This window comes from Serratia sp. PL7 (assembly GCF_945957435.1).
This window is the reverse complement of sequence record NZ_CAMFLB010000002.1, coordinates 1-456295: the sequence shown is the minus strand read 5'-3', so window position 1 is coordinate 456295 and position 456295 is coordinate 1. Positions and strand designations below refer to the sequence as shown.

Below are 456295 nucleotides of genomic sequence, written 5' to 3'. Positions count from 1 at the left end.
AAGTAGCAGGTCATCAATGGCGTGAAGTTATGTTCCGGCGGGAGGGCTGCCAGAATGCGTTCACGATAGCTACGTGCTGCGGCAACGGTGGTGATCGGTGGGGCCAGGTTCGGCATCACAATCGCCCGGCCAAACACCTGACTGGTATAGGGCAGAACCGTTTTCAGCATGTTGTCGTCACGCAAATGGATATGCCAGTCGTCAGGGCGGCGGATTTTCAGGGCTTGGGGTTGTGCGGTCATGGTGCAGAGCTCCGGCGGTCAAAAAATCTTAGTAAAAGCGAATAATTTTGGGTTATTCACGCCGGGGTGAAAGGATAAGCGGAAAACGTTCCGGATGCATCTGTTAGTTAATGGCAAATTGAAATCAGTTGGCTGCGAGAGCTTGGGTAACCGGGAAGCACTGATTATCTCAGGCCAGATCTAGGGAGGGGGCATCTTCTGGAAAGGGGTGAAAAAAACCCGCCATTTAGGCGGGTTTTGTAGGGCAGGGATTAACTTAGTCGTTAACTGGCTGCGGTTTGGTCGCTGGAGCAGTGGCCTGATTAGCCGCTGCATGGCCGCCAGCAGAACCTTTTCCGTCAAAGTTGAAGGAAGGGCGCTGCCACTCGCTGGTCTTGGTGGCTTCCGGCTGATAATCCGGCGCAGGCGCTTTGGTCATCGGGGCGGTAGCGATATGCTTGTAGAGCGCCGGTTGCGGTTGTGCAACCACTGGGGCCGCCTGCACAGGAGCTGGAGCAGCCTCTGGCTGTGCTGACACGACTTCCGGCTCTGCGGCTACAGCAGTTTCTGCAGGGGCAGCCACAACGGCTTCCACTACAACTTCTTCAACTACCGCTTCTTCAACTACAGGCTCTTGCACCAAGGATTCAGTGATAACCGGCTCAGCTTGTACTGCAGCATCTGTAACCGTCTCATCTTCAGTTGTTTCACTGACAACGGTTTCATCTACCACAACAGCGGCTGATTCGGCAGCGACGACAGCGTCGGCTTCGGTTTCAACAGGTGCAGTTTCTACCGGGGCTTCAACTACTGGTGTTGCCACCGATTCAGCCACTACCGAAGCGGTGTCAACTACGCTTGGCGCTTCGTTGACCACAGGCTGAACAGGAGCGGCTTCAACAGCCACCGGTGCAGCAGCCACGGCTACGGTTTCAATTGCCACTGGCGCTTGAGCTTCTTCGTGTTCAACGTAGACGGCTGCTTGTGCCACAGGATAGCTGACCCAAACCTTGCCTGAAGCCATCTCTGGTGAGGCAAACGCCCCGGCCAACGGCATTGGCGACTGGTTCGGATAACGCTCGTCACGATAGCGACGACGACGCTGACCACTGACGCGCAGATGGCGTGGAGAACGACGAGAGCGACGTGGCATGCCGTTTTCACCGTTACCACGGTTGTCAGCTTGCGTGTCATCTTCAGCCTGGGCCGCAATGGCCTGTGGCAACAGTTTAACGCTCTCAGCCAATACCGGAGCCTGGCGTTCTTCAACCTTGGCAACCGGTGCCTTAGGCGCTAACAGCTCTTCAGCGGCGCGATGCAGTTCTTCTTCCGCCGACAGGACGCGAACTTTCTGCGCGAGTGGACGGCGTTGACGACGTTGCGTTGGCTGCTGATGACGGTCTTCATCTTCGTCATTGCTATTGCTGGCAACAACGACTTCCGCAGTTTCCGGCACTTTGACGTCTTGTGGAGCCTGGCGTTTTTCTTCCTGACGACGGCGTTGACGCTCGGCTCGTTGTTCACGGCGCTGTTGCTGATCTTCGCGCTGTGCCTTGGCCGCTTCTTCAGTCTGCACTTCGGTGTTGGCAGCCGCTGGTGCAGTCTGTTGTTGTGCGTTACGGCGGTTGTTGCGGCGCTGATCGTCACGGCTTTCACGCGGTTCGCGCGGTTCGCGATTTTCGCGTGGTTCACGATCACTACGTTCACGGTTGTCACGCCCTTCGCCACGTTCTTTACGCTCGCCACGTTCACCTTTACGGCCAGAGCCTTGGCGGCGTTGACCACGACGATCCTGACGACGGTTGTCGCTGTCTTCCGTTTTCTCAGCTACGACCGGTTTAGCTTCAACCACCGGCGTTTCTTCACCGGCGAACAGTGACTTCAAGCCACCGAACAGACGGCTCAACAGGCCAGGTTTGGCCTCAGCAGTGGGGGTTGATGCAACTGCCGGTTTGGCGGCAACGGCAGGCTTGCTAACCACAGGCTCTTCTTCCTGCGGTGGAGCATCCTGTGACAGGGAGAAGGAAGCCAGAGCCGGTTGCTCGCGTTTGCGCTCGACTGGCGCATCATCCTGCGGCTGGGCCATTTCTTCTTCATGCAGCTTCGGCAGCAGGTAGCTCAGGGTCGGTGTTTCTTCACCCTTGCGTACGCGCAGCACGGAGTAATGCGGAGTTTGCATCTGATCGTTTGGCACGATGATCGCTTTCACGCCACCCTGGCGCTTCTCGATCGCGCTGACAGAATCACGTTTTTCGTTCAGCAGGTAGGAAGCAACCTGAACCGGTACGATGGCGTGAACTTCTTTGGTGTTCTCTTTCAGCGCTTCTTCTTCGATCAGGCGCAGAATAGACAGCGCCAGCGATTCGTTATCACGGATGGTGCCGGTACCGGTACAGCGCGGGCACACGTGGTGGCTGGACTCACCCAGTGACGGGCTGAGGCGCTGACGGGACATTTCCAGCAGGCCAAAGCGCGAGATACGGCCAATCTGAATGCGGGCACGATCCTGGCGGACGGCATCGCGCAGACGGTTTTCCACTTCACGCTGGTGACGAACCGGGGTCATATCGATAAAGTCGATAACGATCAGGCCACCCAGGTCGCGCAGGCGTAATTGGCGAGCAATTTCATCTGCGGCTTCCAGGTTGGTATTGAATGCGGTTTCTTCGATGTCGCCACCGCGGGTTGCACGCGCGGAGTTGATGTCGATAGCGGTCAAGGCTTCGGTGGTGTCGATCACGATGGAACCACCGGAAGGCAGACGCACTTCACGTTGGAACGCGGATTCGATCTGCGATTCGATCTGGTAATGGCTGAACAGCGGGATTTCGCCACTGTACAATTTGATCTTGCTGCTGAAATCCGGGCGGCCCAAGGCAGCGATGTGCTCTTTGGCCAGATCGAGTACCTTCGGGTTGTCGATCAGGATTTCGCCGATGTCCGGGCGCAGGTAGTCGCGGAATGCTCGCACGATAACGTTGCTTTCCTGGTGGATCAGGAATGGAGCAGGGCGGCCTTCGGCGGCTTTTTTAATCGCTTCCCAGTGCTTGAGGCGGAATGACAGATCCCATTGCAGAGCGTCGGCAGATTTGCCTACGCCAGCGGTGCGGACAATCAATCCCATGCCGTCTGGCAATTGCAGCGAGGAGAGCGCTTCTTTCAGTTCGGTACGGTCGTCACCTTCGATGCGGCGAGAAATACCACCGGCACGCGGATTGTTCGGCATCAGAACCAGATAGCTACCGGCCAGGCTGATGAAGGTGGTCAAGGCAGCGCCTTTATTACCCCGTTCTTCTTTATCAACCTGAACGATGACTTCCTGGCCTTCACGCAGCACATCTTTGATGTTTGGGCGACCATGGGAAGAGTAATTGCTTGGGAAGTATTCGCGAGCGATTTCTTTTAGCGGGAGGAAACCATGTCTTTCAGCGCCGTAATCAACGAACGCGGCCTCTAGACTAGGTTCAATACGAGTGATTTTACCTTTGTAAATATTCGCTTTTTTCTGCTCATGGCCAGGGCTTTCAATATCCAGATCGTACAGCCGCTGTCCATCTACAAGGGCAACACGCAACTCTTCCTGCTGAGTTGCGTTAATCAACATTCTTTTCATCTTAACTTACTCGTTTTTTTTACATTATCGATAAAGCTGCGGGCAAAATAACCTCATGGCCAGGTTAAAACCGAAAACCCCGTGTCTTCTCGCAAAGCCGTCAACCTCACGGTTGTCGCCTGCATAGGGGCGCATTATCTCGGTAAGCCTGTATTTCTTTGTGAAACACAGCGCTTTTGACTCAGGGAATAGCCTCTGATTTATGATGACAGATCTGATTCCATTTGCCGGCCAAGCTGCAACCCGCAGCCCGCTAATTGTTTGATTTCACATTACGTCTTACGCCATTGCTGCGTTTTTGTGCAACCAGACAAACTGTATAATTCCGCAATTCTCCTCGTTTCAAGGGGATCGGCACGGAAAGTTACAGCATTATTCCATTGCAAGCACCTTTATAGCAAGGTGACTTTTCCTTAACTATGATCGAAACCGCAAACGATCAACCTGGCTTGCTGCCTTATTGTTCGCTGGCGTTTCTTTCACAGTCTGAGAGACAGTTAAGCACATAAAAAGAGGTGGCGCTATTGACGCGCTCTATTTAGAATCCCGCCCCATGAAAACGAACATTCCCGCAGTACAATTAGTGACGATTTCTGACGACGAAGCCGGTCAGAGAATCGACAATTTCTTGCTTGCCCGCCTGAAAGGCGTGCCGAAGAGCATGATTTATCGCATCGTGCGCAAGGGCGAGGTGCGGGTCAATAAAGGCCGCATCAAGGCTGAATATAAACTGGCAGCGGGCGACGTGGTGCGCATTCCTCCGGTTCGGGTCGCCGAGCGTGAAGATGCACCGGTTTCCGCCAAGCTGGATAAAGTTGCAGCCCTGGCGGATTGTATCCTTTATGAGGACGATCACCTGCTACTGCTGAACAAACCTTCGGGAACGGCGGTGCACGGCGGTAGCGGCCTGAGTTTTGGGGTGATCGAAGGATTGCGTGCATTACGCCCGGAAGCACGTTTTCTGGAGCTGGTGCACCGCTTGGATCGCGATACCTCCGGCGTGTTGATGGTGGCCAAGAAGCGTTCGGCGCTGCGTTCGCTGCACGAGCAGTTGCGCCTCAAGGGGATGCAGAAGGATTATATGGCGTTGGTGCGCGGCGAGTGGCAGTCGCACTGCAAAGCGGTGCAGGCACCGTTGCTGAAGAATATTTTGCAGAGCGGTGAGCGCATTGTCCGCGTCAACAGCGAAGGCAAACCTTCGGAGACCCGCTTCAAGATCGAAGAGCGCTTTGAACATGCCACGTTGGTGAAGGCCAGCCCGATCACCGGGCGTACCCACCAGATTCGCGTGCATACCTTGCATGCCGGGCATCCGATCGCCTTTGACGACCGTTATGGTGACCGGGAGTTCGATCGCCAATTGGCGGGCACCGGCCTGAAGCGCCTGTTCCTGCATGCGGCGGCGCTGCGCTTTGAACATCCTGCCACCGGCGAAACGATGCGCATCGAAGCGCCGATGGATGACGAACTACGTCATTGCCTGCAGGTATTGCGGCAAAGAACCGCCGCTGCCAAGAAATAAGCTTATACCAGCGGGTTGATCCCTTCAGCCCGCAACATCTCCAGCAATGCGATCAGCGGCAGGCCAATCAGCGCATTCGGGTCGCGGCCCTCCAGCTTTTCAAATAGCGCAATCCCCAAACCTTCACTCTTGAAGCTGCCAGCACAAAAGAGCGGCTGCTCGAGGCGCACGTAGGTTTCGATCTCCACTTCGCTCAACGTACGGAAATGAACGTGGAAAGGCTCACACATCACCTGTAGGCGTTGGCTACGGCTATTATAGAGCGCCAAACCGGTATAGAAGGTCACCTGCTTGCCGCTGGCCTTGCGTAACTGCTGGCGGGCGTTCTCTTCGCTATGGGGCTTACCGGTGATTTCCCCGGCGATCACGCAGACCTGATCGGAACCGATAATCAGATAATCAGGGTAGGCTATAGCCAGCGCCTGAGCCTTGGCCGCCGCCAGGCGCAGTACCAAAGCCTCGGCACTTTCCCCGGGCAGCGGTGTTTCATCGGTTTGCGGTGCTGCACAAATAAAGGGCAGGTGCAGCTTCTCCAACAGCTGCTGGCGGTAGATTGACGTTGAAGCGAGTAAGAGTCTTTGCATAATTTTTTCCACAAACCGTAGCGTAAATATGTCGGTCATCTTAAACTGTCGGCCGCTCTGGAAGCGAATATTGGTGAAAGGTGCCGTTTTAGGGCCTTTTTCTTTGACTCTATGACGTTACAAAGTTAATATGCGCGCCCTATGCAAAAGGTAAAATTACCCTTGACCATTGATGCGGTACGTACCGCTCAGAAACGCCTGGACTATATTGGTTCCTATGCGCCTGAGCTGGTTACACGTGTTGCCGACTCCGTGGTCAGTGTGGACAGTGATGTCGAAGTGCAGTTGTCGTTTGATATTGATAACCAGCGCCTCGCGGTGATAACAGGGCATGCGGACGTCGCGGTAACGCTGATGTGTCAACGCTGTGGTGTCCCGTTTGCACATCAGGTCCACACAACATATTGTTTTAGCCCGGTCGTCAATGATGAGCAGGCTGAGGCATTACCGGAAGCGTACGAACCGATCGAAGTTGACGAGTTTGGCGAAGTCGATCTGTTGGCAATGATTGAAGATGAAATTATTCTTTCACTGCCTGTCGTTCCGGTACATGAATCTGAACACTGTGAAGTGTCCGAAGCGGACATGGTGTTTGGCAAACTGCCTCCTGAGGCGGAGAAACCAAATCCATTTGCCGTATTAGCCAGTTTAAAGCGTAAGTAATCGAGGAGTAAGGTCCATGGCCGTACAACAAAATAAACCAACCCGTTCCAAACGTGGCATGCGTCGTTCACACGATGCCCTGACCACCACCACCTTGTCTGTAGATGCGACTTCCGGTGAAACTCATCGTCGTCACCACATCACTGCCGACGGTTTCTACCGCGGTCGCAAGGTTATCGGCTAAGTCAGCGATACTTTGACTCGTCTAACCCTGGCGTTAGATGCAATGGGCGGGGATTTCGGTCCCTGCGTCACAGTGCCTGCTTCATTGCAGGCACTGGCCTCTAATTTACAGCTTCATCTCCTGTTAGTCGGCGATCCCGACGTCATCTCCCCGTTACTTGCCAAAGCCGATCCGTCTGTCCTGGAACGCTTGCAAGTCGTACCTGCCGAATCGGTTATTGCCGGTGACGCCAAGCCTTCACAAGCGATCCGGGCCAGCCGAGGTACCTCTATGCGTATTGCGCTGGAGTTGATTAAAAGCGGTGAGGCGCAGGCTTGTGTCAGTGCAGGGAATACCGGGGCGTTGATGGGGCTGGCCAAGCTGCTGATCAAACCGTTGGACGGCATTGAACGCCCGGCGTTGATGACCGTGATACCTAACCAGCAGCGCGGTAAAACCGTGGTGTTGGATCTGGGAGCCAACGTAGAGTGCGACAGCACGATGCTGGTGCAGTTCGCGGTCATGGGTGCCGTGATGGCGGAAGAGGTATTGGGTATCGCGCAGCCACGTGTGGCACTGCTCAATATCGGCGAAGAAGAAACCAAAGGGCTGGATAATATCCGCGAAGCCTCCGCCGTACTTAAAAAAACTCAGGCAATCAACTATATTGGTTATCTGGAAGGCAACGACCTGCTCACTGGCAAAACCGATGTGATGGTCTGCGACGGCTTCGTCGGCAACGTCACTCTGAAAACCATGGAAGGTGTGATAAGACTGTTCTTGTCGCTACTCAAGTCATCCTCCGAAGGGGGGAAGCAGGCGTGGTGGTTAAAATTGTTGGGTCGTTGGTTACAAAAAAGGGTGGCAAGGCGTTTTGGTCATCTGAACCCCGACCAGTATAATGGTGCATGTCTGTTAGGATTGCGGGGGACCGTGATCAAGAGCCACGGCGCCGCGAACCAAAACGCGTTTGCGGTGGCAATCGAACAGGCTGTACAGGCGGTGCAGCGGCAAGTTCCGGACCGGATTGCTGCGCGCCTTGAAGCTGTATTACCCAAGAGTGACTGATCGTTCATGTATACAAAGATTCTCGGTACGGGGAGTTACTTACCCGCACAAGTGCGCACCAACGCTGACTTAGAAAAAATGGTGGATACGTCTGACGAGTGGATCGTGACTCGCACCGGTATTCGTGAACGTCGTATCGCTGCCCCGGATGAAACCGTGGCAACCATGAGCTTCCATGCTGCGTCTCACGCGCTGGAAATGGCGGGTGTGGCTAAAGAAGATATCGGCCTGATCGTGGTGGCGACCACCACCTCGAGCCATGCGTTCCCAAGTTCTGCCTGCCAGGTGCAGCAGATGCTGGGTATTCAGGACTGCGCGGCGTTTGATATCGCGGCGGCCTGTGCTGGCTTTACCTATGCCTTGAGCGTTGCCGATCAGTACGTGAAGAACGGCGCGGTAAAACATGCGCTGGTGATCGGCTCCGATGTGTTGTCACGCACGCTCGATCCAGAGGATCGCGGCACCATCATCCTGTTTGGTGATGGTGCGGGCGCGGTAGTGCTGGGAGCGTCTGAGGAGCCGGGCATTATCTCTACCCATCTGCATGCCGATGGTCGCTACGGCAATCTGCTGGCGCTGCCGAATAAAGATCGTCAGAACCCGGATCAACCTGCTTATGTCACCATGGCGGGTAACGAAGTCTTTAAAGTGGCAGTCACCGAACTGGCACATATCGTTGATGAAACGCTGAAGGCCAACGATCTTGACCGCAGCGAACTGGATTGGCTGGTTCCGCATCAGGCCAACCTGCGCATCATCAGCGCAACGGCAAAAAAACTGGGTATGGGGATGGATAAAGTGGTGGTGACGCTCGATCGTCACGGTAACACCTCTGCCGCCTCGGTACCTGCGGCGCTCGACGAAGCCGTACGCGACGGGCGCATCCAGCGTGGTCAGCTGGTGTTGCTAGAAGCATTCGGCGGTGGCTTTACCTGGGGCTCGGCGCTGGTTCGTTTTTGATTCAACAGGAATAAAAAAATGACGCAAACTGCTTTTGTTTTTCCAGGCCAGGGGTCACAAACCGTTGGCATGTTGGCCGATTTGGCCGCACAGTTTCCCATTGTGGAACAAACTTTTAGCGACGCTTCTGCGGCTTTGGGTTACGATCTGTGGCAGTTGGTACAGACCGGCCCGGCAGAAGAGCTGAATAAAACCTGGCAGACACAGCCAGCGTTGTTGGCGGCCTCCGTTGCCATCTTCCGTGTCTGGCAACAGCAGGGCGGTAACATGCCTGTGATGATGGCCGGCCACAGCCTGGGTGAATACTCGGCGCTGGTGTGTGCCGGTGTGCTGGATTTTGCTGCGGCTATCCGTTTGGTAGAGCTGCGTGGCAAACTGATGCAGGAAGCGGTACCGGAAGGTACCGGTGCCATGTACGCCATCATCGGTCTGGATAATGACTCGATTGCCAAAGCCTGTGAGGAGTCAGCTCAAGGCCAGGTAGTTTCACCGGTGAACTTCAACTCTCCGGGGCAGGTCGTTATCGCGGGCAACAAAGAAGCGGTTGAGCGTGCAGGTGCAGCTTGCAAGGCGGCGGGAGCCAAACGTGCACTGCCGTTGCCGGTGAGCGTGCCTTCGCACTGCGCACTGATGAAGCCGGCTGCCGATAAGCTGGCTGTAGCGCTGCAAGACATCACCTTCAATGCGCCGTTAGTACCGGTAGTCAATAACGTTGATGTACGCGCAGAAACCGCGCCAGAAGCCATCCGCAGTGCGTTGGTTCGCCAACTGTACAGCCCGGTGCGCTGGACGGAAAGCGTAGAATTTATGGCGGCAGAGGGTGTGACTCTGCTGTTGGAAGTGGGCCCAGGCAAAGTGCTGACCGGCCTGACCAAACGCATTGTCGACACTTTGACGGCGGCAGCGGTTAACGATACTGCCAGCCTGTCTGCGGCGTTGGAACAGTAAAAGAGGATAACCATGAGCTTCGAAGGGAAAATTGTCCTGGTCACCGGCGCAAGCCGCGGTATTGGCCGGGCTATTGCAGAGTTGTTTGTTGCACGTGGCGCCAAGGTTATCGGCACTGCTACCAGCGAGAGCGGTGCTGAAGCCATCAGCAGCTATCTGGGTGAGAACGGCAAAGGCTATATGCTGAACGTGGTTGATGCTCAATCTATCGACAACGTTTTGACCTCGATTCGCGCAGAATTTGGCGAAATCGACATTTTAGTGAATAATGCCGGGATTACGCGTGATAACCTGCTGATGCGAATGAAGGATGATGAGTGGCAGGATATCCTGGACACTAATCTGACTTCCGTATTCCGTCTGTCAAAAGCGGTAATGCGAGCTATGATGAAAAAGCGGTTTGGCCGTATCATCTCTATCGGTTCCGTTGTTGGCACCATGGGGAATGCAGGGCAGGCTAACTACGCGGCGGCTAAAGCCGGTCTGATTGGTTTTAGTAAGTCTTTGGCACGTGAGATCGCTTCACGTGGCATTACGGTCAACGTCGTGGCTCCTGGCTTTATTGAGACGGACATGACACGGGCGTTGACAGAAGATCAACGCGCAGGCATTTTGACTCAGGTTCCGGCTAGCCGGCTTGGGGAAGCTAAAGAAATCGCCAGCGCTGTTGCATTTTTAGCCTCTGACGAGGCCAGCTACATCACCGGTGAAACGTTACATGTCAATGGCGGCATGTATATGATTTAAAAAATGCGAAAACTATTTGCGTTATTTGAGGTAAAAACCGCAAAATAGCGTAAAATCGTGGTTTGACCAGCCGGGATTTAGTTGCATCTTTTTCAACATTTTATACACTACGAAAACCATCGCGAAAGCGAGTTTTGATAGGAAATTTAAGAGTATGAGCACTATCGAAGAACGCGTTAAGAAAATCATTGTTGAGCAACTGGGTGTTAAGCAGGAAGAAGTATTGAACAACGCTTCTTTCGTTGAAGACCTGGGCGCTGATTCTCTTGACACCGTTGAGCTGGTAATGGCTCTGGAAGAAGAATTCGACACCGAAATTCCAGACGAAGAAGCTGAGAAAATCACTACTGTGCAAGCAGCTATTGATTTCATCAACGCTAGCCAGCAGTAAGCGAACATATCTAGGCGGTCACTCGACCGCCTAAGTTTTTTCTATCCCTAGCGTCATATTTTCCCTCCTTGGAGGACAAACGTGTCTAAGCGTCGAGTAGTTGTGACCGGACTGGGCATGTTGTCTCCTGTCGGCAATACGGTAGAGTCCACATGGAATGCTCTTCTTGCCGGTCAGAGTGGCATCAGCCTGATCGACCATTTCGATACTACTGCCTATGCAACGCGCTTTGCTGGCTTGGTAAAGAATTTTAACTGTGAAGATTTCATCTCGCGCAAAGATGCGCGCAAGATGGATGCCTTCATTCAATACGGCATCGTCGCCGGCATGCAAGCCATGCAGGATGCGGGGCTGGATATCAACGAGGCGAACGCCAATCGTATTGGTGCCGCTATCGGCTCCGGTATCGGCGGCCTGGGGTTGATTGAAGAAAACCATAGCTCACTGGTTAACGGTGGCCCACGGAAAATCAGTCCGTTCTTTGTGCCTTCGACCATTGTGAACATGATTGCCGGTCACCTGACCATTATGTATGGCATGCGTGGCCCAAGTATTTCCATCGCTACCGCCTGTACCTCAGGTGTCCATAACATTGGCCATGCCGCACGTATCATTGCTTATAATGATGCCGATGTGATGCTGGCCGGTGGTGCAGAAAAAGCCAGTACCCCTCTGGGTGTCGGCGGCTTTGGGGCAGCTCGTGCGCTCTCAACCCGTAATGACAACCCACAGGCCGCAAGCCGCCCCTGGGATAAAGACCGTGATGGTTTTGTGCTGGGCGATGGTGCGGGGATGATGGTGCTGGAAGAGTACGAACATGCCAAACTTCGCGGTGCGAAAATTTACGCCGAAATTGTCGGGTTTGGTATGAGCAGCGATGCCTACCACATGACATCGCCACCGGAAAACGGTGCTGGTGCCGCCTTGGCGATGGAAAACGCGCTGCGTGATGCAGGTGTGACAACGTCACAGATTGGCTATATCAACGCGCATGGCACCTCGACGCCGGCCGGTGATAAAGCCGAAACCCAGGCGGTGAAGTCCGTATTTGGCAGCGATGCCAAGCGGGTGATGGTCAGCTCCACCAAATCGATGACCGGCCACCTGCTGGGTGCCGCTGGGGCGATTGAGTCGATCTTTACCGTGTTGGCCCTGCGCGATCAGGCAGTTCCACCAACCATCAATCTGGACAACCCAGATGAAGGTTGCGATCTGGACTTCGTCCCGCACGAAGCGCGTCAGACTAAAGATATGGAGTTCACGCTGTGTAACTCCTTCGGCTTCGGTGGCACCAACGGCTCGCTGATTTTCCGTCGGGTATAGTTCTAGCCAACTCAAGCTGATAAAGGCCCGGTGCACTCTGACCGGGCTTTTTTTATGGTGCCAGGCCGTCTATCGTAGTATGTGCCTGATATGCTGTCGTAGTGAAACCACAGTGAGGAAACGCATGTACTGGATAAATGGACAACAACATGACGCCCTGGCAGCCAGCGATCGCGGTTTGCAGTTTGGCGATGGCTGCTTTACCACCTCCAGGGTGGTGGATGGCAACATCGATCTCTTCCCCTGGCATCTTGAACGCATGCAGCAGGCGGCGCAGAGGTTGCTACTGCCTGCTGTGGACTGGGCTGCATTGGAACTTGAGATGCGCCATGCGGCTAGCTCTCTCCCCCATGGCGTGGTCAAAGCGATACTGACCAGAGGCAGTGGTGGGCGAGGTTACAGCCCGCACGGCTGCGCTGCACCTACACGGATCGTTTCACGCAGCACCTATCCCACGCATTACCTGTCATGGCGTGAAGAAGGGATCAGCCTGGCGCTCAGCCCGGTTGCGCTGGCACGTAATCCACTGCTGGCTGGCTTGAAACACCTTAACCGCCTGGAGCAGGTGTTGATCCGCGCACATCTTGACCAGGCCGATGCCCATGAGGCGCTGGTGCTTGACACTGCGGGTATGCTGGTGGAATGCTGTGCGGCTAATTTGTTCTGGCGCAAAGGAAAAAGCGTCTTTACGCCAAATCTGGATCAGGCGGGTGTCGCTGGTGTGATGCGCCGCCGCGTGATTGAACTTCTGGCGGGCAGCGAGTATCTACTGCATTACGTCAGTGAACCGCTAGAGACGCTGGCCGATGCGGAGGAAGTGCTGATATGCAACGCGCTGATGCCGTTGCTGCCGGTGAATAGGGCACAATCATGGCGCTACCCTTCGCGCCAACTGTATGATTTTTTGCGACCACACTGTTAATGATGGCTGATTGATGAAGAGAAAAAAGCTCAAGATTGTTGTACTGCTGCTACTCCTGGTGTTGGCTTCGCTGTATTGGGGGCATCAGCGGATTGAACGCTTTGCCGATACTCCGCTGGCGATTGGGCAGGAAACCTACTTCAAACTGCCTGTAGGCACTGGCCGTGTGGCACTGGAAGGGCTGCTGGTGCGCGACAAGTTGATCCACAATGGCCGCTGGTTCCCGTGGTTACTGCGCCTGGAGCCGGAATTGGCCGAATTCAAGGCTGGCACCTACCGTTTAACCCCGGGGATGACGGTACGCCAGATGCTGAAACTGTTGGCGAGCGGCAAAGAGGCCCAGTTCAGCGCGCGCTTTATCGAAGGTTCGCGTCTGAAAGATTGGCTGCAGGTGCTGCAAGAGTCTAAATATGTCAAACATACCCTGACAGGTAAAAGCGAGGCGGAAATCGCCAAGGCGCTGGGGCTGCCGGAGGGGGGCGTGCTGGAAGGCCGTTTGTATCCAGATACCTATCTCTATACGGCAGGAACCACCGATCAAGCATTGTTAAAGCGTTCGCAGCTGCGGATGTATAAGGCATTGCAGGACGTCTGGCATGCGCGAGACACCAGCTTGCCCTACAAAACGCCGGAAGAGTTGCTGACGATGGCTTCAATCATTGAGAAAGAGACTGCGGTAGCGGAAGAGCGAACCAAGGTCGCTTCAGTGTTTATCAATCGCCTGCGTCTGGGTATGCGTTTGCAAACCGATCCTACGGTGATCTACGGCATGGGCGACAGTTATACCGGTAACATCACCCGTAAGGATCTGGAGACGGCAACGCCCTATAACACCTATGTGATCAGTGGCCTGCCGCCAACGCCGATCGCCATGCCAAGCCGTGCTTCACTGGAAGCTGCTGCCAATCCGGCTAAAACCGATTATTTGTACTTTGTTGCCGACGGTAAGGGTGGCCATACGTTCACCACCAACCTGGCCAGCCATAATGCGGCTGTACGTGCCTATCGGCAGGTACAAAAGGAAAAGAATGAAAAGTAACTTTATAGTGATTGAAGGGTTGGAAGGCGCGGGTAAAACTACCGCGCGCAATACCGTGGTCAGCGTGCTTAACGAGCAGGGTATTAACGACATTGTATTTACCCGTGAACCGGGCGGTACGCCATTGGCGGAGAAGTTGCGCGAGCTGTTTAAATGCGGCGCAGAGGGCGATTTGCCAACCATCAAGGCGGAACTGCTGATGATTTATGCCGCGCGGGTACAACTGGTGGAAACCGTGATCCAGCCAGCGTTGGCGCGGGGAACCTGGGTGGTTGGCGATCGTCACGACCTTTCCGCGCAAGCCTATCAGGGCGGGGGCCGGGGAATCGATCCACATTTGATGAGTTCGCTGCGTGATACGGTATTGGGTGACTTCCGGCCCGACCTGACCCTGTATCTCGACTTACCGCCGTCGGTGGGCCTGCAAAGAGCGCGCGCGCGCGGAGAGTTGGATCGTATAGAGCAAGAAGCGCTGCCGTTCTTTGAACGTACCCGTGCGCGCTATCTTGAACTGGCGGCGCAGGATGCGAGCATCGTTACCATAGATGCGGCACAAACGCTGGAACAGGTCACCGCCGATATTCGCCAGGTGGTCTTACAGTGGCTGCAACAGCAGGAAGTGGCGTAATGAACTGGTACCCGTGGCTTAACGCTCCCTATCGTCATTTGGTGGGGCAGTATGCGGCTGGGCGTGGCCATCACGCATTACTGCTGCATGCGGCGGTGGGCAACGGCGATGCTGAGCTACTCTATGCCCTTAGCCGTTGGCTGATCTGCCAAAAGCGCAATGGTGAAAAGAGCTGCGGTGAGTGTCACAGCTGCCGGTTGATGCTGGCAGGCAACCACCCAGACTACCACGTACTGGCCCCGGAAAAGGGCAAAAGCAGCCTGGGTATCGAACCGATCCGCCAAGTGATTGAGATCCTCTATTCCCATGCTCAGCAAGGGGGAGCCAAGGTGGTGTGGCTGTCGCAGGCAGAGCTGTTGACCGAGGCCGCCGCCAACGCCTTGCTGAAAACCCTGGAAGAACCTCCGGCCAATACCTACTTCCTGCTAGGTTGCCGTGAGCCCTCAAGCCTGCTGGCGACGCTGCGTAGCCGCTGTTTCTACTGGCATCTGGCCAGCCCGGATGAGCAGCTTAGCCTGCAATGGCTGAACCGCCAGGGCGCGGGCAATCCGATCGATCGCCTGACCGCATTACGCTTGCATGACGGTGCTCCACTCGCTGCCGAACAGTTGCTGCAACCGAATCGCTGGCAACAGCGGGCCGCACTGTGCAACGCCTTGAGCGCTGCTCTGCCGCAGTGCGATATGTTGGCCCTGTTGCCGGCACTGAACCATGACGACGTGGCGGACCGGCTACACTGGCTGTGCGCGTTGCTGATGGATGCGATGAAATACCAGCAGGGAGCCGCGAGCTATGCTCTGAATCAGGATCAACTGCCGTTGGTCCAGCAGTTGGCCAGCCGTTTGAGCAGCGTTTCGCTCCAGAAAATCATGCAGCAGTGGCTTAACTGCCGCCATCAGTTACTCAGCGTGGTTGGCGTTAATCGCGAGCTGTTGCTGACAGAACAGTTACTAGGTTGGGAGCAGATGCTCGGCGCTACCGGTTACTCATCCCCTCATTCGTTGTAAAAGAGTTAATTATCATGTTATTAGTAGATTCTCACTGCCATCTCGACAGCCTGGATTTTGCCACCTTGCACCACAGCGTGGACGATGCCCTGGTCAAAGCCAAAGCGCAGGATGTGGGTTTTGTGCTGGCGGTTGCCACCACGTTGCCGGGTTACCAGGCGATGACTCAACTGATCGGTCAACGTAACGATGTCGCGTTCTCCTGTGGCGTTCATCCGTTGAATCTGGAGGGGGGCTACGATTATGCCGAACTGCGCAGTCTGGCAGCGGCTGAACAGGTGGTTGCCCTGGGGGAGACCGGGCTGGATTACTTCTATCAGCAAGACAATATCCCGTTGCAGCAAGAGTCGTTCCGCCAACATATTCGTATTGGCCGGGATCTCAACAAGCCGGTGATTGTGCATACGCGTGATGCGCGTGACGATACGTTGGCCATTCTGCGTGAAGAAAACGCACAGGATTGCGGCGGCGTGCTGCATTGTTTTACCGAAGATTTGCCAACGGCGAAAGCCTTGCTCGATCTGGGTTTCTATATCTCGTTCTCCGGCATTGTCACTTTCCGTAACGCCGAGCCGCTGCGCGAGGTGGCCCGCTATGTGCCATTGGATCGCATGCTGGTGGAAACCGACTCGCCATACCTGGCGCCAGTTCCCCATCGTGGTAAAGAAAACCAACCTGCCTATGTGCGTGACGTCGCAGAATACCTGGCCGTATTGAAGGGCGTTAGCCTGGAAAACCTGGCGCAAGCGACCACCAGCAACTTTTCACGTTTGTTTCACATCGAACTCTGATCCTTCGTCTAGGCTTAGCGAACCGCTGGCGATAATCTAATTCTTTTTAAGCTCGTAATTAATCCTCGAAACGGGTAATGTTCCCACCCGTTTCAGGGGAGCTGCCGGGCGAATTTTCATCTTTCTTCACAAAAAGTAGACGATTTTTGAAAAATGGCCGGTCAGATTCATCGAAACGTGACTGCCATCAAACATTGTTCAGGGTATTTATTTTACTCTGCGTAAAAATTAAAGGGGTGCTCAGACACCCTGAAAATGCAGGGGTTTTCTCTCCCCCCTCTGCAACGCGAAAATTCGCGAGAAGTAGCAAAGCACTATTACTCAGGAGCACACTCAACTATGTTCAAGAACGCATTTGCCAACCTGCAAAAAGTAGGTAAATCGCTGATGCTGCCGGTTTCCGTATTGCCTATCGCAGGTATCCTGCTGGGCGTCGGTTCCGCCAACTTTAGCTGGCTACCGCTGGTAGTCTCTCACGTGATGGCGGAAGCCGGCGGTTCCGTATTCGCCAATATGCCGTTGATCTTCGCTATCGGTGTTGCCCTGGGCTTCACTAACAACGACGGCGTTTCTGCACTGGCTGCGGTAGTGGCTTATGGCATCATGGTGAAAACCATGGCCGTGGTTGCACCGCTGGTGCTGCATTTGCCAGCCGAAGAGATTGCGGCGAAACACCTGGCGGATACCGGTGTGCTCGGGGGGATTATCTCCGGTGCCATTGCTGCCTACATGTTTAACCGTTTCTTCCGCATTCAGTTGCCAGAATACCTGGGCTTCTTTGCCGGTAAGCGTTTTGTGCCGATCATCTCTGGTCTGGCCGCTATCATTCTGGGTGTGATCCTCTCCTTCATCTGGCCGCCAATCGGTACGGCTATCCAGACCTTCTCACAATGGGCGGCTTATCAGAACCCAGTGGTCGCGTTTGGTATCTACGGTTTTGTTGAGCGTGCTCTGGTACCGTTTGGTCTGCACCACATTTGGAACGTACCTTTCCAGATGCAGATCGGCGAATACACCAATGCCGCTGGTCAAGTGTTCCACGGCGACATTCCGCGTTACATGGCGGGTGACCCAACAGCAGGTATGCTGTCTGGTGGCTTCCTGTTTAAAATGTATGGTCTGCCTGCTGCAGCGATTGCGATTTGGCACTCTGCCAAGCCGGAAAACCGTGCCAAAGTCGGCGGTATCATGATCTCCGCTGCGCTGACCTCGTTCCTGACCGGTATTACCGAGCCGATCGAGTTCGCCTTCATGTTCGTTGCGCCGATCCTGTACGTCATCCATGCGATCCTGGCCGGTCTGGCGTTCCCAATCTGTATTCTGTTGGGTATGCGTGACGGTACCAGCTTCTCACACGGTCTGATCGACTTCATCGTCCTGAGTGGCAACAGCAGCAAAATCTGGCTGTTCCCAATCGTTGGTGTCATCTACGGTCTGGTGTACTACACCATCTTCCGCGTGCTGATTGCCAAGCTGGATCTGAAAACTCCTGGCCGTGAAGACAACTCTTCCGAACAGGTAGCTCAGGGTGGCTCTGAAATGTCTGCTGCATTGGTTCAGGCATTCGGCGGTAAAGAAAATATCACCAACCTGGATGCCTGTATTACCCGTCTGCGCGTCAGCGTGGCCGACGTATCCAAGGTTGACCAGGCTGGTCTGAAGAAGCTGGGTGCTGCCGGTGTGGTTGTGGCTGGCTCAGGTGTTCAGGCGATCTTTGGTACCAAATCCGACAACCTGAAAACCGATATGGATGAATACATCCGTAATCACTGATTCAGGTAGGGGAGTTAATGGGGAGGCTTAGGCCTCCCTTTTTTTATGGGTTGATTAACAACATGGGAGGGGTGCTCGTGGATCTCTGCTCAAACAACCAACAGGCGGGGCAAGCCCCGCCGTTGGGTTGCCTTACCTTGCGGATTCGTAAGCCATCATGGCCGCAACCTCCGTTTCTCCGCTACGAATGCGGATCTCACAGAGTCTTTTCCTGGTCATCCAGGTGAACACCAGTACGGTGATACAGAGAATAACCAGGGCCATTACGACTAACTTTTGCGGCATGATAGCCTGCCTCCTTGTCCTTGCCTTTCAGCGGGTAAGAGGCTACCTTTATGTTGTTGGAGCATAAGAGTGGCCTCGGGTTGATTTGCATCGATTCGGGGCTTTTCTCTTTCTATCCCTTGCTAATGCTCAGGACAAAAAGATCCAGAGCACCCACGCAAATGTTAACAGTAATCCCGCCTGGTAATAAATCAGCGCTTTGTTACATAGAACAAGTAAGCTGAACCGGCTCAGTGCTCATCCTTGTTATTTATTGGCCGTTTCTTGCGGTGACGAATTTCTATATAACTCATTGGTTTTTTTTACACCTATTTTTCTTACATATGCTATGGCGGCTGCGGGCTTTTTTGTGTGGGATGGCTTAACAAGATAGGGAGGGGTGCTCGTGGATCTCTGTTCAAACAACCAACAGGCGGGGCAAGCCCCGCCGTTGGGTTGCCTTACCTTGCGGATTCGTAAGCCATCATGGCCGCAACCTCCGTTTCTCCGCTACGAATGCGGATCTCACAGAGTCTTTTCCTGGTCATCCAGGTGAACACCAGTACGGTGATACAGAGAATAACCAGGGCCATTACGACTAACTTTTGCGGCATGATAGCCTCCTTGTCCTTGCCTTTCAGCGGGTAAGAGGCTACCTTTATGGTGTTTGGGCATAAGAGTGGCCTCGGGTTGATTTACATCGATTCGGGGCTTTTCTCTTTCTATCCCTTGCTAATGCTCAGGACAAAAAGATCCAGAGCACCCACGCGAATGTTAACAGTAATCCCGCCTGGTAATAAATCAGCGCTTTGTTACATAGAACAATTAAGCTGAACCAGCCCAGTATAATTCCTGCGTATTTTGGGCTTTTTGCTCGTTGTTTGCGATGCTGACCGCAGTCCATAGCGGTGATGAATGGCGTGAGGTGAAAGCCAGACTGGAAGTTTTGCTGAAGCGCTAAACTCGTGGAGCAAACAGTGGCATGATCTCATTGGGCGCAGCATGCAGCGCCCCTATAACAGCCTTTCAACTCCGTGCTAAATTCCCCACGCCACCGTCGATCAGCAGTTCACTGCCCACCATGTAGCTGGATTCGTCAGATGCGAGGAATACGGCGGCTTTTGCCAATTCTAGCGCGGTCCCCATGCGGCCAATCGGCACCAGCGCGTGGATCTCTTCGCGCAATGTCTGTTCAGCCTGTGCCGGTAAACCCAGCTTGCCCAGCGCCGGAGTTGCCGTTGGGCCAGGGCTAAGGCCGTTGACGCGAATACCGCGCGGGTGCAGCTCGGCAGAAAGTGAACGCGCCAAAGATAAAATCCCGGCTTTACTGGCGGCATAGACGCTGCTTTGCGCCAGGCCAATATGCGCGCTGACAGAACCACACAGGATCACCGAGGCGGGATTGCCCAGCAACGGTAACAGGGCCTGGATCAAAAACAGAGGGCCTTTGAGATTGGTGTTCATCAGTTGGTCATAGCGCTGTTGATCCCATTCCTGTAACGGCAGGTGGGTGACATCACCGGCGTTGATATACAGGATATCCAGCCTGGGCCAGCTTTTAGCCAACTGCGCTGCCAAAATCCTCTGTTGGCCGATAACCCCGGCGTCATTGTGCAATAGCACGACATCCCCTAGCGTTTCGCCAGCCGCTGTTAACCCGCTAGCGCTGCGCCCGGTGATCGCCACAGTGGCTCCTTCGGCAATAAACTGCCGGGCCGTCTCCAGTCCGATGCCGCTGGTTCCCCCGGTAATCAACGCGTATTTACCTGTTAATCGTGACATAACCCTTCCTCTCGTTGGCCAGTTACGCCATTATTGGTTTGTTAGTACCTTTTGCATAGTAGGTACCGTTTGGATACTAAAAGACAAGGTGGGATGCAATGGCGTCAATAGTGAAAGGGCAGGTCGAAAAAAATTTCCCGTTACCGCCTGCGGGAGAACCGTGCCCGATGGTGAGCTTCGTCAATTTGATTTCAGGCAAATGGGCGATCCCGATCCTGTATCGCCTGATGGTGATCGACGGCCCGATACGCTTTAGCGAATTACAGCGCGCAGTGGCACCCATCGCGCAAAAAGAGCTGACGCGTCAGCTCCGCCAGTTTGAACAATGCGGTCTTGTCACTCGGCAGGTGTTTCCACAGGTGCCACCACGGGTGGAGTACCAGATAACGCCTCTGGGTAAAACATTGCGCCCCACGTTAGACTCGTTGGCCGATTGGATGCGTGGCCATGCGCCGCAGCTGATCGGTAGTTAATCATCGCCAGTAAACTCGTAAGGTTGAGTGATTCTCCATCACTCGATACGGAAAGTGCGCAATCGGGTTGATAGCAGTAGAATTTGTCACGCATACTGCGTAAACCAATATTTTCGCTGAACAAGGAGTTCCAGATGGCCGAAGAAACGATTTTCAGTAAAATTATTCGCCGTGAAATCCCTGCCGATGTGGTCTACCAGGACGAACTGGTCACCGCATTTCGTGATATTTCCCCACAGGCACCGACCCACATCCTGATCGTGCCGAACGTACTGATCCCAACGGTGAACGACGTGACCGTGGAGCACGAGGCCGCATTAGGCCGTATGATCACCGTGGCGGCCAAAATTGCCGAGCAGGAAGGGATTGCCGAAGACGGTTACCGCTTGCTCATTAATTGCAATCGTCATGGCGGGCAGGAGGTCTATCATATTCATATGCATTTAGTCGGTGGCCGCGCTCTGGGCCCGTTATTGTCACGTTAACCGAGGAAGACCATGCGCTATATCCACACGACGCGTTACTTGATGGCGCTGGTGCTCCCCGCCGCGATGCTGATGGGGTGTAGCAGCCCGAAGGGCATCTCGGTCAATGAACGGCAAACGGTAGTGATGGATTCACCGGTACTGACGGCGGGTATTCTGGCGGATAACCCGTCTATTGCCGACGCATCTGGCCGCCTGCGGGCCAGTTCGGTGCTCAGCAACACCCAGACGACGCCGGTGACCCTCCACTATCGTTTCTACTGGTATGACAAACAGGGGCTGGATATCCTGCCTTTTGAAAAGCCGCGCACGGTCACCGTTGCCGCCAATTCAGACACCGAGATTTATTCGTTGAATGGCAACCTTGATGCCAAGCGTGTACGTCTGTATTTATACTTATAAGTTTTGGGTTACGTTGGAGAAGGTAATGAAAAAGTTCCTATGGGTGGCGCTGGCCGCGTTGGTGTTAACCGGTTGTCCATCACGCCCACCAGAGCCTACGGCACCGGTGACTGTCGAGCCACAGCCGCAACCAGAGCCTCAGCCTGAACCGTTGCCACCAACCACCGAACCGGTGCCACAGCCGCCGAAGATCCAGCAGCTTGATTGGCTGGGTAGCGTACAGCCGTTGGTCAATCAGATGCTGAAGGCTGATGGCGTCACGCCTGGCAGCGTATTGCTGTTGGACAGCGTGAAAAACAATACCAATGGCTCATTGAGCATCGGCAACGCCACCTCGGCGCTGCATCAGGCTTTGGCATCCAACAACACCTTTGCCGTCGTGCCGGAAGCGCAGTTGGCGAGCGCCAAACAGACGCTGGGCCTGTCGGCGGAAGACAGCCTTGGGTCGCGCAGCAAGGCGATTGGCCTGGCGCGCATCGTCAATGCGCAATACGTGTTGTATAGCGACGTCAGTGGCGATGTGAAGTCACCGGCGATGGAAATGCAACTGATGCTGGTACAAACCGGTGAGATCGTCTGGTCAGGCAATGGCGACGTCAAATACTGAATCCCAGCTGCGGCGACTCTTGAGTAACAGGCTGCCGGCGGTAAATACCGCCGGTTGTCATTTTAGCCAGGTACAAGGGTTGAGCGGCGAGAGCTGGCGGATCGACAGTGGCGATGTGCAACTGCTGGCCCGTCCGCAGACGCCAGAAAAACGCATGCTCGGCGTTAACCGTCGGCGTGAGGGGCAAGTGCTCAAGCGCGCTGGATTAGGCATGGGGCCAAAGGTATGGTTACAGAGTCCTGAGTGGTTGATCGTCGAATGGCTTGGCGGTGAGAGCGTTGACGAAACGGCGTTTGCTTCCTTAACGGCCAACGGGGAACTGGCAGAGCTGACAGCACGGTTGCATAACCGTGGGTTGAGTGGTTACCGGCTGGATCTGCAACAGCAATTTACCCGCTATTGGCAGCAAATTGATCGCCGGCGGATCACGCCTGCCTGGCTGCGTTGGCAGCGCTATTTCATCACTGGCACCATGCCGCGACCGTTGCAGCTGGCAACGCTGCACATGGATATTCATGCCGGTAATCTGCTGCGACAGGCCGGGCAGCTCAGGCTGATCGACTGGGAGTATGCCGCCGATGGCGATATCGCCCTTGAGCTGGCGGCGATGTTTCGCTTCAATCAATTTTCCCCGGCTGTGCAACAACGCTTTTTAGAGCAATACCAACCCCACGGCTATGCCGATTTGCCGCAGCTGGCCTCACAGGTTCAGCGTTGGTTGCCATGGGTGGATTACCTGATGCTGATGTGGTGCGAAGTGCGCTGGCAGCAGTGTCGGGATGCGGAATTTTTGCGTTGGGGCGCAGCGTTATACCGGCGTTTTTGTTTATCATCGTCAAATTAATCATGAATACTGATGTGAGGTGGCCGTGGGCCCAGTAATGCTAGATGTCGTCGGCTATGAGCTGGACGCAGAAGAACGCGAGATTTTAAAACACCCGCTGGTAGGGGGCTTGATCCTGTTTACCCGCAACTTTGCCGATCCGCAGCAGTTGCGTGAGCTGGTTCGCCAAATCCGCGCGGCCTCGCATTCGCGGCTGGTGGTGGCGGTGGATCAGGAAGGCGGGCGCGTACAGCGCTTTCGCGAAGGTTTTACCCGCTTACCGGCGGCGCAGTCCTTTGCGGCGCTCAACGATGCTCAGGAAGGCGGGCGTCTGGCTCAGGAAGCCGGGTGGCTGATGGCCTCGGAAATGATTGCCCAGGATATCGATATCAGCTTTGCCCCGGTATTGGACATCGGCCACGCCAGCGCGGCGATTGGCGAGCGTTCTTTCCATAGCGATCCGCAGCAGGCGTTAGTGATGGCCGAACGCTTTATCCAGGGAATGCACAGCGCCGGGATGAAAACCACCGGCAAGCATTTCCCTGGGCATGGCGCGGTTACGGCGGACTCGCATAAAGAAACTCCGCGCGATCCACGGCCATTGGCTCAAATCCGCGAACATGATATGACTATCTTCCGTGAGCTGATCCAACGCGGATTGCTGGATGCCATCATGCCAGCCCACGTTATCTATACTGAAGCAGACCCGCGCCCGGCCAGCGGCTCGCCTTACTGGCTGCAGCAAATCTTGCGTCAGGAGCTAGGCTTTGAGGGCGTGATCTTCTCTGACGATCTGTCGATGGAAGGGGCGGCGATCATGGGCAGCTATGCCGAACGTGGCCAGGCGGCGCTCGATGCTGGTTGCGATATGATCCTGGTTTGTAATAATCGGGCAGGGGCGGTCAGCGTGTTAGATAACCTGTCCCCGGTCAAAGTAGAGAAATTGCAGCGGTTATATCATCGCGGTCAGTTCACCCGTCAGGAACTGCGCGATTCCGACCGTTGGCAAAAGGCGCATCATGCGCTGAGTCAATTGCATGAACGCTGGGAAGAGCATAAGCAACGCTCAGCGGGGTGAACGGCCAGGGCGCCGCAAGAAGGCGGCGTTAATAATGGGGGCTGCCAGCGGCCCCCAGCTTGTTGCGAGGAACCACATGATTATCTATTTGCATGGCTTCGATTCCACCAGTCCCGGCAATCATGAAAAGATTATGCAGTTACAGTTCATCGATCCGGACGTGCGCTTTATCAGCTACAGCACTTTGCATCCGCGCCATGATATGCAGCATTTATTGAAAGAGGTGGACAAGGCGGTTCAGCAGGAAGGGGATGCCCATCCATTGATCTGCGGTGTGGGTCTTGGGGGCTTTTGGGCTGAACGTATCGGTTTTTTGTGCGGCATCCGTCAGGTGATCTTCAACCCGAACCTGTACCCGGAAGAACATATGCACGGCAAGATCGACCGGCCGGAAGAGTATCGTGATATCGCCACCAAATGCGTGGAAGATTTCCGTGAGAAGAACCGCGATCGCTGCCTGGTGGTGCTTTCTCGCCAGGACGAAGTGTTGGACAGCCAGCGTAGTGCCGAGTTGCTGCACAAGTATTATGAAATCGTCTGGGATGAACAGCAGAGTCACAAGTTTAAAAACATCTCGCCGCACTTGCAACGCATCAAAGCGTTCAAGACATTGGCGTAACAGTTTTATAACGCATTATTGAGCCGTGAACGCTGTTCCCCAAGGGCAGCAATTGCGGCTTTTTTGTTTTTATCGTGCCCGTTTTCGCCAGTGGGCAGCAAAATGTAAAACTGTGATCTCACGCTAACTATTTGAATCACAATCCTCAAAAAATCCCTTCGTCCAGCCTTTAACCAAAAAACTTTGACGTACATCAATTTTGGTATGACCAAATAACCTCTCGTGCTATTCTGGCCCCAGATTGCAGGTTTAACTTAAGCGAACCCTATGTATTCTAAGGATATTATTTATTTACCCTTAGGCAACAATTGGTTCACATTCAGGGGGTCATTTTGACAACGCCAAAGAAAAAAATCGTTATTGTCGGCGGTGGTGCCGGTGGTCTGGAGCTGGCAACCAGCCTGGGCCATAAACTGGGTCGTAAGCACAAAGCGGAGATCACGCTGGTGGATCGCAACCACAGCCATCTGTGGAAGCCGTTGCTGCATGAAGTGGCTACCGGCTCCCTGGATGACGGTGTGGATGCGTTGAACTACCTGGCGCATGCGCGTAATCACTTCTTCAACTTCCAACTGGGTTCACTGGTCAACATTGACCGTGAAAAGAAAACGCTGCAGTTAACGCAGATCTGCGATGAGCAAGGCTGCCAGCTGGTTCCCGCCCGCGAGTTAAGCTACGACATCCTGGTGATGGCGCTCGGCAGCACCTCGAACGACTTTGGCACCCCAGGGGTAAGAGATAACTGCATCTTCCTGGATAACCCGAATCAGGCGCACCGTTTCCATAACGAGATGTTGAACCTGTTCCTCAAGTTCTCTGCCAATCCGGAAGAGAAGGAGAGCGTGAATATTGCCATCGTGGGCGGTGGGGCTACCGGCGTTGAGCTGTCGGCAGAACTGCATAATGCGGTCAAACAGCTGCACAGCTACGGCTTTGAAGGGCTGGATAACAGCGCCTTGAAGGTTACCCTGGTTGAAGCCGGTGAGCGCATTCTGCCAGCTCTGCCGCCGCGTATTTCCGCAGCGGCGCACCAGGAACTGAACAAGCTTGGCGTACGCGTATTAACCAATACCATGGTGACCAGTGCCGATGAGCATGGCCTGAACACTAAAGGCGGCGAATTTATCAATGCCGATCTGATGGTGTGGGCGGCGGGCATCAAGGCACCAGACTTTATGAAAGAGATTGCTGGGCTGGAAACCAACCGCATCAATCAGCTGGTAGTTGAGCCAACGCTGCAAACCACCCGTGATGCCAACATCTTTGCTATCGGTGACTGCGCTTCCTGCCCACGTGAAGGCGGCGGCTTTGTGCCACCTCGGGCACAGTCTGCTCACCAGATGGCATCACGTTGCTATAGCAACATCCTGGCGATGATGCACGATCAGCCGATGAAGCCTTACGTTTATAAGGATCACGGTTCACTGGTTTCGCTTTCCCGCTTCAGTACCGTAGGTAGCCTGATGGGCAACCTGATGCGCGGTTCAATGATGGTCGAAGGGCGTATCGCCCGCGTGGTGTATATTTCGCTGTACCGTATGCACCAGGTAGCGCTGCACGGCTATACCAAAACCGGCCTGATGATGCTGGTGGGTGGTATCAACCGCGTGATCCGTCCGCGCTTGAAGATGCACTAATTTTTTAAACCCATTCGTTCGGTTGATGAAAACCCACGTAGGCTTGCCGCGTGGGTTTTTTATTGCCGTGAGATCAGTAGGTTGCAAGACTGCGCCCCTAAGAACGGAGTGTGCGACTTTCACCGCACTCAATTCACTGACATTTTAATACATTGTTCAATGGCATCGGGGAGCGAGTCACCACCTTGTTAAGAATTGACTAATCAAATATTGGGCTATAGTAACTGTGGCCGTACAGAGAAAGTATCGCCGTTGACATACTCTTTAAAGCCCACGATTAACTTCATAGTTCACAAAACATGGTTGCTGTTTTTGAGCCATAAAATGTCACTTATAAAACAGGTGTTAAGATGATGAATAAAGTGTCACTCGCGATTGAAATTCAAAAAGACGCTTTTTCCAAACACAAGTTTTTCACTCATATCCGCAATACAACACTTCCGCTTGAGGAACGACTTTCTTTTCTACCTGGCATGTCACATTTTATTATGAGTTTCGGAGACATAAATAAATACGTGCTACCTTTTGCTTCCCCTAAGAATGAACTTGAAGACGCGATCAATAAACATGCGAAGGAGGACTCGAATCATTGGCCTTGGTACATAACTGACCTGCAACAGCTAGACATGAACAAAAGTCGTCCCTTCACCGAAACACTACAATACCTCTGGTCAGAGGAGCTTTCGGCAAGCCGAAAACTGACTTACGACCTCATAGAGTTAATAGCGGGTAAAGATGCCAAATCAAGATTGGTCATTATTGAAGTGATGGAGGCAACGGGAAACATCATGTTCACAACTCTGAATGAGATAACTAGTGGAACCAGTTTAAAACTGGAATTTTGTGGTTCCCTGCATGCAAGCCATGAATCAGGACACACAATGGGAGCCGATGATGAAATCATAAACCGGCTCATTTTCACTGAGGATGAATGTCAGTATTTTACATCACTCATTAATGATGGATTTAAAGCGTTTGTCCGCTTTATCGATCAGCTTTATGACGGTATCGAAGCAGCAAAATTTCGGTAAGGAATCGACACGTCTTTACCCATGTTCACCGTATACACTGCCGATTTTTCCAACACAGCGGTTTGATTCCGCACCCATGCCTCACGGTTTTCGATTCGTGAACAACGGGTATGGTTAAGATTCTTCTTAATTCATTGGTTTTGGCCCGCTTTCATCGCATTTTGCTCACGGAGTCTTATTGCGAGGCTGAACTTCCTTGTGCAGACTTTAGGGCGTTTACAGACGGCGCGTCACGCACGCCGTAAACCGGGGGGATTGCCTATGATTGAGGCGAGCTTGCCCGGTGCATAATGCGTGGTAACACATTCAGGAGGATTTCCTGTGAACAAATCAATGTTAGCCGGTGTTGGGATTGGTATTGCAGCCGCTCTGGGAATTGCTGCCGTGGCCGGTCTGGACGTATTCACTCCCGGCCCACAATATGCGCAGGTTCTCGCCGCAACACCGATCAAAGAAACCATCAAGACCCCTCGCCAGGAGTGCCGGAATGTCACGGTGACCCATCGTGCGCCAGTTCAGGATGAAAACCGCATCGCTGGCTCAGTGCTGGGGGCGGTGGCCGGGGGGGTTATTGGTCACCAGTTTGGCGGCGGCCGGGGCCGTGATGTTGCGACCGTGGTGGGTGCGCTGGGTGGTGGGTATGCTGGTCACCAGGTGCAGAGTGCCATGCAGGATAACGATACCACCACCAGCACGCAGCAGCGCTGTAAAACGGTGTATGACAAATCGCAGAAAATGCTGGGCTATGACGTGACTTACAAAATTGGCAACCAACAGGGTAAAATCCGCATGGATCACGATCCAGGCACCCAGATCCCGCTGGATAAAAGCGGTCAGTTGATACTGACCAAGGTCTGATCTTCGCCGTTTACTCCTAACAACAACCCTCTCCCAAAGGGAGAGGGTGAGGGGACATTGGTCATCAAGCTGGCAAAGTATGCTCTCTGAACGCTGCCAGCAGTTCGCCGATAAACTTCAAGCGTTCGGCCCGGTCGCTAAGATCCAACATAAACTTCAGCTTGGTTGGCCCATCCAGGCGGTAAACCTGCGGTTTGCTTTGCAGCAAGCCAATCAGATAACCCGGATCGACCCGGTTCTTCTCACCAAACTCGATAAAGCCCCCGCGCTCGTTGCCTTCGATACGCTTGATCCCCAGTAACTGCGCCTGTTGACGCATTGCCGCGCTTTGCAGCAGATTACGTGCTGCATCCGGCAGCAGGCCAAAGCGGTCGATCAGCTCAACCTTCAGTTCCTCCAGTTCACCCTCATTTTTAGCGCTGGCAATGCGTTTATAGAAGGACAAACGAGTATTCACGTCCGGGATAAAGTCGTCGGGCAGCAGCGCTGGCATGCGCAGCTCCACTTCCGTCTGATTGCTGGTGAGATCTTCCAGCGAAGGCTCACGCCCGTTCTTCAGGGCGTCGACGGCGCTTTCCAACAGCTCCATATACAGCGAGAAGCCCACGGTGGTCATCTGGCCGCTTTGGTCCTCTCCCAGCAGTTCCCCTGCACCACGGATTTCCAAATCGTGGGTAGCGAGCGCGAATCCGGCCCCCAAATCTTCCAGCGTGGCAATCGCCTCCAACCGCTTGTGTGCGTCGGTGCTCATGACCTTCGGGTTTGGCGTTAACAGATAAGCATAGGCCTGATGGTGAGAACGCCCGACGCGGCCACGCAGTTGATGCAACTGCGCCAAGCCAAAGCGGTCGGCCCGTTCGATAATGATGGTATTGGCGCTGGGGATATCGATGCCGGTTTCGATAATGGTGGTACAGACCAGCACGTTGAAGCGCTGGTGGTGGAAATCATTCATCACCCGTTCCAGATCGCGTTCCCGCATCTGGCCGTGGCCAATGGCAATCCGCGCTTCCGGCACCAGCTCCGCCAAGCGTTCGGCGGCTTTATCGATATTCTCGACGTCGTTGTACAGGTAATACACCTGGCCGCCGCGCAGTACCTCACGCAGGATGGCCTCGCGCACCACCAGGCTGTCGTACTCGCGGACAAAGGTTTTCACTGCCAGACGGCGGGCCGGTGGGGTAGCAATGATCGACAGATCGCGCATGCCGCTCATGGCCATATTCAGGGTGCGCGGGATTGGCGTGGCGGTCAGCGTCAGGATATCAACGTCGGCCCGCATTGCCTTGATGCGCTCTTTGTGGCGTACGCCAAAGCGGTGTTCTTCATCGACAACCAACAGCCCCAGATCTTTCCAGCGCAGATCGCTCTGCAATAGCTTATGGGTACCAATGAGGATATCGACTTTGCCTTCGGCCGCCTCTTCCAGGATCTGTTGCTGCTCTTTGGCACTGCGAAAACGCGACATCATTTCGATGCGGATTGGCCAGGTGGCAAAGCGATCGCGGAAGTTGTCGAAGTGCTGCTGCGCTAACAGGGTCGTCGGCACCAGGACCGCGACCTGCTTACCGTTCTCGACGGCCAGGAAGGCGGCACGCATCGCCACTTCAGTTTTACCAAAGCCGACGTCGCCGCACACCAGACGATCCATCGCCAATGGCTGGCACATATCGCTCAGCACCGCGTTGATGGCCTGTTCCTGATCTGGCGTGGTCTCAAACGGGAAGGTCTGGCAAAACAGTTGATACTGGTCACGATTATGCTTGAACGCAAAACCGCTCTTGGCGGCACGTTGGGCGTAAATGTCCAACAGCTCGGCGGCCACGTCACGCACGCGTTCGGCGGCTTTCTGCCTGGCTCGAGACCAGACATCCCCGCCGAGCCGGTGCAGTGGAGCGTTTTCGTCGGCTCCACCGGCATAGCGGCTGATCAGGTGCAGGGAAGAGACCGGCACGTACAGTTTGTCCTCACCGGCGTAGGAGAGGATCAGGTATTCCGCTTTGATGCCCCCGGCTTCCAGCGTCGTCAGGCCAACGTAGCGGCCAACGCCGTGTTCCAGATGCACCACCGGCTGCCCTGGGTGCAGCTCTGCCAGGTTGCGGATCAGGGTATCGGTATTGATGGTGCGGCGATTATCCTGCCGACGGCGGCTGACGCGCTCACCGAGCAGATCGCTTTCACAAATCAACGCCCGGTCACGCAGCGTATCCAGGAAGCCACGCTCGGAGGCGCCGACCATCATGTAGCGGCCCGATGCTTCGACCTCATCCAGATGATGGATCAGGCTGGTACTCAGCTTGATGCGGCCAAGCAGATCTTGCAGGGTTTCGCGGCGGCCTTCACTCTCTACTGAGAAGACCACGCCCCCGGTGAAGCTTTCAATAAAGCGTCGCAGATTATCCAGTGGGGCCTTCTGCTGGGCCTGGACGGCGAGTTCTGGCAGGGTTTGATAACCCAGGTTGGTGCAACCGGCTTTGGCGGGCAGTTCCTCGGTTTTCAACGCCATTCGCGGCCAGGCTTTCAGCTCGGCAAATAGCGCATCGACCCGTAGCCACAGGGTCTCCGGAGCCAGCAGCGGTCGCATCGGATCGATCCGCCGGTTCTCATAGCGTTGATTGACATCAAGCCAGAAACGCTCGGCGGCGCCTTCCAGGTTACCGGTGTTGACGAGCAGCGTATTGGCTGGCAGATAGCTGAACAAGGAAGGCAGCGGCTGGCTGAAAAACAACGGTTGCCAGTATTCGATACCGGCAGGCCAGGTGCCTTTACTCACTTGCTGATAAATATGTTCGGCGTCGCGGCGTACTTCAAACTGTTCACGCCACTGGCTGCGGAACAGCTCAATGGCGGCCTTATCGGTCGGGAACTCGTGAGCTGGCAGCAGGTTGATGGCTTCCACTTCGCTCAAGGTGCGTTGGTTATCCACATCAAAGGTGCGCAGGCTGTCGATCTCGTCGTCGAAAAAGTCGATGCGATAAGGCTCTTCGCTGCCCATGGGATACAAATCCAGCAACGCACCGCGCGTAGCAAATTCGCCATGTTCCATCACCTGATCGACGCTGCGGTAACCGGCCTGTTCCAACTGTGCCCGCAGCAGATCCCGCGACAGCCGTTGGCCCTTTTTCATCACCAACGCATGGCCATGCAGGAACTCATGCGGGCAGACGCGTTGCATCAACGTATTCACCGGCAAAATGATGATGCCGCGTGCCATGGTCGGCAGATGATACAGGCTGGAAAGCCGCGCCGAGATGATTTCCTGATGGGGCGAGAAGCTGTCGTATGGCAGCGTTTCCCAGTCGGAAAGGGTGGTCACCATCTGATCGGTAAACTGCTGGATTTCGTCACGCAACCGCAACGCATTTTGCATATCCGGGGCGATGAGCATCACCGGGCCTGGATGGCGTTCGGCGATTTCCGCACATTCAACGGCACAGGCAGAGCCGGTGAGTTGCCCTAGCTGGCGTAAATCGCCCGCACGGTCAGGAAGAGAGTAACGGTAGGAAGATGCGGAGCTGCGGCTTTTATCAGAAATGCTCATTCAGTTATCTTTAATCAATGAATTGAATAACAGTTTTTGTGGTGTTCACCGTGGCGCTTGACGTGTGAATACCACAAAATCCTGTTTACCTGGCCTTTGGCCAAAGCTAACCCGTTCCCCCTCACCCTAACCCTCTCCCCAAGGAGAGGGAGCTGGAACGGTGTTGCGATTAGGAACGGAGTATGGCTGTGGCACATTCGGTACCCTCTCCTTCTGGGAGAGGGTTAGGGTGAGGGGACCATCAAGTGGTTCAAGCCCATCACCTTTTACCTTGGTTATACTAGCCTAGCAGCTTATAAACTGACACTGGTAAAAGCGCGAGCAAGCTTCCTGTTGGCGGTAATTTAATCAATTCTGCGCCATGGCGAGATACTGGCCGATTTTATCGACGTCCACGTTGCCACCGCTGACGATCACCCCGACTTTTTTGCCCCGCAGATCGATGACCTGATTCATCGCCGCAGCGGCAGCCAGGCAACCGGTCGGTTCGACTACCATCTTCATCCGCTCCATAAAGAAACGCATTTGCTGGCATAGCTGTTGGTCGGTCACCGTCAGGATATCTTCCACATAGTGTTGAATGATCGGGAAGGTGAGATTGCCCACCTGCTGGGTTTGCGCGCCGTCGGCAATGGTTTTTGGTACCGGGATCCACACTCTTTCACCGCTGCGGAACGCCTGTTGCACATCGTTGCCCGCTTCGGGTTCGACGCCAAATACCCGGCAACCGGGCGACCAGTGATGTGCCGCAACGGCGCATCCAGAGAGCAATCCGCCGCCACCGGTACAAACCAGCAGAATATCCAACGGGCCAACTTCTTCGATCAGCTCTTTAGCTGCGGTGCCTTGGCCTGCCATCACCTGCGGATAATCGTAAGGTGGGATCACCGTTAAGCCCTGTTCCGCCGCTAACCGTTGGGTGATCGCTTCCCGGTCTTCGGTTTGCCGCTGATAGATCACCACGTTAGCTCCGTAGCCGCGGGTTGCCGCCAGCTTGGCGGCGGGGGCGTCATGTGGCATCACAATGGTGACGTTCACCCCAAGCTCACGGGCCGCCAACGCCATGGCCTGCGCATGGTTACCGGATGAGAAGGCTATCACTCCGGCCTGGCGCTGGGCCGGAGCCAATTGGCTGATGGCGTTATAGGCACCACGGAATTTAAAGGCCCCAATGCGCTGGAAATTCTCGCACTTGAAAAAGAGCTGGGCACCGGCGATCTCATCCGCCTGGCGGGAAGTCATTACCGGTGTGCGGATCGCGTGGTTTTGCAGGATTTCGGCCGCTTTGGCAATATCGGCGGCGGTGATGCAGTGGGGCTTAACGGTCATGGCTACCTCATGTGGTTGGCATTGATTCGTTCAGTCTATTAATTTGCCCGTTGTAAACGGATTGTCAAACGGTTAAACGGCTGTCAGCGGAAACAACCGTGTCTTCAGGATGTTCAAAATCAGGCATTTTCTGTAAACCCGTGCAAACATGATGAATAAAACCGGCCGGGTGGTTCCATAAACCCGGTAGAGCCTTTATTATCCTTGATCACTTTGCTTAAGCTACGGCAACAAAACGGATTTCATGTATCAACCTGTCGCGTTATTTATTGGCCTGCGTTATATGCGCGGGCGAGCCTCAGACCGCTTTGGGCGGTTTGTTTCCTGGCTATCCACCATTGGCATTACGCTGGGGGTGATGGCGCTGGTGACGGTGCTTTCAGTGATGAATGGCTTCGAGAAAGATCTCGAAAACAACATCCTGGGGCTCATGCCGCAGGCGCTGATCACCAGTAAACAGGGCTCCATCAACCCTGAACAGCTGCCAGCCTCTGCCGTGCAAAACCTGCATGGTGTCACCCGAGTCACTCCGTTGACTACCGGCGATGTGGTGCTGCAAAGTGCTCGCAGCGTGGCCGTTGGCGTCATGTTGGGGGTTGATCCGCAGCAGCCCGATCCGCTGACGCCTTATCTGGTCAACGTTCAACAGCAACAGCTGCAACCGGGTGAGTACAACCTGATTATCGGTGAACAGCTTGCCGGGCAGTTAGGGGTCAAGCGTGGCGATCAACTGCGTCTGATGGTGCCTAGCGCCAGCCAGTTCACCCCGATGGGTCGCATCCCGAGCCAACGTTTATTCACCGTGATTGGCACCTTCCACGCCAATAGCGAAGTGGACGGTTATCAGCTGCTGGCGAACCAGCAAGATGCTTCACGCCTGATGCGCTACCCGGCGGGCAATATCACCGGTTGGCGCTTGTTCCTGCAACAGCCGTTGACGGTGGACACCCTTAGCCAGCAAACGCTGCCGGAAGGTACCCAGTGGAAAGACTGGCGTGAGCGCAAGGGTGAGTTGTTCCAGGCGGTGCGCATGGAGAAAAACATGATGGGGCTGTTGCTCAGCCTGATCGTGGCGGTGGCGGCATTCAATATTATTACCTCGCTGGGCCTGTTGGTGATGGAGAAGCAAGGCGAAGTGGCCATTCTGCAAACCCTGGGCCTGACGCGGCGGCAGATCATGTCGGTCTTTATGGTGCAGGGGGCCAGCGCCGGGATTATCGGCTCGCTCCTGGGAACGCTGTTAGGCGTTCTGCTTGCCACCAATCTGAACAACCTGATGCCGATCCTTGGCGCGTTGATCGACGGGGCTTCTCTGCCGGTGGCGGTTGACCCTATCCAGGTGACGATCATTGCCGTAGTGGCGATGGCGGTCTCGCTGTTATCCACGCTTTACCCTTCATGGCGCGCTGCCGCCGTACAACCCGCTGAGGCTTTACGTTATGAGTAACCATCCTTTATTGCAGTGTGAGCGCCTGTGTAAAACCTATCAGGAAGGCAACCTGCATACCGACGTGCTGCGCAATGTCAGTTTTGCCATGCAACCGGGCGAGATGATGGCGATCGTCGGCAGCTCGGGTTCCGGTAAAAGTACTTTGCTGCACCTGCTGGGGGGGCTGGATTCACCCACCTCGGGTGAGGTGATCTACAAAGGGCAGTCGTTGAACAAGCTTTCTTCCACTGCCAAAGCTGAACTGCGCAATCGTCAGCTCGGCTTTATCTATCAGTTTCATCATCTGCTGCCGGATTTCACCGCGTTGGAGAACGCCGCGATGCCGCTGCTGATCGGCGGCATGAAACCGGCGCTGGCGAAGGAAAAGGCGCTGGAGATGCTGGCGGCCGTGGGCCTGGAAAAACGTAGCAAACATCGCCCGTCCGAGCTCTCCGGCGGTGAACGTCAGCGCGTGGCGATTGCCCGGGCGTTGGTGAATAACCCTTCGCTGGTATTGGCGGATGAGCCTACCGGCAACCTGGATAAACGCACCGCAGACAGCATCTTCGATTTGCTGGGCGAATTGAACGTACGCCAGGGTACCGCATTTTTGGTGGTCACCCACGATCTGCAACTCGCTAAACGCCTGAGCCGCCAGTTGGAAATGGCAGACGGCCATCTACAGGCACAACTGACCCTGATGGGGGCCGAGTAATGAGCGCTTCGCCACTTTCATTGCTGATGGCGCTGCGCTTTAGCCGTGGCCGGCGGCGCGGCGGCATGGTTTCGTTGATCTCGGTGATCTCCACCATCGGCATCGCGCTGGGCGTGGCGGTGCTGATCGTGGGGCTGAGCGCAATGAACGGCTTCGAACGTGAACTGCAGAACCGTATTCTGGCGGTGGTGCCACACGGTGAGATCGAACCGGTCAAGCAACCGTTCACCGGCTGGCCGGAGATCCTGCAACGGGTCGAAAAGGTACCGGGCATTCTGGCAGCGGCACCCTATATCAACTTTACCGGGCTGATGGAAAATGGTGCTCAGCTACGTGCCGTGCAGGTAAAAGGGGTCGATCCTGCGCAGGAAAAACAGCTCAGCGCGCTGCCAAGTTATGTGCAGGGCGATGCCTGGGCTAACTTCAAAAGCGGTGAGCAGCAGGTGATCCTGGGCAAAGGGGTGGCTGACGCTCTGGGCGTGAAGCAGGGCTCTTACGTCACGGTGATGATCCCCAATAGCGATCCTGAGATGAAACTGTTGCAGCCGAAGCGTATTCGCCTGCATGTCACCGGCATTCTGCAACTTAGCGGCCAGCTCGATCACAGTCTGGCCATGGTGCCGTTGGCAGATGCCCAGCAATATCTGGATATGGGTGACAGTGTCACCGGCATCGCCATCAAGGTCAACGACGTCTTCGCCGCTAACAAGCTGGTGCGTGACGCCGGAGAAGTTGCCGATGCTACCGTCTATATCAAGAGCTGGATTGGCACCTACGGTTTTATGTATCGCGACATTCAGATGATCCGCGCCATCATGTATCTGGCGATGGTGCTGGTGATAGGCGTGGCCTGTTTCAACATCGTTTCCACTCTGGTTATGGCGGTGAAGGACAAGAGCGGCGACATTGCCGTGCTGCGTACGCTGGGGGCCAAAGACGGCTTTATTCGCGCCATCTTTGTCTGGTATGGCCTGTTGGCTGGGCTGGTAGGTAGCCTTAGTGGGGTAGTGGTTGGAGTGATTGCCTCGCTACAGCTGACCAATATCATGAAAGGTATCGAAAAGCTGATGGGCCATTCTTTCCTGTCTGGCGACATCTACTTTATCGATTTCCTGCCGTCCGAACTGCACTGGCTTGACGTGGCGATCGTACTGGGTACGGCAATCGTGCTTAGCCTGCTGGCCAGTTGGTATCCGGCCAGACGTGCCAGCCGCATCGATCCGGCCCGCGTATTGAGCGGGCAGTAATAAAAACCTGGGGCCAGTAGCGGGCCCCATTTTTTTACCCTGAGGGCGAGTTATGTACTACGGTTTCGACATGGGCGGCACCAAGATTGAACTTGGGGTGTTCGACGCCAATCTGCAACGTATCTGGCAAAAGCGGGTGCCGACGCCGCGTGACGACTACCGGCAACTGCTGGCGGTATTACGCGATCTCACCCATGAGGCCGATGCCGTCTGTGGTACGCAAGGGCTGGTGGGCATAGGTATTCCCGGCCTGCCAAATGAAGATGGCACCTTGTTTACCGCCAACGTCCCGGCCGCGATGGGGCAGCCGCTGCCTCGCGATCTGAGCGCGCTGATTGGCCGTGAGGTCAAGGTCGATAACGACGCCAACTGCTTCACGCTCTCGGAAGCTTGGGACGAAGAGTTTCGCCATTACCCGATGGTGCTGGGCATCATCCTGGGTACCGGAGTTGGTGGTGGTTTGATCGTTAATGGTAAAGTGGTCTCTGGGCGTAACTTTATCACCGGAGAGTTTGGCCATTTCCGCTTGCCTGTGGATGCGCTGGAGGTGCTCGGGCGTGATATTCCTCGCGTTCCCTGTGGCTGCGGCCATGACGGTTGCATCGAGAATTACATCTCTGGCCGCGGATTTGAGTGGATGTACGCGCATTTTTATCAACAACGGTTGCCAGCGCAGCAAATCATTGCGCATTATCAGGCCGGTGAACCACAGGCTGTAGCGCACGTAGAACGTTTTCTGGATGTCCTGGCCATTTGCCTGGGCAACCTGCTGACCATCATCGACCCCCACCTGGTGGTGATTGGCGGCGGCTTATCGAATTTTGCCGCAATTTATCAGGCGTTGCCCCAGCGTTTGCCCGCCCATTTGTTACGGGTAGCCAAACTGCCACGCATCGAGAAGGCACGCTATGGCGATGCCGGTGGTGTTCGTGGGGCAGCGTTCCTCAATTTGGTGGAAAGTCATAAATAAGGAGAGTTCATGCACACTCGCCATCGGTTGTGTCAGTTTCGCAAGAGTAAGCATGTGCGGCATCAGCGTTTTCGCTCGCGGATATTCCAACGCGATACCATGGCGGCGGCAGAGCTGAAAAAGCCGTTTGTCGTGGTGCTGACGGGGGCTGGGATCTCTGCCGAGTCTGGCATCCGTACTTTCCGCGCTGCCGATGGGCTGTGGGAAGAGCACAAGGTGGAAGATGTCGCCACCCTGGACGGTTTTCAGCGCGATCCTGCCTTGGTGCAGGAGTTTTATAATGCGCGCCGTCGTCAACTGCAGCAGTCAGATATCGGCCCTAATGCGGCCCACCGTGCGCTGGCTGATTTGGAAGAGTGGCTGGGGGAGGAGAACTTCCTGCTGGTCACGCAGAATATCGACAACTTGCACGAGCGAGCCGGTAGCAAGCAGGTGTTGCATATGCATGGTGAGCTGCTGAAAGTACGCTGCACCAGCTCCGGGCAGGTGGTGGAATGGTTGGGCGATCTGAGTGTGGATGAACGTTGCCACTGCTGCCAGTTCCCTGCGCCTCTGCGGCCCCACGTGGTGTGGTTTGGTGAAATGCCGCTGGGGATGGATGAGATTTACGCCGCGTTGGCCAAGGCCGATTTCTTTATCGCGATTGGCACCTCTGGCAATGTTTACCCGGCGGCAGGTTTTGTTCACGAGGCACGGTTGGGTGGGGCTTATACCATGGAGCTGAACCTGGAGCCGAGCCTGGTGGAAAGCCAGTTCGAAGAGAAGCATTACGGCCCGGCCAGCGAAGTGGTGCCACGCTTTGTGCACAAGTTCCTGATGGGCAAGGTCGAGCGGGCGGATAAGCCGTAGCAGGAGGTTGGGGGGTAGATTGATGCTTGCCCCTCACTCTAACCCTAACCCTCTTCCACAGGGAGAGAGGACCGATCGAGTACGCTATCAGTTGTAGAAACTGACCTGGACATGGGGACACAGATTAAACGCGAGATCTGGCCATGGCACTGTACCAGTTCCCTCTCCCTGTGGGAGAGGGAACTGGTGAGGGGATCAGCGACCGGCTTTTAGCTGCTGGAAGTAGGTCTCATACAGCGTACTGGTATCGCCCACATCGTTTTGCCATTCACCGTTCTCAATCACCGCATTATCTGGATACAGAGATTTGTCGTTGGCGATCTCCTTCGGCAACAGCTTTCTCGCGGCCAGATTGGGGGTAGGGTAACCGATGGTTTCCGCCACCTGTACTGCGATCTCCGGGCGTAGCAGGAAGTCGATCAGCTTCAACGCTCCCTCGACGTTCTTGGCATTCGCCGGAATAGCCAGGCTATCCATCCAGAAAATACCGCCTTCTTTCGGCCAGACGATCTCCAGTGGGGTACCAGCCTGGCGTGCGACATAGGCCGAACCGTTCCACACCATGCCCAGATCGACTTCGCCTTCCATATACGGATTGCCGGGGTTATCAGAGTTAAACGCCAGTACGTTTGGCATCAGCTTCTTGAGCTCGTTATAGGCAGCCTCGATCTGTTCAGGATCGGTGGTATTGCCCGAATAACCCAACTTGCGCAGCGCGACCTGGAACACTTCACGTGCATCATCGGTGAGCAACACGCGGCCTTTGTATTCCGGCTTCCACAGATCGGCCCAAGCGGTTACGGTATTGGCATCAATGGCATCCGTATTGACACCAATGGCGGTTGCGCCCCAGATATAGGGAATGGAGTAATCGTTGTTGGGATCGAACGGCTTGTGCAACAGGTTGGGATCGAGATCGTTAAAGTGGCTGAGTTTGCTTTTGTCGATCTTTTGCAGCATCCCTTCCTTGCTCATCTTGGCGATGAAATAGGTAGAAGGGACTACCAGATCGTACGCGCCGTCCCGGTAGGTTTTCAACTTGGCGTACATGCTTTCGTTGGATTCATAGGTGGAGTAAATCACCTTGATACCGGTTTCTTTGGTGAACTGTTCCAGCAGCCCCGGCGGGACATACTCGGTCCAGTTGTAGAAATAGAGCGTTTTGCCGTCGTCCGCGGCGTTTGCCGAGCCAAGGCTCAGTGCCATCATCCCGGCTGCGAGCAGATGTGACCACTTTTTCATGGTACGGATCCTTTAGCAGTGCGTGTTTTTACAGTATAGCGTGATGCGCCATACCCCAGAGAGCGGCCATTATAGGTGGCGTACCCAGTGGGGTAAAGGCGCTTATCCCATTGGCAAATCAGTGTTTTTGCCGATCGCGCAACAGCAGTTGGCTGGTCAGTACCAGCGCTAGCGATAACACCAGCAGAATGGTCGCCAGGGCGTTCACCTCAGGCGAAACGCCGACCTTCACCATCGAATAGATCTTCAAGGGCAAAATCTCGTAGCTTGGCCCGGTCACGAACGAAGAGACCACGACATCATCCATCGACAGCGTGAAGCTTAGCAGCCAACTGGCGGCAACGGCAGGCATCGCCAGCGGCAGGATGATTTTGCGCAGGATCACCATTTCGCTGGCACCCAGATCGCGTGCAGCCTCCAGCATCTTGACGTCAAAGCCCTTCAGGCGCGCATAGACGGTGACGACCACAAAGGGCAGGCAGAAGGTGATATGCGAAAACAGCAGCGACCAGAAGCCCAACGAGACCCCCAGCAGCATAAACAGCACCAGCAGCGAGATGGCCATCACGATATCTGGCGACATCATCACCACAAACAGCATGCCACCGACGAAGGGTTTCCCGCGAAAACGATAGCGATACAATGCCACCGCCGCCAAAGAGCCGATCATGGTCGCAAAGCTGGCGGAAAGTACCGCCATGGTCAGTGAATGCCCCGCGGCCTGCAACAGGCTGTCGTTGTTCATCAACATGCTGTACCAGTGGGTGGTGAAACCCTGCCAGTTGATGCCAAAGCGCGAGGTGTTGAACGAGTTAACGATCAGGATCACGATGGGAATATAGAGATAAGCGTAAATCAGGCTCATAAAGCCACCGCGCAACAGGCGTCCGATCATTCCAGTTCCCCCTTTTTGTTCAGCAGCTTGGCGGCCCGGTAATAGATCCACAGCATCAGCCCCATCACCAGCGTCAGGCAAATGCTGGTGGCGGCACCAAACGGCCAGTCACGGATATTCAGGAACTGGCTCTTGATGACGTTACCGATCAGCAGGTTTTTGGCTCCGCCCATCAAGTCGGCCACGTAGAACAGCCCCATAGCGGGCAGCAGCACCAACAGGCAACCGGCGATAATGCCTGGCATAGTCAGCGGAATGATGATGCGGATAAAGGTTTGCAGCTTGCTGGCCCCGAGATCGCGGGCCGCTTCCAGGCAGGATTTATCCAGCTTCTCCAGGCTGGAGTAGAGCGGCATCACCATAAATGGCAGCAAGATATAGACTAGCCCTAACACCACTGCGCCAGAGGTATACATAATGCGTAACGGAGTATCGATGATCCCGGCCCACAGCAAGAACTCATTCAGATAGCCGCGAGTGCTGAGAAACAGCTTCAGGCCATAGATACGGATCAGCGAGTTGGTCCAGAAGGGCACAATCAGCAGGAACAGCAGCAGCGGGCGCACCCTTTGCGGCAGGCGGGCCAGAATAAAAGCGAAGGGATAACCCAGCAGCAGGCAGCACAAGGTGGCGATCGCCGCCATGTTCAGCGAGTGCAGCATCACCTGGGCATACAGGGGATCAAACAGCCGGGTGTAATTATCCAGAGTGAACACCATCTGTACCAGATTGGCGTCGTCACGGGTGAGGAAACTGGTACCGATAATCATCAGATTCGGCAGAAAAACAAACAGCACCAGCCAGCCAACGGTGCCGCTGATCACCAGGTTTTGCAGCAAATTACGCGATTTCTTCATCGGCCAGCACTACCTCCCAGCTTGCAACCCAGGTTATCGCCATCTTTTGGTTTAACGAGTGGTCAAAGTCAGGATCGTCTTCATTGAAGAACTCGCTGACCATCACCATTTTACCGTTTTCCAGTTCAACTACCGACTCTAGCGTCATGCCTTTATAGTTGCGTTCGCGCACGTAGCCGATCAGGCCATCTATCTGCTCGCTGTCGTTCACCTCTTCGACGCGCAGATCTTCCGGGCGCAGCAGAACTTTCAGGGATTGCCCAGGCTCGACCGGGAGATCGGCGTAGATATCACACTCACGGCCTTCTACACGAGCGCGCACCCGCTGCGGATCGATACGATGTAGCACTACCGCATCAAAGATATTGATCTCACCGATAAAGCTGGCGACAAACAGGTTCTTGGGCTCTTCGTAGATTTCCCGTGGGGTACCGTCTTGTTCTATTCGCCCGTCGCGCATCACCACAATCCGATCGGACATGGTCAGAGCCTCTTCCTGATCGTGCGTGACGAACACAAAGGTGATGCCCAACTGGCGCTGTAGCGCTTTCAACTCGTTCTGCATCTGCTTGCGCAGCTTGTAGTCCAGTGCCGAAAGCGACTCGTCGAGCAGCAACAGTTTAGGTTTATTCACCACGGCCCGGGCAATCGCGACCCGTTGCTGTTGCCCACCAGACAGTTGATGCGGGCGGCGCTGAGCGAACTCGTCCAATTGCACCATGCGCAGGGCTTCCTCCACGCGCGGCGTTAACTCCGCCTCTGGGGTTTTCTGCATGCGCAGGCCAAAGGCGACATTTTCAAACACGGTCATATGGGGGAATAGGGCATAGGTTTGAAACACGGTGTTAACGTGCCGATGCTCGGCCGGGATGGCGGTGATGTCTTGCCCGTCGAGCACAATCTGCCCGTGGTCGGCATTTTCCAACCCGGCAATCAGCCGCAGCACGGTGGTTTTCCCGCAGCCGGAAGGGCCAAGCAGGGTGAGGAATTCACCATCGTTAATCTCAAGGTTGAGATCGCGGATGATCTCTTTGCCGTCAAAACTTTTACTCAGGGCGTTCAGTGTAACCAGAGAGGATCGTTCAGTCATTTTAGTGTCTCTATCCCGTACGGTGGTGCAGATAGAACCGCCGCTGGAAAAGACTGCGCGAGCTTACGGGAGTGACCCGTCAGGTACTGAAGCTCAAAGCCAGCGGCGCCGATCAAAAATTTAAGAGCGCGCATGATAGACGCTGAATCAGGTAATTGAAAGCCAAACAGCCCATAAGTCATGCCAATTGGCCGATTTTTGCGTCGGTAGTTACCCTATTAAACCATCACTTGCTTTAATGATTTGTGTTAAATCTGATTATTAATGACCTGTCTCAATATTTGATCCGGATCGGTTCCGCATAATGAAACGCGAAATTCTGAGGGCGGAACCATGGATAAACTACTAGATCGCTTTTTTAACTACGTCTCATTTGACACACAGGCTAAAGCGAACGTCAAACATGTGCCTAGTACCGAAGGGCAACTGAAGCTGGCGCGTGCGTTGCAACAGGAAATGATTGGGCTGGGGTTTGAACGGGTATCGCTAAGCGAACATGGCTGCGTGATGGGTACGCTGCCTGGCAATGTGAGCTGGCCAGTGCCAGCCATTGGCTTTATTTCTCACCTTGATACTTCACCCGATTTTTCGGGAAAGCATGTGACACCGCAGATAGTGGAAAACTATCGCGGTGGTGACATTGCCTTGGGCATTGGTGATGAAGTGTTATCGCCGGTGATGTTCCCGATCTTGCATCAGATGCTGGGGCAAACGCTGATCACTACCGACGGCAAAACGCTGTTGGGGGCCGACGATAAAGCCGGGATTGCCGAGATCTTGACCGCGATGGTGCGGCTAAAGCAGCAAAAAATACCTCACGGCGATATCCGCGTGGCGTTCACGCCGGATGAAGAAGTGGGCAAGGGAGCGCATTTCTTTGACGTTGCCGCGTTTGATGCCGCATGGGCTTACACCGTCGATGGTGGTGGAGTTGGTGAGCTGGAGTGTGAAAACTTCAATGCGGCAGCGGTGACGGTGAAAATCGTCGGTAATAACGTACATCCCGGCAGTGCCAAAGGGGTGATGGTGAACGCGTTGTCGTTGGCAACCCGTTTCCAACAGGCGTTACCCGCCGAGGAAACACCGGAGCATACTGAGGGGTATCAGGGCTTTTACCATCTCAACAGCATCAAGGGGAACGTTGAACGTGCCGAGATGCACTACATCCTGCGGGATTTTGAGCGTGAAGGTTTTGAGGCACGCAAGCGCAAGATGATTGAAGTTGCACAAAAAGTTGGCCGTGGGTTACCACGGGATTGCTACATTGAGGTGGCGATTGAGGATAATTACTACAACATGCGGGAGCAGGTGGCCGAGCATCCTCATGTGATCGAACTGGCACAGCAGGCGATGCGGGACTGCGATATTGAGCCGGTGATGAAGCCGATCCGCGGTGGCACCGATGGTGCACAGCTGTCCTTCAAGGGGCTGCCTTGTCCAAACCTGTTTACCGGCGGCTATAACTTCCATGGCAAGCATGAGTTTATTACGCTGGAAGGGATGGAGCAGGCGGTAGCGGTGATTATGCGCATTGCTACTCTGAGCGCCGAGCGCGCTAAACGGTAGTTTTTTGCTTTAACAAAGGCCCCTCACCCTAACCCTCTCCCAAAGGGCGAGGGGACCGAATGTGCTACCACTTGGCTTTGGTACTCAGCCTAGACCTCAACGGCGCTACAGATTAATTACTGTGTCAGACTACAACACCAAACCAGCGCCCTCTCCCAAAGGGCGAGGGGACCGAATGTGCTACCACTTGGCTTTGGTACTCAGCCTAGACCTCAACGGCGCTACAGATTAATTACTGTACAAGACTATAACGCCATACCAGCTCCTTCTCCCAAAGGGCGAGGGGACCGAATGTGCTACCACTTGGCTGTGGCACTCAGCCTAGACCTCAACGGCGCTACAGATTAGTTACTGTGTCAGACGACAACGCCATACCAGCTCCTTCTCCCAAAGGGCGAGGGGACCGAATGTGCTACCACTTGGCTTTGGCACTCAGCCTAGACCTCAACGGCGCTACAGATTAGTTACTGTGTCAGACGACAACGCCATACCAGCGCCCTCTCCCAAAGGGCGAAGGGACCGAATGTGCTACCACTTGGCTTTGGTACTCAGCCTAGACCTCAACGGCGCTACAGATTAGTTACTGTGTCAGACTACAACGCCAAACCAGCGCCCTCTCCCAAAGGGCGAGGGGACCGAATGTGCTACCACTTGGCTTTGGTACTCAGCCTAGACCTCAACGGCGCTACAGATTAGTTACTGTGTCAGACGACAACGCCATACCAGCTCCCTCTCCCTGCGGGAGAGGGTTGGGGTGAGGGGCGTCCTAGTCGTTAAAATACCAGTAACCGCTGTTGATTAACGCCGTCAGCAGGGCCAGGAACGACGGATCGTCCACCGCGTCGCCCAGCAAGGCGGCATCAACGCTGGCGTGCTGGCACAGCGCATCGGCGGCTTGCAGATGTTCGGTGTCGATTAGCTCACCGTTGACAAAGCATTGGTCGCCAACGCGCAGCACGCGTAGCCCACCCAAACGTTGTAATGGCTCACCCTGTTGCAGCAACTCATAGATTTCACCAGCCTGATAAGGCGGCTCTGGCGGCGCGATGTCCAGCTCGTGGCGCGATTGCGAAATAAACTCACCAAACCAGTTCTGGAAGTGCTCCGGCTGTTGCACCAGCTCCAGGATCATCCCGCGCAGCGCATCGACCTCATGGGGGAGAACCATCGCCGGATGATCGCGCAGTGCGATATCCGGATCGGTGTAACGTTTGCTGCCTAACTCGCGGGCCAGCACGTAGTCGGCATAGCCACTCACCATCTCGCGGCCATTCGGCGCGCGGAAACCGACGGAATAGTTGAGCGAATTCTCCAGCGAGTAGCCTTCATGCGGGAATCCCGGTGGGATATACAGAATATCGCCAGGCTCCATCTCTTCGTCAATAATGGCGTCAAACGGCTCAACCTGTAACAGGTCAGGGTGCGGGCAGTGCTGTTTCATCGGCACTTTTTCACCCACGCGCCAACGGCGGCGGCCAGTGCCCTGGATGATGAACACGTCATATTGATCGAGATGCGGGCCAACGCCGCCACCCGGTACTGAGAACGAAATCATCAGATCGTCCATGCGCCAGTCCGGCAGCTTACGGAACGGTTGCATCAGGGCACTGGAAGGCTGATGCCAATGATCAACGGCCTGCACCAGCAATGACCAGTTGTTCTCGCCCAGATGATCGAAGCTTTCGAACGGGCCGTGGCCAACCTGCCAGCGACCTTCCTGATGGCTCACCAGGCGGCTGTCCACCTCGTTTTCCATGGCCAACCCGGCCAGCTCATCCGGGGAAATCGGGTCGATAAAGTTGTTAAAACCACGCTTGATAATTACCGGGCGCTTTTGCCAATAGCGTTGCAAAAAGTCGTTCCAGTCGAGATCTAATTGGTAATCCATGTTCTATTCCAGGATAGAGTGAGCCTGCAGGGATTATAACGGAAGTTAGGCCCCGTGGGTCAACTTAATTTTGTTGTCCAGCTACATATCGTAAAGTCTACTAAAGCTGGATGTATAAAGGCTTTGAAGGAAAATGCAGTATTCTTACGGCTACTGAGGTAAACCTAAATCTACATGGAAATATGTATAGTTTTATGTATAGTTTCCGTCTCTACAGACACTTTATGCATCCGCCAGGAAAACTATACACATGCCGCCGCTTTCCGACCTTCAAATCAGGCGCGCCAAGCCTGAAGCCAAGACCTACAGTATAACTGACGGTTTTGGGTTGTCTCTCATTGTTGAACCATCCGGCTCGAAAGCTTGGCGTTTTCGCTACCGCTTTGCTGGAAAGGCGAAGATGATATCTTTGGGGACATATCCTCTAACCAGCTTAGCTGAAGCCAGAGAAAAACGTGACGAGATGAGAAAGCTTGTCATGGCAGGGCAAAACCCAAGCGACGTGCGAAAAGAAAATAAACGGGCACTTTTGTTGGAGCAGTCCAATACCTTTGAGGCAATTGCGAGAGAGTGGCATGCACGGAATGCTGAGCGGTGGTCTGCTGGTTACAGCAAAGACATGATGAATTCGTTTGAAAAAGATATCTTCCCCTATATCGGCCATCGTCCAATCAAAGATATTAAGCCTCTTGAGCTTCTCGATGCGTTATCGAGGATCGAGCGCCGAGGGGCCACCGAGAAAGTCCGCAAAGTCAGGCAGCGATGCGCTGAGGTTTGGAAATATGCCATTATTACCGGCAGAGCTGAATATAATCCCGCTCCAGACCTGTCCAGTGCTCTGCAACCTCATAAGAGCAGTAACTACGTCCATCTTAAAGCGAGTGAGTTACCACAGTTTCTACATTGCGTAGATGGCTACCGTGGAAGCGAGATAGCAAAATTTGCATTAAGGCTATTGGTTATGACTGGGCTGCGCCCTGGTGAGCTTAGGGGCGGGTTGTGGAGTGAAATTGACATGGATAACGCTCTTTGGGAAATCCCGCCAGAAAGAATGAAAATGCGACGGGGCCACATAGTGCCATTACCAAAGCAAGCGCTTGAAATTTTACACCGTGTTCATCCGATCAGTGGGAAGGGGAAATTTATATTCCCTGGCCGGGTAGGGAGCGACAAGTCGATAAGTGAAATGACAATGAATCTCCTTATCTATCGCATTGGTTACCGCGGGAGGGCAACTGGTCACGGCTTCCGGCACACAATGAGCACCATCTTGCACGAGCAGGGTTTTAACACCGCCTGGATCGAGCTACAGCTCGCGCATATCGATAAAAACCGCATAAGGGGCACCTACAACCACGCGCAGTACCTGGACGGGCGCAGAGAGATGCTGCAGTGGTACGCTGACTACATGGACACCATGGAACGCTTGTGAGCGGCCAGCCAGAGGAATGGCTTTGCTTTACCCCCCTTGCAAAAGTTTTTAGGTGGTTTTCGGTCTACCCGGTCTACCTAACCACCTTAAAGCCATACACCACAAGGCTTACAGACAGGTAGAGGGTATTTATTTCCCTTCTACCTACCTTCTACCTGATCTACCTAATTGATTATAACTTGTTGATTGTGGCGTTGCTGTATGGATAGCCAGTTGATAGACTCCAGTAGACGTTAAATGAATAGGCTATGTCTAGGTTCGCTACCGAAAACCCGTACACCTCTACGGACTGGCATAGCCGCTAAAATCTTAGAGGCGTGGGGTGGCGTGATGGAAAGTAATCGAGGACTAAAAAATATTCCCTCCGTTGATTATTGTCGAATATCTAGGGCGTCAGAAATTTTAGGATGCTCTGTGGAAGACATAATTTACTGGGCTGGAGAAAATAAAATTAAACTTTGTATGAAGCTGTATGATGCGAAAGGGAAGTTGTTAATACCTGCCATCTCGGATTCGGCAAAAATTTTGATGTTTCTCCTTGAAATGATGAGTGCTGTTAAGGTTGGTGATTTTATCCAGAGAGGAAATGAATATATCAAGCCTCATCCATTGATTGGCATTTTTCCTGAGCGTTCATTCTGTGTCGATACTGAGGAGCAGCTTGCGGAATTTGCAAATACTGTTTTTCATGGTGGCGGTTTTCCGGTGTCAGTAGATGGTTTGTGGGAGTTAGAATCAAGTCTGTTTCCATATTACGACTTTGATAATCCACCATTAATTGGCGGAGTTTCAGAGGAAATGCAAATGGCTGCTAAAATTTTTGAAGTGCTGGGCATGGATGTTGATCCAAACGCAATGTTGATGATAAAAAGCACATCTTTCAAAGCGAATCCAGCAGACTCTGAGGGAGAGCTTGGCGATTACTTGTTTATGGCTGACATCCAATCCAAACCAATTAAACTAACTCTTAATAATTTATACATTACAAGATCTCAAATTTTAAATATTTATGAGCACTTGCTTGGCGATTCAATGCAAAAAGCTATAAGTGCTAGCCACAAACCAGCAAAAATTACAGTTAAGCAATCTACGTTTGCAGTCGCTTTAATGAAAGAGCTCGGTTTAACTGAGAATGACCTAAAAGGAAGCATTACTGATTTACGTAGAAAGCTAGTGAGAGTAGCTCCGAGCGCTCCCGTTCCAGATGATGATAAATCTCTAATAGATTGGTTGCGAAAAGGAGGCGTAGACAGATAACTCCACGGAGTTTTCCAAAACTCCATATAAGATCATACAGCCTCTGTCATGCTCCCCCTGTTATTTCAACGTCTACACGCGACAATAGACAGAAACAGGGGTCTACATGCCACAAACAGCACAATCACTTATCCGCCTACCAGATGTCCAGCGCCGAACTGGTTACAGCAAAGCCTGGATCTATCGCCTCATGTCCCAGGGTAAATTCCCTACGTCCGTAAAGATCGGCACTCGTGCCATCGCCTTCGTTGAAAGCGAAATTGATGAGTGGGTCAATGAACGCATTGCTGAATCCCGCAAGGAGGTCGCCTGATAAAGAATACCAGGTGTTCATGTTTTGCGGGTGTTTGCGGTGAATTGCATCCAGTATTCACCGGCAGCAATCAAAAGCTTTAACGAGGGATAACCAATGAAACTGAAAAATACGGCCATCACTGGCCGGGGCTTCGCTCACCCTGAATTCGTTACCAGCGGTATTTTGGTAAATGGCTTGCCGATCGAGCTGGTTCGCCAATGGGCTGAGTACTGGACTAAGCAAAGTTTTGCTGTGTCGGTGCCAACTGAATTACGCCGCCAGTATTACCTGGATGATGCCGCGTTCGGTAAGGCCATGCGTGAGGCTGGTTACGTGCCGGTTCGTTCGAGGAAACTGACCGGCAAGAAGGAAAGCTTCTGGCTGTATCGCAAAACAGGAAACGATAAGGGGGTATGCCCAGTAGAAAAGCCTATAAACAATGAGTTATATCATGTTGTCCAAGTATCACAGAAGCCTCAGAAAGCCTTCAAGCCAGTGGCTGTCGATGGTCAATGGCTGTACGTGTATGACGACCACCTTCGGTTTCTGACCAAAAAGCGTCACCGTGTTGATGGTGTTCGCGTTCAGGGTTACACGGCTAAGGGTGTGCGCCTGGAGGTGCTGGGATGATGTCAATCAACTACGGGGTATGCCCAAAAGAAGCCGCACCCCACAAGGGCTACAGCGATTATGTCCAGCACACAAGCCCGATAATTTCGGGTCAGTTGCGGTCATCATTCAGTGGAGCACAAACTTTGCCGGTAACTTTTGGTTACTCACAAGCCTGGTACAACTCATTTGGAGTTGAGCAAACTTTGTGTGCCGATTTTATCGGTATGCAAATTGGCCGTAACTCGTTGATGGGGCTTAATTCCGGTGAATCCCCGGAATCGGCCAAACACGAACAGTATTCTGGTTCAGAAGCACCGACGAAATTCGTCACCACCTGTACACCTGGTATGCGAAAAATTTCTCACACCCCCGATCAGCGGATTGCAGGCAATGAAAAGGGCAGCACTGCGAATGCTACCCTTTGGGTTAACGCTGACGGTGATCAGTCGTTCTCTTGTTTGGCCTTCTTGCGTTGCCTGCGCTTGATCTCACCTTGCATGGCGGTAACGATGAACTGCCCCGTAGTCTCTCCATCTTCTTTTACTGACTCCATTGCTTCAACAACCTCATGCGGGGCGCGAGCCTGTACCTTTTGTGATTTTGCGTTAACTGCTTTCGTTGCCACAGATGAAATCTCCCTCGTTTGGTGGAGGACAGTATACACAAAATACAAACTGGTAAAATGCTTGACGTGCCTCCACCTTGAGAATAAAGTGGAGGACACCTTGATTCATTTAAGGTGCAAAAACAGCGAAGCCCAGAAGGACGGCAATCCTATCTGGGCCTCTAACCACAATGTTATCGGAGCTAACACTATGGCATGTCAACATAGTACCCAAACTCGCCCTAAATTTGTATGCATTTTCTTGGTTATTGCCAAGGAATTTCCTGTCTTGCATCCTGATGTGCTGCGTGTTGAGGCGGATACAGAAGACGAGGGCCGCGCAAAATTCGTCGGCTGGACTCTGATCTTCGCTGCCCAAATCCGCACTGAAGCACCTTGCCGCCTGCAATTATTCTCCACTGACGAAGGTTTCATGTGGGTTTACGAACAGCGCCAGACCGTAAAGGAGTCCAGCCATGCATAAACCTAACCAGATCCCCAATATCGCCGAGAGCTATTCCGCTCGCATCATGCTGACCATCGAGAACGGAAAGGTTACCAGTGAACGCATGATCGGCGACGGCGAAATACTAGCCACCATCGAAACTTTCATCGAACTGGCCCAACGCGCTGGCTGGCATGTGTCCCCGAACCGCCCAGAGCAGGAGGTTGCCAATGTCGCTTGAAAACGGACTCCCTGAAGCCTGTAGACAGGCAGACCAGCTTAACGCGCTGCTGCTGGCCATGAATATCGGCGCTGATGAACTCGACATCACAGATCTGAATACCCTCGTCACATTGGCGGTCGATCTGGCTGGTGGGCCTGCTTGTTGGCTAATGGAAGAACAGCGTCGCCGGGAGGGTGAAAATGTCGCATGAAATCACACTGAGCCAGGCAAAGGTTAAAGCTATCCAGCTGCATGCTTTGCTGTCTTCGTTGGCTGTCGCTGCTGATGTTATCGACTCTGACGAGGTAAAGACCTTGGCTGAAATGGCGCTCGATCTTGCGGCTGACTCTGTCTGCTGGCTAATGGAAGAAGCCCATCAAAGAGAGGTGAGCAATGCGTAATCTGGGTTCTCTCGATTTAATTGATGCTCTCAACAAAATCCAAGCATTGGCTGCCGCTGCCGGCTACCTAACGGCAAGTGAGAGGGAAAAGCAGCTGTGCCTTGAACTGCTCGATGTGATTGAGGATATCGCCCGCCGTGGCTCGGAGATTGAAAATGGCTAAGACCTACACCTATCAGGTGCAAGAAGACGTATTGCTTCACCTACAGCGGTCGCTGGATCTGCTGAGTTGTGCGCAGCTCATCATCAATTCTCAAGATGAGCAAATGCAGAAATACATCATGTCACTGGTGGATGTTGCCGAGGACTTCACACAGCGGGCCGCCAATGCGTTGGACTTTGGCGAGCAGCCACAAAATGAACAGGGGGTGTGCAATGGCTAAAAAAACTGAACTGGTGGCCGTTGAGGCCAAAGACCTGCAGATCATTGAGTATCGTGGGCAGCGTGCGGCGACCACCGAGCAGTTGGCGGCAGGGTATGGCACGTCGGCGATCCGTATTCAGCAGAACCACCATGAAAATAAATCTCGATTTATCGAGGGAAAGCACTTCTTCAAAGTGGTCGGGGCTGAACTCAACAATTTGCGACTAGTTTTAAACGAGTCACAAAATGGAGAGCAAATCTCCCCCAAGACACGCTCACTTATTCTCTGGACGGAACGCGGCGCAGCCAACCACGCGAAAATGTTGGAAACCGATCAGGCGTGGGAATACTACAACGATCTGACCGAGTTCTACTTTACCCGACGTGATGCCAAGGCATTACCGGCACCAGGGGAACTGTCCAAGCTGGAAATCATCCAGATAGCTCTCGAGTCAGAGAAAGGTCGTCTGGCCGAAAAGGAACGAGCGGATCACGCCGTGCGCACCAAATCGCAGATCAGCCGCAAACGCGAAGCCTCCGCCCTTGGGAAACTCAGTGCGGCCACTCGCAAATGCCGGGATCTGGAAGAACGTCTGGGTGAGAGCGTGAAGCATGCGACGATCACCAAGGTAGAGAAGAAAACTGGGGGTGAGTACAAGTTCGTGAAGTTGCGTCGCTGGTGTCGGGATCACGGTATTGAAGCGGTTGAAGTGCCGGATCCCCGTTATGGTAATGTGAAATCGTGGCCAGCAGGTGCATGGCTGGAGGTATTCGGCGTCAACCTGAGCGCTCTCTTCGGAGGTAAGGTATGAGCCATATCGAGCAGGTGTTAACCCAGGCAACGATGCAAGGGGAAGAAACGGAATCGCTTCTGTATATCCGCCAACACTCTGAAGCTGCGTATGAGGGCATTATTTCCGGCATGGGCGCTATAGGTAATATCGGTTTTTGGGCATGTAATAATGAAGATTATTGCGATAAGGATGCTCGCGCTGATCTATGCGCCCTGAGTGAAATGTTAACGCACCTTCCAGGCATTGTTGCTGCGCTTAGAAATAATGCGGAAACTGCCGACTTTAATATCAAGGAGCGAGAACGCAAAGCGAAGCGCTAACGTCTGACGTTAATTAATTATTCATTGTCAATTTAATACCGACTTAGGTCGAGGGATTTGCTCGGCCTGAATTCGGGAGGAATATTATATGCATCGCTCACTTGAATTAAATCGTAAGCATATTGCTGAGGCATTTGTTGAGTATTGCAAGCGTCGTAGTGGTGGACACCCGGTGTGCACTGTCATCGCTGGCGGCAAACCGGTGATCCTAGGTGACCTGACCGCAGGCGCTGTGCATAGGTGCCTAACGGACTGCTTTGAGGTGGAATGTTTCAAGACTTACGGGCAAGCCAACAGCCTCCAGCTACTGAGTTCTACCTACCCGGGTATGTTGAGTAAAGACAACAGCAAGCTGACCCCCGAAGGAATAGAGTTTATGGAAGGGTTAATGAGTAATGCTGTCGAAATTGCTTTAAAAAACCCTAAAGATAATACCCTTGGTCTGGAGATGTATTAATGAAAATTATTCCTGAAACTATTTATGCAGGTGAGTTTATTCTGGCTCCGGGTGTTTCTGATGATGGGTTGCCAGATATCTCTATTCATTCTCAGCATGGAAAGGTGTTTGTTGCGACAATATTGACGAAAGACATTCCCAAATGGATTAATGAACAAGAAAAGAGCACCGGTCTGTTAGATGCCGAGTTGATGGCATTTTGGGTTGGTCACATGGGTAACCCATCGGCAGACGATATGCTGCTGTTCTGGCGCTGGCGCTTTGTTGAATGCTGGCGTCACTATCAAACGGAAAAAGAAGGCAGACCGGTATTCACTCATGAAGCGAACGGCACATTGCATGTGCTGCCGATGTACCCGCGAGCAATGCGTTTTGCTGTAGCTAGTCATCTGGAAGGCGCGATGATTGAGCATCTTGGCGCAGAAGAAGGGATAAAGGCGGCGCTGACCATGTATGCGCACATGGTGGCACCGCCAAACACTGACCAATGGTTAACGACAATGGGCATTGAAGCCACCGAACGGCTAAAGCTGGTGTTTTTTGAGGCCGTAGATCATCTTGCCAATGGCACGTTTGAAGCGGAGGCCTTTCACTGATGCGTAATATCGAATTGATCCGCGAGGTCAAGCGCCGTGCTGCTGGCGAGTGGTTTAACCTGCTTCAGCAGTGCAGTGTCGATACGCCGAACAAGGGGCATCACGGCCCCTGCCCGATCTGTGGTGGAACCGATCGCTTTCACTTCATTGACGACCATGATGGCGGGGAATGGCACTGCCGCCAGTGTGACGCTCCAAACCACGGTGACGGGCTCGATCTTGTGTCCAGGTCGAACGGTATCACCGTTACCGAAGCTGCCGAAATGATAGCTGGCCTGCTGGGTATTGTTGACCGGTCAACAGAATTTATCCAACAGAGTCCCACAATCGTACAACGGAAACCTGTAGCAGAGGCGAGTGGTGAGGTCGTGGGCAAACCTATTGCTGAACGGGTTGCTGCGTTATTGGCAAAAACGCACTCAGGCCACGCTGAGTACCTTGCTAAAAAGGGGCTTCCAAGCTCCCACGAAGCCCTGCTGGATGATGGTTCGATGGTGTTGGTGTTGCGTTCCATTGAGGGAGTGGTGACCGGTGCGCAAATTATCAAGCCGTCTGGTGAGAAACGATTGCTGACAGGCACCAAAAAGAAAGGGGCATTTATCGCGTTGTCGCCGTTGCCTGAGCAGGTTGAAACGGTGGTGATCTCCGAAGGTAACGCCACCAGCGTTACAACAGCGTTACTGATTCCTGATGCGGTGAATGTTGCCGCCATTGACGCAGGAAACCTTCTATCTGTGGCTCAGGCGTTCAGCGAAACTTTCCCGGATGCTCGGATCATTATTGCCGCTGATAACGACTGGCACGACCCCGGGGAACTCGATGAACACGGTAAGCCCAAGGTTAACGCTGGCAAGCTGGCAGCGGAGAAGACAGCAGCAGCCATGAATGGCTGGATCTCGCTCCCTCCAGGAGAGGTTAAGGCTGACTGGGACGACTTCCGGCAACTGTACGGCGTGGAAGCTGCGCGTCAGGCATTCAACGAAGGCTTACACCAGCCTGGAGGTAAAAAAGTGAAAGCAACGGTCACGGTTCTTAATGGTGGAAGAAACGAGCGCCGCCCCGAGCTCCATCAAATGGCCGCCAGCCAGCGCGGTGAGCTTTTGGCCAGACGGTACGGCAAAATTGCCGTTAACCCAGAAAGTGAGGGTGTTTCGTACTATGACGGAGCCGCGTGGGTGCGCGTGTCAGATGTAGAGCTATGCCGAGAAATGGCCGCTATCTTCATCGAGAACAACACCCCCTTTTCCGATCGGGGTATTGATGCGGCAGTGAAGGCCATGAAGTTACAGATCCCGGTAATGGAGCAGCAGCCGGATCACCTCATCGGGTTTTCCAACGGTGTTTATGATCTGTCTGAAGGCGCATTCCGCCCACACCATCCCGGTGACTGGCTGCAAAACCATAATGGTATTGAGTACACAGCGCCTGTTGTTGGTGAGAACCTTCCCACCCATGCACCTTGCTTCTATCAGTGGTTGAGCCATGCCGCGGGAAATGACGAAGACAAAATGGCGCGAATTCAGGCAGCCCTGTTTATGGTGCTAGCCAAGCGTTATGACTGGCAGATGTTTCTGGAGGTCACCGGAGAGGGGGGCAGCGGTAAGAGTGTCTTTGCTCATGTGGCGACACTGCTGGCCGGTGAGCACAACACTGCCAGCGGCAATATGTCAGCCCTAGACACCGCCAGAGGCAGAGCGCAATTCGTTAACAGTAACCTGATCCTGCTGCCTGACCAGCCTAAATATGTGGGTGAGGGTACTGGCATCAAGGCAATCACTGGCGGGGATGCCGTAGAGATTGACGGTAAGTATGAGAAGCAGTTCAGCATGGTGATCAAGGCTGTGGTGATGGCGACGAATAACGAGCCGATGGCCTTTACCGAGCGTAATGGCGGCATTTCACGGCGTAGAGTTATTTTCCCATTCAACAACCAGGTAAAAGACGTGGATAAAGACCCTGACCTGAGCAAAAAAATCAGTTTGGAACTCCCTGTGATAATTCGCCACCTGCTGGCGCTTTTTGCCAACCAGGACAAAGCCAAGCGGCTGCTACTCGAGCAGCGGTCATCATCTGAGGCGCTGGTGGTCAAGCGAGTGACAAACCCGGTCATCGCGTTGTGCGCATCGCTCAGTTTTCTGGAGGAACCGAGAGGCTTGATGATGGGCGGTGGCAAGTGTGCCCTGCCGGAGCCGCGACGCTACCTTTACCACCTTTACAAAGAATATCTGGAGTATCAGGGGCTGGGTAAGCCGATGAGCGTTGAGAACCTGAGCAAGGCCATGAAGGAGGCTGCAGCAGAATATCAGCAGGAATACAAAACTCGAAAAGTGAAGGGGGTGACCCAGACGAACGTCGAGATCACCGAATTGGTGAATGAGTTTTTACCCCACGTCTACGGACGGGAAATACCCTAACCACTTTTGCAAATTTGGCCTAGCTGATCATGAGGAACTCAAAATGAATGGAACCGAGAGCAAATTAGAATATTTAGAAGTCATTCCGGCGCAACAGGGATGGTTCATTCGCCGGGAAGTGGTGGGCGAAGATGGCGAGGAAATAGAGCTTGAACCTATCGCCGCGTGGCAGCGTGTTCGGGGTGATACAGGATTGGCACCGGCAAAAATTGTGGGCAAGGAAATGCTGTTGCCCATCGTGTCTGGTGGGGATTTCTGCTACCCGTTGCGGCATCCGTGCGGCGCGGTAATCTTTATGCCGTTGGAGTTTGTCACACCTATTGGCCAAACCGGCATGTATCGCCCAAGGCAATTCTGACATGTGCGGCTAAAAAGCACTGATGATTATGGCGGTCACTCTGATCGCCTTTATCAACTTGAACACAGGGTGTGCAAATGACAAAGGAACAGAAAGCAGAAATCCTGCGCTTAAAGCGTGAGGGTAAGGGTTACAAAACTATATCCCGGATCACTGGCGTAAATATTAACACGGTGAAGACGACCTGCCGCCGATCCGGACAGTTTAGGGATAACCCTGAACATCGGGTGCTCTTTAGTATTCCAGAGCGTCAATACGGCACATTGGTTGCCATACCGAAACCGCTACCACCTCAACGGTCAATAACAGGACATAAACAGACAGATGCTTATCTGTGGGTGCTGGAAGTTATTAAGACTGGAGAACCGGCGCATATCGCAGCGGCAGAAGAAGCACTGAAGAAACTGAAAATCACCCCCAAGCAGGCACAGGAACGCTATACCCAGCACCTTCAGAGCCAGGGCGCTGGATGGACTGCCATCTTCTCTACCATGTGGATGGATGACCCCCAGCACCATATCAATGCGGCCAGGCAACAGTATGAGAAGGCGGGGACTGTTCGCGGCGTGTTTGGCCGCCTTGAGTCAGCCTTCGATCCGGTCAGTGCCGAACTTCTTATTGAGGCCAGGTACGGGCCGTATCAAGAGATTTACTGCGATTACATGTCCAATGATCGGGAGAAATTCACTTTCATTGATGTGCTCCCGGAGCCTTTCACGCTAAGTGATGTGGTGAGGGAAATCCAGTATTGGGACTGGCTAGCGTCAATGCGTGGTGGTGCGCACAAAGAGCTTTACCCCGATGAATACTCCCACGAAGACACGCACCTTTGGGATCGTGAGCAATACCTTGATGGCCTATTGGAAGCGATAAAACCCATAACCCAAGGGGAGGCGCTGGAGGTGCTGAAATGGTATCTCAAATACCCTCGGTATCAGGATATGAACGCAGACAGTGACGGGGTATATCTCAACCTGATTGGTGTGCATGAGGTGGCTTAATTTGCGTTTCATAAAATGCAATGAAAGTGAATTTAATTGCAATTAATGCAATAATGAGCACATCAATTCGATGACGATTAGGGCTGAGAAAATGAGTCTAGAAGCGTCACTAAAACATTTCAGCGCCCAGGGGCTGACCATTACCGACACACCAAACGGCACCAGCACCGACCGGGTGACGGGTACCGATGTCATGGCGGCCCTCGGCGTGGTTCAATCAAAGGGAGCGAGCAATGCGTGACATTCAAATGGTACTCGAACGGTATGGCGCATGGGCGGCCAATGAAGGAGCCGGTGTGGGTTATTCGCCGATCGCTGGTGGGTTTAAAGGGCTGTTACCGGCATCAGGAAAATCTCGGCCCAGCTGCTGTGACGATGATGGACTTATTATTAATTCAGCAGTGGCTTGCCTCAAGAAAAAAGACCCGTACCTTTGCACGTTACTGGAGTGGAATTACGTTCTCCGCATACCGGTGCGTACTATTGGGGACAAGTTGGGTATTTCCCACACGCAGGTATTGAAGCGACTACAGGCGGCAGAGGGCTTTATTGACGGCTGTCTCGCGACGCTGAATGTGCCCCTCGAAATGGATCGGTATTGCCAGAAAGAGAACGTCTATCCGCCAGCAATAAAAAGGCTTGTGGAATTCCAAAAGGCTGGTTAATCTGATAAGAGTGGTTACTTCGCCACACAGCTTACCATCGAAACCCTGCCAATAATACGGCGGGGTTTTGCGTTTACATCCCTTTGTGTGAGCGTAATAAATCTTTCTATCTTATGAGTTTCTTTGCTAGTTTATTGCTCTCTGCTGTGGATACCCATAAGGAATAAAGCATGAAAAGGGTTCGGATAGGATTTGTAATTGGCTTACCGGCTTTGTTGCTAGTTATTGCCACATCGCTGTCAGGGTGCGTGAAAACAGAGTCTGTGGTTAAAACCACTCCATCCGGAAACGATGTTGATGATCTTTTGGCTCCCCTCAGCGGCGGCAGGCCTAATTCAGCCGTAGTTGGGGTTGAAAAGGAGTATGCCGCGCAGATTCAGGTCGCTATTCAACGCAATTTTTACGATGTCAGTTCATATGCTGGTAAGCAATGCGATTTGAGAATCAAACTAGCTCCGAATGGTATGCTTTTGGATGTCCAAGCGGTAGATGGCGATCCTGCACTTTGTCGTGCGGCTATAAAGGCAGTAGCGAATACCACTTTTCCCAAACCTCCATCACAAGTTGTTTATAGTGCTTTTAAAAATTTCACACTGGACTTCAGGCCCATGGCTGCTGAGTGATAAAACCATCGGCCATTTAGCTCAATTGGTTACCGAACCTAAATTTAATTGGTAGTAGCGGTCTCAGTCGCAAATCGTATCAGGATGGCGGTCGGCACAATCTGTGATAGGGCCACTACGCCACGTTGACCACAATCAATGCTATTCATATGTATTTAATTTTGAATAAAAAATAGCCAAATTACTATCTGTTACTGGAGATAGGCGTAGGCTGGCCAGGTAAATAAGTGATTTCCCTGTTAGACAGGACAATGTTGCCTGCAGCCTGTGTCTGTGTGGGCATTTTTTTGCACACAAACACATGATTTAGCGCCGGGAAAAACGGTACCCATTCTAAGCCCAGGCTAACCGCTGAGGCTTTTCACATTAGGTTAGGGCTGCGCAAATGCGTGGCCTTTTTTATTTCTACCGCCCGGCGTTCGCTGAGCGAACAAAGGAGATCATCAATGACGTTACCTGTATCGAGGGCAACGGAGACTGCGGTAGTTGGCGGTGCCACTATCATTGGCCTGCTGTCTGGGCCGGATGCTGCTGATGTGTTTATCGGCGCATTCATCGGCTCAGTGATTTTTGTGATCAGCGCCAAAGACTACCCGCTACTTATCCGTGTGCTGCTGTGCCTGGTGTCGTTTGTCGTGGGGTTAATTTCCTGTGACTTCTTCGCCTCACTAATCTCTGCATTTCTTCCGGGCAGTGTAAGCACCAGCAGGATGATCGGGGCAATAGTCAGTTCCGCCGTTTCAGTACGCCTGCTGATGGCGTTGACGCAGCGAGCATCCGATCCCGACGTATTAAGAAGGGGGCCACATGACTAGCGTACAAATGTTACTGATGATCGTTAATGGCCTGTCATGTGGCTTGATGTCTGCGCGCATGCTGGGGTACCGCCGAAACGGTGCCAGGTTCAGCCGTTCAGCATCGCTTCTTGCCTATCTCATTATTATTGCCAGCGGCACGGTTGCTATCCGTATTGCCTTCGGTGAGTACGTGGTTATCGATCCTGCTGAAACCCTTCTCAACGTTACGCTCTGCATTGCGGTATTCCGTTCGCGGGGCAATGTGTCACATCTGTTCTATGGGGAGCGGTCGCAATGAATAATTTAAAGACGAGCCAGCGCGGCATTGCACTCATCAAAAGCTTTGAAAGCCTGGAACTGAAAGCCTATCCAGACCCCGCTACGGGTGGTAAGCCCTGGACAATTGGCTGGGGCCACACGAAAGGCGTTAAGCCTGGTGACCGCATCACCGAGCAGCAGGCTGAGGCGTCACTAACCGAAGATTTGGCGGTGTTTGAACTGACGGTTAATTCCGCCGTAAAGGCTCCGATCACTCAGAACCAGTTTGATGCGCTGGTATCGCTAGCATTCAACATTGGCGGCCCTAATTTTGCAGGTTCTACGCTGGTTAAAAAGTTGAATGTTGGTGATCCAATAGGCGCTGCTGACCAGTTCCCGCGTTGGAAGTTTGCCAATGGTAAAGAGATGCGTGGCCTTGTGAGGCGCCGAGCGGCAGAGCGGGAGCTATTCCTATCATGAGCCTGGCTGCGTCAATCAAGTTTGCAAAAGGCCATTGGCAGTTGCTGGTAGTCCTGTTCCTCGTTGCGTTGCTGTTTGGCATGAACCAGCGTATCGATGCTTTGAATGCCGACATAGGCCAGTACCAGAAAGATAACGATGAGCTGAGCACTGCATTGACCGGGCGGGATAAAACGATCAATTCGCTTAAAGGTGCCGCCGATGCTGATCGCCGCGTTACCGAGGAACAACTGAAAATCGAGCAGCAGAAGAGGGCTAAGGCTGATGTTGAAAACAGAACGTTACGCGAAGCGCTGGAGCATAGCGACTGTAGCAATCAGCGCCTGCCTGATTCTGCTATCGACATCCTGCGCAGAAAGGCCTAAGACCGCACCGGAACTGCAACTGCTCTACGTGTTCCCGCCCGCTGTACTGCTCCAGCAATGCGAACAAACCTCATTTACCGGTACCACGTTTGGCGATGCTGTCATAGCGCTGCATGTAGCCCTGAGCGAACTGGGCGTGTGCGCATCGCGCATTGATGGGCTGATGAAGTGGCAACGGAAAAACGTGAAAAATTAGCATTATAGTAGAAATTCGCTGAACGCCGCTGATAGTGCTTTATACGGAAAGGTATCGTGGCTATTATTCCTCGTAAATAAAAGGAGGAATAACCATGGTTCAAGTTGTTGTGAATACAAAGGAAGAACTGGAGCGTGCCAAGAAAAATAAAGCTGAATATATTATTGTTGAGGGCGAATTAGCCAATAAACTCCAGAAGGGAAAAAAGGTGGCGAAAGCCAGTGGAGTGTCCCTCGCAGTCTTAACCGCAGCGTTTGTAGCTACGCCTTTCACTGGTGACATATCTATGTTTGCGGCGACTCCAATTGCAGTTATGTCAGGCTTTGAGATTGCTGCAATTATCGCGGCAGCATCAATAGGCCTCACCTTGCTCATAGCCATTTTTAAAGACTATGAAGAAATAGAGGCTGGTAAGGGAACATTGAAATTGAAAAGACGCCAAAAGGATTAAGGCTAAGAAGTATCTATAAACAACCACTAGTATCCACTGGTGGTTGTTTAATGCCATCATATTGAGCAGGCCCATCGTGATGGCGTTGAGGAAACGTAGATAAGAACTAGGAGTTTTTTAGGTGTTGCCAATTGCTTTTTCTATCGCCTCTACAAAACGCTCACTTCTTCCAGAGTCGCCTGCAAACTTCTTATACATTTCGTCAATACTATCGTATTCAAAATTGTAACGTTTTGAGGGGTCTTTAGGCGGAATGGGGAAAATCACACTCCCTGGCTCCACCAATGGGGTAGGTGATGCATCTGGAGAGTAATCTTTAGCTTTAACTCTAACTGAGTATTCGCCTTCGATTTCATCATCAACAAACCACTCGATTGTTATGTGATCGCCCAAAACATCACCGTCAAAAATTGTTGTCCAAGTCATTTATTAACCTTTTTAATGAAATTGTTATAGCACTCACCGACAAACAAGAAATACTCTGTCACGAGTACTTCTTGATGTAAATGCCTTGCTAGCGGCTACTGGGGTGGGGTAAAGCGAAAAAACCTCATCCCGAACCGCGTCCGAAAACATGTCAAAACCTGACATCTAGAACAGGATCGCTTAACTAAAAACACAACGCAATGAGTAGATTTACATAGATGCGACGTATGTCTTGAAACGCCAAGTTGAGAATGACCAAATGGTCAGCACTATGCAGGGGCATCTCATTAAATGCTGCAGATAAAGTCTTTTCATTGGCAAGACGATGAGCCGCATAGAATCCACAATCTCAAGCAGATAAATTGAATTGCGTTAAATGAGAATGAATGTCATTCGCTCGCAATGATTGTATTTTTAATGATTTCAATTGAAAGTAATTAAGTTTAAATGAGAATTATTATCAACAGGTACTCCAGAGAGGGGCCCCTGCCACGGGGAGTCGGACTCGCGGAAAAAGGCTAGTTTTTGAATTTTCATGCTGTCAGCAGCAGGTGTCTTAACCTTATGTTTATCTTTGTTTTTTCCTTCTTTGAGGTGACAAAATGGCGTTTCCCGCTGTCAGGTCGCTATCAGGTATCCCAATGATTAATAGAATAAAACGGAGTTTCTACCTGCTCTGGTGAGGTGTCTATGTCCAATATCAGCAATCTGGGGGACGCCTACAACTGGAGCGTGGCAAAGATTGCTGAGGCATTCGGGCTTAACCGCGGCACAGTGAAAAAGCGGTTGATGGACGCTAATGTTCCGATCGCCAGCACCGTGCGCGGGAATCCGGTGTATGCACTGCGGGATATCGGCCCGGCGCTGTATGGCGCCGCCGAGGAGAAAGATCCCGACTTTATCCACGACCCCAGCAAGATGGACCCAAAAGACCGCAAAGACTGGTTTCAGTCGGAAAATGAGCGCGTAAAACTCGAAACTTCCCTGGGCCAACTGATGCCTGCGCCGGATGCACACCGTGAAATGTCCTTGATCGTTAAAGCCGTGAGCCAGGTGCTGGATACCTGGCCTGACGTGCTGGAACGTGATCGTGGTTGGCGGCCTGAACAAATCAACGAGGCTCAGGCGGTGGTGGATGAAATCCGCGAGTTGCTGGCGGCAGCTGTTGCCGGTATCGATGAAACAACAGAGGAGGACTGATGTACGCATCAGCAAGCGCCATGCGGCGCGACGTTGCTGGCCTGCTCAGGCCGCCACGCAGAATGCCGGTCGCTGAGGCTGTGCGAAAATTTATGCGCGTCCCGATCGGCGCGGGTAGTTCGCTGCCGTGGGAGGAGGGCCTTACCCCCTACATGATTGAACCGATGAACTGTCTTACACTCCGACAGTTCGACGCAGTGGTGTTTGTCGGTCCGGCGCGAACCGGCAAAACCCTCGGGCTGATCGATGGCTGGATCGTGTATGGGATCGTCTGTGACCCTGGCGACATGTTGGTGGTTCAGATGACCGAAACTAAAGCCCGCGAGCACTCAAAAACCCGTCTGTCCCGAACTTTCAAACACAGCCCTGAGGTCGCAAAACGTCTCAGCCCACTGAAGAATGATAACAACGTCCACGATCGAGTTTTCAGGGATGGTTCGTTCCTTAAAATCGGCTGGCCAGCGATCTCCATTTTCTCATCGTCGGACTATAAGCGTGTGGCGTTGACGGATTACGACCGGTTTCCGGAAGATATCGACGGGGAGGGCGATGGTTTTTCGTTGGCGTCCAAGCGTACCACGACCTTTATGTCGGCAGGCATGACGCTGGTGGAGAGTTCACCCGGTCGGGAAATTACAGATCGGAAGTGGCGCGGCACACATCCTCACCAGGCTCCCCCGACTACAGGGATCTTGTCACTGTATAACCGCGGCGATCGTCGGCGTTGGTACTGGCCGTGCCCGCACTGCAGCGAATATTTTCAGCCAATCAGGGACCACATGGTTGGCTATCAAGGTATCGCCGATCCGGTGGAGGCCAGCGAAGCTGCAAGGTTGCAATGCCCGCACTGTGCCGGGCTGGTGGAGCCGGATCAGAAGCGTGAGTTAAACAACCTTGGCATCTGGTTGATCGAGGGCCAAAGCATCGATCGGGATGGTGATATCACCGGCGAGCCACGACGCTCCCGTATAGCGTCATTCTGGATGGAGGGGCCAGCGGCCGCTTACCAGACTTGGTCGCAGTTGGTTTACAAGCTGTTGACCGCTGAGCAGGAGTTCGAGCGTACCAGCAGTGAGGAGACCCTGAAAGCGGTGATCAACACTGACTGGGGCCTGCCCTATCTGCCGTATTCAGACAGTGAGCAGCGCAAGGGCGATGTACTGGCTGCACGCGCCGAGGAAGTGCCAAAGCGCCACGTTCCCGTCGGCGTACATTTTCTGGTGGCCACCGTGGACGTGCAGGGCGGTAAAAACCGCCGCTTTGTCGTTCAGGTTACCGGCTACGGCGCCCATGGCGAACGATGGATAGTTGACCGGTACAATATCCGGCAATCCCTGCGGACCGGGCCAAACGGCGAGAGCCTACCCATTGATCCGGCGGGGTATCTGGAAGACTGGGACCTGTTGCGCTCGGATGTGCTGGATAAAGCCTGGCCACTGGCGTCCGATCCGGATACCCACATTCCACTGTTGGCAATGGCGGTTGACTCTGGCGGTGAAGAGGGGGTGACCGGTAACGCCTACGAGTTTTGGCGAAAGTGCCGCCGGGACGGCGAGCGCCGCCGTGTCTATCTGTTTAAAGGGGACAGCGTGATGCGGCAAAAGCTGATCACAAAAACCTACCCGGACAACACCGATCGGTCAAACCGGCGTGCTGATGCACGCGGTGATGTGCCGCTCTACCTGTTACAGACCAACCAACTCAAGGATCGGGTGAATAACGCGTTGCACCGTGAGACACCGGGGCCGAACTATGTGCACTTTCCAGACTGGCTGGGGGATTGGTTTTACGATGAGTTGACGTATGAAGAACGCAGCTCTGATGGCAAATGGCATAAGCCTGGCAAGGGCGCAAACGAAGCTTTCGACTTGATGGTATATGCTCAGGCGGTGGTGATACTGAGAGGCTACGAGAAAATCAACTGGGATAAACCGCCCCCATGGGCGCAACCTGTTGGATCTCACACCGTAACAGTACCTCCAATCCCCGCAACATCACGCAGTGAACCCCCTAAATCAACACAAGAGGCAACTCAGAAAGAGGCCAAGACCTCTGCCTGGGCGCCATATAACTCCGGAGGAGGTTGGGTATGAATCGAGCCCAAATTCAAAGCATGATCGACAACTATCTGACTGCCGAGCGTGCGGTGCTGGAGGGGAAGTCCATCACCATGAACGGCCAGGCGATGACCATGGAAAACCTCAGCGAGATCCGCAAGGGGCGCGCTGATTGGGAACGTCGCCTGAGCAGTTTTGATGTGGCACAGAGTGGCCGTGCTACCTACAAATTGGCGAGGTTTCGGTAAATGACCTTCCTGGATGATGCAATTGGCCTGATTTCACCAGGCTGGAAGGCTGCCCGCCTAAAGTCGCGGGTGTCCATTCGGGCGTATGAAGCGGCATTACCTTCCCGAACGCATAAAGCCAAGCGGGAAAATCGAAATGCCAACCAGTTAACACACGTTGCAGCCAGGTCCCTGCGTGAGCAGGCCCGCTGGCAGGATAATAACAACGACATTGTGATTGGCATCCTGGACAAGATGGAGGAGCGCATTATCGGTTCAAAGGGGATTATCGTCGATCCCCAGCCGCTTCTCCGGTCTGGGCTGGTGGCCAGCGAGTTCGCCAAGCAAATACGCGCCCGTTGGGCTGAATGGTCTGTATTGCCTGATGTAACTGGGCAGTTTACCCGGCCTATCCTTGAGCGGCTGATGGTTCGCACCTGGCTGCGTGACGGTGAGGTTTTCGGTCAGTTGGTTCAAGGTAAGGCAGTAGGTTTAACACCCTCTGCGGGCATTCCTTTCTGGATTGAAGCCCTGGAGCCTGATTTTGTCCCCCTGGAGAAAACCGATGAAGGTAAAGGGTTATTCCAGGGCATCTATCTAAACGGGTGGGGTAAACCGACGCAGTACGAAGTGTATAAATCTCTGCCCAGGCTTGGCTCCTCTCTCGGAAATACCAAGCAAATTGCTGCCGAGGATATGCTGCATCTGAAGTTTACTCGCCGCCTGCACCAGGTGCGTGGGAATAGCTTGCTGGCCGGTATCCTCATTCGTTTGAGTGCCCTTAAGGATTACGAGGACTCAGAGCTAACCGCAGCCCGGATAGCTGCCGCGTTAGGTATGTACATCAAAAAGGGGGATGGCCAATCCTTTGAACCGGATGCCGGAAATGCTAGCCGTGATCTCGATATCGTTCCAGGCATGATTTATGACGGGCTTCAGGCTGGCGAAGAGATTGGGATGATCAAGTCAGACCGACCAAACCCAAACCTTGAACCCTTCCGAAATGGCCAGTTAAGGGCGGCCGCTGCAGGTACCCGTAGCAGTTATTCCAGCATCTCCCGTAATTATGATGGCACATACAGCGCTCAACGGCAGGAGTTGGTGGAGTCCTTCGAGGGGTATTACATCCTGCAGGATGCTTTTATCGGGGCCGTTAGCCGTCCTACCTATCGGACCTGGTTAAAAATGGCAATCATCGCGGGGGAAATAAAGGTACCGGCGGACGTTGACCCATCAACGATTTATAACGCGGTCTACAGTGGCCCGGTGATGCCATGGATTGACCCGCTAAAAGAGGCTAACTCCTGGCGTGTACTGCTTCGCGGCGGTGCGGCCACCGAGGGAGATTGGATCCGGGCTCGTGGCGCCAATCCAGGTGATGTGAAACGTCGCCGTAAGGCGGAAATTGATGAAAACAATGAGCTCGGGCTGAAATTCGATACAGACCCTGCGAATGATAAAGGAGTTGCCAGTGAGCAAGAACAGCAGAAAGAAACTGACGAGTAACCCCCGCGCATCTGGCGGTAACCAAAGCTGGTTCCGAATGAAGGCCAGCGGCAAGAATACCGCCGATATCTATATCTATGACGAAATTGGCTACTGGGGGGTGACCGCCCGCAACTTTGCCAGCAGCTTGAAGGCGCTCGGTGATCTCGATCATATCGACCTGCACATCCACTCTCCTGGTGGTGATGTGTTTGAAGGTATTGCCATTTACAACCTGCTTGATAGCCACCCGGCCAGCAAAACGGTTTACATCGACGGTCTGGCGGCCTCAATGGCCTCCATTATCGCCATGGTAGGCAACCCGATCATCATGCCGGAAAACGCCATGATGATGATCCACAAACCGTGGGGCATCACTGGCGGTGATGCGGATGATATGCGGGATTACGCTGATCTGCTCGACAAAGTGGAAAGCGTGCTGATCCCGTCCTATGCCAAAAAAACCGGTAAAACCACCGATGAACTGGCTGCAATGCTCAGTGAAGAAACCTGGCTGACAGCTCAGGAATGCGTCGAGCATGGCTTTGCCGATCAACTAACCACCGCGGTGCAGGCAATGGCCCGCATCAATTCAAAACGTCTTGAGGAATACAGTGCTATGCCAAGCTCCTTAAAAAACATGATCACCAAACCGAAGGCCCAGGCTGCACCGACACCGGCACCACAGCCTGTTCCCGCTCCGGTTACTGCGCCAGTTGCGACCGTGCTTGATGAAAATGGCATCCGTGCGCAAGAGCGTGAAGCTCAAAAACAGCGTATTGCTGGTATCACGGACCTGTTTGCCAATTTTGGCGGGCGCCATCAAGACCTGCAGGCTGCCTGTATTGCAGATCTTGATTGCAGCATCGAAATAGCTAAAGACCAGCTACTGGCCCGATTGGGGCAAAATACTACGCCATCCAGTAAGGTCGGGGTACATATCCATGCCGGTAACGGTAACATTACGGGTGACGGTATCCGCCAGGCACTAATGTCCCGCGCCGGCTACGAGGATCGCCAGGCCGATAACGCCTACAACGGCATGACGTTACGCGAATGCGCACGTATGTCGCTCACTGAACGCGGGGTCGGCGTTTCCTCTTACAATCCTATGCAGATGGTGGGTATGGCCTTTACTCACAGCACCTCGGATTTTGGCAATATCCTGATCGACGTGGCCAATAAGTCCATTATCCAGGGCTGGGAGGAAGCGCCGGAAACCTTCGAACAATGGACGCGCAGGGGGCAACTGTCAGACTTTAAAACAGCGCATCGTGTAGGTATGGGGGGATTCCCGTCACTGCGTAAGGTGCGTGAAGGGGCCGAATACAAGTACGTTACAACGGGTGACAAGCAGGCCACCATTGCACTGGCGACGTATGGCGAACTGTTCTCCATCACGCGCCAGGCCATCATCAACGATGATTTGAACATGTTGACTGATGTTCCAATGAAGTTGGGTCGTGCCGCCAAAGCAACCGTTGCTGATTTGGTCTATGCCATTTTGACCAGCAACCCGAAAATGACCACTGACAATATCCCGCTGTTTGATACTAAACACGGCAACCTGGCGACCGGTCCGATTGATGTTAAAAGCCTGGATGATGCCCGCCAACTTATGCGCCGGCAGAAGGAAGGCGACCGTCATTTAAACATTCGTCCTGCCTTTATCCTGGTGCCAACTAACCTGGAATCGACCACTAACCAGGTTATCCGTTCTACCAGTGTCAAAGGGGCGGATATTAACGCCGGTATCATCAACCCGGTGCAAAATTTCGCAACTGTGATTGCTGAGCCGCGCCTTGATGATGACAGCACTAAAAAATGGTACCTGGCAGCAGCGCAGGGAACGGATACGATCGAGGTGGCTTACCTTGATGGTATTGATACCCCGTACATTGATCAGCAGGAAGGCTTTACCTCTGACGGGGTGACAACCAAGGTGCGCATCGATGCTGGCGTGGCTCCAACCGATCATCGTGGTCTGGTGCAGTCCTCCGGCGCGTGATTTAGACACTCAGCTATCCCTCTGCCCTTATGGGCTTTTTTTATGTCTAAAATTCGGCCCTTCGGGGCCGTGGAGAGCAGCAACATGGCAACGAATTATGTGCAGGACGGTATGACTATTCCGGTCACCAATGCAGGCGCCACCGATATTTTAAGTGGAGCACCGGTGGTGGTGGGGGATTTGATCGCGGTGGCTATCACCACTATCCCGGTAGGTGTCACAGGAGATGGTTTCGCCCGTGGTGTTTGGCAACTGCCAAAGTTGGCAGCTGATGATATTCCCCAGGGCAAAAAAGTGTATCTGAAGGACGGAAAAATTCAGCTCAGCGCTACGGGTGGTATTGCAGCAGGCGTAGCCTGGGCTGCCGCAGGCGCGAGCAGTGAATTCATTGCCGTGCGAATCAATGGCTAACGCTTTTGATCGGTTGGCGGCCCGGATGGATCTGGTGACTGCGGAGAGGATGGGGAGATCGGTGGCGATCAATGGTCAGGATTATACAGCTGTTGAAAGCCATCTACTCCTTGAGATGGCACAAATGAGCGGGGATGGGATATCGCTGGTGGTATTTACTCCTGGCTACAGTTGGAGTCGTGGTGATCAGGCCGTCCTTGATGGGCAGACTTACATGGTGACTCGATCACAGATGTTTAATGGGAAACCGCAAATCTGGCTAGAGTAAGGAGGGTTTATGGTGGTTACAGGGCTAGACCAGTTGATCAGCAACCTTAATGCTGTAAGCCGAACAGCAGTCCCACGCGCAACCTCTCAGGCCGTTAACCGCGTTGCCAGCCGGGCGATAAGTAAAAGCGTTTCCGTGGTATCAAAGGAAACACGGGTTCCATTAAAGCTTGTCCGGGGGCGAACAAGGCTAAAAAAGGCTAGCCCTAACCGCCCGATCGCCACCATCCGTGTAAAGCGCGGGAATTTACCCGTTATTAATCTCGGTCCGGTACGTATGCAGATATCTCGCCGAAATGGCAGCCAGGGCGGGGCGGGGAGTGTGCTTAAAATTGGGCGTTTTTCTTTCCCTGGCGCATTCATTCAGCGACTCAGTAATGGCCGTTGGCAAGTTATGCGCAGGACCTCAAAAGCCCGCTATCCGATTGAGGTAGTGAAAATCCCCATGGCCGCACCGTTGACTCAGGCCTTTATGAATCAGTCAAATGCGCTACTGAAAAGCGATCTGCCTAAAGAGCTGGCTGCCGCACTCAACAATCAGTTAAGGCTGGTAATTAAACGATGATGATCCACACCGCAATACGTACCGTTGTTTTGGCGGCGTTGAAGAGCACCGTCACAGATGCGACTTTTTTCGATGGGCGTCCCGCTTTTCTAGAGGCCAAAGAGTTACCGGCCATTGCTGTTTATCTGACTGATGCAGCTAAGACTGAACATTATCTCGATGGTGATCAGTGGGGGGCTGTACTTCATATCGAAGTGTTTTTAAAGGCTGACACCCCGGATTCGGCACTTGATGCATGGATGGAAAAAGAGATCTATCCCGTTATGCAAGATATTCCTGCGTTGATGGGCTTAGTCGAAAGCCTGACGCCGATCGGTTATGACTACCGAAGAGATGAAGAGGCTACAACTTGGGGATCTTCTGATTTCATGTATTCCATAACCTACATCCGTTAATACCCCCAACGAAATCGAATAATCTAATAACCGCCTCCGGGCGGTTTTTTATGTCTGGAGAAAATATCATGTCAAATAGTAAATTTGAAAAAACGCAAGGCACAGTCTTTAGTATTTCTGATGCGGAAGTAGCCAGCATCGATCAAGCCGGTATTAACTGGCTGAGTGCGTCATGTTCGACTAAGGAGCTTAGTTTTACGGGCGGCCAAAAAGATGACATCGACGTTACAACGTTGTGCTCGGAAGAAAAAGAAATGACAAACGGCCTGGCGGCTCCGTCTGAAATGACAATTAACCGCAACTGGACCGTTTACGAAGAGGCGCAGCGATCGTTGATGGCGGCATATAATACGGACACTACCCGCGCTGTTCGTGTCGTATTCCCTTCCGGTAATGGTTACATGTACATAGCCGAAGTACGCCAGAATAGCTGGACAGCCGGCGTAGGTGGCGTTGTTTCAGCATCCTATACCCTCCGTATTAAGGGTAAACCGGTTGATATCTTCGCCGTAAACATCCCGGTTACTGGTGTGGCCCTGGATAAAACAACCGCCTCGTTGACTCTCGGCAACAGCTTGACGCTTACCCCAACGATTGCGCCACCGACGGCTACAAACCGCAACCTAACCTGGTCAAGTTCCGACTCAACCCGGGTTATGGTTAATTCTGCCGGTAAGATCACCGGGCTTTCCGTTGGCACAGCAACGATCACCGTTAAGACCTTAGACGGAGCCAAGACGGCTACGTGCGCCGTAACCGTCACCGCATAATAGGAGTGGCAAGCCATGACAGATAAAAAAATGAACCTTCGGGATGTAGCCTCAACTCCGTTAGCAGGATTCCGCACGAAGATTGAAACCGTGCCTGAATGGAACGGTGTAAAAGTTCTTCTTCGAGAACCATCGCCGGAGGGATTGGGGATATTTCGTGAAGTTCTGGCAGAACCTGAGGTTAAAGAAGGGGAGAAACCAGTAAAGTTATCTATTGCCGATGAAACTAAAAGAAACACCAAGGCTGACGCCGTGTTATTCATCGATATTTTATTTGATATTGATGGCAATCAGGCCTTTTCACAGGATGATGTAGAAAAGGTCATGGTCTTTTATGGTCCCGTGCATAGACGATTGCTTGAGAAGGCATTAGCCCTACAAACCAAAAAAGAGGATGCAGAAGCAAAGTAAGGGAGCCAGAAGTTTTCTTCCAGATGCAGCTTGCTTTACGCCTTGGTAAAACCCTGGGGGAATTACAGAAAACAATGGGCGTAAGTGAATTGCGCTTATGGGCTGCATTTAATCAAATTAGCCCCATTGGTGATGAGCGTGGCGATTATCAAGCAGCTCAAATATCAGCAGCTATTTCTAACTCGCAAGGGATTGAGGCTGATATTAATAAAACTGTTCTTAAATGGTCATCGCCAGAACCAGAGTCGGAAGAAGATGAATGGGCTGATATGGAAGCTCAATTTAAAAAACTGGCTGAATAACTGACCCGCTCCGGCGGGTTTTTTCATGGGGTAATTATGGCCACTCTCGGTGATTTGATTGTTAACCTTTCGGCAAACTCTGTATCGTTTCAGAGTGAGATTGCTCGCGCCACTCGACTGGGGGGGGATTTCGGCCGAGCAATGGAGCAAGGCAACCGCCGCGCCGAAAGTGCAGCCCGACAAAGCCAAAGAGCTCTTGTTGATCTGAATGGCCAACTGGCGACCGTTCGCATCAGTGCGCTATCGATGGTTGGTGCTTTTGCTGGAGCATTTGCAACGGGCAACCTGATCGCGCTCGCTGACAAGTACAACTCACTGAGTGCGCGTGTAAAGCTGGCCACAACATCAACGGAAGATTTCGGCATCGCCCAGGCTGGTCTGATGCAGATCAGCCAGTACACAGGCTCAACGTTCGAGTCTAACGCCAGTCTGTTCTCGAAAGCATCTAGTTCGCTGCGTGAATATGGGTACACAACCAAGGATATTTTATCTCTTACTGAGGCGCTATCTACCGGTCTGCAAGTATCTGGGTCGTCTGCTGAGGAAACATCCACAGTAATCACCCAATTATCACAAGCGCTAGCCCGTGGTGTTCTGCGTGGGCAGGATTTTAACTCCGTTGCGCAGTCTGGCGGGCGGATAATGAAAATGCTGTCTGACGGATTGGGGGTGGCTCAAAAGGATCTTAAGGGGTTAGCAGATGCAGGGAAGTTACCAACCCCAGTGATCGTCCCTGCCCTAATTAGTCAGCTTGGGCAGGTGCGTAAAGAATTCGAAACGATGCCCAACAGCGTTAGCGCTGCATCAACACGTATAAATAATGCGTTCATGGAATGGGTAGGGGGGCAGAATAACGCCGCCGGCATCACAACAACGTTAGCCGCCGCCCTCGATGGGCTTGCTCACAATATTGACGGTGTGGCCACAGGCCTGGGTGTCTTAGTTGGCGTCGGCGTGGTGCGTTACTTCGGCAATATGGCCCAAGGGATGATGACGGCTACAGGCAGCATGTTAGCTGCGCAGCGCGCCGAGATAGCTGTTGCTGCCGCTCAAGTCGAAGGGGCTCGAGCTGCCACGGCTGCAGCTCGAGCTACGCTCTATCGCGCCCAGCAAGCCAAAGCGGCTGCTGTAGGGATTGAGGCTCAAATAGTAGCCGAGCGTCAGCTGGCCATAGCTCAGCGCCAGGTGTCAGCAAGCGTAGCGGCAAGAACTGCTGCCCAGGGTGGCCTGAACGCCGTTACATCGTTGGGGGCGCGTCTGGGTGGCGGTTTGTTAAGTGCCGTCGGTGGGATCCCTGGCGTTGTGTTGGGGATTGGTGCTGCTTGGTACTACACACATCAAAAAAACGAGCAAGCCAGGAAAACGGCTCTCGCATACGGAAATACTGTTGAACAAGTCCGTAAACAGATTTCCGATATGTCGATCGCAGGGCTGCAATCAACAGCGGTTGATGCGGGTAAATCTATCTCTGCTCAGCGGACTGAAATCGCTAAGACGGAAGAAGAGATCCGCAAGCTGAAAGATAGCCTATCTGCCCTGAAAAAAATGGAGGTAGACGCTAAAGAAAGCCCGTGGATGAGTCGCATTAATACGCTAATGTCTCTCAATGATATACAAGAAGAGATTACAGAAGCTCAGGGGCGCTTAAGTAAAAAGAGTTATGAGCTCGAACAACAAACAGAAAAACTCCGCAGTACAGAATCACTCCGCACACAAGCACTGAATGAGTCGATAAATAAGACAGCTGCAATGGCTGGGGCCGTTGGCGGTCTTACGGAAATGTATGCTCAGCTTAACAAAGTGACTGGCCTTTCCACCGCTGCGGCTGCTCCAAAATTTGCAGGTTTGGCACTTCCGAAGCTTGACGAAAAGCAGCAGACGGCAATGACTCGCGCCTTACGCGATCAACAGTTGGCCAGCTTAAAAGGTGTCGAAAAAGTCCGCCTGCAGGCCACTTTTGAAGCCGATGATCTTAACCTCCCTCCCGGTCGGTATGAGGCCTATATAGCGGCAAAAGTGGGGGCCGAGCGACAAACAGAGGCCCTCACTGCAGCGACAAAGGCCCAGCAAAAAGCGGAACAAGACGCCGCGTCTGCAGGTAAGAAATCCGCAAGCGTTGCGGCTGATTATCAACAGAAAATCGCCAATCTCAACAAAGAGATCCAGATTGAAGGCGTCCGGCTGAAAGAAGGGGATACGGCGGCTACGCTGTTTGCCGCTTCTCTTGAAGCTGGCACAAAGTGGACAAGCCAGCAGCGCGCCGAACTAATTCAGATGAATAAGGCGCTGGCAGAGGCTAAACAGCGCTGGGAGGACCATAACGCGGCGATCGCGTCCGACCCTTACCGAGCGGCCGCAGATACCCAGAAAAAGGCTAACGAGCAGCTACAGCGCCAAATTGCTGATGGCGAAATCAAAAGCGCAGAGGAATTATCCCGCCGCAAGCAAGATATCAACACGGCTTACCTGCAGGCGAAAGCCGAAGCTGATCAGCGCTATGCCGTATCTGGTACCGCCGAGCTGGCTGGTGAAGTTGACCCGGTGCAGAACATCGATAATCAGCTGAAGAAACGGCAAGCGCTTATTGAGAGTTACGCCGCCGCCGGTGTGCTGACTGAGCAAAGGAAAAACGAGCTTATTCTGGCTTCTGAAAAGGAGAGCATGGAACAACGTAAGCAGGCTGCTTCGGAGCTGTACGCCGCCCAGGGCGACATGCAAAAAATGGCCGTTGACCTGTTCCAAACTGCAACGGAACGTGCGGGAAACATGCTAACAGGCCTGCTTACTGGTACTCAGACATTCAGGGAAGGCGTCACAAGTCTTTTTGCCTCGTTGACTCAATCCATCATTAACAACTTGATTGACATGGCCGCGCAGGCGCTGATCACCAGCGCTATTATGCAAACAATATCTGGCGTTGTGGGGTCGTTCGGTGGGGCAGCTGCAGGCGCTGCTGGATCTGCTGGTGCAAGTGCGGGATCGGCAAGCACCGGCGCAATGGGGATGAGTACCAACTTTAGAGCATATGACCTTGGCGGTTTTACTGGCCCTGGTGGGAAATATGAGCCAGCCGGTGTGGTTCATAAGGGCGAGTTTGTTTTCACTAAAGAGGCCACAGAGCGGATCGGCATAGACAATCTCTACGGCATGATGCGCGGCTATGCTGATGGCGGTTTAGTTTCGGCTTCACCTGTTGCGGCTGGTGGCTCGTTGGGAATTAGGCCCACAACGGCTAACCAGCAGATTGGCGCGAGCCTTGGTAGCAGTGCGCCTATCGTTTACATCACGGTAGAAAGTAACGGGCAAACGACAAGTTCGGCCCCGCCAGGCATGGAGCAGTTCGGTAGAGAGATAGGGACGTTTGTTGATCAGCGTTTTAAGGTGTTGCTACAAAAAGAAATGGGCCAAGGCCGTATGTTAAACCCGGCAATGAAAGGGGGTAGATAATGGCGCTGGAAACGTTCACATATGCCGTAAGGATAAACCCGACCGGCGATCATTCTTTCCGTGTAAAAGATGTGCAATTCGGGGATGGCTATAAACAGAGCATTGGTGATGGGTTAAATACGGAGATTCAGAGCTGGTCCTTAACCTTTGTTAGCGACCTTTCTCGCAATGCTGCTATCAAGGCCTTTTTTAAGCGCCATGCGGGATATAAGGCTTTTAAATGGGTTAATCCTAGCTTTGAGCCGGGGTTATTTACTTGCAGCAAATATCAGGAAACGCCACTGGGTAAAAATTACAGAGGCGATCAGATGTTTCAGCTTGTGGCCACGTTCGAGGTGGCTTTCAAACCATAGGAAAATCAATGGCTATCAATACCGATCACCAGGTGTTAGAACCTGGTAGCAAAATACGTCTGTTCGAAGTAGACGGGAGCCAGTACAGCGGGCCAGAACTGTACTTTCACAGCCATCCTATATCGTTTACGCCGGCAGAACTGGAGGCGGCCGGCAGTGACTCTAGCAAGCTGCAGGCCAAATCCATCTGGTTCGACGGGCGTGAATACAAAGCGTGGCCCGTGAAGATTGAGGGGCTGGAAGTCACTAGCGACGGTAGCGCCCCAAGCCCCACGTTATCTGTGGGCAACATCGATGGCACGGTCGGCTCGATGTGCCTGGCGTATCAAAATCTGGCGCTGTTTAAGGTCACAATCCGCGATACATACGCACATTACCTGGACGCTCGAAACTTCCCCGAAGGCAACCAGGAGGCGGACTCGACGCAGGAAAAAGTGAGTGTTTATTATATCGATCGCAAGATAGGCGGAGATAATGTAGGCATTGAGTTTGCTTTATCCTCACCAGCTGACCTGCAGGGCATCATGATCCCCACTCGGCAGATCCACAGCCTTTGCACCTGGTGCATCCGTGGCCAGTACCGTAAAGCGTCGTGTGGGTACACCGCCACAAAGTATTTTGATGCTGACGGCAAGCCGGTTAGTGATCCATCGAAAGATGTTTGCTCAGGCCTGCTGTCTACGGGATGCGAACCGCGCTGGGGCAAGGGTAATCCTCTGCCGTTCGGTGGCTTCCCTGGCTCCGCATTGCTGAAGAGGTAGCCATGAGAAAGCACATTATCAGCGCCATCCTGGCGCATGCAGCGGAGGCCTATCCTGCTGAGTGTTGTGGGCTAGTGATACGGAATGGCCGTTGTCAGCAGTACCTGCGTTGCAGAAACACCGCCCCGGAGCCTACAGAGCAATTCAGCATGCACCCAGAGGACTACGCGGCCGCAGAGGATGCCGGGGAGATCGTCGCTATCGCTCACAGTCACCCCGATGCCACAACGCAGCCGAGCCAGCTTGACCAGGCGCAATGTGACCTGTCACAACTGCCCTGGGTGATTGCCAGCTGGCCAGAGGGGGATATCAAAACGATTATACCCACCGAGGGTGTTAAGCCGCTGCTAGGCCGTCCGTTCGTGCATGGCATCTGGGACTGTTACGCTATCGTGCGCGACTGGTACCGGCTTGAGTGCGATATCGATATACCGAACTTCGCCCGATCCGATGGCTGGTGGGAACGTGGCGAGAATCTTTACATGCATCACTATGCCGAGGCCGGATTTATACCTGCGCCTGGGGATCTGCAAATCGGTGACGTAATCATTATGCAAGTGCGGGCTGACGAGCCGAACCACGCCGGGGTGTATCTCGGTGGTGGGGTGATGCTCCACCATATGTACGGCCAACTGAGTAAACACGTTCCCTACAATGGTTACTGGCAGGAAAGGACAATCATCACGCTTCGCTATAGGGGCTGATCTGGTATTATCTTGCTTCGACCATAAGAGGGATAACAGAATGCGGAAGTTACTTTTAGCCTTTGCGGCCACGGCAATTTTATCTGGGTGTGCTTCGGACGCGGTTCCTGTTAAACAGGCTGTTACCGTGCCAGGTGAGCGCGTATTCAATTATCAAGAGCCTGCAAAAAGTGATTCATCTATCACAATTGTTAGGGATAGTGGGATGGTTGGCGGCGGTTGCTATATAACAGTATTTTTAAATGGTGCAAGGGTGGCGAAACTAGACACTAAAGAAAAAGCAACATTTTATGTTAATAGCGGCGCATGGATTGTTGGTGCAGGACATGAGGGAAAGGGATTGTGCTCAGGTGGAAAAGAAAGACAAGAGCGTGATTTCATAATCAAACCAGGTGAAGAGAAATATTTAAGAGTATTTACTGATAATAATGGTAATGTAGACATAAAACCAACCACTATTCAATAAATCCACTTTTCATATAAAAGGTCGCAAAGCGGCCTTTTGTTATTTGGAGAAAACATGAACGCTACACCGCATGAATTTAGAATGGTCAGACTATATGGCATTCTTGGGGCGAAGTTTGGCCGGGTTCATAAACTGGTCATATCAACTCCCAAAGAAGCTATCAAGGCACTTTCTATAACTATCCCTGGCTTTGAACGTTTTTTGAAAACAGCAAAAGAAAGAGGTTTAACATTCTCTATTTTTATTGGGAAGAGGAATATCGCTAAGGATGAGCTTGAGTTTTCAGGATGTGAAGATATCCGGATTGCTCCAATGATTATTGGCAGTAAAAAGGCCGGTATTTTCCAAACAATCCTAGGAGCCGTAATAGTTGCTGTGTCTGCAATCGGTTATTACTTTGCACCAGGAAACCCATTCTCAACTTTTGGTTTTCAAATGGGAGGGGCAATGATGCTTGGTGGGGCGATTCAAATGCTTTCACCGCAGCAAGGCGGCTTGGCGCGGCGCGAAAGCCCGGATAATAAGCCGTCATATGCTTTTGGCGGGCCGGTGAACACAATCGCTCAAGGCAACCCGGTACCGATTCTCTACGGCAAGCGCCGGATCGGTGGCGCCATCATTTCAGCGGGGATCTTCGCAGAAGACCAGCAGTAAACAATCTGCATTCCTCAATGGCCAGCCTAGAGCTGGTTTTTTTACGCCTGGAGAAAATCAATGTCTGTGATAGAAGGCCGCAAGGGTGGTGGCGGTGACCAGCACACGCCTGTCGAATCCCCCGACTCCCTGCAATCTACCTCTTACGCCAAAATCCTGCTTGCGCTTGCTGAAGGGGAGTTGGCCGGTGGTCTGGATGGTACCAACATTTTTCTTGATGGCACTCCGATCATCGGCCCTGACGGCTCAGAAAACTTTCCCGGCGTGAAATGGGAGTTCCGACCAGGCACCCCTGATCAAGACTATATCCCCGGCATGCCTGATGTTGAGAACGAAATAACCATCGCGACAGAGCTGACTAGTGCTAACCCCTGGGTACGTTCGCTGACCAATACACAGCTTTCCGCCGTTCGTGTGCGCTTTTCGTGGCAGCAACTTCAGCAGCAGGAGGAAAACGGCGACGTGAACGGCTACCGTATTGAATACGCCATTGATGTGGCGACTGACGGCGGCGCTTATCGCGAAATGCTGAAAACTGCGGTCGATGGTAAGACCACGACAAAATACGAGCGCAGCCACCGCATTAATCTACCGAAGGCCACCACCGGCTGGCAGGTGCGGGTGCGCAGGATCACGCCAAACAGCACCAGTAACCGTATCGCCGATAAAATGGTTAGTGAGTCGATCACCGAGCTGATCGATGTAAAGCTTCGATATCCAGAAACCGCGCTGCTATTCGTCCAGTTCGACGCGAAGCAGTTCCAGAATATCCCGCAGGTTTCCTGCGAGCCTAAAGGCTCTGTGATCCGTATCCCCACGACCTACGACCCGATCAAGCGCACTTATACCGGTACTTGGAACGGCAGCTTTAAATGGGCCTGGACGAATAACCCTGCATGGGTGTTTTACGATCTGCTTATCAACGACCGCTACAGCATCGGCAGCCGCGTTAAGGCTGAGAACCTGGCGCTCACCAAGTGGGATTTGTACGCTATTGCGCAATATTGCGATCAACTGGTACCCGATGGGCGCGGTGGCAGCGGTACTGAGCCGCGTTTCCTCTGTGATGCCTACATTCAATCGCAGGAAGAAGCCTGGACTGTTTTGCGCGACTTCGCAAACATCTTCCGTGGCATGACGTATTGGGCCAACAATAGTATGAATGCGCTTGCTGACATGCCCCGCGATGTTGACTACATATACACCCGCGCCAACGTCAAGGATGGGCTGTTTACCGACAGTAGCGCCAGTGAGAAGACGCATTATAGCGTTGCTATGGTGAGCTGGAGCGACCCCGAAAATGGCTACCAGGACTCTGTAGAGCCAGTATTCGATAACAATCTAATCCGCCGCTACAACGTCAAACAGGCTGATTTAACGGCCATCGGTTGCACCCGACAAACCGAAGCGATCCGACGTGGAAAGTGGCTACTGTTGACCAACGACAAAGACCGAGTGATCTCCTTCACGGTCGGGATGGATGGCAATATCCCGCTGCCGGGCTGGATCATCGGCGTCGCAGATGAAGCGATGGCAGGGCGGCCACTCGGCGGCCGTATCAGTGCAGTGTCTGGCCGTAACATCAAGTTGGATCGCGTCTCGTCGGCAAAGGTTGGTGAGCGTCTTATCGTTAACCTACCCAGCGGAAAATCACAGGCCCGCACGATCAGCGCCGTGAGCGGTAAGGTAGTGACTGTCTCGACCAACTACAGCGAGCCGCCAGCGGCAGAATGTGCCTGGGCGGTAGATGCCTCTGACCTGGCTATCCAGCAATTCCGTGTTACGGGCATCACTGAAAACGAAGACGGTGTTTCGTTCGATATCACTGCCATCGAGCACGACCCGGACAAGTACGCCCGTATTGATACAGGCGCACGTATCGAAGACCGCCCGATCTCGGTTATCCCTCCAGGCGTTCAGGTACCACCGAAGAACGTCCGGATCAGGGAGAACTCCGCAACCATTCAGGGGCTGGCTGTGGCCACGCTCTATGTGACTTGGGACAGAGCCGAGAGCGCTATTGCGTACGAAACGGAATGGCGCAGGGATAACGGCAACTGGATTCCCGGCCCGCGTGTTTCAACTCTGGGCTTTGAAGTGCAGGGGATTTATGCCGGTCGATACCAGGCCCGCGTCCGGGCGATAAACCCGGCTGAAATCTCAAGTATCTGGGCTAACGCGCCGGAAATGGTCTTAAAGGGCAAAATCGGAGAGCCGCCAGCTCTGGCCAGCTTTACCACTGTTGGCCAAGTATTTGGCATCGTCTTGAATTGGGCTTTCCCAAATGGCGCAGAGGACACGCAGAGGACGGAGATCTGGTATAGCCGCAGCTCAAACGGTAGCGGCAAAATGCACCTGGGCGATTATGCATACCCACAGCGCAGCCACACAATGACCGGGCTGGCCGCTGGCGTTCAGTTCTGGTTCCAGGCTCGTCTTGTTGACCGCCTGGGCAATGCCGGGCCATGGACGGCGTGGACGCAAGGCACATCAAGCAGCGATGCTAGCGACGTGCTGGACTATCTAACCGGGCAGATCACCCAAACACAGCTCGGTAAGGACTTACTAGGGCCGGTGGAGGATGCCAGCAAGCTACAGGACATGTGGTCTGTCAAAGTGGGTAAAACGCAAGATGGCAAGCTATACACGGCAGGGATCGGCGTTGGTGTCGAGAACACCCCGGAGGGCATGCAATCGCAGGTGCTGGTAGTTGCGGATCGGTTCGCCATTTTGAATACGGCCAGCGGTACCGGGTCAGCGGTATCGAGCCCGTTCGCGGTCGAGGGTGGCCAGGTATTCATGAACTCGGCATTTATCAAAAACGCATCAATAGATAGCGCTAAAATAGCCCAGCATATCCAGTCAGATAACTGGGATAGCGGTAAAACTGGGTGGGCCATTAATAAAAATGGTTATGCTGAGTTTCAGCAGGTTAACGTGCGCGGGAATGTATATGCTGATAGCGGATACTTTGCCGGTGAACTTCGTGCATATAATGGTTACTTCGGCGGTGAGTTGCGCGGTGCAGATGGATATTTTACCGGTACAGTGTATGCCGAGAAGATTCTAGGCGATGTGGTTTCCGCTGGTGTATGGGAGGCAATAAACGTTGTTGGCGTGAATGGCTATAATCACCGGTATTTTAGTGGCGGACTGCCTTATGATTCTATCGTGGTTGTGCCGTATGTGAATATTGAACTCGATAGTCAGGGTTCCGGCTCTGGCACTGTGTTTATAAAGGTTAATGGTGTTGAATACTGGCGTGGTAGTGCTAATCCACTGTATGGGAAATTTACTGGAGCTATTGTTATCAACGTTCCTCCAAATGGCACATTAGATTTGGAATTTGGTATTACTGGTGCTCAAAGCGGCCAAACATGGTCAAGTGGTAAAATGGCGGTAATGGCATTCCGGAAAGGTCAAAACCGTTTCTCTTCGTAGTTATGGAAAACTAACAATCACTATCACCCGCTACGGCGGGTTTTTTATTGGAGAGTAAAAATATGGCAGTAATCAGCGGTGTATTAAAAGGCCCAATGGGTGATGCACATGTGGGTGTAGTAATCGAGTTACGCGCTGTCCGAACGTCTGCAACTGTGGTTATCCAGGCACGTTCTCAATCTGTTACTGACGCCACAGGCCGCTATACGCTGAGCGTTGAGCCTGGGCAGTATGATGTAATGATTACTACCGCAGGTCGCCAACCCGAACGCGTGGGCGGTATTCAGGTGATGGTTAACTCAGCAACGGGGACGTTAAACGACTTCTTAACCATTCCTGGTGAAACAGACCTAAACCCGGCGATTGTGGCCACTGTAGACGGTATGCGAGCTGCTGCGGCAGCATCGGCGGCGGCTGCAAAAACCAGCGAGAATAATGCAACTGCCGCAATGGCTAACGCACTGAGTAAAGTTGATACAGCAGAGCAGCGTGTTGTCGGCCCGGTTTTATTCTCTAGACCAACACGACTAACATCAGGCGCAGCAGGCACATTCATTCCAGACAGCCAGGGAACTTGGGCATCTTGGAGTCGAGCGGCGGGAAGGGGGAGTTCAGATTTTATAAATCACAGAGGGAACGGCACTGGGGGGTACTGGTTCTATGATACTGACGGGGCGACAATAAAAGCACTAGCTTATCTTAATGGCGCTGGTGATTTAACCACAATCGGTTCATTGACATCGAGTAATATGTATATCGGCTCGACTGAGGTTCTAAAAACTGGTGATTATGGCCTTGGAAGTTTAATCCCTGCAGTTATTACAGATTTAAACGTTGCAGGAGTAAATCAGTTTATCAGGTGCTCGAATAATACGCCGGGCGCTCCGACCACTGGTCCTTGGGCGGGATTACAGGGGGGGCACAATGAAAGCTCAAGATATCAATTGGTGTGGAGAGCAGATTCAAATGTCATTGATTTGCGTGCGAGATGCAGTTCGTGGTCTGGTGGGTTCGGTAGCTGGGCGTCAATGTGGCACACAGCAAACACCACTGTAGACGCCAACGGCTTTATCAAGAAAGCCTCCCCGATCGTCAAACTGTTCGGTGATGGCCGGTGCGAACTCAACGACGAAAGCCAGGGTGTGACAACTGAGCGAGTTTCCGAAGGCGTCTATCGTATTTCTGGCACTCTCGGTTTTAATGCTGATGCAGAGTGGGGCGGGGTGGATGGAGGTATCGAAATCCCGACAGACCGCAACAAGCTTCCTCTGGTCTGGGTTGATTACGAAGTTGATGAAACCGGTGACCTGCTGATCAAGACCTTCCACCGCGTGAACTCTACCGCGCCGAAGTTCGCCCAGAACGTTAAGACCGGATACAAGGAAGGTCAGCCGATCGACATCCCTGCTGGTCGCTGGATTGATCTGCGTGTCGAGATGCCTGGCGGCGATGAGCCGGAGTACGAGCCGGTACCGGAAGACGAGAAAGTGCCGGAAGTAACCCCGGAGGTAACAGAGCCGGAGGGGGGCGAAGAGCAGGCACCAAGTGAAACGCCAGCACCGACCGAAGAACCCAAGGAGTGATAGCAGCGCCGGGAGAAATCCCGGCTAACTCCATTCCCTTCCCGATCATCCCCTGCCAGCACCCGTTTCGGTCGCTCATCAAATGCATATCACGGTTCGATGCAGCCCACTCAGGTGGGTTATTGCCCCAAACCAAGAAGGGCAGTTGTTGCAGCTTGAACAACAGTTTTTAGTGCTTCAGACGATAGTTCTTCTAGTTTTGACTTGGCCTTTTCTCTCTCTTCACTACTCATCGAGGAAATTGCGATCAGATCTTCAAGCACTACCACTGTATCTCTGTGAAACTTCACTGTTTGTACGTTGAGAATGGCCGACAATCCGCCGTCATTGAGGATAAAATCGATTCCTTTGACGGTTGCTTTCATATACCCAATTATACCCTCTCGGCCTGGGTGGATAGAGCACTGTGAATCCAATACCAGCAGTCCATGGCCTTCAAGGTATTTAACCTCCCTCCACAAGTCGTCAGTAGAAGATGAGAATATCAGTGGGTATTTTATATCGAAAGAGTCTATCTCTTTGAATTTATGCATACAGAATGCCGGGTGACAATACTCGGCCAATCTCAACAACTCATTTTGAAGCAATCTATTTAGCATTTAAACCTCTCGAACAGCATGTGGATAGCAACCCATAATCACCTCACTCAGGTGGGCTTTTTGTTGGCAGCTATAATGTTATGGTGCGGATGCGTGAAAATTTGATGTTTTACTATACCCCTAAAACCCTCTACATCCAGTTCTGAGAAGCCGAAACCCTAACCGTAGGTAGGTATGCACTCATTTCCGGTTGTTTGACGAAGGATAGGGCGACGATTTGAGGGTGCTTTACTCAACTAAAAGTTGAATACCTATCGCCCGGGCGATACACTCTGTATTGTATAACCGTGGTTATATCCCACGAGTAACCACTGGAGGCGGCAATCTTCGGTGGTTTTTTTGCACGTATGGCGCGGCATGGTAATGCCGTACAGGAGAAAACATGAGAACTTTAGCTAGACGCTCGATACAGACGATTAAAAATCGTACTAATGTCGTCAGTTCTTTTGTCGATCCCGACACCCGGAATGAGTTTGTAGTTCGCAGATTAAGCGAGCGTGCATCCTCAAATCGTCAACTATTCATTGTTACCATGAATAGGGAGAGCAGTGATGGGGAGGTCATACCTTATGCAGAAATCGCAACAACGTCATCCAGTAAGCTACGCTACGTTGTGAAGCCATCTGATCAGTATCCAAACCTTGCGATCCATAGGCTGATGGATAGGATTGAGACAGCCATATCGATGTACATGAAGGATAAATGGACTAACTGCATTCATTGAAGGTGCATCGATGCCTCCTGATATAATCGCCACATACAACAAAGACTTGCGAATTGAGTTATACGGCCAAAAAGAACTTCTTGAGACTTTCTACTTCTTTACGAGAGAAGGTGGTTTGTTCAGGGCTGATGAGTATCTAGTGACTGGCGGGGATTACCAGTATTATCTAGATGTTTACTCAATAGGATGCACAACACCAGATTTCTTCTTGGAGTTTGGTGCGGACCTTCTTGATTCAAACGCCAGCCAACAAGATATCGTTAACACGCTCCTTGATTTGCAGATGGAGGATGAGTTAACAACAAGGCGAGTCGGACGCGTTGCATATCGAGATTTCAATTTCAATAATGATGACGGATCTCTGGTAACAGCTAAGCAGATTAAAAGTGCCGTTATCGATCCAGATTTTCGTGGTGCAGGGCTGGCTAGTAATGTTTATCAGATGCTTGTAGACAAGCATGACCACCTTGTGTGCGACAGCATACAAAGCATCTCTGGTGGCTCTCTTTGGGCTAGTAGCATTCTGGCAATCGCAGAAGTGAGGATTTACGACACTAAAAAATGTCGTTTCATCGACGTTTTAGGCCGTCTAGGTATGGGGGTTAACGGAGAAATACCGTGGAGTTGCCAAACTCTAACGGCCGGACAGATTGCGGAGTGGGGTAGAAGCTACAACCTTGATGCGTGCCATCACATTGTTAATGTCATATCTAGAGAAGGTCTCTACGAAGATCAAAACTAAACCCAGCTCCCAGTGGGTTTTTGCTATCTGGCAACCATCGCCAAGCGGCGCCTAAACAACATTAACCAACCCACTTCTGTGGGTTTTTTATTACCTGCCCAATCAGCACCATGCCAGTCACTGCCAGCGCAGCAGCGGCCCCCTCCGGCAGTTTCTTTTTCTTATCGATAGTCACTTCAACATGCAGCATGGTTTTATTCTCAATCTACGAGATGGATTTCGTTATGCTCAATGCCCGCTTCGATGTAATCGACGCGTTTCTGTAGTTCACTGATAAGGGTTTTGGCGACATCCAGGCGGATCATTACCTGCTGGTCGGGGTAGTCTGTGGACTTAGCCAGGCAGACGGAAGCCATAGTGTCTGCGAAGGAAGAGTGGAGCAATACAAACTGACCATATGCGCTGTGGTCAGTTTGGAATTCAGTTAACACCCGCATACCCTGAAGTTTGTCTTGAGGTTTCATATTTTAAGCTCGGATGGTGTTTACTGGTTATTTGTACGGGCCGGTCATTCATTGGTCAACTTGACTTTTTAAAGCATCGACCATCGATTGCATTTTTGCAGCCCACCCACCCAGTTCGCTGATAATCCTTTCCTTCGAATGATCTGGGGTCGCCTCAATCATTTCTATGACCTGTTCGATCATATGGGCTCGTGTTGCGAGTTCTGTTATCGATGCGCGGCGCCGATTCTCCCCATCATCACCCCATAGATTCTCGTCGTAGGAATGAAACTGAATGTAGGTATGTGGTGGGTTATGGTAGACCTTATCAACACCCTGCCATAACCAGTCGTCACCAGTAACTATGTCCGCATCGAAAGGCACTGTTACATCTATTTCGGTCAATCTCTTAATAAGCTCAGACGTTTTCATTTGGAAAAACCACTCCATCAGTAGGCGCATTGGGCCATGGCGGCATGAGGGCAATTTTACCTCAATGGTCAGCCCACATCCATCAATGCGAATACCCGGTGTTCAGTTGCATAACGGACGCTTTTTTGCACAATTAGGTAGAGGTAGGTAGAGCGTTAGTAGAGGCAAAAAATAGCCCCTCTACACTGCTTCAAGCCTTGTCCCGTCTGGCTTTGACGAAAAAGGTAGAGCAGGTAGAGGCAAACAGACCCTAAAACTTTACACAGGGGGGGTATGCAAATAAAATCCATAATCGAGCGTTAAATTGATGGTTATTAAATGAGCTAATTTGCGATTCGGGAACCATACTCAAGTAAGCACATATTTCTGTGTATAGCTCCGTGTATAGCAATACTTTTATAAAAATTTAAATCATTTAAAATCAATAAAATAAGGCCCCGTTTATAATCCGTGGATCGGGGCCTGAGCGACAGAATTTAATCGTGATGGTGGGAGTCGTGCTGGCGAGAGAAGGTGACCTCCATCCGTGCTCCACCCAGCGGGCTGTCGCTGATGGTAATTTGCCCGTCATATTGCTCGATGATCTCGGCGGCGACCGACAGGCCAATCCCCTGGCCGGGGCGCAGAGTATCGACGCGTTGGCCACGTTGGAAGATCAGCTCACGCTTGCTTTCCGGGATGCCGGGGCCGTCGTCATCAATGACGATCGTCAGATATTTGTCCGAGTGCAGCGAGGAGATCTCCACAAACTCCAGGCAATATTTACAGGCATTCTCCAGCAGGTTGCCCATTACTTCCATAAAGTCGTTTTTCTCGCCCATAAAAGTGACTTCTGGTGAGATATCGAGGGTAATGACTACCCCTTTGCGCTGATAGACCTTGTTCAGCGCCACGCTCAGGCTGTCGAGCAAGGCCGATACCGAATGGATCTCGCGGGTCAGCACGGTTTGACCAGAGTTGATGCTGGCTCGATGCAGGTAATAACCAATCTGCTGCGAGATACGGCTAATCTGCTCGAGCATGATCGGCTCGACCTCTTCGATGGTGGTCTGCTTGCTGGAACGCAGCGAACGCAGGGTGGTCTGCAATACCGCCAGCGGGGTTTTCAGGCTGTGGGTGAGGTCGGACAGCGTAGTGCGGTATTTGGTGTAGCGCTGACGCTCGTTGCGCACCAGGATATTCAGGTTTCGCACCAAGCCACGTAGTTCACTGGGGGGATTTTCATCCAGTTGCTCGCGCTCGCCATTTTCCAATTCACCGACCTGGGTTATCAGCGCTTTGATTGGCCGCAAACTCCAATACGCGGCTAGCCACAGCAGGGGCACGACCAGTAGTAGATTGGCCAGCAGTACGTAGCTGAACCATTCCCACACCACATCCGAGCGTTGCAGTTCCTGCGGAATGCTGTCGACCACCACAATGCTCAAGGCAGGCAGGCGTGGGGTGGCGGCATAGGTATTGACGGCCACCGAGTGGGTTAACGCCTCATGGTCGGTATCGTCATAGTCTTTCAGCTGATTCTGAGCCTTGGGGTTGTCGCCCAGCACTTCGCTACTGATGCGGGTGTCGGTGTCTATCTCATAGAAACCGGACTCTTGCAGCCACTCTTTCTGGATCCGTTTTTCCAGTTCCGGGACCGAGCGCTGGCTCCACAGCAGGTTGCCTTTATCGTCGTAGATAAACACCAGCGTTGGGGAGTTGATATCGAGATCGGGCGGGATGGCAATGGTCAGCTTCTGGTCTTTCCACTGCGCGAGGCTAAAGAACAGGTTGCTCTCACCGCGCAGCAGGCGGAAAGCGGTTTTATCAAAGCTGACGATATAGCCGACAACGGCAACCAGCCCATAGGACAGCGACAGCGCCAGGATCACCCCGGCGGTGGCCATCAGAAAGCGGGCGCGCAGTGAGAAAGGTTTTTTATCTCTGTTGAACATTATGCTCACTTGGCATCGAAACGGTAGCCCTGGCCACGCACGGTGGTGATCACTTCCTGCGGGTATTCGGCCTGTAGCTTTTTACGCAGGCGGCCCATTAATACGTCGATGGTGTGGCTTTCGCGCAGTTCGGCATCCGGGTAGAGTTGCAACATCAATGAATCTTTGCTGACCACTTTACCCGCGTTACGGATCAACGTTTCGATAATGGTGTACTCAAAGGCCGTCAGTTTGATTTGCTGTTCGTTGACGCTCAACTCACGGCGTGAGAGGTCGATCTGGAATGGTGGCAGTACGATCACCTGTGAAGCCAGGCCGCTATTGCGGCGCATCAAGGCCTGCATGCGGGCAATCACTTCTTCCAGATGAAAGGGCTTGGTGACGTAATCATCGGCACCGGCTTCCAGCACCGCTACCTTGTCCTGCCAACTTTCACGGGCGGTCAGTACCAGGATCGGCAATTTCATCTGATTGGCACGCCAACGGCGGATCAGGCTCAGGCCATCTTCACCCGGCAACCCTAGATCGACAATGGCGATATCAGGCGCGTGTTCCTGCAGAAAATAGTCGGCTTCTTTGGCATCTTCTGCGGCATCAACCTGATGCCCCATTTCACGCATTTGCACACTAAGATGGTGGCGCAATAGGCCATTGTCTTCAACAACCAGTACTCGCATGGTACAGACTCCTGTTGTTAGGCGGGTGCAACACCAGGCACCCGCGCTGAAAGGTTACACGCTATTGGCCACGTTGTGAAAACGCGCACTAGCTGACCATTCCCTGATCGTTTGATTCTGTCATCCTGTGATTATCGGCAATGGCTAATAAACGCAGGATAAACAGCGAAGTGTCAAAGGTAAACAAAACTTAAACAAAGCCTGACTGCCTGAAGTGTGAGCGGGATCGCTGCAAAGGATTAAAGGTATCATTAAGGTATTATATAGGTATCGTAATGATGCTAATACCAGGAACCCTACACCGCTTTCCCGAGCCGATGCCGGGAAGGTAGCCAGCAAGGATACATAATAATGAAACGTCCTCATCTGAAGCTGTCTGTCATGATGTTTATCGAGTGGTTTATCTGGGGAGCGTGGTTTGTTCCCCTATGGCAATACCTCAACAAGCTCGGCTTCACGCCGGGCGAAATTGCCTGGTCGTACAGCAGTACGGCGATTGCGGCAATCCTCTCGCCGGTGCTGGTTGGCGTCATTGCCGATCGCTACTTCGCCGCGCAAAAAGTCTTGGGCTGGTTGCATCTGGCTGGCGGGGTGCTGATGTTCATCATCGCCTGGCAAACCACCTTTGCCACCTTCTTCCCGCTGCTGGTGATTTATGCCATCACCTATATGCCGACCGTGGCGCTGACCAACAGCATCGCCTTTGCCAACATTACCGATACCGAGAAAGAGTTCCCGCGCATCCGCGTACTGGGCACTTTGGGGTGGATTGCCTCCGGTCTGGTGGTGGGCTTTATGCTGCCGCCGCTGCTGGGTTTAGGCAATATTTCCGATAGCAACCTGCCGCTAATCATTACCGGTGTGGCCTCGATCGCGCTCGGTTTATACAGCTTTGTGCTGCCCAATACGCCAGCCAAAGGCACTGGCCCGGTGGATATCAAGGCGTTGCTGGGCCTGAACGCGCTTGGCCTGCTGAAGGATCGCTCATTTGCCACCTTCGCCCTGTGCTCGTTCCTGTTCTGTATGCCGTTGGCGTTTTACTACCAGTTTGCCAATGGCTATCTGACGCAGGTTGGGCTGCCGAATGCCACAGGCTGGATGACGCTGGGGCAGGTCTCGGAAATCTTCGCCATGCTGGCGCTGCCGTTGCTGCTCAAGCGGTACGGCATCAAGAAGGTGCTGCTGCTGGGCTTTGTGACCGCAGCGATCCGCTATGTGTTCTTTATCTACGGCGGTACCGCCGACGTCTGGGCCTACAGCATGCTGTTCCTGGGCATTTTGCTGCATGGCGTCAGCTACGATTTCTATTTCGTGACCGGCTATATCTACGTCGACAAAAAAGCGCCACCGCATATGCGTACCGCCGCTCAGGGCCTGATCACCCTGATTTGCCAGGGGTTGGGCAGCTTCATCGGTAACTGGCTTGGGGGCCGTGCGATGACCACTTTTGCCCTTGAACAACCGCGAGACGGTATGACGTTTGACTGGTTCGCCGTGTGGGGCGTGGGTGCGGTGATGGTGGTGGGCGTCATGCTGCTGTTCCTGCTGTTCTTCCGTGAACGCAGCGACAACATCACCCCGATTGACGTGGCACGGTCTTAATTCGTTGCGCCGGGCCTGTTGCCCGGCAAGGTAAAAATTCAGGAGAAACAGATGAAGCAGTTAACCCAGGAACAACGCGTGGTGGGCGCACTTTATGGTCAAATGCTGGGAGATGCGCTTGGCATGCCTTCCGAGCTGTGGCCGCGTGAGCGGGTTAAGCGCCACTTTGGCTGGATCGACCGCTTCCTCGACGGCCCGGCGGAAAACAGCGCCGCCTGCTATTTCACGGCAGCGCAGTATACCGATGATACCTCGATGGCGCTGGCACTCGCCGACGCGCTGATCGAGGCCGACGGTGAAGTGGTTCCGGAGCTGATTGCCCGCAACGTGATCCGCTGGGTCGATAGTTTTGACGCCTTCAACAAAAACATCCTTGGCCCTAGTTCCAAACTGGCGCTGAGGGAGCAGAAGAAGGGCACGCCGATTAGCAATCTGGAAAACAACGGGGTGACCAACGGCGCGGCAATGCGGGTTTCCCCGTTGGGTTGTGTGCTGCCTTCTGCGCCGTTGGAGCAGTTTTGCCAGCAGGTCTGGCTGGCCTCCAGCCCGACGCATAAATCCGATATCGCGGTTGCCGGTGCGGTGGTGATTGCCTGGGCGGTTGCCAAGGCGGTCGAAGGGGCCAGTTGGGCAGAGATCCGCCTGGCGTTACCGGGGGTGGCAGATTACGCTCAGCGCCGCCAGAGCACCACCTTCAGCGCGTCTTTAGCGGCGCGTATCGAACTGGCCTTCCTGGTAGTCGAACAGGCTGGCGGTACCGAGCAGGCCTCCGAACGGGTCTACCAACTGGTTGGCGCAGGGGTCAGCACCATAGAATCCGTACCGGCCGCGTTGGCGATGGTCGAACTGGCGCAAACCGACCCTACCCGCTGTGCGATCCTGTGCGCCAACCTGGGCGGTGATACCGACACCATCGGCGCGATGGCCACGGCGATCTGCGGTGCCTTGAACGGTATCGACGCGTTCGACGCGGCTATGTTGGCAGAATTGAAGCGGGTGAATCCGCTGGATATCAATCACTACGCGCAGGCCTTTCTCCGTTTCCGCCAGCGCTGGCAGGAGGCTGAATGAGTAACGAAAGACGCGAGTTATTACAGACGCTGACCCAGGGCGGTTGGTATCAACAGTGCCCGGTGACGGTGATTGGCGCAGCGGTGATGGATATGGTGGTGAGCGCCGATGCCTTGCCGGTACGCGGTGGCGACGTGTCGGCCCAGATGCAGGGGCTGCATTTAGGGGGCTGCGCGCTGAATATTGCCGTGGCCCTGCGCCAGTTGGGCATTACCAGCCACAATCTGCTGCCGGTGGGCGAAGGCGTGTGGGCAGAGCGTTTGCGTAGCGAGATGGCGCAGCGCGGCGTGAATTCCGATCTGCAAGTGGGGGGTGAGGATAACGGCTGGTGTCTGGCGCTGGTCGAGCCGGACGGTGAGCGCACCTTTATCTCTATCGATGGCATAGAGAACAAGTGGCAGCCGGAGTGGTTGGCAAACGCGACGCCACAAAGCGGGCTGGTTTACCTTTCCGGTTATCAACTGGGTGCCAGGCAGGGCCACGTGCTGGTGGACTGGCTGTTACGCCTGCCCAAACAGGTTCGCGTCGTGCTGGATATTGGCCCGCGCATTGACGTGATGGCGCAGAGCCTGCTGCAAAGCCTGATCCGCCCAGGGGTGATCTTGACGCTAAACCAGCGAGAAGCCCAGCACCTTGGCATGCAGGAAGATATTGCCGGTTTTTGCCAGCATTTATGGTCAACCACCGGGCAACTGGTGATTGTGCGCTGTGGGGGGGAAGGCGGCTATTACTTTGCCGGGCCGGAGGATCATGGTTGGATTGCCGCTCGCCAGGTCAACGTGGTTGACAGCATCGGTGCTGGCGATAGCCACAGCGCCGGTTTGCTCGCCGGGCTCGCATTGGGCCTGACCGCCCGCCAAAGCATGACGCTAGCCAATAGCATCGCCGGTTACGTGGTATCGCAGGCTGGTGGAGATTGTGCGCCAACCCTGGCTCAGCTCCTGGCCAGTGAGGAGCTCAATCCTCGCTGATAAACTCGTACATGTCGCTGCGGCAGAAGCTTTCGCTGTATTCGATGGGCTTTTTCCGGCTGTCGAACAGCGTTTGCTTGATGATCAGCAGCGGCATGGGGTCTTTCAACTGTAGCGCTTGCAGGGTTTCACCGTCGCTCATGGCGGCGCTGACCTGGCTACGTAGCGATCCCAGCTCCACGTTGTTCAAACGGAAGTAGTCATACAGAGAAACGCCAATATCATCAACGTTGGCTATCGCCTCCGCCACCACATAAGACACCGCCACCGACATGGGGCGCTGATCGATAAAGTGAATACGTTTGAGTTTGTACACCGGCGTATGCTCGGCCAGCGATAGCTTCTCGGCCAGTGCGCTATCCGCCGGGATTTGCTCACGGCTGATCCACATGGTGTCCGGCTTACGGCCTTGCAGCATCACTTCGCGTGAAAAGCCTTTCACATCCGCCAGCGAATAGGCCAGTTTAGGTTGAGCCACGGTATTTTGAATGAAGGTGCCATAGCCCCGCGAGCGGCCGATAATGCCGTCCTGCTCCAGGCAGGCCAGGGCTTTGCGTACCGTAATGCGCGAGATCCCCAGCCGCTCGGTGAAATGGCGCTCACTGGGCAGAAAATCCCCCTGGTTCAATATGCCAAGCTCAATGGCTTGTCGTACCGATTCGTTAAAGCGCAGGTAGAGCGGCATAGCGCCAGCGCTGGTCAGATCTTGTTGCAGTTTGTCCAGCAGGCGCTGGTTGGGATCCGTGATCATCAGATTGCCTCCGGGAAACCTGGGCCTTTAGACCGGGGAGGAAAGGAGGCGGTTTTCAAGCTAACTTCTTTTTGTCTTTTCACTATAACCCCTGTAATTTTGTACATATGAAACGCGCCTACAAATATCGGTTTTATCCAACACAGGATCAGATTGAGTTTTTAGCTCAAACCTTCGGCTGTGTGCGTTTTGTCTACAATTCAGTTCTTCGCTGGCGAACTGATGCGTACCGCGAACGACAGGAGAAGATCGGCTACATTCAGGCCAATGCCCGACTAACCGCCCTAAAAAAAGAGCCTGAATTTACCTGGCTGAATGATGTTTCCTGCGTCCCGTTACAGCAGACTCTTCGCCACCAACAGACCGCCTTTTCTAACTTCTTTGCGGGGCGTGCCAAGTACCCGACATTCAAAAGCAAACACCACAAACAATCTGCTGAATTTACGGCGAATGCCTTTAAATACCGTAACGGCAAGCTGTACATGGCTAAAAACACAACGCCACTCTCTGTTCGCTGGAGTCGTGAACTCCCCTCGACACCTTCAACCGTCACAATTTCCAAAGACGCATCAGGTCGATATTTCGTGTCCTGCTTGTGCGAATTTGAATCAAAATCACTGCCTGTTACCGCAAAAATGACGGGCATTGATATGGGTTTAAAAGATTTGTTCGTCACCGATAGCGGATTTAAAACCGGCAATCCCCGCCACACGGCGAAGTACGCGAAACGTTTAGCGTTGTTACAGCGCCGATTGAGCAAGAAGAAAAAAGGTTCAAGGAACCGTGCTAAAGCAAGATTAAAAGTCGCAAAGCTCCACGCTAAAATTGCTGATTGCCGAATGGACAGCCTGCATAAGTTGTCCCGCAAACTGATAAACGAGAACCAAGTTGTTTGCGTTGAATCCCTGAAAGTGAAAAACATGCTCCGTAATCCCAAACTATCGAAAGCGATATCCGATGCCGGATGGGGTGAATTTGTGCGGCAGCTACAGTACAAGGCGAAAGGGTCTGGACGCTCTGTCGTTGCCATAGATCAGTTTTTCCCGTCCTCAAAACGCTGTAGCTGTTGCGGCTTCACCATGGAAAAAATGCCACTTGATGTTCGTCACTGGCACTGCCCTGAGTGCGGAGCTGACCATGATCGAGATATCAACGCGGCGCGTAATATCAAAGCTGCCGGGCTGGCAGTGTTAGCCCACGGAGAGCCTGTAAATCCTGAATCGCAGCACGCAGCTTAGGTTCGGCTCTGTGAAGTGGGAGTCCTCGCCCTTTAGGGCGGGGAGCAGTCAAAGACGACCGAAATCCTGTAGCCTCAATGCGATAGCTTATTTAAGGTGATTTCGCCGGGCTGTGCAACCGTGTGGAGCAAGATCTGTGGAGATCAAACTCGCTACGTAGGAGCGCTGCATGCTGCGACTGTTTGGATAATCAATGGTGAGCCGTTGTCCACTGTTTCCCCTCACCCCAACCCTCTCCCCAAAAAGGAGAGGGGGCCGGTACGGCGCTATAGTCAGGTATGAGAGACAATCTGTAACACCAACGATCAAGTCAAAACGTAGGGGCGCTTTATGCTGCGCCCGTTGTGGTGTTTACTGCTGGGAAGGTTTGGCGGCGCTGTTCTCCCGTATTTCTTTGACCTGATCGGCGGTGACCGGAGCGGCGTTATTCCCCCAACTGGTGCGCACAAAAGTGGCAATCTGGGCCACCTGCTGGTCGCTCAGACGCCAGCCAAAGTCCGGCATGGTGAGTCCGGTAGGGGCGTCTATAGTCATCGGCGTACGTGAACCATTCAGAATGATGCTGATCACCGAAGCAGGATCTTCCGCCAGCAACGCCGGATTATGGGCCAACTGTGGGAAGGTATTGCGATAACCTTGACCATCGCTGCGGTGGCAGGCGGCGCAGTTGTCCAGATAAGCCTGACCGCCTGGGTTGCCTTGGCCGGTGCTGTAGAGTGCCAGCGGCTGGTTGGCCGTTGGCGTTATTTGCTCATCCCCCGCAGGCAGCGATTTCAGATAAGCGGCGATCGCCTGCAAATCCTCGTCGCTCAGGTGCTGAGTGCTGTCTTGTACCACGTCCACCATGGAGCCAAAGGCGGCAAATCTGTCGCTGTGGCCGGTTTTCAGGAAACGGGTCAGATCTTCCGCGTTCCAACTACCCAGCCCGCTGAGCGCATCACCACGCAGGCTGGCGGCATGCCAACCTTCCAGCGTCCCACCGCTCAGATAGGCGTCATCTGTCTGGTTCAGCGCCTTCTCCTGGAAGCCAATGCCGCGTGGCGTATGGCAACTGCCGCAGTGGCCCAATCCTTGTACCAGATAAGCCCCACGGTTCCATTGTGCGCTTTGGTTAGCGTCTGGCTGATAGGCGCCATCCTCGCGGAAAATGCCGTCCCACATCGCCAACGGCCAGCGCATATTCAGCGGCCACGGAATATCGCTAGCCTTGTTCTGCTGCACCACCGGCGTTACCCGTTGGGTGAAGTAGAGATACAGATCGCGTAAATCCTCATCATTGATTTTGGCGAAAGAGGGATAGGGCATGGCCGGGTAGAGCCGAGTACCATCGCGCCTAATGCCTTTACGCAGGGCGTCGGCAAACGCTTGAAGGTCGTAGGCACCGATCCCGGTGGTTTTGTCTGGGGTGATATTGGTGGAATAGATCGCGCCAACCGGGGTGGTCATCTTCAGCCCACCGGCGAACGCCATGCCACCTGGTGCGGTATGGCAGGCGGCACAGTCACCAACGCGGGCCAGATATTCGCCATGAGCGATTTGCCCAACCTGGTGGGTATCCTCGGCGGCCTGAGCGCTGGCGCTTAATACCAGCAAGGCCAGCAGCGAGGGGGTTAATCCTTTCATCGTCTTCTCCTTGCGTATCAGGCCTGAACCAACGGGCCGGGGTTGTTCAGATACTGATTACGGATCGCTTCCGCTGAATAATAGGCCAGCGCACCGACGATCCCGGTGGGGTTATAAGCCAGGTTCTGCGGGAAGGCGCAGGCACCGGTGACAAACACGTTGGGCACGTCCCAGCATTGCAGGTATTTGTTCACCACGCTGGTTTTTGGGTTGTCGCCGGTGATTGCCCCGCCGGTAGTGTGGGTGGATTGGTACGGGCGCACGTCATAGTGCGAACCGCTGCCCATCACCGAAATCGCCATCTGCTTCGGCTCCATGGCCTTGGCGATGTTCGCCATCTTGCTGGTAATGTGTTGGGTCATCTTGATCTCGTTAGCCTTCCAGTCGAAGGTCATGCGCAGCAGCGGTAGCCCATAGGCATCCCTATAGGTGGGATCGAGATCGAGATAGCAGTCGCGATAGGGCATCACCGAGCCTTCAGAGCCAATGCTCATCGAGTGCGGATAATTATCTTTGATGCCTTGTTTCCAGCCACTGCCCCAGGTGGGCGTTCCTGGCGGTAATGACATCTGTTGGATCGGGCGGCCACCGGTGCGGGTGGCGGAAATATAGGCACCGCCGATAAAGCCCAATTCGCCGTGGTCGAAGTTTTCCGAGTTGAGGTCGTCGATCACCGTGCCTGCGGCTCCGGCTCCGATGAACGGGTTGAAGTGGGTGTCCTTATCGTAAAATAGCGAAATGCCGCTGTTCATCTGATAGGCGTAGTTCTTACCAACGACCCCTTCGCCAGTGACGGGATCATAAGGTTTACCGATGCCGGAGAGCAGCAGCAGACGCACGTTATGCAGCTGAAAGGCGCTGAGGATCACCAGGTCCGCCGGTTGTTCAATCTGCTGGCCCTGGGCGTCGACATAGGTGACACCGGTGGCCTTTTTGCCGCTGCTGTCCAGATTGACCTTGATAACCTGCGACTGGGTGCGCAATTCGAAGTTTTTCCGCTTCATCAGCACCGGCAGAATGGTGGTTTGCGGTGAGGCCTTGGAGTACATAAAACAGCCGAAGCGCTCACAGTAACCGCAGTAGTTACAGGGACCGAGTTGCACACCGTAGGGATTGGTATAAGGCTCCGAGCAGTTGGCTGCTGGAATACTGAACGGGTGATAGCCGAGCGACTCGGCCGCCTTGCCAAACAGCGAACCAGAATAGAGCTGCTTGAGGGGGGCCGTGGGATATTCGCTAGTGCGTGGCCCTTCGAACGGGTTGCCGCCTTTGACGATGTTGCCTTGCAGGTTACCGGCTTTGCCTGCGGTGCCACAGACCTTCTCGAACTTATCGAAGTAAGGCTCCAGCTCGGTGTAACTGAGAGGGTAATCCTGCAACAACATGCCTTCTGGCACCCATTTGTCGCCATACTTTTCCGTCACTGTGGTACGCATTTTCAGATCGGCGGGCAAGGCGCGCCAGTGCATGCCGTTCCAGTGGACGCCAGCACCGCCAACGCCGTTGCCGGGCAAAAAGGATCCAAGCTGACGATAAGGCACGGCAAAATCCGCTGGCGTGTGGCGCACGGTGACGGTTTCATGTGCCATCTCCTGCTCGAGTTTCAGGCGGATGCCATAGGTCAATTCGTCCGCAATCCGTGGATAGGCAAAATCAGGGTAGGTATCGCGCTGCTCACCGCGCTCCAGTGCCAATACGCTCAGGCCGGTTTCGGTCAGTTCCATGCCCATAATGGCACCGGTCCAGCCAAATCCGACAATGACCACGTCTACCGGTGGCTTTTTTATCGTGCTCATTTATGCATTCCTTTTGCTGGAGATACTTACCGGGCCAAGGGGATAAGCCTGATTGGGATGATCGACCCAGTCGGTGTAATCTGCCCGTGCACCAGGGAAACCGATCAGCTTCCATGAGGCCATCGACTGGTTACCGCCGTGCTGTGGATCGGCCAGATAACCCTCTTTGGTGTTTTGCAGCAGTTGGCTGAAAAAGGCTTTGCCGGGCAGGGTTTCGGAGTCCAGCTCACCTTTCTCCAGCGCCGTCAGAATCTGCTCTTGCTGGGCATGATCCAGATCCGCAAAGGCTTTCTGGTACTGCTGCTGGCAGTGCGCATTGAGGCCGCGAATGCCAATCCGATAGGTATCACGCGGAGTCAGTTTGGACTGATAGCCTAATTCAGGGGCCGAAGGGACAAACGGTGGGTGCATATACCACAGGCCGCCGTGACCATAAGGCGTTTCCATCTGCTTATCGATAAAGATCGGCACGCCTTCTTCGACGGCTCCGGGGCCATTGCTATCGCTGGGGAGCAGTCGATCGCAGGCCGCCAGCAGAAAGCGCCATTCCTCGTTATTGAAATAAGCGGGAACATAGTGAGAAGAGATACCCGCCGCCGAGGCTGGCAGGGATGTCATCGTCAGAACGCTGGTACCTCCGGCTGCGGCCAATGGGATTAACGCCAGAGTCTTTTTAAGAAAGCTCCGCCTGGGCGGTATAGAAGGGTGCTGTTGCGACATAGTTCCACCTTGAATATGTTTCACAGAAATGCCCGCGTGCGGATCAGGTACGCACTGCCGCTGTCTTGGGCAGTAACGGGCAGAGGGAGTTGCTTTCCCATGACCAATAACAATTAGCAAGCTACTGGTATGGTGATTCAAGTTTAAGTCTTGGCAGCTAAAACAAACAATAAAGCATCTGTTTCAAAACATTTTCTTCACATTGTTTTTGATTTAGATCATTTCATTAACAATTTGCCTTGACTATTGCCCCTAACAAGCTTTGGCTGATTGGTCTATTCGCTGGATTGAATTGGTCTGTATGATGCGATCTGGCATCGGTATATGCTGCTGTGGAGAACCTGCTTTTGCAGCAACCAGACGGAATACTTTTATGGCGATAAATCAATATGGTCAGCCGGTGGGCGAACCCTTGGCGCAATGGCATGCCTTGCCACGGCCGCAGGCGGTGACGCTGACGGGCAAATTTTGCCGCCTCGCGATGTTGGATGCCGAGCGGGACTTTGCCGCGTTGTTTGCGGCTTACCAGCTAGCGCCAGACGGCCGTGACTGGACTTACCTGATGAGGGAGCGACCGGATAGCCCGCAGGAACTGCGTGCGCATCTGGAAAACCTGCAGGCCAACCCGGCGCTGGTCAATCTGGTGGTGTTCGATTTAGCCACCGATATGCCCGTCGGCACGGTGGCCTTTATGCGGATTGAAGAGGCTAGCGGCGTGTTGGAAATTGGCCACGTCTGCTGGTCACCGCTGATGAAGCAGCGCTCCTGCGCCACCGAGGCGATTTACCTGATGCTGCGCCATACCTTTGACGAGCTGGGTTACCGCCGCTGCGAATGGAAATGCGATAGCCTGAATGCGCCTTCGAGGCAGGCAGCGCAACGCTTTGGGTTCCAATACGAAGGGCGCTTTTTGCAGGCATTGGTCACCAAGGGCCGCAACCGGGATACCGACTGGTTCGCCATGATCGACCAAAACTGGCCCCAGATGCGTAGTGCGTTCGAAGGTTGGCTGGCTGACGAGAATTTTGGTACCGACGGCCAGCAGATACAGCGTTTGCAGGCGTTTATGCCTTGATATGTAGGGGGGCGAACATGTGGATGTTCGCCTCTATGTAGCTTACTGCTCGCTCAGCGCCGCTTTATTTCTTACCTGCTTGGCCTCGAAGCGTGAAATCCACCACCAGGCCAGAGCCGAGAACACCGCGGTCATACAGACGTTGATAAAGAAGGCTTTCATCAGATCGACCCCCGGCGGGAATGCCGATGCCGTCATGCTGACCACAAAGATGGTGATCAGCACCGAAACCACGCCCATTCCGAACTTGCGCGACCCCATGCGGAACTCGCGCGGCGTATCGTCATGCTTCCAGCGGAACACGAAGTAGGCCACCATGATAAAGATCGGCGGCAGCATCGCCGTACCCGCCGTCAGGTTGATCGCGGTGTTCATCATCTGCTGTACCGATTCGGAACCAAAGCCGTTAACCACCAACATCACGAACACGAAGGCAAATTGCCACCATGCAGCACGTACCGGAACGCCATGTTTGTTCAGCTCGGTCGTTTTCTGGCCGTAAACGCCTTTCGGGATCTCGGAGAAGTGGATCTTCACCGGCGCGGAGGTCCACATCATCATCGAACCAAAAATGGCGATAAACAGCACGATGCCCACCAGACGGCCCACCAGCGTTTCGGAAATGCCGAAGTACTTGGCCATTCCGGTGAAGATTTCCACCATGCCGCCTGCGTAGGTCAGGTTTTCACGCGCGACAAACACGTTAACCAGCAGGGAACCGACGGCATACATCCCGCCGATCACCGCACCGGCAATGATAATCACCTTGATAAACGACTTCTGGCCCCCTTTGACGTCATTGAGGTAGGCCGCCGCCGTTTCTGCACCGCCAGCCGCCTGGAAAATCCAACACATGATGCCTAACGTTGCCCAGTTCACCGTCGGCGTCATCGCCTCCAGCGTAATAGGCTGCGCCGGGACGTGATCGCCACTCAGCGCCATCAACGCGCCCAGCACGTAAATCGCAAACAGGGCGAATACCCCATAGGCGACGACTTCGGCAATCTTGCCCAGCCAACTGGCACCCTTGGTGGAAATATGGGTGGTGGCGGCAAACAGTACGATCGAGATGATCGATACCATCACCGGGGAAAAGGCGTATTCGCGGCCCATAATGGCGTACGACGCATAGGCAATCACGTTAGGCAACAGTGATACAAACCAGAAAAGGTTGACGAACCAATACAGGAACGACCCCATATAGGCTGCACGGGTGCCCAGAGGCTGTTTTAACCAATCGTACATCCCCGATTCCGAGTTCTTATTGGCGGACACAAACTCCGCGATAATAAACACAAAGGGAATGAAGTAGACCAGGGTTGCAAACAAAAATACCGGGGCTGAACTCAAGCCCAGTTCAATGTTGTTGTTGACGATATTGCGTACGTTGAACACCGCCGCAAAGGTCATCGACAACAGGGCAAACTTGCCAATCGTGCCACGTAAAGAATCGGACATAGCGTCCTCCGATGAACAACATGAATGATGAACTCAATCTGGATGGAGCGGGAGTGATTTCCCGCCCGGTTCGCTTCATAATCAGCAGGATCACTTGTTCAACATGTAGCCATCCTCAATGGTGACCCGCAGCACCACTTTTCTAACCCGGTTATCGCCGTGGAAGCGGTAGGCCTCCCGATTGTCAAAAATCGCCAGTTGCCCGGCACGTAATTCGCAGGTTTGCCCTGCGCCTTGCAGATATTCGCGGTCGGTTTCATCGCGGTAGGCCTCAACGGGGGTGAGGGCTGATTTCTGCGCGAACTCCACCGTTTCGCCGCCCTCGAGGTAGTAATGGATGGTGAAATAGCGACGGTTGCCTTCAAAGGTCGAGCGATTACAGGTGACGCCGTCTTCAATCATATAGACCAGCGTATCGCCGATGGAGTGCATCACGCCGTCTTTGATATTGGCAATGTTGTCAATGGCTTCCACACAACGGTTCCATTTGCGGCCGTCCCGGTAAACCACTTTGAATTGTTCCAGGTTGTCTAATACGTGCATGGATCAGGCCTCATTGGTGGTTGGAGTGAAGAAGTCATTGGCAAAGTCATGGTTGGCCAGCGCCTGGGCGCTGACGTCACTCGCTTGCAGCGGTATCAGGGTCAGGCCATAGCGGAATGGCGCCATGTAAACCCGGTAGGAGTCGAGGACTTCGCTGCCCCAGGAGTTGGAACCCAGCCCCATCACTTGGTGGTCAAGGTTGAGGGTGATATATCCACTTGGTTGCAGCTCATTGGTATGCTGCGCCTGATGCAGGTTCTGGCTGGTGTACTCCCAGGTGCTGAAATTGATCGGTTGCTGCGGTTTGACCAGCAGACCGGTACCGTGACGATTGGTGAGCGCGGCCCAGCGCACATGCTGGCGGTTACCGTTGTTTTGTGGGAACGGATAGTGCTCGAACATCTCGGCCACCGTGGTCTGGTAGATATCGATCAGGTTGGCTTGCTGGCTGTCCTGATAGTTTTCTTCCGGGCCGCGGCCATAGTAGTTCACCCGATCAAAGCCGCCGTTAATGCCGATATCCAGCCCGATGGCCGGGATCACGTACGGGTAATCGCCGTAACGCTCGCCGCTGAGTTCCACGTTGAGCTGGCCTTCGGCATTGATCTGGTAGCGGTAGCAGCAGCGCATGCCGAAGTCGAAGACCGGCGGGGCGATGATGCTGGTCACGGTGATTTCAACGCGGCCATTGGCCTGAACGACGTCCAATGTGCGGAAGTGCTCTTGCATGATTTGCAGATGAGCGGGTTCCCACAGGCCCTGATACTCCTGTTTATGGTTATCGATCATCGGCTTGAAGAAGCTTAACGCCGGAGCAGAGGCGATGATTTCTTCCCCGTAGCTCATCCAGGAGGTCAGCTTGCCGTTCACCTTGGAGAAGGTCAGCGTAAAGTCCAGGCCGCTGATGCAGTATGCCAGGCGGCTTTCCGCTACCCGGAGAGGCAGGGCGTTGAGGTTGGTATAGGCTTCTGTTTGTGCAGTGTTCTCTTTGAGCTGGAACTGGTACACCGCGATATCATGATTGGCCGGGCTGTACAGCGTGCTGGAATTCTTGCGCACGGTGAAGTTCACAAAGGCTTCGCGCTCATCCAGTTCAGGCAGTTCAAGGCGGATTTCCCGTGAAGAGTTGGCTGCCAAATCTTTCAGCCGCAGAGACCGCGTTGCCAGCGTTTCCCCTTCTGCGCGGATTTCGGCGGTGAGGGTGTAATCATCCAGATTGGTGAACCACAGCTTGTTCTCGACCAGGAAGGTGCCAAGGTGAGGCTCAAGCGCACGGATTTTCACCGGCGCAATAACCTGCTTGTACTCCTTCAGGCCCGGCCCTGGGGTTTGATCCGGGAAGATCAGCCCGTCCATGCAGAAGTTGTAGTTGTTCGGATAGTCGCCGAAGTCGCCGCCGTATTTGTAAAACGCCAGGCCTTGCTCATCGTGCGCCAGGATGCCGTGATCGCACCACTCCCAAACGTAGTGGCCCTGAATATGATCGTGCTGGTAAAACACGTTCTGATATTCCGTCAGGCCGCCGGGGCCATTGCCCATGGCGTGCGCGTATTCACAGATGATGCGTGGTTTGGCGTGCGGGTGTTCACCAAACTCGTTCATCAACGGCGCACGGGTATACATGGTGGAAATGATATCCACCACCTCGGCGTCGCGGTCTTCTTCGTAGTGCACCAGGCGGGTATCGTCGATGGCCTTGGTGGCATGGTACATCGCATGGATGTTGCAACCGTAACCGGACTCATTGCCCAGCGACCACATCACGATCGACGGATGGTTCTTCTGCGCGTGAACGTGGCGCACGATGCGATCGACGAATACCGTTTCCCAGGCCGGATCGTTGGTGATGCGGCTCAGGTCGCCCACGTTGGCAAAACCGTGGGTTTCGACGTCGGTTTCGGCCATCACGAACAGCCCGTAAATGTCGCACAGCTCATAAAAGCGCGGGTCGTTAGGATAATGGGCGGTACGTACCGAGTTGATATTGTGCTGTTTCATCAGGATCAGATCTTTTTCGACGCGATCCATGCCTACCGCACGGCCTTTCAAATGGTCGTTATCATGGCGGTTGACGCCGTGCAGCATCACATACTGGTTGTTGATGTAGAACAGTCCGTCACGCACCTTGATATCGCGGAACCCGACGCGCTGAGGGATCACTTCCAATACGGTACCGCTTTGGTCTTTAAGCGTGATAAACAGCTGATAGAGATAAGGGTTTTCCGCTGACCACTGGATTGGATTGGCCAGATTGATAGCAAAATGGGTCTGCGTTTGTGCACCTAGGCACTGCTGCGCCAGGAGGTTATCGTTATCAAACAGGGCATACTCGACCACGTAGTCTGCTAGCGGTGCGCCGGACAGGTTTTCGATCTCCAGTGCGCAAGACAGGGTCGCGCTTTGGTAGTCATCGGCAAAATCGGTGCGAACGGTCAGATCCTGCACGTGAACCGGCTCTTTGCCCACCAGATAGACATCGCGAAAGATGCCAGCTGTCCACCACATATCCTGATCTTCAATATAGGTCGAGTCCGCCCACTGCATAACGCGCACGGCGAGCAGGTTTTCCCCGGAGTGCACGTAACCGGAGATATCAAATTCGGCGGTCAGGCGGCTGCCCTTGCTGAAGCCGACATACTGGCCGTTGACGTACACTTCAAAATAGGTCTCGACCCCATCGAATTTGATGATGGTCTGTTTTCCACTCCACTGTTCACCAAGTGTAAAGCTACGCTGGTAAGCACCGGTCGGGTTGTCTGTCGGCACGAAAGGGACATCGATCGGGAAGGGGAAGCCTTCATCGGTGTATTGCAGGATGCCGTGGCCTTCCATTTGCCACATGTTGGGTACCGTGATCTGGCCCCAGTCAGTCATCCTTTGTGAATAAAAGTCTTCGGGCACCAGCAGCGGGTTGGTGAAGTAGTTAAAGCTCCATTGGCCGCTGAGTGCCATAAAGTGGCTGCTGAGGGCGCGCTGAAAGGTTTGGGCACGCTTAAGCGAGTCATATGAGAAGAAGTAGGCGCGGGGGGCCATTCGGTTCTCATGCAGGTGTTGAAAGTTTTCCCAATTATTCACGTCATCTCTCCTGGTCTGAATGCTGTAGTTCGCAGTCTTGGCATGGAATGCGTCAATGCTTGGAATGGATTTTAGTAAAACATTTACTAAAATATAGCCGATGTTTTGTATTGCTTTAACTCGATCACGCTTTATGCCCGATGCGCTGGTGGATCTGTGATCGGGTTAAAGGAATGGCAAATTGGCGTGGTAGGCGAGGAGTAGTGGCAGAAATTGACAGATTCCGAAGTAAAAAACCTCGTAATTATTAGTATTTTTTACTAATAATTAGGTATTTGGATGCGAGATAGGTGCTTTAGCGGGCGCACATACGGCGCCCCTACATGGCGAGAATTGAGTCGTCAGGTTACTTGGTGGTTTCACGCAGTTTTAACTTGCTGGGTACGTAGACCTGCAGCGGCAGGGTGCGGCCATCACGGAATTTCTCCAGCAGCAGGTTGACCCCTTGGATCCCCATCATTTCCGAGTGGATACGCACGGTAGAAAGTGGTGGGAAGGTAAAACGCGCGGTCGGGATATCGTTCACGCTGATCAGGGCGATGTCCTGTGGGATTTTCAACCCCAGCTCATGAATGCTGCGTAACACCCCAATGGCAATGGAGTCTGAGGCGACAAACAGTGCGGAAGGGTAATCCTTGGTTGCCAGCATCTTTTTCGCCAGCTCATAGCCGGAGGCGCTAGAGAAATCGCCACGGTAGATATCTTGCTCGCGGACTACGCCTTTCAGCCGCCCATATTCTACAAAGGCCGCTTCGCGGATATCCGCTTTATTCGGCTCATCGGCACCGCCGATAAAACCGATGCGTTTGGCCCCGTGCTCAATAAAGAAGTCGATGATCTCTTTGCTGATTTTTGTCAGGTCGATATCCACCGAGTCGTATTCGGACCCGGGCTCATTAAAATCAATAAAGCAGATGTTGTCGGTTAACGCCGCTGCCTTACGCAGGATCTCAGGCGCAGGTTTACTGACGATCAGCACACCAGTGATCTTTTTCAGATCCGGCAGTTGGTTGTTTTTGTAGCAGTTGGTGAGTTCAATTCCCAACCTCTCGCACTGGGTTTCGATGCCGTGACGGATGGAAAGGTAGTAAGGATCGTTGATTTCCATCTCTTGCTTATAGCTGTACAGCGCTAGCACGTGATGTTGTACCACCGCGTTAGTCAGATGCTTTTTGGCACTGCTGGTCTTGTATTCCAGCTTTTCGGCAATTTCCAGAATGCGATGCTTGGTCTCTTCTTTGACGTTGAGCGTGGGATCGTCATTCAAAACCCGGGAGACCGTCGCCAATGAAACTCCTGCTTCGGCCGCGATGTCTTTCAGCGTTGCCATATCTATCCTTATCTCACAGCCTGAACGGCAAACTTCGTTATCTGGCATTGTAAGTGATGTCGGCGAACTTTCATTAGTTTTTAGTAAAAAATAAGGGTTGCGGGATTTACGGGTTCACGTTTTATATGCCCGAAGGCCTGAAATCAATACCTTCAGGCCGTGCCGCCAATAATGCCTGGTTGAATAGCTTCTTAAGCTGCTATGATTAACACTCATTAGCTTGATTTCTTTGAATTAATCGACGCGAGAAACTGTATGAAGCCTAAATCTGTCACGCTGAATGACGTCGCCGACTATTCCGGAGTGTCGTATCAAACCGTGTCGCGGGTATTAAATCGTGCTGAACACGTTTCGGGTAAAACCCGCGCGAAGGTCGAGCAAGCAATGGCTGCGTTGAATTACGTACCAAACCGTGTCGCACAGCAACTTGCAGGTAAACAGAGTTTTACGCTAGGGCTGGCGACCACCGAACTAGCGCTGCACGCACCTTCCCAAATCGCTTCGGCAATTAAAACGCAGGCGAACCAGATGGGATTTAACGTGGTGATTTCCATGGTTGAAGATCTTAGCGTTCAGGCCTGTCGCACTGCGATAAATGAGTTGTTGTCGCAGCGGGTGGATGGATTACTGATTAATGTTTCTCTCTGCGCTGAAGATTCTCACGCTATTGAACAAGTTTGTGGCAAGGTGCCTGCGCTGTTTTTGGACGTCGACCCGGATTCTGATGTCTCCAGCATTCTTTTTGATCCCTATGAGGGGGCTCGTCAAGGGGTAGAACATGTCGTTGCTCTTGGGCATCGTGATATAGCACTGATTACCGGGCCGCTGGTCTCGATTTCGGCGCGTTTGCGCTATCAGGGGTGGCTGACTACGTTAGCGGAGTGTCAGTTGAAGCCTTGTTCGGTACTCCATGGCGATTGGAGTGCGGCTTCCGGTTATCAGCTTGCCGGGCAGATCCTGAGCTTGCCGAAACACCCAACGGCGATATTGGTTGCCAACGATCAAATGGCGTTAGGCGTGCTGCGTGCTCTGCAGGAGTATGGGTTGCAAATTCCGGTGCAAATGTCGGTAGTGGGTTACGATGATACTGAAGACAGTGCTTATTATTACCCCCCGCTGACAACCATTAAGCAGGACTTTCGGATGTTGGGGCAGGAAAGCGTTAAACGCCTGGTTCAGTGCCTGGAAGAGCGACATGTGCCTCATGCCGGTTCTTTGCGTTTGACGACCAGTCTGGTGCAAAGGCATACAACGGCGGTTATGAATCAAGAGAAGGTATCGCTGCAAACTTTATCTCAGGAGTTGCTGCGTATCGCACGCCAAATCTCCGCGCTCGAGGGAAAATAGCCGCCAACGCCAGGGATCGGTTGCGATCCCTGAGCTTAATTTGTGACTGACCTCGCTTTCCCAAGGATATTTGCTTTACACCTCTACACGTACTGTTCATTTTATTGTTAATTGTGAGCGTATAACATTTTGGAGGGGAAGCATGAACGCATCTCAAACAGGGAAATCACTCAGCGCTGTTTTATCTCGTCGAGACTGGGAAAATCCTGCCTGTACGCAATACCGTCGCCTACCAGTACACCCGCCATTTCAAAGCTGGCGCAATGAGCAAGATGCCAGAGAAGATAGAGCTTCAGCGCAGTCTGTTTCATTAAATGGGACCTGGAAGTTTAGCTATTTTAGTCAGCCAGAACGGGTGCCGGAGACCTGGCTACAGAGCGATCTGGATAACGCTGATGAAATACAGGTGCCGTCAAACTGGCAATTGGCAGGCTATGACGCACCGATTTATACCAACGTCACCTATCCGATCCCGGTTAACCCACCCTTCGTCCCGGTAGAAAATCCTACAGGATGTTATTCGCTCACATTTAATGTCGATGATGGGTGGCTATCGCAGGGGCAGACCCGGATTATTTTCGACGGTGTCAATTCTGCGTTTTATCTGTGGTGCAATGGTCACTGGGTTGGCTATTCACAAGACAGCCGTTTACCTGCTGAATTCGATCTCAGCGATGTTTTGGTTCCAGGGGAAAACCGGCTGGCGGTGATGGTATTACGCTGGTGCGACGGCAGTTATCTGGAAGATCAGGATATGTGGCGCATGAGCGGGATTTTTCGCGATGTCAGCCTGTTGCATAAACCCGCCACTCATCTGAGCGATATCACTATTACCACGCCATTAAGCGACAGTTTCCGCCGAGGGGAATTGGTGGTAGAGGTGCGAGCTCATCAGCCACAACAACACCGGGTGCAGGTGCAACTGTGGCGTAAAGATGCTCTGATCGCCGAGAAAATGCAGGACTTCGGCAGCGAGATTATCGATGAGCGCGGCGCTTATGATGAGCGCACGACTCTGCGTTTGTCGGTGGATCAACCCGCCTTGTGGAGTGCAGAGACGCCAGCACTGTATCGTGCAGTGGTCAAGTTGCTCTCCCCAACCGGTGAATTGGTGGAGGCTGAAGCCTATGATGTGGGTTTCCGACAGATTGAGATCAGCAACGGCTTGCTAAAGCTTAACGGACAGCCGCTATTGATACGTGGCACCAACCGGCATGAGCACCATCCAGAGCATGGTCAAGTCATGGATGAAGCCACCATGCGTCAGGATATCCTGCTGATGAAGCAGCATAATTTCAACGCTGTGCGCTGTTCCCATTATCCGAACCACCCGCTGTGGTACAAGCTGTGCGATCGCTACGGCCTGTATGTAGTGGATGAGGCTAATATTGAAACCCACGGCATGCAGCCGATGAACCGGCTAAGCAACGATCCGCTCTGGCTACCCGCCATGAGCGAGCGAGTTACGCGCATGGTGCAGCGTGACCGTAACCACGCTTGTATTATCATCTGGTCATTGGGCAATGAATCTGGCCATGGGGGCAACCATGATGCTCTGTACCGCTGGATAAAAAGCGAGGATCCTACCCGTCCGGTACAGTATGAAGGCGGCGGAGCCAACACAGCCGCAACGGATATTATCTGCCCGATGTACGCAAGGGTTGAGCAGGATCAATCCTTCCCAGCGGTACCCAAATGGTCGATCAGCAAGTGGATCGGTTTACCCGACGAACAGCGTCCGCTGATCCTGTGCGAGTACGCCCATGCCATGGGCAATAGCTTTGGCGGTTTTGATCGTTATTGGCAGGCTTTTCGTAAACATCCGCGACTGCAGGGGGGCTTTGTCTGGGACTGGGTCGACCAAGGTCTGACGCGTCTTGCCGATGATGGTCAATCATACTGGGCCTACGGCGGCGACTTCGGTGATACGCCTAATGACCGCCAATTTTGTCTAAACGGGTTGGTATTCCCCGATCGCAGTCCGCACCCGGCACTGTTTGAAGCACAACGTGCCCAGCAGTTTTATCAGTTCCAAATGCTCGAACAGCAGCCGTTAACGATTGAAGTGAACAGTGAGTATTTATTCCGTACCAGCGATAACGAGCGGCTTTATTGGAATGTAGCCTTGGACGGGAAAGCTATTGCACAGGGCGAGGTTGAACTGTCATTAGCGGCGCAGGGTACGCAGAGAATCGTACTGGGTGACATTCCCGAGCTGAAAGAGAGCGGTGAGCTGTGGTTGAACGTGGAGGTTCGCCAAATCAAGGCAACAGCATGGTCTAAAGAACATCATCGTTGTGCCTGGGACCAGTGGCGTTTATCTCGACCATTAACCTTACCAACCGACCACAGTGACGTTCAGGCGCAGTCACCTCGGTTGAACGAGCATAATGACGCTTTCAGCATTGAGTGGGGGACACAGCGCTGGCAGTTCAATCGGCAAACCGGTTTGCTTGAACAGTGGTGGCAGGATGAAAAAGCTGCTCTGTTGACGCCGTTACGCGACAACTTTACCCGCGCACCGCTTGATAATGACATTGGGGTGAGCGATACCACTCACATCGATCCTAATGCATGGGTAGAACGTTGGAAGAGAGCTGGTATGTACGCGCTAGAAACGCGCCTACTGCAATGTGAAGTTGATGCGATTTCCCAAGGCGTGCAGATCCGCACAGCCCATGCTTATACCTACCAAAACAACATCATGTTTATCAGCCGCAAGACCTTTTTGATTAACCGCCTGGGTAAACTGCATATTGATGTCAACGTTGATGTAGCCCATGGAATTCCAGCGCCGGCGCGGATTGGCTTGAGCTGCCAACTTGCGGAGGTTGCTGAACGCGCATCGTGGCTGGGGTTAGGCCCACACGAAAACTACCCTGACCGCCAGCTTTCCGCTCAGCTTGGGCGGTGGACGTTACCGATTTCTGAGCTACATACGCCATACATTTTCCCAACGGAGAATGGATTGCGTTGCAATACTCGGCAACTGAATTTTGGCCACTGGCAGTGGCAGGGGGATTTCCACTTTGGCCTCAGCCAATATGGCCAGCAACAATTGGCTGATACCTCGCATAACCATTTGTTGCGTGCGGAGCAGGGGGTTTGGGTCAATATAGATGGTTTCCATATGGGGGTCGGCGGTGATGACTCATGGAGCCCGAGTGTGCGCCCAGATTTTATCTTGGATGCTGAGCACTATAACTATAAGTTGGTTTGGCAGTACGGCGGATAATACTTATTCATCACAGGATGGATTCTTATTTGCACTTGTTTACCCCAGTCATATGGTTATCTATGTGACTGGGGGAGTGGGTTTAGCACCTTCCCGCAACTCGAGTATTTAAAATACGGAAAAGTATCTATCTCCTACCTGATGAAAATATAAATAATGTCGCGTACTTGAGTATGAACTCAAACGCGCTTGGGTTTTGCACAAGGAGTTCGCATGTACTATTTAAAAAACACTAACTTCTGGATGTTTGGGCTGTTTTTCTTTTTCTACTTCTTCATCATGGGCGCCTATTTTCCGTTTTTCCCTATCTGGTTGCATGACATCAACCAGGTCAGTAAAAGCGATACCGGCATTATCTTTGCCAGCATCTCCTTCTTCTCATTACTGTTTCAGCCGATATTTGGCTTGCTGTCGGATAAGCTGGGGTTGAGAAAACACTTGCTGTGGATAATCACAGGGATGCTGGTGTTGTTTGCGCCGTTCTTTATTTATGTTTTTGGCCCGTTACTACGCACCAATATTTTTTTAGGCTCCATTGCGGGTGGGATTTATCTTGGCTTCATTTATAACGGAGGTGCGCCGGCTATTGAAGCGTATATAGAGAAAGTAAGCCGCCGTAGCTCGTTTGAATTTGGCCGCGCGCGTTTATTTGGCTGTGTGGGCTGGGCGTTGTGTGCCTCTGTGGTTGGCATCATGTTTACCATCAACAACGAATTTGTATTCTGGTTAGGCTCTGGTTGTGCCGTGATACTGGCGATCCTGTTACTTATCGCCAAGCCTGAAACCGGCAGTACCGCCCAGGTTGCTGACAAATTGGGCGCTAACACCAAGCCATTTAATTTACGCTTGGCGTTCGAATTATTGAAAGACTCAAAACTGTGGTTTTTAGCCCTGTACGTGGTAGGCGTTTCCTGTACCTATGATGTGTTTGATCAGCAATTCGCCAACTTTTTCACTTCGTTCTTCTCTTCTACCGATCAAGGAACGCGTGTTTTTGGTTATGTCACCACGATGGGGGAGTTGCTGAATGCCTCAATCATGTTTTTTGCACCGCTCATTGTGAATCGTATCGGTGGAAAAAATGCGCTGTTGCTCGCGGGGCTAATCATGTCTATACGTATTATCGGCTCTTCATTTGCCTCTACGCCGTTAGAAGTGGTTATTCTGAAAACCTTGCATATGTTTGAAATTCCGTTCCTGATCGTCGGCTGTTTTAAATATATCACTTCGGTATTTGAGGTGCGTTTCTCTGCCACTATTTATCTGGTTTGCTTCTGTTTCTTTAAACAATTAGCCATCATGTTTATGTCGGTCTTTGCCGGGAATATGTATGAAAAAGTCGGCTTCCACGGAACCTACCTTATTCTGGGGCTTATTGCGCTAACGTTTACTCTGATATCAGTCTTCACTTTGTCGGGGCGTGGGCCGCTGTCAGCTTTTAAACGTGAACCTGAAGCCGTAAGGGATATGGCATAGTCAACGACAAGGATAATGCGATGATGACGCAACGGGAAAAGTTAGCCAGTGGGTGTTTATACACTGATATGGATGAAGGTATGGCAGAAGAGCGCCTGCGCGGAAAAGAATTGGTTTATGACTTTAATCATACGCGGCCTTCAGAGCGGACAAAACGTGAAGCGCTGATCCAACAACTGATGGGAAGGATTGGCAAGAACTTTTGGATTGAGCCGCCACTGCATGTTGCCTATGGTAGCCAGATCGCTATTGGGGAAAACTTTTATGCCAACTTTAATCTGGTTGTGGTGGACGACGGTAAGGTCCAGATTGGCGATAATGTGATGATTGCACCGAATGTCACGATATCTACCACGGGGCACTCGGTGGATCCTGCGGTGCGTATTACCGGCCAGCAGTTTTCTTTGCCCGTAACCATTGAAGATAATGTCTGGATTGGGAGTGGGGTCATCATTAACCCTGGCGTTACCATTGGTCGTAACAGCGTTATTGGTGCTGGAAGCGTGGTGACCAAGGATGTGCCTGCAGACGTGGTTGCTGCGGGCGTTCCCTGCCGCGTACTAAGACCAATCGGTGAGCACGATCGAGTTTTCTACCATAAAGGGCGGCGTTTCACAGATAGCTCACTATAAAACGGCAAGATAATCTTTTCGCTGCGTAGGGTCGCTGATCTTGCCGGCTTGTTGTTTCATAGGTGATCTGGCTGTGGGGGCAGGCTCAGCTCGGTTAAAGTTTACCCGCCCTTGGGCGGGTAACTAAAGAGCCTTTAAAGATACAAGGGAAGACGCTTACTTCAGCTCGTCAACCATGGTGGTGGCGCGGCCAATGTAGTTTGCTGGCGTCATGGCTTTCAGGCGGGTTTTCTCGTCTTCCGGCAGTTCCAGACTATCGATAAAGGTTTGCATACCGGCCGCATCCACGCGCTTGCCACGGGTCAGCTCTTTGAGCTTCTCATACGGTTTTTCGATGCCGTAGCGGCGCATCACGGTCTGGATCGGCTCGGCCAGCACTTCCCAGTTGTGATCCAGCTCGTCCAGCAGGTGCGCACGGTTCACTTCCAGCTTGCTGATGCCTTTCATGGTGGCCTGATAGGCAATCAGCGCATAGCCCAGGCCCACGCCCAGGTTACGCAGCACCGTGGAGTCCGTCAGGTCACGCTGCCAGCGGGAAACCGGCAGTTTGCTAGCCAGATGGCCCAGCACCGCGTTAGCCAAGCCCAGGTTGCCTTCGGAGTTCTCGAAGTCGATCGGGTTAACCTTGTGCGGCATGGTGGAAGAACCGATCTCACCGGCAATGGTTTTTTGCTTGAAGTGGTTCAGGGCGATGTAACCCCAGATATCACGGTCAAAGTCGATCAGGATGGTGTTGAAACGTGCCACACAGTCGAACAGCTCGGCGATATAGTCATGCGGTTCGATCTGGGTGGTGTACGGGTTCCAGGTCACTCCCAGCGAGGTGACAAATTCTTCGCTGAAGCGGTGCCAGTCCACTTCCGGATAGGCCACGATGTGGGCATTGTAGTTGCCCACCGCGCCGTTGATTTTACCGAGGATCTCAACGCGCTCTAGCTGGCGATATTGACGCTCCATCCGGTAGGCCACGTTGGCAAACTCTTTACCCACGGTAGACGGGGTAGCGGGTTGACCATGGGTACGGGACAGCAGGGGAATATCGCGATATTCCAGCGCCAGCCCTTTGATGGATTCGATGATCTTGCGCCAGTGCGGCAACACCACATCCTGACGCGCGGTATGCAGCATCAGTGCGTGGGACAGGTTGTTGATGTCTTCAGAGGTACAGGCGAAGTGGATAAACTCGGACACGGCGTGCAGAGCGGGTACCGCTTCCACTTTCTCTTTCAGGAAGTATTCCACCGCTTTCACATCGTGGTTGGTGGTGCGCTCGATGGTCTTGATGCGCTGGGCGTCTTCTTCACTGAATTCTGCGACGATCTTATCGAGGTAAGCGTTTGCGTCGGCGTCAAAAGCGGGAACTTCTTTGATCTCTGCGCAAGCGGCCAGTTTTTGCAGCCAACGTACTTCAACCTGCACGCGGAATTTCAGCAAGCCATACTCGCTGAAAATGGTGCGCAGTGCGCTGACTTTATCACCGTAGCGTCCATCAATGGGGGAAACGGCGGTCAGTGAGGATAATTCCATCGGTAGCAACTCCTGGGAAGTTTAACAATGAGCAACGATATTTTGCGCCTGCTTGAGCAGACGATTACGGGAAAACATTAACTGCAGGCGGCTACCGCCAACCTGCTGCCACAGCACGGCGGCACGAATACCGGCGAGCAGGGTGGCACGAACCTTGGCCTGCACCTGCGGATTTTGCAAGATGGCGGGTGAACCTGTTACCTGAATACGCGGCCCTAATGGTGCCACGACATCGACATAGATACCGGCCAGGGCGCTGATGATGGTATCTGAACCCAGTTCATAATGCGCCAACTGACGCTCCAACTGGCTCAAGCGCTCGCCGAGCGTATTCATCGCCGTTTTGTTGGCGTTCAGCTTGCGCTCCAGCACCATCAGGCTGATGGTGTAGCGGGTCAGTTCGGCAGCCGGGCCTTTGTTATTGGCGTTGAGTACGCCAATCAAGGTTTCCAGCCCCATCTTCAGGTTACGCTCTTCGCCGCCGAACACCGCCAGGGTAGAAGGGGGATCCATCTGCAACAGGCTGTTGAGTGAGGTATGGAAGGCTTCGCCATCCATTTGCCCTTCGTGCGCCAACTGCTGTACCAGACGGGCAGCTTGGCTAATCCCGGCCATGGCCAGCGTGATGTCGTAATAATTCTTCGCCACGGTTACTCCTGTATACGCTGTTCAATAATGCCGCCGCCCAGGCAGATATCGCCCTGATAAAACACGGCGGATTGGCCTGGGGTGACGGCTGCGACCGGCTCGTCGAAGCGGACTTCGATGCGCTCGGCATCTAGCGGCGTCACGGTGCAGGGAATATCCTGCTGGCGATAACGGGTTTTAACCGTACAGCGCAGAGGTTGTGTCAACGGCAGGCGATCCACCCAATGCAACTGCTGGGCGATCAGGCCGATAGACATCAGGCGCGGATGTTCGTGGCCTTGAGCGACCACCAGAATATTGTTGGCGACGTCTTTATCAACCACGTACCACGGATCTTCGCTGCTGTCTTTCATACCGCCGATGCCCAAGCCTTTACGCTGGCCGAGGGTGTGGTACATCAAGCCCTGGTGCTCGCCGATGGTTTGGCCGTCGACGCTAACGATTGGGCCTGGCTGTGCTGGCAGATAGCGGCCCAGGAAGTCGCGGAATTTACGCTCGCCGATAAAGCAGATACCGGTGGAGTCTTTTTTCTTGGCGGTAACCAGTTCCAGTTGCTCCGCAATGCGGCGTACCTCTGGCTTTTCCAACTCACCGACCGGGAACAGGCTTTGTGCGACCTGCTCGTGGCTCAGGGTATACAGGAAATAGCTTTGGTCTTTGTTACCGTCGACGCCGCGCAGCAGGCGGCTTTTGCCGTCCACGTCCTGGCGGCGGACATAGTGACCGGTAGCGATAAAATCCGCCCCCAGATCTTCAGCCGCAAACTCCAGGAACGCTTTGAATTTGATTTCTTTATTGCACAAGATATCCGGGTTAGGGGTACGGCCTGCCTTGTACTCTTCAAGGAACAGCTCGAACACGTTATCCCAGTATTCCGCTGCGAAGTTCACCGTATGCAGCTCGATGCCCAGCTTGTCGCAGACGGCTTGCGCATCGGCCAAATCGGTGGCGGCTGAGCAGTATTCCTCGTCGTCGTCTTCTTCCCAGTTCTTCATGAACAACCCAGCGACCTGATAGCCCTGTTGTTGTAACAGATAGGCGGTAACGGAAGAGTCGACGCCGCCGGACATTCCGACGATCACTTTTTTCTGGCTGTTGTCTGACATGGGGATCTCACGAACTTGAACACGTACTGTGCGATAAAAAACAAGCGCAGGATTTTACCACGTTGGCCGCCTGCGCGCACGGCCCTTATTTGCCGTTAAAGCGGCCAGTTAAAGCTGGCAACCAGCGACAACGGGTAGCGTTCCGGCTGCTGATAACAACGGATCGTCTCGGCCACCAGCGGTGAACGCAGGTTTTCAGCTTCCAGGATCTGCTCGGCGGTCAGCCACAGACAGCGGTCGATGTCATCGTCTTGCGGCTCGGTGGGCAGCGGCTGCTCCAGCTCAATCACAAAGCAGAAGCGCAAAAACGGCGTGCGGTCTGGTGCGATCCACTGATGCATCCGCAGGAAAGACTGCGGCGTGGAGCGGATGCCGGTTTCTTCCCACAACTCGCGCTCGGCGGCCTGGACCAGCGTTTCATCCGCTTCGAGATGGCCGGCCGGTTGATTCCACAGGGCTTTACCGTTGATGGTTTCTTCGACCACCAAAAATTTACCGGCGGCATGAACCACGCAGGCAACGGTGACGTGCGGCTTAAACATGGCGGTTCCTTATAGTGAATCGACGGTCTGCCATTCCCCAGGTTGCAAGCTCCCCAGGGAAAGATTGCCCATACTGTAACGAATCAGGCGCAGGGTAGGGAAGCCGATATGTGCCGTCATGCGACGCACCTGGCGGTTTCGGCCCTCGTAGAGCGTGATTTTCAGCCAACTGGTGGGGATGGTCTTGCGTTCGCGGATGGGTGGAGTACGTGGCCATAACCATTCTGGTTCTTCGACCAGCTCCGCTCCGGCGGGCAGGGTTGGCCCATCGGTCAGCGTAACGCCAAGGCGCAATGCAGCCAGATCGCTCTCCTGGGGTTCGCCTTCCACCTGCACATAATAAATCTTACCGGTGCGTTTGCCAGGCTGGGTTAGCTGCGCCTGTAGCTTTCCGTCGTTGGTCAGCACCAGTAAGCCTTCGCTGTCGCGATCGAGCCGCCCGGCGGCATAAACATCGCTGAAAGGAATGAATTTTTTCAGAGTGACGCGGCCGGCTTCGTCGGTAAACTGTGGTAACACATCAAAGGGTTTGTTGAAGATAACCACTCGCCGCGGCGCCTGGGATTTCTGGCGTGCTGCGGGTTTACTGCGGCTGAATCGTTTAACTTGGTGATTTTTAACAGAGAATTTAGTCATGGTCTTTGCGATTTCGAATGTTAAGCGCATTATAGCCTAATCCGTTTCGGATTGGCGCGAGCTGAATATTCAAGTAGTATTGACACGCATCTTACAAAGCATTAACAAAAATTGCGCTTGAAGACAGAAAGGAGAGGTTGATGGAAAGCAAAGTAGTTGTTCCGGCAGAAGGTAAAAAGATTACGGTTGATGCCCAGGGTAAACTGGTTGTTCCGCATAACCCTATCATCCCGTTCATCGAAGGTGACGGTATTGGCGTTGACGTTACTCCTGCCATGATCCACGTGGTGGATGCAGCGGTTAAAAAGGCCTACCACGGCGAACGTAAAATCTCCTGGATGGAAATCTATACCGGTGAAAAATCCACCCACGTTTACGGGAAAGACGTGTGGCTGCCGGAAGAAACACTGGAACTCATTCGTGACTACCGCGTAGCGATCAAAGGCCCACTGACTACGCCAGTGGGTGGCGGTATTCGTTCTCTGAACGTAGCACTGCGCCAGCAGCTCGATCTGTACGTGTGTCTGCGCCCGGTGCGTTATTACCAGGGCACACCAAGCCCGGTTAAGCAGCCTGAGCTGACCGATATGGTGATTTTCCGTGAAAACGCCGAAGACATCTACGCCGGTATCGAATGGAAAGCGGGTTCTGCAGAAGCCGACAAAGTGATCAAGTTCCTGCGTGACGAAATGGGCGTGAAGAAGATCCGTTTCCCAGAGCAGTGCGGTATTGGCGTTAAGCCTTGTTCCGAAGAAGGCACCAAACGCCTGGTTCGTGCGGCCATCGAATATGCGATCACCAACGATCGTGATTCAGTGACGCTGGTTCACAAAGGCAACATCATGAAGTTCACCGAAGGTGCCTTCAAGGATTGGGGCTACGAACTGGCACGTGAAGAGTTCGGTGGTGAACTGATCGACGGCGGCCCATGGCTGAAAATCAAAAACCCGAACACCGGTAAAGAGATCGTGGTTAAAGACGTGATCGCCGACGCCTTCCTGCAACAAATCCTGCTGCGCCCGGCTGAATACGACGTGATCGCCTGTATGAACCTGAACGGTGACTACATCTCCGACGCTCTGGCAGCTCAGGTTGGCGGTATCGGTATTGCCCCTGGTGCCAACATCGGTTCCGACTGTGCGCTGTTTGAAGCTACCCACGGCACTGCACCTAAGTATGCTGGCCAGGACAAAGTGAACCCAGGTTCCATCATCCTGTCCGCTGAGATGATGCTGCGCCATATGGGTTGGTTCGAAGCTGCTGACCTGATCGTTAAAGGCATGGAAGGCGCTATCGCTGCCAAGACCGTGACTTACGACTTCGAACGCCTGATGGATGGTGCTAAACTGCTGAAATGTTCAGAGTTTGGCGACGCTATCGTTAAACACATGTAATCCCGTTTGACTGATAATACTCCACGGTGGCTAATGCTTTCGTGGGGTATTTCCTCCCAGCGAAAGTTCTTCAGTAAAATCCCAGTAATATCCCTCAGTAAAATTGCACAAATAACGAACAATAAATTCACCGCTGCTCACTCCCGTTTGGCGAAATTGTTAACCAATCTTGACCGCGATCGTCATTGTACCGATCGGTTTGTTGTTGGCTCTTGTGGCGCAGTAGGTGCTGCGTATTGATCCCTTGGGCCCGGTATAGGCGTTCGGACAATGAGCGCTGTTCATGGAACGTAGCGGGGGGCGGTCCCCCCATCATAGGGGCTGAGGTTGCCGCTGGCGATTGGGCGGGGCAATATGCTGACCTAGTGAAGCGGTGCATGGACTGGTTGTATGTTGAAGAGTCTTTGGCTACAACTTTACTTTCTAATCGACTAATTGAAGAAGCTAAGTATTGATAATCTACTCATAAACTAGATGGAAAGGAGAAAGGGATATATGACAAATTACATAGGTATATGCAAAAAAGTGCTTTCAGATGGCTCCATAGATCACGCAATCGTTGAAGATACTACAGGAATGCAAATGCCATTTGATCCTAATGAATATCAGCGAAGGGGAATACGACCTCTATTGGCTGATTTGCCAATTTGTGGGAAGCATGAAAAATCAAAGGAAGTTGATGAACAAGATGGCAAATAGAGCATTGCCTCTGCAGCTATAATGCGCTAAATTTCCGAAAGATGCCGGAGTATGCTTTAACAGCTGCTCCGGTTTTTTATTGGTAAGTCCAAAGCCTGCATGGTTCGCCCAGCAGGCTTTTTTATTCCCCCACGCCGGGGAGGTGGAGTATGAAAATGCAGGAGAAAGCAAGCCTTGCGGCCTACCTCTCTTCGGGGTTCCTGGTGTTTGTCGGCAAGGTGGGTATTCCCACTAACCGACATCCTAGTGATCTTGGCGCGAGCAGGGCACGTCGCTGAAATCAACGCTACCGTGGAGTAATTTTATGACCATGCATCGCTATGGCGCCGACGGTGCCAACTTGACTATTTTTGGTATCCCGATTGACGATTTTGGTGATACCGACCCGCCGATCACTATTGAGGACCTGGAACCGCGAGCTGCGCTTAAACGCGGCATTGGGGCCTCATCCGTACGTCTGGACAACAAAACCCGCGCCAAGCGCCTGACAGTAAACTTGATGCCGGGATCCGTCCAGGTTCGCCAACTGCTGGCCGTTGAGAAATCAGGCATTGATGCCACGTTCACATTTTCCCAAAGCGGCACTGATGAATATTTTGCCGGGTTTGATGGTGTGATGGTCAACCGTGGGCCCGCCACGCGAGCGGGGAAAACCAGCGTGTCCGATGAGCAGTTTATTTTTGAATTTGCAGACAGTGAGGAAACCTGATGGGCCGTATTATCGAAACTGAAATTAACGACGTTACCTATAGCGGCGTTACTTCCCCAGCCAAAGACCAGGTGGAGATGCTGCAGATCGCCTCAGGATGCGGTCTGCTCCCGGCCCTGAGTGACAAGGTGACCGATATGGGCCTGACTGCCAGCCTTGCGGCGGTGGACGTAGCCAGCTTTAACCGCCTGAAAACGCTTTGCCTCAGCAATGGTAAGATTTTGCGCCACGCCGATAGCGTGCCTGTGGCTGAAAACCTATTCCAGGACGAGGCGCATAACTACCTCGTGTTGGTGGGACGGGTGCTAAAAGAGAACATCGGCCCTTTTTGGCAGCTCAGCAACAGCGGAGGGGGCGGCGACAGCAACGAAACGGCGGGGAATCAAAAGTAAATTGGTTCCTGTGGAGACCCTGTGCAGGCGTCGGGCAGTTATGCCCGCCCCTGGCTGCATGGTCTGACATGCTCGATGGAACATACTCTATTGAAGATGTGCAGGCCATGCATGATGTGCTGGATGAAGTGATCGAAGCAGCTGAAAGGACGCGAAACAAGCAGCCCGCGTAAGTGGGCCTTTTCTTTGAACGGAGTGACGCTGTGAAGTAGGGGTGGTAGGATGTTTTGATATTTTAAAGGAGGCTGTCATGGTTGTGAAGTGTAAAGGTATTTTCGTTTTTTTTATTTTATTAATCACCCCCTCAATTTTTTCTCTTTCTTTTGCTGAATCCGCTAAGTCATATGAGGCTAATGGGTGGAGCTACACAATTAGTAAAGACATAAATGGAAGGTTGGTATATGAGAACTCAATAAAGCCAGATGGAGGTAATATCATCAGCTTTCTCGGTGTTTATGGAAAGGGAAGCGTGATTCAGGTTCAAGTGAAAGACGGTGTACAGTGTCAGGCTATTTGTGAAAATTTAATTTTCATTGGAAATAAAGAGCCAGTAGCGGTCAAGAGCTACTTTGATGGCGTGTTAACTCTAAGGGTGGATAAACCAACTTTAAATGATATTTTAAATGCGAGTGATTTAAGGGTTTCTATTATTACCAGTTCAGGCGGAAGCAAAACTCTTCGTTTTAATTTGGAAGGAAACCCGTTCAACGGAAATGTGCAGTAAAAAAAACCAAAGCCAAACTTAACTGCATCTTAAAAGTTGGGAACCCAACTGAGTAAGATGCATTTTCATATCTAAATTCTGAGGTCATCAATGGCAGAGACGATCAAGAAAATACTCTCGAAGGTGTGACGGCTGCTGTGATGCCACTTCGGCGGGTATCACTGGCATGTTCATGCGCTCTTTGTAAGCAACGCCGGACGCCGCTAAATCGACGTTAACTCTATCCATTTAGGCTGCCGGGATTGTACGACTGGGACATAGATTCCTCCTGGTTGGGAGGATTATAGCGCGATTACTTGATAGGGGGAGGTGTGTTGTCAGCATTGCGGCGCGGTGCTATCAAAATGGATGGCCCGGAGAGAGCGGCCACCCCGATAACGAAACCGCACATGATCAAACATTCCCAAAGTTTTATCTACTTGTATTCTTTGATTCATTATACAGCATTATAGACCGTTACTATATATTTAAGTAAATTCTCTGTCGTTAATGGTTTTTATCCCGTTTTTTGTTTTAAAGTACATAATAAATTGATTTTTTTCGTCTTATTTGTAATGTTTATAATGCATGCCGATTAATTATATAAGGATTTTATTCATGAGAAGTAAATTAAAAAACTTAGTATTTGTTACAATGTTAACTGCTTTTTGGAGTACAGGTTCAGCGGCCTATCCAACAATGGAGCACTCAGGGGCAGGAACCATAAGTGTTGGTCCGTGGAATTTAGTTGATAATACAAAAACCATTTTTCCTTATTGTATATATCAACGAACAGTAAAGCGTGGCGGTAAAGTTATACGAATTGAAGAAAAAGCCACTTATCAAAGTTTTTTGGTTTGTAGGCAGCCTTAATGTCTAATGATTAGTTCCATAATCCGCGAAGTATATAGTATATATTCGCGGGTTTTTCATTCTTAGTCCAGTAAACTAATCGATTCATAAGTTGTAGCCAAGGTAGGAATAGTCATCTGGATCACAGTCGATGCAAATCCTCGACTGGCCGTAGAACAAAGCGAATATCATTTTTTCCCACTTCGACCTGATGCTGTTTGTGGTCACAATGCGCTGGATTAGCGTGTCATCAATGGTGGCGCTGTACACCTCATAGATCTGATCGCCGTCCAGCAACTCACCATCAATGGCGCGCATGTGAAGGTGGTTTTTAAGGCTGTATTCTGAGCGTAGCGAGGTGCCGTACCGACTTTCCTCTTTCTTCTCCCTCTCGAAGAAGAATCCTGCGTAGTGGCTGCCGTAACTGTCCTTTTCCTAGAGACGCAGATCGGGAGTTTCCAATCGTTCTACGTTGATCCAAATGGGCTATGGCGAACATCTCGGATAATGATAAAAAGTTCGCGTGTGTAGTCACTAGGTCGAATTTTCTCCGCTCACCACCACTATGCTAAATTGGATGGAAATTAACCGCAGGTGTCTATGGCTCTGGACGAAGAGAGATGTGGATCGGTGCGGCAATTCTTGAACTGGTTCGCCATGGTCAGTGAGTTGACAGGATAGCCACCGGGAATGCTATGGAATCAAAACGTAGATCGTTGGCAACACACTTCATAAAGGGGTATGCCGTACAGGCAGCTTAGAAAACCATGTGCGCTAACAACCCGAAATAACGTTTGATTACTTCCGTAGATAATGACTATGAAGGGGCGAGCAACTCGACCTTAGACCATGCGCCCTTATGCTGAAGGAGTCACCGCTGCCAGCACCGTGATCAGCAATGTAGTCTATTCTAATCAGTATCAATAGTGAGTTGTTGAAGGGGACTCATCCCTTTTTAACTCCCGTTGGGCCAGGAGTTTTGATGAAGCTTTTTCTCAAAATATGGCGTGTCAGATTGGCACTTTTTCCGGTTCTGTCGCATTGAAAAGGCTTTATCTTCGTTGCCTGGTTGCGGCTGCTTACTCAACGTGACGGGTTTCGTTAATGTCAGCTTGAAAGCCACGACGCGCAGCGAATATGGTGGTCTTAAACTGGCTTGGCATCGGGTTCTGACATCGCAAATGACAAACGTGGTGCGCCTTTAGCGCCAGAGGTAAAAATGAAGGGGATAATACAGGGTACGATAGGGGTGCTTTTGCTCATGTCTGCCAGCAATAGTGCCTGGGCTGCGGTAGTCTGTTCACCGATGAATGGCTCCCCACGTACCGATAATGTGACTCTGTCTCCTGCAGCGATCTCGGCGGGGAGTGATCTTCCAGTCGGAACGGTGATTTATCAGGGCCGATGGGTGAGTGGTGCTACCGGCTTCTCGGTGATGTCCTGTGACTCGCCGACGGATACCTCAATGTGGCTTAACATTGCGTGGACAGTTGAGCAGGCACCCCTTCCCCTCGCCAACTGGGCGGGTAGTCCTTTCGGTGGCGCTGTCTATCAGACCAGTATCCCAGGGGTAGGAATTGCCATCTCCCGCAATAATAATGGTGATGCAGCCATATTAGGCAAACCTAACTATCAGTTTCCGGCGGATGTGAACAGCCTGGTGACAGGGGGATCCTATAAACCTTTTCTGTCTAACAGAACGATCTATGCAACGTTGATCAAAATTGGCGCTATTAGACCGGGTAGTTACACCCTCAATGCGACGACATTGCCAACTGCCGCACTCTCGGTTGTGAATCCGATAAGTTATCCGGCGACAACCGGGCTTCCCATTAAAGCGTACATTATCAAGTTTCAGGGGCAGTTAACGGTATCGGCCCAGACCTGCACTACGCCAGATGTGAATGTTAATCTGGGGAGTTACGATACGCGGCAATACTTTACCAGGCAGGGGGCAACCACTCCGTGGGTTGATGCTTCGATCACCATGACCAACTGCCCAACCTTTTATGGTTATTATAATGCCGCCAACAGTACATTAATGTTTGACTATGCTATCGGCTCCGGGCAGGTAGCCAACTCAACCAATAATAGTATTGGCGTGCGATTGACCCCGACAACTTCAGTGATTGATGCTGCCAATGGGATTATGGCTATTGATTCTACAGTACCCGGTGCAGCATCGGGGGTGGGGATACAGCTCGGTTGGGGAAATAGCAGCCAAACGCCGTCGCTGTTTAACTTTGCGGCAGAGCAGTCAGTAACGCTACCAAAAGACGGTAGTCCGACAATTCGTGTTCCATTGGCTGCTCGTTATATTCAAACCGCTTCTGGGACTTCGCCAGGCAAGGCGAACGGCAAAGTCACGTTTACGATTAACTATTACTGATTAATGAAATACCCTACGGGTAAGCGGAGCTATCGATGTATCGCTGCCAAAACCCCTTAGTGTTGTACCTTTCTTTTATATATCAATGGGCTTCTTGTTTTTCTTATATGGCGTTTCAGTGCGGTTAGAACAATTAAGAAATGCGTTTTTTCATATAAGAATTATGTATAACTTATTGATTAATATGTCTATAAGTGATTTTCCCTGCGTTTTATACTACTTCACTCAGAATATTCCGCATTCAGCGGTAATATTTATTCCAACAGCAAGGCAGTATGCAGTACCAGACGGATGGTTCGTGATAGGTAAGGGATAAAGGTTCGCTGAAATGGCTTTCAACAAGGAACTGTCGTTCATTGATATCTTGTGAATGTTTCTTGTCTTCATTTAATTTGATAGCGCCAGTTATTGTCCTGCATTTCAAATGCTGTGTGATTGCCGATATATGCTCGCCATATTTATAGAGTTATGTATTGCAAAAATATATCCACCCTCCGTGGGTAACCTAATAGTTTAATGACGCAAGGTAAATAGGAATAAATATGAAAAACTTAACAATCGTAGCTTCTCTGGTTGCAGTATTTGGTTCAGTGGGTCTGGCTCAGGCTGCTTCTACCGGTACCATCACCTTCAACGGTGAACTGACCGCCAACACCTGTGATGTCGTAGTCGATGGCCAGACTGCAGACGCCACTGTCGTGCTGCCAACCGTCGGCACCAACCAGTTGAACGGCGCGACCCAAACCGCCGGTGAAACAGGTTTCGTGATGGCACTGAATAACTGCTCAGGCACACTGCAGACTGCCTCCGCCTTCTTTGAAGCGGGTGCTTCGGTAGATTCCGTGACTGGTCGCCTGAAAAACCTGACCGGTACAGCGTCCAACGTCAGTCTGCAACTGCTGGATGCGTCCAGTGCGTCTCAGGCGGTGATCCAGGCAGGTAACGCGAACCAGGTGACCAACACCACGTATAAAGATGTTACCAGCGGTAGCGCTACTCTGCCTTATGCAGTGCGTTATTATGCTGAAGGAGCCACTACTGCTGGCACCGTGATCAGCAATGTAGTCTATTCTATTCAATATCAATAATCAGTTTTCGAAGGGGGAGTCGTCCCCCTTCTTATCTTCCGTTGGGTCAGGGGGTTTTTATGAAACTTTTTCCTCTCAATATTGCGCGTCAGGTTGGCACTTTTGCAGCGATTGCCCTATTCAGCAGCAGTAGCCTCGCCAGCGTGGTACTCAGCGGTACACGGGTGATTTATCCATCGGACGCCAAAGAAGTCAGCGTCAAAATCAATAATGTCGGCCCCTCGCCGGTACTGCTGCAGAGCTGGATAGATAATGGTGATCCCAACGCCAAACCTGCGGCTATCAAAGTTCCCTTTGTACTGACTCCACCGATGAACCGGGTGGAGCAGGGTAAAGGCCAGACACTGCGTATCAGCTATGCTGGCGGAAGCTTGCCAATGGATAAGGAATCAGTGTTCTGGCTGAATGTGCTGGAAGTGCCGGCCAAGAGCGAAGCCAAAACGAGCGAAAACCGTCTGCAAATGGCTTTCCGCACCCGGATCAAGCTGTTCTATCGCCCTGCGGGCCTGCAAGGCAATGCCAATGATGCTTATAAAACCGTCACCTGGAATACGCAAGGCGGTAAAGTACAGGCAACTAACCCCACGCCGTTTTATGTCAATTTTGTGAACCTGTCAGTCAATGGCAAAAAACTCGACAACGCCATGGTGGCACCACGCTCAAGCATGGTGCTGAATCTGGCTGGAAATGGGGGCAACAAAATCACTGGAAGTGTTGTTAATGACTATGGCGCGGTCAACGCCTTCGATGCTGTAATAAAGTAACATGCTAATATATATCAGTATTATTATTTTAAAGTCGTAGTGCTTGACCCGGTATCAAGCTCTTGAGGCGGCGGGATGTCAAAATTTTGCGCTACGCTATCCGGGAGCTATTCGCCTCTTTGGTGGTAGTGGCGCTATAGATTTTTGTGGCGGTAAGCGTCAATGCGGTAACTGAAAATGCGCCGCAAACCAGCGCCAAGAGCCTGGAGTTCGACTCGTCTTTTTTGAATGTTGATGATGTACAGTCGATCTATCTCAGCCGTTTCGCCGAAGGTGCCTCCAGGTTGCCCGGAATTTACAAAACCGCGCTGTATGTTAATGGTCAACTGATCCGTAATACCGATATTGAATTCAAGTCTTGGGCCGATAAGTCGGTCTATCCCTGCCTGACCAGCGACATTAATAAAAATATTGCGTACAACTTTTCTCCGCTGAAACTCTTCCGCACGGTGGTATAAAAAACGAGCCACATTCACCCTTGGTAGCTCTGTAATCATCATCTGAAGCTGTATCTATCCATGAGACTGGTAGTATGTGTCGTTCTAGACCCTAATTTTGGGGTGGTTATTAACTAATTGATTTTAAAATAAATTAATGGCGTGAGTGAAAAAAGGTTTTCCAGAGGATTTCAAAGGTTATTGTTTAAGTAACAGAGAATTAGCGCTAGGATGTAACAGTTCACTGCCGTACAGGCAGCTTAGAAACATCGCTAACGTGAACTGGGCAGCATTCGATCGTTCACTGCCGTACAGGCAGCTTAGAAAAAGCACATCATCAGGATCGACAATTTCACGGCGTTCACTGCCGTACAGGCAGCTTAGAAAACCTTACCATCCCCGCACACGATAGCTTCAATGTTCACTGCCGTACAGGCAGCTTAGAAAATACCAGAGCAATCGATAGAGTATGCCTCTCTGTTCACTGCCGTACAGGCAGCTTAGAAAAGCAGACCTCGAGTGAGTGAACTCAACCACCTGTTCACTGCCGTACAGGCAGCTTAGAAATTGATGCCACCGTCATCTTTCAGAATGTCCAGGTTCACTGCCGTACAGGCAGCTTAGAAATGAAGCAGCTCCACCGATGCCACCAGACAATCGTTCACGGCCGTACAGGCAGCTTAGAAATTTCCCGTTTCTGCGAATCCAGCCCCGATTTTGTTCACTGCCGTACGGGCAGCTTAGAAAAGCCAGCGCGAGCCGGTTTTGAACTTGCGGCAGTTCATTGGCGCACCGCCAACTTTCACCCCAAGATTGTTTTTATTATTAAGCTAACTGATATAAATGATTCATAATTTGTATCTATCTCTATGATTCATCATCAATATAAATTAGATGAAAATCTAACATCAATCACTCTATACAGTGAGCCTATTATGTTAAAACAACAATATCGCGTTGGCATCTGTCATAGGTAATCACGTCTTGGATGACTTTATGGCATAAAGCAGGGATGTTTTCATTTAATGCAAAATCAATTTTCGCCTTCTGATCTAAAAACCATCCTGCATTCAAAGCGTGCGAATCTTTACTACCTGCAGCATTGTCGGATCCTAGTCAACGGCGGCAGGGTGGAATACGTTACGGATGAAGGTAAGCAATCCTTGTATTGGAACATCCCGATCGCTAATACCACAGCTGTAATGTTGGGGACGGGAACTTCTGTTACTCAAGCGGCAATGCGTGAGTTTGCTAAAGCCGGGGTGCTGGTTGGATTCTGTGGCGGCGGTGGTACACCTTTATTTGCCGCCAATGAAGTGGAGGTGGATGTCTCGTGGTTAACCTCGCAAAGTGAATATCGCCCCACGGAATATTTACAGCATTGGGTCAGCTTCTGGTTTGATGATGATAAGCGCCTGGCTGCGGCAATTGCTTTTCAGCAACAGCGTATCGCTCAGATCCGCACTCACTGGCTTTCTTCACGTATGCAGCGCGAGCAAGGATTCAATATTGACGCGGCACGGCTTAATCCAGTGTTAGACAGCTTTATGCAACGTTTATCTTCCTGCCAAAATAGCAATGATGTCCTGGTGCAAGAGGCCGTTATGACCAAGGCGCTCTATAAACTGGCGGCCAATGGTGTGAATTACGGCGAGTTTAGCAGAGCTAAGCGCGGTGGTGGGGTCGATACCGCTAACCGGTTTTTGGACCATGGCAATTATCTGGCGTATGGGCTTGCTGCTACAGCGGCTTGGGTCATTGGTTTGCCACATGGATTGTCGATACTGCATGGTAAAACCCGACGCGGTGGCCTGGTATTTGATATCGCCGATCTGATTAAGGACGCTTTGATTCTACCGCAGGCTTTTATTGCCGCTATGGCAGGGGAAGACGAGCAGGAATTTCGCCAACGCTGCCTGCGCGGGTTTCAACAAGCGGATGCGCTGGATGTGATGATTGATACGCTGAAAGAAACGGCGGAAAGTCTATCTCAGGTGGGCAAGTGAATATTTTGCTGATTGCACAGTGCAATAAAAATGCATTAGTAGAAACTCGCCGCATTTTAGATCAGTTCGCGGAACGCAAAGGTGATAGAACCTGGCAAACGGCTATAACCCTGGAAGGGCTGAATACGCTAAGAAAACTGCTGCGTAAAACCGCCAGGCGCAATACTGCGGTGGCTTGTCACTGGATAAAAGGCGGTAATCAGACCGAACTTCTATGGATCGTGGGCAATCTCCGGCGTTTTAACTCCGAGGGTTCGGTGCCGACCAATACTACCGAGCGCGATGTCCTCCGCAGCCAGGATGAAAATAGCTGGCATAGCGTAGAAGCGATTGCGTTGATGGCTGGGATTGCCGGGCTTTTTCATGATTTCGGTAAGGCTAATTTCTTATTCCAGAATGGATTACGTGGCAAAGGGAAACATTTCCAACCCTATCGGCATGAATGGGTTTCATTGAGACTGTTTTGTGCCTGGGTAGGAGAACGTAGCGATAAACAATGGATAACGGCGTTAGCGGCGATCGACGAGAGCGATGAAAACCAGATGATAACCGCGCTGGTAAAGGACTCCGTTGACGCTTTTATCAATCCATTTCTCTCTTTGCCTCCGCTGGCAACAACCATTGCCTGGTTGATTGTCTCTCATCACCGTTTGCCTGCTTACCCTAACAGGGATCAGGAAAGTGGGAGCCCGCCAGAGTTAAAGGATATGGATGGCTGGTTAACAACACAATTGGTTGCAGAGTGGAACTCCACGAACAGCCTAATTGAAGGTTGGACAACGGAAGAACACTATGCGGTATGGGATTTCCCGCATGGCACGCCAATGCGCAGTGCTATCTGGCGTGAAAAAGCACGCAAATTTGCCCAACGCGCGTTGCAATTACCCTCATTGATGCAATTTGCTGTATTGGAACAACGTTTCACCAGCCATATGGCGCGTTTAGTGCTGATGTTGGCAGATCATCATTATTCATCTTTAGCGCCGACGGCAGGTTGGCAAGATGCTGATTATCAAGCGTATGCCAATACCGATCGCCTAACCGGTGGATTGAAGCAACAACTGGATGAGCACAATATCGGTGTGGGGCAGAACGCGTTGTTATTGGGGCGAAGTTTACCGCATATCCGCGCCACATTACCGGCAATCACGCGTCATAAAGGTTTCAAACAGCGAAGTAAGACAGAGCAGTTCCGTTGGCAGGACAAAGCTTATGATCTTGCGTGTGCCGCGCGTGAACGATCGGTTAAGCAAGGTTTCTTTGGCGTTAACATGGCTTCTACGGGCTGCGGCAAAACGTTTGCTAATGCGCGAATTATGTATGGCTTGGCCGATGAAAAGTCAGGCTGCCGCTTTTCTGTTGCCTTAGGGCTTCGCACTTTAACCTTGCAAACCGGCGATGCTCTTAAAACCAGATTAATGTTGGATGATGACGATCTAGCCGTATTAGTGGGTTCTGCTGCGGTGCGGGAACTGCATCAACTCAATAATGATAAAGCTGAACTGCGTGGTACAGGCAGTGCCTCGGCAGAGGAGCTGTTCGCCGAACATCACTATGTCAGCTACGGTGGCAGTCTGGACGATGGGCGCTTAAGCCGTTGGTTGCAAGGTAGTGGCAACTTGCACAAGCTATTGAGTGCACCGGTATTAGTGACCACTATCGACCATCTGATTGGTGCGACCGAGGGTGTGCGCGGGGGCAAGCAAATTGCACCGATGTTGCGCCTTATGACTGCCGATCTGGTGTTGGATGAACCGGACGATTTTGATATTGCCGATCTTCCCGCGTTATGCCGCCTGGTCAACTGGGCTGGAATGTTAGGTTCCCGCGTGCTGCTTTCTTCCGCCACTTTACCGCCTGCGCTGGTTCAGGCGTTGTTTAATGCATATAAAGCGGGCCGTGCTGATTATATGCAAGTGTGCGGCCAGCCTGATTCGCCATTAAATATCTGTTGTGCCTGGTTTGATGAGAACGATGCCATCCCGCACGATATACAAGGTGCGAAAGATTTTAAAGCTGCGCATGAGGCGTTTGTCGCTCAGCGAGTGGCAAAACTGCAAAACATCGCGGTATTGCGCCGTGCACAGTTGATTGCGGTGCAATCGACAAACCAGCAGAAAAGTACGGTACTGGATAGCGTGGCGGAAACACTATCGGTCGCCATGAGGCAATTACATACGCTTCATCATCAAGAACATCCCGAGGGTAAAACCGTGTCGTTGGGGGTGATCCGCATGGCAAATATTAATCCTTTGGTGGCGGTAGCTCAGCGGTTATTGCGCATGCCTGCGCCAGAGAATACTCGAATTCATTATTGTGTTTATCACAGCCAACATCCATTGGCGATGCGTTCACACATCGAGCGGCGATTGGACGAAACCCTGACGCGTTATTGCGAAACGGCGCTGTGGCAAATCACAGAAATAAAACAGGCATTGGCGAATTATCCAGAACAGCATCACCTGTTTGTGGTGCTGGCGACATCCGTTGCCGAGGTAGGTAGGGATCATGATTACGATTGGGCCATTGCCGAACCGAGTTCAATGCGTTCGTTGATCCAATTGGCAGGGCGTATTCAGCGCCACCGGCAGAAGCCTTGTACGTCGCCGAATCTGCATATTCTGCAAAAAAACGTGAGGGCGTTACAGGGTAACAAACCGGCTTATTATCGGCCAGGGTTTGAGTCTGAGAAATACCGGCTACAACTCAATAGCCACGATCTGGCGGAGATTTTGCAGCCCGCGCAATATGAAACGATTAGTGCAATTCCCCGAGTACAGGAATCTTTGAAACTGAGAGCTCACGATAATTTGGTCGATCTGGAGCATGCCTGTTTACGCAGCGTATTACAGGGGCGACAGGATCTTGAGGGCAAATATTACGCTGCGCTCTGGTGGCGCAAACAGGCCACCTGGTGCGCAGAACAGCAACGAGTGAGCCCGTTTCGGCAATCTACTGAGGAAGAACCGCATTATCTGTGGATGGAAGATGAAGTGGATAGGCCGCGCTTTAAATTCCCAGATATTGTCCCTGGCCAGTGGAAGCCCAGCGATAACTTTCGCGAGATTGAAGTGGTTTTCGCCGAAGGGATTGGCGCATGGATCACGGAGGACTACCCCACAATTTACCAAGGGCTGGCCGATATGCTGGAGATGGAACTACCCGAGGTGAGCCAGAAATTCGGTGAGATAAACCTACGAAAAAACAAGGCAGATCAATGGCATTTCCACCCGTTGTTAGGGGTGTTTGGCGCACTCGAATGAATAATCTAATAACATTGAGGTAAGGAGGCGTATGAGTCAGAACGGATTAACCGCTTTAATTGTTGAATATATCGCCAGTCGAAAACAGCCCAAGTTGGAGGCGCTTGAGAAAGAGACGGCAAAAAAACTGGCTGTGCTGACTGATTCCGAAGAGATCGCAGTTGTTAAACAAACGGCATTAGAGCAGCGGCAGGAGCTAGAGAAAAACTATGCACCACGCAATTGGCTGACCGATGCTGCTAGCCGTGCCGGGCAAATCAGCTTGGTGACACATGCGCTGAAATTCACTCACAGCGATGCCAAGGGCAGCAGTATTTTCAGTTCGGGTTCGCTTGAGCAGACAACGAATACTCTTTCTACCTCCTCATTATCGCAACCTGCTGTTGATGCGGTCGGCAACGCGGCGGCATTGGACGTGGCAAAATTGCTACAGTTGGAATATGAAGGTGAGTCACTGATCGCCTGCTTGGGTCGCGACAACACTGTGCCGCTGGCGGAATTGGCAGAAAATCCTCAACAACTGGAACAGTGGGTAGCAGGGTTCAAGCAGGTATTAACCGATAAACATCTCTCTTCTCACACTTTTGCCAAGCAGATCTATTTCCCGATAGGGCCGGGCGAATACCATTTACTGAGTCCGTTGTTCTCTTCCTCGCTGGCTCATGCAATGCACAGCCGAATCAGCGAAGCGCGCTTTAGCGATGCCTCCAAAGAGATATACCAAGCCTTCAAAACTGGTGATTGGCACCCTGATCCCCGTGTGATTTATCCCAAAACGGCAGTGGTAAATATGGGGGGGACCAAGCCGCAAAATATCTCCTACCTTAACAGCGTACGCGGTGGCCGAGCTTGGTTACTGCCTTGCGCTGCGCCGATATGGCAAAGCCAGAATAAGCCGCCGTTGAACCAGAACTCTATTTTCCAAGAGCGTAAAGCATTCTCGGCTATGGCGAGAGACGCTGTGTGGCAGTTGAAACAATACCTGCGCAGCCTTAATCCGCAGGATCGAAATGTAGAGATCCGCCAGCAGCGTGCTGCCTTCGTGGATGAGATTGTCGATACTTTGTTTAGCTATGTGGCCGGTATCCAAAACAGGGAAGATTGGCAATGCTGGAGCATGGAAGAAGGGTGCCAGCTCTCGCGTGCTCAGCAGTTGTGGCTCGATCCATGGCGGATTAAACAGGATGAAGATTTTCAGTTCGAGCGTGAAGGTGGGGATTGGAAAAAGCAAATCGCTATCGACTTCGGCGTTTGGCTAAATCACCAGTTAAAAACTGAAGAGATGAGGTTTAGCGAGGTTGAACGCCGTGAATGGTCAACCACGTCTTTGTTTAAACGTCGCCTGCGTGAGTTTGAGCAAGAGTTTAAGGAGGACTTCGCATGAGCGCGCTGATCGTATTACGTCACGTTCGGGTGGAGAACGCCAATGCCATCGCCGGGCTGACCTATGGTTTTCCTGCTATCACTCACTTTCTCGGCTACAGCCATGCATTATCCCGCAAATTGCAGCAGAGCCATGGTTTAACCTTGGCAAACTGCGGTGTGGTCTGCCATCAGCAGCAGCTCCATGCGTATTCATCCGGCCGTGATTATGCTTTTGCCTTGACACGCAACCCATTGACGAAAGAGGCGAAAACGGCAGCGTTCAACGAGGAAGGGCGGATGCATATCACGGTTTCGTTATTGATGGAGTGCCACGGCACCATCGTTAACGGCGATCAAGGCGCTAAAGCGTTGGAAGCGCACCTTGCCGAGGTGTGTCCAACCCAGCGCTTGGCCGGCGGCGTGATCACCGACATTGGCGCGATTAAGGTGATGGGGACTCCTGACAAACCAGAAGATCTGCGTAAGCTGATGCGCCGTTTGTTACCCGGATTTGCTTTGCTCGATCGTTCTGAGTTACTGACCAGTCATTATCAAACGTTGCGCGAGAGTAACCCACAGGCGGATCTAATTGACGCATGGCTAGACTTTGCGGCGCTGAAATATCAGGCGCAGGATGAACAAAATCCTCAATGGTGCTACCAGCCAAAACCTGCTGCTGGTTATCTGGTGCCGCTTCAGACTGGGTATCGTGCGATCTCTCAACTCTATGCACCGGGTGAAGTCGAGAAATCACGTGATCCAACAACGCCTTTTCGTTTTGCCGAGCCTGTCTATGGTATTGGCGAGTGGCGCAGTCTTCACCGCATTACCGATCTGAATCAGTTGTTATGGCAATACCATCATCAAGGCGATGACTACCTCTGCCGCAGTGCGGTGCCGGTCATCACGGAAGACTACCAATTTAACGAAGAAGATTAACTTAAAGGATTATTTATATGGCTACTGTAAAGACTGCATCTGTCCTGGCTTTCGAACGTAAATTGGCAAACTCCGATGCCATCATGTTTGCTGGTAACTGGCAACAACCTGAATGGACGCCGATTGCGATTCAAGAGAAAGCGGTGCGTGGCACGATTTCCAATCGTTTGAAAAATGCGATTGCCAGCGATCCGGCTAAACTGGATGCCGAAATCCAAAAGCCCAACTTGCAGCGTGTGGATGTCGCAGCATTGCCGTTCGACACTGATACCTTGAAAGTCAGCTTTACCCTGCGTGTGTTGGGTAATTTATCGCAACCTTCGGTATGTAACGATCAAGATTACCAAACCGAATTGGCGAAGGTGATCCAAGGTTATATCAAAGAGCATGGGTTTAAAGAACTGGCCGGGCGTTATGCTGAGAATCTGGCAAATGGTCGCTTCCTATGGCGCAACCGCGTTGGTGCCGATGAGATTGCTATTACCGTTAAGGGGAAGGAGAAAACCTGGCAATTCAACGCTAGTGATTACAGCTTGCGTACGTTTAGCCAGCCGAAAGGCGATTTAGCGGAGTTGGCCAAGGAAATTGAGCAAGGCTTGGCAGGGGAAAGCTTTGCATTCTTTAGCGTGGAAGCCTGCGTGCGATTGGGCAAAGGACAAGAGATTTTCCCATCGCAGGAACTGGTGCTAGATAGCAACAGTAAGAAAAGTAAGGTGCTTTATCACGTGGATGATATTGCTGCCATGCACTCGCAGAAAATCGGTAATGCGTTGCGTACCGTCGATAGTTGGTACCCCGATGCGAGTGAGTTGGCGTTAGGGCCAATTGCGGTGGAACCCTATGGTTCAGTGACCAGCAGGGGGCAAGCCTATCGTCAGCCGAAACAAAAAATGGATTTTTATACACTGTTGGATAACTGGGTGACTAAAGGGAAGGTGCCAGAAGTCGAACAACAACACTATGTCATGGCCATACTGATCCGTGGCGGCGTATTTGGCGAGAAAGGCGAATAAAGGGGCGACGTATGGATCATTACCTCGAGATTCGTGTGCTGCCGGATCCGGAGTTTTCAACGACGGAATTACTGGAAGCACTCTTTGCCAAGTTGCATAGGGCATTAGGTAGTGCTGGGCAGGGAAAAATAGGCATCAGTTTCCCCTCTGCCGGTAAAACACTGGGCGATAGGTTACGGCTACATGGCACTCTAGCGGTGCTCACTGCCTTTGAGACTTTACCTTGGCGTAAAGGATTACGGGATTACACGGAATGTGGCGAAATTCTGCCGATACCCGCCAATGTAAAATATCGTACAGTGCGACGAGTGCAGCTCAAAAGCAGCGCCGAGAGATTACGTCGTCGCTCTGTTCGCAAGGGATGGGTAACTGAAGAAGAGGCTCGTCTGCGTATTCCTGATGCCGTTGAGAAACGCTCAGCATTGCCATTTATTCGTTTAAAAAGTCTATCCAGCGAGCAAACCTTTTTGTTGTTTATCGAACAAGGCAAGATTTGCGATAACGCAACAGAGGGGGTATTTAGTGCTTATGGTCTAAGCGCAACGGCAACCATCCCGTGGTTTTAACCCTAATTTAATGACTGATTCTAACCTATTGATTTTAAAGGTTGGCGTCAGTCATGTTTAGAAAAGGGTTTTTGGGTGGGGTGGCGGGATTCTATTTTATTAACAGTTAGTTACCGTTAGCATGTAACAGTTCACTGCCGTATAGGCAGCTTAGAAAAATTGATTGCTGCCCGGAAGAGTTGTATTCAGGTTCACTGCCGTATAGGCAGCTTAGAAAGAAAGCTGTATTTGCTGATGTTCCCCAGTGCCGTTCACTGCCGTATAGGCAGCTTAGAAACTGGAAATGGACGAACGGCCAACGTTCCATGAAGTTCACTGCCGTATAGGCAGCTTAGAAAAGATTCCCTAATGCCAAAGCAGAGATGCAATCGTTCACTGCCGTATAGGCAGCTTAGAAATTTAGCTGTAACGAGAAACACAGAATGCCGCTGTTCACTGCCGTATAGGCAGCTTAGAAAAGGAGCGAGGAAGATATATCCGCGCCGACTGCGTTCACTGCCGTATAGGCAGCTTAGAAAATCAGACCCTAGCCGAAGGCCCGAAACCCGCGGTTCACTGCCGTATAGGCAGCTTAGAAACGTTAGCATGGCAAGCTGTAGAGCTACAAACTGTTCACTGCCGTATAGGCAGCTTAGAAACTGAATGGCGGTATTTCCATACTGGATGGTAAGTTCACTGCCGTATAGGCAGCTTAGAAATTGCTAACATATCTATGTTGGCTAAAAACCGTGTTCACTGCCGTATAGGCAGCTTAGAAGGGTTTACCCCTGAGAAAGTTAGAGCGGCTTTCGCTCACTACCGCACAGGTAGCTTAAACATTAATCTGGAGAGGGAGGCGCGTTGAAGGTCTCAATCTTCGCGTTTACGGAAATAATGTCCACAGTGGGGGCAGATCAGCGTGACGTTTTTTTTCACCTTACTGCGATTTTGCGGCGAACTTTTTGCGCATTCAGGGCAGGTGACATCAACGGGGGCGTCACCGAATAGCTTAAAAGCATCAAAGAAAGACATCTTTTTCACCGGGTAGAGGTAGGAGGAGTTCAGTGTACCTTTATCGCTCGGTGATAGCTCCACATAGATTGGTAAACCACTGGTAGAGACGTAGCCAGCTGCGCGCTAAAAAGGGAGTAACAAGTGGGGAGAAGGGGCGAGGGGGAAGAAAAAAGCCCCGCAAAAAATGAGGGGCAAACACAACAACACCAGGGAAATCGTTGATAACTAATCTGCTATTACTATATGTTTTTTGAGACGAGAGTTCATCAATAAATTGCTGCATTATTGCAACATTATAGTTAATTAATTTGTATGCATTTGGCTTTATTCATACGTTTTGTGAATTTGTTCGTTATTTGTGAGCAATAAGTCCGCATGCTGGTTATTTTTTGTTGAATTTATGCCTTTTGGGGTGATTTCTTGCTCCATTACCCCCTCCCAAACAGAATGTGACTTGAATCACATTGGGCTGATCCCCTATATTCCCCACCCATAGCGATGTTGTCGTATTGCGATGCAGCGGCGCAGAGAGTTTTACATTTATCCGGAGTTGTTGATGGAGTTAACTACGCTTTTGCTTTACGTGATTGCCGTCAGTGCGGTGATGGTAACGCCTGGCCCTTCCATGCTGTTGGCACTAAACAATGGTGCAATCCACGGTATGCGTATTGCCAGTTACGGTTTCCTGGGGGCGGTATTGGCCGATCTGTTGCTGATCGGCGCTGTCGGTTGCGGACTAGGGGCGTTGTTGCAGGCCTCTGAGCAGTTGTTTGCCGTAGTGAAGTGGGGCGGTGCGTTATATCTGGTCTACCTGGCCTGGGTGCTGTGGCGAGCGCCGGTAAAAGCTTTGGCGGTAAGCGCTAGCGCCGCCGCGGCGACCGGGAAAACGGCATTCCTGCGCTCCCTGATGGTCGGTTTGTCCAACCCTAAGGGCCTGCTGTTTTTCTCGGCCTTTCTGCCGCAGTTTATTCAGCCAGAAAAGCCGATCGCCATGCAATACCTGATCCTGGCTTTGGTCAGCGCAATGATCGACTGCGTGATGATGACGATCTACGCTTACGGCGGCCGCCATGCGATGCGTAAATTCTCGGCGAACGTGATGCGCTGGGTGAACCGTAGCTGTGCCGGCATGCTTGGCGTGTTGGCCGTAGGTGTTGCGCTTTATCGGCGTAGCGATGTGAGCTAGAGCCGGTCGGTTGAATCAGCGGGCGCAGCATGCTGCGCCGCTACTTGGCGAAAATGACTACAGTTTCAGGGAGCTAACCAGCTCCCTTTTTAATAGGTGACTGCCTGTGTTAGCAAAAGAGGAAAGCTTAGGCATATTACCTACTGACGGATCTGCAGATAACTCGCAGGCCGCATTGTTCCACCTCATAGCGGTATAGTTCGCATCTGATTGGTAGTAGTGCTGATAGATGTGAAATATATGCACCACGGTAGTCACCGTTAATATAATCACCAGCGCAATTAAAACGTAAGTGATTTTAACTTTGCTCAGAAAATTCTTTTTGTTTTTACAGGGCAATTCAGGTTCACCCTGATTAATTGCGATCTCTTCAATGGCGACGTCATTGGCTATTCTTAACCCTACTTTTGGTATGGTTTCTATGATGTTTTTATCAATCCCCATGCTCTTGATGATCCGCCGTAGCGTGCTCAGGCATTGGTTGAGATTATTATTGCTGGCCTGTAGACCGTAATCATCCCACACTCTTTGCAGAAGCACTTCTCTCTCAATAATTTCTCCTTTATTTTTAATAAGAAAGGAGAAAAGTCGAGCTGCAGATGAGGAAATGGTGACGATTTCTTCTTGAAGTTCCTGATGATAAAAACCGACGCTATTCGGGCAGAAAAGGACATCTCCTTCGATGAGATATTGGGGCTTTGTCATGCTGATTCACTCCATGTCAGACAGTATAATTAACTTAATTAACGTTAATCCTAAGTCTCATAATATTGTTTTTTTGGCGGTAGAGCAAGAAAGAAACAATATAAAATATAGTGGAATCAGCAAATTTCAGTTTAAAATCCGCTCTAATTTATCACGGTAGTTATTAATATTAAGTAAATGCCCTGTAAAATATTAAACGCTATTTAATAAAAATTAAGATCGCTAACTTACTGATAATTTTGCTAAACAAAGGCTCTAACTAGTCCGACCTGTAAGAATCAGCCTAGTTAGAAAAATGTATCAACTTAAGTAGCAGATTTGTGCAGAGGTGGCGTTGAATTAAACCCCAATTCGATCGCGCAGGGTGTAGTAGGCAGCGCCTATGGCGGTGAAGGGGATTTGCAGGTTACGGCCGCCAAAGAATGGCAGGTGTGGCAGTTTGGCAAAGGCGTCAAAACGCTCTGCATCGCCACGCATCAGCTCTGCTATCAGCTTGCCTGCCAGATGAGTGCAAGTCACGCCGTGCCCGCTGTAGCCCTGCATGTAGTAGACATTGTTTTCCAACCGGCCAAACTGCGGCATGCGCGATAGCGTCAGCAAGAAATTACCTGTCCAGCGGTAATCAATGCGTACGCCTTTTAGCTGCGGGAAAGTTTTCAGCAGCTTAGGGCGGATCAGGTTATCGATATCATCCGGATCGCGGGCGCCATAGACCACGCCACCGCCGTACAGCAGCCGGTTATCGCCGGTTAAACGGTAATAATCCAGCAGGTAATTGCAATCTTCCACGCAATAGTTTTGCGGGATCAGTGAGGCTGCCACTTCTGGAGCCAAGGGCTCGGTGGTGACCACTTGAGTCCCGCACGGCATACTGCGTTTGGCCAACCTTGGCTCCAGTTTATCGCCCAGATAGGCATTTCCGGCTACGATCACGTAACGAGCAGTGACTTGGCCGTTGGCGGTGCTGACCAACGCTGGCTCTCCGTGACGGATATTGGTGACTGCGGACTGTTCGAAGATCCGTCCTCCTTGCAGGCGAATGGCCTCGGCCTCGCCCAACGCCAGGTTGAGTGGATGGATATGGCCGCCGCTGTGATCGAGTAACGCGCCAACGTAACGATCACTGCTGACCTCCTGGCGGATACGGTCGGCATCCAGCAGTTCGAGTTGCGTATTGCCGTAACGTTCCCAGTGCTGTTTTTGTTCGATCAGCGCGTGGTACTGTTTATTGTTCAGCGCGGCGAAGATCCCGCCGGGGCGATAGTCACAGTCAATGGCATAGCGCTTGATACGGCTGCGGATAATCTCTGCGCCTTCAAACATCATGCTACCAAGCAGCTTGGCGCTTTCTGCACCGTAACGGCTTTCGATCACGTCGATGTCGCGGCTGTAGGAGTTGACCAGTTGGCCACCGTTGCGGCCGCTAGCACCAAAGCCGATGCGGGCAGACTCCAGCACCACTACGTTATAACCGGCTTCAACCAGAAACAGCGCCGATGACAGGCCGGTATAGCCGCCCCCCACGATACAGACGTCACAGTCGATCGATTCATTCAACTGCGGATAAGGCTGATGGTCATTGGCCGTTGCCGCATAGTAGCTTTTTACGTGTTCAGTCATCATCAAATCCTTATTCCAGTGAAATCCAGGTGGTTTTCAGTTCGGTAAATTTATCCAGCGCATGCAGCGACTTATCACGGCCGTTACCGCTTTGCTTGTAGCCGCCGAACGGTACGGTCATATCGCCATCGTTATAGTTGTTGACGAACACGGTGCCTGCTTTCAACTGGCGGGCCATGCGGTGTGCCCGTGACAAATCGCGGGTCCAGACGGCAGCGCCAAGCCCGTATTCGCTGTCGTTGGCCAATGTGAGTGCCTGTTGCTCACCGTTGAAGGTCGTGACGGCCAAGACAGGGCCAAAAATCTCGTCCCGTGCGACGTGCATCGCGTTATCCACCTGGGTGAGAATGGTGGGGCCGAGATAGCCGTGATGATCGCCTTGCGCATGGGCACGTCCATCAAGGAACAGCGAGGCCCCCTGGCTCAAACCCTGTTCGATATAGCTGGTGACTTTTTCACAGTGTTGTTGGTCGATCAGCGTACCCATGAGCGTTTGCGGATCGAGCGGGTTGCCCGGTGCGAAGACCGCTGCATGGCGTTGCAATGCCTGTAAAAAGGCCTGCTGAATACTTTCCTCTACCAGCAGCCGCGTACCGGCAATGCACACCTGCCCCTGGTTATAGAAGATCCCGGCCGCCGCTCCCTGCGCCGCCTTATCCAGGTCTGGGCAGTCGGCGAAGATAATGTTGGCACTCTTGCCACCGGCCTCCAGCCACACGCGTTTCATGTTGGATTCACCGGCGTACTTCATCAACTGCTTGGCTACCTGGGTAGAGCCGGTAAAGGCGAGAGCATCCACGTCGTTATGCAGTGCCAACGCTTTGCCAGCATCGTGGCCGAAACCAGGAATAATGTTCAGGACGCCATCCGGTAATCCTGCCTGCTGTGCCAAAGCGCCAAGATAAACCGCCGTAAGCGGTGATTTTTCCGAGGGTTTCAGCACTACGCTGTTCCCGGCCGCCAGCGCCGGGCCTAACTTCCAGCAGGCTAACAGCAGCGGAAAGTTCCACGGCACGATGGCACCCACCACGCCGATTGGCTCCCGCTGGATCAGGGCGAGCGCATCATGGCCGGTTGGGGCAATTTCGCCATACACCTTGTCTATGGCTTCGGCATACCAGCGGATACAGCGGATCGCCCCTGGAATATCATCGCGCAGGCTATGGCGGATGGGTTTGCCGGTATCTAACGTTTCCAACAACGCTAATTGCTCGCTGTGCTCTTCCATCAGGTTAGCGAGTTTGAACAATGTTGCCTTGCGTTTGGCTGGGGAGGCTTGCGACCAGTCGCCGCGTTCAAACACCTCGCGCGCCGCCTTGACGGCCAAATCGATATCGATGTGGCTGCCACGGGCCATTTGTACCAGTTCGCGAACCCCGGCAGGATCCTGAACGCTAAAGGTTTCCCCTTCGGCTGCCGGGAGGTAGCGGCCATTGATAAACAACCGGTTTTCAATCTTCAGGGCCTGTGCCCGTTGTTGCCAATATTCCAGGTGGTGGAAGTCCATACCTTGCTCCGTTAATCAGAATGTCGTCGGCGTATGTGCGCTGATAATTCGGCAAATGCGCGCCGAAGTGTTGCTGAAACTATGGGGGATCGCGGTGTTGATGGCGTAGCTCTGGCCTGCCCGTAGGTGATAGCTTTGCCCGTTGACCTGCAGCATCACTTCACCTTCCAGCAGGGTGCCAATCTCCTCCCCCTGATGTTTGAGCCGCTCACCGGTAGTGGTGCCCGGATCATAGGTTTCGATCATCATTGCCAGGGTGCGGTTAGGGTCACCGTTGTGGATCAGCTTCATCGAAACTCCCTGGCTGCCGATTTCGATCAGATGGTCATGATCGATCACGATCTGCGGCTCATGCGGCTGTTCCGGTTCGGTAAAGAAAGCCGATAGCGACAGCCCATACACTGTCAGCAGCTTTTGCAGCGTACTGATGGCCGGGCTGACCTTGTCCTGTTCAATGGTACTGATGGCGCTGTGCGTCAAGCCAGACAGTTCGGCTACCCGGCGCTGCGATAGCCCTAACTGCTGGCGGATCTGTGATAAGCGTTTCCCCGGTGCCAAGCTGACGTCGCTCATAGGCGTTTTTCCTTTTGGTAGTGCTGGCAGGCGTTAATAAATCCCTCAAACAGCAGGCGGGACAGGGCATATTCATCGCTGTTCCATTCAGGATGCCACTGCACCCCTAAGGCAAAGGGTTGATCGCGAATGCTGAGGGCTTCCACCAGGCCGTCGGCGGCATAGGCTTCAACACGCACGCTGGGACCGAGGGTTCTGGCTCCTTGGCCGTGCAGGGAGTTCACCCAGAATCGGTGGCAATCCGGCAGCAGCTGCGCCAGCAATCCCCCGTCTTGCACGGTAACTTCATGAGCAGGGGCATATTGCTGTTCCAGCGGCAGATCGTGATCTTCACGGTGCTCGAGCAGCTCGGGTTGTTCATATAAACGACGGTGTAGCGTGCCTTGAGTCGCGACCACCAGCTCTTGCATACCGCGGCAAATGGCGAAAAGGGGAATGCGCCTGCTCAGTGCCAAGCCGATCAGCGCCAGGCTCAATTCATCGCGCCCAGGATCGGCGTCAGGCTCATCGCCGTTTTCACCATAAAGGTGCGGCTGCACATTACTGGGGCTACCCGGCAGCAGGATGCCGTCGAGGTGGGGTAGCAACTCTGCCAGCATTTCCGGCTCTGCCAGCGCGTGCGGCAGGGCGATCGGTAATCCTCCAGCAGCTAACACCGCATTTAGGTACTTTTCTTGCAAGGTCTGGGTGAGGTGCTGGTTTAACCTATACCTGCACATCACGACGCCGACGATTGGTCTGTTAAATATATTGCCCATGCTATCCCCTACAGGTTGTTCGAAATTATGACCGATAAGCCGTTTAATCGCCTTTTTTGTTCAATATTCACTAAATCTAGCAGTCGAATGGCCAATATTCAAACCAAAATTAACACTTGCAAAACATTTTTGTTGCATCTATGTTTCATTGGTGGACATTATATTGAGCAAGATGGTCAAAACATCGAAGCCAGTAAGTGTGAGAACCACAGACCAAACACAACGGCGGGTGAAACATGCAAACCAACATCGTAGAAGTCGAAAACTTTGTGCAACACAATGAAGAAAGGCGAAGTAGCACGTTCCAGCGCGAAGTGAAGAAGTATCTGGAACGTTATCCGTTAACCCAGCATATCGACGTGCTGCTGACCGATCTCAACGGCAGCTTCCGTGGCAAGCGCATCCCGGTAAGCGGGCTGGGTAAACTGGAGAAGGGCTGTTACTTCCCGGCCTCGGTGTTCGCGATGGATATTCTTGGCAACGTGGTGGAAGAAGCGGGGTTGGGGCAGGAATTGGGTGAGCCGGACCATATTTGTGTACCGGTAGCCGGAACCCTGACGCCATCGGCGGCCGATCCGCAATATCTGGGCCAGGTACTGCTCACCATGCTGGATGAAGATGGTACTCCCTTTGACGTTGAACCGCGCAATGTGCTGAACCGAGTGTGGCAGCGTTTGCGTCAGCGCGGGTTATTCCCCGTAGTAGCGGTAGAGTTGGAGTTCTATCTCATCGATCGCCAGCGCGATCCGGAAGGTTATTTGCAACCCCCTTGCGCCCCAGGCACCCAGGAGCGTAACACCCAGAGCCAGGTTTATTCGGTGGACAACCTCAACCACTTTGCCGACGTGCTGAGCGAGATCGACGAACTGGCCCGCCTGCAAGGGCTGCCGGCCGACGGCGCGGTAGCGGAAGCGTCACCGGGCCAGTTTGAGGTTAACCTGCATCACACCAATGATGTGTTACAGGCCTGTGACCATGCTCTGGCGTTAAAGCGGCTGATACGCATGGTGGCAGAGAAGCACCATATGCATGCAACCTTTATGGCCAAGCCTTACGAGGAACATGCGGGCAGCGGTATGCATGTGCATATCAGCATGCTGGACAAGCAGGGTAACAACGTCTTTGCCGATGCGGATGGTGAAGACTCCACGCTGTTGAAGCAGGCGCTGGCTGGCATGATCGCCTTGATGCCTGCCTCGATGGCGCTGCTGGCACCCAACGTCAACGCTTACCGCCGCTTCCAGGCGGGGATGTATGTTCCCACCCAGGCATCCTGGGGCCATAACAACCGCACCGTAGCGCTACGTATTCCCTGTGGCGATCGCGACAACCACCGCGTGGAGTATCGCGTGGCGGGGGCCGATGCCAACCCATATCTGGTGATGGCAACCATTCTGGCCGGGATTGTCTACGGCCTCGACACTCAGTTACCGCTGCTTGAGCCAGTCACCGGCAACGGGCTGGAGCAAGAGGGGTTGCCGTTCCCGATCCGCCAGAGTGATGCGCTGTATGAGTTCGAACATCAGCCGGTGCTCAATGCGCTGCTGGGCGAACGTTTCAGCCACGTCTATCTGGCCTGTAAGACCGATGAGCTGGAGCAGTTTGAGCGGCTGATCACCGAAACCGAAATCGAGTGGATGCTGAAAAACGCCTGACGTCCTCAGCCCGATCCTACCGCGCGCCGGCGCATTCCCGCGGGCTACCTGTGGCCTGGCGAAGCCGTGCGCGACGGTGATGACTTCTTCCAACTTGGCGTACAGGACGCCGGTGAGGAATAACCCAATGACGATAAGTGCCATCGACGATAATGGCGCGGGCAAACCGCAACTGCGCAAGACATTGAAACTGTGGCAAGTGGTGATGATGGGCCTGGCCTATCTGACGCCAATGACGGTGTTTGACACCTTCGGTATCGTTTCTGGCGTGACGGACGGGCACGTTCCGGCGTCTTACCTGTTGGCATTGGCCGGGGTGCTGTTTACCGCCATCAGCTATGGCAAGCTGGTGCGCCAGTTCCCGACCTCGGGCTCGGCTTACACTTACGCGCAAAAGGCTATCAACCCGCATGTGGGTTTCCTGGTTGGCTGGTCATCGCTGCTGGATTACCTGTTTTTGCCGATGATCAATACACTATTGGCCAAAATCTATCTTACGGCGCTGTTCCCAGAGGTCCCGCCGTGGATCTGGGTGGTCGGCTTTGTGATCCTGATCACCGCCATCAACCTGAAAAGCGTCAGCCTGGTAGCAAACTTCAACACCCTGTTTGTAGTGGCGCAGGTAGCGATTATTGTGGTGTTTATCTTCCTGGTGGTGCGGGGGTTGCACAATGGCGAAGGGGTTGGCCAGGTGTGGAGTCTGCAACCTTTTATCAGTGAAAACGCTCATCTATTGCCTATCATTACTGGCGCCACCATCCTGTGCTTTTCGTTTCTGGGTTTTGACGCCGTCACTACGCTGTGTGAAGAAACGCCTGATGCCGCCCGTGTGATCCCACGCGCTATCTTCCTTACCGCACTCTATGGCGGTGTGATCTTTATCGCCGTATCGTTCTTTATTCAGCTGTTTTTCCCAACACTTGAGCGTTTCAAACAGCCAGATGCGGCACTGCCGGAAATCGCGCTGTATGTGGGCGGCAAGCTGTTCCAGTCCATCTTCCTGTGTGTCACCTTTATCAACACCCTGGCTTCAGGCCTGGCTTCCCATGCCAGCGTGTCCAGGCTGCTGTATGTGATGGGGCGCGACAATGTGTTCCCGGAAAAATTCTTTGGTTACGTGCATCCTAAATGGCGCACTCCAGCGCTTAACGTGCTGCTGGTTGGTTTGGTGGCGTTATCGGCATTATCCTTCGATTTGGTGACGGCGACCGCCCTGATCAACTTTGGCGCGCTGGTGGCCTTTACCTTCGTCAACCTTTCGGTGATCAGTCACTTCTATATTCGTCAAGGGCGCAACAAGAGCTGGAAAGACCGCTTCCATTACCTGATTTTGCCGCTGGTGGGAGCGCTGACGGTAGGGATCTTGTGGCTGAACCTGGAAAAAAGTTCCTTGACCATGGGGCTGTTGTGGGCGGCGCTCGGGTTTGGCTATCTTGCCTATCTTACCCGTCGTTTCCGCCAGCCTCCTCCGCAGTTGGAGCGCCAGCCTCAGCAGTAAAGGTATGGGCGCAGCGTTGCGCCCTTTCTTTTTCCCCAGTAGGGCAGTAGAGTAAAAAACCGCACAAAAATAACCAATTGGATCCTACGCTAATGCCTCCGTTGTCTGCTTCCCATAAAGCCACCTTGCTCGGCCTGCTGGCCATTGTGTTATGGAGCAGCGTGGTTGGCCTGATCCGCAGCGTCAGTGAAGGGCTGGGGCCGGTCGGCGGGGCGGCGATGATCTACAGCGTAGGCACGCTGTTTCTGCTGGTGGTGATGGGTGTCCCCAAACTGCGTGAGTTCCGCCGTTCCTATCTGATCCTCGGCAGCCTGCTGTTTGTGCTGTATGAGATTTGCCTCTCGCTGTCGTTGGGCTTTGCCAGCAACCGCACTCAGGCTATTGAGTTGGGGATGATCAACTATCTTTGGCCCTGCTTTACCGTGTTGATGGCCATCCTGTTCAATGGACAAAAGGCCAAATGGTGGGTGGTGCCTGGTTTGTTGCTTTCCCTGTTTGGGATTGGCTGGATCATGAGTGGCAGCGGCGGTTGGTCACCGGCGCAAATGCTGGCCAACGTGCGCAGCAATCCGTTGAGTTACGGGCTGGCATTCAGTGGTGCGGTGATTTGGGCCATCTATTGCAACGTGACCAAGAGGATCGCCCAAGGCAAAAACGCGGTGGTGCTGTTTATCTCCCTGACCGCGCTGGCGCTGTGGCTGATTTATCCTTTCAGTAATGAAAGCGGCATGAACTTTAGCCTGCCGGTTGTGGTGGCGTTGCTGTGCGTGGGGACGGCGATGGGGGCTGGCTATGCAGCTTGGAACGTCGGGATCCTGCATGGCAATATGACGCTGCTGGCGACCGTATCTTACTTTACCCCGGTGTTGTCATCGGTATTTGCCGCCGTGGTACTCAGCACCGCGCTGACCCTCAACTTCTGGCAGGGGGTGATGATGGTAACGCTAGGATCGCTGATTTGCTGGTGGGCGACTCGCGGCAACTGAGGCCTGTTTTTTACCTGCGCAGGCGGCAGAATAATGAATTTCGAGCTAATCTCAAGGTAAGTGTTCTGCCAGAAGGAACGGGGAAATGAGAAAAGATATTCAATTTATTCAGCAACCAGCGCTTAATGGCCACAGTTTCAGCACCGGCGATATCGTCCGACTGACCACCGCTAACCTGCCGCATGAATACCAGTTGGATGTGATGATCCTGCGCCGTGACGACAAGCTGATCCATGGCTCGGTAGTCGTGGCCTCGCCGAAAATCGATATCCCGGTCAGCCAATGGGAAATTGCCACGGGTGATGAGGTGGTGTTCCGGCAAGAGAACATTGCCAAAGCTGTGCCCGGAGCTCGCTGAAAAAACCAACTGGTTAGCCATATAAGGGGGCGTATGCTGCCCCTGCCTGCCACTAAGCCGACATAAGCGTCGGCTTTTTTACGCGATTTTTAACCCCTGGTTAAAAGTTGGTGTTGAACACAAAGACACCAAAAATCGTCGTTTGAAATTTATCGATATGATGAAAATCACATCAAAAATGTTTTGCACTGCAATTTATTTTAAAAAATGAGAACGCAATCGATTACGTAATAGTAAAATGCCTAACTGGATCACAGATTATTACAGCGAGAGCTTTCTATAATGCGCACGGCAACCGGCAATAGGTAACCGTTTGTTTACAGCAGGCGTCGCCAGACTCATATCATTCTAACGGGCAGGGAATGGCCCACTCAGCATGTGGTAATAAAATGAAGAAAATAGCTCTCGCAGCAGGTGTGCTTCTCTCCGCGTCTTTCAGCCCCGCTTCCATGGCTGCAGAAAGCAAAGACAGCCAGTATCTTTCAGACTGGTGGCATCAGAGTGTCAACGTAGTAGGCAGCTACCATACCCGCTTCGGGCCGCAGCTGAACAATGACGTGTATCTGGAGTATGAAGCCTTTGCCAAGAAAGACTGGCTGGATTTCTATGGCTACGTGGACGTGCCAAAGTTCTTCGGCACCGGTAACACGCCAAACCGTGGTATCTGGGATAAAGGCTCACCGCTGTTTATGGAGATCGAGCCACGCTTCTCCATCGACAAACTGACCGGCACCAACCTGGGCTTTGGGCCGTTCAAAGAGTGGTATTTTGCCAACAACTACATTTACGACATGGGGCGTAACAACGCCTCCCGTCAAAGCACCTGGTATATGGGGCTAGGCACCGATATCGATACCGGTCTGCCGATGAGCCTGTCGATGAACATTTATGCCAAATACCAATGGCAGAACTATGGTGCATCCAACGAGAACAGCTGGGACGGCTATCGCTTCAAGGTGAAATACTTTGTGCCGTTGACCGAAATGTGGGGTGGCAACCTGAGCTATATCGGTTTCACCAACTTTGACTTTGACTCCGATCTGGGCAGCGACAACTTCGTAGTGGATGGCCGCCAGGCGCGTACCAGCAACTCTATCGCCTCCAGCCACATTTTAGCGCTGAACTACGATCACTGGCATTACTCCTTCGTGGCACGTTACTTCCATAACGGTGGTCAATGGAATGATGGGGTGGATATCGGTACGCCGCAGGGGCCAATCAAGTCCACCGGCTGGGGTTACTACCTGGTTGCCGGTTATAACTTCTGATTTTCCGTGGTATCAGAAACAGGAAACCCCGCACTGGCGGGGTTTTTTTATCATTATTTCAGGTAATTTTCTGCGGGTAAATGTTTAACCGGCATAACCAATTTGCCCTTGATAACGTAGCACTCATTATCGATCCACTTGAGGATTTGCTCACGGCTGACACCTTCAAATTGTGCATAGCGATAAATATCACCATTGAAGTGCAGCTGGATGTACTCCATCAGCGTCATGTGCATGGATATAACTCCTAAACGCCCAGAAATAGCGGTTTTGCCAAGCTGAGTGGTTGAGGTTTTCAAGGCCTAAAGGTAAATTATTTGCAACAAAACAGCAACAAAAAACGCTAAAAAGCGGCGTTACTATAGTAAAAAGTAGTAAAAGAATTCCCGCACGGGACGGCGGGAAATTGAGTACTATCATTTATCGATGACATAAGATGGGTTTTGAGGTGCAACGAAAAAGAGCTGGTTTACTCATTTTTGTGGCCCACTAAAATTACTGGATGGCTTATTTCGTCGCAAGAAAAATTTACGGCATTTACTCGGTTATCATGAGTAGTTTTGCGCGTAAACAATTTTTTGTCTGATGACCACGATCCATTTTTTTAATAGCTGGTGTGAATGATATGTCGGGCAGTGACCTGCTGATGAGGCAAAGGGGGCTAGGCGGGCTCAGCATGCGGCTCCCCTCTATAGCACGGTGAACCTTTACGCGTGGGCGCTGATGCTCTTTTTGAAAGTAAGTACCCGGCTACGGCTGGCGATCAGATCGACCTGGTAACCGCGGAAATACAGACAAAACCGATTCAGGCTGGGCCCATCGTTGCTTTCAACCAATATCCGCCCATCCCCCAGCGAACTCAGGGTGCCGGTTTGCGCTGCGGGGCCGACCCCGATGTGGATCTGGTTGCCGCAAATTTCGAACGCGGTGCGGTATTGTGGATGATACCAGTGCCCTTGAACCTGTTTTAGGCAAGCCGTTTCACTAGCCACCGGCAGAAAGCGGCGTGCAACGTGGCCAACTTCACCTTCTACGGCTTCACCCGTCCACTTAAGGCGCATTGGCTGATGGGCCGAGAGGGATACCGCATAACCATCTCCACTTTGATACAGTGGTTCGTTGGTGCCCAGATAAGCCACGTTGCCCCCTTTAACCTCCAACCAGTATGGTTCCGCCCGGGTGGCGTAGATGCCATCTGGGATCGCTGTGCTGCGTTGGGGCAGCGGTTCATTCAGCAGCGCCGCCATCACCTGTAAAATAATGGCAAAGCTGTCACAATCTTCACGGTTGGCGACCAGCAGGGCACCGGCTTGCCGGTCCGGCGCCAGCAGAAAATAGGTCTTGTAGCCTGCATGAGAACCGCCATGGCCCAGCAAAGTCTGGCTGCCAAGCGGCGTTTGTGCCAGCCCTAGTCCGTAATGGCTGATTTGGCCCTGGCTGAGCTTACGTGGGGCACTTAGCTGCGTCAGAACCCCTTTGCCAGGGCCGCTATTGGCCAGCAGGCATTGCAACCAGCGGGTGAGGGCGTTGGCGCTCCCCGTCAGGCTGCCAGAGGCGGAGAGATGCAAACCAGCACTGGTTTGCTGCCAACCTTTGGCCGAGTGCCAATAGCCCGGAGCCAGCCCAGGCACCACATCAAACCAGCCTTCGGGAGCTTGTAGCTGCACGTCCAGAGGGCGGGCCAGATGCTGCTGAACCAGAGCATCAAAAGCGTAGCCTTTCGTCTTCAATGCTGCCTCTACCAGACGGTAACCGGTATTGGTGTAGGTGATCTCACTGCCTGCGGGGTAGTTGAGCCGGGTTAAACCATGGATAAACTCCATCACCGGTTGGGCTTCACTGACGGTGTTGCTCGAGACGCCAAGCAGCCCCAGCGTTTGCCGAATATCGGGTAGCCCGCTGGTCATGTCCAAAGCCTGTCCTACCGTCACCTCCGCCAGTTGTCCCTGCAATTCTGGCAGTAGACTGCCAAGGCGATCGTCAAGCCGCAGGGCGTTGTCGGTGGCATTGAGCGCCAGCGCGGCAAAAATATGTTTGGTGATCGAGGCATAGCGCACCACGGTATCGGTAGTGAAAGGATCGCGCCGTGCCAGATCGGCCAGCCCTGCACATACCACCGCCTGGGTCGTATCAGTATCAAACAGGGTGATAGCCCCACCGGGTTGGCCTGCGGTTTGCCAGCCTGCCAACAGTTGAGCGGCGGCTGCCTGTGCGGCGCGCCAGTTTAGCGGGGTGTCAGACATAGTTTCCTCCTGAGATAACGAACGCCACACATCGCCGTGGCCGACTACACACGAGTGTCTACCGCAGCCAGGATAAAGAAGTGGATGGCGGGTATGGCAAGGGTGGTCTTTCAATCCCTGATCTCTGGCTTGCAACGGGTTGGCATGGGATGAAAGAGGCCCAATTGTGGCGCAAGGAAAAAGTCACGGGCCGCTGTTTTGTGCGCTGTTCAGACCAGTGGGCAACCTTTCCATCAAAATTGGGATGCAGTGCTCAAATCATCATGGAAGGGCGTGAAAGACAGGAGGGGATAATGGTGAGGGCAAGGTCAACTCCGGCGCAATAGCGGCACCGGAGTTGTGGCGGATTAGCGTTGTTGTTCGCCCCAGGCCAGCATGCTTTCTATCATCTGCTGCAACAGGCGTTGTAAAGGTGCAGCACGGACGGCATCAAATTCGAATGTCTGCTCGGACATATAGTTCACTTGCGCTAACTCCAACTGTACCGCGTGCTGGTGTTCCTGCGGTTGACCATAGGCACGGGTAATGTAGCCCCCTTTAAAGCGCCCGTTCAGCACGTGGCTGAACTGTTGTTGTTGCTGACAACAGGTGACCAGCCTGTCACTCAGTGAAGCAGGGCAGCTTTCACCACCGTTAGTGCCGAGGTTGAGATCGGGTAGCTTACCGTCGAACAGGCGTGGTATCACAGAGGCGATCGAGTGGGCGTCAAACAGTAAAGCGTAACCGTGTTGGGCTGTTAGCCGTGTCAGCTCATTCTGTAGTTGCTGATGGTAGGGCTGCCAGATGTTTTGCAGATATCCGGCCCGTTCTTGGTCAGAAGGGGCGGCGTCCGGTAGAAAACTGGGGCGACCATCGAACAACACATCAGGAAACAGACCGGTGGTGGCAGTGGTATAGAGCGGTTTGTCATCTGCTGGGCGGTTGAGGTCAATCACCAGGCGCGAATAGTTACCCACCAGAATGCTGGCACCCATGGCACGGGCAAAATCGTACAGCCGTGGGATATGCCAGTCGGTGTCTTGCAGGGGGCGGGCCTCATCGGTCAGCCCTTTCTCAACCGCTGGCGTCAAGCGGGTACCGGCATGGGGAATACTGATCAACAGCGGCAGTTGGCCGCTCTGGAACTCGAAAGGATCGCAAATCATTAACGGACTTCTCCTCGGAAAATCACCGTGCAGGGCAGTTGACCGCCCAACCAGTAAGCCAGCTCTGCCGGGCGTGCCAGCGGCCAGTGAACAAAATCGGCCACTTTGCCCACTTCCAGCGAGCCGTGGGTTTCCTGCAGGCCCAAAGCCTTGGCGGCATGCAGCGTTACGCCTGCCAGCGCTTCTTCCGGCGTAAGACGGAACAGGGTGCAAGCCATATTAATCATCAGACGCAGCGATAGCGCGGGTGAGGTGCCAGGGTTGGCATCGCTGGCAATAGCCATCGCTACGCCGTGCTTGCGGAACAGCTCAACCGGTGGGCACTGCGTTTCACGTAACAGGTAGTAGGCACCTGGCAACAGCACCGCCACGGTTCCGGCTGCCGCCATCGCTATGGCATCTTGTTCGGTGGCATATTCCAGGTGATCGGCGGAAAGGGCATGATGCCGTGCCGCCAATGCGCTACCGCCGAGCGCTGAAAGCTGCTCCGCGTGCAGTTTTATCGGCAGGCCAGCAAGCTCAGCGGACGCGAAAACTCTCTCAACCTGCTCAGGGGAAAAGGCCAAGTGTTCGCAAAACGCATCCACTGCATCTGCCAGGCCAGCTGCTGCGGCTTCAGGGATGATGGTATTGCACACCAGGTCAATATAGTCGTCGCTGCGTCCGGCATATTCCGGTGGCAGGGCATGAGCGGCCAGGCAGGTAGTTTTCACTTCGACTGGCAATTTTTCTGCCAGACGACGCGCGACACGTAGCATTTTCAACTCGCTTGCTAGCGTTAAGCCATAGCCGGATTTGATTTCTACGCAGGTGACACCCTCAGCCAGCAATGGCCGCAGGCGGAACAGTGCTTGTTCCAGCAACAACTCTTCTTGTGCATCGCGCGTGGCCTTGACCGTGGAGATAATGCCCCCGCCCTGAGCAGCAATTTCTGCGTAGCTTACCCCGTTCAAACGTTGTTCAAACTCACCACTGCGGTTGCCGCCAAACACCAGGTGCGTGTGGCAATCCACCAGGCCGGGGGTGATGATGCCACCGTCAAGCTTCACCGTTTTGGTCGCGGCCAAGGCAGGCATGGCGGCCTGTTCACCCATCCAGACAATCTTGCCTGCGCGTACGGCGATCGCGCCGTTGCTGATGATGTGATACTTGCCGTCACGCATGGTGACGATATCGGCCCCGTGCCACAGGCTGTCGCAGTGGATCTCAGACGTCATGGTGTTCCCGCTCCCACATGGTTGTATATACAATTAAAAACAACCTAGCGCATTCGCCGGTCTGCGACAAGAGAGGGGATAAAAATTTGTTACCAAGATGTGATGAAACGCGAAAAAGGCAGGGATTAGCGTCACTGGACCCAACCAATGGGGCGCATGCTGCGCCCCATTGGTAACACGTTTGGTCTAACTCAAACCTGATTGGTAAAACGGCCAAACAGTTGATAGCGGCTGCCTGGATAGAGCAGGCGGGCGGAGGTTACCACCATTTTGCCAGACCAGGTGCGCCGATGGATCAGCAGGCCCGGTTCGTGGTCTTCCAATTGCAGCAGTTCGCGCTCTTGCTTGGTTGGCACGACGGCTTCGACAATATGTTCACCTGCGGTCAACGGGGCGGATTGGGTCAGGTAAATATAGGGCGTGACCCGATCGAAATCCTGCTTCATATAATCCGGGGCCGCCAGCGGGTTGACGCAGCGATCTTCCACCTGCACCGGCACGTCATTTTCATAATGCACAATCTGCGAGTAGAACAACTGCTGACCCGGCAGGATCCCCAATGCCGTCGCTTCCTCTGCGCTGGCCGGGCGGGCGGTCAACTGCAAAATTTTACTGCTGTGGCGGTGCCCACGGGCGGCGATCTCGTCGGCGATATTATGCACTTCCAGCAACGCGGTGTGTGCCTTGGCCTCGGCCACGAAGGTGCCTACACCCTGCATGCGGATCAAAAAGCCCTCGCTGGTCAATTCACGCAAGGCCCGGTTGATGGTCATGCGGCTGACGCCCAGCTCGCTGACCAGTTCACTTTCCGAGGGGACGCGTTGGTGCGGCTGCCAGTGACCCGCACGGATTTGGCTTACGATGGCCTGTTTGACCCGTTGATAGATCGGGGCGGGGGTCTCGCTCATTGCTGCAGCCAACTGCAACACGGTCTGTTGATCTACCACGACGTTAACCTCGTCAAATAAAAAAATAATAACACCAGTTTACTGTTGATGTTGAAGATATGTATATGTATATACAAGTAAGCGTCCGTTCACCAGATGAATGAAACTGGTTTACAAATTTTTTACCTGCGCGGCGTGACAGTCGTGCGTTCTTAGCCGTTACACCTACTTTGGAATACTGCTATGCCTGCTTATTTTGCCTCTCGCGCACTGCTTCCGACCGGTTGGGCCCATAACGTACGGCTCGAAGTTGATGCTCACGGTCAATTGGTCCAAGTGACCCCCAATGCCGACCCTGACGGTTGTCTGCGGCTGCACGGTGACGTGGTGCCGGGCATGCCGAACCTGCACTCTCATGCCTTCCAGCGCGCGATGGCCGGGCTGGCAGAGGTAGCGGGCAACCCACAAGATAGCTTCTGGACCTGGCGCGATCTGATGTATCGCCTGGTTCAGCGATTAACCCCGGAGCAGGTTGGTGTTATCGCCCGTCAACTGTATATCGAAATGCTCAAGGGCGGCTACACCCAGGTTGCCGAGTTCCATTATCTGCATCACACACCGGAAGGAAAAGCCTATGCCGACCGGGGCGAGATGACCGGGCGCCTCAGCGAGGCCGCGCTTCAGGCTGGCATTGGCATGACCCTATTGCCGGTGCTCTACAGTTACGCCGGGTTTGGTGCCCAGCCTGCGCAAGTGGGACAACGGCGCTTCATTCAGAGTGCAGAGAGCTACCTCGAACAGCAACAGGTGATAGCTCGCCAACTGGCAGGTCAGCCATTGCAGAATCAGGGATTATGTTTCCATTCGCTGCGGGCGGTTGAACTGGGGCAGATGCAGCAGATCCTGGCGGCATCTGACCAGGCGTTGCCGGTACATATTCATATCGCCGAGCAGCAAAAAGAGGTTAACGACTGCCTGGCCTGGAGCGGTCAACGCCCGGTGGCCTGGCTGTATGAACATTTGCCGGTGGATAGCCGCTGGTGTCTGGTGCATGCCACTCATCTGGATCGTGAAGAGCTTGAGCAACTGGCTCGCAGCAAAGCGGTAGCCGGATTATGCCCGACCACCGAGGCCAATCTCGGTGACGGCATTTTCCCAGGCGACAGTTACCTGCATCACCAGGGGCGCTGGGGGATCGGTTCGGACAGCCACGTTTCCCTAAACGTGGTGGAAGAGTTACGTTGGTTTGAGTATGGGCAGCGGCTGCGCGATCAACGCCGTAACCGCCTGACCACGCCGGAGCAACCCGCCGTAGCCGACGTGCTTTATCAACAGGCATTACGGGGCGGTGCTCAGGCCTGTGGTACGGCAATTGGCAAGCTGGCGGTAGGCTATCGTGCGGACTGGCTGGTGTTGGATGGTGACGACCCGTATCTGGCATCTGCGCCTGATGCATCTATCCTCAACCGCTGGTTGTTTGCCGGGGGCAAAGAGCAAATCCGCGACGTATTTGTTGCTGGTCGGCAGGTGATTGAGCAGGGGCGTCACGCGTTACAACAGCAAAGCAGCGCTGAGTTCCTACAGGTACTGAAAACGTTCCAACAGGAGGCATGATGAAACTGAACCGTTTCGATTTTGCCGAACTGCCGGTCAGCCCATGGCGTAATGGCGGAGGAGAAACCCGTGAAATTACCTGCCAACCGCCGGGTAACGCCGAATTCGGCTGGCGCGCCAGCATTGCTACCATCGCGCAGGACGGGCCTTTCTCGGCCTTTAACGGTATTGACCGTTCCATCACTTTGCTAGAAGGCGATGGCGTACATTTGTACAGCGAAGGACTGATCGATCACCAGCTGCAGCGCATCGGTGAGCCGTTTGCCTTCTCTGGGGATGTGGCGCTAGAGGCCAGATTATTAGGCGGCAGCAGCCAGGATTTCAACATCATGACGCGGCGTGGCCACTACCAGGCGCAGGTGCAACGCATTGCTGAGACCATCGGGCTGTCGTTACAACATGCCGGAGTGTTGTATGTGTTGCGAGGGGAATGGCAGTTGCCGGATGGAAGCTTGCTGGGCGCACGCCAGGGATGCTGGTGGCTACCAGGGGATGGTCCGCTGCGGCTGGTGGCTCAGGGCAATGATGCTCAGGTCTTATGGGCAGATATCGTGCCTGCCACGCTGTTGTAGGGGCGCTGTAGGCCGCGTCCGCGTATTCTTTGTCACCAATCTGGACTATTCCGATTACTCAGCCAAGGCTGACGTGAGAAGATAGCATCTAGAGAGGCCGGGCTTGCATACCTTGGGCTCTTACAGGATCGCCAACCACTTCGGTTGGCGATTCACTTTCCCTCTTTCAGCATGTTGATCGCCGCAGCGATCAGGATGCGCTGCTCAATATCGTGACTTTCCGCCAGATGCTGCGCCAACTGCCTGGAAAGGCTCCCCACCGACAATTCCTCGCCGCGATGACGTAACTGCATCACGCTGTCGCCAATCAATCGGGCAACCTCATCCCATACTGGTTTGATCTCCTGTTCCGAGAACTTCATCGCTAACCTCGGCTGGGTGATTTTTGCTCAATGTAGCAGTTGCCAACCGGTAGCGCTACCCGTCAGGCCATAGAGAAAATAAAACCGGAAGTATAAAAATTATCCCATCAGTGTTTCTTCTGGTTTTTATATTCAATACTGGATTGGTCAATTCAACGAGAGGGGCGCAACCATGAAACTGGTCGAACAATTAGCGGCTTATTATCAACTTAGCCGACATGCCGAAGTGAACAATCGCTGGTGCCGTTGGTGGCTACCGCAGGGGGAAGCCCGGATGGCCTATTTGCGAGAGCTGTTTGAGCCAGTGGCCAAAGCGCCTCCTACCCGAGCGGGAGAGGCGGCTAACAAAATGCAGGATTAACCGAAGACGATAGCCGCCCAGCGCAATAACAGCAGGGCCAGACAGATCAGCACCAGGATCACAAACATTTTCCAGTGTTTGGTACGCATACGCTTGGTTGGCAATTCGGGGTTCCTTATTTTCCTTTAGACGCAGAGATACCAACTACCCAGAGCGATAAGGGTGATGGCTATAAAGGTGATGATTTTCAGTAAATCACTGAGGGTGTCATCGGGATCTTGCTCTGCCTGGTTCATTTTACTGCCCTGGCAGGTTGGCTGCCATTGAGGACGTCTTGATCCACAGTATGAATGCTGCACTGCGATACGCCCAGAACTTTACCGTAAAGTCAGGTAAAAAGCAGGGGCTGCGAGCCTGCGCGACAACGTGATGGATGCAGACGTGAGGGAATACGGTGTAATATTGCCTGAGCACCTGTGACTCAATCAATAAAGGTAAAGCAATGGCCATTCCTGAAAAGTATGAAAATGTAGAACGTTGGGCGTTTGGTGATACCGAACAGCAGGCGGATGAGTTGGTGAAGCTGGTGCTGGATGGGGTCAAGACCGCCACCTGCTCCAATCTGGATGGCGAAGGGATCCCACAGCCTGGCGATGTCTTTGTGGTGGTGGACGGCAAGAACGAGCCAGTGTGCGCCATTGAGCTGACGAAAGTGGATATGAGCACCTATGAACAGGTGGATGCGGCTCATGCCTTGGCGGAAGGTGAAGGCGATCGCTCGCTGGATTACTGGCGCAAAGAGCACAAACGCTTCTTTGAAGAGTATGAACTGTTCTCACCGGATATGACGTTGGTGTTGATGCATTTCAAGGTTATCGAAAAGTTCTGAGTGATGTCACTGCCTGAAGTGCCCTACGTGTGTCAATGGGCGACGCCAGAGCTGGCTGCCAATCTGATTGCCGGGCGTGCTACGTTGGCGGATGATGCCAACTGGGTGCAGAGCGGGGCGGCTAGTCCGGCGGAATATGTCGAGTGGGCCAACCACGTGTGCGGTATGGCCTGTCTGAAAATGGTGCTGACGCACCGGGACGGTACGGCACCGCCATTGCTGGAGCTGGCACGCCGCAGCTTGCCTTACGGGGCCTATGTGCGTGACGGAGAACGGATCAAGGGGCTGATTTATGCGCCCTTTGTGAAGTTTGTGCGTGAACAGTTTGCGCTAACGGCAGAGGTGCGAGTCAATCTCGATGAACATCAGTTGCCGCCGCTATTGGAGCAACACCGCTATTTTATCGCCTCGGTGCATCCGAGTATCCGGCAACCAGCGATACAGCCGCCAGCGCGGGGTGGGCATCTGGTGCTGGTGTTCGCTGCGGATCGGCATAGTGTCACCTTTCATAATCCTTCCGGTGATAGCCTCGCCAGCCGTCAGAAGGTGACAATGTCACTGGCAGATTTCGGCCGTTTCTTTGCCGGGCGCGGTATCGTCATCGCATAAAACAACGTGCCGTGCCCAATGGGAACACGGCGCGTCCTTTCTCCTGAATCTCTCTACTCCAGCCGCATCACCCAGGCATCCGCATGTCGATCGTAATGCTGTTTGTACAGCAGCGACTGCTGGCCATCCAGCATGGCCGGAATACTGGTGTGCTCGTCCCAACCGTCCAGTTGCATGCACAGGTCGGGGTCTGATTTACAGGGGATCGCCAGGGTGCTTTTCCCTTCGGCGTGTTCAGATGCTGACGTTAAATGCGCGTCATCAACCTCGAAGCTGCCTATTTTCACGACGGTTTTGCCCATTGGAACTCCTTGCTGAAGCTAGTGGTATGAGGTGTGACCAGTTGCGACCACCCACTAAGCATAGACAAACAGGCGAAAAAGTCACAAAAAAAGTAGTTATCGGCCCACCGGACACTGCTCGTAACACTAGACCCAGCCGTTAATACTGACTTAATTGCCACGATAAATATTAACGTTTCTCACTATCGCACTCCTTAACAATTTTAAAGTCGAGGTATGGCGAGTTTTTCTGGAGTAAAATTTGTTAATGATATGAAAAATGGTTTTTTATCCTTATTTTATTAAAGGCAGATAAATTCCGCTTAAGCTAAACTTATTAATCTATATTTAACCACGAAAGCCTGTGTCATCAGGTTTTTGCCGCCAGGGTTCGCTAGCAAAAAAACAGAACCCGGTTTGAGCGTCGTCCTTTGGCAGTTTTTGGCAGTATGTGAGTCCACCAGAGAATTTCCATACGCAACCTGGTTGCATGAATACACATCGGTGTAAGTTGTTATTGGGAGTTATCATGGGCGAAAAAAAGAGTTTATTACTGGCCTTGCTGGCTGCTGCGACCTTGTCATTGGCTTCAGGTGTGCAGGCTGCGGGGACTTTGACAGGGCAAGTTGGCATTCAGTTGACGATCGGTAGCGGATGTACCGTGGGTAACGGCGGTGCAACCGGCGGTGCCAACCAATGGGGGACCTTGAACTTTGGCAGTTACTCCGATCTGACCAGCGTGATCAACGGTACGGTATTTGGTGCCAATGGTTCCAGCGCGGTCACCATCACCTGCAGCACTGGCCTGAGCCCAACGCTGTCGCTCAATGGCGGGCTGGCGGCAACGGGCGCGCTGCGTGCCATGAGTTCCGGCGGCGACACCATTCCTTATCGCCTCTATTCTGATAGTGCGCGTACCACGGAAATCGCCATTAATACGCCGATTGCCTTGACGACGGGCACGACCGCACAAAACATCCCGATTTATGGCCGCGTATTACCTGGCGACCAGCTCAGTACCACACCAACCGCAGGGACTTACAACGATACCGTAGTTGCCACGCTTTCCTGGTAAGGCTGTTATTCCGTCGGGGGCGAATCAGCCCCTGGCTGGTTTTCTATACGGGAAGGAACGAGCATGGGGATCAAGGTATTGCTGCTGTTGCCAGCGATCTTGTCGCAGTCTTTACTGCTCAACATTCCCTTAGGTCAGGCGGCGACGATCGGCATTGCAGCCACGTTGCTGCCCGCCTGTGAAGCGGGAACGACAACGTCGGGCAATACCAGCTTTGGCACGATGAATTTCGGCACTTTTGCCGCTGTGAACACTGTGATCAACGCGACCAGCGCCCAGTTGGCGGGCTCAATCCGTGTCAAATGCGTCAGTGGTCTGAGTTATAAAATCTTGCTGGATGGGGGCAGCAGTGGCGTGGTCACGAATCGCAAAATGGTGAATACCAACAATAGCTCGATTAGCGTGCAGTACAACCTTTACACCAACCAACCCGGGGGGACGATTTGGGATAACACCACCGGGCTAAGTGACACCGGCAACGGAGCCGATCAATGGCACACCGTCTATGGCCGTGTTCCGGCGCAAACCACACCGGCTGCCGGTGTTTATCTGGATACGGTGAATGTCACCGTGTCCTGGTAGCGGGGGGCATTGATGCGCCATGTCTCCTTGATCCTGCTACCGTTGATGATGTGCGGTGCGCTACGTGCTGCCACGCCAACCACCACGACCTTTACCGTGGCGGCAACCCTGACCAACGGCTGTGCTTTTGGCAGCTCATTTTCCAGCCCTACCTCCAACCTTGGCACCATCAATTTCGGCTCCATGACGACTATTACCAGTAATGTCGATACCGTGAGTACCGCCGGTGCCGGTTCGGTGGTGGTGACCTGTACGCCGGGAACGACGGTCACCATTGCTATGGATTACGGGACTCACGGTGGCAGCGCCACCCGGCGTTTCATGCAAAACACCGCCAATAGCGACACTCTGGGTTATCAGCTGTTTCGCGATGCCAACCGTAGTCAGGTCTGGGGCAATGGCGCATTGGTGATGTCTATCCCCAGTTTTCCCAGTACCACACAAACTTACCCGGTTTATGCCCGGTTATACGCCGTGACCACACTGCCTTCGGCAGGAACTTATACCGATACGGTCACCGTAACATTAACTTATTGAATCATCAGGATATGAGCTATGTCGACCTTGTTTACCCGCATTATCAGCGCTGTAGTACTGAGTTACACCCTGTGTGCTTCAATCACGGCACAAGCCGCCAGCTCGGTGCTGGTTTGGCCGGTATATCAAATCATTGAGTCCGATCAGAACGGCTCTGCATTATGGCTGGAAAATCGCGGGGCAGAGCCCGTTTCTCTCCAGGTGCGGGTGCTGGCATGGAAACAGGAAAATTTTAATGAGCGCTATGCCGATCAGAATAATGTGGTCGCCAGTCCACCTTTTGCTACCGTACCGCCGGGGCAACGCCAACTGATCAGGTTGATCCGCAATACACCGGTACCGGCCAATACCGAGCAGGCCTACCGCATCATCGTTGATGAAATCCCGTCGCCGATCAGTGGCGCTGCCGGGGGGCAAAGTAAAGCGGTGGTCGGGCTGCAGTTACAGATGCGCTATCTGCTGCCGCTGTTTATGGATGGTGCTGGCTTGTGGACCAACGAACGTAGCGATATCAAACGCGATGCTGCCACAGCGACGCGTCCAGTGCTGCAATGGCGCACGGTCAATGACGGCGGGAAAACCTATTTGCAGGTTCGTAATAGCGGCATTGTGCATGCGCGGCTGAGTAATGTGTTCTGGTCAGAGAAAGGCAACCAACAGCAGGGCGTGAAAACCATGATCGCGGGCTTTATGGGCTACGTCTTGCCAGGGCAGTCAATGCGCTGGCCGGTTCCTGCCGGGGTTAGTCCTGGTGTGCAACTCAATGCGCAAATTGCCGATAACACCAAACCCATCGTCATTCCGCGCGGCGAATAGCGGCAGGAAGCGCGACGAATGCCGATCCGAGCCATTATTCGCCCCGGTCATCAGTATCCGCTGTATTGCCGGGGCGGTCTGTGCCTGCTATGCCTGAGTACCTTCTGCGTTCAGGCGCAGGAGTACTCATCATTGCCCGATGCCCCGCGTGCGGCACCGGTGATCACCAATGCAATGTTCTACCTGACCCTGGTCGTCAATGGCCAGAGCGACGGCCAGGTGGTACCTGTGACCTATCGGGAAAATGCGTATTACGTGGAGGCCGGCGTGCTGGCAAAGAACCACGTACGGACCAATGGCCAGCAAGGGTTGATTAAGGTCGAGGAGTTGCCAGGGGTGAAGGTGAAATATGATTCTGCCGCCCAGCAGCTGATTTTCCAGGTACCGGATGCCTGGCTGCCAAAACAGGACGTCGGCGGCGGCAACCTGATGAATTACACGGTGGCGCAAAGCAGCACAGGTCTGCTGCTAAACTACGATTCCTATTATACCGATCCCCACGAAGGCTCCAGATCGGTTGCCACCTGGATGGAGCAGCGTTTGTTCAGCAACCTGGGGTTTATCAGTAATACCGGGACCTATCGCTACAATATCGACACCGTATCGGGCGAGGGCGGCAGTGCCGTACAAGACCGCTATCTGCGCTACGATACGTTCTGGCGTTATAGCGATGAACAAGATCTGATCAGCTATCAGCTTGGGGATTTTGTCAGTAACTCGCTAACCTGGAGTAATTCGGCCCGCATGGGGGGATTACGCATCAGCCGCAATTTTGCCCTGCGCCCGGATCTGGTGACCTATCCGCTGTTGCAATATAGCGGTACCGCAGCGGTCCCCAGCACTGTGGATTTATTTCTCAACGGCTTTAAGGCCAGCAGCAATAACCTGAACTCCGGGCCGTTTACCCTCACCAATGTGCCTTACATCAACGGGGCCGGTGAAGCGACGATCGTTACCACCGATGCGGTCGGGCGCCAGGTATCAACCACGGTGCCGTTTTATGTATCCAACACCCTGCTGCGTAAAAACCTGAGCGACTTTGATGTGTCACTCGGCGCGGTGCGCCAGAATTATGGCATCTCTAATGGCGATTATTCAGATGCAGCCTTCAGCGGAATTTACCGCTACGGGCTGAGTAACTATTTGACACTTTCTGGGCACAGCGAGGCCACGCAAGGGCTGGCGCTCGGCGGGTTAGGGGCCGATATTGCGGTGGGAACCTGGGGGATGCTAAGCCTGTCTGGTAGCCAGAGCAAAGCCAACCATCCGCCGGTGGCGACCAGCAACGTGGTGAACGACCAGATTGTCCGGCCGAATACGCCAGGTATGCCTGATCCCAATCAGGAAATTGATAATCCGCTGGGCACCAACGTGACGGACAAAAAAGACGGTAGCCAGTACACGTTGGGCTACTCCTATAATTCGACGTTATTTAGCTTTTCGGCACAGCGGGCCTCGCGCACCGTGGGTTACCAGGATCTCACGTCTTACACCAGCAATACCCGCCTGAGCCGTCAATCCGATCAGGCCACCTTCAGTGCTTCGCCGTTTGGTTCAAGTAATGGCACTTTGGGCTTGGGCTATTACGACGTACAGGCCTATGACAACTCGCATACCCGCCTGGTGAACCTCTCTTACAGCCGTGCCTTGTGGGGCCAGAGCAGCATGTTTGTCTCACTCAACAAAACGTTGGGGGATAACGGTTACAGTGCGCAGCTGCAATTTATTATTCCACTGGGCAGTGATGTCAGCCTCAATGCGGGGTTAGCACGTAACAATACTGGGCATTATCAGCAGCAGGTGGGGGCAAGCAAGGCCGCTCCCACGGATGGCGGCATGGGCTGGAACCTGGCTTACAGCGGCGGTGGCGATGCCTATCAACAGGCCGATGCCACCTGGAAAACCCGTTATGCCACGCTGCAAGGCGGCATCTTCGGCCCACAAGGGGAATATACCAACTGGGCAGACCTGAGCGGCTCAGTGGTGTTCATGGCCAACTCCTGGTTCCTGTCGGACAAGATCAACGACGCGTTTATCGTGGTGGATACTGACAGTTACGCCGGGGTTTCGGTACTGTACGAGAATCAGAAGATGGGCACCACCGACAGCAACGGACATCTGCTGATCTCGTCGATCAGTTCGTACTATCCGGCCAAGGTCGAGATCGACACGCTGCCGTTACCGGCGGACGTGGTGGCCAATCAGGTCAACAATCGCATTGCCGTTAAGCAAGGCAGCGGGATGGTGGTGAAATTCCCGGTACAAAAAGTCCTCTCGGCCAATATCACGTTGCATGACGCCGTCGGGCAACCGCTGAAACTGGGCACGTTGGTCACGGAACAAACCACGCAACAAACCACCGTTGTCGGCTATGACGGGCTGGTGTACTTCTCGCATTTACAACCCCATGGCCAGTTAAGTATCCAGCGGGAGGATCGCTCGGTATGCCGTGTGGGCTTCGACCTGAACCCTAATTATCACAGCATTGAACAGGTCGGGCCGCTGGTCTGCCAAGGCAGTGCTGAAGAGAAGAAATCATGATTATGCTATTACGATGGATGCGAGCAGGATTGGCATTGATGCTGTTGGTGGGTTTTATTCCATCAGGAAGGGCGGGCTGCACGGCTACTCCCACCAACGGTTCGCTGGGCACGCAAAACTCCTTTGCGGTCAGCAGCGCCCCATTGGTCACCTCCGTAAGTAGCGGGCTGACCTGTACTGGCGGGTTGCTCAATATTGGCGGTACCAATACCATTACCGCCACCATCGGCACGACGTTGCACCCTGTCAGCACCCAGCCACGTTTATTCAGCGCGGCTACCGGCCAGTATTTGCCTTATAGCCTGTGCCAGGATGGTGGCTGCAGTACGCTTTATAATCAGGGCAGCGTTATTACCTGGAGCAATACCACCGCGTTGGGTTTACTCGGTTTGTTCACCGGGCCAAACAGTACGCTGCCGATTTTTATTCGACCGCAAATGAACTCTAATCTGGCTGCCGGCACTTATACCGACACCATCCCGATTACCTGGTCCTGGAGCATCTGCTCAATTGCGGTAGGCAATCTGCTTTGTCTCCCTGATACCGGTAGTATAACGAGCGGTTCCAATATTAATCTGTCGCTCGTCATCACCAACTACTGCTATATCGACAGCGCGCCGAACGTCGGTTTTGGGACTGCGGCCTTGCCGTCTGGCCTCACCGCGGTTGTTGCCAATACCATCAGCGTACGTTGTACCCTAAATGCCAGCTATTCTGTCAATCTGACCAGCAGCGTCGCCAGTTCGGGGCAATATCGGCAAATGGCGTCTACGGTAAACGGCACCACCAGCTATATTCAGTATCAGCTGTTCAAGGGGGATAGCACCGTTTGGACCGCCGCCACCAATAGCAACGCGACGGGCACGGGCACCTCGCAATCCTTCCCCTATACTGCTTCGGTTAATCTCTCGCAAAATAACCAGCCAGCAGGGAGTTATAGTGACACTGTAACGGTGACCGTGGCCTATTAAATGTTATTGATGGAAATCCAACACTCCATCACGCACCAGTTCGCGGGGCAGGCTGTTTTTAATCCGGCTGCCGATCAGTTTGGCCAGCCCTAGCGGCTGATGCTGATAAGTGACGATACACTCATTGCTTTGTGGGGGTTGCGAGGGGTAGAGATCGCGGCCATGAAACCACTCCTGGGCCAGCGCCGCATCAAGCTCAAACGTCTGTGGGTTGCCACTGGCAGCCAAGGCGATCACCGCCTCATGCTGCCAGCGGAACCCTTTTGGGAAGCGTTCCGCCAACTTAAGGCCAATGCGTGAAAAACGCACTTTGCTGACTAAAGGTTCCAGCGCGGCGGGGAACAGCCAGATTTCTTTATCCCGCGCCCATAATTTACTGGTTTCATCCCAGGTTAAGCCAGAAGCTGCGGCAGCCTGTGCCACCAGTGCGGACTCCTGGGCCGAGAGCGGGGTGAAGGGGAACTTACCCAGTTTATAGCTCGGTTTGGCCAGGGCCGGAACACTGTGATTTTTACGCAGCCGGGCGACAAAGAAGCCTTCACTGTCATAAATCTGCGGGAATACGTGCAGGAAGCCTTCTGGGGTGAGGGCAAGCTGTGCCTGTGGGAACAGATCGTCCAGTGGCTCTACGCTGACGGCATCGCCGTAGGTGGCCAACAGTTGATGCACCACTTGCTGATTTTCCTGAGCATTCAACGTGCAGGTGGAGTAAACCATCACGCCGCCGGGTGCCAGGGCGTGGAAGGCGCTGTCGATCAGTTCCCACTGGGTTTGCGCGATGCTCGCTACGCTTTCTGGTGACCAGTTGCTCATGGCATCCGGATCTTTACGCACCACGCCCTCACCAGAGCAGGGCGCATCCAGCAGGATGGCGTCAAAGTTTTCCGGTAAGGCGGCGCCAAACACCCGGCCGTCGAAATGGGTCAGCGCCGTATTTTTGACGCCGCAGCGGCTGATGTTGGCGTGTAATACCTTGACCCGACTAGCCGAATATTCATTGGCGACAATGCCGCCCTGATTGCCCATCAACGCGGCGATCTGGGTGGTTTTGGAACCCGGCGCGGCGGCGACATCCAGCACCCGGTGCGGGGTCTCACGCCCGGCAAACAGGGCGCTCACCGGCAGCATGGAGCTGGCTTCCTGAATGTAGAACAGGCCGCTTAGATGCTCCGCCGCGCTACCCAGCCGTAATGCTTCGTCCTCGCGCTCGATCCAAAAGCCTTCTGAGCACCAGGGGATGGGTTCCAGCCGCCAGTCGTAGTCTTTTACCAGCGCCAGAAAGTCGGCAACGCTGATTTTCAGCGTGTTGACCCGCAGGCTACGCCGCAAGGGTTGTTGGCAAATAGCGATGAAGTCATCCATGGATAAATGGTCAGGCATGATGGCGCGAGTCGCGTCGAGAAACGCAGGAGGCAAAAAAGCAGGGGCAGGTTTAGCCACAGGGAGCTCTCAGGGCGGAAAAAAATCGAAGGGGCTAGTTTACCATAAACTGCCTGCCTGAGAATACCGGCAAGTTACGGTCAATGAGATGGATGACAAAGCAGCAATGATAGGGATTATTCAGGTGGCGGCAGCTTCGGTACGGTGAACTCGGCAGGGTTCAGAACATTGAACCCTGCCGATAGCTATCAGTTATCCCTAGGGATGGCGGTGCCCCATTCGCGCCAATCTTTCGGCTCTTCCGCATTCAGCAGGAAGTGTTTGTTCGGCGTGGCTTTAGGGGCCAATGGAATGCTTGGTGGGGTGGCAAAGGCAATACCACCGCGAATAAACTGCTGGAAGGTACCGCTCTTTATCACACCGCCCGTCAGGCCAAACTGCAGGTTATAGCCAGAGGCCAGCCAGAAGACGCTGTTGTTACGCACCAGATGCTGGTATTTCTTGCTGACGCGCAGTGAGACGTGAACACGATCTGACATCGCCCCCAGATAGAAACCGGTCACGGTACCCACCTCAATGCCACGGAACAGGATCGGCGTGCCGATTTGCAGCGAACCGGTTTCTGCGGCGTCCAGGATCACGCTCAGCCCATCCAGGTAGCGGGAGTCGGTAATGCTGGCTTCCTGTAGCTCAAAAGTGCGCATTGAGCCGCCGTGGCCAGGTTCCACGTTGATATAGGGCTGCAAGAGGGAGTCCAGATTATTGACCCCCGCGGCAGAAATCTCCGGTGACACGATGGCGAAACGGCTGCCGAGACGGGCAAAGGTTTTCACATACTCTGGGTACAATACTGCTTTTGCCAGCACCTCGTTACGCTCCGGTGCCAGTTTCAGAGATTCAAGCTGGCCGATATCAATGCCCAGATAGCGTATTGGCATGCCAGGGGACAGTTTGCTGGCATCATAGGTGCGTAGCGTGATCTGGCTACCCACGGCGCGAGCGGCAGTTTCGGAGGCGTACAGCACGCGTTTGGCCCCTTTATCCAGCGTAACGCCCTGCAGGTTATCAAAGCTGATGGCGCCTTTCAGCGCGCGGTTGAGCGGAGAAGCCTGCACCGTGAGGCCGCTGCCGTTCAATTGCACCTTGGCACCACCTTCCGCCCAGAAAATGCTTTCGCTGGTTAACAGCTTGCGGTATTCCGGGCTGATATAGACCTCAACGTCAAACTCGTTGGCTTTGGGCCGTACGTTGACAATCTCACCCACCTGGAACTTGCGGTATAACACCACCGAGCCGGCTTGCACATCTGGCAGGCTGGCAGCGGTAAGCGTCAAGGTCGGCAGGGGGTTGTTGCCGACGATGCCCTCGGCGGCTTTTTCCGCGTTGCTGTACAGCGGATACTGAGCGTCCGGTTCGCCTTTACCTCCAGGGATCAGGCGTACGCCGCCGTCCAGCCACTCCTGGGCGCTGGCACCCAACACCTGCACGCCGTCCAGCCCGAATTTGACATCCACACGGCTGTTGACCACGAATTTACTGTCTTTATGCAGCAAACTGCGGTGTTGAGGTTCGATCGCCGCCGTAAAGGTTACGCCGCTGTCGGTCAGGGTTCGTGTCAGGATCTGGCCAATCTTGATGCCATGCACGATTAACGGTTGCCCGACGTCGATGCCGTAGCTTTGCGGGGCATTCAAGGTGACCGTTACCACGCCAGGCTGTTGCAGCAGCGTTTTACTGCTGTCCAACACGGTAAAGTGCTGCTGGGGGTCTCCGTCACCCGGCACCAATTCCAGGGTGTTGCCGGTCAACAGCTGGCTTAGCTTGGCGTCGTTAAGGCTGATTTTTGGGCTGCGCATCTCAATGCGCGTGCCGCTACGCATCAGATCGACCACCGAAGGATCGATGGTGAGTTCGCCGGTTACCTTACTATCCTGTTGCAGAGCCAGGCGAGTCAAGGTGCCGACCTGCAATCCTTGATACATCAGCGGTGTGTGCCCCTCGCTAAGGCTGTTGCCGTCGGGCAGGTCCAGCGTGATATTCACCCCGCGTTGGCTGCGGGCCAGGTCCGGATACAGCGTATAGTTTTGATCGGCTTTGGCCTGCTTGCCGTCGAGCGGGGAATCAAAGGCTATCGCACCATTTACCAGCGCTGCCAGGCTTTCCATCTGCACGCTGGCACCGGACAGGCTGAAATCGCCTTTAAAACCGGAAACGTTCCAGAAGCGGGTGTTATCCTTCACCAGATTGGCAAAGCGGCGGTCGATCAGCACGTCGATGATCACGCCCTTGTTACCTGGCGAAATAGTGTAGTCGTAAACTTTACCAACAGGGATTTTGCGATAATAGACCAGCGAGCCAGTGTTCAGGGAACCGAGGTCGTCTGCTTGCAGGTGGATCATCAGCTCACCGGTGTTCAGACGGTATTTCGGCTGCGTGTCCAACGCGGTGAAGTGGGTTTGTGGCTTGCCCCGGCCCGGCATCATGCCGATGTAGTTACCCCCTACCAGCGCATCCAGGCCGGAAACCCCGGCCAATGAGGCTTTAGGGGTTACCAGCCAAAATTGTGTGCCTTCCCGCAGTGAGTCTTCCAGATCGCTCTTGATACTGGCTTCAACCACGATACTACGCAGATCCTTGCTCAGCGAAATGCTTTGCACGGTACCCACCTCCACACCCTGGTAACGTACCGGCGTGCGGCCAGCGACAATACCTGCCGCAGACTGGAAGTCTATGGTGACGCTATTGCCGCTCTCCTGGTAATTGGTATAGACCAGCCACCCGGCAATCAGCAGGGCGATAAACGGCAGTAACCAGAATGGCGAGATACGGCGCTTGTTTTTGACCCGCGCCTCAGTCGGCGTATTCGGCGTTTCCTGTTGCATGTGCATCCCAAATCAATCGGCTGTCCAGCCACTGTACGGCAAGGATAGTTAAAATAACCGCAGACCCAAAGTAAAAAGCTGCTGGCCCCATAGTAAAAGATAACAGTTGGTCGCGATTGATCAGCGACATCATCAACGAGATCACGAACAGATCGAGCATCGACCAGCGGCCAACCCAGGTGACCAGCCGGAGCAGCCGGATACGGGTTTTGAGGCTGTGCGACGTTTTGAAATGAATGCTGAACAGCAGCACCAGCAGGACGATCACCTTGGTAAAGGGCACCAGGACACTGGCGATAAATACGATGGCGGCGATCGGCATATTACCCGAGTTGGCCAGCGAAACGACGCCGCTGAAAATGGTATCTTCCATACGCGCGCCGTTGGCGTAAACCACCGAAATCGGCAGCAGGTTGGCGGGGATCAGCAACACGATGGCGGCAATCAGCGCGGCCCAGGTTTTTTGCAGGCTGTAAGGTTGGCGATGGCACATCGGCACATGACAGCGGGGGCAGCGGCCACGCTCATCCTGAAAACCGGTAAAATGGCAGGCCAGGCAGACGTGTAACGCCTCTGGTTTACCCTCTGGCTGTTCCTGCGGATAGTAGCGTTCCCACATCTGCTCCAGGTTCATGTGGATCAGCGTCAGCAGGCTGAGCAGGGTCAATGCCAGATAGGCAATCAGGGCGCTGCCGGGGTGAATATCTGCATATTCCTTGACCTTGATCGCCGCGACCACCATACCGATCAGGTAAATATCGAGCATGATCCACTCTTTCAGACGCTCCAGCATCAGCAACACAGGCCGCAGGTTCATGCCGAGCGCATGGCCAAACCACAGATACAGCAATGACAGTGATAGCGTCAGCGGCGCGCCGATGGTGCAGAAGGCGACCATACTGGCAGTAAATGGATCACCCTGGCTGCTCATTTGCCAGATGCCTTCCAACAGGCTAGCGTTAATCTTCGTGCCGAGCAGGCGAATGCTGATCAACGGCTCGCTAAAGGCAAAGGGCATCAGCAACAGCATGGTGACGGCTACGGCGGTCAGGCGAGTCATTGACCAGTCGCGGCCATTCACCACCTTGGCGTTGCAGCGTGGGCAGTAGGCGGCCTGATTGCGGGTTAACGACGGCAACGTGAACAGCAAATCGCATTCACAACAGCGTTGGTGGCGAGCCTTGGAGAGCGGGCCGGTAATGGCGAGTATCTTCATCATGAGTGCTGTTTGGCGACCTGAGGTCTACTTAGCGTAGCTGGAAAACCAACCCGTCAATGCCATCAACCGGTAAAAAGGGATTGGCATCGCAGGTTACAAATGATTTTTAGACGGCAAACATACCCTGTTGTACCGTGTTTTGTGAAGCAACAGATGATTAACCTTGTGGCTATACGCATTTAATGCTTATTTTATAGGGGTTAAGTCTGGGCTATTTGAGTATTTGAACGGTTAATCATGACTAAAGAATCATTCTACGCGGAATTAAAACGCGATTTGAGCGCATTGCTGGATGGGGAAGATAATTTTATCGCCGCATTGTCTAACGCCAGTGCGCTACTCAATGAGCGTCTTGATGACGTAAACTGGGTCGGTTTTTACCTGATGGAAGGCCATCAACTGGTGCTAGGCCCGTTCCAAGGCAAGATTGCCTGCGTGCGGATCCCGTTGGGTAAGGGCGTGTGCGGTACGGCAGCGGCGCAGAACCAGGTGCAGCGCGTTGGCGATGTTCATGCATTTCCTGGACATATCGCCTGCGATGCCGCCAGCAACGCGGAAATTGTGTTGCCGTTAGAGGTCAGTGGTCAGGTCATCGGTGTTCTGGATATCGACAGCACAGTTTATCAACGCTTCGATGAACAGGACGAAATCGGCCTGAAAGCAGTGGTGGCGGGGCTTTGCGCACGGCTGGCACAGAGCAATTTTGCGAAATATGTCACTGTAGCGGCAAGTTGATCTACGGTTAACGTGGCATTTAGCGATGGCGTCATTATAATGACGCCTGTTCATGCCTGCGGCTTGTTGGCAACCCGTTGTAATCAGGAAATTTCATGGAAAATCAACACAAGTTGAACACAGTTAAAGAAGTCATTGCTTTTCTTGCCGAGCGTTTCCCGCTCTGCTTTAGCGCCGAAGGCGAAGCACGCCCGCTGAAAATCGGTATTTTTCAGGATCTGGTAGAACGTGTACAAGGGGAAGAGAACCTCAGCAAAACTCAGCTGCGTTCAGCTTTGCGCCTGTATACCTCAAGCTGGCGTTACCTGTACGGTGTCAAAGTTGGCGCCCAGCGTGTAGACCTGGACGGTAACCCGTGCGGTGAGCTGGAACAGCAGCATGTCGATCATGCTCGTCAGCAGCTTGAAGAGGCCAAAGCGCGAGTTCAGGCGCAACGTGCCGAACAGAATGCCAAAAAACGTGAAGCTGCTGGTGAGTCTGCCACTGCCGAGCCTCGTCGTCCGCGTCCTGCCGGCAAAAAGCCAGCCGTACGTCGTGAAGGCGGAGCCGCAGCAGAGAACCGCAAGCCGCGCACACAACAAGCACGCCCACAGCAAGCTCGTGAACCTCGTGTAGCCAAAGAGGCCAGCCAGCCGCGTCATGTGCCAGTCACAGACATCTCAAAACTGCAAATTGGCCAGGAAATCAAAGTCAGAGCAGGTCAGAGCGCGATGGACGCAACCGTACTCGAAATCGCTAAAGATGGCGTTCGTGTACAGCTCTCCTCCGGTCTGGCGATGATTGTGCGCGCAGAACACTTGCAGTTCTGATACGGAGGCCAACCAAGGCATGAACAAATTTGTCAGATTAACCGCAGTTGCGGCTTTGCTGTGGGCCGGTGTCAGTTACGGAGCGGATACAGCCAACATCCGCATCGATCAACTGCCCAAGCTTGAGCAGGAAGCTGAACATGCAACCGTGAGTGAGCGCGTAACCTCGCGCTTCACTCGCTCTCATTATCGCCAGTTTGCTCTGGATGCGGATTTTTCAGGCAAGATCTTCGATCGTTACCTGAATATGCTGGACTACAGCCACAATGTGCTGCTGGCCTCCGACGTCGCGCAATTTGCCGACAAACGCAGCACGCTGGGTGAAGAGCTGAAATCCGGCAAACTGGTTACGCCTTATGCGCTGTTCAATCTGGCGCAAAAACGCCGCTTTGAGCGCTATCAGTATGCGCTGTCACTGCTCGACAAGCCGATGAACTTCACCGGCAATGACACCATTGACGTAGACCGCAGCAAAGCGCCGTGGCCGAAAGATAAGGCCGAACTGGATCGCCTGTGGGATGCCAAGGTCAAATACGATCAGTTGAACCTGAAGCTGACCGGCAAAACGGATAAAGAGATCCGTGACACATTGACCAAGCGTTATCAGTTTGCGATCAAACGCCTGACGCAAAGCAACAGCGAAGACGTGTTCTCGCTGATCATGACTGCGTTTGCCCACGAAATCGATCCGCATACCAACTACCTGTCGCCACGCAATACCGAACAGTTCAATACCGAGATGAGTCTCTCGCTGGAAGGGATTGGTGCCGTGTTGCAGATGGATGATGATTACACCGTGATCAACTCCATGGTGGCAGGCGGCCCGGCAGCCAAGAGCAAGGCGATCGCCGTGGGCGACCGTATTGTCGGCGTTGGCCAGGCAGGCAAACCGATGGTGGATGTGATCGGCTGGCGTCTTGACGACGTCGTCTCGCAGATCAAAGGGCCGAAGGGTAGCAAGGTTCGCCTGGAGATCCTGCCGGCAGGTAAAGGCACCAAAACCCGTATTGTTACGCTGACTCGTGAGCGTATCCGTCTAGAAGATCGCGCAGTCAAAATGACGATCAAGACCGTCGGCAAGCAGAAGGTCGCGGTGATGGACATCCCTGGCTTCTACGTCGGCCTGACCGATGACGTAAAAGTCCAGCTGCAAAAAATGGCCAAGCAGAATGTCGACAGTCTGATTATCGATCTGCGCGGCAACGGCGGCGGAGCATTGACCGAGGCGGTATCGCTTTCCGGTCTGTTTATCCCAAGTGGCCCAGTTGTTCAGGTGCGTGATAACAACGGCAAGATCCGTGAAGATGCGGATAACGACGGCGTTGTCTACTACAAAGGCCCGCTGGTGGTGCTGGTTGACCGCTTCAGCGCCTCCGCTTCTGAGATCTTTGCTGCGGCAATGCAAGACTATGGCCGTGCGCTGATCGTGGGCGAGCCTACCTTCGGTAAAGGCACGGTGCAGCAATACCGTTCACTGAACCGGATTTACGATCAGATGCTGCGCCCTGAATGGCCCGCGCTGGGCTCTGTCCAGTACACCATCCAGAAGTTCTACCGCGTTGACGGTGGCAGCACCCAGCGTAAAGGCGTCACACCAGATATTCTGATGCCAACGGGGATCGATCCGGCAGAAACCGGCGAGAGCTTCGAAGATAACGCCATGCCGTGGGATAGCATCAATGCAGCTGCCTACACCAAAACCGGTGATTTGAAGCCGTTTGAACCGCAACTGCTTAAAGACCATGCGCAGCGTATCGCCAAGGATCCCGAGTTCCAATACATCGCGCAGGATATTGCCCATTACAAGGCGTTGAAAGACAAGCGCAACATCGTTTCTCTTAATCTGGCTATCCGTGAGAAAGAGAACCATGACGATGATGCTACGCGCCTGAACCGTATTAATGAGCGCCTGGAGCGTGAGGGTAAGAAACCGCTGAAGTCCCTGGAAGATCTGCCAAAGGACTACAAGGAGCCGGATCCGTATCTGGATGAAACGGTCAAGATCGCGCTGGATCTGGCCAATAACGAAAAGCAGCAGCCATCGCAACAGACGGCCGCCGCCAAGTAAGTTATTTGCGGATTTAACGTTATCGAGCGCACCTACGGGTGCGCTTTTTTTTCGCTATACTCGCACTAAAATTTCTGTTGGGGTCTCCACTCTGTGCTCCGAGATCGTTTACACTTTGTAAAACCCTTGTTTCTTCGTGACTTTGTAAAGTTACGTATTTTTAGTGGCTTAATGGCCTGCCAATCTTGAAATTGTGACCAATGCCCATAAGATCTGGGTATCTGAGGTCGCCTTTTGTTAACAAATAACGAGGAAGTAAACATTCTATGATGCGTATAGCTTTGTTCCTGCTCACCAACCTGGCGGTGATGTTGGTTTTCGGGCTGGTGCTTAGCCTGACAGGGATCCAATCCAGTAGCGTTCAGGGCCTGATGATCATGGCCGGTCTGTTCGGTTTTGGCGGTGCATTTGTTTCACTGCTGATGTCCAAATGGATGGCGCTGCGCTCCGTCGGTGGGGAAGTGATTGAACAGCCGCGTAACGAAACCGAACGCTGGCTGTTGGACACGGTGCGTCGCCAATCGCAGCAGGCGGGTATCGCCATGCCGCAGGTGGCTATCTACCAAGCGCCTGACATTAACGCCTTTGCAACCGGCGCACGCCGCGATGCATCGCTAGTGGCGGTTAGTACCGGTTTGCTGCAAAGCATGAGCCGTGATGAGGCGGAAGCGGTTATCGCCCACGAAATCAGCCACGTTGCCAATGGCGACATGGTGACCATGACGCTAATCCAAGGGGTGGTGAACACCTTCGTGATCTTCGTGTCTCGCCTGATTGCTCAGGTGGCCGCCGGTTTCCTCGGTAACCGTGATGGGGAAGGCGAAGGTAACGGCAACCCGATGATTTACTTCGGTGTTTCGATGGTGTTGGAGCTGGTATTTGGTATTCTGGCCAGTATTATCACCATGTGGTTCTCACGTCATCGTGAATTCCACGCCGATGCGGGTTCAGCCAAACTGGTTGGCCGTGAGAAGATGATCGCTGCGCTGCAGCGCTTGAAAACCAGCTATGAACCGCAGGAAGCGGGCACCCTGATGGCTTTCTGCATCAACGGCAAATCCAAGTCGTTCAGCGAGCTGTTTATGTCGCACCCGCCGTTGGACAAGCGTATCGAAGCGCTGCGTTCCGGCCAGTATCTGAAATAACCCTGTATCAAGCAAAAACCCCGGCGAGCCGGGGTTTTTGCTATTCAAACGGGCGCAGTGCTCGATAAGCTATTTACCGGGTTCAGCGAGGTTCGCACGGGGTTGAGTGATGCGCAGGCAGCTCACCACGGCAGCGACGCTGGCGAAAGCTCCCGCCAATACCAATGAAGCGTGTGTGCCGCTGGTGGGGAACAGGTTGAACATTAATGCCACCAGTGCCGCGCCGGAGGTTTGCCCCAACAGACGCGCAGTACCAAGCATGCCACTGGCTCCGCCACTGCGGTGGCGTGGAGCGGCAGAAATAATGGTATGGTTGTTGGGCGACTGGAATAACCCAAAGCCCGCACCGCAAAGCACCATGCGCCAGATGATATCCAGATCCGTCGGGTTATGTGGCAACAGTGCCAGCAGGAACAAACCGAGCGCGAAGGTCGCCAAACCAATCCCTCCCAGTAACCCCGCATGAACACGCTCCACCAGGCGGCCTGCAATCGGTGCCATCACGATAATGGCCAACGGCCAGGGCGTTAACAGCAAACCCGTCGCCACCTCGTCACGGCCCAGAGAGGCCTGCAGGAAGAAGGGCAACGACACCATAGCCAACATCTGGGCGGCAAAAGAGCAGATCGAGGTGCCCATCGACAGCGCAAAAATAGGGATGCGCAGCAGATCCACCGGCAGTAAAGGGGATGTCTGCCGCAACTGACGGCGCACAAAGAAGTAACCGATCACCAGCAATGCCGCGATTTCAGCGGCAATCAGCAGCAGACTTTGCCCCTGGGCAAAACCGCTAATGGCGGTGATCAGTAGACCAAACGTCAGGGCATTCATCAGCGCACTGGTGGGGTCAAAGCGCTGATTGCTGCTTTTCTGGCTATTAGCCGGCAGATATTTCATTCCCAGCATCAGTGCGACGATGCCGATCGGCAGATTGATGGCAAACAGCCACTGCCAGGAGGCCACGGATAAAATGGCGGCGGCGACCGTGGGCCCAGCGGCGGAAGAGAAGGCTACGATCAGCGAGTTTATTCCGATGCCACGGCCAAGAAAGCGTTGCGGATAGATAATGCGGATCAGTGCGGTATTGACGCTCATAATCGCCGCGGCACCAAACCCTTGCAGCACGCGTGCAATCGTCAGTGTTAATAGCGAATCGGACAGTGCGCAGAATAATGAAGTAATGCTGAATACCAGCAGACCAGCCTGATAGATACGGCGATAGCCAATCAGATCGCCCAAGGATGCCAGCGATAGCAACGAGATGGTGATCGCCAACTGATAGGCATTGACCACCCAGATCGAGCTGGCCGGGCTGGCGTTGAGATCGCGGGCGATGGTCGGCAAGGCCACGTTGGCGATAGCTCCGTCAAGTACTGAAACGGTAATGCCCAGCGCAATGGCCAGGATCGCTCCGTAGCGTTGCGGGACGGGTAAGCCGTCGGAATTAGCAAGCGTTGTCATGGAGATGGTTACTAAACAGAGGGAATATTACAATGCTAATCATATTTCCCGCCGAATGCACCCGCCGTTTCTGTGCTAAATGTAAAAGCAGTGGGATGTCTGCCGCTAATCGCATCAATAATGGCGAATATTGCGCAACTTCCATTGCATGGGGTGAAATGTTCCGATTATACTGAAACTCTTGTTCAAATTTCCTAAAACAAAAATAGTTAAGTTAAGGTATTAACCATGGCTAACGCAGATCTAGACAAACAACCGGATTCCGTTTCATCAGTGCTGAAAGTGTTTGGCATCCTGCAGGCACTGGGTGATGAGCGTGAGATCGGCATTACCGAGCTTTCACAGCGGGTAATGATGTCCAAAAGTACCGTTTACCGTTTCCTGCAAACCATGAAGTCGCTGGGTTATGTCTCACAGGAAGGGGAGTCGGAGAAATATTCGCTGACCCTCAAGCTGTTTGAACTGGGTGCCAAATCGCTGCAAAACGTCGATTTGATCCGCAGTGCGGACATCCAGATGCGTGAGCTGTCTAACCAGACGCGTGAGACCATCCACCTGGGGGCGCTGGATGAAGACAGCATCGTCTATATCCACAAAATCGACTCCATGTATAACCTGCGTATGTATTCACGCATCGGTCGCCGCAACCCGCTACACAGCACCGCGATTGGTAAAGTCCTGCTAGCCTGGCGCGATCGCGGCGAAGTGGAAGAAATCCTGTCCCACGTCGAGTTTACCCGCAGCACTCCGCACACCATCGCCAGCGCCGCTGAATTACTGCCGCTGTTGGATAAGGTCCGTGAGCAGGGGTTTGGCGAAGATATCGAAGAACAGGAAGAAGGCTTGCGCTGCATCGCGGTGCCAGTATTTGACCGTTTTGGCGTGGTGATCGCGGGCTTGAGCATCTCCTTCCCGACCATCCGCTTCTCTGAAGAAGGCAAAGAGGGCTACGTGGCGCAGTTGCACACCGCCGCTCGTCTGATTTCAGCGCAAATGGGTTATCACGACTACCCGTTTTAAGTTTGCCGCAGTTGTAGGGGGCCGAACATAGCTTCGCCCCTACGCTTTCCCTCCCAGCTTTTGTTATCTCTCTCGGTTTATAAAATCCCACTGCTCTGCTATCGGCCCATCTTGCACTCTTTGAACAAGTGACGTGGAACACCGGCAATAGCTGGGCGAATAGCAAAGAGGTCGCCAGAATCAGGGTATTCAGCCAGTTCAGAGCGCGTCATGGCAAAGCGCGCCGTAGTGATGAATAAGGTTTCCAAACCTTCCCCGCCAAAGCAGCAACTGGTGGGGCGCGGCACGGGCATGGCGACGCACTCGCCCAGGCTGCCGTTACGGTCGTAGCGCAGCAAACATCCTCCGTTGAACATACAGACCCACAATCCACCGGCTCGATCCAGGGCAATACCATCGGGACGTCCAAGTCCTGCCGGGGTTTCGGCGAAGCGCATTACGGCCTCCAGTTCCCCGTTGGGAGTGTATGCGGCCCGAAATATTGAACGTGCGATGGAATCGACAAAGAACAGCGTGTGGCCATCTTCCGACCAGGCCAGGCCATTAGGCAGCGCGATATTCCTCTGGATGGTTTGGGCGTTCAGTTCACTGTCATAGCGGTACAGCGCTCCGGCCTCACGGTTCGGCCCCTCGTGCATCAGGCCGGTAATAAAGCGTCCTTGCGGATCGCAGGCCCCGTCGTTGAACCGATAGCAGCCTTTGTTATGGACAGCGGTAGAGTGCGTGCGGACCACGCCTTCCTTGGGATCCAGAATGGCAACCCGCGTATCTTCGGTGAAGATCAGATTGCCTCTATCCGTAAGGGCCAAGGCACCGATGCGCGCCGTCGATTGATAGACGGATGCCACTCGTGCTTGCGGGGTCATGACGTTAATCTTGCCACCAGAGATATCGACGAAGTACAAAAGGCGGTTGTCTTTATCCCAGACTGGACTCTCGCCAAGGTCGGTACGGACTTCGGCGATCTTGTGCAGACGACACTCGTCACACATCGCCAAACTCCTTGATGCGCGGCCAATTGTGGGCGACATCCTCCACGCTGGCACACTCAATTCGCGACAGATCCGTAGGATAGGTTACGCCGGGGTTTTCACAAAAGCGGGTTGCAGTGAACTGACCGTTGCTGGCGCGCAGGATAACGCCTGTGTCCTGACATAACGAGCTGGCCAGATACAGCAAGCCCGGCACCACCCACTCGGGTTTTAGGTCTGTGGGTGGCTGTGTGATCCCCCACATACGGGTCTTGGCTACTGGAGAGATGGCGTTGACCAGAATGCCGTCCGGTTTTCCTTCCATACTCAGGGCATTCATGATGCCCACTTGGGCCATCTTGCCAGCGGCGTAGGCCGTCAGGCCTGGCTGCGCGTAGCGTTGATACATGGCACGGTCAGAGGTTGTCAGCACGATCCGTGGTGATGGGGAAAGCTTGAGATGCGCCCAGGCGTGCTTGCTCAACCAGATCGGCGTACGCACGTTGATGCCAAGGGAGCGCTCAAGGAATTCCTCTTCCTGTGTCTCAATGGGCTGATAGCCGACCCAACCCGCGTTGTGGATCAGGATATCCAGCGCGCCGAATTGCTCGATGGCCAGCGCTACGAGTTGTTGGCAGCCATCCTCGTTATCCAGGCGCCCGCTGTGGGTGATGAACGATCCACCGTCGACCTGCAAGGCATGTATCGCCTCGCTCATCACGTCTGGGTCAGCCCCGTCTCCGGTAAGGCTGGTTCCCAGGTCGCTAACGATTACCCGTGCGCCACGCTCCAAGAGGGCCTTGGCGTAAGCTTTCCCAAGTCCCCGGCCACCGCCAGTGACAATCGCTACCTTGTCTTTGAACGGCTCGTTTAAGCGTCGATCTGTCATCATGTACCTCCGTTTGGCAATAGCACGATGATGGAGCGACCGCTCCTGAGTGTAAAATATCTTATTTGTACCGAAACAAGACTTATCAGGTTTCAATCAAGGGCGAGATGCCATGGCATCTCGCACCTCATCGATCAGTTTGTCTCGAATAGGACAAGGCGAGTGCGGGTTCCAAGCCATCAGAAATTCCACATTCCGCAGTGCATCTGGTGCATTGACCTGGATTGGCCGGAATACCACGTCTTTGCGACCCTCCTGCGCCAACGACGCGGGCAACAGTGCAACGCCGAAGCCGCTGGCCACCAAAGCAACCAGAGTTTGCAGCTGACGCGCCTGTTGAGCAATGCATGGTATGAACCCTGCTGCTGCGCAAAGCTGAACCAGCTGGTCATGGAAGCCCTGGCCCAGGTGCCGTGGTGACGATACGAAGGCGTCATCTCGCAGTGCGGCCAGTGGAATGATCTCATGGCACGCGAGAGGGTGTGTGGCTGGCAGGCTAATCATGATGGGTTCTCGCAGAATGGACTCGAAGCGCAGCTCCGGAGCCGTCCTACCCGGTGACCTCATGAAACCGAGCTCGGCGCGGCCATGTTCCAGTGCCTCGACCTGTTCTTGAGTCGTGGCCTCACGCATCGTGAAGGAGATGGCGGGGAATGCAGAGCGGAAGCGCTGCAATGCGCCTAGCAATGCGTCATAGGGGGCGATATTAATGAAGGTTAACGTGAGATGGCCTTCGATGCCTTGCGCTACTCGCCTGGTCTGTTCGACGCCTTCATCAAGCAGGCGCAACACCTTTCTTGCCGTTGCCAGAAAGTCGGTTCCAGCAGGCGTGAGCGACACGCTGCGATTGGTGCGTTCAAACAGGGGTGCGCCGATCTCATGCTCCAACCGACGAATTGCCTGACTCAACGGGGGTTGTGCCATATGCAGCCGTTGTGCTGCGCGATTGAAGTGTAATTCCTCGGCGACGGCGATGAACTGATGTAGCAGGCGCGTTTCAATCATAATGGGCTCCACGGATCCTATTTGCTACACACTAATACTAATGAGATATCATTGGCAGTCATGACGAAAAAAAACCGGCGCTTGGGCACCGGTTCAGTTTGCGGATCAGTCTAGTATTACCGGTGAGCCAGTTCCGTTTCGTCTTCGCTGTCCATAATGGCTTTGTCGGTCTGCTTCATCAGTTGGCTGGTGACGGTACCTGCGGTCATCGAACCACTAACGTTCAGCGCGGTACGGCCCATGTCGATCAACGGTTCAACCGAAATCAGCAGGGCGACCAGGGTCACCGGCAGGCCCATCGCTGGTAGCACAATCAGCGCAGCAAAGGTCGCGCCGCCGCCCACACCGGCAACACCGGCTGAACTGACGGTAACAATGCCGACCAGCGTTGCGATCCACAGTGGATCCAGCGGGTTGATACCCACGGTTGGCGCAACCATCACCGCCAGCATTGCCGGGTAGAGACCCGCGCAACCGTTCTGACCAATAGTGGCACCAAAGGACGCTGAGAAGCTGGCAATCGACTCCGGCACGCCCAGACGGCGAGTCTGCGCTTCGACGTTCAGCGGGATGCTGGCAGCGCTGGAACGGCTGGTGAAGGCAAAGGTCAGCACCGGCCACGCCTTGCGGAAGAATTTCAGCGGGTTAACGCCGGTTAAGCTCAGCAGCAGACCGTGAACCACGAACATGATCGCCAGACCAAGGTAAGAGGCAACCACAAAGCTGCCCAGCTTGATAATGTCGTGGATATTGGAGCCAGCAACGACCTTGGTCATCAACGCCAGTACGCCGTAAGGAGTCAGCTTCATCACCAGACGGACCAGCTTCATCACCCAGGCTTGCAGGGTATCGATAGCTACCAGCACGCGCTGGCCTTTCGGTTGGTCATCTTTAAGCAGTTGCAGAGAAGCCACACCGAGGAAGGCAGCGAAAATCACCACGCTGATGATTGACGTTGGGTTAGCCCCGGTCAGATCGGCAAACGGATTTTTCGGCACAAATGACAGGATCAATTGTGGCACACTCAGATCGGCCACTTTACCCGCGTAGTTGGTTTCAATCGCCGACAAACGAGCCGTTTCTTGTGTGCCCTGGACCAGACCCTCTGCGGTCAACCCGAACAGGTTGGTGACCAATACGCCCACCAGTGCGGCAATCAGCGTGGTAAACAGCAGGGTACCAATGGTCAGGAAGCTGATTTTGCCCAGTGAAGAAGCGTTATGCAACTTGGCTACCGCGCTCAGGATAGAGGCGAAAACCAGCGGCATCACGATCATTTGCAGCAGCTGTACATAGCCGTTACCGACGATGTTAAACCAGCCGATGGACTCTTTCAGCACCGGGTTGTCCGAGCCGTATACCAGTTGCAGTGCCAAACCGAACACCACACCCAGTGCCAGGCCAACCAGCACTTTTTTAGCCAGGCTCCATTGCCTATGGCGAGTTTGCGCCAACAGCAAAAGGAGGGCGGCAAAAACCAGCACGTTTAATACGAGCGGTAGATTCATCCCCAGTTTCTCCAATCTTGTTTTCTTATAATAAAAGGTGCCACGCACCGATGTAATGCGATGTAAATATCCTAACAGTTTGCGGTGCAGCGCACTTATATCCAAAAAGAATTTAATATAACTTTTGGCTTAAAATCGGTGATGTAATGAGCGGGAAGGTGGAAAAATAGGCGTTATTTTGTGATCACAGTCTAATATTTTTTATTTGCTCAAAATAGGACTGCACCGGAAGAGTGTAATCCCCTTGCCAGTAAATGGCGAAAGCCACCAGGCATAGACACAGCACCCGCTCCAGCTGGTTGCCTTTTTGTGAATTCAATATTGGCAAGCAGAAACGCCAGCGGCAGGGCCAAAGCAACGGCACGCCGGCCGGGGTGAGCATATCGGCCAGCAGGTGGCTGAAATACCCGATAATCATGGCATGCAGCACGTCTGCGGGGATAGGCCAACCGCGCGGCACTTCTAGCTGAAATAGCCACATGCCGCCGACGATCGCCAGCAGGCTATGGGTGAAACCACGGTGGCCAAAGGCGCGTGAGATCGGGATTGCGATCCAACGCAGGCGCTGGCCCAAGATGGATTTAGGGTGATCGATATCGGGTAGCAGTGACGTCAGCAGCGCGGCAGGAATGATGTGCCACCAATCGCCAGCGGCGAGCACGGGAGTCACCTCCGCTTTCTTGGCAAAGATCGCGCAGGCAACTGAAAATATGAGATGTCCTTCCGCGGTCATGTTGCTATATTCCGGCTACTAAACTGTTAATTTATCCAGTATATGGGAATTTTTACAGTTACGGAAGCGGTTACCCTGTAACGAGCTGTTAATTTTACGCCGTTTTACAAAGGGTTGAAACGGCGTGCTTGACGGGTAAGTTATACAGCTAGGCTCGTAATGTAGGGACGCTGCAATGCTGCGTTCGCTCAACTTCGCGGGAAGATAATGTCGCAACCGGCCTGCGCCAGCCCAATCGCAATGCCTTGTCCCAGGCCGATATTGCAGCCGGTGAACAGCGCCACTTTTCCCGTTAAGTCGAAGGAATTCAGAATGATAGTATTTCTCTCTAGCCGTGAGGGAAGAAAGCACCGGGCTTACGACGGCTACTGCGTGGCAGTGACAGTGTCACCGATTCGCCCGGTGTTTTCTTTATGCGATTAGCATAATTTGAATGGGATGTTAATTCAATAAAAATGAAATTACGTTTTGTTTTTTTGGAGGAAGGGCACCGGCAGGACCGATGCCGTCAAGGTCAGGCCAGGTGGGCGGCGGTCAACTGCTCGAGGCTTTGCAACTTAAGGTCAGCCAAGGCCCAGCGCGGATCCTGGCTGTATTCGTGCGCAGGGATCACGATCGATTTCATACGCGCCGCTTTGGTGGCAATCATACCGTTGAAGGAGTCTTCCAGAGTAATGCAGTGCTGTGGATCGCTGCCCAGGCGTTCGGCGGCGATCAGATAGACTTCCGGGTGAGGTTTGCTGTAGGGCAGGTATTCGGCCGAAACCAACTGATCGAAATAGCTCTCCAGATCGAACATCTTCAGCACCTGCTGCTGCATATGTAGCGGAGAGGCGGAGGCCAGCCCAATATTCAAATCCAGGCTACGGCACAGTTCCAGCGCTTGTTGCACCCCAGGCAGCAACGGGCGCTTTTCCCGTACCAACTCGATGGCCCGCTCGATAATGCGGCCAGCGACTTCCTCCTGAGAGGGGCCTTGCCACGGCATGGCCTGGAACCACATCCGCACCACCAGATCGATGCGTAAACCTAGCGTATCCGGAAGTTTGTGACGGTCAGACAGATCCAGCCCCAATGAGCTGAAAATGTCCATTTCCGCCTGTAACCATAGGGGTTCAGAGTCGATCAGTAGACCGTCCATATCAAAAATTGCGCTTGCTATGCGTTGCGAATAAGCCATTAACAATTAACTCCTGCAGCACCAGTAAAGGAAAATGTTTTCGCCACTCTATCATTTTTGTTCAGGCACCTGCACCCTTCGGGCCGGGGGGGTTATCTCAAAGTGCTGGATCTCACTGGATTCAGACTGGAAGACGAAGAAAACGGTGGGCGAGTTTCATTAACTACAGGTAGACTTAGCGCAACAACGGTTACGTCGCTTACAAGGGGAACACATGACGTATCAACAGGCTGGGCGCGTTGCCATCTTGAAACGCATTTTCGGATGGGTCGTTTTCATCCCGGCGTTACTTTCAACGCTGGTTTCACTGCTGGGTTTTGTTTATCAACACAGTGAGAAGTCCAGAGGGATCAACGCCGTGATGCTGGATTTTGTCCACGTTATGGTCGACATGGTGCGGTTCAATACGCCATTCCTGAATATTTTCTGGTACAACTCACCGGTACCGGACGTGGATAAGAGCCTGTTTAGCGGCGCTAATCTGATGTTTATCATTATCTATTTCCTGATTTTTGTCGGCCTGGCATTGCAGACTTCCGGTGCGCGCATGTCGCGTCAGGTGAAGTTTATCCGTGAGGGACTGGAAGATCAGATGATCCTCGAACAGGCCAAGGGCAGCGAAGGGCACACGCGTGAGCAATTGGAAGAGCGGGTGACGTTGCCGCACCACACCATCTTGCTGCAATACTTCCCGCTGTATATCTTGCCGGTGGTGATCGCCGTGGTGGCTTATTTCGTGCTCAAGCTGCTAGGGCAAATGGCCGGAGTGGCCTAGATCTGAAATTAAAGGGCGGCACCAATGTGCCACCCTTTATATTACAGCGTTTCTGGATGGAGCAACTTGTCGATGGCCCGTTGTGCCATGACCAGATGCTGCCCGCCAAACAGGTTGCTGCGGTTGAGCAGGTAATAAAGCTGATACAGCGGCTGACGTTCGATAAACCCGGCCTCCAGCGGCCACACGCTCTGATAGCCGTCATAAATCTGGGCGGGCAAATCGGGATAAAGCGGCAGCATCGCCAAATCACACTCTCTGTCGCCCCAGTAACAGGCTGGATCAAACAGCAAAGGCCCATCGGCGGCCTGAGCACAGTTGGCAGGCCACAAATCGCCGTGCAGCAGGGAGGGCTGTGGCTGATGGTTTTGCAAGCGTAGGTACACCACGTCGATAATTTCGTCGATATCACCGAAGGTCATGCCCTTTTCCGCTGCCAGCTGTAGCTGCCAGCCTATGCGTTGCTCGGCAAAAAATTCCGCCCAGCGGCGTTGCCAGGCGTTGGGCTGCGGCGTGGTGGAAAGATGGTTATCGAAGTCGAGGCCGAACTGCGGTTGTTCGCTCCATTGGTGCAGGCGGGCCAGCTGTTGGCCGAGACAGTGCGCCCCGTGCGCATCCAGCGGCTTAAGGAGTTGATACTCCAGCAGCAGGAAACTGTAATCGCGATCGCTGCCAACCCCATACACTTCGGGGACACGCACGGTCTTGCTGCGCGCCAACAGCGCCAGTTGGTCTGCCTCTGCGGTGAATATCGGCAGCATTTCGCGGGCATCACATTTAACAAACACCTCGCTGTCACCGTAACTCACGCGCCACGCCGGGTGGATTTCACCCCCGGGCAGTTCAGTCCTTTCGCGGATTTCTGCGCTGCCAAGATGTTCACTTAACAGACGGCTAACGGCTTGCCACATAGTAATCCCCTTCTGTGTTGCCTGCGATTTCATTAGGTTAGCGTCTTTCCTGCGGCGAAAACACGATGTGGCGCACAGCTGCGCCATCTATTGACGAAAATATCATCGCCGCGTGTCTGGTCAAAGTATATACGCTATTGATTAATTTAAGTACGTCTCAGCTTGCAACTTGGCAAAAGGTCGACGATGTTTAGACGTTACTTTCAAACCAATCAATTTTCACGGGAGTGGGCAATGGAGCCGAGTCAGCAGTGGCAGCGCGGTGAGTTTCGTATCAACAGTGATAAAAGCGAGTTGGACCTGGCTGTCACCCACGCTTTTTTGGCGACTACCAGTTGGGCGCAGGGGATCTCGTTGGCAACGGTGCAGCAGTCGATCGATAACAGCCTGTGTTTTGGCCTTTATCATCAGCGCCAGCAGATTGGTTTTGCCCGGCTGGTGACGGACTACTCCACGTTCGGCTATTTGTGTGACGTGTTCGTCATCCCCGAGTTTACGCGGCAGGGGCTGGCCAAATGGTTGATGGCCTGCATGCTGGAGCATCCGGTGTTACAACGCTTGCGGCGCATTATGTTGGTGACCAGCAGTGCCCCGGGGCTGTATCAACAGGTAGGCTATCAGCCGGTCAATAAGCAGGACTTTGTCTGGCAGATCGCACGGCCCGATATTTATCAGCAGCAATAAATGGGCGCCGCATGCGGCGCCTACGGGTTGGTTTTAACTACGGTGATTTCGTGACGTTGCACGGGTTTGAAGTGGCTATAGAGCAGGGCGATGACAAACAGCAGCGCCTGCACGATCACGATGCACGGCCCGGTTGCGCCGTCGATATGAAAGCTGATCAGAGTGCCCAGCACGCAGGAAAAAACCGAAGCGACGGTGGCGACGATCAGCATCCGGTTGAAACTGCGGCACAGGGTGAATGCAATGATCCCCGGTGCGATCAGCATCGCAATCACCAGGATCACTCCCACCGCCTGTAGCGAGGCCACAATGGTTAACGCTAGCAGGCACAGTAAGCCGTAGTGCAGTAACTTCACTGGCAGACCAATGACGCGCGCATGGTTCGGATCGAAACAGTAGAGCATAAAGTCCTGGCGCTTGAGCAGCACGATCGCCAGCGTGATCCCGGCGATCCACAATGTTTGCTGCAGTTCACCGTCGGTGATCCCCAGCATATTGCCGAACAGGATATGGCTGAGGTGTTGATCGGTATCTATGCGGGCAAACAGCACCAGCCCAAAGGCAAACATGCCCGAGAATACGATCCCCATCACCGTATCCTCCTTTACCCGGCTGTGTTCTTTCAGATAACCCGTCGCGACCGCGCAGAAAATGCCGGAAAGAAATGCGCCAATCGCCAGCGGAATACTGAACACAAAGGCCAGCACGATGCCGGGAAGCACAGCGTGAGAAATGGCATCTCCCATCAGTGACCAGCCCTTCAACACCAGATAACAAGACAGCACGGCGCAGACGACACCGGTGACGATAGCCGCGATGATGGCGCGCTGCATAAAGGGATAGGCAAACGGCTCAGAGAACCATTGCAACAGGAGTTCCATCAGTTGCCCTCCGGAGAATTGCCACGGGTGACGCGGCGTTTTGAGGCTAACAGCCCGTGCTTCGGTGCGAACAGGAAGGCCGCCAGGAACACCAGCGTTTGCAACGTGACGATCACGCCGCCGGTTGCCCCGTCGACGAAGAAACTAAGATAGGCACCCAGGCCGCTGGTCAAGGCGCCGATCGCGATGGCGATAATCACCAGCCGACCAAAACGGTCGGTCAGCAGATAGGCGGTAGCGCCGGGAGTGATCACCATGGCGATCACCAGAATGGCGCCGACGGTTTGCAGTGCGGCCACGGTACAAGCGCTCAGCAGGGTAAAGAACAGGATCTTCAACTTTAATGGCGAAAGCCCGATCGATACCGCGTGGTTCTCGTCGAAAAATACCGCCAGCAGGTCTTTCCACACCAGGCATAAGATCAGTAACGAAACGCCGATAATAATCTCCACCTGTAACACGTCTTCATCTGCGATACCGAGAATATTGCCGAAGATGATCGACTGCACGTTCACCGAGGTGGGATTGAGTGAAATAATCAACAGGCCGACGGCGAAAAAGGTGGAGAAAATAAAGCCGATAATCGCATCCTCACGCAGGCGGGTAACGTGGCGTACCAACGTCATCGCCAGCGCGGCCAACATACCAGTGAAAAATGCACCGGCTGCATAGGGCAGGCCAAGGGCATAGGCACCGGCCACGCCAGGCACCACGGAGTGGGAAAGCGCATCCCCCATCAACGACCAGCCTTTCAGCATCAGATACGCCGACAGAAAAGCGCAGGCCGCACCGACGATGGCGCTGACCCACATCGCCTTGACCATGTAGTTGTAGTTGAACGGCTGTAGCAGGAGTTCGAGCATCAGGGATTATTCTCCTTTTGCTGACTTTGCGCTGGAGGATCGCTCTTGGTATGGCCATAAAACACCGCAGGGCGTTCGTCATCGGTTAATACGGTCACGGTGCGGGGATCGTTGTCATCGTGCAAATCGGGCCCGGAGAGGTTGATATGGCGCAATACACCACCGAATGCCAGTTCCAGATTGCTTTGCGTGAACGTGGTCTCGAGCGGGCCGGCGGCCAGCACGGTACGGTTAATCAGGATCACCCGATCGCAAAACTCCGGCACGCTGCCAAGGTTGTGGGTCGATACCAGGATCAGGTGTCCCTCATCGCGCAGCGAACGTAACAGCTCGATAATGGCGTTCTCGGTTTTGACATCCACGCCGGTAAAAGGCTCATCAAGCAGTAGCACCGTTCCCTGCTGAGCCAGGGCACGGGCCAGGAATACACGTTTTTTTTGCCCGCCGGAAAGCTCGCCGATCTGTCGGCTACGCAGCTCACTCAGGCCAACGCGCTCCAAGGCCTTATCGACCCGTAGCCGGTCTTCCTTGGTAGGAATGCGCAAGAAGTTCATTTTGCCGTAGCGGCCCATCATCACCACGTCTTCCACCAGCACCGGGAAGTTCCAGTCAACTTCTTCGGTTTGCGGCACGTAGGCGATAATATTTTTCTTCAGCGCGGCGACAACCGGTTGCCCGCTCAGCATCACTTGGCCAGATGTCGGTTTTACCAGGCCCATGATGCTTTTGAAGAGGGTCGATTTTCCGCTGCCGTTAACCCCCACCAGCGCACAGATCGAACCACCGCTAAGGGTAAAACTGGCGTTATGGATCGCCGTATGGCCGTTGTTATAGGTGACCGATACGTCATCCACGCTGAGCTCAGGGCGGATAAAGGTCTCTGCACTCATTGATTGAATCCTTTGGCGATGGTCTGCACGGTGGCATTGAGCAGATCGATATAGGTGGGCACCGGCCCGTCGGCGGCAGACAGCGAATCGACGTACAGCACGCCGCCGTATTGTGCGCCGGTTTCTTTGGCCACCTGCTTGGCAGGTTTATCCGAAATGGTGCTTTCGCTGAACACCACCGGAATGTGGTTGGCCCGCACGGTATCAATCACCCGGCGCACCTGCTGCGGTGAACCCTGTTCGTCTGCGTTGATCGGCCACAGATAGACTTCTTGCAGTTGATAATCTTTGGCGAGATAGCTAAAGGCACCTTCGCTGGTTACCAGCCAGCGCTGGGCTGACGGAATACGCGACAAACGCTCGCGTAGCGGGGCATCCAGCGCCGCGATTTTTTCAGCGTAGGCTTTGGCATTGCGGTTATAGGTTTCCGCGTTATCAGGATCGTGCTGTACCAGCGCTTTGCGGATGTTCTCGATGTAGATCAGCGCATTGCTTGGCGACATCCAGGCATGGGGGTTTGGATTACCGTTATACGGGCCTTCGTGGATCGGTAGCGGGGTGATCCCCTCGGTCACTACGGCGGCGGGCACTTGTTTGATATTTTCGAAGAAACGTTGGAACCAGCGCTCCAGGTTCATTCCGTTCCATAAAATCAGATCGGCGTGCTGTGCCTTAACGATATCGCGCGGCGTGGGCTGATAGTCGTGGATTTCCGCCCCAGGCTTGGTGATGGACTCTACCACGGCGGCGTCGCCTGCCACGTTCTGGGCGATATCCTGGATAATGGTGAAGGTTGTCACCACGCGCAGTTTGTCCTTTGCCAAAGCCGGTTGGCTCACAACAATAACGCTGAGGCATACGCAGAGCAGGGCAAGGGGGCGAAAGTGGGACAAGCTAAAACGACGACGAGTAAATACGTTGTTTTTCATTGGCATGATGACGTCTCCTGATTCAAATGAAAATGATTATCAATATCAATTGAGCGGAAGTCAAGCATCACCCAGCTTTGCCAAGGGGTTAGTTTGTTGTTAATGAAATAGTACCGCCGTGTGAGTTATAACATTTTATGTATCGGGATGTAACCGCTTAAAGTAGTCACTGCCAGTGACTATCTCGACCTCGGGTTTTGCCCCCAATGCCACCTCGCCCAACCCCTGTGCCAACTGTTTTACATCTTCTTGATTTAATGGCGTTGTTAGCGAAAAACTGTTGATCCCCAGCTCATGGGGTACGCCATTGCTGTCGCTGAGCATGGTGGAAAAACCGGCCAGCGTCATTTGTCCGGTTAATTTGGCTAAATCGGTTAAGCTCTGTTCCGGATAGGTGAAAGACACCACAAATCCTATGGACGAAGATTGACTCATAAATCACCTCTTGGTATATGGATAGCCTGAGAATAGACCAAAAAAGTTATGCAGGTATCCTTACCAGTTGTATATGCTACGCAACTCATTGAAAGGAGTGAGGGATTCTGTGAAAACAAAAATAGGTTGCCTGATGGCAATCGTACTATTAGCCGGTTGTGCGAAAGATCCGCAAACAACCGGCAACCAGACAGGCAGTGGCACTTCGGGCGGTTGGCTAAAAACCCCACCGCAAACATCAAGCAACCGTACCGGTACACCGGTCGCTTATAACGATTATATCCGTCAGGCCGCCAGCAACTATGGCGTCGATGAAACGCTGATTAAGGCGATCATTCAGGTGGAGTCCGGGTTTAACCCGAATGTGGTCAGCACCTCGAATGCCGTGGGGCTTATGCAGCTGAAAGCCTCAACCGCTGGACGTGATGCTTACCGTATGAAGGGAAAGAACGGACAGCCAAGTTCACGTGAGTTGAAGGATCCGGCGGTCAATATTGATCTGGGAACAGCCTATATCAATATTCTTCAAAGCCAGCAGCTAGCCGGGATCACTAATCCACAAACGTTACGTTATGCCACCATCGTTTCCTATGTGAATGGGGCTGGCGCGATGTTACGGACCTTCTCATCAGATAAACGTGTGGCGGTAAACCGCATCAATCAGATGAGCCCGGACGAGTTTTATCAGCATATCCAGAAGAAGCACCCGGCACCGCAAGCGCCGCGTTACTTGTGGAAGGTTACCACCGCTTATCAAGCGATGGCCTACTAGCCTAAGATTGTCTACGGCTGGCCTCGCTAAGGGGCCGGTTTTGCTATTTCTTGCCGGTAAAAATGTGCTACACATCCCATTTCCGCTGTTCTCCCGCCTTTTGAACTAAAAAACCGCACAAATTGTTAATTTTACATTAACAAAGAAAACTTTACGTTCAATCAAATAGTTACCGGTAACATTGCTGCCAAAGCTCACATTCTGACCTTCAAAAAATAAACAATTACGTAACAATATATGTTTAAACTCCGTATAGACCGCGAGGTTGAGGTTAAATAGTTGTGATTTTTTTTGGAAGGAATGTGCTATGTCGAACGATAAAACCAACAACTCCCGGCGTGATTTCTTGCTGAAGTCGATGACGCTGATCCCCGCAGCCGTTATCGGTGGCAGCGGTGTGAGTGCCCTGACGGCGGCCACACCGGTGCTTGCCGCTAGCGATACTCCCAAGCAGACTGACTATCAACCTACTTTCTTTACCCCCGAAGAGTGGGCCTTTGTTCAGGCGGCGGTTGCGCGTTTGATCCCTGCGGACGAGCGCGGCCCGGGCGCTTTGGAAGCCGGCGTGCCGGAGTTTATCGATCGGCAGATGAATACGCCTTATGCCACCGGTTCAATCTGGTACATGCAAGGGCCGTTCAATCCCGATGTCGCACCGGAAATGGGTTATCAACTACCGTTGGTGCCGAAACAGATTTATAACCTCGGTATCAGCGATGCGGATGCCTACAGCAAGAAAACGACAGGTAAAGTATTCGCCGAGCTGGATGGCGCACAACAGGATGCGCTGTTGCAGAAGTTCGAATCCGGTGAGGCCGATTTTGCGCAACTGCCTGCCAAGCTGTTCTTCTCTTATCTATTACAAAATACCCGTGAAGGTTTTTTCAGCGATCCGATCCATGGCGGTAACAAAGAAATGGTGGGATGGAAGCTGATTAATTTTCCGGGCGCACGCGCTGACTTTATGGACTGGGTTGAGCGAGGGGAACGTTATCCCTTCCCACCGGTATCGATTCGTGGGGAGAGAGGATAATTATGGCAACGGTAATGAAGAAGCAGGATGTGGTGATCGTCGGTTTTGGTTGGGTTGGTGCCATTATGGCCAAGGAGTTGACCGAGGCCGGGCTGAACGTGGTGGCGCTTGAGCGTGGCCCGATGCGCGATACCTACCCAGACGGCTCCTACCCGCAGGTGATCGATGAGCTGACCTATAATATCCGCCGTAAGCTGTTCCAGGACCTTTCCAAAAGTACGGTGACCATCCGTCACAACAGCAGCCAAACCGCAGTGCCTTATCGGCAGTTGGCGGCTTTCCTGCCAGGCACCGGCGTGGGGGGAGCGGGTCTGCACTGGTCTGGCGTGCATTTCCGTATCGATCCTATCGAGCTGCGTATGCGCAGCCATTATGAAGAGCGCTACGGCAAAAGTTTTATTCCAAAAGACATGACGATCCAGGATTTTGGGGTGAGCTACGACGAGCTGGAGCCGTTCTTCGATAAGGCCGAGAAGGTATTCGGCACCTCAGGCACTGCCTGGTCGGTGAAGGGGCAGTTGGTGGGTAAAGACAAAGGCGGAAACCCCTTTGCGCCAGACCGTTCCGACCATTTCCCACTGCCAGCGCAGAAGAACACCTTCTCCGCGCAGCTGTTTGAAAAGGCGGCGCGTGAAGTGGGTTATCACCCTTACAATCTGCCCTCTGCCAATACCTCAGATTCCTATACCAATCCCTATGGCGCGCAGATGGGTCCTTGCAACTTCTGCGGTTACTGCAGCGGTTATGCCTGCTACATGTATTCCAAGGCCTCGCCAAACGTCAATATCCTGCCAGCACTGCGCATGGAGAAGCGCTTTGAGCTGCGTACCAATGCCAACGTGCTGAAGGTTAACCTGACCGCCGACAAAAGCCGGGCGACCGGGGTCAACTATATCGATGCCCAGGGGCGCGAGATTGAACAACCTGCCGATCTGGTGATCCTCGGAGCCTTCCAGTTCCACAATGTGCACCTGATGCTGCTCTCCGGCATTGGCAAACCTTACGACCCACAGACCGGTGAAGGGGTGGTTGGGCGTAATTTTGCCTACCAGAACATGACTACCATCAAGGCGTTCTTCGATAAGGATGTCCACACCAACCCGTTTATCGGCGCTGGCGGCAACGGCGTCGGTGTGGATGATTTTAACGCGGATAACTTTGACCACGGCAAAGAAGGCTTTGTCGGTGGCTCACCATTCTGGGTTAACCAGGCGGGTACCAAACCGATCTCCGGCCTGCCGACGCCTCCTGGCACTCCAGCCTGGGGCAGCAAGTGGAAAGCCGCGGTGGCGGATGCTTATACGCACCATGTCTCTATGGATGCGCATGGCGCGCACCAGTCTTATCGTAGCAATTACCTCGATCTCGATCCGACCTATAAAAACGTCTTTGGTCAACCTCTGCTACGGATGACCTTCGACTGGCAGGAAAACGACATCAAGATGGCGCAGTTTATGTTTAACAAGATGGCTCCGATTGCCAAGGCGATGAACCCGAAACTGATTTCCGGCAGCCCGAAAAATGCCAACAGCCATTTCGATACCACCAGCTATCAAACTACGCACATGAACGGCGGTGCGGTGATGGGAGAAGATCCCAAGACCAGCGCGGTAAACCGTTATCTGCAAAGCTGGGACGTGCATAACGTGTTCTCGATCGGCGCATCGGCCTTCCCGCAGGGGCTAGGCTACAATCCGACCGGCACCGTTGCCGCGTTGGCCTACTGGTCTGCCCGTGCCATTCGCGAGCAGTATCTGAAAAACCCAGGCCCATTGGTGCAGGCATGAGGAGGCGAGTGATGAAAGCTTTGGTTCCCGCACTGGTTCTCAGTGCACTGAGTTTTTCCGTTTTGGCGCAGGACGCGGCGGTCAGCAGCGAATTGCTCAAACGGGGTGAATATCTGGCACGTGCCGGTGACTGTGTGGCCTGTCATACCAATGGTAAAGACGGCGTGCCCTTTGCGGGTGGTTTGGCGATGGAAACGCCGATTGGCACTCTCTATTCCACCAACATCACCCCGGACAAAACTACCGGGATTGGCGATTACAGTTTTGAAGATTTCGACAATGCGGTACGTAAAGGTGTCGCCAAGAACGGCAGCACTCTGTACCCGGCGATGCCTTATCCTTCTTTTGCGCTGGTAAAAGAGGAGGATATGCGTGCCATGTACGCCTATTTCATGCACGGCGTGCAACCCGTCGAACAAGTGAACAAAGACTCCGATATTCCCTGGCCGCTGTCCATGCGTTGGCCATTGCACATCTGGCGTTCGATGTTTGCACCCACGCCTGCCGATTTCGCGGCAAACGCTAACGCCGATCCGGTTATCGAACGTGGTCGCTATCTGGTCGAAGGCCTTGGGCACTGTGGGGCATGCCATACGCCGCGTAGCCTGACCATGCAAGAGAAAGCATTGAGCAACACGGAAGGGGATGACTACCTGTCTGGCAGTAACGCGCCGATCGACGGTTGGGTGGCATCCAGCCTGCGTGGCGATAATAAAGATGGCCTAGGCACCTGGAGCGAGAGTGAACTGACCGAGTTCCTGAAAACCGGCCGCAACGATAAGTCTGTGGTTTTTGGTGGCATGAGCGACGTGATCGAACATAGCCTGCAATATCTCAGCGATGAGGATTTGACCGCGATCGCCCGCTATCTGAAAACCTTACCGCCGAAAGACGGTAAACAGCAGGCCGCACCGGTTGAAGACAGCGTTGCCAAAGATTTGTGGCGTGGTAACGACAGTAAGCCCGGAGCCGCGCTGTACGTCGATAACTGTGCCGCTTGTCATCGTACCGATGGTGTTGGTTACAAGCGCGCCTTCCCGGCGCTGAAGGGCAACCCGGTGGTGCAGACCGAAGACGCGACTTCGCTGATCCACATTGTGTTGGTCGGCAATACCACGCCAGCGGTGAAGGGAGCAGTTTCCAATCTCACCATGCCGCCGTTTGGCTGGCGCTTGAACGACCAGCAGGTGGCGGACGTGGTGAACTTTATCCGTTCGAGCTGGGGGAACAATGCCAAGGCCATCAGTGCCTCCGATGTGGCTGACGTGCGTAAGGATCGTTCAATAATCCGCGATGAGAAGGCGATGGGCAGTTCTGCTGTCCCAGAGCCAGCGCCGCTGGGTGCCAAGTAAGCTTCCCAAGGGCCTCGTTCGAGGCCCTTTAATCGTCTTAATTATCCTTAAATAAATTAGATTTGTTAATCATTTCAGGGTGATTGATTTTTGATCACCTTTATCGGTGTGTTCCTAGGGTTTTAAGCTATTTTATCTGAGTATTTTACCTTTTCGCGAGATGTTTAACTTCATATTTCATATATGTCATTGTTATTGATTAGGTTGTTGTGGGTTTTTTAGGTGGTGAATAAAAATTTCATTAATGTTATTAATGTTAATCGTAAGGGAGAATTGAAATTAAAGGGAGGTTAGGGGCGTGATGGTAATAGTTTTATTGATAGTAGTGTACGTTTCCGTCGCTTTTGAGGTCGATAGGCGTAAGCGTATCTGTATTAGTCTTGGTAAAAAATATACCTACAGAAAGCGCATCAAGTTCAAAAGGAAATGTGTAAGGTTAATCGATACGCTGCTTTTCCGAACATGATAAGTTGCGGTTTACCCTATTTGACCAAAAAGCAGATTTCTTCAGGTGAAATGCCCCGGAAAAGTGGGGCATTTTAGATTGATGACCAAGAAGCCGCAGCTATTTGACACCGCCAATGCCTGTTAACAGTTTGCACCGTTATCGATCTCGTCAGAATCTCGATCTACTACCCGTGAGCAGACCCACGCTTTTGTGATCCCGTCTATAAAAAGTGTCAAATCCGCTGTATCCATTCAGCGGCTGCTTTAGTATGGTCTTTGTAATTGAGCATTCGTCAAAGGACATTGCCATGGAAAAAATCGACCTGCATATGCATTCCAACTACAGCGATGATGCAGACTTCCCGGTTGAGACGGTGATTGCACGCTGCATGGCCAACGGCATCAGTACGTTGGCGGTGACCGACCATAATAATGCCAATTCGGTGCCGGAGGCCAAGGCGCTGGCATCGTCCAGCCTCAATGTCCTGTCCGGTATCGAGATCGACTGCACCTTCGCTGGGCGTAACTTCCACCTGTTGGGTTACGGGTTTACCCCCAGCAATGACTTTGTGGAAATCTATAATAATTTCAGTGCCATTCAACGGGAACTGACGCCGCTAAAGTTTGCCAAGCTGCGCGGGTTGAAATTCCATCTGGATGAGCAACGTCTGGAGCAGGTATGCGGTGGCGCTATCCCGCAGGAAGAGCAGATGGGTGAAGTGATACTCGACGATCCGCGTAATGACGGGCATCCGTTGCTGATGCCTTATCGGCCCGGGGGGGAAAGGGCCGATATGCCACTAATCAATTTCTATTGGGACTTTTTTGGCCCAGGAAAGGTGTGCTATATGCCGGTCACCTATCCCGCTATGAGCCGCATGGTGGAGGTGATCCGCCATAACGGGGGAATACCGATCCTGGCACATATCGGTGCCAACGTTAAACAGGACCATACCCAAGTCATCGATGAAATGTTGAAGATTGGTGTGATGGGGGTAGAGGTGTTCTCAAGCTATCATTCACCCGAATTGGCTAGCCAGCTGTATGAGTTTACCGTGGGCCGCTCGGCGTTTGTTACCTGCGGCAGTGACTTCCACGGGCGTAACAAGCCAAAAATAGAAGTAGGGCAATGTGCTTACGGCCCGCAGCATATTGGTGAAATACGCCGGTTTGTCGCCGCCGCCAGCGCCTAGGCATTGTTCCATTCCATATGGCTCGTGGGCGGCATCGGCTGCTCACGAAGCGTGCAGTTAACCGCCGAAATATAGACCATTCCAGAGATTTTCTTTATCCTTTGCCGTCCTTTTATCAGGTAGGTGAATTTCTCTCGCCATTAATATCCTGTTTTATATAAACATTCTACGGAGAAGGGAGTTTCCGTCGGGCGCAATCGTTGGCGCTGTAGATTAAGGTAAGCTGTCTCATGAGTACGATTTCTCCAGAACATGGCAGGGTGGCCATTGCCCAAGCTGCCAAATGGAACAAGACCGACACCGTCTGGATGTTCGGGCTTTACGCCACGGCCGTGGGTGCCGGCACCCTGTTTCTGCCGATCAATGCCGGTCTGAATGGCCCGCTGGTGCTGCTATTGATGGCACTGTTCGCTTTCCCTCTGACCTATTTACCCCATCTGGCGCTAACCCGCTTTGTCCTTTCCGGCTCCAGCCGTGATGGCAACATTCAGGACGTGGTGGTCGAGCATTTCGGCGTGTTAGCCGGCAAGATCATTATGGTGCTGTACCTGATGGCGTTTTTCCCCATCGTGCTGGTCTACAGTATTTCCATCACCAACGCGTTGGACAGCTTCCTGACTCACCAATTTCACTTCAACCCGGTACCCCGTATCTGGCTGAGTTTGGCGGTAGTGGTGGTGCTCAATCTGGTGCTGTTGCGCGGAAAGGATACTATTGTGGCCGCGATGGGCGTTCTGGTATTCCCATTGCTGGTGTTTCTGATGGGGATTTCGCTGTATCTGGTACCCACCTGGCAGACCGAGAACTTTGTCAGTGGTTTGGCCAACACGCAATTTGACAGCCCCGACCTGTGGCATTCGCTGTGGTTGGCGGTCCCGGTGATGGTATTTTCCTTTAGCCATGCGCCGATCATTTCGTCGTTCGCGTCCACCCAGAACAGCTTATATGGCGACAAGGCCGAGCGCCGTTGTGCGCGGATCATGCGTTACAGCTACCTGCTGATTTGCGTCACCGTGCTGTTCTTCGTGTTCAGTTGCGTACTGAGCCTTTCGCACCAGGAGATGGAGCAGGCGAAAGCGCAGAACATCACGGTGTTGACCACTCTGGCCAACAAGTTTTCCAATCCGCTGATTGCCTATCTTGGGCCGGTGATGGCGATGTTGGCGATGGCAAAGTCCTATCTTGGCACGTCTCTAGGCGTAACCGAAGGCGCAACCAGCCTGATTGATGGGCTAACCCGCGCCGTTGGCAAGCCGTTAAATGCCAGGACGACTCATCGTATCTCCGGCGTGGTGCTGTTCTTGCTCACCTGGGCGGCCACCGTCTGGAATCCTAGCGCCTTGCATATCATTGAAACCATCAGCGGTCCGCTGATTGCGGTGATCCTGTTTATTCTGCCGATGTATGCGGTGCGCGCGGTTCCGGCTATGCGCCGTTATCGTGCCTTGAGTAATGTCTTTGTACTTGTGATGGGGTTGATTGCACTTTCCGCTTTGGTTTACGGGTTGGCATAGCGATCAAATTGGCCCCGCGACTGCGGGGCCGGTTGGGTTAGGTCATTGGCACATAGGTAGAGATCAGCTCCAACACGCCGTTGATAATAAACTGTACGCCCATACACACCAGCAGGAAGCCCATCAGGCGGGAAATGGCCTCAATACCGCTTTCGCCAACCAGTTTCATGATCGCCGTGGAGCTACGTAAACAGACCCACAGAATGATCGCTATCGACAGGAAAATGGCCACCGGCGCGGCCAGCAGCACCCAGTGGGCAAAGCCCAGGGTATTTTCATTGACGCTGGATGCGGTGCTGATGATCATGGCGATAGTACCCGGCCCAGCGGTACTTGGCATGGCCAGTGGGACAAAGGCGATATTGGCCGAGGTTTTCTTGCGCAATTCTCTGCTTTTGGTTTCTACCTCCGGTGTTTCATCGGCACTTTGCTGTGGGAACAACATGCGAAAACCGATAAAGGCGACAATCAAACCCCCGGCGATCCGCAGCCCGGGGATGGAGATCCCAAAGGTGCTCATGACAAGTTGACCGGCATAGAACGCCACCGTCATGATGCAGAACACATAGACCGAAGCCATCAGCGACTGATGGTTGCGCTCTTCGTTGGTCATATTTCCCGACAGACCAAGCAGCAGCGCCACGGTGGTCAGCGGGTTGGCCAGTGGCAACAGTAGGGCTATCCCCAGCCCGATGGCCTGAAACAACTGCAGAATACTCGACATAAAACAAACCCCAGCAAGAGAATGAAATGGGGGCGCAGTCACTACGCCCAAAAAGTATTGTGACTACCAGCGTCAGACCAGACGCTCAATTTTTCTGTGTCGCCATACCAGCCTATAAAACGTTGTCTGCAATGCCAGCATTGTCAAATAGGCGATAGGGAACGCCATCCATACCCCCTCTAATCCAAAGTGATTGCTGAGCAGATAGGCCGCTGGCAACTGTACGGCCACGATGCAGAGAATGGAGATCGTCACCGGCACCAACACCACGCCGCTGGCGCGCATGATGCCGCCGACAATCGCCTGGAAACCAAATACCAGCATGCTCCACAGCATGATATGCAATAAATGCTCTGCTTCTGCCAATACCACCGGGCTGGTCAGGAACAAACCCAGCAGCCAATGTGACAGCAGGTAGACCAGAATAATCAACGAGCCGGTCAGCCAGAGGTTGATATATAGCCCGGTGCGCAAGATAGGAGCAATGCGCTCGGTTTTGCCAGCGCCGATGGCCTGAGCGCCTAAAATAGAGGCGGTGATGGCAATCGACAGGGCAGGGAATTGCACATAGTTTACGATCTGTGTCACTGCGCCGTAGGCTGCCGTGGCATCCGAACCGTGGCGATTGACCAGCGTCAGGATGATCAACTCAGAGATAGAAATTACCACCATTTGTAAACCGGTGGGCAGGCCAATACGTAATACTTTGCGTAGCACCACCGTATCCAGCTTGAGCGCGGCCAGCATGGCCCGGTCGGGGGCCAATACGTGTTTTTTGCGGCGCAGACGCAATGTCAGATACAACATTGCCAGTGCGTTACCGACCATACCCGCCAGAGCCGCGCTCTGTATGCCCATTGGGGCAAAGCCCAGCCAGCCACGGATCAGGGCAGGAGTGAGCAGCAAGCCAACGATGGTAGACAGCAGCAGGGCCAAGAGTGGTGAGACCGTGTCACTGACGCCGCGCAGCAACTGGGTGAACAACACAAATACCAGCAATAACGGCATAATCAGCATCATGATGCGGGCGTAAGAGACCGCTTCTTCCAGCACGTCCGCTGGCGTGCCTAGCGCTTGTAGCGCCTGGCGGGCAAACAGACTGCCAAATACTGCCGCCAGTAAGCCAAGCGACACGCCCAGCATCAAGGCCGTACCGGCAATGGTTTTCACTTTTTCCGGTTCATTCGCGCCCCATGCCTGCCCAATCAGCACCGAGGCACCGGCACCAACGCCAATCACCAGTGAGATAAAGAAGAACACCACCGGGAACATACCAGAGATGGCGGCCAGCGCATGGGTGCCGAGCATCTGGCCGATATAGATGCCGTTTAGCGTGCCTGAAAATCCTTGCAGGAAGTTGGACAGCACCATGGGCACCAAAAAGATCAGATAGATGCGCCAAAGCGGTGGCTGCTTGTGCTGCGGAAGGGTTTGCATTTAATCGTTTTTCCTGCGCCTAAAGGCCTGTAACGAGCACTAACGGTGCTCATAAATAACGTTATTGTAGCTGACAACCAGTGCGTTCAGCGGGGGAACGCATCGCGAGTCATCCAGGCCAGATGCGCCTGGATATCGGCAGGCCATTGCGCAATTCGCTCGGCAAACAGCTTGCCGTCGTGGCCAAACAGTGCGCGCGTGGCTTCTTCATAGCCCGGTAAAGAGCCGGCGATGGCGCTCATAAAGCGATAGCCGTTCTCTTTGATACGGCGTTCATTATCCTGCTCGACCGTGGTGCGCCTGGCTTCATCAACCAGACGACGTAGCGCAGCAGAAGCACCACCGCGCTGTTGTGCCAGCCATTCCCAATGACGGGGCAGGAGGGTCACTTCGCGGGCCACTACGCCGAGTTTGGGCCGACCAACCGAGGGTTGAGTTGTCGGTTCTGCATCAAGCTCAGCGACACCGCCATCAGGCTGGGGCCAAACGTAACCTGCTGGCCAAGGGTAATCCACCTGGGAGCCGGTGGCATCATCAAACACTAACAGCCCCCCGGCAGTGAGATCCATCGCAGCAAGCGCCTGAGCGACATCGGCATAAGACCCGGCAGCCACTCGTTGATGCTGCAAGAAAGCGGTGCAGCTCGGCGTATTGAGGGTTTTCATATTTTTATATCCGGGTTAAATTATTTTACCCGGGTAATTTGACCGAGTCATCGTGGTAAGTCAAGTGCGATCAATTATGCAGCAGGGTATCTGGCTAGTGTATCTGCCGCATCATCTGCTTTTGTACCGGCACCTTGTTGAACTCAGTTAACCGGGGTTTTTTGCTTCCCATTGCCGTCACCTTTGCTAACATCTACCCATTACTTACCTATGAGAATGGGATATGAGGAAGCTATTGGCTATTGGCGTAATGACCAGCGTGGTGATGCTTTTGGGGTGTGGTGAGGAAACCGCATCGGATAAGGTTAGGAAATTTATAGAAACAAAAGATACAGGGTTGCTCTCGAAATCAAAGACATCGATGTGTACTGATGAGTGGTTAAAGAGTGCTCACTTTATTGATGGGAATTTATTACCGACCACCAACGATTACTATCAAGTCAGTAAATATTTATATGGGAAAATAAAGTATAGCATTGTTTCTGAAAAAAAGTTGGTGACTCATATATTGTTACTGTCAAAGTGACATACCCTAAAGCAATTAGAGATGCCAAATCATTCATTTGGGCCGAAAGCGAATATGCAGATGAACGAGATAAAAAAAATTTAGATAATCTCAATGCATTATATGAGAGTGGTGGGTTGAAAGATTTGGAGTTCGAGGAAGAAGTTGGTGAGTGGATAGTTCTGAATGATGGAATCGATCCAAAACTATCAGAAGGCGCAGTTAAAGCGTGTTCTGCATCGAAAAGTTAGAGAAGTCTCACTAAGTTAAGAGCCCACTCCACTGGTGGGCTTTTTGCTATCTGCCTTATCACCAAGCAATTTTAACCGGAGCGGAGATCATCTCTTGGATGATGAACCCGAACTTGTGCGCCGTTCCGTTCACGATTGACTCCGTCGTGTTGCATCCACCTTTGAAGATTTCTTCCTGGCCGGTCTGGTTGTCGTGATAACGCAATTCGACTAGATAGCGGAAGACAGGAACAGGTGCCGAGGTGTTGACCATCTCATACTTGCCAGTCTTGCGGTTTTGCGGGAGAACCTCGTTTGTTACCGGCATGTGCTCGGCATCGAGGTTCACCACACGCCGGACTACGAAGCCGGGGCTGATTTTGTGACGTGCTTTGATGGCGATGTGGTGTTTTGGCGGCAGGTCGATAACCCAATATTCGTTGGCTACAAAGGCTCACAGCCTGCCCATGTTGGCCTGATTGCATAGCAGAGGTGAGGGCTGTGGCGTACGGATGGATACAGTGATGATTATCGAAAGGGCTTTCACTAGAGTGGAGTATTTCCAATATGCCGTTGATTGAGACTCAGCGATTCCTAGGAACGCCAAAAGAACGAGACGAGGTGCCAAACGGCACTTTTTTTTATACCTGGTTATCAGAACATAACCTGCACCAGGACATCTGCATTCGTGTTAATGGCGTTGCCCTAAAAGACGATGACTAACTCAACTTTGAACTGAAAGAAACGGATCACGTTGTCGTCTATTGACCAGCCGAAAGGCGTTATCGGCGACATCCTGAGCTCTATTTTTAAAGTGATTGGCCAAGTGTTCTCGTTCCTCATGCCGAAGCCAAGCATTCCTAATGCCGCGGGCGCCGCTGAAGAGTCCCCGAATAACAGCTTAACCGGGCAGACGAACACTGCACGGTTAGGAGCATCATTCTCGTTGCTGTTGATGGCGAGTACGTCATTCGCAGATTGCGCCTGGTTCCAGTGCGGTGTTTGGAGTATATCGATGGGTCAGGGAATGTGACGATTGTCGATGATGAAGATTTTGGAGATGATCGAGTGGTCGAGGTGTTTGGCGTGGTCACGTATGCGCTGAACGATATGCACACGAGCGAGTTTGACGATCTGGTGGCGTGAGTTGTTCATTAAGTAACAGCTAGAAGTCGCGTAAACCATGATGTTAGAATGGTCAGTCCGTTATCGCGTCACACCATGGGTACATTTGGAATCGTGTACATATGAGTGTACATATTTGGCAGAGTGAAGCTGAATAGCGTAGGTAACATCATGTAAGTAAACGATATTGTATTTCTATATGTGATCTGTCGTGTGGGTCACCACTGTAGATAAGGAATTATGAATGCCTGTTATTACTCTTCCTGACGGAAGTCAGCGTCAATACGACCATGCCGTTTCCCCGATGGATGTTGCCCGTGATATCGGCCCTGGCCTTGCCAAAGCCTGTATCGCCGGCCGCGTTAACGGTGAACTGGTCGATGCCAACGATGTCATCGAATCCGATGCACAGTTGGCCATCATTACCATCAAAGATGCCGAAGGCCTGGAAATCATGCGCCACTCCTGTGCGCACCTGCTGGGTCATGCGATCAAACAGTTGTGGCCTGACACCAAAATGGCCATTGGCCCGGTGATCGACAACGGTTTTTACTATGATGTTGACCTCGACCATACCCTGACGCAGGAAGATCTGGATCTGCTGGAGAAGCGGATGCATGAATTGGCCGACAAAGATTATGACGTCATCAAGAAAACAGTGAGCTGGCAGGAAGCCCGCGACACCTTCGCAGCCCGTGGCGAAAGCTACAAGGTGTCGATTCTGGATGAAAATATCAGCCATGACGATCGCCCTGGCCTGTATCATCACGAAGAATACGTGGATATGTGCCGTGGCCCGCACGTGCCGAATATGCGTTTCTGCCACCATTTCAAACTGCAGAAAACCTCCGGTGCCTACTGGCGTGGCGACAGCAAAAACAAAATGCTGCAACGTATCTACGGTACCGCCTGGGCAGACAAGAAGCAGTTGAACGCCTATCTGCAGCGCCTGGAAGAGGCGGCCAAGCGTGACCACCGCAAGATCGGCAAGCAGCTCGACCTGTATCATATGCAGGAAGAAGCCCCTGGCATGGTGTTCTGGCATAACGACGGCTGGACCATCTTCCGTGAACTGGAAGCCTTTGTGCGCATGAAGCTCAAAGAACACCAGTATCAGGAGGTGAAAGGGCCGTTCATGATGGACCGTGTGCTGTGGGAAAAAACCGGCCACTGGGAAAACTACAAAGATGCCATGTTCACCACGTCTTCAGAGAACCGTGAATATTGCATCAAGCCGATGAACTGCCCGGGCCACGTGCAGATCTTCAACCAGGGCCTGAAGTCTTACCGTGACCTGCCGCTGCGTATGGGCGAGTTCGGTAGCTGCCACCGTAACGAGCCATCCGGTTCGCTGCATGGCCTGATGCGTGTACGTGGTTTCACCCAGGACGATGCCCATATCTTCTGTACCGAAGATCAGGTGCGTTCCGAAGTGAACGACTGCATCAAAATGGTCTACGATATGTACGGTGTCTTTGGCTTCGAAAAGATTGTGGTGAAACTGTCCACCCGTCCAGAGAAGCGCATCGGGACTGACGAAATGTGGACTCGAGCCGAAAACGATCTGGCCGCTGCGCTGACTGAAAACGGGATTCCGTTTGAATATCAGCCGGGTGAGGGCGCTTTCTACGGACCAAAAATTGAATTTACCTTGCATGATTGTTTGGATCGCGCATGGCAATGTGGTACCGTGCAACTCGATTTCTTCTTACCGGGCCGTTTAGGCGCGTCGTATGTTGGCGAAAACAACGAACGCGTGGTACCGGTAATGATACACCGTGCTATTCTTGGCTCCATGGAGCGCTTCATCGGTATCCTTACCGAAGAATATGCCGGTTTCTACCCAACCTGGATTGCTCCAGTGCAGGTAGTGGTGATGAATATCACCGACAGCCAGTCTGATTACGTCCAGCAATTGACCAAAAAACTGCAAGATGCAGGCATTCGGGCAAAAGCGGACTTGAGAAACGAGAAGATTGGCTTTAAAATTCGCGAACATACTTTACGACGGGTTCCATACATGTTGGTGTGCGGTGATAAAGAGGTCGAATCAGGCAAAGTTGCCGTTCGTACCCGCCGTGGCAAAGACCTGGGGAGCCTGGACGTACAAGAAGTCGTAGACAAGCTGCTACATGAGATACGCAGCCGAAGTCTTCATCAACTGGAGGAATAAAGTATTAAAGGCGGAAAACGAGTTCAACCGGCGCGTCCAAATCGCATTAACAAAGAAATTCGCGCGCAAGAAGTTCGCCTAACCGGCGTCGATGGCGAGCAGATTGGTATTGTCAGTCTGAATGAAGCTCTTGAAAAAGCTGAGGAAGCGGGTGTTGATTTAGTAGAGATCAGCCCAAATGCCGAACCGCCAGTTTGCCGGATCATGGATTACGGCAAATTCCTCTACGAGAAGAGCAAGTCGACCAAAGAACAGAAGAAGAAGCAAAAAGTTATCCAGGTTAAGGAAATCAAATTCCGTCCTGGCACCGATGATGGCGACTATCAGGTCAAACTACGCAACCTGATTCGCTTTCTGGAAGACGGCGATAAAGCCAAGATCACCCTGCGTTTCCGTGGGCGTGAAATGGCGCACCAGCAGATCGGTATGGAAGTGCTTAACCGCGTCCGTAAAGACCTGTGTGAAGATATTGATCTGGCAGTGGTCGAATCCTTCCCAACAAGGATCGAAGGCCGTCAGATGATTATGGTGCTCGCACCCAAGAAGAAACAGTAAGGCTTCCAAGTAATCGAACCCACGCCGTGCAAGCGTGCGTGGGTTTTATTCGCCTCACTGATTCGTTGTTTAACAATGCGAAGTGGATTTAATTAACATGCCAAAGATTAAAACTGTACGTGGTGCAGCCAAGCGCTTCAAAAAGACCGGCAGCGGTGGTTTTAAGCGCAAACATGCTAACCTGCGTCATATTCTGACCAAAAAAGCAACCAAGCGTAAACGTCATCTGCGTCCGAAAGGCATGGTGTCTAAAAACGATCTGGTCCTGGTTATCGCGTGCCTGCCGTACGCATAAGCCACATTTTTTGAATCTAGAATAAGACTTTAGGAGAGAGCATATGGCTCGCGTAAAACGTGGTGTAATTGCACGCGCACGTCACAAGAAAATACTGAAACAAGCGAAAGGTTACTACGGTGCCCGTTCGCGCGTTTATCGTGTTGCCTTCCAGGCAGTAATCAAAGCAGGTCAGTATGCTTACCGTGACCGTCGTCAACGTAAGCGTCAGTTCCGTCAGCTGTGGATTGCACGTATCAACGCAGCTGCTCGTCAGAACGGCTTGTCTTACAGCAAATTCATTAACGGCTTGAAAAAAGCTTCTATTGAAATTGACCGTAAGATCCTGGCTGACATCGCAGTATTCGACAAAGTGGCCTTTGGCGCACTGGTTGAAAAAGCGAAAGCAGCACTGGCGTAAGCTGGTTGAAAAGAGGGAGCTTGCTCCCTCTTTTACTGTTTGTTCCCAATACAGATATTGACTTTTATCGGCTGGCGCTATCACACTGGTTGCCAATCCATCGACAAGGTACTACCAACATGCACGCTGTTATTTTCCGCTTCTTTTTTTACTTTAGCGCCTGACTTCAGGAGGCTTTGCGCGTAAGAAAAGAAACGGAAAGTAGCGCCTAAGCCTCCCAAGTGGAGGCTTTTTTGTTTTTGGCCACCTTCTGCGCCTTTTGGGCCTGCGGCACTTGCTTGGCTACGGCTTGAAATTCTTTGAAGATCAACCAAAGGCGTGTTGGAATAATAGATAACAATTACTTAGGGCCACAAGGCCAGAGGAAGAGGAAAGCAATGTCACATCTCGCAGAGCTGGTTGCCAACGCCAAGGCAGCCGTAGAAGATGCCCAAGATGTTGCCGCGTTAGATTTGGTACGCGTCGAATATTTTGGCAAGAAAGGTCATTTTACCTTACAGATGCAGTCCCTGCGTGAAGTGCCAGCGGAAGATCGCCCGGCAGCCGGGGCGGTGATCAACCAGGCAAAACAGGAAGTTCAGGATGCGCTAAACGCGCGTAAGAACGCGTTGGAGTCTGCGGTGCTGAACGCCCGCCTGGCGGCAGAGACCATCGACGTCTCTCTGCCGGGGCGTCGCCTGGAGAACGGTGGCCTGCACCCAGTCACTCGCACCATCGATCGTATCGAAACCTTCTTTGGCGAACTGGGCTTCTCGGTAGAGACCGGCCCGGAAATCGAAGACGATTACCATAACTTCGACGCGCTGAATATCCCAGGGCATCACCCGGCCCGTGCCGATCACGATACCTTCTGGTTTGACGCGACGCGCCTGCTGCGTACCCAAACTTCTGGCGTGCAGATCCGCACAATGAAGAACCAGCAACCACCGATCCGTATCATCGCGCCGGGCCGTGTCTATCGTAACGACTACGATCAGACACATACGCCGATGTTCCACCAGATGGAAGGGCTGATCGTCGACAAGGACATCAGCTTCACCAACCTGAAAGGGACGCTGCACGATTTCCTGAACAACTTCTTTGAAGAAGACCTGCAGGTTCGTTTCCGTCCTTCCTATTTCCCGTTCACCGAACCTTCTGCCGAAGTGGATGTAATGGGCAAAAACGGTAAGTGGCTGGAAGTGTTGGGTTGCGGCATGGTGCACCCGAACGTACTGCGCAACGTGGGTATCGATCCGGAAATCTATTCCGGTTTTGCCTTCGGTATGGGTATGGAGCGCCTGACGATGCTGCGTTACGGCGTCACCGATCTGCGTGCGTTCTTCGAAAACGATCTGCGTTTCCTCAAACAGTTTAAGTAAGGCGGGAATATCACATGAAATTCAGTGAACTCTGGTTGCGCGAGTGGGTAAACCCGGCCATCAGCAGCGAAGCATTATCCGATCAAATCACCATGGCTGGCCTGGAAGTAGACGGCGTTGAGCCGGTGGCTGGCGTATTCAACGGTGTGGTCGTGGGCCACGTGGTGGAGTGCGGTCAACACCCGAACGCCGACAAACTGCGCGTAACCAAAGTCGATGTGGGCGGTGAGCGTCTGTTAGACATCGTTTGTGGTGCGCCAAATTGCCGTGCTGGCCTGAAAGTCGCCGTTGCTACCGTCGGTGCCGTACTGCCAGGTGATTTTAAAATCAAAGCCGCCAAGCTGCGTGGCGAGCCTTCTGAAGGCATGCTGTGTTCGTTCTCCGAACTGGCGATTTCAGACGATCATGACGGCATCATTGAGCTGCCTGCAGATGCGCCGATCGGCACCGATATCCGTGACTATCTGCAACTGAACGATAGCGCGATCGAAATCAGCGTTACGCCGAACCGTGCCGATTGCCTGGGTATCATTGGTGTCGCGCGCGACGTTGCCGTGCTGAACCAACTGCCGCTGACCGAGCCGGATATGAGCCCGGTTGCTGCCACCATCACCGACACCCTGCCAATCCGTGTAGAAGCCCCTCAGGCGTGCCCACGTTATCTTGGCCGCGTAGTGAAAGGCATCAACGTGAAGGCACCTTCACCACTGTGGATGCGTGAGAAGCTGCGCCGTGCCGGTATTCGCTCGATTGATGCCGTGGTCGACGTCACCAACTACGTGCTGATGGAGCTGGGCCAACCGATGCACGCCTTTGACCTCAATCGTATTGAGGGCGGTATTGTGGTGCGTATGGCCCACGAAGGTGAAACGCTGCGCCTGCTGGATGGCAACGAAGCCAAACTGCAGGCAGACACCCTGGTGATTGCCGATCAGCAAAAAGCGCTGGCCATGGGCGGCATCTTTGGTGGTGAGCACTCTGGCGTGAATGACGAAACCCAGGATGTGCTGCTGGAATGCGCCTTCTTCAGCCCGCTGTCGATTACTGGCCGTGCTCGTCGTCATGGTCTGCATACCGATGCTTCACATCGTTACGAGCGTGGCGTAGATCCGGCACTGCAACATAAAGCGATGGAGCGTGCTACACGCCTGCTGATCGACATCTGCGGTGGTCAGGCTGGCCCAATCATTGACGTTAGCGATGAAAGCACCTTACCTAAGCGTGCCACCATTGCGTTGCGCCGTGAAAAGCTGGATCGTCTGATTGGCCACGTAGTGCCAAGCGAGCAGGTGAGCGATATTCTGCGTCGCCTGGGTTGCCAGGTTACCGAGCAGGGCGACAACTGGTTGGCGGTGGCGCCAAGCTGGCGTTTCGATATGGAGATCGAAGAAGATTTGGTGGAAGAAGTGGCCCGTGTCTATGGCTACAACAACATCCCGGATGTGCCAGTGCGCGCCGATCTGGTGATGACCAAACACCGTGAATCCGATCTGACCCTGAAGCGCGTGAAGACCATGTTGGTCGATCATGGCTATCAGGAAGCAATTACTTACAGTTTTGTCGACCCGAAAGTGCAAGCGTTGCTGCACCCAGGTGAAGAAGCCCTGATCCTGCCAAGCCCTATCTCGGTAGAGATGTCTGCCATGCGTCTGTCACTGTGGACAGGCCTGCTTTCGGCGGTGGTTTATAACCAGAATCGCCAGCAAACTCGGGTGCGCCTGTTTGAAAGCGGCCTGCGCTTTGTCCCTGATACTGCGGCAAATCTGGGTATCCGTCAGGATGTCATGCTGGCCGGCGTAATTGCTGGGCATACCCATGATGAGCATTGGGATCTGGCAAGAAAGCCGGTGGACTTCTATGATTTGAAAGGGGATCTGGAATCGGTATTGGAGCTGACCGGTAAATTATCCGAAATTCAGTTCAAGGCAGAGTCCAATCCCGCCCTGCATCCTGGGCAAAGTGCGGCCATTTATTTACACGGCGAACGTGTCGGTTTCATCGGTGTGGTTCACCCAGAACTTGAACGTAAACTGGATCTTAACGGCCGTACTGTGGTATTTGAATTGGAGTGGAACAAGCTCGCAAGCCGCGCCGTGCCTCAGGCCCGTGAGGTTTCTCGCTTCCCTGCAAACCGCCGCGATATCGCCGTTGTAGTGGCTGAAAACGTCGCCGCAGAAGATATTTTGGCAGAGTGTAAGAAAGTTGGCGCAAATCAGGTAGTTGGCGTAAACTTGTTTGATGTGTACCGTGGCAAGGGCGTAGCTGAGGGTTATAAGAGCCTGGCTATCAGTCTGGTGTTGCAGGATACCGCCCGTACACTGGAAGAAGAGGAGATTGCCGCTACCGTTGCAAAATGTGTAGAGGCTCTAAAACAGCGATTCCAAGCATCCTTGAGGGATTGAACCTATGGCGCTTACTAAAGCTGAAATGTCAGAACACCTGTTTGAGAAGCTAGGGCTTAGCAAACGGGATGCCAAAGACCTGGTAGAACTGTTCTTTGAAGAGGTCCGTCGAGCTCTGGAGAACGGAGAACAGGTCAAGCTGTCTGGTTTTGGCAATTTTGATTTGCGAGACAAGAACCAACGTCCGGGACGCAACCCGAAAACCGGTGAGGACATTCCGATTACGGCGCGCCGCGTGGTCACTTTCCGTCCGGGACAGAAACTGAAAAGCCGGGTGGAGAACGCCAGCCCGAAAGAGTAGGTTATACAACGCCAAAAAGGCCGCGCAAGCGGCCTTTTTCTTTGGGCGGTTTACCAACCTCACAGGTCGGCGCTGCATGCTGTTCCCGTCTATTACCACCATTACCTCGATGACCGGCGGTCGGTGCCAGCCGCTGCTTTCACCACCATTCGTTCACTCAGTCCTTCCCCTAAACGTCCGAACCTCCTACTATTTGCTGCAAGACGTTATTTTCAGGTCGTTATCCTGGCCAGTAGGGAAGTTGTGTAGTTATGCCGAGCAGTCAGACCTTCACTTTGTTACAACAGTATCAACACCGTCGCGATAAACGCTATTTGACCTGGCTGACGCTGGGCGTCGTACTAGCGTTCGCCTTCAGCCTGAGCGCCGGGGATCTGTGGATCTGGCCTGCGCAGTGGTTGAGTGAACCTGCACAGCTGTTTGTCTGGCAATTGCGTCTGCCACGAGCGCTGGCGGTGATGCTGGTGGGGGCAAGCCTGGCGGTGGCGGGGGCGGCGATGCAGGCCCTGTTTGAGAACCCGCTGGCAGAACCTGGGCTGCTTGGCGTATCCAACGGTGCCGGAGTGGCGCTGGTGCTGACGGTGCTGTTCGGCAACGGCCTGCTGCCGGTGGCGCTGATGAGCATGAACGCCATCGCAGGCGCCCTGGTGATGACCTCCCTGTTGCTGATTTTTGCCCGCCGTCGTAGGTTGAGCAACGCACGTTTGCTGCTGGTAGGAGTCGCACTGGGGATTGTGTGCAGCGCGATTATGACTTGGGCCGTGTATTTCAGTTCGAGCCTCGACCTGCGGCAGCTAATGTACTGGATGATGGGCGGTTTCGGCGGGGTGGATTGGCGGCAGAAATGGCTACTGTTAGCCTTGTTGCCGGCGCTGCTGTGGCTATGCGCGCAAGGCAAGGCGCTGAACTTGATGGCGCTTGGCGAGATGCAGGCCCGGCAGTTGGGCCTTTCCCTGCACATATGGCGTAATCTGCTGGTGCTGGCCATCGGCTGGCTGGTGGGAACCAGCGTGGCCTTGGCGGGTGTGATTGGCTTTATCGGCCTGGTGATCCCGCATATTTTGCGCCTCAGCGGTTTGACCAACCAACGTTATCTGTTACCTGGCTGCGCGCTGGCGGGCGCGGGCGTGCTGTTAGTGGCTGACGTGGTGGCGCGGATTGCGCTGTTTTCGGCAGAATTACCCATCGGCGTGGTTACTGCAACGCTGGGAGCCCCTCTTTTTATCTGGTTACTGGCCCGGACAAAAAGCGTAAGGTAAACCGGCTGCCGGTAATGACCGGCGGCGTTTTTTGTGCACAGAAAACCTCCAGCTAGGCTGGAGGTTCCGTAAAGCTTTCAGCTTTGAGCCAGTTATAAAAACCCCTTTTGATTTGTTAAAACAGTTTGCGGTCTGGCAACTGCAAAGGTTCAACAAGAAATCAAAAGGGGGTCCCTATGAGGGACGAAAAGAGCTTAGCGCACACGCGATGGAACTGTAAATATCACATAGTATTTGCGCCGAAGTACCGAAGAAAGGTGTTCTACGGGGAAAAGCGTAAAGCGATTGGCAGTATCTTAAGAAAGCTGTGCGAATGGAAAAACGTGAATATTCTGGAAGCGGAATGTTGTGTGGATCACATCCATATGCTTCTGGAAATCCCGCCCAAGATGAGTGTGTCGGGCTTTATGGGATACCTGAAGGGAAAGAGTAGCCTGATGCTTTATGAGCAGTTTGGCGATTTGAAGTTCAAATACCGTAACAGGGAGTTCTGGTGCCGAGGGTATTACGTTGATACGGTTGGTAAAAATACAGCCAGGATACAAGAATACATAAAGCACCAACTGGAAGAGGATAAAATGGGTGAGCAGTTGTCGATCCCCTATCCGGGTAGCCCGTTTACGGGCAGTAAGTAATCCATAAATGCAAATGTCAGCTCGCAATGCGCCTGTTAGGGCGCGGCTGGCAACAGAGCCTTATAGGCGCATATGAAAAACCTCCGGCTATGCCGGAGGATATTTATTTCTGTATCACCTGCAAATAAAACCAAAGGAAAACATCTGATGAGCAACCCCATTTATGCCATTCCCCTGCAAACCATTGAGAACCAATCTACCACACTGAACGCCTATGCCGGCAAAGTACTGCTGGTGGTCAACGTAGCGTCGGAATGCGGCCTGACCAAGCAATACGAAGGTCTGGAAAAACTTTATGAAACCTGGCGTGGGCAGGGTTTTGCGGTGTTGGGCTTCCCCTCCAATGAGTTTCTTGGTCAGGAGCCGGGCAGTAATGAAGAGATCCTGGCGTTTTGCCGGGGCACCTTTGGCGTCCAATTCCCGATGTTTGCCAAAATTGAAGTCAATGGTGAGGGCCGTCATCCGCTGTATCGGGAACTGATTGCCGCACAGCCACAGGCCGTCGCACCAGAAGGCAGTGGTTTCCTGGAGCGGATGAGCAGCAAAGGCCGCGCGCCGAAGCACACTGGCGATATCCTGTGGAACTTTGAGAAATTCTTGATTGGCCGTGATGGTACGGTGATCCAACGCTTCTCACCGGATATGACGCCAGAAGACCCACAGGTGTCCGAGGCCATCAAACAGGCTTTGGCCAAGTAAAGGAGCGAACAGAGCCATGCTGCAACTGAGTGAGGTGGGGGTAGAAGGGCGATTAGTGCCGTTTTCTGGGCAGATCGCCGCTGGGTTGCAGGTGCACCTGATCGGCCCAAACGGCGCGGGTAAGAGTACGCTGTTGGCCAGATTGGCGGGTATGCTGCCAGGGCTTGGCGAAGTTCGGCTGTCTGGGCGTTTGCTGGAAGCGTATGCGGGAAATGAACTGGCAAGGCACCGGGCTTATCTGTGCCAGCAGCAGCCTCCGGTTGCGCTGATGCCGGTATTTCAATATCTCGCCTTACATCAGCCCGCCGGGGCGGACGAAAGCGAGCTGGAAAAAACCATCCTGTATTTGGCACGTAGCCTAAAGCTGACGGATAAATTATCCCGCATGTTGACTCAACTCTCCGGGGGCGAATGGCAACGGGTGCGACTGGCCGCAGTGTTGTTACAGGTTTGGCCAACGGTTAACCCAATAAGCCAATTACTGCTGCTTGATGAACCGACCAACAGCCTGGATGTGGCGCAAAAGGTGGCGCTGGATCGCCTGTTGCGTGAATTTTGCCAAAGTGGCCGCAGCGCACTGGTCTGTGCTCACGATCTCAATCATACCTTGCAACAGGCCGATCGGGTCTGGTTGCTGCAATCCGGACGGTTGGTCGCCGAGGGGGGCACCCACGAGGTAATGGAGCCGGGGTTATTATCCAAGGTTTATGACGTGGATTTTCATCTGCAGGCGGTAGGGGAACAGCGCTGGATTATGACCAAAACGGCCTAGCGATGTTTAGCTGCTATTTTAACCGATTAAATGGAGGTTAAACGAAAAGTATACGTGCTCGATATAATTACCCTGCAAGGGCGCAAATTCTCACGTTAATCTCACAAAATAAGATGGAAAATCCACGATTACCTGCTACGCTGATCGGGTTGAAAAAAAATAAGTAAAAAAATATAACTGCATAACTCAATGATTATGCAACTAATTATTGGTTCCTTGATGAAGAAGTTTTACAGAAGGTTTCCTGATAATAATTTCTCCCTTAAGGTTTAGTTAAGCTTGCCCAAGTACATTGGCAGTTAATCCACCAGTGATCATTCTTTGCGACGTTTACTATTCGTTAAATGTAAAAGTCTTACAGTGGCTTAAAGAAAATCTAGACGTTTGGGGTTTAATTATGGATCAATTCCTGCCTTTTTCACGCCCGGCAATTGGGGATGAAGAAATTGCGGCGGTAGAAAAGGTGTTGCGTTCTGGCTGGATCACCACCGGGCCGCAAAATCAGCAGTTGGAAAGCGAGTTTTGCCGAACTTTCGGCTGCAAGCATGCGGTTGCCGTCTGCTCTGCAACGGCGGGGATGCACATCACTCTGATGGCTCTGGATATCGGGCCAGGGGATGAAGTCATTACCCCTTCACAAACCTGGGTTTCCACCCTCAACATGATCGAATTGCTTGGCGCTACGCCGGTGATGATCGATGTTGACCGGGACACTTTGATGGTCAGTGCAGCCGATGTTGAGGCGGCCATCACCCCACGTACCAAAGCGATTATTCCCGTTCACTATGCGGGCGCACCATTACCGATGGATGAACTGCGCGCCGTGGCTGAACGCCACAACCTCCCCCTGATTGAAGATGCGGCTCACGCCGTAGGCACCCGTTTCAATGGTGAATGGGTGGGCGCGCGTGGTACTGCCATTTTCTCTTTCCACGCCATCAAAAACCTGACCTGTGCTGAAGGCGGCCTGATCGCGACCGATGACGATGAACTGGCCGATCGCGTCCGCTGCCTGAAGTTCCACGGCCTGGGTGTTGACGCTTTTGACCGCCAACTGCAGGGGCGTAAGCCGCAGGCAGAAGTGGTTGAACCTGGCTACAAATACAACCTGTCAGATATTCATGCGGCGATCGCTGTGGTGCAGCTGGCGCGTTTGCCAGAGTTGAACGCCCGGCGCAAGGTGCTGGCGGAACGTTACCTGGCCGCGCTGCAAGATTCGCCTTTCCAGCCGTTGGGGTTACCAGATTATCCGCACGATCACGCCTGGCACCTGTTTATGGTGCGTGTTGATGAACAACGTTGCGGCATTGGGCGCGATCAACTGATGGAACGGCTGAAAGAAGTTGGGGTCGGCACCGGTCTGCATTTCCGCGCCGCCCATACGCAAAAATTCTACCGCGAACGTTACCCACAGCTGTCACTGCCCAATACCGAATGGAACTCGGCACGCCTGTGCACTTTACCGCTGTTCCCAGATATGACCGAAGCCGATGTCGATCGCGTGGTCAATGCCTTGTCTTCCGTATTGGAGTCTTCCCGTGTCTCGCGCTGAACCTATTAGCAAAGTTTCGGTGGTGATCCCGGTGTACAACGAGCAGGAGAGTTTACCTGCCTTGTTGGAGCGCACCACCGCCGCCTGTAAACAACTATTGCAACCTTACGAAATTATTCTGATTGATGATGGCAGCAGCGACAACTCTGCCGCCATGCTGACCGCCGCGGCGGAACAGCCTGATAGCTGCATTATTGCCGTGCTGCTGAACCGTAACTACGGCCAGCATTCCGCCATCATGGCGGGCTTCAATCAGGTCAGTGGCGATCTGGTGATCACCCTGGATGCCGATTTGCAAAACCCGCCGGAGGAAATTCCCCGTCTGGTCAGCGTCGCGGAAGAGGGTTATGACGTGGTGGGTACCGTGCGTGCCAACCGTCAGGACTCCTGGTTCCGCAAGACGGCCTCCCGCATGATCAATATGATGATCCAGCGCGCGACCGGTAAATCCATGGGCGACTATGGATGCATGCTGCGTGCCTATCGTCGCCATATCATCGAAGCGATGCTGCATTGCCATGAGCGCAGTACCTTTATTCCGATCCTGGCCAACACCTTTGCTCGCCGTACCACGGAGATCGAGGTGCGTCACGCTGAACGCGAGTTCGGTGACTCCAAATATAGCCTGATGAAGCTGATCAACCTGATGTATGACCTGATCACCTGCCTGACCACCACGCCGCTGCGTCTGCTTAGCGTGATAGGAAGCGTGATTGCACTGTCGGGCTTCGTGCTGGCGGTGTTGTTGATCGTGCTGCGCTTGGTCTTGGGGCCAGAATGGGCGGCAGGCGGAGTCTTCACGCTGTTTGCAGTGTTATTCACCTTTATCGGTGCACAGTTTGTCGGTATGGGATTGTTAGGGGAGTACATCGGCCGGATTTATAACGACGTCCGTGCTCGTCCCCGCTATTTTGTCCAGAAAGTGGTCGGCGCCAAGCCAACCCAAAATACTCAGGAAGAAGAATGATGAAAGCTATTGTATTTGCTTACCATGATATCGGCTGCGCAGGCTTGAAAGCGCTGACAGAAGCGGGTTATGACGTACAGGCCGTATTTACCCATACCGATGATCCAGGTGAAAACAACTTCTTCTCTTCCGTTGCTCGCCAGGGTGCTGAACTGGAGCTGCCGGTGTATGCACCGGAAGATGTCAATCATCCGCTGTGGGTTGAGCGTATCCGTGAGCTACAGCCGGATATCATTTTCTCTTTCTACTACCGCAATATGTTGAGCGATGAGATCCTGTCTCTGGCTCCCAAAGGTGGTTTTAACCTGCATGGTTCACTGTTGCCACGCTACCGTGGCCGCGCGCCGATCAACTGGGCGCTGGTGAACGGCGAAACCGAAACCGGTGCCACGCTGCACAAGATGGTTAAACGTCCGGATGCCGGTGATATCGTAGGTCAGCATAAAGTGGCGATTTCCGATCAGGACACCGCACTGACGCTGCACAAAAAAGTGTTGGAAGCGGCGCAGATCGTCTTGAAAGAACAACTGCCGAAACTGAAAAACGGTACGGCCAGCCTGACGGTGCAAAACGAAGCGGATGCCAGCTATTTTGGCCGCCGTACCGCTGCTGATGGTGAGATCCAGTGGCACAAGTCTGCTCATGAAATCAACAACCTGGTGCGAGCTGTCACCGAACCTTATCCGGGCGCATTCAGCTATCTGGGGCAGCGCAAGGTGATCGTTTGGCGCGCACGCGTTCTGGATACCGCGCATGATAAGCAGCCAGGCACGGTGCTGAGCACCACCCCACTGGTAATTGCCTGTGGTGAAGGTGCGCTGGAAATCGTGGCTGGCCAGAGTGAGTCTGGTTTGTATGTGCAAGGCAGCCGCCTGGCAGCGGAAATGGGCATGGTGAGCGACGTACGTCTGGCTGCCAAACCAAGCTCTGTGATGAAGCGCCGGACCCGCGTGCTGATCCTGGGTGTCAATGGCTTTATCGGCAACCATCTCACCGAACGTCTGCTGCGCGAAGACCGCTACGATATCTACGGTCTGGATATCGGCTCTGACGCCATCAGCCGCTTCCTGGATAACCCGCGCTTCCACTTTGTGGAAGGGGATATCAGCATTCATTCCGAGTGGATCGAGTATCACATCAAGAAGTGCGACGTGGTACTGCCGCTGGTGGCAATCGCCACACCGATCGAATACACCCGTAATCCGCTGCGCGTGTTCGAGTTGGATTTCGAAGAAAACCTGAAAATCGTCCGCGACTGTGTGAAATACAACAAACGCATCATCTTCCCGTCCACTTCAGAAGTTTATGGCATGTGTGACGATAAAGAGTTTGATGAGGACACCTCGCGCCTGATCGTCGGGCCAATCAATAAACAGCGCTGGATCTATTCGGTCTCCAAACAGCTGTTGGACCGGGTTATCTGGGCTTACGGGGCCAAAGAAGGCCTGAAGTTCACGCTGTTCCGTCCGTTTAACTGGATGGGGCCACGCCTGGATAACCTGGATGCGGCACGTATCGGCTCATCGCGTGCAATCACCCAGTTGATCCTGAATCTGGTCGAAGGCTCACCGATCAAGCTGGTGGACGGTGGGGCGCAGAAACGTTGCTTTACCGATATCAACGACGGTATTGAAGCGCTGTATCGCATTATTGAAAACCGCGATGGCCAATGTGATGGTCAGATCGTCAACATCGGCAACCCAACCAACGAAGCCAGTATTCGTGAGCTGGCGGAAATGCTGTTGGCCAGCTTCAATGAACATCCGCTGCGCGGCAATTTCCCGCCGTTTGCCGGTTTCAAGGACGTGGAAAGCAGCAGCTACTACGGCAAAGGGTATCAGGACGTTGAGCACCGTACGCCAAGCATCAAGAACGCGCGCCGCCTGCTGGGCTGGCAGCCGACGATCGCCATGCAGCAAACCGTTGCCGAAACTCTGGACTACTTCCTGCGTACCACGGTAAAGGAAGGTGATGGTGCATGAGGAAGGTCGGCCTGCGAGTTGATGTAGACACCTTTAGCGGTACCCGTGAAGGGGTGCCGCGCCTGCTGGAACTGTTTGCCAAGTACGATATTCAGGCCAGCTTCTTCTTCAGCGTCGGGCCGGACAACATGGGGCGCCACTTGTGGCGCCTGCTTCGTCCCCAATTCCTGCTGAAAATGCTACGTTCCAAGGCCGCCTCCCTGTACGGCTGGGATATCCTGCTGGCGGGGACCGCGTGGCCTGGGAGGAATATTTCCCGATCTTTGGGGCCGTTGATGAAACGCACGTTGGAGATGGGCCACGAAGTGGGTTTGCATGCCTGGGATCATCAAGGGTGGCAGGCCAAGGTGGGGAAGTGGTCCAAACCCGAGTTGACGCACCAGGTTCAGTTGGGCGTTGATGCGCTGTCAAACGCGATCGGTCAACCGGTCCGATTTTCGGCGGTGGCGGGGTGGCGTGCCGATCAGCGCGTCGTGGAGGTTAAGCAAGGTTTTAGTTTCGAGTATAACAGTGATTGCCGTGGCACCCACCCGTTCCGTCCGCTATTAGAGAATGGCCAACCGGGCACGGTGCAAATCCCCGTGACTCTTCCAACCTTTGATGAGGTGATTGGTCGTGAGACCAGCATGGCGGATTTCAATGATTATATTTTGCGAGCGATAGAAAACGATCGTGGGGTGCCTGTGTACACCATACATACCGAGGTGGAAGGCATGTCGCAGTCGGCCATGTTCGAACAACTGTTACAGCGTGCAAAACAGCAAGGCATCGAGTTCTGCCCGCTGAGTGCATTGCTGCCCCAAGATGTGTCATCACTGCCGTTAGGCCGCATTACTCGCGCACCATTTCCTGGCCGAGAAGGCTGGTTGGGTTATCAAACCGAAGTTGGGGGAGAAAAGGTTTCATGAAAGCGTTGAAAGGATCCTGGGCCATTGTATTAGCCATTTTTTTTGCCCTGGTGTATCTGCTGCCGGTGAATGGGCGGCTGCTATGGCAGCCGGATGAAACCCGCTACGCCGAAATTAGCCGTGAAATGCTGGCGCGCGGAGATTGGATAGTGCCTAACCTGCTAGGCCTGCGCTATTTTGAAAAACCGGTTGCCGGTTACTGGTTTAACAACATTAGCCAGTGGTTGTTCGGCGATAGTAACTTTGCCGTGCGCTTTGGCTCGATATTCAGCACGGGTCTGACTGCCTTACTGGTCTTTGCTCTGGCCTGGCTGATGTGGAAAAATGCGCGTCGTGCCTATCTGGCGGTGCTGATCTTCCTGTCGATGGTGCTGGTATTCAGTATCGGCACTTACAGCGTGCTCGATCCGATGATCTCGCTGTGGCTGACGGCAGCCATGGTCAGTTATTACCTGACGCTGAAAGCCTCCACCGCCAAAGGTAAGCTGGGTGCCTATGTGTTGCTCGGGCTGGCCTGTGGTATGGGCTTTATGACCAAAGGCTTCCTGGCGCTGGCGGTGCCGGTGATTGCCGTTATCCCCATTGTTATTCAGCAGCGTAAGGTCAAAGATCTGTTCTGCTATGGGCCAGTGGCGATTGTGGTGGCGGTACTGCTCAGCCTGCCGTGGGCGCTGGCGGTGGCCCAACGAGAGCCGGACTATTGGAACTACTTCTTCTGGGTGGAGCATATTCAGCGCTTTGCCGAAGACAATGCCCAGCATAAGGCACCTTTTTGGTATTACATCCCGATCCTGATCGCTGCGGTACTGCCGTGGTTGGGGTTATTGCCAGGTTCCCTGCTCAAGGGATGGCGTGAGCGTGTGCAGCGCCCGGAGCTGTTTTTCCTGTTGAGCTGGGTGGTGATGCCGCTGATCTTCTTCAGCATCGCCAAAGGCAAGTTGCCTACCTATATTCTGCCTTGCATGGCGCCGTTGGCACTGCTGATGGCTGCTTACGCCGAGGATTGCGCGGGGCAGTTACGTACTCGGGTATTCAAGATGAATGCCGTGCTAAATGGCCTGTTTGGGCTAATTGGCATTATCGCGTTGTTGCTCATCGGCTCAGGTGTGTTACCTAAAGTGCATCTGTTTACCGCCGATGAGTGGCCGAAAATCGTGCTCGGCCTGATTGCCTTTGGTGGTTGGCTGCTGTTTGCCGTGATTTCCGCTCGTGATAACGCGAAACGCTGGACCTGGGCGGCCGCTTGCCCGCTGCTGCTTTGTCTGTTGATCGGTTACGCTATTCCGCAACAGGTGATCGACTCCAAGCAGCCGCAAAACTTCATTCGTGAGAATATAGCTACGCTCAGCCAGAGCCAGTTTGTGCTGGCCGATCGCGTGGGTATCGCCGCAGGCCTGGCCTGGGAACTGAAACGCAGCGATGTGCTGATGTACGGTGAAAAAGGCGAGCTTACTTATGGCTTGGCGTATCCCGATGCGCGCGGCCACTATATCAGCGAAGAAGATTTTGCTGGCTGGTTGGCTGAGGCTCGCAAACAAGGGGATGTGTCACTGATCATGCAACTCTCCCGTGGTGAGCACGTGCCGACAGATTTGCCAACGCCAGACAGCGTTGTCGAGATGCATCGCATGGCATTGGTATGGTACAAGCAGCAGCCATGATGGCGTATTTATTGGTGATCCTGGTTAGCCTGTTCACCTGTGCGGGGCAGCTGTGTCAGAAGCAGGCTGCCCTTACCTGGCAACAGGCTGGCGAGCGGCGGCGGGCTTTAACGCTGCGCTGGTTGGCGCTGGCAGTATTGTTATTGGGGCTGGGCATGCTGGTGTGGTTAAATGTATTGCAGCGCCTGCCGCTCAGCTTGGCCTATCCGATGCTGAGCCTCAACTTTGTCCTGGTGACGCTGGCGGCACGCTGGCTGTTTAACGAGCCGACCACGGTACGCCACTGGTGCGGCGTGGCGTCGATTATGCTGGGGATCCTGATGATGAGTCTGCAATCATGAAAGGTTATCTTTGGGGGGCGGGCAGCGTTCTGTTAGTCACGTTGGCCCAGCTGTTGATGAAATGGGGGATGGGGCAGATCCCGCTGTTGTCCTTTGCCGATGTTACCTGGCCGTTACTCAACCAGTATGGAATGGCCTTGCTGGCGGTGGCCGCCGGGATTTTCGGCTATGGATTATCAATGCTGTGCTGGTTCTTTGCGCTTCATTACCTGCCGCTGAACCGGGCTTATCCGCTGTTGAGCGTCAGTTATGCGCTGGTTTACCTGGCGGCGGTGATCCTGCCCTGGTTTAATGAATCGGCCACCTTGCTCAAAACGCTGGGGACAGTGTTTATTCTGTTCGGCGTCTGGTTGATTAATAGCCATCGGGCGGAAAAAAACCGTTAATAGCGGAAAAAACGCTGTCGATTCGAATATCTCACGCACAAAGCTTGCCTTTTTATTATCTTGGGCGATAAATTAACGCCAAACAGCATTCTCCTTACCTGGAGTGGCGTGGTGAAATACCGCAGGCGGTTGATCCGGTTCGGTGTTCAAGTGAAAGGTAAAATGCGATGCGTGTGTGGTTTCTATTAGCCAGTTTAATTCTCGCCGGTTGCAGCAGCCATGCGCCACCGCCGAGTGGCCGTTTGTCCGATTCCATTGTGGTGGTAGCGCAATTGAACGAGCAACTGCGTCAATGGTATGGCACTCCGTATCGCTACGGCGGGCTGGATCGCGGCGGTGTTGACTGTTCCGGCTTTGTCTATCGCACCTTCAGCGATCGTTTTGATATGCAATTACCGCGCTCCACGGCGCAGCAAACCGGGCTGGGGACCAAAGTCTCGCGCGACGAGCTGATGCCGGGCGATCTGGTGTTCTTTAAAACCGGCAGCGGAGAGAATGGCCTGCATGTGGGGATCTACGATACCAACGACGAGTTTATTCATGCCTCGACCAGCAAAGGCGTGACGCGTTCTTCACTCAACAACGTTTACTGGCGCAAGGTGTACTGGCAGGCGCGCCGGATTTAACGACCCAAACCCCCTATCTGGTGTATTATGGCAGCACTGCATGATGAGGTGACTGCCATGAATTCCTTACGTTTATTGATTTCTGATTCCTACGATCCCTGGTTTAATCTGGCGGTAGAAGAGTGCATCTTCCGCGAAATGACCACGCAAAAAATCCTCTTCCTGTGGCGTAATGCCGAAACCGTGGTAATTGGCCAGTCGCAGAACCCGTGGAAAGAATGCAATACCCGGCGGATGGAACAGGATGGCATTCGTCTGGCACGGCGCAGCAGCGGCGGCGGGGCGGTGTTTCACGACCTGGGCAATACCTGCTTTACCTTTATGGCCGGTAAGCCCGGCTACGATAAAACCGTTTCTACCGGCATTATTTTGGCGGCGCTGAAACAGCTTGGGATTGATGCATCGGCTTCCGGGCGTAACGATCTGGTGGTTGAAACGGCCGATGGAATGCGCAAAATTTCCGGTTCAGCCTATCGAGAAACCCAGGATCGTGGCTTTCATCACGGTACGCTATTGTTGAATGCCGATCTCAATCGCCTGGCGGATTATCTCAATCCCGATCCGAAAAAATTGCAGGCGAAAGGCATCACTTCTGTACGTTCCAGGGTCGCTAACCTGGCCGAGTTTGTGCCAGAAATCGACCATCAGCAGGTTTGTGACGCCGTTATTCAGGCTTTCTTCGCCCATTATGGTGAAACGGCACAGCCGGAAGTGATCTCCCCGGATGTCTTCCCTGACCTGCCTGATTTTGCCCAGCAATTTGCCAAGCAGAGCAGTTGGGAATGGAATTTTGGCAAAGCGCCAGCGTTTAGCCACTTGCTGAATGAACGATTTACCTGGGGTGGGGTGGATATCTTTTTTGACGTCGAGAAGGGCGCGATTGTACGCGCGCAGATATTCACCGACAGCCTCAACCCTGCGCCATTACAGACTTTGGCCGAAAAGCTGGTGGGATGTGCCTATCGCAGCGAGGCGTTGGCAGACTGTTGTGCACAGCTGGTAGCGCAATATCCACAGCAGGAGAGCGAGCTTAGTGAGTTGCAGCGTTGGTTGTTGGAAACCATTAAGTAGTGCTGTGTGGTAAATAAGTTAGGAATTTTATTAATGAAATCAGGTGGTCACCGCATCACCTGATCGTTGAACATAAAAAATAACTCACACATTGCATAAAGCTTTTAATGTGTAACGATAGATGCCGCAAATATAATTATCGCACCTGACTGCCTGAACAAAAAAACATCGCTAAAGCTATCAATTACTTGGCAACGCCTAGCTAATCACATTACTATTTATGAACTATCCCCGAGGGATTGATCGGTATAACTTATTGTTATACGATGGTTTGCACGCCATTAAGCCTCTGGCATTAAAATGAATATTCAATCTGACGTTGATTTTATTAGTCAGTACGTCTTCTTGCCGATTTACGCCATGACGGGAAGATTGCTGGCGGTGGAACTTCTCACCCGTTTTACTGGCTCGGGCGACAATCTGGCGATGCCTACGGAGATCGGCCTGCGGTTATTAACCCCAGAACAAAGGATTGAGTTATTCAACGACCAACTCACGCTGGCTGAAAAGCACGCGTCATGGTTTGTTGCCAGCGGGGTGACATTGACCATTAATATCGAAGAAACGGTTGTCGATTGGTTACTTGGCAGCGAGACATGTCGTCAGCGAGTGCAGCAGTTGCCGTTTATTGCTTTTGAAATTAATGAGAGTTTTCCCAACCTTTCCGCGGGGAAAGACAACGGAAAAATCCGCTTGTTAAGTTCCTACTTTTCGCTTTGGCTCGATGGTTTCGGTTCTGGCAAAGCGACGTTGACCGCGTTGTACGATGGTTTATTTGATTTTGTGAAGATCGACAAACGCTTTTATTGGCAATTGGTTACCCAACAGGGATATGACCTGGTTATCGATTCACTGCTTAAGAATATCAATCAACTTTGTAAGGGAGTTATTGTTTGCGGCATTGAGAAACATGAGTATTTCAATAAACTGACTAACACCGGTGTTTTAGGGCTACAGGGGTTTTTATGGCCTGCCATCAGTGTGGATAATCTGCGGTCTCTACGCAGGATTGCTGAAGAGTTCGATAATAATAGCTGATTTTTACTTACATACCGGGGTAAATAGTGGACTGGATGATTTTTACCGTGATCCCAGTACTGATAATTATTGTCGCTTTATCATTGATAAAGCACTTTAGCCATGCGCGTAGTAGGTCATTAAAAGACTCACGCCGCAGGCGCTAAATAACCAAGCTGCAGCTTTTTAGTCTACCGCGCCCCTGCAGGTTATCGGCCAGGGGCGAATCCCTTGTAAATCCTCCGTGTTAATCCGCACCTCCAGGCTCTACACTAAGCGTTACGGAGGGCCTATGCCGCAATTTGAAAACGCTTATTACCAACAACTGCCCGGTTTTTATACCGCACTGCAGCCGACGCCGCTTAAAGCGGCCCGTTTACTGTATTACAGCCAGCCACTGGCTCAGGAACTGGGGTTGGACGCAAGCTGGTTTACCCCGGAGAAAACGCCAATCTGGGCAGGGGAAACCCTGTTGCCCGGCATGCAGCCTTTGGCGCAGGTTTACAGCGGCCATCAGTTTGGTTCCTGGGCGGGTCAGTTGGGAGATGGCCGGGGGATCCTGCTGGGCGAACAGCGGCTTGTGGACGGCCGCAGTATGGACTGGCATCTGAAAGGGGCTGGGTTAACGCCATATTCACGCATGGGCGATGGGCGGGCGGTGCTACGCTCGGTGATCCGTGAATTCCTGGCCTCCGAGGCGCTATACCATCTGGGGATCCCGACGACGCGGGCCCTGACAATTGTCACCAGCGAACATCCTGTGTTCCGTGAACAACCGGAGCGCGGGGCAATGCTGCTGCGGGTGGCGGAAAGCCATGTCCGCTTTGGGCATTTCGAACATTTCTATTACCGCCAACAGTCGGAGCAGGTCAGGCAATTGGCGGACTTCGTTATTGCTCGCCATTGGTCGCAATGGGTTGATGAGCAGGATCGCTATCTGCTGTGGTTTACCGATGTGGTGGAACGCACCGCTCGTATGATTGCCCATTGGCAGTGTGTGGGGTTTGCCCACGGCGTGATGAATACCGACAATATGTCGATCCTCGGCCTGACGATGGATTATGGACCTTATGGCTTCCTTGATGACTACCGGCCCGATTATATCTGCAACCACTCCGATCATCAGGGTCGTTATGCGTTCGATAACCAGCCTGCCGTGGGGTTATGGAACCTGAATCGATTGGCACAAACGCTATCCAGTTTGCTGAGTGCCGAGCAGTTACAGCAGGCACTGGCCGCCTATGAACCGGCGCTGATGCAGGCTTATGGTGAGCAAATGCGTGCCAAACTGGGCTTGTTTACCCAGTCAAAACAGGATAACGATCTGCTGACCGGCTTATTGAGCCTGATGGCGCAAGAGGGACGTGACTACACTCGCACCTTCCGCTTATTGAGCGCCGTTGAGCAGCAGCAGGCGCAAACGCCATTGCGTGATGACTTTATCGATCGCGGCGCCTTTGACGGTTGGTATCAAAAGTATCGCCAGCGCTTACAGCTTGAGCAGGTGAGTGATGCCGAGCGCCAGCAAGCGATGAAGCTGGCGAATCCTAAACTGATTTTGCGTAATTATCTGGCGCAGCAGGCTATCGAAGCGGCAGAGCAGGACGATGTCAGCAAGTTGGCGCGTTTGCACCAGGCGTTACTGCAACCTTTCGCCGACGATGCTCAGTATGACGATCTGGCGGCCTTGCCACCGGATTGGGGCAAGCATCTGGAAATTTCCTGTTCGAGCTGAATGTAGCAAGCCCTCCATGGCTTACCGTTACTGACGTAAAAACACCTGCGGCAGTGCGGTCTCCGGGTGGGCGGCGACACCGAGATCTGCCTGATACCAACGTGTCAGGATATCTGTCTGCAATACCTGCTGTGGGGTACCGGAAGCGACCAGGCGGCCCTGATGCAACAACAGAATACGATCGGCATACAGCGCGGCCAGATTAAGATCGTGCAATACGCAACAGACCGCCAACGGCTGCTGACGCGTCAGGGAGCGCAGCAGGCGTAAGGTATGCTGTTGATGATACAGATCGAGCGCCGAGGTGGGTTCATCAAGGAATAACCAGGATGGTGCGGGTTGCGGCTGCCACAACTGCACCAATACTCTGGCCAGTTGCACCCGCTGCTGTTCCCCGCCGGAAAGCTGGCGGTAATCACGTTGAGCCAGGCTGGTGCAATCGGTCTGCTCCATCACCTGTTGGATCGCCCGTTTGGCATCGCGCCCGCTATGCGGAGAACGCCCCATAGCGATCACTTCCTCCACGGTAAACGGAAAGGCCAGTTCGCTGTGTTGACGCATTACCGCCCGGACCTTGGCCAACTGCTGTGGTTGCCATTGCTCAAGCGGTTTATCTTGCAGGCGGCACTCGCCACAGTCTGCTGCCAGATAACCGGTAAGTAAGCGAAGCAAGGTCGACTTCCCCGCGCCGTTGGGGCCGATAATCGCCACCATTTCACCGCTGGCAATGCTGAGGGAGACATCGGTGATCAGCCTGCGATCCCCCAGGTTGTAACGCAATTGCCGTGCTGTCAGCTTTGATGAATCATCCACCGGTGCGCTCCCGCTGGCGCATCACCAGCCACAGAAAATAGGGACCACCGATCAGGCTGGTCATCAGGCCTACCGGCATTTCTGCCGGAGCGACCAGCGTACGTGCCAGCGTATCGCTCACCAACAGCAGGCAGGCACCGCCGAGGGCAGAGGCTGGCAACAACCAGCGGTGATCGCCCCCAAGCCGCATACGCACCAGGTGGGGTACCACCAGGCCAATAAAGCCGATCACGCCACTCATCGCTACGGCAGCCCCAATCAGCAGAGCGCTCAACAGTAGCAACTGCAGCTTGGCGCGTTGCACATTAACTCCAAGGTAATGTGCTTCTTCATCACCTAGCTGTAGCAGATTCAAACGACGAGCCTGTAACAGCGTCAGCAATGCGGCTGGCAGGATCAGCGAAGCGGACACCACCAGGGTAGGCCACTGTGACTGGCTAAGGCTGCCCATCATCCAGAGTGAAAACTGACGTAATTGCTGGTCGCTACTGAGGTACGACAGCACGCCAATCGCCGCCATGCACAGCGCATTGATGGCGATACCCGCCAACAACAGCCGCGACAGGCTGCCGTGCCCGCTGCGGCTGATGCCGTAGATCAGTATCGAAACCAGCAGGCTGCCAAGAAACGCCGCCAGCATATGGCTGTATAGCGCGATGAGCGGGGGCAGGGCCAGCGGCATGACGATCACCAGGGCCACGAACAGTGCGCCGCCGCTGCTGATCCCCAACAGGCTGGGATCGGCCAAGGGGTTGCGGAACAGCCCCTGCATCACCGCGCCGGAAACCGCCAACGCGCATCCGATCACTACGGCCAATAGCACGCGAGGCAGGCGTATATTCAGCCAGATATGCCAGGAGGCATCGCTGAGAGGAGCCTGCCACAAGGTGCGAAATGATAGTGTCAACGCCCCCAGGTTAGCGGCCCCAAGCACCAGGATCGTCAGCAGGATCAGCAGGCTGCCGATCGCCAGGCGGGGTGAGGTTCGGCAACGCATTACTTTTGCTCCGCCGCTTTACGCAACAGGCCCAGCGCCTGCGGCGTTTCCAGACCAAAACCGAGCAGCGCCATATCATCAACGATCAGCACGCGGCGGTTTTTCCCCGCCGGTGTCAGAGCCATGCCGGGCAACAGCCACAGGTTTCCCTGGCCACCGATGGAGCGAACGCCATCGGTAGTCACCAACAGCAAGTCTGGTGCGCTGGCAATCACGCCCTCTTGCGAGAGCGGGCGGTAACGGCTGAAACCTTGCATCGCGTTTTTCAACCCAGCCGCTCTGATAATGGCATCTGCCGCGGTTTGCTGGCCCGCGGCCATGGGGGTAATACCCCCGTGACTCATCACGAACAGTACTTTCACCGGCAGCGGCGTATTGGCTACCGCTGCCAACTGTTGCTGATAGCGTTCGGCCAACTGCTTGCCTTGGCTACTGCGATTGATGGCATCGGCTATCACGCTGATTTTTTCAGGCACCGCCTGCACGGTGGTATCCCCAGGGACACGCACCACCTTCACGCCACTGTCTTCCAATTGCTTGAGCACCAACGCTGGCTCTGCCAACTCGGTAGTCAGGATCAGAGTGGGTTTCAGCGCCAGAATACCTTCGGCATTCAGCTGGCGCATATAGCCTACGTCGGGCAATTTCTGCACCGCAGCAGGGTGCAAACTGGTACTGTCTCGTGCCACAACCTCATCGCCCGCGCCTAGTGCGAAGGCAATTTCGGTCACGTCACCGCCTATAGAGACAATCCTTTCGGCCGCAACGGCAACCAATGGAAACGCCAGCGCAACACACAGCGCCAGGCGACGGGCCAATGAAGCTATCATGCGGCGACTTCCTTCGGTTCAAGTGCAGCAACCTGTTCACGCCACTGCAACTGCTCCGGTTGGCCTTCGGTACGTTGCCCGTAGAGTTGGGCGATCTGGGTGCCATCGGCGGCAAATAGCTCCAGGCTGGTGACCATGCCATCTTTGGTTGGTTTGCGTGTGATCCAGCTTTCGGCGATCGCCCCTTCAATCAGGTGCAGGGTAAAGTGGCGGTTGAAGATGTTGATCCAGCCGTCCTGCGGCATCAGACGTTCGATCTGGCCGGTAAAGATCTGCACGCAGCCCCGGTTGCCGACGAAGATCATGATTTCGTTTTGCGCAGTCTTGGCGGCTTCCAGGATCTCTGTCAGTGCGCTGTTGTCCACGCGATAGGCAAGATCGTTACCCACGGCGCGGAAGGCCTGCTGACGGGTCAGATTATTACGGCTTAGCAGTTGGAAGAACTGGTGGACGTCGGTCATGGCACGCCAGTCGGCATCGATTTTGGCGGTATCCGGCGCGCTGTTATTCTCTTTAATCTCGACCGGTTGCAGCTCCAGTGCCGAGTTTTCCGCAGTCTGATGGCGCTCGACCAGGGCGAACCAGGCGGCGAGATCGGTTTCGTCGGTGGTGTACACCTTATGCAGCGCATCGCCTTGATGATCAAAGAACTGGATGCTGTGGCGCACGCCACGCTTGTTGGTTTCACTCAGGGCAAAAACGCTGGCCCATTGGTTGAGGAACAGGCGCAAATCCAGCTCGCGCGGGTTGAGGATCAGCCCAGCATGGCCATTGAGGTGCTGATTCTGATAACGCCCAACTTGCTCGTGTACCGCATAGCTGTTACGCGTGATGGACTTGGTGACGCCAACCTGTTCCAGTTCGGTCAGCAGCGTACGGGCATCGGCTTGCAGGCGACGAGCATCGTGGCCGACGCGGGCATGGGTCAGTTCGGCTTCGCTGATACCCAACAGCTCGGCCAGATCGCGGGCATATTTACCTGGGTGATCAATTTTCGCCTGCTCATAACGTTGGTATAGGGTCTCGCTCATTATTTTTCTTCCTGTGCTTGTGGGGGGAGGAGCGGGCAAAAACGGCCTGCCCGCTGTGGTTCAATGGGTTACCACTGATAGCTGACCAGCAGTTTGGCGTTACGACCGTCCTGCGGAATGCCCTGTGGTGAGTAATATTCTTTATCGAAGGCGTTCCCCAGGACCACGGTAGTGGTGACGCCCTGCAGGTCTTCGCGGCCTTTATAGCTTAGGTAGAAATCGTTCACGCCATACCCGGCCTGTTTGGTGTAGCCGGTAGCCACGTTATGCGCACTCTGTGCAAAGGTTCCGACCCAGCCAGTGGATAAACCGGTCTCGGCAATAGGAATATCCAACACGCTGGTGACCGTATCCGGGTTGACACTGGGGAGCCAGTCACCCGTAGTTTCATCTTTTCCACGTGTGCGGTTGTAGGCCAGATCCAAACCGAACCACCGGGTTTTATAGTTCAGCGAGGTATCCCATCCCCAAATCTTGGCGCGAGCGATATTGGTTGAGAAGGTGGTACAACTGATGCAGTACATGCCACGTGGGCCACGGCCTAACTCCATGGTGACACCGGTAGTGATATAATCCCTGGCTTTGGTATCGAAGTAGCTGGCCTTGAATTGCAGGCTGTCGTCGGCCATTAACAGATCGTCAAAGCGTAAGCCGAAACCGTATTCCTGCGTGGCGTTGGTTTCTGGCTTCAGATTTGGGTTCGGCACCCAATAGTTGGTGATCGTGGTTGGCCCCATCGGGATCGAGAAGTGCTTGGAGTCGTTGTACATCTCACCCATGGTCGGTGCGCGGAATGCCTGAGCATAGGAGGCAAACATCATCAACCAATCAGTAGGGGTAACGCTCATCGCACCACGGGATGACCACTTGTTGGCGTTGACGTCGTCATAACCGTCGCTAGAGCCTTTGAAATTGTCATAACGCGTCCCGGCCAGGAAAGAGACAGGCAAGTCGCGCAGCGTGATCTCATCTTGCAGCCAGCCGGAAGCGAAGTTGATCTTGGCCTGTGGGAAGCTTTCTGTTGCGCCCCCCGGCGTCTGTTCCTGCCGGTAGGCTTCGCTACCATAGGTGAACAGGTGTGAAGCGAAGCTGTCGGCGAACAGGCGGGTACGGTTTTCCAGCTTGCCACCTTTGGTGGTTTGTTTGCGAGCTTCATCTGCGCTGCCGTCCGTATGCGCATTGATCTCTACTTCGGAGTAATAAATCTTGGCATCGGCATCCAGCCAATCTTGGCCTGTAGGTTTGAGCTTATAACCGAGCTGTGCGTCACGCTGAATCGTAGAACGGTCAGTTAACACATTACTGCTTGAAACATCAGGCGTTTGCGGATTTTTGGGTTCTTGTGCCCGGTTATTGTAATAGCGCAGGTTACCGCTCAGGGACTGGTTGTCATCAATGGCCCAGGCGCCTTTGGCCAGAACGTTGCTGATGGTCTCATCGTTCGGTGCATTAAAGCCATCGCCTTGGCGAATATTGCCGACATCGCGAGTGCCGAAAGAGATCAAACCATCGAGATCGTCAGTTTTACCGTAAGCGCTGGCACCCATGCCAAGGCTATGATCGCCGCTAGTTGCCGTGCCGAACACGCGGTAGCCGGTGTCATGACCGGGCAAAAGCAGATCGGCGGCATCAACGGTTTCATAGGAGATAACTCCACCTAATGCGCCACTGCCGTACAACAGTGCTGACGGGCCACGCACTACTTCAATACGTTTTACCAATCCAGGATCCAGGAAGGTGCCATTGATATGGCCGGTATCGGTTCCCTGACGAATACCATCAACCAGGATCAGCACACCACGGCGATCGTAACCCCGCATCATGATGTCTTGCCCATTGCTCCGGCCGGTACCGGTCACGGTAACCCCAGGCACATGACGCAGCATATCGCCGGCGGTGGTGGCGGTTTGGCTCTGAGGGCTGTTGCCGTCGATCACCGTCACCATCATCGGCGCTTCAAAACTGCTGCGCTGATTACCGGTGGCGACCACGGTCATGGCCTCATCTCTGTTTTTTTCTTGTGCCTTGGTGGCAGCGGAAACACTGGTGTCGGTCTGAGCAAAAACCACCGTAGGCAAAGCGCAGGCAATGGCCAGGCTTAATGCGGATAAACGCAGCCGGGAGGCAAAAATGGCAGGCATGTGCAACTCTCCGTATGACTCAACATATCAATAGATTTGCTGGCTGCCTGGATCGCAAGATCGGGGTGGCTGGCGTTAAAAGGAACTAAGACGTTATTTGGTTAAGATCAATTTTCCCGCTTTGGTTTGGCGAAGTTGATAGCGTTGTCCTTGATGGATGATCACCGCCAGCCCATCCGTGCCCAGTAGTTCGGCACTGTCGAAGCAGGGCGGTAAAGCGGCAGGAGCACTGCCGTCAGGAGTAACCAAAGCGTTGTTGGACTGTTGGCAATTATTGAGATTGTCCATAAATTCAACCGGTAAATGGTAATTAGTATCAAATTGATAATCATTATCATGTGAACAAAAGGTTACATCAAGGGAAATTTTCTTACCGATGGAACCTTTTTGTCGTCATGCTTACCGGAGCTAGATTGATTGCGATCAATTTGCTGATAAAACGGCTATTTCAACAGGGTTTCGATACGGCCGAACAGGCGCTCAGGTTTGGTGATGGGGGCAAAGCGTGTGATGCGCTCGCCATCGGCGGTGAGCAGGAATTTGGTGAAGTTCCACTTGATACGTTGGCTGCCTAACAGACCGGGAGCACGGCGTTTTAACTCGCTGAACAGGGGATGCGCCTGCGCGCCGTTGACGTCGATCTTGCTGAACAGCGGAAAGCTGACGCCATAGTTGAGAGTGCAGAAGTTGGCAATCTCCAGCGGGTTGCCTGGCTCCTGTCCGCCAAACTGATTGCAGGGGAAGCCCAGCACCATCAACCCTCGTGAGCGATAATACTGCCACAGCTTTTCCAAGCCTGCATACTGCGGGGTAAAGCCACACTTGCTGGCGGTATTGACCACCAGGTAGGCTCGCGCCGGAAAGTCGGCCAGCGTTTTATGTTCCCCTTGCAGGGTGATACAGGGAATGGACAGCAGTGAATGGTTCACAGAAGGGCTCCAGATCGGTTTAGCTCGGATGTTTGGCCAGTATAGCTGAATGACATAAATCTATCGCGTAGAACACTAACTAAATAATTCGGCTAAGATGTTGTGCATACGGTCATTCAGTATTGAAATGAACAGTTTCATGTTATAAAAACACTGTTTCCACGAACAGTAAAAAATCAGAATGAGAGATATTTTCCAATATAAACAATGCATTGCACTCAAGTCTTTTTATATTAAGAGAACATTTAAATTAAGAAAATAATATATGAAATAATTCTTTTTTTCATTAAAAGACATTGACACTTGAGTTTTTCAATGTTTATCATCTTATTCATGGTCAATGTTCTTTAAATAGGGATTATATGAAAGGGAATAAAGGAAGTGTTCTTTTATTGACTTTAATTGGTATGGCATCTTTTATCACCCATGCAGAGACACCAAGGGAGAATGTGAGTGCAGAACCGGTTAAATCAATTTTAAAAATTGATGACTTTCTTCCGGAAAAGAAACGCTGGTCATTTGGAGTCGGGGTAAACATCATAAATGATAGCTCTGATGGAACCTATTCCGGGGTTTATATAAATCAAATCAGCCCAGGTCAATATGTTATAGACCGTACCTCATTACCGTATAGGAGGGAAAAAAATGGTGTGTCAGGATATTTTTCAGGAATGTATGGGTTGACGCGCCAGCTTTCATTATCAGCAACTGCAAATGGGCAATGGGTCAATACTAAATTTTCATTGGAAAATAATGATGGTTCAACTAAAAATGAGTACAGGTTTAATGGGATAGGGGTTGGGCTAAGTTACCAGTTTTATAGACTGTCAGATTATACGGTTTTGTTTTCTGGTGCAAATTTTAAACATGGATCGCTACAAAGTTACGTTCTTGGTTCTTCTCTCAGTTGGATATACGATCCTCTGGTACTTAATCTATCATTAGGTTATCTCGATGGTATTTCGAAGGAGAGGTTTACTAACGACTATAAAGTATACACTATGTCGGGGAAAGTTGTCTTTGCTATAAATCCTGAAGTTAATTTAAATTGGGGGTTTTCTAAGGATGCCATAAACGCATATAGTTATATTTCTAGCCAGAAAGAGTGGAGCAGTAAAACATCCTTATTAGCTGGCACTACGGTGAACTTGGCTGAAAATGCTATTGCTAGCGTTGGTGTTAAAGGCGGGGTAGGTAATAACAAAGGATCTGTTATATCTCTTGGTTTGAATTATCGAATGTGAATAGGTGTCAACTTTTACCCTGTCAGAATGTTATAAATTTATTTCGCATAGTATTCCAATATCCTATCTAACGCGTTCAGTATCGTAATAAACATTTAATGCATAAGGGTTGCGTATGATGAAGATAAAACAGGCTTTATTTCTTTGCGCTTTAGGTTATTACTCTGTTTTTAGTGTGAATGTGTGCGCTGAAAATAAAATTGAATTTTTTGATCAGGATAAATACCGTAAGTTAGAGGCGCTGGGATATCATTCGTTCTCACCATTAAATATAGAGGAGTTAGATAATACCAAAGGTAAGGTTGGACCTCTGGTTATTGGTGCCATTGGGGCGGCAGGAGGTGCTGCTGGGTCAATTGGTATTGACTTCTCAAATGGAGCGCAAATAAATTGGGGGAATGCAGCCACTGCGGCCGTCGGTGGTTTTGTAACCGGTGCTTCGGGTGGGTTAATGGGCGCTACGGTGTCAGGGGCGGCTGCCAGTGCGGCTTTAGGTGTAAGTGCTATGGGGGCGACTAATGCGGCGATTGGTGGTGGCGCTGGGAGCGGGTCATGTTCTAGCAGTTGTCATAAGAAGAAGTAATATGAATATATTCAGCATAGGATTTCTTATCATGGCAACATATTGTCACTTTATTACAGGCGCTATAATATTTATCAATGTAAAGAAACATGTAATGCTGTTCTCATCATTGATACTGCTTTTGTCAGGGTTAATCAGTGGTTATGTTGTTTTTACCTCGCTTTACTCCCTTTTGATTATTTTAATGGCTGTTGTTATCCACTGGCTTTCTAAAAATAAAATCATAAAAGGAGTTAAAAATATGGGTGTTATGTATGTAAATTTATCTGCACTACCCACTATTGTTTACCTGGCTAAATGGATAGGTTCATGATTTGGAGTAGAATCGAAAGGGTTCACTAGTAATAATGTTAACATGACATTTATTGGGGGAGCAATTGAAGAGATGGATAGTGAATATTATATATTGGCTCATGCTTTTTAGCGGTTGTCAAACGAATGTGGAAGCAACCTATCTTTACACTAAATTCCGCGGGGGTAATAAACAACTATATGATAACACCTGCGGGGTGGCATCCTTTGAGTTTATTTTAAGGCAGTATTATAGTATTGGTGCATCAGAACTAATGTTGATAAATAAAATAGGTGTTAAGCCTGAGTATTCACTCTTGGATATTAGCATGCAATCAAAAATAATGGGGCTGGATACAATAGGCGTTAAAATCACATCAAAACAATTAAGACAACTTCACTCACCAGCCATTCTATACATAAATAGATTTGTAAAAAAGCACTTTGTGGTTTTTCATGGGGTGGCTAATGGCGTCATTCAAATATACGATCCTGCTTGGGGGTATATTAACTACTCATTTCCACAGTTCGAAAGTTATTGGCTTGGAGATGAGCAGTTCGGTCGCGCGCTGCTTTTTCTCGATGATATTAACATCAATATCAACGAAAGCCTGATCTACCAAAAAGTCGTTTTGATAGAGTGATCACAATGCTTGATAAATCCTATGGTCAACTGTTGTATGGCGACCGCAGCAGCAAATGAGAGCCAGCAGGCCAAAAGCATGCTGGCTAAAATAATCAGAAACGGGTATCTACCGCGTCGGCCAGCATAGCCAGCAACTGCTCGCTGTCCGACCAGCTCAGGCAAGGGTCGGTAATGGATTGGCCGTAGGTTAATGATTGGCCAGCCACGATCTTCTGCGTGCCTTCCACCAGGAAGCTTTCGGCCATCACGCCAGCGACGGCCACGGAGCCTGCACGGATCTGTTGGCAGACGTTTTCCGCCACTTCCAACTGGCGGCGATGCAATTTCTGACAATTACCGTGGCTGAAGTCGATCACCAGTTGTTCAGGTAAATCAAACTCGCGCAAGCTATCACAGGCGGCTACCACATCGGTCGCGTGATAGTTTGGCGTCTTGCCGCCGCGCATGATGATATGGCCATAAGGGTTGCCGCTGGTCTGGTAAATGGTCATCTGGCCGGTTTTGTCTGGCGACAGGAACATATGACCGGCGCGTGCAGCACGGATGGCATCAATGGCGATGCGGGTATTGCCGTCGGTTCCATTTTTGAAACCAACCGGGCAAGAGAGCGCCGAGGCCATTTCACGGTGGATCTGGCTTTCGGTGGTGCGAGCGCCAATCGCGCCCCAGCTGATCAAGTCGGCAATATACTGGCCGATCACCATATCCAGGAACTCGGTCGCCGTTGGCAGGCCAAGCTGGTTCACTGACAATAGCAGCTTGCGCGCCATCTCAATGCCACGGTTGACCTGATAGCTGCCGTCCAGGTCGGGATCGGAAATCAAGCCTTTCCAGCCCACCACGGTGCGCGGTTTTTCAAAATAGGTGCGCATCACGATTTCCAGACGGTCCTGATAGCGCTCGCGCAGTACGTTAAGGCGGGTGGCATAGTCCATCGCCGCATCCAGATCGTGAATGGAGCAGGGGCCAATCACTACCAACAGGCGTTTATCTTCGCCAGTTAGGATTTTTTCGATACGTTTACGTGACGCTGTCACGTTATCGGCTACCGATGCTGAGATCGGCAACTTCTCTGCCAACGCCTGAGGCGTGACCAAGCTGTCGATGCGCGCGGTCCGCAGTTCATCTGTTTTGTGCATGATTGTCTCTAAAACTTGTTCTTCGCGACGGCAGGAATACCGGGAAGTGATGGCGATCACAATAACGCAAAAACCGCTGAATTCAACCGTAGAGATTGTGATCTGCTGATTAAAACCGGTAAAAAAGCACAAAAGAGGGGCATAGACGACTATCCGCCAGCCCCTACTATCAGAACATCCGCCGGCTCATACCGAGGATATCGAGGATCTTGGTGGAGATCTCCTCCACCGAATAGTTGGTGGTATTGAGATAGCGGATCTGATTTTTGCGAAACAGCGCTTCTACTTCGGCAACTTCCATCCTGCATTGGCGCGGGGAAGAGTAACGGCTGTTTTCGCGGCGTTCTTCGCGGATCGCCGTTAACCGCTCAGGGTTAATGGTCAACCCAAATAACTTATGTTGAAACGGTTTTAACGCGGCGGGTAGCTGCAAATTATCCATATCATCGGCGGTAAACGGATAGTTGGCCGCGCGGATACCAAATTGCATCGCCAGATACAGGCTGGTGGGGGTTTTACCACAGCGGGATACGCCGAGCAGGATCACCTGCGCCTGATCGAGATTGCGCAGCGATATCCCATCATCATGGGCCAGGGTGTATTCAATGGCCGCGATCCGGGCGTCATACTTACCCAGGTTGTTTTCGGTGAGCCCGTGGGTGCGATTAGGCACCGGTGTTGGATCCACCGCTAATTCACCCTGTAGCGGGCCGACCAGGGCTTGCACGATATCCTGGCAGAACCCTTCACTTTGGGTGATCACCTGGCGCACTTCCGGCGAGATAATCGAATAGAACACCAGTGGACGCACCCCGGTCTGCTGGTAAATATCATTGATCTGTTGGCATACGCCCCGCGCACGCGCTTCGGTTTCCACAAAAGGTAGAGTGAAAGTGGTGGCCTTGACGGGAAACTGTGACAGCACCGCATGCCCCAATACTTCGGCGGTAATGGCCGTGCCATCCGAGATATAAAAAACGCTTCTTTCCACCCATAACTCCTTAATGCCTGAAACGACTGATAGCAACATCATGGTCTGCATATCCATATATGGTAAAGAGGGGGATAGAAATTTTGTGACGCTGGGAATAATTTGCGGCAATTTGATTTTTTTAGTAAAATATAATTTCATTTTTTATAAAATGGCGAGTGCTATTTTAACTACCTACCTCGACGCAAGTTGGCGCTATTTTCGTCAAAAAAATCACTAAAAGTACGGGTATTTAAGAAAAAGTTTAAATAATACATAATTTGTTGAATTGTAAGCTTTTAGCCAGTTAGGGAACGATCCCTAATAAAATTGTGCCTGCTGGAATTCTGTTAATTGCTATTTTCTTCATTGGCTTGATCGATTCACCTGTCCATTGTCTATGGATCATTGTGCTAGTGTGGGTGGGTGCCGTTTTTTGCGGTACGAGTCAAAAATCCGTCAATACCCTACTGATAGCAATAAGGATTGTCTCGATGTCTAACAATGGCCCAGACTTGCGTAATGTGCTTTGGTACAACCAGCTTGGCATGCACGACGTTGACCGTGTCGGCGGCAAAAATGCCTCCCTCGGTGAAATGATCACCAATCTCTCCGATTTGGGCGTGGCCGTACCCAACGGTTTTGCCACCACCGCCCAGGCATTTAACGATTTTCTTGAGCAAAGTGGGGTTAACCAGCGCATTTACCAACTGCTGGATCAGACTGACGTTGACGATATTGCCCAACTGTCCAAGGCCGGTGCGCAAATTCGCCAATGGGTGATCGATACGCCTTTCCACGCGGAATTTGAGCGTGAAATTACGCTGGCGTACCAGCAACTGTCCGAGGGTGAAAGCGAAGCCTCCTTCGCCGTGCGTTCTTCCGCCACGGCTGAAGATATGCCAGACGCCTCGTTTGCCGGCCAGCAGGAAACCTTCCTCAACGTGCAGGGCATTGATGCGGTGATGGTGGCGATCAAACACGTCTTCGCCTCCCTGTTTAACGACCGGGCCATCTCTTATCGTGTGCATCAGGGTTACGATCACCGTGGCGTGGCGCTTTCCGCCGGTGTACAGCGCATGGTGCGCTCCGACCTGGCTTCCTCTGGGGTCATGTTTACCATCGATACCGAGTCCGGCTTTGATCAGGTGGTGTTTATTACCTCGGCGTTCGGCCTGGGGGAAATGGTGGTGCAAGGGGCGGTCAACCCGGATGAGTTTTATGTCCATAAACCGACGCTGCTGAAGGGCAATCCGGCCATTGTGCGCCGCAACCTTGGCTCGAAAAAAATCCGCATGGTGTACGCACCTTCACAGGATCACGGCAAGCAGGTACGTATCGAAGATGTACCAGAAGAGCAACGCAATCGTTTCTCTTTGACCGATGATGAAGTCCAGGCACTGGCGCATCAGGCGTTGCTGATCGAAAAACACTATGGCCGCCCGATGGATATCGAGTGGGCCAAAGACGGTCATACTGGCAAGCTGCTGATAGTCCAGGCGCGGCCAGAAACCGTGCGTTCCAATGAGCAGGTGATGGAGCGCTACCAACTGAACGGTAACAGCACCGTGCTGGTGGAAGGCCGAGCCATAGGTCATCGCATTGGGGCCGGCCCGGTGAAGGTCATCCACAATATCAGCGAAATGGATCGCATTGAACCGGGTGACGTGTTGGTCACCGATATGACCGACCCGGATTGGGAACCGATCATGAAGAAGGCGGCTGCGATCGTAACCAACCGTGGCGGGCGTACCTGCCATGCGGCGATCATTGCCCGTGAACTGGGGATCCCTGCCGTTGTAGGCTGTGGCCACGCGACGGATCTGCTGAAAGAAGGGCAGAAAGTCACCGTCTCCTGTGCCGAAGGCGACACCGGCTTTGTCTACAGCGACATGCTGGAATTCAGCGTTCAAAGCTCGGAAGTCACTGAACTGCCAGAGCTCCCGTTGAAGATCATGATGAACGTCGGTAACCCAGACCGCGCGTTCGACTTCGCTCGCTTGCCAAATGAAGGTGTGGGGCTGGCCCGGTTGGAGTTTATTATCAACCGCATGATCGGCGTACACCCGCGTGCCCTGTTGGAGTTCGATCAGCAAACCCCAGAGCTGCAGGCAGAAATCAAGACGCTGATGTTGGGCTATGACGATCCGGTCGAGTTCTATGTCGGTCGCTTGACCGAAGGGATCGCGACGTTGGGCGCGGCATTCTGGCCGAAGCGCGTGATCGTGCGCCTTTCCGATTTCAAATCTAACGAATACGCCAACCTGGTCGGCGGCGAGAAATATGAGCCGCACGAAGAAAACCCGATGTTAGGATTCCGTGGCGCGGGTCGTTACGTGGCGGACAGCTTCCGCGACTGCTTCGCCATGGAATGTGCCGCGATGAAGCGGGTACGTAATGAAATGGGCTTGACCAACGTTGAGGTGATGGTGCCGTTTGTGCGTACCGTGGCTCAGGCGGAGGCCGTGGTGGCAGAGTTGGGGCGTCAGGGCCTCAAGCGCGGCGAGAACGGGCTGAAAGTGATCATGATGTGTGAGATCCCGTCCAACGCCTTGCTGGCCGATCAGTTCCTTGAGCACTTTGATGGCTTCTCTATCGGCTCCAACGATATGACGCAGCTCACGCTGGGGCTGGATCGCGATTCCGGTGTGGTTTCAGAACTGTTTGACGAACGCAATGAGGCGGTCAAGGCGCTGCTTTCCATGGCGATCCAGGCGGCCAAGCGTCACGGCAAATATGTCGGCATCTGTGGGCAAGGCCCGTCAGACCATGCAGACTTTGCCGAGTGGCTGATGGATCAGGGGATTGATAGCCTGTCGCTTAACCCGGATACCGTGGTGCAGACCTGGGTTAATTTGTCACAAAGAAAGTAAACCTGAATAACAACGTCTATTGAAAACATAAAACCGCCGGTTAATCCTGGCGGTTTTTTATATGAGCGGGTTATTTTGCATAAAAAAAAGCCCATCAAAAGACGGGCAAAGACTACACACAGCAATTCAGTGATTCGGGGTAACTCTGTTAGGTGACTTGGCTGGAAAACGATGCATGGAAAGCAATGATTTTCAGCAAGATAGAGTTTTATACTAGGCAGTTATCTGGCGCGCGTCATTAAGAATCGTCCCAATAAAACAGCCTGGAATGTACGGGTTCATTGCAAGAACAGGTATTTGAATGGCATCTATTATGGCAATAGGTGAGTCAGCAGAATAATTATCGGGGACGATGCGGCGGGAAAAGAGAATATTTAGGTTAATCGCCTGCCCAATGGATGAGCAGGCGATGCCGGGATCACAGCTGTTCTAAATCTTTGGCGACTTCTTCCAGATCGGTAGTGGGTTCCGGGGCTTCGTTTACCCAGGCGCTAAGCAACCGATAAGAGACCGCCAGCACGACTGGGCCGATAAACAGGCCAATCATCCCGAAGGCCAGCAGGCCACCGATAACGCCTGACAAGATCAGAATCAACGGCAGGTCGGCACCCATGCGGATTAGCGCCGGGCGCAGGAAGTTATCCAAAGTTCCGACCACACAGCTCCACACCAATAGCACTGTGCCCCAGGTGGTGTCACCGGTCCAATACAACCAGATAATAGCCGGGATCAGCACCAGCAATGGTCCCAGTTGGGCCACGCAGAAAACGAACATCAGTACGCTAAGCAAGGTGGCGGCAGGAATGCCCGCAACGGCCAAGCCAATGCCACCCAATATGGATTGCACCAACGCCGTAACCACCACGCCCAACGCTACCGCACGGATCGCTTGCCCGGCCAGTAACACGGCCGCATCGCCCCTGTTGGAAGCAAGGCGCACGGCAAAATGGCGGATCGCCATACCGACCTGCTCACCGCGGGCATACAGCAAGGCGCTGAACAGTAACATCAGCGTACAGTGCATCAGGAAACGGCCAATATGCGCCGCCTGAGCAACAAACCAGGTAGCAGTTTGGCCGAAGTAAGGCTGTATTTTGGCTATCAAGGCGTTGCCACCGGTGTTCACCAGCAGGTGATAGCTGCTATAAAGTTTTTGCCCAATTAGCGGGGTAGAGCGTAGCCATTCCAATTGTGGCGCGTGGATTTGGCCCGGTGCGTTGACCCAAGCCACGACTGGCGCACTGTTATCCACCACGCTACTAACCAGCAGGGCAATAGGTAGTACGAACAGCAAGAGCAGCAGGATGGTCATCACCAACACGGCCAGAGACCGCCGGCCCCACAGCAAATGCTGTAGCTTAATCAACACTGGCCAGGTGGCGATCACCACCATGGATGCCCAGGCAAAGCCCAAAATAAACGGTTGAACGACCCAAAAGCTGGCAACGATCAAAATGGCGATAAACAGCACGCCAAAAATTATCGTCGGTAAATCGTAGCGGCGTTGCGGTTGTGTCATGAATGCGTTTTCATCCTAGTGAGTTAATTCCTTGGTACCCTTTTATCATGGAGCATTTTTGGCAACTTTCACAGCTAAGCGCACATTTTCCTGCGAATTTTAGTCTGGGGTACAGACTTTCATTGATTAGTGGGATTAATAAGTTATGTGGGGGAACAGATTTGCGGCTAGGAGGGCAGACCACCCAGGGATCTGGCTGGTCGCTTATCGCTATAATCAGGGCGCGGGTTGACAGTAGTTTATTGGCCGTAATAGGCTTTGGCTCCGTGCTTACGTAAGTAATGTTTGTCTAACAGCGTGGCTTGCATTACGGGGATCTGTGGGCTGAGTTGCTGGGTAAACAGATTCATATAGGCGATTTCCTCCAGAACGACTGCATTATGCACTGCGCTGGCCGCATCTGTTCCCCAGCTAAAGGGGCCATGGCTGTTGACCAGAACTGCCGGGATCTCATTAGGGTTGATGCCGAGCTGTTGAAAGGTCTCGATAATGACCTTACCGGTTTCATGCTCGTATTCGCCAGCAATCTCCTCATCCTGCAGCAGACGGGTGCAGGGTATGGTGCCATAGAAGTAGTCGGCGTGGGTGGTGCCTAATGCCGAAAGCGACTTTCCCGCCTGCGCCCAGATGGTGGCATGGCGGGAATGGGTGTGGACGATGCCGCCAATGTCGGGGAAGGCCTGATACAGAGCAAGATGAGTTGCCGTATCCGAAGAGGGCTTTTTATTTCCCTCGACGATTTTGCCGCTCGCCAGTTCAACCACCACCATATCTTCTATCTGCATAGTGCTGTATTCCACCCCTGAGGGCTTAATCACCATTAACCCGCTTTGGCGATCGATACCGCTGACATTTCCCCAGGTAAATGTCACTAATTGATGTTTGGGCAATAATAAATTTGCCTCAAAAACCTGCCGTTTTAATTCCTGTAACATGAGTTACCTCGTGAGATATCTGTTGGGCGGTGGGGAGTATCACCAATTTTTTCTCTGCGCACTCGGGTAAAGACGCTAGCGTCAATAAAGCTTGAGTACCTGGCGAATAATATTATTTTTCTCAGGTTAAAATACTGCGCTTGCCAATAGGAATAAAGCGCACAGCATTGGAGTGGAAAGTAAATGGTTATATTTGGGCGAAATCGGTCACATTCGGGCGTTGATTTTGTGCCTGATTGTGACCGTTTGTTTTTGGTAATGGCTTTCTATAATGTCTAATGCTCTTTTTTATGTGATTTTAGTCACAATTAAAGTGTCTTGTGTTCTGTTTTGTTGCAATTTATTGTTAATAAAATCACATAATAATGAGTGGAAAAGTCAGGGAAAGAGTTTCTTGAATTGAGTCACTTTCATGCCAGCTAAAAAATATCATTATAGCGTTAAGCCAATCTCGGGATTTTTAGAGGGATAACATGTTACAAGCTGAACGTTATAAGCTCATTTGTACGCACGTACACCAACAGGGTTCTGCTTTGGTAACTGAGTTATCCGTGGTCTGTCAGGTATCGCCTGAGACGATCCGCCGCGATTTGCGGGTATTAGCGAAGAACAAGAAGCTAATCCGCAGCTTTGGCGGAGCCGTGGCGCTGGATGTACATGAAGTACCAGTGATTGACTCCTGGGAGCGCACTGCGGTGTCAAACAGTGTCGATCAGGCGGAGAGCTTTCGCAAAAGAACGGAAGAACACCCTGATATCAAGATGAAAATAGCCAAATCTGCCCTGCAGTTTATCCATCCGGGCGACTGCATTCTGCTGGATAACAGCAGTACCTGCTGGTTTTTGGCACGGCAGATCCCGGATATTGAGATTACGGTAGTCACCAACTCGGTCAAAATCATTCAGGCCTTGGCCTGTCGCGATAAGATCCGTGTGATAGGCATCGGTGGTGAATACTCAAGAAGGCATGATGACTTTCATGGCCCAGTGGCCGAAAGCGCGCTGAGAAATTTTCAGATCAATACCTTTTTCTTCTCGTGCCAAGGGTTAAATCAGGAACACGGTATTCGCGATGGCAATGAAATCAATGCCAGATTAAAACAGGTCATGTTGCAGGTGTCGGCGAAAAAGATTTTGCTGGCCGGTTCCAGCAAGTTTGAACAATATTCCTTTTGTAAAATATGCATGTTGGATGAAGTAGATATTCTGATCACCAATAAACTCGTTTCATCTAAATACCGCGGGGATAATCCGAGGTTGGAAATTATTGAAGCTCATAAGTAAGCTGTTTTTAAGAAAATGACGGTCGCGAATAAATAACTATTGTACGCCGCAGGAAAATAATACTCACATCCGCGTAAGATTAAATATTTAAGTGAAGATAATATTAACCCCTCCTTTCTTAACGAAGGGCCTGCACGTGGCTATGGGGTGGGCTGCGCGCTGACGTTCAACATCTTTCTGGACAAATGGCAGGCTCTACGCGCCATGGATCGTAATCGGGCCAAGCAGCATTCGCTGGCCAGCAGTGAGGAGAAATAATGCGTAATCATCCATTAGGGATTTATGAGAAAGCGTTGCCAAAGCAAACCAGTTGGCTTGAGAAGCTGGTGCTGGCCAAAGCCTGTGGTTTTGATTTTGTCGAAATGTCGATTGATGAGAGTGATGAACGTCTGGCTCGCCTGGACTGGAGCGAGGACGAACGGATGGCGATCGTTCAGGCCATGCAGCAGACCGGTATTCGCATCCCGACGCTGTGTCTCTCGGCGCACCGGCGTTTCCCGTTTGGCAGCCGCGATAGCGCCACCCGCGAGCGGGCCAGGGCTATCATGGTCAAGGCGATAAAACTGGCGCAGGACTTGGGTATTCGCACCATTCAACTGGCGGGTTACGATGTCTATTACGAACCGCAAGACAGCGAAACGATAGCGCATTTTGAAGCCTCGCTGGCCTGGGCAGTGGCACTGGCTGCCGGGGCGCAGGTGATGTGTGCGGTAGAGATAATGGATACGCCTTTTATCAACGCCATCAGCAAGTGGAAAGTGCTGGCAGACAAGATCAACTCACCTTGGTTTACCGTTTACCCGGATATCGGCAACCTGACCGCCTGGGGCAATGATGTGGACAGTGAACTGAGTTGCGGCATCGATCAGATCGCGGCAATTCACCTGAAGGATACTTATCCGGTCACTGCGGATGCGCCGGGGCAGTTCCGCGATGTGCCTTTTGGTGACGGATGCGTGGACTTTGTCGGGCTGTTCACAACCCTGCAGCGGCTCAACTATCGTGGTACCTTTCTGATCGAAATGTGGACAGAAAAGTCGCCGCAACCCATGTTGGATATCATTCATGCGCGTCAGTGGATCGAAGAACAGATGCGCCTTGCGGGCTGGCAGGATGAGCGTTCATCCATGATCATTCCTGGGGAGCCAGTATTAAACTAAGCGCGGTGGAATAACCGCCAGAGTTTCCTCTTCCTAAAGCGCAGCCATCGGCTGCGCTATCATTTTTCCCGCCAAATAATGCCAAATTCAGGATGTACAAGCGGCAAAACACCCGCCATTATGAGGTAGATAGCGATGATGCAGGGGCGAGTAACGCCCCTTGCGGTTATCGTGATAATAAAAGACAGGGGAGGGCCAGTTCCGGGCCCGATTAAGCAATTAAGAGCAGACAGAGTCAAACAAGCGAATGATCCCACAAATTTCTCAGGCATCCGGCCTCGTTCAACGGGTGCTGGACTTTTTGGCCGCGTTAAAACAGAGCGGATTCAACGGCGATACCGCCACTAGCTATGCCGATCGGCTGACGATGGCGACGGATAACAGCATTTACCAGCTGTTGCCTGATGCGGTGGTGTTTCCTCGCTCAACCGCCGACGTGGCGCTGATCGCCCGGTTGGCCGACGAAGAACGCTTCAAGGCGCTGACCTTCAGCCCGCGCGGTGGCGGCACAGGCACCAATGGGCAGGCACTTAATACCGGCATTGTGGTTGATATGTCGCGCTACATGAACCGCATTCTGGACATCAACGTCGAGCAGGGCTGGGTACGGGTAGAAGCGGGGGTGATTAAAGACCAGCTCAACCAGTATTTAAGGCCATTCGGTTATTTCTTTGCGCCGGAGCTTTCTACCAGCAACCGCGCTACTCTTGGCGGTATGATCAATACCGACGCGTCTGGCCAAGGTTCGCTGGTGTACGGCAAAACCTCAGACCACGTGTTGGGGCTGCGGGCGGTATTGCTGGGGGGCGAAATGATCGACACCCGCGTCATGCCGACGCCGCTGGCGGAAACGATTGCTCAGGAAGATACGCCAGAGGGGCGGATCTACCACACCGTGCTGAACCGATGCCGCGAGCAACGGGCGTTGATCCTGGAAAAATTCCCCAAGCTTAACCGTTTCCTCACCGGCTACGATCTGCGCCACGTGCTGAGCGACGATCTGCAAACTTTCGATCTGACCCGCATTCTTACCGGTGCCGAAGGGACCTTGGCCTTTATCACCGAAGCGCGGCTGGATATCACGCCGTTGCCGAAGGTGCGGCGGCTGGTAAACGTCAAATATGACTCTTTCGATTCAGCCTTGCGCAATGCCCCCTTTATGGTGGAAGCCAAGGCGCTGTCGGTGGAAACCATCGATTCCAAGGTGCTGAATCTGGCCCGCGAAGATATCGTCTGGCACTTGGTCAGCGAACTGATCACCAACGTGCCGGATAAAGAGATGCTCGGGTTGAACATCGTTGAGTTTGCCGGTGACGATAAGGAACTGATCGACGGCCAGATGGAAGCGCTGTGCGAGCGTCTGGATGACTTGATCTCCGAACAGCAGGCTGGCGTGATCGGTTATCAGATTTGCGGCGATTTGAGCGGCATTGAGCGCATCTATAATATGCGCAAAAAGGCGGTTGGGTTGCTGGGTAACGCCAAAGGGCAAGCCAAACCCATTCCGTTTGCCGAAGATACCTGCGTGCCGCCGCAGCACCTGGCCGACTACATCACCGAGTTCCGCCAACTGTTGGATAGCCATAATCTGAGCTACGGTATGTTCGGCCACGTTGATGCTGGAGTACTGCACGTGCGCCCGGCATTAGATATGTGCGATCCCCAGCAAGAAGTGCTGATGAAGCAGATCTCTGACCAGGTGGTGGCATTAACCGCGAAGTACGGTGGCCTGCTGTGGGGGGAACACGGAAAGGGCTTCCGGGCGGAGTATAGCCCAGCGTTCTTCGGCGAAGAACTTTACGAAGAACTGCGCCGTATCAAGGCCGCGTTTGACCCGCTCAATCGACTCAACCCGGGTAAAATCTGCCCGCCGCTGGGTGTTGATGCCGTGATGATGAAAGTCGATGCGGTGAAACGCGGTACGTTTGATCGCCGCATTCCCATCGATGTCCGCACCTCGTTCCGTGGCGCGATGGAGTGTAACGGCAACGGACTGTGTTTCAACTTTGATGTCCACAGCCCGATGTGCCCATCGATGAAGATCACCGCGAATCGGATCCATTCGCCGAAAGGCCGTGCGGCACTGGTGCGGGAATGGTTACGGTTATTGGCAGAGCAGGGCGTGGATCCCGTCGCGCTGGAAAAGCAGTTGCCGCAGCAGCGCCTCAGCTTCCGCACTCTGGTTGAGAAAACCCGTAATAGCTGGCATGCAGGCAAGGGCGAGTATGACTTCTCTCATGAAGTCAAAGAAGCGATGTCTGGCTGCCTGGCCTGTAAAGCCTGTTCGACCCAGTGCCCGATCAAGATCGACGTGCCGGGCTTCCGTTCGCGCTTCCTGCAGCTTTATCACACCCGTTATCTGCGCCCAATGCGCGACTATGTGGTCGCTGGTGTCGAGAGCTATACCCCGTTGATGGCCAAAGCGCCGAAGGTGTTCAACTTCTTCTTCAAGCAGCCATGGGTGCGCGAACTGAGCCGCAGCAGCATCGGTATGGTGGATTTACCGCTGCTATCCAGCCCAACGTTACGCCAACAGCTGTCGGGCCATAGCGCGTTCAGCATGACGCTTGAACAGTTGGAAGCATTGAGCGAAAGCCAGCGCGAACAGCATGTGCTGGTGGTACAGGATCCGTTTACCAGCTATTACGATGCCCAGGTCGTGGCAGATTTTGTACGGCTGGTGGAAAAGCTGGGCTACAAGCCGGTGCTGTTGCCTTTCTCACCGAACGGTAAGGCACAGCATATCAAAGGCTTCCTGACGCGCTTTGCCAAAACGGCGCGCAAGACCGCGGACTTCCTTAACCGGGTAGCCAAACTGGGGATGCCGATGGTGGGTGTCGATCCGGCGCTGGTGCTGTGTTATCGCGACGAGTATCAAGAAATTCTCGGGGCCGAACGGGGGAGTTTCCAGGTGCAACTGGTCCATGAATGGCTGCAAAAGTTGTTGGCAGAACGTGCGGAACAGCCTGCCACCGGGGAAGCGTGGTATCTGTTTGGTCACTGCACCGAAACCACCGCATTACCGGCCAGTACCCAGCAGTGGGCTGCCATCTTTGCCCGTTTTGGCGCCAAGTTGGAAAACATCAGCGTCGGTTGCTGTGGCATGGCGGGCACTTACGGTCACGAAGCCAAGAATCTGCAAAATTCCCTGGGTATTTATGAGCTATCATGGCATCAGGCGCTACAACGTTTGCCAAGGCAACGCTGTCTGGCGACCGGTTATTCTTGCCGCAGCCAGGTAAAACGCATTGAAGGCAATGGCGTGCGGCATCCATTACAGGCACTTCTGGAGATGATTGCGTGAAGCTGTGGAAACGTGAAACAACGCTGGAACAACTCAACCAAAGCGGCGAAGGATGCATGGTGGCCCATGTGGGTATTCAGTTCACCCGTTTGGAAGATGACTATTTAGAAGCAGTGATGCCCGTCGATCACCGTACGACCCAGCCGTTTGGCCTGCTACATGGAGGGGCTTCGGTGGTGCTGGCCGAGTCGATGGGGTCCATGGCCGGTTATCTGTGCACCGAAGGGGAGCAAAAGGTGGTGGGGTTGGAGATTAACGCCAACCACCTGCGTGCGGTATTTAAAGGGCAGGTGCGCGGGGTTTGTCGCGCGTTGCATGCTGGCCGCCGCAATCAGGTCTGGCAGATCGAGATCTTCGACGATCGAGATCGCCTGTGCTGTACCTCACGGCTGACCACGGCGGTATTGGAATAGAGGCCCCCTCACTCCAACCCTCTCCCACAGGGAGAGGGAGCTGTTGGCCTCTGCTTTTTTGGAAGTAAGGAGGTCATCTCAGCAAACGCGAACGCCCCCTCATCCAAAGTGCGTCAGCGAATTTCAGTTGCACTCGATCGGTCCCCTTGCCCTGTGGGAGAGGGGCCAGCTTTATAACTGGAAGGGTACCCGTTTCACAAAATCCTTCTGAAAAGCGGTAGCCTTGTCCCAGCCGCCTTCCATCGAATATTTCTGGCAAATCAGCGTTAGCGTATGCCGGGCAAAATGATAGCACTGTACGCGGAACAGCTGACAGCGCTGTGGGTTGTTGATCTCGACGATCAGCCGGTTATGCAGTTTGCTCAGCGCATGCAGGTAACTCTCGTCATCGCCATTTTCCAGGCATAAATTCGCCATGCCAAGGCTGACGCCGTTGTAACGCTTCAGATGATTGATGTTGCATTCCGGCCGCTGTAGCGCCGCTTCCGCCATATAGAAATCCACCGTGGCATCACGGATGTTGAACTTGTATTCATCAATTTTGCTCAGCAGCCACGCATTCATCGAGATAGCCATAGGTCCACGCCCAATTAAAGCTTAATGATAATCATTATCATATTTGCAGCTGTGGCGATGATCAATGCTCCCCGCAGTTTTTTTTCTGTTGTGGGTCTTTTGACCGCCACGGGCTAAAAATACGCGAGCGACTAGACTTAAAGCAGGGAAAGGCATTTTTCAGACAGACAAAATGCAGAAATAGGTATTTTCTATGAATGTTTAAAACAGACGACTTATCCGGTGTTATAACCTTATCGGGGCTGCGGGATAAGCCGTACAAGATATGATTAATTGCTATGAATTCAGAGGGATAAAAATTATCCCCGTGTCTATTCTGCCTGGATGCGCCATCGATTTATCGTGTTGCCGAGCGTAAATCCGGGCGTTTGGTAAATACCCCCGCAAAACAAACGGTTGAAGTGATAATCATTATCACTAACATGGGCGGTAAGCCAGATCGGCTGTAGTAAAACACGAATGTGAGGTAGGCCATATGCATACGGAAGATGTTGGTACTTTTTCCTTGGCAGACAACGTCTGGCAAGGCATTTCGCTGAGCGACAGCGCGGTGAAGCAGATAATCAGACTCATGCAGCAGGATGCTCAGGTGAAAGGGCTGCAACTCGGCGTCAAACAATCGGGTTGTGCGGGCTTTGCCTATGTACTGGATTTGACCCGCGAACCGGCCAGCGACGATCTGTTGTTCGAACGTGACGGGGCCAAGCTGTTCGTGCCGCTCAAAGCGATGCCGTTTATCGATGGCACCACGGTAGATTTTGTTCGGGAAGGGCTGAATCAGATGTTCAAATTTAATAACCCTAAAGCTCAGAACGCCTGCGGGTGCGGTGAGAGCTTTGGCGTTTAAGCGATGCAATCAACATGACACGAAGCAACGTAGAAGCAGCGAAAGATGTACCGGCTTGGGTCAGCGAAGGTCGCTACAAGGAAGGATTCTTTACCCAACTGGCCACCGATGAGTTGGCCAAAGGTATCAACGAAGAGGTGGTACGCGCCATTTCGGCCAAGCGTAACGAACCCGAGTGGATGCTGGAATTCCGCCTGGAGGCTTACCGTGCCTGGCTGCAAATGGAAGAGCCACACTGGCTTAAAGCCCACTATGACAAGCTGAACTATCAGGATTACAGCTACTATTCAGCGCCGTCCTGCGGCAGCTGTGATGACTCCTGCGGTTCTCAGCCTGGGGCTGAGCAGCAGCCTGGCGCCAGTACGGAAAACGGCTACCTGACCAGCGAGGTTGAACTGGCGTTTAATCAGTTGGGTGTCCCGGTGCGTGAAGGTAGCGAAGTGGCGGTAGACGCCATTTTCGACTCGGTTTCCGTCGCGACCACTTACCGTGAAAAGCTGGCGGAGAGTGGGGTGATCTTCTGCTCGTTCGGTGAGGCCATTCACGACCATCCAGACTTGGTACGTAAGTATCTGGGCCGAGTGGTGCCGCATAACGACAACTTCTTTGCCGCACTAAACGCTGCGGTGGCTTCCGACGGCACCTTCGTCTACGTGCCGAAGGGCGTACGCTGCCCAATGGAGCTTTCCACCTATTTCCGTATTAACGCTGCGAAAACCGGCCAGTTTGAACGCACCATTCTGATTGCCGATGAAGGCAGCTACGTCAGCTATATCGAAGGCTGCTCAGCGCCGGTACGCGACAGCTATCAACTGCACGCGGCGGTGGTAGAAGTTATCCTGCATAAAGACGCCGAAGTGAAGTATTCCACGGTGCAAAACTGGTTCTCCGGCGGCGGAGAAAGCAAGGGCGGCATTCTTAACTTCGTCACCAAGCGTGCGCTGTGTGAAGGCTCTGGGTCCAAAATGTCGTGGACACAGTCGGAAACCGGCTCGGCCATCACCTGGAAATACCCAAGCGTGATCTTGCAGGGCGACAACTCGATCGGTGAGTTTTTCTCGGTGGCGCTGACCAGCGGCTACCAACAGGCGGATACCGGCACCAAGATGATCCACATTGGTAAAAACACCAGGTCGACCATTATTGCCAAAGGGATCTCCGCCGGGCACAGCCAAAATACCTATCGTGGGCTGGTGAAAATCCTGCCTGGGGCGGAAAACGCCCGTAACTTTACCCAGTGCGATTCGATGCTGATCGGGCCCAACAGCGGGGCGCATACCTTCCCTTATGTGGAAACGCGCAATAACAGCGCCCAGCTTGAGCATGAGGCTACCACCTCGAAGATTGGTGACGACCAACTGTTCTACTGCCTGCAACGAGGCATCAGCGAAGATAACGCTATCTCAATGATCGTCAATGGTTTCTGTAAGGACGTGTTCTCCGAGCTGCCGCTGGAGTTTGCCGTGGAGGCACAGAAGTTACTGGCTATCAGCCTGGAACACAGCGTCGGTTAAGCACCCGTATTTATAGCGCAGCAGCGCGATCAGAGGACACAGCATGTTAAGTATCAAGAATTTGCACGTCAGCGCCGAAGGTAATGAGATCCTCAAGGGGCTGAGCCTGGATATCAAACCCGGCGAAGTGCACGCCATTATGGGGCCCAACGGCTCTGGCAAAAGCACGCTTTCGGCCACGTTGGCTGGCCGGGAAGAGTATGAGGTCACCGCTGGGGAAGTGACGTTTAAAGGTAAAGATCTGCTGGAGCTGGCTCCTGAGGATCGGGCTGGTGAGGGCGTGTTCCTGGCATTCCAGTATCCGGTAGAGATCCCCGGCGTCAGCAACCATTTCTTCCTGCAGACCTCGGTGAATGCGGTGCGTAATTACCGCGGCCAAGAGGCGCTGGATCGCTTCGACTTCGCCGACTTTATCGAACAGAAGATCGAGTTGCTGAATATGCCAGCGGATCTGTTGACCCGTTCGGTCAACGTCGGTTTTTCCGGCGGCGAGAAGAAGCGCAACGACATCCTGCAAATGGCCGCGCTGGAGCCGGAGCTGTGCATTCTGGATGAAACGGACTCCGGGTTGGATATCGATGCCCTGAAGATCGTCGCCAACGGCGTCAATTCGCTGCGTGACGGCAAGCGCGCCTTTATTATTGTCACCCACTATCAGCGTATTCTCGATTACATCAAACCGGATTACGTTCACGTGCTTTCCCAGGGGCGCATAGTGAAATCCGGTGATTTCTCATTGGTGAAACAGTTGGAGGAGCAGGGCTATGGCTGGCTTTCCGACCAACAGTAGTTCACAGGCACTACAGCAGATGTACAGCCTGTTCGAAGCTCGCGGCGGCGAGCGTTCTGCGCATGCGTTAGCGCATTGGCAGCAGGCTTTGCGCCAAGGCTGGCCGACTCGCAAGCAGGAAAACTGGAAATATACTCCGTTGGAAGGCTTGCTGGAGCAGCAGTTTCTGGAGCCAGTGGACAACGTGCTCAGTGCGGAGCAGCGTGACAAGTTGGCGTTGAAGATCGATGCGTATCGCCTGGTGTTTGTCGATGGGCGCTTATGTTCACAACTGAGCGATGAGGATCTTGGCGACTACCGCTTGACCAGGGTGGCCTATGATGCGCCACTCACGCTGCCGGATCCGATCCAGCCTGAAATTTTCCTGCATTTGACAGAAAGCCTGGCACAGGAAACCAGCGTGATTAGCCTGGCGGCTGGCACAGATCCGGTTAAACCCCTTTATCTGTTGCATATCAGCACCGGTCGCGAGCAGCCCGGTGAAGTGAATACGTTGCATCACCGGCATCATCTGGAGATTGCTAGTGGCGCACGAGCTTCGGTCATCGAACACTACACCAGCGTTAGCGCTGCGGCCCACTTTACCGGTGCGCGCCTGACCGTGACAGTGGGTGATAATGCCGAGCTGCATCATTGCAAACTGGCGTTTGAGAGCCAGGCCAGTTATCACTTTGCCCATAACGACCTGCTGGTTGGCCGCGATGCGCGGGTTAAAAGCGACAGCTTCCTGCTCGGGGCGGGGCTGACACGCCACCACACCAGTGCGCAGTTAAACGGTGAGGGGAGCAATCTGGTCATCAATAGCCTGGTGCTGCCGGTAGGTAAAGAGGTATGCGATACCCGTACCTATCTGGAACACAACAAAGGCTACTGCGAAAGCCGCCAACTGCACAAAACGGTGGTCAGCGATCGAGCCAAAGCGGTGTTTAACGGCATGATCAAGGTCGCGCAACACGCGATCAAAACCGACGGACAAATGAACAACCACAACCTGTTGTTGGGCAAGGTGGCGGAGGTAGATACCAAACCGCAGTTGGAAATCTACGCCGATGATGTCAAATGTAGCCACGGTGCCACCGTGGGCCGGATCGATGAAGAGCAACTGTTCTATCTGCAATCGCGCGGTATTGATAAGCACGCGGCGCAGCAGATGATCATCTTTGCCTTTGCCGCTGAACTGACGGAGGGCATTGCCGACCCGGTCATACGGGAGTTGGTGCTGGCACGTATCGCCGATCGTTTACCCCAGGAGGCGGCATGAGTTATCCCCTGGAACGGATACGTAGTGATTTTCCCCTGCTGGCTCGGGAGGTCAATGGGCAACCGTTGGCTTATCTGGACAGTGCTGCGAGCGCGCAGAAACCGCAGAGCGTGATTGACAGCGAACTGGATTTCTACCGTCACGGTTATGCCGCGGTTCACCGCGGCATTCATACGCTGAGCGCCGAAGCTACCCAGCAGATGGAGGGCGTGCGTGAGCAAGTGGCGCGCTTTATCAACGCGGGTTCTGCAGAAGAAATCGTGTTCGTCAAAGGTACCACCGAAGGCATTAATCTGGTAGCTAACAGCTTTGGCCGCCATTTGCTGACGGCGGGCGATAGCATCATCATCACCGAGATGGAGCACCACGCCAACATTGTGCCGTGGCAAATGCTGGCACAGGAGCGAGGCATCACGCTGCGTGTTTGGCCATTGCAGCCAGACGGCACCTTGGATCTGGCACAACTGCCGGGCCTGATCGACGCCTCCACCAAGCTGTTGGCGATCACCCAGGTATCGAACGTGCTCGGAACCGTCAACCCACTGCATGAGATCGTTCCCGTGGCCAAAGCGGCTGGGCTGAAGGTGCTGGTGGATGGCGCTCAGGCGGTGATGCACCAGCGTATCGATGTCCAGGTGCTTGACTGCGATTTCTATGTGTTCTCCGGCCACAAGCTATACGGGCCAAGCGGTATCGGTATTCTGTATGGCAAGCAAGCGTTATTGGAACAGATGCCACCGTGGGAAGGCGGCGGTGCAATGATCCAACGGGTCAGCTTGTCGGAGGGCACGACCTTTGCAACGCCTCCCTGGCGTTTTGAGGCTGGTTCGCCCAATACTGCGGGCATGATGGGGCTAGGGGCGGCCATCGACTATGTCGAGGCTCTGGGGCTGGAAAACATCCACGATTACGAGCAGTCTTTAATGCGCTACGCATTGGATGGATTGCAGCAAGTGCCAACGCTGAAGATCTATGGCCCCGCACAGCGTGCCGGCGTGATTGCCTTTAACCTGGGTGAACACCATGCCTACGATGTGGGCAGTTTCCTGGATCAATACGGCATTGCGATCCGAACCGGACACCACTGCGCCATGCCGCTGATGGAATTCTACCGGGTGCCAAGTATGTGCCGTGCCTCGCTGGCGTTGTACAATACCCGCCAGGAAGTGGATCGGCTGGTCGCCGGTTTGCAGCGCATCCACAGCTTGTTAGGCTAATCATTAAAGGGAGCCCCATGGCGCATTTGCCGGACAAAGATAAATTGGTGCGTAATTTTTCCCGCTGCCTGAACTGGGAAGAGAAGTACCTGTACGTAATCGAGCTGGGAAGCCAGTTGCCAGCGCTGGATGAAAGCGAGCGGCAGGCAGCCAACCTGATTTCTGGCTGTCAAAGCCAGGTCTGGATCGTGATGAGCAACAATGCGCAAGGGCGTGTTGAGTTTCATGGTGATAGCGATGCCGCCATCGTCAAGGGGTTGCTGGCGGTGGTGTTTATTGTTTATCACCAGCTTACGCCGCAGCAAATTCTCGATCTGGATGTACGTCCATTCTTCGGCGAACTGGCCTTGAGCCAACATCTGACGCCTTCCCGTTCTCAAGGTTTGGAAGCGATGATCCGCGCTATTCGCAGTAAAGCGGCCCAGCTCGCCTGACCGGGCACCCAAGGCTTATTGATGACAGGTTATGTCAATGAGCCTTTACAATTCCTGCCAAGCTCCGCCTGTTTTCCGCAAATCATAGCTATTTCAGTCAGTTACTCGTTGACGATGCATTGACAATTCCTGTGTTTGATTACGTTATAACATGTTGATTTTTTACAATTTATTGCCTTTGACTCGGTTCTTGCTAATATCGAACGAGCATTTATCTTATTTACCTGCTGGCCAGCGACCGCTAGCCTTGCAATGAACCGTAAAATCAATAGGGATAAGAATGAAACGTGCGTTGACTCTAATGGGCGTGTTATTCGCCACCGTACTGACCGGCACCCAGGTCGCCAGTGCGAACGAATACCCATTGCCGCCGCCAGGCAGCCGTCTGATTGGTGAGAATACGATTTACAACGTGCCAAACGATGGCCGTTCGCTGGAAGCCATTGCGGCTGACTACAAGATTGGGCTGTTGGGCATGCTGGAAGCTAACCCGGGGACCGATCCCTATCTGCCTAAACCGGGGTCGGCGCTGACGATCCCGACACAGATGCTGCTGCCGGATACCCCACGTGAAGGAATTGTGGTCAATCTGGCAGAACTGCGCTTGTACTATTACCCGAAAGGGGAAGATAAGGTGATTGTCTATCCGATCGGTATTGGCCAGACCGGTATGAATACACCGTTGAAGGTGACCTCGGTCAGCCAGAAGATCCCGAATCCAACCTGGACACCCACCGCCAACATCCGCAAGCGCTACCAGTCACAGGGTGTGACTCTGCCTGCGGTAATACCGGCTGGGCCAGAGAATCCGATGGGGCTGTTTGCCATGCGTCTGGCCATGGGGCACGGTGAATACCTGATCCACGGCACCAATGCCAACTTTGGTATCGGGATGCGCGTGAGCTCGGGCTGTATCCGCCTGCGCCCGGACGATATCGAAGCGTTGTTCAACCAGGTGCCACAAGGCACCAGAGTGCAAATCGTCAATGAACCGGTGAAGGTCTCCGTGGAGCCAGACGGCAAACGCTATGTAGAAGTACATCAGCCATTGTCTAGAGTGGCCAGTGACGATCCCCAGACCATGCCTATCACGCTTTCTAAAAATCAGAAAGCCTTTGCTGCCGATCCACAAACCGATAAGGCAATGCTCGACAGCGCCATCGTACGGCGTTCAGGTATGCCGGTGCTGGTCAGTGCAGGGCAAGAGCCTTCTGAGGTCGCTACGCCGCCTACAGCGCTTCCTGGTGAGGGAGCTGACACCTCTGGCGAGTCTGGGGCACCGATTAGCTCGGTGAACTGAGTTCCTGCATTGTGTAAGGGCGTGGTATACCCCTTGTGTCACCAATCTGAAGCCTGGCGTTGAGCCGGGCTTTTTTTTGCCTGTAAGGGGGGCTAATGAGAGGCAAAAAAAACGGTGCACAATGTGCACCGTTTTCAATAACCGAAGCTAACTTACTTTTTGTAAGCGTGTGCTTGGTTGTCCAGACGCTGGTTAGCGCGCGCTGCGTCGTCTTTAGCTGCTTGAACGTCAGAACGGATTGCGTTCACGTCGTTGCTCAGCTGATCAACTTTAGCGTTCAGAGTCTGAACGTCAGAAGACAGTTGATCGATTTTAGCGTTGCTTGAGCAGCCAGCCAGCATAGTAGAAGCCAGGATTACCGCGCCCAGTACCAGTTTAGTACGATTCATTATAACACCCTCTAGATTGAGTTAATCTCCATGTAGCGTTACAAGTATTACACAAACTTTTTTCGAAAGAGAATAAATTTTTTGTATTAAGGCCCTTTATTTTGATCGTTCGCTCAAACTTGCATCTTGTTTTGCAAAATAGTTAAAAAATCGAAGGAAAACAGCCTGATTCTATGGGACAACTCTCAAATGAAATTGGCGAAATAAACCGCTTTAATGGTTGCGTTTTTCTGAAAGTGCGGTATTGCAGATAAAAAAAACGCCGCTTAGCGGCGTTTGGGTCACAGATTTGTTGTCACGTTTATTATTACAGCACGTGAACCGAGGCAGTATTGGTGGTGCCGCTTGGTACCAGAGCACCAGAAACCATCACCACGACGTCGCCTTTCTGTGCCAGGCCGCTCGCCAAAGCAACTTCTTTACCAATGCGGTAGAAGTCGTCGGTAGAAGCGATTTCTTTGACCATCTGAGTGGTGATACCTTTGCTCAGGATCAACTGACGAGCAGTGACTTCGTTAGTCGTCAGCGCCAGGATCACGGCGTTAGGGAAGTACTTACGCACGGATTTGGCCGACTTGCCGCCGCTGGTAGCCACCACGATCAGTGGTGCGTCCAGTTTTTCGGCAGTTTCTACCGCACCGCGGCACACCGCTTCAGTAATACGCAGTTTACGGTTGTCGTTCAGGGTGTCGATACGGCTAGGCATCACGCGGTCGGTACGTTCGCAGATGGTTGCCATGATGGTGACGGCTTCCAGCGGGTATTTACCCTTGGCGCTTTCACCAGACAGCATCACCGCATCGGTACCGTCCAGGATGGCGTTGGCAACGTCACCAGCTTCTGCACGGGTAGGGCGCGGGTTCTTGATCATAGAATCCAGCATCTGGGTAGCGGTGATAACCACTTTGCGTGCGCGGTTACACTTCTCGATCATCATCTTCTGCGCGAAGATCACTTCTTCTACCGGGATTTCAACACCCAGATCGCCACGGGCAACCATGATGCCGTCAGATGCTTCGAGGATCTCGTCGAAGTTGTTCAGGCCTTCCTGGTTTTCGATCTTGGAGATGATCTGAATGTTTTCGCCGCCATGAGCCTTCAGGTGCTCACGGATTTCCAGCACGTCGGAACGCTTACGGATAAAGGAAGCCGCAACGAAGTCTACGCCTTGCTCACAACCGAAGATCAGATCACGTTTGTCTTTTTCGGCCAGCGCTGGCAGCTGAATGGAAACACCTGGCAGGTTAACGCCTTTGTTTTCGCCCAGATCGCCGCTGTTCAGTACCTTACAGATCACTTCGCTTTCGGTAACCGCAGTCACTTCCATACCGATCAGGCCGTCATCCACCAGTACGGTGTTGCCAATTTTCAGGTCGGCAGCAAAGCCAGGGTAGGTCACCGCAACGCGCTCTTTGTTACCGATAACGCTCTGGTCGGTGGTGAAGGTGAAGGTCTGGCCTGCAACCAGGGCTGCATCAACGCCGCCTTCCAGCTTCATGGTACGGATTTCCGGGCCTTTGGTATCGAGCAGGATACCGGCGTTTATACCGGTTTTGGCAATGACCGCACGCATGTTCTTGATGCGGTTACCGTGTTCTTCATAATCGCCGTGGGAGAAGTTAAGGCGCATTACGTTCATGCCCGCGTTCAGCAGGCTGGTCAGCATTTCTTCCGACTCGGTTTTCGGGCCGATAGTACAAACAATTTTGGTCTTTTTCATGACGATTTTTTCTGCAAGTTGTGATGGATAATAAAACTAACGGTACCGGCGGCTAGGCCATCGGTAAGGGATTTGGGTTGTGCCTGGCAATGCAAAACATAGTTAAGGATAGGTGACCTTGGTCGAAATGGGGTGGAAAAATTCGGCCGATGCCCAGGTGTGGGTAGGCTGCGCAAAAAGCGAGGATGAGAATTTGTTGTAATTGCGTTTTCGCAGATCAAGGGCTGAAACCATTCAACTGAAAGACGTTGCGCATTATAAGGCTATGCGGCTGGAAACAAAACAAAAAACCGCAGTTGCGGGCAGTTTTGTACATAAAGTCAGCAAATGTGGCGCAAATAAGCCGCCTGCCAGCGGGTTTGTTGCGCAAATAGCATTACTGTAACGGATTATGTTTTCGAAAAATAAAGTGACGAACTTCACATTTTCAAACGTTTTGCTGGATTTCCAGCAGGACTCCGTCATCCAGACAGAAACAGCCAAATACGGTAGCGGCAGGGATCGCCAACGTTTCCTGGGCTATCAGAGTATGCACATCGCTGCCGACGGTGAACTCGAAGATCCCAGAAAGGATGCGGATTTGCTGGGGATAGGGGCGTTTTTGCAGTTGGTCGAAGGTGCCTGCGGCAAATTTGACTTCCCAGGCGGTGCTCCCATCGCTCATTAGCCCTTGGCGGCGGGCGAGGCCATTGTCGAGTTGTTCGAACGGCAGCTGTGATTTAAAAACCGACATCAAAATTACCTCCATCAGGATACTGCGCTGATGATACGCGACGGGCCGACGCTCTGTCCGGTATTACTGTTAAATTGGGTTACCGTTAGGCGAGAGATAATACTGGGAAGCGAAACAAGAAGTGGTGCGTCCGAATGGACTCGAACCATCGACCCCCACCATGTCAAGGTGGTGCTCTAACCAACTGAGCTACGGACGCACTGGGCTACTTTCAGGAATTTGGTGCGTCTGAATGGACTCGAACCATCGACCCCCACCATGTCAAGGTGGTGCTCTAACCAACTGAGCTACAGACGCATCTTTTTCCTCTCTGTCATGGCTGACAGCGGGGACGAATATTAACGAGCAACCCGGCCGCTGGCAAGGGGAAAAACGCAATTTTATTTGGTATTTCACGCGATTGCTGAGCTTATGTGCAGTAAGGTGGTTTTTTCTGCAATGGCTGGCGAGGAACTCGCCGGTTTGCCTGAGACAAACCGGCGAACGCTATTAACGAGTGGAACGCTGCAAAATCAACGCCGGAGGCTGGCGCTGTAACCAACGCATCCGCAATACCATCATGATGGCGGCAAAGGTCAGACCGATAATAAAGCCGAACCAGAATCCGCTTGGCCCCATTGCCGGCACGATGTAGTCCGTCAGCGCCAGCAGGTAGCCGCTTGGCAATCCGAGAACCCAATAGGCCACAAAGGTGATGTAGAAGATCGCCCTGGTATCTTTATAGCCCCGCAGAATACCGCTACCGATAACCTGGATGGAGTCGGATATCTGGTAAATCGCCGCCAGCAGCATCAGATGGGAGGCCATGGTCACGACCGCAGGGTTATCGTTATACAGCAGGGCGATAGACTCGCGGAACGCGGCGGTGAACAACGCCGAGCAGCTGGCCATGGCGATGCCGACGGCAATCGCCGCATAGGCGGCAATCCGAGCGCCCTCTACCGATCCTTCGCCCAGACGGTGTCCCACGCGAATGGTGGCCCCAACGCCGAGCGATAGCGGCAGTACAAACATCAGTGAACTGAAGTTCAGGGCAATCTGGTGTCCGGCAACCGCGACGATACCCAGCGGTGAAACCAGTAATGCCACCACGGCAAACAGCGTCACTTCAAAGAACAAGGCCAGGGCAACTGGTAGGCCAATGCCGATCAGGCGTTTTAACGCCTGCCAGTCCGGACCACGATGTGCACCTTCCTCCAGCTTGATATCCCGCAGCGAGGACGCACGTTTGGCATACCAGCGCATCATCAGGAACATCATCCAATACACGCTGGCGGTAGCGACACCACAACCAACGCCGCCCATCTCCGGCATGCCAAACTTGCCGAAAATCAATATGTAGTTGATCGGGATGTTGATCAACAGACCCAAAAAGCCTATTACCATGCCGGGCTTGGTTTTGGATAGGCCTTCACATTGGCCACGGACGACCTGGAAGAACAAATAGCCGGGTGCTCCCCACATAATGGCATGGAGGAAACCAACGGCTTTTTCAGCCAGCAGCGGATCGATGTTGTGCATCATGTCGATCACCAACTGGCTGTTATAAATCACGGCGATAATCAGTAGTGAAACCCCAGATGCCAGCCAAAAGCCCTGGCGCACCTGATACGCGATACGATCGCGGCGGCCCGCGCCGTTGAGCTGGGCGATTACCGGGGTCAAGGCCAACAGTAAACCGTGGCCGAACAGGATGGTCGGCAGCCAGATAGAGGTCCCGACGGCAACGGCGGCCATATCCGTGGCGCTATAAGAGCCAGCCATGATGGTATCGACCACGCCCATTGCGGTTTGGGATATTTGCGCGATGATGACCGGAATTGCGAGGGCCAATAAACTACGCGCCTCAATAAAGTACTTCTGCACGTATACACCTTTCTAATTATTTATGGGGAAGGGGTGTTGCTGCATCAGCAACAACTAAAAACTGCGGAATATGCCGAAAAGATTGTACCTGCTAGTCGGGGTTAAGCAAAGGTTGTAAAGAAATAGTTATACTCGTCGTCTTGTAACTAAAGTGCTGTTAGCCCCAGAGCATAAACTAGGCAGGCACCGCTTTTTTACCGTTGTGCGTTTGGTTTTCTGCCGTAACTGGGGCAAACTGCTTACAGCGCGTTGAACATAGTCATAAAGAAGAGGCCAACATGTTTACCGGTATCGTACAAGGCACCGCCCCGCTGGTTGCCGTTGATGAAAAACCCAACTTCCGTACCCACGTTGTTGAAATGCCTGATGAGTTGTTACCAGGGCTGGAGTTGGGGGCCTCGGTAGCCCACAACGGCTGCTGCCTGACCGTCACGGAGATTGCAGGCAATCGCGTCAGCTTTGACCTGATCAAAGAGACCCTGCGGTTGACCAATCTTGGCGATCTTAAACTGGGTGATGTAGTCAATCTGGAAAGAGCCGCCAAGTTTAACGATGAAATCGGCGGGCACCTGATGTCCGGGCATATTATCTGTACTGCGGAAGTCACCAAGATCTATACCTCGGAAAATAATCGCCAGATCTGGCTGCGTATGCCGAATATCGATTTGATGAAATATGTGCTGCATAAGGGTTTTATCGGCATCGACGGCATTAGCCTGACTATAGGTGAGGTGGTCAATAACCGTTTCTGTGTGCATTTGATCCCGGAAACCCTTGAGCGCACCACGCTAGGTAAAAAGCGCCTGGGCGATAAGGTCAATATAGAAATCGATCCGCAAACTCAGGCGGTGGTGGATACCGTCGAGCGCGTGTTGGCTAATCGTGAGGCTGCGTTAGCTGTTACCAAGCCGCCAGTACCCTAAGCCTGAGAATCCTGTACCGATAACCCTACATAGGAGCCAAACGTGAAGTTTTATGGGAAAACGATGATGCTAGCGGCGCTGTTGGCGCTGACCGCCTGTTCAAGCTCCCCAGAACAGGCGAACTCACAGTCTGCCGAGGCTGAAGATGATACCTGCGGTGCATCGCAGTATCAGAATTATGTGGGTAAACCGTTGTCTGCGTTGGACGGGGTTAATATTCCCCAGCAGGTACGGACTATTCCTTATAACTCTATGGTAACCATGGACTTCAATCTAAAGCGCTTGAACTTCCTGGGTGACAGTGAAGACAAAATCATTCGCGTTTATTGCGGTTGATTATCCTTTACCCCAACCCTGTGGGTTGGGGTAAAGGATTTTAGCGGGGAACTCGCAGGCCACCTTCGACGCCTTTAGGGCTGAATACCACCTGCCAAAGTTGAATATCGCGAGCGCGGAACGCCCCGGCACAGGCATTAAGGTAATAACTGAACATCCTTTCGAAACGTTCGGAATAGCGCGATGCCAGCTGTGGCCAGCTCTGTTTGAAGCGTTCATACCAGGCCATCAGAGTACGATCGTAATCTGCGCCGATATTATGCCAATCTTCCATGACGAAACGGCCTTCGCTGGCCTGGGCAATATGCTTCACTGACGGCAGGCAACCGTTGGGGAAGATATATTTATTGATCCACGGATCAACGTTCATATCGGTTTCGTTGGAGCCAATGGTATGCAACAGGAAAATGCCATCGGGTTTTAAATTACGTTCCACCACCTCGAAATAGGTGCGGTAGTTCTTCGGCCCAACGTGTTCGAACATGCCAACCGAGACGATGCGGTCAAACTGTTGGTAGAGATCGCGGTAATCCTGCAGCAGAATTTCTACGTCCAGCCCGGCACAGCGTTCTTGCGCCATTTTCTGCTGTTCGGCGGAGATGGTGACCCCCACCATGGAAACGCCGTAGTGCCTGGCCGCATAAGCAGACAGGCCGCCCCAGCCACAACCGATGTCCAATACCCGCATGCCGGGCTGCAGGTGCAGTTTTTCGCAAATCAACCGAAGTTTGGCTTCTTGTGCTTCTTCCAACGTAGTGGCCTGTTGCCAATAGCCACAGGAATATTGCATGTAGGGATCCAGCATCTGGGTAAACAAATCGTTACCCAGATCGTAATGCTCTTTACCAACGATCCAGGCACGTTTTTGGGATTGCAAATTGGTCAGGCGAGCGGCGGCAATACGCAAGATATCCTTCAGGTGGTGGGGCAGTTTCTTTTCCAGGCCAGCTGCGACAACCCGCTGAAAAAATATGTCCAGCCGTTCGCACTCCCACCAACCGTCCATATAGCTTTCACCCAGCCCCAGGGAGCCGTCTTGCAGTACGCGTTTAAAGAAATTGGGATTATTGATCTGAATATCGAAAGGGCGTGAACCATTGATTTCAATACCGGCCATGCTAAGCATTTCATGAGCGATACGATACCAATGGTTATCCTGGATGCTCAGATCTTCTATACACGATGAACTCATAGCTTCTCCATCACCTTCTTCTGACTTATGATCCTGCAGAATTTAGCGTAGACAATTTCTACAGGGGCATACGTATACCTACGGTAAAATTTCACCGTGGTGTCTGATATCCGACTGGAACAGAGGAAATTTAAGAGACTCCCTGCGTCAAATAAAGCGGGTAAATGCTACCTTAAATAAAGTGTGATGCCATCCACGTACGCAGCAGTTGCTGCAATAAGAGCTTAGTATAACTGTTATTCTAAAAGGTCGTTTTGAGTATAGGCTTGCCGAGGCGTAGACTCAACTGCAAATCGCGCTCGGCAAGAATTTTCATTAAGTGACTATTTACAAGGAGAATTATGAGACGGAGTCGGCATGCTCCTGCCGTGTTACCTGCGTATCATCCGTTCCTTTCCCACGTTGGATCAGATAGCCCAAGGCTGCTAAAAATACGGTAGCAACCATTACGCTAGCCGTGGCTAACAGCGGTTGGGCGATAAATGCCGAAACCAACAGGCTGGCGATAAAGCATAACCCCAACTGCAACGTATTTTGCAGCGCAGCGGCTTTGCCACTGTTGTTGGGGAAGGGCATCAATGCATTGGCCACTAGAATAGGATAGCTGGCACCGTTTACTAACGCCATAAAGCAGAACGGTATCAACAGCGTGGTCAACGTTGGTTCGCTCAACGTGGCAATCAGATACAACGCCACCATGCTAACGCCATAAGCTAACAGCAGCCACGGCAGCAAGGTTTTGCCAGAAATGCGATTTAACGCGCTACGGCAGCTGTAACCCCCTAATAAGAAAGCCAGTGTTTGCGGCACATAGCTCAAACCAATATCGTTTGGGCTATACCCCATATCGCCGAGGATAAAGGGTGAGCCCGTCAGCCAGGCGAAGAAGCCGGCAGAACAGGCGGCAAAAACCATCACGTTGCCGCTGAATACCGGGGATTTCAAGATCTGCATAAAGCCAAGGCTGGGCTTTTTATCGGCGGAAGGTACCAGTCTGCTACGGTCTTTCAGCAGTAAGGTGGGGATCAGCAGCAGGGCGGTAATCCCCAACAGCACGGCGAAGATGGCCCGCCATCCCATATGGTTGAGCAACCAGGCGCCTAGCAGCGGGGCCAGCGCCGGAGAGAGTGCGACCAGCGGCATAATGGAGGCGAAAACGCGGTTGGCTTTGCCATCGCGGTAACGATCGACCACGATCGCCTGCCAGGTGACGGCGGCGGAACACACGCCAATGGCTTGGATAAAGCGCAGTGACCACAGTTGTGCCACGTTTTCGACCCACAGCATACCTAGACAGCCGACGGCGAACAGTGCCAGGCCAATCAATAACACGGGCTTACGGCCAATGCGGTCAGACAGCGGCCCCCACAGCAACTGGGCGAAGGCAAAGCCTGCCAGGAAGATACTCAGGCTGGCGCTGATCGCCCCAGCGGAGATTTGCAGATCCTGCTGCATGGCCCCAAAGGCGGGCAGGTACATATCGGTAGCCAGATAGCCCAACATACTTAGGCCGGCCAGGTAGAACATAAATCCAAAATTTCGCATTGCTATTTCTCGTTAAAATTATGTTGTCGCAGGTTTTGAAGCGCCGGCAAGTGTATACGGCTGGATCTCTGCTTGTGAAACGGTAATATTTGCAAGGTGCTGTTAAAAAATTTGAAGGCAAAGTTATGTGGTCTGAATATTCACTCGATGTGGTAGATGCGGTGGCGCGAACCGGTAGTTTCAGCGCGGCGGCGCAGGAATTGCATCGCGTTCCCTCGGCGGTGAGCTATACGGTGCGCCAATTGGAGCAATGGCTGGCGGTGCCGCTGTTTGAACGCCGTCACCGCGATGTGGAACTCACGCCAGCGGGGGCGCTGTTTGTTAAAGAAGCACGGGTTGTTATCAAAAAAATGCTCGATACCCGACGACAGTGTCAGCAGGTGGCCAACGGTTGGCGCGGGCAATTGCGGATTGCGGTCGATCTGATCGTCAAACCTCAGCGCAGCCGCCAACTGGTGCTGGATTTTTATCGCCATTTCCCCGACGTAGAACTGATAGTGCAGCCTGAAGTATTCAACGGCGTGTGGGATGCACTGGTCGATGGTCGCGCTGAGATGGCCATTGGTGCAACGCGGGCGGTGCCGGTCGGCGGCGGTTTTGCCTTTCGCGATATGGGTTTTATGAATTGGCTCTGCGTAGTACATGCTAAACATCCGCTCGCCACCTTGGAAGGAAAGCTGCGCGACGATCAGCTACGGCCTTATCCCTCGTTGCTGTTGGAGGATACTTCGCGCAATTTACCCAAGCGGGTGACCTGGTCGCTGGACAACCAGCGGCGGCTGACCGTGCCGGACTGGGTTTCGGCGGTAGATTGTTTGCGTGCCGGGCTGTGTGTGGGCATGGTGCCCGCGCATCGAGTATTGCCGTTGGTACAAAGTGGCGAACTGGTGGTGTTGCCACTGCATGAGCCTTTCCCGCCCAGCGCCTGCTGCCTGACCTGGCAGCAAAACGCCCAGTCGCCGGCCATGGCCTGGCTGTTGGATTATCTGGGCGATAGCGAAACGCTCAATCAGGAATGGCTCAGTGAAGAGGATCCGGGGGCAGTTCACATGCGCCCCAACATGAGTTAACGGCGGTAATCGACAAAAGGACCATCGGCAACTGAGCGGCGCTCGATAAGTTTTGGATGTACTTCAATCACCTGCGACTCTTCACGCTTGCTGATGATGCGATCCAACAGCATGGTAAAGGCCATCTCACCCAGGCGCTCTTTCGGCTGGTGAATGGTGGTCAGCGCTGGGGTGAAGTAGCGGGCATTACGCACGTTGTCGTAGCCAATGACAGAAATATCCTGTGGTACACGCAACCCCAGCTCATCGGCGGCGCAGATCGCCCCCATGGCCATAATATCACCGCCACAGAAAACGGCGGTGGGGCGATGCTTTTGCGACAGGATCTGATGCATGGCTTTGTAGCCAGATTCGGGCTCGAAATCCCCCTGCACGACCCATTCTTCGCGCACTTCGATGTTGGCTTCCTTCATGGCTTTCAGAAAGCCTTGATGGCGACCCCCACCGGTATTACGTGCCAGTTGACCCGGAATGGCACCGATGTCCCGGTGGCCACGCTCGATCAGGTAGCGGCCTGCCAGGTAGCCGCCCTCGAAGGCATTGTCGATAATGGTATCGGTGAAGTCTCCGCGCGCGGTACCCCAATCCATCACCACCATGGGAATATTACGGTAATCTTCCAGCATGCCCAGTAGCTGATCTGGATATTCTGAGCACATCACCAGCAGGCCATCGACACGTTTTTGCGCCAACATCGCCAGATAGGCTTGCTGTTTATCCAGATTATTGTGCGAGTTACACAAGATCAGGGTATAGCCTTTGCTGTAGCAGCTGTTTTCTACCGCTTCGATCACTTCGGCAAAATAGGGAGCCTCGCTCGAGGTGGCGAGCAAACCGATCGATTTAGTATGGTTGACCTTGAGGCTGCGGGCCACGGCGCTGGGTGAATAGTGCAGCTCTTTGATAGCGGCCCAAACGGCCGTTTTGGTATCTTCGGCGACGAAACGCGTTTTATTGATAACGTGCGAAACGGTAGTGGTAGAAACGCCAGCGCGTTTGGCCACATCTTTAATCGTTGCCATGTAAAAAATGACTCCTAAACCCACATGTTACAGCATGTAAGTATGATGTTAATCGTTTGCCTGCGTAGATCCTTCCCCAGATAAGCGAAAACTGAGTTTTTAGTGCTGAAGTCGTAAATCGCTTGAACAGGGAGGGGCAGTTTATCGGTACGCAGTTGTGAACTGCGGATTTTGTCGCAAATTGAAGAAAAGTGGAAGAGCTAATCGGTAATTATCGGCGGGGAAATCAAAACAAGATTTTAATCACGGACTGTGGGAAAATGATTTGACGTATAAACTGTGTGGCTTATGCTCTGGAAAAGCCAATCTGAGAGGGAGTTGTATATGGATACCAATTTGAAGATGTCATTACTCACCACCGTGGGTGCTTTGGCAATGATTATTGCTTTCAGTTTTATTGCCGCATTGAACTGATCCGCAGCAGAAAAACAAAGGCGCAGCTAGATGCTGCGCCTTATTATTAGCTAGCCACCCGCCGTTAAGCCAGGTTTTCTGCCACGAACGCCCAGTTCACCAACGCCCAGAAGTTTTCCAGGTACTTTGGCCGCGCATTGCGGTAGTCGATATAGTAAGCATGTTCCCACACGTCAACGGTCAATAGCGGAACGTCTGCGCCCGTCAGCGGGGTTGCCGCGTTCGAGGTGCTGACGATTGCCAGACTGCCGTCCGCTTTTTTCACCAGCCAGGTCCAGCCAGCGCCGAAGTTTTTCACGGCGGCATCGGTGAACTGCTCTTTGAAGGCGGCGAAAGAGCCGAATGACTTATTGATGGCCTCCGCCACTGCGCCTGTTGGTTCGCCACCACCTTGCGGTGACAAGCAGTGCCAATAGAAGGTGTGGTTCCAGACTTGAGCGGCGTTGTTGAACACCCCACCGGTGGAGGTCTTGACGATCTCGACCAGGGATTTGCCTTCGAACTCGCTGCCTTTCACCAGGTTGTTCAGGTTAACCACGTAGGTGTTATGGTGCTTGCCATAGTGGTATTCCAGCGTTTCTGCGGAAATGTGCGGTTCGAGAGCGTTTTTCTCATATGGTAATGCAGGTAATTCAAACGACATTGCTTTCTCCTTTTATAGACAATACGTCTCTCCGACACTGTGGGCCTTGGTGGCCGAGGGCGAAAAAACGCGATTGCACCACTTTTGTTATGGTTATTAATCTTAACAACTTTCCGAGCGAAAAGAACATCCAAAGTGTGCCAAGTGACTGATTGATTGAAGTCGCAGCGGCTTTTTGTTTTTTTGGGAGAGGAGTGCGCGGCTGAGCATTAGGCTCAGCCGTGCCAAGTCAACGAATGGTGGTTGGGGTCACTACGCGGCGGGCGCCAATATAATGGTTCTGCCAATAGTCATTATCCAACTGACTGATACGAATTTCTTCACCGGTACGCGGTGACTGGATGAACTTGCCGTTACCAAGATAGACACCAACGTGATCGGCTGTGCCACGGTTATTGATACGGAAGAACACCAGATCGCCCATCTCAAGCTCATTGCGCTTGATCGGCGCAGCATCTCGGAGGTGGTACATTTCGTTGGCGGTACGCGGCATTTTGATTTTGACAACGTCTTTGTACGCGTAATAAATCAGCCCACTACAGTCGAAGCCCGTACCGGGTGAAGATCCACCCCAACGGTAGGGTTTACCCATTTGCCCCATCAGCTTGGCCATTGCGGTCTGCTTGGCGTGCTGATAGCGTTTTTTGTGGGCGGCAGAAAGTTTCAGAGGCTTTTCGTGGCCAGCCAATTTTGCTGTGGCCTTGCCTTCCTCACGATGGCGACCATAACCTTTTTTATAGCCTTTCTTAGGCGGGGTGACTTTGACCTTGGCCGTTTTGGTTACCTGGTTTTTGGTTTTAACGCTGGTGGTTTTTTTTGCGTTCTTTAAGGTTGCTTGTTTGTTTTTTAGCGTTTTCGGAGGGGTGGCTGCCTTCACTTTTTTATTGGCTTTCTCCGCTTTCTTTTTTTTGCGGTCGTCTGGCCGGGCTTCATTAACGTGACTCTTGCGCTGCTCGGCAGAAACACGTGCCTGTGGCGCAGCGTGCGCCAAATTGAAGAAGAGCTGCGTAAATAGCAGCACAAAAAGTGTAATAATTAACCGCATATCGACGTTACCAACCTTGGCTCCGAAACAGAAATCGAATGAGTCACAGTATTCCCGAAATTCACCCTATAAAACAGCGTGGATCTCATAAATACTAATTCATATTGTGAGAAAACGTTAATGGCATTTTTATTGTTGCAAAATCAAGCGTCTAGTGGCTAAAAAAGCGACATGGATCATGCGGTTGGCTTATTGCTCGCGGCATTGGGCTGCGCAAATATAATAGTGAAACGTCCGGGTTAAAAATGTTATTCTGGGGCCATGTTTTAACCAGCTCGGTGTGACCGCAGCGTTTGCTGAGGCAATCAGAGAATGTCCCTGCAAAAGATGGCGTTTTCTTGGCACCGGTCCTGCCGCTACAATAGACAATGTGATGCATGTTGTAGCCATGATGTGGCTTGAGGAAGCAATAATGACGACGATTGAAAAAATTCAGCAGCAAATTTCTGCTAACCCGATCCTGCTGTATATGAAGGGCTCACCGAAATTGCCAAGCTGCGGTTTCTCTGCTCAGGCCGTGCAGGCGCTTTCTGCCTGTGGCGAACGCTTTGCCTATGTTGATATTCTGCAAAACCCGGATATTCGCGCCGAGCTGCCAAAATACGCCAACTGGCCAACCTTCCCACAGCTGTGGGTCGATGGTGAACTGGTTGGAGGCTGCGATATCATCATCGAGATGTACCAGCGTGGTGAACTGCAGCCGTTGATCAAAGAAACGGCCGAGAAATATAAAGATCAGGAAGACCAACAGCCTTAATGGCCTAGGGGTTTACCAGATAAAATCGGGCGGCACCTTTATCAGTGCCGCCCGATTTTTTTATGTCTGTCAGTTTGCCAGCAAGCTATTGCGATTCAACGTTGGCAATCGGCCAGCCACCGAGACGTTTCCAGCGATTGACCAGTTCACAGAATAGCTGGGCGGTTTGCTGAGTATCATAAAGTGCTGAGTGCGCCTGGCTGCTATCAAACGGCATGCCGGCGGCAATACAGGCTTTAGCCAGCACCGTCTGCCCCAATACCAGCCCGCTAAGCGCTGCGGTATCAAAGGTGGCGAACGGGTGGAACGGGTTGCGCTTCAGGCTGGCACGCTCGGCGGCGGCCATCAGGAAACTGTGATCAAAGTTGGCATTATGCGCCACGATGATTGCCCGGTTACAGCCCTGATCCTTAATGCCTTTACGCACGGCTTTGAAAATCGCATGCAGCGCATCATATTCACTCACTGCGCCACGCAGTGGATTATGTGGATCGATACCGTTGAAGGCCAGCGCTTCCGGTTGCAGGTTTGCCCCTTCAAACGGCTCTACATGAAAATGCAGCGTTTCATCTTGCTGTAACCAGCCATTTTCATCCATTTTCAGCGTGACGGCGGCAATCTCTAGCAGCGCATCGGTCTGAGCATGAAACCCGGCGGTTTCCACATCAATAACAACGGGATAAAACCCACGGAAACGGCCACTCAGGGCGTTAAGATCACTTTTTTCGGCCATCAGTTTCTTATCTTTAGCGAATTCAGCGCGCATTATGACAAATTTCTTGTCTTGGTGCAGCGGAGATAGAAAGCAGGGCGCATGGAGCGCCCTGGAGAAACCTCAGTTACCGAGGCCGTGACCTGCGTGCTTGTTCTCGATCAGTTCGATCTTGTAGCCGTCCGGATCTTCGACGAAGGCAATCACGGTGGTACCGCCCTTGACTGGGCCGGCTTCGCGGGTGACTTTGCCACCGGCCTGACGGATGTTATCGCAGGTAGCGGCTACATCATCGACGCCCAGCGCCAGATGACCAAAAGCGGAGCCCATCTCGTAGCTGTCGACGCCCCAGTTATAGGTCAGTTCGATGACCGAGCCTTCGCTTTCATCGCTATAACCCACGAAGGCCAGCGAGTATTTGTACTCGGTGTTTTCGCTGGTACGCAGTAAGCGCATGCCTAATACCTTGGTATAGAAGTCGATGGAGCGTTGCAGATCGCCGACACGGAGCATGGTATGGAGTAAGCGCATAATTTCCTCTGATTGGATATGCCGCGGCTGACGGCAGGTGACTTGAACAGCGTCAGACAGTATAGCCTTGTCGCATAAGGCAATTCAACGCATGTGGTAGGTGATGGTATAGGTGACGTTGTCACAAATAAATATGGCTGCGGATAATAGTACGGCAGGCGGGGGCCAGACAGAACGCCGACACGCCGTGGATCCATCCATGGAGGCTCGTATCGCGCGTCCATGCGCTCAACGGTCGGCTAACCTGTATGGCTCCCACCCACCTCAGCCTGAGGTGTCGCGGTATTTAGCGCACCTAATTAGCTGAGTGCAAAGTCAATTTAATTCACTTACAGGGTCGGGTAGTCGGTATAACCCTCGGCACCACCGCCGTAGAAGAAATCGGCACGCTGCTCGTTGAGCGGAGCCTGTTGTTTAAAGCGCTCCACCAGATCTGGGTTGGCGATATAGCTGCGGCCAAAGGCGACGGCATCAATAAAGCCTTGGGCGATCAGCTCTTCCGCTTTCTCCGCCGTATAGGCACCCGCGCCAATAATCACGCCTTGGAAGTGTGCTCTTACTGCATCGCGGAACGCGGTTGAGTAAGGCTTGCCACCGGCCCAATCCGGCTCGGAAATATGCAGGTAGGCGATACCGCGCTTGTTCAACTCTTCGATCAGATACAACGCCGCTTCTTCCTGATCTTCGCCGTTGTCCAAGCCATTGAACGGGCCTAACGGCGAGATACGGATACCAACGCGATCGGCACCGATTTCGGCAATGCTGGCATCGACCACTTCCAGCGTCAGACGGGTACGGTTTTCAATGCTGCCACCGTATTGGTCGGTACGCTGGTTGGATGCCGGAGACATAAACTGGTGCAGCAGGTAACCATGCGCGGCGTGCAATTCAATATAGTCAAAACCGGCTTCACGCGAGTTGGCCGCTGCCTGACGGAAATCGCTGACGATCCCCGGAATTTCGTTGGTTTCCAACGCGCGCGGGGTAGAGGTTGGCACACGGACCCAGGCACCGGTTTCATCACGTACCGTGGTGCGGGTTTCGGCATTGATCGCTGAAGGCGCGACGGGAGCCTGCTGGCCCGGCTGCAAGCTGGAGTGTGAGATACGCCCTACGTGCCAAAGCTGCACAGCGATATGACCCTGTTTGTCATGTACTGCCTGGGTGATTTTTTTCCACGCGGCGATTTGTTCTGGGGTATGCAGACCGGGTGCTCCGGCATAACCTTTCGCCTGGAAAGAAATCTGGGTGGCTTCGGTGATCAGCAGGCCAGCGCTGGCACGCTGCGCATAATATTCCGCCATCAATGGCGTTGGGATGTCACCTGGCTCGATGCTGCGCAGACGAGTCAGCGGAGCCATGAACACACGGTTGGGCAGGGTGGTGTGGCCAACTTTGAGCGGAGAGAACAATTTTTCAATCTTCATAGTGCATCCTATAGTATTAGACCAGTCGACTAGTGATGGTGAACAATTTCGCTAACATGTTTTTCGGGTAAAAAATGGGGGTTATGGTTGCGCTGGACGCAACAGTAATTCGATACTTTCCAGCGCACAGGTCAGTGGGGCGACCGAGTGGCGGATTTTAGCCCGCAACGATGCGCCCAACCACAGCGAGTACAGCGTTTCCGCCGTGGCCGCCGGGCTCATGGTGATAGACAGTGAACCTTCACGGATGCCGCGTTCGATCGCGTCTTGCAGATGACCGATCACGCGGCTGGTGCCCGCTTCCAACGCATGGCGCATAGGTTCAGAAAGATCGCTGACCTCTGCGGAGAGTTTCACTGCCAGGCAAGCATTATGGCACTCACTACGGCAGTGGAAGCTGATGGCCTGGGCGTAATAACTTAATAACTGATTACGCGCATCGCTACGGGAGTCGGCAAACAGCGCCTGCATTTGAGCGTCATAATGGGCAAAATAGCGTTGCAACATCGCTTCGCCAAAAGCTTCCTTCGAGCGAAAATAGTGATAGAACGATCCTTTGGGCACGCCAGCGGTAGCGAGCAACTCACTGAGGCCCATGCCGGTAAAACCAAGGCGCAGGCTGAGCGTTTCGCCGGTAGCGAGCAGATGTTCTCGGGTATCCCCGTTGCAATTCGTCTGTTTTGTCATAATGGAAATGAGAATAATAGACCGATTGGTCTAGGTCAAGTCGCAGATAAAAAAAACGGATAAAAATTTCGGCCCATACGGCAAACATTGCAGCCTGCTTAGCCCTCTGTAGCGGACCTGCTCACGCCATCACACCTAAGGGGCGCCGCATGCTGCGCCCGAAAAGCGCTCGTCTAGCTGCATGCGGTGTCCGTTTATAACTATTGTGCCAGAGGGAGCGGCTAAGGTTAAGCCTTGCGACAGCGCTGCAGAATATCCAGGTCAGGCTGATACTGCCGTGTCTGCACGTTTACCATCCCCAACAGGGTGTGGAACAGATTATCCTGTGAAACTTTTTCGGTATCCGCCAGAGATTGCAGACATTGACGGTTGATGCCGAAATTGCGTTCATAATCGGCCGACATCCACATCAGGAAAGGCACCTGGGTCTGCTGAGAAGGCGCGAACATATAAGGCGTACCGTGCAGGTACATGCCATTCTCCCCGAGCGATTCACCGTGATCGGAAAGATAGACCATTGCCGTATTGAATTTGCTGCTGTATTGCTGCAACAGCTTGATGGTGCTGTCCAGCATGGCGTCGGTGTACAGTAGCGAATTGTCGTAGGTATTCACCAGTTGCTCGTGGGTACAGTCCTGGATTTGGTTGCTGTCACAGGTCGGTGAGAACTGACGTAATTCTGGTGTACTGCGGCGATAGTAGGCCGGGCCGTGGCTCCCCATCTGATGCAGTACGATCACACCGTCCCCTTTCAGGCCGTTGATATAATCGTCCAGTTTGTGCAGCAGCACGTTATCCATGCAGACATCGCCATCGCAATACTGTGAAAGCTTCAGCCTGGTCATGTCGATATGTGGGATGCGATCGCAGGCCCCCTTACAACCGCCGTCATTTTCGCGCCACAGCAGGTTGACTCCGGCATGTGCCATCACGTCCAGCATGCCTTCCTGATGAGCGGCCAAGGTGGCATCGTAATCGCTGCGTCGCATGTTCGAGAACATGCAGGGCACGGAGATAGCCGTTTCGGTACCGCAGGAACTGGCATTTTTGAAATAAACCACATCGTCCTGCTTCAAGCGTGGATTGGTCTCGCGTGAGTAACCACCTAGCGAAAAATTCTCTGCCCGCGCGGTTTCGCCGACCACCAGGATCACCAGGGTTTTTTTGGCCTGGCTGTTGATCACCGGGCCTAAATGGGCATCTTCACCAATCTTGACCAACGGCAGATTTTGGTGGAAATAGCGGTGTTGAGCGTACTTGATGGTGCCAGCCACAAAATTGCTTGGGGTGAGCATTTTCACCACGCTTTTATTGTTGCGGATCAGCGAGGCGTAATCTTTGTAGAATAACGCCGCAACCAACAGGATCACCACCACGGAAAGCATCACGTTGGCCGCGCGCAGGCCAATCATGTACCACCAAGGGCGGGTTTTATTGATGCGCACCAAGCACACGAAAACGGCAGGCAAGATGCCCAGCAATAGCAGCCATAACCCCATACGAGGGGTGAGCAACGCCGTTGCTTCCTGCGCGTTGGTCTCGAAGGCGTTCTGCATCATATTGCCGTCAATCACCACACCATAGCTGAACATAAAATAGTTGGCCGCCGCGCTGCCGAGCAGCAACAGAATAACCAGGGGTTTACGCAGGAACGGAATGGTTAATACGCTGAAGATAATATTCAGGGCACAGAAAATAACCACCGGCATAGTCGCCGCAAAAATGACGCTATGTACGCTATCAAAATTGATATATGACCAGGCCTGGTGAATAAATAGCAGGTTCTGGAAAACTGTGAAAAATAGGGCGCAAGCCAGGATAAAACCCAAGCTGTTGCATTGTAATGATTGACGTAAGCGCATTGCCAAATCTGGATCCTGCTATTAGGTAATGCGCTGAAATTTACCAGAGGAAACTTAAGATAACCTTAGACGTAGTGAGCGGCTGCAACGATTACAGCCGCTGGCGGATAATTAATAGGCCGCGGTAAACTGTGCCTTGATGAACTGCGGTTTTTCAACCTCATCGATAATGGCAACCGCGAGGTCTTCTACCGAAATATTGGCCGGAGCTTCACCCTTCATCAGCAATTGCGTCGTGCCCAAACGGAACTGGCCGGTACGCTTGCCGGGTTCCAGCAACGCGGCAGGGGAAAGGTAGGTCCAATCCAGCTGGGTTTCTTTTTTCAACGCATTACGTAAATCCCGTACCGCTTGGGCCCCTGGACGAATATTTTCCGGGAACTGCGGGGTATCAACCAGCTCAACTCCCGGAGCCACTTCCAGGCTACCGGCACCGCCAACGTACAGCAGGCGTTTAACCGCGGATTGTTTTACCGCTGCCAGGATTTGTTGGGCACCTTTAGCGGTTTTCTCATACAGATCCGCCTCAGCCCAACCAGGGTTGTAGGCGCTGATCACGACATCATGTCCAGCTAACTGTTGTGCCAACCACGGGCCATCGGCCACGTCACCCAGGGCGACGGTGAGATTGGCATTATCCGGCAGATCTTTTTTCTGACGGGCGATGGCGGTTACTTGCAGGCCGCGGGCCAAAGCTTCATCCACTACGCGACGGCCAACAAAACCGGTTGCTCCAATAATGGCGACTTTCATGAGGTCTCTCCTGTGAAATGTTTTTTAGCGGGTTGCCGTACCACTCAGTGGCGGCGCAGTAGAAATACTATAAGCCTTAACAATGCGGCTGATTAGTGCCATATTTATGCTTTCTTGATTAAGTAAAACTTCATAATCATGGATAAACTGAATCGAATGGCGGTATTCGCCACCGTGGTGGCCGAGGGGTCTTTTGTTGCGGCGGCCCGTCGACTAGAGATGACGCCCTCTGCGGTCAGCCAGCATATGAGGTCGTTAGAAAAGTCGTTGGGCGTGGCGTTATTGCATCGCTCCACTCGCCGCCTGGCACTAACCGATGCGGGGGAAGCCTTCTACCCAGGTTGCGAAGCCATGTTGCAGGAAGCACAGCGCGCGGAGCAGCGGCTGGCGGAGCTGCGGGATACGCTGGTGGGCGAACTACGCATTGCCACCACCGTCGGGATCGGTAGCGGCCCCTTGGCGGAGGCCTTGGCTCCCTTGCTGCTGGCACACCCAAAGCTGACGCTGCGTATTCTGGCCGATGACCAGGTGGTGGATATGATCGAGCAGCGGGTAGATATCTCGCTGCGCGTAAATCTGCAACTGGCAGATACCAACCTGATTGCTCACCCGCTGACCGCCTGGCCCATGGTGCTCTGTGCCGCGCCGCGCTATCTTAGCCAGCATGGTGTACCAGAAACGCCTCAGGAGCTGGTGCAGCACCGCTGGATCACCGGCAGTGGTCACGGGTTACATCTCGATTTGCATCACCATACGGGCGAAACATTCAAACTACGCCTGGCGGCGGGGCAGGTTGTCAGCGGTAGCATGAACGTGATCCGGGCCTTTACCCGCAATGGCTTGGGGATTTCCGGCCAACCACTGTATGAAATTGGTGATGAACTGCGCCGGGGGGAATTAATCGCCCTGTTACCGCAGTGGCGGCCAGCGCCATATCGGCTGCATGCGTTGACTCTGGAGCGGGTTCTGCCGGAGAAAACGCGCCAGGCGCTGCACTATTTGCGAGAATATTTTCGCCGTCATGGGGAAAAGCCACTTGCCAATGGCCCCGATGACGTCTTCAATTAGCATGACAACGCAGGAGGACGTGTGGCGCAGCAACTCGAGTTCTTTGACATCCCAAGCCCGTGCCGTGGTATTTGCCAGGCCGATGAGCGCGGCTATTGTCGTGGTTGCCTGCGCAGCCGCGAGGAGCGCTTTGGCTGGATGCAAATGAACGATGTCCAGAAAAAGGACGTTCTGCGCCTGTGTCGCCAGCGTTACCTGCGCTCACTGCGTACCGGCAAGCAGCCAGAAGAGATCCCGCCAGAGCAGCCCTCGCTGTTTTAACTTTATTGCTCATTTTTTCGATCCGCCGCACGTTAAGGCCACTTTTGCGTTTCCTACGGCTTGGGCGCTTGTGTATGCTGGCGTTAACTATTGTCATGAGGTTTAACAATGCTGAATCGTATTAAGCTGGCACCACTTGGGCCCGAGTTCTCACGCATGATTTGCGGCTACTGGCGTTTGATGGAGTGGGGCATGTCACCGCAGCAGTTGCTGACGTTTATCAAGCAACACGTTGAGTTGGGGGTGACCACGGCGGACCACGCGGATATTTATGGTGGTTATGCCTGCGAGCAGGCTTTTGGCGAGGCTATCAAGCTACAGCCTTCGGTGCGTCAGGGGATGGAACTGGTGTCGAAGTGCGGCATCGCCACCACCGCCAAGCCGGGTAACCCAATTGGGCATTACATCACCGATCGCGAGCATATTGTGCACAGCGCAGAGCAGTCATTATCGCACCTGCATACGGACTACCTGGATTTATTGTTGATCCATCGTCCCGATCCGTTGATGGAAGCCGACGAGGTAGCAGAGGCCTTTGTGGCGCTGCATAAAAGCGGTAAGGTGCGCCATTTCGGCGTTTCGAACTTTACGCCAGCACAGTTTTCCTTATTGCAATCACGTCTGCCGTTCTCTCTGGTGACCAACCAGATCGAAATTTCCCCGATCTATCAGCCAGCGATCCTCGACGGCACCTTGGACCAATGCCAGCAACTGCGTATCAAACCGATGGCCTGGTCTTGTCTGGGGGGCGGGCGGCTATTCAGCGACGCTGAGTTCCAGCCGCTACGTGATGAACTGCAAACGGTGGCACAAGAAATTGGTGCCGAAACCATTGAGCAGGTGGTGTATGCCTGGGTAATGCGTCTGCCTTCGGCACCGCTGCCAATCATCGGCTCCGGCAAGATCGAGCGCGTACGTTCGGCCCTGAAGGCGCAAGAGCTGACCTTGAGCCGCCAGCAGTGGTTCCGCATTCGTAAAGCGGCACTGGGTTACGACGTACCATAAGTTGAGTTGGTAAGGCTGGTATTGTGCCAGCCTTTGCCGCTACTTCATCTGCATAACGCCGAAGGTTTCGTTTTTATACGCTAAGGCGACAACTTGCATCCCTTGGCTTGGCTGCCATGAGGAATCTGGCAACCGTTTGTTAAAAAATGCATTCAGTATTAAAGGGTGGGTGAAGACGAACACTTTGCCCTGGCTAAATTCATATTTTTGACCGATAGCGGACAAGAACTTATCCAAACGATAGGCGGCGATTTCGCCATTTTCGCCTTCATCTGGAGCAATAAAGCGGATCAGGTTATTGGCCGAGAACAGGTTCCTCGCCCCAACTCGCTGCTATAAGCCGCGATAAATCGGGTGGATTGTAGTGTGCGGTGTAATTGCTGTAACGGGAGGAAGGTCACAAAATATTATAACCAGCTCACTGGTGGTTCTGATTAATGGCTAATTGCAACTGTGACAAAATCAATTCGGTATATACTCCCTAAGGACTATAACTATCGCATGGAGATTGAGTGATGAAACGTTATTGGTGTGCGGCATTGGGGTTGATGGCCTGCGGCGTTGCCCAGGCGGCAACGGTTGATGTCGAAATGAATCTGGTGACCGGCCAGGGAATTGGTCAGGACATTGGTAAAATCACAATTAGCGAAACGCCTTACGGCCTGTTGTTCACCCCGCAGTTGAAAGCTTTGCCTGCTGGTGTGCACGGTTTTCACGTTCATGAGAAAGGCAGCTGTGAGCCGGGTATAAAAGAAGGCAAGGCGGTTGCCGCATTGGCTGCGGGTGGCCACTTTGATCCTGCAAAAACCGGCAAGCATCTCGGGCCTTATGATGCCAACGGGCATTTAGGCGATTTGCCAGCAATCTATGTCACGGCGGACGGTATGGCTGACACTCAGGTCCTGGCTCCGCGCTTGAAGAAAATCAGCGAAATCGAAGGCAAGGCGCTGATGGTACACGCCGGGGGGGATAACCACTCCGATCAACCCAAACCTCTGGGTGGTGGTGGCGATCGCTTCGCCTGTGGCGTAATCAAATAAATCAGCCGCCCGCGTCAGCCTGGCGTGGGCGCTGTTACCGCTTCCGGTGGAATGATCGCCTGCTGTAACTGCTGCAGTGAGCAGTACAGTCGCCAAATCAAGCCCGCCAAATCACGTGCTGCCTGTTCTGGATGCTGGGCAAGCGCGTTACTCATACGCTGCAATTCCTGCAAGGTGGCGTCCAACGACGCATGCTGCACCCCTTTCTCAGTCATGACTCCCTTCAAACAATGAATACAGACGTCGCGCACGGCGGCCAGCGGGTCTGAACGGGTTTGCCAATCACGCAGTTGCCAAACCACGTGGCTGCAGTTCAGTAGTACTACTCCCCAGCGCAATAGCCAAGTGCGAGCCTCCTGATCCCGGCTTTGATTCAGTTGACTGATGCGGTGATAAATACGCGACTCAAACTGACTTTCGCTTTGCTGCGGTTTCTTACTCAATTGATCGATAAAATCACGGCGTAACGCGCGGATAATCCTTCGGCTTTTGAGTTTGTCCGAACTGGGCCGTAGGATTTGGAACGCCAATCCGGCCAACAGCACGCCGGCAATCTTGGCGAGACTGTCATTGATATAGCCCTGATAATCGTAGCTCGGTGGGTTGGTCACGGCGAGAAACGATCCCATAAACACGATCAACTGACCCCATAGTGGGGCGTAGGGTGGATTTTGCAGTTTCAACATCTGCATCGTGACCAGGGTCGGGAACAGGAAGGCGCAGAACACCCAGAAATCGTCAATCTGGATCATCAGGCCAAACTTCATCACAAAGCAGAAGGCAAACAGCAGGGAAACAGCCTTCAGTAAGGTGGTGATGGATTTGATCGGCGAAGGCGTAGAGGAATAGAGCACGCAACTGATGGCGATCAGCGTCAGCGCAGAGCTACCGGAGTCCCACTGGGTAGTGATCCAATAAGCGCAACCGATCAGGATGCATAAGAAAGTGCGTAGCCCGTTGTAAGCGGCCTCAACACTGTCGGTATGGCGCGCTAGTGAGGTAACTCGCGGTGGTTCGATATCGCTGACCTGGGTAGCGCTTTCCAGCCGTTGCAGCCAACGGGAACAGCGCAGATAGAGCCAGCAAAAGTGGCGCAGGCGCAGGAAGAAGGCCCGATGGCGATAATCGGCCGGATCCTGAGAGGCGATGGCGACCAGAATATGAGCCAGCCGGTATTTATCCGTGGTGGGGTCGCGTAATTCATTCAACAATTGCTCCAACACTGCCGCCAGATTTTCCGGGCAATCTGGCCAGTTTAACAACATGCGGCGCAGGCTGGAGATGACGCTGGTGATGCGCAATTGCTGATGCAGCATGTAGTTGAGGATATTGTTTTGTCGGCGCAGCCGGTAATGGCTCCAGAAGGCCTGAATTCGCAGCAGGTTCATGGTCAGGATCTGGCCGATAACGCCCTCGTGGGAGGTACGCATTCGCAGGCTGATTTCCGGTTGCCACAGCATGGCGGCGTGTTCCAGCAGGCGTAAGTGCATGCGGCGTAGCGATACCAGCAAAGTCTCACCATCCGAAGTGCTTGGCAGGATCATCATCATCAGGCCACCGCACAGGATACCGGTGATCACCTCACATACGCGTGCCTGGGTGATATCAAAAATTTGCAGGGTGTCGGTAATATTAACCGTGCCAAACACGATGATCGCGGCGGTATAGCCCGCCAGGGCAAAGGCGTAGGAGACATTGTTCTGGTAGTGGTTGGAAATGTAGGTGCATAGCCCCAACCAACTGGCAATCGACAAGGTGAACAACCAGGGATCGTTCAGGCAACCGGCAATCAGCAGTGAAGCCATGGCACCAAGCAGGCTGCCAAAAATGCGGCCAATGCTCTTGCTGATCACGCCGCCAACCGTCGGAAAACTGACGACGGCGGCGGAGGTCAGTGCCCAATAGGGCTCGTCCAGCTGTAAAACGAAGGCGACCCACAACGCCAGGCACATAGCCAGGGTGTTGCGTAGCGCATAGCGCCATTGCCCTGCGGTGGCTTTACCCCAGGGCGAGCGCTTCCATTCAAGAAAGGGCAGGTTCACACATTAATCCTGCTGATGAATTGAAATGGTGCAGGTGGTACCGGCTACCAGAGTCAGGTCGGCTGGAATATCGATCAGCTTGATGCGTACCGGCACCCGTTGTGCCAGGCGTACCCAAGGCACGTTGGGTTTCACATCCATCAGCAAATCACTGCTGCTGTCGGCGCTTTGGTCGTAAATGGCCCGGCCAATGCTTTCGACCACCCCTTGCAGCCGAATATTGCCGTTATACAACACGATATCCGCCTTGCGTCCCTTTCTGATATGTCTGAGCTTGGTCTCTTCGAAATAACCGAGCACATAGAACGAATGGGTGTCTACCAGCGCCACCAACGGCGTTCCTGCGGTGGCGTAGTTGCCGACGCGGGCCTGTAAGTTGGTGATGTAACCGTCGGTAGGGGCATAGATCCGCGTTTTGCTGAGGTTCCATTTGGCCTGTTCCAGATTGGCCTGCGCCGCCTTATACGAGGCTTTCATGGAGGCGGCGGCCAGGTTGGACTCATCCAGATCTTCCGAGGAGATGACGTTACGGGGCAGGCTGCGGCGGCGGGCTGCTTCATGATCGGCCTTGGCCATATCTGCCTGCGCTTTGGCCAGCGCCGCCTCGGCATTGTCCAACGCAATTTGGTAAGGCACGGGATCAATGCTGAAAATCAGGCTTCCCGCAGTAACGAACTGATTATCATGAACTAGTATCTTCTCTAATCTGCCAGAGACTTCCGGGGTAATATTGACGAGTTCAGCTCGAACCTTACCGTCGCGTGTCCAAGGGGATTGCATGTAGTAATTCCATAACCACCAGCCAGCACAGATCGCGATGGCGAAAACAATAACCGTCGAAAAATACTTTAATGTCTTATGCTTCATGAGTTACCAACTCGCTAGGAGCCACAGGGAACCGCTGACGGTAATGACGAAGATGGACAGATCCATCAGCATTGGGTGCCAAATATCACCGGAGTACATCCAGTCGCGTAGCAAGTGATGCACCAGCAACCAGAAGACTAAACCCAGTAAGAAAGCTTTAAATAGAGGTGGGAAATAAAGCGATGCACCTAGCACCAGATCGGGCAGTGGTGACGCAGTATGGAGCCAAGTCGTATTCACGTTAGCAATCCCGATGAGTGAATATGAAGGATGTTTGCATAGAGGATAACCAATTACCGATAAAAATGTGTCTATTTTTGCGATTTGGATTATATACATTTGTGTTTTTAATGTTAATTAACCAAAATGGGCTACACTTTGGGGAGTAATGTTAGCATGCTAACTATAAGGAGGGGGAAGTGGAATCAACGTTAGGTTCAGATTTAGCACGATTAGTTCGTGTTTGGCGTGCGCTGATCGATCATCGGCTAAAGCCGTTGGAGCTTACACAAACGCATTGGGTGACATTGCACAATATCAACCGATTACCGCCTGAACAGTCGCAAATCCAATTGGCAAAAGCGATCGGTATTGAGCAACCTTCATTGGTCCGTACCTTGGATCAACTGGAAGAAAAAGGGTTGATCACCCGTCACACCTGCGCTAACGATCGACGTGCCAAGCGCATCAAATTGACCGAGGCGGCAGAGCCGATTATTCGTGAGGTGGATAGTGTGATCACGTCAACCAGAGGCGAAATTCTCAGCGGTATCTCGGCAGAAGAAGTAAGACTTTTAGTTGGTCTGATTAGCAAGCTGGAACAGAACATCATCGAACTGCAAGAAAAACAATAAATCCAGCGACTTTTTTTATTATGCTTAGTCACAGCAACAAACAGAAACCGGAGGCCCAGGGGCCTCCGGTTTTGCATTCAGGCAAGGACGTTACAGTGGAGAAACGGTAACTGTACTGCCATTTTGCGCCATACGAACGCGCTGGCCTGGGCTGAATTTAGTCGACCCGGCTTTCTGTACCACCACGATATTTTCTTTATTATCGGTTTTGATTTCCAGCTCCCAGGCGTTGCTACGGCTAGCTGCGCTACCGACGCTGTCGCCTACCACACCACCGGCTACGGCGCCCGCTGCGGTTGCCAGGCTACGGCCAGTGCCGCCACCAATGGTATTCCCCAGGAATCCACCCAGGACTGCGCCGCCGATGGTGCCAAGCATGCTTGAGCCTTCACCGCCCTGAATTTGCACCGGGCGTACGGACACCAAGGTCCCAAAGGTCACGGTTTGTACCTGTTTGGCCTGAGAGGCGGAATAGACATCACCGGACGCGGTTTGGTTTGCACAGCCCGCCAGTGTGACTGAGGCGAGAGCGACAACAAGAAGACGCTTGATCATATAAAGCTCCTGCAGTTGGTAATCCAGATCTGGGAGATAGGCCCAAACCAAGTTCTATAAATATTACAGCAATTATGGTTGAATCGGTTTGAAATCATCCATGAGCTGCCTCTGTAATACAGCTTAGCTTTCCTCTGTTCAACCAATAATAAACGGTGGTTTAGCTTTATGACAGAACTGAAAACAAATAATCGGCGCTTTAACCCCGCGGATTGTTGAATATATAACCAATTCTCGGCATAAAATAAACAACTTCGCTCACAGGCCGTAAAAAAGACATCATAATTCATGGCGTTAATCGCACAATTCTGGTCTATTTAAAGGGTGAAAACGGTTGCAACCTGGAAAGGGTAAAGGATAGTGCTGATGAAGTCAGGCCGCTATATTGGTGTTATGTCTGGCACCAGTCTGGATGGGATCGACGTGGTGCTTGCCGCGATCGATGAACGTATGGTGGCGCAACAGGCAAGCTATAGCCACCCAATGCCGATCCAACTGAAAAAAGATATTCTGGGGATGTGCCAGGGGCAGCAGACCACGCTTTCTGCCGTAGGACGGTTGGATGCGCAGTTGGGCACGCTGTTCGGTGAAGCGGTGCAGGGGCTGTTAAAGCAGACCGGTATTCCGGCCCATGAAATCACCGCCATTGGCTGTCATGGCCAAACGGTATGGCATGAGCCGGAGGGCGAGACACGTTTTTCGATGCAGCTTGGGGACAATAACCGGGTGGCGGCATTGACCAATATCACTACCGTGGGGGATTTTCGCCGCCGTGATATGGCCTATGGTGGCCAAGGGGCGCCTTTGGTTCCCGCGTTTCATCAGGCTTTGTTGGCTCACCCGACCGAGCGCCGTATGGTGCTGAATATTGGTGGCATCGCCAACCTGTCACTGTTACTGCCCGGCGCACCGGTGCGCGGTTTTGATACCGGGCCGGGGAATATGCTGCTGGATGCGTGGGTATGGCGCCATCGCTCGAAACCTTTCGATAAAGATGGCCTTTGGGCGATGGAAGGGCGCGTTTGCTTACCGCTATTGCAGCAGATGTTGGCCGACCCTTATTTCGCCTTACCGGCACCGAAAAGTACCGGCCGAGAATATTTCAATATCAGTTGGCTGGAAAAACAGCTGGCGACGTTGCCGGGGTTAACGCCGGTGGATGTGATGAGCACGCTGGTGGAACTGACCGCCACCACCATTAGCGAGCAGGTGATGCTGGCTGGGGGCTGTGAGCGGCTGCTGGTCTGCGGTGGTGGTGCCCGTAATCCACTGTTGATGGCGAGAATGTCCGCCTTGCTGCCGGGTACCGAGGTGGCAACCACCGATCACTTTGGCGTCAGTGGAGATGACATGGAGGCGTTGGCTTTTGCCTGGCTAGCATTCCGGACCCTTTCCGGTCTGCCGGGAAATCTGCCTTCAGTTACCGGTGCCAGTTGTGAAACGCTGCTAGGTGGGATTTATCCGGTTTTGCCGTTGGGCCGCCGCTAGCTCTGTTAGGATAAGGAAAGGGTACATATCTTAAGGAGCACCTGATGAAAAAAATAGCGATGGTTGCCGGAGTTCTCGTGTTGGCGGGTTGCAGCTACGTGGTCCCACAAAAAAGCGAAACGTTGCACTATCAATGTGGAACGACGCCGCTTACCGTGGAACTCAATGGTGAAGAGAGCACGGTCAGCTTCCTGATGGACGGCGAACAACTGAAGCTGAAACAGGTGCTGGCGGCGTCCGGTGCCAAATACAGCGACGGTAAATACACCTTCTGGTCGAAAGGGCCAAACGCCTTTGTCGAGCGCAATGATAAAGTGATCATGAGCGACTGCGTGCTGGCTCAAGACGCTAACCACGCTTAATACCGCGCCATTGAAGCCTGAGGCAGGTGGGAGTTGTGCAGGTTAACCGACCGTCGAGCGCAGAGATGCGCGATACGAACCCCCCATGTATGGGTTGACGGCGTGTCGGTGTTCTGCACGACTCTCACTTGTTGCACGATCGGGGCGCAGCAATTTGCTAGCAGAATGATTGAGATCCTGCTGCTACAGGCGCAGAATATGACAACGAATTTACCGCTTGGTTGCTAATCCAGATGACTGATAATAATGAGTTTGATGTGGCGGATCTGCGCCGTGAATATACCCGTGGCGGGCTACGCCGTAACGATCTGACCGCCAACCCCCTGGATTTGTTCGAACGCTGGCTCAAACAGGCTTGTGAGGCGCGTCTGGCCGATCCTACCGCCATGTGTGTCGCTACCGTGGACGAGCAGGGGCAGCCTTTCCAACGCATCGTGCTGCTAAAGCACTTCGATGATCAGGGCCTGGTGTTTTATACCAACCTGGGCAGCCGCAAAGCGCAACAGCTGGCGCAAAACCCGCATATCAGCCTGCTGTTCCCGTGGCATATGCTGGATCGCCAGGTGATCTTCCTCGGCCAGGCCGAGCGGCTATCGACGCTGGAAGTGATGAAGTATTTCAACAGTCGGCCCAAAGACAGCCAGATCGGCGCTTGGGTGTCGCAGCAGTCAACGCGCATCTCTGCTCGTGGCATCCTGGAAAGCAAATTCCTCGAACTGAAGCAAAAATTCCAGCAAGGCGAGGTGCCATTGCCCAGTTTTTGGGGTGGTTTCCGCGTGAAATTTGACTCCGTTGAGTTCTGGCAAGGGGGCGCACACCGGTTGCACGACCGTTTCCTGTATCAACGCGAGGGAAATGACTGGAAAATTGACCGACTGGCACCTTGATAGACGGAAAATCCCCCTTAAGCGCTGGCACTGATGCCGCTGGCGCTTTATTCTATGCGCTACCCCGAATTTTGTGATTTTCGCCAATGGGCGAAGGCCGTGTACCGGCAAAGGTGCATTCGTTTATACATGGAGAAATTGATGGCTAGCATCAACCTGATTCGACAACTGCAAGAGCGGGGCCTGGTGGCTCAAGTGACGGACGAGGAAGCGTTAGCAGAGCGACTGGCGCAAGGGCCAATTGCACTGTATTGCGGCTTCGATCCGACCGCTGACAGCTTGCATTTGGGCCATCTGGTGCCTCTGCTGTGCCTGAAGCGTTTCCAACTGGCCGGCCATACGCCGGTAGCGTTGGTAGGTGGCGCGACCGGTATGATCGGCGACCCAAGCTTTAAAGCCGCCGAACGCAAACTCAACACCACGGAAACGGTCAACGAATGGGTCGAGAAAATCCGCAAGCAGGTTTCTCCGTTCCTCGATTTCGACTGTGGCAGCAATAGCGCCATTGCGGCCAACAACTACGATTGGTTTGGCGGCATGAACGTGCTGACCTTCCTGCGTGACATCGGTAAACACTTCTCGGTTAACCAGATGATCAATAAGGAAGCGGTCAAGCAGCGCCTGAACCGTGATGATTCCGGGATCTCCTTCACCGAGTTTTCCTACAACCTGCTGCAAGGGTTCGACTTCTCCGAGCTGTATAACCGCCATCAGGTGGAGTTGCAGATCGGTGGCTCCGACCAGTGGGGCAACATCACCTCGGGTATCGACCTGACTCGCCGCATGCACCAGAAACAGGTGTTCGGCCTGACGGTGCCGTTGATCACCAAGTCAGACGGTACCAAGTTTGGTAAAACCGAAGGTGGCGCGGTATGGCTGGCTCCGGAAAAAACCAGCCCGTACAAATTCTACCAGTTCTGGATCAACACCGCGGATGCGGACGTTTATCGCTTCCTGAAATTCTTCACCTTCCTGAGCATTGAAGAGATTAATGCGCTGGAAGAAGAAGACAAGAACAGCGGTAAAGCGCCGCGCGCTCAGTATGTGCTGGCAGAAGAAGTGACCGGTATGGTGCATGGTGCTGAGGGTTTGGCCGCGGCGAAACGTATCACCCAGAGCCTGTTCTCTGGCGCACTGCACGAAATGACCGAGGCGGACTTTGCGCAGTTGGCTCAGGATGGCATGCCAACCATCAAGCTGGAGAACGATGCAGATCTGCAACAGGCGCTGGTAAATGCAGAACTGGTCCCTTCTCGCGGGCAGGCTCGCACCATGATCGGTTCCAATGCGGTGACCATCAACGGTGAGAAGCAATCCAACCCGGAATATCTGTTTACCGACAGCGATCGCCTGTTTGGCCGTTACACGCTGCTGCGTCGCGGCAAAAAGCATTACTGCCTGGTTGACTGGAAATAATCTGTTTTGATACTGACAAGGGGCCCAATGTGGCCCCTTTCTTTTATTCAGGCTTTAAAGACCTTCGGCACTCAACGTCGCTGCCACCGCTGGGCGAGCCGCTACGCGATCGAAATAAGCCGTCAGGTGTGCGTGCTTAGTGAGATCAAACTGTAACGCCTTCGCCCAACGCAACACGGTGAACAGATACGCATCCGCCACGCTGAAACGCTGTCCCAACAGGTAATGCTGTTTTTCCAGCACCGAGTCCAGGTAGCTGAACTGGCTAGCCAGCTTATCGCGGGCAATCGCTTTGTATTCGTCCGGCGTCTTCGGGTTAAACAGCGGGCTGAAGCCTTTGTGCAACTCGGTGGCCACATAGTTCAGCCATTCGATCGCATGATAGCGAGAAAGCGTGCCAGCGGCCGGGATCAGGTTACGATCCGGTACGCGATCTGCCAGGTATTGCACAATCGCCACGCCTTCGGTCAGCAGGCTGCCATCGTCAAGTACCAACGCCGGGACTTGCCCCTTTGGGTTGATCGCCAGATAGTCGGCACCACTTTCGGTTTTCTTGTGTGCTAAATCGACTTTCTCTGCGGTGAAATCCAGCCCGGCCTCACGTAATACGATGTGAGGGGACAGGGAACAGGCGCCAGCTTTATAGAACAATTTCATCGAAAACTCCTTGATGGTGATGAAGGACAGGCAGGTTTAACTTCCCATCCTAGTCCTAGGCCGGAAAAATTACAGCGGTTTTGCCAACAATATTTTATTACTCTGCCAGAGTGAGTGGTTGCAACTGCGCCAGTAAATCGGCGATCTGCTGCTGCAATGCCTGTGGCGCGGTTTGCATTGGGGAGCGAAGCTCGTTTTTTATCAGTCCCAACTGAGATAGCGCCGCTTTAACCGGGCCCGGGTTCGGGTAGCTGAACATCTGTTGGATCATTGGCAGCAGGGTATAGAAATTGCTGCGTGCGGCAGCCAGATCGCCTTGCGCGACTTGTTCCACCAGAGCAACAAAGCGTTCCGGGTGCAGGTGTGCCGCAGCGGAAATTGCGCCACTGCCACCCAGGCACAGCGTGGTCAGGATCAGATTGTCTTCGCCGGTCAGCACGTCGATCTCGCCGTCATGGATCAGCGCCATGGTGGCCTCGGGGCAGCCGCCACAATCTTTGATCGCCTTGATTTGCGGGTGGCGGGCGAGTTGCCTCAGCGTTGCCAACTCAAAAGTTGCTCCGGTGCGATAAGGCACGTTATATAAAATCACTGGCACGCGAGAGGCATCGGCAAGGCGGGTAAAATACTCCACCAGGCCCGTCTGCGAAGGGCGAATATAATATGGGGCGGGGATCAGCACACCGGCGATATCGCGCTGGTTGATGGCCTGCTGCATCTGCAAGGTGCTAGCCATGTTATTCCCGGAAAGGCCCATGACCACCTGGTGGGCTGGCACCACCTCGAGCACGGCATCCAGCACCGCCAGCTGTTCTTCTTTGCTCAGGGCCGCGGCTTCGCCGGTCGAACCGCAGACCACCACGCCAGCGACGCCTTTGGCGATCAGATACTGAGCCAGCTTTTTGACTGCTGGGAAATCAACGTCGTCATGATTGAATGGGGTAACCAGTGCTACCCAAATACCGGAAAATGAAGCCATGTAAAACTCCTGCTGCGTGACCGACTAGGAGTCAGATGAAAAAACCAGAAAGGAGTATCGCGTTGCACACCATCCAGTCAGCTCATCTGACGGGACAGCGCGCCCCGGTCAAATGAGCGGCTGTTTCTTCGAAGTAAGCGCCAAAGCTTCACCCACGGTCAACGCGGTTTGCTGCGGTGTGGCCTGTTGGATGAAAGGGGACATGGCGATCTCATAACCTGTGAATGTCACCCGATAGTGGACAGGCCACGGTCAGCTGTCAATGGATAACCAGATGATAATAGGGATATTAATAATAGTTGGGTGCAGATGAGTTTGGCTTATCAAACAGAGACCCCGCTAAAGCGGGGTCTGTGATCAACGATGTGGGCGCGTGCTGATGGAGGCAGTCCAACTGAAGGTGGCACCTGTTGGCTGTGCCCGGTTGGCTTTGCGTTCTGCGCGGGTCGCTTTGGCAATCTTTTCACGTGCGGCCATAATGCGATCGATGGCTTCGTCTTTAATTCTATTATGTTCGGAGTTGGTCAACTGGCGCTCGAGGTTTTTGCTTGCTCTGTCCAGATCGGTCTTTACTTCACGTTGTTCGCTTTCTGTCATCTCTTTCAGCGTTAGTCTCTTCATTTTGGCAACCTGTGTTGTGAAGTTGACTTTCAGTGTACAGCATTTATGGCAAAGATATTGCTCTGTAGTTATCAATGTGCTGATCAAACTTCTTCCAGCAGCTCGCTGAGAAAGCGGCGCATGCGTTCGGTGCGTAATGCCGCCATCCTTCGGCCTGCCGCAGTCTGAAACCCTTCCTGTAGTTTGAACAGCTTGGTTTCGAAGTGATCCAGAGTGAATCGCTTGTCATCATACTGGCGCTGTTGCGCCAGCGGGTCGGCGGCATCATAGAGGGCGCTACGCATGCGGCCACCGATGTAGAAGCAGCGGGCAACGCCGATCATGCCAATCGCATCCAGCCTGTCGGCATCCTGCAGGATTTTGGCCTCCAGCGTTTGTGGGGGAATAGCGGCGGAAAAACTGTGTGCCTCGATCGCGTGCGCAGCCTTGTTGATATCCACATTAGACCAACCAAGGGTTGCCAGCGCGATGCTGGCTTTTTCTGCCGCCATGCGGGAGGCCAGATGACGCTGAGGGGAGTTTTTCTCTACCGCAACGCAGTCATGCAGCAATACGGCGGCACACAGAATTTGCTGGTCTCCTCCTTCATCCTGACTGATTTGGCAAATATTTTTCCAAACGCGGTGCAGGTGGGCCACATCATGCGAACCATCATCCCCCTCTAGCGTCAGCGGCAGTAACGCTTGGGCTAATGCCTGAAATGGGGAGAAGGGGTGTAACAGCTCTGGGGAGACGGTTGAAGAATGCACAAATCGATCCTTATCAATAGGCTGGAAGTGAAGAGAGATTACTCGTTGCGAGAGTTGCCGTATTTGTTGTCGTACTCGCGCCGATAGCCGCGCGCCTTATTGCGATCGCGGATCCATAGATAGCCGCAAACCAGTGCCACCAGGGTGGAAAATGAAACATTACGCATATCCCGGTCATAATAAAACACCAACACTGCATCCAGTGCCGCCACCAAAGCAATCCACTTATACATGTGCGACTGCCGCCGCGTTTCGGCGTTAAGGCGTTTCAACTGTCTGGCTTCATGCAAAACCGGCTTTTGCTGCATAGTCACTCATCATCAATCAGTCCAGTTGCTAAATTAGCAGATTATTCCCGACAGCGTCATAGCGGATAAGGGCTGTTATGTCACTTTCTGCATCGGTTTAAAAATCATGCGCTGACGGATTGAAATCGGCCAAAAACATGATAGGTTATTTATTCACTATTTCCGGTTTTATATTCAGTGAGTGGCGATGATTGTCAGAACCTGGCACGGCTGCGTGCCGCTACAACATCGGCAAGGATTTGCCGATCATTTGCATGTCACAGGCGTCAAGCATGCTAAAGAGATTGCGGGCAACCGTGGGGCTTTTGTCAGGCAAGAGGTGCAGGGAGACTATGCACATTTCTTTCTGGCAACCTATTGGACCTCACTGGAGGCCATCAAGTGTTTCGCCGGTGAAGCCTATCAGGTAGCGGTAACTTATCCGGATGATGAAGCCTTCGCGCTGATCTCCGATCCTTACGTGTTTCACCATCAGGTGGATGAAATCGTCGAGCTTTAACCTCGATTCAACGTTATGCAGGGGATTATGATGAACAGCAAAACAGTACGCCCAGAAGAGATCGTGCAACAGCAGCTTGATGCCTACAATGCCCGTGATATCGACGCTTTTATGGCCTGCTGGGCCGACGATGCGCTGTATTATCAGCATCCGGATACGTTGCTTGCCCGTGGTAAAGGAGAAATTCGTGAGCGTCATATTGCCCGCTTCCAAGAGCCTAGCCTTTACGGTGAGCGTATCAAACGTATGGTGGTAGAGAATTTGGTGATCGACCAAGAGGTGGTCACGCGCAATTTTCCACAGGGACGCGGGAAGATGGACGTCATTGCCATCTATGAGATTGAGCAGGGTAAGATCGCCAAGGCCTGGTTTAAGATTGGGCCTTGTGAACTGGATGAGGGCGCATTATAGCGCCCCTGATTTACAGTGCCAAAATGGCTTCGATCTCGACGTTGAGATCTGGCGAAAACAGGGCGCTGACGGCAACCAGAGAACTGGCAGGAAGCGCACCGTCCAGATAGTCGAACAGAACGTCACGGATGGCCGCCAGGTCGGTTATATCGGTCAGAAAAACGGTGATCTTGATCAGTGATTTAAGATTGGTGCCCTCGCTGGCAGCAACGGCCGCAAGCTGTTCCAGTATGGCGCGAGCCTGGTCTTGTACCGTTTGCCCTTGGGCTTCGGTGGCAAAGGCGGTCAGGCCAGAGACGTACAGCGTATCGGCGTGGCGTACCGCGTGCACATAGGGCCCACCCGGCTTAGGTAATTTTGTATAGTTGGTACGTTTGAGTAATGACATGATGACCCCAGGAGATGACCAAGAGCACGCACTCATTAGCGCGTGCAGCCGAAATTTTTGCAGGATGCTGCCTGGTAATACTATCATCTCAGGCAGTCATTTCCGCAATAAGGGTGCATAAGGGTGATCAACCAGGCATTTATTCCTTATCTGCAACGTTGGCAACTTGAGCCAGACGGTCCAGCGTTTGAAACCCACAGCAGCCTGTTGATGCCGGTACGCTATCAAATGATGCCCGCAATGCTGAAAATTGCCCGCGAACAGGAAGAAAAATTTGGCGGGTTGCTGATGTGCTGGTGGCGTGGGGAAGGTGCTGCGCGGGTGTTGGCCTGGCATGATGACGGCATTTTACTGGAAAGGGCCATGGGGCCGTCGTCATTGTCACAGCTGGTACGCAACGGTGAAGACCAACGGGCAACCGCTATTCTGTGTCAGGTCATTGCCCGATTGCATGCGCCACGAGATGAACCTTACCCCGAATTGATCCCCTTGCATCAGTGGTTTAATGCCTTATGGCCTGCAGCGCAGGCCCATGGAGGAATGCTGCGCTTGAGTGCCACCGCGGCAGCAGAGCTGCTGACCAGCCCACGGGATCAGGGAGTGTTACATGGAGATATTCACCATGACAACGTGCTGGATTTTGCCGAACGCGGCTGGTTAGTGATCGATCCCAAGCGTCTGTATGGCGAGCGTGGATTTGATTACGCCAATATCTTCTGCAATCCCAATTACGGTGTCGCCACCGACCCCGATATCTTCCATCGTCGTGTTGAACAGGTTTGCTCGCTGGCTGGATTGGAACGTTGTCGCCTGCTGCAGTGGATCCTCGCCTGGGCGGGACTTTCCGCAGCCTGGTTTTTGGAGGATGGTGAGCAAGCGGATATCGATTTCCGCGTGGCAGAACTGGCAGCGCGTGCCCTGGGTATCGCGCTGCCGCAGGGCGATAACGGATTTATCCTGCCAACCGTCGAGAGCCAATAGCGAGATTCAAGGCATTTTGCGCCGTGGTAATGAGAAAATAGCGTAAGCCAGCACGCCGCCAATCAACCCCCAGAACGCAGCCCCCACGTTTAACAACGTCAGCCCGGAAGCGGTGATCAGAAAGGTGATCACCGCAGCATCCCGCTGTTTATCATCCTGGAGTGCGCGTTGCAAACTACCGGCAATGGTGCCTAATAACGCCAGCCCTGCGATGGTATGGATCAAGGTTACCGGCAGCGCGCTGAACAGCATGCCGATGGTACCACCGAACACCCCCGCTAACAGATAAAAGCCACCGGCGGCCACGGCAGCCATATAACGGCGCTTGGGATCGGGATGAACGTCCGGCCCCATGCAAATGGCGGCGGTGATGGCCGCAATACACACCGTGAAGCCGCCGAAGGGCGCCAGCACCAGAGCCGTCAGGGCGGTCCAACTGATTAATGGTGAAGTGGGGACGTCATACCCGCCAGCCTTGAGAGTGGCGATGCCAGGCGCGTTCTGCGAGGCCATCGTCACGACAAAGAAAGGAATACCTATGCCCAGCAATGTCGACAGCGTGAAGTGCGGAGCGATAAATTCCGGCTTGGCGAAGGACAGCGTTTGTTGGGTGAAATGGATGTTACCCTGTAACGCTGCGATGATCAGCCCAGCAAGCAACGTTAGAACGATCCCGTAACGCGGCAGATAGCGGCGGGTGAACAGATACACCAGGCACATACCGGCGCTGAGTGAAAAATTGATCTGCAAGGAAGCAAAGGCATCCAACCCGAAGCGGAGCAATATTCCGGCCAGCATCGCTGCCGATATGGCCTGCGGGATATGGTTCATCAACCTGGCAAACAGGCCGGTGACACCACACAGCAGGATCAGCCCGCTGGCAAAAATAAATACCCCGATGGCCTCATTGAGCGGGGTTCCAGGCAAACTGGTGACCAGCAACGCGGCACCGGGCGTCGACCAGGCGGTGAGGATTGGCGTACGGTAATAGAGCGAGAGCCCCAACGAAGTGATACCCATACCTAGACCAAGCATGCTCAGCCAGCCGCCAATTTGTATCGGGCTGGCACCCGCAGCTGCAGCGGCCTGAAAGATAATCGCTGCAGAACTGGTGTAGCCTACCAGCACGGCGACAAAACCGGCAACGATGGCAGAAAAGGAGATATCACGTAATGAGAGTGCTAGACGCATAACCGCTCCCGAGTAGTGTGCGTTATAACGGTCGAATTGACGGAGCATAGCATCGTGCGTTATAGCGCACAAGAGGCTATAATCACCGCAGGTTTTTCAGGAGAATAGTTATGCAGGATCTTGCCAGCCATTTGGCGCAAACGCTGAAGTCATTACGTACGCAACGCGGTTGGAGCCTTAATCAGGCTGCCGAAAATACGGGCGTCAGCAAGGCGATGCTGGGGCAGATCGAACGGGGTGAATCCAGCCCAACGGTGGCGACCTTATGGAAAATTGCTACCGGGTTTAACGTGGCTTTCTCTGCCTTTCTGGAAACGGCGCCGCTGCAGCCGGCGGCTATGCTGCATCGACATGGTGAGTTGCCCATCTTCCATCAAGACAATGCCGATCTGCGTGTGGTGCCGCTTTTCCCATTCGACCGCCAACTGGGTTTTGATATGTTTGTGATCGACTTGGCTCCTGGCGCGCTCAGTGAATCCTCGGCTCATGAGCCGGGCGTGATTGAACATGTCATTGTCATCAGTGGCCAACTTGAACTGGCGATTAACGGCGAGTGGCATAGCCTTGCCAGCGGCGAAGCCATGCGTTTCCGGGCGGATTGCCCACATGCGTATCATAATGCCAGCGCGGAGCCGGTACGTATTCACGACTTGATCCATTACCCACGGGTTTAAACCGGATTTAATCGCAGCAGTGAATTTTGACGTGCTAAGTCGAAAACGTGTCAACGCTACTCAGGACGGGTCACATCATAAAAAAACGCCGAAGCTAGGCTCCGGCGTTTTTGAGATCAGGTTACAGCAGAGATTACAGTGCAGCAGCTTTCGCTTTTGCTGCCGTATCTTCTGCGGTATCCAGCGTCATGCGGTACAGCTTCGGTGCGGTCAGCATCATCAGTACGGCGATCACCGCCGTAGCGATACCAATCTGCATAAACACGTGGCTATAGATAGCCAAAGAAGCATGCGCATCGTTGATGTCGCTTGGGACGGCGGTCAGACCCGCGACCTTACCGGCGATCAGCGCGGCGGCGGCGGTGGTCAGGAACCAGGAACCCATGATAAAGCCCATCAGGCGCTGTGGTACCAACTGGGCGACCATGGCCAAGCCCAGACCAGAGATCATCAACTCACCGATACTCTGCAGCGCATAGCTCAAGATTAGCCAGTTAACGGACACGATGCCCTGGTCGTTGGCGAAGCTTGCGCCCCACGGCAGCACCAGGAACGCCCCGGAACACAGGATCATGCCGAAGGCAAACTTGTGCGGCATTGGCAGACGATCGCCCATCTTGTTATACAGCGCTGCGAGAATAGGGCTGGCCATCATGATCCAGAACGGGTTCAGTGCCTGATACTGCTCTGGCTCAAAAGCGATCCCTAGAATATTGTGCTCAACGTTGTGGATAGCAAAGAAGTTCAGTGAGGTTGGCATTTGGCTGTACAACACGAAGAACACTACTGCTTCGAGCATCAGCAGGAAGGCCACGATCATTTTACGACGTGCGGCGCCGTGTAAGGCGAAGGTTTCCTTGGCGAACACGATGACGATACCCACAGAGATGATAGCCAGTGCCCAGCGCGCGATAATCTGGTTGTGCAGCAACCAGCTGGAAATGGCGATCAACGCCACTACACCAACGATCACCATCAGCAGTTTTTTGACCTGCAGGGGCTTAAAGTCAGGTTTTGAACCGTATTGCTTAACCCAGCCGTGGCACATCATAAAGTTGACCAGGGTGATCAGCATCCCCACCACGCTCAGTGAGAAGGCGACGCTCCAGCCATATTTGGCCGCTAGCCATGGGGTTGCCAGCATGGAGAAGAATGAGCCGATGTTGACGGACATATAGTACATGGTAAATGCACCGTCCAAACGCGGATCGTCTTTCTCATAGCAGGTAGACAGCAGGGAAGAAGGGTTGGCTTTAAACAGACCGCTACCCACGGCGATGGTGGCCATCCCCAGGTAAACCCAGAAGATATCATGACCAGAATAGGCCACCATGGCGTAACCGGCGGCCAGCACGATGGCCCCCAAGACGATCACCCGCTTGGAGCCAAGAACTTTATCACCCAACCAGCCGCCAATGGCCACGAAACCGTACACCAGCGCGCTGAATGAGGAGAACAGCGTAATCGAGTCGGCTTCACTCAGGCCAAGCATCTTGACCAGATAGACCGCCATGATGCCTTGCAGACCGTAGTAGCCGAAACGTTCCCAGAGTTCAATCGAGAAGATCAGGTAGAAGGCCTTAGGTTGCTTAAACGCGTTAAGGCTAATGTTTTCCGAAGAATTGTTGTTTGCAGTTGACACTGGTACCTCTGGTTTTTTCACTACCCGTATTGTCAGGACGGGAAATAGCAGAATGTGATGCAGGGCCGCACACTTCTGCATTGTTATAGGATGAATGCCGGCGGTTAATGTTCACTATCTTTGTCAACGTGGCAAGCTTTTTGACATGTTCTGTTACATATAACATAGACAACGCTATGCAACTATGTTGCAAATGTTATGCAGTATTAACGTTTGCGATTATTAAATTTGCCGAGTTTTTGTTTTGATTAAAAGCTATCCTGAATTAATTTAGTTATATCTTCTGCTATTTAATCCATATCCAGTCCATACCAATGCACATGATTGATTAGGCCTTGGTTTGTTGTGCATAAATTGGGTTATGCAAAATATCTGAAAATGAACGGATCGGTAGTGAGGTTTGTAAATGAGATGTGATCGTCAAGACGTGAGGTTAACCACAATTTTTGACTAATTTTGCGGTTGAAAATATCTGAAACAGCGAGTTTGTAGGGTAATCCCGGGTTCCACCAAGGTTAATGCTGCTTGAAGTCACATTTTTGATAAAAAACCGGAGGGAAGAGTCGCGGACACGGATCGCCGTGCCCGGCAGGCTCAGTTTAGCGGATAGACCTTCTCTTTAAACTCGCACAGGTCTTCGATAATGCATGAACCACAGCGCGGTTTACGGGCGATACAGGTATAGCGACCATGCAGGATAAACCAGTGATGGCAGTCGACTTTAAACTCGGCGGGAACCACTTTCAGCAGCTTTTCCTCTACCTGCTCCACGTTTTTCCCTGGGGCGAAGTGGGTGCGGTTACAGACGCGGAAGATATGGGTATCAACAGCAATGGTTGGCCAAGCGAAGGCCGTGTTCAACACCACATTGGCCGTTTTGCGCCCCACGCCGGGCAGGGCTTCGAGTGCCGCGCGATCTTCCGGTACTTCACCGTCATGCTTTTCCAGCAGGATACGGCAGGTTTTAATCACGTTCTCGGCTTTGCTGTTAAACAGGCCGATGGTTTTGATGTACTCTTTGACGCCGTCTACCCCTAACGCCAGCATGGCCGCTGGCGTGTTGGCAACCGGATAGAGCTTGGCCGTGGCCTTGTTAACGCTAACGTCGGTTGCCTGAGCGGAGAGCAGCACGGAAATCAACAGCTCAAAAGGGGTGGTATACACCAGCTCGGTGGTCGGATGCGGGTCGTTATCCCGCAAGCGGGTCAGGATCTCCAGGCGTTTCTCTTTATTCATAGCGCTTTCTCTACGTGTCCCTGTTCCATGTTAGGTTCAACTGTCAAAGCCTTGGCTTTACGCGCCTTCATTTTTTCGTCAATCAGATATTTGGTTGCCAGCATCAACCCCAGACCGATAAAGGCACCCGGTGGCAGCATGGCCAGCAGGAAAGGGGTGTCGAAATGGACAATCTCAATGCGCAGCACCTTGGCCCAACTGCCCAGCAGCAGGTCAGCGCCATCAAATAGCGTACCGTTACCAATCAGCTCGCGTAGTGAGCCCAGCACAAACATGGCGCTGGTGGCACCAAGGCCGATGGCCATACCGTCGATCAAGGCCAGTCCTACCGGTTTTCGCGCCGCTACTGCTTCAGCCCGGCCCACCACGATGCAGTTGGTGACGATCAGCGGGATAAATATCCCCAACGATTGATACAGGCCAAAAGCGTAGGCGTTGATCAGCATTTGCACGATACTCACTGCGGCAGCAATGATCATCACATAAATGGGAATGCGGACCTCGCTCGGGATCCAACGGCGCAGGGAGGAAATGGAACCGTTGGTAATGGTCAGCACCAGCGTGGTGGCTAGCCCAAGCCCCAAGGCGTTGGTGGCAGTTGACGTTACCGCCAGCAGCGGACACAGCCCCAATAATTGGACTAACGCAGAGTTGTTTTTCCACAACCCCTGTACGATTAACTCTTTGGCTTCACTCATTCGCTGGCTCCGCAGGCAGGCAAGGTATCCAGTTTAGGCGGCAGCGTCTCCATAAACAACGCTGTACGACGCACGGCGTTGACCACGGCTCGCGGGGTAATGGTGGCCCCAGTGAACTGATCAAACATCCCGCCGTCTTTCTTCACTGCCCAACGTTTGTCATCCGGGCCGTCGATCTTTTTACCGCTGAAGAAGGTGATCCAGTCGGTGATACGTAATTCGATTTTGTCGCCTAGCCCGGGCGTTTCGTGATGTTCTATCACGCGGGTTCCCAATACCGTGCCGTTAAAATCGGCCCCGACCAGCAGTTGGATCGCCCCAGAATAACCGTCTGGCGCGGTCGTTTCCAACGCGGCGGCCACCAGTTGACCATTCTTGCGGGCCAGATACAGAGGGTGCGGCGCGCCGTTGCCTAACGCCGGATCGCTGACCAGCAGGCATTCGCTCTGCATATCGTTGTCATAATGTTCCGGCGGGACGACCTGGTCCAGCAGCGCTTTTTGTTGCAACGCGGCCTGGTGGGCAATGGTCGTTTTGGTTAACTGGTACACCACGGCGGTCAGGCCTGTGGTGACCGCGGCAAACACGGCCAGTGTGGTGCCATGCTTTCTCATGGAATTAAGCATATTGACTCCTCAACGGTGGCCATACACGCGTGGCTGCGTGTAGTGATCGATCAACGGTACGGTAATGTTGGCTAGCAGTACGGCAAAGGCTACCCCGTCGGGATAACCGCCATATACGCGGATCAGCCAGACCAGCAAGCCAACCAGGCCGCCGTATATCAGCCGCCCTTTGGGCGTGGTAGAGGCACTGACCGGGTCGGTGGCAATAAAGAAAGCCCCGAGCATAGTGGCCCCGGAAAACAGGTGGATCAGCGGGGAAGCCTGATGGGCGGGATCTAACGTCCAGGCTACTCCTGAGCACAGGGCAATGACGGCCAACATGCTGAACGGGATTTGCCAGTGGATCAGCTTACGGCCCAGCATAAACAGGCCGCCGAGCAGGAAGCCCAGGTTAATCCACTGCCAGCCGATGCCGGCCAGGGTGCCGCCGAACAGTGGTTGCTGGAGTACCTGTTCCACCGAGTGGCCGCTGCGTAGGCCGGTTTTAAAGCCGTCTAATGGCGTGGCCTGGCTGATGCCATCAACGCCCATCTGCAATTCGTGCAGAGTGGCTCCCTGGGCGGTGTGGCCGCTGAAAATAGCTAGCAGGGTATCGGGCAGGGTCAGGGCGGTAGCACGCAGTTCTTCCGGGGGGAGCCAACTGGTCATCTGTACCGGGAAGGAGATTAACAGCACCACGTAACCCACCATGGCCGGGTTGAAAGGGTTTTGCCCCAGTCCACCGTATAGCTGTTTAGCGATCACAATGGCGAAAAAGGTGCCGATAACGATCATCCACCAGGGAGCCAGCGGTGGCAGGCTAATGCCCAGCAACAGCGCAGTGAGCAGGGCGGAATTATCTGCCAGCCGTGCCTTGACTGGCTGTTTACGTAGCGCAAGAATGGCGGCCTCGGCCCCGAGGGCGGTCACCATGGCCAGCGCGGTCTGAATAAGGTTGCCATAGCCAAAGAACCACACCTGTGCAGCCATGCCAGGAATGCAGGCCAGCATAACCCAAAGCATGATACGGCTGGTGCTTTGCTGGTTATGGGTAAACGGAGAGCTGGCGATGTGTAAGCCCTTGGGGGCTGCCTGTTGTACCGGCCTGAACTTCATAGAATAACTACCATTTCTTTGCCATGTTAATCAGTGCATTCACGGTGCGGGCACCGGGGGAAATTACAGCGCTGCATTCTACCTCAATCATATGCTGGGTAATACGTGCTAATCATAAGGATATTCAGCTTTTGCGGTAAGGAAAAGCCAGGCTGGATGTAAAACGTGCAGTATGGGTTGTCATACTGATGATCGAGCTGCTATTTTTGGACTGCTTTGCGCACGGAATAACAACTTTCATATAATTAACGTAGGTTACTATCCTGAGCATTTTTGAAGTAGCGAACAACTAATAATGACTAATGAAGATATTTTATTTATTGAAGAGCTGATTGAATGGGTCGAAATTCATCTGGAGACTCGGCCAAATCTGGACGAAGTTGCGCGTATATCCGGTTACTCCAAGTGGCACCTGCAGCGTAAGTTCAAGCGTATCACCGGTATCCAGCTCGCCACCTATATTCGCTCACGCATTCTTACCCGTGCGGCGGTCGCGCTGCGTATCAGCAACCGTACGATTATCGATATCTCCGATGAATTGGGCTTTGATTCACAGCAGACCTTTACCCGGATGTTTAAGCAACGTTTTGGCATTACGCCAAACCGCTACCGTACCATGGAGAAATGGGACGTGAAGAGCCTGATGCCGCGCTTCGACTTCGAAGCCGTGTATGAGGCAGGTTTTTATCCTGAGATACAACGGCTGACGTTGCCGGATACGCACCTGGTCGGTTTTACGCGTGAGATGGAATTTGATACAGCCCAAGAGATGGCAATTTCGTCCTGTATCGCCATGAAGGGGGAAATCTTTAATGACTTCTTCAAAGGGCTGAATATGGAGTGCCACAAGGTTTACAGCATCCATTCTGACAATGAGCGCGGCGAAGGCGAGTGTTCGGTCACGCATACCATGGCGGTGGAGCCGGAATTCAAGAAGGACATCCTTTCTGGTCACAAGATTGAAGATATTCGCTTGCCAGCGCGTGAGTACATCGCGATTACCCATCAGGGGACGGCCAAAGAGTGCGTGAAATTTATCTTTTACCTGATCTCGCATGTGATGCCGGGGCTGCGTAATGAAGTACGCGGAAGCGTAGAGATGGAGGTGATAGAAGCTAAGGCGTGGAACCAGGATGCCAAACTGCGGCAGATCGATGTCAATTACACCTACCTGATTTCTATTGATTAAGTGGGGCCTTGCGTTCGGCAAGACCCCATGGCGTTTACTCTTTATCTACCATCGCTAGCTGCTGTGCGGCTTTTTTGGCCTTGACTCGGGCCAGCGCGGCGGCAACGGCAGCCTTGCGCGGATCCTCCGGTTCGGCCGTAGGGATGGGTTCTTCGTCCACTTGCGGTTGTGAAAGCTCAGCTTGCTGCGCCGCCTTTTTGGCTTTGACTCGGGCCAGCGCGGCGGCAACGGCGGCCTTGCGCGGATCCTCCGGTTCAGCCGTAGAGATGGGTTCTTCGTCCACTTGCGGTTGTGAAAGCTCAGCTTGCTGCGCCGCCTTTTTGGCTTTGACTCGGGCCAGCGCGGCGGCAACGGCAGCCTTGCGCGGATCCTCCGGTTCAGCCGTAGGGATAGGCTCCTCGTCCACTTGCGGTTGTGAAAGCTCGGCCTGCTGCGCCGCCTTTTTCGCCTTCACGCGGGCTAATGCTGCCGCTACCGCAGCCTTACGCGGATCCTCTGAAGTTACCGTTTCCGCCACGCTCTCTGCGTCTTGCGCCTGCGCCGCTTTCTTGGCTTTGACTCGTGCCAATGCTGCAGCCACGGCCGCTTTACGTGGATCGTCGTCTTGTACCGCTGCTGCAGGCATTTCGCTTGCTTGCTCGAGCTTACGTTCTCTGGCCTGGGCCTTACGTGCTTCGCGTGCAGCAATGGCAGCGCTGTTATCCGGCTCCTGGCCGGTGATAGCAATGCCAGCAGCCTCACTGTTTTTACTGCGCACGCGAGCCAGCGCCGCCTGAACGGCATCCTGATCGCTGTCGGTCAGTTTCACCGCAGCCTTTTTATGGCGCTCTTCGCGTGCCAGTTTCTCTCGCTCTAAACGAGCCAGCTTAGCTTCATAGCGTGCTTTGGCCTCGGCGGTTCGTGCCGCTTCCTGATCCAACGCGTTAATCTCAGCCTTCTCTTGGCGATAATATTGCACCAGCGGAATATTGCTGGGGCAGACGTAGGCACAGGCACCACATTCGATACAGTCGAACAGATTGTGCTTACGCGCCTTCTCGTGCTCTTCGCCACGGCTGAACCAGTAAAGCTGTTGCGGCAACAGCCCAGCAGGGCAGGCATCAACGCACAACCCACAGCGGATACAGGACTGCTCTGGTTCTTGTACGGCCATTTCGTCAACCGTCGGGGCCAGCAAGCAGTTGCTGATTTTGACGATCGGCACGTCTAACGTTGGCAGCGTAAAGCCCATCAGTGGGCCGCCCATCACCACCATCTGCTGGGATTGCGGACGATAGCCGCCAAAGGCCAGCAGGTGTTGCACTGGCGTGCCGAGGCGCGCCCAGACGTTGCCAGGTCGGCTCATGGCCTCACCGGTTAAGGTGACGACGCGCTCAATCAACGGTTCGCCATCGACAATCGCCCGCTTGATGGCAAAGGCGGTGCCCACGTTCTGCATCAGCACGCCGATGGTGGACGAACGCTTGCCGTGAGGCACTTCTTTGCCCGTCAGAATTTTGGTTAACTGCTTGGCACCGCCGGAAGGGTATTTGGTGGGGATCACCCGCAGGGCGATCCCATCCTGCCCGCGTAAAGCGGCTTTCAGAGCGGCGATGGCTTCCGGCTTGTTATCTTCGATACCGATCAGCGTCACCTTGGGTTGTAGCAGGTGGCGCAGGATCTGGGTGCCTTCGATAATCTGAGCGGCCTGTTCCTGCATCAACCGATCGTCGGCGGTGATGTAGGGTTCGCATTCCGCAGCGTTGAGGATGAGGGTTTCCACCTCTTCGCGGCCGCCTTGCAGCTTACTGGCCGTTGGGAAACCTGCGCCCCCCAGACCGGCAATCCCGGCCTGATGAATACGTTGGATCAGCTCTACCGCATCCAGTTGGCGGTAATCGGCGACCGGCGTCAGTTCGCACCAGCGATCTTCACCGTCTGGATCGATAATCACGCACAGTTCCGCCAGCCCTGAAGGGTGGGCGGTAACGTGAGGCTCAATGGCGCGGATGGTGCCGGAGGTTGGCGCATGTACCGGCAAGGTGCGGCCACGGCCAAAGGTCAGCGGTTGGCCTTTCAGTACGCGGTCACCGGTTTTGACACACAGCTCGCCTTCTGGCCCCAGATGCTGTTGCAAGGGGACGATAAAAATATCAGGCAGGGGAGCCACGCGCAGTGGCACACCGCTGGACTGGGTCTTCATTTCGGGTGGATGAATGCCACCGTCAAAATCCCAAATCCGATCTTTTTTCAAAGCGGCGAACAGATTAAACATGTTGCTCCACGGGGATCACTTGCACTGGAATGGTTTGCATATCCCATTTCCAGCTGGCGGTCGTAGTGGCGACCGGTTTCATTTCAATACAGTCGGTTGGACAGGGGGCAACGCACAGATCACAGCCGGTACAGAGATCGGTAATGACCGTGTGCATGGCGCGGGTGGCGCCCACGATGGCGTCCACCGGGCAGGCCTGAATGCACTTGGTGCAGCCGATGCAGTTGGCTTCGTCAATAAAGGCGACCTTACGTACCGGTTCGGCCACGGCAGCACCGCCGTCCAGCGGTTGTGGCTCAACGTTCAGTAATTCGGCCAGCTTGAGCATCACCTGCTCGCCACCCGGGGCGCATTTGTTGATCATCTCGCCATTGGCAACCGCTTCGGCATAGGGGCGACAGCCAGGATAACCGCATTGGCCACATTGGCTCTGCGGCAAAATTTCGTCGATCTGTTCGGCAACCGGATCTTCTTCCACTTCAAAGCGGCGCGCGGCAAAGCCCAGCACCAGGCCAAACAGCAGCCCCAGAGCGCTTAATGCCGCCACCGCAATCCACAACGCAGTCATTAGAATCTCACCAGCCCGGTAAAGCCCATAAAGGCCAGAGACATCAGGCCAGCGGTGATCAAGGCGATGGAGGAACCGCGAAACGGCGCGGGCACATCGGCAACCGCCAGGCGTTCACGGATGGCGGCAAACAGTACCATCACCAATGAGAAGCCTGCGGCGGCGCTAAAGCCATAAACCGCAGACTGCAGGAAGTTGTAGCCAAGGTTGACGTTGAGCAACGCCACGCCTAACACTGCGCAGTTGGTGGTGATCAGCGGGAGGAAAATCCCCAGCAGGCGATAGAGCGCCGGGCTGGTTTTACGCACCACCATTTCGGTGAATTGCACTACGACGGCGATCACCAGAATAAAGGACAGGGTGCGCAGATAAACCAGATCTAACGGGATCAGGATAAAGCTGTTGATTAGCCAGGCGCAGACCGAGGCCAGCGTCATCACGAATGTGGTGGCCATGCCCATGCCGATGGCACTTTCCAGTTTCTTGGAAACGCCCATAAAGGGGCACAGGCCCAGGAATTTCACCAGGACAAAGTTGTTCACCAGTACGGTGCCAACAAACAAGAGCAGGTATTCGGTCATTGCAATGCCTAAAAAAATAAAAGCCGCCTATTATCGGTAATCGGCGGCGTAACGACAACATACTAATCGCAAGGGTATTGCGCTTTTTTGCTCGTTTTGTTGAAAATTTACACAGCAGGGCGATCAAATCGTGCCTTGCCGTGGTTACTTCTCGGTGAAGGTGCCTTTCACGCGCTGGGAACGCTTAAAATAGGGCACCAGCAGGGCGGCCATCACCAACGGCCATAGCAGGCTACGCACGGCCAGTTCATCGGGCACGGGGGCAAAGGCGAACGCCTTGATCGCCAATAGCACGGTGATCAGCAGCCAGACCAGAAACAGCTTTGGAAAACGTTGTGAACGTTGGCAGAACAGCCACAGCAGGTACAGCGTAAAGCACCACATTACCAGCGTGGTGATCACCGATAGATACCACTGCGTGGAGAAGGCCTGAGCATTGGTGCTCAGATACTCGCGTGATTCGGGCATAAAAATGGCCATACCGTACAGGGCCAACATCAGGCTGGCGCTGAGCAGGGTAACGATCAGATAGGCCATCGGGGCTAGCAGCCAACCGCCAATGCGCGAATATTCAGCTTGGGTCATACGAGATCCTGAGTGGTATCCCAACGAAGTAAGCCGCATAGCTTACTCAAATATGTGCTAATGCGCGAGGAGAAGGCGGCACCAACGACAAAATGCCAGTCAGATTGCGCTGACTGGCATGACATGGCTTACAAACCTCAGCCGGTTCTCATTGTCGGGGCGCTGCATGCTGCGCCCACTTAGCGGCAGTTAACGTTCCGCACCGTTGCTGGCGATCAGTTTCTGGTACCAGAAGAAGCTCTTCTTACGCTGGCGCGCCAGATCCTTGTTGTGGTCAACGTAGATAAAGCCGTACTGCTTCTGGAAGCCGTTGAGCCAGCTCAGCAGATCGATAAACGACCATGGGTAATAGCCGCGCACGTCGGCGCCCTGTTTGATGGCGTCTTCAATGGCACCAATGTGCTGGCGCAGATAGTCGATACGATCGTCATCCACCACCTCACCATCGATAATCGGATCTTTGGCTCCGAGACCGTTCTCGGTGATGTAGATAGGAATATCACCGTAACGCGCCTTGATATTCATGATGCCTTCGGTAAGGCCCTGCGGATAAATCTCCCAGTCCCAATCGGTATACACGCCGTTCGGATTGCGGACGAACTTGAACAGCCCCTTAAAGCCGAATTCGTTACCTTGCTGGTGGCCGCTGCCTTTCTCACCGGTGGTGTTGATGGTCAGATGTGACTCTTGATTATTGGCCGCGATGGTTTCACGCTTGTAATAGTTCAGGCCAATAAAGTCACAGACATTGTCGCGCAGCAGTTGCTCATCACCTGGTGCGAATTGCGGTACGCCCCACAGCGCCTGAGTCTGCGCCAGCAGTTCAGCCGGATATTCCCCTTTCAGCACCGGATCGTACAGCCAGTGGGTAAAGATCCCTTCGGCCAACTGATAGGCCGCCAGATCTTCCGCAGACTGGCTGAGTGGGGTATGGGTTTGCAACACGTTGACGAAGCCGATTTGACCGGCAATGCCGCTGGTGCGGAATGCAGCCACCGCTTTGGCGTGGGCCACAAAGACGTGGTGGCAGGCCTGGATAGCGCGCGCCGGGTTCTGTACGCCCGGTGGGTGGCCGCCGGTGATGTAACCGAAGCCGATAAAGCACACGGTTTCATTGAAGGTAGACCAGAGTTTGACGCGATCGCCGTAACGCTGGTAACACAGGCGTGCATACTCTTCAAAAGCCTCAGCAGTGCTGCGAGCTTCCCAACCACCTTCATCTTGCAATGCCTGAGGCAGATCCCAGTGGTATAGGGTGATCATCGGCTCAATATTGTGTTCCAACAGGGCATCGATCAGATCGCTGTAGAATTTGACCCCGGCCTCATTGATGGTGCCTCGGCCCTGTGGCAGCAGGCGCGGCCAGGAGATTGAGAACCGGTAGCTCTGCATCCCCATTTCGGCCATCAGCGCCACGTCCTCACGGAAGCGGTGATAGTGATCGACGGCAACGTCGCCGTTAGTGCCTTGGTAAGTGGTGCCTGGCAGGTGGGAGAAGGTATCCCAGATGGATGGGCCTTTGCCGTCGGCATCGTGTGCGCCTTCAACCTGATACGCCGCGCTAGCCGCGCCCCAGAGGAACTCTTTCGGGAAAGCAGACATAACTATTCTCTCTATACGTTAAATATTGAGTCTAGTTTAGGTCGAGTTGAAATGAGTTTGCAACCGGTTTCTGAAACCGGTTGCAGTTTTTGCGGGCGCGTTTAGCGGCGGTTGATTTGGTAGTAGGTTTCATTCCAGCGGATTTCGTTCTTGAACGCTGGCAGGGTGGTGTCGTTATCGATCAGCAGGAATTCGATGTTGTGCATCTCGGCATACAGGCGCAGGTAGTCGGCGTTCAGTGACTGCGAGAACACCGTGTGGTGTGCGCCGCCCGCCAGGATCCAGGCTTCCGCCGCTGTAGCCAGGGAAGGTTGAGCACGCCAGATCGCCCGTGCCACCGGCAGTTTAGGTAACGGTTTAGGCTGCTCAATGGTATCCACCTGATTGACCAGCAGGCGGAAACGATCGCCCATATCGATCAGGCTGGCGTTCACCGCCGGGCCTGCCGGGGTAGAGAAGATCAGGCGGGCCGGATCGGCCTTGCCACCGATGCCCAGATATTGAATATCCAGCAGGGGCTTGTGCTCTTTGGCGATGGAAGGGCAGACTTCCAGCATATGGGACCCCACCACCAGATCGTTGCCCGGCTGGAAGTTGTAGGTGTAATCCTCCATAAACGAGGTGCCGCCGTTTAAGCCGTTGCCCATCACTTTCATAATGCGCAGCAGCGCCGCGGTTTTCCAGTCGCCCTCACCGGCAAAACCGTAACCTTGTTGCATCAGGCGCTGTACCGCTAAACCTGGCAACTGCTTCATGCCGTGCAGCGTTTCAAAGTTGGTGGTGAAAGCGTGGAACTTGCCCTGTTCGAGGAAACGCTTCATACCCAGTTCGATAGCGGCAGCATCGATCAGGTTCTGCCGTTTGGCGCCGTTAACTTTAGCCACGTCACTCAACTCATAGCTGGCTTCGTACTCTTCGATCAGCGCATCGATATCGCCCTTGCTCACTTCATCGATCACGCTGACCAAATCACCGATGCCATAAGCGTCCACGGAATAACCAAACTGGATCTGTGCGGCCACTTTATCGCCATCGGTCACGGCGACCTGGCGCATGTTGTCACCAAAACGCGCCACCTTAAGCTGTTGGCTTTCCTGTTTGGCGCAGGCAACACGCATCCATTGAGCGATACGCTGCTGGGCATTTTTGTCCTGCCAGTGGCCCGCGATCACGCTGTGCTGCTGGCGCATACGAGCACCGATAAACCCGAACTCACGGCCACCGTGGGCGGTCTGGTTCAGGTTCATAAAGTCCATATCCATGCTGTCCCACGGAACTTCGGCATTAAATTGGGTATGGAACTGGAGCAGCGGTTTATCGAGGATAGACAGGCCGGCAATCCACATTTTGGCCGGTGAGAAGGTGTGCAGCCAGGTGATGATGCCGACGCAGTCCTGGTGATAGTTGGCATCACGGCAGACGGTGGTGATTTCGTCCGGCGTGGTGACCAGCGGTTTCAGCACCATTTTCACCGGTAAACCTGCGTCACGGTTCAGGCTGTTCACGACCTGCTCGGCGTTTTTCATCACCTGTTGCAAGGTGTTGGGGCCATAGAGATGCTGGCTGCCGATCACGAACCACACTTCACGTTGTTTAAAGATGTTCATCAAAAACTCCTGGATCTAGAGGTTTTATTGAGCCGGTGGGGTCTGCCCCGGCGTATTAATTTTTGGTTGTCACGGCAAACCGCGGCTCTGCGGCCTGGCACCACTGTTGATAGCGTTCATAAAGTTGTTGGTAGCGAACGACGTTAGCAGGATCGGGCTGCAAAGTGCGTTCAATGCTGCAAGCCATATGCTGCTGAGCTTGCGGAACGTCACTGAAATGCCCGGCGGCCACGGCAGCGAAGATGGCCGCACCCAGCGCGCAGCATTGGTCGGAGGCGACAATCTGTAGCGGGCGATCCATCACATCAGCGCAAACCTGCATAATTACCGGTGACTTGCGGGCAATGCCGCCTAAAGCCAGCACGTTATCGACGGGAATGTCTTGCTGTTCGAAGCACTCCATGATGGCACGAGCGCCAAAAGCGGTTGCGGCAATAAAGCCACCAAACAGCGTGGGCGCATCGGTACCAAGGTTGAGATCGGTGATCACTCCTTTAAGACGCTGGTTAGCGTAGGGGGTGCGGCGGCCATTGAACCAGTCCAATACGACGGGCAGATGGTCTAGCGACGGGTTTTTGGCCCAGGCGGCGGTCAGGGCGGCCAGCATGTCATGCTCGATTTGTTGCAGCTGTGTCTGGAGTTGCGGTTGCGTCCTGGCGGCTTCACGCAGTGGCCAGCTCAGCAGGCGGCTGAACCAGGCGTACATATCACCAAAAGCAGATTGCCCGGCCTCCATGCCGATGGTTTGCGGCACTACGCTGCCGTCCACCTGGCCGCAGATGCCGCTGATGGCACGATCGCCCACGCGCTCACGATCGGCGATCAGAATGTCGCAGGTCGACGTGCCAATTACTTTCACCAGCGTATAAGGCTGCGCTCCGGCCCCCACGGCCCCCATGTGACAGTCAAAGGCACCACCAGAAAGCACCACGCTTTCTGACAGCCCAAGCCGTGTGGCCCACTCTTTGCTCAGCGTCCCCACCGGCAAATCGGCAGTGTAGGAATCGTTGAACAGTGGATAGGGCAGATCTTCCACCAGCAACGGATCCAAGGCCGCAAAGAAGGCTTTAGGTGGCAGACCGTCCCAGTCGGGATGCCATAACGTTTTATGCCCTACGCTGCAACGCCCGCGCTTTAACCGATCCGGTGCGGTAGTGCCAGAAAGCAGTGCCGGTACCCAGTCGCACAGTTCTACCCAAGAGGCGGCGGCATGGCGTACCGCCTCATCCTGGCGTGAAACGTGCAAGATCTTGGCCCAGAACCACTCAGAGGAGTAAACGCCGCCGATATAGCGTGAATAGTCGGGGAAATCTCCGCGGCGGCACAGTTGGTTAATCGCCTCCGCCTCCTCGATGGCGGTGTGGTCTTTCCACAGTACAAACATGGCGTTGGGATTGCTGGCAAACTCCGGCCGCAACGCCAATACGTCGCCCTGTTCATCAATCGGTGCGGGAGTGGAGCCGGTGGAATCAACCCCAATCCCGACCACGGCCTGCCGCTGTTCCTGGCTCATGCGCTGTACCACGGCGACGACGGCTTGCTCCATGGCTTCGATATAGTCGAGTGGATGGTGGCGGAACTGGTTCTGCGCGGCGTTACAAAAGTCACCACGCTGCCAGCGAGGGTAGTAGACCACCTCGGTATCCAGTTCGTTGCCGTTTTGACAGTCGACAGCCAGTACCCGCACTGAATCGCTGCCGAAGTCTAATCCCAGGGCAATAGCACCTGCCGTCATGATGCGGACTCCTTACTTGTTAGGTTGAGGTTAACGATAGGAGCGGGACGGGGAGGCAGGTGAGGAAGCATTGGCTGGAAGTATGCACTTTTCTGCTTGCTACAGTGATTTTGTGATGGGGGTCAAAAGTTATCACTTGGTTAAATTTGCTAAATGTATGCACATATCTGCTGTTATCTCGGGATGTGATAGCGCTCTACATTTAGCTAACAAATACCGGCTAAAACTGTTTGCGTCTTACCTGAGTCGACGGCAAGAAGCGAGATATAAGGCCATTGCCGTGACAGGATCTCATAATGATAACGTTTTCACGGTGACCCGGTTTTTCTGCCGATGAAAGCAAAACAGCGGAGAGTACCATGCATAAATTCACTAAGGCGTTGGCAGTTATCGGTCTGACGGCGGTTATGTCACATTCGGCTGTCGCAGAGACCATGAAACTGGGTTTTTTGGTTAAACAGCCGGAAGAGCCCTGGTTCCAGACCGAATGGAAATTTGCCGACAAGGCGGGTAAGGACCTGGGGTTTGAAGTGATCAAGATTGCCGTGCCGGACGGCGAGAAAACCCTCAATGCCATCGACAGCCTGGCGGCCAGCGGGGCCAAGGGGTTTGTCATCTGCACCCCAGACCCGAAGCTCGGCTCGGCGATTGTCGCCAAGGCGCGCAGCTATGACCTGAAAGTGATCGCGGTTGACGACCAGTTTGTTAATGCCAAAGGCAAACCGATGGAGAGCGTACCGCTAGTGATGATGGCGGCCACCAAGATAGGTGAGCGCCAAGGCGAAGAGCTGTGGAAAGAGATGAACAAGCGTGGCTGGAAAGTGGCAGAGACCGGCGTAATGGCGATCACCTCCGATGAACTGGACACCGCGCGCCGCCGTACCGGTGGCTCTATGGACGCATTGAAAACTGCCGGTTTCCCACAACAGCAAATCTACAAGGTACCGACCAAATCCAACGATATCCCAGGGGCATTCGATGCCGCCAACTCGATGCTGGTGCAGCATCCGGAAGTGAAAAACTGGCTGATCGTCGGGATGAACGACAACACCGTGCTGGGGGGCGTGCGTGCCACTGAAGGCCAGGGTTTTAAAGCGCCTAACGTGATCGGCATTGGTATCAACGGCGTTGATGCGGTAAGCGAGCTTTCCAAGAAACAGGCTACCGGCTTCTACGGCTCACTGCTGCCAAGCCCGGATATTCATGGCTACAAGAGCATTCAGATGCTGCATGACTGGGTAGAGAAAGGCGTAGAACCAGAGAAATTTACCGAAGTGACCGACGTGGTGCTGATCACCCGCGACAACTTCCAGGTGGAACTGCAGAAAAAAGGTTTGATGTAAGGGGTGTGCCGCCTGCATCAAGTGGGCGGCCATTTATCGCACAGCATTGAGGAAAGCACTATGACTGCCGTCACGCCCTATCTGGCTTTCAAAGGCATCGGTAAAAGCTTCCCTGGCGTCAAAGCGCTGGATGATATCAGTTTCAGCTGTCAGGCCGGGCAGATCCACGCGCTAATGGGGGAAAACGGCGCCGGGAAATCGACGCTGCTGAAAATTCTCAGCGGCAATTATGCCCCAAGCAAAGGGGAGATCCACCTCCAGGGGCAAGCGGTGCAGTTTGCCAATACCACCGACGCGTTGAACGCCGGGGTGGCGATTATCTACCAAGAACTGCATCTGGTACCGGAAATGACCGTGGCAGAGAACATCTACCTGGGGCAGTTGCCGACCAAACATGGCCTGGTGGATCGCAAACTGCTGCGTTATGAGTCCCGCTTACAGTTGGAACACCTCGGGTTGGACATCGATCCGGATACTCCGTTGAAGTACCTGTCGATTGGCCAGTGGCAGATGGTGGAGATTGCCAAGGCTCTAGCGCGTAACGCCAAAGTGATTGCGTTTGATGAGCCGACCAGTTCGCTGTCGGCACGTGAAATTGAGCAACTGTTCCGAGTGATCCGCGAGCTGCGCGCCGAAGGCAGGGTGATCCTGTATGTCTCGCACCGGATGGAGGAAATCTTTGCGCTGAGTGATGCCATCACCGTGTTTAAGGATGGCCGCTATGTGCGCACCTTCGACGATATGCAGCAGGTAAACAATGAAGTGCTGGTGCAAGCGATGGTGGGGCGCGATCTTGGCGATGTTTATGGCTATCAGCCACGCGAGCTGGGAGAAGTGCGGTTGCAGCTTACCGATTTGCAGGCCGCCGGGGTGAAAACGCCTATCAGCTTTAACGTTCGCGCTGGCGAAATTGTTGGCCTGTTTGGTCTGGTGGGCGCAGGGCGCAGCGAACTGATGAAAGGGATTTTTGGCGCTACGCGGGTAACTGCGGGCCAATTGATGCTCGATGGCAAGCGGCTCGATGTCCGTTCACCTATCGACGCTATTCGCGCGGGCGTGATGTTGTGCCCGGAAGATCGTAAGGCCGACGGCATCATTCCGGTGCACTCGGTACGTGACAATATCAACATCAGCGCTCGCCGCAAAAGCATCAAGGCGGGCTGCCTGATCGATAACGCCTGGGAAACCAGCAATGCCGATCACCATATCCGCGCGCTGAATATCAAAACCCCAACGGCAGAACAACTGATCATGAACCTCTCCGGTGGCAACCAACAGAAGGCGATCCTGGGCCGCTGGCTGTCGGAAGAGATGAAGGTGATCCTGCTGGATGAGCCGACACGCGGCATTGACGTTGGCGCAAAACACGAAATCTACCACGTGATTTATCAACTGGCGCAGCAGGGCATTGCGGTGCTGTTCGCTTCCAGCGATTTGCCCGAAGTGCTGGGGCTGGCGGATCGCATCATCGTGATGCGTGAAGGGGCGATTTCTGGCGAGTTGACCCATAGCGAGGCCACTGAGGAAAAAGCCCTCAGCCTGGCGATGTTACGTACCCCCGATATTGCAGCGGCGATGGCCTGATTGCGAAGGAGCAAGAGATGTCGAGCATGACAACCAATTCTGTGAAAAACCGCGGTGGCCTTGGGTTGGCGCGTATCTGGGACAGCTATGGCATGCTGGTGGTATTCGCCGTGCTGTTTGTTGCCTGCGTCGTGTTTGTGCCGAATTTCGGCAGCTTTATCAATATGAAGGGCCTGGGTCTGGCGATCTCCATGTCCGGGATGGTGGCGTGCGGCATGCTGTTTTGTCTCGCCTCAGGTGATTTTGACCTGTCGGTGGCGTCGGTTATCGCCTGTGCAGGTGTCACCGCGGCGGTGGTCATCAACATGACCGAGAGCCTGTGGATCGGCGTGGCTGCCGGTTTGCTGTTGGGCGTGCTTTCTGGGCTGATCAATGGTTTTGTGATCGCCCGGCTGAAGATTAACGCGCTGATCACCACCTTGGCTACCATGCAGATCTTCCGCGGTCTGGCCTATATTATTTCCGATGGGAAAGCGGTGGGGATCGAAGATGAGCGTTTCTTTGCGCTCGGTTATGCCAACTGGTTGGGGCTGCCCGCCCCGATTTGGATCACCATAGGCTGCCTGATCCTGTTTGGTTTCCTGCTCAATAAAACCACCTTTGGCCGCAATACACTGGCTATTGGTGGCAACGAGGAGGCAGCTCGGCTGGCCGGGGTGCCAGTAGTGCGCACCAAGATCATCATCTTTGTGCTTTCCGGGCTGGTATCCGCCGCTGCGGGCATTATTTTGGCTTCGCGTATGACCAGCGGCCAGCCGATGACTTCAATCGGCTATGAGCTGATCGTGATCTCAGCCTGCGTGCTGGGGGGCGTTTCACTCAAAGGGGGCATAGGCAAAATTTCCTACGTTATCGCTGGGATCCTGATCCTGGGCACGGTGGAGAACGCCATGAACCTGCTGAATATCTCGCCGTTCTCGCAGTATGTGGTGCGCGGCGTGATCCTGCTGGCCGCGGTGATTTTTGACCGCTACAAGCAACAAGCGAAGAGCAGGGCGTGAAGACCCATCACAATTTTGCTATTGCCGCGAGCAGCATTTTGCCAAATGGGTAAACTTGCTATAGGTGGATAGTGTGTTGTCGTTTATTGAGCAATCTCTATTTCCCCCTCACCCCAACCCTCTCCCCAAAGGAGAGGGAGCTGCACGGAGCGCGTGGTTGGCCCGTGCAGCTTCGGTAAGTAGGTAGTAAGAGGAAAGGCAGGTATTACACAGAAAAATCAACGAACTCGATCGGTTCCCTCTCCCTGTGGGAGAGGGTTAGGGTGAGGGAAGCAGACCACTCATCTTGCCAAGTTTTGGGATAAAGAAACGACACATTCGGAGGCCAGATGTATCATCGCATGGTTCAGGAACCCCAACCGAACCCGTTGTTGCCGGGTTACACCTTTAACGCCTACCTGGTTGCCGGGCTGACGCCGATTATGGCGGACGGGCCGCTGGATTTCTTTATCGATCGTCCCGGCGGCATGAAGGGTTACATCCTCAATCTGACCATTAAAGGCCAGGGCAAGGTGTTTGACGGTGAGGAGACGCTTTACTGTAATCCTGGCGATCTACTGCTGTTCCCGCCCAAGGCGGCGCATAACTATGGCCGATCACCGGATAGTGACTGCTGGTATCACCGCTGGGTCTATTTCCGCCCGCGTGCCTATTGGGCAGACTGGCTGGAATGGCACAGCAAGGCGCATCAGGTGGGGCGTCTGACGTTGCCCAACAACCAGTTGCTGACGGAGTTTGACCGGCTGTTTGCCAACATTGAGCAGACCCAACGCTCCGGCCGCCGTTTTGCCGAAGAGATTGGCATGAACCTGCTGGAACGACTGTTGCTGCGCGCGATGGAGGAAGATCCTCTCAGCCCGCAGAAGATTATGGACCCACGGGTGATTGAGGCCTGCCAGTTTATTACCGGCAATCTGGCAGGGGAGTTGCGCATCGATGAAGTGGCCCGCCACGTTTGTCTTTCGCCTTCGCGGCTGGCGCATCTATTCCGTGACCAGGTTGGGATAAATATCCTGCGCTGGCGTGAAGATCAGCGGGTGATCCGCGCCAAACTACTGCTGCAAACTACCCAGGAATCGATTGCCACTATTGGCCGGGTGGTTGGCTATGACGATCAACTCTATTTTTCCCGGGTGTTTCGCAAGCGGGTTGGCGTCAGCCCCAGCGATTTTCGCCGCCGTAGCCTGGAGATCAACTACCCGGTGAACCATTCGCGGGATCGGCCACTGATTGCCGCAACCCGTTAATCATCCTGAGGATACGAACGTTGTTGGGGGCGCCGCATGCTGCGCCCGATTTATCGCATGCCATGCCCGCTTAGCCATACTGCCAGTTTGTAATCAATCTGCATTTAGCTCTTGTTCCATCCCCCAGCATGGTGTCAAATCGAATCAATTGCTACTTCATCTTTTTCTAGCGGCAACACTCAGGAGCGGGTTTCTCGCCGCAACTTACAAGGACGTAGCATTTCAACTGCCTGGAATTGATGCATATATCGCCCTGTATGAGGAAACAAGATGTCTGAAACAATCCGCGTTGGTCTGGTGGGCTATGGTTACGCCAGCAAGACCTTTCATGCTCCGCTGATCGCAGGAACCCCTGGCATGGTTTTGGCCGCAGTTTCCAGCAGTGACGCCGGTAAAGTCCACGCCGACTGGCCGATGATGACGGTGGTCAGCGACCCGCAGGCGCTGTTCAACGACCCCTCGATTGACCTGATTGTCATTCCAACACCGAACGATACCCACTTCCCATTGGCACAACAGGCGATGGCGGCAGGCAAGCATGTGGTGGTGGACAAACCATTTACCGTGACACTGTCACAGGCGCAGCAGCTACAACAGCAGGCAGAGCAGAGTGGACAACTGCTTTCGGTATTCCACAACCGCCGCTGGGACAGCGATTTCCTGACCTTAAAAGCCTTGCTGAAAGACGGCGCTTTAGGGGAAGTGGTCTATTTTGAATCCCATTTCGATCGTTTCCGCCCGGAAGTCCGCCAGCGCTGGCGTGAGCAAGGTGGGGCTGGCAGTGGTATTTGGTACGATTTGGGGCCGCATCTGATTGACCAGGCGTTGCAGCTGTTTGGCAAGCCACAAACGCTGTTTGTCGATCTGGGCGAGCTACGCCCGGGTTCACAATCGGTAGATTATTTCCATGCGGTGCTCAATTACGGCCATCGGCGTGTGGTGCTGCATGGCACGGTGCTGGCCGCGGCAGAAACTGCACGTTACATTGTGCACGGTACACAGGGTAGCTTTATCAAGTATGGTCTGGATCCGCAGGAAGATCGCCTGAAAGCCGGTGAGCGTTTGCCGCAGGCCGACTGGGGTTACGATATGCGCGACGGAGTAGTGACGTTGTCACGTGACGGCATGCTGGTGGAACAACCGCTGTTGACCATTCCGGGCAATTACCCAGCCTATTACGCCGCCATTCGCGACGCGATTTCCGGTGCAGGTACCAACCCTGTTCCGGCAAGCGAGGCGATACAGGTCATGGAAATGATCGAGCTGGGCATTGAGTCGGCGAAACAGCAAAAAGCGCTACCTGTCAGCTAATAGCAATAATAACAGTAGGGTTCAGAGCGCTTCTGAACCCTTTTTTACGCATTAAATAGCAAGGAATTGTGCAGGATGTCCTGGTTACAACGTCTACGTATCGACAAGTTTTTACTGGTACTGCTGATGGTGGTGCTGTTGGCCTCATTGCTACCCTGTGAAGGGATTTGGCAGACCTTCTTTGAACATTTAACCACCGCCGCGATAGCCCTGTTGTTCTTCATGCATGGGGCGAAACTCTCCCGTGAGGCGATTGTTGCTGGCATGAGCCACTGGAAACTGCACCTGGTGGTGTTTCTCAGTACCTTTGCGCTCTTCCCGCTACTAGGGTTGTCGATGAACCTGCTGGTGCCGGGCATAATGACGCCCACCGTTTATCTGGGTTTCCTCTATCTTTGTGCTTTGCCTGCCACGGTTCAATCGGCAATCGCTTTCACCTCCGCAGCAGGCGGGAACGTGGCGGCGGCGATCTGCAGCGCTTCGGCATCCAGCATTCTTGGGGTATTCCTGTCTCCGCTGCTGGTGGGGGCATTGATGCATACACAAGGAGGTAATACTGACGTATTGCATGCCATCGGCTCGATTATTCTGCAGCTGATGGTGCCTTTTGTTATTGGCCATCTGGCACGTCCGCTGATTGGCAAATGGATCGATCGCCATCGCAAACTGATTAACCTCACCGATCGTTCCTCGATCTTGCTAGTGGTCTATACCGCGTTCAGCGCGGCGGTGGTTGAGGGGATTTGGCACACCATTGATGGCTGGTCGTTGCTGACGATCCTGGTGATGTCGCTGGTGCTGTTGGCGGTGGTACTGATTATCAACACCTATGCCGCACGTTGGCTGGGTTTTGATACAGCCGATGAGATCACTATCGTATTTTGCGGTTCGAAAAAGAGCCTGGCCAACGGCATTCCGATGGCCAACGTGCTATTTCCAGCCGCTGCCGTTGGGGCAATGGTATTACCCTTGATGATCTTCCATCAGGTACAGTTGATGGTATGTGCGGTGCTGGCACAGCGCTATGCGCGTAAAACAGCCCAGCAGCGCGAAGTTGCCATAACTAAATAAAAAACAGGGATGCAGCATGACCAAGGTAGTCGAAATTTTGCAATATCGTTTACAAGCGGGCAGTGGCGAGCGTTTTCACCACATCATGCAGCATGATAGCGTGCCGCTGCATCAGGCCGCAGGGATCACCGTGCTTGAGTACGGTGTTTCACTACACGATCCCGATGCCTATTACCTGCTGCGGCGGTTTGATGGCATGGTGGAAATGGAACAGGTATTGCAGGCCTTTTACAGCAGCCAAGCCTGGCTGGAGGGGCCACGTACCGAGATTGTGACCCTGATTGAAGAGAGTCACCGGGTGGTGTTGCCATATCAGCCCTGACCTGCCGTGGGTTGTGGGCTAAATGGAATTGTCCGGTCGGGGATTTAGCACTGGTGGATATCGGGATCGGTGCCGTCTCCAACGGGCAAACGTATTTCAGGCTTTGGATAAATCTCTTATTTTCTCAGTATGAGCTTTGCGGTATCTGCAAAGCCATTATCTGATTTAATGGTATTCCACTATTGTCACCAGTAAATAAAATGAAGGCAGGATGTTTACTATTTTAGACTCATTTTAATTCTACTGAAGCAGTTAATGATAATGGTGAATTTACTATGATAGATACAAGGGTTTACTTTTCTTTAGCCTGTTTGTGTGCGCTGTCTGTGGCAAATATTTATTATAACCAACCGTTACTGGAGTTGTTTTCCAGGGAATTCAGCGCTAATACCAAGACCGTAGGCTCAATTGCGATGGTTGTTCAGTTATCCTATGCTGCAGGATTGGTCTTTTTTGTCCCCTTGGGCGATCGCGTTGTGCGGCGAAAGTTGCTGAGCTTTTTGCTGGGGATTAATGCTGTTGCTTCACTGTTCGCCGCTATGGCTCAAGATATTGCACAACTGCTGATGAGCAGTATCGCTATTGGTATGACCGCAGTGGGTGCACAAATAATTATTCCAATGGCGACTTTGTTGGCCCCCCCGGAACAACGGGGGCGGGCTGTAGGAATAGTGATGAGTGGACTGATGGCCGGAGTCCTATTTGCTCGCATCCTTTCCGGCGTGATTGGTGAGCACTGGGGATGGCGTGCCATGTATATCGTGGCAGCAGCCATCAATGTGATAATGATAGTGATAATCTATCGTCTACTGCCTCATAACAGCCCATCAAAAAATCCGATGCCTTACCGGCAGTTAATCGTATCGCTTTTAACCTATTTCCGGCAAGAGAGTGAGTTACGCAAAGCCTGTCTGTCTGGAGCCTTAATGTTTGGATCTTTCAGTGCATTATGGGGGGCTCTGGCTTTGCTTCTGTCTCGTCCTCCTTATCATTTCGGCAGTGATATTGTTGGTGCTTTCGGTTTCGCAGGAATTGCAGGGATCCTGATGACACCGATTATCGGTAATTTAGCGGACAGGTATACACCACAGGCGATTGTTTTTTTAGGCAGCCTCTGCACTATAGTCGGTTTTTTACTCCTGGCAATGTCAGGACACTATTTGACCGCCCTCATCATCAGCGTCATTTTTCTAGATGTAGGGGGACGGGCAGGCTTAGTTGGCAATCAATTACGTGCTTTGGCACTGTCGGAAACCGCTCGCAGTCGGCTCAATACTGTCTTTATGTTTTGCTATTTTCTAGGCGGAGCCTTTGGCACATACATAGGTGCAGAGCTAAGCCTGCGATTTGGATGGTTTGGCATTGCGTTGCTTGGCGTTATCACCTCCCTGATCGTCATGTTCTTCAACTTCACAGGGATGCTGTCTTTGTTCCGGCGGCCATCTCCCCCTTCGTGGTAATATGAGGATTATGTCTAAGGTTTCCCCAATTCGTTGGCTAGGTGTTTACGTAGCGTCTGAAGAAACACCGTCAGCCTAGGGGAGACTTTTGGCTCGGCACGTAATAAGTGGATTTCCTGAGTCTGCCGTTGAGGATCATCAAAGACTTTCACGAGTCGCCCTGCGTTAATATCAGTACCGACTACCCAGTTAGGAAGGAATGCAATACCTAATCCATGGACAGCCGAAATGCGCAGTGCGTCAAAATCATTGCAGCGTAAATAGATATGGTGCTTCCTCTCGGGATCCTGATAGATCACCCTCCGCCAACATATCGAATAGGGATCCTGAAATTTATCTAGTAGATGATGCCCTTCAAGTTCATCAAGTCCGCTTGGATGACCATGGTTCTGCAGATAAAACGGGCTTGCACATGCTATCCAATACTGGTCCGCAATATGAGTGGCATACAGTACGCTGTCCTTTAGGGGACCAATTCTGATGACGGCATCAAGCCGTTCGATCGATGGATTAGTCAACCGTTCAGTCAAATCCAACGCAAGATCAATATCAGGGAAGTTTTTCTTGAACTCAGATAGCCATGGGAATATATGAAGTTTGGCGAAGGTGGGCAAACAGCTAACACGTAAAGTTCCTTTAAGCCCTGTATTCATTGAGCCGATTTCACTATACATATCACAGAGAGCATCAAGGATTTTTATTGATCGAAGATATAAGGCCTCTCCAGCATCGGTAAGCATTAGACCACGGGGCGAACGGATAAATAATTTTATCCTCATCACATCTTCAAGCCTGTTTATTTTGCGCATGATCGAGGATGGGTTCACCCCGTGCCTGCGTGCAACAGAAGAAAATGAACCATTTCTGGCAATATCAATAAATAGAGATAAGTTTTCCGTATATCTGTACAAGTCCATATGCACACCATTTATAACTTTCGTTTCTGCTGTTGAGGACAAATGATGAGTTCAAAGATAAACCATAACACATTTTATTCTGGGGCTATAGTCTGATACTTATAGAGCGAACACTCATGATTACTGAGTTTTGCGTTTTGAGATGAGAATATCCAGAACCGCCAGGGCAAGGTCTTGAGAGCAGACTCAACGGGCTAGGCCGCTGAGTCTGCAACAGGGGATTAGCCAAGCACTTTAGTGCGTAGCGCCTGTTTTTCCTGCTCGCTGAGGAACGCCATCTTCAGGCCGTTTTCCTGCGCGGTGCGGATTTCCTGCGGGGTTAATCCGGCTTGTGGAGCCGCCACGCGGTATTCATGCTCAATCTCGATGCCTTGCACGGCCGGATCGTCGGTATTGATTGAGGCCAGCACGCCGTGGCGTAGGAAGGTGGCTAGCGGGTGCTGTGCCAGTGAAGACACGGTGCTGGTTTGTATATTCGAGGTCAGGCACGATTCAACCCCGATGGCATGCTGCGCCAGGTAATCCATCAGTGCCGGATCTTCCACTGCTTTAACCCCATGGCCGATGCGCTCTGCACCCAACTCACGGATCGCCTGCCAGATGCTTTCTGGGCCAGCGGCTTCACCGGCATGAACGGTAATGCGCAGGCCTGCGTCACGAGCACGGTTGAAATGGCTGAGGAACAGGCTGCCAGGGAAGCCCAGCTCATCACCAGCCAGATCCAACGCGGTAATGCCGTCGCGGTGGGCCAGCAAAGCGTCTAGCTCTTGCAGGCAGGCGGCTTCGCCGAAGGTACGGCTCATGATACCAATCAGGCGCACGTCAAGATCGCGGTCGCGGCAACCAGAGCGAATGCCGTCAATTACCGCTTCCACCACGCCAGCCACCGGTAGCTGGTGCTTCATCGCCATGTAGTAAGGGGAGAAACGCAGCTCGGCGTAGTGCAACCCAGCGTTTGCCGCATCTTCCACGTTTTCATAGGCCACGCGACGGCAGGCGTCCAGATCGCCCAGTACCGCCACACCCCAGTCCAGCTTTTGCAAAAAGCTCATCAGATCGGGTTCGGTATGGGTGATTTGCACATGGGGAAGCAGGGCAGCCAGCTCGTTGGCGGGCAGGGCTAGATTGAACTGGCGCCCCAGCTCAAGAATGGTTTGCGCGCGGATGTTACCGTCCAGATGACGGTGAATATCGGTAAGGGGCAAGCGGGAGTCAATCATGGCGGCACTCATTATTTTTGTATAGGTAAAGTGCAGATCAGTATAAAAACAAACGAATGAAAATAGCCATATCGTTGCATGAAAAAGTGACTCAAATCACATTAAACTGCGATACCGATCGCAGTTTAGGGCAAAGCTAAGTCACCTTGGGCTAGGTGTGTTTTGGAGAAGTGCAGTCAGACCATAAACCAGGGGCACTCTGCCCCTGGCGATATAGCCTATTTTGCGTCCAGGACAAATTGTAACGCGGCGATCAGCTTATCCATCCCAGCTTCAACCTTGCTGCGTGGGCAGCCGACGTTCAAGCGCAGGAAACCACGGCCCTCTTCGCCATAGGTAAAGCCGGGCATGATGGCGACTTTCTCACGTTCGATCAGCACCTGCTGCAATTCGCGGTCGTCAATGCCCAACGGGCGTATATCGATCCACGCCAGATAGGTGGCCTGCGGTGGCTGCCAGTTTAGCTGTGGCAATGCCTGGTTGAGCCGTTCGGCCACGTAGGTCAGGTTATCTTGCAGATAGTCGCGCAGCGCGTCTAGCCAAGGCTCGCCGTGGCGATAGGCGGCAATATGGGCTGCCACCGCCAGCACCGCAGGTGAGGATAATCCATCGCGGCTTTTTAGTGCCTGAACGTAGCTATCCCGCGCGCTATCATCGCTGATAAAGCCATAGGCTCCAGTGAGCGCCGGAATGTTGAAGGTTTTAGAGCCGGAAGTCAGCAATGCCCACGGGGTTGTAGCCACCTGGCTCCATGGCGTATGACGATGTTCCCCCCAAACCATATCCATATGGATCTCATCGCTGATCACCTTCACGTCATGGCGTTCGCACAGCTCTGCCATCTGCTCCAGCTCTTGCTGTGTCCACACCTTGCCGGTGGGGTTTTGCGGGCTGCACAACAGCAGGATCTTGGTTTGCGGCCGGGCCAGCAGGGCTTCCAGATGCGCCATGTCGCATTGCCAATCATTATCCACTTTGTGCAGCGGGCAAGGTAACACCTGGCGCTGATTACCCAGGATCACCTTATAGAACGCATCATAGGCTGGCGTATGGGTGACCACATATTCTCCCGGAGCCGACCAGATACGCACCAGCTGTGCCACCATGTAAATCACCGAAGGGCCATAGACCGCCTTGGTCGTATCGATGGGGGCATTGAAGCGTTGTTGATACCAATGCCGCACCGCGCCAAGAAAGTCTTCATGCTGCCAGCGGCTGTAGCCCAACACGCCGTGTTGCAGGCGCTTTTCCAGGGCTTCAAGAATGCAGGGGGCGGTGGCAAAATCCATATCGGAGATGGTAAAAGGCAGCAGATCTGCGGTGCCAAACCGGTCGGCGATGTAGTCCCACTGGGTGCACCAGGTACCGTGACGATCTACCGGGGTAGAAAAATCAAACATGTGAAACTCCGAACAAGGGCGCAGCAGGCTGCGCCCGGAGGGATGGTTATGCGTTGGCCATCAGTGATTCTAACTCATCTTTCACCGATTGCACCTGTGGGCCAATAACCACTTGCAGGTTATGGTCATTAAGGTGCACCACGCCGATAGCCCGGTTGGCTTTCAGCACTGCATCATCCACCTTGCTCATATCGTTAACCGACATACGCAGGCGGGTAATGCAGTTATCCAGCGAAACGATATTCTCTTTACCGCCTAACGCCGCCAGGATAGCAGGCACGTTATAGCCGGATTTACCCACGGCACCGACAGGGGCGCTCTGTGTAGCGGTGGTTTCCGTCTCACGGCCCGGCGTTTTAATGTTCCAGCGCTGGATGGCGAAGCGGAAGATCGCATAGTAGGCAACGAACCAGATGGCGGCCACCAACGGCACCAGATACCACTTGGTTGCGGTGCCGTGCAGGATGCCAAACACCACGAAGTCGATAATGTTGCCGTCGGTGTTACCGATAGTGACACCCAGCAAGGCCATCACGGTGAAGCCAAGACCGGTCAGGATCGCGTGGATCAGGTACAGGAACGGCGCCACAAACAGGAACAGGAATTCGATCGGCTCGGTGGTACCGCCGACGACACATGCCACTACACCGGAAATCAGCAGCCCTTTGATCTTGTGGCGGTTCTCCGGCTTGGCACAGTGGTACATGGCTAACGCCGCACCCGGCAGGCCGCCTAGGAAGGCAGGCATTTTACCCTGGGACAGGAAGCGGGTAGCGCTTTCGGCAAAGCCGTGAGTGGTTGGGCAAGAGAGCTGCGCCTGGAAGATGGTCAATGCACCGCTGACTTCACGGCCACAAACGTCCAGCGTACCGCCCGCTTCGGTAAAGCGGATCAGAGCTACCAGAATGTGGTGCAGCCCGAATGGCAGCAGCAGACGTTCGCCGGAGCCGAAAATCATCGGTCCAAACATGCCTGCACCGTTAATCATACGGCCCAACCCGTTAATACCGGCAGCGAACCAAGGCCAGATCAGCGGGATAATCAGACCGCACAGGCCTAGTACCACGGTGGTGACGATTGGGACAAAACGAGTACCGCCGAAGAAGGCCAGCGCATCCGGCAGGCGGATGGTGTTGAAACGCTCGTGCAGCAGATAAACGATGATCCCGACGATCACCGCGCCGAGGATACCGGTATCGATAGACTGAATGCCCAGGATGTTCTGGATGTTATTGGCTTTCAGCACCAGGGGATCGACGGTAGGCAGCACGCCTGACGTGGTCAGGTAGAAGTTGGTCGCCAGGTTCAGCACGGCAAAGCCGACAAACCCAGAGAAGGCGGCCACGCCTTTGTTCTCACGCGCCATGCCCAAAGGAATGGCAATGGCGAACATCACCGGTAGGAAGCTGAAAGCAAAGGAGCCGATCTTGCTCATCCAGGTGAACAGCAACTGGAAAGCCGGATGACCAATGAAAGGCAGCAACGTGATCACGTCACGGCTGCTTAGTGAGCTACCGATCCCCAGCATGATGCCGCAGAATGAAAGCAGTGCGACGGGCAGCATAAATGTCTTGCCCAGGCTTTGGAAAAACTCCCAAAGCGTAATTTTTTGTTTTTTAGACGCTGGCATAACCGACGACTCCTGGCGAAAAAGCATGCAATGTTGTGTGTACCCGATTAGGTAAAAATAAGATAAAACGTTTTACCTAGTAAAAATGCGTCCCTAATCACAATTATGAACGGTGCTTTGCGGTGACAATGCTTATGTGGGTAAATCGTTTTACTGCATTGAGAGATTCGGTATACCATTTGCTATCAGGGTGAAACTCGCCCTGATAGGGCATTGCAGAGGTTATTACCATCAAAAAGATCACTATCACTGACGTCGCACAGTTGGCAGGCGTATCCGTGACCACCGTTTCTCTGGTGCTGAGCGGTAAAGGGCGTATTTCACCCACCACCATGACCCGTGTGAATCAGGCGATCGAGCAGCTTGGCTATGTGCGTAACCGCCAGGCCGCTACGCTGCGCGGTGGCGAATCGGGGGTGGTAGGGCTGATCCTGCGTGATATCTGCGAACCGTTTTATGCCGAGATGACCGCCGGGGTGAGTGAGGTACTGGAAGCCAATGGCAAAGTGCTGTTTCTGACCCAAAGCGGGCGCGAAGGCAAAGGGCTGATGCGCTGTTTTGATATGCTTCTGGAGCATGGCGTTGACGGCATGGTGTTGGCGGGTGGGGTACGTACCGCGAAAGGGCTGAAAGAGAAAGCCGAAGCTCAGGGGGTGCCACTGGTGTGTGCCGCGCGCTCCAATGGGCTGGAAGGTGTAGACGTGGTGCGGCCCGATAATATGCAGGCCGCGAAAATGGCCACCGAATTTCTGATCAAACGGGGGCATAGCCAGATTGCCTACCTTGGTGGACAAAGCGATTCGCTCACGCGCGCCGAACGTCTGGGGGGATTCTGTGCCACCCTGGTGCAATACGGCCTGCCATTCCGCTCAGAATGGATCGTCGAATGCGATTGTCATCAACGGGCGGCGGCTGAAGCTGCCGAAAATCTGTTGCGTCAGCATCCCAATATCAGTGCGTTGGTGTGCCATAAGGCCTCGGTGGCGTTGGGTGCCTATTTTGGTATCGTGCGCAGTGGCCGTAGTATTGGCTCGGAAGGGATGGACAGCTTTTATGGTCAACAGGTGGCGCTGATCGGTTTTGGCGATGTGCCGGAGGCCGAACTGACTGAACCCCCGCTGACCTTTATCTCCAGCTCGGCTCGTGAGGTTGGACGCAGTGCTGCCCTGCGGTTGTTGCAACGTATTGGCGATGATTCATTGGCGCCGCAGAATGTGATCCTGTCCCCAGAGCTGATCAAGCGCGGATCGGCCTGATCCGTAGCTAAATCTCTAATCTTGCCGTTGTTCCAATATTATAAATTCTCAGGTGTCTCTAAACAGCCTTGCTCTGATGCCGATTAAATTAAAGCGAAATTTTTGATATAACCGACACGATATGAGATTTAATTTGGGAGCTGCTGTGAACAGATATGGGATATTTGGTTGCTGCATGGTGAGCTTCCTGATCGTTTTTTCGCTGATTCGGTTATCTGAATTTGAACTTTCCGATGATGATCACCAACGAACTATCAGATTTGAGCATCATCAGGACGTTCTGGAAGGTACATTAATCCTTCCTCCTGGGAAGATATCGCCACCGCTTATCCTGCTGGTACATGGTGATGGCGCTCAAGATCGTTGGTCTGAAGGCGGCTATATTCCGTTGGTGAAGTTCCTGGTTGCCCAGGGGATCGCGGTTTATTCATGGGATAAACCCGGCGTTGGGGCAAGTAGTGGTAACTGGCTGGCACAAACCCTGCCGGACCGCGCAGATGAAGCGGCATCGGCTCTGATAAAACTGAAACAGGAACCGGAGTTTAAGCACAGTAATATAGGCTTTCTTGGCTTTTCTCAGGCGGGTTGGGTCGTGCCAAAGGCCAGCCAACAGGTAAAAACCGACTTTGTTATTCTGGTGGGCGCGGCGATAAATTGGCGAGCTCAGGGGATTTATTATACGGGGCAACGTCTACAATCTGAGGGCCTGTCAGCTGAAAATATCGTCAAGGCGCAAGCACACGAAGCTGCCGCTTTTGACAGTCAGTTTACGCAGGAGGAAGCCGCATCTCCCTGTATTTCTCGTTGTACCCGGCAGGACTTTGAGCGTCGAAACTCACAGGCCGATGCAAGGAAAGATATTTCTGCTATGCAAACGCCGGTAATGATCCTGATGGGGGCGGATGATCGCAATGTCGATCCTCACGAAACGACCGCTGTCTGGAGCGAAGAACTCCCGGCCAAAACACCTCGCTGCATCAGACTGATCGCTGATGCTACCCATGGGCTTTTGCGGAGCGAATGGTTTGACTACCAGCTATCCTCGCAGTGGCCTTGGTGGAAGCAAGGTGGATTTCTGTTGTCCGGGCAGCATGCTTACTTGCCGGGTTCACTAAGGGCTATTTCAGACTGGATACTTAGTCAGCAATGTCATGAGTGAACCGCATTCTGAAGCCACGCTGAAAACAAAAAAATGAAAGACTTTGGCCCGGCTTTCGCAGCCTCCGAGGCGTTCAATACCCAGAAGCTCAAGCGCGGATCGGCTTGATCTGCCGCTCGCGTTTTTCCCGCATAAAATCGATGAAGGCGCGCAGCTTGAGCGGCATATGGCGGCCCGCTGGAAAGTAGATAAAGAACCCCGGCGCGACGTTGCTAAAATCCTGCAGAACCTCTCGCAGTTGTCCGCTCTGCAACTCTTGGTGTACGGCAGCTCGAAAGCGTTGAGTGAGCCCTAATCCCGCTATCGCCGCGTCTTTAAGCAGCTGGTTTTCATTGAAGATCAGCCGCCCGTTGACCTCCAGCGTCAACTGCTCAGTCCCGTTGCTGAAATACCAGGGTTCCAGTTTGCCACTGCCGGGAAAGCGGTAGCGCATGCAGTCATGCTGCTGTAACTCCTGTGGCGTTTCGGGCTGACCGTGTTGTGCCAGATAGCCCGGAGAAGCCACGATCACATGTTGTTGGCCTTGGTCGATAGGGACGGCCACCATGTCTTTTTGCAACATGCGCTGCATGCGGATGCCCGCATCAAAATGATCCAGCACCAGATCGGCAAAACGATCGTCGGTAAACAGCTCCAGCTTAAGTTCAGGATAGCGCGCATGGAACTCCGGCAGATAGGGCATGACCAGCATCGACGCGGCCAACTGCGGCAAGGTAATACGTAATAAGCCGCTTGGCTCACCACGTTGACTGCTGGCATTTTCTGCCGCGACCTCAATCTGGCCCATAGCGGGAGCGACTTTTTCATAAAATGCCAGCCCTTCATCGCTTAACCTGACTGAACGGCTGGTGCGATTGAACAGGCGTACTCCCAGAAGGGCCTCTAGCGCGCGGATATTTTGTGAAACCGCAGGCGGTGTGACGCCCAGATGATTGGCCGCCTGGGTAAAACTGCCCAATTTGGCAACGGCGTCGAAAAACGGCAGTAATTGTAGCAGTGAGCTCATCTATCGATAATCCCAACTTAATGATTCATTAAATTTTAGCCTATTTAATTTAATGATCAAAACCGTAGACTGGCCTGATTACCTTAAGAGGATCACAGTTATGGCTCAGGCATTGACACAACGGATAGAGGCAGTCAATCAGCAGGCGATCGCCGAAGGGCGGATCGTGGGTAGCGTGGTGCTGGTGGCTCAACAGGGGACGGTGATTTACGCAGGTGCCAGCGGCTATGCCGATCGCGAGCAGCGGAAACTCATGCAGTGTAATAGCCAATTCCGGCTATCTTCGGTCTCTAAACCCTACATCACGCTGGCAGCGATGCGCATGATAGAGCAGCAACTGCTAAGTCTGGATGATGCCGTTAGCCGTTGGCTACCGTGGTTTACTCCGGCGTTGCCGGATGGACGACGGCCAGCGATCGCTATTCGCCACCTGTTAACCCACACTGCCGGGTTGGATTACCGGTTCAAGCAGCCAGAAGGCGGGATCTACCAGCGGTTGGGGATCCACGACGGCATGGAGATATCCTCGTTAACGCTGGAGCAAAATCTCCATCGGCTGGCGCAGGCGCCGTTGCAGGCAGAGCCGGGTAGCGAATTCAGTTACTCATTGGCAATTGACGTATTGGGTGCGGTACTAGAGCAGGTGGCTGGTATGCCTTTGCCACAGCTATTCGAGCGTTGGATTGGCCAACCGCTAGGGCTGGGGAATACCGGTTTTTATACGTTGAACGCCGATAAGCTGGCAACGGCATATTACAACGCTGAACCGCAACCGGCAGCGATGTATGACGGTTTTCTGCTGAGGCTTCCTGAGGAGTTTGGTTTTGACGTGGAGTTTTCGCCTTCGCGAGCGCTTGACCGCCACGCTTATCCTTCGGCTGGTGCGGGGATGGTTGGTGATGCTGATGATGTGTTGCGCCTGGTGGAGACGCTGCGTAATGGTGGCGACGGAGTTTTGCAGCCAGAAACCGCCGCATTGATGCGTCAATCCCATGTCGGAGCACAGGAAGAAATTCAGGGGCCGGGTTGGGGCTTTGGTTTTGGTGGCGCGGTGCTGGTGGATGCCGCATTGGCAGCAACGCCACAGAATAATGGCACTATGCAGTGGGGCGGCGTGTATGGGCACAGCTGGTTTTACGATCCGGTCGCAGAGTTGAGCGTGGTGGCATTGACCAACACTGCGATTGAGGGAATGAACGGTTTATATCCCGTGCAGATCCGCGATGCGGTTTATGGTTAATAAAAAAGGGGCCAGATATCACCTGACCCCAGAAGGTTTTTATTGCCCTTGCAGAGTGGGTTGCTCTGGTGCCGGAGTGGCATCCTGCTGATCGGGCTCTGGAGCACTATCTTCTTCTGGTGCGGAACCGCCGCCCAGCATCCCGAACATACCCACGAACTCCTGCAGCGACATTTTGCTGCCGTTCAGCTCAATCTGATTATCGGCATACTTGAAGCTGCTGCCAATCACGTTATCTTTCAGCGTGGTGATCTTGAACATCTCGCCCATCGCTGCCAGGCTTTTCACCTGCTGTTCGGCCTGCTGCTGTGCTTGTTGCGCACTGGCACCTTGCAGCTGTGCCGCCTGAGCCATGGTTTCCTGCGCCATAGCTACCGGAATAGTCAACTGCGCGTCGATTTTCTTGACCGAACGGGCAAGCTGCTGATCCGGAGATTCGGCAGCAGCGCCAGCCTGTGCGGGATCCAGCAGGTCGAGGTTAAGGGTAAAGGCGCTTTCACCCTTGGTGTTTTTCCAGCTCAGCGGTGCGATGCTGATGGTTGGGTTGCCTTTCAGCAACAGTGGCAGGTTTTGCACCAGCATCTCAGCCGTTTGCTGCTGGTAGGCTTCTGGCGACAACGTTTCGGCCTGCTGCAGCAAGGCCATGGCCTGCTGATTGTAACGATCGGCAAACTCTTTCAGCCCTTTACCGTCCAGGTTGTCGATTTTCAGCAGCAGTTTTCCCGCACCAAAATCGGTACCCTGAATTTTCAACGCCGCCATGGTGTAATCCAGCTGGCCTGCGAGGCTGTTGCCTTTCTCGCCGAACTGGCTGGCCAGGTTGAAGCCTTCCATCGTCATGGCGTCTTTACCGTCGACAGCCACGGTCAGTTGCTTCATGCCCAGCGCTTGCTCACCCAAGCTCAGACCGTACTGGCCCAGATGGGTGTTGCTTTTGAGCGTCAGCCCTTGCATCGTCATCTGTTCGTTCTGGCCGGACTGGTTCGGGCCACTGATCACCAGGCTGTCACTGCTGGCGTCCAGGATAGCTTTTTGCATGTCCTTGCCGACATCCGCGTCAATTTTTGCACCGCTGAATTTCAGTGAGGACTTATCTTTCTGGTATTCCACCGGGATCACATCGATGGAACTGGCAACATCGCCGCTGTAGGCAATGCGTGAATCGGCGCTGAACAGCGACTTACCTTTGGTGATTTCAAACAGGGTTTTGACTTTTGGCGTGTTTTCCAGCTCGGTATGTACCGAAGCCATGCTTGGGATCAGGTTGAATTTTTTCAACTGGGCCAGCGGGAATGGGCCGTGATCGACGGTTTCAATGAAGGCCACTTCTTCGCCGGACTTCAGCAGGGCATCGTCGGTGGTGATGCTACCATCGGCACGCAGCACAAAACGGGCTTGGCTGCTGAAAATCCCGCGTTGGTAGTTTTCATAGCTCATCTTGACCCCAGCCTTAGGCAGTATGGTTTTCAACTGGCTATTGGCTGTGTCTACCATTTCCCCCATCCGTTGCTCGATAAGCTTGCCGGTGTACCAAGAGGCTCCAGTCCATGCTGCGCCGAGCACCACAATGACGCTGACAGCGACTAACGATTTTTTCATAGTTCTGTTATTCCTTTGTTAAGCCGGTAGAGGGCAGGGCGACCAATTGGGCCTGCGAAAAAACGCCCGTAGGCGTTTTATTGTGTAGGTAAACTAATCATCTTAGCAACTTATTTACCTATATTTTACCGTCAATTAGGACAACTGATTATAAACGCGGGCGATACGGCCACTCCCGGTGACGTTAACCGGGGATTCAAAGGCGGCAATAAAGCAGGATTCACCTGGCTGCAAGATGACCTGTTGGCCCTGTTTCTCCAGTGTTGCTTCACCTTCTACGCAGAATACAATCGCCGCACTGTTTTGCGCCAGTGGCTGCGGTGTGGCATCGAGATCGTGTAACGAGAAGGCAAAGTCCTCAACGGGGATCGGGAAGAACAGTTCTTTGCCACGTTGCTCTGGCTGAGTCAACAGGCCCGACGCTGGTTGTGGGCGGAACTGCAGATTGGCCAACAGTTCAGGAATATCGATGAATTTTGGCGTCAGACCTGCGCGCAGCACGTTATCCGAGTTTGCCATCACCTCCAGCGCGACGCCGTTCAGATAGGCATGTGGGGTCTCGGCATACAGGAACATGGCTTCACCCGGTGCCAGTTTGACTACGTTCAACAGCAGCGGAGAGAACAGGCCGCTATCGTCGGCATAGAAACGCGCGATAAAGCGGATGGTGTCCCAAGGCTCACCCTGCTGGTTGTTCAAGGCGGCTTTCAACACGCCAAGCGCCAGCGTTTTTTGCTCACCGCTCATCCCCAGCAGGCTGGCAAACAGGGTCGCCAGGTGGGCAGTATCCGGCTGTTGCAGGAAAGCGGCGATATCGTGATGTGCGCCGGAAAGCGGTTGTAACAGCGCAACGATATCGTCCAGTTCGCGGAAGCCATTCATTGCCAGGAACGGCGTCAGGGCAAACACCAGCTCCGGCTTGTGATTCGGATCCTTATAGTTGCGCTCAGCGGCATCAAACGGAATACCGGCGGCATTTTCTTTGGCAAAGCCCACCTCTGCGGCACTCTTGCTCGGGTGGACCTGGATGGAGAGGGGTTGGTCGGCACACAGCACCTTAAACAGGAACGGCAGTTCACCAAAGCGTTGCGCCACTTCGGTACCCAGCTGTTTCGGCTGGTCGGTATCAATCACCTCACGCAGAGAGCGCAGGTTCCCCGCCTGATCGGCGACCTGTGAGCTGCTTTTAGGGTGGGCACCCATCCACAGTTCGGCCATTGGCTTGCCTGTCGGGTTGGCAATGCCATACAGCTTGGTTAACGCATCAACGCTGCCCCAGGCGTAGTTTTGGATGGCATTTGTCATTTTTTGCATGATCGTATCCCTGCTTTCTCAAGAAAATTGCGCTAAGTAAACAATGTGGCGCAGGCGCATGCAAGCCAAGATGGCTAAAAATGCTCTTTGCTCTGGACGTTAATGCGAATAGTTATTATCTGTCTATACTGAGGTGGCTCGCCAACGGGTTGTCACTCGTTGGCATTTCCCCTTCATTTTAGGAATTGTGCTAAGGAGACAGTGATGGCAGGCGTTCGGATTGAAAAAGACTCAATGGGCCCCATCGAAGTACCCGCCGACCAACTATGGGGCGCGCAGACTCAGCGTTCGTTGGAACATTTCCGTATCTCGTCAGAAAAAATGCCCCCGGCGCTGATCCATGCGTTGGCGATGACCAAGCGTGCGGCAGCCAGCGTCAATATGGATCTGGGGTTGCTGCCAGCAGAGCGGGGCAAGGCGATTATCCAGGCTGCCGATGAAGTGCTGGCGGATAGGCACCCCAATGAATTCCCATTGTCGATCTGGCAAACCGGTTCCGGCACCCAGACCAACATGAACATGAACGAAGTGCTGGCCAACCGTGCCAGCGAGTTGCTGGGGGGCGAACGCGGTGAAGCGCGGCGAGTGCATCCCAACGACGACGTCAACAAAAGCCAGAGTTCCAACGACGTTTTCCCTACCGCAATGCATGTGGCAGCGGTGATCGCGGTACGTGAGCATCTGATCCCTGAGCTGAAGGCGCTGCACCGCACGCTGCATGCCAAGGCGGAAGCTTTCCACGATATCGTTAAAATCGGCCGCACCCATCTGCAAGATGCTACACCGCTGACGCTAGGCCAGGAAATCTCCGGCTGGGCGGCGATGTTGGAATATAACCTCAAACATATCGAAGCCAGCATCCCACATCTCAGTGAGTTGGCCTTGGGGGGGACGGCGGTGGGGACCGGGCTGAATACTCATCCCGAATACGCGGTGCGTGTGGCGAAGGCGCTGGCAGAACTGACCGGGCAGCCTTTTGTCACCGCGCCGAACAAGTTTGAAGCCCTGGCAACCTGCGATGCGCTGGTACATGGCCACGGTGCCTTGAAGGGATTGGCCGCCTCGTTGATGAAGATCGCCAACGATGTGCGCTGGCTGGCCTCTGGCCCACGCTGCGGCATCGGTGAAATTTCTATCCCAGAAAACGAGCCGGGCAGCTCAATCATGCCGGGGAAGGTCAACCCAACGCAGTGTGAAGCCATGACCATGCTCTGTGCGCAGGTGATGGGCAACGACGTGGCGGTGAATATTGGCGGCGCGTCCGGTAACTTTGAGCTGAACGTATTCCGCCCGATGGTTATTCACAACTATCTGCAATCTATTCGTTTGCTGGCAGATGGGATGAGCGGCTTCAATGAGCACTGTGCGGTGGGGATTGAACCAAACCGCGAACGCATCGGCCAGTTGCTTAACGAGTCGCTGATGTTGGTTACCGCCTTGAATACCCATATCGGTTATGACAAGGCGGCGGAAATCGCCAAAAAGGCCCACAAGGAAGGATTGACGCTGAAAGCCTCGGCGCTGAAGTTGGGCTATCTGACCGAGCAGCAGTTTGACGAATGGGTGCGGCCAGAGGAGATGGTCGGCAGCATGAGGAAATAACGCCAAAGGCCAGGCGCTGTGATAGCGCCTGGCAATGCGGCTCACCCCTTCAGCAATGAAACCAACGCCCACGGATCCGCACGCTGGGTATAATCCGGGTTAACTTCTGCATAAATGATGTCACCGCCAGGCGCGATAACGAAGCGGGCAGGCATCGGCAATGTCCAACCACTTTCGTCGTTAAGCTTGGTCAGGTCGATACCCAAGCTGTTGATGTACAGCTCGACAAGTTCATCCGTCAACGAGAAACGTAAACCAAACTGTGCTGCCAGGCTATTGCCGCTATCCGTCAGTAAAGGAAACGTTAAGCCATGCGCTTGCTGCATTTGCTGGCCGTTAACCGGCAACTGTGGCGAGATGGCCACCAGGTTGGCACGGTCACGCAACTCGGGCAGAACGGCCTGCAGTGCCTGGAGGTCGATATTGCAGTATGGGCACCATCCTCCCCGATAGAAACTGACGACCAGCGGCCCTTGTGCCAGCAATTGCTGGGAAGAGACTGGGTTACCCTGGGTATCCGGCAAAGTAAACTCAGGGGCGCGATCACCGACCGACAAGGCGTTGTTGGCCATTTCTGTACTGATAAGCTCGTCGATACCCTGACGCAAGAGTTCATGATCCGAGGGCGCAAGCTTGAAGGGCAGTTGGCCTGCTTCAAAAGCGGCCTTGAATGCGTCGAGCTGATCCTGAAGTTTCATGTTGTTCCTTAAGATAACGAATGGACAGCAACCAGTTTGCCTATTGTCGTTGTATGGGGGTAGAGTGCGGTGATCACTAATGGTTATTCCAACGGGGAATGGCAGGATGGACAAGCTAGGCGACTATGCTACCTATATCAGCGTGTTTGAGGCGGGATCGTTTTCCGTTGCGGCCCGGCGGCTTAACGTTGGTCAACCGGCGGTATCCAAGGCGATTGTCCGGTTGGAACAACAGCTGAATACACGCTTGCTACTCCGCTCTACTCACGGTTTAAGGCCGACGGAAGCTGGGCAACAGCTCTATCTGCGGGCCAAGCATATCTTGCATGAGGTCGCGGAAACCGAATCGGCCGTGTCAGGCGTGGCCGAGGTATTAACCGGTCGGCTGCGGGTCGCTTCGTCTGCAGTGTTTTCCCGCCTGATTGAACTGCCGGACTTGAGCCAGTTTCTACACGACAACCCGGAGTTGGCAATGGATCTGCTGCTTGATGAGGGCGAGCTGGGATTGATCGCCGAGGGGATCGATATCGCTTTGCGTGTTGGTGATTTACCCGACTCTGCTTTTACCGCCCGCAAATTGGGTTCAGCAACGCAACGCGTTATCGGGGCCCCGGCGTATTTTGCCGGAGCAGGGATGCCCCAAATGCCACGGGAATTGCTACAGCATGATATGGTGATCCATCACCGTGCTGGTGGCGCTGAGGAGTGGCTGTTCACCCATGAACAACAACAGCAACAGGTCCGATTGCAGGGCCGGGTGCGCGTGAGTGCTACCGAATGCTTACGTGAAATGGTGGTGGCTGGTTTTGGTGCGACGGTAGCCTGTGAAGGGCTGTTTCGTAGTGAATTGCGTGAGGGCAAGGTGGTTGCCGTCTTGCCGCAATGGCAGTTACCACCGTTGGCGCTGTGGGCGGTGTTTCCCAGTGGGCACTTCATCTCGGCCAAGGCCCGTGCCTTTGCCGACTTTATTCAACAACTGCTGCAACGAGAGTAACCCATGTCCCGCACTCAACGCCTGCTCGATCTGATGCAGATCCTGCGCCGCCATCGTTACCCGGTCGCCGGGCATTCCCTGGCCGAAGAACTTGGGATCAGCATGCGCACGTTATACCGTGATATCGCCACCTTGCAGCAGCAGGGGGCGGATATTGTTGGTGAAGTGGGGATCGGTTATGTATTACGGCCGGGATTTATGCTGCCGCCGCTGATGTTCTCGCAAACTGAGATCGAGGCGCTGGTTCTGGGGATGCGCTGGGTGGAACGCCGGGGTGATAGCCAACTTGCCGGGGCGGCGACCAATGCGTTGGCAAAAATTGCCGCCGTGTTGCCTGCGGAACTGCGTGAAGAGCTGGATGCCAATACGCTGCTGATCGGCCCGGTGCCTACTGCCTATGTGGCGGATGAGACCCTGGTGACGATCCGTGAAGCCATCCGTTTAGAGCGTAAAATCAAGGTGGAGTATCGGGATTATGCCGGTAATGGCAGCGAGCGTATCTTGTGGCCGTTTGCCATGGGCTACTTTGAACAGGTGCAGATCCTGATGGCCTGGTGCGAATTGCGTGGCTCGATACGCCATTTCCGCCTTGACCGTATTGGCCGCTTAACGCTGTTGGAGCTACGTTACCCGCGTGGCCGCCGGGCATTGATGAAGCTGTGGCGGGAAAGTGAGGGCATTGCCCAATGACCCTACTGCCATAAACTGACAGTAGGGTGCACTAGAGTGACGTTATCAGGAGCCAGCCGGTTCCCATCCAGAGGATAACGTAATGACTACCCCAAGCATGACCATGATTTATGTCGATAGCCCAGCAAAAAGCGCCGAATTTTATCGCCAGTTGTTGGGAGCCGAACCTGTCGAGCAGTCTCCCACCTTTGCCTTATTTATCTTGAGTAATGGTTTCAAGCTGGGCATGTGGTCAAAACATACCGTAGAGCCTGCTGCAACGGCGACCGGTGGCGGTACAGAGATCTGTTTTATGTGCGAACAACCGCAACAGGTCGATGCGCTCTATCAACAGTGGCGGGATAAAGGATTAACTATTGTGCAATCTCCGGTCGAGCTGGACTTCGGCTACACCTTTGTTGCCGCCGATCCCGATGGTCATCGGCTGCGTGTTTACAAGCTTAACGACGAGTAATTACTTTCGCAGCTCGATTTGACGTGCAGGGGCACACATGCTGTGCCCGTTCAACCCAATACCCTGATAAACCGATTTACGTCCGTTAATTATCCCTCAATATCGGTATACAGATGCAGGCGTTTTACCAGCAGGCGCAAGGGTTTAGCCTCCGGCTTATATTTGTGTTTTACCGCTGCCACGTCGTAATTGAGCAGTTCACCGATCTTTGGCACCTGTGTACCCATCTCTGGTTGGCACAAGGCTATCAGCGGTAGCGGGCAGGGGTGTTGCACCTGCTTTTGCTGCGGTTGATACCATACGCGCGCTATGGGTTGCACTTTCACTGGCCGTTTTATTTTTAGCGTCGCGTTCTGCGGCAGGCGGCTGACGTCATCTATTTCACGGCTGACCAGTTCCGCCCATTGTTCGCGGTTGAAGGGCGGAACGGCGCGCCCGGCTTTCAGGCTTTTCTCCAGCTGCACCAAGATATCATCGCGCTTCACCTTCTTGATGATGTGCTTGTTGGCCCAGCCAAAACGCACCGAGTCCGGGTTGGTGAGCAGGGTAATGGAGCGATAGGCGCTGAGGGTGATCAAACCATGCAGGTGGGTATGCACAAACTCAAAGCGTTGCTCAGGTGCCAGGCCAGATTCCACGGTAATGATATGTTCCAGTTCTGCCTTAAGCCGGTTGATTAGGGCGATCTGCTGTCGTAGCGCCAGATACTCGGCTCTTTCGGTCTCAAGGCAAATGACACCGGGTAATCTTACCGCCGCCTTGCTGCTGATATGCTGGCGGTTGTGGTGGATAAACAGCCGTTGGTAGTGTTCCAGGGCAAGGTCACGTGCAGCCTGGCCTACATGCTGCTCAACGCTGATCTGTTCGATAGCGGTATGCTCCTTACCTTTTTCAATTTCTGGCAGGCTGAACACCCTTGCTGCCAGCAACCTCAACGGCTGGATTTGCTGGTGGAGTTGCGCCAGCGCCTGTTCCAGCTCGCTAAAACGCGCATTCATTCTGCCGATCAGGCTGTACTTATCCATCATCACCTCGCACTTTAGTTACAACATCCATTGTAGGGCAGTGTAACCAAGGTGGCAACTTCGGCCACATCATCATCATTAACCACGAGTGAACCAAGCTAAGCAGGGAGGTAATGTGACCCCTCCCAGAGCGGAAGGGGTCTGGAGGCTAGCTACGCGCAGCTTCCGGCAATTTCTTCAGGTAATGGCCAACCAGCAGGGCCAGCAACAGCATCACGCTGATAAAAGCGACTACGCCGCTCCAGCCAAAGTTATGCCAGAACACGCCGCCCAACGTCCCGGCAACGCTGGAACCAACGTAATAACAGAACAGATAGAGCGAAGAAGCCTGGCCTTTGGCGCGGCGTGCGCGGCGGCCAATCCAACTGCTGGCAACCGAGTGGGCGGCAAAGAAACCGGCGGTGAACAGCATCATGCCAATAAAGATCACTGTGACAGGGGCCAGGGCGGTGATCAGTATTCCGATCAGCATAATGATAATGGACGCCAGCAGCACCGGGCCGCGGCCAAATTTGGAGGTCAGGGCACCCGCTTTGGGTGAACTGTATGAACCGGTGAGATACACCACTGACAACAGGCCCACAATGGCCTGGCTAAGATGATAAGGATCGCTCAGCAGGCGGTAGCCAATGTAGTTGAACATCGTCACAAAGCTGCCCATCAGCAGGAAACCTTCGGCAAACAGCAGCGGCAGCCCCTTGTCGTGCCAATGCAGCTTAAAGTTAATCAGCAACGTCCTAGGCCGCAATGAACTGGCGCGGAAGTGCTTGGACGCTGGCAGAATGCGCCAGAACATGCAGGCTGCTGCCAGGGCAAACACCCCAATCACCGCCAGCGAGATCCGCCAGGAAAAGAAATCGGTGAGCACCCCGGTTACCAGGCGGCCACTCATCCCACCGATCGAGTTGCCGCTGATATAGAGGCCCATAGAAAAGGCCACGAAGCTGGGGTGGATCTCTTCGCTCAGGTAGGTCATACCGACTGCCGCAACCCCGCTCAGCGAAAGCCCAATCAGCGCCCGCATCAGCAAGATGCCGTGCCAACTGGTCATAAAGGCACAGATCAGAGTACAGATCGCCGCCAACAGCAGGGCCACCACCATCACCGACTTGCGGCCGATAGCATCGGACAGCGGGCCGGTAAACATCAGACCGATGGCCAACAGCCCAGTGGAAAAGGAGAGGGAAAGGCTGCTCTCGGCTGGGGAGATGCCAAAATCTTGCGAAAGCACCGGCAAGATCGGTTGCACACAGTACAGCAACGCAAAGGTAGCCAGCCCTGCAGAGAACAGCGCCAAGGTCACGCGCATAAACTGCGGTGTACCGCGTTCGATGTAGGGGAGTTTATTCAACGTGGTGCGTTTGGTTGTTGGGGCACTGTCAGGGGCAGGCAGCGTTTTTGGCATACTGGCCGCAGAACGCGAAGCGGTTGTCACAGCGGTTCCTTACCGGGTTCGGGAGATAAAAAATACGTCTTGAGTCACAAAATCATAGGGAGCGGCCAGTTTTTTGTCTAATATATTAATCATCCTAATTAAGATGTTTAAAGTATGAATATCGAGCTCAGACATTTGCGTTACTTTGTCGCCGTCGCCGAAGAGCTGCATTTTGGCCGGGCGGCGGAGCGGCTACGGATTTCCCAGCCGCCCCTAAGCCAACAGATCCAAGCACTGGAGGATATGGTGGGTGCGCGTTTGCTGGCGCGCAATAACCGTAACGTCAGCCTGACCCAGGCGGGTGAGATGTTCTTGAAAGAAGCCTATCAGGTGCTTGCCCAGGTCAACCGGGCTGCAGAGAAGGCAGCCCGCCTGGAGCGTGGCGAACTGGGTGAGCTGACGATTGGCTTTACCTCCTCGGCTCCTTTTATCAGCGTGGTTTCCCGTAGCTTGCGGGCCTTTCGCCAGTTATCACCGGATGTGCATATCAAAATGCGCGAGGTGAACACCAAGCAACAGCTTGAGCCGCTGCTCAACGGAGAACTGGATCTGGGCGTGATGCGCAATACCCGCCTGCCGGATGCGCTGCAACATCAGCTGTTATTACGCGAGCCCTTGCTTGCCGTGGTGCCGAATGGTCACCCGTTAACCCTTAAGGCTCCAGGCACGCTGCGTTTCAGCGATTTGGCCCAGGAACCCTTCGTGTTCTTTTCCCGTGAAGTGGGCACTGCGCTGTACGACGAAATTCTGGCTTTGCTGGCCAATGCTGGTATCGCCCCTTACATCACGCAAGAAGTGGGGGAAGCGATGACTATTATCGGTCTGGTCGCTGCCGGGTTAGGGATTTCCATTTTGCCGATGTCATTTGGCAGAGTGAAGATCGATGGGGTGACCTATCTCCCTTTGGCCGAGCCGGAGGCGATGACCGAGGTCTGGTTGGTGCACCATCGTAGCAGGCCGTTAACGGCAGCGGCCAAGGCGTTAATGGCGCTGATGCTCAAGCCCAAAGCTGTGTAAATAAGAGGCGTTTTTGACGGAAAGCTCGGTGAATTTGTGCTGTTAATCACATAACGAATCAAATAGTTGACGCTGTATTCCAAAAGCCCCACCATAGCCTCTAATCTTTATTTAGAAGCGCGAAAAATAGTAGGAGCGGGTGTGTGATTGCTGATGGGCAGCCTGGGCATATTGATCAGATCAAGCAAACCAATGCAGGGGCAGTTTACCGGCTGATAGATCGGCTGGGGCCGATTTCGCGCATCGAATTATCCAAGCGGGCACAGCTGGCACCTGCCAGTATCACCAAGATAGTGCGTGAACTGCTCGAAGCGCATCTGGTTAAAGAAACCGAATATCAGGAAGTGGGCAGCCGTGGCCGACCGGCCGTTGGCCTGGTGCTGGACACCGAAGCCTGGCATTACCTCTCTGCACGTATCAGCCGTGGCACCATTACCTTGGCGCTGCGCGATCTCAGCAGCAAGATGGTGGTTGAAGAACTGCTGCCGTTAAAAGCCGAACATGCCGAGCCGTTATTACAGCGCATTGTCAGCGAAGTAGACCAGTTCTTTATCCGCCACCAAAGCAAACTCGAGCGTTTAACCGCCATTGCCATCACGCTGCCTGGCATGATTGATACCGCTGCGGGTATTGTTCACCGCATGCCGTTTTATGACGTCAATGAAATGGCATTGGGGCCAGCGTTAGAAGCACTGACGGGCCTACCGGTTTATGTTCAGCATGATATCTGCGCCTGGACGATGGCAGAAGCGCTGTATGGCGCATCCCGTGGTAGCCATAACGTCATTCAGGTCGTTATCGATCATAACGTCGGCGCAGGGGTGATTACTAACGGACGCGTACTGCATGCGGGCAGCAGCAGCGTGGTGGAGATCGGTCACACACAGGTCGATCCTTACGGTAAGCGCTGCTATTGCGGCAACCACGGTTGCCTGGAAACGGTCGCCAGCATTGAAAACATGCTGGAAATTGCCCAGCAACGTCTGGGAGGCTCGATGTCTTCCATGCTGCATGGCGCACCATTGACCGTGGAATCACTGTGCGATGCGGCTTTGGCTGGCGATCAGTTAGCCAAAGATATTATTCTTGGCGTCGGACACAGCGTCGGGCGCATCGTGGCGATCATGGTCAACCTGTTCAACCCGGAAAAAATCCTGGTGGGTTCACCGTTGAACCGTGCCGCAGAAATTCTGCATCCGGCGATTGCTTCCTGCATCCGTCAGCAATCCTTGCCTGCGTACAGCGAACATGTGCAAGTTGAATCCACCCAATTCTTCAACCAAGGCACCATGCCGGGTGCTGCACTGGTGAAAGAAGCCATGTATAACGGCTCTTTGTTGGTGAAGTTGCTACAAGGTTGATTTAGCTGTCGTCTTTCACGCTGTGGCGTAAACTGCCCGGGAATTGGATCCAAAAGCTACACTTCCAGCGTCACCTTGGCGGGATGCGTTTTTGGCCGATCCTAAGAGCTTCAAGGACCAACGAGAACGCAGGAGAAGGCTGTTTGCGACTGGGATAATACAGGTAGTAGCCAGGGAAGGGTTTGCACCATTGCTCCAGCACACGAACCAGATTACCGTCTTTAATATGTGCTCCAAATTCTTCTTCTGGCAAAAAAGTAATCCCGTGTCCTGCGAGCGCCGCAGCAACAATATGTTCAGAGGTATTGAAAATGAGCTGTCCGCTGACGCGGACATTAAGCTCCCCCTCATCTTGATCAAAATCCCAGATAGACAACCCTCCAGACCTGACCATCCGTTGATTTATGCACCTGTGTTGCGTCAACTCATGCGGGGTGTTGGGGACAGGAGGTACGTTTTCGTTCCATTGGCTTTGATGCCCCTTATCAGAGTTTCTTATTCTTTACCGCCAAAAGATTGAGCTACCTCAAGCCCCCGTTGAGTTGCATCCCCTAGACTTTTGCCGTAGGACGACTCTCGCCGTGATTTACGGCGATTTTTTAGGTTAACGAGGCATTTCAAGGCAATCTATTCATGTTAAAGCGTTTATTTGTTACAGGCACGGATACCGACGTAGGCAAGACTGTGGTTTCTCGCGGTTTATTGCAGGCTTTCGCTGCGCAAGGTCGTTCAGTGGCGGGTTATAAGCCCATTGCGGCTCGCTGCCAGGAAACCAGTGAAGGCATCCGCAATAGAGACGCTTTAGTTTTACAGGCCTCTTCCTCTGTGCCGCTGTCCTATGACGAAATCAATCCGATCACCTGTCTGGATGAGGTGTTTCATGCTCATGCGACCCAGGATATTGATTACGGGCTGATGAGCCGTGGTTTGCACCATCTCGCCGCCAAGGCAGATACAGTCGTGGTAGAGGGCAGCGGCGGCTGGCGGGTATTGATGAACGATCTCCGTCCTTATGCCGAATGGGTGGTACAGGAACAACTGCCGGTTATCCTGGTGGTCGGGATCAAACTGGGCTGTGTCAGCCATGCGCTATTGACCGCACAGGCAATTATTAACGATGGCTTACCATTGCTGGGCTGGGTGGCTAATCGTATCAACCCCGGTTTAGCGCACTACGCAGAAACTATTGATGCGATGCAGCAGCGTATTCCGGCTCCGTTGCTGGGTGAGATCCCTTATCTGCCGCGTGCGGAACAACGTGAGTTGGCACAGTATCTGGATGTTTCGCAGTTGGTTGACCGCTACGTGTTGTGATAAACCGACAGTGGGCGTAGCCCGCGAGCAATGGTGGTGGCGATAACGCAAGCCAACAGAATGCCTGGCAGCAGGGTATATTCCCCGGTCATCTCAAACACCATTAATGCCGCCATAATTGGCGCATGAGTGGTGGCAGCCAGCAATGTCGCCATACCAGTCAGTGCTAGCAGAATGGGCACTGCAATACCCAACTCTGGCCATAGACCAAGCATCTGGCCCACTACCGAGCCCAATGCAGCCCCCACGAATAATGTCGGCGTAAACACGCCACCAGGTGCACCTGAGCCACTGCTGGCCAACAGGGCTAACAGTTTGCAAATCAGGATCGCACTGACCAGCAGTATCCCCGGTGGGGCCGAGAGTAAAGATTGCACCACGCTATAGCCATTTCCCCAGACTTCGGGATACAACAAGGAAAGCAACCCGACGATCAGCCCGCCAAGCGCCAGCTGTAATGGCGGTATGAGGTTGAGCGAGCGAAATGCTCGGCCGCTGGCTGCCATCGCCCACAGAAACAGCGGGCCACAAACTCCAGCCAGTATGCCCACTAAAGCCATTAACAGATACTGCACCGGCCAGGGGGCAGCAAGCGGCTCCACGATATAGAGCGGGGCCTGGCCACCGTTCAGCAGATTGGTCATTAGCAGCGCACTCACGGCGGCGATCACTACTGGGCCAAGCGAGGCCAGCATCAGTGAACCAAACAGGATTTCCGCGATAAACAGGCTACCCGCCAACGGGGCATGATAGGCGCTAGCCATCCCGGCTGCGGCAGCGCAAGCCACCCACAATTTCCATTCTTTCGCCGGGGTAAAGCGCTGGGCAAATACCGAACCCACCAATGCCCCCAGCAGGATCATCGCCCCCTCGCGGCCAATGGCACTACCGCTGGAAACCACCAACAGTGAGGCCAGGCATTTTATCAGGCTGGCGTTAACGGCCAATCGTCCGTCACCGGCTTCAATCGCTTCCATATAATCCGTTGGGGCGATGGGTTTTTGATGCTGGTAACGTTGGTAAATCCACAACAAAAAGCCAGCGGCCAATCCACCTAACGCGGGCGTTAACGCTCTCCGCCATCCGGGCAGTGCAGCAGCAGCGGCCACCAAACTGCCTTCATCGTGATCCAGCAACAGCCATTCAAGCCCGAGCATGGCGCGGTGAAATAACCATACGGCCAGCGCAGCACAAATGCCGAGTAGGATGGCAATCAACAGATGGCGCAGCAGGGCGCGATAGTGATGCTGAGGGACCAGTTGATTCATGTGTTGGCAGATGATGAAGAATAAGAGGTTCAGGTGGGCATTGTGCTTGTCTACCCACCTGAAAACCAGCGAATCTTTATCAGAACCCTGGCGTTGTGGCTAAAGTATTAACCGGCCGGAGGCGTGGCAGGCTGATAGTTACCGCTCATGCTTTCCAGCAGCGCGACCAGATCCTTGATATCGTTGTCCGGCAGGGTAACGCCGACCTGATAGGTCAGCATATCCTTGACCGCCTGATGTAGCGAAGTCACGCTGCCGTCATGGAAGTAAGGGGCGGTTTGGGCGATGTTACGTAACGTCGGGGTTTTGAAGCGGTGACGATCGCCATCATTTTTAGTGACGTTGTAACGGCCAAGGTCGGCCTCGGTGAGGTTACCGCGAGCGGCAAAGTAATCCGCTTTCAGCCCCATCACCTCATACGATTGGCCGCCAAGGTTGACCCCAGTATGGCAGGTGCCGCATTTGTTTTGCTGGAACAACTGGTAGCCGTGTTTTTGTTGCGCCGTCAGGGCATTGCTATCGCCCTTAAGATAGCGATCAAACGGGCTATCTGGCGTGATCAATGTCTTTTCGAACTCGGCAATGGCGTCGGTAATGTTTTCGCCGGTGAAGCCGTTAGCATAGACGCGCCGGAAATCGGCCTTCAGCAAGGCGTCCTGATCCAGTTTAGCGATGATTTCATCCCAGGACTCAGAGGCCATCTCGATCGGGTTCATTGGCGGGCCACCGGCCTGAGCCTGTAAATCTGCCGCTCGGCCATCCCAGAATTGCGCCATATTGAAGGCCGCATTAAACACCGTCGGGGCGTTGATTGGCCCCACCTGATCGCCAACCCCCAAAGATGAGACGCGGCCATCCACGCCACCTTCGCCCAGCTTATGGCAGTGGGCACATGAGATGCTGTTATCTTTCGACAGGCGCGGATCGTGGAACAGGCGGAAGCCCAGTGCCACTTTCTGCGGATCGGTAGGTAGCGAGGCAGGCACCGGCTGTAAGGCGGCACCACGCAGTTCAGCTGGCGTATCCGGCAAAGTGTAGAACTGCTCGCGCTGTTGACGGACCCAGCTCAGTAGTTCATTGCGATCGCCGGCACTGACGTTTCCGGACCAGTGGACCATCTTATACAGTGGAGGTGGCATCTCCTGGTTTTGCAGCACGGCTTCCAGCTTGGCCAGATCGACCTCAGGCACCGCGGTTTTTTGTTGCAGAGCGGAGCGGGTCGCATCTAGGTTGAAATGCTGATTTCCACGGAGGATATCCTGCGCCATAATTTGTTTGGCGATCGGCAACTCAGCATAGAAGGGAAGTTGAGCCGAGTTGGAGTGGCAATAGTCGCAGCCGTTGCGGGTTAACAGGGTATCGATTTGATTGCCAGCAACCACGGGGTTTCGCTGTTGATCGTAATGGTAGACATAACCGACGGTCCCCAAATAGCCGACGACGGCGGTAACGGCACATCCCAGAATGATTTTTTTAATCATGTTCTCGCTCCAATGAGTTGATTTCCAAATAGCCCTACATATAAAGAGGTAATAAAATGGGCAAGTCAGATTGTCACGACCTGGGGCGGTTGGCAACTTGATTAAAATCAATCACTATCATTGGTTTGCACTATCGTTCGGATAGGTTTTAACGATAAAGCAGGCGTGGCTTGACTTTCAGGTTGCTTCTAAGAAATACCTTATTATTCAATAGGGTGTTTATTTATGGATGATACCGTCACAATGTGTTCAATTGGTGCGTTGTTGCGGTTTTTTGGTGCACAACATCCCCCTGACAAACTACAGCGTCCCCCGGCTGTTATACTGCGGGAAAATAAAAGATATAGGGACACATGATAAACTGATGACCACTAACACTTCTTCGAGCACAGTCCAAGTAGCTCATCGGCCATTGATCCTGTTTGCCTGCATGCTGGCGATGTTCATGTCTGCCATCGAAGCGACCATTGTCGCCACCGCGATGCCGACGATTATTGGCGACCTGGGTGGTTTTTCGTTGCTAGGCTGGGTGTTTTCGGTCTATTTGCTGGCACAGGCCATTACTATCCCGATCTACGGACGGTTGGCGGATTTATACGGCCGGAAACCGGTCTTTTTCTTTGGCGCCACGCTGTTCCTGTTGGGGTCGATCCTGTGCGGTTTCTCATCGAATATGTATTGGCTGATTGCCTTCCGCCTGTTGCAAGGGCTGGGGGCCGGGGCGATCATGCCGATTGCCACCACCGTGATCGGTGATATTTACAGCGCCACCGAACGGCCAAAAGTGATGGGGTATATCTCTAGCGTCTGGGGTGTTTCGGCCATTCTTGGTCCGTTACTGGGGGCGTTTATCGTGCAACACACGTCTTGGGCACTGGTATTTTGGGTTAACCTGCCCATTGGCCTGCTGGCGATGTATTTCCTGGGGCGTTACCTGCCAGACCTTAAACAGGGGCGCAAACATGCGTTGGATCTGGCGGGAACGGCTTGGCTGACGATCTTTGTCGCCGCCTTACTGCTGTCACTCTTGCAGGCGGAAATGCTGGGATGGTGGGTAATACCGTTGCTGGCGTTGGCGTTAGTGGCGCTGAAGTTGTTAATTCGTCAGGAGCGCCTTACTCCTGAACCGCTGTTCCCGCTGGCCCTGTGGCAAAACCGCGTGATTGTGGCGGGCAATATTGGCGGCGTGGTGATCGGTGCTGCCATGATGGGTATTAGCGCCTTCTTGCCGACCTTCATTCAGGGCGTGAAGGGCGGAACTCCGCTGGAAGCCGGTACTACGTTGGCCTTGATGTCGATTGGCTGGCCGCTGGCCAGTATGCTGAGCGGGCGTTTGATGTTGCTGACTTCTTATCGCACCACGGCACTGCTTGGCGCGTTGCTGTTGTCGGCCGGCGGCTTTATCCTGCTGCTGTTACAGCCTTCCGGTGGTTTGCTGTGGGGGCGGGTTGCTGCGTTTATCATCGGGGTTGGTATGGGGTTGTGCAATACCACTTTTCTGGTCTCGGTACAGAATGCGGCACATTACAGCATTCGTGGCATCGCAACCGCCTGCACAGTATTCACCAGGATGGTCGGATCGGCCATTGGCACCGCGATTCTGGGGGCTACGTTGAATATCAACCTGCATCTGCGTCTGCCACAAACGGTTGATCCAGTACAGCAGTTGATGGAGCCAGAAGTACGCAACACCATGCGGCCAGAGGCGCTGGCGGATCTCACCGGGCATGTCGCAGCCTCAATGCATTGGGTATTCCTGGTCTCGGCGTTGATATCGCTGTTTGCCTTGGGCGCGGCTATGCTGATCCCGGCGCGTCATCGGCCACAGGGCGAAGGTGAAGAGGTTAAACAGGCGTAACAAGGAAGAGGGGCGCAGTAACGAACTGCGCCCTGGAGCCGGTTACTGCGAGGCTTTGGTATCCTGGCTGGTGCCAGTTTGCGCCGCGTCACCGCTGTCGTCGCCGTTATTCAGGCGGGTATAGACGATTTTCTGCGTATCTTGGCCACAATGGCCAACCACCAGTCCACCGGCAAGGTTAGCCTGATCGTTAGGTACGATCTCCAGCTTAAAGCCGGATTCCGGCACGCCGTTATTGACAATCTTCTGGGCAATATCCGCCTTTATGCTCTCACATGAGGCAAAAGCAGCCAGCGGCGCGGTGGCTAACAGCAGGACACCTACTACGAGCGCTTTTTTCATCATTGGATCCTTATTTGAGACGAATGTTCTTTGTCAGGATAGCAGCATCTGGTTGAATAGTTTACCCTTACTCGCTATTACTGCGTGACTGGGCGTCCAGTGGTGCGATCCAGACACTTACGGGTTGACGGTTCCCAATAGGCATTGACGTTGTAGCTGTTATCACAACGATCTTCGTCATCAATAGCACGGTCAACCTTGTCAAACTCTTTCTCGACACGGGTGTTGACCTTGCTGCGCAGCGATTTGGTTTCGTTCCACTGCTCTTTGCTTTGGCGAGCCTGTTCATTGCTCATGGCCGCGCCGCCGCTGCCGTCAACCGTGACGCAGGTGCTGCCCTGGGTGCAAGTGGCTGCCAATGCAGGAGCTTGCCAGGCACCGGCCAGCAATAACAGGGCAACCGGTAACATCAGGCGCGGAAGGGAAGGTAATTTCATCGTTTCATCCTTATAAGTGAGTGTTGCATCCACCAGCAACACTGGCTGTAGCATGGGTTAAATATATCACTGTGCTGTTATATTGCACCAGCCTGTAGCCAAGTTCGTTTAATTTACTGAGAGAAAGAGCAGCAATGTTAAAAACCACTTTACTGTTTTTTGCCACGGCATTGGCCGAAATCATTGGCTGTTTCTTGCCGTATCTGTGGCTAAAGAAAAACGCCAGCGTCTGGCTGTTGCTGCCTGCGGCCCTCAGCCTGATGCTGTTTGTCTGGTTGTTGACGCTGCATCCTGCGGCCAGTGGGAGAGTCTATGCTGCCTATGGAGGCGTCTATGTAGCAACGGCCCTGCTTTGGCTGCGAGTGGTTGATGGTGTGAAGTTGTCGACTATGGATTGGTTGGGGGCCGGGGTGGCACTGCTGGGGATGTTGATTATCGTTTCCGGTTGGCGCACGGCGTGAGTTGAAATAGCAGGGCGGGTGCCCTGCCACAGAGTAGGACTGTTAACCGCGATGAATGCTCAGCCCGGCAAAGGACTGGCTGACCGGCATCATTTCCAAAGTATTGATATTGACGCGGGCAGGCAGCGTTGCCACCCAGAATACCGCTTCGGCAACATCACCCGGCGTCAGGGCATCTACCCCTTGATAGGTTTTATCTACCTTGCCGTCATCCCCTTTGAAACGCACGTTGGAGAACTCGGTGCCGCCAACCATGCCAGGCTCAATATCGGTAACGCGAATATGAGTGCCGTGCAGATCGGCGCGTAGACCCAGGCTAAACTGTTTAACGAAGGCCTTGGTAGCGCCGTAAACGTTACCACCGGCATAAGGCCAGTTGGCGGCGGTGGAGCCGATGTTGATCACATGGCCAACGTTACGTTCCACCATGGCTGGCAGTAGCGCGCGGGTCATATTGACCAACCCTTTGGTGTTGGTATCGATCATGGTTTCCCAATCGTCCGCATTGGCTTTGTGCGCAGGTTCCAGGCCCAACGCCAGACCGGCGTTATTCACCAGTACATCGACGTTGCGCAGCGCAGCGGGTAACTCTTCGATGGCCTGCTGGATCGCCGCACGGTTGCGGACATCCAAACGCACGATATGCAGTGCTTCACCGAGTTCTGTCTGCAGCGCTTCCAGGCGCTCTACACGACGGCCAGTGGCAATCACCTGATGGCCTTCACCGATAAACTTGCGGGCAATTGCTTCACCAAAACCGGAGGTAGCGCCCGTGACAAAAATAATCATGCTGCTGTTCCTTAACTGTTTTTAGCCTGCATCCACTCTAACGCGGTTGCGTTAACCCTGCAATTTTAACCGGTGATGGCCGGCACGTGGTAAACCACACAGTCGTATTTGATATTCTCGCGGCGGCCTTGCACGGTGCCACCCAGTGATTCGGCAATGCGGCGGCTTGGCGTGTTCTGCTCGGCGACGGGGTAGATGAAGTACGGTGGGTGGTAGCGCTCGCTGGCCCACTTCGCCATGGCATGGACGATTTCGCGGCCATAGCCGTTACCGTGCAGGCTCTCTTTCACCCAGATCCCGAGTTCCGGTTTTTGCTGGTGCAGATTATGCACGCCACCCATGCCAACGAACTGCTTGCTGTCACGCAGTCGTGCCACAAAGATGACTTCTTCACCTTCACGGATCAACGGTAACCAGCCTTCCCAGACGTTGGCAAATGCCTCGGGAGACTCTTCTGGTTCAAAGGTCATAAAACGCGTTAGCGTAGGGGTGATCGCCTGGTAAACATCGTCGGCGTCTGCTGCGGTAAAGGGGGCAATCAACAACCGATCGGTATCCACACGGCACTGAGTAAGGTCACTGTGCATCATTATTATTACCTCGCTTTTCAGGCCTAAAACGGCAAAAATCCGCTCCCGTTAAAACGGGGCGGATCATCGATATTACGTTGATTAGCGGCAGATGCGACTTATTTTTTTACCAGGTGAGGGGCAAGGAGCAAAAGGTCGGCCGCAGAGAGACGATCCGGCGCGGTTGAGGCTTGGTGCCAGTAGGGATAAATCAGCGGCGGACGGCTCACTTCTTCCAAGCGCTGCAGCTCTTCTTCGTTGAGGATCAGGTTGGCCGCGTGCAGGTTATCTTTGAGCTGCTCTGCGTTGCGGGCACCGATGACCACCGAAGTGATCGTTGGGCGAGCCAACAGCCAGGCCAGCGCGATTTGTGCCGCAGAGATACCGCGGGAATGAGCGATATCCACCAGCACCTCAACAATATCAAACAGCGCGTCTTGATCACGCACCGGCGGCTCACCCCAGTTGGCCAGATGGCGCGTGCCTTCCGGTGTGGGTTGATTACGGCGGTATTTGCCCGAGAGCAGGCCACCGGCCAATGGGCTCCAGACCAACACTCCAAGCCCCTGATCCTGAGCAACAGGTAGCAGTTCATATTCCGCTTCGCGCGCCTGCAGGCTGTAATGGATTTGTTGGCTGACCGGGCGCACCAATCCCAACCGTTCCGCGCTGCCCAGGTGTTTCATCAGGTGCCAACCGGAGAAGTTTGACAAACCGGTGTAACGCACCTTGCCGCTGCTCACCAGATCCTCCAGCGCCCGCAGCGTTTCGTCCACTGGGGTGATGCCGTCCCACTCGTGCAACTGATAGAGATCGAGATAGTCGGTATTCAGGCGTTTCAGGCTGGCTTCGCAGGCGCGGATCAGGTGGTGGCGTGATAACCCGGCATCGTTCGGGCCACTGCCCATAGGGAAACGGGCCTTACTGGCGACCAGCACTTCGTGGCGTTTACTGCCCAATGCCTGGCCGAGGATCTCCTCCGATTGGCCTGCGGAATAGACGTCGGCGGTATCGAACAGGTTGATCCCCGCATCAATACACATGGCGATTTGATTGCGCGCCTCGTTAACGTCTGTCGCGCCGGTTTTGGCGAACTTGCCTTGTCCTCCAAAGGTCATGGTGCCTAAACTTAGAGCCGAAACTTTAAGGCCGGACCGGCCAAGTTGACGGTATTGCATCGTTTAACTCCTTACTTTGGTTGCCATAGATTTTTCAGACGTAGGGGCACTTTTCCTCTGGCGGATTTCATTGCCCGCCTTTGCGCCCAGCGTAAAGCTATCCAGCACCGCCACCAGGGCGATCACGCCAATTACAATAAAGGCCAACTGGAAGTCGGCCAGCGGCACCGCGCCCTGTTGCTGCGGCATCAGCATTTCCGCCAACCGCAGCGCCAGCGCACCGATGGCGATACCCAGGCCGCTGCCCATCTGCTGGGCCATATTGAACAGGGTATTAGCTCCGCTCATGCGGGGTTGCGGCACTTCGGAAAACGCCAGCGTATTCAGCGCGGTGAACTGCATCGAACGTGTCAAGCCACTGACAAACAGCAGCGTCAGGATCAACCAGGTAGGGGTCTGCGGGGTTAGCAGCGCGCAGGCAAAAATGGTAGCGGCATTAAGTAAGCCGTTGACTACCAGCGTGGTACGAAAACGGAACCGGTAGAGGATTGCTGAGGTGAACGGCTTCATTACCAGATTACCGGCAAACACCGCCAGCACCAACAACCCCGCATCGAAGGCATTCAGCCCAAAGCCGATTTGAAACAGTAGGGGCAGCAGAAACGGCACGGCACCGATAGCAATGCGGAACAGAGTGCCGCCCTTAATAGTGACAGCGTAACTTTTTACCCGCATCGCCCAGAGATCTATCAAGGGATAGGCGTGGCGTTTGGCGTGACGTATCGCCAGGCTTCCCAGCGCCAGGCTAGCGGCCAGACATGACAGAGGCACTAGCCACGAGAGTTGCGGACTGTTGATCAGATCCAGCCCAAACATCAGCCCAAAGCAGGCGACTCCGGTGAGCACAAAACCCAATCCATCAAAGGAAACGCCTTTCTGCGCGGGCTCATGAGGGATCAAGCGCCAGGCGAAGAACAGTGCCAACAGGCCAAGCGGCACGTTGAGGATAAAAATCCAGTGCCAGGAAGCGTAGGTGGTGATAAAACCGCCAACCGGTGGCCCCAGGACCGGGGCGGCTAATCCTGGCCAGGTGATAGTGGCAATGGCGTTGATCAGATCGGGTTTGGCGGTATTACGCAGCACCACCAGGCGGCCCACTGGCACCATCAAAGCGCCGCCAAAGCCTTGCAGGATACGAGCCGCAGTAAACTGTGGCAAGGTGGTACTGAGGGCGCATAGCACCGAGGCCAGGGTAAAGATAACGATGGCGGCGGTGAAAATATTGCGGGCACCAAAGCGGTTGGCGATCCAACCGCTGGCGGGGATAAACACCGTCAGGGTAAGAATATAGGCCGAAACCCCGATGTTCATATCTACCGGCTGTACACCAAAGGCTGTCGCCATTTGCGGCATCGCGGTGACGATCACCGTAGCGTCCAGGTTTTCCATAAAGAATGCCCCGGCAACCAGCAGAGGAAGCGCGCTAGCGCGCGAGAACCAACTCATGGACGGCTCCGGCTGGAGTACGGTAAATAGGCAGACATAACAGAAATCCCGTTTCAAAAATCACTACGTCGGATTTTTGAGCATAACGCATCACGGGGAGGTTAAAAAGAAGTTAATGGAGTGATTATTAGCGGGCACAGCAAATGTGCCCGCCAGCGTGTTGTAGTCACCAGGATAAATGGATGATGTCGTCGATCAACTCGGCTTTAAAGCTACTCAAGTCGGCCACGGTGGCCTTGATTTGCGGGGAAGAAATCGGCACGCCGTTACCGATGACGATCACTTGCCCACCGGCGGCAAGGGCGGAGTTCACGCCAGAAATCGCATCTTCAAAAATCACGCATTTCTGCACCGGCAGGCCAAATCCGGCTGCCGCCATCAGATAGGGTTCTGGATGGGGTTTGCCGTGCACGATATCTTCCGAAGTGATCATCATGTGGGGCCGTGGGATGCCTGCGCTGATCATGCTTTGCATCGACACTTTCTTGGCGCCGGAGGTGACAATTGCCCAGCATTGTGGCGGCAACTGGCGCACCAGCTCAACGGCACCGCTAATGGCACTAACCTGACTGAGAGCCTCGATGGCGAGCGTTTTGACTTCATCAACGCACTGTGGGTTGTCAAAGTAAGGAGAGACGATCCGCAGCGTTTCCTCGATAGTACGCCCGTGAATATTTGCCAGAACGTAGTCCACATCCAGATGATGCCGGGTTGCCCATTCAGACCACAATTTCTCTATACAGGCTCCTGAGTCCACCAAGGTACCGTCCAGGTCAAACAGCACTGCCTTGCAAGCGATAGCGTTCATAAGTCCCTTTGATTTAAAGCTTCGGTTTCCCAATAACAACAGAGTGATGGCAAGGCATTGTTGACTGAAATCAATGGATTGTTTAAATCACAGCCGGAATGTAAAAAATGCGATATTGATGGGCCGCATGAAGCCGCAGAGCGCGGTTAAAATAAATGGTTAAGGTTTGGATAAGAAAACAGTCAGGCAGTGGAAAAAAGTGAAACAACATGATGCTTTTTATCATGGCCGATCCCTCAGAAAAAAAATAAAGTATCGGGGCTGAGGCCAGTATGGAGCCACTGGGCTTCGCTCTATATATTCACAAAAGAAATGATTGGCAATATTTTGAAATTATTTCATTATGACTACTTAATGGGTAGCATAGGTTCATAGAAAATCAATGTGAATGGTCGATTATTTGTCATGAGCGCTTGGGTAATGAATTGCTATAACCCCAACCTATTGCATCAATTATGTTTTTTATCCTGACATAATCCGCATGAGGGGGCCTTTATCCCGTATGTCAGCTTGAAACACTCCCTCGCAATTAAAAAACAACCGCTCCAGCTTGCATTAAAGTAATCCCGGTATAAATTAATATCATTACCGCCATTAAAACGGTAATACACCCACGAGCTAATCATGCTCGTAACAGCAGTGGCTATAGCACGACATAATAATAGAGGACAATCAAGATGAAACTTCGAGTACTCTCTCTGATGGTTCCTGCTTTGCTGATGGCTGGCACCGCAGGGGCCGCTGAAATCTACAACAAAGACGGTAATAAACTGGATTTGTACGGTTTAGTCGATGGTCTTCACTATTTCTCTGATAACAATAGCGTTGATGGCGACCAGTCATACATACGTATGGGGCTCCGTGGTGAAACGCAGATTAACGACCAACTTACCGGCTATGGTACGTGGGAATACCAGGTCAACGTTAACACTCCGGAAAGCGAAAACAATGCCTTCACACGTTATGGTTTCGCAGGGTTGAAAGTCGTTGATTATGGCTCATTCGACTATGGCCGTAACAACGGTGTCCTGTATGACGTAGCGGCTTATACCGACATGCAGCCAGAATTTGACGGTTCCACCTATGGTGCCGACCAGTTCATGTTCCAACGTTCAAACGGTTTGGCGACCTATCGAAACAATAACTTCTTTGGCCTGGTTGATGGTCTGCATTTTGCTCTGCAGTATCAGGGTAAAAACGGCAGTCCTGAAGAGACTAACAATGGTCGCAACGTTCTGGGTCAGAACGGTGATGGTTATGGTATGTCGGTGAACTATGATATTGGCTACGGTATTAGCGCAGCGGGAGCCTTCTTTAATTCCAAACGTACCAGCGAGCAAAATGGCGGTGGTGCATATAGTGGTATCATGGGGCGTGGTGACAATGCGGAAGGCTATTCAGGCGGCCTGAAATATGACGACAGCAATACCTATGTGGCCGTCATGTTTACCCAGTCCTATAATGCAGCGCGCTTCGGCAGTTCAAACAGCGACGCGTATGGCTACGCTAATAAAGCGCAAAGCTTTGAGGCCTATGCACATTATCTGTTTGATTTCGGTCTGCGCCCATTTGTGGGTTATAACCAAACCAACGGCAAGAACCTGGGGCAGGCTGCTAACGGTCATACCTACGGCAGTGAAAACCTGGTCAAGTTTGTTGACTTGGGTGCGACCTATTACCTCAACAAAAACATGTCCACCTATGTGGATTATAAAATCAACCTGTTGGATGAAAACGACTTCACCAAATCGGCCGGTATTAATACTGACGACGTGGTTGCTGTCGGTCTGGTTTATCAGTTCTGATGACAGAGAAATAAGTCAGCTTACGATAACGCGGCCTTCTGGCCGCGTTTTTTCTTTGTTCTCCCCCGCAGTATACAGCCGCTAGCCTGTTGAGAAATTTCCAGTTATTTTTGCTCAAACGACCATCTGAGCCTAAGCTAGGCTATGTTGCTGAATTTACAGCTTCTATCCAATTGGACGCAGCGTCCCTACATTAAGACATGGAGGAGTTTCGATTTGATGCGTTTATCCACCCTGATACTGGCGATCGGCGTTGCATTAAGCACGCCCGCGCTGGCAGAAACCAATACCCAGACAAAGGAGGCGAAAGTGGCCGGAGAAGTTAAACAGGATAAGCAGGGACAAAACCCGTTCTTTACCGCCAGTCAGTTACCATTCCAGGCCCCGCGTTTTGATGTCATCAGCGAAAGCGATTATGCCCCGGCCATTGCCGCCGGTATCCAGCAGAAACTGACAGAAGTCGAAAAAATCGCCAATAACCCGGCTGAGCCTACGTTCGACAATACCTTCGTGGCGCTGGAAAAAAGTGGCGCACTGTTGACGCGCACCATGAACGTGTTCGGCGCGATGACCTCCGCCAACACCAGCGACGCGCTGCAAAAGCTGGATGAAGAAACCTCACCGACGCTGGCGGCGTTAAATGATGCCATCATGCTGAACAGCAAACTGTTTGCGCGCATCAAGGCGATTTACGATCGGCGTGACAGCCTCAACTTGGACACCGAGTCCCTGCGGCTGGTAGAGGTTACCTACAAGAACTATGTGCTGGCCGGGGCCAATCTTTCTGACGCGGATAAAACCCAACTGAAAGCGTTGAACCAGGAAGCGGCGACGCTGAGCACCCAGTTCACCAATAAATTATTGGCCGCCAGCAAAAATGGCGCGTTGGCGATCGGTGATAAAACCCTGCTGGTCGGGCTTTCAGAGGGCGAGTTGGCGGCAGCAGCGCAGGCAGCCAGCGAACGTAAACTGGATAAGCAATGGCTGTTGGTGTTGCAAAACACCACGCAACAGCCTGATTTGCAAAGCCTGCAAGATCGCGATACTCGCCAAAAGTTGTTCGAAGCGTCGATCAATCGTGCAGAAAAAAATGACTCTAACGATACCCGCCAAACTCTGGCGCGGTTAGCTAAAGTGCGTGCCGAGCAGGCCAAACTGCTGGGCTTCCCGAACTATGCCGCCTGGAAGTTGCAAAATCAGATGGCGAAAACCCCGGATGCGGCGTTGGCGTTTATGCGTGATATCGTGCCTGCCGCCACGGCCCGGGCAGAGCGCGAGGCCAAAGATATTCAGGCAGTGATCGATCGGCAAAACGGCGGTTTCAAGCTGGCCGCCTGGGATTGGCAGTTCTATGCCGAGCAGGTGCGTAAAGAGAAGTACGATCTGGATGAGTCACAGATTAAGCCTTACTTTGAGATGAGCAACGTGCTGCATAACGGCGTATTCTATGCCGCCAATTTGCTGTACGGCATCAGCTTTAAAGAACGTAAAGATATCCCGGTTTATCATCCGGACGTGCGGGTATACGAGGTATTTGATAAAGACGGCCAGTCTCTGGCGCTGTTCTACACCGATTTCTTTAAGCGTGATAACAAGGGCGGTGGCGCCTGGATGAGCAACTTCGTTGAACAGTCCAAACTCAACGGCACCAAACCGGTGATTTACAACGTCTCCAACTTCACCAAACCCGCAGCGGGCCAACCTGCATTGCTCTCTTATGACGACGTGATCACCATGTTCCACGAGTTTGGCCATGCGCTGCACGGCATGTTTGCCGATCAGCAATACCCAAGCCTGTCGGGCACCAACACTGCCCGCGATTTTGTCGAGTTCCCGTCGCAGTTTAACGAGCACTGGGTCAGCGATCCGCAGGTATTTGCCCACTTTGCCAAGCATTATCAAACGGGTGAGGCGATGCCGCAGGTGTTGGTCGATAAAATCAACAAGGCCGACAAGTTCAACAAGGGCTACGCCATGACCGAACTGTTGGCCGCCGCGCTGCTGGATATGCATTGGCACATGCTCGGTGCCGATCAGCCGCAGCAGGACGTGGACAAGTTTGAGGCCGCATCACTGCGCCAGGACAAGATCGACCTCAGCTATGTGCCACCGCGCTATCGCTCCAGCTATTTCCAGCATATCTGGGGCAACGGCTATGCCGCCGGTTATTACGCCTATCTGTGGACGGAGATGTTGGCAGATGACGCCTTCCAGTGGTTCAGCGATAACGGCGGGTTAACGGCAGAGAATGGCCAGCGTTTCCGCGAGCAGGTGTTGTCACAGGGCAACAGCCAGGATCTGGAAAAGCTGTACGTTAAATGGCGTGGGCAGGAGCCGAGCATTGAACCAATGTTGATCAACCGCGGGCTGAAGGATAAGTAACTATTGTTTAGCACTCTCCGAGAGCAGGAACTGCTCTCGGAGGGTTATAACAATGCCAAGAAAGAGAATTGTGTGAGGCCGATCGTTTTTCTATGTAACCGAAATTAACCGTAGTGAGATTAATCCTTGTAATTAACAGGGTTACCAACACGTGTTGGTGTAAATAATCCCAAAATCCATCCCATTGTTTTAATGAGTTTATCTTCAGCACAAAATTTTTCCCTCGTATAAAAACCATAAGAAATGCCGTTTTCAGTCTGGGTTAATATGATTAATGTCACAGATTAACCACTGAAAACGGCGTGACGACAAGTTACGATCATAATCTCAACTCCGATAGTTGCCGCTTTACTGTTGTCGGGTTCCGATTTAAAACAAACACCTGTTCAAAAACAAACAAGTGTTAATTATGACCAACCGGGAAAAACAGATACTGCAACTCCTTCGGCGGGACCCGTTGATTCAACAACACGAAATCGCCGATATTCTAGGTATTAGCCGTTCTGGTGTGGCAGGCCACATCATGAATTTGATGAATAAAGGTTATATTAAAGGTAAAGGCTATATTCTCTCCGAACACCGCTATGTGGTCACCGTTGGTTCGGTCAATATGGATGTTTGTGGTTATGCCAATACGCAGCTGGTTTATGAAGACTCCAACCCAGGGAAAATAAAGTGTACCCCGGGAGGCGTTGGCCGAAATATATCGCAGAATATTGCGTTATTAGGTGCCGAATGCCATCTGGTTTCCGTGGTTGGTGACGATTTCTACGGCACGACACTATTGGAACAGGCAAAACTGGCGGGCGTCAACGTGGATAATTGCCATCGGTTGCATGGTGAAAATACTTCGACCTACGTTTCGCTGCTGGATGGCAATGGCGAAATGCTGGTCGCCATCAACGATATGCGCATCCTGGAAAAATTGACCCCGGCGCTGTTATCTCATTCCAAGGATTTAATTCAGCACAGTGGTGTCTTGGTGCTGGACTGCAACCTGACCGAAGACGCGCTGGCCTGGTTATTTAGCAATGCCGGTAATGTACCGGTATTTGTCGATACGGTTTCCGCTTTTAAAGCGCCAAAAATCAAAAACTGGCTCTCGCATATCCATACGTTGAAGCCAAATCGGATTGAGGCAGAAATTCTCAGTGGGATGAAAATATCCCAGGCGAGCGATGCACCGGCAGTCGCCCAATGGTTCCACCAGCAAGGCGTGCAGCGTTTAGCGCTGAGTATGGGTAGCCACGGCGTGTATTTCAGCGAAGTGGACGGCCAGCACGGTTGGTCGGCACCGCTGCCGACTCAGGTCGTCAATGTCACTGGAGCCGGGGATGCCATGATGGCGGGGCTGGTGAGTTGCTGGCTGGAGGATTTCCCACTCGATCACAGTATCCGTTTTGCCCAGGGCTGTTCGGCAATGACCCTGGCCTCTGAGTTCACCAATAACCCGAATCTGTCGCAAGGCAGCGTTCAAAAACTTCTGGAATTACAATCATGCAAAATAGCCTAATCACTCATCAATATCTGGATATCGCGCTTGAAGTGGCGCTTGCACTGGCCGAAAATCGGCCGGTGGTGGCGTTGGAGTCGACGATTATTTCCCACGGCATGCCTTACCCGCAGAACGTTGAAACCGCCTTACAGGTAGAGGAAAAGATCCGTGCCAACGGGGCGGTGCCAGCGACCATTGCGGTGATCAATGGGCGGATGAAGGCGGGGCTATCCCATGATGAGATAGAAACGTTGGGCCGCGAAGGGCACCGGGTCGCCAAAGTGAGCCGTCGCGATTTGCCGTTTGTGATTGCCAGTGGCAAAAACGGCGCAACCACCGTGGCTTCTACCATGATCATTGCCGAACTGGCCGGGATCAGCGTATTCGCCACCGGCGGGATTGGCGGTGTGCACCGCGGTGCACAGCAGACGTTTGATATTTCGGCTGATTTACAGGAATTGGCACAAACCAACGTGGCGGTGATTTGTGCCGGTGCCAAATCGATCCTGGATCTCGGTTTGACCACCGAATACCTGGAAACCCATGGCGTGCCTCTGGTGGGGTATGGCACCGATAGTCTGCCCGCATTCTTCAGCCGTACCAGCCCTTATTCCGTTAGCGTGCGCCTGGATACGCCGCAGGAAATCGCGCGGGCAATGGCCGCCAAATGGGCTGCTGGCTTGCAGGGCGGGATGGTGATCGCCAACCCTATTCCAGAGCAGTACGCCATGTCTGAAGAGAAGATCAACCAGGCCATTGAGCAGGCTGTTCAGGAGTCCGTGGAGCAGGGTGTGTCCGGCAAGGAGAGTACGCCATTCCTGCTAGCCAGAGTCGCTGAATTGACCGGCGGCGATAGTCTGCAGGCCAATATTCAGCTGGTGTTTAATAATGCCGAGTTGGCAGCCAAGATCGCGGGTCATTATCAGCTAAATTGCGCTTAACGCTTAAATTAGCACTCTACGTTTGTCCTTGATAAAACACTTCTGCCTCGGCAGGCGGCAGGCTATTGCCGTTTGCCGAGTAAAGAAGGAAATAAACAAAATAGAAGGGGGCCTTATGGAGTTGTTGCGCAGTCTTGCAGGTATGTCGATCCTGTTATTAATCGGCTTTGTGTTTTCCGTCAATAAAAGAAAAATAAGTGTGCGCACGGTCGGTGCGGCATTGTTACTTCAGGTATTGCTTGGCGCTATTATGCTATATGTCCCCGCAGGCAAATGGTTAATTAACGCCATTGCCAGTGGTGTCAATCGTGTGATTTCGTACAGCGATGCGGGGAGCGCATTTATTTTTGGCGGCCTGGTTGGGCCGAAAATGAATGAGCTTTTCGATGGTGCAGGTTTTGTGTTCGCTTTTCACGTGCTACCCGCCATCATTTTTATCACCTCGTTGATTTCTATTTTATATTATCTTGGGGTGATGAAGTGGGTGATCAATATCCTTGGCTATGTCTTCCAGCGGCTTATGAATATCAGCAAGGTGGAGTCCTTTGCCGCCGTCACCACCATTTTCCTGGGGCAAAATGAGCTGCCTGCGGTGTTGAAGCCGTTTGTTAAAAACATGAACCGCAATGAACTGTTCACGGTGATCTGTAGCGGCATGGCCTCGATTGCCGGTTCGATGCTGGTTGGTTATGCCGGTTTGGGCGTCCCCATCGAGTATCTGCTGGCGGCCTCGCTGATGGCTATCCCTGGGGGGATCCTGTTTGCCCGTTTGCTCAGCCCGGCGACGGAGCCTTCCCGCGTTGAGTTCAGCGAAATGTCATTCAGTGATAAACGGCCCGCCAGCATTATCGAAGCGGCGGCTAACGGTGCGATGTTGGGGCTGAAAATTGCGGTGGGGGTTGCCACGGTAGTGATGGCCTTCGTCGCGCTGATCGCGTTGATCAACGGCATTATCGGCGGCGTGGGTGGCCTGTTTGGTGTTGAAAGCGTCAGCCTGCAAAGCCTGCTGGGCTATCTGTTTGCTCCGTTAGCCTACATCATGGGCGTGAGCTGGGAACATGCCGATCTGGCAGGGGGATTGATTGGCCAGAAACTGGCAATTAACGAGTTTGTTGCCTACCTCAGCTTCTCTCCTTACCTGAAAGAAAGCGCGATGTTACTCGATCCGAAAACCATCGCGGTGATTTCGTTCGCACTGTGCGGTTTTGCCAATTTTGGCTCGATTGCCGTGGTAGTGGGGGCATTCAGTGCGGTGGTGCCGGAAAGGGCCTCGGAAATTGCCCAGTTAGGGTTCCGGGCGCTGTTGGCGGCGACGCTGTCCAACCTGATGAGCGCCACCATTGCCGGGCTGTTTATCGGGTTAGGGGGGATTTGAAGAACCGGGGCAATTGCAGGCTAATCCGTCCTCGATTGCCCCTCACCCCAACCCTCTCCCGTAGGATGAGGGAGCTGTACGGTTTTTTTGATGAGGTTGTGCTGCTTCGGAAAGTAGGGAATAAAAACAAGAAAGGCACGGTTTTACTCAAGACAATCAACGAACTCGATCGGTTCCCGTAGGGTGAGGGAGCTGCACGGCTTTTTTGATGGGGTTGTACTGCTTCGGAAAATAGGGAATAAAAACAAGAAAGGCACGGTTTTACTCAAGACATTCAACGAACTCGATCGGTTCCCTCTCCCTGTGGGAGAGGGTTAGGGTGAGGGGCATCACTACTCCAACAACCCACGCTGGCGCAACGTGAATCGGGTCGCTTCGTTCAGATCGTAGCTGGCCAGTTCTTCCTTCCGCACCCAGGCATAGTCTTCAAACTCATCATTAAGCGTGATGGTGCGGTTGGCGGCATGGCAATCAAAAATCAGGTAAATCATATAGATTTGCTCTTTGCTGCCGTCTTCGTAGGTCTTTACCCGTACGTCATCGCGAAACGTCCAGGGTTGAATGCGGTCCAGCACCAAATCACTACCCAGTTCTTCACTTACTTCACGACGCAACGCCTGCTCGATGGTTTCCCCTGGCTCGGTCCCGCCGCCGGATAGCGCCCATTGACCGGGGAACACCCCTTTATGGGCCGCCATTTTGCACAGCAGATAGGCGTTATCGTTTTCAATTAACGGGCAAACAATAATACGTTGACGCATCGTAACTCCATGTTTCAAGGGCATCATATTGGTGCAACGCATTATACGCCAGTCACCAGGTCGGAGTTTTAAATTCTCATCTTCCAGTTTTAAGCGGTAACGGGGATGAGAACCGCGATCCTCATCCCGCTGGCTTACAGTTTGGCCCGGTACTCGTCTTCCAACCGGCTCATTGAGGCCCAGAATGGGCTTGGTGTCCGCTCCAACAGGCGATCGGCCAGCAGATCCAGATGAGTATGCCAGCCGCTGGCAACGCTGAGCAGGGTATCGCGGTTGGCCAGGCGGCGATGGGTAAGAGTCAACAGCACCTTATCCTCTTGCTCGGTCAGTTCAATAGTGACTTCAGAAGGGCGGGCTTCCCCTGTTTCTGCCCAGGTAAAGCTCACCAGGCGCGGTGGCAGAATGCAGGTGATATGACCCATTTGGGCGATTTTACCGGCGCAGGATTTGTATTTTGCCGGCGGTTTTTCATCCTCGCCGGCCAAATCGGCATTGCAGAACAGTAGCTCGATCTTGGCCCCGACCTGCATGGGCATCTCACCGGCGGCCAGCCAGCTGGCACGTTTATCGGATTCGATCAGGTAGGCCCAGACGCGTTTGAGCGGGCCGGGCAGCAGCCGCTGGATCCGCAGCGTACCGGTTTCAATAATCATACCGTAGTCGTTCATGGGTTCACTCCGTCGGAGGATGCGAGTCGGCCTGCAACAGCGCTTGTTCTAGCGCGTCCAGCCGCTCATTCCAGAAATGTTCGTAGGTTTGCAGCCACTGCATGGCCTGCACCATTGGCTCGGGAGCGAGCCGGCAGATATGGTTTCTTCCCTGCACGGTGCGTTGCACCAGCCCGGCAAGCTCCAGCGCTTTGATATGCTTGGAAGCTCCGGCAAACGACATCTCGAACGGCGCAGCCAATTCACCGATGCTGTGTTCGCCTTCGGCCAATGTGCGCAAGATGGCGCGCCTTGTCGGGTCGGCCAGTGCGTGGAAAATGGCGTCCAGCGGTGAGGAAGATAATTTAACCATATGGTTAAATATAGAACGTCAACGTCAATACTCAACCGGTTTGTTGAATATTTTTTAACCTTGTCACAATAAAAGTGTGGGTAAGGCGTTTACGCCGGAGACCGATCGAGCATAGTAAGGGCGACATTCACCGCTTTTTCCAGCCGGGCACGGCTCACGCCATCCCGAGCCTGAACGGACAAGCCATGCAGGAACGCCGCAAAATAATCGCCAAGGCTCTCTGCATCGGTGTTGGCGGGCAGTTCACCAGCCTGAATCGCAGCCTGTAATCTGTCGATAATGCCTTGGGTGCGCTGTTGGCGGTGTTCCATCAACCAGCGCCTGACGCCCTGATTTTCTTCACTGACGCTGACCGCAGATGAAACCACCATGCATCCTTGGGGAAGTTCACCGTGGCTGTAGAGGGCAACCGCGTCGTTCAGCATCTGTTTGATGGCTTCACGCACACTGGCTTTTTCTTCGAACGCACGCTCGGCAAAGCCGCCTTCGTGGGCTTCGTAGTGTGCTATTGCTTCACGAAACAATAGCTCTTTCGAACCAAAGGCCTTGTAGATCCGCGCCGAGGCAATGCCCAGTTCGGCCACCAGGTCGGACATCGAGGTGCCTTCAAATCCCTGTCTCCAAAAAAGGTTCCGTGCTTGCAATAGGGCCTGTTCACGGTCGAACTCTCTGGGTCTGCCTGCCATCGTCATCTTCTCCGGTGATTTTGCTGCGGGCTACAGGATCGCTTAAATGGCGGATAACGCCAACGAATTTCAAAATCCTCTTGCCGATAATTGGATTTAAGCCTATTGTTTGTCAATCGACAAACAATAGGAAGGACGATGAAAACGATCAAAGGCCCCAGCCTGCACCTTGCCCAATGTAGTGATGCAGCTCCTCCGTTCAACAGCCTGCCGACGATTGCCGCCTGGGCAAAAGAGACCGGCTTTAAAGCTTTGCAGATCCCTGCGTGGGATAGCCGTTTGTTTGATGTGAAAACGGCGGCGGAAAGTCAAAGTTATTGCGATGACATCACTGGCATGCTGGCGCAGCACGGTCTGGTGGTCAGCGAATTGACCACGCATATTTTCGGGCAACTGATGGCGGTGCATCCAGCCTACGATGCGCTATGCGATAGCTTTGTACCGGAGGGGCTGCGTGGCGATCCGCAAGGGCGAACGCTTTGGGCCAAAGAAAACCTGCTGCTGGCGGCAAAAGCTTCTGCACGCTTAGGCCTGACTGAAATGGGCACCTTCTCCGGTTCGTTGGCTTGGCCCTATCTGTTTCCATTTCCGCAACGGCCTGCAGGGCTGATTGAAACGGCCTTCGATGAGCTGGCCAAACGGTGGTTACCCGTGCTCGACGCCTGTGATGAGCAGGGCATCAACCTGTGTTATGAGATCCACCCCAGCGAAGATCTGCATGATGGCATTACCTTTGAAATGTTCCATCAGCGCGTTGCGGCTCATCCACGCTGCCAAATGCTGTTCGATCCCAGCCATTTCGTGTTGCAACAGCTCAACTATCTGGAATTTATTGATATCTATAAAGATTATATCCGTATGTTTCACGTTAAGGACGCGGAGTTCAATCCAAGTGGTCGGCAGGGGATTTATGGCGGCTATCAGTCCTGGGCGGATCGGGCTGGGCGGTTCCGTTCATTAGGGGATGGGCAGGTGGACTTTAAAGGCATCTTCTCCAAGCTGACGCAGTACGATTATGCCGGTTGGGCCACGCTCGAATGGGAATGCTGCCTGAAGCATCCGCAAACCGGGGCCGAAGAAGGAGCCGCGTTTATCCGCAACCATATTATTCCTGTCACGGATAAAGTGTTCGATGACTTTGCCGGTGCGCCGGTCAACCAACAACAAATCAACGCCTTGCTGGGCATTCGCTAACCTCCGGAGCACCTTATGACTATGCTGACTCACGGGCCATTATCCAATGGGCTCGAGGCCGAACACATCTATATTAAAATCAACGGCCACCGTATTCACTGCGCCATCGCCGGAAGTGGGCAACCGGTGCTGCTGATCCCTGGCTGGCCACAAACCTGGTACACCTGGCGTTACGTTATGCAGGCGTTAGCTAATGCAGGCTTTCAGGCTATTGCTGTAGATCCTCCTGGTATAGGAGACTCGGACAAACCCCTCGGCGGTTATGACACCGGCAGCGTTGCCGAAAAACTCCATCAGGTCATGGCGCAACTGGGACATCAGCGCTATGCGGTGATCGGCCATGATATTGGCATGTGGTTGGGTTATGCGTTGGCAAGCGATTACCCTCATGCGGTTAGCAGACTGGTGCTGACCGAAGCGGTGATCCCCGGCTTGGCAGAGGCACCGCCGATCTTTGTTCCCGCCGAGGACAACATCTTCCTGTGGCATTTTATGTTTAACCAGCTAACCGACCTGCCCGAAGCCTTGACCACCGGCCGAGAGGCTGAGTATCTGGGGTACATTTTCCACCGCTGGTCTTACCGACGCGATCGAGTTGCCGCAGAAACCTATATCGCGGCTTACTCGGTGCCTGGTAGCTTGCGGGCCGGTTTTGATTATTATCGGGCCATACCGGAGACCATTCGACAAAACCAACAACGGGCTAAAACGCCCCTAACGATGCCAGTAATGACGATTGGCGCAGAGCATGCTACCCGCGATGCGCCATTCCTTACCTTGCAGGGCAAGGCTCGTCAACTCCAAGGGGAGGTGGTGCCTGGCTGTGGGCATTTCATTACCGAGGAGTGCCATGAGGAATTTATCGCCCTGATCCTGCCTTTTTTACAGGAGGGTAAAGCCCATGCCGTTGGATAAGCAGATCGCGCTATTTTTACAACAACAGGACGATGCGCCCGCACCATCCTCATTGGAGGAGCTACGTGCGCAGACGGCAGTTGAGTTACAGCGCTTGCAGGGTGCACCCCAGCCCGTCCAGAAAATAATTGAGTTCCATATCCTGGTTGACGGTGGGCAAACTATTCCCGTGCGCGGTTATATTCCCCTAAATGCACTGGAGAATATGCCGCTTCCGGCGATGGTGTTCGCACACGGCGGCGGATGGTGTCTGGGCTCGCTTGACGTTTACGATGAGCCTTGCCGCGCGTTGGCCAATGCCACTGGGCGAGTGATCCTGTCTGTCGACTATCGCCTGGCACCGGAATATCCTTTCCCGACGCCGTTGCATGACGTTTATCAGGTGCTATGTTGGGCCTCGGAAGAAGCAGCGCACATCGGCATTGACCCTCTGCGAATTGCGCTTGGCGGGGATAGTGCGGGAGGGAACCTGGCGGCAGCGGCCGCTCTGATGGCTAGAGATCGGTCAGGGCCAACAGTAGAACATCAATACCTGCTTTACCCTGCATTGGATAGTGGGATGGCGACGCCAAGCTTTGCCGCTTATGGTGAAGGTTACTACTTGACGCAGGAGATCATGGGTTGGTGCTGGGCAAACTACCTTGGGCAGGATACCGACTCTCGGGAGCCTTACGCTTCTCCTTGGTATGCGCCAACGCTGACAGGTTTACCACCAGCGACGATCCTGGTGTGCGAATACGATCCGCTGCGGGATGAAGGTGAACGCTATGCACAGAGATTACAAGATGCCGGCGTTAACGTAAATTGCCAGCGTTTGCCTGGGATGGTGCACGCTTGCATGCATATGACTGGGTTGACCCCGGCGGCCCTGGCTCTATTTACTGCGCTGGAGGCTTTGTCTTAATTTGCAGTCCGCCAGGGAAGGCGGGACAATAGACCTGTTTATGTGGTTTTGCACTATCCTTGTTACATAAGACTCACCTTGTACGATCAAATAGTTAAGGAAGATGCAATGTCCGCCGAAGGTAGTAACAAGAGCAGCTTGACGCTGATGGCAGGTGGCGCACTGGGCGTAGTATTTGGCGATATTGGTACCAGCCCGCTGTATACCTTGAAAACCGTGCTGTTTCTGTCTGGGGATGCACCAACACCGGCGGTGATCCTCGGGTTGCTGTCGCTCATTTTCTGGACCTTGGTGATCGTAACCTCGGTTAAATACGCCACTTTTGCCATGCGCATCGATAACAACGGTGAAGGCGGCATTCTGGCGCTGATGTCGTTGTTGGTCAGCAAAAAGAGCACTCGTCCGGTGGTGATATTTGCCGGGTTGTTTGGCGCGGCACTGATCTACGGCGATGGGGCCATTACCCCGGCGATTTCGGTGCTTTCCGCGCTGGAAGGGTTGAACATCGTCCTGCCGCAGTCCAAGCCTTATATCCTGCCCGCAACCGTGGCGATCCTGGTGAGTCTGTTTGCCATTCAGGCGCTGGGCACGGCCCGCATCGGTAAAGTGTTCGGGCCGATTATGGCGCTGTGGTTCGCGGTGATTGCGGCGCTGGGGATTTGGGGCATTATCCAATACCCGGCGGTGTTGATGGCGATCAACCCAGTGTATGGCTTTGAGTTTCTGTTCTCTAACGGGATGGTCAGCTTCCTGGTGCTAGGCGGGGTATTTCTCTGTGTGACCGGCGCGGAAGCGTTGTATGCCGATATGGGGCACTTTGGTAAAAAGCCTATCTGGCTGGCCTGGTTTGGTATCGTGTTTCCCAGCCTGCTACTGAACTATGCGGGGCAGGCAGCCTTGATCCTGTCCGGTGCCGACGTGACACAGAACATCTTCTTCCGTTTGTGCCCACCGGTGTTGCAAATCCCACTGGTGATTTTGGCCACGCTAGCCACCATTATCGCCAGCCAGGCCATTATCAGCGGTGCGTTTTCCATGACGCGTCAGGCCATCCAACTGGGGTGGTTACCGCGTTTACGGGTTAAACAAACCACCGAAGAGAGCTACGGGCAGATCTACATTGGCGCGATCAACTGGCTATTGATGGCGGTAACGGTGTTCTTGGCGGTGTTTTTCAAATCCTCCGATAATCTGGCGGCGGCTTACGGGATCGCCGTTTCCCTGACCATGATCATGACTACGGGGTTGTTGTTTGTCGCCATGCGCGAAGTGTGGCAATGGAGCCTGGCGACCAGCCTGATGGTGGCAGGAGGCTTTTTCGTCGTCGATCTCAGTTTCCTGGTTGCCAACATGAGTAAGGTGTTGGAAGGCGGTTATATGCCGCTGTTACTGGCGGCTGCGGTGTATGCCGTGATGCTGATTTGGCACCGCGGCGTGGTGTCCGCCTCGCAAACACTGGACGAAAAAGTGGTGCCGGTGACCACCTTTATGACGGAAATTGAACAAAAGGCTATCCCTCGGGTACCAGGCACGGCGATTTTTCTGACGCGCTCCCAAGGAGGGACGCCGCCGGTAATGAAATGGCACGTGAAACGCAATGGTTCACTGCATACCGACCTGCTGGCGTTGAATATCGTGGTGCAAAACGTACCGCGAGTGGCCGACGAAGAGCGGTTAACCATGACCGAACTGGCCCCCGACTTCTGGCGTGGCGTCGCTCATTATGGTTTTATGGAGCGGCCAAACATTCCTCAGCTGTTACGTCATCTGGAAGCGCAGCAGTGCGGTTTCAATCTCAACGACGTAACCTACTATCTGGGGCACGAAACCATTGTCAAACGTGAAGGCCGTGGCGCGATGCCGGCGTGGCAGCGTAGTCTCTTTGCCCTGATGGTGCGTAACGGCATGCATGTGACCGATTATTACTATCTGCCTAGCGATCAGGTGGTTGAAATCAGCCGTCGCGTACCGGTTTAAATCCGCCCTAAAAGATAAAAGGAGCCAGGGAAGTGCAAGGTGTGCCAGAACAGTTTCCGTTTGAGAAAGATCGCGCCCAGTTCCGGCATTTGCCGCAGTTGCCGGGCGTGGAGCTTTATCAGGCCCATATCGATCGCTATGCGTTTGAACCACACGCCCATGATGCGTTTGGCATCGGCACGGTGGAAGCCGGTGCGGAGCGTTTTCGCTACCGCGGGGCACAACATTTAGCCGCGCCGGGTGCCTTGGTGCTGATGAATCCGGACGAGCTGCATACCGGTGAAGCGGAAACGGCAGGCGGTTGGAACTATCGGATGATCTATCTGGAGCCTGCGGCGCTGGAGCGGATTTCCGGTGAGAAGGGCTGCTGGTTCCACGACGTGATCCACCATGATGCGGCGGCGGCCAAGCGGCTTTCGCAAACGCTGGCGGCGTTATGGCAAACCCGGGACACGCTGGCGCTCGATAGCCTGCTGCTGTCCATCGTTGATGTTTTCCGTCCTCACGTGCGTATTGCTCAGCCGCAGCAGAATGAAGCCGCTCATCGTATGGTGATAGTGAAGGAGTATCTGCGGGATAACTTCGCTTCACCGATCACGTTGAGCGATCTGGCAGCGTTGGTCTCGCTCAGCCCGTATCATTTCCAACGTAAATTCAAAGCGCAATTCCATGTCACCCCACATCAGATGCTGATGGCAATCCGGCTCGAAAAGGCCAAGCAGATGCTCGGGCGGGGAATACCTGCGGCCCAGGTGGCCGTAGCTGTGGGGTTAACCGATCAGGCACATCTCACCAAAGCGCTGGTTAATCGTTACGGTGTCACGCCTGCGCGCTACCAAAAGCAGGTGATGCGTTAAGGGTCCACTTGGCAAACGGAATATCAGCACGCTGCCAACGGTATTTTTATACTATGTTCTGCGGCTTATCTCCTGGAGGGGACTATGAAGTTGTCAAAAATATCCGCCATGTAATCCACAAAAACGCGTACCTTTGGCGTCATTTGGCGGGTACTGGGCCAGAGCATGTGAAAAGTGGTCGTTACGGGAGCCATAAAGCTGTCCAGCACCGTCTTCAGTTCCCCGGTGGCAAGCTCATCTTTTACCGAATAATCCGGCAAGCAGGCGACACCACGACCCTCTTTTACCATAAACAACAGAACGTCGAGGCTGCTGCAGACAAGTGTCAAGGGAGCGACCTTTCCGCTACTTCTTGCCGCTACATGCTGAAACGGCCACTGTGCAACTTTCCCTGAACTGGGGAAGCGATAGTGAAGGCAGGCATGCTCGGACAGTTCATCCGGACTGGATGGAGTTCCATTACGCTCGAAGTACTCAGCAGAACCCACAATACAGAGTCTGAATGAACCCAGACGACGTGATATCAACCTGGAATCGCTCAGTTCTCCCCCTCGTATCACAACGTCCATCCCGTCCTCAATGACATCAGATAATCTGTCTGAAAAATCGAGATCCAGCTCAATCTGCGGATGACGCTCCATAAATTGCGCAATCATCGGCAGCATCAATCCCCCTGCTAGCGGCAGTCCAACACGGAGCCTTCCGCGAGGTTGCCCGGTCATGGCTGAAATCTCATCTTCTGCGGCCTGAATTTCGCTGAAAATTCGGTGACACCGTTCCAGGAAAACCTCGCCCTCAGATGTCAGATGCACCGAGCGCGTACTTCTCTGGAAAAGGCGTACGCCCAGGCGCTCTTCCAGCCTCGATATGCTCTTGCTGACCGCGGATGATGAAATACCTTTTACCCGCCCGGTGGCGACGAAGCTTCTCGTCTGTGCCACGTGCATGAACACCTCCAGCCCGGTCATTTTTTCCATCATTTGTTTCTGCCCATCATTGCTGACAAATATGTCACTTGTGTTATGCCAGCCAGCCCCATCAATGGCAAGCGGATATCCGCTTATTATTACCGTCATAACACGACCCAACGGACGGCTTACTCAGGCCGTCCCAGAGTTCTGATAGACAGACACAGGAGAAACATCATGAGCAACAAAATTCGCGTAGGCATCATTGGCACAGGCGGTTGGGCAAGGTATGGCCATATTCCGGCCCTTCAGTCGCTGGAAGATTTTGAGATTACGGCGCTGGCCGGGCGTAATAAAGAAAAGGTTGAGAAATATGCCGCTCAGTTCGGCATCGGCCAGGCCTATGGTAGCCCGGAAGAACTGCTGGCCAATCCTGATGTAGATCTGGTTGTGGTGTTGGCACCGACGCCTGAACATGGCCGCCTGGCGAAAGCGGTCATTGAGGCAGGAAAGGATGTCTACAGCGAATGGCCTCTTTCCACCACCACAGCAGAATCAGAAGAGATTCTGGCGCTGGCGCGTGAAAAGGGGGTTAAACATATTGTTGGCCTTCAGCGTCGCTTTTCTCCCAGCTCGCGTTTCTGGCACGACCTGATAAAACAAAACTGCGTCGGTAAAATCCGTGCGGTACGCATGTCCGTAGGTGTCGATGCTTTTGGTGAGGTCATGCCGGCGTTTGCAAAATGGGCGCTGGATGCGGCTAACTTCACCGAAATACTGTCGATATACGGCGGCCACTTCCACGATATGTTGTTCCACGGTGTGGGTTTCCCGCAAAAACTGACGGCAATTACTGAAAACCAGTTTCCTGTCACCACGATTGCGGAAACCGGTGAGAAAGTGCCTTATACCAGCCCGAATGAAGTGATGGTTATCGGGACACTTACCAACGGTGGGCTGTTCTCGGTGCAGCTTGAGGGGGGCCAGAAACATCGTACCGGCCTGCAGATTGATATCACCGGCACTGAAGGCGTGCTGCGTATTACTAATGCGCGTGGTTTTGAGAATAAAGATGATAACGCGATAGCGATAATGCGCAATGGTGTTGAGACATTTGAACCTCTGGCTGTCCCCGCAGAATATGCGTTTTTACCCGTTTCTCATCTTGATGCCAGTTCACAGGATGTGGCCTATCTCTACGCGGCCTATGCCCGGGACAAAGCGAGGGGCTCCAGTGAAGCAACTACGTTTGAAGATGCGTTGCGCCAGCATCGTTTAATCGATCGGATCACTGAATCCTCTGAGCGTTTCTTCAGCTGAGATTTTGTTCCAATCGCCTGCTCAGAATGGAGACATTATGGGCGGGCAAGCTGTCAGGTTATTGCTGTTCTTCATTCCGCTACAGGTGCCAGGACACCTACAGTAAGTTGTCTAACCACTCGGCAAATACCCGCACTTTGCGGGAGAGATGACGGTGCGGATAAAGCAGAGACAACTTTCGAGATGGGGCGGGATAGTCTGGCATTATTTCTACCAGGAGGCCGCTTTCGAGATAAGGTTGTAAAAAAAGATTCATGCCCTGAAGCATCCCCAACCCGGCAAGCCCCGCGGCAATATAGGTTTCAGAGTTATCCAGAACAAGCTTACCCGGAAGGTTAACTTCTACTGCTCCCGACGGTGTTTCGAACGTCCACGGAATAATTTGCCTACTGCTGCTGTTAAACCAGTTGACGGCCTGATGTTGCTGCAATTCCTCAAGATTTTTTGGCGTGCCATGTACTGCAAGATAAGCAGGACTGGCGCAAGTCGTCATTTTAATGTTGCCCATAGGTCGTGCGATGTAGTCGCCGTCGTCCAGTTCCCCCATCCGCAATACACAGTCCAGACCGTCGCGCAGCATATCCTGACGACGGTCAGAGCTGCTCAGAATGATTTCGATATCAGGGTGCTCACGATAAAAAACAGGCAGATTGGGCACGACCAGTGAAACTGCAAAAGCGATTGGCATATCCACACGCAGTTGTCCGCGTAAAGCACAATCGGGGCCAAACGACTCCAGCAACTCATCCGTTTGGGCCAGCAAGGGTTTGCTGCGGCGATAAAACTCCTCCCCATCAGGCGTCAGGTTAATCCGCCGCGTCGTTCGCTGCATTAAACGAATGCCGCAGTGTTGCTCAAGTTGCTGCACGGCTTTGGTGACTGCGGGGCGATGGATTTGCAGATTTTCCGCCGCCTGAGTAAAGCTGCCAGATTCGACAATTTCAATAAAAATTTTAATAGATTCAAAAAGATTAATTTGCATAGCGTACTTATTTTTAGGCGAGGGGGACACGTTGTTAAGCAGTACCCGAATAGCCCTATTGTTACTTATTTAATAATAGTGATGAAGTGTTTTTGCTATTTTTCTAAACAATATCGCGATCTACACTCTTCTCACTTCGAAAGCTGAGCTGCTCCGTAGCACCATTTTGAAACGTAGGAACGCTTTAAGGCAGCCTTATCAGGTCGCCAGAACCCATTTGTTAAGGATATTCCGCCATGCAAAATAACCGTATTTGTCAGATTCTGGGCATAGAAAAGCCTGTCATCCAGGGACCGTTATCCTGGTTAACCGATGCCCGTTTGGTCGCTGCTGTCAGCAACGCCGGGGGCCTTGGTGTCCTGGGGCCAAATGCAGGCTTGACGGTAGAAACCGAAGTTTCCACGCCGGAAGAAACTGCCGAGAAAATGCGAGAAGAAATCCGTAAAACCAAAATGCTTACCGAAAAACCTTTTGGCGTCAATCTGATCCCGACGCCTGAGAACGACGTATGGACTCCATCCATCATGCAGGTGATAAAAGAAGAAGGGGTGAAAGTTGTGGTTTATACAGGCTATGGGGAAGGCGCGGTGATCCCCGCTCTGTTTGACGAACTGAAAAACGCGGGCATCAGTATTATCTACCGCGACATTAATCCAACCCCTGAAAATACCCGTCTTGCCGAAGCTGCAGGGGCAGATATTATTGTCGCCACCGGTTTTGACGAAGGAGGAACCTTGCCAGGTAAGGCTCTGGGAACATTTTCAATTGTACCGCTTATTGCCGATGCCGTACAAAATGTACCCGTGCTGGCCGCAGGGGGGATCACCGATAGACGCACCGCCAGAGCAGCCCACGCCCTTGGGGCAAGCGGAGTTTTTGCCGGCTCTATTTTTATCAGTACGGAAGAAAGCCGTGTACCACAATCGGTGAAAGACAAAATCATTGATTCGGATGGTCTGGATATGCTGCTTTTCCGTACCATGCCAGATTACTATCGCTCGTTGCCCGGCAAGCTGGCACAAAAGCTGGTGCAAATGGATAAGGCAGGAGCCAGTAACGAAGAGCTTGGAAAAACGATGGGTGGATTACGCGGTTTGCGTATAGGCATGCTCGAAGGAAATACGGATGACGGCTATATCTCGCTTGGCACCGGCATCGGTAGCATTCGGAATGTTAAAAGCGTAGCTGAAGTGGTTGATGAGTTAGCAATATGATCGTTTCCCGCCGTTTACGGCGGGGTTATCTATTTAACTTGGTCAGGGTCGATACTGCTCGGCCCCTTCAGATTGGCCAACGTTGCTATCAATCAAAAAACAGCAACCTGGTACAATATTCTGCCCCCACGTCCCTCTATCCTTAAGCCACTTGAGAATGGCTGTTGATGATGGAGTCACTATGTTTGTCGGTGTGATGTTTGCCCTGATTGCCGGGTTGATGTGGGGGCTGATATTTATTGGCCCGGTATTGGTGCCGGACTATCCAGCCGCGTTGCAATCCACCGGGCGCTATCTGGCTTTTGGGCTTGTCGTGCTGCCGCTGGCCTGGCTGGATCGCCGCCGCCTGCGTCAGCTGCTGGCTAAAGATTGGCTAGAGGCGTTAAAACTGACCGCGATTGGCAATCTGCTGTATTACCTGTGCCTGGCCAGTGCGATCCAACGTACCGGAGCGCCTGTATCGACCATGATTATCGGCACGCTACCGGTAGTGATATCGGTCGCTGCCAATCTGTTTTACGGCCATCACGACGGCCGTCTCTCCTGGCGAAAATTAACCCCGGCCTTGCTGGTGATTGCCCTCGGGCTGGTGCTGGTCAACGTTGCGGAACTGCAAGGCAATAGCGAGCCTATTGATGTCTGGCGTTATACCAGCGGCCTGGGATTGGCACTCTTAGCGGTGGCGTGTTGGACCTGGTTCCCTCTGCGTAACGCGCGTTGGCTACGCGATAACCCGGATAAACGGCCCACAACCTGGGCCACGGCGCAGGGGATTGTGACTTTACCTTTGGCGTTGGTGGGTTATGTGCTGGTTTGCGGCCAATTGGCGCTGACACAGCCGCAGTTCGCGCTGCCGTTTGGCCCGAGACCGCAGGTGTTTATCCCGTTGATGATTGCTATTGGCGTCTTGTGTTCCTGGCTAGGTACGTTGTGTTGGAACGAGGCGAGTCAGCGTTTACCGACGGTGCTGCTTGGGCCGCTGATCGTATTCGAGATCCTGGCTGGATTGGCCTATACCTTTATGCTGCGCCATAGCTGGCCACCCCTGCTGACGCTATGCGGTATTGCCTGCCTGACGGTTGGGGTGATTTACGCCATGCGCATCAAGTTGGAACCGAGGGTGGTTGCGCTAGAGGAGACACGTTAAAGCGTATGCTGCATTCGCCAAAAGATGAGGCTACGGGTTTCCCCGTAGCCGTTATCGATTAACGTTTACTGTGGTGGATAATCTCTTCGGCCACATTGCGCGGAGCCTCTGCGTAATGGCTGAACTCCATGGTGTAGGTGGCACGGCCTTGCGACATGGAGCGCAGGGTGGTGGAATAGCCGAACATCTCAGACAGCGGGACCTTGGCATGGATCTCTTTGCCTCCGCCACCGGGGATATCCTCCATCCCTTGCACCATACCGCGTCGTGACGACAGATCGCCCATCACGTTTCCAGCGTAATCCTCCGGCGTTTCCACCTCTACCGCCATGATTGGCTCCAGGATCACCGGACTGGCCAGGCGACAGGCCTCTTTAAACCCAAAGATAGCCGCCATACGGAAAGCCTGCTCGGAGGAATCCACATCGTGGTAGGAACCGAAGGTCAGATGCACTTTGACATCGACCATCTGATAACCCGCCAGCACGCCATTATTGAGCGCCTCCAGAATGCCTTTTTTGACTGCTGGAATATATTCACCGGGGATCACGCCACCTTTGATTTCATCAAAAAACTCAAAGCCTTTACCGGGTTCATTGGGCTCCACCGTCAACACCACGTGGCCGTATTGGCCTTTACCACCGGACTGACGTACAAATTTGCCTTCTACGTCGGTCACTTTCTGACGGATGGTTTCGCGGTAAGAGACCTGCGGTTTACCGGTGTTGGTTTCAACGCCGAACTCGCGCCGCATCCGGTCAACTATGATCTCCAGGTGCAATTCACCCATGCCGTAAATGATGGTCTGGCCCGAGTCTTCATCGGTACGTACGCGCAGCGAAGGATCTTCCGAAGTCAGGCGTTGCAGCGCAATCCCCATTTTCTCCTGGTCGGCCTTGGTTTTTGGCTCGATAGCCTGCGCGATAACCGGCTCCGGGAACACCATACGTTCCAGCGTGATAATGGCATTGGGGTCGCATAGCGTATCGCCGGTGGTCACATCCTTCAGGCCCACGCAGGCGGCAATATCCCCGGCGTGCAGCTCATCGACTTCTTTACGATCGTTGGCGTGCATCTGCACGATACGGCCAATACGCTCTTTTTTGCCTTTTACCGGGTTATAGACGCTATCGCCTTTGGCCAGAATGCCGGAATAGACGCGCACGAAAGTCAATTGGCCAACAAACGGGTCGGTCATCAGCTTGAATGCCAGCGCCGAGAATTTTTCATTATCATCGGCCTTGCGGGTGATAATGTTATCGCGTTCATCATGGCCTTCCATCGGCGGGACATCCAGCGGAGAGGGCATCAGTTCGATCACCGCGTCCAACATGCGCTGAATCCCTTTGTTACGGAATGCCGAACCGCACAGCATTGGCTGGATCTCACCGGCAACGGTGCGGGCGCGCAACCCCTGGACGATCTCCTCATTGGTTAATTCGACCTGATTGAGGTACTTGTCCATCAGTGCTTCAGAGCCTTCCGCCGCCGCTTCAATCATCTTGTCGCGCCACTCTTGGGCCTGCTCGAGCATTTCTGCTGGGATCGCCTCGAAGCGGTAGGTCATACCCTGAGTCGCTTCATCCCAGAAGATGGCCTGCATGCGGATCAAATCCACTACGCCGGCAAAATGGTCTTCAGCGCCGATGGGGATCACCACCGGCACCGGATTGGCTTTCAGGCGCTCGATCATCATATTGCGCACGCGGAAAAAGTCCGCCCCGGTGCGGTCCATTTTGTTGACGAAGGCCAACCGCGGCACCTTGTACTTATTAGCCTGACGCCACACGGTTTCAGACTGCGGTTGCACGCCGCCAACCGAGTCGTACACCATCACGGCACCGTCCAACACGCGCATTGAGCGTTCCACCTCAATGGTGAAATCGACGTGCCCAGGGGTATCGATGATATTGATCCGGTGCTGAGGATAATTATGCTCCATGCCGTTCCAGAAGCAGGTGGTGGCGGCGGAGGTAATAGTGATCCCGCGCTCCTGTTCCTGCGCCATCCAGTCCATGGTAGCGGCGCCGTCGTGGACTTCGCCCAGCTTGTGACTGACCCCGGTGTAAAACAGAATCCGCTCGGTCGTCGTGGTTTTTCCGGCATCAATGTGCGCCGAGATGCCGATATTGCGGTAGCGTTCGATGGGGGTAGTGCGTGCCATAATCAACCTTTCTTAGCCTTGTGGCGTACGGCTTTAACAGTTTACGTAAAATGATATCCCTCAATGGGTTATCAGCCAGGCCTGGAACAACAACGTCCTACGGCCTTAGAGTAATCGTAGTTGATAGTATTAAGTTTATTAACCTATGACTGTGATAGGTCGCATAAAAATAAAACATTTAAAATCATAGTGTTAAAAGTGATAGGTCACTATAAGTCACTATTAGGTCAAAATTGACCTACACGAATACCCATTTATCGCTGCGTTCATCATGGTACTTGGCCGTCATTTCTGCGGATTTATGGCCAAGCAAATGCTGAGAGAATTCATCGCCATTTTCTTTTTTGTGCAGTCTTGCGGACAAACTGCGCAGTTCATGAAAAGAAGGCGGGGAGGTTTTCCACTCAAGCCCAGAAGCGCGCCTGCTGTCTTTGAATGCTGTAGAGATCGTCTTTGCTGCTAAAGTGTCGCCGGATTGACCAGCGATGATGTTAGAACAATCAGCGTAATGCAGCTTACAACGCGCAAGGGTATCACTAAGGCTCAGCTGGGCCTCTGTCAGCTCAATGTCTGTTGAGATCGATACATGCGCCCCGGTTTTTTCCTGAACGATCCACATCCTGCCATCGTGTACATCCTCCCATTTTAATCTGCTTATGTCCCCCAACCGCTGACCTGTCAGTAATGCCAGTTCCATGCTTAATCCAACCCATGCAGCCATGCTGTTGGCCGCTGCGCGTATCTTGAAATATTCCTCAACGCTGAGGCGTTCGCGTTGCACCGGCGCTCTTGGATTTCGAGTAGCATCAACTGGGTTGAATTTAATGTGCCCGTCGGCAACCGCCTCTTTGAAGATATCGTTAAGCGTTGAACGTAATACCTTTGCACGCATGTTTTTCCCCTGGCTCACGTAATCGTTGAGAAACTCAGCGATGTCTTTGGTGGTTAACGCGTCGATCTCTGCATCAGTGATCCCCATACGGATTGCGCTAACCCGGTTGATATATTCATCCAATGATTTTTTCTTAAGATCGCGGGCCTTGATGATTTCCTCGTACCTTTCAAGCCAACCGTGGAACGTTATGCATTGACTACCGTTTATTCTGTCTACCAAGCTGATTGAGGTTTCCATCAGCTGTAAATTCGCCTCGATAGCTTGATTGATAGCATCGCGTTTAATCCGACCTAGCCCAAATTCTTTACCCGTTCGCGGATCACGATAGCTGTAGTAGCCATCATTACGGACGTATAAGTTTGGGGGTAGGTCGCGCCGGGCGCGGCTTCGCATTCTTGCCATCACGGATCCTGTCCAGCAGTTGCTTTGTTGACTGTTTTGGTAGGGTATTTGGGTTTATTTTTATGGCCCGGTCATCAAAAAGGTATTCCCGCCCATCAAGTTGTGGAGCTGGATAAATTTTTCCTGCCCGAACCCAGCGACGAACAGTTTCCACGCTCTTAGGGCGTGGTTGGCGGCTGTTCCATTCTTTGAGGGTGATATACTTAATTTTGGTCATTTGGTTATGCTCCTAAGCACAACCGACCACGATCTTAATCGTGGCCAGGGTTGTGTTTTGATTTTCAAAAATCAATTTTCAGGTCGATATACATCACTGCAAAACATTACGGCGTGTGGCCGACGAAACTGGATTGCTTCTTTCACCTGCTCGCATTCAGCTTTGGTCGGGTACACCCGCTCGGATACCGGCAGCGCGTCGCATGCATCGTGGCCGCACGGGCTGACCAGCAGGACAAAGCCTATGAGCATCAGCATGCCGCCTCCTGCGCTGGCGACAGATCATCGATCGCCTGTTGATAGCGTTGAACCTCATCAGCGCTAAGAAAGCGCTCGGAGCGATGAAGCAGTGCGCCCAGCTCGGCGCGCTCCTCGTTCGTTGTGCCGCCGTTCTTGCCAGCCGTATCGATCGACGCACCCAGGGCTGCAATCGCGTTCAGACGGTGGTGCTGCCTCACGATTTTGTTTTTCAGTTCGGTGTAGAGAGTGATCCCCAACTGTGCTTTCAATTCTTCAACCGATGCGCGGAGGTCAGTCGCCTGTGCCGGGGTCGTTATCTTGTCGATGCTGCCGCGAATATCCTTAGCAATCTTTTCAGGTGCTGAATTTTCAGTAACAGGCTCTGGGGCCTTATCTGCCGCCTCGATCAACTGTCCGGCAGTTACGCGTGTATCTGGAGTGACGTCTTTTTCTTTCTGCCAAACCATCTCTTGCCCGCGTTCGAGCATTTCCATCATCTCGGAGTTGTTCGGCAGGCGGCGGCAGAGGCGGTGCATCACGGATTTTCGCGCCATTGACTCATACCAGTCGACCCATGGCCCTTTGTCGCTGTTTTTGCTGGCTGCGCGGACCTTTTCAATATCATCCAAATTCATCACTTCAAATTGCAGCTCGCCGGATTTCATCTTGGCATAGGCGAACGCGCCGACAAGTTCGCCGCGATCCAGTAGGTTAGGCTCGTAAAAAATGTGCTCACCGTTTTCGTCCATCCAGACGCGGAATTGATCGTTCTTGTACCAGACACGTGTGGCGATCACTGAGACTTCGCCAGACTGGCGAGCCCGTTTCATCACGCCGTCGATCATTGGCAGGTACTGCGCTTTAGGTATCCATTGGCCGTTGGCGTTTTTCGTCTTGTACACGATTAGCGCGGCTTCACGGTTATCAGGGATCAGGCCGTCTTTTGCACAAGATGAAAGGGCATTAATGACGCTTTGGCGGTCAGCACCCAATAAATCGCTATTGTTGGCTAGCGCCACCGCCGCGGCGGTGGTGAATTTTTCAAAACTGACATGGCTCGGCAAAATTTCCTTGGCCGGTGCTAGCTCTGCTGCTAAATCTTTCTGAATAAGTGCGAGTTGGTTGGTCATTGGTATGCTCCTTAAGCTATGCGCAACGCTTCCATGCGGCGCTGGTCAAAGTCGTTAATGTCGTCCACGATTTCTTCAGTGATCGGTGCCGGCCATGTATCTGTGTCGAAAGCTTGCTTGATATCGCGCATCGCTTTTTTGTACTCCAGTCGGCCCAATTCCAGCAGATCCGGCGATGCCTCAACGATGGCCACCCAGTGATAACCCTCGTCCTTGTTCACGAAAATCCAAAAGAACTGATCGAAGGCAGCAACGTCGCAATACATAGCGGCGCTGAGGTGGTAATCGCGATCAATGATTTCCCGGTGCAACTTGGCGCGTAAGAAATCCTGTTTAACGCGGCCCATGCTGGTCGATTTGAGATCCACACCTAGGCGAACGCTATCAAGGTCAATCTCTAGGTCTGGACGAACGCGGACATCGAGGCCTGTGTCTTCATCGATCCCGAAGTAACTCACCTCAACAGCACGGTTCTGGTGCTGCAGTAGGGGGCCTGCGGACGGGTGAGTGAAAAGGGCGCGCTGAATGGCTTTCGCCGCCTGCATCTGTTGTTGGGTCACCAGCTGGCGGCCGTCATCTGACGACGTCCACGCATCAAGGATTTCATCGGCAAAAATGGCCTCAGGCAGAATAGTTTTGATCCGGGCTGCCATGTCCTCTTTTGTCCCGCTGACCGGCAGCGGCGCAGGGATGGCTTTTTCCCGCGTGGTGAATTCGAGATCAATGCTTGCTAATTGCTCGAGCAAAGCATCACGGCTTCCGCTGGTTTTCAGCATTTCAGGAAGGGTGGCGTTGTACTCTTTGATGCAGGCTTTCATGGCCGTGGCCGTGAATTTTTGCCCCTCGGCGATGCTCTGGAACTCCTGCGGCAGCATGGTGTAAATCCGTCCGATTTCATCCGCATTACCGCCCAGGGCATACGGTACCGGCAGCGTGGCGTTGTGCTTCTCGATCATTGCCCGAAGTGTGTCGGCGTCGGTCTGTTTTGGCAGTGCTGCGTTGTGTTTGTCGATAAACGCGCGCATTGAAGCTACGCCGGTGAAGGCACCCTCAGGAATGATTGGCTCGATGTTGAAATCGTTGGACAGCTTTTCCGGCTCCAACGCCATCGTGTGGACGAGCGAGCCGAATGTCAGGGCATCGCTACGCTCTCGGGCAATTGACTTGATGACGTGGCGGCCATGGAAGTACATCAGGCTGATCCGGGCATCTTTGATTTGGGTGCTGCTGATACCGTTGGCGCTGTGATAGACATCGTTTGGGATATCCAGATAGCGGCCAGGTTCGAAATATGCTGGGGCCGTGGCGACCGGTACTTCCTGTGCAGCTGGCGCGCATTCTCCTGACGAATCGACCTTTTCACCTGACAAATCGGCCGGTTTGGTTGACGAATCCAGGAATTCCCGAACATCCTTGGTTGTCAGATCCTCATTTTCCCGCAAATCGGTTGATGCTGCGTTATCAACGTTGGCCAGTGGGGATGTCGCGAACAATTCAGATACATCAAACTTGCCGCTGCCCATGGCGTGCAATTCGCCAGCAGGCTGCTGCTGGGCGACTTCCGTTTTTTCTCCCTCATTTGAGGCATCAGGGCGCGCCAGTTCAGCGTTTTTATGCTGACCAGCGACGTCTGCCTGTTCCAACGTTTGACGCGCTTCTTTCAGATAGAACTCAACGCGTTCATCGATAAGTTGGCAGCGTTCTTCTTTATCGTCGGTCCAACCCTCAAGCACATCGCAGGTGAGGTGATAAATATCGTCCTTGGCCAGCTGCTTGAAAGGATCGCAGGGCTCTATTTCTTTTGCCAATAGCCTGGCGAGATATACGTGATTAAAATCGCCAGCTTTTGTTAGAAGCTCCTCGACATCATCCGTACTCATCACTGACGTTTTACCGTCCAGGGCGAACATGATTTCGCGCCGCAGCCACGCGCTGCGCGTTGTTGGGTCAAGATCCTTAGCTGCGTCCACCTCTTCTTTTTCGCCATCATTTGAGGCATTACTTGCTGTCAGTTCGCCCGCCAGCGCCGCGCTGCCAGCACTTGCTGCTGCGCCTGCCAGCGTTTCATTCGCAAGCTGTTCATTAACCAGTGAGCCTGCCTCGCCCTGCGGCAGCGATTGGGTTTGAGCATGGTTTTTTACCTTCGCTGTTTTTTCGTCAATCTCAATCAGGTTCGCATTGATATAGTCGCGTAGTGGGCCAGGTGTTAGGTGGAGGGTTTCTGGAGCATTGCGGATAAGCGTACCAACGGCCTCACGGGAAAAGTCCAGAATGCCGGGAGTTTCGGACAACTGTCCATACCATGCTAATGGAGACTTTTCTTTGCGCGTTTTCATCTCTTTTACTGCATTAACAATGCCGATTGGCGGCCTGCTGATATCAAAATCGGATGGGTAGTGCGCAAGGTAGGTGACTGTTTCAAGTTCGCTAAAGGACGCTATTGGCGTGCCGTAGACTGGATTCTTGCCTGTGCCGGCCAGTGCGCCGGACGACGTGCGCGGCAATTCTACCTGTGAGTTATTTGCGGCACTGGGCGACGTCTGCCACTTGGAAATGACAGACTGGCGACCATCTACTTTCGCATTCAGGTATTCGGTTGCGAACTGACTAAGTTTACCCAGTTCTGGCGCTTTATCGAATGGTGGCCAGATAGCCTTTATGGCTGCAATGGCCACTATCGGCATGTCCGGGTAAACGTAATCGAACCCCTTAAGATTGGAGAGGGCCATGATGACGTTTTGCGGGTACCGCTGCGAGTCATCCATCATAAGCCTGGTTGCTGCTTTCAACTGCTCCCCTGTCATTTTCATGCAGTCACGACCAAACAGCCACGCGGCGGCAATCACAGTATGCTTGTCGAGGTCTATTGCGGAATATGTGGTCTCGTCTTTTGCGGGCGGCTCCGGTGCTTTTGCCGCTGTATCCGCGTCGCCCTTGAGCATGTAGGGGTAAAGTTTAGGGATCGCGACAGAGGGATCAACTTTGTCGCGCGGAAAACAAGTACGCCCAGAATCCCCCTCAAGTGCCCAAGATAACCAGAATGACTCACTGAATGCGCCATCAACTGGCAGATCGTCAACAACAGGGAAGTTAATGCGTAGCGGGGTAAAATAGTCGGCTTTGGAATACCCTGCTTCCATAAAAAGATAATCACGCTTCGTTTCGGCGTGGTCGTCTGACTTTGCTTCAAATTGAACATAAAGATGAGGCTTGCCTGACTTTTGTTTAGCCCGGTATAGATAGGCGGCAACATTTTGCATTATGCAGTTCTCCTGAATTTAGGTAGAATGCAGTCGATCATTGACTGCGATAGTGGTCATTGGTTTATGCTCCGGTTGCTGGGGGTGGTTCCCCGGTAACCCGTCACCGGGACGTTAAGCCGGTAGACTGGCCCGCCTTGCGCGGGCCTTTTTACGTCTTAGTCGTCATAACTGCGGTTGCAGTGAGGGCAGAAGCAAATCAGTTTGCTGCCTGCCTCTTGAACTGAAATGCCAGTAGGACGCGCGGATGCAGTTTGTTGCTGATAAATGTCCCGCTTGCAACGCCAGCAAATTCCGTCAAGTGGTGCGAAATGCGGATAGTTATTTTCTTTGCAATATTCCGCCTGTGATTTACGTGCAGCGACCGGGGAGAATACTTTTTCCATTATTAGATTCTCATGTTGGTTGATATTGAAATGCATCCCGCGAATTTACGCCCCCAGATAGGAAACGCAGGACGCATTTCAATAGCTTCAAAAAACCCCGCCAACGACGGCGGGGAAGACTACACACAGCAATCAGTGAATGGATACAACATTGATGCTCACTGAGCGGACGGCCTCTTTAGGCGTAATGAGGTTGATTTCCACCGAAAGGGGAATGCGTTCAAAGCGGCGGATAACGGCTTTGATCGCACATACCTCACAATGCTCATAGCCAATATCTTTGCCATTGTGGGTGATGGCGAAAGGTTGCTGGTTTTGATGTTCGTTTTCAGGGAGTGCGATATAACCAGCAGTTTCGCTGTTTGAAACTACTTTGGCGATGTTATTGCTGACCTGCTCTAATTTAAAAATAATAGTCTTGCTCATTGGTCATACTCCGGTTTTAGGTAATGGGGATCCATGGCTTAATTAATAAGCTGAATTAAAAATAATTAGGTTGCCGGTTACGTTTCCGGCGTCGTATTACCTACATCTGCGCGCGGGAATATACGACCGTTCCCTGGTGTTGCACTTTTAGTGGGTGCCAGCCGGTTCGAAATATGGCGGAATACTGCGAGATTCAAACGGCGACTTGATCGCCCGAAGGTTGCCGGTAGGCTCGAACCGATACACTTGGCAATGGATATCGTAATGTGCCACCCATGCAGCGCCGGTGCGTTTGTTGCGGTAGTTGGTTGCTTTACCACTGTGTGGAACTGTAGTGCTGATCATTGTCTACCCCTCTGCTGCCTGGTTGAACATTGGTTTATGCTCGCTGTCTCTCCAGCCGTCCCCGGTCTTTCCCGGTGTCAGAACATTTCCTGAGCACTGCGGTGCTTTTGATGTGTTCAATTAAATATTATATTTATATATTGGTCAATATTTTATTTACATGCTTCGTGCGGACGAAAAAAAACCGCCATTAAGGCGGTTGTAACTCATTGATTTATTTGCTTACTGCTCTCTAAGCTTTTTTAGTTCTTCAAACATATCATCGTAAAAAATAGCCTGCTTTTTGACGTTTTCTAAGAGTTCTTGTTTCGATTTTTTTGTAAGCTTATGAAAATAGTACAAAAGTTCTTTGTCATCATCATTAAGGTTTGAGGGGGCACCAAGAGAATTGCCAGAATCCAAGTAGTTGAAGGGAAGGCTGTAATCTACCTCTATCCTCCTGGCTGTTTTATCAGTAAAAGCCACTTGCCCATTAACAAGGTCTGCAAAGAAAGAGGCTTCATGCTCAGGAAATCCATCCTTAAACCAATCGGCTAGTCGCTTGCCACGATGTGCATTTAGCTCGTGCAACTCAGGGCTACCTTCAAGCAGCCAGTCGACAGATACGCCGGTAACTGACGAGATTTTCTTGGCAGAAGCTTTTCCGATCTCACCCCTATTGAACCAGCCGTTAACAGCCTGGGGGCTAACTCCGGCTATACGTGCCAGATCTGCTTTATTCAGATCTTTCATCTGCATAAGGAGAGACATACGCTCTTCGAATGCTGTTAGTGAGTTAGTTTTTTTCTCTTTCATATCATAAGTATAAACAATTTATTTAACGCATGAAATAAATAAAATATTGACACGAAGTATAAATAAATTATTTAATCAGCTTTGTCGTAAATGATGAGGTTCAAAAATGACAGCGCTAGATCAAGTAATTAAGAAACTCAATAACGCTTCTTGTTTGGCTAGGGCTCTGGAAGTAAGCCCAATGACAGTTAGCCACTGGAGGCATCGGGATAAGGGAAGGGTTCCAGAAGGCTACCTGATAAAGATTTTCAATCTTACGGGTATAACCCCGCACGAATTGCGCCCAGACATACATCCCAATCCGACATCAGGTATACCTCAGAAACTGGAGAGTTAGCCATGTCATTTGCAAATGCTATCAGGTCGAGTGGTCAGCGCCTGAGTTCAGAAAATCAATCTTCCATGCGGCGCCGTGCCAGCGTCAAACCTGAGGCGGTGCGGCTGGCCGTCGAGGATTGGCAGAACACGCTGCCGGGCCGTGCACAGGAAACTATCGCAAAGCTGATCACCGATGAATGGTTTCGCTGCGGCGGGAAAGGCCTCCAATTGGGGGATTCTGACCGTAACAACAGACAGAACATTTTCCGCTGGTTGGACAATCCGCACCGTACTGAGAAGTACGCCGGTTACGTCCTACAGCTGGCGCCGGTAATTGCCGACGTGATGCCGATAGAGATAGCCAGAAAATACGGATTGAAGCAGGGGAAAACCAAGTTTGAACTGGTGGCCGACGCCATCAAAGAATGCGCGGACGCCAAGCAGGCGGCATTACTCGGAGCACCGTTGCGTGAGCTGGAGAAAGAAATCCGCGAGGGCATTGAATCGCTGGTAAGGCTGGCACCGCCGGATCGGTGGGCTGCAGTTATGACCAGCGCTGCTGCAGTATTCAGCGGCTGTTTTTAACGATCGGAGCATAAACCAATGGCTAACTTTTCAAGAGAACAAGTTGAAGCGCAGATCCGCGGTCAACTGGTAAGTAATGGATTTTCTGTTGATGTGGCGCGTTCTGCTGCAGTCCACGGCGCTAATCATTACCTGGCATACCCAAATGCGACCATCGCCAGCAGCCTTGCGGTCGCAAAGACGTACGCAAAGCCGCTAAAGCGGGTGAAGGGCAAACCGGATCGCCCGCATGTACCAGGGCGTCGCATGGGGCATCGGTGATTAGGGTAATGATATTAGACAAAAGCAAAGGCAAGACCTATGGCTAATCCTTTGGCTAAGACCAAGGCAAATAATGAGCCTTATCGTAAGGTAAAAATCACAATGTGGAATGACCCAAATTTTAGGGCGTTATCCCCATTGCCGCCCAGCGGGCAGAGTCTGTTTGTTTATCTGCTTACAGGTCCGTTCACTGGAATTATACCTGGTCTCTTTAAGGCGGGGCGCGCGGCTTTAGCTGAAGAGTTGGGGTGGGACGTAGAAGCCTTCGACTTAGCCTTAGGCGAAGCCTTATCCCTAGGGATGGTGAAAGCCGACACCCAAGCCAGAGTTTTTTGGTTGCCGAACGCAGCTAAACACAACCCGCCAACATCGGTAAACGTCATTAAGTCGTGGGTGAGGGCGTTTGAATTATTGCCCGAATGTGACCTTAAATATGAGGCATTGGAATCCTTGAAAGCCGCGTCACACGGCGTTTCTAAGGCTATGGGTTTGGCTTTCGATAAGGCTTTCATTGTGGCTAATCCTTTGGCTAAGGATAAGGCTAAACCTTTGCCAAGACCTTTCCAGAAAGCAGTAAACAGTAAACAGATCTTAAAAGATAAAACCCTATTGTCTCATGGCGAAAAAAACGCCAAGAGACCCAATGGAATTATTCAGGAACCTGACCCTGCCGATCAAAAACTGGATGACACGCCACCGGATGACCCGGAAGCCGGTGCCCGGAAGAACCGGCACGAGTACCCACCCGATTTTGAAACGGCGTGGCGGGCATACCCCCGACGGCCTGGAAGCCCTGACAAACACGGTGCGTTCAAGGCTTGGAATGCCCGGCTGCGGGAAGGGGTGACAAGCGAGTCCATGCTGGATGGTACGAGGCGCTACGCTGCGTTCGTGGTGGCTACAGGCAAGTCCGGCACGGAATTTATCAAGCAAGCCAAAACGTTTTTTGGGCCGTCCCGGCACTTTGAGGACGAGTGGAAAATAACCACCGAGGTAACACAACATGCGGAATTTCGATACAACCCAAGCGATCAGCGCTCGTACTACGAGCAGTTCATGGAATGGGAACGACAGACAGGGCAGTCCACCGCCGGAATGGCAGCTGTGGGAACTGATGATCAAAATCTACGGCCAACGCTGGATTGCGAAGAATGGCAATCAACCATCGGACCTATGGACGGTCCAGGTCAATTCGATGACGAGTGAGCAACTCACCCGCGTCTGTTCTGCGCTTGCAGACAAATGGCGGGCTGGCAGCCACTGGCCGCCGGACTTGGCTGAGTTTGTATCGATAGTCGCCGAATGCAGCGGTGGCGTGTTTGGCCTGACGGTTGAGGATGTCATGGCTGAGAACAAGCGCTGGCGTAACGAGTTTTACCGCTACAGTTGCGCAGAGAAATTCCCTTGGCGTCACCCGGTGCTCTATCACATCTGCATCGCACTGAAGCGCATAGGCATTGAGCGAAAACTCACTGAGGGAGAATTGCGCACCCAGGCCGTAAAGCAGCTGGCTCACTGGGAAAAGCGGGTTGCCGGCGGTTTTCCCATTCCTCCAATTCGCAGAATATTGGAAGCGCCCAAAGCGCCGCCAGGCCCAACACCGGCAGAACTGGCTTACGAACAGTACAAGCGCAAGAAAAACTTAGGGTGACGTCATGTCATGCAGTAATAAAAACGGAGCATAAACCAATGACCAAAAAAAGCAGAATTACAACCCGGCAATTCGTCGATCTGATCCTGGGTAAGGAACTGAGCACCAGCGAAATTTACGAGTTGGCACACCAGGTTTATCCAGATGGTGACCTCACTCGCATGTCAATCCTCACTCGACTGAGGAATATGGTTCGATCTCCCCACGCTGAAATTGTTGTCAAAAGCCAGGGGAACAAGGCGCGTTACACACTGATCAGTGCCAGCGAAAGTTTTATTACGCGAGGGGAGGTAAATTATCGTTCTAATTCTCAAAATACCGCCAGCGATAAAAGGCTCTGGCATTTCAACCCAGTTGAACTGCGGTTCTGCCATTTGCACAAAATGTTCGATCAGGCGCTGGCCGCTGTGCGGGGTAACGCATGATGGAAACGATCATCGATGCACTAAAAGCGATGGGTAAAGCCTCATCCATCGAAATCGCTGCGCGGTTGGGTATGGAGCGCCAAGAGGTTATTGATCAGCTCTGGGAACTCAAAGAGGCCGAGGTGGTAAAGAAAGATGGCCATTGCTGGGAGCTGGTGACCGGGAATGCCTCAGGACATGTGGGGAAAAGCGAAGCTAAGCCAGTGAGCATCAAAGCTGAGGATCTGATCAATATCATCGCAGAAAAGGGGCCAATGACGGCAGAGGAGCTCGCTGCCGTTGCTGGTGTTACTGCTCGTCGCGTTGCATCTTCCTTGGCAATGGCCACCAGTCGCGGGAAGGTGGTGCGCAAGTCAGCCAGCGGTAAATTCCATTACATGATGCCCGGTACTGAAACTGCAACAATTCCTGACAGTGAGACTAAAAAATCTGTACCGGCATCCGGTACTAAATCAGTGTCACCTGCACCTGCACCTGCACCTGCACCTGCACCAAAAATGGAAATTATATGGCCTGCACCACCCCCTGTTGCAGCATCGCGTGCAGAATCCGATGGTACCGAAACGCTTACGCTCCCCACAATCGCTCACCTTCGCCAGCGTATTAAGCAACAGAAAGCCGGTGCACGGAGGGACGAGCAATTACTCAAACACCTGATCCGGGTTCACCGCTTGCTGGAGGTAACCAATGGCTGAGTTCTGGGAACTGCTAAAAGAGCCTGGCGGCGCTATCTGGGCTATCACAGCCATCGTTATCGCATGGGTCTTATGCATCATTTTTGATTGTTTTGCCGAAGACGACGACCAGCCAGAGGAACAGAACAATGACTAAATCACCAACGCGTTTTGAACCGGATGTCGGCTTCGTTACTGACGCACCAGAAATGTACGTAAATACGGCTGGTAGCTACATAAAGTTTGAAGATTACGAGCAGCTCAAGCGGCAACTGGATGCTGTTGTTGCTGAGTGTGCGAAGCAAAAGGCAATTATCGGCGCCGTGACTGATTTGAATAATGAGCCTCAGTATCACCCCGAAGGAATGGGTTGCGGACTAGAAGACCGCGGCATCACTGATCGCTACGATGCGATGCAATACGGCTGGGAGCAGGCAATGGAACGCATCTACGGCGAGGTAATCCCGTGTGCTGAGGAATTGAGTTTTCCCGCCACCGATGCCGTACTGGCAGAAGTTGAGACGAAATTGGTTGAGAAATTCGCAGAACAGCAGGAAGAGAAATCATCCGCTGCTGAGCGTGCAGGTGCAAAACATCTCGGTGCGGCCCATCAATTTGCTGCACTTCAGGCACGTGCATTTGCTGTCGATCTGTTGGAGGGCCGGGTATGAAAGAGCGCCCGATAATTTTCAATAGTGAGATGATTCGCGCAATCCTCGACGGACGCAAGACGCAGACGCGGCGCGTAATCAAACCACAACCGACGCTTAGTGAGCGCACCGGGTTTAATTGGAATGGCTATGCATACGGCATTGGCTCCAGCCACAAGGATACCATCCGCAATTTTGCTTACTGCTTTAAAGTCTGCCCATTCGGCCAGGTAGGCGATCAGCTGTGGGTGCGCGAAACATGGCAGTTGATCCATAGCGAATATGACGAGGATGAAATTACATACGCTCCAAGCATCCCAGAGCAGCATGACAGCTACTGGCAACCCGTCTATGAAGTGGATTTTAAGGGAGAAAGCCGAGAAACCCGTGGTTTTCCATGGCGACCATCGATTCACATGCCGCGCCACGCTTGCCGCCTGGTATTGGAAATTACCGGCGTACGGGTTGAGCGCCTGGGCGATATCAGCAACGACGATGCAAAGGCCGAAGGAGTAACGCCTGCAGGCGAATTGCTGCCAAATATCCCTGATGCATATCTCACCCCAAAAGGTGACTTTGCAACCGCCAAGGTGGCTTTTCAACGACTCTGGGAGTCAATCTACGGCGCTGAAAGTTGGCAGGCTAACCCATGGGTGTGGGTGATTGAGTTTAGGAGGGTAAAACCATGATCAGTGAAACCAAAAGCTGGATGGTTCGCCACCCCTTAACAGCGGTAGGAATTGCCTGTGTGATTTTTTGGACAGTACTAATAGCAACGGTGGTGGTGCTATGGACGAAATAATCCTGAAAAACGCCATTAATCGGATCATCGAACTGGAAACCATGCTGCTGATCCCGGTTGAAAATACAGTTTGGCCTAAAGAGATCGAGATGGTGATCACCCAAATCGACGGGGCGGAAAACTTGCCGGAGTGCCATCAAAAACGGCTCCGGCACCATATCAATCGCATGTGGTTAGAAGGGATCCCTATGCCCACTGTAATTTCCGTTGCCAAAGTGCTGGCCGATACCTTGGGGCAATACCAATGAGAGAAATTATTGTTGATAACTTTGCCGGTGGTGGTGGTGCGTCAACGGGTATCGAGCTGGCCACCGGCCGCAGTGTTGATATTGCGATTAATCACGACCCACATGCGATCGCTATGCACGAAACCAATCATCCGGACACGTTGCATTACTGTGAATCCGTGTTCGATATCGATCCGGTGGTTGCCACAGCTGGCAAGCCTGTGTGCTTGGCGTGGTTTAGCCCCGACTGCAGGCATTTTTCGAAAGCGAAGGGTGGTGCACCGGTTAAAAAAGAAATCAGGGGGCTGGCCTGGATCAAAATCAGATGGATCTTGAAGGTTCGCCCGCGGGTTACCGCAATGGAGAACGTGGAGGAATTTAAAACGTGGGGGCCGCTCGTTACAGACCAGAACGGCAATGACTACCCATGCCCAGATCGTGTTGGGGAAACTTTTCTCGGGTTTATAGCAATGCTGACCACCGGCATTGATGCCGCTCACCCTGCGTTGGCTGAGTGCTGCGAAATTTTGGGCATAGCAGAGGGCAGTGACGAACACCGGCGCCTGATAGCTGGACTGGGCTATGCGGTTGAGTACCGTGAGTTGAGAGCTTGTGACTATGGTGCTCCAACTATCCGTAAGCGCTTTTTCATGATGGCCCGCTGTGATGGTCAGCCAATAGTTTGGCCTGAGCCCACCCACGGGGATCCGAAATCTAAAGAGGTTAAAAGCGGAAAACTCAAACCCTGGCGTACGGCTGCAGAAATTATCGATTGGTCACTTCCAACCAAAAGCATTTTTGGCAGAAAGAAGGATCTGGCGGATAACACTCTGCGCCGCATCGTTAAAGGCTTGCAACGGTTCGTTATAAATAATCCAGATCCCTACATTGTTCAAATTGGGCAAACCGGTTTCGGTGGTGACGGCCGGCAGTATTCAACAGAACAGCCATTAACGACGATCACTAGCAAAGCAGAACACCTTTTGATCGAGCCGTATGTCGTGAAAAGCAATCACACATCGAACAAAACCAAATACCATTGTTTCCGAGGGCAATCTGGCAGGCTTCCGCTGCAGACGATAACGCAAACCCACGGCTTTGGGGTTGCCGCCCCGGTGGTAGTACGCCAGTTCGGAAACAGTACCGGCCAACCGGTTGATACCCCGGTGGGAACGGTCATGCCCGGTGGTGGCGGGAAAACCCAAATAGCTGCAGCTGTTCTTGTCGATACCGGTGGCAATGAAGGGCAAATGCGCCCCAAGTCTGTCAAAACCCCATACCAGACCATTACGAGCGTTTCACGAGTGAACGCGGTGAGCGCTGTATTGGTTGGGGCAGGCGGACCGAAATACTCAGGTAAACCGCGTGCTGTTGAGGCACCGATGATCACCTTACCAGCAACATCCCATACCGCACTGACATCTGTACATTTAATGGTTAACACCACCGGGCATCCAGGCGGAAAAGCTGAAGAACCATTACGTACAGTAACCACCGGTGGGCACCATGCTTTAGTAGCTACCAACATAGTGAAGCACTACGGCGGCAACTATACCGGTGCAGGCCTGGGTGTGGATGAACCATTGCATACGGTTACCCAAGTTGACCACCACGGGCTTTGTACATCGCATTTGGTACACCTGCGCGGGACGTGCAAAGACGGAAGGCCAATTACAGATCCGGTACCGACGATAACCGCCAGTGGCCAGCATAACGGGCACGTCCAAGCTTTCTTAACCAAATACTATGGCACAGCGACAGCTGTCGACGTTGCGGCACCAGTGCATTCAGTCACCACAAAAGACCGTATGGCAATCAATGAAGCGCACTGTGGCCAGGAACCACTGACGGATGAACAGCGTTATGGGGCGTGGTGGTGCGCCCGGTTACTGGAGAAATTCAGCGACGAGCCAGACGATAGCCACTTATTTCCCGCAGAACGGCCCGGCTACATCCGTGTCGGTGATTACATCATCGTTGATATCTGCATGCGGATGCTGGCGCCGAGAGAGTTGTATAGAGCCCAGGGGTTCCCTGACTGGTACATCATCGAACGCGATTATCGTGGGAAAAAATACTCGAAAGAGGCGCAAGTGGCCAGATGCGGCAACGCGGTACCGCCGCCGTTCGCTGAGGCGCTTGTCCGCGCCAACTTGCCAGAAATGTGTATTGCCATAGAGGAGCAAGCAGCATGAGCAAAATTAAAGATTTATTGATGTTATCGAATTTTGGTTGATTGATGAACTTTGCATTCACTTCTTGTTTTTCCTCCTCATTTGAGGTATAAAAATCGGAAGTAAAGAGGAGGTGATAATGTTAGCTCATAAAATTTACCAAGACCAAACATCGTTAGATAAGCTTCAGTCAATGGGATTGTCAGTAGAGGATTTTTCCTTCGCGATTTCACGTGCGATCTATGAAAGTCGTCGAAGTTCACCGTTACACCCTAGAACTAGCGCTATGAGTAGAGCATGGGATGAAGTAGTGGCAGCATTTCGCGAAAGCGTTCTGTCCGGCGTTAGAGGATGGAACTACATGCTTGATAGCGGGTTAGAGTATACCATCAACTCAGAATTGGGTTTGAGTATCATAGCTACTAGTGGCACTAAAGATACTGGTCTAGTTGAAGGATTCCCTAAAACTAAGAATGCTAAAGGCATGGCTACTGAAAATTTGGTTTCCAGAAATTTAGATCTGTTTGAATCGAATGATTCGGAAGATCCTGTTGACATGACCATCGACTCAACCAAGACATATGTTTTTCTTTATTATTTTGATCTCAGTGCTCAAGAAGTACGCTGCGAGTTGTCATTGCCAAGCGGAATGAGTGGGTTTAATGGGCACAATAAAATCTCCACATGGAGTGAAAGGATTATTTTGCCATCAGTTCCATTTAGTGCTGCCATCGATACACCTGAGAAAGAGTTTAATGAAGAAATAGACATTGTCGTTTCTCGGAAATGAATGATATGGAAAACATGCAACTGAACCCGGACCGACTCAAAATCGCCCGATTAAGACGTAAATTGACGTATACATCCTTAGCTTCGGCTACCGGTTTGTCGTCAAAATCAGTTGCCGAATATGAAAAGGCCGATGGGCTTTTCCCTCCAAGTGAGCAGACCATTAAGTTGTTGGCTGAAACTTTAGGGTACCCTGTGAATTTCTTGTGTGGGAGCGATGCTGAATTTGTCGATCCATCTTCGGTTTCTTTCCGCTCTCTTAAAAGTATGAAAGCGGCAGACCAACACGCAGCCGAAGCCGCAGGAAGCTTGGGGGTAATTGTTAATGGTTTTTTTGAAAGCATATTTAATTTGCCTGAATGTAATCTTCCGAATCTCCGTGGTTATGAACCCGAAGCTGCTGCTGAAGCAGTGAGGGAAAAATGGGGGTTAGGTGTCAAAAGTATTTCAAATATGGTTCATATGCTTGAGGCCAATGGTGTTCGTGTATTCTCGTTGGCAGAAAATACTCTTGACGTAGATGCATTTTCATTTTGGAAAAATGAGACGCCTTATGTGTTCCTGAACACACAAAAAAGTGCTGAACGTAGCAGATTTGATGCTGCACATGAGTTGGGGCATCTTGTTTTGCATCGCCACGGTTCTCCTCAGGGAAAAGGAGCGGAAGAAGAAGCAGATAGCTTTGCATCTGCTCTTTTAATGCCTCGCAGAACGATACTAGCGATAAAAATGCCATTTCCTACACTTGATGGCGTGATCTCTATCAAAGAGAATTGGTTGGTGTCAGCAGTTGCACTAATTGTCCGGATGAAAAATGTTGGAATTCTTACTGAGTGGCAATATCGAACTCTAATGGTGGAGGCCAATAAACGAGGTTTACGAAAAGAAGAAATCAATGGAATTCCGAGAGAGCGTTCATTAGTGATCGATAAATTACTACATGCTTTAAAAACTGACAAGATTGATATGAATACACTGGCGTCAATGCTTTCGATACCTATTGATGAACTGGCAAATTTGTTATTCAAGGTGGCTGTTATTGTTGGTGGAGGAGTCAGTTCGAGTGGGAAAAAACCCGATTTGAAACTCGTTTGAAAAAATAAATGAGAAGAAGGCTATGAAGCCACAAAAACTGGCGCTGATGGCGCTAATCGTTGTCAGTATTGCCCAATTAGGGACGTTGCTGCTCAGTGATGTTAGCTTCCGAAGTGGCGGAATGGAGATTGTGGCTCACATGGCTTACGAAACCAAGTAAGAGCTACGGCGGGGAGTAATCCCCGCCACTCTGTTGTTGAGTATGAGCTCTCAAGCACCCAATCATATCAAACCTGCCTCGGCGGGTTTTTTTGTATCTAATCAAACGCATATCACGATTAGCCATAGGAATAGTGTGCTATCGATCTGTTAAAACGATCGAAGTTGCGATATTGGTCTACGTTACCTAATAGAAAAGGCCAATCCAGCGTTTTTACTGAAAACATGTGAATCCTAATTCCATGGTGTTTCGCCTCGAAAAATATTCTAACTTATTGAGGTGAAATATGATTTATGAAAACTCTTTGTCTGAGACTCTCTGCTTAAGTGGACGGTTTCGTGTGGATTCCATCACAAATTGTATCTATGTCAGCGATATCAAGACCAACAGACGTATAGCTTTAAGCTTGGAACTCATGCGGCTATCGCCCTCCGAGCTTTCAGAATTGTTAGCGCAGGTTGGTGTGGAACAGGGGAAACGGACCGCCGAATAGTGTTATAATACTCAAGTCAGCCTGAACACCTGGCAACCTGAGCACTGCGCTATTCCAGAGGTTGAAATGGCGCAGTTAATACAATTAGTGAAATCCGCACCTACAATCCTGACCCCGGCAACGAACGAGGCCAGCGAATTTTTGCAACGTGTGAAACTCGGCGAGTGGATACAGGCCGAGTTCAGGCGTGTCCGTAACTATCAATTTCACAAGCGTTTTTTCAAACTCCTGCAATTTGGATTCGATTACTGGACGCCAACCGGCGGCACATTGACGCTGCCCGAACGGCAACTCATAGATGGGTTTGTCGAATATCTCATTGATATTTCCGGCCAGCATGGAGCAATCATCAGCTCAGTTGCTGACGACTACCTGTTCCACGTTGGAAAGCTGCGTGCCAAAGAGATTGCGGTTCTTAAGTCCTTCGAACCTTACCGGGCTTGGGCCACGGTTGAAGCTGGTTATTACGATGAGGTGATCCTGCCCAATGGACTGCGCCAACGGGTACCTAAATCGATCTCGTTTTCCAAAATGGATGAAGACACATTCCAAGGCCTGTACAAGTCCGTTTTCAACGTTCTATGGAATTTCATCCTGTCACGCAGTTTCCGCAATAGGCAAGAAGCTGAGAACGTGGCTTTGCAGTTGCTGGAGTTCGAATAATGGCCAATCTTAAAGAGGAGGCCAAAGGACGCGACTGCCAGATCCGCATTCCAGGCGTCTGTAATTTCAATCCTTACACCACCGTGCTTGCACATTACCGCATGGCCGGAACCTGCGGCACTGGCATAAAACCCGATGATGCCCAAGGCGCGTGGTCCTGCAGCAGTTGCCACGACTTGATCGACGGACGGAAGAAAACCACCGATTACACCCATGATGAACTGCGGCTGATGCATGCGGAAGGTGTGCTCAGAACGCTGGCCATATGGAAAAAAGAAGGGCTGGTAAAAGCATGAACATGAACACAACTGAATGTATTCGCCAGCGCTGGCTACAGTTGAACATTGTCCGCTATCGCGGGTCGTTCCCGGTGGCATATCGCATCCTTAAAAACTTTATTCGCACCCGTCAGAGCCGGGGAGAGAGAGCATGAACCTTGAAAACACAGTGAAATACCACTTCGAAAAATCCACGCTGATTAGCGATTCTCCGCGTGCTACCGCCTCTGATTCACTGACCGGTACCGATATTATGGCGGCAATGGGTATGACGCAGGAGCGCGCTGCAATGGGGTATAGCGCCTTCCTCGGAAAGATGGGTATCAGCAACAATGATAGGGAAAGGGCGATCGCGTTGCTGGCCGAATACGCATTAACCCGGTGCGATAAAGTAGCTGCGCTGCGCAAACTCACACCAAACGTAAAACCTCGGGTTATCCGGATACTCGCAGAGTTCGCCTTTGAAGATTACTCCCGCAGCGCTTCCAGTAAAAAACATGTGACTGCTGCCATGGGTCTGGATTCATCGATGCAGAGGTGTTCACCAACAAAGTAACTTATCCAGATGGCAAACCTCCAAAGTGGGTCAAAGTTACAAAGGGGATCTATCCATCATACTGGGAGGAGGCAAAGTCTGTCAGGGAGCAGGTTCGGGTGCTCTGCCAAAAGTGCCAGGGAAAAGGGACCGTCAGTGCTTCCTGTAACGACTGCCACGGAAGGGGAAAGGTAGTGAATCAGGATGAGACGGAGAAACAGGGCGTGCCTGTCATGGGTAACTGTAAACGCTGTGGTGGGCGCGGTTATGAGCGGATCCTCTCCACTGCTGTGCACAGTGCCATTTGCCAGATAACTGACGCCATCACCCTGGATACCTGGAAGAAGTCGGTTAAGCCGTTCTTCGACGTGCTGATCACTAAATTCGATATAGAGGAGGCATGGGCAGAGGCACAACTCAAACAAATAACGCGCTGAGATATTTACTTTTCCCGAATTCGTGTTAATTTGTTCTAACGATGGGCATTGTATGTTCACCGTTGAAGAAAAAATTTAAGAGCCTCGACAAACGTCGGGGCTTTCTGCATTTAGGGCTCGCATTCGCGGGCCTTTTCTCTTTTGGTTGCCAAAACGTTATTCACCTTGTTCCAACTGGCGGCCATTCCCCATACAGGGCTCACCTGCGACGGTTCATAACCCAATCGCAGGGCGCTTGCGCAGAGCCCGCCGATTTATTCACACAGCTTCCCGATCTTTCATCGGAGGCGGTAACTATGGCTAAACGTATGCAAGACAAAGAGAGCATTGCCGGGATGTCCTGGCTGGTTCTGCTGATCATTGCTTGCTGGGGTGGACTTGTCCGCTACCTGATAGATGTGAAGCAGAGCAAGGCAACATGGAGCTTGATCAATGCTCTTGCCCAAATGGTGGTTTCAGGGTTTACCGGCGTTATTGCTGGCCTGGTGAGCATTGAAAGCGGACTGAGCATTTACATGATACTGGCCACTTCCGGAATTAGCGGGGCAATGGGTTCTGTTGCTTTGACCTATTTCTGGGAGCGCATTACCGGAGTTAAGGCGCCATGACAGCAGATCAGATTATCGAGGGGATTCTCGGCAAAGAAGGGGGTTACGTAAATAACCCGAATGATAAAGGCGGCCCAACTCGCTGGGGTATCACGCAGACTACCGCCCGCGCATATGGTTACGCAGGTGATATGAAGGCGTTACCACGGGAAACCGCCAAAGCCATTTACCTGTCGCAATACTGGACAGAACCGAAGTATGACCGCATCGCCGAGTTGTCGCCATCCATTGCGCAGGAGTTATGTGATACCGGCGTGAACATGGGGCCGCGTGTCGCAAGTACATTCCTGCAGCGCTGGTTATCGGCTCTGAATATGCAGGGCAAGCTCTATCCGGACCTGAAGCCGGACGGTGCAATCGGCAATCTCACCATCGCCGCCCTGAAAAGTTATCTCGCCGTTCGTGGCAAAGACGGCGAAGCCACGCTGCTAAAGGCGCTGAATTGCAGCCAGGGGGCTCGCTATCTTGAGTTGGCCGAAGCGAGGCCGGCGAACGAAGCGTTTCTATACGGCTGGGTTAAAGAGCGGGTGAGCCTATGAAGATGATTATTTTCGCTCTGCTGGCGCTGGTGGCCGTGCTCGTTCTGTTGCTATTGCGCAAATATTCCCGGCTGGAGTTTGTTGGTCATGCCCGGTTACTGCTTAAAACATGGTCTGTCCGCTTAGGCGCTGCCGGCGCGTTGGTCGGTGTATGGGCCCAATCATTTCCTGACGCAGCTCTTCATGCCTGGGCGATGCTGCCGCCGGATATCAAAGATATTCTGCCTGCCAACATTGTGGCAATGATTAGCCCGGCTCTGGTGGTGCTCGCCATCCTCTCTCAATACGTCAGACAGCCAAAGCTGAAAGAAAAAGCCGATGAGCAGCAGGAGGCGCAATGAGCCTTGAATTTATCAGCGGGCTGGTAGTCGTTCTGCTTGGCTTAATCGCTGGCGCGTTTGGGTTAGGCCATGCGCGCGGGACCAGCAAGGCCGAAGACAAAGCCGAGCAGCAACGCATTAAAGATAATGCCGCCGCCAGTGTCGCCGCGGCAGAACGTGAGGCGGAAGCTACGAAAGGGGCCAGCGATGCACAGCAGACTGTTAGCCATATGCCTGATGACGATGTTGATCGGGAGCTGCGCGAACAATTCACCCGCCCCAGTGGTAGTTGATACGGCGTGCAGTTGGGTAAGAATTCTCTATCTGACAGACCACGATATCGATGTTCTCGACCGTCAGACGAAGCGTGACATTCTGGCGCACAACAAATCAGTGCTGGCCAACTGCCCGCACCTAACCGAAAAGGCTACGAAATGAGTGAAGCAAAACCGCAGGACGGCACCACAGTAAAGGGCTACCGCACATTAACCACGGGCGACATTGAGCGCATGAACCGCCTCAAAGGTGTCAGCCGGCATTTTTGCAGTCTGCTCGATACAGAGCGAGGTGAATTGTTGGCTGTCCGTAATGGCCCGGCAATGTTAAGTGCTGAGCAGGCTCGGGAGATTGATGAAGCTATGCGCAGCCTGGCAATCGCCCGCACCAAAATGCAGGAAGCCTGTATGTGGGCCTGCCGTGCAGTCGCCCGTCCTGACTCTGATTGCTAACCCCATTAAGGGGGCATCATTCACTATCCCTTAATGGGGATTATTAATCTTGAAGGTGGTTCAATGACCCAACATATTGGCGTGAAACTGATTAACGCCTTTCCGATGACGAGACAGGCATATAACGATTTTCGCGGCTGGCAGCTTCCTGCCGACGAGAACGGCGCGGACGAAGGCTATCTGGTTGAATATCTGGACGGCGGAAAACCTAACACCGATCGCTTTGATGGCTACGTTAGCTGGAGCCCGAAAGAAGTATTCGAAAAGGCTTACCGTCCGGTATCAGGGCTGAGTTTCGGCCTTGCCATTGAAGCGCTCAAGCAGGGGAAGAGTTTGCAGCGGGCGGGATGGAACGGGAAAGAACAATTTGTTTATCTCGTGAAAGGCGAAAAATTAGCGTCGGCACTGGGTTATGGCTTTGGCGAATATGTTGGCGAGCCAACGTTCAATGACATGTTTGTGCTGAGAAATTCACAGAATGAATTGTGCGCTTGGGTACCGTCTACGGGCGACCTGATGGCCGAAGACTGGCAAATCGTTTAACCATGACATAGGCATTACAGGAGCCATTCACCGAGTGGCTTCGATAATGCGCAAGCAAAGCCGCAGGCAACACCCATCCGGCCCACCCTGGGCACTGGTTGCCAGTGGCTTTTTATTTTCTTCTGCATCTTTGAGTTGGCCGAGCGTGAATTCAGCACAAACGATCTGTTTTCGATAGTGGTGATTAAAAAATTCTCGGGACTGGTATCGAAGAGGCTAGCAGAAAATTCTATTTGGAAGGTGGGCGACCGCCAGTAGTTGGAGCTACTGACGATCATTCATACCCACACGGAGGTCATGAGTACGAACCAAGGCCCACTTGCTTGTACAAGCAGGGCCATAGTATTGGATCCTCGCAAATGACCACAGTAAAAAAACAGGAAAAACTTGCAATCGTTTATAAATCACTCAATTCGATGATGGTTTATGCGAAAAACGCGAGAACCCACTCGACGGAGCAGGTAGAAAAAATAATCGGGAGCATAAAAAAGTACGGATGGACCAATCCGATCCTGCTCGATGAATCTGGGCAGGTGATCGCCGGCCACGGTAGATTACTGGCTGCGGAAAAAATCGGTTTTGATCCGGTACCCACGATCACGTTGTTTGGTCTGACGGATGCAGAAAAAAAAGCTTACCGCCTGGCGGATAACAAATTACCTCTGGATGCCGGTTGGGATAATGACCTGCTGACAATGGAATTGGGTGATCTGCTGGCGGAAGGATTCGATCTTACCCTGACCGGATTCAGCGCAGAAGAGATCGACAACATGCTGAACGTCGATTTCTCACCGGGTGATGAAGGCGACCAAGGAAAGCTCGACCAACTGGAAGAAAAGCTGTGTCCACACTGCGGGGGTGTCTTATGACTACTCTCACCGTGGATTGGGCAACCCACAAAGCAGCTGCACATGCTTGCTTGAATTGGCATTACGCAAAAGCGGTACCGGTCGGAAAGTTGGTAAAGGTCGGTGCGTGGGAAGATGGCCAGTTTATTGGTGTGGTGATATTTAGCCGCGGCGCCAACAATCACATCGGCCAGCCCTACAGCCTGAAGCAAGACCAAGTATGCGAATTGACCCGCGTAGCCCTGAGGGAACACCAATCGCCAGTCAGCCAGATATTGGCAAAGGCGATTAAATTCCTGGCTGCGGTTTGTCCGGGCCTGCGGCTGATCGTCTCCTACGCGGACAAAGACCAAAATCACCACGGTGGTATCTACCAGGCGACCAACTGGATTTATGAAGGTCTGGTCGGTGCAGGAACGTTGGGCGCATTCATCGTCAAAGGTAAAAAAGTCCATCCGCGCAGCGTGGCGGCAAAGGGCGTGAAACAAAGCATTGATGCCGTTCGTCAGCACCTGGATCCCAACGCGCAAGAATTTAAAACGTCAGGGAAACACAAATACCTGATGCCCCTCGACAAGAAAATGAAAAAAATCCTCATCGTTCGCCATAAGCCATATCCCAAGAGGGTGTAGCTATGGATAAGCCGACGCTCGACAAAATTGAGGCATTGGCCGGGCGTGGATTGTCGGAGCAGCAAATAGCCGACGCATTGGATATCGACATTGAAAAGACGCGGACAGACATGAAAGCGATCGCCACTTACCGGCAGGCAATACGCAGGGGAAAAGCCAAGGGGATTGCAGACTTGTCGAACGCACTTTACATCAAGGCCAAGAAAGGCGACACGCGAGCCATGATTTTCTTGTTGGAGCATTTAAAACCGAAGTGAGTAAGCCGCATGAGCAAATTGGATGGGGGCGAACTGAAACGTGATTATTGTGCTGGTTTGCTCTCAATCCAAGATGTGGCAAAAAAGCACGGTATAGCGAAAACCACGTTAATCGACATGGCGAAGAAGTACGGATGGGAACGTAAAAAAAAACCGTCCAAAACTCCGACCAAAAAAACCGACCAAAACAAAAATGGTCGGACGGTCGAACCAAAGGCTTCACGGTCGGAAAAGCGGACGAGGTTGGATCAAGAAAATAGCGACACGGATTTATCGATCGACCCTGATGATTATGGGATAACGCTGCAACAGGCATGGTTTGCCCACTGGTTCGTTATCACCAAAAGCAGAGTCGAAGCATACAGGCGTGCTGGGTATCGATGCGAAGGAAAGAACGCTTACTTTGGTGCATCGCAGGTATACAGAAATATTAAGGTTGCCAAAGCAATTCGCGACCTTGAGGCAAAAGCTTCGAAACGCTATCAGGCCAATCTCGATGAACTGGTTGATCAACTTGTTGCCATCATCAACGCTGACCCACGAGAGTTGTCTCAATTCCGCCGAGTTAACTGTCGCCACTGTTGGGGTGAGAACTTTTTCTACCAGTGGATCGATATCAACGAATTCGATAGCGCTGATGCGAAAGCGACGGCAGAAAACAAGCCCAAACCTCAATACGGCGGCTTGGGATTTGTCGATAACGCGGATCCTAACCCTGATTGCCCACGCTGCAACGGCGAGGGCGTTGGGGAAACTTTCTTTGCTGATGTGCGGGATCTTCAAGGCCATGCGCTTCAGTATTTTGCAGGGGTAAAGGAAAGCAAATTCGGCATTGAGATCCTGACAGAAGATAAAAAAGCGGCACGGGCACAACTGCTGCAACTTCTGACATTCCGACGTGCAGAAAAATTGCAGCAACTGCAGATAGAAAACCAACGGCTTGTTAACGCTAAGCTTGCCGCTGAAATTGGTGACGATGGCGACGAACCGCAGCCGGTGGCAATAAACATCAATGTAGTGGATGCGCGAGGCGATACTGATGAATCCGACACTTAATATTCCTCAGGCTCGCTTTTTGACTATGCCGCATAAATTCAAGGCTTACGTCGCCGGTTTTGGCAGCGGCAAGACGTGGGCCGGTTGTGCTGCGATATGCAAACACTTCTGGGAGCACCCCAAAATTAACCAGGGGTATTTCGCCCCTACATATCCTCAGATCCGGGATATTTTTTACCCAACGATTGAGGAGGTGGCTTTTGACTGGGGTTTGAAATTACGCCTCAACGAGAGCAACAAAGAGGTGCATTTCTATTCGGGCCGTCAGTACCGAGGCACCACGATATGCCGCTCTATGGAAAAGCCCTCAACGATTGTCGGTTTCAAGATCGGTAATGGGCTGGTGGATGAAATGGACGTCATGAAGGCTGAAAAGGCTCAAATAGCATGGCGGAAAATCATTGCACGTATGCGCTACAACGTTGACGGGTTACTCAACGGGATTTCGGTCACCACCACGCCAGAAGGTTTTAAGTTTGTCTGGCAGCAATTCGTTAAAGAGGTGCGGGATAAGCCGGAACTGGCGACGCTCTATGGCCTGATCCACGCCAGCACCTACGACAATGAAAAAAACCTGCCTGCTGACTATATCCCGTCGCTGCTTGCCTCATACCCCGGTCCATTAATCACGGCATACCTTCGTGGCCGGTTTACAAACCTGGTGAGTGGAACGATTTATCATCAGTTCGACCGCAGGAAAAATAACTGTGAAGATTTGGAGCAGCCAGGGGAACCGCTCTATATCGGGATGGATTTCAACGTTGGAAAGATGGCCGGTATCGTCCACGTTCTGCGTGATGGTCAGCCACGCGCCGTAACGGAAATCATCAACGCCTATGACACGCCCGACATAATTCGCATCATCAAAGAGCGCTTTTGGTTCTATGACGGCAACAACTACCGCAAGGTGCGGGAAATTTATATTTATCCGGATGCTTCCGGTGATTCTCGTAAATCCAGCAACGCCAGCACGACCGATATTGCCCAGCTTAAGCAGGCCGGATTCAACGTGGTGGTCAACGATGCCAATCCGCCCGTTAAAGACCGGATCAACTCCGTAAACGCCATGTTTTGCAATTCCAAGGGCGAACGCCGCTATTTGGTTAACGTGAAACGCTGCCCGGTTTATACCGAATGCTTGGAGCAGCAAGTTTGGGATGAAAAAACAGGCGAACCGGATAAAAAGTCTGGTAAAGACCACGCCAACGATGGCGGCGGATATTACATCATCAAGCAGTTCCCAATTATCAAGCCGCAAGGCAAAGTTACCAAACTACGGATGTAAACCATGGCCGATATTTCAACCCCGCTCAAAGCCGTTACTGCGATGGAAGCTGATTGGGATTTGGTAGATGCCTTGATGGGCGGAACCAAAGCCATGAGGAACGCTGGCGAAACGTACATGCCTCGCTGGCCTAATGAGGAGGCGGATGATCATAAATGTCGCCTGGCGGTGGCAACTTTGCTACCAGTGCTCAAGGAAACCATCATCAACCATGTTGGCCGGGTGTTCAGTGAACCCTCAGTGCTCAGTGATGAAACACCTGAGCCAATCAAAGCCTATGCCCACGATTTTGATATGGCCGGTAACCAGCTTGACGTTTGGGCCCAACAGTTTTTCGCTTTGGGGGAACGTTACGGATTGATCCACGCACTGGTGGATTACCCGAAAACACAAGGAGCAAAAACTGTGGCTGAGGAAAAAGCCAGCGGTGCACGCCCTTACGCTGTAATCATCAGCCCGCGCCAGGTGATCGGCTGGAAGTCCGAGAAAAAAGGCGGTGCAGAGGTTCTCACAGAACTGCGCATTAAAGAGGTCATCACTGAAGAGGATGGCGAGTGGGGAGAAAAGGAAGTCACTCAGATCCGATTATTACGCCCCGGGTATTGCGGTATATACCGAAAAAAGGCAGATGAAAAAGGGGATAACGTTTGGTTTGTACATGAAGAATGGGGGACAACAGCAAAACGGATCCCGTTGATAACTTTTTACACCAACCGAACCGGATTTATGACGGCTGAGCCGCCAATGCTTGATTTGGCGCACCTCAACGTCAAGCACTGGCAGAGCCAAAGCGATCAGGACACTATCTTGCACGTTGCCCGAGTGCCGATTTTGTCAGTGTACGGGCTTGCAGAAGGTGAAGTGCTAACTGTAGGGGCTTCTTCTGCAATGAGGTTTGAAGATCGTACTAAGCATGGTGTCGAATACACCGAGCATACTGGGGCGAGTATAAAAACAGGCCAGGATTCACTCGATGATCTTGTTGAACAGATGCGCATGGCCGGGGCAAAACTCCTGCGCAAAGAAAACACATCAACAAAATCGGTTGATCAGACCCAGCATGAAACCATGCAGGAAGATAGCCCACTGTTCACTATGTCCTCTTCGTTAGAGGATGCCCTAGATAACATCCTGCAATACATGGCTGAATGGCTGGGCCTTCCTGATGGCGGCAATATCGATGTGCGTACTGAGTTGGAAACCGCAGGGAATACATTTAGCCCACAATCAGCCTTGGCTATTCAAGCACTGCGCCAGGGGGGGGATATTCGCCGGATTGACGCTGTCAGGGCTTATCAGCAGATTGGAATTATTGACCCTGATGTTAAGGCCGAAGTGGTCATTGATGAGTTGATCAACGCACCTGACCTCGTGGAGTAGCCATGGAGACGATCAATCAGCGATTGTTCGATGAAACGGTAGCTCACACGCTTTTTGTTTCTCGCTATGCAACCGGCACTTCTTCCCGGATGGTGAAATTACTCAACCAGGCCGACGCTGAATTGTCTTCTCGGCTAATCATGGCCCTTGATGACCTTCCGCCAGATAGCTTCACCATTCGCCGCCTGGAGGCGTTACTGGGTGGTGTGAAGGACATCAACCAGCAGATTTATCGAACCCTCTACGCTTCGCTTGCTGATGAACTCAACGATTTCAGCAGCCACGAGGCTGGTTTTCAACTGAGTTTGTTCGATTCATTGTTGCTTGATGTGGTAAAGCAGCGCTGGCCACTGATGGGGATAACGCCTCAACAGGTATACGCGGCCACCATGGCGCGCCCGTTCCAAGGGCGTTTATTAAGTGAGTGGGGGAGCAAGCTCGAATCTGACCGCATGCAGAAGATAACCAATGCAGTGAGCATGGGTTACCTGCAGGGGGAAACAGTCGACCAGATTTATCGGCGTGTTCGTGGTACCCGTTCCCGGAACTATCAGGATGGGGTTTTGCAGTTTGGTCGTGCCAATGCAACCAGTGTGATAAAAACGGCGGTGAATCATTTAGCCGCCGTGGCTCGTACTGAGTTCGCCAAGGCCAATTCAGATGTTATTGACTGTAAGCAGTGGTGCAGCACCCTCGATAATCACACTACACCAACGTGCATTATTCGGGATCGCCTGCGCTATACCCTCGACAACAAGCCAATGGGACATAAGGTGCCGTACGGTGCAGGGCCAGGGCGGATCCATTTCTGCTGCCGTTCTACTGAAACCCTGGTGGTGAAATCGTGGCAGGATTTGGGTATTGATGCTGATGACATGCCGGAGGGAACACGCGCCAGCATGGATGGTCAGGTGCCAGCAAGTACCGATTATCGTGATTGGATATTGCGGCAACCCTTCAAGCGGCAAGTTGAGGTATTTGGAGAGACTCGCGCCAGGTTGTTGCGAGATGGCGGCATGCACCCCGCAGATTTTTTCAGCGATAAGGGGGAGAGGCTCACCTTACAACAGTTGCGAGAAATTGACGAACAGGCGTTCTTAGACGCCGGTTTATAACCAACCACCTCCGGGTGGTTTTTTTATACCTGCCGTTTAGCGGATGCGATATGGCGAACGGGCGGAAGCCTAACTGATGGCCGGAAGGCTGGAGACCCACAATGAAATTGAAAACCGTTGAAGTTAATGGCGCGACGTATGCAGTGATTGAAAACGGCCACCCGGTTTATACCCATCCGGACGGCAAAGAGATCCCTTTTGATGCTGCGCAGGCCACAGGGAAAATTGCTGCTCTCAACGCTGAGGCTAAAACGCATCGTGAAGCGAAAGAGACTGTGGAAACCCAGTTGAAAAAATTTGCGGGTATTGACGATCCAGTCAAGGCGCTGGAAGCGATGCAAACAGTTTTGAAAATTGACCAGAAAAAACTCATTGATGCAGGTGAAGTAGATCAGGTGAAAGCGGCGATCACCAAGGAATTCCAGACAAAACTCGATGAGTCAAAGCAGGAAAACGAAAAACTGTCGAATATGCTCAACACCGAGATGATCGGCGGTCGTTTCAATGGCTCCAAATTTATCGCTGATAAATTGGCGATCCCGGCTGATTTCGTCCAAGCCCGTTTTGGTCAGTCCTTCAAAATTGAGGATGGGAAAGTTGTGGCTTATGACGCGGCAGGCAACAAAGTGTTTTCACGCGCTAAGCCTGGTGAACTGGCTGAATTTGATGAGGCGCTGGAGCACCTTGTCGAACAATACCCGCAGAAAGACCACATTCTCAAGGGTACTGGTCACAATGGAAATGGCACACCACCATCACAATTCCAGCAGGGCCAGAAGACCATGAAACGGGCGGCGTTCGATGCACTTTCCCCTGCGGATCGTGTAGCCGCTGCAAAAGACAAGATCACCATCGTTGATTAACCCATTTTTGCCGAGACCTGGATAGGGATCGGTGCCATGGCTGGATAGCCAAAATCTCAAACCATCCCTAACCAATTTTTATAGGAAACATTTAAATGGCTAACACTCTTACGGGCCTAATCCCTGACTTTTACGAGGCGCTGGACGTTGTTTCTCGTGAGATGACGGGTTTCATTCCTGCAGTATCCCGCGACTCCAGCATTGAACGTGCTGCATTGCACCAACCGGTACTTGTGCCGGTCACCAATCCAGCAAAATCAGCTGACAACACCCCTGGAGTAACGGCACCGGACTCTGGCGATGATGTTGTTGATCACGTTGAAGTCACCATTTCCAAGTCAAAGCACGTTCCTGTTCGTTGGAACGGTGAGGAAACGCGTGGGTTACAAAATGCTGGTACCTTCTCCACCATCCAGGCAGACCGCTTTTACCAGGCGATGAGAACGCTGGTTAACGAAATGGAATCGGATCTTTGGGTGGAAGCCTATACGAATGCTTCGCGAGCCTATGGGACTGCTGGCACGACTCCATTTGCGAATGCGGCCGACATGACCGATTTTGCGGGCGTTTTGCGCGTACTGGAAGAAAACGGCGCACCAAAAACCGATCTGCAATTAGTGCTAGGGCATGGCGCAATCGGCAACCTGCGCGGCAAGCAATCAGGCCTGTTTAAAGTCAATGAGGCCGGTTCTTCCGACATGTTGCGCAATGGCATGACAGACCGCGTGATGGGGATGGCATTGCGTCATTCTGACCCTATTACCTTTGTGAATAAAGGTACTGGCGCGGGTTACCTGACCAACGGTGCATTTGACCCGCTAAGCACCAACATTGCGTTGGATACCGGTACGGGAACCATTCTTCCTGGCGGGATCCTGAATTTTGCCGGTGATACTAACAAGTATGTTGTCAACAAGGGGCTGGCGGGTGGCACAGTATCTATCGGGCGACCGGGGATGCGTTTGCCGCTGGCTGATAATGTCGCGGTTACGCTGGGTGCTGGATATACGCCAAACGTGGCATTTGCACGTTCTGCGATCGTGCTTGCTACTCGTGCGCCAGCACTTCCAAAAGGTGGCGACTCAGCTGACGATCGGATGATTGTTACTGACCCTAAAACCGGGTTGTCATTCGAAATCGCTGTATATCGCCAATTCTTGCAAGTTGTTTACCACGTTCGGCTTGCATGGGGTTACCGCGCGATCAAGTCAGAGCATATCGCTGTTCTGATGGGGTAATGAAAACAAGGGGCTTCGGCTCCTTTTTTATTGAGAGGTCGTTATGGCGGGATTAACTAAAGCGCAGCGGGCTGAGCGGAAATTGCTTGCTGCTAATGCCAAGGGCAGTTCGGCTGCACCTGAGCAGCCACCTGAGCAGCCACCTGAGCAGCCACCTGAGCAGCCACCTGAGCAGCCACCTGAGCAGCCACCTGAGCAGCCACCTGAGCAGCCACCTGAGCAGCCACCTGAGCAGCCAGAACTGCTAGCAATGATTCGAGATGAACCAGCGTTTCCCGGTGGCCCTGTGGCTGCTGACGTGCACGCTGATGAAATCGAAGATTGGATTTCTCACGGCTGGCAATTGGCCGAGGAATAGCGGAGTAGGCCATGCTGGATACTGAAATTCACTCCGACGGATTCAACAGTTACGCCTCGCTGGTTGAATGCCGAGATTACGCTGCTGGGCGTGGGCTTAGTTTGCCTAAAGAGGATGTAGAGCTATCAATCCTGATGCTTCAGGCGATGGATTATCTGGAAGGGAAAATCTGGAAAGGTGTACCGGCTGTTTTCGGCCAGAATCTGGCATGGCCCCGCGCTGGTGTGGTTCGTGATTATCACAGGCTGCCCAGCAATAGCATTCCGATTCAGGTAAAGCACGCGCAGTGCCGGTTGGCTTTCGAGGCACAAGAAATGGATTTGCAGCCATCTACTGAAAGCGGCTCCGAGGTTCTTTCCGAGGCGGTAAGCGGGGCAGTCAGCATCAGTTATGCGGAGGGAACCCGTAAGGCTCAACCGTCGTTCGCCGCGGTCAATGCGTTACTACGTGGACTATGCATCGGCTCTGGTCAAATAGCTGTAGTCAGGGGGTGATATGTCAGATTTGAAGATTGTCCCATTCAAAAAAAGAGAACCTGATCAACATGATAACCAGGAGGTGATACGCCTCCTTGAAGAAGCATTGGAGAATGCGAAAAAGGGAGATTACCACTCGATGGCGATAGTTATGATCAACTCAGAGCATGAGGTGTTGGATTGTTGGCATAACGGGCTTTTCCCATATCAAATGGTCGGTGCCCTGGAATCATTGAAAAGTGATTATATCCAGGCCTGCATCGAAAGGCGGTAAGTATGTCTATCGATTATCGCCGTATGCGGGCGACTGCGACCCGCTTACTGACCGAGAACGGTGCAGAACACCCATTTACTCGCGGCGCTACAGTAAGCCGTGAGGCAGGTAAGGAGGTTCGGCAGGCAGAGCAAAACGGTACTGTGATCGGGGTAATAACCGAATACAAACCGAGCGAGATTGATGGCTCTCTAATCCTCGGTGGTGATGTATTACTCGTGGCCACATACGAAACCGAAATCCGTGTCGATGACCGGATCGAGGTGGGCGGCAAAAAATACCGAGTGGTGCATCCACATCCTGTAATGCCTGGTCCCATCCTGATTTGCTACCGGGCACAACTGAGGGTGTGATATGTCCGAAAATGACGCTTTTGTGCAGGCCATAACGGCATTTGTCGATAAGGCAAAGGCCAATCAAGCGCAGGTGGTACGGGCGACCAGCATCCGGATACTGGCGCAACTCGTGCAGATGTCGCCTGTTGGCAATCCTGAACTTTGGGACGTGAATAGCACAGCGGTAGCTTACAACCAGGCTGTTTTTGATCACAACGAGGCCCAACGACAAGACTCGGCCAACCTCACCCCCACCGGGAAATTAAAAAAACGCGCTAGGGTTTCGGACAGTATGGGGATCCGGGCGCCACCAGGTTATAGCGGGGGCCGGTTTCGCGGTAATTGGCAGGTGTCCTTTGATTCGCCAACAGATGGCGAAACAGGTCGGATCGATAAATCAGGCGGTGCGACGTTGACTGCCGGCAACCTGGTGATAGAGCAATTCCGCATTGGCATGCAGGCCATTTACTTCGTGAATAACGTCCCTTATGCCTATCGGCTGGAATTTGGACATTCCACCCAAGCGCCAGGCGGCATGGTCCGTATCACTGCCGCAGACTTCCAGCGGCATTTCAGCGCCGCCGTATCGGAGATCGAACCGTGAGCCACACCCGCATAGCTGCGTTGCTTGAGGCCCGTTTGGGCGAATGGGCTGACGCACACGACATTCCTGTTGCCTGGGAAAATATCGTAATGGATCCGCCCGATGGCCTGTATCTGCAAGCCTACGCCATGCCCGCAACCACAACAGCAATCGACCTTGCGGAAAAGCTGCATGTTTTGCCGGGTGTTTGGCAAATCAACGTTGTTGCGCCTGCTGGTGATGGCACCGGCCCCGCAAGGGACTTGGCCGACCAGATCGCCGCATTGTTCCCCTTGGGGATGATGCTGACCGAAGGCCCGTTAACCTGTTACATACACACCCCGCCGACCATTTACCGGGGTATTCCCTCAGATACCCGCTATGTAATCCCGGTCAGCATGAGTTACCGCGCTGACATCATCACTCACTGACCGCTGCGGCGGTTTTTTTCTATCTGGAGATAATCATGGGTTTTGCATTACCGAATGGGGCCGTTGTATTTGCGGGCTCCAAAATGGCCGCCGCGTTGCCGACATCTGCTGTCAGTAACGCAAAAGGGGCTGTATTCACGGTCGCTGGCAGTACGTTGGCTGCTGGTGACATTGTATTAATCAAATCAGGGTGGGGGCTGATCGATAACCTTGTTGCCAAGGTCACCACGGCTACAACAACCGCTGTCACTATCGGATCACTTGATACCTCTGATGTTAACTTTTTTCCGGCAGGCGCTGGCGCAGGCTCATTGACCAAAGTCACTGAATGGACGCAGATCCCGCAAATTACTGAGGTAGCCGCATCAGGTGGTGATCAGCAGTATGTGCAGATTCAATTCCTGGAAGATGACCGTCAGCGCAATCTGGCCACGTTCCGAGCGGCGAAAACACAGACTTTCACCTTTGCGCATGATTCCACGCTGGCTATCTACAGCGTTCTGCTTGCTGGCGATCGCTCGGGCGATACGATGCCGTTCTACATGTATGTGCCAAAGGCGAAAGAAACCCGTTATTGGTCTGCTATTTCTTCATTCGACCCGCAGCCGGCTACCGCAGTGAACGCGGTTGAAACGGTGCAGGTTTCACTCGCCGTGCAATCCCGCACCATGACGTTCTACAAAGACAAATAATTCACTGGGGCGGCCGCTGCGCCCCACTAATCGCAGGTATCGACATGAAATTTACTCTTATCCCTAACCCAACTTTTAAAATCGATGTGACCATTCCCCGTGCCGGAGCCGAGGATGGTGTTCTGACATTCACGTTCAAGCATAAAACTCGTGCCGATCTGGAAGTGCTGGAAAAAAACTTGCGTGAAGAGTCCGAGAAGCTTGGCGAAACGGGCAAGCACACCAATGCACCGATGGTAGATTTTGTCTGCGAAATTGCCATTGGCTGGGCGTTGCCGGAAAAATTCACGAAAGAAAACGTTATGGTGCTGCTGGAAAACTACCCACGGGCCTTTGACTCGATCGCGTTGGCATATACCCGTGAGCTGATGGCGCTGCGTGAAAAAAACTAACAGCGGTTGCCTCGGCATTCTATACGCCTGAACCCTCACCGGAAGAACTGGCCGCCTTTGGGCTAACACCGGAAGACGTTGAATCAGACCCGGTAGAAGTGCTCCCCGACGTTTGGCCAGCATTTGAAGCGTTCCGGGCTATGGCGACTCAGTGGCGCACTGGAATGAGCGGCGTCACCGGGCTGGATTACAACTGTTTGCCCTGGGTCATGAAGCTGCACGGCGTAGAGGATGAGGCAACCGCCTTAACTGATATCAGGGTGATGGAAGCGGCAGCGCTTTCCATTATTCACAAAAAATTAGGCCGAGAGGCGGGATGAACCATGAAGAAATATAACTGCAATATGGCTATTGGTGTAAATCATGCGGATGATTCACGAATTAAAACGCTTGAGAGTGAGGTTTCTGATTTAAAAGATATGGTTAGAAATCTTGTTGTGCCTGCCTTCATCATTAAGAGTGGTCAGGTTTTTATTGATAATGCAAAAATTAGTGATGGTTCAGTAAATGCGGCCACTTTAAAGGCCGCGAAATTTACAGTTACTATTCATGCAGAAAAATTTTGTGTATTCAGCTAGACACGGAATTGTTCTAGTTGGTCAGCCAAGTCGTTCAGCGATTTATTATCAAGTTGCCTTAACTCTTTTAGGAGCGAATCTCTCAGTGGATCTTGTAGCTTTTGAAAAATAAGCCCTACGGCTGTTTTTAAAGCAACCACCTCAGCCCCTAACGCTGTAAGGCTGGTTGTATCAGCACTCACTTGTAACTTTTCTATGATTGCATGTGGTTTTTCCATTTTTAAATCCTTTCCCAGAGTTAATCAGCTATCCCTCTGATTTAGACGCCCATGCTCCTACATGGGTGAGCTGAACACTCAAGATAACCTTTAGCTTCCGCCAGCAACACCCTGATATTCGAACAGTGCCGCCTGGGTGTGGCTTTTTTTGCATGGAGTCCAGCATGTCAGACATTGCATCGCTTTCCCTGCGCGTCGATACCGGCGATTTGCAGCGGGGTAACAATGAGCTGGATAAATTCCAGCAGAAAGCCACCGGTGCGGCCGGTGCCGCAGATGGTTTCAATGCTTCCGGGAAGAATACGGCGAAGGTATCGAAGGAGATCGCGCAAGAGATTGAAGATACCCATCGCCGTGTTGCTGAATATGCTGCAGCGTTGAATAAGTCGCAGACAGAAGCGAAAAACCATTCGCAGGCGACAGCGCAGCAACGGCAAGAATTGCGTGATTTACTGACGCAGATTAACCCGGTTACAGCGGCGTTCGAACGACTCGATAACATGGAAAGCCAGTTATCGAAATTCAACGCAAAAGGGATTATTGATCCAGAATCCTTTGCGGAGGCTTCCCGTACTATCCAGCAGACCCGCATTCAGTTGGAGCGGGCAGCTACAGCCAGAACGGAGGAGGGAAAAGCCGCCGCAGCTGCTGCGCAACAAGAGCGAGCTGCTACAGCAGCTAAAGAGGCATTTTTATCAAAACTCCAAGCACAGAGCGAACTTTATAAGGCATCGGCTGCTGATGCCGCTGCATACCGAGCAGCGCAGCTAGGTATAAGCCAGGAAGCAGCACCGCTGATTGCTGCAATGCGGCAACAGGAGGAAGCAGTAAGACGCGAAGCCGATCAGAAACGGGCCGCAGCGATCGCTTCCAGGGGGCTGAAAGAAGCGCTTAAACAGCAGGAGGCCGCAGAGCGGTCAGCAGCGGCGGAAACCAAGCGTGCTGAGTCCACACGTAAATCATTCATCGATTCGCTGCAGGACCAGGTAAACGCTATTGGTAAAACACGTACCCAGTTACTGGAGCTGAAAGCGGCAAAGCTGGGGGTGACGGCGGAGTCAGCACCGCTGATTGCCAAGCTGCGCGAGCAAGATAATCAGTGGGAGGTTGGCACAATCTCGGCTAGGCAGTACCGGCAAGCGCTAAGGATGTTGCCTGCTCAATTCACCGATATTTTCACATCTATTGCGGGCGGGATGCCGCTGTGGCTGGTTCTGTTTCAACAGGGCGGCCAAATCAGTGACTCGTTCGGTGGGCTGGGTGGGATCTTACGCTACATCAAGGAGGAGTTGCTGGGCATGAAAGATGCCTCTGATGAATCTTCAGGGTCATTATCAGAAAATGCTAATGCGTTGGCCGAAAATGCTGAACATGCGAAGGGGCTTGCCGGAATACTATCGCCAACAAGTCTTGCCATTATGGGGCTGGTTGGTGTGTCTGGTCTACTTGTCACAGCCTGGTACAAAGGCTCGCAAGAGGCAGTGGAGTATAACAAGCAGCTTATACTGACAGGCGGGTATGCTGGAAAAACAGCCTCTCAGTTGCAGGATTTAGCTCGCTCCTTATCACAAAATGGACTGACACAACGTGCATTCGCGAGTTCGATTGCGAAGGTAGTCGGCAGCGGGGAATTCTCTTCTGGTGCGATCAGCATGGTCTCGCGGGTTGCCGCAGAAATTGAAGACGCTACCGGGCAATCAATTGATACAACGATCCAGCATTTCAAGCGCCTACAGGACGAACCAGTCAAGGCAGTAATGGAGTTGGATCGAACCCTCCATTTTCTTACTGCCACCCAACTTGAGCAAATTATCTCTCTCGAAAAACAGGGGCGCACCGCCGATTTAGCAAAAATCGCGATGGAATCTTACGCATCTTCAATGAGCAGTCGGTCTATCGGGGTTAAAAATAATCTCGGCACACTGGAAACAGCATGGGAGTATGTGAAGGATGCAGCTTCCGGGGCGTGGGATGCCATGCTTGATGTGGGGAGAGAACAGAGTCTTAGTAGCAAGGTTGAGGGTGTAAGGAAGCAACTGGAGGTTGCACGTAAGAATCTTGAGCGCCTGGAGGCTACACCGGCTGTAAACACTACTGGCTATGGCTACGGTCGGCAAAATGATTCGTTTTCGTCTAGAGAACAGAGCCAGGCGCTGGTAAATCAAAGGACTCTGGTTGGCAACCTGACCAAAGAATACGAGAAACTTCAAAAGTCGCTGACTGATGAGGGGCTTGCTGCCGGGCGGGCAAAGCAGGAGCGAGACGAGCAAGAGCGGCTCAAAAACAGGATAAAAATTGGCGAAAAATACAATCAGCAATACGCTAGTAAGGCTACACAAAGAAAAGAGGAATTAGCCAAACTTGATGCAGATCGATGGGCTTTAACGGATGCCCAATATAAAGAATATCGGGCAGAAATCATAAGGAAGCACAAAGACCCTGTGGTTCCTAAAGGGCCGAAGTATCAGCCCCCTGCTGGTGATAAGGCTGAGGATTCTGCGCAAGCCGATCTCTTGGCGCTGCAAGCCCAGTTGGATGTATTGCGTCAGCATACTGACTTAAACGATAAAATCAGCCAGCAGCGAAAGGATCTTTGGAAGACCCAAGCCGATTTTACTGTTTTGGAGCAGGCGGCAAAAGATCGCAAATTGAAGGATCAGGAGAAATCACTTCTCAGTAGTAAAGACAGTATTCTGGCTCATAAGGAAAGACTGGCGGTTCTCGGTGATGAAGTCGTAAAGCAGGAACGGCTCAACAAATTGCTGGATGCTGCTCAAAAGTTTGATCGGCAGCAGCAGGCTAAACGTGCTGAGATCGCTTTTCTTTCCAAAGGTGGTACTGCCAGGGATTCGCAGAGACAATCGGAAAGGGATCGGCTCACCACTGAATATGCGGATAACCCGGTTGCACAAAAGCAGGTATTGTCGTCCCTTGAGGAGACTTATGCGGAGCGAGATAGGTTAGAACAGGACTGGAAAGCTGGTGCGCTCAATGGGTTGAATGAGTATCTGGAGAAAGCCACCGATGTCTATAGCTCGGTATCAAACGTTGCTATGAGTGCGTTGAGTGGCATCTCCAATATGATGACTGACTTGGTAACCACCGGAAAAGCATCATTCCGCGATTTCACGACGTCAATCCTCAAGATGATTGTTGATGTTATCAATAAATTATTGATTGCCTACACTATTCAGTCAATGATGGGTTGGATCGGTGGCGGCGCCAGTGCTGCCACTGGTGCGAGTGCTGCCGGTTCATCCGGCGCAACCGGTGCCATGGGAATGAGTACCAGTTGGACATCATACCTTCCTGGCCGATCTGGCGGCGGATATACCGGAGACGGTGCGAAGTACGAACCGGCCGGTGTTGTGCATCGTGGCGAGTTCGTGATGACAAAGGAAGCCACGGATCGCATTGGTGTTGATAATTTGTATGCCATGATGCGCGGTTATGCCAACGGCGGGTTGGTCGGAAATACGGTTTCTGGTTCTGCGCCGATGCATGGGCTACGCAGTTCCGAAGGTTCTCAGCTAACAATCAATGCTCCTGTAACCATCAATCAGCAAGGGCAGCAGCAAAGCCAATCAGGGAATGGTGATGCCGTGGCTAAGGCCTATCAGCAGGTGATCGACGTATCCGTTAGGGAGGGGATCGCGAGGGAGTTGAGGCCGGGAGGACAGATTTGGTATGCACAGAATTCAAGGTAATCATCAGAAAATGTGATGTCTTGATATGCCTGATGACTGTAAGTGGTGATAGGATGTTGCCACTTGTAATTTACGGAGAAGTCGGTGTGGAGATTCTGATAATTGCGGCCTTTCTTGGTCTAATACCTGCTTTTATTGCACAAAGCAAGGGTAGGTCATTCGGGGCGTGGTGGTTGTATGGTTTCTTGCTGTTCATTGTCGCTTTAATCCACTCTCTTTGCCTTAGTGGCAGCAAGCAGGATATTGAAAATATACAACTAAACCAAGGGATGGTACGGTGTCCACTTTGTGCTGAGTTAATTAGAGCTGAAGCAATCAAATGTAAACATTGTGGGAGTGACGTTAGTGCTCTTAGCGCAGGGAGGGTTGTTGGAAGTGCGAAAGTGCTTGTTGCCAGTGATTTTGTTACTGAAGACCAGGACGGTGATGTTGTTCTTAATTATGATGGCATTAAAGCTTTTGCGAACCAACTACATAATGAAATGCCGAAAAACTCAGCTCTTTCGGTAATGGTGACACACGAGCCAGTGATTCGCCAACTTAGAGATAGTCTCCCGGAAAACCTCAGGAAAAACTTTGAAGCAGAACTTGAGGGAATGCTCCGGATCATTAAAAAACAATGAAGCGTGATAATTGGATATTGCTACTTTTTTTAAAAGGAATAATCAAATGAAAGCACTGGGGTTTTTCGTGATAATGGTTGCGTTGGCAGGTTGTGCTACTGTACAAGAATTACGGGAAGGGGAACCTGTATCAACTGGGCAGTCACAAAAAACGGCACAGGTCATGTCTGCGTGCGTTGCTGAGAAATGGAACCAGACTTATTATAATGCAACATCAGTTCCATTAGCTGATGGTTTTTCCATCCAAATACTGAGCAGCAGTGGTGCAGGTGCTGATGCTGTTCTTGATGTAAGAGAGAATGCAGGAAAAACTAATTACGTCTTATTTGAGCGTATGCCATCTATGACCAGCAATAAAATTGAAAGGGCTGTCATTGACTGTAAATAGATAACCGGATTGATTTTATTCAGCCACCTATTTCGGGTGGCTTTTTAATTTGTGGACGTCAGCTAACCCGTTTAACTGCGGGTTTTTAATGCCCGACATTTCCGTGGGCATTGCACCGGATTTTATGCACGGAGAAAACATGGCAATCGACACATTCACCTGGCGCATTCAGGGGCAGCCAGAGGGCAGCTATGCCCAGCGGGTGAGAACGGCACAGTTCGGTGATGGCTATAAGCAGGTAGCCGGTAATGGCCTCAACATTGAAACCCAGACCTGGCCGTTGTCATTCACCGGCCAGAAAGCGGAAATGATCCCGCTGCTGGCGTTCGTCCGCTCCCACACCACCAAATCATTCTTTTGGACACCACCCTGCGGGGTAAAGGGGCTATATCGCGTGGTTGCTGACTCCATCAAGGCAACGCCGGTTGGCGGCTCTGTTATGACGGTATCTGCGACATTTGAACAAGCGTTCGCACCATAAGGAGACCATGTGGCAATCACAAATGACGTGCAAAAACTGGAACCCGGTAACCGGATCCGGTTAATCGAAGTGGACGGTACAAAATTTGGTGCCGATGTTCTGCGCTTTCACAATGAAACTATCCCCCATACGCCAACGGAGATCGCCGCGTCTGGTGGTGATGAAACCAAGTTAAAGCCTAAAAGCATATGGTGGCAGGGTAAAGAATACGGTGCATTTCCGTATGAGTTAAAGGGGTTAGAATCATCCAGCGACGGGGCCAGTGCAACACCGAAATTGGCGGTATCAAATATCGACAGCCTGATCACCGCGCTGTGTTTGCGGTTTGACGATATGCTCCAGGCCAAGGTAACCATCCACGATACTTTCGCACATTACCTCGATGCCAAAAACTTTGCCGGTGGAAACCCAAAAGCAGACCCAGCCCAAGAATTTAAGCAGGTTTTCTACATCGACAGCAAAAGCGCGGAAGACAACGAGGTTATTGAGTTTACGTTGTCCGATCCAATGTCATTGCAAGGGCGGCGGATCCCAACGCGGCAAATTACGGCGCTTTGCACTTGGTGTATGCGTGGGCTGTATAAAACCGGTGACGGATGCGCCTATGCGGGGCAAAACGGCTGGTTTGATAAGAAAGGGAATCCTACTGCAGATCCTTCGCAAGATGAGTGTGGGGGGCTGCTGACGGATTGCAAAAAACGCTTTGGCGAAAATAACGAACTTGATTTCGGTGGCTTCCCTGGCTCTGCCTTGGTTCGGAGGTAACTATGCGCCAAAAAACTATCGATGCAATCTTGGCTCATGCTGAGAGTTGCCACCCGGCTGAATGCTGCGGCGTCATCGCACAAAAGGGGCGTGTAGAGCGTTATTTTCCTTGCGCTAACCTTTCCTCAAACCCCACAGAACATTTCGAGTTGTCCCCGTTGGACTATGCGGAAGCCGAAGAGTGGGGAACCGTAGCCGCTATCGTACATAGCCATACTGGCGATGGGGCCACGACGCAGCCGAGCGAACTGGACATGCTGCAGTGTGACGTTACGGAATTGCCGTGGGTGATCGCTTCGTGGCCTGAGGGTGATATCAGGACGATTAACCCACGCAGTGAGCGCCCGTTGGAAGGTCGCCAGTTCGTACTTGGGCATGCTGATTGCTGGTCATTGATTATGGATTATTACCGGCAGCAACACGGGATTACCCTGCCCAATTACAGTGTGGAGCGTCACTGGTGGGATGAAGGTGAAAACCTGTATATGGACAACTGGTTTGAATGCGGATTCCGGGAGTTCTACGGGTCGCCACAGCCCGGGGATATGGTCATTATGCAGATCTCGGCTTCGGTACCTAATCACGCGGGGATCCTGTTGGAAGGAAACATGCTGCTGCACCATCCTTATGGGCAACTGAGCCAGCGGATCCCATACGGCGGTTATTTTCAGGAAAGAATGATAAAAATCCTGCGCTATAAGGACTTTTTCAAATGAGCGAAACACCGATCAGAACAATAAAGCTTGGCGGTATTCTGGGTAAGAAATTTGTCAAAGAATTTAAGTACCGTGCTCGGGATATACCTCATGCGATCAGGGCATTGAAAGGGCAATTCCCTGGCTTTGAGCGTTTCATGAATGAGGCGCAAATGAGGGGGCTGACCTTTGCCGTTTTCGTTGGAGGCAAAAACGTCAGCGAAGAAGAAATCGACATGACCAAGGGTAATGACGATATACGGATTATCCCGGTCATTATTGGGAGTAAGCGCGGTGGTATTTTCCAAACCATTCTTGGTGCTGCCCTGATCGCCGCGTCGTTTATCCCTTATTTGGCTCCGATATCTCCGTATCTTCGTATGGCTGGTGCATCGATGTTGTTAGGGGGAGTGGTGCAAATGTTATCCCCCCAGCCAGGCGGCTTGTCGGTCGGTCAGAACGCTGAGAACAAACCTTCATACGCGTTTGGTGGCCCGGTTAACTCGACGACCCAAGGCAATCCAGTTGGTGTTCTATACGGCAGTCGAGAAATCGGCGGTGCTGTGATATCGGCGGGGATCTACGCAGAAGATCAGCAGTAAAAATATCAGTGTTCAATCAGGCTCGCTCAGGCGAGCTTTTTTTATGGGCGAAACCATGACAGACGTGATCCAAGGTCGCAAAGGTGGCGGTGGCAGTAGCCATACCCCGACAGAATCCCCGGACAGCATCCAGTCGATAGCGAGGGCGAAGATTTTACTGGCGCTGGGTGAGGGGGAATTTGCTGGCGGGTTGGATGGGCAAAATATTTTTCTCGATGGCACACCGGTTTATTCGCCAGATGGAACCCTGAACTATCCCGGCTTTGAGTGGGATTTCAGGCCAGGCACCCAGATGCAGAATTATATTCAGGGAATGCCCGGTGCAGAAAACGAGATCAGTGTGGGTGTCGACTTGAAAGCCACACAGCCGTGGGTGAGAGCGATAAATAATACTCAGTTATCTGCTGTCAGAGTTCGCCTTGGCTGGCAGACGTTGGTAAGGCAAGAAGATAATGGGGATCGTGTGGGAACGCGGGTTGATTATGCGATCGAACTCTCTACTGATGGCGGCGCATATCAGACCGTTTTAAACGGTGTGATAAACGACAAAACTACGTCACTTTTTGAGCGAAGTCACCGTGTGAATCTACCGCCAGCAACAACAGGCTGGCAAATCCGCTTGCGCAGGATTACCCCTGATTCAACATCCAGCAATGTTGTGGATCTTACGCGGGTGATGGCGATTACTGAAGTGATCGATGCCAAGCTTCGTTATCCCAACACGGCGCTGTTATTTGTTTCGTTCGATGCGAAACAGTTCCCAAATATTCCGCAGATCAGTTGTAAGCCGAAAGGGCGGGTTATTCGCGTTCCGACTACATACGACCCGGAAAGCCGGACATACAACGGCACATGGGACGGCAGTTTTAAATGGGCCTACTCCAACAATCCTGCATGGGTATTCTACGATATTTTGCTGAATAAGCGGTTTGGCCTTGGTGATCGCTTAGATGCAACACAAGTTGATGAGGTAGAACTGTACCGTATAGCACAATACTGTGATCAACTTGTACCCGATGGGCGTGGCGGCTCCGGTACAGAGCCACGATTTGTGTGTGACGTTTATATTCAGGCTCAGAATGAAGCTTTTACCGTACTGCGCGATCTGGCTTCGATTTTTCGTGGCATGACGTATTGGGCCAATAACCAAGTTTGCGTGTTGGCTGATATGCCGAGGGATATGGATTTTACATACACTCGTGCAAACGTCATTGATGGAAAATTTCACTACCAAGGCGGCAGTTATCGAAACCGCTATTCAAGCGCGATGGTGAGTTGGTCAAACCCTGACAATCATTATCAAGATGAAGTCGAAGCGGTTATGGAAAATGAACTGGTTGAACGTTATGGCATCAATCAGACGGAAATCTCCGCCATAGGTTGCACGCGGCAAACGGAGGCAAACCGGCGCGGGCGCTGGGCGCTGCTCACGAATAGCAACGACCGCACAATATCGTTCTCAACTGGGCTGGATGGTTACATTCCATTGCCTGGGCGCATCATTGGCGTTGCAGATCAGATGTTGGCTGGGCGTGTGTTAGGCGGCCGCATATCGGCAGTTAATGGCCGAGTGATTAAATTGGATCGGGTTGCCGATGTATCGCCGGGTGATCGGCTGATTATCAATTTGCCGAACGGCAGTTCCCAGGCACGCACTGTTTCCGTCGTCAGTGGGACCAGCGTCACGGTCAGTACTGCATATAACCCAAATCCAGAACCGGAGGCCGTGTGGTCCGTCGATGCTGGTGATCTGGCAGTCCAACAGTATCGGGTTTCAAACGTTACTGATAATGATGACGGCACGTTTACCATTTCTGCTGTTTGGCATAGTCCGGGCAAATACGATGCGATCGATACTGGTGCCCGACTGGATGAACGGCCGATATCAGTGATCCCGCCTGGTGTGCAAGCGCCTCCAACCAATATACAGGTCAGCAGTTTTACGCAGATTAACCAAGGGATTGCAATCACTACGATGCGGGCCAACTGGGATGCTGTTGATAATGCTGTGGCGTATGAAGCCGAATGGCGGCGAGACGATAGCAACTGGGTTTCTATGGCGCGCACATCGGCCCTGGGATTCGAAGTGCAGAATATTTTTGCCGGGCGATATCTGGTGCGGGTCCGGGCCATAAATGCCAGTGATGTTTCCTCTATCTGGGGAACATCAAAGGAAACTCGGCTAAATGGCAAGGAAGGGAAGCCACCTAAGCCAGTGGGGTTCGCAACAACGCCCTTATTGTGGGGAATAGGGCTTTCATGGAATTTTCCTGCCGGAGCTGGGGACACACTGAAAACCGAAATTCAATATGCTGATAATGCCGCAGGCAATAACGCCATGTTGCTTTCAGATGTGCCTTACCCGCAACGTAGCTATACGCAGAGCGGGTTACAGGCGGGGCAAGAGTTCTGGTATCGTGCGCGGCTCGTCGATCGCACCGGCAACCAGGGTGATTGGATTGATTGGGTGCGCGGGCAGTCTAACGGCGATGCTGACGACTATCTTCATGTGATTGGCGATGGTTTTATGTCGTCTGCCGATGGTGATCGGCTTTCTGGTCAGATCGATACCAACATCGATGCCATCTTGCAGAACGCCCTAGCCAACAACGCAACGGTTGATCATCAGTGGGCGCAATACGGCGAAGTGCGCGCCGATATTCTGGTTGTAAAAACCACGATAGCAGAGGTTGATAAAGCGTTTGCTGAAATGTCCACGCAAGTGCAGGCGCAGATCGGTGACGTTACCGCAGCTCTAGAAGATAAGCTAACAGCTACTGTTGATGCTACTGGCGCAACAGCTGTGCATACGTTGAAAGCCGGTGTGCGTATTAATGGCGTGTATTACAGCGCCGGTATGTCGATCGCTGTTCTGGCACAAGCAGGCCAGCCGGTGGTTACTCGCATCGCTTTTAATGCAAATCAGTTTGTACTAATGAGCGGCAGTGGTGATAACCAATATTCGCCTTTTGCTGTGGTCAATGGGCAAGTATTCATCAGTGATGCATTTATTCAGAATGGCTCTATTACCTCGGCAAAAATAAAAAACGCCTCAATAGGAGGTGCTCAAATTACGGACTATCTCCAGTCGGATAATTACTCTCCGGGAAGCGTTGGCATGAGGCTGGGGTTCAGGGATGGGTATGTAGAAATAAATGGTTCAGTGCCTGGTCTTGGAAGAACTGTTGTCAATAACGATGGCGTGGCAGTTTACGACGGTGCAGGCCAGATAAGAACAAAACTCGGGAGGATATATTGAGCCGATACGGACTTGTTGTTTATCCCAAAGATGGCGGCGCGGGTGTAGATATAAGTAATGGTTCAAAAGCCTGCGCCTACCGGGGCTTTTTTGATCCCGAATTTGACCAAAACGGAGAAACATGGTCATACCCCGACCTCTCGCCTGGTGCCTCATTATTTATTGTGCCCAGGAGAACTGTTGCAATCATTCAGACCGGTGCAGTTCCCAGAGTAATATCATGCAGTGGTGTACAAATATCCGGGAATACTGTGCATGCCTGGTTTGATGGCTTTAACTCCACGCAGGATAAAGGCAGGCGGCCCATCGAGTTTGATGCCTTTCAGGTCTCAGGGGCTGGCGGCGTCCCTCGTTTTGGGCTCCAACTTATCAATGCAACAGATTACAGCGAGATTAACGATCTGGCAGTCGCGGGAAAATGCGTTTGGCGCGGGGTAGTTACCGTGCGCGGTGCCTGGGTAATTCCCGACATTCCTGATCGCGCCAACGCTCTTGTTTTTGCATATTGGGATCGCGGTGATCGCGCTGTTGATTTTGATCGTGAAAGCATGACCGTGAATGTTTATAGGGAGGTGGGGAATGATGTTATCAGCGACGGCAGTGCAGATTGCCAGATGTGGATATGCATCTTTTCCAATGGTTCTTATCCGGTTCCACCCCAGTATGGTCTGGCAATCTGGAATGCCGCAGGGCAATGTACATTCTCATCTGATAATGCACCTATGCTCTATCGTGGTAATTCGTTAAATACGCAGCGCATACCGGGAAATTATGCATACCCCGTCACGGCGACAGCAAAGCCACTGGTGCCACTCTGCCGCCTTGGTATTCATGATGGTATGAATTTATCGAATAACTATCTTGATTATCGCCATGCAGGAATGCGAATGGCTGGCGGCGGTGTTACGGCTTGGCGCACGAAATATATCAATAGCTACGACCATAGCAAAATAAATATTCAGTATCGGCTGACAACCATCAATCTTCCCGTACTGGACGCCGCAGATTATTTTAGTATTTAAATAAGGGGCAGGTTATGCCAGCAGGAACTATCACTCTTACCAATAACTCCGCTGTAGTTAAGGGTGCGGGTACGGCATTCACAGCGGAGCTGAAGCCCGGCGATTTTGTTGTGGCCGTGGTCGGTGGCGTTACGTATACGTTGCCGGTCAAAACCGTCGATAACGCGACGCAGGTGACGTTAATCCGGGCCTATGATGGCCCTACCCAGGCAGGCGCAGCGTGGTCAGCCGTACCGCGTGAAACGCTCAATGCAATCACTGCCCAGCTTGCAGCTGAGTCCTCAAGAGCATTGCGGGGGCTTAACTACGACAAAGACAACTGGCAACAAGTATTCACCGGCACAGGGACTGTCACGATTAAGTTGCCGGACGGAAGCACATTCAGCGGACCAGCATGGAACAGCTTTAACGCCGCGCTCAATAATACAAATGCAGCACTCACTAATAAAGCAGCGAAGGGGGCCAATAGTGACATCACATCACTATCTGGCCTGACTACGGCCATTAGCGTTAATCAAGGTGGTACGGGGGCAAGTGATGCAGCAACGGCTCGTAGCAACCTTGGCTTGGGAACGGCAGCAACGGCTACCATAGGAGCCAACAATAATCAAGTCATGCTCAACGGCTCCTGGGGCATCGGTGGTAGCTGGTCTGGATATCAAGCTATCAATGTCGCGGATATAAACCAGATCCCCGCAACTATGGGTGAGCGGGGGCTTATCGTGTTTCGCAATAACTCAGCAATTTCCAGCGGCGGCTGGCAAACACCAGCTTGGGGGCCAAGCCTTTGGATGCGCTCAAATGACGTGTATGCGACGCTGAATCTTTGCGCGACTGCAGCTCACCTATCAGTACAATGCGGCCACACAGCTACTGGTTGGACGCTGCACAAAGTCATCTGGCATAGCTTGAACACAGTAGTTGATGGCAGCGGGTACATCAAAAAAGCCTCGCCGGTAACGAGTATTTATCGTGATGGAACTTGTGAAAATAACATGGAAGCGGAAGGCGTTACCTGTAAACGGCTTGGTGTCGGCCTTTACCATGTTGACGGTTGTCTCGGGCTTTATAACGACAACGGCTGGAAATTTGAAGTTCCAAAGGACGAAAACGGTAGTGCGTTATTGTGGGTTGACTATGAAGTTAAAAAGGATGGTTCAATTATATTTAAGACCTACCACAGGACAAATGATTGCCCTATTTTAGCTTTGCAGAATAATATTGATGGTTACGCTAATGGCGATAGTATTGATATACCGGAAGGTAAGTTTTTAATGGTTCGCCCAAACGTTCCAAATAGTCAGTTCGCCGAATATGTCCCGGATGATTCAATCCAAATGCCAGGGGCGGAATTAACTAACTAAAAAGGCAGGAGAGCCAATGGATATCCCGGCAGGACGCTGGATTGATTTGCGTCTGTAAACGCCTAAAGAGCAGTAATTCGCAGTATCAAATTATCTAACCATATCCCGCTGCGAGCGGTTTTTTATTTTTCGGAGAAAAGTATGACAGTAATTAGCGATGTGCTACGTGGCCCGTATGGCGATATCCAGCCTAACGTAATCATTACGATGCAGGCAAAAGGAACAACTGCACGGGTATTAACATCCAATCGTTCATCAACTGTTACGGATGCTGCTGGTAAGTATTCAATGACAGTTTTCCCTGGTGAATATGAAGTCACTGTATCTACGCTGGGCCATGTTGGCGACATAAGAGTATTGACGGATTCAGTTAATGGAACGCTAAACGATTTCCTCATTAGCCCACCCAAGCCAGACGAGTTGACCCCGGAAGTAGTAAGAACAGTAGATACGATGCGTGCCGAATCGGCTGCATCAGCAGCAGCTGCAAAGACCAGCGAAAACAACGCTGCAGCCACGTTGGCTAATGCGGTGAAAAAAGGAGAGTTTGGTATTGGAGGTGTTGCTCCTGCAGTTCCTCTCGTCGATACACTCAACGCAGTTAAATCGCTGATGAGCGGAAAGTATGTCGCATGGGCGGGAAGTGAAGGAATGCCGCGCGTTGATACTGCATACATGCTCGATTGGACGCTGGCATCAGCATCAAGCGGCGTCGTTCAGGGCGTTGTTTTTGCCACGGCGCTTATCACCGCGCCTAGTTCGTTCGACCAGGTATATCGCAATGTTTGCAGAAATGGGGTATTCCAGGGCTGGAAAGTAATGTGGGATGACAACTCATTATCAAATGCCATGAGAGTTGGTGATTATGGGCTTGGAACTTCATATCCCATTCCATCAACAGATCCAGACGCTGATCGTACAAATCAGTTTTTCCGCTGGGCAGCCGGAGTTAGTGGAACGCCAGGGGCAACTCAGTCTTGGGCTGGGGTTCAAGGTGGTTACGATACCAACGCGAGGTGGCAGTTGGCGTGGAGTCAGGGTAGCACTGGGTTTGATCTAGCAACACGCGTGCGTGCAACTGCTGGTGCTTGGTCTCCCGTATGGGCCAAAATTTGGCACACAGCAAACACCACTGTAGACGCCAACGGCTTTATCAAGAAAGCCTCCCCGATCGTCAAACTGTTCGGTGATGGCCGGTGCGAACTCAACGACGAAAGCCAGGGTGTGACAACTGAGCGAGTTTCCGAAGGCGTCTATCGTATTTCTGGCACTCTCGGTTTTAATGCTGATGCAGAGTGGGGCGGGGTGGATGGAGGTATCGAAATCCCGACAGACCGCAACAAGCTTCCTCTGGTCTGGGTTGATTACGAAGTTGATGAAACCGGTGACCTGCTGATCAAGACCTTCCACCGCGTGAACTCTACCGCGCCGAAGTTCGCCCAGAACGTTAAGACCGGATACAAGGAAGGTCAGCCGATCGACATTCCAGCAGGCCGCTGGATTGATCTGCGTGTCGAGATGCCTGGCGGCGATGAGCCGGAGTATGAGCCGGAGGTAACAGAGGCAGAAGGTGGCGAAGAACCGGCACCAGGTGAAACGCCTGCACCTATCCCTACAGAAGAACCCAAGGAGTAATCGCACTGCCGGGAGAAATCCCGGCAAACTATCCAGCCAGATATCACTATGCTAGTCTGAGTGAAAAATAACCGGGGGTGTCTATGGATCTGGATGAGGAAAGATGCGGGATGATAGCCGCAGAAATTGGGGCGGTGGTTGTTGAACTGGTCCATGCTGGCCAGCTTGTCGACAGAATGGCTATCGTGAATGCTTTGGAATCGAAACGTAGGGCTGTAGGGAACACCCTTCATAAAGGGGTATGCCGAGATGCTGCGGCACTTGTGAGAGGTGATACTGGTAGAAAATGAGGTCACTATTGTTCGTAACCACTTGATTTAATTGACGTGAATTGTCGTTATTTGTCGCTACTTGTTGTGCGTTTTATAATCTGAGTTTGTTATAACTAATTGATTTTAATTGTAATTTAATCTTATTTGTTAGCTATGACTGTGATAGGTCGTTTAAAAACTAAACATTACAGATCACGGGGTTGTTCTGCGGATGGCACTTGCCAGGGTGTGAAGGGGGGCAAACTGAACGGCTGTAACTGTCGCTAAAAATGGCTTGGCCTTCTCGAAACCTCGGAGCCGCTGCTACTCGCGGCGTTTCCGGTGTTACTCTCCTTCACATGCGTTCTTTTCAATGAATATTTTCTGCCGGTTGGAATACAGATCCTGCCAAACACCTTAATAGCCCTTCCATAATCCGTTGGTAGGCGGTTTAATGTAGCGGCGTTAAAATACCGAGTAACCGTTTGCTGAAAGGACTCGTCATGTCTGCGTTTCGTGTTCTGTTTTTGCTCGCCGTTGCGGTCCAACTGCCGGCCTATGCCAAGCCTTTGGTCAAATCATCCGGCACTGCACCAGGTACCATTCAATGGCAACCCTGCAACAGTACCGCCTTTCAGCACTGGTTCAGCGATGGGCCGCCTCCGGCCGGTTTACAATGTGGCTATGTTGAAGCGCCACTGAGTGGCCAGAATGCAGCACAAACCGTTCGGCTGGCTCTCACGCGGTTACCTGCGGTAGGCCCAAAAAAAGGCAGCGTGGTGATTATCGCAGATGGACCTGGCTCGCCAGGGATCAATCCACAAATTGCCGAGCAGGGGCCAGCCTGGCGGTTGCAAAAATCTTACGACATCATTGGTTATGATCCCCGCGGTGTGGGGCAATCGACACCCAAGATTTCCTGTCAACTGACAGCAAGCGAGGAAACACCGTCACCCGATGAAAACGATATCCCAGGCGCAGAGCAACAGGCACGGGATATGGTGGCGGCCTGCATCAAGCAGACAGGGGCCGACGTGGTGCAGCATATGGGCACCCATGAAGCCGTTAACGATCTGGACGCTATTCGCCGGGCGTTGGGTGAACCCGCGTTGTCCGCCGTGGCGTATTCTTACGGTACCAAGGTCGCGGCATTGTACGCGGAGCGATTCCCTAAGAAAACCCGTGCGTTGGTGCTGGATGGCGTGGTGAACCTGAAGGATGATGACTTTACCCAACGCATCAATCAGGAGCGGGGTTTTCAGCAAAGCTTCCTGCGTTTTGCCGATGATTGCGAGAAAAACGGCTCATGCCCATTAACCAGCGAGCCTAACCGGGCGATCCAGTTGTACCACAGGATGCTGCACAAGTTGCATGATACTCCTTTCGTTACCCCCTCGGGTTATGAGATCTCTGCCGATGACGTGATCACCCTTACGCGTAACCTGTTGCCAAGGAGGGAACGTTGGCCCGAGTTGGCCACGGCCTTGCGTAAAATTGATGCGGGCAAAGCCGATGATGCAGTGACCGATCTTATCGACGAAAGCTATACCCCGGACGCTGATGATGCGCGAACGGTGATCACCTGTGCAGATATGGCTAAGCCTGATGCTGACCAGCAGCTGTTACGTCGGCAGCGCCAGCAAATCAATACCGCAGCCTCATTTCCCAACTACTTACCGTTGCATGAGTATCCACTAGAGACCTGTGATTTCTGGCCATACCCTGGCCATGTGGAACCGCATGTTCCAGTACTTTCTACCGCTCTTCCGCCGTTGCTGTTCATTACCCAGCGCTATGACCCGGTTACGCCATATCGTAACGCCCGTGAAATGGCTTCGAGTTTTAAAAGCCCGCTGATTACCCGCGAAGGGGATGGCCATACGCTGGCGTTGACGGGTGTTGACGGTTGTGTGGATAGCGCAGTAGTGGATTATCTGTTGAGCCCCAAAAAGCCACGGCGGGATAAAAGCTGCCGTTGAGTGGGGTTTTTGCGGGTAATGATATAGGGGCAGGATTAGGGTTTTATCTAAGAATATTCTGCCCCACAATAAAGTACAGGGTCAGGCTGAGTGCCTGGTAGGGATACAGATCTTTCCGTTAATAATGTGGGCATCTCGGCGGATCCACTCATTAACTTTGTAAACACTGGTTCTGTGCAGTTGTGCGAAGGTTTTAATATCTCCGTCATGCTTTCTATATATAAACTCTCTGACGCTGGTCAATGTGCATTTCTCCATGAAGTGTGGCTTCCTAGGCGTTGGGGGTGCATTTTCATTATTAGGTTAGTACAGTTAAAGGAGAGAGCGTAGCATAAAGATTTAAATACTGGAATTAAACTTCGCTGTTATATGCGATATTTTATCGATCTGTTTTTTTAATTAGAAATCCTTAGGTTACAGATAGGGTTACACTCAGGGTTAAAATAAACAAAAAAATAAATTTTGTTTAAAATCAATGTATTGTATTAATTTTAGGTGGTGGCTAACTATGGGGAATACTGACACTGATTAATAACCTACATGGATTCATCGATAAGAAATAATTTCCTATCGTGCTTAATGCAATAAATAACGCGCCAACAACAAAATCAAGAATAATCTCAATATATGGATGTGAGTTTATTCTTGGGTAACAGCGAGTTTTCTGGGTTTTTTCCTAAATAAAAGCCAGCAAGTGGACTTCCGAAGATTTATCTGGGCTTTGCCATCAAGAGATGGGTGATGATTAGCCCCATCGTGATTTGTTAACATTCCATGAGCGTTGATAAAGGGCTAACGGATGGGCGCAGCCAGACAGATGACCAAACTCAATTCAGTTCATATGCTGGTTGCGCCCATAGTTGGGTTAAATCAACCCAAGTTTGCCACTAATTTCCATGATCTCGCGCCGCCATTGCTGCTGCAACTGCGGCTTTTGATGCTTGGGTTTACGTGTTAAATCCTCCTCAAGTTTGTGCTCCAAAGCAACCAACGTTGCCAGCAGGTGTTCTTCATTGCTCGATATCGCAGGTGCAACGAGCACCTCACGTTCAGGGGATGCCACCAGCTCAGAATGGCCGCCACCACTCAAGATGGTGTAGACGGGTAAAAGGTCGTGCCATTCGGTCAGTTGACGATCGTCTATCAACCAGTAGCGATTACAGCTTTGCTCCATCAGCGTCCGATCGTGGGTGACCAGCAGCACGGCTCCTGCAAATTGTTGCAACGTTGCGGCCAGTTCTTCCTTACCCTCCATATCCAGATGGTTGGTCGGTTCGTCGAGCAGCAACAGTGAGTAGTTGGCCAGGCTAAGCGCAACAAACAATAACCGCGAACGCTCGCCACCGCTCAGCGTAGACACTTTCTGTTGGTGGCGCAGGTAAGGGAAACCGGCACCGATCAGCGCCATTTTCCGTTGGTCTTCGGTCAGAGGCGCGAAGTGGCTCAGAGCATCGCTTAACGAGTCCTCATCGTTGAGCTGTTGCAGGCTCTGGTCGTAATAACCAATACGCACGCGAGGGTGAAAAACCACCCCCTGGCAGCTTGCTTGTTGGTATTGCTGCCAAAGGAAGTGCAGCAATGAAGACTTACCACAACCGTTACGGCCTACTAACGCGATGCGATCGCCACTTTTTACCTGAAGATGTTCCAGACTGAACAGCACCGGCGCGGTAGGAGCAGGGCGAATGGCTAAATGCTCCAACGCCAACAGTCGATCGGCAGGCAGCGCTTCACCACTGAGCCTGAGCCGCCACTGGTTGCCTGTGCTCAAGGCGGTTTGTTGGTCCTTTAACCGAACCACCTGTTTTTCCATCTGCTTGGCTTTACGTGAGAGATCTTCGTTGTCATACACCTGGCCCCAGACTGCCAGGCGTTTGGCACTTTTCTCTACGCGGTCAATTTCCTTTTGTTCAGCCTGATGGCGGTGTTCATCAGCCAAGTCCTGCTCTTGGAGGGCGAGGCGCGCCTGCGAACAGGGTAAACGGAAATACTGCAGAGTTTTGTCACGCAGGATCCAGGTACAGTTGGTTACGCTGTCCAGTAACCGGCCGTCGTGGGAAACCAGCACGAAGCTACCGTTCCAGCCATTGAGGAATTGCTCCAGCCACAGTAGCGTCGGCAGATCCAAATGGTTACTGGGTTCATCCAGCAGCAGCAAATCTGGCTGGCGGATCAGCGCCCGAGCTAACAACAACCGGGTATGCTGGCCACCGCTCAGGGTTCCCGCTGTCAGATCCCACGCCGCTCGGTCGAATCCCAGTTCGGCGAGTAACACTTCACCTTGCCAACGTTCAGGCTGGTGTTGGTCATCAGCCAGGCCCGTGAGCACGGCTTCCAACAAGCTGCAGTGATACAAGGTTTCGGGCAGGTGTTGTTCCACCCGAGCCATCAGGCATTGGTGTGATGAGGTGACAGTACCCGTGCTGGCAGGGAGATCGCCGCTGAGAATTTTAAGAAGGGTGCTTTTGCCACAGCCGTTATGGCCGATTAAACCAATGCGGTCGCCCTTTTTCAGGCTAAAGGAAACCTCAGCCAGCAGCGGGCCGAAAGCGGTATCAATACCAACAGATTGTGCAGAAAGTAATGTCGTCATGGTGCTTACTCAAGGTTACAGGCATGCAAATGCCTATCGTCAAAAAATTGCCGACGATAACCCGGTAAGCCGGAGGGAAGAACTTTGATGTGAGTAAACTTCGCTCAAGCTTAGGTTATCGGAGCACGATACCGGTAATGCTTGAGCAGCGACGATCACCAAGGTGAGGTGAGAATTTGAACCATTCACACGACAGCATAGGGGACCTCCTTTTCATAGTTTTTGGTTGATAGGTGAATGGATTATAAAGGGGATTTACGGTTTCTGCTACTGGCCTGGCAGTGGAAGGCGTAACAGGAAGGTACCCCTTCAAATCTAAACGGGCTCACCATGCAGGTGGTGCTACATGCTGCACCCGTTTAGAGAGTCAATGAGCGGCCGATCACTCATCTTCTGCGTAGATATCTGGGTCCTGAATATGTTCCAGCACGTCTCCAGGTTGGCAATCAAGATAGCGGCAGATAGCATCCAGCGTAGCAAAACGTATTCCTTTCACCTTGCCTTGCTTTAACAGCGAAAGGTTTTGTTCGGTGATGCCGGCTGCGGCGGCCAGGTCTTTGGATTTGACTTTGCGTGTGGCTAACAACACGTCTAGCCGGACGATGATCGACATAATGGGCTAACCTCACACGAACTGTTGATTTTCACAATGCAACTTGCTGGCCTGTTTCAGGATTTGTGCAATGACGGTAATACAGGCCGCAAGAAACAGGGCAACAATATTCCCTGTATCGATACCTAATGTCACCATTCGTTGGCCAACAGGCTCATGCATGGTTATCCAATAACTGAGAACAGGCTGGCACAACAACTCTAAAATCGTCCAAATGGCGACGTATTGACCCATTCTTCCCAAATGATGCGCCGCTATGCCAGAAAAGTAGGCGCGTTGACCATAGGTTTGGAACAACTTGCGTAAATGATACAACCCAAGCGCAAGTGCCAGTAGCGGCACGCTCGACAAGATAATGCCACCGGCAATTTGCCACCATGGGAAGTGCGTCAAATCAGCACCCAGGGCGCTGATTAAATCGTTTGAGATGGAGACATGAAATCCGTAGCCATCGTTGGCGGCGAGGCTTGGGAATAACCAATAGGAAGCATTAAACAGCAACATGGCGAGTAACAAGCACAACGTGATGGTGGCCATACGTTGGCTGAAGCGGGTCAGGCGATCCAATGTCATAAAAACCTCAAGTCGTTGAGTGGAAGTCGCAGTGACCTTACCTCTTTAATTATCGTAAAACAATAATAAATTATCGAAATGCGATCAGTTAATGGTTGTTTTGTTCACAAAACAACCCTGTTGAGGCTTCTCTTTGAGCGGTAAACGGTCATGGACAGAGCGCCGTGGGGGGGTAAATAGGGGTAAGTGAGGCGTTAGCTAAAATTTCTACTAACCTTCTAGGATTAATGCGCTTTTTCACTGAATAGGTTGTTATTATACTCACCGCTTATTGTTGATCAGGCGCAGTGATATTCATCGTTTCGCCTGTTGCGTTTATCGCCAACCCCATGCTGAGCATTCACCTTTATGATCAAGTCATTACAGATTTTCCTGTTCACCTTTTTGTTGTTCGGCTTACCGCTGGCCCCGTTAGCCAATGCAGCACAGCAGGGTGCTGCTGCGGTTGAACTCAGCCCGCAGGAAATAGCGGCTTCATTGAAAAGTTATCAAAAACAGCTGGATACGATTAAACAACAGGTCTCAAAGGCGAGCTCTGATGGCCAGTTGAACAAGCTGTTTGAAGCCACGCAGGTCTTAGCCACGGACGCAGAAAAACTGACCACCGATCTGCAACCCATGCAGGTGAAGTTACAGGCACAGTTAGACGTGCTTGGCCCGCAGCCCGAACCTGGGGTAATGACCGAAACTGCCAGTGTGGTGCAACAACGCAATACGCTCAATAATGCCAAAAAACAGTTGGACGATGCCGTAAAACGCTCACAAGCCATCAGAACGGGGGCGCTCGACTTGGGTCAACAAATTACCGATCTGCGCCGTGTGGCCTTCAAATCCCAGTTGGCGTTGAATACCGGCAGTATTCTTAGTTCGCAATTCTGGTTGCCAGAGTCATCTTCACAGGTTGAGGATTTAGCTCGTCTTAATGACTTTAAGCAGCAACTGGAGCAAACCCTGGATGCCAGTTGGCAGGAGGAATGGCGCTACGGGACGATAGCGTTACTGATCCTGGCTGCGGCTTGCTGGTCTTTAGGGCGCTATTTCGTGGAGCAGTTTTTTGCCTGGGTGTGTATCCGCTATTTACCCGATGGCCGCTTGCGCCGCAGTTTTATGGCATTAATGACGGTGCTGATCACGTTGTTTGCCACCACGCTGGCGCTAAATCTGCTTATTTCTGCGTTTGATCGTGTTCAGCCGCTGACGCCTCAGGTCCAGGATTTTGCCGATGGATTTATGCAGTTGGGGATTTTCTGCGCGCTGATCGCGGGATTAGGCAGGGCGTACCTTTCGCTGAGCCGTCCATCATGGCGTCTGGCGCAGATGGATGATGCCATTGCGAGCGGCATGCGTTTCCTGTCGCCGTTATTGGCCGGATTGGCTATGGCTTTTGGCACCGTGGAACTGGTGAATAACGTGATTGGTGCCAGTCTTGGCAGCACGGTGCTAGGTAATGGCTTGGCTACCGCACTGATGGCATTAATCTTGTTCGCAATACCGGTTCGGGCACGCCGTATCCGCTATAAGCTAGAGCAGCAGGGGATGCATCTGGAAAAACGCTCGGTGATTGCCGGGATAATCCATATCGTTATTGTGGTATCGGCAACCGTGATCCTGCTATCGCTGTTGATCGGCTATGTGGCTTTCGCTCGCTTCTTGACCTATCAGTTGATTTGGGTGGCACTGGTACTGATGGCGTTTTATTTCCTGGTGATCTTTGCTACCGATTTCTGTACGGTCATTTTTTCCCCTCAAACTGCCAGCGGGCGGGCGCTGAAAAAATCGCTCCACTTTAAAGATCGCCATCTTGAGCAACTGACCGTCATCTTCACGGCGTTGTGCAAATGTTCTTTGATATTGTTGATGATTGTTGCCCTGATTAATGGCTCCTTTGGCACCACCACGCCAAACTCCTTGCTGCAAAAGATTGTTGCCATCCTGAGCGGTGAAGGTCTGAAGCGGCTAAATATCGTTCCAAGCAACCTGCTCAATGCGGTGGTTTGCCTGGCGATCGGTATCTATGTGCTGCGGGTCACGCAACGTTGGTTAAGCCATGAGCTGCTGCCAAAAACCATCAGTGATATCGGTATCCGCGCCTCGCTTGTTACCTTGTTCAGCAACGTCGGCTATGTGCTGCTGATCTTGATCACGCTGGCGACGTTGGGGATCCAGTGGAATAACCTGGCCTGGATCGTGAGTGCGTTATCGGTGGGTATCGGTTTTGGCCTGCAGGAAATCGTGAAGAACTTTATCTCTGGCCTGATCCTGTTGACGGAGCGACCGGTTAAAGTTGGGGATATGATCGGTATCGGCGGGGTTGAAGGGGATGTACGGCGAATCAATGTACGCGCCACCGAGATCCAACTGAGCGATCGCTCGACCATGATTGTGCCTAACTCTCAGCTAATCTCGCAGAACGTGCGTAACGCCACTATGGGGAATGCCCAAGGGGTGGTTACCGTCGCGCTGACTTTCCCCACTGATATCGACCCAGAGCAGGTACGCAACGTGTTGCTGAGTGCCTACCATGAACACGATTCCATTCTGGAAACGCCAGCCCCTTACGTTCGCTTCAGCCAGCTTGGCCCAGACGGGATTATCCTCAGCGTGACCGGTTATGTTGCCAGTCCACGCATGGTCGGCGCCACCAAGAGCGATCTGCTGTTCAATATCTTGAAGCTCCTGCGTGCCCAGAACGTTAACCTTTCCAGCCCGAAAGAGGTGGTTTTCATGAAACAACGAGCTAAAAACCTGGTTGATGAAGAAGAACATTCATCTTGATGAGGTAACACCGATGAGTCACTCAATGGCCGATAATATCATCGGAATTTATCAACGGCATGCCGAGGCGTTTGAGCTGAAGCGGTCAACAACGCTGTTTGAGCAACCCTGGTTGGAGCGGTTTCAGAGCCTGTTACCCGACAACGGGCGGATCCTGGATATTGGCTGCGGCAACGGCACGCCGATCGCCGACTATTTTATCCGCCAGGGCTTTCAGGTGACGGGGGTGGATAGTTCGCCACCGATGATCGATCGTTGCCTGCAACGCTTCCCGGAACAGCATTGGGCAGTGGCCGATATGAGAACCTTAGCGTTAGCGGAGAAATTTGACGGGCTAATAGCCTGGGACAGTTTTTTCCATCTGACGCGTGAAGATCAGCGCCAGATGTTTAACATTTTCCGGCAACATGCCAATAGCCAGGCCGCATTGATGTTCACTAGCGGTCCCAGTAATGGCGAAGCAATAGGGACATTTGAAGGAGAAGCCCTTTATCATTCCAGCCTGGCACCGGAGGAATACAGGCAATTATTGCAAGAGCAGGGATTCCAGGTGGTCAGTATGGTGGCCGAAGATCCCGACTGTGGCGGGCATACTGTTTGGTTGGCGCAACTTGGCGAGTCATCCCTGCATCACTTTCTGCCACAGTCCGCTATAGATAGACCATCAGCCAAGTGACGGTGTTGAAAAATATGATCATAATGAAAGTCATGAGAAAGATAGAAAAATACGTACCGCCAACGTTTATCCTGGCGTTGATGGTTGCACATATTGGGTACTTGGTGCTCAGCCCGATCCTGTGGCACGGGTTGCAACATTCTCATGATTTTGCGGAGAATTTCAGTTCCTGGCAACAGGCTCTGGGCTTTCTCGACACGATGGATATTCCCCGCTTTATGATTGGCATTGTGCTGCTCTTTATGGCGGGGATGTTACTGTTAAAAACGCGTATTGCCTGGTTTTTCTCGTTACTGTTGCTCAGTTGCATCGTTATCGTAGATATCGTTATCTATAGGCAAATCACGGTGTTGGCAGGGTATTCACTTGTCACCCTATTAGGGATGCTCATCTACTGGCGCCGTTTTGACCAACGTAAGCTGGCGAGTACCAGTTTCTTTGCTGTTACCAGCATAGCCTCATTGATTGTCTACAGTATGTTAGGAACGCTGTACATTGGCGATCAATTCACCCCCGCGGTCACTGATCTGCCTACGGCGTTTTATTTTGCCGTGGTCTGCATGTCTACTGTCGGTTTTGGCGATATCATTCCGGATACCACTACTGCGCGGATGTTCACACTCACGGTGATTATCTTTGGCATTACGGTTTTTGCCGCCTCTCTGGCATCGGTTGCTGGCGTGCTAATCAGCCAAAATCTTCAACGTATTATCAAAGGGCGGTTCTCTCACATGGTTCGCAAAAATCATTATATTATTGTTGGTACCTCTTCATTGGCACTCAATGTCTATCAGGGGCTGATTGAAAGCGGCGGTAACGTGACTATTGTTTGCGAGCCAGGCAATAAGCAACATTACCCTGACCATGCGGATGTGGTTGAAGGCGATCCTTCCGCCGTTGCGACGCTGGCATTAGCCGGGGCTGAAAAGGCGAAATACATTGTTGCCTTGACCGAAAGCGATGCGGTTAACGCTTTCATCATTTTGGCGGCCAAAGAGGTGGGTGGGGCAGACACCAAAACCATCACGTTGGTCAACGAAAGCCAGAATATGAACAAGATCAAACGTGTCAAACCCGATGCCGTACTCTCACTGCAGCTGTTGGGCAGTGAATTGCTGGTACGATCGCTCAACGGTGAGGTGGTTAATCACGATCTCAATATTGATGCATTTTTCAGCAACGGTGAGAGTGATAACAAGGGCAAGTAACCGGGTTGTTCCCGCACCACCTAAGCGGTGCGGGGACGGTTTTTTAGCGTTCAAATCCCCACTCAGACCATTTGCTTTTGATTTTCTCCTGCAACGGCAGCGGATAATTGGTAGCAAAACTCAATACCTGCTCCAACGGTTGGTTGACCTGCTGTTGGATCTGCAAGCAACTGTACGCCACCAGGCCGCCGCGCCCGCGCAGTTTGGTGGCCACATCCAGGTAAATCTGTAACCCGGTACCGTCGGAGTCGTACTGCGGATAGTGAAACACGCCTTGCACCGGGTTATTGCGCGTCGCTAATGCCCAAGTCACTTTGTTGCTGTCATCAGGGGGAATATCTTCTCCCACGATGATCAGCTTGGCGGTGGTTTTACCAATATGGTTGGTCCAGAACACTTCGGCAATCTTGTCGATAAAGGCTTTGACCGTCATGCCGGTGATTTTATGCCAGTCGTCACGTACCCGGATCACCAGCCAATGGGAAGAGGCCTCCAACGGGCTGAAACAGTCGATGATCGGCAGACCGGACTTTTCAAAATACACTCTGGCGGTGGCAGATAAACAGAAGCAGCCAAGCATTAACGTAGAGTCGATCGGAACACCCGGAATGCAGATCGGCAAGATAGCCTCATCGCGGAAGGTGACGCAGGTGATTTTAGCCAAGGGTTTCAGGCTGGACTGGTTGGAAAGGTAGCCTGGGAACTCGCCAAACGGGCCTTCAGCCACGGATTTATCCGCGCTGACATAGCCTTCGATGATGATTTCACATTCGGCTGGTACCAACACATCGCAGGTTTCCGCTTTCACCATCTCAATGCCGTGGCCAAGGAATGCCGAAGCATAGTTGTATTCATCATGCCAGGCTGGCGGTGCGGCAGACAGCAACATGGTAACCGCCGGAGGCACTCCCAGCGCGATCACGAACGGGCAGTCTTTTCCCTGAGCCGTCCACATATTGTAGATCATGCCGTTATGCTGGAAAGGCAGCCACAGGCCGACAATATTGTTCTTCGAATAATGCGGGCCATTACCGTGTGGTACGCCGACCGAACTGGCGTGAGGCGGTTTTGGCGTTGGGTTATTCTGCGGCCGTGAACCGGCGATCATCGCCCGGCTGAATGACCAATTGGTCCAGGCGTCCTTATCTACCGTGTAGGCGTCTTCCGGTACAGGCTCACCCGGTGGAGTTCGCACCATGATGGCTCCGGCTGTCTGGAAATAGCGGCCGCCGTCGCCGTCGTGCAGGATAGGAGCCGGGATTTTGGTCATATCAACCTGATCGCCCACCCATTTGTTTTGTTTACATGGGGCCGTGGCCGGGTCAACCATCACTGGCGGATGCGGCTCCTGACCGATGGCATCCAGAAAGGCATCCTGGATCTCCAGCAACTGAGCATCGTCCGGTAAACCTAGCATCAGCGCCAGACGCTGCCAGCGCTTGCCCGGTACGCGGCTGACCGTCGGGCCCATTTCTGCCGCCCGAAAACCGGGGGCGCCCTTCACCTTGCTAAACAGCGGCATTGGGCTTTCCGTTTCGCAGGCGTGGCGCAGAATGGCGCCGATCTCCAGATACCAATCCACCTCATCGGGGATCGCCACCACTTCCCCCTTGCTGGCCAACAGTTCCAGATAGGCGCGGTACGATTTGGGGACTTTCTGCACATCAATTTTCAGTTTACGTCGCTTCATTGATTTTGATCCTGATGTGGGCCACTGAGTTCATCGGCCAGAGCGAATGACTGGGCTACGCCGGTCAGCGTTGGGTTCCATGAGCCAGGGCGGGGGAACAGCATGCTGCCCAGGCCATAAACGTTCGGGTAACGGTGCATCTGACCGTTGAGGGCGGTGACCGAGGTTGCAGGATCGTCGCCCATCCACAGGGTGCCCGCCTCGTGCACTAACCCCTGATTGCGGATATTGTCCGGCGGCGATTTTTCCCAGGTAAAGCTGCCGTCAGGGTTATTGTGCTGGTACTCAAGTGGGGCATCTCCAGCTAGGGCGTACATCACGTCATAGGTGGTTTTATCCATCGCATCCCAGAATTGACGGTCGGTTTCCTTCATCTGGATATACACTTCGGCCTCACCTAGCGGGTTGGTCGTGACGTAATTCCACGAGTTTACCGAGCGTTCCCCGAGGAACTCCCCCATGGAATGCAGCATGATCACCACGTAGTCAGGATCCTGATAGGTGGCAACGGCTTCTGGAGAAGAAGCATCTGGCAGGATGCGGTACAACACGTCGTAGCTTTCCGCCGGTTGCGGGTTATGGACCACGCTGATGTGGGTGTGCATCAGGCGGTTGGTGGTTTTATCGATGCCGGGCAGGTAATAGGCTACGGTTTGCAACTGGTTGGTTAATACCGGCAGGCTGCTGGCGGGGATACGGGCTGCCAACCAGGAACGGATATGACCGCACAGATTTTTCCCCACCAGTTTATCGTCAGGGAAAGACTTGGTGAGGATAAACCCGGCTTCCAGCGTGTTGCAGGCCAAAATCACCTTGGCATTGCCGACGCTTAGTGAGCCATCTTTAGTGATGATTTCTGTGACAACGTCACCTTCTGCAATCAGTTTCTCCACTTCGGCATTGACCACCACCTTGAGTGAGGCGTAAGCCTGCACATCATTCACCAGTACCGAAATGGGCGAGAACTTGGCCCAATCCTCTGGTGCCACTCCCTGGCCAGTTGCCATGGCTGAGTCCAACGCGCTCGGGCTTGGCTGCGGCTTGGCTCCACTGATATTGGCCAACTGCGAGAACAGGCGCTCACCCATAAAGCGATTCAGTGACTGGTTGCGATTGCCGGGGATCTCCAGGGAGTAGCGCCGCCCCATAAATTCGCCGGTGGGATACCACTGATTATCCAGGCGCTCGATCGCCTGCGGTGGCCAGTCCGGCATTTCGCTGCTATCGGGTTGCGGTGTCCAGGCGTTCCAAAACAGCGCGCGACCGCCCACATAAGGGATCTGCGGCATAAAGTTAAGGCTGAGTTTCATATCGGCAGAGCCATGGTAGGTCCATGGCCGGATACCCACGCTGGTATTGAGTTTGATGTAGGCCGGTGGAATGTTCTGAATATGGTCGGGGATCAGATAGTCACCTTTCTCCAGCACCAGAATTCGGGCATGGGGATTATGTTGCAGCACCCGGTGGGTAAAGCTGGTGCCATAGGCACCGCCACCAATCACGATATAGTCAAAAGACTGCCCCTTGATCTGGGCAAAGCGGGAAAAGTAGATAGTGTCGACTTCACTCATAGTTGGCTCCCGGAACGTGGCATGCGAAAAATCATCCCCGCCCCGAACCGGCGGCGGGGCAAACGGCTATGGGTAATAGGCGCGGCTTTGAATGGCCGCCGGGGCTGAGTTGAGGGTTTGCACTGCCACAGGGGCGCAACCGCCGATCAACTGCTCCAGATCCTTACGCATGGGGTGGCTGCTGGTACCCAGCACCAGTTTTACCGCTTCAGCGTGGCCACCGTTGAGAAAATAGGTATCCATCGCCTGCAGGATGTTCCAGCGGCAACCGATCAGTTTGTTATCGTGAACGCCGTATTCGGTAATTGGCGAGATGTTGCCCGGGATCGCCTTGATGCCCAAGGTGTTGACGATGCAGGTGAATATCGCGGTGTTGGCATCCTTTGGATCGTCCACCCGGAAGCCCCAGGTTTCTACCCACTCGGGTTGATAGACCGCAGAGTTGGTCCGCACCGGATTTTGTGAGGCCAAATTGACCTTGAAAGTGGTCTGGAATTTAGGCTCGCCAAACAGTTGCTCACCGGCGGCGATGGCGATAGGGGCATCGCAAGGCACCCAGACGCGATGATTACCGTACAGTTTGGTTTGATCGCCGTCTTGAATAAATTCCTCATAGCCAATCGGAGCCAACTGGTCTTTACGGTGCTCGGGATAGGCAACAATGTTGAGCTCCAGCTCCTGGGTGATCGCTGCACCGCTGCTGCCCCATTGCTCCGGCGGGGTATTGATGCCAGAGGCAAACTGCCCAGCGTACAATTGGAAGTTAAAGCTCACCATCGCCTTATCGCCAAACCGCGCCGCGCTAAGCCCGGTTCCCTGCCAATAAGGTTCCACGCGGCTCAGCGGCACCAGATAATACACGCCAACGTTGGTCAGTGAGGCGTAGTAGAACGGCATGGTGAACGGCGTCGGGATGCTGGGTAAATCATTTTGCTGATTAGACATGTGCGTGGTTCCTACTGTTGTTGGGATTGAGGTTTGGCCGAGTGTGGGCAAGCCGCCGGTACCGGATAAGGCGCGGCCTTCAGCGCCGAAAGAATATTCAGTGGGTTGAAGTACTGACGCATCAGGGTGATTTGATGTTGTTCATTGAATTGATAACGGATCGCCCAGTCGTAGCGATAGGGCACGCGGCCGCATTTGGTCGTGCCTTGTTCGCCCCCGTAGGACATTGCCTGATCGCCGCTGAAGAAGGATTTCTCGACGCCCGCGCTGCCAAAATTCACCGTTGCACCGAGCAGTGTCCAAAAACGGGTAAACCCTTCGTGGCCGTAGAACACCCCCAGATAGGGGCATTCGCTGGGGCCGGAGATATCCCAGATCACCTCGTCAGTCATGCAGGAGAGTGCCAACTGCAGGTTACCGGTGGAATAGGCTTGCTGCAGTTGATCCAGAGTGGCCTCATTGCTGGCACTGGCACTGGCACTGGCACTGGCACTGTCGGTTACGGTTGCTGCTGCGGTGGCCGGAGCAGCCATGAACACCTGTTTACCCAGCGGCTGGCGGTTAGCCACGCTGTACTCAAACGTGGGGGCGCAGTGGAATAATTCCTTGCCGGGGAAAGGGTTAGCGGTGATGGCCCGGAAATCATCCCGCAACGCGCACATCGCCACCACGGCGGCCATCAACTTGTCTGGGGCACCGGTAAATGCAGCCTGCAGGTCGCCGAGCAACTGACAGTAACGCTGGTTAAACCGGATGATGGCGTCACGAACCTCTCCGGGTGGATAATCATTGACCTTGGCGTTGCTGTCGATCAGCACGCTTTTCCCCCACGGCACCGGGAACGGCTCGCCGGTAGGGCCAGTGGCCACGTTATCGCCTTTTTGATACAGCCGTTCATTGTAGATCTGGCTAAAACGGAAATAGTGGGCCAACTCATCTTCATCCACGACCCAGATATCGTTTTCTGTGCCTTCACCCTGATCGGTAATCAGTTTCATGGCGGCTATCGCAGTCTTCAGATCGTTTACTTTCAGTACGTTGCCTCCGCCGCCGTAGTAGAAGACATCTGGCGGGATCTGGCGCTGAGGATCGCCGCAGAAAATCGCCTGTTCTCCATGGGTTTCAACCGCCGCCCGCAGCCGCGATTCAACGTAAAGATAAAACTCACCGATGGTCATATCGCTGGGGACTTCATTGGCGATGGCGCGAGGGCGGACATCTTTCGGATGCTCGATCACCATGCCCTGGAAGATGCCGTTTTTTGAGAAGCCGTACAGATTCACTTCAATATCATCAATATCGTAAGGCAGACGTGCGGGATAACTGGGCAAGAAGTCGGGCGAATCGACCGCAGGCGTACCGCCGATGGCGTTGAGCAGGTTGGCCGTCAGGGTGAAGTGCAGCATCTCTTCAACTACGATTGAACGCAGGCTTTCGATGATACGCCAGTCCACGTCGTCATCCAGGGTATAGAGCATCGTCAAATAAGGGGGAATGGTGGCATGTTCCAGCCGCATGGCGTTCTGCAGCAGATCGCGCAGTTCGTTCAGATCCTGCGTCAGGCTTTTTTCGTCGGCAAACTGCACATAGCCGAGTTGGGCAAACGAGGTTTCAGCAAGTTGGAAGGTCTTGGCTTTTGCGGTCATATTCATATCAATGTTTCCGTCCGAGTATGTGGTCGGCAGTGGCGAAGGTCAGGGCCGTCATAGTGAGCGTGGGGTTTGAGGTACCCAGCGTTGGCATGCTGCCGCAGCCAATAACGTAAAGGTTGGGGTGATCCCAGCTTTGCTGGTGCCGGTTGACTACCGAGTTTTCTGGCCGCGTTCCCATCCGGTGAGTGCCTGCCACATGGCCAACGCCTGCCCAGATGTAACCGTTACCTTGCCAGGTAAAATAGCCGGGGTTGTCCGACGGGTAGTGGGTGAAATCCTTGATACCCAGCTGGCTGAACAGGCTGCTGGCTACTTCGCGGCCAAACGCCATGCCACCCTGGCTGTAGTCATCCACGTTGTAGTGGATCACTGGCCGGTAATTGCCGAGCGGATCACGCCAGCGATCGTCGATGGTGACGCGATTGGCGGTATCCGGCAGCTGTTCGGTCATCATATCCAGGCGGATTTGCCGGGGCAGCACTTGCCCAAGCCGCTGGCGTAACGCCTTGCCATACAATCGCTCGTCATCCACCATATCCACCGTGCTGTCCACCGGCTCGTTGCGTGGCCAGCTCCAGCCCCAGTTGCCGATCTCCAGCACAAATGCGGCGCGTTCGCGGCGGAATTCGCCCCCCCGGTAGTTCACCAGCGTTGACGTCAAACCCGGCCCACGAAATGCGCCTATCGCTTCCGGCGCTAACCCCCAGGACAGGATGGCGGGGTGATCCATCAGATTGCGCCCCAGCTCACCGCTGGACTGACAGGCCTGTGATGCCTGTAATAACACGGCATTTTCGATGGCATTGGCGGCCAGAATAAACAGCTCGCTGTGTAAGGTGATCGGCTCAAAGTCGTGGCTGCTGTCGTTCTTCCACACCTTGCAGTCCAACGCACTGATATGACCCGTCTCTGGAGAGATATGCAGACGAGAGGCAACTGCCTGGGTCAACAGATCGGCATCCGTTTCCACCAGGGTTTTTAATGCGTTGTAACGAGCCTGGATCGGGCAGATAGGAATACAGCTGGAGTTGCCCATACATCGGCGACCCACTGCCGGATTATCCACTGCACCACGCGGGGTATAACCTGCATTGGGCACGCTGTTTCTGGCTTGCGGGATAGAACGGATCTGGGCTTTGTCTGCCGTACCGGGTAATTCGGCCTGTGACAATCCGGCGATCATCCAGCGATCCAGATAGCTCTGGGGGATTTTTTGCATCGGGTACTGATAGCCTGGTGCAAAATAGATGCCGTGGTATTGCTGATCCTGCACGTCGGCGGAAACCCCAATTTCCAGTTCAGCGCGTTGATAATACGGCAGCAATTCTTCATAGCTCAGCGGCCAGTCCACGCCACGGCCAAACAGCGTGGCCATGGCAAAATCCTCAGGCAACATCCGTGGACAACTGCCGAACCAGTGCAGCGAAGTACCACCCAGCCGGCGGGTATAGTTACTTTCAAAGGGATAGGGGCCCATCTGCACGAAATACCCTTTGTGCGAAGGTTTCCCCGGCGTGATGGGTTCAACGTCAGTCACTTCTGGCTGTGGTGCGTTGGGCGAGTTGGGATAGGGCGCGTTAGGCGTTTTTGCCACCGCCTGCATAAAGGTTTGCACATGATCCAGGTGCTGGCCAAAGCTGTCGTTACCCGTCCCGGCTTCGACGATCAGCACCCGGCGGCCAGCGCGGGTCAGCTGCTTGGCCATGATACAACCAGCAAATCCTGAACCTACGATCACCGCATCATAGGGTTGGGCGGTGGCTTGCTGCCAATCAATCTGCCGCATGATGCCCCCTGTTCAGATCCTGCAGGATGTTGTGCGCAGCCCAACAGGTGAGCGCCGACATGGTTAGCGTTGGGTTTGAGGTACCCATGTTGATCATGTTGCCGCAGCCTACCAGATAGAGGTTGGGGTGCTCCCAAGTGCGCTGGTCCTTATTCACCACGGAGCTTTCTGGTGAACCGCCCATGCAGTGGGTTCCGGCAAAATGCCCGGCACCGTTAAAGGTGAGGGTTCTGCCGTCTGGGCAGACGAAGGCTCCAGCATCCTCTTTTGAGTAGGACGAGTAGTTCTTGATATCGGCCTGGTCGAAGATTTTCATCGACATATCGTAAGCGCTGGCGAAACCGGCTCGGGTATAGGGCGATAAATCGTAGTGAATAACCGGGCGGTAGTTACCCATTATGTCTAGATAATTCGGATCGATGGTGACGCGGTTATCGTACTCCGGTAGCTGTTCCACCAAGATGCCGAAGCGGAATTGACGTGAAACCTGGTCTTTGAGCCTTTCACGTAACTCTTTACCGTGCAGTTGCTCCTCGTCTACCAGGGTGATCACATCCTTCGACGGTGCCTGAGCTGGCCACAGCCAACCGTCGTTGCCCATTTCGAATCGATACGGCGCATGGTGTTTACGGAAGCTGCCACCGCGGAGATCCTCGATGCCGGAGGTCGCTAATGGGCCACGTAGCGGCCACAATGGCGTTTTCTTGGTTAGGCCCCATGTCAGCAACTCCGGGTGATCCATCAGATGGCGGCCAACCAGATCGTTGCCTTTACAAGCACCGGAGGCCAGTAATAGCACTGCGTTGGCGACAGCGTGGGCGGCGAGCACATAGCGTTTGCCCCGCACCGTATGCAGGCTGTAGGAATCATCCCCCGGATAGCGATAGTGTTTTAACTGAACGCCGTTGATCGCCTTACTGTGTGGGTCGATATCCAATTGGAATGCCACGCTCTGCAACACGATATCGAGCTTTTCGTGGTTGGCGGTGTTCAGTGTTTTCAGTGCATTATATTTGGCCTGAATAGGGCAGATAGGCACGCAACTGGAGTTACCCATGCAGCGGAGGCCCACTTTGTCGTTACCCACGGCACCTTTTGGGGTATAGCCCCGGCCCTGATCGTAAGCACTATTGGGAACGCTATTGCGTGAGGCGGGCGTTCCGCGCACTTTCAGTGTGTAAGATTTGCCGTCATCTTCCACCTGCATGCCATCGATGCGGCTAGCCAGTTGCTTGTCACTCCAACTCGCGGGCAGGCCGTGCATTGGGTAGACATAATCAGGCGGGAAGGTGACACCAAGATAGGACTGTTCTTCCACATTGGCGGAAACCCCAAGCTCCAGCTCAGCCTTGCGATACCACGGCTCCAGTTCCTGGTAATCGATCGGCCAATCGATACCCACGCCATACAGCGACTTCAGGCGAAAATCCTCTGGTAGCATGCGCAGCGAGGTCCCGAGCCAGTGCAGGGTGGTGCCCCCCAGATAGCGGGTGTAGGTCGAACTGAATGGCAGCGGCCCTCGCTGGACAAAGTAACCTTGGTCGTTCGGCGTTTTGGTAACATCGGTTTCCAGCGGTTCGCGGGCGTTTGGGTTATCAGGGTAGGGAGCATTGGGGATTTTGATGGTGGCAGTATAAAAGGTGTTGAGGTAGTCCAGATAGCCTTGATAATCCGTCCCCACGCCGGTACCAGCCTCGACGATCAGGCAGCGTTTTCCTGCCTGCGTCAGGGTTTTGGCAACGATGGCACCGGAGATCCCACCGCCCACGATCACCACGTCGTACTCGTTCTTTTCTGCTTGTTCAGGGCTGATGATATTCATAATTTCACCACCGTGGAGGAGGTTACCGGTGGTTCAGACCAGGCACCAAAGCCTTGTTGTTTGGCACCTTGCGGGTGGGCATGGATCGCATCCCACACCAAGCCCTGTTGATAGCTGTTAGCACTGGGGATCTGGGTATCATTCGGGTTGTCTGGCGAATACCACTGGCCCAGGTACCACAGTTTGATAATGCTGGTCACCAACGTTGATAATTTTTCTGAACCCAACAGCCGGGTTTCTACAAATGACGAGTGCTGCGCAGCATCTGCCGGGAGTTCACCGTAGGTCGCCAACAATGTGGCAAAACGTTCTGCCGCGTGCGTTTGTACCCAGTCATAATAAAAGGCTGCCTGGCCAGTACCGAGTAACTCAAAACGGTCAAAACCGGTTAATAAACGAGAAAGATCGATAAATTGCTGTAGTGCTGCATCGGATGCAAGTTGTTCATCGCTCATAAGGTGCTGCCTGTATAGGGTTTTATTATGGCGGCCGTATTACCACCGCCGGGAATAATCAATAAAACAGGTTGCATTTATCGTTTTATTTATTGCTATGGATTAATAGGTGTATTAATCCCTGAGCCTCCAGTAACGTGGATGTTCATGATTTCTTGTTTTTTAGGCGCACTAAAAAGTACGCTATTGTAAAAACAATAACGGTAATTTAACTCATTATAACCTTTTGAATTGGAACGAATAGTGTGTACCACGCGTAGGTAAGACCACCGGTGGTGGCGAACAGTTACGTGAGGTTCACAACGTTTACTTCCCGGGCTAATTATATTAGCGGTGAATTGCTATGCTAAATAAAATGAAATACACATAGCGGGCCAACATTGCGCAGGCGAGTGGCATCTCATTAAAATAAAAGCTCATTCAGAATGTTACAGGTAAAGTACGTGGTTAAGTTTTTTATTTCACTTAATCCACCACATTCTTGAGAGTGTAATAAATATGGTATGAGAGGCCATATTCCGCAAGCTTAAGCATTAATAAAGTATTTAATGATATATAATTCCCATGAGTGCGAGATATTTTGCTGCCAAAGACACCATGCCAGCATAAAATACCAATTTTTAACATTCCCCCCCCTATAGATAGAAAGATAATTCTTTACAAGCTTACTATAACGCCGCGATCTAAGGAGGCATGCAGGTGGCGTTGGTTTTTATGAAAGCTAATTTAATGTGTTAGATCAAAGTTTACTGCGAATTTCGTTGTAAAAATACAACTTAGGATTAGATTGATTGCGATTATCATTAACTTTTAATGGGTGCAACATGGTGAATTGGTTTAATCGTGTCATGGATCGTCCGGATCTGGGCAAGCTGGTCCTGCGTTTGGCGTTCAGCATTATGATGATATTCCATGGGTGGCATAAACTGATCGGCGGCATCGATTATATCCAGGGATTGCTGACTCAGCATGGGCTGCCAGGATTTATCGGTTACGGCGTTTTCCTCGGCGAGTTAGTGGCTCCTCTGTTGATTATTTTGGGGATTTTTACCCGCCCGGCGGCGTTGGTGTTTTCATTTACCATGCTGGCGGCTTACCTGCTGATCGATCCCGGCAAGGCGCTGATGCTGACAAAGGTTGGGGCCTGGGGAGCAGAAGATATGGCGGTGTATTTCTTTGCCGGGCTGGCCATCGCCTTCCTTGGCAGTGGTCGCTATTCGGTAATGAAGGATCCGAACTGGCGTTGAGGTAGGGAAGTCGGTATCGATAGGGACACACACCGTGGCATTCCAGAGCTGAATGCCACTTCAATATTTCTCAACATTAATACTTGGCTTTTCAGCGCGAACACAATTCACCAACTGGTATAGCTCCAGTGAAAGCCCGATTGCTCTCTCTGTAAGAACCCGTGTGAGACAGGCCGATGAGACACATTGGCGCCGATTTCAGGATGTTGACGTTTAACATGCTGGTGTCCACTGGCTTCTTCAAATTGGTCAATTTTTGACAGTTTGTCGTAGAGAGTTTAGTCTGGTTCCGGATACAACCCTTAATAAAACATGGAGTAATGTCATGGAAGAGGCTGACAAAGAGGCTCGCAGGATATGAGCAGAGGAATGAACTACCAGGGAATATCGGTCATTTGCCAGGGCGATACCACCACCACAGGGGGGCGGGTATTGGAGGGCGTTCTGGGAAATCGTTACACGTGTGATGGTATTCCTGTCTCGCTGAAAGGGCATAAGGTTTCTTGTCCGGCTTGCGGGAAAGTGGGGGTTATTGCCGAAGGGGAAGTAAACTTAAGTTTTTATGGTGTACCAACGGCACTTGACGGCCATCGTGTGGCATGTGGTTGTCCGGCTGGTAGCCATCGTTTAGTTGCGAGCAGTCAACCGCTTTCGGTTGCCCCATCCATATCTCCGCGCTCACTGCTGATGAATAGCGGACAGGCAGCGGAGCCAGCGCAGTATGCTCAGAATGCAAAGAAACAGGCAGTAGAACCAGAGCAGCACGCGCAGGCGGCCAAAAAGGAAAGGCAGAAGCGGGAAATTACCCTGACCATCGGGGTATTCTTCGACGGCACCGGCAATAATGCGGATAATACCGCAGCCAGCCTTGATGCCTGCTCCGGAGAGCATTTTGGGATGAACAATGCCGATGCTCAGTCAGCTTATTTCCAGTGTGTCCAGCTAAAAAGCGGACACAGCGGCTTCGCGGCAGGAAGTCATCTCGGTTATTACACCAATGTGCACTGGCTTAATATTCTGTATAACCAAAAACTCACTGCCGATACGGGATACGGCCAGCGCGCAATTTATATCGAGGGGATTGGTACGGAAAGCGGGGAAGGCGACAGTACTTACGGGATGGGCACCGGCAGGGGTAACACTGGCGTAGTGAGAAAAACCGATAAGGCAGTTGCTATGCTGGTTGCTGCTATCAAAGGTTATCTGGATAACCTGCCTGACGCCAGTTCCTGCATCATCAAAGAATTGCAGTTTGATATTTTCGGGTTCAGCCGGGGAGCTGCTGCGGCACGGCATTTTGCCAACCGGGTATTCAGTCAGGATCAGCCTATTATCACTGCCATTAAGGCCGGTCTGGGAAGTATTGAGTTCTCAGGCACGCCCGGTGGTAAAACCCGTTTTCTGGGGATATTTGATACGGTGGCTGGCATCGGTACCCCGGTCAACGGGTTCAATCCGCACAGCGCCGATACGGGCGAGGTGAATATTGTGCTGCGTCCGGGTGTGGCCGAGAAGGTTTTTCATATCACCGCACAGCACGAATGCCGGTTTAACTTTGCGTTGAACAGCGTGAAGCCTGCGTGGCCGGAACTGGCTTTGCCAGGTGCGCACTCTGACATTGGTGGCGGTTACAACCCTGACGAGTACGAAGCCTATTTCATTACCCGTCCGCAGTTTGAAACCGTGCCCTTTTCCACACCTGATACGAACACGCGGGTTTATCAACAGGCCTGTGAGCAGCTCAGTGCGATGGATACCTGGCCAGCGATTGGCCCTTTATTGCAGGCATTGGAGATCAACATTGATACCTGGCACGACGAGCGGATGCCAGCCGATCGCTACGGCATGCCGCAAAAACGCAGCGGGGCGGCAGCGGTCATTGAGCGCCCGACGCGCAACGACTGGTCGAGGGTGGTGCTGCGGGTAATGATCGATGCGGCGCAGGATGCAGGCGTAGTATTCGATTCTATTCGTAATACGAATACAGAATTATGGCTTAGTCCAGAACTCAATAGCTTGTGTGAAAAAGCGATTGTGATGGGCCGAGCGGTACGGAATGGGGCGTCTGCTCCCGGATTTTCCACTCAGGAAATCGAAATACTGGCAGAAAAATATATTCACTGTTCAGCCAACTGGAACAGCGTGGTCAGGGACGGTGAGGGGATGATAGCTGGGGCAGTCAAACCGGCGAAGCTGGTGAACTTTACCAACCGTCCAGACGAGCGCTGGCAGCGGACAGTTTACGATATGGTGGGAAATAAAATATGAAAATAATCCTTTTGGCAGGGTTTCTTCCGGTACTGCTGCTGACGGCGTGCCACAGTCACAGTGCGGGCAAGCCCGAGGCTTCTGTCCAAAACGATGTGCCCACCGAGTGGAGATTTAATTTTTTCACGCCCAAGGCACTACCTGCACGGGTAACGTTTGTCGCCATCCTTGATGCTAACGGTACTGATTACCGGTTTAATACGCTGGACAGCACCCCGGACCTGGATAAAGTCATCGGTAATTGGAATGATACCGATCGAGCACCCGGAGGGCACTGGAATCACGTTAAACATCCCCCTAGGCATATTCTTTTTTGCTGGGACTCCGTGATTGATAAAAGAGTGTATGAAACTCGCCTGACCCTGTCTGACGCCGCTGTGGATAAAATGCGCAAACCCAGCGTGTATAAGGATTATCAGGGTAATATCCGGTATTACGACAATATACAAATTGGTCTTGCTCCGGAAGGTAAGATTGCAGTCTGGCTACGAGGTATCGGTAGTCAGCCCAATTATCGCGTGACGCCATCAGTCTTAAAGACCGTGTCCGGGGATAAATTAGAACTTTGCAAAGGGATAACCAAGAGTGATTTTTCTTATGGATATGACAAAGACATAATTGAATTTATTAAAGGGAAGGCGTATCCGTATGGTAATTGGTAGCAGACATTGTTCCTAACTCGTCTGGCGGGGCTTCTTCCGGTACTGCTGCTGATGGCGTGCCACGGTGCGGGCCAGCCCGAGGTTACTCTGCATTTATCTTATGTCACAGGTAATGGGAAGCTCACCTTGGGTCTTTCCTTCTTTTGAGCTATGCCATATTGGCGCAGTGACCTCAAGGTGAGCTTCTTGCTTTTAACGACGCGTCAGAACGATCCTGCGTTGGGCGTACAGCGTTTCCGCAGACAGCTGAAACTTATATTCCGCTGCCTTCAGCTTTCGCGATTTAAGCATTTTCATCGTGACGCCACTTATTTTCCCTGACTCAATCCGTCTCTTGATTTCTCCTGTGCTCAACATGAGTTGCTTTTGCAAAATCGATAGCAGGCTGACCTGAAAAGAAAGAGAAATCCTGACGCTAACCCTGATCCGATTGCGGGGAGATATGCCGACCGACCACCGCTCCTGAATGCGAAAATCAGGCCGCCCCGATAGCTCGGCGTTATTTCGTTTCAGCGTCTCTTTATCATAGGCAAAATGTTGAACCATAAAGATGTCGTTCGTTATCAACCGCTGATAAAGTTCAGGATTAATTTTGCTGACGGGCAGGCGTGAAAACAGGGAGATGTTCCAAGTGTAATCGCAGTGCGTGCACTTATAGATACTCCAGATATCAAGTCCGGACCCGTACTGAACGGACCATGGATGTTTATGTATGAAAAATATTTATGAGATATTTTTCAGTGGGTTAAAAAAAGATTTCCAACGCTACAATCCTGTCGATCATCAAAGGGATACGTCGAGGCTATCAAAGCGGCATTATCGGGTAAATGAGTTCAATCAATATTTTCAGATTTCATGTAGCGCGATCAATAAAGCAGGGGGCTTTGACCTGTTGATGAGGTAAAAAATGATCAACAGGTTGGTTTTAGGTATCTGTTTGGCCATAGTGTTAACGTGAAGATTGCGAAAACGAAATCCTGCCCGATCATCATATTGATAGTTCGGTGATGATACAAAGAACAAGGAAATTTCATGGCACGCGATCATGGACTGGAAGAAATCTTACGGGAAGATCTTGAAGCTCTATCTGGCTTGTCCGAAAATCAAATGAAGAACAAGCTTTGTCGGTTGCATCAGCGGATTGCTTTGGATGAGATTTTGTACTGAACAGCCAGGTAAGAGCTTGAGGTTAGCTGGCCAAGGTGAGTTCTTGATATGGCCAGTGAAGACCAGTGACAGTACCAGATAGCCAGATTCCACGTACCGTT

Annotated in this window: 453 protein-coding genes, 2 tRNA genes, 8 pseudogenes and 1 other annotated feature (1 of these 464 cut by a window edge); of the genes and pseudogenes, 290 read left to right on the top strand and 173 right to left on the bottom strand. The window is 52.9% G+C overall.

Annotation, left to right across the window (positions count from 1 at the left end):
- Positions 1-242, bottom strand: the start of a protein-coding gene (pyrC, locus tag N6G83_RS16655; protein WP_260523999.1) for a dihydroorotase. 808 nt of this gene lie to the left of the window's left edge; 242 of the gene's 1050 nt are visible here — the first part of the coding sequence; the start codon lies at positions 240-242; the stop codon falls past the left edge of the window.
- Between the two features lie 256 nt (positions 243-498).
- Positions 499-3834, bottom strand: coding sequence for a ribonuclease E (gene rne, locus N6G83_RS16650; RefSeq protein ID WP_211136827.1), 3336 nt, complete (start codon positions 3832-3834; stop codon positions 499-501).
- 553 nt (positions 3835-4387) lie between these two features.
- On the opposite strand from rne, the gene rluC reads away from it, so the two are divergent.
- Positions 4388-5356 (top strand): 23S rRNA pseudouridine(955/2504/2580) synthase RluC, encoded by a 969-nt coding sequence (rluC, locus tag N6G83_RS16645; RefSeq protein WP_024485939.1) that lies wholly within the window; start codon positions 4388-4390, stop codon positions 5354-5356.
- Positions 5357-5358: 2 nt separating this feature from the next.
- On the opposite strand, the gene N6G83_RS16640 is transcribed toward rluC, so the two are convergent.
- Positions 5359-5940, bottom strand: coding sequence for a Maf family protein (locus N6G83_RS16640; RefSeq protein ID WP_024528540.1), 582 nt, complete (start codon positions 5938-5940; stop codon positions 5359-5361).
- Between the two features lie 141 nt (positions 5941-6081).
- Here N6G83_RS16640 and yceD point away from each other — a divergent pair, with 141 nt between their 5' ends.
- The 14 genes from yceD (at position 6082) to ptsG (ending at position 18363) form a co-directional block, all read left to right on the top strand.
- Complete coding sequence (yceD, locus tag N6G83_RS16635; protein ID WP_179248034.1) at positions 6082-6603, top strand: 23S rRNA accumulation protein YceD; 522 nt, start codon at positions 6082-6084, stop codon at positions 6601-6603.
- A gap of 16 nt (positions 6604-6619) precedes the next feature.
- The gene (gene rpmF, locus N6G83_RS16630; RefSeq protein ID WP_004943042.1) at positions 6620-6787 is read left to right on the top strand and encodes a 50S ribosomal protein L32; all 168 of its coding nucleotides are present in this window, start codon (positions 6620-6622) and stop codon (positions 6785-6787) included.
- A gap of 12 nt (positions 6788-6799) precedes the next feature.
- A complete protein-coding gene (gene plsX / locus N6G83_RS16625) occupies positions 6800-7834 on the top strand; it encodes a phosphate acyltransferase PlsX (RefSeq protein WP_024528541.1) in 1035 nt (344 codons plus the stop codon).
- 6 nt (positions 7835-7840) lie between these two features.
- Complete coding sequence (locus tag N6G83_RS16620) at positions 7841-8794, top strand: beta-ketoacyl-ACP synthase III (protein ID WP_024528542.1); 954 nt, start codon at positions 7841-7843, stop codon at positions 8792-8794.
- Between the two features lie 18 nt (positions 8795-8812).
- A complete protein-coding gene (gene fabD / locus N6G83_RS16615; protein ID WP_024528543.1) occupies positions 8813-9742 on the top strand; it encodes an ACP S-malonyltransferase in 930 nt (309 codons plus the stop codon).
- A gap of 12 nt (positions 9743-9754) precedes the next feature.
- Entirely contained in the window at positions 9755-10489 is a 735-nt protein-coding gene (fabG, locus tag N6G83_RS16610) for a 3-oxoacyl-ACP reductase FabG (RefSeq protein ID WP_024528544.1), read from the top strand.
- Positions 10490-10643: 154 nt separating this feature from the next.
- Complete coding sequence (acpP, locus tag N6G83_RS16605) at positions 10644-10880, top strand: acyl carrier protein (RefSeq protein WP_004719003.1); 237 nt, start codon at positions 10644-10646, stop codon at positions 10878-10880.
- Between the two features lie 81 nt (positions 10881-10961).
- Entirely contained in the window at positions 10962-12203 is a 1242-nt protein-coding gene (gene fabF / locus N6G83_RS16600) for a beta-ketoacyl-ACP synthase II (RefSeq protein ID WP_211136826.1), read from the top strand.
- Positions 12204-12327: 124 nt separating this feature from the next.
- On the top strand, positions 12328-13125 hold the full coding sequence (gene pabC, locus N6G83_RS16595; protein WP_024528546.1) for an aminodeoxychorismate lyase: 798 nt from the start codon (positions 12328-12330) through the stop codon (positions 13123-13125).
- A gap of 13 nt (positions 13126-13138) precedes the next feature.
- Complete coding sequence (mltG, locus tag N6G83_RS16590; RefSeq protein ID WP_024528547.1) at positions 13139-14164, top strand: endolytic transglycosylase MltG; 1026 nt, start codon at positions 13139-13141, stop codon at positions 14162-14164.
- On the top strand, positions 14154-14792 hold the full coding sequence (tmk, locus tag N6G83_RS16585; RefSeq protein ID WP_024528548.1) for a dTMP kinase: 639 nt from the start codon (positions 14154-14156) through the stop codon (positions 14790-14792). The genes mltG and tmk overlap by 11 nt, the downstream gene beginning before the upstream one ends.
- Positions 14792-15799, top strand: coding sequence for a DNA polymerase III subunit delta' (gene holB, locus N6G83_RS16580; RefSeq protein WP_074031322.1), 1008 nt, complete (start codon positions 14792-14794; stop codon positions 15797-15799). The genes tmk and holB overlap by 1 nt, the downstream gene beginning before the upstream one ends.
- A 14-nt stretch (positions 15800-15813) precedes the next feature.
- Complete coding sequence (locus N6G83_RS16575; protein WP_074031323.1) at positions 15814-16590, top strand: metal-dependent hydrolase; 777 nt, start codon at positions 15814-15816, stop codon at positions 16588-16590.
- Between the two features lie 339 nt (positions 16591-16929).
- Positions 16930-18363, top strand: a complete 1434-nt coding sequence (gene ptsG / locus N6G83_RS16570) for a PTS glucose transporter subunit IIBC (RefSeq protein WP_024528551.1) — start codon at positions 16930-16932, stop codon at positions 18361-18363.
- A 132-nt stretch (positions 18364-18495) separates the two neighbouring features.
- Here the strand turns inward: ptsG and N6G83_RS16565 are convergent, their stop codons facing one another.
- The 3 genes from N6G83_RS16565 to N6G83_RS16555 form a co-directional block, all read right to left on the bottom strand.
- Positions 18496-18648 (bottom strand): type I toxin-antitoxin system Hok family toxin, encoded by a 153-nt coding sequence (locus tag N6G83_RS16565; RefSeq protein WP_021178298.1) that lies wholly within the window; start codon positions 18646-18648, stop codon positions 18496-18498.
- 440 nt (positions 18649-19088) lie between these two features.
- The gene (locus tag N6G83_RS16560) at positions 19089-19241 is read right to left on the bottom strand and encodes a type I toxin-antitoxin system Hok family toxin (protein WP_021178298.1); all 153 of its coding nucleotides are present in this window, start codon (positions 19239-19241) and stop codon (positions 19089-19091) included.
- Between the two features lie 412 nt (positions 19242-19653).
- Positions 19654-20409 (bottom strand): SDR family oxidoreductase, encoded by a 756-nt coding sequence (locus N6G83_RS16555; RefSeq protein WP_074031326.1) that lies wholly within the window; start codon positions 20407-20409, stop codon positions 19654-19656.
- Positions 20410-20576: 167 nt separating this feature from the next.
- Here N6G83_RS16555 and N6G83_RS16550 point away from each other — a divergent pair, with 167 nt between their 5' ends.
- The 10 genes from N6G83_RS16550 to N6G83_RS16505 all read left to right on the top strand — a co-directional run bounded on the left by N6G83_RS16550 (position 20577) and on the right by N6G83_RS16505 (position 28422).
- Positions 20577-20882: a winged helix-turn-helix transcriptional regulator gene (locus N6G83_RS16550; protein ID WP_024531150.1), complete on the top strand. Its 306-nt coding sequence runs from the start codon at positions 20577-20579 to the stop codon at positions 20880-20882.
- 134 nt (positions 20883-21016) lie between these two features.
- Positions 21017-21367, top strand: a complete 351-nt coding sequence (hinT, locus tag N6G83_RS16545) for a purine nucleoside phosphoramidase (protein ID WP_021178295.1) — start codon at positions 21017-21019, stop codon at positions 21365-21367.
- 12 nt (positions 21368-21379) lie between these two features.
- Complete coding sequence (locus N6G83_RS16540) at positions 21380-21769, top strand: YcfL family protein (RefSeq protein ID WP_024531149.1); 390 nt, start codon at positions 21380-21382, stop codon at positions 21767-21769.
- Positions 21770-21794: 25 nt separating this feature from the next.
- Positions 21795-22376, top strand: a complete 582-nt coding sequence (gene lpoB / locus N6G83_RS16535; RefSeq protein ID WP_024531148.1) for a penicillin-binding protein activator LpoB — start codon at positions 21795-21797, stop codon at positions 22374-22376.
- On the top strand, positions 22357-23220 hold the full coding sequence (locus N6G83_RS16530; protein WP_074031328.1) for a phosphotransferase: 864 nt from the start codon (positions 22357-22359) through the stop codon (positions 23218-23220). Before lpoB ends, N6G83_RS16530 begins: the two co-directional genes overlap by 20 nt.
- A 37-nt stretch (positions 23221-23257) precedes the next feature.
- Positions 23258-24277 carry a beta-N-acetylhexosaminidase gene (nagZ, locus tag N6G83_RS16525; RefSeq protein WP_029712059.1) on the top strand — a complete coding sequence of 340 codons (1020 nt, stop codon included), beginning with the start codon at positions 23258-23260 and terminating at the stop codon, positions 24275-24277.
- A gap of 76 nt (positions 24278-24353) precedes the next feature.
- Positions 24354-24896 carry an alpha/beta hydrolase YcfP gene (ycfP, locus tag N6G83_RS16520; RefSeq protein ID WP_024485957.1) on the top strand — a complete coding sequence of 181 codons (543 nt, stop codon included), beginning with the start codon at positions 24354-24356 and terminating at the stop codon, positions 24894-24896.
- Positions 24897-25228: 332 nt separating this feature from the next.
- The gene (locus N6G83_RS16515) at positions 25229-26533 is read left to right on the top strand and encodes an NAD(P)/FAD-dependent oxidoreductase (protein WP_024485958.1); all 1305 of its coding nucleotides are present in this window, start codon (positions 25229-25231) and stop codon (positions 26531-26533) included.
- Positions 26534-26883: 350 nt separating this feature from the next.
- Positions 26884-27564 (top strand): hypothetical protein, encoded by a 681-nt coding sequence (locus N6G83_RS16510; protein WP_211136368.1) that lies wholly within the window; start codon positions 26884-26886, stop codon positions 27562-27564.
- A 321-nt stretch (positions 27565-27885) separates the two neighbouring features.
- Positions 27886-28422 carry a glycine zipper 2TM domain-containing protein gene (locus N6G83_RS16505; RefSeq protein WP_260523998.1) on the top strand — a complete coding sequence of 179 codons (537 nt, stop codon included), beginning with the start codon at positions 27886-27888 and terminating at the stop codon, positions 28420-28422.
- A 64-nt stretch (positions 28423-28486) separates the two neighbouring features.
- Here the strand turns inward: N6G83_RS16505 and mfd are convergent, their stop codons facing one another.
- Both mfd and N6G83_RS16495 read right to left on the bottom strand, forming a co-directional pair.
- Positions 28487-31963, bottom strand: coding sequence for a transcription-repair coupling factor (gene mfd, locus N6G83_RS16500; RefSeq protein WP_211135724.1), 3477 nt, complete (start codon positions 31961-31963; stop codon positions 28487-28489).
- A gap of 348 nt (positions 31964-32311) precedes the next feature.
- Positions 32312-33292 carry a threo-3-hydroxy-L-aspartate ammonia-lyase gene (locus N6G83_RS16495; protein WP_211135725.1) on the bottom strand — a complete coding sequence of 327 codons (981 nt, stop codon included), beginning with the start codon at positions 33290-33292 and terminating at the stop codon, positions 32312-32314.
- Between the two features lie 244 nt (positions 33293-33536).
- On the opposite strand from N6G83_RS16495, the gene lolC reads away from it, so the two are divergent.
- From lolC to cobB, 5 genes are read left to right on the top strand one after another with little or no spacing between them, the layout of a single operon-like run.
- Entirely contained in the window at positions 33537-34739 is a 1203-nt protein-coding gene (gene lolC, locus N6G83_RS16490; protein ID WP_074031332.1) for a lipoprotein-releasing ABC transporter permease subunit LolC, read from the top strand.
- Positions 34732-35436 (top strand): lipoprotein-releasing ABC transporter ATP-binding protein LolD, encoded by a 705-nt coding sequence (gene lolD, locus N6G83_RS16485; protein WP_024485237.1) that lies wholly within the window; start codon positions 34732-34734, stop codon positions 35434-35436. Before lolC ends, lolD begins: the two co-directional genes overlap by 8 nt.
- Positions 35436-36683, top strand: coding sequence for a lipoprotein-releasing ABC transporter permease subunit LolE (gene lolE, locus N6G83_RS16480; protein WP_024531139.1), 1248 nt, complete (start codon positions 35436-35438; stop codon positions 36681-36683). The genes lolD and lolE overlap by 1 nt, the downstream gene beginning before the upstream one ends.
- Before the next feature lie 52 nt (positions 36684-36735).
- Complete coding sequence (gene nagK, locus N6G83_RS16475) at positions 36736-37653, top strand: N-acetylglucosamine kinase (RefSeq protein ID WP_211135726.1); 918 nt, start codon at positions 36736-36738, stop codon at positions 37651-37653.
- Between the two features lie 9 nt (positions 37654-37662).
- Positions 37663-38502 carry a Sir2 family NAD+-dependent deacetylase gene (cobB, locus tag N6G83_RS16470; RefSeq protein WP_024485240.1) on the top strand — a complete coding sequence of 280 codons (840 nt, stop codon included), beginning with the start codon at positions 37663-37665 and terminating at the stop codon, positions 38500-38502.
- Positions 38503-38697: 195 nt separating this feature from the next.
- Here the strand turns inward: cobB and potD are convergent, their stop codons facing one another.
- From potD to potA, 4 genes are all read right to left on the bottom strand, one after another.
- Positions 38698-39744: a spermidine/putrescine ABC transporter substrate-binding protein PotD gene (gene potD, locus N6G83_RS16465; RefSeq protein WP_024531137.1), complete on the bottom strand. Its 1047-nt coding sequence runs from the start codon at positions 39742-39744 to the stop codon at positions 38698-38700.
- A 118-nt stretch (positions 39745-39862) separates the two neighbouring features.
- A complete protein-coding gene (gene potC, locus N6G83_RS16460) occupies positions 39863-40639 on the bottom strand; it encodes a spermidine/putrescine ABC transporter permease PotC (RefSeq protein WP_074031335.1) in 777 nt (258 codons plus the stop codon).
- The gene (gene potB, locus N6G83_RS16455; protein WP_024531135.1) at positions 40636-41496 is read right to left on the bottom strand and encodes a spermidine/putrescine ABC transporter permease PotB; all 861 of its coding nucleotides are present in this window, start codon (positions 41494-41496) and stop codon (positions 40636-40638) included. Before potB ends, potC begins: the two co-directional genes overlap by 4 nt.
- Positions 41480-42586: a spermidine/putrescine ABC transporter ATP-binding protein PotA gene (potA, locus tag N6G83_RS16450; RefSeq protein WP_211135727.1), complete on the bottom strand. Its 1107-nt coding sequence runs from the start codon at positions 42584-42586 to the stop codon at positions 41480-41482. The genes potB and potA overlap by 17 nt, the downstream gene beginning before the upstream one ends.
- 333 nt (positions 42587-42919) lie before the next feature.
- Here potA and pepT point away from each other — a divergent pair, with 333 nt between their 5' ends.
- A complete protein-coding gene (pepT, locus tag N6G83_RS16445; protein WP_024531133.1) occupies positions 42920-44152 on the top strand; it encodes a peptidase T in 1233 nt (410 codons plus the stop codon).
- Positions 44153-44918: 766 nt separating this feature from the next.
- Here pepT and N6G83_RS16440 read toward each other — a convergent pair.
- On the bottom strand, positions 44919-46040 hold the full coding sequence (locus N6G83_RS16440) for a cupin domain-containing protein (RefSeq protein WP_021804690.1): 1122 nt from the start codon (positions 46038-46040) through the stop codon (positions 44919-44921).
- A 250-nt stretch (positions 46041-46290) separates the two neighbouring features.
- On the opposite strand from N6G83_RS16440, the gene N6G83_RS16435 reads away from it, so the two are divergent.
- The 4 genes from N6G83_RS16435 (at position 46291) to N6G83_RS16420 (ending at position 49654) form a co-directional block, all read left to right on the top strand.
- Complete coding sequence (locus N6G83_RS16435; RefSeq protein ID WP_211135375.1) at positions 46291-47472, top strand: tyrosine-type recombinase/integrase; 1182 nt, start codon at positions 46291-46293, stop codon at positions 47470-47472.
- 414 nt (positions 47473-47886) lie between these two features.
- The gene (locus N6G83_RS16430) at positions 47887-48729 is read left to right on the top strand and encodes a hypothetical protein (RefSeq protein ID WP_211135377.1); all 843 of its coding nucleotides are present in this window, start codon (positions 47887-47889) and stop codon (positions 48727-48729) included.
- A gap of 106 nt (positions 48730-48835) precedes the next feature.
- Positions 48836-49042, top strand: a complete 207-nt coding sequence (locus N6G83_RS16425; RefSeq protein WP_211135379.1) for an AlpA family transcriptional regulator — start codon at positions 48836-48838, stop codon at positions 49040-49042.
- 96 nt (positions 49043-49138) lie between these two features.
- The gene (locus N6G83_RS16420; RefSeq protein ID WP_211135381.1) at positions 49139-49654 is read left to right on the top strand and encodes a hypothetical protein; all 516 of its coding nucleotides are present in this window, start codon (positions 49139-49141) and stop codon (positions 49652-49654) included.
- 424 nt (positions 49655-50078) lie between these two features.
- On the opposite strand, the gene N6G83_RS16415 is transcribed toward N6G83_RS16420, so the two are convergent.
- Positions 50079-50261, bottom strand: a complete 183-nt coding sequence (locus N6G83_RS16415) for a YlcI/YnfO family protein (protein ID WP_248006608.1) — start codon at positions 50259-50261, stop codon at positions 50079-50081.
- Positions 50262-50451: 190 nt separating this feature from the next.
- On the opposite strand from N6G83_RS16415, the gene N6G83_RS16410 reads away from it, so the two are divergent.
- From N6G83_RS16410 to N6G83_RS16310, 21 genes and pseudogenes are all read left to right on the top strand, one after another.
- The gene (locus N6G83_RS16410) at positions 50452-50724 is read left to right on the top strand and encodes a host cell division inhibitor Icd-like protein (RefSeq protein WP_248006610.1); all 273 of its coding nucleotides are present in this window, start codon (positions 50452-50454) and stop codon (positions 50722-50724) included.
- Positions 50717-50926, top strand: a complete 210-nt coding sequence (locus N6G83_RS16405) for a hypothetical protein (protein WP_211135385.1) — start codon at positions 50717-50719, stop codon at positions 50924-50926. Before N6G83_RS16410 ends, N6G83_RS16405 begins: the two co-directional genes overlap by 8 nt.
- Entirely contained in the window at positions 50916-51119 is a 204-nt protein-coding gene (locus tag N6G83_RS16400; protein ID WP_211135387.1) for a hypothetical protein, read from the top strand. Before N6G83_RS16405 ends, N6G83_RS16400 begins: the two co-directional genes overlap by 11 nt.
- On the top strand, positions 51109-51309 hold the full coding sequence (locus N6G83_RS16395) for a hypothetical protein (protein ID WP_211135389.1): 201 nt from the start codon (positions 51109-51111) through the stop codon (positions 51307-51309). Before N6G83_RS16400 ends, N6G83_RS16395 begins: the two co-directional genes overlap by 11 nt.
- Positions 51302-51472: a hypothetical protein gene (locus tag N6G83_RS16390; RefSeq protein WP_211135398.1), complete on the top strand. Its 171-nt coding sequence runs from the start codon at positions 51302-51304 to the stop codon at positions 51470-51472. Before N6G83_RS16395 ends, N6G83_RS16390 begins: the two co-directional genes overlap by 8 nt.
- Entirely contained in the window at positions 51465-51692 is a 228-nt protein-coding gene (locus N6G83_RS16385) for a hypothetical protein (protein ID WP_260523997.1), read from the top strand. Before N6G83_RS16390 ends, N6G83_RS16385 begins: the two co-directional genes overlap by 8 nt.
- Positions 51685-52485: an ORF6N domain-containing protein gene (locus N6G83_RS16380; RefSeq protein WP_211135402.1), complete on the top strand. Its 801-nt coding sequence runs from the start codon at positions 51685-51687 to the stop codon at positions 52483-52485. Before N6G83_RS16385 ends, N6G83_RS16380 begins: the two co-directional genes overlap by 8 nt.
- Positions 52482-52787, top strand: coding sequence for a hypothetical protein (locus N6G83_RS16375; RefSeq protein ID WP_211135404.1), 306 nt, complete (start codon positions 52482-52484; stop codon positions 52785-52787). Before N6G83_RS16380 ends, N6G83_RS16375 begins: the two co-directional genes overlap by 4 nt.
- Before the next feature lie 88 nt (positions 52788-52875).
- Positions 52876-53244 carry a hypothetical protein gene (locus N6G83_RS16370; protein WP_211135406.1) on the top strand — a complete coding sequence of 123 codons (369 nt, stop codon included), beginning with the start codon at positions 52876-52878 and terminating at the stop codon, positions 53242-53244.
- Entirely contained in the window at positions 53244-53840 is a 597-nt protein-coding gene (locus N6G83_RS16365; protein ID WP_211135408.1) for a hypothetical protein, read from the top strand. The genes N6G83_RS16370 and N6G83_RS16365 overlap by 1 nt, the downstream gene beginning before the upstream one ends.
- On the top strand, positions 53840-56254 hold the full coding sequence (locus N6G83_RS16360; protein WP_211135410.1) for a primase-helicase zinc-binding domain-containing protein: 2415 nt from the start codon (positions 53840-53842) through the stop codon (positions 56252-56254). Before N6G83_RS16365 ends, N6G83_RS16360 begins: the two co-directional genes overlap by 1 nt.
- Positions 56255-56297: 43 nt before the next feature.
- Positions 56298-56612 carry a hypothetical protein gene (locus N6G83_RS16355; RefSeq protein ID WP_161714011.1) on the top strand — a complete coding sequence of 105 codons (315 nt, stop codon included), beginning with the start codon at positions 56298-56300 and terminating at the stop codon, positions 56610-56612.
- 77 nt (positions 56613-56689) lie between these two features.
- Positions 56690-57613, top strand: a complete 924-nt coding sequence (locus N6G83_RS16350) for a hypothetical protein (RefSeq protein ID WP_211135412.1) — start codon at positions 56690-56692, stop codon at positions 57611-57613.
- A gap of 91 nt (positions 57614-57704) precedes the next feature.
- Positions 57705-57836, top strand: a pseudogene (locus N6G83_RS16345) (antitermination protein); the annotation flags it as partial.
- A gap of 10 nt (positions 57837-57846) precedes the next feature.
- Entirely contained in the window at positions 57847-58278 is a 432-nt protein-coding gene (locus tag N6G83_RS16340) for an antiterminator Q family protein (RefSeq protein ID WP_211135414.1), read from the top strand.
- Between the two features lie 170 nt (positions 58279-58448).
- On the top strand, positions 58449-58901 hold the full coding sequence (tolA, locus tag N6G83_RS16335) for a cell envelope integrity protein TolA (RefSeq protein ID WP_211135416.1): 453 nt from the start codon (positions 58449-58451) through the stop codon (positions 58899-58901).
- A gap of 446 nt (positions 58902-59347) precedes the next feature.
- A complete protein-coding gene (locus N6G83_RS16330) occupies positions 59348-59716 on the top strand; it encodes a putative holin (RefSeq protein WP_021805906.1) in 369 nt (122 codons plus the stop codon).
- A complete protein-coding gene (locus N6G83_RS16325) occupies positions 59709-59996 on the top strand; it encodes a phage holin family protein (protein ID WP_248006609.1) in 288 nt (95 codons plus the stop codon). The genes N6G83_RS16330 and N6G83_RS16325 overlap by 8 nt, the downstream gene beginning before the upstream one ends.
- Positions 59993-60436 (top strand): lysozyme, encoded by a 444-nt coding sequence (locus N6G83_RS16320; protein ID WP_211135418.1) that lies wholly within the window; start codon positions 59993-59995, stop codon positions 60434-60436. Before N6G83_RS16325 ends, N6G83_RS16320 begins: the two co-directional genes overlap by 4 nt.
- On the top strand, positions 60433-60801 hold the full coding sequence (locus N6G83_RS16315; protein WP_211135420.1) for a DUF2570 family protein: 369 nt from the start codon (positions 60433-60435) through the stop codon (positions 60799-60801). The genes N6G83_RS16320 and N6G83_RS16315 overlap by 4 nt, the downstream gene beginning before the upstream one ends.
- 290 nt (positions 60802-61091) lie before the next feature.
- Positions 61092-61448 carry a hypothetical protein gene (locus tag N6G83_RS16310; RefSeq protein ID WP_211135422.1) on the top strand — a complete coding sequence of 119 codons (357 nt, stop codon included), beginning with the start codon at positions 61092-61094 and terminating at the stop codon, positions 61446-61448.
- Between the two features lie 117 nt (positions 61449-61565).
- On the opposite strand, the gene N6G83_RS16305 is transcribed toward N6G83_RS16310, so the two are convergent.
- Positions 61566-61874 carry a hypothetical protein gene (locus tag N6G83_RS16305; RefSeq protein WP_211135424.1) on the bottom strand — a complete coding sequence of 103 codons (309 nt, stop codon included), beginning with the start codon at positions 61872-61874 and terminating at the stop codon, positions 61566-61568.
- Positions 61875-62564: 690 nt separating this feature from the next.
- Here N6G83_RS16305 and N6G83_RS16300 point away from each other — a divergent pair.
- The 21 genes and pseudogenes from N6G83_RS16300 to N6G83_RS16205 all read left to right on the top strand — a co-directional run bounded on the left by N6G83_RS16300 (position 62565) and on the right by N6G83_RS16205 (position 83381).
- The gene (locus tag N6G83_RS16300; RefSeq protein WP_174332804.1) at positions 62565-63074 is read left to right on the top strand and encodes a DUF1441 family protein; all 510 of its coding nucleotides are present in this window, start codon (positions 62565-62567) and stop codon (positions 63072-63074) included.
- Positions 63074-65167: a phage terminase large subunit family protein gene (locus N6G83_RS16295; RefSeq protein ID WP_211135426.1), complete on the top strand. Its 2094-nt coding sequence runs from the start codon at positions 63074-63076 to the stop codon at positions 65165-65167. Before N6G83_RS16300 ends, N6G83_RS16295 begins: the two co-directional genes overlap by 1 nt.
- Positions 65164-65379: a hypothetical protein gene (locus tag N6G83_RS16290; RefSeq protein ID WP_211135428.1), complete on the top strand. Its 216-nt coding sequence runs from the start codon at positions 65164-65166 to the stop codon at positions 65377-65379. The genes N6G83_RS16295 and N6G83_RS16290 overlap by 4 nt, the downstream gene beginning before the upstream one ends.
- A complete protein-coding gene (locus N6G83_RS16285) occupies positions 65380-66864 on the top strand; it encodes a phage portal protein (protein WP_260523996.1) in 1485 nt (494 codons plus the stop codon). It abuts the gene before it with no gap.
- Complete coding sequence (locus N6G83_RS16280) at positions 66812-68851, top strand: ClpP-like prohead protease/major capsid protein fusion protein (protein ID WP_409529716.1); 2040 nt, start codon at positions 66812-66814, stop codon at positions 68849-68851. The genes N6G83_RS16285 and N6G83_RS16280 overlap by 53 nt, the downstream gene beginning before the upstream one ends.
- A gap of 84 nt (positions 68852-68935) precedes the next feature.
- On the top strand, positions 68936-69262 hold the full coding sequence (locus N6G83_RS16275; RefSeq protein ID WP_211136233.1) for a DUF2190 family protein: 327 nt from the start codon (positions 68936-68938) through the stop codon (positions 69260-69262).
- Positions 69255-69530, top strand: coding sequence for a DNA breaking-rejoining protein (locus tag N6G83_RS16270; protein WP_260523995.1), 276 nt, complete (start codon positions 69255-69257; stop codon positions 69528-69530). Before N6G83_RS16275 ends, N6G83_RS16270 begins: the two co-directional genes overlap by 8 nt.
- Positions 69531-69539: 9 nt before the next feature.
- Positions 69540-70094: a phage tail protein gene (locus tag N6G83_RS16265; RefSeq protein WP_024529190.1), complete on the top strand. Its 555-nt coding sequence runs from the start codon at positions 69540-69542 to the stop codon at positions 70092-70094.
- Entirely contained in the window at positions 70091-70489 is a 399-nt protein-coding gene (locus N6G83_RS16260; protein WP_260523994.1) for a phage minor tail U family protein, read from the top strand. Before N6G83_RS16265 ends, N6G83_RS16260 begins: the two co-directional genes overlap by 4 nt.
- 68 nt (positions 70490-70557) lie before the next feature.
- Positions 70558-70992 (top strand): annotated as a pseudogene (locus N6G83_RS54805) (phage tail protein); the annotation flags it as partial.
- A gap of 27 nt (positions 70993-71019) precedes the next feature.
- Positions 71020-71259 (top strand): Ig-like domain-containing protein, encoded by a 240-nt coding sequence (locus tag N6G83_RS54800; RefSeq protein ID WP_312847375.1) that lies wholly within the window; start codon positions 71020-71022, stop codon positions 71257-71259.
- Positions 71260-71274: 15 nt separating this feature from the next.
- Entirely contained in the window at positions 71275-71670 is a 396-nt protein-coding gene (locus tag N6G83_RS16250) for a phage tail assembly chaperone (RefSeq protein ID WP_248006690.1), read from the top strand.
- Positions 71671-71693: 23 nt separating this feature from the next.
- Positions 71694-71972 carry a DUF4035 domain-containing protein gene (locus N6G83_RS16245; RefSeq protein WP_211136625.1) on the top strand — a complete coding sequence of 93 codons (279 nt, stop codon included), beginning with the start codon at positions 71694-71696 and terminating at the stop codon, positions 71970-71972.
- 36 nt (positions 71973-72008) lie between these two features.
- Positions 72009-75419: a tape measure protein gene (locus N6G83_RS16240; protein ID WP_211136624.1), complete on the top strand. Its 3411-nt coding sequence runs from the start codon at positions 72009-72011 to the stop codon at positions 75417-75419.
- The gene (locus N6G83_RS16235; protein ID WP_223501793.1) at positions 75419-75772 is read left to right on the top strand and encodes a phage tail protein; all 354 of its coding nucleotides are present in this window, start codon (positions 75419-75421) and stop codon (positions 75770-75772) included. The genes N6G83_RS16240 and N6G83_RS16235 overlap by 1 nt, the downstream gene beginning before the upstream one ends.
- 8 nt (positions 75773-75780) lie before the next feature.
- Positions 75781-76533 (top strand): phage minor tail protein L, encoded by a 753-nt coding sequence (locus N6G83_RS16230; RefSeq protein ID WP_260523993.1) that lies wholly within the window; start codon positions 75781-75783, stop codon positions 76531-76533.
- Positions 76534-76535: 2 nt separating this feature from the next.
- Positions 76536-77237: a C40 family peptidase gene (locus N6G83_RS16225; protein ID WP_211135546.1), complete on the top strand. Its 702-nt coding sequence runs from the start codon at positions 76536-76538 to the stop codon at positions 77235-77237.
- 40 nt (positions 77238-77277) lie between these two features.
- The gene (locus N6G83_RS16220) at positions 77278-77703 is read left to right on the top strand and encodes a hypothetical protein (RefSeq protein WP_211135545.1); all 426 of its coding nucleotides are present in this window, start codon (positions 77278-77280) and stop codon (positions 77701-77703) included.
- 54 nt (positions 77704-77757) lie between these two features.
- Positions 77758-78357: a tail assembly protein gene (locus N6G83_RS16215; RefSeq protein WP_211135544.1), complete on the top strand. Its 600-nt coding sequence runs from the start codon at positions 77758-77760 to the stop codon at positions 78355-78357.
- Between the two features lie 60 nt (positions 78358-78417).
- A complete protein-coding gene (locus N6G83_RS16210; RefSeq protein ID WP_211135543.1) occupies positions 78418-81798 on the top strand; it encodes a DUF1983 domain-containing protein in 3381 nt (1126 codons plus the stop codon).
- A gap of 62 nt (positions 81799-81860) precedes the next feature.
- Positions 81861-83381, top strand: a complete 1521-nt coding sequence (locus tag N6G83_RS16205) for a prophage tail fiber N-terminal domain-containing protein (RefSeq protein WP_260523992.1) — start codon at positions 81861-81863, stop codon at positions 83379-83381.
- 119 nt (positions 83382-83500) lie between these two features.
- Here the strand turns inward: N6G83_RS16205 and N6G83_RS16200 are convergent, their stop codons facing one another.
- Positions 83501-83746: a hypothetical protein gene (locus N6G83_RS16200; RefSeq protein ID WP_211136268.1), complete on the bottom strand. Its 246-nt coding sequence runs from the start codon at positions 83744-83746 to the stop codon at positions 83501-83503.
- Positions 83747-84714: 968 nt separating this feature from the next.
- Between N6G83_RS16200 and N6G83_RS16195 the strand changes: the two genes are divergently transcribed.
- On the top strand, positions 84715-85446 hold the full coding sequence (locus N6G83_RS16195) for a hypothetical protein (RefSeq protein ID WP_211136269.1): 732 nt from the start codon (positions 84715-84717) through the stop codon (positions 85444-85446).
- Between the two features lie 61 nt (positions 85447-85507).
- On the opposite strand, the gene N6G83_RS16190 is transcribed toward N6G83_RS16195, so the two are convergent.
- The 5 genes from N6G83_RS16190 to phoP all read right to left on the bottom strand — a co-directional run bounded on the left by N6G83_RS16190 (position 85508) and on the right by phoP (position 88932).
- Positions 85508-85636 (bottom strand): hypothetical protein, encoded by a 129-nt coding sequence (locus tag N6G83_RS16190; protein WP_260523991.1) that lies wholly within the window; start codon positions 85634-85636, stop codon positions 85508-85510.
- A 10-nt stretch (positions 85637-85646) separates the two neighbouring features.
- Positions 85647-85910 carry a hypothetical protein gene (locus tag N6G83_RS16185; protein ID WP_211136270.1) on the bottom strand — a complete coding sequence of 88 codons (264 nt, stop codon included), beginning with the start codon at positions 85908-85910 and terminating at the stop codon, positions 85647-85649.
- Between the two features lie 48 nt (positions 85911-85958).
- Positions 85959-86321, bottom strand: coding sequence for a hypothetical protein (locus tag N6G83_RS16180; protein WP_211136271.1), 363 nt, complete (start codon positions 86319-86321; stop codon positions 85959-85961).
- A 476-nt stretch (positions 86322-86797) separates the two neighbouring features.
- Positions 86798-88255 (bottom strand): two-component system sensor histidine kinase PhoQ, encoded by a 1458-nt coding sequence (gene phoQ / locus N6G83_RS16175; protein ID WP_024531316.1) that lies wholly within the window; start codon positions 88253-88255, stop codon positions 86798-86800.
- A gap of 5 nt (positions 88256-88260) precedes the next feature.
- The gene (gene phoP / locus N6G83_RS16170) at positions 88261-88932 is read right to left on the bottom strand and encodes a two-component system response regulator PhoP (protein ID WP_021804688.1); all 672 of its coding nucleotides are present in this window, start codon (positions 88930-88932) and stop codon (positions 88261-88263) included.
- 351 nt (positions 88933-89283) lie between these two features.
- Between phoP and N6G83_RS16165 the strand changes: the two genes are divergently transcribed.
- The 3 genes from N6G83_RS16165 to N6G83_RS16155 are packed head-to-tail and all read left to right on the top strand — an operon-like array spanning position 89284 to position 92576.
- On the top strand, positions 89284-90534 hold the full coding sequence (locus N6G83_RS16165) for a nucleoside permease (RefSeq protein ID WP_024531315.1): 1251 nt from the start codon (positions 89284-89286) through the stop codon (positions 90532-90534).
- A 51-nt stretch (positions 90535-90585) separates the two neighbouring features.
- Positions 90586-91605, top strand: a complete 1020-nt coding sequence (locus tag N6G83_RS16160; RefSeq protein WP_211136272.1) for an ADP-ribosylglycohydrolase family protein — start codon at positions 90586-90588, stop codon at positions 91603-91605.
- Positions 91602-92576 carry a PfkB family carbohydrate kinase gene (locus tag N6G83_RS16155; protein WP_211136273.1) on the top strand — a complete coding sequence of 325 codons (975 nt, stop codon included), beginning with the start codon at positions 91602-91604 and terminating at the stop codon, positions 92574-92576. The genes N6G83_RS16160 and N6G83_RS16155 overlap by 4 nt, the downstream gene beginning before the upstream one ends.
- Here N6G83_RS16155 and N6G83_RS16150 read toward each other — a convergent pair.
- A complete protein-coding gene (locus N6G83_RS16150; protein WP_211136274.1) occupies positions 92563-93327 on the bottom strand; it encodes a GntR family transcriptional regulator in 765 nt (254 codons plus the stop codon). The two genes, N6G83_RS16155 and N6G83_RS16150, sit on opposite strands and share 14 nt — an antisense overlap.
- A 107-nt stretch (positions 93328-93434) precedes the next feature.
- On the opposite strand from N6G83_RS16150, the gene N6G83_RS16145 reads away from it, so the two are divergent.
- Positions 93435-94565 carry an RNA-guided endonuclease TnpB family protein gene (locus tag N6G83_RS16145; RefSeq protein ID WP_211136275.1) on the top strand — a complete coding sequence of 377 codons (1131 nt, stop codon included), beginning with the start codon at positions 93435-93437 and terminating at the stop codon, positions 94563-94565.
- A gap of 351 nt (positions 94566-94916) precedes the next feature.
- On the opposite strand, the gene N6G83_RS16140 is transcribed toward N6G83_RS16145, so the two are convergent.
- From N6G83_RS16140 to N6G83_RS16130, 3 genes are read right to left on the bottom strand one after another with little or no spacing between them, the layout of a single operon-like run.
- Positions 94917-96188, bottom strand: coding sequence for a c-type cytochrome (locus N6G83_RS16140; RefSeq protein ID WP_161711970.1), 1272 nt, complete (start codon positions 96186-96188; stop codon positions 94917-94919).
- Positions 96189-96205: 17 nt separating this feature from the next.
- Entirely contained in the window at positions 96206-97984 is a 1779-nt protein-coding gene (locus tag N6G83_RS16135) for a GMC family oxidoreductase (RefSeq protein WP_065685938.1), read from the bottom strand.
- Positions 97985-98704 carry a gluconate 2-dehydrogenase subunit 3 family protein gene (locus N6G83_RS16130; protein ID WP_211136276.1) on the bottom strand — a complete coding sequence of 240 codons (720 nt, stop codon included), beginning with the start codon at positions 98702-98704 and terminating at the stop codon, positions 97985-97987.
- 373 nt (positions 98705-99077) lie between these two features.
- Here N6G83_RS16130 and N6G83_RS16125 point away from each other — a divergent pair, with 373 nt between their 5' ends.
- Complete coding sequence (locus N6G83_RS16125) at positions 99078-99779, top strand: GNAT family N-acetyltransferase (protein ID WP_074032130.1); 702 nt, start codon at positions 99078-99080, stop codon at positions 99777-99779.
- Positions 99780-99821: 42 nt separating this feature from the next.
- On the opposite strand, the gene N6G83_RS16120 is transcribed toward N6G83_RS16125, so the two are convergent.
- The 4 genes from N6G83_RS16120 to ebgR all read right to left on the bottom strand — a co-directional run bounded on the left by N6G83_RS16120 (position 99822) and on the right by ebgR (position 106185).
- On the bottom strand, positions 99822-101237 hold the full coding sequence (locus N6G83_RS16120; protein ID WP_024529944.1) for an amino acid permease: 1416 nt from the start codon (positions 101235-101237) through the stop codon (positions 99822-99824).
- Between the two features lie 90 nt (positions 101238-101327).
- Entirely contained in the window at positions 101328-101780 is a 453-nt protein-coding gene (locus N6G83_RS16115; RefSeq protein ID WP_024529945.1) for a beta-galactosidase subunit beta, read from the bottom strand.
- Positions 101781-101783: 3 nt separating this feature from the next.
- Entirely contained in the window at positions 101784-104855 is a 3072-nt protein-coding gene (ebgA, locus tag N6G83_RS16110) for a beta-galactosidase subunit alpha (protein WP_211136277.1), read from the bottom strand.
- Positions 104856-105201: 346 nt separating this feature from the next.
- Positions 105202-106185, bottom strand: a complete 984-nt coding sequence (ebgR, locus tag N6G83_RS16105; protein WP_211136278.1) for a transcriptional regulator EbgR — start codon at positions 106183-106185, stop codon at positions 105202-105204.
- Positions 106186-106440: 255 nt separating this feature from the next.
- Here ebgR and N6G83_RS16100 point away from each other — a divergent pair, with 255 nt between their 5' ends.
- The 4 genes from N6G83_RS16100 (at position 106441) to N6G83_RS16085 (ending at position 112875) form a co-directional block, all read left to right on the top strand.
- Positions 106441-107532, top strand: coding sequence for a LacI family DNA-binding transcriptional regulator (locus N6G83_RS16100; RefSeq protein ID WP_065685944.1), 1092 nt, complete (start codon positions 106441-106443; stop codon positions 107530-107532).
- A gap of 142 nt (positions 107533-107674) precedes the next feature.
- Positions 107675-110767, top strand: coding sequence for a beta-galactosidase (locus N6G83_RS16095; protein WP_211136279.1), 3093 nt, complete (start codon positions 107675-107677; stop codon positions 110765-110767).
- Between the two features lie 213 nt (positions 110768-110980).
- Positions 110981-112243, top strand: coding sequence for an MFS transporter (locus N6G83_RS16090; RefSeq protein ID WP_074032135.1), 1263 nt, complete (start codon positions 110981-110983; stop codon positions 112241-112243).
- Between the two features lie 23 nt (positions 112244-112266).
- Entirely contained in the window at positions 112267-112875 is a 609-nt protein-coding gene (locus N6G83_RS16085) for a maltose acetyltransferase domain-containing protein (protein WP_248006665.1), read from the top strand.
- A gap of 156 nt (positions 112876-113031) precedes the next feature.
- Here N6G83_RS16085 and purB read toward each other — a convergent pair whose 3' ends face one another.
- The 5 genes from purB to rluE all read right to left on the bottom strand — a co-directional run bounded on the left by purB (position 113032) and on the right by rluE (position 117334).
- The gene (gene purB, locus N6G83_RS16080) at positions 113032-114402 is read right to left on the bottom strand and encodes an adenylosuccinate lyase (RefSeq protein ID WP_024529948.1); all 1371 of its coding nucleotides are present in this window, start codon (positions 114400-114402) and stop codon (positions 113032-113034) included.
- 21 nt (positions 114403-114423) lie between these two features.
- Positions 114424-115050 carry a high frequency lysogenization protein HflD gene (gene hflD, locus N6G83_RS16075; RefSeq protein ID WP_021804670.1) on the bottom strand — a complete coding sequence of 209 codons (627 nt, stop codon included), beginning with the start codon at positions 115048-115050 and terminating at the stop codon, positions 114424-114426.
- A gap of 2 nt (positions 115051-115052) precedes the next feature.
- Positions 115053-116156: a tRNA 2-thiouridine(34) synthase MnmA gene (mnmA, locus tag N6G83_RS16070; RefSeq protein ID WP_021178255.1), complete on the bottom strand. Its 1104-nt coding sequence runs from the start codon at positions 116154-116156 to the stop codon at positions 115053-115055.
- 95 nt (positions 116157-116251) lie between these two features.
- Complete coding sequence (locus tag N6G83_RS16065) at positions 116252-116698, bottom strand: NUDIX hydrolase (protein ID WP_065685947.1); 447 nt, start codon at positions 116696-116698, stop codon at positions 116252-116254.
- Positions 116699-116707: 9 nt separating this feature from the next.
- Positions 116708-117334: a 23S rRNA pseudouridine(2457) synthase RluE gene (gene rluE, locus N6G83_RS16060; RefSeq protein ID WP_065686209.1), complete on the bottom strand. Its 627-nt coding sequence runs from the start codon at positions 117332-117334 to the stop codon at positions 116708-116710.
- Positions 117335-117474: 140 nt separating this feature from the next.
- Here rluE and icd point away from each other — a divergent pair, with 140 nt between their 5' ends.
- On the top strand, positions 117475-118728 hold the full coding sequence (gene icd, locus N6G83_RS16055; RefSeq protein ID WP_211136281.1) for an NADP-dependent isocitrate dehydrogenase: 1254 nt from the start codon (positions 117475-117477) through the stop codon (positions 118726-118728).
- Positions 118729-118855: 127 nt separating this feature from the next.
- Here the strand turns inward: icd and N6G83_RS16050 are convergent.
- Positions 118856-119038: pseudogene (locus N6G83_RS16050) on the bottom strand (integrase); the annotation flags it as partial.
- Between the two features lie 185 nt (positions 119039-119223).
- Between N6G83_RS16050 and N6G83_RS16045 the strand changes: the two are divergent.
- The 4 genes from N6G83_RS16045 to N6G83_RS16030 all read left to right on the top strand — a co-directional run bounded on the left by N6G83_RS16045 (position 119224) and on the right by N6G83_RS16030 (position 121252).
- Entirely contained in the window at positions 119224-119427 is a 204-nt protein-coding gene (locus tag N6G83_RS16045; protein WP_211136537.1) for a hypothetical protein, read from the top strand.
- A gap of 304 nt (positions 119428-119731) precedes the next feature.
- On the top strand, positions 119732-120136 hold the full coding sequence (locus tag N6G83_RS16040) for a hypothetical protein (RefSeq protein ID WP_211136538.1): 405 nt from the start codon (positions 119732-119734) through the stop codon (positions 120134-120136).
- Positions 120136-120528, top strand: coding sequence for a hypothetical protein (locus N6G83_RS16035; RefSeq protein WP_211136539.1), 393 nt, complete (start codon positions 120136-120138; stop codon positions 120526-120528). The genes N6G83_RS16040 and N6G83_RS16035 overlap by 1 nt, the downstream gene beginning before the upstream one ends.
- Before the next feature lie 250 nt (positions 120529-120778).
- A complete protein-coding gene (locus N6G83_RS16030; RefSeq protein WP_211136540.1) occupies positions 120779-121252 on the top strand; it encodes a hypothetical protein in 474 nt (157 codons plus the stop codon).
- Positions 121253-121339: 87 nt separating this feature from the next.
- On the opposite strand, the gene N6G83_RS16025 is transcribed toward N6G83_RS16030, so the two are convergent.
- Positions 121340-121480, bottom strand: a complete 141-nt coding sequence (locus N6G83_RS16025) for a DNA polymerase III subunit theta (protein WP_211136541.1) — start codon at positions 121478-121480, stop codon at positions 121340-121342.
- A gap of 369 nt (positions 121481-121849) precedes the next feature.
- On the opposite strand from N6G83_RS16025, the gene N6G83_RS16020 reads away from it, so the two are divergent.
- Positions 121850-122104 carry a hypothetical protein gene (locus N6G83_RS16020; protein WP_260523990.1) on the top strand — a complete coding sequence of 85 codons (255 nt, stop codon included), beginning with the start codon at positions 121850-121852 and terminating at the stop codon, positions 122102-122104.
- Between the two features lie 84 nt (positions 122105-122188).
- Here N6G83_RS16020 and N6G83_RS16015 read toward each other — a convergent pair whose 3' ends face one another.
- A complete protein-coding gene (locus N6G83_RS16015; RefSeq protein ID WP_260523989.1) occupies positions 122189-122401 on the bottom strand; it encodes a hypothetical protein in 213 nt (70 codons plus the stop codon).
- A gap of 943 nt (positions 122402-123344) precedes the next feature.
- Here N6G83_RS16015 and N6G83_RS16010 point away from each other — a divergent pair.
- From N6G83_RS16010 to cas6f, 10 genes are all read left to right on the top strand, one after another.
- Positions 123345-124472 carry a fimbrial protein gene (locus N6G83_RS16010; RefSeq protein ID WP_248006673.1) on the top strand — a complete coding sequence of 376 codons (1128 nt, stop codon included), beginning with the start codon at positions 123345-123347 and terminating at the stop codon, positions 124470-124472.
- A gap of 542 nt (positions 124473-125014) precedes the next feature.
- On the top strand, positions 125015-125560 hold the full coding sequence (locus tag N6G83_RS16005; protein WP_024529955.1) for a fimbrial protein: 546 nt from the start codon (positions 125015-125017) through the stop codon (positions 125558-125560).
- A 59-nt stretch (positions 125561-125619) separates the two neighbouring features.
- Entirely contained in the window at positions 125620-126324 is a 705-nt protein-coding gene (locus tag N6G83_RS16000) for a fimbria/pilus periplasmic chaperone (RefSeq protein ID WP_024529956.1), read from the top strand.
- Between the two features lie 146 nt (positions 126325-126470).
- Positions 126471-126782 carry a FimD/PapC N-terminal domain-containing protein gene (locus tag N6G83_RS15995; RefSeq protein ID WP_211136329.1) on the top strand — a complete coding sequence of 104 codons (312 nt, stop codon included), beginning with the start codon at positions 126471-126473 and terminating at the stop codon, positions 126780-126782.
- Between the two features lie 1004 nt (positions 126783-127786).
- Entirely contained in the window at positions 127787-128767 is a 981-nt protein-coding gene (gene cas1f / locus N6G83_RS15990) for a type I-F CRISPR-associated endonuclease Cas1f (protein ID WP_211136330.1), read from the top strand.
- Positions 128764-132030 (top strand): type I-F CRISPR-associated helicase Cas3f, encoded by a 3267-nt coding sequence (cas3f, locus tag N6G83_RS15985; protein WP_211136331.1) that lies wholly within the window; start codon positions 128764-128766, stop codon positions 132028-132030. Before cas1f ends, cas3f begins: the two co-directional genes overlap by 4 nt.
- Before the next feature lie 31 nt (positions 132031-132061).
- Positions 132062-133414: a type I-F CRISPR-associated protein Csy1 gene (csy1, locus tag N6G83_RS15980; RefSeq protein WP_211136332.1), complete on the top strand. Its 1353-nt coding sequence runs from the start codon at positions 132062-132064 to the stop codon at positions 133412-133414.
- Positions 133411-134334: a type I-F CRISPR-associated protein Csy2 gene (csy2, locus tag N6G83_RS15975; RefSeq protein ID WP_211136333.1), complete on the top strand. Its 924-nt coding sequence runs from the start codon at positions 133411-133413 to the stop codon at positions 134332-134334. Before csy1 ends, csy2 begins: the two co-directional genes overlap by 4 nt.
- An 11-nt stretch (positions 134335-134345) precedes the next feature.
- A complete protein-coding gene (gene csy3, locus N6G83_RS15970) occupies positions 134346-135347 on the top strand; it encodes a type I-F CRISPR-associated protein Csy3 (protein ID WP_211136334.1) in 1002 nt (333 codons plus the stop codon).
- 11 nt (positions 135348-135358) lie between these two features.
- A complete protein-coding gene (gene cas6f, locus N6G83_RS15965; protein ID WP_074030929.1) occupies positions 135359-135913 on the top strand; it encodes a type I-F CRISPR-associated endoribonuclease Cas6/Csy4 in 555 nt (184 codons plus the stop codon).
- Positions 135914-136762: 849 nt separating this feature from the next.
- Here cas6f and N6G83_RS15960 read toward each other — a convergent pair.
- Positions 136763-136924: a YnfU family zinc-binding protein gene (locus tag N6G83_RS15960; protein WP_021178250.1), complete on the bottom strand. Its 162-nt coding sequence runs from the start codon at positions 136922-136924 to the stop codon at positions 136763-136765.
- 538 nt (positions 136925-137462) lie between these two features.
- Between N6G83_RS15960 and N6G83_RS15955 the strand changes: the two genes are divergently transcribed.
- Positions 137463-138092: a LysE family translocator gene (locus N6G83_RS15955; RefSeq protein ID WP_024487014.1), complete on the top strand. Its 630-nt coding sequence runs from the start codon at positions 137463-137465 to the stop codon at positions 138090-138092.
- Between the two features lie 57 nt (positions 138093-138149).
- On the opposite strand, the gene N6G83_RS15950 is transcribed toward N6G83_RS15955, so the two are convergent.
- From N6G83_RS15950 to puuD, 5 genes are all read right to left on the bottom strand, one after another.
- Positions 138150-138797 (bottom strand): transcriptional regulator, encoded by a 648-nt coding sequence (locus N6G83_RS15950; protein ID WP_211134904.1) that lies wholly within the window; start codon positions 138795-138797, stop codon positions 138150-138152.
- 339 nt (positions 138798-139136) lie between these two features.
- Complete coding sequence (locus N6G83_RS15945) at positions 139137-140417, bottom strand: NAD(P)/FAD-dependent oxidoreductase (protein ID WP_024529959.1); 1281 nt, start codon at positions 140415-140417, stop codon at positions 139137-139139.
- Positions 140418-140427: 10 nt separating this feature from the next.
- Positions 140428-141924 carry an aldehyde dehydrogenase PuuC gene (gene puuC / locus N6G83_RS15940; RefSeq protein WP_211134905.1) on the bottom strand — a complete coding sequence of 499 codons (1497 nt, stop codon included), beginning with the start codon at positions 141922-141924 and terminating at the stop codon, positions 140428-140430.
- A 15-nt stretch (positions 141925-141939) separates the two neighbouring features.
- Positions 141940-142497, bottom strand: coding sequence for an HTH-type transcriptional regulator PuuR (puuR, locus tag N6G83_RS15935; RefSeq protein ID WP_024529961.1), 558 nt, complete (start codon positions 142495-142497; stop codon positions 141940-141942).
- Positions 142494-143255 carry a gamma-glutamyl-gamma-aminobutyrate hydrolase gene (gene puuD, locus N6G83_RS15930; RefSeq protein ID WP_211134906.1) on the bottom strand — a complete coding sequence of 254 codons (762 nt, stop codon included), beginning with the start codon at positions 143253-143255 and terminating at the stop codon, positions 142494-142496. Before puuD ends, puuR begins: the two co-directional genes overlap by 4 nt.
- A gap of 236 nt (positions 143256-143491) precedes the next feature.
- On the opposite strand from puuD, the gene N6G83_RS15925 reads away from it, so the two are divergent.
- From N6G83_RS15925 to N6G83_RS15905, 5 genes are all read left to right on the top strand, one after another.
- Positions 143492-144910 carry a glutamine synthetase family protein gene (locus N6G83_RS15925; protein WP_024529963.1) on the top strand — a complete coding sequence of 473 codons (1419 nt, stop codon included), beginning with the start codon at positions 143492-143494 and terminating at the stop codon, positions 144908-144910.
- 127 nt (positions 144911-145037) lie between these two features.
- On the top strand, positions 145038-146408 hold the full coding sequence (locus N6G83_RS15920) for an APC family permease (protein ID WP_074030934.1): 1371 nt from the start codon (positions 145038-145040) through the stop codon (positions 146406-146408).
- 92 nt (positions 146409-146500) lie between these two features.
- A complete protein-coding gene (gene yddG, locus N6G83_RS15915) occupies positions 146501-147394 on the top strand; it encodes an aromatic amino acid DMT transporter YddG (protein ID WP_211134907.1) in 894 nt (297 codons plus the stop codon).
- Between the two features lie 85 nt (positions 147395-147479).
- Entirely contained in the window at positions 147480-147752 is a 273-nt protein-coding gene (locus N6G83_RS15910; RefSeq protein WP_024529966.1) for a hypothetical protein, read from the top strand.
- Between the two features lie 389 nt (positions 147753-148141).
- Positions 148142-149020 (top strand): nucleoside-specific channel-forming protein Tsx, encoded by an 879-nt coding sequence (locus tag N6G83_RS15905; protein WP_024529967.1) that lies wholly within the window; start codon positions 148142-148144, stop codon positions 149018-149020.
- Positions 149021-149073: 53 nt separating this feature from the next.
- Here the strand turns inward: N6G83_RS15905 and N6G83_RS15900 are convergent, their stop codons facing one another.
- From N6G83_RS15900 to hutC, 5 genes are all read right to left on the bottom strand, one after another.
- A complete protein-coding gene (locus tag N6G83_RS15900; RefSeq protein WP_074030937.1) occupies positions 149074-149256 on the bottom strand; it encodes a hypothetical protein in 183 nt (60 codons plus the stop codon).
- Positions 149257-149727: 471 nt separating this feature from the next.
- Positions 149728-151263: a serine hydrolase gene (locus N6G83_RS15895; protein WP_211134908.1), complete on the bottom strand. Its 1536-nt coding sequence runs from the start codon at positions 151261-151263 to the stop codon at positions 149728-149730.
- Positions 151264-151610: 347 nt separating this feature from the next.
- Positions 151611-152408: an N-formylglutamate deformylase gene (hutG, locus tag N6G83_RS15890; protein WP_211134909.1), complete on the bottom strand. Its 798-nt coding sequence runs from the start codon at positions 152406-152408 to the stop codon at positions 151611-151613.
- Entirely contained in the window at positions 152408-153625 is a 1218-nt protein-coding gene (gene hutI / locus N6G83_RS15885) for an imidazolonepropionase (protein WP_211134910.1), read from the bottom strand. The genes hutG and hutI overlap by 1 nt, the downstream gene beginning before the upstream one ends.
- A gap of 191 nt (positions 153626-153816) precedes the next feature.
- Positions 153817-154572: a histidine utilization repressor gene (gene hutC, locus N6G83_RS15880; RefSeq protein WP_074030943.1), complete on the bottom strand. Its 756-nt coding sequence runs from the start codon at positions 154570-154572 to the stop codon at positions 153817-153819.
- Positions 154573-154755: 183 nt separating this feature from the next.
- Here hutC and N6G83_RS15875 point away from each other — a divergent pair, with 183 nt between their 5' ends.
- A complete protein-coding gene (locus N6G83_RS15875) occupies positions 154756-156126 on the top strand; it encodes a formimidoylglutamate deiminase (protein WP_211134911.1) in 1371 nt (456 codons plus the stop codon).
- Entirely contained in the window at positions 156126-156698 is a 573-nt protein-coding gene (locus tag N6G83_RS15870) for a HutD family protein (RefSeq protein WP_024529975.1), read from the top strand. The genes N6G83_RS15875 and N6G83_RS15870 overlap by 1 nt, the downstream gene beginning before the upstream one ends.
- 152 nt (positions 156699-156850) lie before the next feature.
- Here N6G83_RS15870 and N6G83_RS15865 read toward each other — a convergent pair whose 3' ends face one another.
- Positions 156851-157060, bottom strand: coding sequence for a hypothetical protein (locus N6G83_RS15865; protein ID WP_024529976.1), 210 nt, complete (start codon positions 157058-157060; stop codon positions 156851-156853).
- A gap of 172 nt (positions 157061-157232) precedes the next feature.
- On the opposite strand from N6G83_RS15865, the gene N6G83_RS15860 reads away from it, so the two are divergent.
- Complete coding sequence (locus tag N6G83_RS15860) at positions 157233-157421, top strand: hypothetical protein (RefSeq protein ID WP_074030945.1); 189 nt, start codon at positions 157233-157235, stop codon at positions 157419-157421.
- Here the strand turns inward: N6G83_RS15860 and yniD are convergent.
- Positions 157418-157525 (bottom strand): small membrane protein YniD, encoded by a 108-nt coding sequence (yniD, locus tag N6G83_RS15855; RefSeq protein ID WP_223499378.1) that lies wholly within the window; start codon positions 157523-157525, stop codon positions 157418-157420. The two genes, N6G83_RS15860 and yniD, sit on opposite strands and share 4 nt — an antisense overlap.
- Positions 157526-157863: 338 nt before the next feature.
- Here yniD and N6G83_RS15850 point away from each other — a divergent pair, with 338 nt between their 5' ends.
- Complete coding sequence (locus N6G83_RS15850) at positions 157864-158250, top strand: ASCH domain-containing protein (RefSeq protein WP_021804633.1); 387 nt, start codon at positions 157864-157866, stop codon at positions 158248-158250.
- A 3-nt stretch (positions 158251-158253) separates the two neighbouring features.
- Positions 158254-158859 (top strand): hypothetical protein, encoded by a 606-nt coding sequence (locus tag N6G83_RS15845; RefSeq protein ID WP_211134912.1) that lies wholly within the window; start codon positions 158254-158256, stop codon positions 158857-158859.
- Between the two features lie 53 nt (positions 158860-158912).
- Here N6G83_RS15845 and N6G83_RS15840 read toward each other — a convergent pair whose 3' ends face one another.
- Entirely contained in the window at positions 158913-159161 is a 249-nt protein-coding gene (locus N6G83_RS15840; RefSeq protein WP_211134913.1) for a DUF1480 family protein, read from the bottom strand.
- Positions 159162-159669: 508 nt separating this feature from the next.
- On the opposite strand from N6G83_RS15840, the gene N6G83_RS15835 reads away from it, so the two are divergent.
- The 6 genes from N6G83_RS15835 (at position 159670) to N6G83_RS15810 (ending at position 165662) form a co-directional block, all read left to right on the top strand.
- Entirely contained in the window at positions 159670-160215 is a 546-nt protein-coding gene (locus N6G83_RS15835; protein WP_024529979.1) for a spore coat U domain-containing protein, read from the top strand.
- A gap of 63 nt (positions 160216-160278) precedes the next feature.
- Positions 160279-160797: a spore coat U domain-containing protein gene (locus N6G83_RS15830; protein ID WP_074030947.1), complete on the top strand. Its 519-nt coding sequence runs from the start codon at positions 160279-160281 to the stop codon at positions 160795-160797.
- Positions 160798-160809: 12 nt separating this feature from the next.
- On the top strand, positions 160810-161334 hold the full coding sequence (locus N6G83_RS15825; RefSeq protein ID WP_211134915.1) for a spore coat U domain-containing protein: 525 nt from the start codon (positions 160810-160812) through the stop codon (positions 161332-161334).
- An 18-nt stretch (positions 161335-161352) separates the two neighbouring features.
- Entirely contained in the window at positions 161353-162150 is a 798-nt protein-coding gene (locus tag N6G83_RS15820) for a molecular chaperone (protein ID WP_211134916.1), read from the top strand.
- 18 nt (positions 162151-162168) lie between these two features.
- On the top strand, positions 162169-164691 hold the full coding sequence (locus N6G83_RS15815; protein WP_211134919.1) for a fimbria/pilus outer membrane usher protein: 2523 nt from the start codon (positions 162169-162171) through the stop codon (positions 164689-164691).
- Entirely contained in the window at positions 164688-165662 is a 975-nt protein-coding gene (locus N6G83_RS15810; protein WP_024529984.1) for a spore coat protein U domain-containing protein, read from the top strand. Before N6G83_RS15815 ends, N6G83_RS15810 begins: the two co-directional genes overlap by 4 nt.
- 3 nt (positions 165663-165665) lie before the next feature.
- Here N6G83_RS15810 and rsmF read toward each other — a convergent pair whose 3' ends face one another.
- The 3 genes from rsmF to yebS form a co-directional block, all read right to left on the bottom strand.
- Positions 165666-167102 carry a 16S rRNA (cytosine(1407)-C(5))-methyltransferase RsmF gene (rsmF, locus tag N6G83_RS15805; protein ID WP_211134921.1) on the bottom strand — a complete coding sequence of 479 codons (1437 nt, stop codon included), beginning with the start codon at positions 167100-167102 and terminating at the stop codon, positions 165666-165668.
- A gap of 188 nt (positions 167103-167290) precedes the next feature.
- Complete coding sequence (locus N6G83_RS15800) at positions 167291-169924, bottom strand: PqiB family protein (RefSeq protein WP_211134929.1); 2634 nt, start codon at positions 169922-169924, stop codon at positions 167291-167293.
- Positions 169893-171140 (bottom strand): membrane integrity lipid transport subunit YebS, encoded by a 1248-nt coding sequence (gene yebS / locus N6G83_RS15795; protein WP_074031035.1) that lies wholly within the window; start codon positions 171138-171140, stop codon positions 169893-169895. Before yebS ends, N6G83_RS15800 begins: the two co-directional genes overlap by 32 nt.
- 240 nt (positions 171141-171380) lie before the next feature.
- Between yebS and N6G83_RS15790 the strand changes: the two genes are divergently transcribed.
- From N6G83_RS15790 to htpX, 4 genes are all read left to right on the top strand, one after another.
- Positions 171381-171878, top strand: coding sequence for a GAF domain-containing protein (locus N6G83_RS15790; RefSeq protein ID WP_024529988.1), 498 nt, complete (start codon positions 171381-171383; stop codon positions 171876-171878).
- A gap of 95 nt (positions 171879-171973) precedes the next feature.
- Entirely contained in the window at positions 171974-172687 is a 714-nt protein-coding gene (gene proQ / locus N6G83_RS15785; RefSeq protein ID WP_024529989.1) for an RNA chaperone ProQ, read from the top strand.
- Positions 172688-172706: 19 nt separating this feature from the next.
- Complete coding sequence (gene prc / locus N6G83_RS15780) at positions 172707-174755, top strand: carboxy terminal-processing peptidase (RefSeq protein ID WP_024529990.1); 2049 nt, start codon at positions 172707-172709, stop codon at positions 174753-174755.
- Between the two features lie 266 nt (positions 174756-175021).
- Positions 175022-175900: a protease HtpX gene (gene htpX, locus N6G83_RS15775; RefSeq protein ID WP_021178212.1), complete on the top strand. Its 879-nt coding sequence runs from the start codon at positions 175022-175024 to the stop codon at positions 175898-175900.
- A gap of 69 nt (positions 175901-175969) precedes the next feature.
- On the opposite strand, the gene N6G83_RS15770 is transcribed toward htpX, so the two are convergent.
- On the bottom strand, positions 175970-177361 hold the full coding sequence (locus N6G83_RS15770; protein ID WP_029712248.1) for an MFS transporter: 1392 nt from the start codon (positions 177359-177361) through the stop codon (positions 175970-175972).
- A 228-nt stretch (positions 177362-177589) separates the two neighbouring features.
- Between N6G83_RS15770 and kdgR the strand changes: the two genes are divergently transcribed.
- Entirely contained in the window at positions 177590-178381 is a 792-nt protein-coding gene (gene kdgR, locus N6G83_RS15765) for a DNA-binding transcriptional regulator KdgR (protein WP_021178210.1), read from the top strand.
- A 98-nt stretch (positions 178382-178479) separates the two neighbouring features.
- On the opposite strand, the gene N6G83_RS15760 is transcribed toward kdgR, so the two are convergent.
- The 7 genes and pseudogenes from N6G83_RS15760 to hxpB all read right to left on the bottom strand — a co-directional run bounded on the left by N6G83_RS15760 (position 178480) and on the right by hxpB (position 184667).
- Positions 178480-179373 carry an SMP-30/gluconolactonase/LRE family protein gene (locus N6G83_RS15760; RefSeq protein WP_211136398.1) on the bottom strand — a complete coding sequence of 298 codons (894 nt, stop codon included), beginning with the start codon at positions 179371-179373 and terminating at the stop codon, positions 178480-178482.
- Positions 179366-180244 carry an SDR family NAD(P)-dependent oxidoreductase gene (locus N6G83_RS15755; protein ID WP_199063248.1) on the bottom strand — a complete coding sequence of 293 codons (879 nt, stop codon included), beginning with the start codon at positions 180242-180244 and terminating at the stop codon, positions 179366-179368. The genes N6G83_RS15760 and N6G83_RS15755 overlap by 8 nt, the downstream gene beginning before the upstream one ends.
- A gap of 93 nt (positions 180245-180337) precedes the next feature.
- Positions 180338-181246 (bottom strand): LysR substrate-binding domain-containing protein, encoded by a 909-nt coding sequence (locus N6G83_RS15750; RefSeq protein WP_211136397.1) that lies wholly within the window; start codon positions 181244-181246, stop codon positions 180338-180340.
- 116 nt (positions 181247-181362) lie between these two features.
- Entirely contained in the window at positions 181363-182754 is a 1392-nt protein-coding gene (locus N6G83_RS15745; protein ID WP_211136396.1) for an L-cystine transporter, read from the bottom strand.
- A 184-nt stretch (positions 182755-182938) separates the two neighbouring features.
- Complete coding sequence (locus tag N6G83_RS15740; RefSeq protein ID WP_024530036.1) at positions 182939-183487, bottom strand: metal-dependent hydrolase; 549 nt, start codon at positions 183485-183487, stop codon at positions 182939-182941.
- Positions 183488-183690: 203 nt separating this feature from the next.
- Positions 183691-183804 (bottom strand): annotated as a pseudogene (locus N6G83_RS15735) (2-deoxy-D-gluconate 3-dehydrogenase); the annotation flags it as partial.
- Between the two features lie 197 nt (positions 183805-184001).
- Entirely contained in the window at positions 184002-184667 is a 666-nt protein-coding gene (gene hxpB, locus N6G83_RS15730) for a hexitol phosphatase HxpB (RefSeq protein ID WP_074030957.1), read from the bottom strand.
- A 214-nt stretch (positions 184668-184881) separates the two neighbouring features.
- Here hxpB and N6G83_RS15725 point away from each other — a divergent pair, with 214 nt between their 5' ends.
- Complete coding sequence (locus N6G83_RS15725; protein WP_021178205.1) at positions 184882-185442, top strand: YniB family protein; 561 nt, start codon at positions 184882-184884, stop codon at positions 185440-185442.
- Positions 185443-185483: 41 nt separating this feature from the next.
- Here N6G83_RS15725 and N6G83_RS15720 read toward each other — a convergent pair whose 3' ends face one another.
- Positions 185484-186353: a fructosamine kinase family protein gene (locus N6G83_RS15720; RefSeq protein ID WP_024530035.1), complete on the bottom strand. Its 870-nt coding sequence runs from the start codon at positions 186351-186353 to the stop codon at positions 185484-185486.
- Between the two features lie 234 nt (positions 186354-186587).
- Here N6G83_RS15720 and N6G83_RS15715 point away from each other — a divergent pair, with 234 nt between their 5' ends.
- The gene (locus N6G83_RS15715; protein WP_211136395.1) at positions 186588-187037 is read left to right on the top strand and encodes a GNAT family N-acetyltransferase; all 450 of its coding nucleotides are present in this window, start codon (positions 186588-186590) and stop codon (positions 187035-187037) included.
- A gap of 20 nt (positions 187038-187057) precedes the next feature.
- On the opposite strand, the gene N6G83_RS15710 is transcribed toward N6G83_RS15715, so the two are convergent.
- The 5 genes from N6G83_RS15710 to ghoS all read right to left on the bottom strand — a co-directional run bounded on the left by N6G83_RS15710 (position 187058) and on the right by ghoS (position 191035).
- The gene (locus N6G83_RS15710; protein ID WP_024530033.1) at positions 187058-187918 is read right to left on the bottom strand and encodes a metal ABC transporter permease; all 861 of its coding nucleotides are present in this window, start codon (positions 187916-187918) and stop codon (positions 187058-187060) included.
- On the bottom strand, positions 187918-188781 hold the full coding sequence (gene yfeC / locus N6G83_RS15705) for an iron/manganese ABC transporter permease subunit YfeC (protein ID WP_024530032.1): 864 nt from the start codon (positions 188779-188781) through the stop codon (positions 187918-187920). Before yfeC ends, N6G83_RS15710 begins: the two co-directional genes overlap by 1 nt.
- Positions 188781-189671, bottom strand: coding sequence for a manganese/iron ABC transporter ATP-binding protein (locus N6G83_RS15700; RefSeq protein ID WP_024530031.1), 891 nt, complete (start codon positions 189669-189671; stop codon positions 188781-188783). Before N6G83_RS15700 ends, yfeC begins: the two co-directional genes overlap by 1 nt.
- A complete protein-coding gene (locus N6G83_RS15695) occupies positions 189668-190606 on the bottom strand; it encodes a metal ABC transporter substrate-binding protein (RefSeq protein WP_248006677.1) in 939 nt (312 codons plus the stop codon). Before N6G83_RS15695 ends, N6G83_RS15700 begins: the two co-directional genes overlap by 4 nt.
- Before the next feature lie 129 nt (positions 190607-190735).
- On the bottom strand, positions 190736-191035 hold the full coding sequence (gene ghoS / locus N6G83_RS15690) for a type V toxin-antitoxin system endoribonuclease antitoxin GhoS (RefSeq protein ID WP_024486844.1): 300 nt from the start codon (positions 191033-191035) through the stop codon (positions 190736-190738).
- A gap of 109 nt (positions 191036-191144) precedes the next feature.
- Here ghoS and N6G83_RS15685 point away from each other — a divergent pair, with 109 nt between their 5' ends.
- The 6 genes from N6G83_RS15685 (at position 191145) to N6G83_RS15660 (ending at position 199133) form a co-directional block, all read left to right on the top strand.
- Positions 191145-191807, top strand: a complete 663-nt coding sequence (locus N6G83_RS15685) for a transglycosylase SLT domain-containing protein (protein WP_024530028.1) — start codon at positions 191145-191147, stop codon at positions 191805-191807.
- 307 nt (positions 191808-192114) lie between these two features.
- On the top strand, positions 192115-192840 hold the full coding sequence (locus N6G83_RS15680; protein WP_074030959.1) for a gluconate 2-dehydrogenase subunit 3 family protein: 726 nt from the start codon (positions 192115-192117) through the stop codon (positions 192838-192840).
- Between the two features lie 2 nt (positions 192841-192842).
- Positions 192843-194627, top strand: coding sequence for a GMC family oxidoreductase (locus N6G83_RS15675; RefSeq protein WP_074030960.1), 1785 nt, complete (start codon positions 192843-192845; stop codon positions 194625-194627).
- Positions 194628-194638: 11 nt separating this feature from the next.
- Positions 194639-195979 (top strand): cytochrome c, encoded by a 1341-nt coding sequence (locus N6G83_RS15670; protein ID WP_074030961.1) that lies wholly within the window; start codon positions 194639-194641, stop codon positions 195977-195979.
- A gap of 755 nt (positions 195980-196734) precedes the next feature.
- Complete coding sequence (locus tag N6G83_RS15665; RefSeq protein WP_024530024.1) at positions 196735-197619, top strand: PHP domain-containing protein; 885 nt, start codon at positions 196735-196737, stop codon at positions 197617-197619.
- 230 nt (positions 197620-197849) lie between these two features.
- Entirely contained in the window at positions 197850-199133 is a 1284-nt protein-coding gene (locus N6G83_RS15660) for an HAAAP family serine/threonine permease (protein ID WP_211136825.1), read from the top strand.
- A gap of 37 nt (positions 199134-199170) precedes the next feature.
- On the opposite strand, the gene N6G83_RS15655 is transcribed toward N6G83_RS15660, so the two are convergent.
- From N6G83_RS15655 to N6G83_RS15645, 3 genes are all read right to left on the bottom strand, one after another.
- Positions 199171-199857, bottom strand: coding sequence for a MarC family NAAT transporter (locus tag N6G83_RS15655; RefSeq protein WP_024530022.1), 687 nt, complete (start codon positions 199855-199857; stop codon positions 199171-199173).
- A 72-nt stretch (positions 199858-199929) separates the two neighbouring features.
- On the bottom strand, positions 199930-201294 hold the full coding sequence (locus tag N6G83_RS15650; protein WP_024530021.1) for an MATE family efflux transporter: 1365 nt from the start codon (positions 201292-201294) through the stop codon (positions 199930-199932).
- 86 nt (positions 201295-201380) lie between these two features.
- Positions 201381-201959: a DUF2239 family protein gene (locus N6G83_RS15645; protein WP_024530020.1), complete on the bottom strand. Its 579-nt coding sequence runs from the start codon at positions 201957-201959 to the stop codon at positions 201381-201383.
- A gap of 235 nt (positions 201960-202194) precedes the next feature.
- Between N6G83_RS15645 and N6G83_RS15640 the strand changes: the two genes are divergently transcribed.
- Together N6G83_RS15640 and N6G83_RS15635 are read left to right on the top strand one after the other, a co-directional pair.
- Positions 202195-202485, top strand: coding sequence for a hypothetical protein (locus N6G83_RS15640; RefSeq protein ID WP_260523988.1), 291 nt, complete (start codon positions 202195-202197; stop codon positions 202483-202485).
- The gene (locus tag N6G83_RS15635; protein ID WP_211136823.1) at positions 202482-202715 is read left to right on the top strand and encodes a hypothetical protein; all 234 of its coding nucleotides are present in this window, start codon (positions 202482-202484) and stop codon (positions 202713-202715) included. The genes N6G83_RS15640 and N6G83_RS15635 overlap by 4 nt, the downstream gene beginning before the upstream one ends.
- 58 nt (positions 202716-202773) lie before the next feature.
- On the opposite strand, the gene N6G83_RS15630 is transcribed toward N6G83_RS15635, so the two are convergent.
- Positions 202774-203043: a hypothetical protein gene (locus tag N6G83_RS15630; protein WP_260524019.1), complete on the bottom strand. Its 270-nt coding sequence runs from the start codon at positions 203041-203043 to the stop codon at positions 202774-202776.
- On the opposite strand from N6G83_RS15630, the pseudogene N6G83_RS15625 reads away from it, so the two are divergent.
- The 24 genes and pseudogenes from N6G83_RS15625 (at position 202972) to N6G83_RS15510 (ending at position 226917) form a co-directional block, all read left to right on the top strand.
- Positions 202972-203275: pseudogene (locus N6G83_RS15625) on the top strand (peptidoglycan endopeptidase). The gene N6G83_RS15630 and the pseudogene N6G83_RS15625 overlap by 72 nt on opposite strands.
- 788 nt (positions 203276-204063) lie before the next feature.
- On the top strand, positions 204064-205992 hold the full coding sequence (gene thrS / locus N6G83_RS15620; protein ID WP_211136414.1) for a threonine--tRNA ligase: 1929 nt from the start codon (positions 204064-204066) through the stop codon (positions 205990-205992).
- A 3-nt stretch (positions 205993-205995) separates the two neighbouring features.
- Positions 205996-206547, top strand: a complete 552-nt coding sequence (gene infC, locus N6G83_RS15615; RefSeq protein WP_071683678.1) for a translation initiation factor IF-3 — start codon at positions 205996-205998, stop codon at positions 206545-206547.
- A 97-nt stretch (positions 206548-206644) separates the two neighbouring features.
- Positions 206645-206842 (top strand): 50S ribosomal protein L35, encoded by a 198-nt coding sequence (gene rpmI / locus N6G83_RS15610; protein WP_024485856.1) that lies wholly within the window; start codon positions 206645-206647, stop codon positions 206840-206842.
- 43 nt (positions 206843-206885) lie between these two features.
- A complete protein-coding gene (rplT, locus tag N6G83_RS15605) occupies positions 206886-207242 on the top strand; it encodes a 50S ribosomal protein L20 (RefSeq protein ID WP_004963673.1) in 357 nt (118 codons plus the stop codon).
- A gap of 113 nt (positions 207243-207355) precedes the next feature.
- Positions 207356-207480: a sequence feature (Phe leader region), on the top strand.
- Complete coding sequence (gene pheM, locus N6G83_RS15600) at positions 207362-207406, top strand: pheST operon leader peptide PheM (RefSeq protein WP_121608962.1); 45 nt, start codon at positions 207362-207364, stop codon at positions 207404-207406. Its footprint overlaps the feature before it by 45 nt.
- Positions 207481-207619: 139 nt before the next feature.
- Positions 207620-208603: a phenylalanine--tRNA ligase subunit alpha gene (gene pheS, locus N6G83_RS15595; RefSeq protein WP_021804595.1), complete on the top strand. Its 984-nt coding sequence runs from the start codon at positions 207620-207622 to the stop codon at positions 208601-208603.
- A gap of 14 nt (positions 208604-208617) precedes the next feature.
- The gene (gene pheT, locus N6G83_RS15590) at positions 208618-211005 is read left to right on the top strand and encodes a phenylalanine--tRNA ligase subunit beta (protein ID WP_211136415.1); all 2388 of its coding nucleotides are present in this window, start codon (positions 208618-208620) and stop codon (positions 211003-211005) included.
- Between the two features lie 4 nt (positions 211006-211009).
- A complete protein-coding gene (gene ihfA / locus N6G83_RS15585; RefSeq protein WP_004943604.1) occupies positions 211010-211306 on the top strand; it encodes an integration host factor subunit alpha in 297 nt (98 codons plus the stop codon).
- 251 nt (positions 211307-211557) lie between these two features.
- Complete coding sequence (gene btuC, locus N6G83_RS15580) at positions 211558-212565, top strand: vitamin B12 ABC transporter permease BtuC (protein WP_199062284.1); 1008 nt, start codon at positions 211558-211560, stop codon at positions 212563-212565.
- A 176-nt stretch (positions 212566-212741) separates the two neighbouring features.
- A complete protein-coding gene (gene tnpA, locus N6G83_RS15575) occupies positions 212742-213200 on the top strand; it encodes an IS200/IS605-like element IS1541C family transposase (RefSeq protein ID WP_024531425.1) in 459 nt (152 codons plus the stop codon).
- Between the two features lie 147 nt (positions 213201-213347).
- The gene (locus tag N6G83_RS15570) at positions 213348-213899 is read left to right on the top strand and encodes a glutathione peroxidase (protein WP_211136416.1); all 552 of its coding nucleotides are present in this window, start codon (positions 213348-213350) and stop codon (positions 213897-213899) included.
- Between the two features lie 16 nt (positions 213900-213915).
- Positions 213916-214671, top strand: a complete 756-nt coding sequence (btuD, locus tag N6G83_RS15565; protein ID WP_211136417.1) for a vitamin B12 ABC transporter ATP-binding protein BtuD — start codon at positions 213916-213918, stop codon at positions 214669-214671.
- Between the two features lie 397 nt (positions 214672-215068).
- Positions 215069-216223 carry a UDP-4-amino-4-deoxy-L-arabinose aminotransferase gene (gene arnB, locus N6G83_RS15560; RefSeq protein WP_024530013.1) on the top strand — a complete coding sequence of 385 codons (1155 nt, stop codon included), beginning with the start codon at positions 215069-215071 and terminating at the stop codon, positions 216221-216223.
- Positions 216210-217190 carry an undecaprenyl-phosphate 4-deoxy-4-formamido-L-arabinose transferase gene (gene arnC / locus N6G83_RS15555; protein ID WP_024530012.1) on the top strand — a complete coding sequence of 327 codons (981 nt, stop codon included), beginning with the start codon at positions 216210-216212 and terminating at the stop codon, positions 217188-217190. The genes arnB and arnC overlap by 14 nt, the downstream gene beginning before the upstream one ends.
- The gene (gene arnA / locus N6G83_RS15550) at positions 217190-219172 is read left to right on the top strand and encodes a bifunctional UDP-4-amino-4-deoxy-L-arabinose formyltransferase/UDP-glucuronic acid oxidase ArnA (RefSeq protein ID WP_024530011.1); all 1983 of its coding nucleotides are present in this window, start codon (positions 217190-217192) and stop codon (positions 219170-219172) included. Before arnC ends, arnA begins: the two co-directional genes overlap by 1 nt.
- Positions 219169-220080 (top strand): 4-deoxy-4-formamido-L-arabinose-phosphoundecaprenol deformylase, encoded by a 912-nt coding sequence (gene arnD / locus N6G83_RS15545; protein WP_024530010.1) that lies wholly within the window; start codon positions 219169-219171, stop codon positions 220078-220080. The genes arnA and arnD overlap by 4 nt, the downstream gene beginning before the upstream one ends.
- Positions 220077-221741: a lipid IV(A) 4-amino-4-deoxy-L-arabinosyltransferase gene (arnT, locus tag N6G83_RS15540; protein ID WP_074031019.1), complete on the top strand. Its 1665-nt coding sequence runs from the start codon at positions 220077-220079 to the stop codon at positions 221739-221741. The genes arnD and arnT overlap by 4 nt, the downstream gene beginning before the upstream one ends.
- A complete protein-coding gene (gene arnE, locus N6G83_RS15535; protein WP_024530008.1) occupies positions 221738-222082 on the top strand; it encodes a 4-amino-4-deoxy-L-arabinose-phosphoundecaprenol flippase subunit ArnE in 345 nt (114 codons plus the stop codon). The genes arnT and arnE overlap by 4 nt, the downstream gene beginning before the upstream one ends.
- Positions 222079-222468, top strand: coding sequence for a 4-amino-4-deoxy-L-arabinose-phosphoundecaprenol flippase subunit ArnF (gene arnF / locus N6G83_RS15530; protein ID WP_024530007.1), 390 nt, complete (start codon positions 222079-222081; stop codon positions 222466-222468). Before arnE ends, arnF begins: the two co-directional genes overlap by 4 nt.
- A gap of 167 nt (positions 222469-222635) precedes the next feature.
- The gene (locus tag N6G83_RS15525) at positions 222636-223094 is read left to right on the top strand and encodes an NlpC/P60 family protein (RefSeq protein WP_021178133.1); all 459 of its coding nucleotides are present in this window, start codon (positions 222636-222638) and stop codon (positions 223092-223094) included.
- Positions 223095-223151: 57 nt separating this feature from the next.
- The gene (locus N6G83_RS15520; RefSeq protein ID WP_024530006.1) at positions 223152-224165 is read left to right on the top strand and encodes a lipoate--protein ligase A; all 1014 of its coding nucleotides are present in this window, start codon (positions 223152-223154) and stop codon (positions 224163-224165) included.
- Between the two features lie 300 nt (positions 224166-224465).
- The gene (locus N6G83_RS15515) at positions 224466-225203 is read left to right on the top strand and encodes an EAL domain-containing protein (RefSeq protein ID WP_024530005.1); all 738 of its coding nucleotides are present in this window, start codon (positions 224466-224468) and stop codon (positions 225201-225203) included.
- Positions 225204-225474: 271 nt separating this feature from the next.
- Positions 225475-226917 (top strand): protein adenylyltransferase SelO, encoded by a 1443-nt coding sequence (locus tag N6G83_RS15510; protein ID WP_211135850.1) that lies wholly within the window; start codon positions 225475-225477, stop codon positions 226915-226917.
- A gap of 27 nt (positions 226918-226944) precedes the next feature.
- Here N6G83_RS15510 and N6G83_RS15505 read toward each other — a convergent pair whose 3' ends face one another.
- The 7 genes from N6G83_RS15505 to N6G83_RS15475 form a co-directional block, all read right to left on the bottom strand.
- Positions 226945-227730, bottom strand: a complete 786-nt coding sequence (locus N6G83_RS15505) for a heme ABC transporter ATP-binding protein (RefSeq protein WP_211135851.1) — start codon at positions 227728-227730, stop codon at positions 226945-226947.
- Positions 227723-228727, bottom strand: coding sequence for a FecCD family ABC transporter permease (locus N6G83_RS15500; RefSeq protein ID WP_065686090.1), 1005 nt, complete (start codon positions 228725-228727; stop codon positions 227723-227725). The genes N6G83_RS15505 and N6G83_RS15500 overlap by 8 nt, the downstream gene beginning before the upstream one ends.
- A complete protein-coding gene (locus N6G83_RS15495; protein WP_211135852.1) occupies positions 228727-229557 on the bottom strand; it encodes a hemin ABC transporter substrate-binding protein in 831 nt (276 codons plus the stop codon). Before N6G83_RS15495 ends, N6G83_RS15500 begins: the two co-directional genes overlap by 1 nt.
- Positions 229554-230588, bottom strand: coding sequence for a hemin-degrading factor (locus N6G83_RS15490; RefSeq protein ID WP_211135853.1), 1035 nt, complete (start codon positions 230586-230588; stop codon positions 229554-229556). The genes N6G83_RS15495 and N6G83_RS15490 overlap by 4 nt, the downstream gene beginning before the upstream one ends.
- Positions 230589-230656: 68 nt before the next feature.
- On the bottom strand, positions 230657-232729 hold the full coding sequence (locus N6G83_RS15485) for a TonB-dependent hemoglobin/transferrin/lactoferrin family receptor (RefSeq protein WP_211135854.1): 2073 nt from the start codon (positions 232727-232729) through the stop codon (positions 230657-230659).
- A 93-nt stretch (positions 232730-232822) separates the two neighbouring features.
- Positions 232823-233017, bottom strand: a complete 195-nt coding sequence (gene hemP / locus N6G83_RS15480) for a hemin uptake protein HemP (RefSeq protein WP_021804574.1) — start codon at positions 233015-233017, stop codon at positions 232823-232825.
- A 155-nt stretch (positions 233018-233172) separates the two neighbouring features.
- Complete coding sequence (locus N6G83_RS15475) at positions 233173-233658, bottom strand: glutathione peroxidase (RefSeq protein WP_024529998.1); 486 nt, start codon at positions 233656-233658, stop codon at positions 233173-233175.
- A 362-nt stretch (positions 233659-234020) separates the two neighbouring features.
- Between N6G83_RS15475 and N6G83_RS15470 the strand changes: the two genes are divergently transcribed.
- From N6G83_RS15470 to N6G83_RS15455, 4 genes are all read left to right on the top strand, one after another.
- Positions 234021-234902: a hypothetical protein gene (locus N6G83_RS15470; protein ID WP_211135855.1), complete on the top strand. Its 882-nt coding sequence runs from the start codon at positions 234021-234023 to the stop codon at positions 234900-234902.
- 115 nt (positions 234903-235017) lie between these two features.
- A complete protein-coding gene (locus N6G83_RS15465; protein ID WP_024529996.1) occupies positions 235018-235485 on the top strand; it encodes a hypothetical protein in 468 nt (155 codons plus the stop codon).
- Position 235486: 1 nt separating this feature from the next.
- Complete coding sequence (locus N6G83_RS15460) at positions 235487-235798, top strand: hypothetical protein (RefSeq protein ID WP_024529995.1); 312 nt, start codon at positions 235487-235489, stop codon at positions 235796-235798.
- A gap of 79 nt (positions 235799-235877) precedes the next feature.
- Positions 235878-236420, top strand: coding sequence for a C39 family peptidase (locus N6G83_RS15455; protein ID WP_248006637.1), 543 nt, complete (start codon positions 235878-235880; stop codon positions 236418-236420).
- A 94-nt stretch (positions 236421-236514) separates the two neighbouring features.
- Here N6G83_RS15455 and N6G83_RS15450 read toward each other — a convergent pair whose 3' ends face one another.
- Positions 236515-237561 (bottom strand): 3-deoxy-7-phosphoheptulonate synthase, encoded by a 1047-nt coding sequence (locus tag N6G83_RS15450; protein WP_021178121.1) that lies wholly within the window; start codon positions 237559-237561, stop codon positions 236515-236517.
- Between the two features lie 169 nt (positions 237562-237730).
- Positions 237731-238552 (bottom strand): pyruvate, water dikinase regulatory protein, encoded by an 822-nt coding sequence (locus N6G83_RS15445; RefSeq protein WP_021804571.1) that lies wholly within the window; start codon positions 238550-238552, stop codon positions 237731-237733.
- A 473-nt stretch (positions 238553-239025) separates the two neighbouring features.
- Here N6G83_RS15445 and ppsA point away from each other — a divergent pair, with 473 nt between their 5' ends.
- Positions 239026-241404 (top strand): phosphoenolpyruvate synthase, encoded by a 2379-nt coding sequence (ppsA, locus tag N6G83_RS15440; RefSeq protein WP_065686095.1) that lies wholly within the window; start codon positions 239026-239028, stop codon positions 241402-241404.
- 418 nt (positions 241405-241822) lie between these two features.
- Here the strand turns inward: ppsA and ydiK are convergent, their stop codons facing one another.
- Both ydiK and araD read right to left on the bottom strand, forming a co-directional pair.
- A complete protein-coding gene (gene ydiK, locus N6G83_RS15435) occupies positions 241823-242923 on the bottom strand; it encodes an AI-2E family transporter YdiK (RefSeq protein ID WP_199062302.1) in 1101 nt (366 codons plus the stop codon).
- Between the two features lie 239 nt (positions 242924-243162).
- On the bottom strand, positions 243163-243858 hold the full coding sequence (araD, locus tag N6G83_RS15430) for an L-ribulose-5-phosphate 4-epimerase (RefSeq protein ID WP_211135856.1): 696 nt from the start codon (positions 243856-243858) through the stop codon (positions 243163-243165).
- A gap of 473 nt (positions 243859-244331) precedes the next feature.
- On the opposite strand from araD, the gene N6G83_RS15425 reads away from it, so the two are divergent.
- The 4 genes from N6G83_RS15425 to menI all read left to right on the top strand — a co-directional run bounded on the left by N6G83_RS15425 (position 244332) and on the right by menI (position 250018).
- Positions 244332-245141 carry a DeoR/GlpR family DNA-binding transcription regulator gene (locus tag N6G83_RS15425; protein WP_199062306.1) on the top strand — a complete coding sequence of 270 codons (810 nt, stop codon included), beginning with the start codon at positions 244332-244334 and terminating at the stop codon, positions 245139-245141.
- Between the two features lie 257 nt (positions 245142-245398).
- Complete coding sequence (locus N6G83_RS15420; protein ID WP_074031386.1) at positions 245399-246301, top strand: L-ribulose-5-phosphate 3-epimerase; 903 nt, start codon at positions 245399-245401, stop codon at positions 246299-246301.
- A gap of 247 nt (positions 246302-246548) precedes the next feature.
- Positions 246549-249605 carry an FAD-binding and (Fe-S)-binding domain-containing protein gene (locus tag N6G83_RS15415; RefSeq protein WP_211135857.1) on the top strand — a complete coding sequence of 1019 codons (3057 nt, stop codon included), beginning with the start codon at positions 246549-246551 and terminating at the stop codon, positions 249603-249605.
- Entirely contained in the window at positions 249602-250018 is a 417-nt protein-coding gene (gene menI / locus N6G83_RS15410) for a 1,4-dihydroxy-2-naphthoyl-CoA hydrolase (RefSeq protein WP_021178115.1), read from the top strand. The genes N6G83_RS15415 and menI overlap by 4 nt, the downstream gene beginning before the upstream one ends.
- A 171-nt stretch (positions 250019-250189) precedes the next feature.
- Here menI and N6G83_RS15405 read toward each other — a convergent pair whose 3' ends face one another.
- The gene (locus N6G83_RS15405) at positions 250190-250594 is read right to left on the bottom strand and encodes a hypothetical protein (RefSeq protein WP_024486172.1); all 405 of its coding nucleotides are present in this window, start codon (positions 250592-250594) and stop codon (positions 250190-250192) included.
- A gap of 475 nt (positions 250595-251069) precedes the next feature.
- On the opposite strand from N6G83_RS15405, the gene sufA reads away from it, so the two are divergent.
- The 7 genes from sufA (at position 251070) to N6G83_RS15370 (ending at position 257957) form a co-directional block, all read left to right on the top strand.
- Positions 251070-251441, top strand: a complete 372-nt coding sequence (gene sufA, locus N6G83_RS15400; protein ID WP_021178114.1) for a Fe-S cluster assembly scaffold SufA — start codon at positions 251070-251072, stop codon at positions 251439-251441.
- 14 nt (positions 251442-251455) lie between these two features.
- The gene (gene sufB / locus N6G83_RS15395) at positions 251456-252955 is read left to right on the top strand and encodes a Fe-S cluster assembly protein SufB (protein ID WP_024529887.1); all 1500 of its coding nucleotides are present in this window, start codon (positions 251456-251458) and stop codon (positions 252953-252955) included.
- A gap of 43 nt (positions 252956-252998) precedes the next feature.
- The gene (sufC, locus tag N6G83_RS15390) at positions 252999-253745 is read left to right on the top strand and encodes a Fe-S cluster assembly ATPase SufC (RefSeq protein ID WP_021804565.1); all 747 of its coding nucleotides are present in this window, start codon (positions 252999-253001) and stop codon (positions 253743-253745) included.
- On the top strand, positions 253720-255006 hold the full coding sequence (gene sufD, locus N6G83_RS15385) for a Fe-S cluster assembly protein SufD (protein ID WP_024529888.1): 1287 nt from the start codon (positions 253720-253722) through the stop codon (positions 255004-255006). Before sufC ends, sufD begins: the two co-directional genes overlap by 26 nt.
- Entirely contained in the window at positions 255003-256223 is a 1221-nt protein-coding gene (gene sufS / locus N6G83_RS15380) for a cysteine desulfurase SufS (RefSeq protein ID WP_211135859.1), read from the top strand. Before sufD ends, sufS begins: the two co-directional genes overlap by 4 nt.
- A gap of 17 nt (positions 256224-256240) precedes the next feature.
- A complete protein-coding gene (sufE, locus tag N6G83_RS15375) occupies positions 256241-256657 on the top strand; it encodes a cysteine desulfuration protein SufE (protein ID WP_211135860.1) in 417 nt (138 codons plus the stop codon).
- A gap of 280 nt (positions 256658-256937) precedes the next feature.
- Complete coding sequence (locus tag N6G83_RS15370) at positions 256938-257957, top strand: L,D-transpeptidase family protein (protein WP_211135861.1); 1020 nt, start codon at positions 256938-256940, stop codon at positions 257955-257957.
- A gap of 152 nt (positions 257958-258109) precedes the next feature.
- Here the strand turns inward: N6G83_RS15370 and N6G83_RS15365 are convergent, their stop codons facing one another.
- The 6 genes from N6G83_RS15365 to N6G83_RS15340 form a co-directional block, all read right to left on the bottom strand.
- Entirely contained in the window at positions 258110-258346 is a 237-nt protein-coding gene (locus N6G83_RS15365; RefSeq protein ID WP_005165631.1) for a major outer membrane lipoprotein, read from the bottom strand.
- Positions 258347-258653: 307 nt separating this feature from the next.
- Positions 258654-260066 (bottom strand): pyruvate kinase PykF, encoded by a 1413-nt coding sequence (pykF, locus tag N6G83_RS15360; protein WP_024529892.1) that lies wholly within the window; start codon positions 260064-260066, stop codon positions 258654-258656.
- Between the two features lie 427 nt (positions 260067-260493).
- On the bottom strand, positions 260494-260799 hold the full coding sequence (locus N6G83_RS15355) for a hypothetical protein (protein ID WP_024529893.1): 306 nt from the start codon (positions 260797-260799) through the stop codon (positions 260494-260496).
- A 122-nt stretch (positions 260800-260921) separates the two neighbouring features.
- A tRNA-Val gene (locus tag N6G83_RS15350) sits at positions 260922-260998 on the bottom strand.
- 21 nt (positions 260999-261019) lie between these two features.
- A tRNA-Val gene (locus tag N6G83_RS15345) sits at positions 261020-261096 on the bottom strand.
- 192 nt (positions 261097-261288) lie between these two features.
- Positions 261289-262665 carry an MATE family efflux transporter gene (locus N6G83_RS15340; protein WP_024486164.1) on the bottom strand — a complete coding sequence of 459 codons (1377 nt, stop codon included), beginning with the start codon at positions 262663-262665 and terminating at the stop codon, positions 261289-261291.
- Positions 262666-262943: 278 nt separating this feature from the next.
- Here N6G83_RS15340 and N6G83_RS15335 point away from each other — a divergent pair, with 278 nt between their 5' ends.
- Together N6G83_RS15335 and N6G83_RS15330 are read left to right on the top strand one after the other, a co-directional pair.
- Positions 262944-263588, top strand: coding sequence for a riboflavin synthase subunit alpha (locus tag N6G83_RS15335; RefSeq protein WP_211136770.1), 645 nt, complete (start codon positions 262944-262946; stop codon positions 263586-263588).
- Positions 263589-263630: 42 nt separating this feature from the next.
- Positions 263631-263924 (top strand): I78 family peptidase inhibitor, encoded by a 294-nt coding sequence (locus N6G83_RS15330; protein WP_037374799.1) that lies wholly within the window; start codon positions 263631-263633, stop codon positions 263922-263924.
- Between the two features lie 40 nt (positions 263925-263964).
- Here the strand turns inward: N6G83_RS15330 and cfa are convergent, their stop codons facing one another.
- Positions 263965-265116 carry a cyclopropane fatty acyl phospholipid synthase gene (gene cfa / locus N6G83_RS15325; RefSeq protein WP_024529896.1) on the bottom strand — a complete coding sequence of 384 codons (1152 nt, stop codon included), beginning with the start codon at positions 265114-265116 and terminating at the stop codon, positions 263965-263967.
- A 339-nt stretch (positions 265117-265455) separates the two neighbouring features.
- Positions 265456-266661 (bottom strand): purine nucleoside transporter PunC, encoded by a 1206-nt coding sequence (punC, locus tag N6G83_RS15320; protein WP_211136771.1) that lies wholly within the window; start codon positions 266659-266661, stop codon positions 265456-265458.
- Between the two features lie 125 nt (positions 266662-266786).
- Here punC and punR point away from each other — a divergent pair, with 125 nt between their 5' ends.
- On the top strand, positions 266787-267731 hold the full coding sequence (punR, locus tag N6G83_RS15315) for a DNA-binding transcriptional activator PunR (RefSeq protein WP_211136772.1): 945 nt from the start codon (positions 266787-266789) through the stop codon (positions 267729-267731).
- Here punR and purR read toward each other — a convergent pair.
- Complete coding sequence (purR, locus tag N6G83_RS15310; protein ID WP_024529899.1) at positions 267728-268753, bottom strand: HTH-type transcriptional repressor PurR; 1026 nt, start codon at positions 268751-268753, stop codon at positions 267728-267730. The two genes, punR and purR, sit on opposite strands and share 4 nt — an antisense overlap.
- 324 nt (positions 268754-269077) lie before the next feature.
- On the opposite strand from purR, the gene N6G83_RS15305 reads away from it, so the two are divergent.
- The gene (locus tag N6G83_RS15305) at positions 269078-269167 is read left to right on the top strand and encodes a YnhF family membrane protein (protein WP_158006235.1); all 90 of its coding nucleotides are present in this window, start codon (positions 269078-269080) and stop codon (positions 269165-269167) included.
- Positions 269168-269231: 64 nt separating this feature from the next.
- Here N6G83_RS15305 and sodB read toward each other — a convergent pair whose 3' ends face one another.
- Complete coding sequence (gene sodB / locus N6G83_RS15300; protein ID WP_021178097.1) at positions 269232-269810, bottom strand: superoxide dismutase [Fe]; 579 nt, start codon at positions 269808-269810, stop codon at positions 269232-269234.
- A gap of 229 nt (positions 269811-270039) precedes the next feature.
- Entirely contained in the window at positions 270040-270855 is an 816-nt protein-coding gene (locus N6G83_RS15295) for a C40 family peptidase (RefSeq protein ID WP_024529900.1), read from the bottom strand.
- A gap of 409 nt (positions 270856-271264) precedes the next feature.
- Here N6G83_RS15295 and N6G83_RS15290 point away from each other — a divergent pair, with 409 nt between their 5' ends.
- Complete coding sequence (locus tag N6G83_RS15290; RefSeq protein ID WP_172413932.1) at positions 271265-271612, top strand: Grx4 family monothiol glutaredoxin; 348 nt, start codon at positions 271265-271267, stop codon at positions 271610-271612.
- 85 nt (positions 271613-271697) lie between these two features.
- Here the strand turns inward: N6G83_RS15290 and rnt are convergent, their stop codons facing one another.
- The 6 genes from rnt to N6G83_RS15260 form a co-directional block, all read right to left on the bottom strand.
- Positions 271698-272378 (bottom strand): ribonuclease T, encoded by a 681-nt coding sequence (gene rnt, locus N6G83_RS15285; protein WP_021178094.1) that lies wholly within the window; start codon positions 272376-272378, stop codon positions 271698-271700.
- A gap of 69 nt (positions 272379-272447) precedes the next feature.
- Positions 272448-272855 carry a lactoylglutathione lyase gene (gene gloA / locus N6G83_RS15280; RefSeq protein ID WP_024529901.1) on the bottom strand — a complete coding sequence of 136 codons (408 nt, stop codon included), beginning with the start codon at positions 272853-272855 and terminating at the stop codon, positions 272448-272450.
- A gap of 329 nt (positions 272856-273184) precedes the next feature.
- Positions 273185-274282, bottom strand: coding sequence for an alkene reductase (locus tag N6G83_RS15275; RefSeq protein ID WP_024529902.1), 1098 nt, complete (start codon positions 274280-274282; stop codon positions 273185-273187).
- Between the two features lie 81 nt (positions 274283-274363).
- Complete coding sequence (locus N6G83_RS15270) at positions 274364-274969, bottom strand: TetR/AcrR family transcriptional regulator (protein ID WP_029711408.1); 606 nt, start codon at positions 274967-274969, stop codon at positions 274364-274366.
- 227 nt (positions 274970-275196) lie between these two features.
- Entirely contained in the window at positions 275197-276831 is a 1635-nt protein-coding gene (gene eptA / locus N6G83_RS15265; protein WP_211136773.1) for a phosphoethanolamine transferase EptA, read from the bottom strand.
- A 111-nt stretch (positions 276832-276942) separates the two neighbouring features.
- On the bottom strand, positions 276943-277584 hold the full coding sequence (locus N6G83_RS15260) for an NAD(P)-dependent oxidoreductase (protein ID WP_024529905.1): 642 nt from the start codon (positions 277582-277584) through the stop codon (positions 276943-276945).
- A 138-nt stretch (positions 277585-277722) separates the two neighbouring features.
- Here N6G83_RS15260 and N6G83_RS15255 point away from each other — a divergent pair, with 138 nt between their 5' ends.
- The 4 genes from N6G83_RS15255 (at position 277723) to sodC (ending at position 280958) form a co-directional block, all read left to right on the top strand.
- Positions 277723-278652: a LysR substrate-binding domain-containing protein gene (locus tag N6G83_RS15255; protein ID WP_199062316.1), complete on the top strand. Its 930-nt coding sequence runs from the start codon at positions 277723-277725 to the stop codon at positions 278650-278652.
- A 21-nt stretch (positions 278653-278673) separates the two neighbouring features.
- Positions 278674-278913 carry a DUF1289 domain-containing protein gene (locus N6G83_RS15250; protein WP_021804547.1) on the top strand — a complete coding sequence of 80 codons (240 nt, stop codon included), beginning with the start codon at positions 278674-278676 and terminating at the stop codon, positions 278911-278913.
- Between the two features lie 108 nt (positions 278914-279021).
- Positions 279022-279918 (top strand): aldo/keto reductase family oxidoreductase, encoded by an 897-nt coding sequence (locus N6G83_RS15245; RefSeq protein ID WP_024529907.1) that lies wholly within the window; start codon positions 279022-279024, stop codon positions 279916-279918.
- A gap of 515 nt (positions 279919-280433) precedes the next feature.
- Positions 280434-280958 (top strand): superoxide dismutase family protein, encoded by a 525-nt coding sequence (gene sodC / locus N6G83_RS15240; RefSeq protein WP_024529909.1) that lies wholly within the window; start codon positions 280434-280436, stop codon positions 280956-280958.
- 14 nt (positions 280959-280972) lie between these two features.
- Here sodC and N6G83_RS15235 read toward each other — a convergent pair whose 3' ends face one another.
- From N6G83_RS15235 to N6G83_RS15225, 3 genes are read right to left on the bottom strand one after another with little or no spacing between them, the layout of a single operon-like run.
- Positions 280973-283000: an FUSC family protein gene (locus tag N6G83_RS15235; protein WP_211136261.1), complete on the bottom strand. Its 2028-nt coding sequence runs from the start codon at positions 282998-283000 to the stop codon at positions 280973-280975.
- 3 nt (positions 283001-283003) lie between these two features.
- Complete coding sequence (locus N6G83_RS15230) at positions 283004-283867, bottom strand: HlyD family secretion protein (RefSeq protein WP_211136262.1); 864 nt, start codon at positions 283865-283867, stop codon at positions 283004-283006.
- Between the two features lie 3 nt (positions 283868-283870).
- The gene (locus N6G83_RS15225; protein ID WP_024486868.1) at positions 283871-284107 is read right to left on the bottom strand and encodes a DUF1656 domain-containing protein; all 237 of its coding nucleotides are present in this window, start codon (positions 284105-284107) and stop codon (positions 283871-283873) included.
- Positions 284108-284286: 179 nt separating this feature from the next.
- Here N6G83_RS15225 and slyA point away from each other — a divergent pair, with 179 nt between their 5' ends.
- Complete coding sequence (gene slyA / locus N6G83_RS15220; protein WP_021178082.1) at positions 284287-284721, top strand: transcriptional regulator SlyA; 435 nt, start codon at positions 284287-284289, stop codon at positions 284719-284721.
- 90 nt (positions 284722-284811) lie between these two features.
- Here slyA and N6G83_RS15215 read toward each other — a convergent pair whose 3' ends face one another.
- A complete protein-coding gene (locus N6G83_RS15215) occupies positions 284812-285276 on the bottom strand; it encodes a glycine zipper 2TM domain-containing protein (protein WP_021178081.1) in 465 nt (154 codons plus the stop codon).
- A 366-nt stretch (positions 285277-285642) separates the two neighbouring features.
- Between N6G83_RS15215 and anmK the strand changes: the two genes are divergently transcribed.
- From anmK to tyrS, 4 genes are all read left to right on the top strand, one after another.
- Entirely contained in the window at positions 285643-286764 is a 1122-nt protein-coding gene (anmK, locus tag N6G83_RS15210) for an anhydro-N-acetylmuramic acid kinase (protein WP_024529912.1), read from the top strand.
- A 44-nt stretch (positions 286765-286808) separates the two neighbouring features.
- Positions 286809-287126: an MliC family protein gene (locus N6G83_RS15205; protein WP_024529913.1), complete on the top strand. Its 318-nt coding sequence runs from the start codon at positions 286809-286811 to the stop codon at positions 287124-287126.
- A gap of 233 nt (positions 287127-287359) precedes the next feature.
- Positions 287360-288013: a pyridoxamine 5'-phosphate oxidase gene (gene pdxH / locus N6G83_RS15200; RefSeq protein WP_024529914.1), complete on the top strand. Its 654-nt coding sequence runs from the start codon at positions 287360-287362 to the stop codon at positions 288011-288013.
- Positions 288014-288154: 141 nt separating this feature from the next.
- On the top strand, positions 288155-289429 hold the full coding sequence (gene tyrS, locus N6G83_RS15195) for a tyrosine--tRNA ligase (RefSeq protein WP_211136263.1): 1275 nt from the start codon (positions 288155-288157) through the stop codon (positions 289427-289429).
- A gap of 54 nt (positions 289430-289483) precedes the next feature.
- Here tyrS and gstA read toward each other — a convergent pair whose 3' ends face one another.
- The 5 genes from gstA to N6G83_RS15170 all read right to left on the bottom strand — a co-directional run bounded on the left by gstA (position 289484) and on the right by N6G83_RS15170 (position 292743).
- Positions 289484-290086 (bottom strand): glutathione transferase GstA, encoded by a 603-nt coding sequence (gene gstA / locus N6G83_RS15190; RefSeq protein WP_021178076.1) that lies wholly within the window; start codon positions 290084-290086, stop codon positions 289484-289486.
- A gap of 97 nt (positions 290087-290183) precedes the next feature.
- Entirely contained in the window at positions 290184-291065 is an 882-nt protein-coding gene (gene dapA / locus N6G83_RS15185; RefSeq protein WP_074031403.1) for a 4-hydroxy-tetrahydrodipicolinate synthase, read from the bottom strand.
- Positions 291066-291422: 357 nt separating this feature from the next.
- Positions 291423-291686: a DUF3811 domain-containing protein gene (locus tag N6G83_RS15180; protein ID WP_024486509.1), complete on the bottom strand. Its 264-nt coding sequence runs from the start codon at positions 291684-291686 to the stop codon at positions 291423-291425.
- Between the two features lie 83 nt (positions 291687-291769).
- Complete coding sequence (locus N6G83_RS15175; RefSeq protein WP_074031404.1) at positions 291770-292435, bottom strand: HD domain-containing protein; 666 nt, start codon at positions 292433-292435, stop codon at positions 291770-291772.
- Positions 292436-292473: 38 nt separating this feature from the next.
- Complete coding sequence (locus N6G83_RS15170) at positions 292474-292743, bottom strand: hypothetical protein (RefSeq protein ID WP_024529918.1); 270 nt, start codon at positions 292741-292743, stop codon at positions 292474-292476.
- 187 nt (positions 292744-292930) lie between these two features.
- On the opposite strand from N6G83_RS15170, the gene N6G83_RS15165 reads away from it, so the two are divergent.
- Both N6G83_RS15165 and N6G83_RS15160 read left to right on the top strand, forming a co-directional pair.
- Positions 292931-293242: a hypothetical protein gene (locus tag N6G83_RS15165; RefSeq protein ID WP_071683635.1), complete on the top strand. Its 312-nt coding sequence runs from the start codon at positions 292931-292933 to the stop codon at positions 293240-293242.
- 30 nt (positions 293243-293272) lie between these two features.
- Positions 293273-293653 carry a nuclear transport factor 2 family protein gene (locus N6G83_RS15160; protein ID WP_024529920.1) on the top strand — a complete coding sequence of 127 codons (381 nt, stop codon included), beginning with the start codon at positions 293273-293275 and terminating at the stop codon, positions 293651-293653.
- A gap of 10 nt (positions 293654-293663) precedes the next feature.
- Here the strand turns inward: N6G83_RS15160 and N6G83_RS15155 are convergent, their stop codons facing one another.
- Positions 293664-294041: a RidA family protein gene (locus N6G83_RS15155; protein WP_024529921.1), complete on the bottom strand. Its 378-nt coding sequence runs from the start codon at positions 294039-294041 to the stop codon at positions 293664-293666.
- Between the two features lie 126 nt (positions 294042-294167).
- Here N6G83_RS15155 and N6G83_RS15150 point away from each other — a divergent pair, with 126 nt between their 5' ends.
- Positions 294168-295022, top strand: coding sequence for an aminoglycoside phosphotransferase family protein (locus N6G83_RS15150; RefSeq protein ID WP_024529922.1), 855 nt, complete (start codon positions 294168-294170; stop codon positions 295020-295022).
- Positions 295023-295028: 6 nt separating this feature from the next.
- Here N6G83_RS15150 and N6G83_RS15145 read toward each other — a convergent pair whose 3' ends face one another.
- On the bottom strand, positions 295029-296213 hold the full coding sequence (locus N6G83_RS15145) for a benzoate/H(+) symporter BenE family transporter (RefSeq protein WP_024529923.1): 1185 nt from the start codon (positions 296211-296213) through the stop codon (positions 295029-295031).
- A gap of 110 nt (positions 296214-296323) precedes the next feature.
- On the opposite strand from N6G83_RS15145, the gene N6G83_RS15140 reads away from it, so the two are divergent.
- Positions 296324-296887 (top strand): helix-turn-helix domain-containing protein, encoded by a 564-nt coding sequence (locus tag N6G83_RS15140; RefSeq protein ID WP_211136264.1) that lies wholly within the window; start codon positions 296324-296326, stop codon positions 296885-296887.
- Positions 296888-297020: 133 nt separating this feature from the next.
- Here the strand turns inward: N6G83_RS15140 and dtpA are convergent, their stop codons facing one another.
- The 5 genes from dtpA to rsxD form a co-directional block, all read right to left on the bottom strand.
- Entirely contained in the window at positions 297021-298529 is a 1509-nt protein-coding gene (dtpA, locus tag N6G83_RS15135; protein WP_024486618.1) for a dipeptide/tripeptide permease DtpA, read from the bottom strand.
- 594 nt (positions 298530-299123) lie between these two features.
- Positions 299124-299765 carry an endonuclease III gene (gene nth / locus N6G83_RS15130; protein ID WP_211136265.1) on the bottom strand — a complete coding sequence of 214 codons (642 nt, stop codon included), beginning with the start codon at positions 299763-299765 and terminating at the stop codon, positions 299124-299126.
- A complete protein-coding gene (locus N6G83_RS15125) occupies positions 299762-300463 on the bottom strand; it encodes an electron transport complex subunit E (RefSeq protein WP_211136266.1) in 702 nt (233 codons plus the stop codon). Before N6G83_RS15125 ends, nth begins: the two co-directional genes overlap by 4 nt.
- Positions 300460-301089 carry an electron transport complex subunit RsxG gene (gene rsxG, locus N6G83_RS15120; RefSeq protein ID WP_065686131.1) on the bottom strand — a complete coding sequence of 210 codons (630 nt, stop codon included), beginning with the start codon at positions 301087-301089 and terminating at the stop codon, positions 300460-300462. Before rsxG ends, N6G83_RS15125 begins: the two co-directional genes overlap by 4 nt.
- Positions 301090-301098: 9 nt before the next feature.
- Positions 301099-302184, bottom strand: a complete 1086-nt coding sequence (gene rsxD / locus N6G83_RS15115; protein WP_024529928.1) for an electron transport complex subunit RsxD — start codon at positions 302182-302184, stop codon at positions 301099-301101.
- Positions 302185-302479: 295 nt separating this feature from the next.
- Between rsxD and N6G83_RS15110 the strand changes: the two genes are divergently transcribed.
- Entirely contained in the window at positions 302480-303373 is an 894-nt protein-coding gene (locus N6G83_RS15110) for a helix-turn-helix domain-containing protein (RefSeq protein ID WP_211136316.1), read from the top strand.
- Positions 303374-303407: 34 nt separating this feature from the next.
- On the opposite strand, the gene rsxC is transcribed toward N6G83_RS15110, so the two are convergent.
- From rsxC to N6G83_RS15075, 7 genes are all read right to left on the bottom strand, one after another.
- Entirely contained in the window at positions 303408-305627 is a 2220-nt protein-coding gene (rsxC, locus tag N6G83_RS15105; RefSeq protein ID WP_260523987.1) for an electron transport complex subunit RsxC, read from the bottom strand.
- Positions 305620-306195 carry an electron transport complex subunit RsxB gene (gene rsxB, locus N6G83_RS15100; RefSeq protein ID WP_021804523.1) on the bottom strand — a complete coding sequence of 192 codons (576 nt, stop codon included), beginning with the start codon at positions 306193-306195 and terminating at the stop codon, positions 305620-305622. The genes rsxC and rsxB overlap by 8 nt, the downstream gene beginning before the upstream one ends.
- Positions 306195-306776, bottom strand: coding sequence for an electron transport complex subunit RsxA (gene rsxA, locus N6G83_RS15095; protein ID WP_021178056.1), 582 nt, complete (start codon positions 306774-306776; stop codon positions 306195-306197). Before rsxA ends, rsxB begins: the two co-directional genes overlap by 1 nt.
- A gap of 144 nt (positions 306777-306920) precedes the next feature.
- Positions 306921-307361 (bottom strand): DUF2569 domain-containing protein, encoded by a 441-nt coding sequence (locus N6G83_RS15090; RefSeq protein ID WP_024529933.1) that lies wholly within the window; start codon positions 307359-307361, stop codon positions 306921-306923.
- A gap of 189 nt (positions 307362-307550) precedes the next feature.
- Positions 307551-308963: a glycoside hydrolase family 1 protein gene (locus N6G83_RS15085; RefSeq protein WP_211136318.1), complete on the bottom strand. Its 1413-nt coding sequence runs from the start codon at positions 308961-308963 to the stop codon at positions 307551-307553.
- Between the two features lie 101 nt (positions 308964-309064).
- Positions 309065-310570 (bottom strand): L-arabinose isomerase, encoded by a 1506-nt coding sequence (gene araA, locus N6G83_RS15080; protein WP_211136319.1) that lies wholly within the window; start codon positions 310568-310570, stop codon positions 309065-309067.
- A gap of 55 nt (positions 310571-310625) precedes the next feature.
- On the bottom strand, positions 310626-312305 hold the full coding sequence (locus N6G83_RS15075) for a ribulokinase (RefSeq protein ID WP_211136320.1): 1680 nt from the start codon (positions 312303-312305) through the stop codon (positions 310626-310628).
- 359 nt (positions 312306-312664) lie between these two features.
- Here N6G83_RS15075 and N6G83_RS15070 point away from each other — a divergent pair, with 359 nt between their 5' ends.
- From N6G83_RS15070 to N6G83_RS15035, 8 genes are all read left to right on the top strand, one after another.
- Positions 312665-313648 (top strand): arabinose ABC transporter substrate-binding protein, encoded by a 984-nt coding sequence (locus tag N6G83_RS15070; protein WP_024529937.1) that lies wholly within the window; start codon positions 312665-312667, stop codon positions 313646-313648.
- Positions 313649-313708: 60 nt separating this feature from the next.
- Positions 313709-315232 carry an L-arabinose ABC transporter ATP-binding protein AraG gene (gene araG, locus N6G83_RS15065; protein WP_211136321.1) on the top strand — a complete coding sequence of 508 codons (1524 nt, stop codon included), beginning with the start codon at positions 313709-313711 and terminating at the stop codon, positions 315230-315232.
- Between the two features lie 17 nt (positions 315233-315249).
- Positions 315250-316233 carry an L-arabinose ABC transporter permease AraH gene (araH, locus tag N6G83_RS15060; RefSeq protein ID WP_024529939.1) on the top strand — a complete coding sequence of 328 codons (984 nt, stop codon included), beginning with the start codon at positions 315250-315252 and terminating at the stop codon, positions 316231-316233.
- A 329-nt stretch (positions 316234-316562) separates the two neighbouring features.
- A complete protein-coding gene (araC, locus tag N6G83_RS15055; protein WP_065686139.1) occupies positions 316563-317480 on the top strand; it encodes an arabinose operon transcriptional regulator AraC in 918 nt (305 codons plus the stop codon).
- A 270-nt stretch (positions 317481-317750) separates the two neighbouring features.
- A complete protein-coding gene (locus N6G83_RS15050; protein WP_211136322.1) occupies positions 317751-318791 on the top strand; it encodes an oxidoreductase in 1041 nt (346 codons plus the stop codon).
- A gap of 75 nt (positions 318792-318866) precedes the next feature.
- Positions 318867-319862, top strand: coding sequence for a bile acid:sodium symporter family protein (locus N6G83_RS15045; RefSeq protein WP_211136323.1), 996 nt, complete (start codon positions 318867-318869; stop codon positions 319860-319862).
- 16 nt (positions 319863-319878) lie between these two features.
- Positions 319879-320184 (top strand): hypothetical protein, encoded by a 306-nt coding sequence (locus N6G83_RS15040; RefSeq protein ID WP_074031414.1) that lies wholly within the window; start codon positions 319879-319881, stop codon positions 320182-320184.
- A gap of 275 nt (positions 320185-320459) precedes the next feature.
- Entirely contained in the window at positions 320460-321644 is a 1185-nt protein-coding gene (locus N6G83_RS15035; protein ID WP_065686142.1) for an MFS transporter, read from the top strand.
- Positions 321645-321658: 14 nt separating this feature from the next.
- Here N6G83_RS15035 and N6G83_RS15030 read toward each other — a convergent pair whose 3' ends face one another.
- The 4 genes from N6G83_RS15030 to malX all read right to left on the bottom strand — a co-directional run bounded on the left by N6G83_RS15030 (position 321659) and on the right by malX (position 326811).
- The gene (locus tag N6G83_RS15030) at positions 321659-322561 is read right to left on the bottom strand and encodes a LysR family transcriptional regulator (protein ID WP_173409350.1); all 903 of its coding nucleotides are present in this window, start codon (positions 322559-322561) and stop codon (positions 321659-321661) included.
- Positions 322562-322782: 221 nt separating this feature from the next.
- Positions 322783-323781: an adenosine deaminase gene (gene add / locus N6G83_RS15025; protein ID WP_074031417.1), complete on the bottom strand. Its 999-nt coding sequence runs from the start codon at positions 323779-323781 to the stop codon at positions 322783-322785.
- A 218-nt stretch (positions 323782-323999) separates the two neighbouring features.
- On the bottom strand, positions 324000-325181 hold the full coding sequence (locus N6G83_RS15020) for a MalY/PatB family protein (protein ID WP_024530518.1): 1182 nt from the start codon (positions 325179-325181) through the stop codon (positions 324000-324002).
- 46 nt (positions 325182-325227) lie between these two features.
- A complete protein-coding gene (gene malX, locus N6G83_RS15015; protein WP_029711750.1) occupies positions 325228-326811 on the bottom strand; it encodes a maltose/glucose-specific PTS transporter subunit IIBC in 1584 nt (527 codons plus the stop codon).
- A gap of 224 nt (positions 326812-327035) precedes the next feature.
- On the opposite strand from malX, the gene N6G83_RS15010 reads away from it, so the two are divergent.
- Both N6G83_RS15010 and N6G83_RS15005 read left to right on the top strand, forming a co-directional pair.
- Complete coding sequence (locus N6G83_RS15010) at positions 327036-328067, top strand: Mal regulon transcriptional regulator MalI (protein WP_024530517.1); 1032 nt, start codon at positions 327036-327038, stop codon at positions 328065-328067.
- A gap of 175 nt (positions 328068-328242) precedes the next feature.
- A complete protein-coding gene (locus tag N6G83_RS15005) occupies positions 328243-329226 on the top strand; it encodes a S9 family peptidase (RefSeq protein WP_211136857.1) in 984 nt (327 codons plus the stop codon).
- An 88-nt stretch (positions 329227-329314) separates the two neighbouring features.
- On the opposite strand, the gene N6G83_RS15000 is transcribed toward N6G83_RS15005, so the two are convergent.
- Positions 329315-330232 (bottom strand): LysR family transcriptional regulator, encoded by a 918-nt coding sequence (locus tag N6G83_RS15000; RefSeq protein WP_211136858.1) that lies wholly within the window; start codon positions 330230-330232, stop codon positions 329315-329317.
- A gap of 100 nt (positions 330233-330332) precedes the next feature.
- Here N6G83_RS15000 and N6G83_RS14995 point away from each other — a divergent pair, with 100 nt between their 5' ends.
- A complete protein-coding gene (locus tag N6G83_RS14995) occupies positions 330333-331472 on the top strand; it encodes a serine hydrolase domain-containing protein (RefSeq protein WP_409529715.1) in 1140 nt (379 codons plus the stop codon).
- A gap of 39 nt (positions 331473-331511) precedes the next feature.
- Here N6G83_RS14995 and N6G83_RS14990 read toward each other — a convergent pair whose 3' ends face one another.
- A complete protein-coding gene (locus N6G83_RS14990) occupies positions 331512-333071 on the bottom strand; it encodes a YdgA family protein (RefSeq protein ID WP_211136859.1) in 1560 nt (519 codons plus the stop codon).
- A 135-nt stretch (positions 333072-333206) separates the two neighbouring features.
- Positions 333207-334385, bottom strand: a complete 1179-nt coding sequence (manA, locus tag N6G83_RS14985) for a mannose-6-phosphate isomerase (RefSeq protein ID WP_098931206.1) — start codon at positions 334383-334385, stop codon at positions 333207-333209.
- 204 nt (positions 334386-334589) lie between these two features.
- Here manA and fumC point away from each other — a divergent pair, with 204 nt between their 5' ends.
- Complete coding sequence (fumC, locus tag N6G83_RS14980) at positions 334590-335987, top strand: class II fumarate hydratase (protein ID WP_024530512.1); 1398 nt, start codon at positions 334590-334592, stop codon at positions 335985-335987.
- 41 nt (positions 335988-336028) lie between these two features.
- On the opposite strand, the gene N6G83_RS14975 is transcribed toward fumC, so the two are convergent.
- Positions 336029-336685: a peroxiredoxin-like family protein gene (locus N6G83_RS14975; protein ID WP_211136860.1), complete on the bottom strand. Its 657-nt coding sequence runs from the start codon at positions 336683-336685 to the stop codon at positions 336029-336031.
- A gap of 106 nt (positions 336686-336791) precedes the next feature.
- Here N6G83_RS14975 and N6G83_RS14970 point away from each other — a divergent pair, with 106 nt between their 5' ends.
- The 3 genes from N6G83_RS14970 (at position 336792) to N6G83_RS14960 (ending at position 338823) form a co-directional block, all read left to right on the top strand.
- Entirely contained in the window at positions 336792-337679 is an 888-nt protein-coding gene (locus N6G83_RS14970; RefSeq protein WP_211136861.1) for a LysR family transcriptional regulator, read from the top strand.
- A 3-nt stretch (positions 337680-337682) separates the two neighbouring features.
- Positions 337683-338369 (top strand): helix-turn-helix transcriptional regulator, encoded by a 687-nt coding sequence (locus N6G83_RS14965; RefSeq protein WP_024530509.1) that lies wholly within the window; start codon positions 337683-337685, stop codon positions 338367-338369.
- A gap of 82 nt (positions 338370-338451) precedes the next feature.
- Positions 338452-338823, top strand: coding sequence for a VOC family protein (locus N6G83_RS14960; RefSeq protein ID WP_024530508.1), 372 nt, complete (start codon positions 338452-338454; stop codon positions 338821-338823).
- Between the two features lie 89 nt (positions 338824-338912).
- On the opposite strand, the gene tus is transcribed toward N6G83_RS14960, so the two are convergent.
- Together tus and N6G83_RS14950 are read right to left on the bottom strand one after the other, a co-directional pair.
- On the bottom strand, positions 338913-339848 hold the full coding sequence (gene tus / locus N6G83_RS14955) for a DNA replication terminus site-binding protein (protein WP_211136864.1): 936 nt from the start codon (positions 339846-339848) through the stop codon (positions 338913-338915).
- Between the two features lie 148 nt (positions 339849-339996).
- Positions 339997-341253, bottom strand: coding sequence for an MFS transporter (locus tag N6G83_RS14950; RefSeq protein WP_178380943.1), 1257 nt, complete (start codon positions 341251-341253; stop codon positions 339997-339999).
- A 144-nt stretch (positions 341254-341397) separates the two neighbouring features.
- Here N6G83_RS14950 and N6G83_RS14945 point away from each other — a divergent pair, with 144 nt between their 5' ends.
- The gene (locus N6G83_RS14945; protein WP_199063097.1) at positions 341398-342300 is read left to right on the top strand and encodes a LysR family transcriptional regulator; all 903 of its coding nucleotides are present in this window, start codon (positions 341398-341400) and stop codon (positions 342298-342300) included.
- Between the two features lie 143 nt (positions 342301-342443).
- A complete protein-coding gene (locus N6G83_RS14940; protein ID WP_024530504.1) occupies positions 342444-343661 on the top strand; it encodes an ROK family transcriptional regulator in 1218 nt (405 codons plus the stop codon).
- A 70-nt stretch (positions 343662-343731) separates the two neighbouring features.
- Here the strand turns inward: N6G83_RS14940 and N6G83_RS14935 are convergent.
- Positions 343732-344109, bottom strand: a pseudogene (locus N6G83_RS14935) (LysR substrate-binding domain-containing protein); the annotation flags it as partial.
- Between the two features lie 185 nt (positions 344110-344294).
- Between N6G83_RS14935 and bioD the strand changes: the two are divergent.
- Positions 344295-344975, top strand: a complete 681-nt coding sequence (gene bioD / locus N6G83_RS14930) for a dethiobiotin synthase (RefSeq protein ID WP_024530502.1) — start codon at positions 344295-344297, stop codon at positions 344973-344975.
- On the opposite strand, the gene clcB is transcribed toward bioD, so the two are convergent.
- Positions 344963-346243 carry a voltage-gated ClC-type chloride channel ClcB gene (gene clcB / locus N6G83_RS14925; protein ID WP_260523986.1) on the bottom strand — a complete coding sequence of 427 codons (1281 nt, stop codon included), beginning with the start codon at positions 346241-346243 and terminating at the stop codon, positions 344963-344965. The two genes, bioD and clcB, sit on opposite strands and share 13 nt — an antisense overlap.
- A gap of 107 nt (positions 346244-346350) precedes the next feature.
- On the bottom strand, positions 346351-347721 hold the full coding sequence (locus N6G83_RS14920; protein WP_409529718.1) for a cytochrome c peroxidase: 1371 nt from the start codon (positions 347719-347721) through the stop codon (positions 346351-346353).
- A 367-nt stretch (positions 347722-348088) separates the two neighbouring features.
- On the opposite strand from N6G83_RS14920, the gene N6G83_RS14915 reads away from it, so the two are divergent.
- The gene (locus tag N6G83_RS14915) at positions 348089-349582 is read left to right on the top strand and encodes an MDR family MFS transporter (protein WP_024530499.1); all 1494 of its coding nucleotides are present in this window, start codon (positions 348089-348091) and stop codon (positions 349580-349582) included.
- 42 nt (positions 349583-349624) lie between these two features.
- Here the strand turns inward: N6G83_RS14915 and N6G83_RS14910 are convergent, their stop codons facing one another.
- Both N6G83_RS14910 and N6G83_RS14905 read right to left on the bottom strand, forming a co-directional pair.
- Positions 349625-349924, bottom strand: a complete 300-nt coding sequence (locus N6G83_RS14910) for a DUF1161 domain-containing protein (RefSeq protein WP_024530498.1) — start codon at positions 349922-349924, stop codon at positions 349625-349627.
- A gap of 77 nt (positions 349925-350001) precedes the next feature.
- Positions 350002-350361, bottom strand: a complete 360-nt coding sequence (locus N6G83_RS14905) for a DUF1283 family protein (protein WP_024530497.1) — start codon at positions 350359-350361, stop codon at positions 350002-350004.
- Between the two features lie 134 nt (positions 350362-350495).
- On the opposite strand from N6G83_RS14905, the gene N6G83_RS14900 reads away from it, so the two are divergent.
- Positions 350496-350822 carry a YnfA family protein gene (locus N6G83_RS14900; RefSeq protein ID WP_024530496.1) on the top strand — a complete coding sequence of 109 codons (327 nt, stop codon included), beginning with the start codon at positions 350496-350498 and terminating at the stop codon, positions 350820-350822.
- Positions 350823-350864: 42 nt separating this feature from the next.
- Here the strand turns inward: N6G83_RS14900 and ydfG are convergent, their stop codons facing one another.
- From ydfG to N6G83_RS14875, 5 genes are all read right to left on the bottom strand, one after another.
- Complete coding sequence (ydfG, locus tag N6G83_RS14895) at positions 350865-351611, bottom strand: bifunctional NADP-dependent 3-hydroxy acid dehydrogenase/3-hydroxypropionate dehydrogenase YdfG (RefSeq protein ID WP_211136380.1); 747 nt, start codon at positions 351609-351611, stop codon at positions 350865-350867.
- Between the two features lie 65 nt (positions 351612-351676).
- Positions 351677-352201 carry a GNAT family N-acetyltransferase gene (locus tag N6G83_RS14890; protein ID WP_024530494.1) on the bottom strand — a complete coding sequence of 175 codons (525 nt, stop codon included), beginning with the start codon at positions 352199-352201 and terminating at the stop codon, positions 351677-351679.
- Positions 352202-352299: 98 nt separating this feature from the next.
- A complete protein-coding gene (locus N6G83_RS14885; protein ID WP_024530493.1) occupies positions 352300-353358 on the bottom strand; it encodes an aldo/keto reductase in 1059 nt (352 codons plus the stop codon).
- A gap of 3 nt (positions 353359-353361) precedes the next feature.
- Positions 353362-354804, bottom strand: coding sequence for an MFS transporter (locus tag N6G83_RS14880; protein WP_211136381.1), 1443 nt, complete (start codon positions 354802-354804; stop codon positions 353362-353364).
- Positions 354805-354970: 166 nt separating this feature from the next.
- A complete protein-coding gene (locus tag N6G83_RS14875) occupies positions 354971-355612 on the bottom strand; it encodes an HAD-IA family hydrolase (RefSeq protein WP_024530491.1) in 642 nt (213 codons plus the stop codon).
- 677 nt (positions 355613-356289) lie between these two features.
- Here N6G83_RS14875 and ompC point away from each other — a divergent pair.
- From ompC to N6G83_RS14850, 5 genes are all read left to right on the top strand, one after another.
- Complete coding sequence (ompC, locus tag N6G83_RS14870) at positions 356290-357417, top strand: porin OmpC (RefSeq protein ID WP_024530490.1); 1128 nt, start codon at positions 356290-356292, stop codon at positions 357415-357417.
- A 219-nt stretch (positions 357418-357636) separates the two neighbouring features.
- On the top strand, positions 357637-359799 hold the full coding sequence (gene dcp, locus N6G83_RS14865; RefSeq protein WP_211136382.1) for a peptidyl-dipeptidase Dcp: 2163 nt from the start codon (positions 357637-357639) through the stop codon (positions 359797-359799).
- Positions 359800-360208: 409 nt separating this feature from the next.
- A complete protein-coding gene (locus tag N6G83_RS14860; RefSeq protein WP_098931179.1) occupies positions 360209-361312 on the top strand; it encodes a PfkB family carbohydrate kinase in 1104 nt (367 codons plus the stop codon).
- Positions 361297-362235 (top strand): pseudouridine-5'-phosphate glycosidase, encoded by a 939-nt coding sequence (locus tag N6G83_RS14855; protein WP_211136383.1) that lies wholly within the window; start codon positions 361297-361299, stop codon positions 362233-362235. The genes N6G83_RS14860 and N6G83_RS14855 overlap by 16 nt, the downstream gene beginning before the upstream one ends.
- Positions 362236-362350: 115 nt before the next feature.
- Positions 362351-363610, top strand: coding sequence for a NupC/NupG family nucleoside CNT transporter (locus tag N6G83_RS14850; protein ID WP_074031429.1), 1260 nt, complete (start codon positions 362351-362353; stop codon positions 363608-363610).
- 332 nt (positions 363611-363942) lie between these two features.
- Here the strand turns inward: N6G83_RS14850 and nudI are convergent, their stop codons facing one another.
- The 4 genes from nudI to N6G83_RS14830 form a co-directional block, all read right to left on the bottom strand.
- Complete coding sequence (nudI, locus tag N6G83_RS14845; protein ID WP_024531293.1) at positions 363943-364371, bottom strand: nucleoside triphosphatase NudI; 429 nt, start codon at positions 364369-364371, stop codon at positions 363943-363945.
- A gap of 134 nt (positions 364372-364505) precedes the next feature.
- Positions 364506-365039: an SRPBCC family protein gene (locus tag N6G83_RS14840; protein WP_024531294.1), complete on the bottom strand. Its 534-nt coding sequence runs from the start codon at positions 365037-365039 to the stop codon at positions 364506-364508.
- A 4-nt stretch (positions 365040-365043) separates the two neighbouring features.
- Complete coding sequence (locus N6G83_RS14835) at positions 365044-365391, bottom strand: ArsR/SmtB family transcription factor (protein ID WP_021178010.1); 348 nt, start codon at positions 365389-365391, stop codon at positions 365044-365046.
- 89 nt (positions 365392-365480) lie between these two features.
- Entirely contained in the window at positions 365481-366077 is a 597-nt protein-coding gene (locus tag N6G83_RS14830) for a TetR/AcrR family transcriptional regulator (RefSeq protein ID WP_199063090.1), read from the bottom strand.
- Between the two features lie 138 nt (positions 366078-366215).
- Between N6G83_RS14830 and N6G83_RS14825 the strand changes: the two genes are divergently transcribed.
- From N6G83_RS14825 to N6G83_RS14805, 5 genes are all read left to right on the top strand, one after another.
- Complete coding sequence (locus N6G83_RS14825; protein WP_211136628.1) at positions 366216-367271, top strand: sugar phosphate isomerase/epimerase family protein; 1056 nt, start codon at positions 366216-366218, stop codon at positions 367269-367271.
- 15 nt (positions 367272-367286) lie between these two features.
- Positions 367287-368186 (top strand): alpha/beta fold hydrolase, encoded by a 900-nt coding sequence (locus N6G83_RS14820; RefSeq protein ID WP_211136629.1) that lies wholly within the window; start codon positions 367287-367289, stop codon positions 368184-368186.
- On the top strand, positions 368173-369090 hold the full coding sequence (locus tag N6G83_RS14815; RefSeq protein WP_211136630.1) for an alpha/beta hydrolase: 918 nt from the start codon (positions 368173-368175) through the stop codon (positions 369088-369090). Before N6G83_RS14820 ends, N6G83_RS14815 begins: the two co-directional genes overlap by 14 nt.
- Positions 369091-369198: 108 nt before the next feature.
- Entirely contained in the window at positions 369199-371067 is a 1869-nt protein-coding gene (locus N6G83_RS14810; protein ID WP_024531299.1) for a potassium transporter Kup, read from the top strand.
- Positions 371068-371099: 32 nt separating this feature from the next.
- Complete coding sequence (locus tag N6G83_RS14805) at positions 371100-371924, top strand: AraC family transcriptional regulator (protein WP_211136631.1); 825 nt, start codon at positions 371100-371102, stop codon at positions 371922-371924.
- A 65-nt stretch (positions 371925-371989) separates the two neighbouring features.
- On the opposite strand, the gene N6G83_RS14800 is transcribed toward N6G83_RS14805, so the two are convergent.
- The gene (locus N6G83_RS14800) at positions 371990-373000 is read right to left on the bottom strand and encodes a LysR substrate-binding domain-containing protein (RefSeq protein WP_312847372.1); all 1011 of its coding nucleotides are present in this window, start codon (positions 372998-373000) and stop codon (positions 371990-371992) included.
- A gap of 69 nt (positions 373001-373069) precedes the next feature.
- Here N6G83_RS14800 and N6G83_RS14795 point away from each other — a divergent pair, with 69 nt between their 5' ends.
- Positions 373070-374152, top strand: coding sequence for a Gfo/Idh/MocA family protein (locus tag N6G83_RS14795; protein ID WP_074032289.1), 1083 nt, complete (start codon positions 373070-373072; stop codon positions 374150-374152).
- 97 nt (positions 374153-374249) lie between these two features.
- On the opposite strand, the gene N6G83_RS14790 is transcribed toward N6G83_RS14795, so the two are convergent.
- Positions 374250-375134 (bottom strand): LysR family transcriptional regulator, encoded by an 885-nt coding sequence (locus tag N6G83_RS14790; protein WP_211136632.1) that lies wholly within the window; start codon positions 375132-375134, stop codon positions 374250-374252.
- A 236-nt stretch (positions 375135-375370) separates the two neighbouring features.
- Between N6G83_RS14790 and N6G83_RS14785 the strand changes: the two genes are divergently transcribed.
- Positions 375371-376348 carry an NAD(P)H-dependent flavin oxidoreductase gene (locus N6G83_RS14785; RefSeq protein ID WP_211136633.1) on the top strand — a complete coding sequence of 326 codons (978 nt, stop codon included), beginning with the start codon at positions 375371-375373 and terminating at the stop codon, positions 376346-376348.
- Between the two features lie 181 nt (positions 376349-376529).
- On the top strand, positions 376530-377495 hold the full coding sequence (locus N6G83_RS14780; RefSeq protein WP_074032291.1) for a DMT family transporter: 966 nt from the start codon (positions 376530-376532) through the stop codon (positions 377493-377495).
- A gap of 58 nt (positions 377496-377553) precedes the next feature.
- Here the strand turns inward: N6G83_RS14780 and fusA are convergent, their stop codons facing one another.
- From fusA to N6G83_RS14730, 10 genes are all read right to left on the bottom strand, one after another.
- Positions 377554-379659, bottom strand: a complete 2106-nt coding sequence (gene fusA, locus N6G83_RS14775) for an elongation factor G (protein WP_211136634.1) — start codon at positions 379657-379659, stop codon at positions 377554-377556.
- Positions 379660-379897: 238 nt separating this feature from the next.
- The gene (locus N6G83_RS14770; RefSeq protein WP_260523985.1) at positions 379898-380956 is read right to left on the bottom strand and encodes a tyrosine-type recombinase/integrase; all 1059 of its coding nucleotides are present in this window, start codon (positions 380954-380956) and stop codon (positions 379898-379900) included.
- Entirely contained in the window at positions 380898-381173 is a 276-nt protein-coding gene (locus N6G83_RS14765) for an excisionase (RefSeq protein ID WP_260523984.1), read from the bottom strand. The genes N6G83_RS14770 and N6G83_RS14765 overlap by 59 nt, the downstream gene beginning before the upstream one ends.
- Before the next feature lie 71 nt (positions 381174-381244).
- Positions 381245-381424, bottom strand: a complete 180-nt coding sequence (locus tag N6G83_RS14760) for a hypothetical protein (protein ID WP_260524018.1) — start codon at positions 381422-381424, stop codon at positions 381245-381247.
- Positions 381424-382542 carry a recombinase RecT gene (locus N6G83_RS14755; protein WP_260523983.1) on the bottom strand — a complete coding sequence of 373 codons (1119 nt, stop codon included), beginning with the start codon at positions 382540-382542 and terminating at the stop codon, positions 381424-381426. The genes N6G83_RS14760 and N6G83_RS14755 overlap by 1 nt, the downstream gene beginning before the upstream one ends.
- Positions 382543-382553: 11 nt before the next feature.
- Complete coding sequence (locus N6G83_RS14750; RefSeq protein WP_260523982.1) at positions 382554-385802, bottom strand: RecE family exodeoxyribonuclease; 3249 nt, start codon at positions 385800-385802, stop codon at positions 382554-382556.
- A 158-nt stretch (positions 385803-385960) separates the two neighbouring features.
- Complete coding sequence (locus N6G83_RS14745) at positions 385961-386188, bottom strand: hypothetical protein (RefSeq protein ID WP_260523981.1); 228 nt, start codon at positions 386186-386188, stop codon at positions 385961-385963.
- Between the two features lie 132 nt (positions 386189-386320).
- Positions 386321-386614 carry a hypothetical protein gene (locus tag N6G83_RS14740; RefSeq protein ID WP_260523980.1) on the bottom strand — a complete coding sequence of 98 codons (294 nt, stop codon included), beginning with the start codon at positions 386612-386614 and terminating at the stop codon, positions 386321-386323.
- A 147-nt stretch (positions 386615-386761) separates the two neighbouring features.
- The gene (locus N6G83_RS14735; protein ID WP_081375925.1) at positions 386762-386959 is read right to left on the bottom strand and encodes a hypothetical protein; all 198 of its coding nucleotides are present in this window, start codon (positions 386957-386959) and stop codon (positions 386762-386764) included.
- A 222-nt stretch (positions 386960-387181) separates the two neighbouring features.
- A complete protein-coding gene (locus N6G83_RS14730) occupies positions 387182-387754 on the bottom strand; it encodes a helix-turn-helix domain-containing protein (protein ID WP_025118833.1) in 573 nt (190 codons plus the stop codon).
- Positions 387755-387860: 106 nt separating this feature from the next.
- Here N6G83_RS14730 and N6G83_RS14725 point away from each other — a divergent pair, with 106 nt between their 5' ends.
- The 35 genes and pseudogenes from N6G83_RS14725 to N6G83_RS14555 all read left to right on the top strand — a co-directional run bounded on the left by N6G83_RS14725 (position 387861) and on the right by N6G83_RS14555 (position 411383).
- Complete coding sequence (locus tag N6G83_RS14725; RefSeq protein WP_071998211.1) at positions 387861-388091, top strand: transcriptional regulator; 231 nt, start codon at positions 387861-387863, stop codon at positions 388089-388091.
- A 2-nt stretch (positions 388092-388093) separates the two neighbouring features.
- A complete protein-coding gene (locus N6G83_RS14720) occupies positions 388094-388657 on the top strand; it encodes a toxin YdaT domain-containing protein (protein WP_260523979.1) in 564 nt (187 codons plus the stop codon).
- 18 nt (positions 388658-388675) lie between these two features.
- On the top strand, positions 388676-388918 hold the full coding sequence (locus N6G83_RS14715; protein ID WP_260523978.1) for a cell envelope biogenesis protein OmpA: 243 nt from the start codon (positions 388676-388678) through the stop codon (positions 388916-388918).
- A 39-nt stretch (positions 388919-388957) separates the two neighbouring features.
- Entirely contained in the window at positions 388958-390124 is a 1167-nt protein-coding gene (locus tag N6G83_RS14710; RefSeq protein WP_260523977.1) for a hypothetical protein, read from the top strand.
- Entirely contained in the window at positions 390114-390569 is a 456-nt protein-coding gene (locus N6G83_RS14705) for a replication protein P (protein ID WP_260523976.1), read from the top strand. The genes N6G83_RS14710 and N6G83_RS14705 overlap by 11 nt, the downstream gene beginning before the upstream one ends.
- Positions 390570-390607: 38 nt before the next feature.
- Positions 390608-390994 (top strand): hypothetical protein, encoded by a 387-nt coding sequence (locus tag N6G83_RS14700; RefSeq protein ID WP_260523975.1) that lies wholly within the window; start codon positions 390608-390610, stop codon positions 390992-390994.
- Complete coding sequence (locus tag N6G83_RS14695; protein WP_260523974.1) at positions 390991-391689, top strand: DUF1627 domain-containing protein; 699 nt, start codon at positions 390991-390993, stop codon at positions 391687-391689. Before N6G83_RS14700 ends, N6G83_RS14695 begins: the two co-directional genes overlap by 4 nt.
- Positions 391682-391825, top strand: a complete 144-nt coding sequence (locus N6G83_RS14690) for a hypothetical protein (protein ID WP_260523973.1) — start codon at positions 391682-391684, stop codon at positions 391823-391825. Before N6G83_RS14695 ends, N6G83_RS14690 begins: the two co-directional genes overlap by 8 nt.
- A complete protein-coding gene (locus tag N6G83_RS14685) occupies positions 391818-392339 on the top strand; it encodes a hypothetical protein (protein ID WP_260523972.1) in 522 nt (173 codons plus the stop codon). Before N6G83_RS14690 ends, N6G83_RS14685 begins: the two co-directional genes overlap by 8 nt.
- Positions 392336-393007: a hypothetical protein gene (locus N6G83_RS14680; RefSeq protein ID WP_260523971.1), complete on the top strand. Its 672-nt coding sequence runs from the start codon at positions 392336-392338 to the stop codon at positions 393005-393007. Before N6G83_RS14685 ends, N6G83_RS14680 begins: the two co-directional genes overlap by 4 nt.
- Positions 393008-393107: 100 nt before the next feature.
- Entirely contained in the window at positions 393108-393368 is a 261-nt protein-coding gene (locus N6G83_RS14675; protein WP_260523970.1) for a hypothetical protein, read from the top strand.
- Positions 393365-395542 (top strand): DNA cytosine methyltransferase, encoded by a 2178-nt coding sequence (locus N6G83_RS14670; RefSeq protein ID WP_260523969.1) that lies wholly within the window; start codon positions 393365-393367, stop codon positions 395540-395542. The genes N6G83_RS14675 and N6G83_RS14670 overlap by 4 nt, the downstream gene beginning before the upstream one ends.
- Positions 395543-395660: 118 nt before the next feature.
- Positions 395661-396311 (top strand): hypothetical protein, encoded by a 651-nt coding sequence (locus tag N6G83_RS14665; protein ID WP_211136649.1) that lies wholly within the window; start codon positions 395661-395663, stop codon positions 396309-396311.
- 5 nt (positions 396312-396316) lie between these two features.
- Positions 396317-397405: an XRE family transcriptional regulator gene (locus N6G83_RS14660; protein ID WP_260523968.1), complete on the top strand. Its 1089-nt coding sequence runs from the start codon at positions 396317-396319 to the stop codon at positions 397403-397405.
- 22 nt (positions 397406-397427) lie between these two features.
- Positions 397428-397565 carry a type I toxin-antitoxin system hok family toxin gene (locus tag N6G83_RS14655; protein ID WP_211136650.1) on the top strand — a complete coding sequence of 46 codons (138 nt, stop codon included), beginning with the start codon at positions 397428-397430 and terminating at the stop codon, positions 397563-397565.
- 559 nt (positions 397566-398124) lie between these two features.
- Positions 398125-398721, top strand: coding sequence for a DUF1367 family protein (locus N6G83_RS14650; RefSeq protein WP_260523967.1), 597 nt, complete (start codon positions 398125-398127; stop codon positions 398719-398721).
- Entirely contained in the window at positions 398721-399017 is a 297-nt protein-coding gene (locus tag N6G83_RS14645; RefSeq protein ID WP_260523966.1) for a DUF1364 domain-containing protein, read from the top strand. Before N6G83_RS14650 ends, N6G83_RS14645 begins: the two co-directional genes overlap by 1 nt.
- The gene (locus N6G83_RS14640; RefSeq protein WP_312847371.1) at positions 398987-399154 is read left to right on the top strand and encodes a YlcG family protein; all 168 of its coding nucleotides are present in this window, start codon (positions 398987-398989) and stop codon (positions 399152-399154) included. The genes N6G83_RS14645 and N6G83_RS14640 overlap by 31 nt, the downstream gene beginning before the upstream one ends.
- Positions 399151-399971 (top strand): annotated as a pseudogene (locus tag N6G83_RS14635) (antitermination protein). The gene N6G83_RS14640 and the pseudogene N6G83_RS14635 overlap by 4 nt, the downstream one beginning before the upstream one ends.
- Before the next feature lie 308 nt (positions 399972-400279).
- Positions 400280-400579, top strand: coding sequence for a phage holin family protein (locus N6G83_RS14630; protein ID WP_031280382.1), 300 nt, complete (start codon positions 400280-400282; stop codon positions 400577-400579).
- A complete protein-coding gene (locus tag N6G83_RS14625; protein ID WP_260523964.1) occupies positions 400576-401118 on the top strand; it encodes a glycoside hydrolase family 108 protein in 543 nt (180 codons plus the stop codon). Before N6G83_RS14630 ends, N6G83_RS14625 begins: the two co-directional genes overlap by 4 nt.
- Positions 401115-401459 (top strand): hypothetical protein, encoded by a 345-nt coding sequence (locus tag N6G83_RS14620; RefSeq protein ID WP_260523963.1) that lies wholly within the window; start codon positions 401115-401117, stop codon positions 401457-401459. Before N6G83_RS14625 ends, N6G83_RS14620 begins: the two co-directional genes overlap by 4 nt.
- Complete coding sequence (locus N6G83_RS14615) at positions 401456-401731, top strand: hypothetical protein (RefSeq protein WP_260523962.1); 276 nt, start codon at positions 401456-401458, stop codon at positions 401729-401731. The genes N6G83_RS14620 and N6G83_RS14615 overlap by 4 nt, the downstream gene beginning before the upstream one ends.
- Positions 401682-401876 (top strand): hypothetical protein, encoded by a 195-nt coding sequence (locus N6G83_RS14610; RefSeq protein WP_260524017.1) that lies wholly within the window; start codon positions 401682-401684, stop codon positions 401874-401876. Before N6G83_RS14615 ends, N6G83_RS14610 begins: the two co-directional genes overlap by 50 nt.
- Positions 401873-402166, top strand: a complete 294-nt coding sequence (locus tag N6G83_RS14605) for a hypothetical protein (RefSeq protein ID WP_064407157.1) — start codon at positions 401873-401875, stop codon at positions 402164-402166. Before N6G83_RS14610 ends, N6G83_RS14605 begins: the two co-directional genes overlap by 4 nt.
- Positions 402167-402229: 63 nt before the next feature.
- Positions 402230-402709: a DUF2829 domain-containing protein gene (locus tag N6G83_RS14600; RefSeq protein WP_064377510.1), complete on the top strand. Its 480-nt coding sequence runs from the start codon at positions 402230-402232 to the stop codon at positions 402707-402709.
- Positions 402710-403068: 359 nt separating this feature from the next.
- Positions 403069-403578, top strand: coding sequence for a ParB/Srx family N-terminal domain-containing protein (locus N6G83_RS14595; RefSeq protein ID WP_260523961.1), 510 nt, complete (start codon positions 403069-403071; stop codon positions 403576-403578).
- Positions 403575-404189, top strand: a complete 615-nt coding sequence (locus N6G83_RS14590; RefSeq protein ID WP_260523960.1) for a protein Mom — start codon at positions 403575-403577, stop codon at positions 404187-404189. Before N6G83_RS14595 ends, N6G83_RS14590 begins: the two co-directional genes overlap by 4 nt.
- A 2-nt stretch (positions 404190-404191) precedes the next feature.
- On the top strand, positions 404192-404446 hold the full coding sequence (locus tag N6G83_RS14585) for a hypothetical protein (RefSeq protein ID WP_179250216.1): 255 nt from the start codon (positions 404192-404194) through the stop codon (positions 404444-404446).
- Positions 404447-404455: 9 nt separating this feature from the next.
- On the top strand, positions 404456-405502 hold the full coding sequence (locus N6G83_RS14580) for a terminase small subunit (protein ID WP_260523959.1): 1047 nt from the start codon (positions 404456-404458) through the stop codon (positions 405500-405502).
- On the top strand, positions 405480-406787 hold the full coding sequence (locus tag N6G83_RS14575; protein WP_260524016.1) for a terminase large subunit domain-containing protein: 1308 nt from the start codon (positions 405480-405482) through the stop codon (positions 406785-406787). The genes N6G83_RS14580 and N6G83_RS14575 overlap by 23 nt, the downstream gene beginning before the upstream one ends.
- Positions 406788-406790: 3 nt before the next feature.
- Positions 406791-408167 carry a DUF4055 domain-containing protein gene (locus N6G83_RS14570; protein WP_260523958.1) on the top strand — a complete coding sequence of 459 codons (1377 nt, stop codon included), beginning with the start codon at positions 406791-406793 and terminating at the stop codon, positions 408165-408167.
- A 2-nt stretch (positions 408168-408169) separates the two neighbouring features.
- Positions 408170-409282, top strand: coding sequence for a phage head morphogenesis protein (locus N6G83_RS14565; RefSeq protein ID WP_260523957.1), 1113 nt, complete (start codon positions 408170-408172; stop codon positions 409280-409282).
- 101 nt (positions 409283-409383) lie between these two features.
- A complete protein-coding gene (locus N6G83_RS14560) occupies positions 409384-410145 on the top strand; it encodes a DUF6651 domain-containing protein (RefSeq protein ID WP_260523956.1) in 762 nt (253 codons plus the stop codon).
- Positions 410146-410240: 95 nt separating this feature from the next.
- A complete protein-coding gene (locus N6G83_RS14555; RefSeq protein ID WP_025118799.1) occupies positions 410241-411383 on the top strand; it encodes a P22 phage major capsid protein family protein in 1143 nt (380 codons plus the stop codon).
- 92 nt (positions 411384-411475) lie between these two features.
- Here the strand turns inward: N6G83_RS14555 and N6G83_RS14550 are convergent, their stop codons facing one another.
- On the bottom strand, positions 411476-411754 hold the full coding sequence (locus N6G83_RS14550) for a hypothetical protein (protein ID WP_260523955.1): 279 nt from the start codon (positions 411752-411754) through the stop codon (positions 411476-411478).
- Here N6G83_RS14550 and N6G83_RS14545 point away from each other — a divergent pair.
- Genes N6G83_RS14545 through N6G83_RS14505 form a run of 9 tightly spaced genes read left to right on the top strand, consistent with a single transcriptional unit; the run spans position 411753 to position 415502 of the window.
- Positions 411753-412235 carry a DnaT-like ssDNA-binding protein gene (locus N6G83_RS14545; protein ID WP_260523954.1) on the top strand — a complete coding sequence of 161 codons (483 nt, stop codon included), beginning with the start codon at positions 411753-411755 and terminating at the stop codon, positions 412233-412235. The two genes, N6G83_RS14550 and N6G83_RS14545, sit on opposite strands and share 2 nt — an antisense overlap.
- 1 nt (position 412236) lies before the next feature.
- Positions 412237-412491, top strand: coding sequence for a hypothetical protein (locus tag N6G83_RS14540; protein WP_223497862.1), 255 nt, complete (start codon positions 412237-412239; stop codon positions 412489-412491).
- A gap of 2 nt (positions 412492-412493) precedes the next feature.
- Complete coding sequence (locus N6G83_RS14535; protein WP_260523953.1) at positions 412494-412844, top strand: hypothetical protein; 351 nt, start codon at positions 412494-412496, stop codon at positions 412842-412844.
- Position 412845: 1 nt separating this feature from the next.
- The gene (locus N6G83_RS14530; RefSeq protein WP_260523952.1) at positions 412846-413430 is read left to right on the top strand and encodes a hypothetical protein; all 585 of its coding nucleotides are present in this window, start codon (positions 412846-412848) and stop codon (positions 413428-413430) included.
- Positions 413427-413840, top strand: a complete 414-nt coding sequence (locus N6G83_RS14525; RefSeq protein ID WP_260523951.1) for a DUF4128 domain-containing protein — start codon at positions 413427-413429, stop codon at positions 413838-413840. Before N6G83_RS14530 ends, N6G83_RS14525 begins: the two co-directional genes overlap by 4 nt.
- 35 nt (positions 413841-413875) lie before the next feature.
- Positions 413876-414532, top strand: a complete 657-nt coding sequence (locus N6G83_RS14520; protein ID WP_260523950.1) for a phage tail protein — start codon at positions 413876-413878, stop codon at positions 414530-414532.
- Positions 414533-414570: 38 nt separating this feature from the next.
- Positions 414571-414924, top strand: coding sequence for a phage tail assembly chaperone (locus tag N6G83_RS14515; protein WP_143182348.1), 354 nt, complete (start codon positions 414571-414573; stop codon positions 414922-414924).
- 47 nt (positions 414925-414971) lie between these two features.
- On the top strand, positions 414972-415244 hold the full coding sequence (locus N6G83_RS14510) for a DUF1799 domain-containing protein (protein WP_260524015.1): 273 nt from the start codon (positions 414972-414974) through the stop codon (positions 415242-415244).
- Between the two features lie 3 nt (positions 415245-415247).
- Positions 415248-415502, top strand: coding sequence for a hypothetical protein (locus tag N6G83_RS14505; protein WP_260523949.1), 255 nt, complete (start codon positions 415248-415250; stop codon positions 415500-415502).
- On the opposite strand, the gene N6G83_RS14500 is transcribed toward N6G83_RS14505, so the two are convergent.
- Entirely contained in the window at positions 415499-415720 is a 222-nt protein-coding gene (locus N6G83_RS14500; protein ID WP_260523948.1) for a hypothetical protein, read from the bottom strand. The genes N6G83_RS14505 and N6G83_RS14500 overlap by 4 nt on opposite strands.
- 164 nt (positions 415721-415884) lie before the next feature.
- Here N6G83_RS14500 and N6G83_RS14495 point away from each other — a divergent pair, with 164 nt between their 5' ends.
- From N6G83_RS14495 to N6G83_RS14435, 12 genes are all read left to right on the top strand, one after another.
- Positions 415885-419427 carry a phage tail tape measure protein gene (locus N6G83_RS14495; RefSeq protein ID WP_260523947.1) on the top strand — a complete coding sequence of 1181 codons (3543 nt, stop codon included), beginning with the start codon at positions 415885-415887 and terminating at the stop codon, positions 419425-419427.
- Positions 419428-419480: 53 nt separating this feature from the next.
- The gene (locus N6G83_RS14490) at positions 419481-420050 is read left to right on the top strand and encodes a zinc ribbon domain-containing protein (RefSeq protein ID WP_260523946.1); all 570 of its coding nucleotides are present in this window, start codon (positions 419481-419483) and stop codon (positions 420048-420050) included.
- 46 nt (positions 420051-420096) lie between these two features.
- On the top strand, positions 420097-420438 hold the full coding sequence (locus N6G83_RS14485; RefSeq protein WP_260523945.1) for a hypothetical protein: 342 nt from the start codon (positions 420097-420099) through the stop codon (positions 420436-420438).
- Between the two features lie 139 nt (positions 420439-420577).
- Positions 420578-420919 carry a phage tail protein gene (locus tag N6G83_RS14480; RefSeq protein ID WP_260523944.1) on the top strand — a complete coding sequence of 114 codons (342 nt, stop codon included), beginning with the start codon at positions 420578-420580 and terminating at the stop codon, positions 420917-420919.
- Positions 420920-420928: 9 nt separating this feature from the next.
- The gene (locus N6G83_RS14475; RefSeq protein ID WP_260523943.1) at positions 420929-421684 is read left to right on the top strand and encodes a phage minor tail protein L; all 756 of its coding nucleotides are present in this window, start codon (positions 420929-420931) and stop codon (positions 421682-421684) included.
- A gap of 2 nt (positions 421685-421686) precedes the next feature.
- Positions 421687-422400, top strand: a complete 714-nt coding sequence (locus N6G83_RS14470) for a C40 family peptidase (protein WP_260523942.1) — start codon at positions 421687-421689, stop codon at positions 422398-422400.
- Positions 422397-422981, top strand: coding sequence for a tail assembly protein (locus N6G83_RS14465; protein ID WP_260523941.1), 585 nt, complete (start codon positions 422397-422399; stop codon positions 422979-422981). The genes N6G83_RS14470 and N6G83_RS14465 overlap by 4 nt, the downstream gene beginning before the upstream one ends.
- A gap of 43 nt (positions 422982-423024) precedes the next feature.
- Positions 423025-426240, top strand: coding sequence for a host specificity protein J (locus N6G83_RS14460; protein ID WP_312847370.1), 3216 nt, complete (start codon positions 423025-423027; stop codon positions 426238-426240).
- Positions 426237-427262 (top strand): DUF6453 family protein, encoded by a 1026-nt coding sequence (locus N6G83_RS14455; RefSeq protein ID WP_260523940.1) that lies wholly within the window; start codon positions 426237-426239, stop codon positions 427260-427262. The genes N6G83_RS14460 and N6G83_RS14455 overlap by 4 nt, the downstream gene beginning before the upstream one ends.
- A gap of 14 nt (positions 427263-427276) precedes the next feature.
- Positions 427277-428626, top strand: a complete 1350-nt coding sequence (locus N6G83_RS14450; protein ID WP_260523939.1) for a phage tail protein — start codon at positions 427277-427279, stop codon at positions 428624-428626.
- A 141-nt stretch (positions 428627-428767) separates the two neighbouring features.
- Positions 428768-430261, top strand: a complete 1494-nt coding sequence (locus N6G83_RS14445; RefSeq protein WP_260523938.1) for a prophage tail fiber N-terminal domain-containing protein — start codon at positions 428768-428770, stop codon at positions 430259-430261.
- 754 nt (positions 430262-431015) lie between these two features.
- The gene (locus N6G83_RS14435) at positions 431016-432491 is read left to right on the top strand and encodes an alpha/beta hydrolase (RefSeq protein WP_211136749.1); all 1476 of its coding nucleotides are present in this window, start codon (positions 431016-431018) and stop codon (positions 432489-432491) included.
- Between the two features lie 865 nt (positions 432492-433356).
- Here N6G83_RS14435 and N6G83_RS14430 read toward each other — a convergent pair.
- The 3 genes from N6G83_RS14430 to N6G83_RS14420 all read right to left on the bottom strand — a co-directional run bounded on the left by N6G83_RS14430 (position 433357) and on the right by N6G83_RS14420 (position 436270).
- Positions 433357-435084: an ABC-F family ATP-binding cassette domain-containing protein gene (locus N6G83_RS14430; RefSeq protein ID WP_024530135.1), complete on the bottom strand. Its 1728-nt coding sequence runs from the start codon at positions 435082-435084 to the stop codon at positions 433357-433359.
- Positions 435085-435466: 382 nt separating this feature from the next.
- Positions 435467-435697 (bottom strand): helix-turn-helix domain-containing protein, encoded by a 231-nt coding sequence (locus tag N6G83_RS14425; RefSeq protein WP_024530134.1) that lies wholly within the window; start codon positions 435695-435697, stop codon positions 435467-435469.
- A gap of 12 nt (positions 435698-435709) precedes the next feature.
- A complete protein-coding gene (locus N6G83_RS14420) occupies positions 435710-436270 on the bottom strand; it encodes a DUF2975 domain-containing protein (protein WP_024530133.1) in 561 nt (186 codons plus the stop codon).
- Positions 436271-436618: 348 nt separating this feature from the next.
- On the opposite strand from N6G83_RS14420, the gene N6G83_RS14415 reads away from it, so the two are divergent.
- Genes N6G83_RS14415 through kch form a run of 3 tightly spaced genes read left to right on the top strand, consistent with a single transcriptional unit; the run spans position 436619 to position 440929 of the window.
- A complete protein-coding gene (locus N6G83_RS14415) occupies positions 436619-439045 on the top strand; it encodes a DUF3772 domain-containing protein (protein WP_260523937.1) in 2427 nt (808 codons plus the stop codon).
- Positions 439046-439058: 13 nt separating this feature from the next.
- Positions 439059-439721 carry a class I SAM-dependent methyltransferase gene (locus tag N6G83_RS14410; RefSeq protein WP_211136808.1) on the top strand — a complete coding sequence of 221 codons (663 nt, stop codon included), beginning with the start codon at positions 439059-439061 and terminating at the stop codon, positions 439719-439721.
- A 23-nt stretch (positions 439722-439744) separates the two neighbouring features.
- Positions 439745-440929: a voltage-gated potassium channel protein gene (kch, locus tag N6G83_RS14405; RefSeq protein WP_074031184.1), complete on the top strand. Its 1185-nt coding sequence runs from the start codon at positions 439745-439747 to the stop codon at positions 440927-440929.
- Positions 440930-440972: 43 nt separating this feature from the next.
- Here the strand turns inward: kch and N6G83_RS14400 are convergent, their stop codons facing one another.
- From N6G83_RS14400 to N6G83_RS14370, 7 genes are all read right to left on the bottom strand, one after another.
- Positions 440973-442619: a UbiD family decarboxylase gene (locus N6G83_RS14400; protein ID WP_211136809.1), complete on the bottom strand. Its 1647-nt coding sequence runs from the start codon at positions 442617-442619 to the stop codon at positions 440973-440975.
- On the bottom strand, positions 442616-444190 hold the full coding sequence (locus tag N6G83_RS14395) for a GMC oxidoreductase (RefSeq protein WP_024530128.1): 1575 nt from the start codon (positions 444188-444190) through the stop codon (positions 442616-442618). Before N6G83_RS14395 ends, N6G83_RS14400 begins: the two co-directional genes overlap by 4 nt.
- 66 nt (positions 444191-444256) lie before the next feature.
- A complete protein-coding gene (locus N6G83_RS14390) occupies positions 444257-445135 on the bottom strand; it encodes a hypothetical protein (RefSeq protein WP_211136810.1) in 879 nt (292 codons plus the stop codon).
- An 11-nt stretch (positions 445136-445146) separates the two neighbouring features.
- Positions 445147-446787 carry a ferritin-like domain-containing protein gene (locus N6G83_RS14385; protein ID WP_211136811.1) on the bottom strand — a complete coding sequence of 547 codons (1641 nt, stop codon included), beginning with the start codon at positions 446785-446787 and terminating at the stop codon, positions 445147-445149.
- A gap of 1 nt (position 446788) precedes the next feature.
- Positions 446789-448573, bottom strand: coding sequence for a GMC family oxidoreductase (locus N6G83_RS14380; protein WP_211136812.1), 1785 nt, complete (start codon positions 448571-448573; stop codon positions 446789-446791).
- Positions 448560-450395 (bottom strand): GMC family oxidoreductase, encoded by a 1836-nt coding sequence (locus tag N6G83_RS14375; RefSeq protein WP_211136813.1) that lies wholly within the window; start codon positions 450393-450395, stop codon positions 448560-448562. The genes N6G83_RS14380 and N6G83_RS14375 overlap by 14 nt, the downstream gene beginning before the upstream one ends.
- Positions 450392-450850 (bottom strand): sugar dehydrogenase complex small subunit, encoded by a 459-nt coding sequence (locus N6G83_RS14370; RefSeq protein WP_024530123.1) that lies wholly within the window; start codon positions 450848-450850, stop codon positions 450392-450394. The genes N6G83_RS14375 and N6G83_RS14370 overlap by 4 nt, the downstream gene beginning before the upstream one ends.
- Positions 450851-451674: 824 nt before the next feature.
- Here N6G83_RS14370 and N6G83_RS14365 point away from each other — a divergent pair.
- From N6G83_RS14365 to N6G83_RS14355, 3 genes are all read left to right on the top strand, one after another.
- A complete protein-coding gene (locus N6G83_RS14365; protein WP_024530122.1) occupies positions 451675-452097 on the top strand; it encodes a DoxX family protein in 423 nt (140 codons plus the stop codon).
- A gap of 357 nt (positions 452098-452454) precedes the next feature.
- On the top strand, positions 452455-454365 hold the full coding sequence (locus N6G83_RS14360) for a PAAR domain-containing protein (protein WP_260523936.1): 1911 nt from the start codon (positions 452455-452457) through the stop codon (positions 454363-454365).
- A complete protein-coding gene (locus N6G83_RS14355) occupies positions 454362-455027 on the top strand; it encodes a DUF2931 family protein (protein ID WP_173409320.1) in 666 nt (221 codons plus the stop codon). The genes N6G83_RS14360 and N6G83_RS14355 overlap by 4 nt, the downstream gene beginning before the upstream one ends.
- Positions 455028-455219: 192 nt before the next feature.
- On the opposite strand, the pseudogene N6G83_RS14350 reads toward N6G83_RS14355, so the two are convergent.
- A pseudogene (locus tag N6G83_RS14350) lies at positions 455220-455702 on the bottom strand (DUF1062 domain-containing protein); the annotation flags it as partial.
- Between the two features lie 357 nt (positions 455703-456059).
- On the opposite strand from N6G83_RS14350, the gene N6G83_RS14345 reads away from it, so the two are divergent.
- Positions 456060-456194, top strand: coding sequence for a hypothetical protein (locus N6G83_RS14345; RefSeq protein ID WP_260523935.1), 135 nt, complete (start codon positions 456060-456062; stop codon positions 456192-456194).
- Positions 456195-456295 lie beyond the last annotated feature (101 nt).

Excerpts from the sequence above, each read along its gene's own strand:
- rne (WP_211136827.1), bottom strand. The coding sequence starts at position 3,834 with ATGAAAAGAATGTTGATTAACGCAACTCAGCAGGAAGAGTTGCGTGTT.
- rluC (WP_024485939.1), top strand. The coding sequence starts at position 4,388 with ATGAAAACGAACATTCCCGCAGTACAATTAGTGACGATTTCTGACGAC.
- N6G83_RS16640 (WP_024528540.1), bottom strand. The coding sequence starts at position 5,940 with ATGCAAAGACTCTTACTCGCTTCAACGTCAATCTACCGCCAGCAGCTG.
- yceD (WP_179248034.1), top strand. The coding sequence starts at position 6,082 with ATGCAAAAGGTAAAATTACCCTTGACCATTGATGCGGTACGTACCGCT.
- rpmF (WP_004943042.1), top strand. The coding sequence starts at position 6,620 with ATGGCCGTACAACAAAATAAACCAACCCGTTCCAAACGTGGCATGCGT.
- N6G83_RS16620 (WP_024528542.1), top strand. The coding sequence starts at position 7,841 with ATGTATACAAAGATTCTCGGTACGGGGAGTTACTTACCCGCACAAGTG.
- fabD (WP_024528543.1), top strand. The coding sequence starts at position 8,813 with ATGACGCAAACTGCTTTTGTTTTTCCAGGCCAGGGGTCACAAACCGTT.
- fabG (WP_024528544.1), top strand. The coding sequence starts at position 9,755 with ATGAGCTTCGAAGGGAAAATTGTCCTGGTCACCGGCGCAAGCCGCGGT.
- acpP (WP_004719003.1), top strand. The coding sequence starts at position 10,644 with ATGAGCACTATCGAAGAACGCGTTAAGAAAATCATTGTTGAGCAACTG.
- pabC (WP_024528546.1), top strand. The coding sequence starts at position 12,328 with ATGTACTGGATAAATGGACAACAACATGACGCCCTGGCAGCCAGCGAT.
- mltG (WP_024528547.1), top strand. The coding sequence starts at position 13,139 with ATGAAGAGAAAAAAGCTCAAGATTGTTGTACTGCTGCTACTCCTGGTG.
- tmk (WP_024528548.1), top strand. The coding sequence starts at position 14,154 with ATGAAAAGTAACTTTATAGTGATTGAAGGGTTGGAAGGCGCGGGTAAA.
- holB (WP_074031322.1), top strand. The coding sequence starts at position 14,792 with ATGAACTGGTACCCGTGGCTTAACGCTCCCTATCGTCATTTGGTGGGG.
- N6G83_RS16575 (WP_074031323.1), top strand. The coding sequence starts at position 15,814 with ATGTTATTAGTAGATTCTCACTGCCATCTCGACAGCCTGGATTTTGCC.
- ptsG (WP_024528551.1), top strand. The coding sequence starts at position 16,930 with ATGTTCAAGAACGCATTTGCCAACCTGCAAAAAGTAGGTAAATCGCTG.
- N6G83_RS16565 (WP_021178298.1), bottom strand. The coding sequence starts at position 18,648 with ATGCCGCAAAAGTTAGTCGTAATGGCCCTGGTTATTCTCTGTATCACC.
- N6G83_RS16560 (WP_021178298.1), bottom strand. The coding sequence starts at position 19,241 with ATGCCGCAAAAGTTAGTCGTAATGGCCCTGGTTATTCTCTGTATCACC.
- N6G83_RS16555 (WP_074031326.1), bottom strand. The coding sequence starts at position 20,409 with ATGTCACGATTAACAGGTAAATACGCGTTGATTACCGGGGGAACCAGC.
- N6G83_RS16550 (WP_024531150.1), top strand. The coding sequence starts at position 20,577 with ATGGTGAGCTTCGTCAATTTGATTTCAGGCAAATGGGCGATCCCGATC.
- hinT (WP_021178295.1), top strand. The coding sequence starts at position 21,017 with ATGGCCGAAGAAACGATTTTCAGTAAAATTATTCGCCGTGAAATCCCT.
- N6G83_RS16540 (WP_024531149.1), top strand. The coding sequence starts at position 21,380 with ATGCGCTATATCCACACGACGCGTTACTTGATGGCGCTGGTGCTCCCC.
- lpoB (WP_024531148.1), top strand. The coding sequence starts at position 21,795 with ATGAAAAAGTTCCTATGGGTGGCGCTGGCCGCGTTGGTGTTAACCGGT.
- N6G83_RS16530 (WP_074031328.1), top strand. The coding sequence starts at position 22,357 with ATGGCGACGTCAAATACTGAATCCCAGCTGCGGCGACTCTTGAGTAAC.
- nagZ (WP_029712059.1), top strand. The coding sequence starts at position 23,258 with ATGCTAGATGTCGTCGGCTATGAGCTGGACGCAGAAGAACGCGAGATT.
- ycfP (WP_024485957.1), top strand. The coding sequence starts at position 24,354 with ATGATTATCTATTTGCATGGCTTCGATTCCACCAGTCCCGGCAATCAT.
- N6G83_RS16510 (WP_211136368.1), top strand. The coding sequence starts at position 26,884 with ATGATGAATAAAGTGTCACTCGCGATTGAAATTCAAAAAGACGCTTTT.
- mfd (WP_211135724.1), bottom strand. The coding sequence starts at position 31,963 with ATGAGCATTTCTGATAAAAGCCGCAGCTCCGCATCTTCCTACCGTTAC.
- N6G83_RS16495 (WP_211135725.1), bottom strand. The coding sequence starts at position 33,292 with ATGACCGTTAAGCCCCACTGCATCACCGCCGCCGATATTGCCAAAGCG.
- lolC (WP_074031332.1), top strand. The coding sequence starts at position 33,537 with ATGTATCAACCTGTCGCGTTATTTATTGGCCTGCGTTATATGCGCGGG.
- lolD (WP_024485237.1), top strand. The coding sequence starts at position 34,732 with ATGAGTAACCATCCTTTATTGCAGTGTGAGCGCCTGTGTAAAACCTAT.
- lolE (WP_024531139.1), top strand. The coding sequence starts at position 35,436 with ATGAGCGCTTCGCCACTTTCATTGCTGATGGCGCTGCGCTTTAGCCGT.
- nagK (WP_211135726.1), top strand. The coding sequence starts at position 36,736 with ATGTACTACGGTTTCGACATGGGCGGCACCAAGATTGAACTTGGGGTG.
- cobB (WP_024485240.1), top strand. The coding sequence starts at position 37,663 with ATGCACACTCGCCATCGGTTGTGTCAGTTTCGCAAGAGTAAGCATGTG.
- potD (WP_024531137.1), bottom strand. The coding sequence starts at position 39,744 with ATGAAAAAGTGGTCACATCTGCTCGCAGCCGGGATGATGGCACTGAGC.
- potC (WP_074031335.1), bottom strand. The coding sequence starts at position 40,639 with ATGATCGGACGCCTGTTGCGCGGTGGCTTTATGAGCCTGATTTACGCT.
- potB (WP_024531135.1), bottom strand. The coding sequence starts at position 41,496 with ATGAAGAAATCGCGTAATTTGCTGCAAAACCTGGTGATCAGCGGCACC.
- potA (WP_211135727.1), bottom strand. The coding sequence starts at position 42,586 with ATGACTGAACGATCCTCTCTGGTTACACTGAACGCCCTGAGTAAAAGT.
- pepT (WP_024531133.1), top strand. The coding sequence starts at position 42,920 with ATGGATAAACTACTAGATCGCTTTTTTAACTACGTCTCATTTGACACA.
- N6G83_RS16440 (WP_021804690.1), bottom strand. The coding sequence starts at position 46,040 with ATGGATTACCAATTAGATCTCGACTGGAACGACTTTTTGCAACGCTAT.
- N6G83_RS16435 (WP_211135375.1), top strand. The coding sequence starts at position 46,291 with ATGCCGCCGCTTTCCGACCTTCAAATCAGGCGCGCCAAGCCTGAAGCC.
- N6G83_RS16425 (WP_211135379.1), top strand. The coding sequence starts at position 48,836 with ATGCCACAAACAGCACAATCACTTATCCGCCTACCAGATGTCCAGCGC.
- N6G83_RS16420 (WP_211135381.1), top strand. The coding sequence starts at position 49,139 with ATGAAACTGAAAAATACGGCCATCACTGGCCGGGGCTTCGCTCACCCT.
- N6G83_RS16410 (WP_248006610.1), top strand. The coding sequence starts at position 50,452 with ATGGCATGTCAACATAGTACCCAAACTCGCCCTAAATTTGTATGCATT.
- N6G83_RS16405 (WP_211135385.1), top strand. The coding sequence starts at position 50,717 with ATGCATAAACCTAACCAGATCCCCAATATCGCCGAGAGCTATTCCGCT.
- N6G83_RS16400 (WP_211135387.1), top strand. The coding sequence starts at position 50,916 with ATGTCGCTTGAAAACGGACTCCCTGAAGCCTGTAGACAGGCAGACCAG.
- N6G83_RS16395 (WP_211135389.1), top strand. The coding sequence starts at position 51,109 with ATGTCGCATGAAATCACACTGAGCCAGGCAAAGGTTAAAGCTATCCAG.
- N6G83_RS16390 (WP_211135398.1), top strand. The coding sequence starts at position 51,302 with ATGCGTAATCTGGGTTCTCTCGATTTAATTGATGCTCTCAACAAAATC.
- N6G83_RS16385 (WP_260523997.1), top strand. The coding sequence starts at position 51,465 with ATGGCTAAGACCTACACCTATCAGGTGCAAGAAGACGTATTGCTTCAC.
- N6G83_RS16380 (WP_211135402.1), top strand. The coding sequence starts at position 51,685 with ATGGCTAAAAAAACTGAACTGGTGGCCGTTGAGGCCAAAGACCTGCAG.
- N6G83_RS16375 (WP_211135404.1), top strand. The coding sequence starts at position 52,482 with ATGAGCCATATCGAGCAGGTGTTAACCCAGGCAACGATGCAAGGGGAA.
- N6G83_RS16370 (WP_211135406.1), top strand. The coding sequence starts at position 52,876 with ATGCATCGCTCACTTGAATTAAATCGTAAGCATATTGCTGAGGCATTT.
- N6G83_RS16365 (WP_211135408.1), top strand. The coding sequence starts at position 53,244 with ATGAAAATTATTCCTGAAACTATTTATGCAGGTGAGTTTATTCTGGCT.
- N6G83_RS16360 (WP_211135410.1), top strand. The coding sequence starts at position 53,840 with ATGCGTAATATCGAATTGATCCGCGAGGTCAAGCGCCGTGCTGCTGGC.
- N6G83_RS16355 (WP_161714011.1), top strand. The coding sequence starts at position 56,298 with ATGAATGGAACCGAGAGCAAATTAGAATATTTAGAAGTCATTCCGGCG.
- N6G83_RS16350 (WP_211135412.1), top strand. The coding sequence starts at position 56,690 with ATGACAAAGGAACAGAAAGCAGAAATCCTGCGCTTAAAGCGTGAGGGT.
- N6G83_RS16340 (WP_211135414.1), top strand. The coding sequence starts at position 57,847 with ATGCGTGACATTCAAATGGTACTCGAACGGTATGGCGCATGGGCGGCC.
- tolA (WP_211135416.1), top strand. The coding sequence starts at position 58,449 with ATGAAAAGGGTTCGGATAGGATTTGTAATTGGCTTACCGGCTTTGTTG.
- N6G83_RS16330 (WP_021805906.1), top strand. The coding sequence starts at position 59,348 with ATGACGTTACCTGTATCGAGGGCAACGGAGACTGCGGTAGTTGGCGGT.
- N6G83_RS16325 (WP_248006609.1), top strand. The coding sequence starts at position 59,709 with ATGACTAGCGTACAAATGTTACTGATGATCGTTAATGGCCTGTCATGT.
- N6G83_RS16320 (WP_211135418.1), top strand. The coding sequence starts at position 59,993 with ATGAATAATTTAAAGACGAGCCAGCGCGGCATTGCACTCATCAAAAGC.
- N6G83_RS16315 (WP_211135420.1), top strand. The coding sequence starts at position 60,433 with ATGAGCCTGGCTGCGTCAATCAAGTTTGCAAAAGGCCATTGGCAGTTG.
- N6G83_RS16310 (WP_211135422.1), top strand. The coding sequence starts at position 61,092 with ATGGTTCAAGTTGTTGTGAATACAAAGGAAGAACTGGAGCGTGCCAAG.
- N6G83_RS16305 (WP_211135424.1), bottom strand. The coding sequence starts at position 61,874 with ATGACTTGGACAACAATTTTTGACGGTGATGTTTTGGGCGATCACATA.
- N6G83_RS16300 (WP_174332804.1), top strand. The coding sequence starts at position 62,565 with ATGTCCAATATCAGCAATCTGGGGGACGCCTACAACTGGAGCGTGGCA.
- N6G83_RS16295 (WP_211135426.1), top strand. The coding sequence starts at position 63,074 with ATGTACGCATCAGCAAGCGCCATGCGGCGCGACGTTGCTGGCCTGCTC.
- N6G83_RS16290 (WP_211135428.1), top strand. The coding sequence starts at position 65,164 with ATGAATCGAGCCCAAATTCAAAGCATGATCGACAACTATCTGACTGCC.
- N6G83_RS16285 (WP_260523996.1), top strand. The coding sequence starts at position 65,380 with ATGACCTTCCTGGATGATGCAATTGGCCTGATTTCACCAGGCTGGAAG.
- N6G83_RS16280 (WP_409529716.1), top strand. The coding sequence starts at position 66,812 with ATGATAAAGGAGTTGCCAGTGAGCAAGAACAGCAGAAAGAAACTGACG.
- N6G83_RS16275 (WP_211136233.1), top strand. The coding sequence starts at position 68,936 with ATGGCAACGAATTATGTGCAGGACGGTATGACTATTCCGGTCACCAAT.
- N6G83_RS16270 (WP_260523995.1), top strand. The coding sequence starts at position 69,255 with ATGGCTAACGCTTTTGATCGGTTGGCGGCCCGGATGGATCTGGTGACT.
- N6G83_RS16265 (WP_024529190.1), top strand. The coding sequence starts at position 69,540 with ATGGTGGTTACAGGGCTAGACCAGTTGATCAGCAACCTTAATGCTGTA.
- N6G83_RS16260 (WP_260523994.1), top strand. The coding sequence starts at position 70,091 with ATGATGATCCACACCGCAATACGTACCGTTGTTTTGGCGGCGTTGAAG.
- N6G83_RS16250 (WP_248006690.1), top strand. The coding sequence starts at position 71,275 with ATGACAGATAAAAAAATGAACCTTCGGGATGTAGCCTCAACTCCGTTA.
- N6G83_RS16245 (WP_211136625.1), top strand. The coding sequence starts at position 71,694 with ATGCAGCTTGCTTTACGCCTTGGTAAAACCCTGGGGGAATTACAGAAA.
- N6G83_RS16240 (WP_211136624.1), top strand. The coding sequence starts at position 72,009 with ATGGCCACTCTCGGTGATTTGATTGTTAACCTTTCGGCAAACTCTGTA.
- N6G83_RS16235 (WP_223501793.1), top strand. The coding sequence starts at position 75,419 with ATGGCGCTGGAAACGTTCACATATGCCGTAAGGATAAACCCGACCGGC.
- N6G83_RS16230 (WP_260523993.1), top strand. The coding sequence starts at position 75,781 with ATGGCTATCAATACCGATCACCAGGTGTTAGAACCTGGTAGCAAAATA.
- N6G83_RS16225 (WP_211135546.1), top strand. The coding sequence starts at position 76,536 with ATGAGAAAGCACATTATCAGCGCCATCCTGGCGCATGCAGCGGAGGCC.
- N6G83_RS16220 (WP_211135545.1), top strand. The coding sequence starts at position 77,278 with ATGCGGAAGTTACTTTTAGCCTTTGCGGCCACGGCAATTTTATCTGGG.
- N6G83_RS16215 (WP_211135544.1), top strand. The coding sequence starts at position 77,758 with ATGAACGCTACACCGCATGAATTTAGAATGGTCAGACTATATGGCATT.
- N6G83_RS16210 (WP_211135543.1), top strand. The coding sequence starts at position 78,418 with ATGTCTGTGATAGAAGGCCGCAAGGGTGGTGGCGGTGACCAGCACACG.
- N6G83_RS16205 (WP_260523992.1), top strand. The coding sequence starts at position 81,861 with ATGGCAGTAATCAGCGGTGTATTAAAAGGCCCAATGGGTGATGCACAT.
- N6G83_RS16200 (WP_211136268.1), bottom strand. The coding sequence starts at position 83,746 with ATGAAAGCAACCGTCAAAGGAATCGATTTTATCCTCAATGACGGCGGA.
- N6G83_RS16195 (WP_211136269.1), top strand. The coding sequence starts at position 84,715 with ATGCCTCCTGATATAATCGCCACATACAACAAAGACTTGCGAATTGAG.
- N6G83_RS16190 (WP_260523991.1), bottom strand. The coding sequence starts at position 85,636 with ATGCTGCATGTTGAAGTGACTATCGATAAGAAAAAGAAACTGCCGGAG.
- N6G83_RS16185 (WP_211136270.1), bottom strand. The coding sequence starts at position 85,910 with ATGAAACCTCAAGACAAACTTCAGGGTATGCGGGTGTTAACTGAATTC.
- N6G83_RS16180 (WP_211136271.1), bottom strand. The coding sequence starts at position 86,321 with ATGAAAACGTCTGAGCTTATTAAGAGATTGACCGAAATAGATGTAACA.
- phoQ (WP_024531316.1), bottom strand. The coding sequence starts at position 88,255 with ATGTTCAACAGAGATAAAAAACCTTTCTCACTGCGCGCCCGCTTTCTG.
- phoP (WP_021804688.1), bottom strand. The coding sequence starts at position 88,932 with ATGCGAGTACTGGTTGTTGAAGACAATGGCCTATTGCGCCACCATCTT.
- N6G83_RS16165 (WP_024531315.1), top strand. The coding sequence starts at position 89,284 with ATGAAACGTCCTCATCTGAAGCTGTCTGTCATGATGTTTATCGAGTGG.
- N6G83_RS16160 (WP_211136272.1), top strand. The coding sequence starts at position 90,586 with ATGAAGCAGTTAACCCAGGAACAACGCGTGGTGGGCGCACTTTATGGT.
- N6G83_RS16155 (WP_211136273.1), top strand. The coding sequence starts at position 91,602 with ATGAGTAACGAAAGACGCGAGTTATTACAGACGCTGACCCAGGGCGGT.
- N6G83_RS16150 (WP_211136274.1), bottom strand. The coding sequence starts at position 93,327 with ATGATCACGGATCCCAACCAGCGCCTGCTGGACAAACTGCAACAAGAT.
- N6G83_RS16145 (WP_211136275.1), top strand. The coding sequence starts at position 93,435 with ATGAAACGCGCCTACAAATATCGGTTTTATCCAACACAGGATCAGATT.
- N6G83_RS16140 (WP_161711970.1), bottom strand. The coding sequence starts at position 96,188 with ATGAAAGGATTAACCCCCTCGCTGCTGGCCTTGCTGGTATTAAGCGCC.
- N6G83_RS16135 (WP_065685938.1), bottom strand. The coding sequence starts at position 97,984 with ATGAGCACGATAAAAAAGCCACCGGTAGACGTGGTCATTGTCGGATTT.
- N6G83_RS16130 (WP_211136276.1), bottom strand. The coding sequence starts at position 98,704 with ATGTCGCAACAGCACCCTTCTATACCGCCCAGGCGGAGCTTTCTTAAA.
- N6G83_RS16125 (WP_074032130.1), top strand. The coding sequence starts at position 99,078 with ATGGCGATAAATCAATATGGTCAGCCGGTGGGCGAACCCTTGGCGCAA.
- N6G83_RS16120 (WP_024529944.1), bottom strand. The coding sequence starts at position 101,237 with ATGTCCGATTCTTTACGTGGCACGATTGGCAAGTTTGCCCTGTTGTCG.
- N6G83_RS16115 (WP_024529945.1), bottom strand. The coding sequence starts at position 101,780 with ATGCACGTATTAGACAACCTGGAACAATTCAAAGTGGTTTACCGGGAC.
- ebgR (WP_211136278.1), bottom strand. The coding sequence starts at position 106,185 with ATGGCAACGCTGAAAGACATCGCGGCCGAAGCAGGAGTTTCATTGGCG.
- N6G83_RS16100 (WP_065685944.1), top strand. The coding sequence starts at position 106,441 with ATGAAGCCTAAATCTGTCACGCTGAATGACGTCGCCGACTATTCCGGA.
- N6G83_RS16095 (WP_211136279.1), top strand. The coding sequence starts at position 107,675 with ATGAACGCATCTCAAACAGGGAAATCACTCAGCGCTGTTTTATCTCGT.
- N6G83_RS16090 (WP_074032135.1), top strand. The coding sequence starts at position 110,981 with ATGTACTATTTAAAAAACACTAACTTCTGGATGTTTGGGCTGTTTTTC.
- N6G83_RS16085 (WP_248006665.1), top strand. The coding sequence starts at position 112,267 with ATGACGCAACGGGAAAAGTTAGCCAGTGGGTGTTTATACACTGATATG.
- purB (WP_024529948.1), bottom strand. The coding sequence starts at position 114,402 with ATGGAATTATCCTCACTGACCGCCGTTTCCCCCATTGATGGACGCTAC.
- mnmA (WP_021178255.1), bottom strand. The coding sequence starts at position 116,156 with ATGTCAGACAACAGCCAGAAAAAAGTGATCGTCGGAATGTCCGGCGGC.
- N6G83_RS16065 (WP_065685947.1), bottom strand. The coding sequence starts at position 116,698 with ATGTTTAAGCCGCACGTCACCGTTGCCTGCGTGGTTCATGCCGCCGGT.
- rluE (WP_065686209.1), bottom strand. The coding sequence starts at position 117,334 with ATGACTAAATTCTCTGTTAAAAATCACCAAGTTAAACGATTCAGCCGC.
- icd (WP_211136281.1), top strand. The coding sequence starts at position 117,475 with ATGGAAAGCAAAGTAGTTGTTCCGGCAGAAGGTAAAAAGATTACGGTT.
- N6G83_RS16045 (WP_211136537.1), top strand. The coding sequence starts at position 119,224 with ATGACAAATTACATAGGTATATGCAAAAAAGTGCTTTCAGATGGCTCC.
- N6G83_RS16040 (WP_211136538.1), top strand. The coding sequence starts at position 119,732 with ATGACCATGCATCGCTATGGCGCCGACGGTGCCAACTTGACTATTTTT.
- N6G83_RS16035 (WP_211136539.1), top strand. The coding sequence starts at position 120,136 with ATGGGCCGTATTATCGAAACTGAAATTAACGACGTTACCTATAGCGGC.
- N6G83_RS16030 (WP_211136540.1), top strand. The coding sequence starts at position 120,779 with ATGGTTGTGAAGTGTAAAGGTATTTTCGTTTTTTTTATTTTATTAATC.
- N6G83_RS16025 (WP_211136541.1), bottom strand. The coding sequence starts at position 121,480 with ATGGATAGAGTTAACGTCGATTTAGCGGCGTCCGGCGTTGCTTACAAA.
- N6G83_RS16020 (WP_260523990.1), top strand. The coding sequence starts at position 121,850 with ATGAGAAGTAAATTAAAAAACTTAGTATTTGTTACAATGTTAACTGCT.
- N6G83_RS16015 (WP_260523989.1), bottom strand. The coding sequence starts at position 122,401 with ATGCGCGCCATTGATGGTGAGTTGCTGGACGGCGATCAGATCTATGAG.
- N6G83_RS16010 (WP_248006673.1), top strand. The coding sequence starts at position 123,345 with ATGTCTGCCAGCAATAGTGCCTGGGCTGCGGTAGTCTGTTCACCGATG.
- N6G83_RS16005 (WP_024529955.1), top strand. The coding sequence starts at position 125,015 with ATGAAAAACTTAACAATCGTAGCTTCTCTGGTTGCAGTATTTGGTTCA.
- N6G83_RS16000 (WP_024529956.1), top strand. The coding sequence starts at position 125,620 with ATGAAACTTTTTCCTCTCAATATTGCGCGTCAGGTTGGCACTTTTGCA.
- cas1f (WP_211136330.1), top strand. The coding sequence starts at position 127,787 with ATGCAAAATCAATTTTCGCCTTCTGATCTAAAAACCATCCTGCATTCA.
- csy1 (WP_211136332.1), top strand. The coding sequence starts at position 132,062 with ATGAGTCAGAACGGATTAACCGCTTTAATTGTTGAATATATCGCCAGT.
- csy2 (WP_211136333.1), top strand. The coding sequence starts at position 133,411 with ATGAGCGCGCTGATCGTATTACGTCACGTTCGGGTGGAGAACGCCAAT.
- cas6f (WP_074030929.1), top strand. The coding sequence starts at position 135,359 with ATGGATCATTACCTCGAGATTCGTGTGCTGCCGGATCCGGAGTTTTCA.
- N6G83_RS15960 (WP_021178250.1), bottom strand. The coding sequence starts at position 136,924 with ATGTCTTTCTTTGATGCTTTTAAGCTATTCGGTGACGCCCCCGTTGAT.
- N6G83_RS15955 (WP_024487014.1), top strand. The coding sequence starts at position 137,463 with ATGGAGTTAACTACGCTTTTGCTTTACGTGATTGCCGTCAGTGCGGTG.
- N6G83_RS15950 (WP_211134904.1), bottom strand. The coding sequence starts at position 138,797 with ATGACAAAGCCCCAATATCTCATCGAAGGAGATGTCCTTTTCTGCCCG.
- N6G83_RS15945 (WP_024529959.1), bottom strand. The coding sequence starts at position 140,417 with ATGACTGAACACGTAAAAAGCTACTATGCGGCAACGGCCAATGACCAT.
- puuC (WP_211134905.1), bottom strand. The coding sequence starts at position 141,924 with ATGGACTTCCACCACCTGGAATATTGGCAACAACGGGCACAGGCCCTG.
- puuR (WP_024529961.1), bottom strand. The coding sequence starts at position 142,497 with ATGAGCGACGTCAGCTTGGCACCGGGGAAACGCTTATCACAGATCCGC.
- puuD (WP_211134906.1), bottom strand. The coding sequence starts at position 143,255 with ATGGGCAATATATTTAACAGACCAATCGTCGGCGTCGTGATGTGCAGG.
- N6G83_RS15925 (WP_024529963.1), top strand. The coding sequence starts at position 143,492 with ATGCAAACCAACATCGTAGAAGTCGAAAACTTTGTGCAACACAATGAA.
- N6G83_RS15920 (WP_074030934.1), top strand. The coding sequence starts at position 145,038 with ATGACGATAAGTGCCATCGACGATAATGGCGCGGGCAAACCGCAACTG.
- yddG (WP_211134907.1), top strand. The coding sequence starts at position 146,501 with ATGCCTCCGTTGTCTGCTTCCCATAAAGCCACCTTGCTCGGCCTGCTG.
- N6G83_RS15910 (WP_024529966.1), top strand. The coding sequence starts at position 147,480 with ATGAGAAAAGATATTCAATTTATTCAGCAACCAGCGCTTAATGGCCAC.
- N6G83_RS15905 (WP_024529967.1), top strand. The coding sequence starts at position 148,142 with ATGAAGAAAATAGCTCTCGCAGCAGGTGTGCTTCTCTCCGCGTCTTTC.
- N6G83_RS15900 (WP_074030937.1), bottom strand. The coding sequence starts at position 149,256 with ATGCACATGACGCTGATGGAGTACATCCAGCTGCACTTCAATGGTGAT.
- N6G83_RS15895 (WP_211134908.1), bottom strand. The coding sequence starts at position 151,263 with ATGTCTGACACCCCGCTAAACTGGCGCGCCGCACAGGCAGCCGCCGCT.
- hutG (WP_211134909.1), bottom strand. The coding sequence starts at position 152,408 with ATGATTTGCGATCCTTTCGAGTTCCAGAGCGGCCAACTGCCGCTGTTG.
- hutI (WP_211134910.1), bottom strand. The coding sequence starts at position 153,625 with ATGACGTCTGAGATCCACTGCGACAGCCTGTGGCACGGGGCCGATATC.
- N6G83_RS15875 (WP_211134911.1), top strand. The coding sequence starts at position 154,756 with ATGCCTGCTTATTTTGCCTCTCGCGCACTGCTTCCGACCGGTTGGGCC.
- N6G83_RS15870 (WP_024529975.1), top strand. The coding sequence starts at position 156,126 with ATGAAACTGAACCGTTTCGATTTTGCCGAACTGCCGGTCAGCCCATGG.
- N6G83_RS15865 (WP_024529976.1), bottom strand. The coding sequence starts at position 157,060 with ATGAAGTTCTCGGAACAGGAGATCAAACCAGTATGGGATGAGGTTGCC.
- N6G83_RS15860 (WP_074030945.1), top strand. The coding sequence starts at position 157,233 with ATGAAACTGGTCGAACAATTAGCGGCTTATTATCAACTTAGCCGACAT.
- N6G83_RS15850 (WP_021804633.1), top strand. The coding sequence starts at position 157,864 with ATGGCCATTCCTGAAAAGTATGAAAATGTAGAACGTTGGGCGTTTGGT.
- N6G83_RS15845 (WP_211134912.1), top strand. The coding sequence starts at position 158,254 with ATGTCACTGCCTGAAGTGCCCTACGTGTGTCAATGGGCGACGCCAGAG.
- N6G83_RS15840 (WP_211134913.1), bottom strand. The coding sequence starts at position 159,161 with ATGGGCAAAACCGTCGTGAAAATAGGCAGCTTCGAGGTTGATGACGCG.
- N6G83_RS15835 (WP_024529979.1), top strand. The coding sequence starts at position 159,670 with ATGGGCGAAAAAAAGAGTTTATTACTGGCCTTGCTGGCTGCTGCGACC.
- N6G83_RS15830 (WP_074030947.1), top strand. The coding sequence starts at position 160,279 with ATGGGGATCAAGGTATTGCTGCTGTTGCCAGCGATCTTGTCGCAGTCT.
- N6G83_RS15825 (WP_211134915.1), top strand. The coding sequence starts at position 160,810 with ATGCGCCATGTCTCCTTGATCCTGCTACCGTTGATGATGTGCGGTGCG.
- N6G83_RS15820 (WP_211134916.1), top strand. The coding sequence starts at position 161,353 with ATGTCGACCTTGTTTACCCGCATTATCAGCGCTGTAGTACTGAGTTAC.
- N6G83_RS15815 (WP_211134919.1), top strand. The coding sequence starts at position 162,169 with ATGCCGATCCGAGCCATTATTCGCCCCGGTCATCAGTATCCGCTGTAT.
- N6G83_RS15810 (WP_024529984.1), top strand. The coding sequence starts at position 164,688 with ATGATTATGCTATTACGATGGATGCGAGCAGGATTGGCATTGATGCTG.
- N6G83_RS15800 (WP_211134929.1), bottom strand. The coding sequence starts at position 169,924 with ATGCAACAGGAAACGCCGAATACGCCGACTGAGGCGCGGGTCAAAAAC.
- yebS (WP_074031035.1), bottom strand. The coding sequence starts at position 171,140 with ATGAAGATACTCGCCATTACCGGCCCGCTCTCCAAGGCTCGCCACCAA.
- N6G83_RS15790 (WP_024529988.1), top strand. The coding sequence starts at position 171,381 with ATGACTAAAGAATCATTCTACGCGGAATTAAAACGCGATTTGAGCGCA.
- proQ (WP_024529989.1), top strand. The coding sequence starts at position 171,974 with ATGGAAAATCAACACAAGTTGAACACAGTTAAAGAAGTCATTGCTTTT.
- prc (WP_024529990.1), top strand. The coding sequence starts at position 172,707 with ATGAACAAATTTGTCAGATTAACCGCAGTTGCGGCTTTGCTGTGGGCC.
- htpX (WP_021178212.1), top strand. The coding sequence starts at position 175,022 with ATGATGCGTATAGCTTTGTTCCTGCTCACCAACCTGGCGGTGATGTTG.
- N6G83_RS15770 (WP_029712248.1), bottom strand. The coding sequence starts at position 177,361 with ATGACAACGCTTGCTAATTCCGACGGCTTACCCGTCCCGCAACGCTAC.
- kdgR (WP_021178210.1), top strand. The coding sequence starts at position 177,590 with ATGGCTAACGCAGATCTAGACAAACAACCGGATTCCGTTTCATCAGTG.
- N6G83_RS15760 (WP_211136398.1), bottom strand. The coding sequence starts at position 179,373 with ATGTGTGACGAGTGTCGTCTGCACAAGATCGCCGAAGTCCGTACCGAC.
- N6G83_RS15755 (WP_199063248.1), bottom strand. The coding sequence starts at position 180,244 with ATGATGACAGATCGACGCTTAAACGAGCCGTTCAAAGACAAGGTAGCG.
- N6G83_RS15750 (WP_211136397.1), bottom strand. The coding sequence starts at position 181,246 with ATGATTGAAACGCGCCTGCTACATCAGTTCATCGCCGTCGCCGAGGAA.
- N6G83_RS15745 (WP_211136396.1), bottom strand. The coding sequence starts at position 182,754 with ATGAATCTACCGCTCGTATTAAACGTGCTGGTTTTTGCCGCCCTCCTT.
- N6G83_RS15740 (WP_024530036.1), bottom strand. The coding sequence starts at position 183,487 with ATGACCGCGGAAGGACATCTCATATTTTCAGTTGCCTGCGCGATCTTT.
- hxpB (WP_074030957.1), bottom strand. The coding sequence starts at position 184,667 with ATGGCTTATTCGCAACGCATAGCAAGCGCAATTTTTGATATGGACGGT.
- N6G83_RS15725 (WP_021178205.1), top strand. The coding sequence starts at position 184,882 with ATGACGTATCAACAGGCTGGGCGCGTTGCCATCTTGAAACGCATTTTC.
- N6G83_RS15720 (WP_024530035.1), bottom strand. The coding sequence starts at position 186,353 with ATGTGGCAAGCCGTTAGCCGTCTGTTAAGTGAACATCTTGGCAGCGCA.
- N6G83_RS15715 (WP_211136395.1), top strand. The coding sequence starts at position 186,588 with ATGGAGCCGAGTCAGCAGTGGCAGCGCGGTGAGTTTCGTATCAACAGT.
- N6G83_RS15710 (WP_024530033.1), bottom strand. The coding sequence starts at position 187,918 with ATGGAACTCCTGTTGCAATGGTTCTCTGAGCCGTTTGCCTATCCCTTT.
- yfeC (WP_024530032.1), bottom strand. The coding sequence starts at position 188,781 with ATGCTCGAACTCCTGCTACAGCCGTTCAACTACAACTACATGGTCAAG.
- N6G83_RS15700 (WP_024530031.1), bottom strand. The coding sequence starts at position 189,671 with ATGAGTGCAGAGACCTTTATCCGCCCTGAGCTCAGCGTGGATGACGTA.
- N6G83_RS15695 (WP_248006677.1), bottom strand. The coding sequence starts at position 190,606 with ATGCCAATGAAAAACAACGTATTTACTCGTCGTCGTTTTAGCTTGTCC.
- ghoS (WP_024486844.1), bottom strand. The coding sequence starts at position 191,035 with ATGAGTCAATCTTCGTCCATAGGATTTGTGGTGTCTTTCACCTATCCG.
- N6G83_RS15680 (WP_074030959.1), top strand. The coding sequence starts at position 192,115 with ATGTCGAACGATAAAACCAACAACTCCCGGCGTGATTTCTTGCTGAAG.
- N6G83_RS15675 (WP_074030960.1), top strand. The coding sequence starts at position 192,843 with ATGGCAACGGTAATGAAGAAGCAGGATGTGGTGATCGTCGGTTTTGGT.
- N6G83_RS15670 (WP_074030961.1), top strand. The coding sequence starts at position 194,639 with ATGAAAGCTTTGGTTCCCGCACTGGTTCTCAGTGCACTGAGTTTTTCC.
- N6G83_RS15665 (WP_024530024.1), top strand. The coding sequence starts at position 196,735 with ATGGAAAAAATCGACCTGCATATGCATTCCAACTACAGCGATGATGCA.
- N6G83_RS15660 (WP_211136825.1), top strand. The coding sequence starts at position 197,850 with ATGAGTACGATTTCTCCAGAACATGGCAGGGTGGCCATTGCCCAAGCT.
- N6G83_RS15655 (WP_024530022.1), bottom strand. The coding sequence starts at position 199,857 with ATGTCGAGTATTCTGCAGTTGTTTCAGGCCATCGGGCTGGGGATAGCC.
- N6G83_RS15650 (WP_024530021.1), bottom strand. The coding sequence starts at position 201,294 with ATGCAAACCCTTCCGCAGCACAAGCAGCCACCGCTTTGGCGCATCTAT.
- N6G83_RS15645 (WP_024530020.1), bottom strand. The coding sequence starts at position 201,959 with ATGAAAACCCTCAATACGCCGAGCTGCACCGCTTTCTTGCAGCATCAA.
- thrS (WP_211136414.1), top strand. The coding sequence starts at position 204,064 with ATGCCTGTTATTACTCTTCCTGACGGAAGTCAGCGTCAATACGACCAT.
- rpmI (WP_024485856.1), top strand. The coding sequence starts at position 206,645 with ATGCCAAAGATTAAAACTGTACGTGGTGCAGCCAAGCGCTTCAAAAAG.
- rplT (WP_004963673.1), top strand. The coding sequence starts at position 206,886 with ATGGCTCGCGTAAAACGTGGTGTAATTGCACGCGCACGTCACAAGAAA.
- pheS (WP_021804595.1), top strand. The coding sequence starts at position 207,620 with ATGTCACATCTCGCAGAGCTGGTTGCCAACGCCAAGGCAGCCGTAGAA.
- pheT (WP_211136415.1), top strand. The coding sequence starts at position 208,618 with ATGAAATTCAGTGAACTCTGGTTGCGCGAGTGGGTAAACCCGGCCATC.
- ihfA (WP_004943604.1), top strand. The coding sequence starts at position 211,010 with ATGGCGCTTACTAAAGCTGAAATGTCAGAACACCTGTTTGAGAAGCTA.
- btuC (WP_199062284.1), top strand. The coding sequence starts at position 211,558 with ATGCCGAGCAGTCAGACCTTCACTTTGTTACAACAGTATCAACACCGT.
- tnpA (WP_024531425.1), top strand. The coding sequence starts at position 212,742 with ATGAGGGACGAAAAGAGCTTAGCGCACACGCGATGGAACTGTAAATAT.
- N6G83_RS15570 (WP_211136416.1), top strand. The coding sequence starts at position 213,348 with ATGAGCAACCCCATTTATGCCATTCCCCTGCAAACCATTGAGAACCAA.
- btuD (WP_211136417.1), top strand. The coding sequence starts at position 213,916 with ATGCTGCAACTGAGTGAGGTGGGGGTAGAAGGGCGATTAGTGCCGTTT.
- arnB (WP_024530013.1), top strand. The coding sequence starts at position 215,069 with ATGGATCAATTCCTGCCTTTTTCACGCCCGGCAATTGGGGATGAAGAA.
- arnA (WP_024530011.1), top strand. The coding sequence starts at position 217,190 with ATGAAAGCTATTGTATTTGCTTACCATGATATCGGCTGCGCAGGCTTG.
- arnD (WP_024530010.1), top strand. The coding sequence starts at position 219,169 with ATGAGGAAGGTCGGCCTGCGAGTTGATGTAGACACCTTTAGCGGTACC.
- arnT (WP_074031019.1), top strand. The coding sequence starts at position 220,077 with ATGAAAGCGTTGAAAGGATCCTGGGCCATTGTATTAGCCATTTTTTTT.
- arnE (WP_024530008.1), top strand. The coding sequence starts at position 221,738 with ATGATGGCGTATTTATTGGTGATCCTGGTTAGCCTGTTCACCTGTGCG.
- arnF (WP_024530007.1), top strand. The coding sequence starts at position 222,079 with ATGAAAGGTTATCTTTGGGGGGCGGGCAGCGTTCTGTTAGTCACGTTG.
- N6G83_RS15525 (WP_021178133.1), top strand. The coding sequence starts at position 222,636 with ATGCGTGTGTGGTTTCTATTAGCCAGTTTAATTCTCGCCGGTTGCAGC.
- N6G83_RS15520 (WP_024530006.1), top strand. The coding sequence starts at position 223,152 with ATGAATTCCTTACGTTTATTGATTTCTGATTCCTACGATCCCTGGTTT.
- N6G83_RS15515 (WP_024530005.1), top strand. The coding sequence starts at position 224,466 with ATGAATATTCAATCTGACGTTGATTTTATTAGTCAGTACGTCTTCTTG.
- N6G83_RS15510 (WP_211135850.1), top strand. The coding sequence starts at position 225,475 with ATGCCGCAATTTGAAAACGCTTATTACCAACAACTGCCCGGTTTTTAT.
- N6G83_RS15500 (WP_065686090.1), bottom strand. The coding sequence starts at position 228,727 with ATGCGTTGCCGAACCTCACCCCGCCTGGCGATCGGCAGCCTGCTGATC.
- N6G83_RS15495 (WP_211135852.1), bottom strand. The coding sequence starts at position 229,557 with ATGATAGCTTCATTGGCCCGTCGCCTGGCGCTGTGTGTTGCGCTGGCG.
- N6G83_RS15490 (WP_211135853.1), bottom strand. The coding sequence starts at position 230,588 with ATGAGCGAGACCCTATACCAACGTTATGAGCAGGCGAAAATTGATCAC.
- N6G83_RS15485 (WP_211135854.1), bottom strand. The coding sequence starts at position 232,729 with ATGCCTGCCATTTTTGCCTCCCGGCTGCGTTTATCCGCATTAAGCCTG.
- hemP (WP_021804574.1), bottom strand. The coding sequence starts at position 233,017 with ATGGACAATCTCAATAATTGCCAACAGTCCAACAACGCTTTGGTTACT.
- N6G83_RS15470 (WP_211135855.1), top strand. The coding sequence starts at position 234,021 with ATGAAAGGGAATAAAGGAAGTGTTCTTTTATTGACTTTAATTGGTATG.
- N6G83_RS15465 (WP_024529996.1), top strand. The coding sequence starts at position 235,018 with ATGATGAAGATAAAACAGGCTTTATTTCTTTGCGCTTTAGGTTATTAC.
- N6G83_RS15460 (WP_024529995.1), top strand. The coding sequence starts at position 235,487 with ATGAATATATTCAGCATAGGATTTCTTATCATGGCAACATATTGTCAC.
- N6G83_RS15450 (WP_021178121.1), bottom strand. The coding sequence starts at position 237,561 with ATGCACAAAACAGATGAACTGCGGACCGCGCGCATCGACAGCTTGGTC.
- ppsA (WP_065686095.1), top strand. The coding sequence starts at position 239,026 with ATGTCTAACAATGGCCCAGACTTGCGTAATGTGCTTTGGTACAACCAG.
- ydiK (WP_199062302.1), bottom strand. The coding sequence starts at position 242,923 with ATGACACAACCGCAACGCCGCTACGATTTACCGACGATAATTTTTGGC.
- araD (WP_211135856.1), bottom strand. The coding sequence starts at position 243,858 with ATGTTACAGGAATTAAAACGGCAGGTTTTTGAGGCAAATTTATTATTG.
- N6G83_RS15425 (WP_199062306.1), top strand. The coding sequence starts at position 244,332 with ATGTTACAAGCTGAACGTTATAAGCTCATTTGTACGCACGTACACCAA.
- N6G83_RS15420 (WP_074031386.1), top strand. The coding sequence starts at position 245,399 with ATGCGTAATCATCCATTAGGGATTTATGAGAAAGCGTTGCCAAAGCAA.
- N6G83_RS15415 (WP_211135857.1), top strand. The coding sequence starts at position 246,549 with ATGATCCCACAAATTTCTCAGGCATCCGGCCTCGTTCAACGGGTGCTG.
- N6G83_RS15405 (WP_024486172.1), bottom strand. The coding sequence starts at position 250,594 with ATGGCTATCTCGATGAATGCGTGGCTGCTGAGCAAAATTGATGAATAC.
- sufA (WP_021178114.1), top strand. The coding sequence starts at position 251,070 with ATGCATACGGAAGATGTTGGTACTTTTTCCTTGGCAGACAACGTCTGG.
- sufB (WP_024529887.1), top strand. The coding sequence starts at position 251,456 with ATGACACGAAGCAACGTAGAAGCAGCGAAAGATGTACCGGCTTGGGTC.
- sufC (WP_021804565.1), top strand. The coding sequence starts at position 252,999 with ATGTTAAGTATCAAGAATTTGCACGTCAGCGCCGAAGGTAATGAGATC.
- sufD (WP_024529888.1), top strand. The coding sequence starts at position 253,720 with ATGGCTGGCTTTCCGACCAACAGTAGTTCACAGGCACTACAGCAGATG.
- sufS (WP_211135859.1), top strand. The coding sequence starts at position 255,003 with ATGAGTTATCCCCTGGAACGGATACGTAGTGATTTTCCCCTGCTGGCT.
- sufE (WP_211135860.1), top strand. The coding sequence starts at position 256,241 with ATGGCGCATTTGCCGGACAAAGATAAATTGGTGCGTAATTTTTCCCGC.
- N6G83_RS15370 (WP_211135861.1), top strand. The coding sequence starts at position 256,938 with ATGAAACGTGCGTTGACTCTAATGGGCGTGTTATTCGCCACCGTACTG.
- N6G83_RS15365 (WP_005165631.1), bottom strand. The coding sequence starts at position 258,346 with ATGAATCGTACTAAACTGGTACTGGGCGCGGTAATCCTGGCTTCTACT.
- pykF (WP_024529892.1), bottom strand. The coding sequence starts at position 260,066 with ATGAAAAAGACCAAAATTGTTTGTACTATCGGCCCGAAAACCGAGTCG.
- N6G83_RS15355 (WP_024529893.1), bottom strand. The coding sequence starts at position 260,799 with ATGTCGGTTTTTAAATCACAGCTGCCGTTCGAACAACTCGACAATGGC.
- N6G83_RS15335 (WP_211136770.1), top strand. The coding sequence starts at position 262,944 with ATGTTTACCGGTATCGTACAAGGCACCGCCCCGCTGGTTGCCGTTGAT.
- cfa (WP_024529896.1), bottom strand. The coding sequence starts at position 265,116 with ATGAGTTCATCGTGTATAGAAGATCTGAGCATCCAGGATAACCATTGG.
- punC (WP_211136771.1), bottom strand. The coding sequence starts at position 266,661 with ATGCGAAATTTTGGATTTATGTTCTACCTGGCCGGCCTAAGTATGTTG.
- punR (WP_211136772.1), top strand. The coding sequence starts at position 266,787 with ATGTGGTCTGAATATTCACTCGATGTGGTAGATGCGGTGGCGCGAACC.
- purR (WP_024529899.1), bottom strand. The coding sequence starts at position 268,753 with ATGGCAACGATTAAAGATGTGGCCAAACGCGCTGGCGTTTCTACCACT.
- N6G83_RS15305 (WP_158006235.1), top strand. The coding sequence starts at position 269,078 with ATGGATACCAATTTGAAGATGTCATTACTCACCACCGTGGGTGCTTTG.
- sodB (WP_021178097.1), bottom strand. The coding sequence starts at position 269,810 with ATGTCGTTTGAATTACCTGCATTACCATATGAGAAAAACGCTCTCGAA.
- N6G83_RS15295 (WP_024529900.1), bottom strand. The coding sequence starts at position 270,855 with ATGCGGTTAATTATTACACTTTTTGTGCTGCTATTTACGCAGCTCTTC.
- rnt (WP_021178094.1), bottom strand. The coding sequence starts at position 272,378 with ATGCGCGCTGAATTCGCTAAAGATAAGAAACTGATGGCCGAAAAAAGT.
- gloA (WP_024529901.1), bottom strand. The coding sequence starts at position 272,855 with ATGCGCTTACTCCATACCATGCTCCGTGTCGGCGATCTGCAACGCTCC.
- N6G83_RS15275 (WP_024529902.1), bottom strand. The coding sequence starts at position 274,282 with ATGAAGATTGAAAAATTGTTCTCTCCGCTCAAAGTTGGCCACACCACC.
- N6G83_RS15270 (WP_029711408.1), bottom strand. The coding sequence starts at position 274,969 with ATGACAAAACAGACGAATTGCAACGGGGATACCCGAGAACATCTGCTC.
- eptA (WP_211136773.1), bottom strand. The coding sequence starts at position 276,831 with ATGCGCTTACGTCAATCATTACAATGCAACAGCTTGGGTTTTATCCTG.
- N6G83_RS15260 (WP_024529905.1), bottom strand. The coding sequence starts at position 277,584 with ATGAAAGTCGCCATTATTGGAGCAACCGGTTTTGTTGGCCGTCGCGTA.
- N6G83_RS15255 (WP_199062316.1), top strand. The coding sequence starts at position 277,723 with ATGGATAAACTGAATCGAATGGCGGTATTCGCCACCGTGGTGGCCGAG.
- N6G83_RS15245 (WP_024529907.1), top strand. The coding sequence starts at position 279,022 with ATGCTGAATCGTATTAAGCTGGCACCACTTGGGCCCGAGTTCTCACGC.
- sodC (WP_024529909.1), top strand. The coding sequence starts at position 280,434 with ATGAAACGTTATTGGTGTGCGGCATTGGGGTTGATGGCCTGCGGCGTT.
- N6G83_RS15230 (WP_211136262.1), bottom strand. The coding sequence starts at position 283,867 with ATGAAGCATAAGACATTAAAGTATTTTTCGACGGTTATTGTTTTCGCC.
- N6G83_RS15215 (WP_021178081.1), bottom strand. The coding sequence starts at position 285,276 with ATGATCAAGCGTCTTCTTGTTGTCGCTCTCGCCTCAGTCACACTGGCG.
- anmK (WP_024529912.1), top strand. The coding sequence starts at position 285,643 with ATGAAGTCAGGCCGCTATATTGGTGTTATGTCTGGCACCAGTCTGGAT.
- N6G83_RS15205 (WP_024529913.1), top strand. The coding sequence starts at position 286,809 with ATGAAAAAAATAGCGATGGTTGCCGGAGTTCTCGTGTTGGCGGGTTGC.
- pdxH (WP_024529914.1), top strand. The coding sequence starts at position 287,360 with ATGACTGATAATAATGAGTTTGATGTGGCGGATCTGCGCCGTGAATAT.
- tyrS (WP_211136263.1), top strand. The coding sequence starts at position 288,155 with ATGGCTAGCATCAACCTGATTCGACAACTGCAAGAGCGGGGCCTGGTG.
- gstA (WP_021178076.1), bottom strand. The coding sequence starts at position 290,086 with ATGAAATTGTTCTATAAAGCTGGCGCCTGTTCCCTGTCCCCTCACATC.
- dapA (WP_074031403.1), bottom strand. The coding sequence starts at position 291,065 with ATGGCTTCATTTTCCGGTATTTGGGTAGCACTGGTTACCCCATTCAAT.
- N6G83_RS15180 (WP_024486509.1), bottom strand. The coding sequence starts at position 291,686 with ATGAAGAGACTAACGCTGAAAGAGATGACAGAAAGCGAACAACGTGAA.
- N6G83_RS15170 (WP_024529918.1), bottom strand. The coding sequence starts at position 292,743 with ATGCAGCAAAAGCCGGTTTTGCATGAAGCCAGACAGTTGAAACGCCTT.
- N6G83_RS15165 (WP_071683635.1), top strand. The coding sequence starts at position 292,931 with ATGATTGTCAGAACCTGGCACGGCTGCGTGCCGCTACAACATCGGCAA.
- N6G83_RS15160 (WP_024529920.1), top strand. The coding sequence starts at position 293,273 with ATGAACAGCAAAACAGTACGCCCAGAAGAGATCGTGCAACAGCAGCTT.
- N6G83_RS15155 (WP_024529921.1), bottom strand. The coding sequence starts at position 294,041 with ATGTCATTACTCAAACGTACCAACTATACAAAATTACCTAAGCCGGGT.
- N6G83_RS15145 (WP_024529923.1), bottom strand. The coding sequence starts at position 296,213 with ATGCGTCTAGCACTCTCATTACGTGATATCTCCTTTTCTGCCATCGTT.
- N6G83_RS15140 (WP_211136264.1), top strand. The coding sequence starts at position 296,324 with ATGCAGGATCTTGCCAGCCATTTGGCGCAAACGCTGAAGTCATTACGT.
- nth (WP_211136265.1), bottom strand. The coding sequence starts at position 299,765 with ATGAATAAAGAGAAACGCCTGGAGATCCTGACCCGCTTGCGGGATAAC.
- N6G83_RS15125 (WP_211136266.1), bottom strand. The coding sequence starts at position 300,463 with ATGAGTGAAGCCAAAGAGTTAATCGTACAGGGGTTGTGGAAAAACAAC.
- rsxG (WP_065686131.1), bottom strand. The coding sequence starts at position 301,089 with ATGCTTAATTCCATGAGAAAGCATGGCACCACACTGGCCGTGTTTGCC.
- rsxD (WP_024529928.1), bottom strand. The coding sequence starts at position 302,184 with ATGAAGTTCAGGCCGGTACAACAGGCAGCCCCCAAGGGCTTACACATC.
- N6G83_RS15110 (WP_211136316.1), top strand. The coding sequence starts at position 302,480 with ATGACTAATGAAGATATTTTATTTATTGAAGAGCTGATTGAATGGGTC.
- rsxC (WP_260523987.1), bottom strand. The coding sequence starts at position 305,627 with ATGTTTAATCTGTTCGCCGCTTTGAAAAAAGATCGGATTTGGGATTTT.
- rsxB (WP_021804523.1), bottom strand. The coding sequence starts at position 306,195 with ATGACTGCGTTGTGGATTGCGGTGGCGGCATTAAGCGCTCTGGGGCTG.
- rsxA (WP_021178056.1), bottom strand. The coding sequence starts at position 306,776 with ATGACCGAATACCTGCTCTTGTTTGTTGGCACCGTACTGGTGAACAAC.
- N6G83_RS15090 (WP_024529933.1), bottom strand. The coding sequence starts at position 307,361 with ATGACCCAAGCTGAATATTCGCGCATTGGCGGTTGGCTGCTAGCCCCG.
- N6G83_RS15085 (WP_211136318.1), bottom strand. The coding sequence starts at position 308,963 with ATGTCTGCTTTCCCGAAAGAGTTCCTCTGGGGCGCGGCTAGCGCGGCG.
- araA (WP_211136319.1), bottom strand. The coding sequence starts at position 310,570 with ATGAACATCTTTAAACAACGTGAAGTGTGGTTCGTGATCGGCAGCCAG.
- N6G83_RS15075 (WP_211136320.1), bottom strand. The coding sequence starts at position 312,305 with ATGACGGCAGGTGCTATTGCCCTGGGATTAGACTTCGGCAGCGATTCA.
- N6G83_RS15070 (WP_024529937.1), top strand. The coding sequence starts at position 312,665 with ATGCATAAATTCACTAAGGCGTTGGCAGTTATCGGTCTGACGGCGGTT.
- araG (WP_211136321.1), top strand. The coding sequence starts at position 313,709 with ATGACTGCCGTCACGCCCTATCTGGCTTTCAAAGGCATCGGTAAAAGC.
- araH (WP_024529939.1), top strand. The coding sequence starts at position 315,250 with ATGTCGAGCATGACAACCAATTCTGTGAAAAACCGCGGTGGCCTTGGG.
- araC (WP_065686139.1), top strand. The coding sequence starts at position 316,563 with ATGTATCATCGCATGGTTCAGGAACCCCAACCGAACCCGTTGTTGCCG.
- N6G83_RS15050 (WP_211136322.1), top strand. The coding sequence starts at position 317,751 with ATGTCTGAAACAATCCGCGTTGGTCTGGTGGGCTATGGTTACGCCAGC.
- N6G83_RS15045 (WP_211136323.1), top strand. The coding sequence starts at position 318,867 with ATGTCCTGGTTACAACGTCTACGTATCGACAAGTTTTTACTGGTACTG.
- N6G83_RS15040 (WP_074031414.1), top strand. The coding sequence starts at position 319,879 with ATGACCAAGGTAGTCGAAATTTTGCAATATCGTTTACAAGCGGGCAGT.
- N6G83_RS15035 (WP_065686142.1), top strand. The coding sequence starts at position 320,460 with ATGATAGATACAAGGGTTTACTTTTCTTTAGCCTGTTTGTGTGCGCTG.
- N6G83_RS15030 (WP_173409350.1), bottom strand. The coding sequence starts at position 322,561 with ATGGACTTGTACAGATATACGGAAAACTTATCTCTATTTATTGATATT.
- add (WP_074031417.1), bottom strand. The coding sequence starts at position 323,781 with ATGATTGACTCCCGCTTGCCCCTTACCGATATTCACCGTCATCTGGAC.
- N6G83_RS15020 (WP_024530518.1), bottom strand. The coding sequence starts at position 325,181 with ATGTTTGATTTTTCTACCCCGGTAGATCGTCACGGTACCTGGTGCACC.
- malX (WP_029711750.1), bottom strand. The coding sequence starts at position 326,811 with ATGCCAGCGTCTAAAAAACAAAAAATTACGCTTTGGGAGTTTTTCCAA.
- N6G83_RS15005 (WP_211136857.1), top strand. The coding sequence starts at position 328,243 with ATGGTGAGCTTCCTGATCGTTTTTTCGCTGATTCGGTTATCTGAATTT.
- N6G83_RS15000 (WP_211136858.1), bottom strand. The coding sequence starts at position 330,232 with ATGAGCTCACTGCTACAATTACTGCCGTTTTTCGACGCCGTTGCCAAA.
- N6G83_RS14995 (WP_409529715.1), top strand. The coding sequence starts at position 330,333 with ATGGCTCAGGCATTGACACAACGGATAGAGGCAGTCAATCAGCAGGCG.
- N6G83_RS14990 (WP_211136859.1), bottom strand. The coding sequence starts at position 333,071 with ATGAAAAAATCGTTAGTCGCTGTCAGCGTCATTGTGGTGCTCGGCGCA.
- manA (WP_098931206.1), bottom strand. The coding sequence starts at position 334,385 with ATGCAAAAAATGACAAATGCCATCCAAAACTACGCCTGGGGCAGCGTT.
- fumC (WP_024530512.1), top strand. The coding sequence starts at position 334,590 with ATGGCAGGCGTTCGGATTGAAAAAGACTCAATGGGCCCCATCGAAGTA.
- N6G83_RS14975 (WP_211136860.1), bottom strand. The coding sequence starts at position 336,685 with ATGAAACTTCAGGATCAGCTCGACGCATTCAAGGCCGCTTTTGAAGCA.
- N6G83_RS14970 (WP_211136861.1), top strand. The coding sequence starts at position 336,792 with ATGGACAAGCTAGGCGACTATGCTACCTATATCAGCGTGTTTGAGGCG.
- N6G83_RS14965 (WP_024530509.1), top strand. The coding sequence starts at position 337,683 with ATGTCCCGCACTCAACGCCTGCTCGATCTGATGCAGATCCTGCGCCGC.
- N6G83_RS14960 (WP_024530508.1), top strand. The coding sequence starts at position 338,452 with ATGACTACCCCAAGCATGACCATGATTTATGTCGATAGCCCAGCAAAA.
- tus (WP_211136864.1), bottom strand. The coding sequence starts at position 339,848 with ATGGATAAGTACAGCCTGATCGGCAGAATGAATGCGCGTTTTAGCGAG.
- N6G83_RS14950 (WP_178380943.1), bottom strand. The coding sequence starts at position 341,253 with ATGCCAAAAACGCTGCCTGCCCCTGACAGTGCCCCAACAACCAAACGC.
- N6G83_RS14945 (WP_199063097.1), top strand. The coding sequence starts at position 341,398 with ATGAATATCGAGCTCAGACATTTGCGTTACTTTGTCGCCGTCGCCGAA.
- bioD (WP_024530502.1), top strand. The coding sequence starts at position 344,295 with ATGTTAAAGCGTTTATTTGTTACAGGCACGGATACCGACGTAGGCAAG.
- clcB (WP_260523986.1), bottom strand. The coding sequence starts at position 346,243 with ATGAATCAACTGGTCCCTCAGCATCACTATCGCGCCCTGCTGCGCCAT.
- N6G83_RS14915 (WP_024530499.1), top strand. The coding sequence starts at position 348,089 with ATGACCACTAACACTTCTTCGAGCACAGTCCAAGTAGCTCATCGGCCA.
- N6G83_RS14910 (WP_024530498.1), bottom strand. The coding sequence starts at position 349,924 with ATGAAAAAAGCGCTCGTAGTAGGTGTCCTGCTGTTAGCCACCGCGCCG.
- N6G83_RS14905 (WP_024530497.1), bottom strand. The coding sequence starts at position 350,361 with ATGAAATTACCTTCCCTTCCGCGCCTGATGTTACCGGTTGCCCTGTTA.
- N6G83_RS14900 (WP_024530496.1), top strand. The coding sequence starts at position 350,496 with ATGTTAAAAACCACTTTACTGTTTTTTGCCACGGCATTGGCCGAAATC.
- ydfG (WP_211136380.1), bottom strand. The coding sequence starts at position 351,611 with ATGATTATTTTTGTCACGGGCGCTACCTCCGGTTTTGGTGAAGCAATT.
- N6G83_RS14890 (WP_024530494.1), bottom strand. The coding sequence starts at position 352,201 with ATGATGCACAGTGACCTTACTCAGTGCCGTGTGGATACCGATCGGTTG.
- N6G83_RS14885 (WP_024530493.1), bottom strand. The coding sequence starts at position 353,358 with ATGCAATACCGTCAACTTGGCCGGTCCGGCCTTAAAGTTTCGGCTCTA.
- N6G83_RS14880 (WP_211136381.1), bottom strand. The coding sequence starts at position 354,804 with ATGAGTTGGTTCTCGCGCGCTAGCGCGCTTCCTCTGCTGGTTGCCGGG.
- N6G83_RS14875 (WP_024530491.1), bottom strand. The coding sequence starts at position 355,612 with ATGAACGCTATCGCTTGCAAGGCAGTGCTGTTTGACCTGGACGGTACC.
- ompC (WP_024530490.1), top strand. The coding sequence starts at position 356,290 with ATGAAACTTCGAGTACTCTCTCTGATGGTTCCTGCTTTGCTGATGGCT.
- dcp (WP_211136382.1), top strand. The coding sequence starts at position 357,637 with ATGCGTTTATCCACCCTGATACTGGCGATCGGCGTTGCATTAAGCACG.
- N6G83_RS14860 (WP_098931179.1), top strand. The coding sequence starts at position 360,209 with ATGACCAACCGGGAAAAACAGATACTGCAACTCCTTCGGCGGGACCCG.
- N6G83_RS14855 (WP_211136383.1), top strand. The coding sequence starts at position 361,297 with ATGCAAAATAGCCTAATCACTCATCAATATCTGGATATCGCGCTTGAA.
- N6G83_RS14850 (WP_074031429.1), top strand. The coding sequence starts at position 362,351 with ATGGAGTTGTTGCGCAGTCTTGCAGGTATGTCGATCCTGTTATTAATC.
- nudI (WP_024531293.1), bottom strand. The coding sequence starts at position 364,371 with ATGCGTCAACGTATTATTGTTTGCCCGTTAATTGAAAACGATAACGCC.
- N6G83_RS14840 (WP_024531294.1), bottom strand. The coding sequence starts at position 365,039 with ATGAACGACTACGGTATGATTATTGAAACCGGTACGCTGCGGATCCAG.
- N6G83_RS14835 (WP_021178010.1), bottom strand. The coding sequence starts at position 365,391 with ATGGTTAAATTATCTTCCTCACCGCTGGACGCCATTTTCCACGCACTG.
- N6G83_RS14830 (WP_199063090.1), bottom strand. The coding sequence starts at position 366,077 with ATGGCAGGCAGACCCAGAGAGTTCGACCGTGAACAGGCCCTATTGCAA.
- N6G83_RS14825 (WP_211136628.1), top strand. The coding sequence starts at position 366,216 with ATGAAAACGATCAAAGGCCCCAGCCTGCACCTTGCCCAATGTAGTGAT.
- N6G83_RS14820 (WP_211136629.1), top strand. The coding sequence starts at position 367,287 with ATGACTATGCTGACTCACGGGCCATTATCCAATGGGCTCGAGGCCGAA.
- N6G83_RS14815 (WP_211136630.1), top strand. The coding sequence starts at position 368,173 with ATGCCGTTGGATAAGCAGATCGCGCTATTTTTACAACAACAGGACGAT.
- N6G83_RS14810 (WP_024531299.1), top strand. The coding sequence starts at position 369,199 with ATGTCCGCCGAAGGTAGTAACAAGAGCAGCTTGACGCTGATGGCAGGT.
- N6G83_RS14800 (WP_312847372.1), bottom strand. The coding sequence starts at position 373,000 with ATGACGGTAATAATAAGCGGATATCCGCTTGCCATTGATGGGGCTGGC.
- N6G83_RS14795 (WP_074032289.1), top strand. The coding sequence starts at position 373,070 with ATGAGCAACAAAATTCGCGTAGGCATCATTGGCACAGGCGGTTGGGCA.
- N6G83_RS14790 (WP_211136632.1), bottom strand. The coding sequence starts at position 375,134 with ATGCAAATTAATCTTTTTGAATCTATTAAAATTTTTATTGAAATTGTC.
- N6G83_RS14785 (WP_211136633.1), top strand. The coding sequence starts at position 375,371 with ATGCAAAATAACCGTATTTGTCAGATTCTGGGCATAGAAAAGCCTGTC.
- N6G83_RS14780 (WP_074032291.1), top strand. The coding sequence starts at position 376,530 with ATGTTTGTCGGTGTGATGTTTGCCCTGATTGCCGGGTTGATGTGGGGG.
- fusA (WP_211136634.1), bottom strand. The coding sequence starts at position 379,659 with ATGGCACGCACTACCCCCATCGAACGCTACCGCAATATCGGCATCTCG.
- N6G83_RS14770 (WP_260523985.1), bottom strand. The coding sequence starts at position 380,956 with ATGGCAAGAATGCGAAGCCGCGCCCGGCGCGACCTACCCCCAAACTTA.
- N6G83_RS14765 (WP_260523984.1), bottom strand. The coding sequence starts at position 381,173 with ATGACCAAAATTAAGTATATCACCCTCAAAGAATGGAACAGCCGCCAA.
- N6G83_RS14760 (WP_260524018.1), bottom strand. The coding sequence starts at position 381,424 with ATGCTCATAGGCTTTGTCCTGCTGGTCAGCCCGTGCGGCCACGATGCA.
- N6G83_RS14755 (WP_260523983.1), bottom strand. The coding sequence starts at position 382,542 with ATGACCAACCAACTCGCACTTATTCAGAAAGATTTAGCAGCAGAGCTA.
- N6G83_RS14750 (WP_260523982.1), bottom strand. The coding sequence starts at position 385,802 with ATGCAAAATGTTGCCGCCTATCTATACCGGGCTAAACAAAAGTCAGGC.
- N6G83_RS14745 (WP_260523981.1), bottom strand. The coding sequence starts at position 386,188 with ATGGAAAAAGTATTCTCCCCGGTCGCTGCACGTAAATCACAGGCGGAA.
- N6G83_RS14740 (WP_260523980.1), bottom strand. The coding sequence starts at position 386,614 with ATGAGCAAGACTATTATTTTTAAATTAGAGCAGGTCAGCAATAACATC.
- N6G83_RS14735 (WP_081375925.1), bottom strand. The coding sequence starts at position 386,959 with ATGATCAGCACTACAGTTCCACACAGTGGTAAAGCAACCAACTACCGC.
- N6G83_RS14730 (WP_025118833.1), bottom strand. The coding sequence starts at position 387,754 with ATGAAAGAGAAAAAAACTAACTCACTAACAGCATTCGAAGAGCGTATG.
- N6G83_RS14725 (WP_071998211.1), top strand. The coding sequence starts at position 387,861 with ATGACAGCGCTAGATCAAGTAATTAAGAAACTCAATAACGCTTCTTGT.
- N6G83_RS14720 (WP_260523979.1), top strand. The coding sequence starts at position 388,094 with ATGTCATTTGCAAATGCTATCAGGTCGAGTGGTCAGCGCCTGAGTTCA.
- N6G83_RS14715 (WP_260523978.1), top strand. The coding sequence starts at position 388,676 with ATGGCTAACTTTTCAAGAGAACAAGTTGAAGCGCAGATCCGCGGTCAA.
- N6G83_RS14710 (WP_260523977.1), top strand. The coding sequence starts at position 388,958 with ATGGCTAATCCTTTGGCTAAGACCAAGGCAAATAATGAGCCTTATCGT.
- N6G83_RS14705 (WP_260523976.1), top strand. The coding sequence starts at position 390,114 with ATGACGAGTGAGCAACTCACCCGCGTCTGTTCTGCGCTTGCAGACAAA.
- N6G83_RS14700 (WP_260523975.1), top strand. The coding sequence starts at position 390,608 with ATGACCAAAAAAAGCAGAATTACAACCCGGCAATTCGTCGATCTGATC.
- N6G83_RS14695 (WP_260523974.1), top strand. The coding sequence starts at position 390,991 with ATGATGGAAACGATCATCGATGCACTAAAAGCGATGGGTAAAGCCTCA.
- N6G83_RS14690 (WP_260523973.1), top strand. The coding sequence starts at position 391,682 with ATGGCTGAGTTCTGGGAACTGCTAAAAGAGCCTGGCGGCGCTATCTGG.
- N6G83_RS14685 (WP_260523972.1), top strand. The coding sequence starts at position 391,818 with ATGACTAAATCACCAACGCGTTTTGAACCGGATGTCGGCTTCGTTACT.
- N6G83_RS14680 (WP_260523971.1), top strand. The coding sequence starts at position 392,336 with ATGAAAGAGCGCCCGATAATTTTCAATAGTGAGATGATTCGCGCAATC.
- N6G83_RS14675 (WP_260523970.1), top strand. The coding sequence starts at position 393,108 with ATGGACGAAATAATCCTGAAAAACGCCATTAATCGGATCATCGAACTG.
- N6G83_RS14670 (WP_260523969.1), top strand. The coding sequence starts at position 393,365 with ATGAGAGAAATTATTGTTGATAACTTTGCCGGTGGTGGTGGTGCGTCA.
- N6G83_RS14665 (WP_211136649.1), top strand. The coding sequence starts at position 395,661 with ATGTTAGCTCATAAAATTTACCAAGACCAAACATCGTTAGATAAGCTT.
- N6G83_RS14660 (WP_260523968.1), top strand. The coding sequence starts at position 396,317 with ATGGAAAACATGCAACTGAACCCGGACCGACTCAAAATCGCCCGATTA.
- N6G83_RS14655 (WP_211136650.1), top strand. The coding sequence starts at position 397,428 with ATGAAGCCACAAAAACTGGCGCTGATGGCGCTAATCGTTGTCAGTATT.
- N6G83_RS14650 (WP_260523967.1), top strand. The coding sequence starts at position 398,125 with ATGGCGCAGTTAATACAATTAGTGAAATCCGCACCTACAATCCTGACC.
- N6G83_RS14645 (WP_260523966.1), top strand. The coding sequence starts at position 398,721 with ATGGCCAATCTTAAAGAGGAGGCCAAAGGACGCGACTGCCAGATCCGC.
- N6G83_RS14640 (WP_312847371.1), top strand. The coding sequence starts at position 398,987 with ATGGAAAAAAGAAGGGCTGGTAAAAGCATGAACATGAACACAACTGAA.
- N6G83_RS14630 (WP_031280382.1), top strand. The coding sequence starts at position 400,280 with ATGCAAGACAAAGAGAGCATTGCCGGGATGTCCTGGCTGGTTCTGCTG.
- N6G83_RS14625 (WP_260523964.1), top strand. The coding sequence starts at position 400,576 with ATGACAGCAGATCAGATTATCGAGGGGATTCTCGGCAAAGAAGGGGGT.
- N6G83_RS14620 (WP_260523963.1), top strand. The coding sequence starts at position 401,115 with ATGAAGATGATTATTTTCGCTCTGCTGGCGCTGGTGGCCGTGCTCGTT.
- N6G83_RS14615 (WP_260523962.1), top strand. The coding sequence starts at position 401,456 with ATGAGCCTTGAATTTATCAGCGGGCTGGTAGTCGTTCTGCTTGGCTTA.
- N6G83_RS14610 (WP_260524017.1), top strand. The coding sequence starts at position 401,682 with ATGTTGATCGGGAGCTGCGCGAACAATTCACCCGCCCCAGTGGTAGTT.
- N6G83_RS14605 (WP_064407157.1), top strand. The coding sequence starts at position 401,873 with ATGAGTGAAGCAAAACCGCAGGACGGCACCACAGTAAAGGGCTACCGC.
- N6G83_RS14600 (WP_064377510.1), top strand. The coding sequence starts at position 402,230 with ATGACCCAACATATTGGCGTGAAACTGATTAACGCCTTTCCGATGACG.
- N6G83_RS14595 (WP_260523961.1), top strand. The coding sequence starts at position 403,069 with ATGACCACAGTAAAAAAACAGGAAAAACTTGCAATCGTTTATAAATCA.
- N6G83_RS14590 (WP_260523960.1), top strand. The coding sequence starts at position 403,575 with ATGACTACTCTCACCGTGGATTGGGCAACCCACAAAGCAGCTGCACAT.
- N6G83_RS14585 (WP_179250216.1), top strand. The coding sequence starts at position 404,192 with ATGGATAAGCCGACGCTCGACAAAATTGAGGCATTGGCCGGGCGTGGA.
- N6G83_RS14580 (WP_260523959.1), top strand. The coding sequence starts at position 404,456 with ATGAGCAAATTGGATGGGGGCGAACTGAAACGTGATTATTGTGCTGGT.
- N6G83_RS14570 (WP_260523958.1), top strand. The coding sequence starts at position 406,791 with ATGGCCGATATTTCAACCCCGCTCAAAGCCGTTACTGCGATGGAAGCT.
- N6G83_RS14565 (WP_260523957.1), top strand. The coding sequence starts at position 408,170 with ATGGAGACGATCAATCAGCGATTGTTCGATGAAACGGTAGCTCACACG.
- N6G83_RS14560 (WP_260523956.1), top strand. The coding sequence starts at position 409,384 with ATGAAATTGAAAACCGTTGAAGTTAATGGCGCGACGTATGCAGTGATT.
- N6G83_RS14555 (WP_025118799.1), top strand. The coding sequence starts at position 410,241 with ATGGCTAACACTCTTACGGGCCTAATCCCTGACTTTTACGAGGCGCTG.
- N6G83_RS14545 (WP_260523954.1), top strand. The coding sequence starts at position 411,753 with ATGCTGGATACTGAAATTCACTCCGACGGATTCAACAGTTACGCCTCG.
- N6G83_RS14550 (WP_260523955.1), bottom strand. The coding sequence starts at position 411,754 with ATGGCCTACTCCGCTATTCCTCGGCCAATTGCCAGCCGTGAGAAATCC.
- N6G83_RS14540 (WP_223497862.1), top strand. The coding sequence starts at position 412,237 with ATGTCAGATTTGAAGATTGTCCCATTCAAAAAAAGAGAACCTGATCAA.
- N6G83_RS14535 (WP_260523953.1), top strand. The coding sequence starts at position 412,494 with ATGTCTATCGATTATCGCCGTATGCGGGCGACTGCGACCCGCTTACTG.
- N6G83_RS14530 (WP_260523952.1), top strand. The coding sequence starts at position 412,846 with ATGTCCGAAAATGACGCTTTTGTGCAGGCCATAACGGCATTTGTCGAT.
- N6G83_RS14520 (WP_260523950.1), top strand. The coding sequence starts at position 413,876 with ATGGGTTTTGCATTACCGAATGGGGCCGTTGTATTTGCGGGCTCCAAA.
- N6G83_RS14505 (WP_260523949.1), top strand. The coding sequence starts at position 415,248 with ATGAAGAAATATAACTGCAATATGGCTATTGGTGTAAATCATGCGGAT.
- N6G83_RS14500 (WP_260523948.1), bottom strand. The coding sequence starts at position 415,720 with ATGGAAAAACCACATGCAATCATAGAAAAGTTACAAGTGAGTGCTGAT.
- N6G83_RS14495 (WP_260523947.1), top strand. The coding sequence starts at position 415,885 with ATGTCAGACATTGCATCGCTTTCCCTGCGCGTCGATACCGGCGATTTG.
- N6G83_RS14490 (WP_260523946.1), top strand. The coding sequence starts at position 419,481 with ATGTTGCCACTTGTAATTTACGGAGAAGTCGGTGTGGAGATTCTGATA.
- N6G83_RS14485 (WP_260523945.1), top strand. The coding sequence starts at position 420,097 with ATGAAAGCACTGGGGTTTTTCGTGATAATGGTTGCGTTGGCAGGTTGT.
- N6G83_RS14480 (WP_260523944.1), top strand. The coding sequence starts at position 420,578 with ATGGCAATCGACACATTCACCTGGCGCATTCAGGGGCAGCCAGAGGGC.
- N6G83_RS14470 (WP_260523942.1), top strand. The coding sequence starts at position 421,687 with ATGCGCCAAAAAACTATCGATGCAATCTTGGCTCATGCTGAGAGTTGC.
- N6G83_RS14465 (WP_260523941.1), top strand. The coding sequence starts at position 422,397 with ATGAGCGAAACACCGATCAGAACAATAAAGCTTGGCGGTATTCTGGGT.
- N6G83_RS14460 (WP_312847370.1), top strand. The coding sequence starts at position 423,025 with ATGGGCGAAACCATGACAGACGTGATCCAAGGTCGCAAAGGTGGCGGT.
- N6G83_RS14450 (WP_260523939.1), top strand. The coding sequence starts at position 427,277 with ATGCCAGCAGGAACTATCACTCTTACCAATAACTCCGCTGTAGTTAAG.
- N6G83_RS14445 (WP_260523938.1), top strand. The coding sequence starts at position 428,768 with ATGACAGTAATTAGCGATGTGCTACGTGGCCCGTATGGCGATATCCAG.
- N6G83_RS14435 (WP_211136749.1), top strand. The coding sequence starts at position 431,016 with ATGTCTGCGTTTCGTGTTCTGTTTTTGCTCGCCGTTGCGGTCCAACTG.
- N6G83_RS14430 (WP_024530135.1), bottom strand. The coding sequence starts at position 435,084 with ATGACGACATTACTTTCTGCACAATCTGTTGGTATTGATACCGCTTTC.
- N6G83_RS14425 (WP_024530134.1), bottom strand. The coding sequence starts at position 435,697 with ATGTCGATCATCGTCCGGCTAGACGTGTTGTTAGCCACACGCAAAGTC.
- N6G83_RS14420 (WP_024530133.1), bottom strand. The coding sequence starts at position 436,270 with ATGACATTGGATCGCCTGACCCGCTTCAGCCAACGTATGGCCACCATC.
- N6G83_RS14415 (WP_260523937.1), top strand. The coding sequence starts at position 436,619 with ATGATCAAGTCATTACAGATTTTCCTGTTCACCTTTTTGTTGTTCGGC.
- N6G83_RS14410 (WP_211136808.1), top strand. The coding sequence starts at position 439,059 with ATGAGTCACTCAATGGCCGATAATATCATCGGAATTTATCAACGGCAT.
- kch (WP_074031184.1), top strand. The coding sequence starts at position 439,745 with ATGAAAGTCATGAGAAAGATAGAAAAATACGTACCGCCAACGTTTATC.
- N6G83_RS14400 (WP_211136809.1), bottom strand. The coding sequence starts at position 442,619 with ATGAAGCGACGTAAACTGAAAATTGATGTGCAGAAAGTCCCCAAATCG.
- N6G83_RS14395 (WP_024530128.1), bottom strand. The coding sequence starts at position 444,190 with ATGAGTGAAGTCGACACTATCTACTTTTCCCGCTTTGCCCAGATCAAG.
- N6G83_RS14390 (WP_211136810.1), bottom strand. The coding sequence starts at position 445,135 with ATGTCTAATCAGCAAAATGATTTACCCAGCATCCCGACGCCGTTCACC.
- N6G83_RS14385 (WP_211136811.1), bottom strand. The coding sequence starts at position 446,787 with ATGAATATGACCGCAAAAGCCAAGACCTTCCAACTTGCTGAAACCTCG.
- N6G83_RS14380 (WP_211136812.1), bottom strand. The coding sequence starts at position 448,573 with ATGCGGCAGATTGATTGGCAGCAAGCCACCGCCCAACCCTATGATGCG.
- N6G83_RS14375 (WP_211136813.1), bottom strand. The coding sequence starts at position 450,395 with ATGAATATCATCAGCCCTGAACAAGCAGAAAAGAACGAGTACGACGTG.
- N6G83_RS14370 (WP_024530123.1), bottom strand. The coding sequence starts at position 450,850 with ATGAGCGATGAACAACTTGCATCCGATGCAGCACTACAGCAATTTATC.
- N6G83_RS14365 (WP_024530122.1), top strand. The coding sequence starts at position 451,675 with ATGGTGAATTGGTTTAATCGTGTCATGGATCGTCCGGATCTGGGCAAG.
- N6G83_RS14360 (WP_260523936.1), top strand. The coding sequence starts at position 452,455 with ATGAGCAGAGGAATGAACTACCAGGGAATATCGGTCATTTGCCAGGGC.
- N6G83_RS14355 (WP_173409320.1), top strand. The coding sequence starts at position 454,362 with ATGAAAATAATCCTTTTGGCAGGGTTTCTTCCGGTACTGCTGCTGACG.
- N6G83_RS14345 (WP_260523935.1), top strand. The coding sequence starts at position 456,060 with ATGGCACGCGATCATGGACTGGAAGAAATCTTACGGGAAGATCTTGAA.